Below are 461373 nucleotides of genomic sequence, written 5' to 3'. Positions count from 1 at the left end.
GTTTTCTGTGTTTACGCGGTGTATTGCGGATTGACGTTCTTTATTCCTTTCCTGAGTCATGTCTATGCGCTTCCGATTGCACTGGTGGGTGCTTACGGGATCATTAATCAATACTGCTTAAAAATGGTGGGGGGGCCGATTGGTGGTCTCATTGCCGATAAAGTATTAAAGTCTCCCAGCAAGTATTTATTCTATACCTTTATTATCAGCGCCATTGCGCTGGCGCTATTGATCCTGTTACCGCATGAACAAATGCCGGTTTACTTGGGCATGGCCTGTACGCTGGGATTTGGTGCAGTGGTCTTTACCCAAAGAGCGGTGTTCTTTGCCCCCATCGGTGAGGCCGGCATTGACGAAGAACATACCGGTGCGGCTATGGCGCTGGGCAGCTTTATCGGTTATGCCCCGGCGATGTTCTGTTTTAGCCTGTACGGTCATATTCTCGATGCCTTCCCAGGACTGACCGGTTACAAGATCGTTTTCGGGCTGATGGGTATGTTTGCCTGTGCCGGGATCATAGTGTCGGGGTTGTTGGTCAGAAATATCCGCGCACGCGCAAAACTGACCCCGGCAGCTTCTGTCGCCTGAGCCGGGGGCTTTAATGAACGGGCACGGTTTGCGCTGTGCCCTTATTTTATTTTGCCGGGGAGTGCAGCAGGTAATATTCTTCCCCGCCGTCATTGCCAGTAGTGATGATTCGCCAACCGTGCTTGTGGTAGAACGCCAGCGCCTTCTCATTCTTCACCAGGCATTTCAGCGAACCGGTGGCGGTAAAGGTCTGTTCCGCCGCTTGTAACAGAGCGCTGCCGACGCCGAGCGGCGGCAGATGCGGATCGACATACAGGTTGTGAATAAAGTTGTCCTGGCGATAAATCGACACAAATCCCAGCCGCTTCCCCTGATCTTCCGCCACCCAAATATCTTCGCCCAGCGTTGAGCGATCGAAATCCTCCAGCCGGTAATCTTCGGTATCGCGCCACGGAAACGCCGCTTTACGCGAAGCCAGATACAGGGTGCGCAGGAAGGGGCGATCGGCCTCTTGGTATTTTCTTATCTGCATGGCGCCTCCTTTTTATTTTTTGACACTATAGCGCGATTGACCTCGCCGGCGGCAACCCCAATAATGGCCGTCTTGACTCGGGGTGCCCTGCGCGATGCGCGGTGGCTGAGATTTTACCCGTATTACCTGATCTGGATTATGCCAGCGTAGGGAAGTCTCGGTGCCCCAACCGGTACCCGCCTTCTTGAACGCCGGTTGGGAGGAATATGCTCGCTCGACCTGATGTTTTCCCCGGCGCCCGCGCCGCGGCCTGTTTGACTCAATTTAAACGCCAATCGCCCCTGATCCATTGCCTGACCAACGAAGTGGTGCAGGAACTGACGGCTAACGTCCTGTTGGCGCTCGGCGCTTCGCCGGCGATGGTGGTAGAACCGACCGAAGCAGCGCAGTTCAGCCGACTGGCGGATGCGGTGCTGATCAACGTTGGCACCCTCAATGCATCACGCGCTGAATCCATGCTGGCTGCGGTGGAAGCTGCCAACGTGGCACAAACACCCTGGACGCTGGATCCGGTAGCGGTCGGCGGGTTGGTCTATCGCACCGCGTTTGCCCATCGTTTGTTGGGTGAGAAGCCGGCGGCGATCCGCGGCAACGCTTCTGAAATCATGGCGCTGAGCGGTTTGCAGGCTAACGGACGTGGCGTAGACAGTGCAGACGACTCGCTGGCGGCATTGCCGGCGGCGCGCGAATTGGCGCGCAGCAGCGGTGCGGTAGTGGCAGTAACCGGCGTTGTTGATTACATCACCGATGGCCAGCGTGACTGGGCGGTTACCGGCGGCGATGTGCTGATGACGCGGGTGGTCGGTACCGGTTGTGCACTTTCTGCGGTGGTGGCGGCATTTTGCAGTTTACCGGGCGATCGGCTCGATAACGTGGCGACCGCCTGCCGGGTGATGTCGCTTTGCGGTGAACGGGCCACGCGCCGTGCCGCAGGGCCGGGCAGTTTCACCCCAGCGTTCCTCGACGCACTGTATCAACTGCGCCCGGAGGAACTGCAATGAAACGCATTAACGCACTGACAATTGCCGGGACCGATCCGAGCGGCGGCGCCGGCATTCAGGCCGATCTAAAAGCTTTTTCTGCGTTGGGGGCCTATGGTGCCTCGGTGATTACCGCGCTGGTGGCGCAAAACACCCGTGGTGTGCAGTCGGTCTACAACATAGATCCGGCCTTTGTCGCCGCTCAGCTGGATTCCGTCTTCAGCGACCTGCGCATCGACAGCACCAAGATTGGCATGTTGGCCAACGCCGATATTGTGCAGGCGGTGGCGGAGCGTTTGCGCCATTATCAGCCGTCGTTTGTGGTACTGGATACCGTGATGCTGGCAAAAAGCGGCGATCCGCTGCTGGCGCCGGAAGCGGTGGATTCGATCCGTCGTGAACTGTTGCCGCTGGTGTCGATCATCACGCCGAACCTGCCGGAGGCGGCGGCGCTGCTGGCGTGCGCCCCGGCGGAAAATGAGCGCCAGATGCGCGAGCAGGGCCGGGCGCTCCTGGCGATGGGGTGTCAGGCGGTGTTGATGAAAGGGGGTCACCTTAGCGAAAGCGAAAGTCCGGATTGGCTGTTTACGGCCGAGCAGGAGCTGCGCTTTACCGCGCCGCGCGTGGCGACCCGACATACTCACGGCACCGGCTGTACGCTGTCTGCCGCCCTGGCGGCGCTGCGACCGCGTCACGACGACTGGGCCGGAACGGTCGCTGCCGCCAAGGACTATTTGCAACAGGCCCTGCTGCAGGCGGATACCCTGGAAGTGGGGCACGGTATTGGGCCGGTACATCATTTTCATGCCTGGTGGTAAGTCAACTTTTTGCTACCCTTGTGGTCTGACTAGATCCAGACCCGGCTTGGGCCGGGTGCAACCGAATTTTTCTAGGGAGAAGGCCATGACAGGACAAAACGCACTTCGCGGCGCCATCTTCGGCGCGTTACTCAGCTTCAGCGTGGGTGGTTTCGCTCAGCAGATCGTCACCACCTCGGACGTGATCCAACAACCGGGTTACCAGACCAGTTGGCAAAATATGGTCAAAGGTCAGGCTCGCTTGCCGGGTTGGGCGCGCAAGGGGATGGGAACCTCCACGCCGGCGCAGAGCCTGAGCTGGAAAGGGCAGAACTATCTGGTGGGCAATCTGTGCAAGCCGCATGACTGCGCCAACAACTTTATGATAGTGGCGTTTAAGGAAGACAAATCACAGGCCTGGGCGGTGCGCGTTGAGGTGGCGGATAAGCCGGAAGCGGTTGACCATCCAAAGAAATATGCCAAATACCAATGGTTGGGTAAGCCTGACGACAACATGAAGGCGTTGCTGAAACAACAGTTTGAGAATAATCCCGACTGGAAATAATCAGTTTTCGGCTGAAGGCATCTGCATTCAGCCGAATTTTTAAGGTATGTGTCTATTATTGAAATGAAATTTATATAAAATAAATCCTAGTGAGGAATATATTGCTTCATCATGAATTAATTATCTAATTGTATCTATGCTTTATCATTTTGTTTTTCTTGTTATATATATTCCTTTGTCATTTAATTGGTTGCATGATTTATGGTTATTTTTTCCTGATAACCTTGTTGGATTTATGGTTTTATTTTATTTAGTGTCTATGATCTTGTTTGGCGAATTTATTTCTCCTGAAATAAATAATCATTGTTAATTTTGCAATGGTGTCTGGGGTTAAATATCCAAACGGAGCATTATGATCATGGCAACTAATCACGTCACTCTTTCTGAAGATGAAAAAGCCTCTTTGTATTTGTTGGATCAAACGATGGGATTCACCGTGCAGGCCGCCTTGCGGGCTGCGGCTGAGCTGTGCGTGGCCGATCATCTGATCGACGGCCCCAAAACGGCCCAGGAGCTGGCAAGGAAGCTGGAAGTAAATAGCAGAATGCTGCATCGGGTCTTGAGTATTCTGGCATCGCGCAATATTTTTTCCGTTTCCGAAGACGGACGTTTCTCGCTTAACCCGGTAGCGCAATATTTACGTTCAGACTTGCCGGATTCACTGCGCGGCGGTGTAATGATGCTGACGGATGAAACAATGTGGCGTCCGTTGGGAAAATTGGCGGCAACGTTACGCGGCGAGCCGGTATTTAAACAAATATTCGGCATGCCATTCTATGATTATTGGTCGCAAGAGGATATTCCTGACGCGGAAAATGATTTCCATATCGGCATGGCATCGATGTCGGCGTTGGAAAATAAAATTTTGATGCGCAGTTATAAATTCCCCGAGCATTCTACGGTGGTAGATATCGCCGGGGGATTTGGCGGATTGCTGCTGAGCGTATTGCGCGCCAATCCGACGGTTAAAGGCATTCTTTTTGACCAACCGCAGGTATTGCCAAGAAACCGCCTTGGTGAATTGGGTGATGATTCGCGTTGGGAAACCTGCGCGGGCAGTTTCTTTGAAGCCTGTCCGACGGCAGACTTTTATCTGTTGAAATTTATCGTCATGGACTGGGCCGATGAGCCGGCCAGTCGCATATTACGCACCTGTCGTAATGCGATGCACCCGCAATCGAAGCTATTGCTTATTGAACCTGTAATAGTGCCGAATAACACCGCCTGGGACAGCTGCCGGGAGCTTGATTTGGTTCTGATGGGCAGTTTTGACGGTGGGCAGGTGCGCACCGAAGAAGAACTGAAGGCGCTGTTAGCCAGCGCCGACCTGAAGCTGAACCGGATTATCGATACCGGTTGTTATTTGTCGATCGTCGAGGCTGTACCGAATTGATAACCGGGATGAATAGGCAAGGAGGAACCCGCATTGCTGCGGGTTTATTCAGTTTAATTAGCCGATCCCGGCCTGATGCAAATCGTGCAGGTTGATCGCGCCGACCAGCACGCCGTCCAGATTGACCACCGGTGCGGCACTGATATGCTGTTCGTGCAAAGCTTCCAGGGCTTCCCCTGCGCGCCACTGCTCCGGCAAGCGATAGCCAGGGCGGGTAATGGCCGGGCTCAACGCATCCTGCAGGCTATTGCCTTTTACCAGCCAGCGGCGCAGGTCGCCATCGGTAAATACCCCCACCACTTTCTGCTGTGCGTCGCACACCGCGACTAACCCCAGCCCGGTGCGGCTCAGTTCGAGCATGGCTTCCATCACGTTGGCGCTTTCACTGACTTTCGGCAGACGATCGCCGGTGCGCATCAGGTGATGTACCCGGTTGAGCAAACGCGCACCCAGGCTGCCGCCCGGATGGGAACGGGCAAAGTCCTCGGCGTTGAAACCGCGCTGGCGCATTAAAGCCATTGCCAATGCGTCGCCCATCATCAGCGTATTGACCGCGCTGGAGGTCGGCGCCAAACCCATCGGGCAAGCCTCGCGTTCGACGCTGATGTCCAGCATGCAGGCCGCAGCCAACGCCAGAGGTGACTCTTTTCCGCCGGTGATGGCAATCACCGGGATGTTATTTTCCGCCAGCAACGGCAGGATTAAATCCAGCTCTTTGGCGCGGCCGGAATAAGAGATAAACACCACCACGTCGTCGGCGCCAATCATGCCGAGATCGCCATGCAGTGCTTCTGCCGGGTGCACGAAGAACGACGGAGTGCCGGTACTGGCCAGCGAGGCGGCAATTTTTTTACCGACGTGGCCGGACTTGCCGATGCCGGAAATCACCGCCTTGCCCCGGCAGTTCAGCAGCAGTTCGCAGGCGCAGACGAAATTATCGTCCAGTCGCGCCAGCAGGCGTTGTGCTTCAGTCAGCTCAATTTCCAGCGTTTCGCGGGCAAAGGCCAGCAGGGCAGCGGCGTTACTCATCAAAATCTCCTACCAGAATGATATTGATCCCTTTCGCCTGCAATGCGGCGAGGTAATCCGGATTGATGTTTTTATCGGTGATCAGGGTATCCACGGCGCTCAGGTCGCAGACCACGTTCGGGCTTTTGCGGCCGAACTTTGACGAGTCCACCAGCAGGATAATGCGGCTGGCGGCTTCGCACATCGCCTTGCTGACGTTGTGCACTTCGTTAAAGGTGGTGACGCCGGCATTAAGGTCCACGCCGTCCGCCCCGATAAACAGTTTGTCGAAGCTGAACTGCTGGAAAGCCGATTCCGCCAGGCTGCCGTGAAAGGACGCCGACTTTTTGCGATAGGTGCCGCCGGGCATCAAGATGGTTTGGTCGTTATCCAGCTCCACCAGCGCATTGACGATGTGCAGGCTATTGGTCATGACCGTGATGTTATTGAACTGCGCCAGATGCGGCACCATTTGCAGCACGGTGCTGCCGGCGTCGAAAATCAGCGAGTCGCCGTCGTTGATAAGCCCGATGGCGGCATAGGCGATCTGGCGTTTCTTTTCGGTATTGATATGGGTTTTGCGGTCGATAGGCTGATCGCCATCGTCGCGGCTGAGCACCACGCCGCCATAAGTGCGGATCACTTCACCTTCCTCTTCCAGCAGGGTGAGATCCTTGCGGATGGTGGTGCCGGTGGTGGCAAAGTGCGCTGCCAGGGCATCCACTGCCGTTTTGCCATGCCGCTGCAGATATTCAAGGATAGCGGCCTGCCGCTGCTTTGGTTTCATAGCCCGTCCTGTTCACAAGAGTTGCGCATTTCCCTTCGGCTAACAATTCAATATGAAAGGTAATGTCTTTTAATGTGAAAATATCATGATTTAGGGGCAATCGCTAACGATAGTGCAGTCTGGCATGCGGGATCCTCGGGGAAGATCACATCCGGGCGAAGATCGCGCTGATGCAGGCCGTGCAGCCTGGCGATAGGTTTCGGTTGGGCAAAGATGGTCAGGCCGCGCATTAACATGCTGCCGCAAACCCGCCGCTCGGAATCAAAGGCCAGCGCCAGCACCACCCGGGGTTGAAAGCGTCCGCCGGAACGCCCGACACCGACGGCACCCAGTCGGCACAGGCCGTCGAAGGCACGGTTGAAACGTTGGATCTGCCACCAGCCGAGGGCGATTTGCAGTAGCCAGGCCAGAACTGCGAAGGTGATTAATGCCTGAGTCATATAGCCTCCTGTTTGTTTTCCCTCTCCCGAAGGAGAGGGAGCGTTGACAAGATCAGAACATCACCTGACCGCCGGTAATGTTGATCGACTGGCCGGTGCAGTAAGAAGCCTTATCGCTGGCGTAAAACAGCAGGGTATTGAGCACGTCCTGGTAGTCACATCCGCGTTTCAGCGGCACCTTGTCGGTGTAATACTTTTCAACCTGATCCGGCGCGATCCCCAGTTTTTGTGCGTACTGCGGCAGCAGCGACTGGAACATCGGCGACTTCAACAGGTTACCCAGCATTAAGGAATGCACGGTAATGCCGTATTCCGCCAGATCGAGCGCCAACGACTGTGTCAGCCCCACGCCGCCGAACTTGGCGGCGCTGTAGCCGGAGTTGTGCTTGCTGCCGACCTTGCCGGATTTAGAGTTGATCTGAATGATGCGTCCGGCAATGCCGTCGCGGATCATCAGGCGAGAAAACTCGCGGGCACAGAGAAAATAGCCCACCAGATTGACCTGCAGCGAGCGGTCGAAATCCCCCAGCGGGAAATCGGTGATCGGTGCCGCCTTGGCGATACCGGCGCTGTACACCAGCAGGTTGGCCGGGCCGAATTCATCGTCAACCGCTGCCGCCAGCGCAATCACGCTTTGTTCGTCGGTGGCGTCGGCCTGGAAACCACGCGCGCTGCCCGCGCCGTATTGTTCGTTAATCTGTTGTGCTACCTGCCGGGCGTTATCCGCGTTTAAATCGGCGACCGCCACGCGATAGCCCGCCTGCGCCAGACCCTGGCACAGAAATGCACCCAACGTTTGGCCACCGCCAATCACTACAGCTACTTCAGACATGGTTTACTCCTTATGCGATAAATTTCAGCGTGCTGCCCAGCGGGATATCCGCCGGCGTGGTGCCGGATACGTGGATCGAACCGGGGAATTCGGCCTGTGGCTCTCCGTCGAAACGTACGGTGAGGTGACCCAATTCACGCAGGTTTTGAGTGGCGACGTCGCCGACGGCGGTGATTGGATAACGTTGCTCTGCCAGCTCCATCCACCCCCCGGCCTGCAATTCACCGGAGGTGTTGCCGTGCTGGTGGATGAAACAGAATTCTTCGATGTCTGCCGGTGCGCCTTCACGGAAGGTGATCAACATGTCATCTTGCAGCGCCTCGCGGGCGCAGTCACCAATCTGGGTGATGGTGGTCTGGAAAATGGTATTCATAACGGCTCCCTGGCAAACGAAGTTATTGGTAGATGAAGGCGGATGCGGCCCAGGCGATCAGCACCGTCGGTGCGCCGGTCAGGAAACGTCCGACCAATACCGAAGGAACGCCGACCCGAACCGTGTCCTGCTTGGCCTCCGCCAGCGACAGGCCGACGGGAATAAAGTCACAGGCGGCCTGCGCGTTAATCGCGAACAGCGCGGGCAGCGCCAGCTGCGGCGGAATATGGCCGAGGCCTATCTGCACCCCGACCAATACGCCGATCACCTGAGCGATCACCGCGCCAGGGCCGAGGAACGGCGACAGCAGTGGGAAGGAGCAGATCAGCGCCAGCGTCACTAGCCCAATCGGGCTGTTGGCCAATGGCGTCAGGCCATGGGCGATAAAATCCCCCAGGCCGGAAGCCATGATGATGCCGATCAGCGCCGAGACGAACGCCATAAACGGCAGTATGGTCTTCAGCACCGTGTCGATGGTGTCGCGCCCGGCCTGGAAGAACACCGCCACCACCGATCCCATGCCCATACCCACTTTGGCCAACAGGCCGTCGCTCTGCTCGGTGATTTTTTTGCTGGTGTCGTAATCCCGTCCCTTGGGTTGCGACGTGGCTGTCGGGATCTGATCGGTAGCCGCTTCCACCCGGCTGATGTTGCTATCACGCACGCCGGAGACGTAAATATCCTCGAGGATAAACTTCGCCAACGGGCCGGATTGGCCGGTAGCGTGAATGTTGACCGTCGGAATACGGCGCTTCGGGTACAGGCCGCAGCGCAGGGTACCGCCGCAGTCGATCACCATGACGCCAATTTCGTCTGCTGGCGGTTCGCCTTCTTTAAAGCCATCGACGGCATGCCAGCCGGTCAGTTCGCTAATCCGGTCGACGATCGATGGGCGGGTACCGGCAGTGATGTACACCACTTTTTTGCCAGGTTCGATCGGCAACGTTAATGGGCCACCCCAGCCGCTGGCGCCTTTCTCAATACGGATATAAGCACTCATGCTGCACTCCACGAATTAAAGTTGCACCTGGCGATCCAGGCGGATCCCCATCTTGCGTTCGAACAGGCTGGTGGTGAGATCGGTGATCCAGCCGCGGAAAAAGTTGGTGAACAGCCCGACCAGAAAATAGCTCACCGCCAGCGGCCCCAGTGGCAGGCCGAGGGTGGTCAACCCGCTGGCAATGCCGAGATAAACGAAGAGTTCGCCAGGGTTGATATGCGGGAACAGACCGTTCATCGAGTGGCAACTGTAGGACGCTGCCGCGTAATAGCTGGGTTTGTATTTCTCCGGCATAAAGCGCCCTAGGCTGAGGGTCATCGGGTTGCAAAAAACAAAGGTGCCGATCAGCGGCAGCAGCAGATAACGAGAAACCGGGTTTCCCGCACAGCGCTGCGCCAAGCGTTCGATACGTTCCTGGCCTACAAATTTGATCAGCGCGTTCATAATGACCAACAGGCTGATTAACAAAGGTAAAATGCCCGTCACCATGCCGACAAACACTTCACCGCCTTTCTGAAACAGGCCGATAAACCATTCGGCTCCGTGGGTGATTAGCTCAATCATTATTATTCTCCTGTGATGGAAGGTATGGCCTGGAGCGAACGGCGGCTCTGTCGCCATGGGCCTTACACTAATCACTTTATGGATTCATTTGTTTTAAATAGATCACAATTTGAAAGATAAATATTTTATTGTGAAAGTTAATAATGAAAGAAAAATAACATTAAGCGGCGGGGGAGCAGAAAAGGGGAGCGGGGATCGACAGAAAAATGCGACAAAAAAGCCCGGCGAACCGGGCTGGAGAAACGAACTGGGTGTGGCTTGGGATCAGGCGATGGTGACTTTCTTGTCCAGGTAGGTGTCCTGAACGGCATTGATCAACGCCACGCCTTCTTTCATCGATTTCTTGAACGCCTTGCGCCCCAGAATCAGGCCCATGCCGCCTGCGCGTTTGTTGATGACCGCGGTGCGAACCGACTCCTGCAGGTCATTCTCACCGGCGGCACCGCCGGAGTTAATCAACCCGGCGCGGCCCATATAGCAGTTGGCCAGTTGGTAGCGCACCAAATCGATCGGATGGTCGGTAGTTAGCTTGCTGTAAACGCGGTCATCGGTATAACCGAATTTCACCGCGCGGTAGCCGCCGTTGTTTTCCGCCATTTTTTGCTTAACGATATCGGCGCCGATAGTGGCGGCAATGTGGTTGGCCTGGCCGGTGAGATCGGCACTGGAATGATAGTCCACGCCATCTTTGTTGAACGCCGGGTTGCGCAGATAGGCCCACAGCACGGTGACCATACCCAGCTCGTGAGCGCGCTCGAAGGCGCTGGAAATTTCTTCAATCTGGCGGCGTGACTGCTCGGAACCAAAGTAAATAGTGGCGCCGACCGCAACCGCGCCCATGTTGAACGCTTGCTCGACGCTGGCGTACAGCGTCTGGTCGTATTGGGTCGGGTAGCTCAGGGTTTCGTTATGGTTCAGTTTGACCAGGAACGGAATTTTGTGCGCGTAGCGGCGCGAGACTGACGCCAGCACGCCATAAGTGGAGGCGACGCAGTTACAACCGGCCTCAATGGCCAGTTCGACGATATTTTTCGGATCAAAATACAGCGGGTTAGCGGCGAAAGACGCGCCGGCAGAATGCTCAATGCCCTGATCGACCGGCAGAATAGACAGGTAGCCGGTGCCGGCCAGGCGGCCATGGTTAAGCAGGCTTTGCATTGAACGCAACACGGTGTTGGGGCGGTTGTTATCGATCATTATCCGGTCAACAAAGTCGGCGCCCGGCAGGTAGAGATTTTCAGCAGGGATGGTAGTACAGCGGTGTTGCAACAGGTCTTCCGCTTCCTTTCCTAACAACTGTGCAATATCAGTCATGATTAACTCCCGATTTAGCTTCTTCATACACCGGCAACCTAAGGTATCTGACCACCGGCGTAGCAAAAAGCGGTGATTGAAGCTGATAGAACGATAGTAATGAAATCCTGACGGCAAGGAGAAACAATAGATGCGATTGAGAGGAATTGCCATTTGCGTGGCCAAATACGTGGGGACGATCGCCCCACGGAAGATTTGTGGCTGATTATTCGACCTCAAACCACTCGGTATTTTGCATAGAGATAGGGGTAATGGAGTAAATCATCTCTTGCAGGTGTTCATGAATGGCGCGCTCGGCAGCGTCAGTATCCTGTGCTTTCAGCGCTTCAAAAATGCGGTAATGCTGTTGGATCAGGCTTTCCGGCGGCGAAACCTCGCTCAGGCTGAGAAAGCGCACCCGATCCATGGTGGCCTTGATGGTTTCGATGGTTTCCCAGGCCAGCGGGCAGTCGGCAAACTGGGTTAGCAACTGGTGGAACTCGTCGTCCAGTGCCAAAAACTCACGGGTTTGCCGATTTTGCGCCGCCAACGTCTGGCGATGCAAATTATGCTCCAGCGTCATCAGCTGCTCCGCCGTGATCCGTTCTGCGACACGACGAACAATCGCGCATTCCACTGCCTGACGAATAAAGCGCCCGTCGGCTACCCGCTTGGCGGAAATCTTCATCACGAAAGTACCGCGCTGCGGCAGGATCTGCACCAGTCCCGCTTCCGCCAGCTTGATAAAGGCCTCGCGCACCGGCTGACGTGAAACGCTAAAGCGGGTGGAGATCTCTTTCTCAGACAACAAGGTGCCGGGGGGAATGGTGCAATCGACGATATCCTTACGTAGGAACCGATAGATTTGCTGATTGACCGGGAGGTTGTTGGTAAGGCTGTAGGTTTCAGACATGGTGAAGATCGGTAATCTGGCTGAGATTCGGGTGCCACCATACTAGCAGATTATTCTTTGATGGCGGGCGGATTAATCCACCCACTTAATATGATAACTCAATGATGTCATTCGCTGGCCAGGGGCTTCGGCACAGTGACATCCATCATCGTGCTTCCGATGTGTTTTCGATGACGGGCAGCGCGGCAACGGTGGCTCGAGCCCCCTGCGCCAGCAGCGTAAGGTAGGCATCGGTCACCACCTTGACGAACCGTAAGCTGTCCGGCAGATCGCACCCAAACACCGTTTCAAGCTGCAGCAGCGCCAGTACCCGTTCGGCGCCTTCGCGGCTGTTGCCGACCCGTTCGGCAAGACGTTCACGCAGGGGATCGTTGATTTCGATAACCTGACCCTGTTCGTCCTGGCCGCCGACGTAACGCATCCAGGCGGCCACCCCTAAAGCCAGGCAGCTAAAATCGCTGCCCTGTGCCAGGTGCCAGCGGATGGCGTCCAGCAAACGCTGTGGCAGTTTTTGCGTGCCGTCCATGGCGATTTGTCCGGTGCGGTGCTTCAGCGCACCATTGCGATAGCGAGCCAGCAGCGATTCGGCGTACTGCGTCAGATCCACACCGCTGACTTGCAGCGTCGGCGCCTGTTCCGCCAGCATCAGATGGCGCGCCGCACGCACAAAATGCGCATCCTGCATGCAGTCGCTGATATGCGCATAGCCGGCCAAATAGCCCAGATAAGCCAGAAAAGAGTGGCTGCCGTTGAGCATCCGCAGCTTCATTTCTTCGTAAGGCAGCACGTCGTGGACCAGTTCGACGCCGACCTTTTCCCACGCCGGACGCCCCTGTGGGAAGTTATCTTCTATTACCCATTGGCTGAAGGGCTCGCAGGCGACAGCGACCGGATCGACGATACCACCCAGTAAACCTTCAATGTGCCGCAGCGTTTCCGTCGTCATCGCCGGAACAATGCGATCGACCATGGTGGAGGGGAAGGCGACATGCTGTTGAACCCACGCCGCCAGTTCCGCATCCTGTCGCAGCGCCAGTTGGCAGAGCAGGTTGCGGGTCACCTGGCCATTGGCCGGCATGTTGTCGCAGGACATCACGGCGAATGCCGGCAGCCCACGCTCACGACGTAGCCGTAGCGCCGCCAGCAGCAAACCGGGGGCGGACTTTGGCCGCTGCGGGTGGGCGATATCATGCTGAATGTCCGGATGTTCAGCCAGCAGCTGGCCACTGGTGGGATGATAACAGTAGCCTTTCTCGCTGATGGTCAGTGAAACGATAGCGACCTCCGGCTGCGCCATGGCTTCAAGTACGGCTTCCAGCCCGTCGACCTGCAGATGCAGAGCTTGCCTGATAATGCCGACAACCTGACCTCGCCAGGCGCTGTCGTCCATTTCGGCCACCGTATATAACAGGTCCTGACGTTGTATATCGGCGATTTTTTGCTGGCCGTTGTGCATGCTGATCACGCCGTAGCCCCAATCGCTGGCGTAATCCTTTGCCAGACGTTCGGCGTAAATCGCCTGATGAGCCCGGAAAAATGCGCCAAAACCGAGGTGTACGATTCGGGGTTTTAGCCGTTGGCGATCGTAGCCTGGTGCTGCAATTGCCGCCGGTAGTGCGGCGGTGCTGGAAAGCGTCATGTTGTCGTTCCTGAAGAAGGGGAAAGCGGGGCGACCTTGGCCGCCCCTGAAGCATTAAGATTTCGAGATTTGCGGCTGTACGGTGTTGCGCGGTGCCTTGATCACCAACAGCACCAGCACTGCACCCAGCGCAGCCACGCCGCCAGCCAACATAAAGGCGCTGTCGAACTTACCGGTGTTTTGCACAATGTAGCCGGTCACGATAGGGCCAATGATGCCGGAAACGCTGCCGACCAAATGGATAAAGCCGCTGGCACCGCCGACCCGGGACTTATGCACCACGTCCTGAATAATCGCCCAGTAAATGGCGCCGGTGATGTACAGGAAGAAGATCGACACCGACATCAGCACCACCGCCGGTACTACGCTGCTGACGGTACCCGCCAGGGCCACGCAGATGGCCGCCGCCAGCAGGCTGGTGACCAGCACGATCTTGCGCGACAGCAATAGCTTGCCGGTGATATTGAAAATCTTGTCGGAGATATAGCCGCCGAGCGCCAGCCCGACAAAGCCGACAATCCACGGGATCATGGTGGTGAGGCTCATTTCCTTGATGTTCAGGTTATGCGCCTGAACCAGATAGGAAGGGAACCAGCTCAGGAAGAAGAACAGGATGTAGTTGTAGCAGAAGAAAGCGAACGCAGTGACCAGGATGATCGGCTGTTTCAGGTAGTAACCCAGCCCGTGTGCCGCGTTGCTCAGCTCTTCTTCCGCGCTGTGGGTTTCCTGTTTCATCCGGTTGACCAGCGCAAGTTCCTCATCGCTGACGCGTTTGCTTTTCGCCGGATTATCCGCCACCACGAAGAACCACACCAGCATCCAGACGATACCGATCGAGCAGATAATCATAAACGCCGGTCGCCAGCCGAACGCCAGTGCCAGATAGCCGACGATTGGCCCGGCGACGGCACCACCCAAAGGTGAACCGGCGCTGAGCAGCCCCATGGCGGTTGCCGCCTGTTTCTTCGGGAACCAGCCGTTGATCATCTTATTGGCCGAGGCGCAGATTGGCCCTTCCGCCATGCCGAACAGCACGCGCAGGATCAGCATGGAATAGAAACCGGTGGCTAATGCCGTCATGCCGCAGAAAATCGACCACAGGCCAACGGCGACACCGAGCACCAGCGTCGGGCCGAACTTGTCTACCGCCAGCCCGCCGACAAAGTTGAAGATGGCGTAACCGAAGAAGAAGCTGCCGAAGATGATGCCGAACTGTTCGGCATTTAACATCAGATCCTTCTCGATCATCGGCACGGTAATCGACAGCGCAACGCGGTCGAGGTAGTTGATCATGTAGACCATAAACAGCAGGAATACGATGGTCCAACGCAGGTTTTTAAACATAAAATCACTCCACTTGGTATAGGCTGTGTCCCGTCATTGTCCGTGGCGCCGTCGCAGACCCAAAGGCCCGTAATCAAGGCGGAGGGGGCTGGGCATAGTGGGCCTACGTTCAAGCCCGACAACACAGAGTACGGGTCTTTGGGGCGCGACCCGGAGGGCTGGGGCCATTCGAACGCGCGCGTGTATTGCATGCTGCTTATTTGGCCTGCCAAACCTCACAGCTCGCGCCTTGTTGCGCGTTCAAATGACCACCAGCGGCGTTCACGTACAGTGACGAGGCGCAGCCTGGCTTAATTGCGAAGCTTCATGGTTGAAGAGGGCGCTTCCTGCCTCCCTCTGCCCTGGTAAATTCATCAGTCAAATTGCAGTAACACCTTGCAGCAGGTGCGCTGGTCTTGTTCGAACATCAGCATCGCCTGCTCAACCTCGCTGGCCGACACGCAGTGGGTAATTAATCGTTGCGGATCGATTTTGCCGCTGGCCATCCAATCGATGACCTGCGGGAAGCGCCCGCTGTTTAGGCGTGAGGAGAAAATCGACAGCTCCTTACTGGTGATGCTTTGCTGGGTCAGGGGGCAGGCCTCGCCGGAGAAGCCCATGATGCCGATACGCGCCGCCGGTGATGCCAGGTTAATCGCCTCCTGCAAAATGGCCGGATGGCAGGCGGCGTCGACGATCAGCGTCGGCTGGAGTCCGCGCCGCTCCAACTCGGCTTGCAGCGAGCCTTCAGCGTTATTGAAGGTCCAGTCGGCACCGTTTTCCTGCGCCATCACCAGGCGCTCACTGATGCGGTCGGTCACGATCACCTGCTTCACGCCGTAGACCCCTTTCAGCGTTTGGATCACCGTCAGCCCCATCGGCCCGGCGCCGTAGATCAGTGCGATGTCATCGGCAGTGGGTTGCAGGTGGGCGGTGATATTGGCGCCAATGGTGAAGGGTTCGACCATGGCGGCATGGCGATCGCTGATGCTGTCCGGGATGCGGTAGGCATTGCGCGCCGGGGCGCAGGCGTAGTCGCTGAATCCCCCGTCGCGGTGCACGCCAATTACCTGCAGCTCGGTGCAGACGTTAGGGCGGCCTATAGAGCAAGGGTAGCAATGCCCGCAACTGACGACCGGATCGACCGCAACGCGTTCCCCGATGCGTTGTGGATCGACATCGCACCCCACTTGGTCAATGACGCCAAAAAACTCATGCCCGATGACGCGCGGGTAGCGAGCGAAAGGGTTATGGCCATGGTAGATATGCACATCTGAGCCGCAAATACCGGCGAACTTTATCTTCACCCGCACTTCGTTGGCTGCCGGCTGCGGCAAGGGGCGTTGCTGGATAACCAGTTGGCCTGGTTTTTCAATGACCACGCTGTGCATGGTGCGTTCTTCTGTTACCAGTTCCATAAGGTGCCATCCTCCAGGCGTGCGACCGGCAGATAAGCCGGTTCATAGGGATAACGGGCCGCCAGTTTTTCATCGAACTCGATACCCAGCCCCGGCTTGTTGCCCGGATGCATGTAGCCGTCGTTGAAGCTCCAGCTGTGCGGGAATACTTCGAGCATCTGTTCGGAGTAGCCCATGTATTCTTGTACGCCGAAGTTAGGGACCCACAGATCAAAGTGCAGCGCCGCCGCCATGCAGATAGGGGACAAATCGGATGGCCCGTGTGAACCGGTACGTACCTGATACAGCGAGGCAAAGTCGGCGATACGGCGCATGCCGGTAATGCCGCCGGCGTGGGTCAGGGTGGTACGGATATAGTCGATCAGCTGTTCTTCGATCAGTTGCTTGCAGTCCCAAATACTGTTGAAGACTTCGCCGACGGCGATAGGGGTCACGGTATGCTGGCGGATCAAACGGAAGCATTCCTGATTTTCTGCCGGGGTCGGATCCTCCATCCAGAACAGGCGGTATTGTTCAATGCTTTTACCGAAGCGGGCGGCTTCGATAGGGGTCAGCCGATGGTGCATGTCGTGCAGCAGGTGTTCGTCGAAACCGAAACGGTTACGTACTGCTTCAAACAGCTTGGGGGTGAAATCGAGGTATTTTTCCGTTGACCAAAGCTGTTCTTCCGGCCAGTTGCCTTTGGTGGCGGGTTCATAAGCCAGGCCTTTGCCTTTGGCCATGCCGTAGGTGGTTTTCATGCCAGGCACACCGCATTGGGCACGAATGGCTTTAAAGCCCAACTCTTTATGTTTGGCGTAGTCGTCGAGCACTTCGTCGATGGAATGGCCGGTGGTGTGGCAGTACACCATGACGCCGGTACGCGATGCGCCACCGAGCAATTGGTACAGCGGCATATTGGCGGCCTTGCCCTTGATGTCCCACAGCGCCATGTCTACGGCAGAGATGGCGGACATGGTGACAGGCCCGCGGCGCCAGTAGGCGCCTTTATAGAAGAACTGCCATATGTCTTCGATCTGATGGGCGTCCCGGCCGATCAACTGCGGACAGACATGATCTTTCAGATAGGACGCCACCGGTAGTTCACGGCCATTAAGCGTGGCGTCACCGATACCGGTAATGCCCTCGTCGGTGGTGATCTTCAGCGTGACAAAATTCCTGCCTGGGCAGGTCACAAATACCTCTGCGTTAACAATCTTCATAACGTCTTTATCCTGTTCCCACGGGTCATCATATTGGACGGAAAATACGCCATGAACTAACTACCATACAAGTATGATTTAAAGGATTTGCCGGAGAGGATCACATTTCGATGCGGAATAAAGTGCAAGCGACAGGCGGTAAATTATCTGGGGGAAAGGGGCTGATGCTATGACGAGTGGCGCTCAGCCTTGCCGGTGAGCGCCATAGACGGTTATTCGGGGGTAGGGCCTTGACCCAGCAGCCCGCAGTTAGGCGGCAGGCGACATTCAATGGCATGCGGCAACACTTCAATGCGAAAATGCTTGCCCTTCAGGGGTTCACCGTCGAGGTTAAAGGTCATCTCGTGCGGGGCCTTGATCTCCAACCACGGCAGTGCGGCGCTGATGACGTTTTTGTTTTCTTCATCGTTAAACAGGCTGGCTACCAGCGCCGGCAGTAGTTCATCCGCGATCAACAGGCGCAGTTGCAGCAAGCCGTCGTTGATCAGCGCGTCCGGGCAGAGTTGCTGACCACCTCCGGCCTGTTTGCCATTGCCGATGCCGATGACCAACGCATTGCCTGCCCAGTGGAAATCCGGCCCGCGGATCTCGCAGCGGTCGGCCTTGAGCGTATCCATGCGCAACAAACCGTGGATAAAGTAGGACACGCCACCCAGCGCCGCCTTCAGCTTTTCTGGTGTTTCGGTGGTGATGCGTGTGCCGAATCCGCCGGTCGCCATATTGATGAAATAGCGTTCATCGTTCACTTTCGCCAGGTCTATCGGCACCGCGCGGCCTTTTACTGCCAACCGCAATGCCTGTTCCGGCATCAAAGGAATGTTGCAGGCCATGGCAAAGTCATTGGCGGTGCCCAGCGGCAGAATACCCAGTACCGGGCGCCCGGCCGCCGGCAAGGCCGTTAGCGCCGCAGCCACTTCGTTGATGGTGCCGTCACCACCGCCGGCAATCAGCGTTTTAACACCCAGTTGGCAGGCTTCCCGTGCGTAACGCGCTGCGTCACCCTGTTCCCAGGTTACGCGAACGTGAAGAGGCTGGCCTTCATCTCGCAACTTTTGTACTGCAAGGCGAACCTCGTCGTTGCCGGCGCCTTTGCCGTTAATGATAAGAAGCGCTGGTGCTGGTGAATGCATTCCCGATATCTCCCGGCTGTAAACTATAGGGCAACGATAAACTACCCATCGGCGGCAGGCCATCAGAATATTCAGTTAATTCTGATTAATCCTGACCTGGCAGAGATTATTTCTGCAGGATTGACTTAAATTAAGATATATCCGTGGGAAAGTTAGTGGTTTTTGTTAATGCATTAATTAATCGTTGTAGCTTTATTTTTATATCGCCATGACAACAGGCCGTAATGAAAAATAGGCAAGTCAGTGAATTGAAAGCTAATGGATATATTAGATAGGATTATTTTACGATATCAAAGAAAAAGCCAGTCCAAGGGAGATTGGACTGGCTAAGGAGGTGGTTCCTAGTATTGCTATGCAAATCTTTTTCGTTCTTAGTTTTAAGCAGCCTGATGTTAACCAAGCTGCGGAGTAATTGATGTGATCCAATTCTAATATTTGCTAAAAAATGCCATTAAAGGATCGCTCCCTGCATTTTATGCCGCAGGAGTATTGGTATCCGGCAAATTTCGGATCAGCAACGCGTAATTGAGAACGATATCTTGCGGGATCGGCAAATAAACGATATGGCCGTTACCCGGCGCCACGTCGATCGCTTCACCTTTCTTATTTTGCATGCTCTCCAGGGTAAACAAGACGTTACCTCCTGGGGTCATCATTTCTACGCTGTCGCCGAGCAGGAATTTGTTTTTCACGTCAACTTCAGCCCAGCCGTCACGCCGTACCCCGGTGAATTCGCCGACAAACTGTTGGCGCTCAGACAGCGATGAACCGTAATCGTAGTTTTGCTGCGCTTCATGTACGTGACGGCGCAGGAAGCCTTCGGTGTAACCCCGATGTGCCAGGCCTTCGAGCGTGGTCAACAGAGTGGGATCGAAAGGCTTGCCGGCGACGGCGTCATCGATGGCGCGACGATAGACCTGCGCGGTACGCGCGCAGTAGTAGAAGGATTTGGTGCGGCCTTCAATCTTCAGCGAATGCACACCAAGTTGCGTCAGGCGCTCCACGTGCTGGATGGCGCGCAAATCCTTCGAGTTCATGATGTAAGTGCCGTGTTCATCCTCAAAGGCGCTCATGTATTCACCGGGTTTCTGCGCTTCGGACAGCATGAACACCTTGTCGGTGGGGGCCCCGATGCCCAACGTCGGCTCGACGGTCTGTACCGGGATCGGTTCATGCATATGCACGATGTTGCCGGTCTCGTCTTCTTTACCTTCTTCCGCTTTGTACTGCCAGCGGCAGGCGTTGGTGCAGGTGCCCTGGTTAGGATCGCGTTTGTTGATATAGCCGGACAGCAGGCAGCGGCCGGAGTAGGCCATGCACAGCGCACCGTGGACGAAGATTTCCAGTTCCATCTCCGGCACCTGGGTGCGGATTTCGGCGATCTCTTCCAGCGACAGTTCACGCGACAGGATCACCCGCGTCAGGCCCATTTGCTGCCAGAATTTTACCGTCGCCCAGTTTACCGCATTTGCCTGCACCGACAGGTGGATATCCATCTGCGGGAAGGCTTCACGCACCATCATGATCAGGCCGGGATCGGACATGATCAGCGCGTCCGGGCCCATGTCGATCACGGGTTTAAGATCGCGCAGGAAGGTTTTCAGCTTGGCATTGTGCGGGGCGATATTCACTACCACGTAGAAGCGTTTTCCCAACGCATGGGCTTCGTTAATTCCCTGCGCCAGATTCTCGTGGTTGAATTCATTGTTACGTACCCGCAGGCTGTAACGCGGCTGGCCTGCATAAACCGCGTCGGCGCCATAGGCAAAGGCGTAACGCATGTTTTTCAGCGTGCCGGCTGGGGAGAGGAGTTCCGGTGTAAACATAATGAGTCTCGGTCTGATTTCAGGTCAGTATACCTCTGTCTTTCTAACCGCAGCGTTGTTGGCTGCATTCGTTCACCCCAGTCACTTGGTCTACCAAGCTCCCGGAGACTCACGAACTTGCCGCCTAGCTGCTGTATGAAAGCCAGTGGGTATAACGCGCCCCAAATGGCGCAGTAAAAGCGGGGGAATTGTAGCCGCAGCGCGGCGAGAAATCAGCAGGTAACCGGATTTATTACAGGGAGATTGATCCTGGTCATAAGAAAAACGCGCGATGGCGGACATCGCGCGCCTTACAGATGCATTACGCGCTCAGATCGCGCACGTCGGTGGCTGGACCGTTTTTGATCACCGACTGAATACCGTTCTTTGCCGCAGTTTCAGAGCTGTACATCTCACTGACGCCGATCACCTGATGGTTTTTGGCTTTCAGCACGAAATAAGGCTGATTGCTGGTGCTGTGCTTCAGTTCGTATTGTGCTTCGTGGGGGGAATTGGTTTGCACCGAGGCAATGCCATTCTCCGCCGAGGCCTTGCTGGCGTACATCTCGCTGGCCAGAATGATTTCGCCATTGCTGGCTTTCAGGTTGAAGTGGTATTGCCCATTCTTTGCTTTTTTCAGCTCATAGTGACCGATTGCCATGGTTCTTCTCCTGTGGGTTCCGATTAGTGATGTAAGTGTAGCCAATGGCTTGAAATTGAGCGGCTAATAAACCGGACTTGAGAAGGGTAGCGCAAAAAAAACGCCATTTTTTTGCGCTGACAGGGAGTTTTGGCCAGCGGATACTGCTGTAGCACGGGAAGCTAACGGGGGATTGTCATGCCGAAATTTTGCGCAGCCCGCCGCATTCTTGAGCACGCAGTCTTTCAACCGCAACCTGGGAAGGCTAGGGTGAGGCCGTTGCATTATTGCGGTCAAAAAATAAGCGCCGCATATTGGCATCTCCCCTTAACAGGCATATGCTTAGGCCTATGCCTGTTAAGGGGGATGGAAATGGAAAGGGTCGCGAAACTGTTTAAAAACGGCAGAAATCAGGCGGTGAGGTTACCCGTGGAATTCGAATTTGATACAGATCGTGTGTATATCCGCCGCGATCGGGAGGGAAACGTGATTTTATCTAAATATCCGGCCAAACCTGACAGCTGGGCTCCGCTGCTGCAAATGATCGAAAAAACGCAGGTACCGCATGACTTTCTGGCGGCTGATGAACGTCAGCAGGGCAGTGCCACCCGCGATCCGTTCGCCGGGGAAGAGTAAGCATGTATATGTTTGACACCAATACGGTCAGCCAACTGTTCCGTCGGCATCCCCGCTTGCTGAGCCTAATGGAAAAAATCCCGCCTTCTGCGGTATGCATTTCCAGCATTACGCAGGCGGAACTGCTTTATGGCGTAGCCAAGCGGCAGAACCTTGCGCTGAAAGCGACGGTCGCGGCATTTCTTGATTCCGTGACGGTATATGCCTGGGACAGTGAAGCCGCGCACTGCTATGGCACGCTGCGGGCGGAAATGACGCAAAAGGGGCGGGTGATGGGGGCCCTGGATCAGCTTATTGCCGCCCACGCGCAGAGCCGCGGAGCGACAATAGTGACTAACGACCGGGCGTTTGCCATGGTGCCAGGCCTGACGGTAGAAGACTGGACCTAGGGCCGATTAAAGCCCGTTCACCAGGCGGCAAGGTTCGGACTCCCAGCGGTAACCGACGCCGTACACGGAGCGGATAAATGATTTTTCGCCGTCGATCAGCTCCAGTTTGCGCCGCAGGTTTTTGATGTGGCTGTCGATGGTACGGTCGGTCACCACCCGGTAGTCGTCATACAGATTATTCAGCAGCTGCTCGCGCGAGAACACGTTGCCCGGCTGGCTGGCCAGGGTTTTCAACAGGCGAAACTCCGCCGGAGTGAGATCCAGCATCTGCCCCTGATAGCTGGCCTGAAAGCGCGGTTCGTCAATGTGAAGCTGCGTTTCTTCCTGCATATTGTCCAATGGGCGATAGCAGCGACGCAGAATGGTTTTTACGCGCGCAACCACTTCACGCGGGCTGTAAGGTTTGCAGATATAATCGTCTGCACCGATCTCCAGCCCCAGCAGGCGGTCGATCTCTTCAATTTTTGCCGTCACCATCACCACCGGAATATCGGTGAAACGGCGCAATTCTCGGCATACCGTTAACCCATCGCTGCCCGGCAGCATCAGATCCAACAGGATCAGCGCCGGCGAATGTTCATGTACCGCCGGGACCACCTCGCTGCCGTTGGTCAGCCAGCGCGTGGCATATCCCGCCGCCTGCAGGTAGTCCACCAGCAGTTGGCCGAGCTTGGGCTCATCTTCAACAATCATAATTTGCAACGGTTGATTCTGGGTTTCCATCATGACGCCTTATTCATTACCGGGGTGGCGAATTCTACTGTAATCCGCACGCCGCCCAAAGGCGAGTGCTGGGCGTAGATCGTCCCGTTGTGTGCTTCCACTATGTTTTGACAGATTGACAACCCCAGACCGGAGCCGCCACTGGCGCGGTTACGCGAACCTTCGGTACGGTAAAAACGTTCGAAAATGCGCGCCAACTGATCGTCATTGACGCCCGGTGCGCTATCCTGCCAGTAAATCAGCAGGCGGCCTGGCTGCGTCTGGGCGCCAATCTCCAGCTTGCCACCGGCGTCGGTGTAACGCAGGCTGTTTTCCAGCAGGTTGTTGAATAGTTGGTTAAGTCTGTCCGGGTCACCAAACAGCGGTGCCTGTTCTGGCAGTTGGGTCACGATGTCCAACCCTTTGGCGTGAAAACGCTCGCGGAAGCTGGCAACCGCGATTTGCAGTAAATGCACGCAATCAACCTGCGATTTACGGTAGGCGAGCGCACCGAGATCGGATAACGACAGTTGATGCAGATCGTCCACCAGTTTGGTCAGGGTGGAGACTTCGGCCTGCAAGGATCCCAGCGAAGCAGCCGTAGGTTGGCGTACGCCGTCCTGCAGCGCCTCCAGCTCACCGCGCAGCACCGCCAGCGGGGTGCGCAACTCGTGCGAGACGTCGGCCATCACGGCGCGCCGCATCTGCTCATTTTTTTCCAATGAGGTAGCGAGCTGGTTGAAGTCATGCGCCAGCCGGCCCAGTTCATCCTGGCTGCTGACGGCTACGCGGGTGCTGAAATCGCCAGCCGCCAGCCGGTGGGTACCGGCTACCAGCCGTTTGACCGGCGCCAGCAACCCGCGCGACATCAGCCAGGTGACCGCCGCTGCCAGCAGGGTGGACAGGGCGACAATCATCCAACTGGTGCGTCTTTGCTGCTGATCGAAACTGATGTCGGTATTACGTGTCAGCCTCTCTATGGGCGTCGTAATTACCCAGCCGACGATTTCATTGTTGTAGCGGATCGGATGACGCGGACCCTCCTTCGGTACCGGGCCGGAGTGCCCCACCAGCCGGTTGTACTGGCTGTCCACCACCCAAAACTGGGTGCGCCAGCCTTTGGGCGGCAAATTGTGGCTGCTGTCGCTGTTTTGTTCGAACGAACGCATGATCTGGTAAATCACCTGATCGTTATTACGCAGAAAAACCCAGTTACCGTGACGACTGTACTGTTCTTCCAATGCTTCGCTCAGCATGTTGATGCGCTGCTCGTTGCTGTTTTTGATGTAGTCGATAAAACCGCGCTCGAAGCTGATGCGAACGCCCCAATGCATGGTAATGAGCACCAACATGCAGGTGGCGAAAATGGCCATGAACAGCTTGCCGGTGATGCCTATTTTCATTATTGCAACCTCGTGGAGCCGGTCCCCGGCTCTTTGGTCAGCGTACGGTTGGGGGCGGTATCGGCCGGAACGCGGGCGAAGGCCAGCGCGGGCAGCGCGATGATCAACGCCATGCAACAGTAGCTGTAAATAAATGCGCTATGGATGGCCGGGCTGTCGGTAACCACCTGATGATGGGCAAAGCTGCCGATCAGAATACCGGCGATGCTGACGCCGAGGCTCATCGACAGCTGCATCACCATCGACAGCAGGCTGTTGCCGCTGCTGGCCAGTCGATCCGGCAGATCTTTCAGCGTCAGGGTGTTCATGGCCGAGAAGCGCAATGAGTTGACCATGCCCTGGAAGAACAGTACTACCGGCAGCAGCCAGATCCAGCCCAGCATCGCCACCAGCGGGAAACTCAGGCTGATCAACGCCAGCATCAGCGTGGCGGCAACCAGCACGTTACGGTAACCGAAACGGTTAACCACCCGCACCACAATGCGTTTCATTCCCATGCTGCCGATAATCATCGGGATCATCATCAGCCCGGCGTGGAACGGGGAGAAGCCCATGCCGACCTGCATAAACAGCGGTGTCATAAAGGGCAACATGCCGCTGCCGATACGGCCCAGCAGGCTGGCCGTCAGCCCCACTTTATAGGTTTGGGTTTTGAATAACCGCAGTGAGAACAATGCGCGGCTGTTGCCATGCGCATGCCACCAGTAACCCGCCAGTGCCGCGATGCCGGCAACCACCAGCGCGGCGATGGCGGGCGAGGAGAGCCCCATTCCTTTGTGGCCGTCGAGCGCCAGCGTCAGCGTCGCCATGCCGATCGCCAGCATGATAAAGCCGCTGATGTCGAAGCGACGGGTCTGCATGCGGTAATTGGGCATCAGCAGCAACGTGGCGATGGCACCGGCGATCCCCACCGGGATATTGATCAGGAAAATCCAGTGCCAACTGGCGTACTGCACCAGAAAACCGCCCAACGCCGGCCCCATTAACGGGCCAATTTGGCCGGGCAGGGTGACGAAGGTCATCGCGGCCATATACTGTTCGCGCGGGACGATTTTCATCACCGTCAGGCGACCCACCGGTACCATCATGGCGCCGCCGATGCCCTGGATCACGCGCGAGGCGATCAGCTCATTCAGCGTCTCAGAACGGGCGCACAGAATGGACCCCAGAGTAAACAACACGATGGCGCTGAAGAACACCCGCTGCACCCCAAATCGATCCGCCAACCAGCCGCTGGCAGGCAGCATCACCGCCACCGTCAGCACATAGGAGACAATCACCGACTGCATGCGCAGCGGGTTCTCCCCCAGGCTGACGGCCATCGACGGCAGGGCGGTGTTGACGATAGTGGTGTCGAGCGTCTGCATAAAGAAGCCGAATGCCACGATCCAAAGTTGCCATTGTACGGAGGCGGTGTGTTTTATCAGCATCGGGTGGCCATTATTGAGGCAATGGATCCAGTTTCTTGCCGCGACGGAATTTCATCTGCAGCCGGTCAAAATACAGGTACACCACCGGGGTGGTGTACAGCGTCAACAGCTGGCTGACGATCAGGCCGCCGGCGATGGTGATGCCAAGCGGCTGGCGCAGCTCGGCGCCGTCGCCGTGGGTCAACACCAGCGGCAATGCGCCAAACAGCGCCGCCAGGGTGGTCATCATGATTGGCCTGAATCGCAGCAGGCACGCCTGGAAAATGGCGTCATGTGCGCTGATGCCGCCATTGCGCTGCGCGTCGAGGGCAAAATCGACCATCATGATGGCGTTTTTCTTCACGATACCGATCAACAGCATAATGCCTATCAACGCTATCAGGCTGAAGGGCGCACCGAACAGCTCCAGCGCCAGCAGGGCACCCACTCCGGCGGAGGGCAGGGTGGACAGAATGGTCAGCGGATGAATGTAACTTTCATAAAGAATGCCCAGCACGATATACACAGTAGCGATGGCGGCGGCGATCAGCAGCAACTGAGATTTCAGCGTTTCCTGGAACACCTGGGCGGTCCCGGCAAAAGCGCCGCGTACGGTGGAAGGCACGCCGAGCGCCGTCATGGTTCGCTCTACGGCGGAGGTGGCGTCCGACAGGCTGCCGCCATCCGGCAGGTTAAACGAAATAGTCGACGCGGCCGACAGACCCTGATGATTGACCGACAGCGGTGCATTGGCGGGCCGCCAACTGGCAAAGTAGGACAGCGGGATTGCCTTGCCGTCTTTGTTGATCACAAACATTTTGTCCAGTGAGCTGACGTCCTGGGTGTATGGGGGAGCGACTTCCATCACCACTTTGTACTGATTGAGCGGTTGATAGATAGTCGAAATCTGACGTTGGCCAAAGGCGTTATTCAGCAGGTTGTTGGCATCGGAAACCGAAATACCCAAACGGGCCATGGTCTCGCGATCGTAAACCAGATCCATTTCTGAACCTTTGTCCTGCTGATCGGAGTTGACGTCTGCCAGCTCTGGCAGTGCAGCCAGCGCAATACGAATTTTCGGTTCCCATTCGCGCAGCGCGGCGAGATCGTCCGCCAACAGCGTGTACTGGTAACTGGCGTTAGCCTGCCGGCCGCCGACGCGGATATCCTGCACCGCCATCAGGAACAGACTGGCTCCCGGTTCTTTCGCTAACCGGGCACGCAGCCGGGCAATCACTTTCTGTGCATCGTCGCTGCGCACCGACAGCGGTTTCAACGAGATAAACATCGATCCGCTGTTGGTGCGTGAACCGCCGGTGAAACCGGTGACGTTTTCCACATCCGGATCTTCACGCACGATCTTCATGAAATCTTCCAGCTTAACGCGCATAGCCTGGAAGGAGATGCTCTGGTCTGCCTGGATAAAGCCCATCAGTCGGCCGGTGTCCTGCTCCGGGAAGAAGGTTTTCGGAATGCTGATATACAGCCAGACATTGAGCGCGATGGTGGCGAGAAATAAGGCCAATACCCAGCGTGAATGGCCAAGCACCCAACTCAGCGAGCGTCCATAGCCTTTTTGCAGCGCCAGCAGCATTTTACCGAAACCACGAATGCGCCGCTGCGCTCGCGGCGGCTGGTGACGCAGCAGGTAGGCGCACATCATCGGCGTCAGCGTCAGAGAGATAATCAACGACAGCCCGATCGAGACTGACAGAGTGACGGCAAACTCGCGGAACAGCCTGCCGGGCAGGCCTTCCATCAACAGCAGCGGGATAAATACCGCCACCAGCGACACGCTCATCGACAGCACGGTAAAGCCGACCTCCCGAACCCCCTGTAACGCGGCGTTCAGCGGTTTCATGCCGGCTTCGACGTGGCGCGAAATATTTTCCAGCACCACGATGGCATCATCGACCACAAAGCCGGTGGCGATGGTCAGCGCCATCAGCGACAGGTTATTCAGGCTGAAGCCGCACAGGTACATCGCGGCAAAAGAGCCGATCAGCGACACCGGTACTGCCACCGCCGGGATCAGCGTCGCGCGCCCGGACCGCAGGAAGATGAACACCACCAATATCACCAGCCCAATGGCGATCACCAGCGACTGTTCCACTTCCGCCAGCGAAGCACGGATGGTTGGCGAGCGATCCTGCGCGATATTCAGCTGAATGGACGCCGGGATGTTGTCTTGCAAGGCGGGCAACTCGGCGCGAATGCGATCGACGGTTTCGATGATGTTGGCGTCCGGCGCCCGGCTGATGGCCAGAATAATCGCCGGTTTGGCGTTGGTCATCCCGGCGTTGCGTACGTCCTGTACCGAGTCTTTGATCTCGGCCACGTCACTCAGGCGCACCGCCGCGCCGTTGTTGTAGTGGATAATCAGCGGGCGATAAGCCTCGGCGGTTTTCAATTCATCATTAGCCTGGATCTGCCAGCGCTGCTGCTGATTGTCTACCGAACCCTGCGGCCTGCGTACGTTGGCATCACTGATGGTTTGGCGCACCGCATCGAGCGATATCCCCTGATTGAACAGCGCACTTGGGTTAAGTTCGACCCGCACAGCAGGCAGTGAACTGCCGCCCACCGAGACGTCGCCTACCCCTTCGGTCTGGGCGATTTTTTGCGCCAGCTGAGTCGAGGCGAAGTCGTAAAGCTGGCCCTGGCTGTAGGTGTCGGAGGTCAGCGTCAGGATCATGATTGGCGCGTCTGACGGATTGACCTTACGGTAGCTCGGGCGGCTCGGCATACCGGTGGGCAACAGGCTTTGCGCCGCGTTGATCGCCGCCTGCACGTCACGGGCCGCGCCGTTGATATCACGGTCGAGATCGAACTGCAAAATGACCCGGGTGCTGCCGAGTGAACTCATCGAGGTCATTTCATTGACCCCGGCTATCCGGCCCAGAGCGCGTTCCAGCGGCGTAGCCACCGACGAGGCCATGGTTTCCGGATCGGCACCCGGCAACGAAGCGCTGATCGAAATCACCGGATAGTCGACCTGTGGCAGCGGCGATACTGGCAACAGGCTAAAACCAATCACACCGCTGATGGCAATTGCCAACGTCAGCAGCGTGGTGGCCACCGGTCGGTAGATGAACAGGGCGAAGAATTTCACGGCAGCTCCTGCACATCCGGCTGCCGGCGAGTGTTACGCGCCAGCTTGTCAAACAGCAGGTAGATCACCGGGGTGGTGAACAGCGTCAGGATCTGGCTCATTACCAGCCCGCCGACCATGCAAACCCCGAGCGGGTGTCGCAGTTCCGCGCCGACGCCGGTGCTGAGCATCAGCGGCAGTGCCCCCAGCAACGCCGCCAGCGTGGTCATCAGTATCGGCCGGAAACGCAGCAGGCAGGCCTGATAAATCGCATCGTACGGCGTCATACCTTGCTCACGTTCGGCGGCCAGCGCGAAGTCGATCATCATGATGGCGTTTTTCTTCACGATGCCGATCAGCAAGATGATGCCGATGATGGCGATCACATCCAGTTCGCTGCCGGCCATCATCAGTGCCAGCAAGGCACCGACCCCGGCGGTGGGCAAGGTTGAAAGAATGGTAACCGGATGAATAAAGCTCTCATACAGCACGCCCAGCACGATATACATCGCTACCACCGCCGCCAGGATCAGCCACAGGGTCCCCCCCAACGCCGCCTGGAACGCCAGCGTCGCGCCCTGGAACTGGGTGGTGATATCTTTCGGCATATCGAGATTTTTTTCCGCCAGGGTGATGGCGTCGACCGCTTCCCCAAGCGAATAATTGCCGGCCACGTTAAAGGAGATGGTGGCCGCCGGGAACTGATCGAGATGATTGACCGATAGCGGTCCGAAACGCTCTTCGATTTTGGCAATGGTGTTCAGCGGCACGATGGTGCCGTTGCTGCTGGTCAGGCGGATCTCACTCAGCGCCGCCAACCCTGGCGTGGTGCTGACGTCATGTTCCAGCACCACCCGGTACTGATTGGCCTGGGTGTAAATGGTGGAGATCAACCGCTGGCCGAAAGCGTTGTACAGGGCGTTATCCACGTCACTCATACTGATACCGAGGCGGGAAGCCGAATCGCGATCGACGTTCACGTAGGCCACCAGTCCTTGATCCTGCCAGTTACTGGTGACGTCCGCCAACTGCGGTGCCTGTTTCAATTCCGCCATCAGCTGCGGTACCCACAGGCTGAGCTCGTCCAGCGACATGGCCTGCAGGGTAAACTGGTACTGGGTGCGGCTGACCTGGGTGTCGATGGTCAGATCCTGCACCGGTTGCAGATACAGCTTCACGCCAGGAAACTGTGTGCTCAACTGCTGCAGACGAGTGATGATGGCCGGAATACGGTCGCTGCGTTCGCTCAAAGGTTTGAGGTTGATTTGCAACCGGCCGCTGTTGAGCGTGGCGTTGCTGCCATCGACGCCAACAAACGACGTCAGGCTCTCCACCGCCGGATCCTTGAGGATTTCTGCCGCCACCTGCTGTTGGCGCTCGGCCATATTACTGAACGACACCGACTGCGGTGCCTCCAGCGTGCCCTGAATAATGCCGTTGTCCTGTACCGGGAAGAATCCTTTCGGGATCAGCAGGTAAAGCAAGACGGTGAGCACCAGCGTGCTGAACGCCACGCCTAGCGTCAACCAGGGATGATTCAGCACGGTTTTCAGCCATTTGCCGTAGCGGGCGATGACCCGGTCAAAGAAGCGTTCAGAAGCGGCGGAAAAACGGTTCTGCTTGCGCAGGGATTCGTGGCTCAGCATGCGTGCGCACATCATCGGCGTCAGCGTCAGCGAAACCACCGCCGAAATCAAAATTGCCACCGCCAGCGTCACGGCAAATTCACGGAACAACCTGCCAACGATATCGCCCATAAACAGCAAGGGGATCAGCACGGCTACCAGCGAGAAGGTCAGTGAAATAATGGTGAAGCCGATTTCGCCGGCGCCTTTTAAGGCGGCGTCGAGCGGTTTCTCGCCCTTTTCGATATAGCGTGAAATGTTCTCGATCACCACGATGGCGTCATCGACCACAAAACCGGTGGCGATAGTCAGCGCCATCAGCGTCAGGTTATTGATCGAAAAGTCCAAAAAGTACATGGCGGCGAAGGTACCGATCAACGACAGCGGTACGGCGACGCTGGGAATAATAGTGGCCGGGACATTGCGCAAGAACACGTAAATCACCATCACCACCAGTGCTACCGCCAAGAGCAGCTCGAACTGCACGTCGCTGACTGAGGCGCGAATGGTGGTGGTTCGATCGGTCAGCACCTTGACGTCGACCGACTTGGGCAGGCTTTTAATCAACTGAGGCAGCATCTCGCGGATGCTGTCGGCGGTGGTGATGACGTTTACGCCTGGCTGGCGCTGAATATTGAGCACGATGGCCGGCTGCTTATTGGCCCAGGCCGTCAGCCGGGTATTTTCCGCGCCTTGTTCGATGGTGGCGATATCCTGCAGGCGGATAGCCGCACCGTTCTGGTAAGCGACAATCAGCTGACGATAGTCGTCGGCTGATTTCATCTGGTCATTGGCCGAAAGGGTGACCGAACGCGTCGGGCCGTCCAGGCTACCTTTGGCAGAGTTGACGTTGGCGTTGCTGATGGCGGTGCGGATGGTTTCGCTGTCCAGACCGTAGGCGGCAACGGCCGCCGCATTGAGCTTCACGCGGACTGCCGGCCGTTGGCCACCGGAAATGGTCACCAGTCCGACGCCGGTGACCTGCGATATTTTCTGCGCGACACGGGTTTCCACCATGTCTTCCACCTGGGTCATCGGCATGGCGCTGGAGGTCACGGCCAGCGTCAGGATCGGTGGATCGGCCGGGTTAACCTTGCTGTAAATCGGCGGGTAGGGCAGATCGTTCGGTAACAGGTTAGTGGCGGAGTTGATTGCCGCCTGCACTTCCTGTTCGGCGACGTCGAGCGGCAGCTCAAGCTGGAATTGCAAGGTGACGACCGAGGCGCCACCGGAACTTTGCGATGCCATCTGCTTGAGGCCGGACATCTGGCCAAACTGACGCTCCAGCGGAGCCGTGATCGCCGAGGTGACCACGTCCGGGCTGGCTCCGGGATACAGCGTGACCACCTGAATGGTCGGATAGTCGACCTCCGGCAGGGCGGACACCGGCAGAGCGCGATAACCGATGATCCCCGCCAGCAGGATCGCCAGCATCAACAGCGTGGTGGCAACCGGCCGCAGTATAAACAGGCGGGATGGACCGCCGCCGGCGTTAGGTGGCATCACCTGCATCAGGATTTCCCCTGGGTGCGAGGTGAGTGGATTGGTTTGCCGGCCGCAGAAGCCGCCTGCGGCGTGACCACCTCAACCTGCATGCCTTCGGTCAGGCGATCTATGCCGTCGGTCACCACCCGGTCACCAGCGTTCAGCCCGGCGTTAATCACCACTTTTTGGCTGTCCTGCACGCCGGTGGTCACCAAGTGTTTACTGACCTTGTTATCTTCGCTCAGGGTCCAGACGAAGTTGCCTTCGTTGCCCATCTGCAAGGCCGCCGTAGGGATAACGATCGCATCCAGCAGCGTTGCCACTTTCAGGCGTGCATTAACAAATTGGTTGGGGAACAGCGCGTCGTCCTCGTTGGTGAAGCGCGCTTTCAGTTTGATGGTGCCGGTGGTGGTGTCGATCTGGTTATCCAGGCTCAGCAGTGAACCGGTCGACAGCAGATTTTGGTTGGTGCGATCCCAGGCTTCGACGCTGACCGGGCCAGCTTTTTGCGCTTTGATCAAATCGCTGATAGTAGCCTCAGGCAGGGTAAATACCACATCGATAGGGTGAGTTTGGGTGATCACCACAATGCCGGTGGTGCTGCCGCTGGTGATGTAATTACCGACGTCCACCAGCTTCAGACCGACACGACCGTCAATTGGTGCGGTGATACGGCTGTAGGTGATTTGCAGCTTGGCGCTGTCGACGGAGCCCTGATCGGCTTTGATTGCGCCTTCGGTCTGTTGCACCAGCGACAGCTGAGTGTCCAGATCCTGCCGCGACACCAGATTGGTTTTGGCCAGTTGCTGATAACGTGCCAGATCGCGCCGGGCATTGGCGAGGGTGGCCTGATCTTTGGCCAGTTGTCCCTGCGCTTGAGCCAGCTGTACCTGGAACGGACGCGGGTCAATTTCAACCAGCAAATCGCCGGCTTTGACCTGTTGCCCTTCGGTGAAGTGAATCGCCATCAGTTGGCCATCGACCCGACTGGTGACGGTCACGGTGTTGGCGGCGGTAGCCGTGCCCAGCCCGGAAAGGTAACGTGGCACCGTTTGCTGCGTGGCGGTCGCAGCCTGTACCGGTGACATTGGCGCTCCCCGTCGTCCTGCGCCTGCCGCCGCTTTGCCCCCACCGGCGTGACGCGCCCCAGGGGCAGCATTGTCGGCCGGCTGCGGAGCGCTGAAGTGACGCCAAATCAGCACGGCGGCAATAGCCACAATAACCACCACCAACAGGCGTAGTAACAGTGAACGACGTGGGTTTTTTGCATTCATGGTGGCGAAAATCTCTCCAAAAGGCAGGCGTGCGGGCACTCATTGCCAAAAAAGTTACACTCCTTACAGAATACTAGTTTAGCGAGGAAAGACGGCATAAAAATGAAGGAAATATGGAGGAACCGTCAGCATTGTCCGAATAAGTTGTAGATTTGATCATGCTATGTTTATAAGCGTTGCCATCCGGCTTATAGCGAATGCGTTTTAGCGGATTTCCTGCTTTCGCGCTAATAATTATCCTGCGAATCATCAACTCCATGGAGCATGCAATGAGTCATAAAGAACTGGGCCGTTCGGGCATCAAAGTGCCGGCATTGACCTTCGGCGGTAACGTGTTTGGCTGGACGGCGGATCGCGAAACTTCATTCAGCCTGTTGGATGCGCTGGTGGAAAATCAGCTCAACTTTATCGATACCGCCGACGTGTACTCGAGCTGGGTGCCGGGCAATCAGGGCGGTGAATCGGAAACCACCATCGGCCAGTGGCTAAAAAAGAGCGGCAAGCGTGACCAGGTGATCATCGCTACCAAAGTCGGCAAGCCGATGGGCGAGGGTAAGCAGGGGCTGTCACCACGCTATATCCAGCAGGCGGTAGAGGATTCACTGCGGCGTTTGCAGACCGATTATATCGACCTTTATCAATCGCATGACGACGACCGGGACACGCCGTTGGCGGAAACCCTGGCGGCGTTCGACGACTTGATCAAGGCCGGTAAGGTGCGGGCGATAGGCGCTTCCAACTATCAGGCCGATCGTCTGGAGGAGGCATTGAAAGTCAGTGAAGAGAATGGGTTGGCGCGCTATGAGACCCTGCAACCGGAGTACAATCTTTATGCGCGTGAGGAGTATGAACGCAGCCTGGCGCCGGTGGTGCAGCGCCATGGATTGGGCGTGATTAACTTCTTCTCGCTGGCCAGCGGTTTCCTGACCGGCAAATACCGCAGTGAAAAAGATATCGGCAAGAGCCAACGTGGTGACACCATCGTTGAGCGATACCTTAATCCACGCGGTTTCAAGATCTTGGCTGCGCTGGATCGGGTTGCGGAAAAACACCACACCTCGCCAACGCAGGTTTCACTGGCCTGGCTGATAGCGCGGCCGGACATCACCGCGCCGATCGTCAGCGCCACGTCGCTAAAGCAGTTGGATGAGCTGATCAGCGCTACCCGGCTGCGGCTGGATGCCGAGGATATCCGCATCCTGAACGACGCCAGCGCCTGGTGACCTGCTCAGTTGCCGACGGCGTTAATCAAGGACAGCAACTGAGCCACGCTGGCTTCCACTGGCTGGCCTGCGGTATCAATACGGGCCACCGGGGTATGCCAGGGTAGGTAATCGTGGCGGGTGACGCTGTGCCAGTTAGGGAGGCGCAGTCCGGCAACGTCCCCGTCGCGGGTTTCAACCCTGCGACGGTGCTCGGCACTGTCTGAGCAAACCACCTCAAAATCTATGCAGGCTACACCAGCCCGTTGTGCGACGTTATGCCAGGCTTCGCGAGTGACCGGCAACGGGTTGACCGAGTCGGCAATCACCCAGTGGCCCAGACGCAGGTTGTCTTCGGCAACGCCATAAGCGGCAAAATACCCGGCGGGGCCGACGTCATCGGCCAGGGAGCCACTGTTACGGATAGCTTGTTCAAGGGTATCGATACGCAGATGCATTGCCGGTAATGCGCGAGCCAGCGCCCGTGCGAGCGTAGTTTTACCACTGCCTGGCAGCCCGGAAAGAACGATCAGCATTGTTGTTCCTGCCATGATTATGGTTCCAGCCGATACAGTACCTGATTTCGCAGCGAATGGCTTGGCGGCAGGGCGCGGCATTGAGCTACCGCGCCCTGGTGCCCTTAACGGAACAGCGTCTGCGCCCAGCGAGCCAGCCCGGCGGTGACCGAGCCGAAGTCGTTGCCGCCGACGATAGGAATGCCCGGCAACTGCTGTTGTAGCGCGGCGCGCAACAGCGGGGAACGTGCGCTGCCACCGGTGAGATAAATCACCTGCGGTGCGGTCTGGCTACTGGCCAGCGCGGCGCTGACCTGTTCCTGAATGCGCAGCAGCGGCTGTGAGATGGCCTCGGCAAGCTGATCCTGGCTGATGGTTTCTGCCAAATCAGTCTGGACGAAGGCCAGCGGAGCGCTGATGTTTTGCTGTGCCGACAGGGCGATTTTACTCTCCTCCGCGGCACGCACCAGACGGTAGCTCAGGCGTTGCTGATGCACTTTCAGCAGGCGTTTAACTTTTTCAGGCTCGGCGGCATCGCGGATCAAATCGCGCAGCATGCGGCCATTGGCAGCGCTGTAAAAGTCGATCTGCGCCGGAACGTCGTTGGTGGCTACCGCGTTCCAGTAAGGCAACGCAGGCAAAGCGATGCCTTTTTCAGTTTCGCCACCCATACCGAACAGCGGCATCAACTGTTTGAACGCCAGCATGATGTCCAGATCGTTACCGCCAACGCGGCAACCGCTGTGGCCCAGCAGGCTTTGCTGGCGATCGGCACGGTCACGCCATTGCGGCCCCATCAACAGCACCGAACAGTCGGTTGTCCCGCCGCCAATATCCACCACCAGCACGGTTTTTTCTTCTTCCAGGGTCGCTTCGAAATCCAGGCCTGCGGCGACCGGTTCGAACTGGAATTCAATGTCTTTGAAGCCTGCACGCTCGGCAGCGCGGTGCAAAATACCCTGCGCCTGGCGGTTGGCTTCTTCGCCACCGATGCCCTGGAAGTTGATCGGACGGCCGATCACCGCCTGGCTGATGCTGTCTTGCAGTACGTTTTCCGCCTGACGTTTGATGTGGAACATCATGGCGCACACCAGATCCTCAAACAGCGCGATCTGTTGTGGTTTCAGGCCGTTGGCGCCGAGGAAGGATTTCGGGGAGCGGACAAAATACACTTCTTCCGGATCTTCAACGTAGTGCGCCAGCGCCTGCAGGCCAAACAGCACGCTGTCGCTGGCGACCGGGATATCTTCTTCGCGGTTATAGTTGATTGCCCGGCGCAGCAGTTGCTGGTTTTCCTCGCTGGCGGTCGGCACCTGCCAGTGGCGGTGCAAACACTCGCTGACGGCTTCGCGCGTCGGAGCACACAGCATCGACGGCAGATAGGGCTCGTTGTTTTCCAGCGTCAGCAGCTCGGGGCCATTTTCTCGCATCACTGCGACGGAACAGTTGGCCGTTCCGTAGTCAAATCCAATAAACATGTCTTTTCTCTATCCCCATGCCAATGAAGGGGGGCGACTTTACCCGAGACTCGGCCCCTGGGCAATCTGAGAGCGCTTAACTGACGAAAAATTTAGCGGCGACGGCGCTAGCATGCTTAACTTAATGTCCGAATCTCGCACGTCAGCGCACCCATCGAGTCGCATAATGCACAAAAAACTGACCCCGAGCGTGGCTATGAAAAACCAACAGCAGGCGTTGTATGAAGCACTGAGTGCGCGCGATCGCAAATTTGACGGTCGCTTCTTCGTCGGCGTTTCGTCGACCGGTATTTATTGTCGCCCGGTGTGTAGCGCCCGTACGCCAAAAATTGAAAACTGCACGTTTTATCCGAGCGCGGCGGCGGCGGAACTGGCGGGGTTTCGCCCCTGCCTGAAGTGTCGGCCGGAATTGGCGCCGGGGTTGGCATTGATCGATCTCGGCAATCGTTATGCTCAGGTGGCGGTGCAGTTGATCGAGCAGGGGTATCTGTCGGAGCACAGCTGCGAGCAACTGGCAACGCGGCTAGGCATTTCCGATCGCCACCTGCGGCGTATTTTTGCCGATCAGTTTGGCGCCTCGCCGATTGATTATGCCCAGTCGCACCGGCTGTTACAGGCCAAACGCCTGCTGGCGGATACCGATATGCCGTTGAGTGAGGTGGCCTTTGCCGCCGGTTTCGGCAGCCTGCGGCGTTTTAACGAACTGTTCAAGGCGCGCTACCGGCTGATCCCTTCGGCACTGCGCAACAGCAGTGGCCGTAACGAACGTACCGTCGCCAGCGGGCTGGTGTTTCATCTGGGCTATCGACCGCCCTATGACTGGTCGCGCATGCTGGGTTTTTTGCAAACCCGTGCGGTGAGCGGTGTGGAGCGGGTGGAGGGGCAACAGTACCTGCGGGCGATAGCCATCACTCAGGGCGGCATCGAATATCGTGGCTGGGTCAGCGTGCAGCCGGAAGAGGCGCATAATCGGGTACGGGTGGAAATTGCACCTTCCCTGAGCCGGGTGACGACGGAAGTGCTGCGCCGCACTCGCCAACTGTTTGATCTCGACGCCGCGCCGGACCTTATCGCTCAGGCATTGGGGCCGTTGGCTGCCGATGCGCCGGGCCTGCGGCTACCGGGCTGCGTCAACGCATTCGAACAGGCGACCCGCGCGGTGCTTGGGCAGTTGGTCAGCGTCAAAATGGCGGCGACTTTTGCTGGACGGATGGCTGAACTCTGGGGTACCCCGCTGGAACAGCCCTACGGTGGCATTACCCACGTCTTTCCCACTGCCGAACAGATTGCGCGATTACAGCCTGAGGCGCTGCGCCCCTTGGGCGTGCAACTGAAACGGGCGGCGGCGTTAATCGGTATTGCGCAGGCGGTTACCGAAGGGCGATTGCAACTGGAGAACGTGCTGGATATTGAGCAGGGGATCAAGGCGCTGACTGCGCTACCGGGGATTGGCAGTTGGACCGCCAGCTACATCGCCATGCGAGCCTGGTCGTGGCCGGACGTGTTCCTGGCGGGGGATTATCTGATCAAACAGCGTTTTCCCGGCATGACGCCACGCCAGATTGAGCGCTATGCTGAAAGCTGGCGACCCTGGCGTTCCTACGCCACGCTGCATCTGTGGCATAACGATGGCTGGGCGCCGTCAACGGAGGCTGTCGGGTAGCGGCTACGGGCTAGTCTTTGGCAGCAATGCGCGTCAGCAGGCCGTCTATTCCTTCGCGCATCAGGAAGGCCAGTACCTTCTCGCGCTCGCTTTCACTCAGATGATGGTAATACTCAATCCACACCGCCAGCGGATCCTGGCGTTCAACCTGATATTCAGCAGGATCTTCTTGCAGTATCAGTAAGCTGCGCGCGCCGATCGGCAGGCTGTTGATGTGGTATTCCACCGCTTTGCCCTGCACGCCTTTGCGCCGGCGACTGATCCAGCCTTCGCGGCGGGCCATTAAATTGATGCCCTGTGGCGAGGAGGGCAGTCCTGCAATGCCGGTCAGCTCTCTGGCGGCAAACCACTCTTTTTTCATAGCCATTCATCCCTGAACAATTAGGTGTATTGAGAGAGGAAAAAATTAATTCGCATGCTGATTTCCGTATCCACGTGTTATGCAAGCGATTAACTTTGACCTGTTAGTTATACCACTAACCTCAGTCGGGCTAAGCAAAAAAAGCAGAATGGATGAGATGCGGCGGCGAGGCCGCCGCTCGAAAGGCAGGGGGATATTGCTGGGAATAGCGACTAGCGGATACCAAAGTAACCGCCGCTGAGCAGTTCCATCAGCGATTGTTCCAGTGCGATGGCGTCGCCGTCCGACAGATCGATGCCAATCGCCTGCAGGGTGTTCAGCGTTATCTGCTGGTGTGCCGGGCCGGCCAGCGTTTGGGCGTGCACCCGATGCGTCGCCCCATTGAGCATCGACACCATCAGTTCGTCCATCTGGTTGCAGTGCACGTTGGTGATGAAGCGTTCGTCGACGCGGATATAGTCAATCTTTTGGCCATGCAACTCGTCAAAGGCGTTGAGGCTGTGCCCAAAACCGTTAACGATCAGCTTGCAGCCCCGTTGCTGCAACTGCTGGAGGAACGGCCTGCAAATGCCGGCGTGCTCCAGCACCACCGCATCATCGACCGCCAGCAGCAATGCCCCTGGTTGCAAGGGGGAGGCGTCCAGCGCTGTCAGCAGCTCGTCCTGGAAGCTGGCGTCCAGCAGACTGTCGGTTGTCAGCGGCAGCGCGATGGACAACCCCTTGCGGGCAATATCAGGGGCGCGCTGCGTCAAAATCTGCCCGATGATCCAGCGGTCAACCTCTTTCGTCAGATCGTATAGCCGGGCAGCGGAGATAAAATCGTCGCTCGCCAGCGCCTGACCGTCCTGATCCCTCACCTGCAGTTTCAACTGATAGAAACAGACCGCCAGCGGCGTTTTTGGCGGTGCGACCGCCCTGACATGCAGCAATAATTGCCCATCGTTGATGATGTCCGTCACTTCCTGACGCGTCAGCAGTTCATGCTGACGTTCCAGGATCATTTTTTGACGCGCCTCATAGAGATAAACCTGGCCACGTCCGCGATGCTTGGCGGTATAACAGGCAATATCCGCCTGCGCCAGCAGCTCGCTGCTCTTGCCGGCATCGGCATCAATACGGGTTACGCCTGCACTGGCGCCGACGTGGTAAATCTTCCCTTCCCAAAAGAACGGGTGCTGGCTGATGTGATTAACCAATTGCTGTATCAGCGACTGGGCCTGTTCCCGCGTGCAGTCGAACAGGATCAGCCCGAACTCATCGCCGCCAAGCCGGGCCAGACAGTCGCTGTTACGCAGATGGTGCCGCATCAACAGGGAAAGATCTTTCAACAGCGCGTCGCCCGCGGCGTGGCCGGCATTGTCATTGACCGCCTTGAAACGGTCGAGATCGAGGAACACCAGCGCGTGCTGCAGTCGTTTTTCAGTGGCGTTGGCGATAGCGGCCTTCAGGCGCTTTTCAAAACTGGTGCGATTGGGCAGCGTGGTCAGGGCATCGTGCGACGCGCTGTAACTCAACTTCTGCATCAGTTCGCGCGAGGCCGTGACATCCTGCAGTACCATCACCGCGCCCATGACGTTGCCGTCGATCGTTTTCAATGGTGATACCGACTGCTGGATGTCAAAACAGCGACCGTCGCGACCATGCAGCACCAGGGCATAGTCTGCGGACAGCTGCCGGTTTTCCTGCAGGCAGCACTGGATCGGGTTTTCTACCTCTTCGCCGTCTTTGCCGTTGGTCATTCGAACCACGCCGGCGACGGGCATGCCGATCGCCAGACTGAGCGGCCAGCCGCACATTTGTTCGGCCACCGGGTTCATAAAGGTAATGTGCATTTCGTCGTCGGTGGATATCACCGCTTCGCCGATCGCATCGAGCGTAATGTGCAGACGCTCTTTTTCTTCGTGCAGCGCTTCGGTCAGATTACGGACCTCCGTCATGTCGATATTGGTGCCGATCATGCGCAGCGGCAGACCCTGAGCGTCTAAAATAACGTTACCCTGGCCGCGGATATGCCGCACTTTTCCCTCGCGGGTGAGCAGTCGGAACTCCAGAACAAAGGGGCCCGGCCGCTTCAACAATGTGGCCATCTCACGGTCGGTGCGTTCACGATCTTCCGGTACCAGCAGCGTCCGCCATAGCGAAAACGTTGGCGTCTGGTCCGGGCTGAGGTCGTAAAGTTCAAACATACGCTTGTCCCAGGTAAGCTCTTCGCCGCGCATCATCCATTCCCAAACGCCGATGCCGCCCACTTTATTCGCCAGCGTAATGCGCTCCATCAGTCGATGGTTCTCTGCGGCCGTGCGTTTCAATTCGCTGATGTCTTCTACCTGCGAAATAAAATACAGCGGTAGCCCTTCGGCATCGCGCACCAGCGATACAGCCAGTAACGCCCAGACGTGCTCGCCGTCGCTGCGAATATAGCGTTTCTCCAGGGTGTAACTGCTGATATGCCCGTCGAGCAGATCGTGCAGCTGCGTCAGATCGGCGTTCAGATCGTCCGGGTGGGTGATTTCCTGGAAAGTCAGGCGCCGCAGAGCCTCCGGGGTATAGTCGAGCAGTTTGCACAACGCCTGATTGACCTGCAGCCATTTCCCCTGCGGCGACACCAGCGCCATGCCGATGGCCGAATATTCCAACGCATTACGAAAGCGAGTTTCACTCTCGACGATATGCTGTTTCTCCACCCGGAAGGCGTGCATCACCATGGCCATCGAGTGCGCCGGGATCAAAATCAACAGGATCGGCAGGTAAATCTCGATATCGCTGAACGGACCGGTGGGCGCATGAAAATGCAGCAACCCGATGGAAATCATCACGGTGATCATCAGCGTGGTGCAAAAGCAGATGACGAAAGCCTCGAGCCGCGGCAGCGCGATTGCCGCCCACAGCAGCGGCAGAATGACGAAGGTGAACGGAAAGGGCAGGTAGCTCAGCGCCAGATAGCTGAAGGTCAGCGCGACTATCAACGTTAGCAGCAGAGTGTACAGATTCAGCGTATCCAGCATGCGACGGCGATAGACCAGCCCGATGGGCGTCAGCGACAGGACGCCAATAGCTTCTGAAATAAACCAGGTACTGAAGGGGTGCCAGAAAGGGTGCCCCGGGGCGGGAACCCACCAGGCGGCCAGCAGGGCGCTGAACAAAGGGGTGAATATCACCGCGCAGACGACAAATTTAAGCCAACTGGCCAGGCTGTTCAGCGGATCGTCCTGCAGCAGCATGCGGCGCAACAGCAGGGTGCAAACCACGGCTTCCAGCAGGTTGATCAGTGTCAGTTTTACCGGGAACCAGCTAAAGCCGAACAGCGTGAAGCTGGCGGCCACGATGCCAACCCCGCATGCCAGCAGCGGTAACCCCCATTGGCGTGGCGAGTGGCGAAACAGTACGGCAATAATGGCGGCAGTGGGGAACCACAGCGGGGTAAAGTGGCTGGATTCGTTCGACAGCGTCAGGCACAGCAATGCCAGTAAAAATACCGCCACCGCCGCCAGCAGGCTGTGCGTCAACAAGGCGCCCTGACGCGTGATGAGATGATTCGGTGCGCTGATATCCATAGACAACCCTTAACTCTGGCATCTGTCACTGAACGAGGTCATGACGCGAATGAGATGGAAAGTTTATTGGCAAAGGGTAGTACAGCGCGGCAATAAAACCCACTGAATCAGACAGCTTTAGTGAGCAAACGCAAAAGCCGGCGCGTGGCCGGCCTTCTGGAGGTTTAAAGCAGGAACAAGGTAGCCAGTCCGAGGAAGATAAAGAAGCCGCCGGTATCGGTCAGAGCGGTGATCAATACGCTGGAACCTACCGCCGGATCGCGTCCCAGTTTGAGCATGGTCATCGGGATCACCACCCCCATCAGCGCGGCTACCAGCAGGTTGAGGATCATCGCCAGCGTCATGACGCCGCCCATCGCCCAGTCGCCGTACAGCAGCCAGGTCACGACGCCCATGATGCCGCCCCAGACCACGCCGTTGATAATGGCCACCCCCAGTTCTCTGAACATCAGGCGGGAAATGTTGCCGACCTCAATTTGGTGCAGTGCCAGCGCGCGTACGATCATGGTGATGGTCTGATTACCGGTATTGCCGCCGATCCCCGCGACGATCGGCATTAACGCCGCCAGCGCCACCAGTTGTGAAATGGTGTGTTCGAACAGACCGATGACGCGCGAGGCGATAAACGCGGTACACAGGTTGATGGCCAGCCATGCCCAACGGGTTTTCACCGCCTTGCTGACCGGGGCAAACACATCTTCTTCCGGGCTTAAGCCCCCCATGCGGCGCAGGTTGCTGTCGCTTTCTTCATTGACCACATCGACGATTTCTTCGATGGTCAAACGGCCCATCAGCTTGCCCTTGGCGTCGACCACCGGGGCGCTGATCAGGTCATAACGTTCGAATGCGCTGGCTGCCGCTTCGGCCTTGTCATCCGGCTGGAAGCTGGTAGGGTCGCTGTCCATGACCGTCTGGACCAGGGTTTCCGGGTCATTAAGCAGCACGGCGGTGAGCGGCAGTTCACCCAGCAGAGTATTTTTACGATCGGTGACGAAGAGTTTGTCGGTGGCTTCCGGGATGGTTTTGCGCAGGCGTAAGAAGCGATGTACGGCACCGATAGTGACGTCGGGGCGTACCGTGACCAGTTCAAAATCCATCATCCAGCCGACGGTGTCCTTGCCGTAGTGGATCATCTCGCGCACCTGTGCGCGTTGATCCGGCTCCATGGAGGTCAACAGGCGTCCCATCAGGTTACGCGGCAGGTATTGTGCCAAATAGGCCTGTTCATCGACGTCCAGCGTCTTGATCGCTTTGAGCAGGTCCTTGTCGCTCATCTCTTCGATCAGGCTGTCCCACACGGGCTCGGCAACTTCCACCAGCGTTTGACCGCGTTTGGCGTTCCCCACCAGCCGCCACAGTGCCAGTCGCTCGTCTTGGGGCAGCGCTTCCAGCAGGTCCGCGAGGTCAGCGGCGTGCATGTCGTCCAGCAGGCCGGTGATTTCTGCAGTCTGGTTTAGCAGCTCGCTTTTGCTGAGGGCGTTCTCATCCCCTGGCCGGCCGAGAATGCCATCGACCAGATCTTTGTTGTTTAACAGCAGAGAAAGAATGCGCTGGCGGTACTCAGCGACTTTTTTAACGTTATGTGTTGCAGCTGACATGGTCTTCCTTACTGGCACTCAGTGATCCTTAAGACCCACTCTGGACTAGATAGAGCATAGTGAATGCAGGCGTCATTTTTATGAAATGGGAGCAGTTGCTGAGGAATAAGTAAGGGGTCTGGCGCGCCGAGATACTGGCCGACGGCAGGCTGCTTAACTATTCGCAAGCCCTGCGGGATAACTTGAATCTGTGAGTTCAGGGAGTAGTGTCCCGGTTTTCGTCGCTCATCTCAGTGGTGCTTTGCTGAGGGGCGAGTTTTTTTTCCTGATGGTGGGGCACCGCGACGACCGCGGCATACAGCAGACGGCCGACTAAAATGATAAAGCTGACAAACAGCACTATTTTGGTCATCTGTCCGGTGGATTTTCTACGCATATATCACCCGGCATGCCGGTTTCCTGTGTTATGCCCGCCATCTTTCACGCTGGCCGTGCTGCGGCCACTTGAAATTTATAGAGATATTGAACGCTGATGCAGGCCCATAGAGTGTAAACGGAATTCTAGCCATTGATGACAAATATTGTCTATACCCGTCATACTTGAAGCTGCATCTTTGTTGGCTTTCCTCACTCACCCCAGTCACTTACTAGTGTAAGCTTCTGGGGATTCGCTGCGTTGCCGCCTCGATGCAACTCCAATTATTTAGAGTATATATTTCCGGGCAGCAAAACCCGGTATCTCGCCGCTGTTTAGCTTAAGTTTGGCTTTATCTGTCGGATCAGCAGCTTAAGATGAGACAAAAAATAGGCTTACACATTTTTACCCAACTTTTCCTCTTTGGTTGATCGGAGTCAAGCCTCACCCCCGCCTGGCGCCTAAAATTTCCGCCATTCTCCTGTCGCATATGATACTTTCAGCTTGCCTCATGAATGGATAGAGGTACGAAAAGGAACCTGCCTTGTTACCCGAACGCGTGAATGGAATTACGCCCTGACGGACTCGTTATTTTTATGATCAAGCCAATATTCTGGAAGCATTTACGCGAGCGCTGGTGGGGGTGTCCCCTCCTCTGGAGCCTGTTATTGATCACGTTCGCAGGTTGGCTATCGCCGCGGATAATGCTGCCTGAAGGCAAAGTCTATCTGCTCTATCTACCGCTCACCGCCTGTATTGCGCTGTTGATGGTCTACGACTGGCGGGCGCTGCCGGGTATTGCCCTCGCCATCATGCTGCGTTACGCCCACCGGCTGGGGCTGGAAAGTGGCTTGCTGGTGACGCTGCTGTACCTGTCTTGCCTGAGCCTGTGTTGGCTGGGGTATCGCAGGCAAACGCAACGCCGTTGGTGTGCGGCCCCGGGTGGTGCGGCGCTGGTGAAGGAGCGGCTAATCTGGCTGGTGGTGCTACCGGCATTGCTGTTTGTCTTCGGCCTGAAACTGCTGGTCGCCTTTGCCCGGTTGCCCGACGAACTCGGGATGATGCCCGGCGATAACAGCTACCTGATGGCGCTGGTTAATTTTCAAGCGCTGCTGCTGGGCTGTCTCTCCGCCATGCCCTTGCTCTACATCATGTTGCGCATCTTGAATAAACCCCGTTTTGCCCTGACGCTCTGGCGACGCTTTGGTCGTGAAATGGCGCCAAACGTCGATAAAAAAGAGCTGTCGCTGTGGCTGTTGGTGCTGGTGGGGATGGTGGCGGTGCTGTCCCATCACGCCAAAGAAGCCATTCCCCTGTTGCTCGGGGGGTACGGACTGGTCTTACTGCTGCCGGTAATGCTCTACGGTGCGATGCGTTTTGGCTATCAATTCAACTGCCTTATCTGGTCTGCCACTCTGTTGGTACTGTTTTTTCATTATCCCGGCGCTTCACAACCCGACAACCTGTTGCATAACCTGGCGGTCATCTCTTCGATGATGGTGGTGTTCACCCTATGCATTTTCCTGATGTCGGCGCTCAATACTCACCAACGGTTAAGCCATGCCAGGGCACAAAGTGCCTCGCTGCAAGATCCGGTAATTGGCCTGCCGAACCTGCGTGCCCTCAAGCGTGATCTGGCTCAGTCTCCGCCTTCAACCCTGTGTTTCCTGCGCGTCAGCGAACTGGATTTGCTGAGCCGTAACTATGGCATGCAGCTTCGTATTCGTTTCAAACAGCAACTGGCGGCGCTGCTGCATCAGGTATTGGCCCCCGGTGAAGGGGTTTATCATCTGCCGGGCTATGACTTGTTGCTGCGAGTGGATGCGGACAATAGCGAAGAAAAGGTCGAAGCGATTTACCGCGCATTGGAAAAATTCCGCCTGATCTGGAACGGTTTGCCGCTCCATCCTCCGCTGGGGTTAGGGTATTGCAGCGTGCTGCCCGATTTTGAACACCTCTACCAGTTGCTGGGGGAACTTAGCGCGTTGGCGGAAGTATCTCTGACCAGCGGTAAGCCGGAGAATGTGCAGAGCAGCGGTAATTTGGTGCAGGATGAAGTCAAACGCAAGGTGGCGCTCTTGCATGGGGTACAACGTTCGTTGGATAACGACGGCTTTATCTTGATGGCGCAGCCGATAGTGGGCCTGCGAGGTGATCGTTATTATGAGATTCTGCTGCGTATGCGCGACGATCAGGGGAACACAGTATCGCCGAATGATTTTCTGCCGGTGGCGCATGAGTTTGGCCTGGCTTATCGGCTGGATCTGTGGGTGCTGCGCAATACGTTGAAGTTTATGGACCAGCACCGTATTGCGCTGCCCAGCGCGCGCTTTGCGGTGAACTTGTCGCCTTCTTCGCTGTGCCGTCCAATGCTCAGCCAGGATGTAGGCAACCTGTTGCAGCAGTATCGCATCGAACCGTATCAACTGACGTTGGAGGTGACCGAGTCGCATCTGCTGCAGAATACGGATTACGCCGGCGCCAACCTGCAGGCGCTGCGTGAAATGGGCTGCCGCATTGCTCTGGATGATTTCGGCACCGGCTATGCCGGTTACGATCGGCTCAAGATGTTGCCGGTTGATATGCTGAAAATCGACGGCAGCTTTGTACGTGACATGCTGACCAGCGCGGTGGATTTCCAGGTGATTGCCTCTATCTGTAAAGTCGCGCGAATGAAGCGCTTGACCATTGTGGCGGAATACGTAGAAAGCCTGGAGCAGTTGGTCGCGTTGAAAGGGGTGGGCGTAGACTATATGCAGGGGTATTTCGTCGGCGAACCGCAACCCTTGGTGACGTTGCTATCAGAACAGAATTGATTGTCGCCCCCGCAGTACGGGGGCGACAGACTCAGGCCGAGCGCTGCTCGTCTTGCGAACCTTCCTCTTCGCAAATCAGTTTCCAACCCACGACGTCGTTCCAATAGGCCTGTTCACGTTCGAGATCCAGTTGCACCAGGTTGTTCAGCGCCAGATAACCGGCCGGGAAGCGCAGCGTCCAGTGGTTATCGTCGGTGCTCAGGCGCAGCGTTTCCGGCGTGGTGGTCGACTGGCGCTGGTTGTTGAGCAGGGTACTCAGACGCAACAGTTGGATCAGCGGCAGGTAATGCTTTTTCTTGAACAGGTTCAGGCGCGGCAATTCTTCCAGCTTGATACCCTTGCGGTGGAAGCGTACCAGCGCCGACAGCAGCAACTGCTGCTCCTGGTTGAAGCCCGGCAGGTTGGTGTTTTGCAGAATGTAGGCCGAGTGGCGATGCATGCCGCTGTGGTTGATGCTCAACCCCACTTCGTGCAACATCGCTGCCCATTTCAGCAAGGCTTCCAACTGCGGGTTCGCCAGCTTGGTATTTTGTGCCATCCACTGCGCATACAATAGCTCAGTGGTATCCAGTACCCGTTTGGCCTGCTCGCGGTCGATATTGTAGTGATCGGCCAGGCTCTTGGCGGTGCGGCTGCGAATGTCCTGATGACGGAAACGGCCCTCCATCTCGTACAGCACGCCTTCGCGCAGCGCACCGTCGGAAAGGCGCAGGTCGCGGATCGCCAACGCATCGAACACGCCGCACAGGATTGCCAACCCCGGCACAAACACCGACTGGCGGTCTTCCGACAGCCCCGGCAGGCTCATTGCGCTGAAATTTTTAAACTGCAGCACCTGTTCCGCCATCATTTCCAGCCGCTCGAGGGTGATCAGGCCATCTTTTTCGCCCATTGCCACCAGCACTTCGTGCGCGGCCTTGATGGTGCCCGACGCGCCCAGAGCATATTGCCAGCCCTGAATGCGGTACTGCCATGCTAGCGTTTCCAGCTTCTGTGCCGCCGCCAGGCGTGCGCGTTTGAAGTTGTTTTTGCTGATTTCCCCGCCCGGGAAGAACTGTTGGGCGAAGCTGACGCAGCCCATGCGGCGGCTTTCCGCCAGCAGGGGTTCAAAATCTTCGCCGATCACCAGTTCGGTAGAACCGCCGCCGATGTCGATCACCAGCTTGCGACCTTTTTCCGGTTGGGTATGTTCCACACCCATAAAGATCAGGCGCGCCTCTTCCTGCCCGGCGATGATTTCGATCGGGTAGGGGATCACTTTGGCTGCGCGCTTGAGGAATACCTCGGCGTTCACCGCCTGGCGCAAGGTGTGGGTACCGACGATGGTGACGTTATCCGCCGGGAAGCCTTGCAGCCGTTCGGCGAACAGCGCCAGGCAGGCCAGGCCGCGTTCTATTGCCTCTTCACTGAGCACATTGTTGCTGTCCAATCCATCGGCGAGGTGGACCCGCTGTTTTAAACGCCCCAATACCTGTAAGGCGCCATTGACGACGCGGGCAATCACCATGTGGAAGCTGTTCGACCCGAGGTCGATGGCAGCGATTTCCTGCGGTTTGTTCGTTGCAGTGCTTTTTAGCGGCATAGTTGCTGGCCTACTGTCCTGGTTGTTCCAGAGCTTTTAAATACTCGTAAATGGCAACCTGAGAACGGACTTTGCGGCGGTTGCCGCGCGGCACGTACTGGTTGCTCAGTTCTTTATCGAGGTAACGCGCCTTGACCGTGTCGCTGAACAGGATTTCCAGAATATCCAGAACCCGTTGTTTCAGCGTTGGATCCAGCAGCGAGACCGCGACTTCGATGCGGTAATCTATGTTACGGGTCATCCAGTCGGCAGAGGACAGATAAACCAGTTTGTCACCTTTGTTTTCGAAAACGTAAACCCGATCGTGTTCCAGATAGCGGTCGACGATGCTGATTATCTGAATATTGTCACTGATCCCCGGCAGGTTGGGAATCAAAGAACACATCCCGCGCACCAACAGGCGGATTTTTACGCCGGCGCCGGAGGCGGTATATAACCGATCTACCAGCCCTTTATCCACCAGATTGTTGATTTTCAGCATAATGCCGGCCGGAAGTCCGGCTTCGGCGTTGGCAATTTCGTTGTCGATCAACTCATACAGTTTCAGACGCGAGTTCTGCGGCGACACCATCAGGTTGTCGAAGGTGACCGGCCGGTACGGGTTTTCGATAAAGTTGAACACCCGGCGTACTTCGTTGGTGATGCGCGAATCGGCGGTCAGCAATGAATAGTCGGTGTAAATGCGCGCGGTTTTCTCGTTAAAGTTACCGGTGCCGATATGAGCATAGCGCACAATCTCGTCGCCTTCACGGCGTGAGATCAGGAACAGTTTGGCGTGAATTTTCAAGCCAGGCGCGGAGAAAATAACGTGCACCCCGGCTTCCGTCAGGCGCTTGGCCCAGTGGATATTGGCCTCTTCATCAAAGCGCGCCTGCAGTTCCACCACCACCGTGACTTTTTTGCCGTTATGGGCGGCGTGGATCATCGATTCGATGATGCGCGAGTCTTTTGCCACGCGGTAAATATTGATTTTGATCGCCAGCACGCTGGGGTCGAACGACGCCTGGCGCACCAGCTCCAGCACGTGTTCAAAGGTGTGGTACGGGTAGTAAAGCAGCACGTCGTGCTCGCGGATGGCGTCAAAGCCGTTGCGGAATTTTTCGAACCAGGTATGGCGCAGGCGCGGCAGCGGTTTGTTGACCAGGTTGGCCTTGCCGACGTTCGGAAAACCGATGAAGTCTTTGAAGTTATGGTAACGGCCGCCGGCAATGACCGAATCATAGTTGGAAATACCGAGCTTGCCGCGCAGCAGTTCCACCATTTCATTGGGCATGTCGCGCTGATAAACAAAGCGCACCGGCTCTGCAGTCAGGCGCTGCTTCAGGCTGGAAGACATCAGTTCCAGCAGGCTGGACTCCATCTCGGTAACCAGATCGTATTCCGCATCGCGGGTCATTTTCATCGAATAGGCGTTGAGCGCGTCGTAATCGAAGAAGCCCTTGAAGATGTCGTCCAGGCAGTAGCGAAGAATGTTATCCAGCAGGATCATCGGCTTGCGGCGACGAGGGGCTTCCGGCGGCAGGTTGACGAAGCGCGGTACCTTGTCGGACGGGATCTCCAGCAGCGCGTAATCGATACGCGTACCGCGGATAATCTCCACCGCCAGATAGGTGTAATCGTCTTTCAGGAACTGCACCAGGTTGGTTTCATTGTTGATCAGGATCGGCGTGATGTGCTGGCGCAGATGCTGTTTAAAGTATTGCCGCAGCCAGATTTGCTGGTTTTCCGACACCTGGCGTTCGTTGATCAGGAAGATCTGGTTGCGTGCCATTTCCAGCAGCAAATCGTTATACAGGCTGTCGAATTCTTGATCGGTTTTTAATACCTTGGCCTGGATCTTTTTCAGCAGATGGCGTGAAGCGCCGCCAGAGCCCTGTTCTTCGCTGATCAGAATGCGTCGTTTGAGATCGGCAAAGCGGACCTTATAGAACTCGTCAAGGTTATTGGAATAAATGCCCAGAAAACGCATGCGCTCAATCAGGGGATTGCTCTTATCTGCGGCTTCCTGCAACACGCGTTCATTAAAGGATAACCAGCTTAGTTCTTTTTCGATGTAGAGCTTTTCCTGACCCATTGCCACTCCAGTTCAATTTTAGAAAAGGATCCGGGACGCAGCGCCCGGATGCCGCTCTAGTGTCCTTCATCATTATTGCGAGAGATTGACAGGAAAGTCCAACATATCCATTACCTTGGGGCGAGGCATTTTAAGGCGTAAAAATATTCTCTGCGGCGTCCGGGGCGTTGAACATATCGGAGCAATATAAAATGAAGACAATAATGCTAAATATCTCTACAGATGATCGGCTTAACCATCATTTTTCAGCAATATATAGGGTTAATAATGCTAATGAATAGCGTTAAATTCGATATTGGCGGCAGGCAACTTTGTCATGCAAACGTCACAAAACTGACATAAGATGCCCGGTTATTCTATGGCGCAAGCCTGCTTACATCAGCGACAGCGAGAGACATGGCACAAACTACGGTAAACCAACATCCCCGGGATCGCCTGCGCGCGCGCATCGACCGTAGCGTTCAGGCGGCGGTTACCGTCAGCGGGCTGCTGGTGTTGATGACGCTGATGCTGATCTTCGTTTACCTGCTGTTTGCGGTGCTGCCGCTGTTTAAACCGGCGGCAATGGGGCAGGCGAAACCGCTGACGATCAGTGCCTCTGCACCTGCGCTGGCGCTGGGTATGGATGTGCAGCAGCGGATAGGTTACCGCATCGATGCGCAAGGGCAGGGGCAGTTCTATCCTCTGACGCAGCAGAACGCCCATCCTCTGACGCAACAGACGCTGCTGGCCAAACCGACGCTGCTGACTCAGGCGGCCGGCGAACGCGATCTGTTTGCTTTGGCACAGGCCGACGGCCGGTTTATCGTCGCCAGTGCGGACTTCGCAGCAGCCGGGGCGTCGGCACCGCAGTGGTTGTTTCCGCTTGGGCAACGACCGCTGACGTTGGATAAACAGGGGCGAGCATTAACGCTGCTGACGTTGGCTGAAGCACGCCGTGGGCAGTACCTTCTGGCCGGTGTGACCGAAGATCGTCGTTTGGTGTTTGGCCGTTTCGGCAGCGACCACCCGCCGCAGCTAAGTGAGATCACGCTGGACAGTGCGGTGCAGCAGTTGGTATTGACGCCCGACGGTCGCCAATTGTATCTGCTGGCGGGGAATCGGCTGGCGCGCTACCAAATTAATGACACGCAGCTGCAGCTAAAAGAAACGCGTACGCTTGGCGAACATTCTCCTTATCAACTGACGGCGTTGCCTGGCGGCAGCGCGTTGCTGATCGAAGCGCCTGACGGCAGCGTACGCGAATGGTTTGATGTCGAAAAAGATCGGCGCTGGCAACTGACGCCGGTGCAGCATTTCGACCACCAGTCCGAGCCGCAGGATTTGCTGGTGGCCGAACCTTATCGCCGGGTGTTCGCCACCCTGAGACCGGACGGCGGTTTCTCGCTGTTTTCCAGCATCCAGCCGCAGCCACTGTTGAACGGCAGGCTAAGCGCCGGGGTACAGCAGATGGCGTTCGCTCCACGCGGTGATGGCCTGCTGCTGGAAACGGCACAGGGCTGGCAACATTATGCGATCGACAACCCTTATCCCGACGTCACCTGGCGCTCGCTTTGGCACAAGGTGTGGTACGAGAATTACCCCGAACCGGCTTACGTCTGGCAATCCACCTCTGGCGAGGACAGCTATCAGGCCAAATTCAGCCTGATGCCGGTGATTTTTGGCACCTTCAAGGCCGCGGCCTATGCCATGCTGTTCGCCATTCCGCTGGCGCTGGCCGGGGCAGTTTATACCGCCTATTTCATGTCGGCCGGACTGCGGCGGGTGATTAAACCGGCGATTGAGGTGATGGGGGCTTTACCGACGGTGGTGATCGGGCTGGTGGCGGGCATCTGGCTGGCGCCGGTGATTGAATATTATCTGCTGGCGGTGTTGTCGCTCCCCTTGCTGTTGGCGGCGGTGGTGCTGGCATGCGGTGCGCTGATGAACCGGTTTGCCCCGCGGCGCCTGCCGCCGGGCGTCGATCTGCTGATCCTGTTGCCGCTGATTGTACTGACCGTCTGGCTGGCGTTTAGCGTGGGGCCCTGGCTGGAAGTGAAACTGTTCGGCGAGCCGCTGCATTTCTGGCTGGGCGATGATTATGACCAGCGCAATGCGCTAGTGGTTGGCGTGGCGATGGGCTTTGCGTTAGTGCCGATTATTTTCTCTTTGGCGGAAGACGCGTTGTTCAGCGTACCGGCAACCCTGAGCCAAGGGTCGCTGGCGTTGGGGGCGACCCAGTGGCAAACCGTGATACGCGTGGTGCTGCCTTCGGCCAGCGCCGGCATTTTCTCGGCGCTGATGATTGGCTTTGGCCGCGCGGTGGGGGAGACCATGATTGTGCTGATGGCGACCGGAAATACGCCGGTTATCGACGGCAGCCTGTTCCAGGGCCTGCGCGCCCTGGCGGCCAATATCGCCATAGAAATGCCGGAAGCTGTCGCCGGCAGCAGCCATTATCGGGTGCTGTTCCTGACTGCGCTGGTGCTGTTTATTTTCACCTTTGTCTTCAACACGCTGGCGGAGGCGATCCGACTGCGGCTGCGTGAGCGCTATACCCTGAACCAGGAGGCGCCATGAAGCGCTGGGCGAAGAGTGGTTCGCCGTGGATCTGGCTGACCGCCGGGTCGGTGGCCGTCAGCCTGTTGGCGCTGATCGGCATTATGCTGCTGCTGGCCGGACAGGGGATGCGCTATTTCTGGCCAAGCCCGGTCTATCAGTTTGAGCTCAACCAGAGTGCCGCAGGGCCGGTGACGATGATCGGCGAGCTGTATCAGCAGCAAAGCATTCCGCGCCGGCAACTGCTGGAGTCCGGTATCGCACTGCCGCCGGGGAATGCGCAAAGTTTTGAGCGCTATCTGATCAAGGTGGGCAACCGCGAGAGCGAAGGACAAGACTTCCGTACGCTGCTGGCCGGTGACATTGTTCGCCAAAGCACACCGCGCGATCTGCTGGTGCTGGAACGTAATAACAACGGCACCGCTTACGGTTATCTGGCCGGTATGCTGGAGGATGGTCAGCCGCTGACCGGCCGCAATCTTAGCCAGGCGCTGCTGCAACGTTTGCCGCAGATTGCCGCGCTTTCGCGTCAGGCCCATGATATTCAGTTTCGCGATATGGCGCGCATTAACCAGCGGTTCGATATGCTGCGTCTGCGAGAGAAAAGCTTACAGCGGGAAGATAAGCTAGACGCCCGCGCACAGGCGTCAATCAATGCCGAGCGGCTGGAACTGCAACGTCAATATCGACTGCTTTCCGACCGTCTGGAAGGTTTGAACCGCGATCGCCACCGCGATGCGCTGTTGCTGCGTGACATGCATGGCCAGACCCATACCATTGCGCTAAGCCAGGTGCGCGATGCCTGGTACCCCAACGCGATGAATACCACGCAAAAGCTGGTGCACTGGGCCGAACAGGTGAAGAAATTCCTCAGCGACAGCCCGCGAGAGGCCAATACCGAAGGCGGCGTATTCCCGGCGATTTTTGGCACGGTGCTGATGGTGATCCTGATGTCGATCGTGGTGATGCCGTTTGGCGTGATTGCCGCCGTTTACCTGCATGAATACGCAGGCAATAATCTGCTGACGCGGCTGATCCGCATTGCCGTGGTTAATCTGGCCGGCGTACCGTCGATTGTCTATGGCGTATTTGGCCTTGGCTTCTTCGTCTATATGATTGGCGGCACGCTCGATCAGCTGTTCTACCCGGAGTCGTTACCTAACCCGACCTTTGGCACGCCGGGCGTGCTGTGGGCGGCCTTGACGCTGGCGCTGTTGACGTTGCCGGTGGTGATTGTCGCTACCGAAGAGGGGCTGTCGCGCATTCCTGCTTCGTTACGCCAGGGCTCGTTGGCGTTGGGCGCCAGCCGGGCGGAAACGCTGTGGCGTATTGTGTTGCCGATGGCGGCGCCGGCGATGATGACCGGCCTGATCCTGGCGGTGGCGCGAGCCGCCGGGGAGACGGCACCATTAATGCTGGTGGGGGTAGTGAAATCCGTGCCGGTGCTTCCGGTAGATGATATTTTCCCGTATCTGCATCTGGAGCGGAAGTTTATGCACCTGAGCTTCCAGATCTACGATATGGCCTTCCAGAGCCCGAGCGTGGAGGCCGCCCGGCCGCTGGTGTTCGCCACCGCCTTCCTGCTGGTGGCGATTGTCGTGGGCTTGAATCTGGCGGCGATGGGCATTCGCCATTCGCTGAGGGAGCGGTACAGAGCATGGTCGCAGTAACAACGATGTTATTCCTGGGGAGTGCCTAATGAGTTTGATGACGCCAGGCAGTTTGCCCCGGTTGGATGTCCAGCACCTTGATGATGAACATACCGCGCTGGCGGTAAACGACCTCAACCTGTTTTATGGCGAAAAACAGGTGCTGCACGATATCTCGCTGCGTATTCCCAAGCACCGGGTGACGGCGCTGATCGGCCCGTCCGGCTGCGGCAAATCCACGCTGCTGCGCTGTTTCAACCGTATGAATGATTTGGTGGACAACTGCCGGATTGAAGGCGATTTGCAACTGAACGGTCAAAGCATTGGCGGCGCGCAAATCGACGTTGCGGCGTTAAGACGGCGGGTCGGCATGGTTTTCCAACGGCCGAATCCTTTCCCGAAATCGATTTATGAAAACGTGGTTTACGGCCTGCGTCTGCAGGGCGTGCGTGACCGACGGATCCTCGATGAGGCGGTGGAGCGTTCGCTGCGTGCCGCCGCGCTGTGGCACGAGGTCAAAGACCGGCTGCGCGAGAACGCGTTTCGTCTTTCCAGCGGCCAGCAGCAAAGGTTGGTGATTGCCCGGGCGATAGCCATCGAGCCGGAAGTGCTGCTGCTGGATGAGCCGACCTCGGCGTTGGATCCGATCTCCACATTGACCATTGAAGAGCTGATTTCCGCGCTGAAGCAGCAGTACAGCGTGGTGCTGGTGACGCACAACATGCAGCAGGCGGCACGCGTCTCGGATTACACGGCGTTTATTCACCAGGGCCGATTGGTGGAATACAACGACACCGACGACATCTTTACTTCACCGCGCCAGCGCCGCACCGAGGATTATATTACCGGACGATATGGTTGATGCCGCAGTTGTCTTTGCCTGCCGTTGGGATAAGCCCGAATATCATGATAGTAAAAACCCGCTCTCGCGGGTTTTTGTTGTCACTTAACCAAAGGTTGATCGCTGGCGGCGGTTTTGAATTTCGCCATGTACTGCGGCTGGAAGATGCACATGCGCAGCACGGTACGGTATTCACCGTTAACGAAGAATTCGTCAATCAGCTCGCCTTCGACTTCAAAGCCCAATTTGCTGTAGATGTGGATTGCCTTCGGGTTTTCTTTATCGACGATCAGGTACAGCTTGTACAGGTTCAGTACCGAGAAACCGTAGTCCATCGCCAGCTTGGCGGCGATAGTGGCGTAGCCTTTGCCCTGATGCGTCGGGTCGATGATGATCTGAAATTCCGCGCGGCGGTGGATATGGTCGATCTCCACCAGTTCCACCAGCCCGACCTTGGCGCCCTGGTGTTCAATAATAAAGCGGCGTTCGCTCTGGTCGTGGATATGTTTGTCGTAGAGATCGGAAAGTTCTACGAAGGCTTCATAGGGTTCTTCAAACCAGTAGCGCATCACGCTGGCGTTGTTGTCCATCTGATGGACAAACGTCAAATCATCCCGTTCCAGTGGGCGTAGCCTGACGTTGGTAGTGCTGGACATGGGGGTTCCTCAATGTCGTTATAGATAGGGGCGGTTGCCACTGTGGGCAAGTATAACGTTGGCGATGGGTTGCGGCGAAAAAAAAACGGCGCCGTGAGCGGCACCGTTTAGAAGGGGTTAAGATTGGCTTTTTAGTCTGCCGCATGCCCTTGTTCGGGCAGGCGCTCGCCATCCAGCCAGACGGCATTATCGCGCATCGCCAGGCGGCCTTCGACAAACCAGTTCACCACCAGCGGGTAAAGGGTATGTTCCTGAGCCTGTACCCGTTCAACCACCTCGTCTTCCTCGTCACCGGGGAAGATTGGCACCTTGGCCTGCAGGATCACCGGGCCGCCGTCGAGCTGTTCGGTCACGAAGTGCACCGAAGTGCCGTGTTCGCTGTCGCCGTTGTCGATGGCCTGACGGTGAGTATGCAGCCCTGGGTATTTGGGCAGCAGGGAAGGGTGGATATTCAGCATGCGTCCGGCATAGCGCTGCACGAACTGCGGGCTGAGAATGCGCATGTAACCGGCCAGCACCACCAGATCCGGTTGGTATTGGTCGATGGCATCCGCCAGGGCGACGTCAAACGCGGCCCGGTCGGCAAAGGCCTTGGCGTCCAGTGCATGAGCGGCAATACCTGCCGCTTCTGCACGTTGCAAACCGTAAGCCTGCGCCCTGTTGCTGAACACCGCCACAATCTCGCCGGCAATTCTGCCCTGCTGGCAGGCGTCAATCAGCGCCTGGAGATTACTCCCCTGGCCGGAGACCAACACCACGATCTTTTTCATCCGTTGATGACCACTTGTTGTTCGTCAGAAGAAGCGGTCAGTTTACCGATCTTCCACGCTTTTTCACCGGCTGCGGTCAACAATGCGATGGCGGATCCCACGGCTTCTTCCGGCAGCGCGATCACCATGCCCACGCCACAGTTAAAGGTGCGGTACATTTCGTGACGGCTGACGTTGCCGTTTTGCTGCAGCCAGTTGAAGACGGCCGGCCATTGCCAACTGGATTCTTCGATAACGGCCTGCATGCCTTCCGGCAGCACGCGCGGGATGTTTTCCCAGAAGCCGCCACCGGTCAGGTGGGCGATAGCGTGCACGTCGATTTTCTCGATCAGCTCCAGCACCGATTTCACGTAAATCTTGGTCGGCGCCAGCAGGTGGTCCGCCAGCGGTCTGCCTTCCAAAACGGTAGTGGTCGGGTCGGTGTTGCTGACTTCCAGGATTTTGCGTACCAGCGAGTAGCCGTTGGAGTGCGGGCCGGAAGCGCCCAGGGCGATCAGTGCGTCGCCGGACTGCACCTTGCTGCCGTCGATAATCTCGGACTTTTCGACCACGCCGACGCAAAAGCCGGCCACGTCGTAGTCTTCGCCGTGGTACATGCCCGGCATTTCAGCGGTTTCACCGCCCACCAGAGCACAGCCAGACTGCTTACAGCCTTCGGCGATACCGGTGATCACGCTGGCCGCGGTGTCCACGTCCAGTTTGCCGGTGGCAAAGTAATCCAGGAAGAACAACGGCTCAGCACCCTGAACCACCAGGTCGTTCACACACATTGCGACCAGATCGATGCCGATGGTGTCGTGTCGTTTCAGGTCCATCGCCAGACGCAGCTTGGTGCCTACGCCGTCGGTACCGGAAACCAGTATCGGCTCGCGGTATTTCTGCGGCAACGCACACAGGGCGCCAAAACCGCCCAGACCACCCATCACTTCCGGGCGGCGGGTCTGTTTTACTACACCTTTGATGCGGTCTACCAATGCATTGCCAGCATCGATATCGACACCTGCGTCTTTATAGCTGAGAGAGGTTTTGTCGGTCACTGCGCGATCCCCACGACGGTTTGCGGTTTGAATACTGTGCTTCCGGCATTGATTCCGGAATAAGGCGCGGCAATTCTAACAGCGCAGGCAAACGTTTGCGAGTGGCTTGTGAACCAGCTCCGCTTTTTCGTCATCTATACTGTTATTCAAACTTTTGTTGATCCCGATCGGGCTATTGTGGGTGGCGCAGTCGGCAAAAGGAGGTATAATCCGGCGATTTTTTTGGCCGTAAACCACCTTAATAGGAGAAAAATGATGAAGATCGTTGAGGTGAAACACCCGCTGGTGAAACACAAGCTTGGCCTGATGCGTGAAAATGATATCAGCACCAAACGCTTCCGTGAGCTGGCCTCAGAAGTGGGTAGTTTGCTGACCTATGAAGCGACCGCCGATCTGGAAACAGAGAAAGTCACCATCGATGGCTGGTGCGGCCCGGTTGAAATAGACCAGATTAAAGGGAAAAAAATTACCGTTGTTCCTATTCTGCGTGCCGGTCTGGGCATGATGGAAGGGGTACTGGAAAACGTACCGAGCGCACGTATCAGCGTGGTTGGCGTTTACCGTGACGAAGAAACTCTGGAGCCGGTGCCGTATTTCCAAAAGCTGGTGTCCAACATCGAAGAGCGTTTGGCACTGGTTGTCGACCCTATGCTGGCTACCGGCGGCTCGATGATCGCCACTATCGATCTGCTGAAGAAAGCCGGCTGCAACAGCATCAAGGTGCTGGTGCTGGTTGCCGCGCCGGAAGGGATCGCCGCGCTGGAGAAAGCGCACCCGGACGTCGAGCTGTATACGGCCTCCATCGATCAATGCCTGAACGAGAAGGGCTACATCGTACCGGGCCTGGGTGATGCGGGCGACAAGATATTTGGTACCAAATAAACAAAAATAAAGCCGACTGATGAGTCGGCTTTTTAATGCTCGTCGTCTTTCAAGCTACAGCGTTGTTGTCTGCGGGCGCTAACCCCAGTCACTTATTATAAATAAGCTCCTGGGGATTAACGCCCTTGCCGCCTAGCTGTAATTTGAAATCCATTGAGCATATATCATTAGGCTTACACAACTGATAACGACCCAGAGGAAAAACATCCATGACCCGTCGCGTGATAGGCGTAAGCGAACGCCCGCCGCTACTCCAGACTATTCCGCTCAGCTTCCAACACCTGTTCGCCATGTTTGGCGCGACCGTGCTGGTGCCTATTTTGTTCAAGATTAACCCGGCGACGGTGTTGCTGTTTAACGGCGTCGGAACCTTGCTGTACTTGTTTATCTGCAAGGGCAAGATCCCGGCCTATCTCGGCTCCAGCTTTGCGTTCATTTCCCCGGTGCTGCTGCTGTTGCCGTTGGGTTATGAAGTGGCGTTGGGCGGTTTTATCATGTGCGGGGTGTTGTTTTGCCTGGTCGCGTTGCTGGTTAAAAAAGCCGGTACCGGCTGGCTGGACGTCATTTTCCCTCCGGCGGCGATGGGGGCGATTGTGGCGGTCATCGGCCTGGAATTGGCCGGTGTGGCGGCGAACATGGCGGGCTTGTTGCCGGCTGACGGCGTCAGCGCAGACACCACTACCATCACTATCTCGCTGGTGACCCTGGGTGTGACCATCCTGGGTTCCGTGCTGTTCCGCGGTTTTCTGGCGATTATCCCGATCCTGATCGGTGTGCTGGTAGGGTATGCGCTGTCGTTCTTTATGGGCGTGGTGGATCTGACCCCGATCCACGAGGCGCACTGGTTCGCGCTGCCGACGTTCTACACCCCGCGTTTTGAATGGTTCGCCATCTTCACCATCCTGCCGGCGGCGCTGGTGGTGATCGCCGAGCACGTCGGCCACTTGGTGGTGACTGCGAATATCGTCAAAAAAGACCTGCTCCGTGACCCTGGCCTGCACCGTTCAATGTTCGCTAATGGCATATCGACGGTGATTTCAGGCTTCTTCGGCTCCACGCCAAACACCACCTACGGTGAGAATATCGGCGTGATGGCTATCACCAAGGTATACAGCACCTGGGTGATCGGCGGCGCGGCGGTTCTGGCCATTCTGCTGTCCTGCGTCGGTAAACTGGCGGCGGCTATCCAGGCGGTACCGGTGCCGGTGATGGGCGGGGTCTCTTTGCTGCTGTATGGGGTGATCGGCGCGTCAGGTATTCGTGTGCTGATTGAATCCAAAGTGGATTACAACAAGGCGCAAAACCTGATCCTGACCTCGGTGATCCTGATTATCGGCGTCAGCGGGGCCAAGGTGCACATCGGTGCTGCCGAATTGAAAGGCATGGCGCTGGCGACCATCGTCGGCATCGGCCTCAGCCTGCTGTTTAAGGTCATCAGCCTGTACCGCAAGGAAGAGGAAGTGATCGAAGCGCCGGTCGAGTCGGCCGAACAGAAGTAGTAAGGAAAACGGGCAGCCAATGGGCTGCCCGTCAGATTATTGACAAAGGGGATAAAAGCGTGGTTTTTCCCCCTTTGTGTTATCAGCCGAAAATCAATAAATTGATTTTCCTGATTTATTTTCAAAACCTTTAGCGCCAGCTGCCAAACATTATATGTTTGTCAGCCGTCTCACGGGCAGCCAATGGGCTGCCCGTTTTGTTGATGCGCAATAAATTAACTGCGGATTTTACGGTATACAAACAGCACCACGATGGCACCAATCACCGCCACCACGAAGCTGCCGAAGTTGAAACCGTCAACTCTGCCGTAACCAAAGAAGGTGCTGATATAGCCCCCAACCACGGCACCGACGATACCCAGGACAACGGTCAGAATAAAACCGCCGCCGTCTTTACCTGGCATAATCCACTTGGCTAAAATACCGGCGATCAGACCGAAGATAATCCAGGAAATAATCCCCATTTACTGCTCCTTTCTTTATTGCTAAGTATTATTGTTGTGCGGCCGGCGGGGTATTTTCTTTCCCTGCTGCGTCGGCATCACTTTTTAATTCTTCCGCTTTATTTTCTGCGCTGTTTTTAATCGCTTCGGTTTTCGCTTTGGCTTGCTCGGTCAAATCATTGGCACCATTAATGGCATCGTTCTTAATGGTTTTAGCCTGATCGACCAACTGCTGGCTTTGCTTGCTGGCATCTTCTTTGATGGCGTCAGCCTTGGCTTTCGCATCATTGGTGATGGCATCAGCCTGCTTGGCGGCATCGTCTTTGATTGCCGAAGCCTTGTCTTTCAATTGGTCGGCCTGAGTGGTGGCCTCTTTCTTGATGTCCTTGGCCACTGCGGCGGCTTTATCGGTCAGATCGTCCGCTTTTTTCTGTGCGGCATCTTTCATCTGCTCAGCGCTGTCTTTGGCTTTTTCAAGATTGGCGTCGACTTTGGATGAGTCATCACAGCCGGCAAGCAATAGCCCAATGATTGAGGCCAAAAGCACTTTATTCCATACTTTCATTGTCTATATCCTTGTAGAAACCTTGTTTAAGGAGATTGCGTTTCGCCCCTCTATACTAGGATAACTCTTGGATAAAATACAAATTTCACCGGTCAAAGTCGTTGGCAATTTAATCTTGCTGCTGAGCGTTGTTCACTATTACGCCATAAAATCCTGCCGGTTCAACAGAGCCCGTTTTCTGTGGTAGACTTACCGCGTTTTCCTGCCAGTTTTGGTTGAGGTGCTTTTCTGAATACGCCGGCACAGCTTTCACTGCCACTTTATCTTCCCGATGATGAGACTTTCGCCAGTTTTTATCCGGGGGAGAACCCATCCCTATTGAGCGCGATCCAGTCCGCCGTTCGTCAGGAACATGGCAGCTATATCTATTTCTGGTCACGCGAGGGCGGTGGGCGCAGTCACCTGTTGCATGCGGCCTGTGCGGAGCTTTCGCAGCGCGGTGAAGCCGTGGGCTATGTGCCGCTGGATAAGCGAGCCTATTTCGTGCCGGAAGTATTGGATGGGATGGAGCAGCTGGCGCTGGTGTGCATCGACAATATCGAATGTATTGCCGGTGACGAAGAGTGGGAAATGGCGATCTTTAATCTCTACAACCGCATTCTGGAAACCGGCCGCACGCGCCTGTTCATTACCGGCGATCGCCCACCACGCCAATTGAATCTGAACCTGCCGGACCTGGCTTCGCGCCTGGACTGGGGGCAAATCTACAAGTTACAGCCGCTGTCGGATGAAGAAAAACTGCTGGCCCTGCAACTGCGCGGCAAACTGCGCGGCTTTGAGCTGCCGGAAGACGTCGGTCGTTTCCTGCTGAAGCGGCTGGATCGCGAAATGCGCACCTTGTTTATGACCCTGGATCAACTCGATCACGCCTCGATCACCGCCCAACGCAAGCTGACCATCCCGTTTGTGAAAGAGATCCTCGGGTTATAATTCTGGCTCGCCAGGCTCAATTCTCGCCGTGCTCCAGCAGGGTTACGTAGCTATCGATCTGGCTGCGTTGATTGCTGGCCCGGAGCTGCAACGCCAAATTGATATTTTCCAGATACTGCGCATTCTCGGCCAGTGCCTGGCCAATTTTCCCCTTGCTTGCCAACCAGTCTGCAACGCTATGCCAACGCCACAAAGGGGATGACCCCTTAAGCCTTTGAATGGGAGAAGGGAAGTCTCCAGAGCCGCGAGTACCGTCCTTTAGCATCGCGATAGCTTGCCGAGACATGCCGGCGAGTGCTGCGATATCACTTAATCCTACCAGATGAGAATCGACTGCCATTACCTGCGCGCCCAGACCGGCGGATTCGATATTTTTGATGGCCCCAAGAATGGCGTTGGCGAAGCTATCGCTTTCTCTATCGAACTCCACGTAAACCGCTTTGCCATAGAAACAAATCAACCCGTCATCGCAACCACTGGCGTAGAGAGCATCTTCCAAACCCGGAGTTTGCGACGTCACACCGGAGAGTGTTAACGAGAAATTATAGAGCGCCATAATGACCTCCTTTATCCTTTCTGGGAAAGAGCCAGACATTCATCGACTTTACGGCGAATCTGTTTGGCATGTTGTTCTGGGTTCCTCGGTGTAGACCAGATACTCATCATATGCTCCCTGTGCTGAGGAAGAGCGCACTGGAGGCGGCCGAACGCATGTCCATTGCTGGCGCGAAATAACCAACCCTGCGAAATGGCATAGGCTAACGCAGCCTGAATATGTTTATTAGGATGGTTTTTCATCACCTGCCTGCCGTCTTTATTGAGAATATTTTAGCTGTTGACGTATGTCAACACTGGCTGTGCGTTAATACAACACACCGGGAGGATAATATCAGTCAGGACTCAGGGGGATGATGAAAAGTATTTATATAACAATCAATTAAAAATAGCCCAGGTAAGGGCTATTATCATCATGTTGCTCAATAGAGTGCCGAGAGACTCACAAAATCTCCAGCACCTGTTCCGGTGGCCGGCCGATGCGTGCCTGGGTGCCTTTGACCACGATGGGACGCTCAATCAGCTTTGGATTGTCTACCATCGCCTGCAACAGTTGGGCTTCGCTCAGGCTTTCATCCGCCAGCTTCAATGCCGTGTACAGATCTTCTTTTTTGCGCATTAACTCGCGTGCGGAACTGAAACCCAGTTCTTTCAGCAGTTTCTTCAGTTGGTCTACCGACGGCGGCGTTTCCAGATACAGCACCACGTCGGGCGTCACGCCATGCTGTTCCAACAGCGCCAGGGTTTCACGGCTCTTGGAGCAGCGTGGGTTGTGGTAAATAGTGACGTTTTTCATTTAACTTCATCCTTTATGAAAATCAGCTGCGCTGGTACTGGCGGAAACGTTGTTGCAACTGGCGCAGTTGGTCGATGCGCGCATCATAACGCGCCTGTTTCAGGCTGCCGAGTTTTTGCAGTGAACTGGCATTGCTGAGCAAGCCAATAGCCTGATCGAGACGGCCGGTCAGGGCCAGGCTTTCGGCACGGGCGGAAAGCTCTTCATCGCGCAGCCCCTGTGCGGCGCTGGCCTGCGCCAGCAGATCCCAGGCGTTGGGATCGTCCGGATGGGCGAAGGTGTAACGGTTGAGAATTTTTGACGCCTGCGCCGGTTGGTTACCTTCCACGTAGGCGTTGGCCAGGTTGAGTTGCAGCACCGGGTTGTTGCTTTGAGCGGCATTGGCGGCCTGCAGACGGGCAATCGCCTGCGGCGCACGTTTCTGACCGAGGTCGATATCGGTCATCAGATCGATCAGCCAGACGTTTTTCGGATCTTGCGTCAGCAGTGGCTGAATGATGTTACGGGCATCGTCATACTTTTTGGCCTCGTAGAACAAAATGGCGCGGCCATATTTGGCTGCCGTCTGCTCGCGTACGTTACCTTTGCTGTAAGTATCGAGCAGCTCTTCACGCAGGCCGTACCCCTCTGAGCTGTACATACCAAGCGAACGCACCTTGGCCATCAGATAATCCTGCGTCGATTGCACCAGGTGCTTGGGCATCTGGTTGGCACGGTTGCGCGCATCGGACAGGCGGCTGTCGGGCAGGGGGTGGGTCAACAGCATTTCCGGCGGTTTGGAGGCGTAGCGTGACTGATCGGACAGCTTTTGCAAAAAGTCGGGCATGGCTTCAGGATCGAACCCGGCGCGTTGCAGCACCTGAATGCCAATACGATCGGCTTCCTGTTCGTTCGATTGGGTAAAGCTGATCATGCCTTGCTGGGTGCCGGCCAGAGTGCCGCTCAACGCCGCCATCCCCATGGTCGGGTTGGCCATCGCCAGCAGGATGGAGCCAAGGGCGCCTACCCAGGTCAGCGGGGCGTTGCGTTGCTGGTCTTCCATCGCACGCGCTAGGTGGCGTTGAGTCACGTGCGAGATTTCGTGCGCCAGTACCGAGGCGAGTTGGCTTTCGTTGTCGGTTTCGCGGAACAGGGCTGAGTGCAACACCACGTTACCGCCAAAGAAGGCGAAGGCGTTGATCTCGTCGTTGCGCACCAGATAAAAATGAAACGGCGTGCGTACCGAATAGGCGCTCGCCACCAATCGGTTACCCAATTGGTTAATATATTGTGTGAGTAGGGGATCGTTGATCAGGGGCGCGCTGGCGCGAAGCTGACGCACGTAAAAATCACCCATCGCCATTTCCTGGCCAATACTCAGGGTGCCACCCGCAGAGGTGCCCATATCCGGCAGTTGATCCTGGGTTTCCGCCTGCACCGGCGCCAGCGCCGTGGCGTTGAGTGTGCCGAGCAACAGTACTGCAATCGCTGTTTTGGTCAACCGGGTGGTCATAGTCAGGCCTTTCCCTTAAATAGTCATCTCTAAGACGTCAGCATCACACAAGAGTTCTTCTTCCTTGCCGGACTCGCCAAAACAATCAGTGCGAAAGCGTGTTGGCTCACAAAAATGCACGCATTGCGGCGCCCTGTCGGCAGATAACATCATAGTCAGCCGAAGACGACAAGGAAACTTCTGTTCGGCAATAATCAGACAGAATTATTTGATTTTTCATTTCTGAATCTTCCCTTGATGATCAACGTCCTTGGGCCTCGTCGATGCCGCTTTTTCGCCACCCATAAAAACAAAGACAAAGTTTGTCTGTGTTTTAATTGACAGAATAAACGTGGACTAATATAGTCTGCGTTATTGAATTCAAGAGTGCAGCGCAAACCCAATATGGCTTACATCACTACCAGCGTTGAATACGGCATCCACTGCTTGCTTTGGTTGGTCGGCGAGGATCAACGCGCGTTAAGCAGTCGCGATCTCGCGGAACTGCAGGGAATTTCACCCAGTTTCCTGGCCAAGATTTTCCCCAAGCTGGAGAAGGCGGGGATCGTCGCCGCCAGTGAAGGCGTGCGCGGTGGGTATCGGTTGGCCCGTCCGGCAGAGGAGATCACTTTCCTGGAGATTATCGATGCCATTGAAGGACACAAGCCGTTGTTCGATTGTCAGGAAGTCCGCGGTCGCTGCGCGGTATTCGATGATAACCCGCCTGACTGGGCCATATCAGGCAAGTGTGCGATCCATGCGGTGATGCTGCAGGCCGAAAAGGCCATGCGCGATGCGCTGGCGCTACAAACACTGGGCACTGTCGCTTCTCGTTTTGGGCGCAAGGCGCCGGAAGGGTTCTTTGGCGAGGTCAATATCTGGCTTGATGAACGCCTGAGCGAGCGTACGACTCGCAGCGGCAAGCCCCCTCGCGCCAAACCGCAATAACGCCCCCGTCATTTTTCTGATGCTTTTTACCCGCCTGTGTGCCACAGGCGGTCACCCTTCTGCACCCTTTTTCAGGGAGGCAGCGGTAAAACTCGCCTGAAAAATACGTCAGGCGCTCGACAACAGGTATTTGAAGGAGTCATTTCATGACGCAGAAAATAGTGATCGCCGGTTCTGGTTTTGCCGGGTTTTGGGCCGCTGTCTCCGCCATGCGAGCCGTAGCGCTTGCCGGTAAGGAACAGAGCGTTGAGGTGACGATGGTTTCGCCGACCCCGAACGTCACCATCCGCCCTAGATTGTACGAAGCCGTACTGGAAAATATGAGCCCGGACATTTCGGCACAGCTCGCTGCGATTGGCGTTCGTCATTTGGCCGGTCTGGTTGAGCAGATAGACGGCGAAAACAAGACGCTGGTGGTGGAGAGCGCCGAAGGGAAAAAACTTCAGTTGGCGTATGACCGGCTGGTACTGGCAACCGGCAGCAAACTGTTCGTGCCTGCGGTCGCCGGTTTTGCCGAGCATGGTTTTAATGTTGATACGCTGCAAAGCGCGCAACGGCTGGATGCCCATTTAAAAGCGTTGGCGACTCAACCTGAGACCCCGGCACGCAATACCGTGGTGGTGGTCGGTGGTGGGCTTACCGGGCTGGAAAGTGCTGCTGAAATGCCGATGCGCTTACGTGCCATTTTGGGCAACCAAGCCGATATTCGCGTGGTGATTGTCGATACGGCGGCCGAAGTTGGCGCCGGCATGGGGGCTGAACCTGCCGTGGTGATCCGCCAGGCACTGGAAGAATGTGGCGTTGAGTCTCGAGCCGGGGTTCGCGTTACGGCTATTGACGCAGGCAGTGTGACCTTGTCGAGCGGTGAGCGCATCGCCACCGATACGGTGATTCTGGCCGCCGGGGTACGGGCGCATCCATTAGTTGAGCAAATCCCGGGTGAGCGCGACAGTGCCGGACGTATTGTCGGTGATGCCTTCCTGCACGCGCCTGCGGCGGACGGCGTGTTTGTTAGCGGGGACACGGTCAAGGCAGCGACCGACGAGCTGGGCAATCACAACCTGATGACCTGCCAGCATGCGATGAGTCTGGGCCGTGTAGCGGGCCACAATGCCGCAGCGGAACTGGTGGGCCTGCCGCTGCACCCTTACAGCCAGCCAAAGTATGTGACCTGCCTTGATCTTGGAGCCTGGGGCGCGCTCTACACCGAAGGTTGGGATCGTCAGGTGCGCTTTACGCGTGAAGAGGGCAAAAAGATCAAACAGGAAATCAATACGCAGTGGATTTATCCACCGGCAGCGGATCGGCAGGCGTTGTTCGCCGTTGCCAATCCCGACTACGTGATTGTGCCCTGAATACCCTATGGGAGCGGAGACGCTCCCATTTTTTTCACCAGAACGGCAGCCCAGAGCGCGGTAATGACCCTGGTAACGCCCGTAAAAGCAAGGTAACCGGCGCTACTTATCGCTCCAGCCACTCAATCGCCAATTCGCGCGCTTCATCCAAATTGACATCACGACCTTCGCGGGTGATCGCCGTTTTAAGCTCATTGATCACGTCCGCTTTTTGCGTTTCATGCTCTTCATTGGCCAACGCCAGAAAGGCATCGCCTACCACCGTGCATATGCCGATGTACAAGGCCTTTGAGTCCTCGAAACCACTGTTCATAACTGTATCCTTCTGGATTTGATTGGGATCTACAACGGCAGAAAGGGCCGATCCTGCACCACGCTTTTCATCACCAGCGTGGAGGTCAGGCGTTGAACGCCGGGCAGGGCGGAAAGCTGTTCGTCGTAAAGCCGCTGAAAAGCCGGTAAATCGCGGGCGATGACATGCAACAGGTAGTCGGGATCGCCGAACAATCGCTGCGCCTGGATAACCTGGGGAATATCCACCATGGCGTTTTCGAAGGCTTCAACAGCCTGGCGATCCCCTTCCCGCATGGTGACGAAAACCAGCGCGGAAAAGTTAAAGCCCAGACTGCCGGGATCGAGGTGAGCACGATAGCCTCTGATCACGCCAGATTGTTCCAACGCTCGCACCCTGCGGTGGCAGGGGGAAACGCTCAGCCCAATTCGGTCAGCCAGGTCGGTAACAGAAAGACGCCCATCAAACTGAAGTTCAGCAAGGATTTTGCGGTCAATCTTGTCCATTTGGAAAAATTTCCCTCAATTTGCGATTTATAAGCAAATAATTGAAACCACATTCTAACAACTTGGGGATATTCTTTTCAATAATTGAACAACTTTGGACATAAATGGCTTTTGGCCTGTTAACGCTGTCCAGCGGAGGAACGCGAAGTGATGAAATGGATAAGCCAGACTGCTGGGTGTCGGTGGCGGGGGCGATATTTATGACGCTCGCCATTTTTGCGGCTTTCTGGGCCGTTTCGATTCTGTTCGTTATTACGCCCGGGTTGGACTGGGCGTACATCATCTCGGCCGGCATCCGTGGGCGGGTGGTGGTGCCTGCGGTAGTAGGGTTGCTGTGTGGGCACCTTATCGCTATAGCGATCGTGGCGGCAGGCGTGGGCGCTTTGGTGACAGGCAGTCCTATGGCCCTCACGGCGCTCACCCTGCTGGGGGCCGGCTACCTGTTGTGGATTGGCATCAACATGCTGCGCCATCCCCCGACGCCGAGCGCCGGCGATGCGCAGGCGTCTGGCTCCTGGCTGCGTTGGGCTGGCAAGGGCATTTGCGTCAGCGGCCTGAACCCCAAGGTATTCCTGCTATTTTTGGCTTTACTGCCTCAGTTCACCGATGCGGGTGCCAGTTGGTCGATCCCCAACCAAATTCTCGCGCTTGGCTTGTTGCATCTGATCAGCTGCGGGGTGGTTTATTTGATCGTGGGGTATGGCTCGCAGTCGGTACTGCAGACGCGCCCGCAGGCTGCACGGGTTGTCAGCCGTTTTTCCGGCGCGGCCATGGTGTTGATCGCCGTCGGGCTGCTTGTCGAGCAGGGGATAAAGTAATGTCTCAGGCAGTTGCCTCACTAAAAAGCCCGCCGATGCGGGCTTGAAAGGGCCTGGAAACTACGCCCTGACGGCAAGCAGCACGGAGGAGGCTTTGACCAGAGCGATGACACGGGCCCCGTTCTTTAACGCCATCTCCTGCAGGCTTTCATTGGTGATCACCGAGGTCAGTTTGAAACCGGCATCCGTTTTAATGTGCACGGTGCTGTTCACCGCCCCTTGCTCCACTGCACTGACTTCCCCGGCGAATTGATTGCGGGCGGAGAAACGCAGTCCGCAGTCTTCCGAAGCCAAAATAACCCAGGGGGCCTTAATCAGCGCCACCGCTTCCTTACCGGCGACCAGGCCAAGCGACTGCTGGCTTTGTACCGTCACAATAGCGACTAACTTCTCGCCGCCCGGCAAAGTGATTTCCACCTCGTCATTTACGGCGCCTTTAGCGACGGCAGACACGGTGCCGGATAACTGGTTACGGGCTGAAACTGACATAAATTCTCCTTGGTCAGACATGAGGATGAGATGGCCTTACAGCATGACCACTTCCCGCCGCGTTTGCCAATGTCGCGAGATAATTCTGTGAGCGGCGGAGGGCATTCGCAGCACGACGTTTTCCCACGTTCAAGATGACCAATTACATTTGCTCGCCAAAAAAGTAATGAGTATGATTATTATTCTCTTTGTTATTCGCAGCCAAGGCGGTCCAGCCGCCTGCGATAAAGTGAACCCCATTCACAAGGAAACATTGAGACGTACGGTGGGGCTCATTTCTCCTGTTGAGAAAGCCAAAAATAATCCGCAAGAGCCTCCACTCAATCAGTTTATATGGCCAAGGATTTCCTGATGAAGATGAAAGTTTCTGCGCTCGCCGTGGTGATGACACTGGCGCTGAGCGGTTGCGTCGCCCCTAAGCAACACGCCGCTTCTCCGATTGCCCAACCTGTCGCTGCGGCGGCTCAATCTGCCGACAACGTGGTTAGACGCGATCTGGCGGATGGCCTGTATGAGATGGCGCTGACGCCGGCGGGCGATGCCTTGTACGTGGCCAGTTCCGAAGGCTTTAAAGATGTGCAGGGCGGGGTGGTTTATAAGCTGGATGCGAAAACGCTGAAAACGCTCGGCGCAACCCACACCGATCTGAAAAACTTCGCCATGCAGATCTCCCCGGATGGCAAAACCCTTTATGTCACTAACTCCCTGGACGGCGGCATCACCGCGATCACTACCGCCGACGGCAAAGTGAAAGGCCGCTTGCTGTTTAGCGAACGCAACGAGAAAGGGCTGCCGTATGGCGCGCGCCAAATTCTGCTGCACAAAGATACGCTGTACGTAGGCGCGGTGGCTGACCCGGCGTTGATTTGGGTGGTGGACGCCAACACGCTGAAATTAAAAGCGCGGATCAAAAACACCGGCAAATGGATGACCGGCCTGCATTACTCGGAACAAACCCAGCGTTTGTACGCCGCGAACGGCAGCGGTGAAATTCTGGTCATCAACCCGAAAAACAACCGAATCGAAAAACGCTGGAAGCCACTGGGCGAGAAGCCGGCGCTGCTGCTTAACCTGGCGGAAGACAGCGAAACCGGGCGCCTGTTTGTGACCGACAATTCCAAAGCCAAAACCACGCTGGTGCTGGATATTCATAGTGGAAAACTGCTCAAGCAGCTGGATGTCGGCGACTCTCTGGCGGTGCTGTTCAATGCCAAACGCAATGAAATCTACCTCTCGCAGCGTGAGTCAGGCAAGGTGCTGAGCCTCAATGCCACAACCTATGCCGTGAAACAGAGCTGGGCGGTAACGCCAAATCCAAACAGCCTGCAGCTTTCGGCCGACGGCCAGGTGCTGTTTGTCACCGTCAAGCAACCCTTTAATAAGGATCACTCTACTCAGGGGCCGGACAGCGTCGTTCGCATTGATTTAAATAAATAAGCTCTATCGGCCCGGTAACGGGCCATTTTGTTCCACTTCTCCTCATACATGAGTGAATTATGCACAACACCAGTTCAACATCATTTCCGCAACGCCTGACGTTATTGGCGCTGGCCATCGGTGCGGTAAGCCAGGGCGCGCTGGCCGCTCCGACAGAAAGCAGCAAAAAAAATCAGGAAGAAACCCTGGTGGTTCAGGCCACCAAAGAGAGCGATTTTAAAGCCGGCGGCGAAGATCTGGTTCCCGCTTATCTCGATGGACAAATCGCGCATGGCGGACGTCTGGGGATGCTGGGCGAACAAAAAGCCATGGACGTACCTTTTAACGTGGTCGGCTACACCGCGAAGCTGGTGCAGGATCAACAGGCGAAAACCATTGCCGATGTCATCAGCAATGACGCAGGCGTTCAGGCGGTGCAGGGCTACGGCAACTTCGCCGAAACCTACCGCATTCGCGGCTTCCAGTTGGATGGTGAGGACATGACCATGGGCGGCCTGTCGGGCGTGGTGCCGCGTCAGGTGATGGATACCCAAATGCTGGAGCGCGTGGAGGTGTTCAAAGGCGCTAACGCCTTGCTGAACGGCGTAGCCACCAGTGGGGTGGGCGGTATGATTAACCTCGAACCCAAACGTGCGGAAGAGACGCCTACCACGCAGGTGGGCATCGATTACACCTCTGACTCTCAGGTCGGCGGCAAGCTGGATGTAGGCCGTCGCTTCGGTGACGACAACCAGTTTGGCGCGCGGGTGAACCTGGTACACCGCGAAGGTGAAGCTGCCGTCAACGACGACAAACGCCGTACCACGCTGGCCTCGGTGGGACTGGATTACCGTGGCGATCGCTTGCGCACTTCGCTGGATTTCGGCTACCAGAAGAAGACCTTCCACGGTGGAACCATGGGGGTCAACATCAGCGGCGTCGACTTTATTCCAGCCGTGCCGGATCCGACCAAAAACTACAGCCAGAAATGGGGCTACAGCGATATCGAAAACGAATTCGGTATGGTGAAGGCGGAATACGACCTCACTCAACGCTGGAAAATTTATACCGGGCTGGGCGCGCAGCATGCTCATGAAACCGGGCTTTACAGCGCACCCAAGCTGATCAATGCCAACGGCGACGCCACGGTAGGGCGTCTGGACACCAACCGCATTATCGATGCGTTCAGCGGCATGGCCGGGGTCAGCGGCGAATTCAATACCTGGGATGTCTCGCACAAGGTGAACCTGGGTTATTCTGCGCAAATCAAACGCGACAAAACCGCCTGGCGCATGTCGGCCAACAACCCGACCACCAATATTTATGACAATCACGATGTGGCGGTGCCGGATAACGCTTACTTTGGCGGCAACTATTCCGATCCGTTAACCACCGCCCGTAATCGCACCCAGGGCTGGCTGTTCAGCGATACTTTGGGGTTCTTTAGCGATCGGGTGCTGTTTACCGCAGCGGCGCGCCATCAGAAAGTGGTGGTGCGCAACTACAGCAACGCGACCGGCCTGGAGGATACTTCATCCCGTTATACCCAAAGCCGCTGGATGCCGACCTTTGGTCTGGTCTACAAGCCGTGGGAAGAAGTGTCGCTCTACGCCAACCACACCGAAGCTCTGCAGCCGGGGAGCAACGCGCCGAAGGAAGCCACGAACTTTGGCCAGAGCACCGGTATTGCCCGTTCCAAACAAAATGAAGTGGGGGTGAAGGTCGATTTCGAACGCGTGGGCGGTTCGCTGGCGCTGTTTGAAATCAAGAAGCCTTCAGCCATGCTCAACAGCGAGAATTATTATGCGCTGGATGGCGAGCAACGTAACCGCGGCGTGGAACTGAACGTGTTCGGTGAGCCGATGCTCGGGCTGCGCCTTAACGGCAGCACCACCTGGCTGTCGCCTGAGCTGACCAAAACCAAAAATGGCACCAACGACGGCAAAGATGCTATCGGCGTTTCGAATTTCTATATGGTGATGGGCGCCGAGTATGACATCCAACCGGTTGAAGGCCTGACTGCGACCGCCAGGGTTCGCCATACCGGCTCGCAGTTTGCCGACGCGGCGAACACCAAGAAACTCGACAGTTACACCACGCTGGATCTCGGTGTGCGTTACCGGATGCGCATGAACGCGGATCAAAACACCCTGGTTTGGCGCGTTGGCGTGGATAACGTCACCAACGAGAAGTATTGGTCCAGCGTGGAGAGCAACGGCACCTATATCTTCCAGGGGCAATCGCGCACCCTTAAAGCCTCGCTGACTTACGACTTCTGATCTTCTCAGGCCTGATGGCATAGCGGCGGTTTGACTCACCGTTAAACCGCCGCGACTTTCCCCGCGGTAAATCGATCGTTTTCTTTCCCCCGGTCTGTGCCGACAATCGCTGGATGGCAAAGGGGCGGCATGGTACAACCATACGCTGAATGCCCGGCCTTCAGCCTTTCCTCTTTTTGGCTTGGCCAGCGTAGGGTCAATAATACTTATTACAGGAACAGCAATGCCTGCCAGTCAAACCTCTAGGAGCCCTCTCTGATGCTGGAGATGTTATTACAGTGGTACCGCCGCCGCTTCACCGATCCGCAAGCCATCGCGCTGTTGGTGATCCTGCTCGCCGGGTTCCTCATTCTCTATTTTCTGCATGGTATTCTGACCCCGCTGCTGGTGGCCATCGTGCTGGCGTATCTGCTGGAGTGGCCAACCGCGCGGTTGCAGCGCATCGGCTGTTCGCGAAATTGGGCTGCGAGCATGGTGATGATCCTGTTTGCCGGTATCGCGATGCTGCTGGTCTTCGTGGTGGCGCCGACCGCCTGGCAACAGGGCATCAACCTGATGACCGATCTGCCGGGCATGCTCAACCAGTTCTATAACTTCGCCGCGACGCTGCCGAAGCGTTACCCGGCGCTGGTGGATGCCGGCATCATCGACATGATGGCGGAGAACCTGCGCGGACGCCTGTCGGGCATGGGGGAGTCGGTGGTGAAATTCTCGCTGGCGTCGCTGGTGGGCCTGCTGACGCTGGCGATTTATCTGATCCTGGTCCCGATGATGATGTTCTTCCTGTTGAAGGACAAGGAACAGATGCTCAATGCCGTGCGCCGGGTACTGCCACGCAACCGTGGGCTGGCCGGGCAGGTGTGGATCGAAATGAACCAGCAGATCACCAACTATATTCGCGGCAAGGTGCTGGAGATGGTGATCGTCGGGGTGGCGACCTATCTGGTGTTCGCGGTTCTCGATATGCGTTATTCGCTGCTGCTGGCGGTGTTGGTCGGTTTTTCGGTGCTGATCCCCTATATCGGTGCGGTACTGGTGACCATTCCGGTGGTGGTGGTGGCGATGTTCCAATGGGGTGTCGGCGCCGATTTCTGGACGCTGATCGTCGCCTATCTGGTGGTGCAGGGGCTGGATGGCAACCTGCTGGTGCCGATTCTGTTCTCTGAAGCGGTCAACCTGCATCCGCTGGTGATCATTCTGTCGGTGATTATCTTTGGCGGGCTGTGGGGTTTCTGGGGCGTGTTCTTCGCTATCCCGCTGGCAACCTTAGTGAAGGCGGTTATTCATGCCTGGCCGGACGAACTGCGGGTAGAAACGGAACAGGAATAAGCGTGGATAACGAAGCGCAGCAGGTCGCTGCGCTTCGTGAGGATTATTGTTTCAGGTAATCCAGAACGATGTCGTGATGATTGGTGGTCTTGAAATCATCAAAAACTTTTTCAACCTTGCCTTTGGCGTCGATCAGGAAGCTGATGCGGTGGATGCCGTCATAGGTTTTCCCCATGAAGGTTTTCTCACCCCAAACGCCGAACTGCTGCGCCACCTGATGATCCTCATCAGACAACAACGTGAAGTTTAACAACTCTTTCTCGGCAAAACGCGACAGTTTCTCTGGTTTATCCGTGCTGATGCCCAGAACTTCGACACCCGCTTTTTTCAAGTCATCCATGTTATCCCGCAAACCGCAGGCCTGTACGGTACAGCCCGGCGTCATCGCCTTGGGATAAAAATAAACAAGCACTCGCTGTCCCTGGAAGTCGGCCAAATTAATTTCCTCACCGTCCTGGTCAGGCAAACTAAACTTCGGCGCTGTGTCACCGGCTTTCAATGGGCTCATCACTACTCTCCATCTTTCTCATCATGCTGTGGATAGTTCACAACGCTAATACTGCCTTGTGCTTTCAATTCTGTACATAGGCGATGAAAGGCTTGTTCAATATTTGAGGCATCCTGATTGCCGGGGCTGTGCGCGGTGATCTGGATATACAGCTGCGGCGGCAGGTCGCCTTCCGCAGGCTGGGTGCGCGATACCAGCTCGGCAATGTTCATCTGGCTGGAGTCGAACAAATCGGTAAAGCGTTCGATGATGTGCGGCGAGTCTTTCACCTCCACCTGCACCCACACCGTGGCCGGCATTGGTGGCCTTTCGTGTGAGTTGGTGCGCTTCATCACAATCAGCAGCTCCAGCTCCGCGCCTTTTTGCGGCAGGGTTGATTCGATCAGGGTAATGGCGTTCCAACTGCCGGAAAGCAGCATGATGAAAGTGAACTCTTCACCCAGCATGGCCAGACGGCTATCTTCGATATTGCACCCGCAGCTACTGACGTGGCGGGTGATGGCATTGACGATTCCGGGGCGATCGGCGCCGAGCGCGGTAATCACGAGATAGTGTTCATCTGGCTTAGGCAAAATGGAGCTTCCTGTCGTGCTCAATGGGGTTACCATGGTAAACATAAAAAAAACCGCCTGCCAAGCGCTTACAACGCCGTTGTTTGCTTGCTTTTGGATAGGCAGCAAAAGTACCATGAGTGACTTGTTTGTGGAGGGGACGGCCAATGTTTACGGGAAGTATTGTTGCACTGGTTACGCCGATGGACGACACAGGTGCTGTCGATCGCGCGAGCCTAAAAAAATTGATTGATTATCATGTAGCCAGTGGAACTGCGGCCATCGTTTCCGTAGGGACTACCGGCGAGTCCGCAACGCTTGCCCATGACGAGCACGTTGACGTGGTATTGCAGACGCTGGAACTGGCCGCAGGCCGTATTCCGGTGATCGCAGGTACCGGCGCCAACGCCACCGCCGAAGCCATTTCGCTGACCCAGCGCTTTGAAAATACCGGCGTAGTGGGTTGCCTGACGGTCACGCCTTACTACAACAAACCGACTCAGGAAGGGCTGTACCAGCACTTCAAGGCGATTGCCGAAAGCACCGCACTGCCGCAGATCCTCTATAACGTGCCTTCGCGCACCGGGTGTGACATGCTGCCGCCGGTGATTGCGCGTTTGGCAAAAATTAAGAATATTGTTGCTGTTAAAGAGGCAACAGGGAACTTAAGTCGTGTAAGTCAGATCCAAGTGCTGGTTGATGATGAAGATTTCATTTTGCTGAGCGGCGATGACGCCAGCGGTCTGGATTTCATGCAACTGGGCGGCAAAGGGGTGATTTCCGTGACGGCCAACGTGGCGGCGCGTGAAATGGCGCAGCTTTGCGCGCTGGCAGCACAGGGCGACTTTGCTGAAGCACGCCGCTTAAATCAGCGCTTGATGCCGTTGCATCAGGATTTGTTTGTAGAAGCAAACCCAATTCCGGTGAAATGGGCCTGTAAGGCATTGGGATTGATGGCAACCGATACGATGCGTCTGCCTATGACGCCGTTGACCGACGCTGCCCGTCCGGTAGTGGAACGCGCGTTGAAAAGCGCCGGTTTGCTGTAACTCTAAGGGAAATTTGATGGTTTATTCATTGCAAAAGTCGACGGTAGCAAAAGTCGTGGGTATTTCGCTGGTTATGATGCTGGCCGCCTGCACCACCGATCAGCGTTACAAACGCCAGGTGAGCGGCGATGAGTCTTACCTCGATGCGTCGGTGCTCAAGCCACTGAACGCACCAGCCGGTATGATCCTGCCGGTGCAAAGCGGTAATTATGATGTTCCGGCCACCACGCTGAAAGGCGGCGTCGGCAAGCAACTGGATATTCGTCCGCCGGTGCAGCCACTGGCATTGCTGAGCGGTTCACGCGCGCAATATGCCGGCGACAGCGGTACGCTGCTGTTGGAAAACAACCCGCAGAACCAGAACCTGTGGTCGCGCGTTGTCAGCATGCTGCAGACGAAAAATATCGCAATCGCCTCACGTCAGGACGCCGGTCAGACGCTGACCACCGACTGGGTGAAGTGGAACCGTCTGGATGAAGACAACCAGTACGAAGGCCGCTACCAGATCAGCGTACAGCAGCAGGGTTACCAGCAGGCGCTGACGGTAAAAACCGTGGGCCTGCAGCAGCAGGGTAAAACCGAACAGATTACCGACCCGTCAGAAGTGCAGCGCTACAACGGCATGATGATGAACACCATCGTTGAAGGCCTGGACAAGCAGGACAACCTGGCAAGCAGCCAGACGGCCAACCGCTTCGGCGCGCTGGACGTGCAGAGCAGCGCCGATGACACCGGCCTGCCGATGCTGGTAGTGCGCGGCCCTTACACCGTGGTGTGGGATCGCCTGCCTGCGGCGTTGGAGAAACTGGGGATGAAAGTGGGTGACCGCAGCCGTCCGCAGGGCACCGTCGCCGTCACCTACAAATCCCTGAGCGGTAGCGATTGGGATGCGTTGGGCGCCAAGGATCCTGAACTGAAAGAGGGCGATTACAAACTGCAGGTCGGGGATTTGAACAACCGCACCAGCCTGCAATTTATCGATCCTAAAGGGAAGCCATTGACCCAGTCGCAAAACGACGGCTTGGTGGCGGCCTTCCAGGCAGCATTCAGTAAAACCAGCGTTAACTGATTGAAAAGGGGCTACGGCCCCTTTTTCTTTGAACAATACGGTATCGTTTGCGTCGCAGTTTTGGCACAATATACCCATCATTTTTGAAGCTACAACCGTGTTGGCTACGTGCACTCGCCCTGTCACTTACTTGAGTAAGCTCGCGGGGAGTCCCGCACCTGCCGCCTTGCTGTAACTCCAATTATTTTGGGTATATCACGCCTGTGTGTTAAAGCATTTTTAAAACAATTCTTTATTGGAGTATGTAAGATGCAAAAGCTAGCTGAGTTGTATCGCGGAAAGGCAAAAACCGTCTACACCACCGAAAACCCTGATTTGCTGGTGTTGGAGTTCCGCAACGATACGTCAGCACTGGATGGTCAGCGCATTGAGCAGTTCGATCGCAAAGGCATGGTGAACAACAAGTTTAACCATTTCATTATGAGCAAACTGGAAGAGGCCGGCATCCCGACGCAAATGGAACGCCTGCTGTCAGACAACGAAGTGCTGGTGAAGAAGCTGGACATGGTGCCGGTCGAATGCGTGATCCGCAACCGCGCTGCCGGTTCACTGGTGAAGCGTCTGGGCATCGAAGAAGGCCTGGTACTGAACCCGCCGCTGTTCGACCTGTTCCTGAAAAACGATGCCATGCACGATCCGATGGTCAACGAATCCTACTGTGAAACCTTCGGCTGGGTGAACAAAGAGCACCTGGCGCGTATGCGCGAGCTGAGCTACAAGGCAAACGACGTGCTGAGCAAGCTGTTTGACGACGCGGGCCTGATCCTGGTCGACTTCAAGCTGGAGTTTGGCCTGTTCAACGGTGAAGTGGTGCTGGGCGATGAGTTCTCGCCGGACGGCAGCCGCCTGTGGGATAAAAACACCCTGGACAAGATGGATAAAGACCGCTTCCGCCAGAGCCTGGGTGGCCTGATCGAAGCCTACGAAGAAGTGGCCCGCCGCATCGGCGTCAAGCTCGACTAAGCGTTGTCGCGCTCTACGGGGTCATCCGGCCCCGTCAGATTGTGACAAAGGGGGATAAAGCGTGGTTTTTCCCCTTTTGTGTTATCAGCCGAAAATCAATAAATTGATTTTCCAGATTTATTTTCAAAACCTTTAGCGCCTGCCGCCAAACATTCTCTGTTTGTCAGCAGTCTCACGGAGCCATTCGGCCAGTTAACTTCCCGCAATATTTCTCTCTGACTGCATTTCCGGAAAAATTCTACATTTCCTCCGCTGCTCAGCACTTATAATGATAATACCCGGCATACTTGAAGCTGCATCTGTGTTGGCTGCACTCGTTCACCCGAATCACTTACTTGAGTAAGTTCATCGGGATTCACTCATTTGCCGCCTTGATGCAACTCCAATTATTTTGGGTATTGCGTACAATGACAAAAACCTAATCTGGAGTTTATTTATGCGTTGGCAAGGGCGTCGGGAAAGTGACAATGTTGAGGATCGTCGCGGGCAGTCTTCAGGTCTGGGTGGCGGCGGTGGCGGTTTTCGTGTTCCTCGCGGCAAAGGCGGTATCGCCATTCTGGTGGTGGTGTTGGTGGCCGGCTATTACGGCATCGATCTCTCGCCGCTGTTGAACGGTGGGGACGTGAGCCCGCAAACTCAGCAACAAAGCGCCAGCATCAGTCCAAAAGACGATGAACTGGCTAAATTTACCTCGGTGGTGCTGGCGTCTACCGAAGATAACTGGAAAGAAGTTTTCCAGCGTATGGGCAAAACCTATCAGCCGCCCAAACTGGTGATGTATCGTGGCGTAACGCGCACCAGTTGCGGTACCGGCCAGGCGGCGATGGGGCCGTTCTATTGCCCGGGTGACAAAACGGTGTATATCGACCTGTCGTTCTATCAGGATATGAAAACCAAGCTGGGTGCCGGCGGTGACTTTGCCCAGGCCTACGTAGTGGCGCACGAAGTCGGCCACCATGTGCAGAACCTGCTGGGTATCGAGCCGAAAGTGCGCCAAATGCAGCAGGGTGCCAGCCAGGCGGAAGTGAACCGCCTGTCGGTGAAAATGGAACTGCAGGCAGACTGCTTTGCCGGCGTGTGGGGCAAATACGCCGAGAAACAGCAGATGTTGGAAGAGGGCGACTTGCAGGCGGCATTGAACGCCGCGCAGGCGATCGGCGACGACCGTTTGCAGCAGCAAGGGCAGGGACGGGTGGTGCCGGACAGCTTCACCCACGGTACTTCGCAGCAGCGCTACACCTGGTTTAAACAGGGCTTCGACAGCGGCGATCCGAACACCTGCAATACCTTCGCATCCCGTTAACATGCCATGCCGGAGCCTGACTCCGGCATTTTTTTCAGGTCTGGATCCACGGTTATGTTACTGGCAATGCAACAACTTATGCAGCAGCAGGGCATCAGGCGCCTGCTGGTGATCAGTGGCGAGCCGCAATGGTGTCGCCAGCAGGCGCTACAACTGGCGAGTACCCTGCCGGGTGACTGGCCGTGGGTAGGGGAAAACCCGCCGCCGGGCCTGCAGGCCTTGGCGAGCGGTGCGGTGCGGACGCTGCTGGGGCAAGAGCGCCAGCACGCGGTATTTGATGCGACGAAAGGGCTGGACGTTGAAGCTCTGGCCGCGCTGTCGGGCACGCTGCGAGCCGGCAGTTGGCTGCTGTTGCTGACGCCGCCGTGGCAGCAGTGGCCTCAGCAACCGGATGACGACAGCCTGCGCTGGAGCGATTGCCCACAACCGATCACCACCCCAAATTTTATTCATCATCTGCAGCGGCATCTGACGGCGGACAGCGAAGTCACCGTCTGGCGGCAGGGTGAGGCGCTGACGCTGGCGCCATTGCCGCTGCGTCCACAGTGGCAGGCACCAGACGGCCAACCCACCGCCGAGCAGCAGCGGCTGCTGGCGCAATTACTGAGCGCGGCGTCGGGCATTTGGGTTTTGACCGCCGCACGCGGTCGCGGCAAGTCAACGGTAGCGGGGATGCTGGTGGCGAACACCTCGCAGACCTGCTGGTTGGTCGGACCGAGCCGCGCCGCCACCGAAGTCGCCGCCGAATGGGCGCAGGGACGTGCGCAATTCTGGGCACCGGATGCGCTGTTGGCCCATTGCCGCGAACAGGACGTCAGCGACGTTGGGTGGTTGCTGGTGGACGAAGCGGCGGCGATACCTGGCCCACTGTTGCAGCAGTTGGTGAGCTATTTCCCGCGCGTTTTGCTGACCACCACGGTGCAGGGTTATGAAGGCACCGGCCGGGGTTTTTTACTGAAATTCTGCGCCGGACTGCCCGCGTTCCAGCCATTGGGGTTAGATCAACCGATGCGTTGGGCGCAGGGCGATGCGCTGGAGCGCATTATAGATAACGCGCTGCTGTTTAACGAGCAACCCTGCTGGCAGGTAACGGATAAGCCGGTGAGCATCAGCGGGGCTGAGCAAGCCATGCTGTGCGCCGATCCGCAAAGGTTAGCGCGTTTTTACGCTTTGTTGAGCAGTGCCCATTACCGTACTTCACCACTGGACTTACGGCGGTTGATGGATGCGCCGGGCATGCACTTTGGTTTGGCTCAGGTAGACGATGAGGTTGTCGGCGCCCTGTGGCTGGTGGAAGAAGGCGGGCTGAGCGCCGAACTGGCACACGAAGTCTGGGCCGGTCGACGGCGTCCGCGTGGCAACCTGGTGGCACAATCGCTGGCGGCGCACGGGGGCCAGTGGTGGGCACCTACGCTACGTTCGCGGCGCATCACCCGCATTGCGGTGTTACCCGCACTGCGTCAACAGGGCATTGCCCGCGATCTCATTGCTCAGCAGCGCCAGCAAGCACAGGGGCTGGATTATCTCTCGGTCAGCTTTGGCTATACCGAGCCGCTGTGGCGTTTCTGGCAATCTTGCGGTTTTGAACTGGCACGCATCGGCAGCAAGACGGAGGCCAGCAGTGGTTGTTACACCGCGATGGCGATCCTGCCGCTGAGCGAACAGGGCGAGGCGTTGCGCCATGCCGCCCATAAACACCTGGCACGTGACTGGCGCTGGTTGCAGCCGCGTATTGATCTGCAAATAGAGATCCCCGGAGACGACGGCGATACGCAGCTAGGGGAGGACGACTGGCGTGAGCTGGCAGGATTTGCCTTCGCGCATCGGCCGCTGGAGGCCAGCCTCGGGGCACTGCAACGCTTACTGTTGGCCAGTACGCTATCATTGCCCGCACTGCGGATGCATCTGCAGCAGTCGCTGGCGCCAGCAGTCTGCGTGGAACGGCTAGGGTTTAGCGGGCAGAAAGCCTTGCTGCGCCGCTGGCGACACGAGGCAGGACTGGCGCTCGAACAGCTGGATGCGCAGCACGGTCTGCGCTGGAAAGCGTGGGCCCAGTCGTTGCAATAAATTGAAGATGTTGCTCAATAAAACCCGATTTTCCTGATTTCTCAGCGGCGTATAGTAGCTGGCAGAAACCGGGGCGTCTGGCGCCGGACAGGATCTTAATCACACGAGGAGTCACCGATGAAACATGAGCATTTCGTTGTCCAGAGCCCGGCAACACCGGCTGCGCAGCTGATCCTGCTGTTTCACGGTGTCGGCGATACCCCGGTGGCAATGGGGGAAATTGGCCGTTATTTCGCTAAAGAATTCCCGCAGGCGCTGGTGGTCAGCGTGGGTGGCCCCTCTGCTTTTGGTAACGGCAGCGGCCGCCAGTGGTTTTCAGTGCAGGACGTCACCGAAGAAAATCGCGTTGAGCGCATTGCTGAAGTGATGCCACTGTTTATTGAAACCGTGCGTTACTGGCAGCAACACAGCGGCGTGAATGACGCCGGCACGGCGTTGGTGGGCTTCTCTCAGGGGTCTATCATGGCGCTGGAAGCTCTGAAGGCGGAGCCTAAATTGGCCGGCCGCGTGGTGGCTTTCAGCGGGCGCTTTGCCAGTCTGCCCGACCAGGCGTTCGGTGACAGCGTGGTGCATCTTATCCACGGTGAGCAGGATGCGGTGATTTCGGTGCAACATGCCCAGGCGGCGGCGGAAAGGCTGCAGGCCAACGGCGTCGATTTTACGCTGGACGTGGAAGAGGGCGTGGGGCATGCCATCAATCAGGACATGATGGACAGCGCGCTTGAACGGCTGCATTACTACGTGCCGCAGCGCTACTGGGAAGAGGCTATGTTCGGCAAGCGCGGCGACTTGATCGCCTTTAAATAAGCTTCAGGGCGCATAATGCGCCCTGATGTCATTTTTTCTTCGGCCAGTCGTCTTCGTCATCCCACTCGGCGTTGTTATCGCGGTGCGGCGGCAGCTTCGGCTTATCGGCCAGATAGCCTTTCACGTCGACGCGGCGTAGTTCTTTGATCCCGCTGATGATCATCCCTACTAGAATCAGCAGGATAATCCACCAGTAGTCAGCTAACCATTCCATATTCACTCCTTTCCTTCAGCGCGTATAAAACGCGAAAATATCGCTGGCAGATGGGCTTCAAGCCATTGAGCACCGGCAATATCCTTATCTTTCCAGGCCGCCAACAGCAGCGCAGGCGTCAGCAGATGTTCGGCTTCCTGCGCCAGCGGGCGGTAGCTCAGGTGCCAGGGCTCCACCGCCACGCCGTCGCCGTCTTCGGTGAACGGACGATAAAAGCCAAATTCGGCCATGTGTTCCGTCATCCACTGATTGAGCGGGTAAAAGTAACCGCCTTGTTCGTATTCCCACGGTTCCAGCTGCAGCTTTTGCCCTTCGGGCAACAGTGTGGGGTCATAGACATCCAGGTCGCTGCCCCAGTGGTGGCGGCTGGCGCCCGGCAAGGCCGACCAACGCAGGATCGCTTCGCAGCGCTCGGCGTCAGACAGCGGCGTGATGTCGATCGGTCGGCTGTCCTTATCTAATACTGGTCGCTCGCCGCAGAATTTTCCATTCCAGATCGCCTGTTGCCGTTCAAAATCGCGAAATGTGCTGGCGGGTTGCAGATTGAACCCGGCGGCGTGCGCCGCTTGCTGCATGGCGAGAAACGCGGCCACTGCGGCAGGCTGCATGCGGTGGTTACCGCTTAGCGGCGCCAGATGGTCGGTCGAGCGCCCGGTCAGCATTTCTGGCGTGATCATGCGATCAATTGCTCCATGATGCGCTGATACATGCGGCTCAGCAGTTGCAGATCGGCCGCGTGGACGCATTCGTTAACCTTATGGATGGTGGCGTTTACCGGGCCCAGCTCAACCACTTGCGCCCCCATCTGGGCGATGAAGCGACCGTCTGAAGTCCCGCCGGTGGTCAGCAACTGCGGCGTCAGCTCAGAATAATGTTCGACGGCATTAACCACCGCATCCACCAATGCGCCGCGCGCAGTGAGGAACGGCTGACCAGACAGACGCCATTCGATGCTGTAGTTCAGCTGATGACGCTCGAGCAGCTCTTCCACGCGCTGTTTGATCGTCGCATCGGTCGATTCGGTGCTGAAACGGAAGTTGAACTGGACGAACATCTCACCGGGGATCACGTTGTTGCTGCCGGTACCGGCCTGCACGTTGGCGATCTGCATGCTGGTCGGCGGGAAGAATTCATTGCCGCGATCCCATTCTATCGCCACCAGCTCATTCAGCGCCGGCATGGCGCGATGTACCGGGTTATCCGCCAGGTGCGGGTAGGCGACGTGGCCCTGAATGCCGTGGATGTGCAGGTTTGCGGTGATAGAGCCACGACGGCCGTTTTTCACCACGTCACCAACGCGTTCGGTACTGGACGGCTCGCCGACCAGGCAGTAATCCAGACGCTCGTTGCGTGCCATCAGGGCTTCGACCACTTTCACCGTGCCGTGGGTTGCGCTGGCCTCTTCATCGGAGGTGATCAGGAATGCCAGGCGCCCCTGATGGTGCGGATTGGCGGCCACAAAGCGCTCGGCCGCCACTACCATGGCTGCCAACGAACCTTTCATGTCCGCCGCGCCGCGGCCATACAGCATGCCGTCGCGGATGGTCGGTTCAAACGGCGGGTTGTCCCAGCGTTTTTCATCGCCGGTCGGCACCACGTCGGTGTGACCGGCAAATGCCAGGGTTTTCCCCTCGCCACGCCAGGCCCAAAAATTCAGGGTATCACCGAAAGGCATAGGCTCAACGGTGAAGCCGATGGCTTCAAGACGTTCAATCATCAACGCCTGACAGCCTTCGTCGTGCGGGCTGAGGGAAGGACGTTTGATCAGCTGTTGGGCCAGTTCGATTACCGGGCAAGTCATGCTGCCACCTCGGAAATAAATTGCTGATAGCTGTCGGCGTTGAAACCGAGCAGAGCATGCCCCTTGCCGTCGCTCAGCAGCGGGCGCTTGATGATGGCCGGCTGGGCCAGCATCAGTTCGATGGCCGCATCGGCATTATCGCAGGCGTTGCGCTGCGCTTCGTCCAGTTTGCGCCAGGTGGTGCCACGGGTATTCAGCAGCGGTTCCCAGCCCAAAAGTTCGACAAAACCACGCAGTTGCTGTTCGTCCAGCCCGTCGGCGCGGTAGTCGTGAAAGTGATAAGCCACGCCCTGTTCTTCCAGCCAGCGGCGTGCTTTTTTGATGGTGTCACAATTTTTGATGCCGTACATGGTCAACGTCATGGAGTAAGAACCTTCTCTGCAACCCACACCGGCGCGTGTGGCCGGTGGTAAACCGCCAGGGGCGGTGAAATGAAAACCAGCGACCAGCATGCCGAAAAATGGCGGGGAGTTCCACCGTCCAATGGCCTGAAAGCCGGGGAAAAGCTGAAAAAAAACGGCGCGCATTTATTGCGGCGGATTTTGCTAATCTTAGTGCGCTATTCAGTCACCCTACATAAGAAGAAGATGAGCATGGAAAAATACCTGATTGAAGTTGCCGAAAATGCGACGGAAGAAATAGAAGCCCTGATCGAAGCCGGGCTGAATCAATATAACGACGAGATAACCGGCACCAACGATCGTCGCCCGTTGGCGGTGGTGGTGCGAGATCCGGCCAGCGGTGAAGTGTTGGGCGGCATCAGCGGACGTTCATCGTTGGGCATGCTGTTTGTGGATCTGTTTCATTTGCCAAAATCGCTGCGCGGATCGGGGTTGGGCAGCGAACTGCTGCGCCGTTTCGAGCTGGAAGGGCGGCGCAGAGGCTGCGTTTCCGCCGTGCTGTACACCATCAGCTTTCAGGCGCCGAAGTTTTATGAATTGAACGGCTGGACGCGCTTTGGCGAGGTACCCTGCCTGCCGGCGGGCACCAGCCGCGTTTTCATGATGAAGACGCTGTAGCTTAGCGGACCGTTACTCGTCTCTGACCTGTCGCAACTTATAACCCAGGTTCTTTTTCACCATCGGCCATTCGTGGTCGATGATGGAGATTCTATTCACTTTGGGTCTTGGACCAATGCTTCATCTCTTCGCTGATAAAGTAATTGACCAAATCGCGATACATTTTTTCTATAACTTCCGGGCTCAAACCTTGCTCTTCGGCCCAGGCCCGTCTTTGCAATAACATGGTTTCAAAACGTGCTTTGGCCCGCACCGCATCTGGGCTGGTTTTGAATTTTGCCGCCGCCCTTACATAGGCGAAACGTTGTGCGATCAGCGTGATAATATTTTCATCCAGCAGGTCTATTTCTGCGCGGATCTCATCCATGTCTGCACAATCTTGTGCGGCTCGCTTGTTCTCTATGATCAAAGGGACATTCCTTAAAGAGGGGTGCGCAGGTAACCATTCTGCTCCAGGCGTTCCAAAGCCGCGCTGTCCGCATAGACCATGCCGGTGGTCAGCTCGCGGAAGCGGTATTTTTTGTAGAATGCCAGCTTGTCGGGAACCGAGTAGATAAACACTTTGCCGAGCGGCGCCAAATCCTGCATCACCCGATCCATCAGCTGTCGCCCCAGTCCCAGCCCCTGAAAGTCCGGATGGATTGCCACGTCGGCCAGATAGGCTACCGAGGTCATGTCGCTGATGGCGTGGGCGGTGGCCATCAATCGGCCGTCGCGATAGCCCCAGTAGCAAAATTGGCTGTGTTGGTAAACGCGCTGCAGCACCTGCGGGTCACGCTGGCCCAGCCCTGCAGCTTCCAACAGCGCGGCCAATTGCGACCAGTCGACGCCATAGCGATTTGGATCGGTGACAATTTCCATGTTTTCCTCCTAGCCGATACGGTCCAGATCGGCAGCGTATTGGCGAATGGCGCGCTGATAACTGCTGATGTCGCTGTGTGAGGAGGTTTCCGCTAACAGCACCAACAAATCGGCCACCGCCTGTTTGGTTTCACCCAGGTTGTACAGCGTCATGGCGCGAAACAGGGTGATCTCTTTGGCCTCGGGAAATTCGGCCAACCCCTGGTCGAAGGTGGCCAGCGATTGCTGATACAGGCCAAGCGCCCGATAGGTGCTGCCCAGGCCAAGCCAGGCTTCCTGTCGCTGGGGAACCGGTAAATTGCGCGCCAGCGCGGCCTGGTAGCAGGGAATTGCCTGTTGCTCGAATCCTTGCACGTCGTACAGACAGGCTAATTGGTAGTGCAGCACCGCGTCTTCCGGTTGTTGCAGCAACTGCTGCTGCGCCAGTTCGGTGGCGTCTTGATAACGGCCCAGCTCTTTCAGTTGTTCGATGGTCAGCGTAGGGGACATGACATGGCCTCAGAGAAATGGGGGTTTTTTATACCTTTGGCACGCTACTACGGAAGAATTCATCATACAAGGGATATAGCGGTTAGAAATAAATCGGCCCCGTTATCCGGGGGCCGTTTAATACTGTAGGGCGATCAGAACTCGTGCTTCAGCGTCACCATAACGTTACGTGGCTCGCCATAGTTGCGGGTGCTGTAGAAATTCACCTGCGAGTAGTATTTCTCGTCGAAAACGTTGTTCAGGTTCAACTGCACCGAGGTTTGCGGCGTCAGCTTGTAACGCGCCATCGCATCGACCAGCACGTAGGACCCTTGCTCGGCTTTGCGCTCGACAAATTCACCGTTGCTGGCGCCCTGGACGTTGGCATAAACATTACTCTGCCAGCGTGCGCCACCGCCCAGCGTCAGATCGCGCAGCGCACCCGTCAACTGATAGGTGGTGAACAGAGTGATGCGGGTGCGGGGCTGCTCGGTGTTGAGATCAACCTTATCCTTGTCCTTCAAGGAGAAATGGGTGATGCCCAACTGGGCATTCCAGCCCTGCGCCAGTTCACCGCTCAGCTCGAACTCCACCCCTTTGCTGGTTGCGCCCTGACTCTCATGATAGGTCTGTTGCAGCGCGTTGATGTTTTCCGGATTTTCATCCAGTACGCCCAGATTATCCTGAGTAATGCGGAACGCCGACAGCGAAACGTTGAGACGCTCATCCAGCAGCGCGGCCTTGATGCCCACCTCTTTGTTGACCCCTTCGATCGGCGCCAGATAGTGGCCGCTGCTGTCGAGATAGTTCTGGTCCTTGAAGATGTCGGTGTAGCTGGCATAGGCAGAGACCTGATCGGTCAGCTTATACACCGCCCCCAGGAACGGAGTCACTTTGTTCGCCGTGGTGGTGGTGGTGTTTTTAAAGCTGTTGAAGCGGGCACCGAGCACCAGATCCAGTTGATCCGTCACCGAGAAGTCGGCGCTGCTGTAAATCCCGATTTGCCGCGTACGGAAATCCTGCTGCGGCATTTTGTCTGACCACGCAGGTTCACCCAGGCCGCCGTTCCAGTCCTTCAGGCTGCCGCTAAACAGCTGTGTGGTACTGGCACTGCGATAGGTGCTGTAGCTGTGTTGCCAGGCGGAGGAACTGCCCACCACAAACTTGTGGGTGCGGCCCAGCAGTGGAAAGTCCCCGTTCAGCTTCAGGTCTACCGCGTGCTGATCCCGATAGCCTTCATAGCGCCCGGCGTAAGGGGTTGAAGGCTTCACCGCCCAGGTGTCCGGGTCGATCAGGCCGCCGAGGCTCATCGCCATTTTGGCATCGAAGGCCTGACGGTTGTGGGTGTAGTTGGCTACGCCTTTCCAGTCGTTAGCGAACTGGTGTTCCAGCGTGGCGAACTGGGTGCTGAGGGTGGTGTCCCAGCTTGACCAGTCAGAAGCCCCGCTGTAGTGGCGATCCCAGTTGATCTCGCTGCCGTCGCTGAACCAGCCGGTCGGCAGCGCGCCGCCCCAGGTGGAAGCTTTTGGCCGGTTTTGCTGATAGTCAGCCCCCAGACGCAGCAGGGTGGCGCTGGTCAGGTCAGCTTCCAACGTCCCGTAGACCGTCCCTTTGCGTTCTTGATGGCGATCCATGAAAGAGTGGCTGCGTTCACCGGAGGCAGCGACGCGCACCCTGACGGTACCTTCATCATTGAGCGGGGTACCGGCATCGATCGTGGTGCGATAGTGATCCCAGGAACCGGCCGAAAGCTCGGTACGGGCAAAAGGAGAAAGGCTGGAGGCTTTTTTCCTGACCAGATTGATCGCAGCGCCCGGGTTTCCGACGCCGTTCAACAATCCTGCCGCACCCCTGACGATCTCCACGTGATCGAGCGTGATCGAGTCAATTTCGGATTCCCCGCCGGAATAGCCGGAGTCAAAGAAAGTAGGGATACCATCGTATTGATAGCTGTCCACGCTGAAACCACGGTAGTTGAACGAAGAACGTTCACTATCGTAATTGCTTTCACTGACGCCGGTAGACCAGCGCAGAATTTCCTTCAGCGAGTTGGCGTTGAGATCGTCAATCAATTGGCGCGAGATCACCGAAACCGACTGTGGCGTATCCTTAATGCTCAACGGCAACCCGGTTGCCGTGGTCATCTGTTTGGTGGTGTAGGAGCCGGTATTCTCGGTGCTGCCGTCATCGCTGAAGGGGGACGCGACCACCTCCAGGGTTTCTTCTTTTTGGCTGTGGGCGGTCTGCTCGGTGCCTGCCGCCTGCGCCATCATCACCGGGACGCACAACAGTGCGCCGCCGGAGAGGCGAATCATAAAGCTAGCCATGGAGATGCCTCACAATCCGCCAAGATCAATCTTGATCAGGTAATCCTGTTTTTTCTCCATCTCTTCCTTGGACTGCTTGATGCTGGCGAACAGCTGCTGGCCGTCGGAAGAAAGCGCCAGGCTGTTAGGCAATGCATGGGTAGTGATGCTGTTTTTCACCTGATAGCTGTTGCTGTCGACGATGCTGATGCGCTTGGCTTCACGGTGAGTGATATAGATCTCGCTGCGCAGCGGGTTAAATAGCACCGCCAGAGAATTGATTACGTCAATCTGGTGCAGGATTTTCCCGCTGTTGACGTCCACGACCAGGACGTTTGGCAGATCCGGATCGGTGATAAACGCACGACCGGTTTTGCTGTCCAGAGCGATATTGAGGAAGAAGTGTTTCTTGGTCGGTTCGACCACCACGCGTTTGAGGATCTTATGGCTGGTGGCGTCCAGCGTAATCAGTTCGCCACGGCCGTTAACGCAATAGATATGGCCGCGTTCGCTGTCCAGCGCAATGCCGGTCGGGTATTCACCCATGTTGCCCAGCGTGGCAATTTTTTCCCGCTTGGCGGTATCAATGACCCACAGCACGCCTTTTTGCGCCGTGCCGGAAACATAAAGGCGCTGATTTTTCTTATCGAGCAGCAGTTCGCGCGTCGGGACAAACTGATCGTCTTTCACGCTTTCATTGAGTTGAATAGTCGCGAGTTCTTTACCTGTCTGGGTATCGATCACCGTGACTGAGCCGTCGACGGTGTTGCCGATGTACAACAGATGGCGCTGCTCATCCAATGCGGTGGCGAAGGCCCGTCGCTTAGTGACGATATTGGCGTCGGTGGCCAGCGTGGCGGGGTTGACTCTAAAGACGATACCGCCGTTTTTTTCTTTGGCGAAGGAAGGCGTAGAGGCGGCAAACAGGGTGTTGCTGGTGCCATCAAAAGCCAGTTCATACAGGCCGTGCCCGACCGGTTTGGTTTGAAATTGACTCTCGGGAAGGTCAGCGGCCAGCGTTGAACAAGACAACAGCAGCACGGCAGACGCCAGGGCGCTGAGGGAGAAACCTTTGCCTGAAGTGGACAGGTGCATCTTCATATACATTCCTTTACATCAGTTTACGATTCGCCGATGCTAATGATATTGATTATTAATATCAATATCATTTAATTAATCATATGAGGATATGGTTGTTTAGCATTGAAATATAATGAGTTATTAAATATCCCTTATAAAATCATGTTATTGAATGGCGATGTTTCCGGTATGTTTAAACTATGTAATGATTTTCATTTCGTTTTAATGTCTGAAAATATCCGCTATATTCGCCCGGCGACTGTTAAGAAGTGTAAATAAAAAATCATAACTACAGATCGTTATGGCGACGCTGGTGGTGGCATTGATGCGTACTGCGTTTTATTGCGTCAGCCGTTTTGGGAAGGCTTTGTGGGCGACAACACCCACCGGAAACAGGCTTTATTAGGAAAGGAAATGATCAATCAACCCTCCATGGGAAAGGGCTCCCGCATCGCCACGGCCATAGCGCTGGCTTTGATGTGCGCACCCCAGGTTTACGCACAGGAAGGCGGGACAGAAAAAGACAAGGATGCCTTGCAAGAGGATCAGGTCGTGGTGACCGCCTCCGGGTTCAAGCAGAACAAAAAATATGCTCCCGCCAGTATCTCCGTCATCGATAAAAAGACCTTCGAAAAGCAGAACAGCCGGGATGTCGCCGAAGCGGTGCAGGATGTCTCCGGGGTGTTCGTCAGCAACGGGGCCGGGAGCGAAGTGACCGGCGATGTGATGATCCGCGGCATGGACTCGAGTTACACCTCGTTCATGGTCAACAGCATCAAACAAAATACCGGCGAGTCGCGCCCGTATGGTCAGAATATCGGTACCGAAGCCGGTTTTTTACCGCCGCTGGCGGCCATCGACCGCATTGAAGTGATCCGTGGCCCTATGTCATCGTTATACGGTTCCGACTCCATTGGCGGCGTGGTCAACGTGATCACCAAAAAGCCGTTTGGCGTACGGGAGTGGATTGGCTCGATTGCCGGCAACAGCTTCCTGCAACAGCATCAGGACTTCGGTAACACCCAACAAGCCAATCTGTTTTTGATGGGGCCCTTGGTGCCCGATGTACTGGGCCTCAGCCTGTCGGCGGACTACCTCGATCGCCGTGAAGATGAAAAACCTAACGCCTTCAGCAAAAACAACAAGAAGTCGCTCGACATGACGCTCGGCTTTGCCGCCAATGAAACTAACCTATTCGATCTGAACCTGGCCAAAGGAGAGAAAAAACGCAGCCGTTCTGCCAAAGGCGGCGGTACGCCGTGGGGCTGGGACTTCGATCGCGATGCTCTGAGCCTGACTCATTCGGGGTGGTACGCGGATGACAGTGTCGCCACCACCAGTTATTTCCAGTATGAGAAAGGCGAATCGGTATATCGCTCCGTCAGCCTGGCCCCGCAGCATATCCAGACCGAAAATTATGTGCTGAATAGCCAGGCCAAACTGAGTTTGGGGGAACATAACCTGACCGTCGGTGCCAATTACAGCCGCGAAACGCTCAATGACGATTTCTACGCCGACAGTAAAAAAACGCCGGGGATCGATCCGGTAACCAAAATTTCGCGTGATGGGTGGGCACTGTTTGCCGAAGGGCAGTGGAATATCGATGACTTTTCGCTGACAACCTCGGCGCGTATGGACAGGGACAACTACTTCGGCACCCACATCAGCCCGAAACTCTACGGCAACTGGATTTTAGACGAAGCCTGGGCGCTGAAGGGCGGGATCTCTTCCGGCTATAAAAAACCTTCGCTGCGGGAAAACTCGGATCAATTCATTACGCCGCGTGGCAGCAACCCACCTTATCCCTATCTGTCGGTGGGCAACAGCGAGCTGAAGCCGGAAACCAGCGTGAATACCGAGTTGGGCCTGTACTGGAACAACAACCGTGATTTGTCCCTCGACGCCACGGTGTTTTATACCGACTTCAAGGACAAAATCGCAGAAGTTAACATCTGCGAGGCGAGTGAGAATCACCCTTGCGTGGTTAACGGCTATAACGCCGATTCCATTGATAAATATTTCAATATCGGCAAGGCCAATGTCTACGGTGTGGAGCTCAATGCCGATTGGCAGGCGACTGACAGTTTGAACCTCAGCGCAAACTATACGTTTAACAAGAGTGAACAGAAAAACGGTATCAACAAGGGTTATGCGCTGAATGACTTCCCGAAACACATGGCCAACTTATCCGCCAAGTGGGCCGCAGCTTCGGCATTGGACGTTTGGTCCAAGGTCAATTATCGCAGCCGCAACGAGGATACCGGTAATCATACCCGCTATAGCGCTTATGCCTTGTTGGATGCCGGCGTGATTTATCGCCTGGATAAGCACACTCAGGTGATGGCCGGCGTGTATAACATCTTGGATACGGCCCCTAAACGCACCACCAATTGGGGCGCTTATCCGCAGCTTGAAGGCCGTCACTACAACCTTGGCCTGCGCGTTGATTTCTAAATCTCGCTGAGTTAAAGCTCCGGCCGCCAGCCAATGGCGGTCGGTTTAGATCTTTTATCTATCTCATTTGCTGGATTGATATCGGAAGGGAATAGCCGTAGTTCTTGCTCGATAAGATAAGTACGAAAATGTGCACTGTCCCCTGTTTTCGCGGGTGGCATCGTTCCCGAGGTGCTTCACTTGCTCAAAAAACAGGCGTAGAATTCGCTTCGTCTATTAATTGAGGTTGTGAATTATTATGGTTGATCGTGAGTTGGGAAACTGGAAAGACTTCATCGATGAGATGTTAGGTAACTGACACTGCGGTAAAGCTGATAGCAAGGTTGGTTTATTGGTTGGTCATTGAAACACCTTGGGATCGAGCCTCGGGTTCGAAATAAAGCAGCATCGGTTACCCGACGCTGCTTTTTTATGTCCGTTATTCCCCTGCGTCTTCCGTTGTGGTGGCTAAATACCCGTCATACTTAAAGCTGCATCTTTGTTGGCTTTCCTCACTCACCCCCTAGTGTAAGCTCCTGGGGATTCGCTGCGTTGCCGCCTCGATGCAACTCCAATTATTTAGGGTATAGGTTGCTTGCCTGGGAAACGTCGGCGTACCAGCACGAAGAATAATGGCACGAAGAAGATCGCCAGCAGGGTAGCGGAAATCATGCCGCCCATCACCCCGGTGCCCACCGCATGTTGGCTGCCGGAGCCGGCGCCGCTGCTGATGGTCATCGGCAGTACGCCGAAGATAAAGGCCAGCGAGGTCATCAAAATCGGCCGCAGGCGCATGCGCGAGGCTTCCAGCGTGGCCGACATCAGATCCTGCCCTTTTTGATTCAGCTCGTTGGCGAATTCGACGATCAGAATGGCGTTTTTCGCCGACAGCCCGATAATGGTCAGCATCCCCACCTGGAAGTAAACGTCATTTTCCAACCCACGCAGCCAGGTGGCGGCAACGGCACCAATCAGGCCGAGCGGCACCACCAGCATCACCGAGAACGGAATCGACCAGCTTTCATAAAGTGCCGCCAGGCACAGGAACACCACCAGCAGTGAAATGGCGTACAGCGCCGGCGCTTGCGAACCGGAAAGGCGTTCCTGGTAGGACATGGCGGTCCATTCCAGACCGAAGCCGGTCGGTAACTGGCTGACGATTTTCTCCATTTCCGCCATCGCGGTACCGCTACTGACGCCCTCAGCCGCTTCGCCGACAATTTCCAGCGCCGAGTTGCCGTTATAGCGTTCCAGACGCGGTGAGCCGTATTCCCAATGCGAGGTGGCGAAGGCGGTGAACGGCACCATGCCGCCTGCGCTGTTACGCACGTACCATTTGTCGATGTCGCCGGGCAGCATGCGGAACGGTGCGGCAGCCTGCACATAAACCTTCTTCACCCGGCCGCGATCGACAAAGTCGTTGACGTAGGTGGAACCCCAGGCGGTCGACAGCGTGTTGTTGATGTCATCGATGGAGACGCCCAGCGCCTGCGCCTTGCGTTGGTCGATATCGATTTGCAACTGCGGGCTGTCATCCAGGCCATTGTGACGCACCCGTGAAAGCAGGGGATTGGCCGCAGCCAGTTGCAGCAGCTGATCGCGTGCCGCCATCAGTTTGTCGTGCCCCTGGCCTGCGTGATCTTCCAGTTCCATATCGAAACCGGATGAGTTGCCCAGGCCGGTGATGGCCGGCGGGCTGCTGGCTATCACCCGAGCCTCGTTAATCTTATTAAACTCATGAGTCGCGCGATCGATGATATCGAAAGAGCTGTTGGCACCTGAGGTGCGCAACTCCCAGTCTTTCAAACGAATAAACATACGCGCCACGTTCTGTCCGTTACCGCCCGGCCCGGCACCGATGGTGGAGAACACCGACAGCACATCTTCTTTTTCTTTGGTCAGGAAGTAGTTTTCCACCTTTTCCACGACCTTGGTGGTTTGCTGCAGGGTCGATCCTGGCGGCAGCTGCACCTGAACGGTGAATACGCCACGGTCCTCCTGAGGCAGGAAGGAGGTCGGCAGCTTGATGAACAGCAGCGCCATCCCGCCGAGCAGCAACACGTAAATCAGCATATAACGCAGGCTGGAATGGAGCACCCGCGCCACACCACGCTCGTAGCGGTCGGCGTTGCGGTTGAACATGCGGTTGAACCAGCCGAAGAAGCCGCGCTTGCCGTGATGGTGGCCTTTGGCAATGGGTTTGAGCAGGGTGGCGCACAGGGCAGGGGTCAGGATCATCGCCACCAGCACCGACAGCACCATGGCGGAAACGATGGTGATGGAGAACTGGCGGTAAATGGCGCCGGTAGTGCCGCCGAAGAACGCCATCGGGATAAATACCGCCGATAGCACCATGGCGATACCGACCAACGCACTCTGGATTTGCCCCATGGATTTGCGCGTAGCTTCCCGTGGCGGCAAGCCTTCTTCGCTCATCACGCGTTCGACGTTTTCCACCACCACGATGGCGTCATCCACCAGCAGCCCGATGGCCAGCACCATGGCGAACATGGTCAGGGTGTTGATACTGAATCCGCAGGCGGAAAGGATGGCAAAGGTGCCCATCAGCACCACCGGCACGGCGATGGTGGGGATCAGCGTGGCGCGGAAATTCTGCAGGAACAGGTACATCACCAGGAACACCAATACAATGGCTTCCAGCAGGGTTTTCACCACGTCTTTGATTGAGGCCTTAACGAACGGGGTGGTTTCATAGGCGACTTTCGCCTCCAGCCCGTGCGGGAAATACTGCGACAGTTCGGCAATCTTGTCTTTAACCAACTGATCGGTTTGCAGCTCGTTGGCCCCGGACGCCAGCTTGATGTTCATGCCGGCGGCCTGCATGCCGTTATAGCGGCTGAGGTAATCGTAGTTTTCGCCACCCAGTTCAATGGTGGAAACATCGCCCAGCGTTACCAGTGAGCCGTCCTGATTGACCCGCAGGGTGATTTGCTTGAATTGTTCCGGCGTTTGCAACTGCGATTGCGCGTTAATGGTGGCGTTGAGCGCCTGCTTGTCGACCGACGGCGTACCGCCAAGCTGGCCGACCGCCACCTGCGCATTCTGCGATTGGATCGCGCTGACCACGTCCTGGGTGGTGAGCTGGTAGCTGTTGAGCTTGTTGGGATCGAGCCAGATGCGCATGGCGTATTGCGAGCCGTAGACGTCCATGCTGCCCACGCCGTTGATACGGCTGAGCGGATCCTGCAGGTTGGAAACGATGTAATCGGCAATGTCCTGTTTGTCCATGCTGCCGTCGGTGGAGACGAAGGCTACCATCATCAGCGTGGTATCGCCGGATTTCGACACCGTCACGCCCTGGGTCTGCACCGCCTGCGGCAGTCGTTTGATGGCCGCCTGCAGCTGGTTTTGCACCTGCTGCATCGCCTCGTTAGGATCGGTGCCGGCCTCAAAGGTCAGCGTGACCGTAGCCCGGCCGGTATTGGTGCTCTGTGACGACATATACATCATGTTGTCCAGGCCGGTCATGTTCTGTTCGATAATTTGGGTGACGGTGTTTTCCAGCGTTTGCGCCGAGGCGCCAGGGTAGTTGGCGCTGATGCGAACGTTTGGCGGTGCGAGGTTAGGGTACTGTTCCACCGGTAACGAAAAAATCGCCAAGGCGCCGGTCAGGCAAAGAATAATTGCCAGAACCCAGGCGAAAATCGGGCGATCAATAAAAAAATTGGCCATGCAGCGCGAACCTCGTTGTGACTTGTTCTATCTTTAAGACGCATCAGAATTGCGTTTATCAGCGGCTGGGAAGGATTCCGGCGCTTATGCACTTTACTCGGGAAGTGGGAGTAAAGCGTGGAGAAAAAAAGGAGATAATGTAAATAACGGTAGGATAAACGCGCAATATTGCCATCATTGCCGTTAAAAACGTCATTAAGACAATTTTATTGCAATCAAGGACCTGACCGCTGGGGTTCCCGCGACGTCATCAGGACTCACCTTAAAGCAGGAGCAAGGCATGGAAATTAACCCGGTATTTGCCCGTCGTCTTTATCTGTGCTGGTTAATCAGCCACAGCGAACGGCCAAACGTCCCGCGGCTGATGGAATTGACCGGCTGGCCGCGTCGCACCCTGCAAGACGTGTTGAAAGCCTTGCCGGGCTTGGGAGTGGCATTGCAGTTTGTTCAGCAGGGCGTGCGCAATAACGACGGTTTTTACCAGTTGGAAAGCTGGGGGCCGATCAACAAGAGCTGGGTTCACCAGCATCATCAGGCGCTGCTTGCCGCCATCGAATAAACCCTCCCCGGCGCGCCGGGGAAGTCTTATTGACTCCGGTGTTCCAGATACATCACCGTCGCGGCCACGCGTGAACGCACGTCCAGTTTGCGCAGCATGTTACGGATATGCACCTTCACCGTCTCTTCAGAAATATGCAGTTGCGCCGCCACCTGTTTATTGGACAGGCCACGCGCCACTTCCTGCAAGACGTCCAGCTCGCGTTCGGTCAACTCGGCAAAGGGATTATGTTGTTCACTGCGGGATAACAGGTAGTCCGCCACCGCGTCGCTGATCACGTTTTGTCCTTCCGCCGCTGAGCGAATATGCTCCAGCAGCTGTTCAGGTTCGCTGTCTTTCAGCAGGTAGCCGTCGGCTCCCGCGTCAATCAGCGCATAAACGTCGTTGCGCGAGTCTGATACCGTCAGCACGATGATCCGCGCATCGACGCCTTCATTGCGCAGCGCTTTCAGCGTGTCCAGGCCGGACAAACCTTTCATATTCAGATCGAGCAGGATCACGTCCGGAGCCTGCTGCAGCGCGAAAGTAATGGCTTCGTTGCCGTTGCTGGCTTCGGCGACCACGTTGAACAGCGGATCCAGCCCCAACAGCTGCTTGATGCCTCGGCGCATCAGCGGGTGGTCGTCGACGATCATCACTCGGTAATTCTTCATCACCATGAAATATGCTCCCTGTAGCGAGTAAAGCCACTCAAACGCGCTGTCCAGCACGCTTCACAGTGGGACTGACTCTTATAAAATAGTGGCAATTGGCGCCACAAACATCCTGAAATGACCGTCGGACATCGTTAAACCGTAACGAAGGGTGAACGGCCGTGGTTTTATGGCGGAAATGTCAGGCGGACTTCCGTGCCGTCTGGCTCACCCCGCTGGATGCGCAGCGTTCCCCCCAGCCGCGCGGCGCGTTCGCTCATGATGGTCAGCCCGTAGTGACCTTCAGGTTCATTCAGGCTGGCAATACCGCAGCCATCGTCAGCGATGCTGATCCTGTTGTCACCCTCGGCCGTGACCTCACAGCGAATCACGATCTCCCGTGCATCGGCATGTTTGATGGCGTTGAGCACCGCTTCACGCACAATTTGCAGCGCATGTACCTGCTGCTGAGCGTTAAGCGCCTGGGAAGAAAGCCGACAGTGTAACTGAATCCGCGCTGCGGTAAGAACCTTTAATGGCGCCAACAATTGGTTCAATGCGGTGTTCAAGTCGGCTTCCTGAATGTTCAGGCGGAAGGTGGTCAATAGCTCGCGCAGCTGGCGATAAGCATCGGCCAGAGCCCGATCAAAATCGGCGATAATCTCTTGTGCGTCGGGGGTGCTGTCCGCCAACGTGCGCTTGAGCAAAGTGAGCTGAATACGTAAAAACGACAGGGCCTGCGCCAGAGAGTCGTGCAGTTCCCGGGCGATGGTGGCGCGCTCTTCCATCAACAGGAATTGCATGTGCTGTTTCTGCGCCCGGTTAAAATAAACCCCGCGGCTGAGCATGTTGGCCACGCTCTGCATCAGGTGCGGATGCGGCGGGTGTTCCTGATATTGCCAGCTCAGTTCCCCCAGAGGTTTGTCGCCCTGGATGATGGTCAGCGATTGCCAGTCCAGCGTCGACGAAGGGAGACCGCTGTGCAACTGCCATTCGCTGAGGCTGTCCGCCACTTTTAAGCGGATGCAGTGCAAATCTTCACTTTGACGCACGATATGCAGGATTTTCTCAAAAGCCTGCTGATCTATCTGCCGCACGCTCAGCGCCTGCGAGCAGTTGTACAGCACCTCCAGCGTCTTGTTCGCCTGCTGCAGGCGCTGGGTTTTCACCTGCACTTTCTGTTCCAGCGACTGGTAAAGTTTGGCCAGATCGCCGGACATGGCGGTAAAGGCCTGCGACAGCACGCCCAGCTCGTTCGGCAGTGCGGTATCCAACGGGAGATGGTTAAAGTCGCGCTGTTGCACACGCTGGCTGGCGTCCACCAGATGCTTGAGCGGCGCCACTACCTGACGGCGCATAAAGCGGATGCAAAACAGCACCAGACCGATGATGGCGATATAGCCCACGACGCTAATGGTGGCCACGATGGTCAGTTTCAACTCGGAATAACGCTGCAGCGCTAACACGAAATGGTCAATCTGGTTAACATAGCCGGCGATATTGGCCTGATAATCGGCCGACTGACCGGCCTGGATTTGCTGTGCCAGCGGTTGCCAGGCGTGCTGCAGCGACAGGTATTTTTCCCGCACGTCCGCAGGCACATAAAAACGATCGAGCTTTTGCAATGCCGGGGCCTGCAGAGACTGCTGATACTGCAGCAGGTGTTGTTCCAGCTCCGGGGCGGAGCGGGTGAGATCATAGGCCAGCCGGTAGCTCTGCATGCGCAGTGAACCGGCGATGTTGACCGCTTCGGCATCGCGCAGGCTGTCCGCGACGGTGGTCAGCGCCAACCCGGTAGAGAGCACGGACAGAATCACAATGCAAAACAGCGCCTTGGCCAGGCTGCTGGTCACTGAACGTTTAACAAGCAATCCTTCATCCTTCTCTTGCAGGCAATGGGCATTGCCGGGTTTCATTCGAAAGCAAAATTATAACTTTTGCAACTAAAATGCGCGGCATTGTGCGCCAGGTCGTTCGTCGCAGCGGTAAGCACCTACGTTATATAATCAACTAGATAGCGTTTGACGGCAGATCGGGGATGAAAACCCCGTGACCCCCATTAATAGATTGATCTGGCGCAAGCTACCCCCGTATTTACCCCTTTAGGGGGATTATATACCCCTCGCGCTCCTCTTATCTTACCCCCGTCTTTCTCAGGGGTTTATGCCTGTCAGCATGATGAAACCCACTGGGCACAGCAGCAACAATAACAATACAAAAACAGGTTCTATTTACACGCGATGCCGTGTTTGCAATGTCAAGGATAACCAGCATGACCATATTGTCGCGACGCAAACTGCTCGGAGGACAATGGCGTCAGCCAACCGCTGCGATCCGTCCCCCGTGGTCGCGGCAAGGATCCCTTTTTATTACCGATTGCACCCGCTGTCAGGCCTGCGTTCGCGCCTGTGAAACCGGGGTGCTCATCAGCGGCAGCGGCGGTTTTCCCGAAATTGATTTCCAACGCGCGGAATGCACGTTTTGCGGGCGTTGTGCGCAGGCCTGCGCGGAACCCGTGTTTCGTCCACTGACGGAAACCCCCTGGCGACAACACGCGGTATTCGGTACTGCCTGCCTGGCACAGCGGGGCGTGGAGTGCCGCAGCTGCCAGGACAGCTGCGAGCCCCAGGCGATCCGCTTTCGGCCCCGCTTGGGCGAAATGGCGCAGCCGGTATTGGATGCGGCAGCCTGCAACGGCTGCGGCGCCTGTGTCGCCGGTTGCCCGACCGGCGCCGTCACCTTAACCCAGAGCGAAAATAATAATGATGAATAGCGAATGGCATGTCAGCGGTCTGGTCGTGCAGGCGAGACCGGAAAGCTTTCCCCAACTCGTCACGGCCTTGCTGGCGATCGCTGACACGGAAATTCCGGCGCAGGATCAGCAGAACGGCAAGCTGGTGGTAGTGATGCAAGCGGCATGCTCTCAAGGGCTGCTGGAAAAAATTGAGTCGGTGCGCAATCTGGACGGCGTGCTGGCGGTATCGCTGGTTTATCACCAGCAGGACACTCAAGGTGAGGTAACGCCATGAAACTCAGTCGTCGAGACTTCATGAAAGCTAATGCCGCGGTAGCCGCTGCGGCCGCCGCCGGGCTGACTATTCCCACGGTGGCACAGGCGGTGGCGGGCAGTGCTGACGCTATCAAATGGGACAAAGCGCCATGCCGTTTCTGCGGCACCGGCTGCGGGGTGCTGGTCGGCACTCAGAATGGCCGTATCGTTGCCTCGCAGGGCGATCCGGACGCGGCGGTCAACCGTGGGTTGAGCTGCATCAAAGGCTATTTCCTGCCAAAAATCATGTACGGCAAAGACCGTCTGACTCAGCCGCTGCTGCGCATGAAAGACGGCCAGTACCATAAAGAAGGCGAATTTACCCCGGTCAGCTGGCAGCAGGCTTTCGACGTCATGGCCGACAAGTTCAAGCAGGCTTTGAAAGAGAAAGGCCCAGAGGCGGTCGGTATGTTCGGCTCCGGCCAGTGGACGGTGTGGGAAGGCTACGCTGCCGCCAAGTTGCTCAAGGCCGGGCTGCGTTCCAATAACCTGGATCCTAACGCACGTCACTGCATGGCGTCGGCGGTGGTGGGCTTTATGCGTACTTTCGGCATGGACGAGCCTATGGGCTGCTATGACGATATCGAGCAGGCCGACGCCTTCGTGCTGTGGGGCTCCAACATGGCGGAGATGCACCCGATCCTGTGGTCGCGCATTACCGACCGTCGCCTGAGCAACCAGCACGTCAACGTCTCGGTGTTGTCCACCTTTGAGCACCGCAGCTTCGAACTGGCGGACAACGGCATGGTGTTCACGCCGCAGACCGATTTGGCGATCATGAACTACATCGCCAACTACATCATTCAAAACAACGCGGTGGATCAGGACTTCCTGAATCGGCACGTCAACTTCCGCCGCGGTGCGACGGATATCGGCTACGGCTTGCGCCCGACGCATCCGCTGGAGAAAAAAGCGAAAAACCCGGGTTCAGATGCCTCCGAGCCGATGAGTTTCGAAGAGTACAAAACCTTCGTGGCGGAATACACGCTGGAAAAAACGGCCCAAATGAGCGGCGTGCCGGAAGACCAGTTGGAAGCGCTGGCGAAGCTGTATGCCGACCCGAACATCAAGGTGGTGTCGTACTGGACCATGGGCTTCAACCAGCATACGCGCGGCGTGTGGGCCAATAACCTGTGCTACAACCTGCATTTGCTGACCGGCAAGATCTCCAAGCCCGGCTGCGGGCCGTTCTCCCTGACCGGTCAGCCTTCTGCGTGCGGCACCGCACGTGAGGTCGGGACTTTCTCTCACCGTCTGCCGGCTGACATGGTGGTCACCAATGAGAAACACCGCCAAATCGCCGAACAGAAATGGCTACTGCCGGCCGGCACCATCCCGGCGAAAGTCGGTTTGCATGCGGTGGCGCAAGACCGTGCGCTGAAAGACGGCAAGCTGAACGCCTACTGGGTGATGTGTAACAACAACATGCAGGCCGGGCCGAACATCAATGAAGAAAGGATGCCGGGCTGGCGCGATCCGCGCAACTTTGTGGTGGTGTCCGATCCCTATCCGACCGTCAGCGCATTAGCCGCCGATCTGATCCTGCCCACTGCCATGTGGGTGGAGAAAGAGGGCGCCTATGGCAATGCGGAGCGTCGTACTCAGTTCTGGCGTCAGCAGGTGAAAGCGCCGGGCGAGGCAAAATCCGATCTGTGGCAACTGGTGGAGTTCTCCAAACGCTTCAAGGTTGAGGAAGTGTGGCCGGCCGATCTGCTGGCGCAAAAGCCGGAATATCGCGGCAAAACGTTGTACGACGTGCTGTTCGCCAACGGCCAGGTCAATAAGTACCCGCTGTCGGAAATCCCGGCGGACCAGCTCAACGATGAGGCGCGGGAAGTCGGCTTCTATCTGCAGAAAGGGTTGTTTGAGGAGTATGCCGGTTTCGGGCGTGGCCACGGTCACGATTTGGCGCCGTTCGACAGTTACCACCAGGCACGCGGTCTGCGTTGGCCGGTGGTGGACGGCAAAGAAACGCTGTGGCGCTACCGTGAAGGAACGGATCCGTATGTGAAGGCGGGCGAAGCGGTGCGTTTCTACGGTAAACCCGACGGCAAGGCGGTGATCTTTGCGTTGCCGTTTGAACCGGCGGCGGAAAGCCCGGACGGCGAATACGATCTTTGGCTTTCCACCGGTCGGGTACTGGAGCATTGGCACACCGGCACCATGACCCGACGGGTACCGGAGCTGCATCGCGCCTTCCCGCAGGCGGTGTTGTTTATCCATCCGCTGGATGCCAAAAGCCGTGGCCTGCGTCGTGGTGACAAGGTCAAAGTGCTGTCGCGCCGCGGTGAGGTGATCAGCTCCGTCGAAACTCGTGGCCGTAACCGCCCGCCAAGAGGGCTGGTGTACATGCCGTTCTTCGATGCGGCGCAGTTGGTGAACAACCTGACGCTGGACGCCACCGATCCGCTTTCTAAAGAAGTCGACTTCAAGAAATGCGCCGTGAAGTTGCAGAAGGTGTGAGGCTGACGAATTGCGAATGAAGACCCCATTTTATTACCCGGGAGCCAAATAAAAATGAAAAGCCCTGTTATGAAAAAGACGCTTGCCCTGTGGGTGACCTTATTGTCGCTGGCGTTCACCGGCCTGGCGTTTGCCGCGGGTGATGTTGATCTCAGCAAGTCTCCGGAAGTGTCCGCCTCGGTCGGCGGGCCGATTTCGATGCCGAAACAACAGGAACGGATGGCGCTGAACTATGTCAATCAGCCGCCGATGATCCCGCACAGCGTTGACGGTTACCAGATCAGCAAGAACACCAACCGTTGCCTGCAGTGCCACGGGGTGGAGCACTACCGCACCACCGGCGCACCGCGCATCAGTCCGACGCACTTTATGGACCGGGACGGCAAGGTGCTGAGCGATGTCGCGCCACGTCGCTACTTCTGCCTGCAGTGCCACGTACCGCAAACCGACGCGGCGCCGATTGTCGGCAATGATTTCCAGCCCATGCCGGGCTTTGGGCGCTAAGCGGGGGAGCTATGAGCGAACGCAAACACACCACGACTGAGAAAAAGCCCGGCCTGCTGTTACGTTTATGGCGCTGGTGGCGCAGGCCAAGCCGCCTGGCGTTGGGCACGCTGTTGCTGCTGGGCTTTGGCGCCGGGATCATCTTCTGGGGCGGCTTCAATACCGGCATGGAGGCGGCGAATACCGAGCAGTTCTGTATCGGCTGCCATGAAATGCGTGAAAACGTCTACGAGGAGTACATGGGCACGGTTCATTACAACAACCGCAGCGGCGTGCGTGCGACCTGCCCGGATTGCCATGTGCCTCATGAATGGGCGCCGAAAATGCTGCGCAAGATAAAGGCCAGCAAGGAGTTGTACGCCAAGGCGTTCGGCCTGATCGACACGCCGCAGAAGTTTGACCAGCATCGGTTGGCGATGGCGAGCAACGAATGGGCGCGAATGAAGGCCAACGATTCTCAGGAGTGCCGTAACTGCCACAACTTCGAGTATATGGACTTCACCGCACAGAAAACCGTGGCGGCGAAGATGCACGACAAGGCGGTAACGGAAGGCAAGACCTGCATCGATTGCCACAAGGGGATTGCGCACAAGCTGCCGGACATGCGCGACGTTCCTAACGGGTTCTAAATCTTTTGCGGTCAAATGCCCCGTAGCGCTCCATGAGCCGCGGGGCTTTTTTGTTGCAAATCCATTGCCCCTTCGGCGCTTAATCGCGGTATCATTTTTGCGTTTCAGCTAACGGAAAAGAAGAAGGGTTCATGTCGGCGAAAATTGAGAATGTGAAGAAAGAGCTGCTTTCGGATAACTGGTATGTGCTGCACAAATATACTTTTGATCTCAAGCGTAAGGATGGCGGCTCCGTTCAGCAGATGCGCGAAGTCTACGATCGTGGCAATGGCGCCACCATTTTGTTGTACAACCGTGCCAAAGGGACCGTGGTGCTGACCAATCAGTTCCGCATGCCGACCTATGTGAATGGCAACGACAGCGGCATGCTGTTAGAGGCCTGTGCCGGCTTGTTGGATGCCGATTCTCCAGAGCAATGCGCCCGTCGCGAAGCGGTAGAAGAAACCGGTTTTCAGGTCGGTGACGTGCAGAAGATTTTCGAAGCCTATATGTCGCCAGGCGGCGTAACCGAAATCGTCCATTTCTTTATTGCCGAGTACCATGACGACGAGCGCAATGCGGCCGGCGGCGGTATCGAAGACGAAGATATTGAGGTAGTAGAAATGCCCTTTACCGAAGCGGTGGCGATGATTGCCGACGGCCGTATTAAAGACGGCAAAACCATCATGCTGCTGCAGTACCTGCAAATTCATCGGATCATGGGCTGAGACCTGCTGGTCATCTCGCCGGTGAACGGCGAGATGACCCCACGTTCGCTAACTATGCTTGTGGGCGTTAGGTGGGCCCGTCGGTATTTTTTGTGGCATCGTCGGCATGTATAAGGAATGGCAGAGCCGCTTATTGTTCAATTGCTTGCTTCTCCTCAGCTCGCCTGGCGTGGTCTTTAGCTGTTTTTTGAATATTCGGGTAAAAACCTGCTGAGAGTCAAAGCCATAGTCTAGTGCGATATCCATGATTTTTCTGTCGGTGAACCTCAGGGCGATAGCCGCCTCGGTGACTCGTCGCATTCTGATATATTGGGCAATGGTCAGTCCGGCATGCAATTTGAAAAGCCGCTGAATATGGAATCTGCTGTAGCCGGATTTCTTGGCAATGGTTTCAATATCCAGCTCTGCACCCAAATTGTTTTCTATCCATTTAATCATGTCATTAATAAAAATCTGCATATTAATTGCCATGGAAAACTCCTTTTATCGCATCGGCTTTTTGGGGTGTTCATACTCTGTTGCTTGGGTGAATGGCCTCTGATTTATAAAAAGAATGCTGACAGCGGGCGGGATAGGTTCCTGATGTCACGCATGGCTAGAGGGAAAGATACCGTCGAACAGCAGATCGATTTCATTGGGGGTTAACAAGGACGAAATATCGGCGCCGTTGACATACCAATAGGACAGGGAGTGAAAATCGTTCTCTTTGAACAGGGCGTCCAACGTGCTGGTCGCGATGGTGATCGGGACGTAAACCAGGTTGTTCTTTATCATGGCGTGCAGCTTATGCTGCCCCAAAATCAAACCCAGTTTGAACGTATAGTGAATAATGGCGTCTGCATTGACGCAGAGCAGGCGCTGCAGGTTAATCACCATAATGTCATGCGAGATAACCTTCACGATAACGGCGTTTTTCGTCTCCTCATCCCAGATTAAAATGTCGCCATCCGCCAGCGTGCTGTTGGGTGGCATAAACACGGCCAGCCTCAGCCCATCATGGGTGGATTGTTGATGACATTCTTTTTCCAACTGCGCGGAATCCAGAATGAGATAGTCTGGTGAGGTTCCGCGGATCTTGTCTTGCCACTCTTTGTGCCGATTTATGTTTCCAAGTGTTTCACTGATAATAATCATGGTGTCTCCCTCATGTCAGTTTTAAATATCCCTATATCATTGTCTCCGTTGATTCTAAATGCGGAAGGAAACACTTTTCTCTTGTTTTTTTATTTTATCCTTTTGGGTTTTTAAAATAGGAATGAAAATTACACGCTATGTTCGTATCGTTCAATCTATTAATTTTTATCTTTTGATCGGTTAAATCTATCGGTAGTATCGATCAAAAAATAAATATCAATAGTTGTTAGCTATTGTGTTTTGTCGAGATTGTTTGTAATCAATTGATTTTATTGGTTGTTTTGTTTTTGTTGTTTAAATGTGCACAGCATGTTCCAAGGGGCGCTGTTTCATTAGTTATATGAGGTGCTTATTAATATGCCATTTTGCAATAAAAATAATGGCACTAAAAATCAATAAACATCTCGAAAACTGATTTCTTAATAAAACTATCGCGGGGGTTATTTTATTTTCATTATGTCTGGTGCGGGTTTTGACGTCATTTTAAATAAAGTAAAGTTATAAACTACCTGCTTGTGGTTAACTCAATCGAGTGGAAGTTAATAGGAGTTTTAAAAAGAGTCTCCACCAGAACGAAAAAGCCCGGCAAGATGCCGGGCCTGGGGTAACGCGACGCGAGATGCCTTATTTCAGCAGTGCCTGCGCCTTGGCCACCAGGTTATCCACGGTGAAGCCGAACTCTTTGAACAGCTGCTCTGCCGGTGCCGACTCACCAAAGGTGGTCATGCCCACGATAGCGCCGTTCAGGCCCACGTACTTGTACCAGTAGTCCGCGATACCCGCTTCCACCGCCACGCGGGCAGTGACCGCCGCCGGCAGCACGGATTCACGGTAAGCCGCGTCCTGCTTGTCGAAGGCGTCGGTAGACGGCATCGAGACCACGCGCACCTTGGTGCCCGCCGCGCTCAGCTTGTCTGCCGCTTCCACGGTGATGCCCACTTCCGAACCGGTGGCAATCAGGATGACGTCCGGCGTACCGGCACAGTCCTTCAGCACGTAGCCGCCGCGGTAAACGTTGGCCAGCTGCTCCGCGGTACGCGGCTGCTGGGTCAGGTTCTGACGCGAGAAAATCAGCGTGGTCGGGCCGTCATTGCGCTCGATGCCGTACTGCCAGGCAATCGCCGATTCCACCTGGTCACACGGACGCCAGGTGCTCATGTTCGGGGTCACGCGCAGGCTGGCAATCTGCTCAACCGGCTGGTGCGTCGGGCCGTCTTCGCCCAGACCGATGGAGTCGTGGGTATAAACGAACACGTTGCGGATTTTCATCAGCGCCGCCATGCGCACCGCGTTACGGGCGTATTCCACGAACATCAGGAAGGTCGCGGAGTACGGCAGGAAGCCGCCGTGTAGCGCGATGCCGTTGGTGATGGCGGTCATGCCGAACTCGCGCACGCCGTAGTGGATGTAGTTACCTGCCGGGTCAACGTTCAGCGCTTTCGAGCCGGACCACATGGTCAGGTTGCTTGGCGCCAGGTCAGCGGAGCCGCCGAGGAACTCAGGCAGCACCTTGCCGAAGGCTTCCAGCGCGTTCTGCGAGGCCTTGCGGCTGGCGATGTTGGCCGGGTTGGCCTGCAGCTGCTCGACGAAGGCTTTGGCGTCGGCTTTCCAGTTGGCCGGCAGTTCGCCGTTCATGCGGCGTTTGAACTCGGCAGCCAGTTCCGGGAAGGCCTTGGCGTAGGCGGCGAACTTGTCGTTCCAGGCCGCTTCTTTCGCCTTGCCGGCTTCTTTGGCGTCCCACTGGGCATAGATGTCCTGCGGGATTTCGAAGGCGGCGTATTTCCAGCCCAGGGCTTCGCGGGTGGCGGCCACTTCGGCGGCGCCCAGCGCAGCACCGTGCACGTCGTGGGTACCGGCCTTGTTCGGGGAGCCGAAACCAATCACGGTTTTGCACATCAGCAGGGACGGCTTGTCGGTGACCTTGCGGGCTTCTTCAATCGCGGCCTTGATGGCATCCGGGTTGTGACCGTCCACGTGACGCACCACGTGCCAGCCGTAGGCTTCAAAGCGCTCGGCGGTGTTGTCGGTGAACCAGCCTTCCACGTGACCGTCGATGGAGATGCCGTTGTCATCGTAGAACGCAGTCAGTTTGCCGAGCTTGAGAGTACCGGCCAGGGAACAGACTTCGTGAGAGATGCCTTCCATCATGCAGCCGTCGCCCATAAAGGCGTAGGTGTGGTGGTCGACCACGTCATGGCCCGGGCGGTTGAACTGCGCAGCCAGGGTGCGTTCGGCAATGGCGAAGCCGACGGCGTTGGCGATGCCCTGGCCCAGTGGGCCGGTGGTGGTTTCCACGCCTGGGGTGTAGCCGTATTCCGGGTGGCCCGGGGTTTTGGAGTGCAGCTGGCGGAAGTTTTCCAGCTCGCTCATCGGCAGGTCGTAGCCGGTGAGGTGCAGCAGGCTGTAAATCAGCATGGAGCCATGGCCGTTGGAGAGGACGAAGCGGTCACGGTCAGCCCAGTGCGGGTTGGTCGGGTTGTGGTTCAGGTAGTCACGCCACAGGACTTCGGCGATGTCCGCCATGCCCATAGGTGCGCCCGGGTGGCCGGAATTTGCTTTTTGTACGGCGTCCATGCTGAGTGCGCGGATGGCGTTGGCAAGCTCTTTACGAGAGGACATGTTTTACTCCAGAGTGATTACAGTTCAGCGGACAGCATGTCTTCCAGCTTTTGCTGGTCAACGGCGAACAGACGAATACCTTCGGCCAGTTTTTCAACGGCCATGGCGTCCTGATTATGCAGCCAGCGGAATTCGGCTTCGGCCAGCGGGGCAGGTTGGTGGAAGGCTTCGGTGGATGGCGTCAGTTTGCGTTCTACCGGTTGCTCGCTTTGTTTGAGCTGCTCCAGCAGGTTCGGCGCAATAGTCAGACGATCGCAACCGGCCAAAGCCAGGATCTGCTCTACCTTACGGAAGCTGGCACCCATAATCACGGTCTGATAGCGGTGCTGTTTGTAGTATTCATAAATGTTGCGCACCGATTTGACGCCCGGATCCTGCTCGGCGTCATAGTCTGCAGCAGGCTGTTTGGCCTGATACCAGTCATAGATACGCCCCACGAACGGGGAAATCAGGAACACGCCGGCTTCGGCACAGGCGCGGGCCTGGGCAAAAGAGAACAGCAGCGTCAGGTTGGTGTTGATGCCTTCTTTTTCCAGTTCTTCGGCGGCTTTGATGCCTTCCCAGGTGGAGGCCAGCTTGATCAGAATACGCGACTTATCAATACCCTGTTCTTGATACATGCCGATCAGCTTACGCGCCTTGGCCACGCACATGCCGCGGTCGAAGGACAGGCGTGCGTCCACTTCGGTGGAAATGCGGCCCGGCACGCTTTTGAGAATTTCGACGCCGATGTTCACCGCCAGTTTGTCGCTGGCGTTGATCAGTTGGGTTTCTTTATTGCCACCTTGCTGGCGGGCATAGTTCAGAGCTTCGATGATCAGTGGCTTATATTGAGGCAGCGCAGCGGCTTTCAGAATCAATGAAGGGTTAGTGGTGGCATCCTGCGGTTCGAACTGGCGGATGGATTCGATATCGCCGCTGTCGGCTACCACCGTGGTGAGCTGCTTGAGTGCGTCTAATTGGTTCATTAATAAGCTCCTTGACCAAACGTCAATGTAGGGAAATGAGAACGTTTTTCATCGTAGGCTGAACACACTGCATCAGAAGCCCGATGATTAAAATGCGCTTTTTCTGATTGTTGCGATGGATAAGAACAATGGATCCCGAAACGAGCCAGGTAGGGCGCGGTTTTGCAGCCGCTTACCTCACCTGCGAAGGCGGTGTCAGTATGGGCTGACCGAGGGGAAAAAGATGTGGCATAGCGCACTCGCAATAAAAAAGGGTTCAGCACCCGGCTGAACCCTGTGGTATTTCGCTTCCTTATTATTTGGTCAAGTTAACGTCAATCGCCTGATAGAAGGCATTGGTCGTATCTGCTACATCCCACACGGCGAGGATGACGTGCGAACCGCTGCGGTCTGCAGGTATGTTGCACTGGTGGGTGACCTGCGCGGCTGGAATCGCACCGCCGTCGTTCTGTTGACAGAACGGCGTCAGGTCAAAGGACGCACGGGTCAGTGGCTGTGACGCATCCCAGTTCGGCTTGGTAATGAAATAACGCCAGCTGGTGGTGCTGTGGCGAGCGGTCAGTCTCCAGGTGAAGGAGTTGGCGCCGGTGTGCAGATTGATCTTGTTCCAACGGGTTGGCGTTTGCTGATCCAGTTCGAAGAAGGTGGATTTGTCGGCGCTGGCGATATGCCCGTCAGCCGGACCCGCCTGTGGGAAGCCTTTCAAGCCTTCAACGCTCTGTGGTTCATATTGCACACTGCCGCATTGGGTATTGAGCTGCAGTTTGCACTGATAGGAGCGGCTGGCCGGCGTTTCGACGTAACCGTGGGCGGCGGCCTGTTGTGATACGCCGAACAACGCGGCGCTCAGCAGGCCAAGGGACATAAGGGTACGGGAAGTATTGTTCATAAGTCACTCCTGACTGAAGTTGTATTGTAAGTTGGGTTTATTTTCACCGACAAAAAGAGAGGTTATTAAAAAATTAAAAACATCATTCTTGGCGGCTTGTTTTATTTTTACCCTTAGACTCAGCTGTCAGGGTGGAATGTTTTATAGGCTATTAACTAAAATTATTATGATGATTGTCTTTTATTTCTTGATTGAATTTATTTAAACACTGCTGTCTAAAAAAACGGCGTCATGATGAATTTTATTTAAAGTGTTGATGAATAGTCTTTCAGATGACGTGCTGCAATATAGAGTATATTGCTTGTGGTTTTGCTTACTCTTGTGTGACTTGAACGACTTTTACGCGCCAACCACTTGGGAATTTAGTGTCATTTTTTTCTTATTTTATGTCAAAGAGGAATTTGTATGACTAGATTATCCCTGGATGCGATTAAAATAATCAGCACCATCAAAAGTACCGGCTCTTTCTCAATGGCGGCGGAGGCGTTGCATAAAACCCCTTCGGCAATATCTTACCGGGTTTCCAATATAGAAAGTAAACTCTGCGTGAAACTTTTTCATCGTAATGGGCCGATGATCACCCTGACAGATGAAGGGGAATTCTTATTGCAGGAAGGTGGCTGGATTTTAAATGCGGTACAGGATCTGGAGAGTAGGGTAAGAAACATCCCAAAGTTCGATAATAATATCCGCATCGTGGTTGATAATTTCTTTCCGCTGGAAACGCTCACCCAGGATATCCGCGACTATATCCAGCACAGCCCAAACGCCAACATATCCGTGCAGCGTGAAGCGCTGAATGGCACCTGGGATGCGTTGAAGAACAACCGGGCGGATTTGATTATTGCCATCGGCCAGATCCCGGACAGCGTGCAGGCCAAGACGCTGATGCTCGGCAAGCTGAATTTTGTGCTGTGCGTTTCTCCTTCTCATCCCTTTGCGGCGCAGAAAAAGCCGGTGGATAAAAACCAGCGGCTGAACGATATCGTGGTGGGCATTGCCGACAGCAGCCACGAGCTGCCCAAGCGTAACCACGGCGCCATGCCGTTGCAGCGCCAACTGATGGTATGCGACGTCGAGAGCAAATTGGCGCTGTTGAAGCGGGGTATTGGGCACGGCTTCTTGCCGCCGGCGCTGATAGAAAAAGAGCTGGCCAGCGGCGAGTTGGTGACGGTACCGGTCGATATGCAAAAAGGCGATGAAATGATTTGGCTGGCCTGGCATCCGGCCAGCAAAGGGGCCGGTTTTAGCTGGTGGCATGAGCGGCTGACGCGCAAGAGCGACGTCTTCAGTCTGCTGGGGCGGGAAGTAATACGTGATGGGGGTTATCCTTGGTGTAACAACTGAGGGAGTGACCACGAAGGGATGCGAAAATTAAACGTTTAATTTGCAGGCTGCGTCCCACCATTGCACGTGGGCGCCGCTGGCGGTCATTTGGACGCGCAGCAAGGCGCGAGTCGTGAGGTTTGGCAGGCCAAATAAGCGGCTCGTAACACAGGTGCGCGTTCAAATGGCCCCAGCCCTTCGGGTCGCGCCCCAAAAGCCCGTACTCTGCGTTGTCGGGCTTGAACGTAGGCCCGCTATGCCCAGCACCCTCCGCCTTGATTACGGGCTTTTGGGTCTGCGACGGCGTCATGTGCAATGGTGGGACGCAGCCTATAACCCCGTCGCCATCAGCCCCGGGGTTTTTTTATGTCGTCGCTGACCGTTACGCCACTCGACCCACTTTCAGCCAGGCGGTATCGGAACCCGGCACGGCAGTGATATAGCCCCACTTGGCCTGCCAGACATAGCCCTGATACGACACCAATGCTCCTTGGTTATAGGTGGTACCGGCAACGTAGGCCGGGGCGCTCATGATTGGCAGATTACCTGGGCCAACGCCGGTATAGCGCAAGCCGGTGCCCATATCCAACTGGCTGTCGTCATAGTCCGGTGCGTTGAAGTAACGGTCGAGTGAGGCCAACAGATCGCCATTGCGGTTGTCCTGGCCCAGGTGCCAGAACATCACGCCGCCCAACTGCTGCTGTTTGATGTACTTCGCCTTGTACTTGAAGCTTTCGGCATCGTCATAGGTGACGAACAGGCCATTGGCCGCGTGGTACAGATACGGCGTTTTGGTTTTATCGTTCCACAGGCGCTGATAGCCGTAGTTGCCCAACAGCATTTGCTCCAGCTGGCGGTAAGAGGCGATGCGGGGATCCTTGTCGCGGACGCACTCTTCACAGCCGACCAACCAGTAATCGGTGCCAGGGAAGGGATCTTCCCCCGGCGTGCTGTGGCTGCTGTACTGGCCGCCGTTAGTGGCGCTGACGCCTTTGAACGCCCGGCCGTAGAACGGCACGCCCATGACGATCTTGCTGCTCGGCACGCCTTCCAGCATCAGATGTTGCTGTACGGCGGCGTCTACCGTCAGGCTGAACGGGCTGGGGAAGGCGCGAGTCAGCTCTTCCCAGCTCCAGCCGAGATTGGCTTCACGCAGCGCGTTATAGAAGGTTGGCCCGGCGCTGTCGCCAAACAAGCCTGCCTGATGGTTGGTGATTTTTTCCCATGGACCGGCCAGATCGTAGGTCATCAGGTTGATGTAATCGAGTGAGGCGACGATCTGCGGCAGCTTGCTGTAGTAGCGCGACAGGAAGAACGCGCCACCTGCACCGGCGATGGTCAGTTGGTAAGGCAGCGCCTGACGGCCGTCGGCCTGGGTTTGCTGATTGAGCAGGGTGCGGATTTCCTGCAGCGCGGCGACAAAACCGTCGACCTCGCTGCTCTGCGGGTATTCCCAGTCAATGTCTACGCCGTCAAAGCCATAGTCTTTCATGATGCGGACGCAGGATTGCGCAAATTTGGTGCGTGCCGCCGGGGTTTTGACCGCGTTGACATAGTTGGCATGGGACACCCCCAGATCGTTGGAGTAATACCAGCCGCCGATGGAGAACATGATGCGCAGATTCGGGTTATGCGCCTTCAGCGCAGTCAAACGGCTAACCACATCACGCGCCTTGGCGTCATTGGTTTCCGGATCCCAGGCACACTCCAGATTGCTGTTAATGTCGAGGAACGAGAAATTAATGTGGGTCAGTTGCCTGGCCTTGGCCGGTGTAATATTGGACACCGGGAAAGGTACGATTGAAGTATCGGACTCGGTATAGTGATTAATTTGGTTAGTAGGAATGAAATAATAACCAATAACGGCTTTACGTTCTGACATGGTATTTCTCCAGAGTTAAGGTTTTTGTCATTGAGAGTGAATCTCCCGCCGCTATTAATGTTTATTTATCGGATAAAGAGAAGTCGAAATAAATCACAATAAAGATGAATTTTTTATCGGCTTGCCAAGTTATTTGGCAGGGCGGTGTTGTGCCATGGGTGAGCATGAATGAATTTGACTTTAGAGGCTGTATTTATTCATTTGCTTTGTTATAGCATCCTTAACTAGATTCTGATGGTACCGATATTCCACCGGCCGTGATTGGCGTTTAATTAAAATAAAATAGGAGTGTAGCTATGTCCAGCTTAGAGCCAGACGCTGTTGGCTTAATTATCCAGCGAGCATGTGAATATCTTCAGCCGGTGATGAATGCCATTTTGGCAGGGCTCATGGCGCTATTGCACGGGGCTTATCGCAATGTCGGTATGCGGCGCCGTTTATTAAATGCAGGCATGTGCGCGTTATTGGCCTGGACGGTGCGCGACGCCTTGGCGCTGACCGGGCTGGAATTAAAGTGGGCGAACCTTGCCAGCGTGCTGATTGGTTTTCTTGGGGCTGATTATATCAGCGCATTAATTAAAAGATTTATTGGCAAAAAAACGGGGTTTAAAGATGATAAATGAAATTGAAGACATTCATTTTACCGCACGCAGCGAGACCAATTTAATGGACGTGCATCCGGATCTGGTGCGGGTGATGCGGCTGGCGCTGCATTATTCGCTGGTGCCTTTTTCCATCACCGAAGGGCGCCGCAGCATGGCGCGTCAGCGTGACCTGGTGCGGGGTGGGCAAAGCCAGACGCTGAAAAGCCGCCATTTGACCGGCCACGCGGTGGACGTGGTGGCTATGCCGGCAGGCGTGGTGTCCTGGGAGTGGGACTATTATGCGCAAATCGCGGTGGCGGTCCGTCGTGCCGCGCGAGAGTGTGCGGTTGCCGTTGAGTGGGGCGGGGAATGGAAGACGCTGAAGGACGGGCCGCACTTCCAGCTTTCCTTTAAGGATTACCCGGCATGAGTGGTTGGCTGAGCAGGCTGGCGCAGGGCGGATTGCTGCTGTTGTTGTTGGTAGCCATCTGCCTTGGCGGCTACAGCTCGCTGTTGTCGCACCGGCTGGAGCTGGCGCGGCAGCAGGCGTTAGAGCAGCAAAAGACCCTGGCGCAGCAGGCGGGGTTGATTGCCACGCTGCAAACTCAGGATGCACAGAATCGTGCGCTGATGGCGGCTCAGCAGCAACAGGAGCAGCAGTTGCGGCAGCAAAGCGATGTTTATCAGAGGAAATACCTTGAAGCGATTAAAAATGACGCCTGCGCTGGGCAGCCTATGCCTGGCGCTGTTATTGAGCTCCTGCGCCCAACCGCCGCAGCCGGCAGTGCCGGTGGTACTGTTGCCCCCTGAAACGGTGTTTATTCCGTGCGAGCAGCCGCAGCTGCTGGGCAATACCTGGGGCGATGCGCTGAGTTATACCCTGGCGCTACAAACCTCGTTACAAATCTGCGCAGGCCGGGTGGCCACGCTGAATGCCTGGCGCGCCCAACTGCCAGCGCACTGATGGCAGTGTTTTTCTTCTTCGTCCTGTGGTACTTCTTTTTTTACTTTTATAAAACTATTTCGATCAAGGTTTTGGCCCGCTTCAAAGTTTGTGACGTTTCTCTCACTATACTACAAGGCTGCGTCCTGCCATTGTACGTGAGCGCCAGCCCTTCGGGCCGCGCCCCAAAAAACCGTACTTAGCGTTGTCGGGTTTGAACATAGGCACGCTATGTCCAGCATCCTCCGCCTTGATTACGGGCTTTTGGGTCTGCGACGCTGGCACGAACAATGGCAGGACACAGCTTAATAGCCTTACCTCAACATAAAAGCAAAAAGCATAGGAACCTACAATGGACGAACAGCTCAAACAGAGTGCGCTTGATTTCCACCAATATCCGGTCCCAGGGAAGATCCAGGTATCCCCCACCAAGCCGCTGGCAACGCAACGCGATCTGGCGCTGGCCTATTCGCCGGGCGTCGCGGCACCTTGTCTGGAAATTGCTGCCGATCCGCTGGCGGCCTACAAATATACCGCGCGTGGCAACCTGGTGGCGGTCATTTCCAACGGCACGGCCGTGCTGGGCCTGGGCAATATCGGTGCGCTGGCCGGTAAACCAGTGATGGAAGGGAAGGGCGTCCTGTTCAAGAAATTTTCCGGTATCGACGTGTTTGATATCGAAGTCGATGAGCTAAACCCTGACAAGCTGATCGACATCATCGCCGCGCTGGAGCCGACTTTCGGCGGCATTAATCTGGAAGACATCAAAGCGCCGGAGTGTTTCTACATCGAGCAGAAACTGCGCGAGCGCATGAAGATCCCGGTGTTCCACGACGATCAGCACGGTACCGCGATCATCACGACCGCCGCAGTGTTGAACGGCCTGCGGGTAGTGAAAAAGAATATTTCCGACGTGCGGCTGGTGGTTTCCGGAGCCGGCGCCGCGTCGATCGCCTGTCTGAACCTGCTGGTGGCCCTGGGGCTGCGCCAGCAGAACATTACCGTCTGCGACTCCAAAGGGGTTATCTACAAAGGCCGTGACGCCAATATGGAGCAGACCAAGGCGGCTTATGCGATTGAAGATAACGGCCAGCGTACGCTGGGTGACGCTATCCCTAACGCCGACATTTTCCTCGGTTGTTCCGGCCCGGGTGTCTTGACTCAGGATATGGTGAAAACCATGGCCAGGGATCCGTTGATCATGGCGCTGGCCAACCCAGAACCGGAAATCCTGCCGCCGCTGGCGAAAGCCGTGCGCCCGGACGCCATTATCTGTACCGGCCGCTCCGATTACCCGAACCAGGTAAACAACGTGCTGTGCTTCCCGTTCATCTTCCGCGGTGCGCTGGACGTGGGGGCGACCACCATTAACGAAGAGATGAAGCTGGCCTGCGTACATGCGATTGCCGATCTGGCGCTGGCAGAGCAAAGCGACGTGGTGGCGTCGGCCTATGGTGATCAGGATCTGTCATTTGGCCCTGAATACATCATTCCCAAACCTTTCGATCCGCGCCTGATTGTTAAAATCGCTCCGGCAGTGGCCAAGGCGGCGATGGAGTCTGGCGTGGCGACGCGGCCGATCGAAGACTTTGATGCCTATGTCGAAAAGCTGTCTGAATTCGTTTACAAAACCAACCTGTTCATGAAACCGATCTTTGCCCAGGCGAAGAAGGAAATGAAGCGGGTGGTGATGGCGGAAGGCGAAGAAGAAAGGGTACTGCACGCCACTCAGGAGTTGGTGTCGCAAGGCTTGGCCTATCCGATTCTGGTGGGGCGCCCGAGCGTGATCGAAATGCGGCTGAAAAAACTCGGTCTGCAGCTGACGCCGGGTAAAGACTTTGAAGTGGTGAACAACGAGTCCGATCCGCGTTTCAATGAATACTGGGGCGAGTACTACCAGATCATGAAACGCCGCGGCGTTTCGCAGGAACAGGCGCGCCGTGCGGTGATCGGCAACCCGACGCTGATTGCCGCCATCATGCTGCATCGTGGCGAGGCGGATGCGATGATCTGCGGCACCATCGGCAGCTATCACGAGCATTACGACGTGGTTGAAAAAGTATTTGGCTTCCGTGAGGGCGCCCATGTCGCCGGGGCGATGAATGCGCTGCTGCTGCCAAGCGGCAACACCTTTATCGCCGACACCTATGTCAATGACGATCCGACGCCGGAGCAACTGGCGGAAATCACCCTGATGGCGGCGGAAACCGTGCGTCGTTTCGGCATTGAGCCGAAGGTCGCGTTGCTGTCCCATTCCAGCTTTGGTTCTTCCGATAACCCGGCAGCCTGCAAGATGCGTAAAACGCTCGAGTTGGTGAATCAGATGGCACCGGAGCTGGAAATCGACGGCGAGATGCACGGCGATGCCGCGTTGGTTGAGAGCATTCGTAATGATCTGATGCCGGACAGCCCGCTGAAAGGCTCGGCCAACGTGCTGATTATGCCGAACATGGAAGCGGCGCGTATCAGCTACAACCTGCTGCGTGTGTCGTCTTCGGAAGGGGTTACCGTGGGGCCGGTGCTGATGGGAGTAGCGAAACCGGTACACATCCTGACGCCAATCGCCTCGGTGCGCCGCATCGTCAACATGGTGGCGCTGGCGGTTGTGGAAGCGCAGACCGCACCGTTATAAGCCTTCGGCATTAAACCGCCCCCTGACGCCTTGGCTCAGGGGGCTTTTTTATGCCTTGCAGAGTGCCGCGATCTGGCGAATATCCTTTGGCGTAGTCCGGCAGCAGCCGCCGATCAGCCGTGCGCCGATGCGTTGCCATTCTCCTACCTGATCAATCAGGCTGCCGTGCTCGCCGCCGCAGGCGTGCCAGGTTTTGCTCACCGCGTCGTAATGTTCGCCGGAGTTAGGATAGACCAACAGCGGTTTATCGGTCAGCACGGCAAATTGGCGCAGCGCCGGAGCTACATTTTCCAGCGCAATGCAGTTGATGCCAATCGCCAACGCCTGCGGATTGCCGTGCAGCGATGCCAGCACCTGCGTCAGCGGCGTGCCGTCGCTGAGGTGTTGGCTGTCGCGCAGGGTGAAGGCGAACCAGGCGCCGAGCGTCGGGAATTCTTGCAACAGCGTGAGCAACGCCTGCAGCTCACTGAACGAGGGCAGGGTTTCACAGGCCAACAGATCTACGCCGGCCTCGGCCAACGCACGGATGCGTGGGCGGTGGAAGGCGATCATTTCTTCCTGCGGTAATGCGTAATCGCCGCGATATTCAGAGCCGTCGGCCAGATAAGCGCCATAGGGGCCGACCGAGCCGGCGATCGGCAAGGGGGTTGTCTGCGGGTGCTGAGCCAGATAGTCGCTGCGCGCCTGTTGCGCCAGGTGCACGCTTTTGGCGATCAGCGCCAGTGACTGCTCGTGATCCAGCCCCCGGCGCAAAAAGCCCTGCGGCGTGGCCTGATAGCTGGCGGTGATGGCGCACTGCGCCCCCGCGTTGAAATAGTCGAGATGAACCTGATAAATCAGCTCGGGGTTTTCGATCAGCACCTTGGCCGACCACAGGGGATCACTGAGGTCACAGCCGCGAGCCTCCAGTTCGGTCGCCAGTGCGCCGTCAAGGATCAGCGTGTTGTGGGTGGCCAACAGCGTGGCGACGGGGTTGTTAACCGACATGATTTTCTCCCAAAGATGTTTTTTGTCCGCTGCGGCGGGTCAGATAATAGGCGGCGTAGCACAGTGCGACGAACGGCAGCCCGCAGTAAAGCGCGATGCGCTGCTCCGGATCGAACGCCAGTCCGATACAGGCCAGCAGGCACAGGGAAAAACCGACGATCGGCGTTAACGGATAGCCCGGCGCGCGGTATTTCAGGCCGGCGATCGGCTGGCCGCTGCGCAGATAGTGGCGGCGGAAAGCGTAGTGGGAGGCGCAGATGCTCAACCAAACTGCCACCACGGCAAAGCCGGAAATGGCCGACAGGGCAACAAACACCGTGTCCGGCGCAATCACGCTGGTTAACAGCGCCAGTACGCCGCCAAGCATGCTGAAGGTCAGCGCATTGATCGGAATGCCGCGTTTATTGACGCGAGAAAAATAGGCCGGCAGGGTGCGCTGGTTGGCCAGCGACCACAGCATGCGGCCCGAAGCGTACAGGCCTGAGTTGGCGGCCGACAGGATGGCGGTCAGGATGACGAAATTAAAGATATCGGCGGCATAGGGCACGCCGATGCGTTCAAACACCAACACAAACGGGCTTTTGACAATCCCGGCCTGATCCATCGGGATCAGCGCAGCCAGAATAAACACCGTGCCGACAAAGAACAGCATCAGGCGGATCACCGTGGTGCGTATCGCCCAGGGCACCACCTTTTCCGGATTTTCGGTTTCGCCTGCGGCAATGCCGATAAGCTCCGTGCCGGAGAAAGCGAAGTTGACCGCCACCATCGTCATCAGGATCGGCAGGGTGCCGTTGGGCAGCCAGCCGGAGGCGGTCAGGTTATGCAGAAAGGGAGCCGGGGTGCCGTCTTTCATCGGCAGCAGGCCAAACATGGCTGCTCCGCCGAGGATGATAAACGCCAAAATAGTGATCACCTTGATCAACGAGAACCAGAATTCGCTCTCCGCGAAGAAGCGAGTGGTGACTACGTTGAGCAGGAAAATGGCCGCGCAGAAAATCAAACACCACAGCCAAACCGGCGACTGTGGGAACCAATACTGCATGCAGAAACCGGCGGCGGTCAGGCTGGAACCGAGTGCGACGGTCCAGGTGAGCCAATAGAGCCAGGCCACGGTATAACCGGTCGCCGGACCAAGATAGCGGGAGGCATAAACATGGAAGGCGCCGGTTTCCGGCATCGCCACCGAAAGCTCGCCCAGGCACAGCATGACCAGATAGACCACCAGTGCGCCAATCAGATAGGCCAGCAGGGTACCCAGGGCGCCGGTGGTGGAAATGATATAGCCGGTGTTGAAAAACAGCCCGGTACCGATCACGCCACCCAGCGACAGCATCACCAGGTGCCGGGCCTTCATGGTGCGTTTGAATTGCCCTTCGGCGGGGACAGGTGAGTGCATGGTGTTTTACCCGTATAGACGTCTAAGCTGCTAAATGGCTATTGGTTATACCTGCAATACTTCATGAAATCAATGCGTGGTCAGAGATCCTAAAGTAAAAAAATAGTTATCGATGTCGCAGGAAAGGGGGTTGTCTATATGCAAATGATAATTATTATCTATAATGTCGCCACTTTTTATGACAGGGCAGCATCATGAGACTTTTGATTTTATTGGCCGCGCTGGCGCTCGCCGCCTGTAGCCAAACCCCGGTTTCCTCGCCAAAAACTACCCTTGATAGTTTGGGCAAAATTACGGATTTGCGCAGTGGAGAAAGCCTGTCACCTGACCAGCTTCTGGCCCGTTTGGCCGCTCAACCGCGGGTCATTGTCGGCGAAAAACACGATAACCCCTATCACCATCAGATTGAGCTGTGGCTGGTGCAAAACCTGCCGCAGCAGCGTCCCCAGGGTAGCGTGCTGATGGAAATGATTAACCCGAATCAGCAAGACAAGGTTAACCAGGTGAAACAGTGGCTGCAGGGGGACCCCAGCGTTCGCGACGGACGCGTAGCGGAGTTGATCGGCTGGCAGTCGGGGTGGAAATGGTCGCTGTACGGCGATGTGGTAATGGCGGCGATGCGTGCACCCTATCCGCTGTGGTCGGCTAATCTGGATCGCGATGAAATCATGGCTTTTTATCAGCAGCCAAGTTTCCCGCAGGGCCAACTGTCGGTGCGTCCGGTGGTGCAGAAAGCGCTGGAGGAAACTATCCGCACTTCGCACGGCGGCAAGATTGAACCTCAACAATTGCATGCGATGCTGGCGATCCAACAGCAGCGTGACCGCCGCATGGCCGAACGCCTGCTGGCCGCGCCCACTCCCGCGCTGTTGATTGCCGGTGGCTACCATGCCGCCAAATCCGTAGGAGTGCCACTGCACGTGCAGGATTTGCAACCAGCTGCGTTGCCAACGGTACTGATGCTGGCGGAACCCGGGGTACAGGTCGACAAACAGGTGGCCGATTACCTGTGGATCACCCCGGCCGTAAAATGAATCTGTTAAGGCAGTGAAAAGGACTGTTAATAATAATTACAAATGATTATCATTAGCAAATGTGATCTGCAATCATTCGCAATTAAGTAATCTAATGTCCCTATGCTAAGTCAGTCTTTCTCTTTTTCGGCCCCTGCGATGCCGCAACCGCGCTGGGCGCGCGGTTTTGTGTGCGCTATCGCGGCACATGTGGCGCTGGTACTGTTGTTTTACTGGCCGCCACGCTCGCTGCCGCCGATGCAATTGCCGCCTCCGGCGGTAATGATGAGCTGGGCCGCGCAGATTGAAGCGCCGGAAAGTCCCAAACCCTTACCGCTAGGCGTACAGCAGGCGCAGTCGTCTGCTGCACAACCGGCTGAACAGCAAGAACAACCCGACTTACCAAAGCTGGCACGGGCTGAAAAAACCAAGATTGCCGTGGTCGAAAAGAAGCGAACTGAACAGCGGCCGCCGCAGAAAACTCAGTCGAAGCCCGAGGAGCAGGCAAAAGAGACCAAACACGCTGCGGCCTCCAGCGCCGCGGCACCGAAAGCGCTGAATGTTGCCCGGCAGGCGGCGGCACCGCTGAACAGTGATTCCGCCAGTCAACTGCAGGCCAAGCTGTCGTGGGAAAGTCAGGTTAAGGGGCTGCTGAACCGCATCAAACGCTATCCGTCGGATGCACAGCGCCGCCGCCGTACAGGCATGCCGCAGGTGGTCTTTACGGTGGATGCGCAGGGCCGGGTGTCTGATTTGAGATTGCAGGCGTCGTCAGGTACCGCCTCGCTGGATCGAGAGGCACTGGCGGTGGTGACTCGGGCGCAGCCTTTGCCGCAACCGCCGGTGGAGATGCTTCAGCAGGACAAGGTTCGGGTGACGATGCCCATCGATTTTAATCTGGCGGCGTTGCACGCCGTCCAATAGTTTATGCCCACGGCAGCGGCCTTTTGTTTGCTGAAACAAAAGCAGGCGTTGCCGATGTCAAACCATCGTGAGGGACTATGAAATATCCACTTTTGCCGGGTCGTTGTTGGCGTGCGGCAACCTCTGTCGTGATCTCATTAAGCTTAATGGGCCAGGCCGTTCAGGCGGCACCGCAGGCTCCCAGCGCGGAAATCATCCCGAAAAAGTTGACCGCCCAGGGTGAAACCCGGGTAGATGATTACTATTGGTTGCGCGACGACAGCCGCCAGAATAAAAAGATGCTGGATTATTTGACGGCGGAAAACCGTTATACCGAACAGATGATGCAGCCGTACAAAAAACTGCGCGATACGCTGTACCAGGAAATGCTCGGCCGCATGAGCCCGGAAGATCGCTCGGTACCTTATCAACTGAACGGCTACCGCTATCAGGAAAGCTATGCGGCGGGCAAGGATTTTGCCCTGTACCAGCGTCAGGCCCTTACCGCCGATGCGCCATGGCAAACGTTGCTGGATGCCAACCAGCGCGCGACAGGGCAGGCTTATTACCGTGTTGGCGGTCTGGAGATCAGCCAGGACAATCAGCGGATGGCGATCGCCGAAGATTATCAGGGGCGCAGGCAGTACCGTATTTCGTTGCGTAATGTCGACAGCGAGAAATGGGCCGCGGAAGTGATTGAAAACACCTCTGGCGACATGGTGTGGGCCAACGATGGCAAGACGCTGTTTTATATTCGCAACCATCCGCAAACCCTGTTGCCGTATCAGGTTTATCGCCATCAGTTCGGTACGCCGGTCGCGGACGATAAACTGGTGTATCAGGAAGATGACGCGGCGTTTTATCTGAGCCTGGCTCATTCCTCCTCCCGCGACTACCTCATTATTACCATCAGCGGCAACACTACCTCTGAGGCGCGGCTGATCGATGCCAACCAACCGCTGAAAGCGCCGGTGCTGTTTGCCGCCCGTCGGAACGGCCATGAATATTACCTCGACCATTATCGCGGCGAGTTCTATTTACGCTCCAATCACCAAAGCCCGCATTTTGGTCTCTATCACACCGCGGCGCTCGATAAACCGTGGCAGACGCTGATTGCACCGCAGGAAAAGCGCGAGGTCGAAGGTTTCACCTTATTCCGCGACTGGCTGGTGGTGAAAGAGCGTGGCGATGGCCTGGTACAGCTACGGCAAATCAGTTGGGACGGCAAAACCCAGCGCAGCATTCCGTTCGATGATGCCAGCTACATGGCCTGGCTGGGCTATAACCCCGATCCGGACAATCAGCACCTGCGCTACGGCTATTCGGCGATGACCACGCCGACCAGCACCTACGAATGGGATCTTGATAAAGGCACTCGTACCCTGTTGAAACAGCAGGAAGTGAAAGGCGTTGATCCCAGCCAGTACCACAGCGAACGGGTGTGGATCAGCGCGCGTGACGGTGTGAAGGTACCCGTCTCGCTGGTCTACAACCGTGCGATGTTCAAACCGGGGCTCAGCCCGCTGCTGGTGTACGGCTATGGCGCCTATGGCATGAGTATGGATCCGGCCTTCAGCGCCAACCGCATCAGTTTACTGGATCGCGGTTTTGTTTATGCGTTGATCCACGTGCGTGGCGGCGGTGAATTGGGGCAGAACTGGTATCAGCAGGGCAAACTGAGCCATAAACCCAACACCTTCAGCGACTTTATCGATGCAACCCAGGCGTTAATCAAACAGGGTTACGGCCAGCCGGGGCGTATCTATGCCATGGGGGGCAGCGCCGGCGGCTTGCTGATGGGCGCGGTGATCAATCAGGCGCCGCAGCTGTATAACGCGGTGGTGGCGCAGGTGCCTTTCGTGGATGTTTTGACCACCATGCTCGACGACAGCATTCCACTGACCGTCGGTGAATATGAAGAGTGGGGCAACCCAAATCAACCAGAAGCCTATGCGCTGATGAAGTCTTATAGTCCCTACGACAACGTACGCAAGCAGACGTACCCGAACCTGTTGGTGACCAGCGGCCTGTATGATTCGCAGGTGCAATATTGGGAACCGGCAAAATGGGTGGCCAAACTGCGTCGCTTTAAACAGGGCGATTCGCTGCTGCTGCTGGCCACCGATATGACGGCCGGGCACGGCGGAAAATCGGGCCGACTGACGCGGCTGGAAAATAGCGCCTTGGAATACAGCTTTATTTTGGCGGTGGATCAGAAAACGCGGAAATAACCCTTCTGGCCGCCAGGAAATAACCTGGCGGCTTATTAAAACGATAAAGCGTTAATTTTACCGTCGATTTCGGCGGGCTTTGTGCTGGGCATTGTCGGCCATAACATCTTTTTGGTCATTTCTGGGGATCTATGAAAATTAAATTACTGGTAAGCCTGATCGGTGCGGGAATAGCGCTGAGCGGGACGGCGACGGCTGCGCAAGACGGGGCAGACAATGGCAAGGGCAACGTGGTGTTTAGCCCGTTGAACGTTTCGGCTGCGACAGAAAGCGACCGTAGCGAAAAGGAGGCGTTAGAAAAACCGGGTGCCTTCAGCTCACGAGGGGAAAATAAGAATCTCGAATCGGTAGACAGCATTTTGCGCAGCATGCCGGGCACCTATACCCAAATCGATCCGGGCCAGGGATCGGTTAGCGTCAATATCCGCGGCATGAGCGGCTTTGGCCGCGTTAATACCATGGTGGACGGTATTACCCAGAACTACTACGGCAGTTCGCCGAGCGATGCAGCCCATGGCGGGTTACCCACCAGCCAGTTCGGTGCGCTGATCGACCCCAATTTTATCGTCGGCGTTGATGTAGCGCGCGGCAATGCGACGGGCTCCGCCGGAGTGAATGCGTTGGCAGGCAGCGCCAACTTCCGCACCCTGGGTGTGGATGACGTGGTGTTTTCCGATAATCCCTTTGGCGTGCGCACCAAATTTTCCGTGGGCAATAACGGCATTGGCCGCAGCGGCATGATTGCCGTGGGCGGGAAAACCGGCGCCTTTGGCGAAGGCGGCAGCCTGGGCGCGATGGCAGCCATCAGCGGCAGTTCCATCACGTCTAATTACAAAAACGGCTCCGGTTTTGACAGTGAAGAGTTTAACGTTGATAAAACTTATCGACAGAACCCTAAATCCCAGTTATTCAAAGTCGATATTAAGCCAGACGCTTTTAATAGTATCGAACTGTCGGCCAGGACCTACCAGAATAAAATAACCCGCCGTCATATCGACAGTAATGACTTCTATATTAAATATCACTATGCGCCTTTCTCCGAGCTGATTGATTTTAATCTGACAGCCAGTACCAGCCGCGGTGAGCAGAAATTCATGTCTGACAATATGGCAGGGTTTAGCGACAGCAAGGCGAAAAATATCTCGGACGCGCTGGACGTCAATAACACCAGCCGTTTCAGCCTGCAGGAAGTCGATTTTGCCTTCAGCTATGGTGGCAAGCTGATCCGTAACGAATACAAGAAGCACGCATCCGGGCTGGTAACCGACGATAACCAGGCGGAAAGTTCGCCGGTGGGGATCGCGGGTAAACAAAATATCGCCAGCCTTTACAGTGGGCTGCAGCTTAACTACGGCATCTGGCAGAGCAACTTTGATCTGAACTACAGTTCCTATGATATTTCCGGTTATAAACCTGCCTGTGATGAGCGCGTGGCCTGCTTCCCGCAGGGGGCCAGCAATATCAATTTGAAAGAGCACGGTTTTAATCCGTCGGTGCTGTTATCGGCGCAGGTGACGCCATGGTTGCAACCGTTTGTCAGCTACAGCAAGTCGATGCGCGGGCCGAATATTCAGGAGGTGTTCTTCGCCAACAGCGGCGGGCAGTCGATGAACCCGTTCCTGAAGGGCGAAACCGCCGAAACCTACCAGGCCGGCTTCAACGCCAATGCTCATGACCTGTTGTTCAAGCAGGACAGCTTCCAGCTGAAGGCGGTGTATTTTGAATCAAAGATCAAAAATTACATTTCCAGCCAAAACTACATGGTGTGCAGCAATCGCGAGAAGTGCAACCGCTCTCAGGCGACGCAGGAAGAGTGGGATAACGCCGATGTGAATGTCGTGATGACCATGTACAGCAATGCTTATGAGCCGGTCAGAATGCGTGGGGTGGAAGTAGAGGCAATGTATGATGCCGGTTTCGCCTACACCAAACTCTCCCTGAGCAAAGAGCACACCAGCCAACCGACCAATCAGGCCAGCAACGAATTCGGTGCCGGTGACATCAGCGAACTGCCGGAGTTTTATTTCACGTTAGATTCTGGGGTTCGTTTGCTGGACGAGAAACTGACGCTGGGCGGATTGGTCAAATACACGGGTAAAGCGGTTCGCCTGTCGCCAAATTCGGATCGGGACGAAAATGAGCAATTGCTGAAAGAGCCTGCGCCGCACATTCCGACGATTATCGATCTGTACAGCACCTATCAGTTCAACCGTAACCTGCTGTTGAAATTCAGCGTGCAGAACCTGATGGACAGAGACTATTCCGATGCGTTGAACAAGATGAACTCGATGCCGTCCCAGTCACAGGACTTCACACCGACCAACACCGCCCGCGGCCGAACCTATATCTTCGGCGGGGAGGTGCGATTCTAAGCGGAGTACGGGCGCAATCACTGCGCCCGTTTTGCCTGCTGCAACCACTTGTCCAGCTCGTTGGCGAACTGCTGACGGTCGCGCTGGTTCAGCGTATTCGGGCCGCCGGTCTGGATACCGCTGGAGCGCAGGGTGTCCATAAAGTCGCGCATGTTCAGGCGCTCACGAATGGTGTCCGGCGTATAGCGTTCCCCGCGCGGATTCAGCGCCACCGCGCCTTTTTCGATCACCTCGGCAGCCAGCGGGATATCGGCGGTGATCACCAGATCGCCTTTCTCGCAGCGGCGCACGATTTCGTTATCCGCCACGTCAAAACCGGCCGCCACCTGCAGAGTGTGGATATGCCTGGAAGGCGGCGTTCTCAGCGGTTGGTTGGCAACCAGCGTTACCGACATGGCGGTACGATCCGCCGCGCGAAACAGCACTTCTTTGATCACGTTGGGACAGGCGTCCGCATCGACCCAAATCTGCATTATTCTGGCTCCTTCAACCAATCGCGCACCGGCAGGAAATCACGGTAAAGGGCCGCTTCCGGGCTGTCTTCCGCCGGTTGATAGTTGTATTCCCAGCGTACCAGCGGCGGCATCGACATCAGGATGGATTCGGTACGTCCGCCGGTTTGCAAGCCAAACAGCGTGCCGCGGTCCCAGACTAAATTGAACTCGACGTAGCGGCCACGGCGATACAGCTGGAACTGACGTTGGTTATCGCCCCAACTCAGCGCCTTGCGTTTTTCCACGATCGGCAAATAGGCATCGAGGAAGCCTTCGCCCACCGCTTGGGTAAACGCGAAGCAGGTAGCGAAGTCGGGCGTGTTGAGATCGTCAAAGAACAGGCCGCCGATGCCGCGCGCTTCGTTGCGGTGCTTGATAAAGAAATAGTCATCGCACCACTTTTTGTATTTGGGATACACCTGCTCACCGAAGGGGGCGCACAGCTGTTCGGCGGTGCGGTGCCAATGAATGGCATCTTCTTTAAAGCCGTAGAAGGGGGTCAGATCAAAGCCGCCGCCAAACCACCACACCGGTTCTTCGCCCGGCTTTTCCGCAATGAAAAACCGCACGTTGGCGTGGCTGGTCGGGATATAAGGGCTGCGCGGGTGGATCACCAACGACACGCCCATCGCCTGGAAGCTGCGGCCGGCCAACTCGGGGCGGTGCGCGGTAGCGGAGGCGGGCAGGGTGGCACCTGAGACGTGTGAGAAGTTGACGCCCGCTTGTTCGAACACCGCGCCGTCGGTCAATACCCGGCTGCGGCCACCGCCGCCTTCTTCCCGCGTCCAGCGGTCTTCGTTGAAAACGGCGCCGCCGTCGGCCTGAGCCAGCTGCGTGCAGATGCGGTCCTGCAGTGCCAGCAGGAAGGATTTTACTTCTGCGATGGTCGATAAACTCATACGGATTAATTCACAGCGTCTGACTGAACAAGCCGCAGAGTATACCTTTATTCACCGTGGCTGGCAGTATCAGCCGGGTTTTCGTTGGTGTGAATCGTAATAGCTGAAGAAACTGATCACGCCGTCGGCGATGGCGCGGGCGATTTTCTCGCGGAATGCGGTGGTGCCAAGCAGGCGTTCTTCCGCCGGATTGGTGATAAACGAGGTTTCGACCAGTACCGATGGAATCGACGGGGATTTCAGCACCGCGAACGCCGCTTGTTCGGTGCTGTTGCTGTGCAGATGATGTACCGGACGGATCTGGCCGAGCACGTGGCGGCCGAGCGTCAGGCTGTTGTTGATGGTATCGGTTTGCACTAGGTCGAACAGCACCTGCTGCAGATAGTTGTCCTGATTTTTGTATTTGCCACCGGCCACGTCATCGGCGGCATTTTCGCGGTTGGACAGATAACGCGCCATGGCGCTGCTGGCACCGCGATTGGACAGGGCAAACACCGAGGCACCGGAGGCTTCCGGGCTGGTAAAACCGTCGGCATGGATAGAGATAAACAGATCGGCCTGATGCTGGTGGGCAATCTCCACCCGCTGAAACAGGGGGATAAACTCGTCTTCTTCCCGCGTCAGGCGCACTTCAACGTGTTCCTGTTCGTGCAGAATGCGACGCACGTGGTTGGCAATCTCCAGCACCACGTGTTTTTCCTGCGAACCTTCTCTGCCGACGGCGCCCGAATCGATGCCGCCGTGACCGGGGTCGATCATCACCAGCCTTTTGCTGCCGCTGGGTTTGGGCGCAGTTTTAGCGTGTTGCTTGCGCAGCATGCCGCCGGTTTCGGCTTGGGCCGTTTGGCTCTTGCTGCCGAGCAGCACCAGCGCCAGACCAGAAAGCAGTAATTGACGTCGCGTGGGGGAAACGGGGAGCGGTTTAAAATTGAGGAATGGTTTAACCTGCTTTTTCATAACGCTACGCTCCATCGACAAATTCTATTTTGCGACGTTATATCGTATTGATAATCATTAATCGACCGGATAACTATGTCCATTTATTACGCGAGTTACCGGGGATTTCTGCATTATTGCCCGGGGAAATCGCAGTTTGATATTGCGTAAGTGAATAATCCCGCGATAATCAGATAAACATCTTAATTAACAGCGGCGAACATCGATGGAAATTCGCGTATTTCGACAAGACGACTTTGAAGAAGTCATTACCCTGTGGGAGCGCTGCGATCTGCTGCGGCCGTGGAACGATCCTGAGATGGATATTGAGCGCAAACTGAATCACGATCCGGATCTGTTTCTGGTCGCGGAAGTGGGCGGGGAAGTCGTGGGATCGGTGATGGGGGGATACGACGGTCATCGTGGTTCGGCGTATTATCTCGGGGTGCATCCAGATTATCGCGGACGCGGTATCGCCAATGCGTTGATCAGCCGGTTAGAGAAAAAATTGATCGCGCGCGGTTGCCCGAAGATCCAACTGATGGTGCGGGAAGATAACGACACGGTGATCGAGATGTACGAGAAACTCGGTTACGAGATCCAGAGCATTACCAGCCTGGGCAAGCGATTGATCGAAGATCAGGAATATTGAGCGATACTTTGGGCGGTGAGGCTTCACCGCCCAAACTGCGCGTTAGGGCAGTTTTTTGATGGTTTTCACGTCGACTTCCACGTTACTCCAGTCTTTATCCACTTTCCCTTCCAACTGCACTTTATCTTTCGGGGTGATGGTCTGACCGTTCCAGCGTTTTTTGTCGATCTCGACCGTCAGCGTGCCGCTGGCGTCGCGGAAGGTATAGGTCTCGTCGCCGACGCGTTGCTCAATGTTGCCTTGCAGCATCACCCAGGTGTCATCACTCATTGACTTGACCTTGTCGACGGTGGTCAACGCGGCGCTAGGGCCGGAAAATCCGCCTTGCTGCGTGTTTTGGGTGTGCGTTTGCGGTGCCGCAGGATCGAGGAACCCGCCTTGCTGAGCCATAACCGGTGCGCTACACAGAGCAATTAATGCTGCCAGGGTATATTTTTTCATCTTAAGCTTCCTTATCTCAATCTAGAATCAAAGCCCTGCCAATCAGGACTGCTGGTTTGATGGGGTTAAGTAAAGCATGAAAATCTTAAGGGGTTCTTAAGCGCGCGCATTGAAAACAATAAACACGGCACCCATTTGAAAAATCATCATGATATTGGCAAGGAATCGATGTTGAAGCCACTTCCACCCCGTTTTTCTCCCGACGATTACGATCAGCACGGTGCGTTGCGTTTGCCGCTGTGGTTTTGGGGCGTACTGATTTTACAGGCCCGCACCTGGATCCTGTTTGTGATGGCCGGGGTTTCGCGCCAGCAGGGGGAAGGCCTGCTGTCGCTGTTTTACCCGGACACCCAATGGTTCTGGTATAGCATCGTGCTGGGGCTGCCGGCGGCGTTGGCATTTTTGATTGCTCCGCGTCGTCACCAGTGGCCACGGCTATGGCGTGCCTGGCGCTGGGTATTGATTGCTTCGCTGCTGGCCGCGCTGGGCGGTTCCCTGTTTAGCCTGTGGCAGCAAGACGACAATCCTTCGGCGTTGGACATCGTGTTGGCGTTGCTCGATGCGTTGGCGCTGGCTTACTTGCTGCTGAGTGCGCGTCTTAAGGCCTGTTTCGTGGTACAGGATGAGGCGGGTTAATTGCCGCACAGTGCGGCACTTTTCTCATTTTCCGCACTCCAAGCTCGCAACCGATGGCGATGCGTGGACAGTTGTGAGAGGCTGACACGCAACAAAACGCCAAGTGCGGCAGGGCAGAGCAGGCTGTGCCCCGTCATTGATGTTAAGGAGCTAAAAATGAATGTTCGCCCACTGTTGTTAGGGCTTCCGCTGTTACTGACCGGCTGTTCGACGATGTCCAATTTCTCTTGGTCCAGCCTGTCGCCATTTAACTGGTTTGGCAGCAGCCTCGAAGTCAGCGCCAAGGGCGTTGGTGACCTCAACGCCGGTACCCCGATGTCGGAAAGCGCCATTAACGACGGGCTGAACGGCGATTACCGCCTGCGCGGTGGCATGGCTACCAGCCAGGGCAAAATAGTTTCCTACTACCAGGCGATGGACGGCAACGACGTGAAGCTGGTGATCACCGGGGAACCCAAGGGTCACGTGCAGCGCGTGGACGTGATGGACAGCAAAGTCGCGACCGAGTGGGGCAGCAAGCTGGGCACGCCGTTCAGTGACCTGTACAGCAAGGCGTTCGGTGCCTGTAAACCGGCCGACGGCGACGATGCCGGCAAGGTCGAGTGCGTCGCACAGCAGAGCAAGTACGTCACCTATATCTTCGACGGCAAGTGGGCCGGCCCGCAAGATATCATCCCACCGGATGACACGCTGAAAAGCTGGACGGTCAGCAAGATCATCTGGCACGCCAAACCGCAATAAAGCTTCCCCCTGGGCGCCCGATCCGCGGCGCCCCTGATTTATCTGGTTTCCATCCCCGCTGAACGTTAAATCACCGCTACCTTTGGGCGAGATTGCCCGGTTATGGGTAACCCTATTTTCTTTGCGCTGATGCAAGGCAATCCCGTTTTCATCGGGTATGATACTGCGCATTCGTAACAGGAAATCTAGACATATACCCTATGGCTTTAAAGTTGCAGCCAGGCGGCCAGCTCGCTCACCCCAGGCGCTTACTTGAGTAAGTAACGAGGGTGAGCGACAAATCTGTCGGGAACAGATTTGAACGCTGCTTGCAGCGGCCCCGAAGGGGCAAGACCTACGGAGGGGTCTTGTAAGCAGGTAACAACGCTGCGACTTTAAAGACGACGGGTATACAGCAGCCTGTTACTCGATTTCGATTTTGAGGATAACGATAATGACCCAGGTTCAGAGCGGTATTTTACTGGAACACTGCCGCTTCGCCATTTTTATGGAAGCCACCGTGCAGGGCGAATTCGCCGATTTGCGCCAGGGCTGCAAGCAGTTTTGCCAGACGTTGACCGAGCTGCAACAGCAGTTTCCCGATGCGCATTTGGGTGCGGTGATCGCCTTTGGCTATGACGTCTGGCACGACCTTTCCAGCGGTCAGGGCGCAAAAGAGCTGAAGCCATTCACCCCGCTGGGCAAAGGGTTGGCCCCGGCCACCCAGCGCGATCTGTTGATCCACATCCAATCCCTGCGTCATGACGTTAACTTTACGCTGGCGCAGGCGGCGCTGGCAGCGTTCGGCAACGCCATCAAGATTGAAGAAGAAACCCACGGATTCCGCTGGGTGGAAGAGCGCGATCTGAGCGGCTTTATCGACGGCACTGAAAATCCGCAGGGCGACAAACGTCCTGAAGTGGCGGTCATCGCCGAAGGTGAAGAAGACGCAGGTGGCAGCTACGTGCTGGTACAGCGTTATGAACATAACCTGCGTCAGTGGCAGCGCTTTACCACCGAGCAGCAGGAGCAGATTATCGGCCGCACCAAGCACGACAGCGAAGAGTTGCCGCCGGAGCAGCGTCCTGACACCTCGCATGTCAGCCGTGTCGATCTGAAAGAAGACGGCAAAGGCCTGAAGATTTTGCGTCAGAGCCTGCCTTACGGTACTGCCAGCGGTAAACACGGGCTGTATTTCATCGCCTATTGCGCCCGCCTGCATAACATCGAAAAACAGCTGCTGAGCATGTTTGGCGATTTGGACGGCAAACGTGATGCGATGCTGCGTTTCAGCCGTGCGGTGACCGGCAGCTATTACTTTGCGCCTTCGCTGACGCGCCTGCTGTCGCTTTAACCTTTCCTCCGGGGTCGGCCATGCCGGCTCCGGATTAACTTCCTCCTCTGCCACACCGCTCTGCCCCTGCCTTATAGCGTTTGATGCTTGAAAATCACTAAACGGTATATAAAAGCGTTACAGCTCCGCACCTAGTTATAAATACACTGGTCAACATCAGGGCGAAAGCCCGGCGGATTGATTCAGCTATAAGGTGCACAATGAAACAAACACGGGTTAAAAATTTCATGCTGAAAGGATGGTTGGCGGCGGCGCTGTTAGCCAGCGGTACCGTTTCGGCCGCTGAGCTGCTGAACAGCTCCTATGACGTTTCCCGTGAATTGTTTACCGCACTGAACCCGGGTTTTGAACAGCAGTGGAACCAGCAGCATCCGGGCGACAAGCTGACCATCAAACAATCTCACGCTGGCTCTTCCAAGCAGGCGCTGGCCATATTGCAGGGGTTACGTGCCGACGTCGTGACCTACAACCAGGTGACCGACGTGCAGATCCTGCACGATCGCGGCCAACTTATTCCGGCTGACTGGCAGGCTCGCTTACCGAACAACAGCTCACCTTTCTATTCCACCATGGCTTTCCTGGTGCGCAAGGACAACCCAAAAGGCATCCATAGCTGGAACGATTTGGTGCGCGACGATGTGAAGCTGGTGTTCCCGAACCCGAAAACCTCCGGCAACGGCCGTTATACCTATCTGGCTGCCTGGGGAGCCGCCAGCCAGGCTGACGGCAACGATCATGCCAAAACCCGTGCCTTTATGACCCGTTTCCTGAAAAACGTGCTGGTGTTTGACACCGGCGGTCGCGGTGCGACTACTACCTTTGTGGAACGCGGCCTGGGTGACGTGCTGATCAGTTTTGAGTCGGAAGTGAACAATATCCGCAAGCAGTATGGCGAAGACAAGTATCAGGTGATCGTGCCGCCGGTCGATATTCTGGCGGAGTTCCCGGTCGCCTGGGTCGACAAAAACGTGGAAAGAAACGGTACTGAACAGGCCGCCAAAGATTATTTGAATTACCTCTACAGCCCGGCTGCGCAGCAGGTGATCACCAGCTTCTACTATCGCGTGTATGACAAGCAGGCGATGGCGGCCGCGAAGGGCCAGTTCCCACAGACCAAACTGTTCCGTGTAGAAGATCAGTTTGGTGGCTGGCCACAGGTGATGAAGACGCACTTTTCTACTGGTGGCGAGTTGGATCAACTGTTAGCGGCAGGGCATAAGTAATGTTGTTGTCCAGCAAACGGGTTCTGCCAGGGTTTGGTCTCAGTCTGGGAAGCAGCCTGTTTTACACTTGCCTGATCCTGCTGCTGCCGCTCAGCGCACTGGTGATGCAGCTGGCGCAGATGAGCCTGGCGCAATATTGGGAAGTGGTTTCCAACCCGCAGGTGGTTGCAGCCTATAAGGTCACGTTGCTGGCGGCGGGCGTCGCCAGCTTGTTCAACGCGGTGTTCGGCATGCTGATGGCCTGGATCCTGACTCGCTATCGTTTCCCCGGGCGCACGCTGCTGGACGGCCTGATCGACCTGCCGTTTGCGCTGCCGACGGCGGTGGCCGGTTTGACGCTGGCGGGGCTGTTCTCCACCACCGGATGGTATGGCCAATGGTTGGCGCATTTTGACATCAAGGTGACGTTCACCTGGCTCGGTATCGCGGTGGCGATGGCCTTCACCAGCTTGCCCTTCGTGGTGCGTACCGTTCAACCGGTGCTGGAAGAGCTGGGGCCCGAATATGAAGAGGCCGCAGAGACCCTGGGCGCAACCCGCTGGCAGAGTTTTCGCCGCGTGGTGATGCCGGAGTTGGCACCGGCGCTGCTGGCCGGTACGGCCATTTCCTTTACCCGCAGCCTGGGCGAGTTTGGCGCGGTAATTTTTATCGCCGGCAACATCGCCTGGAAGACGGAAGTGACCTCGCTGATGATTTTCGTTCGTCTGCAGGAGTTCGATTATCCGGCGGCCAGTGCGATTGCCTCGGTGATCCTGGCGGCTTCGCTGCTGTTGCTGTTCAGCATTAACGTTCTGCAAAGCCGCTTTGGCCGACGCATCGGGGGGCACTGATGGCGGATATCTCTGAGTTCAACGGCGTCGAACGCCCGCGCGTCAATTGGGGCAAGTGGACGCTGATCGGTATCGGCGTGCTGTTTTCGGTATTGCTGCTGGTGGTGCCGATCGTTTCGATTTTCGCCGAAGCCTTTTCCAAGGGCGCTGGCGCGATGTGGAGCAACCTGGTCGATCGCGACATGTTGCACGCTATCTGGCTGACGGTGCTGATTGCCCTGATTACCGTGCCGTTCAACCTGGTGTTCGGCACCTTGCTGGCCTGGCTGGTGACGCGGTTCACTTTCCCGGGCCGCCAGCTGCTGCTGACGCTGATCGACATCCCGTTTGCCGTGTCACCGGTAGTAGCGGGGCTGATTTACCTGCTGTTTTACGGCAGCAATGGCCTGCTGGGCGGTTGGCTGGATGCGCACAATATCCAGATCATGTTCTCCTGGCCGGGCATGGTGTTGGTGACTATTTTCGTGACCTGTCCGTTCGTGGTGCGTGAGCTGGTGCCGATGATGCTGAGCCAGGGTAGCCAGGAAGACGAGGCCGCCATTTTACTGGGCGCTTCCGGCTGGCAGATGTTCCGCCGGGTGACGTTGCCGAACATTCGCTGGGCGCTGCTGTACGGCGTGGTGCTGACCAACGCGCGCGCCATTGGCGAATTCGGCGCGGTGTCGGTGGTGTCCGGTTCTATTCGCGGCGAGACCTTTAGCCTGCCGCTGCAGGTCGAGTTATTGCAACAGGATTACAACACTGTTGGCTCCTTTACCGCCGCCGGGTTACTGACCCTGATGGCGATAGTGACCCTATTTTTGAAGAGTGGCCTGCAATGGCGTCTGGAACGTCAGAATGCACGTCTCGAGCGGGAGGAAAATCATGAGCATTGAGATTAACGGTATCAACAAGTTCTTCGGTCGTACCAAGGTATTGAACGATATCTCGCTCGATATTGCCTCCGGTGAGATGGTGGCGTTGTTGGGGCCGTCGGGCTCCGGCAAAACCACGCTGCTGCGCATTATCGCCGGGCTGGAAAACCAGAGCGGCGGCAAACTGGGCTTTCACGGCACCGACGTCAGCCATGTGCATGCCCGCGATCGCCGGGTGGGTTTCGTGTTCCAGCATTACGCGCTGTTCCGCCATATGACGGTGTTCGACAACATTGCCTTTGGCCTGAGCGTGCTGCCGCGTCGTGAGCGTCCGAATGCCGCGGCAATCAAACAAAAAGTGACCCAACTGCTGGAGATGGTGCAGCTGGGTCATTTGGCCAACCGCTATCCCTCACAGCTTTCCGGCGGCCAGAAGCAACGCGTAGCTTTGGCTCGTGCACTGGCGGTAGAGCCGCAGATTCTGCTGCTGGACGAACCTTTTGGTGCGCTGGATGCCCAGGTGCGTAAAGAACTGCGCCGTTGGTTGCGTCAGTTGCATGAAGAGCTGAAGTTTACCAGCGTGTTCGTCACCCACGATCAGGAAGAGGCGATGGAAGTGGCCGACCGCATCGTGGTGATGAGCCAGGGCAATATTGAGCAGGTAGGTTCGCCGGAAGAAATTGTCCGCGAACCGGCCAGCCGCTTTGTGCTGGAGTTCATGGGCGAAGTGAACCGCCTGAGTGGCGAAATCCGCGGCTCGCAGCTGTTCGTCGGTGCGCACCAGTGGCCACTGTCGTTCCAGCCGATGCATCAGGGCAGCGTGGATCTGTTCCTGCGGCCTTGGGAGATGGAAGTGGGCACCGAGAGCAGCGAGCGCTGCCTGTTGCCGGTACAGGTGCTGGAGGTTAGCCCGCGTGGCCACTTCTGGCAGATGACCGTTCAGCCGATCGGTTGGCACCAGGAACCTATCAGCGTGGTGTTGCCTGACGGCAACGAGCCGCCGGTTCGCGGTGGCCGTTATTACGTCGGCAGCCTGAATGCGCGCCTGTACGCTGGCGATCGGCTGCTACAACCTGTTGCGTTAGCTAAAAGCGCCTGATAGTTTTTACCTCCCAACATCATTTTAAAGGCAACCCTGGGGTTGCCTTTTTACATTACGCACTTCAACACACAGGCAAAGCACGTGACAACGCTCGAACAATGCATCGGCAATACCCCGCTGGTAAAATTACAACGTCTGGCCGCAGGACTGGGCAGCGAGGTTTGGGTCAAGCTGGAAGGCAATAATCCGGCGGGCTCGGTGAAGGACCGCGCCGCGCTGGCGATGATCCAGCAGGCGGAATTGCGCGGTGAGATAAAACCCGGTGACCGGCTGATTGAGGCCACCAGCGGCAATACCGGCATTGCGCTGGCGATGATCGCGGCGTTGAAAGGCTACGCTTTGACGCTGCTGATGCCGGAAAACATGAGTCTGGAACGCCAGGCGGCGATGCGCGCCTACGGGGCCGAGCTGATCCTGGTCAGCCGGGAAGTGGGCATGGAAGGGGCGCGTGACCTGGCGTTGGACATGCAGAATCAGGGGCAGGGCAAGGTGCTGGATCAGTTCAACAATCTGGACAATCCCTACGCCCACTTCACCACCACCGGCCCGGAAATCTGGCAGCAGAGCCAGCAGCGGGTCACCCATTTCGTCTCCAGCATGGGCACCACCGGCACCATTACCGGCGTGGGCGGCTACCTGAAGAGCCAAAATCCGCAGGTGCAGATCATTGGCCTGCAGCCGGCGGAAGGCAGCAATATTCCCGGTATTCGCCGCTGGGCACCGGCTTATCTGCCGGGCATTTTCCGCCCGGATCTGGTGGATCAGGTGTTGGATATCGAGCAAACCGACGCCGAGCAGACCATGCGTCAGTTGGCGCAGCGCGAAGGCATTTTCTGCGGTGTCAGCTCCGGCGGTGCGGTAGCCGGTGCGTTGCGGATCGCAGCGGCGAACCCGGGCAGCGTGATTGTGGCAATCATCTGCGATCGCGGCGATCGCTACCTCTCCACCGGCGTTTTCGATTGAGGGTTACTCCCTTTCCAACGCATGTATCGGATCCATCCCGGCAGCGCGTCTTGCCGGGAAGAAGCCAAAAATCACGCCGATCAGCGTCGAACAGATAAACGCGGCGACAATGGACTCGGTGGAATACACCATCGTGAAATTGTCGCTGAATTGACTGAACACCACGCCAATCCCCAGCGACAGCAGAACCCCCAATGTGCCGCCCAGCAGGCACACCAGTACCGCCTCAATTAAAAATTGTTGCATGATGTCGCTGGCGCGGGCACCGACCGCCATACGCACGCCGATTTCTCGGGTGCGTTCGGTCACCGACACCAGCATGATATTCATTACCCCAATGCCACCCACCACCAGAGAAATCAACGCGATCATCGACACCAGCAGCGTCAGGGTGGCGGTGGTTTTCTCAATGGTTTGGCGAATGCTGTCGGTATTCATCACAAAGAAGTCCTTGCCGCCATGGCGCTGGCTCAGCAGACGGGTGACGCCGTCTTCGGCGCTGGTGAGATCGATATCGTCGTTCACCCGCACGGTGATGCTTTTCAGGTAGCTCTGGCCCAGCATGCGTTTCATGGCGGTGGTGTAGGGGATCCAGACGTTCAGATTCTCGTCGCTGCCGAAACCGCTCTGTTTTTTGGCGGCGACGCCGATAATGCGACACGGCAGCGAGCCGAGCAGGATCACTTCGCCAAGCGGGTTGGCGCCGTGAGGAAACAGTTTGTTGCGGGTATTTTCGTCAATCACCACTTCCTGCATCAATTGGTCGACGCTATGGCGGTTAAACGCCATGCCGCTGTCGATGCTGTAACCGCGCACCAGAAAATACTGCTCACCGACGCCATTGACCGTGCCGCTGACCGACTGATTGCCATAGCGGAAGGTGGTGCTGCTTGAAACGGTCGGCGTGACGCTGTGCACGTAGCCCTGCTGCGCCAGCGCATCTGCGTCGGGGGCCCGCAGCGTCTGTACTGCAGCAGAACGCATATCGCCGAAATCTTTGCCCGGATAGACCTCCAGCGTGCTGGTGCCCATGGCGTTGATGTTGGCCAGCACCTGCTGCTGAGAGCCTTTGCCCAGCGCCACCACCGATACTACCGAGGCGATGCCGATGATAATGCCGAGCATGGTCAGTAGGGTGCGCAGGCGTTGGGAGGCCATCGCCAGCAGCGCCATTTTGAATGCTTCGTACAGGCGATCGCGTTGCGATTGCCAGCGGCTGACGGCGTTATCCAGCGCTATCGGTAGGCGTGCCACGGTGTGGGCCGTTGTTTTCCGTCGGTCGGCGACAATCTCGCCGTCACTAAGCTCAATGATGCGCTGAGCATGTTCGGCAACTTGCATATCGTGAGTGACAATCACCACCGTATGGCCGCGAGCGTGCAAGTCTTTCAGGATGCTCATCACTTCTTGCCCGCTGTGGCTGTCCAGCGCGCCGGTGGGTTCGTCTGCCAAGATTACCTCGCCACCGTTCATCAATGCGCGAGCGATACTGACGCGTTGCTGCTGGCCACCGGAGAGCTGGCTGGGACGATAATTCAACCGTTGCGCCAGGCCGAGCCTTTGCAGCAGATCGGCGGCGCGTTGTTGGCGTGCGCTGCGGGCATGGCCGGCATACACCGCAGGGACTTCCACGTTGCCTTGGGCGCTAAGATCCCCCAGTAAATGATAGCGTTGGAAGATAAAACCGAAATGTTCGCGGCGCAGTTCGGCCAGGCTGTCGCGATCCAGCCGTGCGGTACTGCGGCCGGCCACCTGATAATCCCCTTCGCTTGGGCGATCGAGGCTGCCGAGAATGTTCATCAAGGTTGATTTACCCGAGCCGGAGGCGCCCACGATGGCCACCATCTCGCCTTGGGCAATGCTGAGATTGATCTCCTTGAGCACGGTGACGTTTTGGTCACCGGCCTGAAAACGGCGGCTGATACCCTGCAGTTGCAGTAGGGGTTGTGAGGCCATCATCACATCCCCATCGGTGGCGGGCCCATACGACGGGCGGGGCTTTGGCTCGCGGCATTGGCCTGGCTGACGATCACTTTCTCACCGGCCAACACGCCGCTGATAATCTGTGCGTCGACGTTGTTATTGATACCGACCTTGACCGGACGGCGGGCGATATTGCCCTGCTTATCCACCACCTGTACCCAGTCGCCTTCCAGCGCGGTTGCGGGGATCACCACCGCATTTTCCGCTTTGGCCAACACGATATACACCTGCGCAGTCATTGAGATGCGCAGCGCGCCGTCCGGGTTTGCCACATCAAACAGGCCGTTGTAGTAAATTGCGGTGCTGGAGCTGGAAGTGCTGCTGGACGTGCTGGTGCTGGTCGAAGTAGTTTCGTCGTTGATCGAGTCTGGTGCCGGCTCTATGGCCCGCAGCTGGGTGCTATAACGCTTGCCCGGTTCGCCGAGGATGGTGAAATAGACCGGCATGCCGGTTTTCACCTTGACCACATCGGCTTCGGATATTTGCGCTTCGACAGTCATGGTCGCCAACTGAGCGACTTTGACGATGGTGGGGGCGCTTTGGACTGCGTTCACCGTTTGGCCTTCTTCTACCGGTAACGCGACGATGGTGCCGTCGATCGGCGAGGTGATTTTGGTGTAACCGAGGTTAACCTGCGCGGTGTTGACCGCGATTTGCGCCTGAATGATCTGCGCATCCAGCGCGTTGATATCGGCGCGGGTGGCAATCAACGTGGCCTGAGCGCTGTCCAAATCTGCACGGACCCCGACGCCACGCGCCACTATGGCCTGCTGGCGCTGATAAACCAGCTGATTGTTGTGCAGCGCCGCCATTTTGGACGCGCGCTGTGCCTGAACGTTCTTCAATGCCGCTTCCGCGTCCCTCAGGGCGTTCTGCTGGGTTAAGTCATCAATCTCAGCCACTCGCTGGCCTTTATGCACTTTGTCGCCCAGCGCCACGTACAGGGCCTTAATCTGGCCCGATACCTGAGCGCCGACGCTAACCTGTTTTTGCGCTTCTATCGTACCGTCGGCCAGCACCGTTTGTTCCAGGTCACGGGTTTGCGCTACCGCTGTGATATACCGGGGCGTTTCTGTAGCGTCGTGGGATCGGAAGTAGAGAAATAGGGCGATAGCGGCCACAATAACAGTGGGCGGCAGATAGCGTTTTAAGCGTTGAAACGATGGCATGAGGAGAAGCTTCCCTGGCATAAAGCGTGGCGAAAATCTGTTGGCACTAATTTAACGCGCCGTCGGCCGGGCTGCGGTTAAGTGGCATTCAGGAATATGTAAGGATTGAGTAAAACCGGCTGCGAAGCAGGCAAATAGGCGTGAAAATGACGAAAATCCGCGAAGGAGCAAGGCATGAAAATTTTATTGGTCGATGATGACCTCGAGCTCGGCACCATGCTGAGTGAATATCTGACTGGCGAAGGTTTCAATGCCACGCTGGTGCTGACCGGCAAAGCGGGCGTGGAAGGCGCGCTGTCTGGCGATTACACCGCAATGATCCTCGACATCATGCTGCCGGACATGAGCGGCATCGACGTGCTGCGCGACGTGCGCAAAAAGAGCCGCATGCCAATCATTATGCTGACGGCCAAAGGCGACAATATCGACCGGGTCATCGGGTTGGAGATGGGGGCCGACGACTACATGCCCAAGCCATGCTATCCCCGCGAACTGGTGGCGCGCCTGCGTGCGGTGCTGCGTCGTTTCGACGAGCGCCCGGAAGAAGTGGACGACGAAATTGCCATTAACTTCGGTGAGCTGACCCTCAATCCATCGACCCGCAGCAGCGAATGGCGCGGTAAACCTTTCGATCTGACCGCTTCCGAATTCAACTTGCTGGAGCTGTTGCTGCGTGCGCCTGAACGCGTGGTATCAAAAGACGAGCTATCGGAAAAAGGGTTGGGGCGCCCGCGCGAAGCCTATGACCGCAGCGTTGACGTTCACATCAGCAATATTCGCCAGAAGTTGGGAGCGTTGACGGATAACGCACTCAGCATTGAAACGGTGCGCAGCATCGGCTACCGCATTCGGTAATGGCCATGCGCGGAAGACTATTCTGGAAAATCCTGCTCGGCTTCTGGCTGACCTTTATCATCATGACCCAGGCGCTGTGGGTCGCTTTTTCTTTGTATGGCGATCGCTATGAGCCGCCGGAAAACGCGATGGCCCGGCGTGCGGTTACGCTGCAACTGACTTCGGCCGCCACCCAATTGCGCGAGGGCGGACTGCCGGCATTGAATGCCATGCTGAAAGACTGGTCGGATGATGACCGGCGCTTGTTGTCCGTAACGCCGATGGCGCAGCCGCCTGCAGCGGAGGAACCGGTATTTGAGGGGCGCCGCAGGTTAAAGGAGGTGACTGCGTGGGTGAAAGATTCGGGTGGCACGGGCTATCTGTTGAGTTACGACATGCGGGCCCTGCGGGAAGAATATAGCCCGAACCGGCGTCCGCACGTGTTCAATATCCCTATGCCGATGCTTTGGGTGGGGGGGCTGGCGGGGCTGCTGTTCAGTACGGTGCTGGCCTGGAACCTGACCCGGCCGATGCGCAAGCTGCGCGATGGTTTTGACCGCGTAGCTCAGGGCGACTTATCGGTACGTTTGTTCCCGGCGATGCGCCGGCGACATGATGAACTGTCCGAGGTAGCGCGCGATTTTGACAGCATGGCCGAGCGGCTGGAGCTGTTGGTCAGCGCCCGCGAGCAGTTGCTGCACGACGTTTCGCATGAGCTTCGTTCACCGTTGGCCCGGTTGCAGTTGGCCATTGGCCTGGCGCGGCAAAATGCAGGCAACGTCGAGAACTCGCTGCAACGCATTGAGCATGAAGCGGGGCGGCTGGATAAAATGATTGGCGAACTATTGGCGCTGTCACGTGCCGAGAGCAACAGTCTGCCGGACGAAGAGTATTTCGATCTGTACGGGCTGGTGGATGCGGTAGTGAGCGACGCGCGTTACGAAGCGCAAATCCCTGGCGTCGAGATTGTGCTACAGGCCAGTTCGGACGTGGAATATACCGTTAAGGGCAATGCCGAGCTGATGCGGCGCGCGGTGGATAATATCGTGCGCAACGCGTTACGTTTCTCCTGCCATGGTCAGCGGGTGACGGTAGTGTTGACGCGAATCGACCAACTGTTCCAAATAGAGGTCAGCGATCAGGGGCCTGGGGTAGAAGAGTCGAAGCTTTCCAGCATCTTTGATCCGTTCGTCAGGGTAAAATCGTCGATGTCGGGCAAGGGTTACGGACTGGGACTGGCGATCACCCGCAAGGTGGTGCTGGCACATGGCGGACAGGTTGAGGCGCGCAACGGCGAACAGGAAGGGTTGGTGATTACTCTGCGCATTCCGCGTTGGCAGTAATAATACCCTTCGCCTTTAGAACCGCCGCGTTGTTGGTTGGCTGCTCGTGCGCACAGCAGTCACTTACTTGAGTAAGCTCCTGGGGGTTCACCCGCTTGCCGCCTGGCTGCAATTCGAAATTCGTTGGGTATTCTCAGTTGTGCAATAGGCGTTATCGGCACAGGCAGTTTGAATATGCCTCGGAGCGTACGTGCAGTACGTACTGGTTCAGCCTGGTGACATAAAAAAACGGCGCCAAGGGCGCCGTTCTTATTTCATTCGCAATTACTTCTTGATGCGGATGATTGGAGTCTCACCAACGGTTACGTTACCGGTCAGTTTGATCAGCTCTTTGATTTCGTCCATGTTGGAGATAACCACCGGCGTCAGGATAGACTTGGCTTTCTCTTCCAGCAGGGCCAGGTTGAACTCGATAACGACGTCACCTTTCTTGACGCGCTGGCCTTCTTCAGCGATGCGTTTGAAGCCTTCGCCTTTCAGTTCAACGGTGTCGATACCGAAGTGGACAAACAGCTCGATGCCGCTGTCGGATTCGATAGAGAAAGCATGGTTGGTTTCGAAAATTTTACCGATAGTACCGTCAACCGGGGCAACCATTTTGTTGCCGGTAGGTTTGATGGCAATACCGTCGCCAACGATTTTTTCAGCAAATACTACGTCAGGCACATCTTCGATATTAACGATTTCGCCAGAAAGTGGAGCTACGATCTCGATAGTGCCCGTGTCTTTCTTGTCATCAGAAACCAGAGATTTCAGTTTATCGAACAAACCCATGATCTTCTCCTAAGCATTAAATTGGGCGGCGTTCCAGTGTCGTGGAAGTTTAGCAGAGCGTCTTTTCTTCGATGAATTTATTCACGCAATTCATCAGATCTTGCGCCGTTGGCTGTGCCAAGGCTTGCGCTGCCAACGCCTTCACATCTTCGAAATTAGTATTACGAATAATTTTCTTGATGCGCGGGATTGAAATCGCACTCATGCTGAACTCATCCAGCCCCATGCCCAATAACAACAGTGTAGCACGCTCATCGCCAGCCAGTTCACCGCACATACCGGTCCACTTGCCTTCTGCATGAGATGCATCAATAACCTGTTTGATCAGGCCAAGCACTGATGGGGACATCGGGTTATAGAGATGAGAAATCAGCTCATTGCCGCGATCTACCGCCAGAGTATACTGGGTTAGATCGTTTGTCCCAATACTAAAGAAGTCGACTTCTTTCGCCAGGTGATGAGCAATCACTGCCGCGGCCGGTGTTTCCACCATTACGCCCACTTCAATGGTCTCGTCAAAGGCCTTGGATTCTTCACGCAGCTGCGCCTTCAGCGTCTCGATTTCACCTTTCAGATCGCGGACTTCTTCCACGGAAATGATCATCGGGAACATGATGCGCAGTTTGCCGAACGCGGAAGCGCGCAGGATGGCGCGCAGTTGCGCGTGCAGGATTTCTCTGCGGTCCATGGCGATACGAATCGCGCGCCAGCCGAGGAACGGGTTCTCTTCTTTCGGCAGGTTCATGTATGGCAGGTCTTTGTCGCCGCCGATGTCCATGGTACGGACGATCACGGCCTGTGAGCCCATGGCTTCCGCAACGGCTTTGTAAGCCTGGAACTGCTCGTCTTCAGTCGGCAGTGAATCGCGGTCCATGAACAGGAATTCGGTACGATACAGGCCAACACCTTCTGCGCCGTTGCGCTCTGCACCGGCGACGTCGCGCACGGTACCGATGTTGGCACAGACTTCAACCTGATGACCGTCCAGCGTAATCGCCGGCAGATCTTTCAGCTTGGCCAGATCGTTTTTCTCGGTGACGTACTGGTTCTGTTCGGCTTTCAGCTGATCGATAACGTCAGCGGTCGGGTTAACGTAAATTTTGTTGTTAACCGCATCCAGAATCAGATAGTCGTCGTTCTTCACCTGCTTGGTCACGTCGCTGGTGCCTACAATTGCCGGCAATTCCAGGGAGCGAGCCATGATGGAGGTGTGGGAAGTCCGGCCGCCGAGATCGGTAATGAAGCCCAGCACTTTGTCCAGGTTCAACTGTGCGGTCTCAGACGGGGTCAAATCGGTAGCGACCAGGATAACTTCGTCCTGGATGGCGCTCAGATCGACGATAGCCAGGCCCAGAATGTTCTGCAGCAGGCGTTTACCGATGTCGCGTACGTCGGCCGCACGCTCTTTCAGGTATTCATCGTCAAGTTCTTCCAGTGCTTTCGCCTGGCCTTCGATGATGGTGTAGGCCGCAGCGTCTGCAGAAGCCAACTCATCTTTGATTAGGGCTATGATTTCCTGCTCAAGCTCTTCGTCTTCCAACAGCATGATGTGGCCTTCGAAGATAGCTTCTTTCTCTTCGCCGAAGGTTTCGCCAGCTTTGGTCTTGATCGCTTCCAACTGCTCGGACGCTTTGGCGCGGCCGGCAAGAAAACGTGAGACTTCCTGCTCTACATCATCTGCAGAGATTTTCTTCCGGTTGATGACAATTTCATCTTCTTTCAGTAGGAGAGCCTTACCAAAAGCGATACCCGGTGATACTAAAATGCCTGAAATCATAACCCTACCTTACTCTTGACTGGTGTTAACTAAGAAGACGGGCCGATTACTCAAGCTCTGCCATCAGTTTTACCAAGTGCTCAACGGCTTTCTGCTCGTCTTCACCTTCAGCGGAGATGGTCACTACGGTCCCTTGAGTCAGCCCCAGAGTTTGCAGTTTGAACAGGCTTTTGGCGCTGGCGCTTTTCCCGTTAGAGGTCACGGTGATGTCAGAAGTGAAGCCTTTGGCTTCTTTAACGAACTGAGCGGCAGGGCGAGTGTGCAGACCATTCGGAGCGGTAATAGTAACTTCTTGCTGGAACATTGATGTTTCCCCAACTTATTGGTGTGTCGTGGAGCTAAAGTTTAGCCCAAGGGTATGACTTTAGCTTGTCTGGTTAGCGCCTGACTATGGTACAGGGGCGAGCATTGATGCAACAGAAAACGACGAGTTTGGCACTTCAGATCAAAAAATTTGGCTTCCGCCGTCGTTTCAATCCGCGCTTCATTATGCCGTGTTTAACGCATCAGCGACAAATGAGTAAATCGATTCAGCCTAAACAAGAAATGAAGGGCGATTAATTTTGCGCATCGAAATAATGCACCGTTAAATACTAAAGCTGACGGGTAAAATCAATCTTTGACTGCTATAAACTTTGATCCAGCCCACAAAAAAGCACCCCGAAAGGTGCTTTTTTAGCGATTTATGCGCGGCTGGCACTACTGTTGCAATTCTTGCTCGGTGAACAAATCGGCGAACAGGGCGGTGCTCAAATAACGTTCGCCGGAAGACGGCAAAATCACCACGATGGTTTTGTCGGCGAACGCCGGTTCTTCGGCCAATTTCACCGCTGCGGCTACCGCGGCACCGGAGGAAATGCCCGCCAGGATGCCTTCTTCGTCCATCAGGCGGCGTGCCATGCTGATGGCCTCGTCGTTGGTGATTTGTTCCACGCGGTCCACCAGATCGAGATCCAGGTTGCCGGGGATAAAGCCTGCGCCGATGCCCTGAATTTTGTGCGGGCCCGGTTTGATTTCTTCACCCGCCAGCGCCTGGCTGATGACCGGTGAATCGGTTGGCTCCACCGCCACGGTGGTGATCGCCTTGCCCTTGGTGTTTTTGATGTAGCGGCTGACACCGGTCAGCGTGCCGCCGGTACCGACGCCGGAGATGAATACGTCAACTTCGCCATCGGTGTCGTCCCAGATTTCCGGGCCGGTAGTTTGTTCGTGGATCGCCGGGTTAGCCGGGTTGCTGAACTGCTGCAGGATGATGTAGCGGTTCGGATCGGTGGCGACGATTTCTTCCGCCTTGGCGATCGCGCCCTTCATGCCTTTTGCGCCTTCGGTCAGCACCAGGTTGGCGCCCAGCGCTTTAAGCAGCTTGCGGCGTTCGATGCTCATGGTTTCCGGCATGGTCAGCGTCAGCTTGTAGCCACGCGCCGCGGCGACGAACGCCAGCGCGATGCCGGTGTTGCCGCTGGTCGGCTCCACCAGTTCTTTACCGGCGACCAAAATGCCACGTTTTTCTGCGTCCCAAATCATATTGGCACCGATGCGGCATTTAACGCTAAAGCTGGGGTTGCGTGATTCAACCTTGGCCAGAATGCGTCCGTTGCCGATACGGTTCAGACGAACCAGCGGCGTATGGCCGATTGTTAATGAGTTGTCTTCATATATCTTGCTCATAGCCCGTCCTTTAACTCTATGAAAAATGTGGGGAACGTCGAAAGCATACGCTAACAGTACCGGCAGGGAAGTAAAGAATTGGTATATCTATATGTTATTAGGAAATAAGTTTTAAGCACAAGGATAAGGGCGCAAATTGCGCGCCCTGTCGAAGAATTAATCGTAATGCGGCCAATAAAACGGCTCAGGAACGGACGAATTGTGGGCGATAACGATCGACCCACATGGCGGTGGCACCGCACACCGCGACCGGCAGGATCACCAGGTTAAGGATGGGGATCATGGTGAACAGGCTGACCATGGCGCCAAACTGCAGGTTGTCGGTTTTATGCTGGCGCAGCGCGCGACGCATATCGGCGAAGCTTACCTTATGGTTATCGAACGGGTAGTCGCAATACTGGATGGCCAACATCCAGGCGCTGAACAGGAACCACAGCACCGGCGCCACCGTTTGGCCGATGCCCGGGATGAAATAGAGTATCAACAGCACCAGCGCGCGCGGCAGGTAGTAGGCCAGCTTGCGCCATTCGCGCGCCATAATGCGCGGCAGATCTTTCACAATGCCAAAAATGCCGGTATCCGGCAGCGGTTTGCCGGTCAGGCTGCCTTCCAACTGTTCGGCCAGCAAGCCACAGAACGGGGCGGCAATCAGGTTGGTAATGGTGCTGAACAGATAGCTGAACACCAACAGGACGGAGATCACCGCCAGCGGCCACAAAACGTAGCTTAGCCACTGCAGCCAGGTCGGCACATGGCTCATCATGCTGGGGATCCAGTCACCCAGCTGACTGAACAGCCACCAGAAGGCGGATCCCATCAACAGCACGTTGACCAGTAACGGCAAGACGACATAGCGTTTAATCCCCGGGCGCGAAATCAGGCGCCAGCCTTCGGCAAAATAATGAAGGCCGCTGGTGGAGTGAGAAGGTGACTGCGAATAGGACATATCTTAAGTTATCTCTTTGTCTGAACAGGCATCGCTATCATATCGGGATGATTTTCTACTGGCTAGGGTGACATTGGCTGAAAAAACAGCAAAAAAAGGCAGAATAATCATCTTTATTGGCATAAAGTTCAGCACGGACTTGCACTTGTGTGCTTGGGCAAATAGAGTTAAAGAGTGAATGTTTGCCGCGGTGGCAATGTATTGGAACAACAGAGATAGCAATGATGCAGGATTTGCGTCTGATATTAATCGTTGTTGGCGCGATCGCCATAATAGCGTTGTTATTGCACGGTCTTTGGACCAGTCGTAAGGAACGCTCATCGCTTTTTCGCGATCGCCCAGCCAAACGTTCCAAAAAGGAACGTGAACAATCCCCGATCGACGATCTCGATGAAGGCGTGGGAGAGGTGCGTGTACGCTCCGCTCACCCGCAAGATGAGCCGTCCTTTGGTCATTTTGATGCCGCTCGCGAAGAACCCGTGGTTGCGCCCAAGCCCGCTCCGGCGGCTGAGCCAGCACCGCGTGCCGTTCAACCGGCTGCTCATCAGTCTCCGCCACCGCTGTCTCAGCGACCGGATTATGATGACATCCTGCTGGACAACTACGCGCAGGATGAAGACGACGAGCCGCAGCAGCCTGCGCCGCGCCGTGAACCGCGCGTTGACGATCTGCCGCCAGTGGCGCATGCAGCGGAGCCGGCGTTCCACGCCGAACCTGCTCATCAGCCACAGCCGGAAGAGAAGCCAGCGGTGGTGCACGAGCCTCAGCCTGCACCTGCTGCCGTCAAACCGGCAAAACTGAAAGAAACCGTACTGGTGCTGCACGTTACCGCACATCAGGGTGGCGTAATCGGCGGCGAAGTTCTGCTGCAGAGCGTGCTGCAGGCGGGCTTCCAGTTTGGCGAAATGGGCATCTTCCATCGCCATATCAGCCCTGCGGGCAGCGGTCCTGTGCTGTTTAGCCTGGCGAATATGGTTAAACCAGGGTCCTTTGATCCTGAGATGATGTCCGATTTCTCGACGCCGGGCGTATCGATGTTCATGATGGTGCCGTCGTATGGCGACGCTAATCAGAACTTCAAGCTGATGCTGCAGTCGGCACAGCGGATCGCCGACGACGTGGGTGGTGTGGTGCTGGACGACGAGCGCCGCATGATGACCCCGCAGAAGCTGGAAACCTACAAAGCGCGCATTCGTGAAGTGTTGGATAACAACGACTAAACGGCTGCTACGCGCACTGAACATCCGTAACAACAAAGCCCCCGCCTGCCGGGGGTTTTTTATCTTTGATGGTGAGCCATGGAATCGATAATCCAACAAATCAATCAACTACGAACCTCACTGCGCCATCACGAATATCAATATCATGTGCTGGACGCGCCGGAAGTGCCGGATGCGGAATACGATCGCCTGATGCGTGAACTGCGCGAGCTGGAAAGCGCACATCCTGAGTTGATCACCGCCGACTCGCCCACCCAGCGCGTGGGCGCGGCTCCTTTGGCGGCGTTCGATCAGGTACGCCATGAAGTGCCGATGCTGTCGCTGGACAACGTTTTTGACGAAGAGAGCTTCCTGGCGTTCTACAAGCGGGTGCAGGATCGCCTGAAGAGCAGCGAGCCGCTGACCTTCTGCTGTGAACTGAAACTGGACGGCCTGGCGGTCAGTTTGCTGTACGAAGACGGCGAGCTGGTGCGCGCCGCCACGCGCGGCGACGGCACCACCGGTGAAAACATTACCTCCAACGTGCGTACCATCCGCGCCATTCCGCTGCGTCTGACCGGTGACAACATCCCGCGTCGGCTGGAAGTGCGTGGCGAAGTCTTTATGCCGCAGGCCGGTTTCGAGCAGATGAACGAAGAGGCGCGTCGCAAAGACGGCAAAATCTTTGCCAATCCGCGTAACGCCGCCGCCGGGTCGATCCGTCAGCTTGATCCGCGCATCACCGCCAAGCGCCCACTGACCTTCTTCTGCTATGGTGTTGGCCTGCTGGAAGGGGGCGAATTGCCGCGCAGCCACTGGCAGCGGCTGATGCAGTTCAAAGCGTGGGGCTTGCCGGTTAGCGATCGCGCCAAATGTTGTACCGGCAGTGACGAGGTATTGGCGTTCTATCGTCAGGTAGAGCAGGACCGTGCGCAGCTCGGCTTTGATATCGACGGCGTGGTGGTGAAGATCGACGATATCGATCTGCAAGAAACGCTCGGCTTTGTGGCGCGTGCGCCACGTTGGGCAACGGCGTTCAAATTCCCGGCGCAGGAACAGATTACCCTGGTGCGCGAGGTGGAATTCCAGGTTGGTCGTACCGGGGCTATTACCCCCGTGGCGCGCCTGGAGCCGGTGCTGGTTGCCGGGGTGATTGTCAGCAACGCCACGCTGCACAACGCCGACGAAATTGAACGTTTGGGCCTGCGCATTGGCGACACGGTGATCGTGCGCCGCGCGGGTGACGTGATCCCGCAGGTGGTTGGGGTGATGACCGATCGCCGCCCTGCAGACGCGCGTGAAGTTGTATTCCCGCAACACTGTCCGGTATGCGGTTCCGATGTCGAAAGAGTCGAAGGCGAAGCGGTGGCACGCTGCACCGGCGGGCTGATTTGCGCCGCACAGCGTAAAGAAGCACTGAAGCATTTCGTTTCCCGCAGAGCGTTGGACGTCGACGGCATGGGCGACAAAATCATCGAACAGCTGGTGGAAAAAGAGTACGTCAAGAATCCGGCCGATCTGTTCCGCCTGTCCGCCGGCATTCTCACCGGGTTGGATCGCATGGGGCCGAAATCAGCGCAGAATCTGGTCAACGCGCTGGAGAAGTCCAAGCAAACCACCTTCGCCCGTTTCCTGTATGCGTTGGGCATCCGTGAGGTCGGTGAAGCCACGGCCGCCAATCTGGCCGCGCATTTTGGCACGCTGGAGAAGCTGTTTGCGGCTGACATCGAGGCTTTGAAAGAAGTGCCGGACGTCGGTGAAGTGGTGGCTAAACACACACGGCATTTCCTGGACGAGGAGCTTAACCAGAAGGTTATCAATGAACTGATCAGCGACGAAATAGGCATCAACTGGCCGGCGCCGGTGGTGATAGTCGCGGACGAAATCGACAGCCCGTTTGCCGGTAAAACCGTGGTGCTGACGGGCTCGTTGAGCCAGCTTTCACGCGATGAGGCCAAAGATCGCCTGACGGCGTTGGGCGCCAAGGTCAGCGGCAGCGTCTCGAAGAAAACCGATTTGGTGATTGCCGGGGAAGCCGCCGGTTCCAAGCTGGTGAAGGCGCAAGAACTGGGCATTGCGGTGATCGACGAAGCGGAAATGATCCGCCTGTTGGGTGCCTGATGGAAAAAGAGAACCTGCTGGAAATCGCCAACACCGTGATGCCGTTCGGTAAATACCAGGGGCGGGTGCTGATTGACCTGCCCGAGGAGTACCTGCTGTGGTTTGCTCGCAAGGGGGAGTTCCCGAACGGCAAACTCGGCATGCTGATGGAAATGACGCTGGCGATTAAAATCGAAGGGCTCGACCACCTGGTCAAGCCGCTGAAGAAAAGTTGAGTAGCCGGGCGCGGCAATCGTCGCGCCCGTTTGATTATCCCCGCGCCGTTTCGGCGTTTGGCACCGCCTGTTTTTCCTGCTGTTTCTTCTGATACCGCCGCGCCAGCACGGCGCAGGTCATCAGCTGTACCTGGTGGAACACCATCAGCGGCAGCACCATAATCCCCACGGTAGCGGCCGGGAACAGGATATTGGCCATCGGGATACCGTTCGCCAGGCTTTTCTTCGAACCGCAGAACACGATGGTGATCTCATCGGCTTTACTAAAGCCCAGCCAGCGCGCCATGTAAGTGTTCACCACCAGCACGATCGTCAGCAGCACCAGGCTGCCGACGATGATAAACACCAACGAACCCAATCCGACCTGATGCCAGATACCGTGGGTGACGGCTTCGCTGAAGGCCGCGTAAACCACCAACAGGATCGAAGTCTGATCGGTCTTGCCAATCAGCTTACGGTTGCGTTCAATCCATTTACCAATCAGCGGGCGCGACAGGTGACCGGCCACAAAGGGCACTAACAGCTGCAGGACGATGGAACCCACCTGCTGCAGGCTGCCGGTTTCACCGTGAACGTTCATCAGCAGCCCCACCAGCAGCGGCGAAACGAAAATCCCCAACAGGCTTGACGCTGAAGCGCTGCATACCGCCGCCGCCACGTTGCCGCCTGCCAGCGAAGTAAAGGCGATGGCCGATTGCACGGTGGCGGGCAGAATGCACAGATAAATAAAGCCGGAATACAGCTCGGGGCTGACGTTGACCGGCGACCACCATTTAAACAGCACGCCCAGCGCCGGGAAAATAATGAAGGTGCTGAACATCACCCACAGATGCAGCCGCCAGTTGTTGCTGCCAGCCAGAATGGCTTCGCGCGACAGCTTGGCGCCGTGCATAAAGAACAGCAGGGCGATGGCGGCGATGGTCAGTGCATTCAGCCAGCCGACGAACTCGCCGCGCGCAGGCAGGAACGAAGCCAGCAGCACGGTGGCGATCAACGTCAGGGTAAAGCGATCGGGCAAGAATCTCATGGCGGCGTACTCGGATGAAAAATCAATGCGCCCATTGTCGCGCGGCGGGATATAATAATTAAATTGATTTATTTAATTCATTTATGAATAAAAAACATGAATTACTCGATTAAGCAGCTCAAGGTGTTTGTCGCCATTGCCCGCCACCGCAGTTTCAGCCGGGCCGGTGAGGCCATTGGTCTGACGCAGTCGGCGGTCAGCCACAGCGTGAAAGAGCTGGAAGCGGAGGTCGGCGTTCGCCTGCTCGATCGCACCACTCGCGAAGTGGTGCTGACCGACGCCGGGCAGCGGTTGGCCAACCGCGTTGAGCGCTTGCTGGATGAGCTGCAGTCGTCATTGCTGGATGCGCGCAGCTTCGGCGTGCAGCGCAGCGGTACGGTACGGGTGGCGTCCAGCCAAACCATCTCCGCACACCTGATGCCGCAGTGCATTGCGGCAGGGGAAAAGCAGTATCCGGATATTCGCATTATGCTGCGCGATCAGGCACAGCAACAGGTCCTGCACAGCATTCGCAACGCCGAAGTGGATTTTGGCATCGTGGTGGATCCGGTCCAGGCGGTGGATCTGGACTGCGAACCCATCCTGCACGAGCCCTTCCTGCTGCTGTGCCGTAACGATCACCCCTTCGCCGGGCTGGCCGAGGTGCACTGGTCGGCGCTGAACGGCAGTCGTCTGGTATTGCAGGACTATGCGTCCGGTAGCCGGCCGCTGATTGACAGCGCGTTGCGCCAGCAAGGCGTGGAAGCGCAGGTGGTACAAGAGATAGGCCACCCGGCAACGTTGTTCCCGATGGTGGCGGCAGGTATCGGCATCAGTATTTTTCCTGCGCTGGCGTTACCGCTGCCGGAAGGGGGGCAATTAAAGGTGCGTCGGCTGATGCCGGAAATCAACCGCGCACTGATGCTGGTGCGGCGTAAAAACCGTTCGCTGACACCCGCGGCGGAAGCCATCTGGCAAGTGGTTGGCCAGCAGGCGGCATTGTTGCAGCAGCAACGCCGACAACAGGCGGACTACTGAGTCAGATATACACGTCCACGGCGTTGGCCGCCGTCGGGCGGTTGATGCCATCGCCCTTGGCAGGGACAATGCTCTCATTGGCCTTGGCCATCTGCTCGGCCTGCTGTTTTTCCATCTCTTCTTTTTGAATCCGCGCGATCTCGGCCTGCAGCATCTTGATCTGCGCCTGAATCAGCTGTTTCTGTTTTTCGATCTCTTTGGGATCGCTGTCTGAATCTTTCAGGTCTACCAGTTTTTGCTGCAGAGCCTGAATCTGTTTGTTCAGCACTTTGATGCGCGCTGAAGCGCTGCTGTCGGAAACGCTAACCCGGTCGCTACCGCCCGCCGCTTTGGTTTCATTAGACTTATCGCCTTCAGGTTGCTGATGTACCGGCTTGGCCATCAGCACCTGGCCTGTATTACCGGGGGCGCTAAAAACGTTGCTGACGCCGGGTACGGTATTTTTCACCGGAACAATCATGGTAATGCTGGTCGACATAATGCTCTCCCTGAGTCTTGATATGGCTACTCAGGGTATCGGCAGCGTGGGGAAAAACTTTACCCGCGAATTTGCCGCAGGCGCGGCCAGCGTTGTAACCAGCCCTTGCCGACAACCCGCTGTTCATAGGCATCGAGGTCGCCGTTTTTGGCATTGAAGGTAATAGTGTCGGCAAACAGCCCCTCGAGACCGAACGGCGCGACCAGCGTAATGCTGTCATCTGCATTCAGGCGTGCACCCACGGCTGTTTCCACCTCGGTCCAAAAGCTGATGGCGTCTTCGCTATTGCGATAAGGAGCCCGACCGCTACGCAAATGCATACGCGCCTGGTTTTTCACCGACCAGGGCTGTGGCAGCCACTCTTGCAGCCGCGTTTCCAGCATGTGGTCACGTTCCGCCTCCGGGCGCTGTGGGTCGAAATGGATCACGTCGATGTCGTTGAGCGGCGTAGATGTAACGTAACCGTGGCGCTGATCCCACACCAGATTGCGCACAAAACCGGCCCCCAGGCACCAGTCATTCAGCCCGAGGCGTCGCGCGGTGCGCAATGCCATCATTCTTTCGTTATCTTGCTGTAACCATTGGATAATTTTCTGCTGCAGACTCATTACCGCTCCTTAGTTGCGGCTACTGTAACCCGAAGCGACCGCAGGCGGAATGCCGTGCATGATTTTAGTGCACGCCACTGCAGCGTGGATAGCCCGAGATATGGGGATAATAGGCTGATTTCCGCCAAAAAATAATTTCACACGCCCACTGACTACACTTGGTACAGGGTTTGCAACTTCCACCGACCATTCAGGGCAGAACAGGGGGCGTTATGTATCAGGCCACGCTTAGCCGGCGCAGCTACCGCTTCAACGATTTACGCCAGTTGTTGGCCAAGGCATCGCCGGCACGTTCCGGCGATTATCTGGCGGAGGTGGCGGCGGACAGCGCAGAAGAACGCATGGCGGCGCGCATCGCGTTGGCGGATGTGCCGCTGAAAACCTTTCTTCAGCAACTGCTGGTGCCTTATGAACATGACGAGGTCACACGGCTGATTGTCGATAGCCACGATGCGTTGGCCTTTGCGCCGATATCGCACCTGACGGTGGGGGACTTCCGCGATTGGCTCTTGAGCGAGCAGGCGGACAGCGCGATGTTGGCACGGGTAGCTGCAGGCATTACGCCGGAAATGGCGGCGGCAGTGAGTAAATTGATGCGCAATCAGGATCTGATCCTGGTGGCGAAGAAGTGCCGGGTCATCACGCGTTTTCGCAATACCCTCGGCCTGCCGGGGCGACTCAGCGTGCGGTTGCAACCGAATCATCCTACCGACAGTCTGCAGGGCATCGCCGCCAGCATGCTCGACGGCCTGCTGTATGGTTGCGGGGATGCGGTCGTCGGCATCAATCCTGCCAGCGACAGCCTGCCGCTGCTGGAAAAGCTCAACTACATGCTGGACGACGTGATCCAGCGCTTCGCCATTCCGACGCAATCCTGTGTGCTGACCCATGTGACCAATACGCTACGGTTGATGGAGCGTGGCGTCCCTGTGGATTTGGTGTTCCAGTCGATCGCGGGTACCGAAGCGGCCAATCAGGGGTTCGGCATCAATCTGGCGCTGCTGGCGGAAGCGCAGCAGGCGGCACTGAGCCTTAACCGCGGCACCTTGGGCAATAACGTGATGTATTTCGAAACCGGGCAGGGCAGCTGTTTGTCGTCCAACGCACATCATGGTGTCGATCAGCAAACCTGCGAAGCGCGTGCCTATGCGGTGGCGCGTCATTTCTCCCCGTTGTTGATCAACACCGTGGTCGGCTTTATCGGCCCGGAATATCTGTACGATGGTAAACAAATTATCCGCGCCGGCTTGGAGGATCATTTTTGCGGCAAGCTACTTGGTCTGCCGCTAGGGTGCGACGTGTGCTACACCAATCATGCGGAGGCGGATCAGGACGACATGGACACGCTGCTGACGCTGTTGGCCACCGCCGGGCTGACTTTCCTGATTGGCGTGCCGGGTGCCGACGACATCATGCTCAATTATCAAAGCACCTCATTCCACGACGCGCTCTATATCCGCGAGCTGCTGGGGTTGAAACACGCACCGGAGTTTGCCGACTGGCTGACTAAAATGCAGATTACCGACGAACGGGGTCAACTGCGCGATACCGCCGCCAATCACCCTTTGCTACTGGCCTTGCAGGGAGAGAGACGATGAGCAAACCGGTGCACGTTAACCGTTGGGACGCGCTGCGCGCCTTTACCGATGCGCGCATTGCATTGGGGCGTACCGGTTCCAGCCTGCCTACGGCGGAGTTGCTTAAATTCGGTCTGGCGCATGCGCAGGCGCGTGATGCGGTACATCAGCCGTTTGATAGCGATACGCTGGCCGGGACATTGCAGGAGCAAGGTTGGCAAACCCTGACGGTGCACAGTCAGGCCGCCGATCGCACCGCCTATCTCCGTCGGCCGGACCTCGGGCGGCGTTTGGCTCCTGACAGCCGCAGCCTGCTGCTGGGCCTGCCGGAAAAACCGGCCGATCTGCTGCTGGTGGTGGCGGACGGTTTATCCTCCAAGGCGGTGCACCGTCAGGCGCTACCGTTGTTGCAGGCGCTGCGACCCTATCTCGATGGGATGGGGCTTTCGGTTGCCCCTGTGGTATTGGCACACCAATCGCGGGTCGCGCTGGGGGATGATATCGGCGAGTGTTTGCAGGCCAGAGCGGTGGCGATGTTGATCGGCGAGCGGCCGGGCTTATCGTCGCCGGACAGCCTTGGTATCTACCTTACCTGGGGGCCGAACACCCGGCGGCGCGAGTCGGAGCGCAACTGCATCTCCAACGTGCGTCCGGAAGGGCTGGATTATCCGCAGGCGGCGTTCAAACTGGCCTGGCTGCTGGAGCAGGCTTTCCAGCGTCGGCTGACCGGGGTGGAGCTGAAAGATGAAAGCGACAACCCGGCGCTGCAGGGACAGGTTTCCCCGCGTTACTCCCAGCTCGGTGGCTGACCGATGCTTTGTTTTAGCAGGGTAATAAACAGGTTCAGCCGCGCGGATACCTTCGCCACCGGCCGTAACAGGTAAATGCCCTGTTGCTCCTGGCGCGGGTCTTCCAGCACCTGCAGCAAGCGGCCGGTCTGAATATCCGGCCCGACCACCCAGTTGGGCAAAAAGGTGAGCCCCAACCCCAGCAGCGCCGCCTGGCGTTGAGCGGTAAAGTCGTCACAGCGCAGCACCATGCTGCAGCGGCTCATCAGAGGAACGCTGAGGATTTGCGCCCAACAGGCCGGTTGTTGCTTATGGTAGCGGGCAATCAGTCGATGCTGCGGCAATGCATTGAGGTCGGCCGGCTGTCCGTAACGGGCGATATAATCAGGGCTGGCGCACATCACCCAGCGCTGGGTCGCGATGCGGCTGGCGTACAGCCCGCTGTCTTTTTGCTCGCCGATACGAATGGCGGCATCCAACAGTTCCTGGGTCGGATCGGTTTGGCGTTCGGTCAAATCCAGGTCGACAAACAGTTGCGGATAGCGCTCGGCCAGCGTCGGCAACAGTGGCAGGATATAGGTTTTGCCGAAGGTGGGCAGACAGCTGATACGCAGCGTGCCTTGCGGCATATCGTTCCACGAAGCCAGTTCGGCACGGATGTCGGTGATATCCGTCAGCAGCGTGCTTGCTCGCGCCTGCAGCCTTTCGCCCGCATCCGTCAGCATCAAACCCCGCGTAGAGCGGATAAACAGCGTGGCGTCCAGCGCGTTTTCCAGCGCATCAATGTGGCGTACCAGCGAAGAAGGCACCATTCCCAGCTTGCGAGCGGCGGCGGAGAAGCTGCCCAACAGGGCCACCTCGAGAAATATCGGCAGATGTTCAACATAGCGGGCGTCATTCATCTTTGCATTATATGCAAAAGCGTTTCTTATGAATACCAGGTTCTCCGTCCGTCGCAATGCGGCTACTCTTTTTTCGGGCTTACGGAAAGCGATGACATGCCGTGAACCCCGCCGCACAGAGAGAAAATGCATAAAACTCGCGGTTTTTAGAACTTTAAATACAGAATTTCCCCCAGGTTCCACCGTGTGCCTGCGGTATTGATGATGACTTCAACACCAGATTAACCGTTCAAATTGATGCCCTGTTTACCAACAATGATTAGTGAATCTAAACCGTTGTTGACATTGGGCATCGCCGGCCTGCCGTGCCGGTTTTTTTGTCGCCGTTGGCTGAATCGTTCCAACTGAACGCGTTGCCGGCGACATCTTTGTTCACCTACGGGTGGGCATTTTTGAACGCGCGGAGCATTTCACTCCGCGCTGGTGGAGGAGTAGTTATGAACGAAGACCATGGGTGTTCCTGCGCACAGCATTTGGCGCAAGGGTTTGCCAGGCAGTCGCTGAGCGTTGGGGAGGGCGAGATCTATCAAATCTCGCTGATGAGCGCACTGATCAGCGGCGTTTACGAAGGGGAGGTCACCATTGCCGAATTGCTCAAGCACGGCAACTTTGGCCTGGGAACGTTCAATCACCTCGACGGCGAACTGATCGCCTTCGACCAGGAAATTCACCAGTTGCGCGCCGACGGCAGCGCACGACCGGCCAGTTTGCAGCAGAAAACCCCGTTTGCCGTTGTCACATTTTTCCAACCTAGCGTCACCCAATACTTCGACAGTCCGATCACCAAGGCGCAGTTGCACCAGTGTATCGATGAGCAGGTGGCTTCGCCGAACCTGTTCTGCGCGCTGCGCGTCGACGGTGAATTCAGCCATGTGGAAACCCGCACCGTGCCGCGTCAGGAGCGGCCTTATCGTCCGATGCTGGAGGCGATAGAAGAGCAGCCGACCTTTGCCTTCCATCGACGTCAGGGCACCCTGGTTGGCTTCCGTTCGCCTGATTATATGCAGGGCGTTGGCGTGGCCGGTTATCACGAGCACTTTGTCACCGACGATCGCAACGGTGGCGGTCACGTGCTGGATTACCAACTTGACCACGGCCGCCTGCAATTTGGCGTGATCACCCGCCTCAATCTTCAATTGCCGCATGATGCGGATTTTCTGCGCGCCGACCTCTGTCCCGAGGATTTGGATAGCGCAATTCGTTCTGCCGAGGGTTAATTCCGCGACAGTCCTGGGTGTATTTTCAGGAGGTATTCCATGAACAAGGCAAAAACAGACAATAACTGGGCATGTGGCGCAGATTTGGTGGTGAAAAATCTGGAGGCGCAGGGGGTTAAACACGTATTCGGTATTCCGGGCGCCAAGATTGACCGGGTATTCGATTCGCTGGAAGACGCGCCGTCGATAGAAACGGTGGTGGTGCGCCACGAGGCCAACGCGGCGTTTATGGCGGCGGCGGTGGGGCGTTTGACCGGCAAGGCCGGGGTGGCGTTGGTGACCTCCGGGCCGGGCAGTTCCAATTTGATCACCGGGCTGGCGACCGCCACCTCGGAAGGGGATGCGGTCGTGGCGTTCGGCGGGGCGGTGAAGCGTGCCGACAACCTCAAACAGACCCACCAGAGCATGGATACCGTCAGTATGTTTCGGCCGGTGACCAAGTATTGTGCCGAAGTGCATGCCGGTTCGGCGATTTCTGAAGTGATTGCCAACGCTTTCCGCCACGCCGAATTCGGCCGTCCGGGGGCGTCTTTTGTCAGCCTGCCGATGGACATCGTCAATGAGCCGGTCAGCGCCCCGGTGCTGGCGGGGTGTCGGTTGCCGCGAATGGGGGCCGCCGCTGCCGAGGATATTCGCGCCGCGGTTAAGCTGATCCAACAGGCGAAGTGCCCGGTGTTGTTGCTCGGGCTGCAGGCCAGCCGCCCGGAAAACAGCGAGGCGGTGCGCCAACTGCTGCATCGCACCCATATGCCGGTAGTGGGGACCTACCAGGCGGCAGGGGTGATCGACGTTAATCACTTTGCACGCTTTGCCGGCCGCGTCGGCTTGTTCAACAACCAACCGGCCGACCAACTGCTGCAGAAAGCCGATTTGGTGGTCAGCGTCGGCTATGGCCCGATCGAATACGATCCCTGCATGTGGAACAGCCAGGGGCGATTGAAACTGGTGCATATCGACGTGCTGCCGGCGGACATCGATACCTGCTATCGTCCGGACGTCGAGCTGGTGGGCAATATCAGCGCCACGCTCGACATGATGACCGAAGCCTTTAACAGCGTGGTGAGCGTGCCGGCCGAAGTGGAATCGATCCTCAGCGATCTTGGTCGCCAGCGTACCGAACTGGCGGAACGTGCCGCACGGCGCGGCGGCATGCCAATCCACCCGCTGCGCATCGTCAAAGAGCTGCAGGATATTGTCAGCGACGACGTGACGTTGTGTGTGGACATGGGCAGTTTCCACATTTGGATTGCGCGTTACCTTTACAGCTTCCGTGCGCGCCAACTGCTGATTTCCAACGGCCAGCAGACCATGGGGGTGGCGCTGCCGTGGGCTATCGGCGCGGCGCTGGTGCGGCCGGGCGACAAAGTGGTGTCGATTTCCGGCGACGGCGGTTTTATGCAGTCGAGCATGGAACTGGAAACCGCCGTGCGGCTGAAAAATAACATCGTGCACGTGATTTGGGTGGATAACGCCTACAACATGGTGGAAATGCAGGAGGTGAACAAATACCGCCGCAAATCCGGGGTGGAATTCGGCCCTATCGATTTTAAAGCCTATGCCGAGGCGTGCGGGGCGGTCGGGTTTGCGGTGCAGTCGGTGGATGACCTGCGGCCCATGTTGCGCAAGGCGATGGAAATCCAGGGGCCGGTCGTGGTGGCCATTCCGGTCGATTACGCCGACAACTACAAGCTGATGGCGCAGATGAACTTCAGCCAGATGATTTAATTTCATCAGGCGTAAAAACCACGGGGAATGCCGTACGCGGTGCTCCCCGTTTTTTATGCCTAAAATTTGTTCTTTACATCCCTAACTTCATGATTTATTGGTATCCATCGAGTCTATTTTCTATACCGGGGATGGCAGGATGAAAACAAAAACACTCACAATGACGCTGGGATTATTGGCTTTGGCAGCGATGGGCGGTGCGCGCGCCAGTACGCTGGTTTATTGTTCCGAAAGCTCACCGGAAGGGTTTAACCCGCAGCTGTTTACCTCGGGCCCGACGGTGGACGCCAGTTCGGCGACGATCTACAACCGATTGGTGGACTTCAAAACCGGCACCGTTGAGCTGCAGCCCAGCCTGGCCGAAAGCTGGCAGGTGAGCGAAGACGGCAAAAATTACACTTTTCACCTGCGCAAGGGGGTGAAATTCCAGAGCAATAAATACTTTACCCCCACCCGCGATTTCAACGCCGACGACGTCATCTTCTCCTTCATGCGGCAAAAAGACGCCAATAACCCTTATCACAAGGTTTCCAACGGCGCTTACACCAACTTTGAGTCGATGGAGTTCGGCACGTTGATCAACAACATTGTCAAAGTGGACGATAACACCGTGCGCTTTGAACTTTCACGCGCTGAAGCGCCATTCGTGGCCGATCTCGGCATGTATTTCGCCACCATTCTCTCCGCCGAATATGCCGATGCGATGCTAAAGGCCGGTACCCCGCAGCGGGTGGACAACGACCCGATCGGCACCGGTCCCTTCCAGTTGGTGCAGTACCAGAAGGATGCGAAGATCCTCTATAAGGCGTTCGACCACTATTGGGAAGGCAAACCCAAGGTTGACCGTCTGGTGTTCTCAATTACCCCGGATGCGGCGGTGCGTTATGCCAAGCTGCAAAAAAATGAGTGCCAGGTCATGCCGTTTCCTAACCCGGCGGATCTGACACGCATGCGTCAGGATCCCAATATCCAGGTCATGGAGAAGTCCGGTCTGAATATCGGTTTCCTGGCGTTCAATACCCAGAAAAAACCGCTGGATAACGTCAAGGTGCGGCAGGCGCTGGCGCTGGCGGTGAACAAACCAGCGATCCTCGAAGCGGTGTTCCACGGCGCGGGCCAGCCGGCGAAGAACCTGTTGCCGCCGACCCAGTGGGGCAGCAATGACAAGATTGAGGATTACCCGTATTCCCCGGAGAAAGCCAAAAAGTTACTGCAAGAGGCAGGGCTGGGGCAGGGCTTTGCGATAGATCTGTGGGCGATGCCGGTACAGCGGCCCTACAACCCGAATGCCAAGCGCATGGCGGAGATGATCCAGTCCGACTGGGCGAAGATTGGCGTGAAGGCCAAAATTGTCACCTTCGAGTGGGGCGAATATCTGCAGCGGATAAAAAATGGCGAGCATCAAACGGCATTGATGGGCTGGACTACGGCCAATGGCGATCCGGATAACTTCTTTGGCCCGTTGTTTACCTGCGTATCGGCCAACGGCGGTTCGAACTCGGCCAAGTGGTGCTATCCGCCGTTCGACAAGTTGATTTCGCAAGCGCGTGAGGAAAACGATCACGCCAAGCGGGTGGCAATGTATGAACAGGCACAGGTGATGATGCATGATCAGATGCCGGCGTTGATGATTGCCCATTCGACCATTTTTGAACCGGTGCGCAAAGAGGTGAAAGGCTACGAGATCGATCCCTTCGGCAAACACATCTTCAAACAGGTTTCGCTGGAGAAATAATAAAAAAGGGGCTGCATGGCAGCCCCTTAGGTCGTTGGCAATCGGCTCTGCTTTTTTATGGTAGGGGCGCTGCATGCTGCGCCCAGTTGCATAAACACTGGATTTAATCGGGTCGAACATGTTCGACCCCTACCGGTTTAGCCCCTTAGTGGGGGTTAGCAGTCTTGATTAAGCCGGCCGTTTAGAAATGGGTATTCACGCTCATATAGTAAGTACGACCCGGTTCGTTGTAGGTGGCGGCACCTGCACCGGCAATGTTAATGGCACCGGTGGTTGGGTCACCCACGTTCTGCGAGTTACCTTCGCGGAACTGACGTTTGTCGAACAGGTTGTCGATACCCGCCGTCAGGCTGATGTTTTTGGTCACATCATAGGTCGCGCTGGCACCTACCACGGCGTAAGGGCTGACCTCCTTGGTTTCGGTACCGCTGACCGGTTTACCCTGGTAGTTGTACTTCTTCGGTTTCTGACGGCCGTACCAGGTCAGGGTCGATTGCATCGACAGATCCTGGGTCGCCTGCCAGCTCAGCGTCGAGTTGATGGTGAACTTGGGGATCACCGACAGGTAGTCGCCGGTGCTCTTGTTCTTGTTCTCGATCATATAGGTGGCGTTGTTGCTCCAGGAGACGGTCTCGCTGACCGGCACGTTCAACGTGCCTTCCAGGCCCTGGACTACCGCTTTCGGCACGTTTTCCCATTGGTACACGGCTGTGCCGGTGCTGCTGGTGCCGATACGGCTATTACCCGCTTCGATTTTATTGTGGTAATCGTTGCGGAAATAAGTCACGCCGGCCAGCCAGCCTTCATTGTGGAATTCCAACCCGACTTCTTTATTGACGCTGGTTTCTGCCTTCAGGTCGTCGTTACCCAGCAGGTAGCAGCCATTTTTGACATCGCTGGACGAACAACCCTGACCTTTGCTGTACAGCAAATAGTTCTGGTTGGTCTGGTACAGGTTAGGCGCTTTGTAGGCGCGGGCGATGCCCATTTTCAGGGTGAAGTTGTCGCCCAGTTCCTGTGACAGGTTCAGCGACGGGCTCCAGTTGTTACCGGCTTCGGAGTGCAGATCGTAACGCAGGCCCGGCGTCAGCATGGTGCTGTCGGTCAGCTCCATGTTGTCTTCGGCAAACAGCGAGAAGATATGGGCGGATGCGTAAGGGCTACGAGTACCGCTACCTTGACCGGGAATGGTGCCCCCCATCATCGTTTGGCTGGTGGATGAACCGTCCTTCATGCGTTGCTGGTTCCATTCGGTACCCAGGGTGGCGGTTTGCGTCACGCCCAGTTCAAATGGCACGCTGACTTCGCTGTGCGCCAGGAAATCGTCCAGCTTGGTGGTGCCGAAGCCTTCGTTTTTAGCGTCGAAGATACCTTCGGTACCGCCGGCCAACCCTTCGTTCAGGCGGGTATTGCGAGTGCGCTCGAACTGAACGTAGTTATTGGTGCTGACGCCATTGTCCCAGGCACCGCGGTGGTTAAGGCCGAAGGTCTCGCGATAGATACGGTTGGTTTCTTTGCCGTAGTTGCTCTGTACCAGCGCATTGGTGTTGGTGTTCTGAGTGTCACCGGCGTACAGGTTGCCCTGACGGCCATAGGAATACTCAAACTCCAGCGACTGCAGGTGCGCGAAGTCCCAGTGCAGCAAGGCGTCGATATTTTTATCTACCACCCCTTCACGGCCGGAAGGAATGCTGCTGGCGTAGGCACCCACTCGCTCGGATTTATGCGATTCGTTAATGTCCCAGGCATCGGCCTGAGTTTTGCTGTAACCCCCGAACAGGCGGAAGCTCAACTGGTCGGTCAGCGGGCCGGACAGGCTGAAGTCGGTACGCTTGGTGGAGCCTTCCTGCTTGTGCTCCGGCACGTTGAAATAGGTGTTCAGCGAGCCGTGCAGCTCTTTGGTGTTCTTCTTGGTGATGATGTTGACCACGCCGCCGGCGGCGCCGTTACCGTAACGGGCTGCCGCGGGGCCGCGCAGCACTTCGATACGTTCAATCATTTCCGGCGGGACCCAGGCGGTATCGCCGCGGGTATCACGCTCACCGCGCCAGCCCTGACGCACCGAGTTGCGGCTGCTGGCCGGTTTTCCGTCAATCAGGATCAGGGTATTTTCCGGGCCCATGCCGCGGATATCGATCTGGCGGTTGTTGCCGCGCTGGCCGCTGGTGGAGTTACCGGTCAGGTTAACGCCGGGCATGGTGCGGATCAGCTCGCTGATATCACGGGCAGGTGGGCGCTTTTTGATTTCGTCGGCGGTAATGGTAGAAACCCCAGGTGCCTGCAGGTTTTGCTTGGCGGCAGTGACGACAATAGTGTCCTCGGCGGCTTCTTTTTTACTTTTGGCGACCTTGTCTGTTTCTGGGCTGGTGTCGGTTTGCTGTGCGGCGTGTGCAAAAGCGGACGCGCCTAACCCTAACCCGATGAGTGTGGCTAAGGAATAACGTGATAATTTGCTGTTCATCTGAGAGTTCCTACCTTGCTGCCTTTCTCCGGGCACCGAAGCAGTAGCTCTCCGGCTATGAGAAGGGCGGTTGTAGTTTTTTGTTTTCGGAAAGAGAAACCCAATCGGCCAAGACGCAGCGGCCACGACATTGGATTCAGCGCTTAAATTCGGCATCCGTCCCTGTTGAAGAATACCTGCCCTGTTTACGAGCCTACACACACTATTGCAAACGCAAATAATTATCAATAGTATTCGACTTACCGTTTTCTTGGGCAGCGCCTCGCGCCGCGAAATTACCGGCTTTCCTGAAGCTGCCAGCTAAATAGTGAATAGGCGTTTGAAAACAAAATCCGAGTCAGAAAGCAGCAGATTATTATCAAGCAAGCACGCCGGGCGCCATGGATGGTGGCTGAATATCGCCAAACGCGGCACGCCGCTGGTGGAGCTGCAAGGGGATGGACGCGGGAAGGTCACCTTTTTATGGCGTGACCCCCAGGGATGTGAACTCACTTCCGCCTATCGACGCGTCTGGATCCACATCAATTGTCTGACCGACCATCATCAGTCGTCGCCGCCGCAGAGCCTGCAACGGCTGGAAGGGACCGACGTTTGGTACTGGCAGACCGAGCTCAGCGCCGACTGGCGCGGCAGCTACTGCTTTATCCCCTGTATGGACGACCGGCCACTGGCCCCCAGTGATGAGGATGCGCACGTTAATATGCATTCGGTCCGCCATTGGTGGCATCAGGTGTTTGCCGGTGCGACCCAGGACCTGCTGAATCCCCATCGTTCCTGGGCCGGTGTCGGCGGCCATGTATTGTCAGGTCTGCATATGCCGGAAGCGCTGCCGCAACCGGCCTGGCAGGATTTCGATCGCTATGCGGTCGCCAGCGGGCGTTGTACTCCAGCTCCCCCGGCGAAACTGCAGCGCCACAGCTGGCACAGCGAGCGTCTGGGCAATACCCGTAACGTCTGGGTTTATACCACCGGCGAAGGCGATCCAACACAACGTCCGCTGGCGATATTGCTGGACGGTCAATTCTGGGCGAGCAACATGCCGGTCTGGGATCCGCTGATGCAGTTGACCCGCGAGGGCAAGCTGCCGGAAGCGGTTTATCTGCTGATTGACATTATCGATCTCAAACACCGCTCCCAGGAGCTGGCCTGCAATGCAGATTTCTGGCTGGCGGTACAAGAAGAATTGCTGCCGCAGGTCGCCGAATGGGCGCCGTACCAGCGCGATCCTGCCCGTACTCTGGTGTGCGGCCAAAGTTTTGGCGGCTTGTCATCGCTGTATGCCGGGCTGCACTGGCCGCAGAGCTTCGGCGGGGTGATTTGCCAGTCCAGCTCTTTCTGGTGGCCACGTCGCGACATGTATCAGCTTGCGGAAATCCCGGCCGATGCCGGTTGGTTACTGCATCAGGTTGAGCAGGGCGTTGGCAAAGGCAAGCTGAAGGTGTTTATGGAAGCCGGCGTGCATGAAAAAGTGGCGCGCCGGGTCAACGATCGCATGGCGGACTTGCTGCGTGATGCCGGTCACCGGGTGCAATACCGGGTGGTAGCCGGGGGACACGATCATTTGTGCTGGCGTGGCGGCCTGATAGACGGTCTGCAGGCACTGTGGGCGGACCAATCCTCTGCCCCCTCGATCAAGCTAACCTTCACTGCCCAAGGAGTCCGCGATGGAAACTCTGAACCCGTTCGATGACGAGCAACAAAGCTGCCTGATTGTGCAGAATGATGAATTGCAATACAGCCTGTGGCCAGACTTTAGCGCAGTGCCGGCGGGGTGGACGCCGGTGTTTGGCCCGGCGGCGCGTCCGCTGTGCGTGATTTGGCTGGAACAGCATTGGCAGGATATGCGGCCCGCCTCGCTGCGTAAGGCGTGATGGCGCCAATACCGATAACAGGAGTCAGTACCTTGTCAGACCGGAATTTATTACCGACCGAACGGCCGTTCGCCACTGAACTGCCGTTGGTCGCCGCGCAACCCGGGATCTGGGTTGCCGATCAGATTTCGCCGCATGCCAACGCCTATGCGGTTTCCCACTATATTGAGCTGAATGGCCCGCTGGATCAGGCGTGCCTGTTGCGTGCGATTGAGCAGGGGCTGTCGGAAGTAGATACCCTGCAGTTCCGCTTTGAAGAGCGTGACGGGGTGCCGATGCAGTGGCATGACCCCGAGCTGGCGATCCTGCCGGTAGAATACATCGATCTCAGCGAATCTCCCGATGCCGCTGCAGCGGCGCGTGCCCTCATGCAGTTGGATATGTCCGGTGATTTGCGCATCGGTAGCGGCAATGCGTTATATCGTCATATGCTGATCCGCCTGTCGGAACAGCGCTGGTTTTGGTATCAGCGTTATCATCATATTCTGGTAGATGGCTTCAGTTTTACCGCCATTGCCCGCAGAATCGCCCATATTTACACCCGGACGTTGCACAATGAACGGCCGGATCCGACGCCCTTCAGCGCATTCAGCGAAGTGGTCGAGGAATATCAGCGTTATGCGCAATCGTCTACCTCTCAGCGCGACGCTGCCTTCTGGTTGAACAAGGCGCAGCAATTGCCGACGCCTGCCACCCTTTGCCCGCAACCGTTGGCCGGGCAGACGCCAACCACCCGTATTCACCGCTTGTCACAGCTGTGCGATCGACAAGATTTCACGCAGTTGGTGAACGCCGGTCAGCAGCAGTTCAGCGTGGCAGATATGGCACTGGCGCTGGTTGCGTTGTGGGTTTCACGCCTGAGCGGACATGCCAGCTTCAGCGCCGGTTTTATCTTTATGCGCCGTACCGGTTCGGCCGCGCTCTGTGCCAACGGACCGGTGATTAACGTCTTGCCGATCGAAATGCATCTCGACCCTCAGGCTACGCTGAGCGAGGTCGCCGGTAATATTGGTCGTGAGTTAAAAATCGTACGCCGCCATCAGCGCTACGAGGCGGAGCAGGTGCAGCGCGATCTGGGGCGAATTGGCGATGCCCAACCGCTGTACGGCACGGTATTCAACTTTAAGATGTTCGATTTCCAGTTGGACTTCGGCGGTATCGAAGGCATCACCCATGAGCTGGCCTCCGGGCCGGTCCGTGATCTGGAGATTGCGTTGTACCTCGACGAGGCCGGTACGCTGAAGGTCGATCTGTTGGCTAATGCCGAACGTTATCAGCGTGATGAGCTGGCGGCGCATCTGCAACGCCTGCCTCTGTTGTTGCGTCAGTTTGCCGCACAGCCTCAGATGCCGATTGGCGATGCCGATTTGCTCACCGAGCAAGACCGCCAACTGTTGGCCCGGGTTAATGACACGGCACATCCGGTGAAGGCGCAAACCCTCAGCGGGCTGCTGGCGGAGCAGGCGCAGAAAACCCCTGACGCCCCGGCGCTGGCCGATGCGCAGTACCAATTTACCTATCGCGAAACTCGTGAACAGGTTGTCGCGCTGGCGCGTCAGTTGACGGAGCAGGGCGTACAACCGGGTGATATCGTCGCCGTTGCCTTACCGCGTTCGGTCTTTTTGTCTCTGGCGTTAATGGCCATCGTCGAAGCCGGGGCGGCCTATTTGCCGCTGGATACCGGTTATCCTGACGAGCGTCTTGGCATGATGCTGGAGGACGCTGCGCCGCGCCTGATTATCGCCGAACCGACCCAGCAGGCACGTTTTGCCGGCAAGGGTGAGATCTTGCTGTATGACGCGCCGTTGTCGATAGACAGCGCAGCCAACGTCACGCTCAATGGACCGACGCCGCATCACCCGGCCTACATTATCTTTACCTCCGGCTCGACCGGGCGACCGAAAGGCGTGTTGGTGGGGCATCAGGCGATCGTCAACCGGTTGTTGTGGATGCAACATCAGTATCCTATGGCGGCAGGCGATGTGGTGCTGCAGAAAACGCCTTGCAGTTTTGACGTTTCGGTATGGGAATTCTTCTGGCCGCTGATAGTGGGGGCCCAGTTAGTGATGGCCCCGCCTGAAGCGCACCGCGATCCGGAACAGCTGCTCCAGCTGATTGATCAACATCGTGTCACCACCATGCACTTTGTCCCTTCGATGCTGGCGGCCTTCGTCAGCGCGTTGGATGGCCCGCAGGCGGTGGCGTGTTGTGCGCCGTTACGTCAGGTATTTTGCAGTGGTGAAGCCTTGCCGGCGGAACTGTGCCGCCTGTGGCAAAGCCGCACTGCGGTGCCGTTGCATAACCTGTACGGGCCGACCGAAGCGGCGGTGGACGTCAGCTGGCATCCGGCCTGGGGCGAAGCCTTGGCTGCCGTCACTGGCGCCAATGTGCCGATTGGTTTACCGGTTTGGAACACCGGTTTACGCATCCTCGATACACGCCTGCGGCCAGTGCCGCCGGGCGTCGCCGGTGATTTGTACCTTACCGGTGTGCAACTGGCGCACGGCTATCTGGGACGACCGGAACTGACCGCCAGCCGCTTTGTAGCCGATCCTGACGGCGATGGCGGGCGGATGTATCGCACGGGTGACGTCGCCCGTTGGCTACCGGGAGGCGAGGTGGAATACCTTGGCCGCAGTGACGATCAGTTAAAAATACGTGGGCAACGCATTGAATTGAGTGAAATCGATCATGCTTTGCTGTCGCTGCCGGGGATTAAACAGGCGGTGACTCACGCGCTGGTGCTGGAAAATACGCCAACCGATCCTGGCGGCGGCGATGCCCGTCAACTGGTGGGCTATCTGGTGGCGCAGCCCGGTGTGCGCCTTGATCTGGACGCGCTCCGCGCAGCGTTGGCCGATCGCCTGCCGCCGCATATGGTGCCGGTGGCGCTGGTCGAGATGGATACTCTGCCGCTGAGTGCCAATGGCAAGCTGGATCGTAAAGCGTTGCCGCAACCGCAGGGCGCAACCCGCGCGGCAGGGCGTGAGCCACATGCGGGGCTGGAGACGGCGATCGCTGCGGTGTTCGCTCGCCTGCTGCAACGCGAAACCGTGTTTGCCGACGATGACTTCTTTGCCCTCGGCGGGCACTCGCTGTTGGCGATGCGTTTGGCGGCGGAGCTGCGGCGTGAGCTGGGCAAGGCGGTGTCGGTAGGGCAGGTGATGGTGGCTTCCCGCGTGGAACAGCTGGCGCAGCTGTTGGCCGAAGAGCGCACCCAGGAAGAAGCTGACAAAACCGGTTTTGACCGCGTTCTGCCGCTGCGCACCACCGAAGGACCAACGCTGTTCTGCTTGCATCCGGCGTCCGGCTTCTCATGGCAGTTCAGCGTGTTGCCGCGCTATATCGATCAGCACTGGTCGCTGGTGGGTATTCAGTCTCCACGGCCGGATGGCCCGTTGGCGCTGAGCGAAAATATGGACCAGGTATGCGACGCGCATCTGGAGACGGTGTTGCAAGTGCAACCGCACGGCCCGTATCACTTTATCGGTTACTCGCTGGGCGGTACTCTGGCACAAGGCATTGCCGCGCGCTTACAGGCAAGGGGTGAAGAAGTGGCTTTCCTTGGGCTGCTGGATACCTATCCGCCGGAAACGCAAAACTGGGACGTGATGTTGGATGACAACGTGTTGAAAGAAGTTCAGCGCGAACGTCAGCAGTTCCTGGCGGTGTCTGAAGATGCGCTGGATCCGGCATTGGGCGAAACTCGCGTAGCCATGTTCGATAATATCGAAGCCAACTATGCCGATTCGGTTCGTCTGCTTTCAGCCACCCATACGGCGAACTTCAAAGGACAGGCGACGCTGTTTGTCGCGCGCCAGACGTTGCAGGAGGGGATGGATGTTCAGCAGACCTGGTCGCAATATGTGGACGCGCTACAGGTTCATGAACTGGACTGTGCGCACGTGGATATCGTTTCACCAACGTCGTTCAAGGTATTAGGACCGTTGTTGAACCGCATACTTCGCGCTTTATAATACCCAGTGATGGTAGGGGACGAATACATTCGTCCCGATTAACGCGGGCCCAGCATGCTGGGCCCCTACAATCTCGATTACTTACCCAGCGGTACCACCAACGGCGTGTGCGAGACGGGATCGTCAATGATCATGCAGCGCAGACCGTAGACCTTTTCGATCAATTCCGGCGTCACAATATCCTTCGGTGCACCCTCGGCGACCACTTTACCGTCGCGCATGGCAATCAGATGTGTGGCGTAACGGCAGGCATGGTTGAGATCGTGCAGCACCACCACCAGCGTATGGCCATTTTCACGGTTTAACTGGCGCATCAGTTCCAGCAAGTCGATCTGATGGCTGATATCCAGCCAGGTGGTCGGCTCATCCAACAGCAGCAACGGCGTTTGCTGCGCCAATACCATGGCAATCCAGACCCGCTGACGCTGTCCGCCGGAAAGCGTATCAACCGGCTGTTCAGCCAGTTCAAACACGCCGGTGGAGCGCATGGCCTGTTCGACCGCTTGCTGGTCTTCTTCACGCCAGCGGCTGAACAGGCGCTGATGCGGATAGCGACCGCGTGCCACCAGATCAAACACGGTAATGTCACCTGGCGCGGTCGAGCTTTGTGGCAACAGCCCCAACTGGCGAGCCACCTCTTTGGTGGCATAGTCGCTAATGTGTTTGCCGTTGAGCCAGATGGCACCGGCCTGCGGCTGCATCAGGCGGCTAAGAGTGCGCAGCAAGGTCGATTTACCGCAGGCATTCGGCCCGATAATGACCGTCAGTTCACCGTGCGGAATAGAAACGGAAAGGTCGCGCGCGACGATTTTTTTGTCATAGCCGAGCGTCAGGTTTTCGGCGCGTAACGGCGCGGGCTGTAAGAGTTCAGCATTCATTTTTTTCGTGACTCACGGATTAATAGCCAAATCAGATAAATGCCGCCCAGGCTGACGGTCAACACCCCGACCGGCAACTGATAAGGCATAAACAGGCGTTGCGCCGCGACATCGGCGAGCAGCAGCAACAGGGCACCCGTCAGGGCTGTCAGCAACAGGACGCTGCGGTTGGCGCACAGGCGTCGCGCAATCTGTGGGGCTACCAGCGCAATAAAGGAGATCGGCCCGGCGACGGCGGTGGCGGCGGCAGTCAGGGTAACGCCGACCAATAACAGCAGCACGCGTGAGCGCTCTACCGGCACACCGAGTGCGCAGGCGGTGTCATCGCCCATCTCCAGCAGCCGCATGCGGCGGGCCAGCATCAACAGCAACAGACAGCACAGCGCAATCACCGCCAGCACCGGCAAACTTTTCGCCCAGGTCACGCCGTTGAGCGAACCGGCGCTCCACAGTCCGGCGGTCATGGCGGATTCCAGCGAAGCGCTGATGATCAGCCAGGTATTGCCGGCCACCAGCAGGGCGCGAACGGCAATACCGACGATAATCAAACGGAATGACTCGACGCCGTTGCGCCATGCCAGCAGATAAATCAGCGCGGCGGTCAGCAAGCCACCGGCCAGTGCCCCGGAGGTGATGCCGAGAATGCCGCCGTTAAACAGCACTATTGCCACCAGTACGCCGCTGTAAGCACCGGTATTAAAACCGATGACGTCCGGGCTGCCGAGCGGGTTACGCAGCAGCGATTGGAAGATGGCGCCGCTGATACCGAGCGCGGCACCCAACAACAGCGCCATTATCACGCGAGGCAAACGCCACTGGGTAACGATCACCGCCAGGTTGGCCGGGCCTTCACCGCGTAGGGCGTCGATCACCTGCAGAGCGCTGAGCGACAGAGCGCCGGAACCCAGGGCATAAATCGCCAGTGCCAGAGCGGCAAGCAACAGCAGCAGCGCGGTTAGCGCCGGGCGCGACAAGGCGCGCATTTTGTGGTTGGCCATCAGGCGGGCTGCGGACATCGACATTAGCGCTGCCTCCTGAACATATGGCGTTGGCGCACCAGCATGATCAGCAGCGGTGCGCCAATAAGCGCGGTGACGATGGAAACGCGCAGTTCACCGGCGACCAGGAAGCGGCCGATCAGGTCGGCGCTCAGCAGCAGGATCGGGGTCAATACCAAGGTCCACGGCAGCATCCAGTGCAACTCGGAGCCGGCCAGTCGCCGGGCAATGTGCGGCATCATCAGCCCGACAAAGGCTATCGGACCAACGGCGGCGGTGGCGCCACCGCACAGCAATGTGATCGCCAGCAACCCCAGCAACTGGGTGCGGACGATGCCGGTGCCCAGCGCGGTGGCTAACTCATTGCCCATACTCAGGCTGTTCAGCGATTTGCTCATCCACAGCGTGATTGCTGTGCCCAGCAGGATCGGCAGGGCAACGGTGCGCACCACCTGCATATTTTGAATATCCAGCGAACCGGCCTGCCAAAAACGCAGCTGATCGAACACCAGCGGGTTCAACAGGGAAATGCCGGAGGTCATGCCTTCCAGCACCGCCGCCAGCGCGACGCCGGCCAGCGTCAGGCGAACCGGGTTCAGGCTGCTGCCGCCCAATGCGCCGATCAGCGCCACCAGCAGGGCGGCAAACATCGCGCCGGCAAAGGCGAACCACAGATATTCGCCGACGTGGGCGGCACCAAAGAAAGTGATGCCCAATACCACGGCAAACCCCGCGCCGGCGTTAACGCCGAGAATGCCGGGGTCGGCCAGCGGATTGCGGGTGAGGGTTTGCATCAGCACGCCGGACAGGCCCAGGGCGATACCCGCCAGCACGCCGATCAGCGTGCGCGGCAGCCTGGCGTTGGTAATGATGGTGCAGTCGGCGCCGCTACATTGGCCGTTGAGCGCCTGGATAACCGTGTCGAAGGGGATAGATTTGGCACCGAGCGACAGGCTGAGCAGCATGACGACCAACAGGGCGCAAACGGCAATCAGCAAGCCAAGCAGCTTGCGACGAAATGAGCGGGGAGTGCCACCCGCAAGACGATCCCTGGACAGCGGAATGGACGGTGTGCAATTGCGTGTAATCCGTAACATAACAATCCATTATTTGATTGAATATGAATGATATTTATTATCATTATTGATTGTTTTCATCTATGGTACCATGAGTCCCTTCGCTATTGCAGCACAGACGCTGCCCCTTTTCTTTAGTTGTGGTGAGAAAGCTAATGAGTAAGCCCTCTATTTTGCTTGATTTTGGCCTGCTTAAGACCAATAGCGCCTTTCGCGCTGTGTTCTGCGCGCGTTTTATTTCCATTCTGGCGCTCGGGCTGATGGCCATTGCCATCCCGGTGCAGATCCAGGCCCTGACCGGGTCGACGTTGCTGGTCGGGTTGTCAGTGACGCTGGCCGGCAGCGGCATGTTTGCCGGTTTGCTGATGGGGGGCGTACTGGCTGACCGCTACGAGCGCCGCCGTCTGATCCTCTTCGCTCGTTCCACCTGTGGTATTGGGTTTATCGGTCTTTGTTTAAATGCCGCTTTACCTGCGCCGTCATTAACGCTGATTTATCTGCTGGCGGTTTGGGACGGGTTCTTCGGGGCGGTAGGCGTGACGGCGTTGCTGGCGGCGACGCCTGCGTTGGTTGGGCGTGAAAATATCGTTCAGGCCGGTGCCATCAGCATGCTGACGGTGCGTTTTGGCTCCATTCTTTCCCCGGCGATCGGCGGGTTGGTGATTGCCAACGCCGGCGTGACCTGGAACTACGCTTTGGCGGCCTTCGGCACCTTGCTGACGTTGATCCCTTTATTGCAGTTGCCACAGCTGTTGCCACCCCCTCAGCCGCGTGAGCATCCGCTGCGCGCACTGGCCGGCGGATTTGGCTTCCTGTTTCGTAACCGGGTGATTGGCATGGTGGCGCTGATTGGCGCGTTGCTGACCATGGCCAGCGCGGTGCGAGTGCTGTACCCGGCGATGTCCGGCATGTGGCAGGTCAGTGCGGCGCAGCTGGGCTTTATGTATTCCGCCGTGCCGCTGGGCGCGGCAATTGGCGCCTTTACCAGTGGCCGGGTGGCGCACGTGGCGCGGCCGGGCTGGATGATGCTGATGACGGCGATTGGCGCGTTTGTCGCTATCGGCCTGTTCGGCCTGATGCCCTGGTACGGTCTGGCACTGTTCTTCCTGGTGGTGTTTGGCTACCTGAGCGCACTGAACTCATTACTGCAGTACGGGCTGATTCAGAACCTGACGCCGGATGCTTTCCTGGGGCGCATTAATGGCCTGTGGACGGCGCAAAACGTGGTGGGGGACGCATTGGGTGCCCTGCTGCTGGGGGCGATGGGGGCGTTTATGTTGCCGGCCATGACTTCAACCAGCTTCGGTTTTGGCGTGGCGGTACTGGGTGTGGTACTGGCGTTCGCGATGAAAGGTCTGCGTCAGGTGAGCCTTGGCGGGCAGGAAAGCGATCTCCAGCCCGCCGCGGGATCTACTGAGAAATAAACTGTTTTTCCAACAGCGTCAGCAGGTTGCTGGCGCTGTAGTAGTCCAGTCGGAAGGTGTCATTGCCCAGCGCATAAACCCGCTTATGCTGCACCGCCGGGAGGTGAGCGAGGAAAGGATTGGCCATCAGCCGCTGCGCATCGCTTTCGTTGTTGGCAAACAGCATCAGCGTCTGGCCGTTCAGCCCTTCCGCCAGGTTTTCCCCGGCGAGCTGAATGATGTCCTTTCGCATACCCATGCTGCGGCTGTTGTTCAGCTTGTCAGACGGAACCGCCAGGGTGAAACCCAGCTGCTTGAGCATTTGCCCCTGGGAAGATTCGGCGGTCCACAGGTTGGCTGACTTGCCGTCGGCGCTGAAGACCAGAGCGGAGGTCGGTTGTTCCGGCAGCGTCATACGTTGTTTGAGTGACTTTTCCCGGCTATCGAAATCATCAACGATTTTTTGCGCCTTGGCTTCGTGCCCGGTGGCCTGGCCCAGCTCTATCGCCAGCGCCTGCCAGCTTTTGTCGTCGTAATTGACCACCAGCACCGGGGCAATGGCGGACAGCTGATCGTACAGGCGTACGGCGGAGTCGGCACCGGTAGCGGAGATGATGATCAGGTCGGGCGCTTCACCGGCAATGGCTTCTGCGTTGGGTTCACCAATGTACAGGCGCTTTACGCCGCGCTGCGTTGCGATAGCGCTCCATTGGTGGAAGAAACCTTGTGAGTCCGCGAGACGGCTGCCGGGCGTGGTGGCGCCGCTGGCGATCACTGGCGCATCAATCGCCAGCAGGGTGCCGGTGACGGTTACGCTGGTGGAAACGATGCGGGTAGGGGGCTGCTGCAGGGTCACTACGCCGTGTGAAGTTTCGATTTTACGCGGCCAACCGGCCTCTGTGGCATGGGCTGCACCCATGGCTAACATGCCAAACAGTGCGAAGCCGAAGAACAGGTTCTTCTTCATAAAGCATTCCTTAGAATTTAAATAGTAATACTTATCATTTATATAATTAAAACTGCTGGTTTTATAGCACGATAATGAATAGAAGAACTGTTTACATTTATTGACATAGCATATTCACGAGGGTAATTTAACGCGATTCAATACAAATGATAATCATTATTATACAGGTTATTGTTCATGATACGAAAGGGAGAACCGATGAGCGTGACAGTAAAGGGTACCGGGCAGAAGAAGCCGCACAGCAAGGAGAGCGAGTCGTCCGTAGCAGGCGTGTCGCCGACCTCCGGCTTTTTCTTTACCTCTCCTTTCCGTAGCCTGAGCACCCAGGGCTGCTTCGCCAAAATCACGCTGCCGGCCCAGGGCGGGGATCAACTTAACGGCGAGTTCCAGCAGGCGGTACGGCATGCTTTTGCCGAAGCCAAACTGGCGGGGGTGAAAAACCCGGTCCTGTGCGGCGCGATCCCGTTCGATACTCATCAACCCTCTGCGCTTTTTATTCCCCAGCACACCCAGTGGTTTGAGCGCGATGCCTTTTTGGCTGGCGTAACCTCACCACAGGAAGCCCTGCCGGAAATTATCAGCCAAAATGAAGTGCCGGCACAACAGCCTTTCATGCAGATGGTGGCAGATGCGGTGGAAGCAACCCGTGGTGACCAACTGGATAAAGTGGTGCTGTCACGCCTGCTGGAGATTGAAACACGCGAACCGGTAGACAGTCAGGCATTGATGGCGCGTATCATCGCGCAAAACCCGCATGGCTTCCATTTCCATGTGCCGTTGGAACAGGGAGCATTGCTGGGCGCCAGCCCTGAACTGCTGCTGCGTAAATCCGGCGCACAATTTTATTCCAACCCGCTGGCAGGCTCCGCCCGTCGTGACGCCGACCCGCAGCGGGATCGTGAAGTCAGCCAACAGCTGTTGGTTTCCGAGAAAGATCTCTACGAGCACCAGTTTGTTACCGAAGGTATGCGGCAGGTGCTGGCCGATCGCTGCAGTTATTTGAACATTCCCACCTCGCCTGAATTATTGAGCACCACCACGCTGTGGCACTTGTCTACGCCAATCGACGGCGAGGCCGCCAGCCGGGCGGAAAACGCGTTGTCGTTGGCCTGCCTGCTGCATCCGACACCGGCGCTGTGCGGTACGCCAACGGCGCTGGCGCATCAGGTGATCAAGCAACTGGAGCCTTTTGATCGCGGCCTGTTTGGCGGCATCGTCGGCTGGTGTGATGCCGAAGGCAACGGGGAGTGGGTAGTGACCATCCGTTGTGGCACGGTGCAGGGTAACCAGGTGCGACTCTTTGCCGGAGCCGGCATTGTGCAAGACTCTTCGCCGGAATCTGAATGGCACGAAACCGGCACCAAACTCAGTACCATTTCGCGGGCGTTTGGCCTGAACCAAGGATAGACATTTCCATGAGCATTGCTTTTACTCCCTGGCCTGAGGCATTAGCCCGTCGCTATCGCGAACGGGGATATTGGACCGACCGGCCATTGACCGACATCATCACCCGCCAGGCTAAAAATGACGCCATCGCGCTGATCGACCCGCAACGCAGCCTGAGCTATCGCCAGCTTAATCAACTCTCCGATCGGCTGGCTGCGGCCTTGCTGCGTCGGGGCATACACAGCGGCGATACCGCGCTGGTGCAGTTGGGTAACGTGGTCGAGTTCTACGTGACTTTCTTTGCGCTGTTGAAAATTGGCGTGGTGCCGGTAAATGCGCTGTTTAGCCACCAACGCAATGAGCTGAATGCCTATGCGGCGCAGATCAAACCGGCGTTGCTGATTGCCGATCGTCAGCATGGCCTGTTCGGTAACGACGAATACCTGACGACGTTTCGCGCTGAACATCCTTCATTGCGCCTGGTCGCTTTGCGCAGTGAGGAACAGGGTGAGCAGTCGCTGGCGAGCTGGCTGGAAGAGGATTGCGGCGATTTCGTGGCTGCGCCAACCGCGGCCGATCAGGTAGCGTTCTTCCAACTCTCCGGTGGCAGTACCGGCACGCCGAAGCTGATCCCACGTACCCACAACGACTACTACTACAGCATTCGCCGCAGCGTGGAGATTTGTCATTTTGATGACGAAACCCGTTATCTGTGCGCACTGCCGGTAGCACACAACTATCCGATGAGCTCGCCTGGCGTGTTGGGCGTGTTTTACGGTGGTGGGCTGGTGGTGTTCGCCAGCGATCCGGATGCCGGGCAATGCTTCCGCTTAATAGAACAGCACCAGATTAACGTGACGGCGCTGGTGCCACCGGCGGTAACGCTGTGGCTGCAGGCCATTGAGGAATGGGGCGGTTGCCAGCAGTTGGCCAGCCTGAAGCTGTTGCAGGTGGGCGGTGCCAAGCTGGGGGAAACCCTGGCCGCGCGCATTCCGGCCGAAATCGGCTGTCAGCTGCAGCAGGTGTTCGGCATGGCGGAAGGCCTGGTGAACTACACCCGGCTGGATGATGACGACCAACATATTTTGACTACTCAGGGCTGCCCGATGTCGCCGGATGACGAACTTTGGGTGGCCGATGACGACGGTAATCCGCTGCCTGTCGGCGAGACCGGGCGTCTGATGACCCGTGGCCCCTATACCTTCCGCGGTTATTACCAAAGCCCGGAACATAATGCCGCCGCCTTCGATAAAGACGGTTTCTACTGCTCCGGCGACTTGATTAGCCTGACTGAAGACGGCTACGTGAAGGTTGAAGGGCGTCAGAAAGACCAAATCAACCGCGGTGGTGAGAAGATTGCCGCCGAGGAGATCGAAAACCTGCTGCTGCGTCACCCGGAAGTGATCAATGCGGCGTTGGTTTCGATGCCGGACGAGTTGATGGGCGAAAAAAGCTGCGCCTACATTATCGCCACCAGCCCATTGAAACCGGTCGTTTTGCGTCGCCATTTACGCGCCGAGGGCGTGGCCGAATTCAAATTACCCGACCGCTTTATACAGGTTGAGACGCTGCCGCTCACCCCGGTTGGCAAAGTGGATAAAAAACTGTTGCGCCAACGCCTGGAGGCGCAACAACTGACTCAGGTCCAGGGAGAATAAGTCATGGCCATTCCAAAACTTAATGATTACGCGTTGCCGACTCAGGCTGAACTGCCGACCAACAAAGTGAGCTGGACGGTGGAACCGCAGCGCGCTGCACTGTTGATCCACGACATGCAGCAGTATTTTCTGAATTTCTGGGGTGAAGACAGCCCGTTGATCAAACAGGTAGTGGAGAACATCGCCAACCTGCGCCGCTACTGCAAATCTCAGGGCATCCCGGTGTTTTACACCGCGCAGCCTAATCAGCAGAGCGATGAAGATCGGGCGTTGCTCAATGATATGTGGGGGCCTGGATTGAACAAGCACCCGGAGCAACAGGCGGTGGTCGCCGCGCTGGCGCCGGAAGAAGACGACACTGTGCTGGTGAAATGGCGTTACAGCGCCTTCCACCGTTCACCGCTGCAGGAAATTCTGCAGGAGTCAGGCCGCGATCAGCTGATCATCTGTGGTGTTTACGCCCATATCGGCTGCATGACCACGGCGATCGATGCCTTTATGCGTAACATTCAGCCGTTTATGGTTGCTGATGGTCTGGCCGACTTCTCCCGCGAAGAGCACCTGATGGCGCTGCGTTACACGGCCGGCCGCTGTGGCCGCGTGGTTACCACCGCCGAGCTGCTGCCAGGGATCACCAGCAAAGCGGCGTTGCGTCAGCAAATCATGCCTTTCCTCGACGAAGACAGCGAAGACATGGGTGACGACGAGAACCTGATCGACTACGGTCTGGATTCAGTGCGGATCATGGAGTTGGCGGCACGCTGGCGTAAGATCCGCGGCGATATCGATTTTATCGCCCTGGCCAAGAACCCGACCATTGATGGTTGGTGGGCGCTGTTGTCAGAGGGGAAAGCCTGATGAGTCAACAGGGCGATTTTGCCGGCAAACGAGTCTGGGTTACCGGCGCGGGCGCCGGGATTGGCCTGGAGACCGCATTGGCGTTTGTGCGGGCCGGTGCCGAGGTAATTGGTTTCGATAAGCATTTTGGCGAACCGGAATACGCGTTTCGCACCGAAGTGCTGGATATCGCCGACAGCGATGCGGTAGATGCCCTGTGCGGGCGTTTGCTGGTGGAGCAGGGTGAGTTGGACGTGTTGGTCAACGGCGCCGGTATTCTGCGCATGGGGCTGGCGGACGAAACCAGCACCGCAGACTGGCAGGCCTGCCTGGCGGTTAATGCCGGGGGTGCATTCAATATGTTCCGCCATGCCCTGCCGGTATTCCGTCGCCAGAGACGCGGCGCTATTGTCAGCGTGGCATCCAATGCGGCGCATGTACCGCGTGTTGGCATGGCGGCCTATTGCGCTTCCAAAGCGGCGTTGCGTAGCCTGTGCCAAACCGTGGGGTTGGAAATGGCGCCTTATGGCGTACGTTGCAACCTGGTTTCGCCCGGCTCGACCAATACCCCTATGCAGCGCGGCATGTGGCAGGACGAAACGGGGGAACAGAACACCATCAACGGTTTCCCGGAACAGTTCAAGCTGGGTATTCCGCTGGGGAAAATTGCCCAGCCGCAGGAAATCGCCGATGCCATTTTGTTCCTGGCTTCCGATCGCGCCAGCCATATCACCATGCAGGATATCGTGATTGACGGCGGGGCGACGCTGGCGGCCTGATAATCCGCTCGGCAACGCCAGGATAGCCCAAGGGCGCTGCTTGCAGCGCCTTTTCTATTGGCGGCGCAGGGGGATGATTATTTTCAGGGGCAGGGCGGACGTGGTGAGGCTTATAGAGATTATCAGGGCGCAGATGCGAAAAAAGCGCCAAAAGGCGCTTTTTTCTGTATTGGTGGGTCGTGCAGGATTGACTCGGCCTTGGGCCTCGCCCTGCGGGCAACGCTGTGCGTTGTCGTCTCGCTTCGCTCGGCTCGAACCTGAACGCAGGTTCTCATCCAGCACGACACGGAAAAATATGTGATCAAGAAGTTTGCGGGAATTAAGGTGGTACAGATGCGAAAAAAGCGCCAAAGGGCGCTTTTTTCTGTATTGGTGGGTCGTGCAGGATTCGAACCTGCGACCAATTGATTAAAAGTCAACTGCTCTACCAACTGAGCTAACGACCCGCAGAAGTGGTGGGTGATGACGGGCTCGAACCGCCGACCCCCTCCGTGTAAAGGAGATGCTCTACCAACTGAGCTAATCACCCACTTCAGGACTTCCAGGTACTGCTAAACAAGAGAATGAGTGGTGGGTGATGACGGGCTCGAACCGCCGACCCCCTCCGTGTAAAGGAGATGCTCTACCAACTGAGCTAATCACCCTCATTCTTCTCATTTCTTACTGCTTTACTGCTCAACAAGATGGTGGGCGATGACGGGCTCGAACCGCCGACCCCCTCCGTGTAAAGGAGATGCTCTACCAACTGAGCTAATCGCCCCGTCTTGTTGGAGTCGCATTATAGGGATAGTTGAAAGTGAGTCAACGGTTTTTAAAATGATTTCAATCGTTCGCCGCAAATTTAAACAGGATGCGATATTTATCGCCAGCAATGCTGATTCTTTGCACATTGTTATGCGAAAAGCGCCGCAGAGATGATGAAAGCTGATGCAGCAATATCGTGTCAGCGTTGAGGAATTAGCGCGTGGTGATACAATGTCGGCCACTTTTTTAAATTCCGAGCAATCGTCGGCAACCGCTGACATGCGTTGCGTAATAAGGCAGTGAACCCAATGAAAATCAAAACCCGTTTTGCACCGAGCCCAACCGGCTATCTTCACGTCGGTGGCGCCCGTACTGCGCTTTACTCCTGGCTATTCACTCGCCATGCTGGCGGTGAGTTCGTTCTGCGTATCGAAGATACCGATTTGGAACGCTCGACCCAGGATGCTATCGACGCAATTATGGATGGCATGAACTGGTTAAACCTGGATTGGGACGAAGGCCCGTACTTCCAGACCAAGCGTTTTGACCGTTATAACGCGGTGATTGACGACATGCTGGTGCAGGGAACTGCTTATAAATGCTATTGCTCGAAGGAACGTCTGGAAGCGCTGCGTGAAAAGCAGATGGAAAACGGTGAAAAACCGCGTTACGACGGCCACTGCCGCGACAGCCAATGCAGCCACACCGACGACGAGCCGCACGTGGTGCGTTTCCGTAACCCACAGGAAGGCTCGGTAATCTTCGATGACAAGATCCGTGGTCCGATCGAATTCAGCAACCAGGAACTGGACGATCTGATCATTCGTCGTACGGACGGTGCGCCGACCTATAACTTCTGCGTGGTGATCGACGACTGGGATATGGAGATCACCCACGTGATCCGCGGTGAAGACCACATCAACAACACCCCGCGCCAGATCAACATCCTGAAAGCGCTGGGCGCACCGGTACCGGAATACGCCCACGTTTCGATGATCCTCGGTGACGACGGTAAAAAGCTGTCTAAACGTCACGGTGCCGTGGGCGTGATGCAGTATCGCGATGACGGTTATCTGCCGCAGGCGTTGCTGAACTATTTGGTGCGTCTGGGTTGGTCACATGGCGATCAGGAAATCTTCTCTATTGATGAGATGAAAGAGTTCTTCACGCTGGAAGCGATCAACAAATCCGCCAGCGCCTTCAATACCGAAAAGCTGCAGTGGTTGAACCATCATTACATTAACCATATGCCGGCCGAAGAAGTTGCCGTGTATCTGGCGTGGCACGTGGAGCAACTGGGCATTGAAACCCGCAACGGTCCGGAGCTGAAAGATATCGTTAAGCTGCTGGGCGAGCGCTGCAAAACGTTGAAGGAAATGGCTGAGTCTTGCCGTTACTTCTACGAAGACTTCAGCGAGTTCGACGCTGACGCTGCGAAAAAACACCTGCGCCCGGTTGCACGTCAGCCGCTGGAAGCGGTACGCGCCAAATTGGCGGCCATCACCGCCTGGACGCCGGAAAACGTGCATGATGCCATTCAGGGCACGGCTGATGAGCTGGGCGTCGGTATGGGCAAGGTAGGTATGCCGCTGCGCGTAGCGGTCACCGGTGCCGGTCAGTCACCAGGCATGGATGTGACCGTGCATGCCATCGGTCAGGCACGTTCTCTACAGCGTATCGATCTGGCATTGGCTTACATCGCCGGGCGTGAAGCTCAGGCCTGATAGTTTCTGAGCCTATAATGAAAAAGCCCCGTGGAGCAATCCCGGGGCTTTTTTTGTCGCTGTCGATCAGGCCTGTTCAGCGGCCGGCACGGTGGGGCGGTAGGCGAGGAAGTACATCAGGCCGACGAAACCGGCGCCGCCCAGCGCGTTACCGAGAAACACGGCCGTGAAGTTGGGCAGGTATTGGCTCCAACTTAAACCACCGGCAAAAATGGCCGCCGGGATAATAAACATGTTCGCCACCACGTGCTGGAAGCCGATGGCGACAAACGCCATCACCGGGAACCACATGCCAATCACTTTGCCCGGCACATCCTTGCTGGCAAAGGCCAGCCACACCGCCAGGCACACCAACCAATTGCAGCCTACGCCGGATATAAAGGCGTGCAGGAAGTCGGCATCTACCTTGGCTTGTGCAATGGACAGGGTTTTGTGCAGGAAGGCGCCTTCGGTCAGGCCAAGCAGGTGGCCAAAGAAATAGGCGACGGCCAGGCTACCGGCGAAGTTGGCCAGGGTGACCCAGAACCAGTTGCGCACGACAGCAAGCAGCGAAATTTGGCGAGCAAACCAGGCTATCGGCAGGGTCATCATATTACCGGTCAGCAGCTCGCCGCCGGCCAGAATCGTCAGGATAAGCCCTATCGGGAAGACGGCAGCGCCCAGCAATGCGCCGAAGGAGCCCCATTCGGCCGGCAGGGTGCCGATCACGTGGATATCCAACAGGAAGCCGGTCGCGATAAAGGCACCGGCGAGAAAGCCCAGAATGAGCAGGTTGGCAAGCGACGCCCGGTTTTTGTTTACGCCGGCCTGAATGGCTAACGCAGCGATTTCTTTTGGTGAATGCAACGACATAACTGACTCGGTTTATTGTTGTGGGATTTAAGACGCGGGGAAGTCTATGCCTGTGGGCGAGATGACTCAAGGGTATTTCGCTAACATTCCGTTAATTAAAAATCAACACAATGGATAAGGTTTTTTGTTTTTTGTGAAGTCAGGCGGCGATGGCTGATTTTTGTCCGTCATGGCGATTTTTTAGCGTGAAACGCGCTGATTTGGCGGCTTTTTCAGCGCTTGATCGACTAATTCAATTTAGCCGTTGACAGTTTTTCAGGGGTTTCATATTATGCGCCCCGTTCACAGGATTTCGTGATTGTGGATTGGGGCTATAGCTCAGCTGGGAGAGCGCTTGCATGGCATGCAAGAGGTCGACGGTTCGATCCCGTCTAGCTCCACCAACCTTTATCTCAGAAGGGTTGGGGAATACCGTAACGCCGGTTAAAGCGTACCACTTTTGTGGGGCTATAGCTCAGCTGGGAGAGCGCTTGCATGGCATGCAAGAGGTCGACGGTTCGATCCCGTCTAGCTCCACCACCATTTAAAAAGCCGACCTTAGGGTCGGCTTTTTGCTTTCTGTCTTTTCCCATATTGAATCACCGTAACGCCTCCTGTTATGTCAGCAGTTACAGAAGAATCGCAGGCAATAAAAAAGGCCGCCGAAGCGACCTTTGCATGACTGGCTTTTAAGCTTAGCCCAGAACCAGGCCTGCGATCGACGCAGACAGGATGCTGACCAGCGTAGAACCGTAAACCAGCTTCAGACCAAAGCGGGAAACCACGTTGCCCTGGTGCTCGTTCAGCCCTTTAATCGCACCGGCTACGATGCCGATGGAAGAGAAGTTGGCGAAGGAAACCAGGAACACTGACAGGATACCCAGGCTGCGCGGAGAGAGTTCAGCAGAAACCTTCTGCAGCTCCATCATCGCCACGAATTCGTTGGAAACCAGCTTGGTCGCCATGATGCTGCCAACCTGCAACGCTTCGTGCTTAGGAATACCCATAATCCAGGCGAATGGATAGAAGAAGTAGCCCAGGATTTCCTGGAAGCTCAGGCCGAAGATGGCGCTGAACAGGCCGTTGAGCGCGGCGATCAGGGCAATAAAGCCGATCAGCATCGCAGCAACGATAATCGCGACTTTGAAACCCGCCAGGATGTATTCGCCCAGCATTTCGAAGAAGCTCTGGCCTTCGTGCAGGTTGCCCAGATGCAGCTCTTCTTCTTTACTGGTGTCATAAGGGTTGACCAATGACAGCACGATAAAGGTGCTGAACATGTTCAGTACCAGCGCCGCCACCACAAACTTGGCGTCCAGCATGGTCATGTAAGCGCCAACGATGGACATGGAAACCGTGGACATCGCGGTTGCCGCCATGGTGTACATGCGCTTTTCTGACATCTTGCCCAGAATATCTTTATAGGCGATGAAGTTTTCAGACTGGCCCAGGATCAGCGAGCTGACGGCGTTGAAGGACTCCAGCTTGCCCATACCGTTTACTTTTGACAGCACGGTACCAATAATGCGGATGATAAACGGCAGTACTTTAATGTATTGCAGAATACCGATCAGCGCAGAGATAAAGACGATTGGGCACAGTACCTTCAGGAAGAAGAAGGCCAGACCTTTGTCGCCCATACCGCCGAATACAAAATCAGTCCCTTGCCCAGCAAACCCGAGCAGCTTGTCAAACAGCGCGGCAAATCCTTTTACAAAGCCTAAACCCGCTTCCGAATGCAGGAAAAAATAGGCCAGCAGTACTTCAATAACCAACAGTTGAATAACATAGCGAATGCGGATGCTTTTACGATCGCGACACACTAAAAGTGCCAGGATCGCGACGACCACTAACGCCAACGCAAAGTGCGCAATATGGGACATGTTTGCTCCAAACTTGAGGCAGGCTGAATTTCGGATGTCATTTTATGTAACGCCACGTTTAAAAACGAGAGCTCTATTGCAAATATGGAAAATCATAGGGGGAAACATCTTAAACTTGTACGGTAAAGCATAAAAAATCAAGAGGTTAATCAATCCATATGAAATTCATATTCTTGCGCTAAATGGATCATCCAAAGGATTTTTCCCAGGATAGAACTTCGTTCAGTGCGGTAAATGTTCACTTACCCGCCAAACCCTTCGTTAAACCCGTGGTTATTTTCTATCGCAGAGATAAGCATTACCGCTCTAAATGCACTTGATAATTATTATCATTTACATAAGATAACCACAGGCTTAATAGAAGTAAGGGTTCAGAACATGCTGAACAGTGATGTGGTTGAAACCACCAGTCGTCCTGCCAGGAAGATCAAACTTTCCTTGATGGGCCCCGCATTCATAGCGGCTATCGGCTATATCGATCCCGGTAATTTTGCCACCAACATCCAGGCAGGCGCTTCCTTTGGCTACACCCTGTTGTGGGTGGTGGTGTGGGCCAACGTCATGGCGATGTTGATCCAGCTGTTGTCCGCAAAACTCGGTATTGCCACCGGTAAAAATCTGGCAGAGCACATTCGCGATCGTTTCCCGCGTCCGGCGGTTTGGGCCTATTGGGTTCAGGCGGAAATCATTGCCATGGCCACAGATTTGGCCGAGTTTATTGGTGCAGCGATTGGCTTCAAACTGCTGCTGGGCGTCACGCTGCTGCAAGGGGCAATCCTGACCGGTATCGCCACGTTCCTTATCCTGATGCTGCAAAAACGCGGGCAGAAACCGCTGGAAATGGTGATCGGCGGTTTGCTGCTGTTTGTTGCCGCAGCTTATATGGTGGAATTGGTATTTTCACAACCGCAGTTGGAGCCTTTGTTGAAAGGCATGGCGATACCGGACCTGCCGAACGGCGACGCGGTATTTTTGGCTGCCGGGGTGCTCGGCGCCACCATCATGCCGCACGTGATTTATCTGCATTCGTCATTAACCCAGACCGGCGGTGAGCATTCAAAAGCCGATCGCTACGCGGCCACCAAGTTTGACGTCGCCATTGCCATGACCATAGCCGGTTTTGTTAACCTGGCGATGATGGCTACCGCCGCTGCGGCCTTCCATTTTAATGGCCACAGCGGCATTGCCGATCTCGATCAGACTTATCTGACGCTGCAGCCGCTATTGGGTCAGGCGGCAGCGACCATCTTCGGACTGAGTCTGGTCGCTGCCGGATTATCTTCCACCGTGGTGGGGACGCTGGCAGGGCAGGTTGTGATGCAGGGATTTGTACACTTTTATATTCCGCTGTGGGTGCGCCGGGTGGTCACCATGCTGCCGTCGTTTATCGTCATTATGATGGGCATGGACGCTACGCGTATTCTGGTACTGAGCCAGGTGCTGCTGAGTTTCGGTATTGCGCTGGCGCTGGTGCCGCTGTTGTCGTTCACCGGCAACCGCGAGCTGATGGGGGAGATGGTCAACAGCCGCAGCATACAGGCGATAGGGAAAGTGATCGTGCTGGTGGTGGTTGGGCTGAACGGCTACCTGCTGGTCAGCAGCCTTCTCTGAGCGGACACCAAATGAAAGGCCGACATTGAGTCTAATGCGGTTCACTCAAGCTCAATATCAGCGGAAACCCGGGCGCCCCGGGTTTCTCGCTCTGTTAAATGAGGGGTATTAGGCGGGCTGACGGCCTTTGGCCGTCAATCATCGTGGTCATGGTGGCGATGATCGCGATCGTCATGACGTCGGCCTTTCCCGTGATGCTTCTCATGGTGCTTATAATAGTGCTTATCGTATTTACGATAGCGCCCCTCATGATAGTAATAATTCTTGCGCCAGTAATTGTTGTCTCGCCAGCGATAACCATCCCAGTTGTAGCCCCGACGATTGCGTTCACCCAGGTACCGACCCTGATGGCCCTGCCACCAGTCGCGGTCGCGCCAGTCATAACCGTCCCAGTAACGGCCGCGATTGTCTTGCTCACCGATACGTAATGAGACGCCCGGCATCAGATCGATACTCAGCCCTTCCGCCTGCGCTGGCTGGATGGCAGGCAGCGTTGACACCACCAACAGAGCGGCCAATAACAGAGGTTTAAACATGAATGCTCCTTTCCGCCGTAGCGGCTTGGCCGGTTTTACAATTAATGAAGCGCGTTCATCAGTTTATAAAACAGCCTTATAGTTTTACCTGCAATATCGGCATATTAGCCTTTGTGGATAGGGTTGAATCTTAGCGGCATTCTTAAAAACGGGGCAGGGAGAGTGATTTAAGATTTGTCTGGCACGGCAGGCGTTATCGCCGGCGATAAACCGGCGATAATTGTAAGCGATTACATTAATATTTGCTCGATCTGCTTAATTTCATCATCGCTAAAGGTGCGGTTAGCCAACATGCCTACGGCGTCTTCAATTTGGCTGGTCTTGCTGGCGCCAATCAGTGCCGAAGTGACGCGATCGCCACGCAATACCCAGGCCAGCGCCATTTGCGACAGCTTCTGTCCGCGCTGCTGCGCCAGTGCATTAAGTCGACGAATTTTTCCCAGTTTATCCTCGGTGAGCTGATCGGGTTGCAGGAACTGGCTGCCGCTGGCAGCGCGTGAATCCTGGGGAATGCCCTGCAGATAACGATCGGTCAACAGGCCGCCGGCCAGCGGTGAGAAGGCGATAGAACCCACACCGTGTTCTTCCAGCGTATCCAACAATTCTGGCTCCACCCAACGTTCGAACATGGAGTATTTCGGCTGATGGATCACGCAGGGCGTGCCGAGCTGCTGCAGAATGCTGAACGCCTGGCGCGCACGATCGGCAGGGTAGTTGGACAACCCGACGTAAAGCGCCTTGCCCTGTCGTACCAGCAAATCCAGGGCGGCCATGGTTTCTTCCAGCGGCGTGTCCGGATCCGGTCGATGGTGATAGAAGATGTCCACGTATTCCAGCCCCATGCGCTGCAGGCTTTGATTCAGGCTGGCGACCAGGTACTTTTTCGATCCCCAATCCCCATAAGGCCCGGGCCACATGGTGTAACCGGCCTTTGACGAGATGATCAGTTCATCGCGCCAGGACTTCAAATCCGCCTTGAGAATGCGACCGAAGTTTTCCTCGGCGGAGCCGGGCGGCGGGCCATAATTGTTGGCCAGATCGAAATGGGTAATGCCGAGATCAAACGCGCAGTGGATCAGCTTGCGAGCATTGTCATACAGCGTGACGTCACCAAAGTTATGCCATAAGCCAAGTGAAATGGCCGGGAGCTTTAGCCCGCTGCGACCGCAGCGACGGTATTCCATACTTTGATAACGTGAAGAATCAGCCTGGTAGAGCATACGAACCCTTTTCAGCGGAGGTGAAATGAATTTTAGTGTATGCGCTTTCACCACATTTGTCAGAGGCTGCGATCACGCTAAACAGCCTGTATATCAACATGGCTTATCAGAGCGGCCCAATGCCAGCCAATGGGGCAGGGATGTAACGCAGGGTTTCCAGTTACCTTTCAGACATAAAGTTCGAAATTTATACAACATCTTCGATACTTAATACTGAAAATCCTAACCCTTGGCAGGTGATGATCATGAATAAGAACTATACGGTGGCTGATTACCTACTCGATCGTTTAGCTCAGATCGGCATCCGGCACTTCTTTGGCGTGCCTGGTGACTATAACCTGCAGTTTCTTGATCACGTGATCGATCACCCGCATATCACCTGGGTAGGGTGCGCCAATGAACTTAATGCCGCCTATGCTGCTGACGGTTACGCGCGTTGTAAACCAGCCGCCGCCTTGTTGACGACTTTTGGCGTAGGTGAACTGAGCGCAGTCAACGGTATTGCCGGCAGCTATGCCGAATACCTGCCGGTGATCCACGTGGTGGGCGCCCCGGCTCTGCGTGCGCAACGGGCTGGTGAATTGTTGCATCACTCCCTGGGCGACGGGGATTTTGGTCACTTCGCCCGCATGGCGAAAGAGGTGACCGTGGCTCAGGCCAGCCTCACCGCCGATAACGCCGAAGGGGAAATAGATCGCCTGCTGACTACCGCGCTGTTCGAGCGTCGTCCGGTCTATCTGCTGCTGCCGAGCGACGTGGCTGAAGCGCCGCTGGTGTCAAAGCCTGCCCCGTTAATGCTACGACAGGCCAATCTTTCACCGGCATCACTGCAGGCCTTTATCGCCGCCGCACGGGAGTTGCTGTTACCGGCCCGGCGGGTTTCTCTGCTGGCCGATTTCCTGGCCGAACGCTTCGGTGCTGAAAAGGTGCTGGAGCAGTGGATGAATGAGGTGGATATGCCACATTCAACCTTGCTGCTTGGCAAGAGCGTATTGGACGAAACTCATGCCTGTTTCACCGGGACCTACGTCGGTGCGGCTAGCGAGCCACAGGTAAAACAGCTGATTGAGAACGCCGACGTGATCATTAATGTTGGCGTACGTTTTACCGATACCATTACCGCCGGATTCAGTCAGCACCTTCCTGCCGAGAAATGTATTGATCTTCAGCCCTTTGAAGCGCGTGTGGGGCAGCAGGTATTCAGTCAAATCCCGATGCGTGACGCGGTTATCGCGTTACACCAGTTAACGTTGTCGCTGGCCAACCAATGGCAACGGTCTGAGATTAAACGTTCAGCGTTGCCGGATCCGAACGGCAGTGGTCTGGATCAGCACGGTTTCTGGCAACAGATACAGGGCTTTTTGCGGCCGGGCGATATCCTGCTCGCCGAGCAGGGGTCTGCCTGTTTTGGCGCGGCATCGCTAAGCTTGCCACAAGGCTGCCGCTTCATCGTCCAATCGCTGTGGGGATCTATCGGTTACACGCTGCCGTCGGCGTTCGGTGCACAGACGGCGGAGCCGGAGCGGCGAGTGGTGCTGCTGATTGGCGACGGTTCAGCACAGCTGACGGTGCAGGAATTGGGATCGATGTTGCGCGATGGGCTGAAGCCGGTGATCTTCCTGCTGAATAATGACGGATACACCATTGAACGGGCAATCCACGGCCCGAACCAGCGTTATAACGACATCGCTCATTGGAACTGGACCCAACTGCCGCAGGCGTTAGGTGCTGAACGTCAAGTGAAAGCGTTACGCGTTACCGAACCGGAACAGCTGCGCCAGGCGCTGAGCGAAGTGGCCGACAGCCCACAGCTGGCCTTTGTCGAAGTGGTGCTGCCGAAGATGGACATTCCCGAACTGCTGCAAACGATCTCAAGTGCCCTACAGTCACGTAACGCGGCGGCCTGAACCTGTTAGCTTTCCAAAAGCCGCTCCAGCATCCAGTACCCCGCCGGTCCCGGTGGGGTCAGCTTAGACCAAACCGCATCCACCGATATCAGCTTGGGCCAGCCGCGCGGACGCAGTTCGGTGAGCCTGTTGTGACCGTATTGCTGCACCAGCCAGCGGGGCAGTACCGCCCAGCCAAACCCTTGTTCCGCCATTTCCAGCAACAGCAGATAGCTGGGGGCTGACCATACCAGCCCGCCAGAGCGGGCGGTTTCGGCACCGGTATAGGTGTTCAGGATAAGTTGCCGCGTGCTGGACAGTTGTTCAGGCGTGGGCGAGGCAGTTTGCGCCATCGGGTGCGAATGTGCGACGAACAGCCCCATTTCGGTTTGCTCCGGCAGCCGGGCAAAGGCGATGTCTGGCGGATACTGTTTTTGCACCTCAACCATGCCCAGGTGCGCGCGACCGATTTGCAGCAGGTCAATCACGTCACCTTCTTCAGCGATCATCCACTCCAGTTCGATATCCTGATAACGCAGCTCGAACTGCTGCATCAGCCGGTCATGGTGTTTCGGCTGATAGGTATCGGAAAACACTACGCTTAAGCGCGGCTCTATATTGTCCGCCAGCCGAATGCTCAGGGCATCCAACCGTTCGCTGGCCGCAAGAATTTCCTGTACATGGCCCAGCACTTTCCGCCCAGCGGCTGTCAGTACCGGCTGGCGTGCCTGGCGATCGAACAGGATCAAACCCAGATCGGCCTCAAGATTGGCGATGGCGGTACTGATGGTCGACTGGCTTTTACGCAGCTTACGGGCCGCGGCGGAAAAAGAGCCCAGGGCGGCGGCTTCAACGAAGGCCAGCAAAGCTTCGGGGGAGTAACGCATGATGTATCTACTTTATAGATGGAACTTATCTTTAATCTACTCAAAAACTCGATGATAATCACCTGGTTTTCATAGGAGGCGAATAAATTCGCTCCTGGTAACACGGGCGCGGCTTGCAGCGCCCCTACAAATTTATAAGGTAAAAAACAGGTGATGTATGCAACTGCAAAACAAGTCTTTCATTGAACGTATCGTCCACGCCGTCGGTTTTGAGGCTATCGCAGTGATGATTTGCGCCCCGCTGGGCGCCTGGCTGCTCAACCGTTCGATGGTGCAGATCGGTGCGTTGGCGGTGATGTTATCCACCGTCGCCATGGTTTGGAACATGGTTTATAACACGGTATTTGACCGCCTGTGGCCGGTGAGCCGTGTGGCACGTAACCTTAAAGTGCGGGTGTTTCACGCGCTGGGCTTTGAGGCCGGTTTTGTGCTGATCGGCGTGCCGATTGCCGCCTGGATGCTGAGCATTTCTTTCGTTCAGGCCTTTATGCTGGAGATCGGTTTCTTCCTGTTCTTCCTGCCGTACACCATGCTCTATAACTGGGTGTACGACACGCTGCGTCAGCGCTGGTTCGAGGCGCGCCAGCCGGTGAATTCCGGCGCGAAATAAGCCGTCGTATCCGCCGTGATTCTGAGGTAATGTCGAAGAATTACGGCGATGAAAACGAGGAGCAATGATGAAAGTGCTGGGACTGCTGGGCGGTATGAGCTGGGAATCGACCATTCCTTATTACCGCACGATCAATGAACAGGTTAAGCAACGGCTGGGCGGTCTGCATTCCGCTAAAATCGTGCTCTACAGCGTCGACTTTCACGAGGTGGAACGCCTGCAGCATCAGGGCGACTGGGACGGCGCCGGGCGCTTGTTGGCTGACGCGGCGACCTCGTTACGCGCCGCCGGTGCGCAGGCCATCGTCATTTGCACCAACACCATGCACAAGGTGGCGGATGCGGTCGAGCAGGCCAGCGGTTTACCGCTGATCCACATCGCCGACGCCACCGCGCTGCAGGTGCGCCAACAGGATATTCGTCGCGTTGGGCTGCTCGGTACGCGCTTTACCATGGAGCAGGAGTTCTACCGTGGGCGACTGCAGGAAAAGCACGGTATCGAGGTGGTCACTCCCGTAGCCGCCGATCGTGACATTGTGCACCGCATTATTTATGAGGAACTGTGCCTGGGTAAAATCCGCGATGCGTCGCGCGACGAGTATCGCCGCATTATCGGTGATCTGGAGCAGCAGGGGGCTCAGGGCATTATTTTCGGCTGTACCGAAATAGGCCTGCTGGTCAGCGCGCAAGATGCGTCAGTGCCGGTATTCGACACCACCGACATCCATGCGCGCGCCGCAGCGGAATTCGCGCTGGCTTAATCTTCGCGCGGGGGAAGCTGTTTGCCCTTGCCCACCAGCATCAGCGGTTTGCCCGCCAGCACCAGCCAGGCGGGCAGCATCACGATGCACAGCACCGGCAGCAGATGCAGCTCCGGCACCACCGCAACGGCCATAAACAGGCTGAGCCAGCCGTCACGCGTGACCACCAGTACCAACCCCATAATGGCGCAGGAAACGGTAATGGCTGCCGGCACGGCCGGCACGTGCTGATGCAGCATCAGCCCCAAGGCTACGCCGACAAACACCGCTGGGAAGATGCGCCCGCCGCGAAAACCACTGGCAGCGGCAATCACCAGCGCCGCCAGTTTAGTCAGCGTAATCAGCATCAGTTCCGTGACGGAGAAATTCTCACCGATGGCTAACTGCTTCATTTCGTCCAGCCCTTTGAACAGCGTGATTTCACCGCCGATCAGCGCCAGCAGGCCGAGCACAAAGCCGCCTAACCCCAGCATCAGCACCGGATTCTTAATCGAATGAAATAGGCGATGAATGTGCGGAAAACTCCACACGGCTACCATACCCAGCGCGATGGCGATCAGGGCGACTACCGAGCCGCTGAAAATATCTGCCAGCCGGGTCGCGGCATAGGCATCAATTTGCAGTGAGAAATTCGGGGTGAAAAATAGCTGGGTGGTGACCGCTCCCGCCGCTGCCGCCATCAGCGGGGCAAATAGCCTGTCCCACAAGGGAACGTCATTATTGCCCGCCAGGGTTTGCGAAAAGATCAGCGCCGCGGCGACCGGGGTGCCAAACAGCGCGCCGATGGTGCCGGCCGCCGCGAGAATAATCCAGTCCATACGCGGCACTTTCGGCAGCAAACGCGAACCTGCCGCCACCACCAGCGCAATATTGATGGCGGTGATCGGATTTTCCGGTCCCAAACTGACGCCGCCCGCCAGGCCAATAATCAACGCCAGCCCCAGCCCAGGCACCGCAGAAAGCGGCAACGGCATACCGATCAAAGACTCGGTCGCCGGATCCGGCCCTGCATGGCCGGGGAGAAAACGGATAATCAGCCCGACGGCGACGCCGGTGAGCGTTAACATGCCCACCAGCCACCAGGGGGAGTGAGTGTCGATATTCAACGCTGCGGGAACATTGACCCAGAGCAGCCGTTGCAGGGCCTCGGCGAACTTCATCACCAGAATGAGCACCAAACTTGAGGCAGAACCGATAATGAGAGCAGGCAGAGCGAAGGCCAACATGGCATTGGCGCGCGGGTGCAACATGCGGGGATCCCTTGTCAATGGCCCTCTGGCTGGCAGGGCGAACGGGTGATTGGGTTATAGCGCTAGCTTGCCAGACAATCGACACGCTGGCACGCAAAGAAATTTCCGGCTGGGCCAGGTCCACAGCGGAGTAATAGTGCCTACGAGTTATGACGGTTAACAGCCACTGCGCGACGTTTTTTGCCGCAATTTGTTTCAAATCGCCTTGAAGCCGCCAGGCTGAAACGTTTTTTGTGATCTGGATCGCTAATGGACGGCAGCGCGGAGGATGGTGATTGTTGTTTTTGCGGCGGGATTTTACAGTGTGGGCAGCTTTCTATTATTCATTTTGCGGAGAAGATACTGATGACCTATGCCCTCGTAGGTGATGTAGGCGGCACCAATGCCCGCCTGGCGTTGTGCACTGTGGCGACGGGTGAAATTACCCAGGCGAAAACCTATTCCGGCCTGGAGTTTGACAGTCTGGAGGCGGTGATCCGCCAATATTTGCAAGAGCATGATATTCAGGTGCAGGACGCCTGTATCGCGATTGCCTGCCCGGTCACCGAAGACTGGGTTGCCATGACCAATCACACCTGGGCGTTTTCGATTAAAGAGATGAAGGCCAACCTGGGGCTGAGCCATCTGGAAGTGATCAACGACTTCACCGCCGTGTCGATGGCGATCCCGATGCTGTCAGAAGACGACGTGTTGCAGTTCGGCGGCGGTAACGCGCAAAAAGACAAACCTATTGCGGTATACGGTGCCGGGACTGGCCTGGGGGTGGCGCATCTGGTGCACGTCAACCGCTGCTGGGTGAGCCTGCCGGGCGAGGGCGGTCACGTGGACTTTGCGCCGAACAGCGAAGAAGAGGACATCATTCTGGAGGTACTGCGCGCCGAAGTGGGTCATGTCTCCGCCGAACGCGTCCTGTCCGGTCCCGGCCTGGTCAATCTTTACCGCGCTATCGTCAAGTCGGATAACCGGCTGCCGGAAAAGCTGGAGCCGAAGGACATTACCGAGCGCGCATTGGCCGACAGCTGCATCGATTGCCGCCGTGCCCTGTCGCTGTTTTGCGTAATTTTGGGCCGTTTCGGCGGCAATCTGGCGTTGAACCTGGGGACCTTTGGCGGCGTTTACATCGCCGGGGGCATTGTGCCGCGCTTTATGGAATTCTTTAAAGCTTCCGGTTTCCGTGCGGCGTTCGAGGATAAAGGACGTTTCAAAGATTATGTACGTGAGATCCCGGTATTCATGATTACCCATGGCCAACCGGGCTTGCTGGGTGCCGGTGCCCACCTGCGCCAGACGCTGGGGATGCATCTGTAACCTGACGCAGCGATAAAAAAAAGGGGCGCAACCCAGTGGGTTGCGCCCCTTTTTGCCGTCTAAGCTATCAGGCTTTAGCCAGATGCGCCGGCTCGAATGCTTCTTCTTCCTGCGCTACCGCTTTCGGTGCCTTGATGAACAAGGTGATAATCAGGGAAGCGATGGACAGCACGCCAATCACCATAAAGGTCGCGTGGAAGCCGCCGAAGTATTTGGCGACAAATGACCCCGCCAGCGCGCCCAAACCGAAGCCTTGATAGATGATGCCGTAGTTTTTGCTGTGGTTTTTCAGGCCGAAGAAGTCACCGACAATCGCTGGGAACACGGTGATGTTGCCCCCGAAGCAGAAGGCGACTGCGCCGACGCAGATAAAGAACAGTGTGTGATTCAGGGTGAGGAAGCTCAGCGCCACAATCGCCAGCACGGTAACCAGCATGGTGAAGCTGATGACGCGCATACGGCCCACTTTGTCAGACAGCGTGCCCAGAATGATGCGGCCTGCGGTGTTAAAGATAGCGACGGCGGACACGGTGTTGGCGGCGGTCGCCAGGTCCATTCCGGCCAGTTGCACGCCCATGTCTTTGACGATACCGATCAGGTAGAGGCCACTCATGCAGGCAGCGAAGAAAATCATGAACAGCAGGTAGGCTTCTTTGGTCGCCAGCATCTGGCGTACGCTGAAGTCGTTACCCAGGTTACCCGCGCTCTGCTGTGCGGATTTGCTTGCCAGTACGGGTTCTTTCAGCAGCAGGGAGCCCAGAACAATCAGCGCCATAACAATGGCACCCCAGTAGAAGAAGGCACTGGAGACGCCCACGTCGGCAATCAGCGCGGCGTTGACGTATTTGAACAACAGGCTGCCGCTACCAAAAGCCCCCACAGAGATACCCGAGATCAAGCCTTTGTTGGCCGGGAACCATTTGATCAGGTTGGACAGGGTAGAGATATAGGCGATACCTACCGCGAAACCGACTACCACGCCGGCCAGCAGGTAAATCATGTCCAGCGAGCTGACGTAGGCGCTGGCAATCAGTCCAAGACCTACCAGGATACCGGAGAACAGCGTCAGGTTACGGATGCCGAAGCGTTCCTGCAGTTTGCCGGCAAACAGGGTGGCGAAGGCCAGGAAGAAGCTGGTGATGGAGAAGGTGGTGGCGACGTCACCGAGGCCCCAGTGGAACTTGTCGACCAGCGGCTGGTTGAACAGGCTCCAGGTATAGATAGTGCCGAGACCCATCTGGCAGATGATGGTGCCCAGAACGATTAAGCTGCGATTTACCGGTTTAGTGTTCATGGCCGGTCTCCTTCCTGTGTGTGTATTGCCGGGCGGTCAGCCGTTGGCGAGAATTTGCGGTAGCGTCTGTAGCCCCGCGGTATGGGCATATTATATGGCTGGTAGTACCACTCGGCGGCGGATCGGGAATGAGTTGCACAAGGGAAGGAATGAAATGCATCTGGCAGCGCATGAGTTGCCGTTTTAGGGGGTAAAAGGGGATGAAATGCAGCTGATGCCACGTGATCTACATCAAGAATATCAGCGATTTATTGTAAATCATCGGTGCAAGATTGTGGGTAAATTGTGAAGGATGTGTGCGAAAGGCGTAAATGGGCACTGTTCCTATAGAGCGGCGGCGGGCACAGGCCTATGTTAGCGGTGAACGGACGGGTTCCGCTTTGCAGGAGTCGTTAAGATGAAAAAAACAGTGTTGTTACTGGCCGCACTGCTGTCGCTGCCGTTAGTGAGCCATGCGGACGTGTCCATCGGTGTGAATGTGCCGGGGCTTTCGTTGCATATCGGCGATCGCGATAATCGCGGTCACTATTGGGACGGCGGTCGCTGGCGCGATCCACGCTGGTGGGCTGAACATCGTGGCTATGAACGTCCGCGTGGCTATTACTATGGCCCACCACCGCGGGTGATCTATTACGGTCCGCCACGGCGCGAATGGCGCGAACGCCCGCATTACCGCATGCCGCCTCCGCCACCGCCAGGTTATTACTACGGGCCGGGGCCACGCTGGTAGCCGCTGGCGATTACAGGCGCATCAGCTTGCGAAACTCTTTGACCTTGCTGCGGCTGACCGGCACTTCAAAATCGAGGTCGCTCAGCCGCAGAATATAGGTGTTATTGAACCAAGGGACGATCTCGCGAATTTTTGACAGGTTGACGCAGTAGGAACGGTGGCAGCGGAAGAAATGCTCCTCGGGCAGGCGGCCGTAAAATTCGGTGATGTTCATCGGCATCACAAACTCTTCGCGCCGGGTGTAAACCCGCGTCACTTTCTCATCGGCGGCGGCATAGTAAATGTCGTTGATGTCGGTAACGATAATCCGCTCGTCTTTGATCAGGTTAATGCTGTGGCTGCTGCGGTTCGGTGCGCTGGCCTGTTCCGGCAGGTTGGCCGGGCGGTTATGCAGCGCCTCCAGCTTTTGCAGCATGGTGACGATGCGTGCCTCGTGATAGGGCTTGAGGATGTAGTCAAACGCTTCGATTTCGAACGCTTCCACCGCATGTTCTTTATAGGCGGTGATAAACACTATTGAGGGCCGGTGCGCAAATTTGCTGATGTTTTGCGCCAGCAGTACGCCGTCCAATGACGGAATATTGATGTCGAGGAAAATGGCGTCGACCTGGTGGTTTTGCAGGTATTTCAGCACGTCCAGCCCGTCATCGAAGGTGGCTTCGATGACGATATTGCTGTGTTTCTTGATCAGATAACTGAGCTCCTCCTGAGCGAGAAACTCGTCTTCGACAATGATGGCTTTCATGATGGCTCTCCGGCTGGCAGCGCGCTGTTATCCACCGGCAGTTTGCCGCCGTTTTTGCTGATGTAAAAGGCAATCTCGGTGCCGGGTTCCAGACGGCGAATTCGCAACCCTTCGCCGTACAGCAGGGAGACGCGATGATGCACGTTCAGCAGGCCGATATTGTGCCCAGGCATCTCATTGCGGGCGACGCGTTCGATGACCTGCGGGTCGATACCGTGACCGGTATCTTTGACCGAAATCCTGACTCGATCGCCCTGATCTTTCACCGCAATCACCACTACCCCTTTGCCCTTGCACGGTTGAATGCCGTGCACAATGGCGTTCTCGACCAGCGGCTGGATCAGCAGGCTGGGAATACGCACCGAGATGTCGTCATCGATATCATAGATCACCGTCAGCTTGGCGCCGAAACGCGCCTGTTCGATGGCGATGTAATCCTGGATTTGGTGCAGTTCCTTGCGGATGTCGATCAACTCGTCGTTCAGCTCCAAATTATAACGCAGGTAGCGCGACAGGTTGATAATCAGCTGACGAGCGGTGTCCGGATTGATGCGGATCGAGGACGAAATGGCATTCAGGGCGTTGAACAGGAAATGAGGATTAATCTTGCTCTGCAGGGCGCGCATTTCCGCCTTGTCCGCCATTTGACGCAGATGCTCAATACGCGAGACCTCCATTTGGGTGGAGATGATCTGCGACAGACCGACCGCCATCACCTTCAGCGTATTGGTGATCTGGTGGGCGTGGCAGTAGTAAATTTTCAGCGCGCCGGTCACTTCTCCCTTTTCCCACAGTGGGATCACCAACTGCGAGTGGATCTGCGGCGTGGCCGGGTTTTCCAGGTTATTTTTGATGATGATCTTGCCGTGCCGGATGCTTTCGCGGGTGACGCGACTCAGCCCTTCACGCCCAATGGGGTATGCCTCTTCGCCCACGCCGACGTAGGCCAGCACCTGGTGGGTATCCGTGATGGCCACCGCATCGGCCTGAATGTCATGACGAATGATGTCGCAAATGGTGGCCAGCGTTTCGCTGTTGATATTACGGAAATAGGGCAGCGTTTTGCGGGCAATATCCAGCGCCAGCTTGGCTTGCCGCGCGGCAATCACTTCTTTTTCGTCTTCCACGCTCTGCACCAGCAGTACGATCAGGCCGATGCACACCGTGCCGAGGATCATCGGCAGGGCGATTTTGGAGACAATATCCAGCCCCAGCTCGGTCGGCTTGGCCCACAGCACGATCAACAGCATGGTCAGGCATTCGCACAGCATGCCGCCGACGATCCCGGCGCGCCAACGCTGCTCTTTCTTCACCTTCAGGTTGATATAGCCGGCGCTGATACCGGCAATGATGCTGGTGATCAGACAGGGAACCGAGGTGATACCGTCGATATCAATCAGGTAGCGGTGCACCCCGGCGATAATCCCAGTGACTATCCCTACCCAGGGGCCGAACAGGATGCCGCCGGCCATGATGGCGATCACCCGCACGTTGACCAGCGAGCCTTCCACGTTGACGCCTGAATAGGTGCTGAACAGCGCAAACAGCGAGAAAATGGCGGTGACCATGCCCAGTTCAAGCGGCGTATGGTCCTCTTTTTGCAGCAACTGGCGGAACAACCGGGTGCGGGTGAGGAAAAACAGGCAGATCAGCATCAGCGCTGCGCGATCGAATACCGCTAACAGCATTTCAAAAAAAGGGTGCACGACGGACTCTCGCTGCGGCGGAAAGATAGGGCGGAGTATATCACAGCGGATTGGCCCCGTGGCGGCCGGCGGCGCACCACGGGGACGCGGTTATTTGATGCCTAACTGTTCTTTGCCGAGTGGGGTCAGCAGGTCGACCGTGGCGCGCCCGTCGAAATCCACCTCGAAATCATCGGGGGCGAAGTCCGGCGGTGTTTTGCCGCTCATAAAACTGGGCAGTTGGCGTTGCAGGTAAGCGTCGTTCTTCTCGCAGCCCGGTGCGGCGGCGATGTACATCACGTTGCTGTCGAACTCGCCGTTATGCTCGTTTTCCACCGCATGGATCACGTCGCAGTGCCAGAACACCGTGTCGCCCGGTTCCAAATCGGGAATAGGGGAAACCCCACTTAATAAAAGGGGATGCCATTTTTCGGAGATCGACAGCGCCCGGCCTGGTGCGGCATCGCACAGATCGTCATCCGCGACGTCATCCTGCAGCGCACGCAGCAACACGTAGGCCATGGCGTTGGCAATCGGCACCAGGTTCAGCGTGCCGGCGTGGGTGCGCTGCGGCGTTAATGCTGTCCAGCCCTGGAAGGTGCGGAACATCGAACACACCGCCGGTGACGCGATTTCACGAACTGCGGTGCGACCATCGGCGGCAAAGGGATCGTAAGCCTGCCAGTTGCCTGAGAACACGTGACGATAGACGTAACGGAAATTCTCATCCAGCCAGCGTTCGATGGTGCCGCTGTCGACGTGCGGCGACAGGCCGAGCGAAGAGGAATTTGGCGGACGGCGGCGGGTGCGATCGGCATAGGTGGTAACGCGCGTCGGGTCAAAGTGCTTTTTGCCGTTACTCTCGGTTTCCCACAGGTTGTTGAGGAACACCTGCACTGCGTGCATGCGCGCGTCCTGACGCGCTTCCACCTGCGGTTTTGACCAGTAAATACCGTAGATTTGCGGTTTGCTGGCGGCCAGTTTACCGAAGTAGTTATCTTCGGCAGCGCCTTTCAGGCGTTCAACGAAGTTGTTGCGCTCAAGGTAGTTGCCAACTTCCCGGTTCCAGGCTTCGGCTTTATCGCGAGGAAACACGCCGCGGATGGCGCAGGCACCACGCTGTTTGATCAAGGCTTTTTGCTGCTCGCTGACGCGTTGCTGCAGAATATCTTCGGCATCAATTTGCGGCACCGGGTTCTGACCGGCGGCCAGTTCCTGGCGAATTTGTTCAACCTGCTGGCGGATGTTGTCTTCCAGCGCCAGAAAGGTTTCGCGGTAATTTGGCAAAGCCTGTCGCAATTGCCTTTTAACGGCGGTAATGGCGCTGGGAATATCGTCAATCAGTAAGGAAGCCATGGTGTTCTCCTCGCGCTGCCGCTGGGCAACGACGGACGGTTGTAGGGGACCGGGTAAGGCGTTATGGTTTTGTTGTTTTGACGTTAATGATTATCTGAATTTAATAGAGGAAAATAAAGGGATATCTTTCATTCGTAACTTCCTCATTTTCGTTTTTCGGAGATTTTAGATGAAACTGGTCACTGAACGTTTGACCCTGCAGTCGATAACGGCCAACGATTGGCCGCTGTTTCTGCGCTTGTATCAGGATCCCGAGGTGATTCGTTATATCGCCGATCCGCTCAGTGAAGCAGAAATTCGCACGCGCTTTGAAGCCAGACTCCCCGTCTGGGACAAATATGGGGAGCAGTGGTTGTGCCTGGTAATGCGAGAAAAGACCAGTGGAGAAGTGGTAGGGATGACCGGTTTTCGTCCGCAGTGGTTACCTTACCAACAGGCGGAAGTGGGCTATGGCAGTTTGCCGTCCGGGCAGGGCAAGGGCTACGGCAAGGAGTCGTTGCGGGCGGTGCTGGATTTCGGTTTTAACGCCTGCGATTTTCATAAGCTGACGGCCACCGTGACCGAAGGTAATATCGCCTCGCGCCGACTGCTGGAGTCATGCGGTTTCTTGCTGGAGGGGACGTTGCGCGATAACTACCGGCTGGCGGGGCAATGGCGCGATGACTGGCAGTTCGGGCTGTTGGCGAGCGAGTTCAGGGCCGGTAAATAAAAATATTGCGCGAGGTATCGACAAGCCTGCCGGGGCTGAGATATGTTCAATATCCGGTCAATCGACAGATTGGCCAGCGTCGCTCGGATGGTCCGGGCGCTAACGTCACTTTGAGGTCCCTATGGCTGATAATAGTCCGCAACGCCGTTTCACGCGTATTGAACGTCTTCCCCCTTACGTATTCAACATCACCGCCGAACTCAAGATGGCTGCACGCCGTCGCGGCGAGGATATTATCGATTTCAGCATGGGCAACCCCGACGGGCCGACGCCGCCGCACATTGTGGAAAAACTCTGCACCGTTGCGCAGCGTGACGACACACACGGCTATTCTACCTCGCGCGGTATCCCGCGTTTGCGCCGTGCGATTTCACGCTGGTATGCCGACCGTTACCAGGTGGAGATCGATCCCGAAACTGAAGCCATTGTCACCATTGGTTCGAAAGAAGGCCTGGCGCACCTGATGCTGGCGACGCTCGATCATGGCGATACCGTGCTGGTGCCGAACCCGAGTTACCCGATCCATATTTACGGTGCGGTGATCGCCGGCGCGCAGGTGCGTTCTGTGCCGCTGGTGGACGGCGTGGATTTCTTTGGTGAGCTGGAGCGCGCCATTCGTGAAACCATTCCGCGTCCGAAAATGATGATCCTCGGCTTCCCGTCGAACCCTACCGCCCAGTGCGTTGAGCTGGACTTCTTCGAACGCGTGGTGGCGCTGGCCAAGCAATACGACGTGCTGGTGATCCACGATCTGGCTTACGCCGACATCGTTTATGACGGCTGGAAAGCGCCGTCGATCATGCAGGTGCCGGGTGCCAAAGATATCGCGGTAGAATTTTTCACCCTGTCGAAAAGCTACAACATGGCGGGTTGGCGCATCGGCTTTATGGTCGGCAACCCGGAGCTGGTCAACGCACTGTCACGCATCAAGAGCTATCACGACTATGGGACGTTCACCCCGCTGCAGGTCGCCGCGATTGCTGCGCTGGAAGGCGACCAGCAATGCGTGCTGGATATTGCAGAACAGTATCGCCAGCGCCGTAACGTGCTGGTCAAAGGGCTGCATGAGGCGGGATGGATGGTGGAAAATCCGAAAGCTTCGATGTACGTTTGGGCCAAAATCCCCGAGCCTTATGCGCATCTCGGTTCGCTGGAGTTTGCCAAACGCCTGTTGGCGGAGGCCAAGGTCTGCGTATCGCCAGGCATCGGCTTTGGCGATTATGGCGACACCCACGTGCGTTTTGCATTGATTGAAAATCAGGATCGTATCCGCCAGGCGGTTCGCGGTATCAAAGCGATGTTCCGTGCTGACGGGCTGATCAAGCCGGCCAAGAGCAGCACCCCGGCTGCGACCAAGTAATGCCTTCAGGCCGGTGCATTCGCGCCGGCTTTTTTCTTCCCGCTAAGGTTTTCTTCATTATTTACCCACTATGATCCAATAAGATTTTCTTTATTTATTTGGAAGCCTGTATGGGTAATCGTTACGCAAAATCGCAAATTGTATTGCACTGGCTGACGCTGCTGATGGTGATCCTCACCTACGCGGCGATGCTGCTGAAGAACTCGGTACCGGATGATCTGGCGTCGCTGGTAAAAAATCTGCATTTTAACTTTGGCCTGGCGGTCTTTTTGCTGATGTTCATCCGGCTGGGATTACGTCGGCGTTATGCTACGCCGGCAACCACACCGCCGCTGGAAGAGTGGCAGGAATGGGGCGCAAAAATCTTTCATGCGTTGCTCTATCTGCTGTTTCTAACGTTGCCGGTGTTGGGCGTACTGACGCTGGCTTACGGGGGAAAGGAGTGGGTTTTGCTGGGCTGGCAGGTCCCGCAGTTTGTTACGCCAGATCCGTGGTTGCGCCGGATAATCAAAAGTACGCATGAGACCCTGGCCAATACCGGTTACTTTATTATTGGCGCGCATGCGTTGGCGGCGCTGTACCACCACTATCTGCGTAAGGACGATACCTTGCGCCGCATGATGCCGGGGAAATAGCCGGGGAGCAGAAACAACAAAGGGGCGCTGGTGCGCCCCTTTATCTAAATTCCCGGTCATGCCTTGGTTATGCAACCATCAGCATAAAGGTGCCAATCCATGTCACCAACATGAATGAAACGCCCATAACAAAATATTTCACTGAACAACTCCCGTTTGGAGTCCCTCGCAAGCCAATGATCCCGATTGTTGTGCTGAGTATTTTGTGGGTAGTCCAGGGCAAATAGGCGGATCCTTCAAAAGGAAGAACAACGTCCTCGGCCACGGATTACCCGGTCGTCGCGCTTCATAGTCCTTGAGGTAAAACATGAACCACGACAGGATCGGCGCTAATGTACTCCCATTGCCAGCCTGATTACAATACTGTGTTTTTGATCACATTTTTTGGCGATTTATTAACCAGTGCTAACTGTTTTTAAACGATTTTTGTTTCTAACCATGGGATGTATTTTTACGGAGGCAAAATGATATCCTGAGGCATGCGGTTTTTAAAAAGAGATGATTTAACATGTTGATATTAAAAAAAATATATTATCTTTGTCCATTGTTCTTGCTGTTCACACCCTTACCTTCGTTTGCCAGTAATGCACTATGGCGGGTGGTTAACAATCTTTGTGTTTTTAATTATCAGCAGCTTGGCTCAGTTTTCCCCTGCGAGAAAGTTTATTTAGATGAAGGACGGGCGAAAGGCTATGCGATAGTTCGCGATCTTGAAACCCGTTATCATTATTTACTGGTTCCAACATTAAAATTAAAAGGCGTCGAAAGCCCAGAATTGCTATTGCCCGCCACACCAAACTATTTTTCTCTTGCTTGGCAAAATCGTCACGTGCTGGATCATGTTTATGGTAAGCCGCTACCGCGTAATGCTTATGCCTTGACTATAAACTCTCAGAAAGGTCGCACACAGGGGCAGTTGCATATTCATATTGCGTGCCTTAAACCGCATATTCGACGTAGTATCGACAGACAACTTCCAAGCATAGGGGAGGATTGGACGGAGCTTTCTGATAATCTGGTTGGGCAACATTATCAGGGGAAACGTATCAGGCAAGAAGACTTGGTGGGGATTTATCCTTTTATGCAAATTGGTAATCAGTTGGCCAAAAACAGTGGTGAAATGAGAAAATTTGGTGTTGCCGTTATACCCGTGACGTTCGAAAATAAGCAACAAGGCTTTGTTTTATTGGCGGACGAAGCCGGGCGAGTAAAAAACAATACCGGACATACTGAGAATCTCCTTGATTTTACTTGTAGAGGTTTTGCCAGGTAGGTGCGCGTTCAAGCCGTGTCAGCCGGGCCGGATGTGACGATAAAACAAAAAATCTTTTTATCTCACCGGTTCATGAATTTCTTCTTTTACGGTTAATCAGAGGATTAGCCCGCTGACGCGGGCCTTATAATTATGCTTGCTGTGATGTTATGAAAAGGGATCAGGCGACGGCGTTGGCGCCGGTCAGCAGGATGACCCAGAAGACAAGGCACGACAGCAGAATAACGGTCCAGATATTGCGGCGACTCCACTCCATTTTTAGCCTTCACTTTTTGCTTTTGGTGATTCGGTAACGAACACATCGGCGAAAAGTGAAGAATATTTAGCCCCCGACAAAAATATTTTTCTTAACCCCGACAAACTTCTGCTACCGAGGTCTGGACTTCATAGCCCAACAGGTAAAGCGCCTGTTCCAGCGCTTCCACCTTTGAGGCATAGGCCACATCCAGCAGGCGATCCATCTGGCCGGCGTTAAAGCCCAGTTTGCGCGCCAGATCGGCTTTGGAGGTGGCACTGGCCAGCATAATGTTATGCAGTTCAAGTTTTAGCTTCACCAACACCGGCAGGTGGATAGCCAATTCATCCGGCAGAGCAGGGGAAGGGGCAGGCACCGTACGGCCTTCTTCCATTTCCATGGCGATGGCAAGCAGCAGGCTTTCCTGCGCTTCCAGCTCGATATCTTCACGTTTATAGCAGGCGGCCTGCTGTTCAGGAAAATCGCGAAAGTGAATCTGCCAGGCGTCGCTTTCGTTATCGAAGGCGTAATGGGCGGGGTAGTGGCAAGACATGGCATTTCCTGTTTGGGCCGGGAGAGATGTGGCATTGTGACCGCTTGCCCCGCAGATAGCCAGCGGCGACGCGCCTAACCGGCCTTACGTGCCAGGAACCCTGAGGGCAGCAGCAGTGCGCACAGCAGCCCTAACAGGCTTATCAGGATCAGCCAGCGTTCGACAGGGCCGGGATGGTAGTTATTCACCACGCTAAGTCCATACAGTATCAGGGCAAGCGGCCAACCGAGCGTGCCGATGTCGTTGAACCGAAAGGCGGTTCGGGCGACAAACCACAGGGTTAACCCTATCCAGCCCAGCGACCACAGCATTATGCACAGCAGGTAGACGAACACCGCAAAAAACTCGCCGATGTCGCTGTGTGCGTAGACACGAAACCGATTTTCATCCAGATAGGGCGACAGATAGGACAACAAGATCAGGCCAGCGGCGAAAATAAGCATGGAGAAAAGGTAGGTGCGGCGAGTAATACATTTTTTAAAGGTGTTTTTAGCGATCTGTCCGAGAGAATCCAAAATTACACTCCGTTGTATCAGTCATTGCCGACGGGAAGAGCCGCTAAAAAAGCAGCGTAGGGGGCTTTGCGTCGAGTCAAAATGAGAGTTTATCTCATTTAATCAAGGTTTAGGTTTTTGTCTGTATCGCGGACTTACCCTAAGTGGTGCTTTGTTTCTGTGCTTTGCATCACATTTCGAAAATACTTCGACTTGTTGCTCTGTGATGAGCGACATAATCCAGTTTGTTCGCACCCGACAATGGATTAACATAACTCACACTTATCACTGGCCTGGCTTATATGGATATCCGATGCGTCATTTAGTTGTTCTTCTCCCTCTGCTTACCTTACTCACTGCCTGTAGCAGCGGGCCGAAGTCGACCCCGGCCGTGCCTCAGGACAACGCCGTAAAAGGAGGATTCCTGTTGACGCCGGCGCATTCCGGTCAGCCGTTGGGCGGCGATTTCGCCAATAACCCGAACACCGCCCGCTTTATCGATAAAATGGTGCGGGAGCATGGTTTCGATCGCCAGCAACTGCATGACGTATTGGCGCAGGCCCGTCGGCTGGATTCCGTGCTGCGGCTGATGGATCGTCAGGCGCCGACGCCAAGCACCCAGGGACCGACCGGGCCAAACGGCTCCTGGTTGCGTTATCGTAATAAATTCATCACCCCGGACAACGTGCAAAACGGCGTGCAGTTCTGGAATCAGTACCAGGACGCGTTGCAGCGTGCCTATCAGGTTTACGGCGTGCCGCCGGAGATCATTGTCGGCATTATCGGCGTTGAAACCCGTTGGGGCCGCGTGATGGGTAAAACCCGCATTATCGATGCGCTGGCGACGCTGGCCTTCGACTATCCGCGCCGCGCCGACTACTTTGCCGGCGAGCTGGAAACCTTCTTGCTGATGTCGCGCACCGAAGGGGATGACCCGCTGGAGCTGCGAGGTTCATTCGCCGGGGCAATGGGTTACGGTCAGTTTATGCCGTCTTCTTTCAAGAGCTATGCGGTTGACTTCAACGGTGACGGTCACATCAACCTGTGGGATCCGGTGGATGCCATCGGCAGCGTTGCCAACTACTTTAAAGCACACGGTTGGGCCAAGGGCGAACCCGTGGCAGTACAGGCAAATGGCCAGGCGCCAGGGTTGGAAAATGGGTTTAAAACCCGCTATACCGTCGCCAGTCTGGCGGAGGCCGGGTTGAGCCCACAGGGATCGCTGGGCGACAATCAGGAAGCCAGCCTGCTGCGTCTGGATGTTGGCACCGGTTATCAGTATTGGTACGGCCTGCCAAACTTCTACACCATCACTCGCTACAACCACAGCACCCATTATGCGATGGCGGTTTGGCAGTTGGGTGAAGCGGTGGGCCGGTCGGCACGCGGCGGATTCTGATGCCGGATCAGCAATGAAAAAGGCCGCATAAGCGGCCTTAGTTAGATGACAAACACCCGAAAAGCGTGGTTTTCGGGTGTTTGGGGAAACCCTGAAGACCGAATCCTTTGTTTCTAGGAGCGCACAAAACATAACGTTTAAGTGCAGAGGATTTTGTCAGCAGTCAGAGGCCGCATAAGCGGCCTTTTTTACATCGGTGACAATCAGAAATCGTAGCGCAAACGCACCAGAGTCATGTCGCCGAGGTTATCGGTGCTGGACGTCAGTACGTGTTCCACGTCCACACGGAAACCGTAATCAAACTGTACCGTCACGCCAAGACCGTTATCGATACGCTGATAGTTGCGGCCGGTTACGTACTCAAGACGGTCACCCATAAAGTACGGCATCACGGATTTCACCGCATATTGGCCTACTGGCACAGTATACCCCGCCAGATATTCAATCCCCCAGGCATCGCCGGCGAAGTAGTCGTTAACGTTGGCTTTTTTGGTGGTCAGGAAGTTGTTGTACCAACCGCCGCCGAAGGTCAGGGTCCAGTTGTCCGGCTTCCAGCTGATCGCCGTACCGACAATATTCTGATCGTAATTTTTCGAGCCGCTGGTGGAAGGATTGCGCATCTCGGCGCGGGTATAGTTCCACGCGGTACCCCAGGTCAGATCCGGTGTCAGATGGTAGTCCACGCCCAGTGAGCCGCCGCCCTGGCGTTTATAGCGCAGACCGTTGCCCGGCAGGTATTCGCCATCGCTGAACAGGTAAGAGGCATAAACATCCGCATCGCCGAAGCTGTTTTTGTACTTCAGCATCTTGCGTGAACGGTAGGAACCGTCGTAGTCGCCGTTGATGCCGTTGCCTGGCGCCTGAGCCAACATGTCATAGTCCCAGATATCGGTTTTGGCACCGACCACGTCATAGTAAATGCTGTTTTGCTGGCCGAAGGTCAGTTGCCCCCAGGTTTTGCTTTTCAGGCCGGTGTAGAGCATACGGCGGCTGGTGTCATTGGCGCCGTCGGCGTAGTGGTTATCCCAGTTGAACAGCGCAGGAATATTGACACCCAGCTCGTAATAGCTGATCCAGCTAATATCGTCGAACAGGTAGTAATCGGCGGCAAAGCGGAAACGGGTACCGCCGTCGAAACCGTTACGTTTGTAAGAGCCCTTATCGCCATCGCCGGTCATATTGTTGAACTGCGGGCGGATGCTGCCGCCAACGGTAAAGTTAAGACGGCTCAACGGATCGCCGGCCTGCGGGTCTTGCTTCAACAATGTGATCTCAGCCTGGGCACCGAAAGAAGCACTGCCAACGACCAGTCCCAGAGCAATAGCCTGAGTTAATGTGCGCAATTTGTATGTCATTTTTTATCCCTGTGTATAGATTGCCAACCTCTCCGAAACCCTCTGGCATCAGTGAGTTGCCCAGGCTGTTTTCTGAGCGTTTTCATTGTTTTTTGGCGTGAGTAAAGCGGAACGCATATGTAACACAATGTGCGTCACAATGAGTTACTTTTCTTGCTAATTATTTGGTTTGTTTTTAACCGGCTCGATGCTGGGGAGAGGCAAGGTGACCGAAAAATGCTCAGCTGGAGGGCGTGGGGGAGGTCAATCTTCGGATGAATTCATCTAACACAAAGCTCTATATTTATCACTTGTCAGAGAATGGCATATACCGTGTAATTTCATCGTAACGAAATATATTTAAATGGATTTTACGCCTTGTTATTTAACACGGGTTATTTACAAGTCAGATGAAATTGATAAGGGTTGTGGAGGTTATTATGAAAGGATGTTTCATACTGTTAATCGGGCTTTTTTCAATACCGTTAATGGCGGCTGAATCGCATGTTTGTCAGTCAAAATCTTATGATTATGCCAGTGTCGGGGAGATGCGGCTGAGTGATGATACCTTGTTTAACTGTCGCGACATTGGGCGCATGACTATTCCGGATCTCGCTAAACGAGGTTGGAAGGTCATTCATGTGGCACAACAAACTGAATATACCGGGGATACTGACAGCGACAGTGAAGTGATTAAAATGTACCAGGAAATATTGGTCTTTAAAGAATAATTTTTTCGGCTTCCCTCGATTTTATTGTATATCACCTGATTATTCGTGGTGAGGGAGGCGTGCATTTATAACTCAGCGGTTTGCGGGAGGCTAGATGAGTGCCAGAAATAATATAGACGGCAAAGCTGGCGCCGCCATGGTGATGATATGCGCCATATGGGGGCTGCAGCAGGTGGCGATCAAGGCAGCCGAGCCGGATATTTCCGCCGTGCTGCAAATTGCCATCAGATCAGGGATTGCCGCTTTGGCGGTCTATCTCTTGGCGCGTTTTAAAGGCGAAAAGTTTTTATTAGATCCCCGCACGCTGTTAGCCGGTTTCGGCGTTGGGCTGTCGTTCGCGCTGGAGTTCTTTTTCGTTTCTGAAGGTTTGCGCTATACCAGCGCCTCGCACATGGCGGTCTTTCTGTACACGGCCCCCCTTTTCTCTGCCATCGGGCTGCATTTTTTCATCAGGCACGAGCGTTTGTCGGCTGTACAGTGGGCCGGTATTGCCATCGCTTTCGGCGGTGTGGTGCTTGCGATTTCCGCTATGGGTGAGAGCTCTGGGGGCGTGAATCAGCTGCGTGGGGATATTTATGGCTTATTAGCGGGGTTATCCTGGGGCGGCTCTACAATCCTTATTCGAACAACCGGTTTGGCGAATTGCTCGTCAAAACAGACGCTGCTGTTCCAACTGACGGGCGCCTGCATTGTGCTATCCCTGTTGGCGATGACGATGCAGGACGTACATTTCACGCTGAGTTCCGTGGCCTGGAGCAGTTTGGTATTTCAAACGGTTATCGTCTCATTTATCAGTTATTTAATTTGGTTCTCCCTGCTGCGTCATTACCAGGCTTCTTCGCTGGGTATCCTGACGTTTATGACGCCTATTTTTGGCATTCTGGCTGGCGTGGTGATCTTGGGAGAACCGCTGCAGATCGAGTTCGTCTTGGGTTCAGTGCTGATCGTTTTGGGGCTTATTGTCGTGAGCTGCTCATATTTGTTTTATTTTACCAGAAGGATTGCACCAAAAATATAAACTATGGACGTTGATATTCATACCTATCAGATAAACTGTGAAAGCCAATTCATTATTACTGTACAAGTGTCAAAATATGCCTGGGGTTATCCTTTGATCACCTTAAGCGATAATGGTGATTTCTTTGTGGTGAAAAATACGAAACGGGGGAAATTATCAAACCAAACTCCGGTTGAAATAATAAACTTTGCTAATAACTATGCTGTGGTGTGGGATAACAGCCGCAAGCATATTTATTATTCAAAGGCCGGACGATTGTACAGCTGTGCGCTTGAGTTTTCGTATACTCCGAAAAAATGGTGATCATTTCGATCTTTTCGCCTTTAGCCCCTCAGACCAGAGGGGTTATTTTCATCATCCATTCTTTGAATGCGATAATCTTAGGCCACTGACGCCCAGAGAGCGTCGACATAAAATAGCTGTGTTCGCAGGGCAAGATCATGTCGGTAAACGGGATAATCAGTTCGCCGCTTTTGATCCAGTCCTGCACCAGATTGAGTCGCCCCATCGCCACGCCAAGATGCTGAGTTGCCGCCAACACCGCCAGGTCCGAACGGTCGAACTCCATGCTTTTGGCGTCGGTATCCAGGCCCAAATCAAAATGCTGTGACCAGATCTGCCACTCGTCTTCACCGGAGTTGTATCTGTCATGCAATAGAGTGCAGTCTGCCAGGTTCCCAGGCGCATTATAAAGGTTATGCGTTTTGGCGTATTTCTCCGTGCAGATTGGAACCATGGACTCCCGCATAAAGATTTCGTCCAGCTGTTTATCCGATGGTGGACGGCCAAAATACATGGCTAAATCCACGCCCCGATTGGCCAAATTGATATTTTCCTGCCCGGTGAGAATGTTTAAATGAATGGTCGGATGCAGAGCAATAAAATCGCCGATGCGGGGTATCAGCAAACACTGGACCAGAGACGGGTGAGAATAAATGGTCAGGCTGCCCGTCAGCTCGCGGTTTTTGATATCCAGGATTTCCTGTGTCAGGGCATCGAAGGAATGATTTAACGCCCATTGCATTCTCTCGCCATCCGGCGTTAACGTAATTCTGCGGTGGAATCGTTGAAATAAAAGAAACCCCAGCTCTTTTTCCAGCAGGTTAATTCTGTGGCTTACGGCGCTGGGAGTAATAGACAGTTCTTCTGCCGCCAGTGAAAAAGATAAATGACGGGCGACGCATTCAAAAGTATGCAGACGAGAAAATTGATAGCTGGTCAGCGGGTTTGCTCGTCGTGAATATTTTTTGTTGGGAAACATGCTATTACTCCATCCGGATCATTTGCCAATATTAACATTTTAACGAAGGGAACTAAAATACGATTTTAAGTTTTTTAATGCTGTAGGTGTGACCGTTTAATTTGTCAGTTTTAAGCGTGATGAAAATATTTTTTAGCCTGCGGACACTAATCATTGATTTGCAGTAAGTGATCTTTTCGTGGTGCGGCAGGAATACGGATTTTTGATGTTAGGGCAAGAGGGAGAGTCCGTTGCCCTAAAGTTCTGATTACCACATCAAATCATCAGGGACGACAAAATCGGCGTAAGGATCTTCTTCGTCTTTGGCTTCCTGGCTGAGTTCAGCGCTCAGTACAATATAGCTTGCATCGCGCTGTGCAATTTTATTGGCCACGACCGCAGGGATAATGGCATATTCACCCTCAGGGTTATTATCACTAACCAGCCGTGCAATGGCGAGACGCCCATTAATTAACTGAGATTGAGTCAGTTTATCTACACGTACATTTTTAATTAAATTGTTGTCTGTGAAGTTATAACTAATGTCACCATTTGAAATGACGATCCTGTTCATTTCAATCAGCTGCTTTACCTGGGCTTTATATTCTTTAGATAAAGCGGCCTGCTTTTGCTGTTCACTCAGCTGTTTATCGCGCTCTATTTGCGCCTTTTTGTTGATTTCAACGGCTTCTCTTGCCTCGCGAGCCTGAACGCGCGATTTTTTCGTGGTTCTTTGTACTTTCTCCAGCTTTTTACTGCTTACTAATCCCGCTTTGAGCATCTGCTCTTGTAATGTCAGCTTTGTCATGTTCGTTTCTAAAATCGATCAAATAGTATCTGAGATTATACCTTTAATATTCGACGTTGTGCCAGATTGTGGGCGAGAGGATGCATCATTCTGATAAAACGGGGTTCATTGACCAAATTTGAAGTTCGATAAATCACACAGGATTGGAGGGGGCGTACGTCGTGGGTTAGTGGGTGCGGTAGAGGCGAGTATATAAATTTATGGTGTCCCCGACTGGAATCGAACCAGTAACTAGCCCTTAGGAGGGGCTTGTTATATCCGTTTAACTACGGGGACGCTGCGGGCCGGCAACCTAGGCTGCCGGGGCAGTATACCTTTTTTTACCCGCAGAATAAGCGCTTAGCGGTGCGTTTGCTCATTCCCTCGCCAATATGCGGTGATTTTCGCGCGCTGCGCTGATCGCGATCACGGTTTTCTCGCCTTGCCGGTTTGTTTTTCCGCCGCCAGCCGATCTGCCTTGTTTTTTTCGCTCATGTCGTTGCGGATCTGCGCATGGCTGATCAACGCAAAGATAAAGGTGCCGCCAATAATGTTGCCGGCCAGCGTTGGAATAGCGAACGGGTAGATAAAATCATGCCAGGGAATGACGCCGCTAAACACCAGATAAAGGATCTCTACCGATCCCACCACGATGTGGGTCAGATCGCAGATCGCCACCAGGTAGGTCATCAATACAATCACCCAAATCTTGGCGGCCCCGGCGGAAGGGAACATCCACACCATGGTGGCGATGATCCAACCCGCCAGAATGCCGTTGGCAAACATTTCGGACGGCGAGTTTTTCATCACCTCTTCCGACAGGCTAACAAAGGCGCTGCGGGTGTTCTCGTCGAAAATCGGCATGTGGATAAACGCCAGTGATGCCAGCCCGGTCCCCACCAGGTTCCCCAGCAGCACCACGCCCCACAGGCGAAACAGGAGCAGGAGGTTTCTCGGCGTCGGTTTTTGCATTATCGGCAGTACGGCGGTGACGGTATTTTCGGTAAACAGCTGTTGGCGGGCCATGATCACGATGATAAAGCCAAAGGTGTAGCCGATATTTTCGATAAAGAAGCGGCTGGGATCGTCCGGCAGGCGGGCGTGGAAGATGCCTTTCGCCATCAGGGAAGCCCCCATCGACAGCCCGGCGGCCACCGCTGACCACAGTAGCGCCAGCCAGTCGCGCTCCAGCTCTTTTTCGCCTTCCATGCGGATCAGCTCATGCACCGCCGCTGCGCGCGAGGGCAGGTTCTCTTCCTTTACCTCAATTTCGCTCTTGCCCTGTTCATGCTCTTTGCTTTCTACCTGCAGGCTATTTTCCTGCTCTGCATCCGGGCGCTGCTGCTGATTGGTCATTATCCGTTATCTCCATCAAAGACTGTCAGGGTCATGATTAAGCGTAGTTGGCTCAGGGACGCTGTGAAAGCGATGTGGCAAATTGCAGAAAAAAGTAACAAGAGTTTAACGTTGCCGGGTTTTTCTACGCATTTTTGATCTGGGGCGCAATATTACCCCTATTGGAGTAGTTGAGTGACCGGCTGCGGGCTACGAGCCACAGATGGCTTATGCTATGATCGCTATCCCAAAGAAAAATATGAGTTCTCCCGATGCTGGAAGCTAAAAATCTGAGTTGCGTCCGTGATGAACGCACCCTGTTTAGCGCGTTAAGCTTTACGGTAAAACCGGGCGACATTATTCAGGTAGAAGGGCCGAACGGCGCGGGAAAAACCAGCCTGCTGCGCATTCTGGCGGGCCTGGCAAGACCGGAAAGCGGAGAAGTCTGCTGGCACGGGCAAAATACGTTGCGTCATCGCGAACGTTATTATCAGGATTTGTTATTCCTCGGCCATCAGCCGGGGATTAAAACCATGTTGACGCCCTTTGAGAACCTGCAGTTTTACCAGGCGGTGCGCGGTGCGCCCGATCGTCAGGCCATTTGGCAGGCGCTGGAGCAGGTCGGTCTGGTGGGTTATGAGGATTTACCGGTGGCGCAGCTTTCCGCCGGTCAACAGCGGCGTGTGGCGTTGGCGCGGTTGTGGCTCAGCAGTAGTCCGCTGTGGATCCTGGATGAGCCGCTGACGGCGATAGACAAGCAGGGTGTGGCTGAATTAATAAGCCTTTTTGAGCAACATGCTCAGCAGGGCGGCATGGTATTGTTGACCACGCATCAGGATTTGGCCGGCGCAACGCAGGCGGTAGGGAAAATAAGCCTGACGGAAAACCGCGTGGAGACTCTTTAATGTTTTTGACTGTATTGCGCCGTGAGCTGAAGATTGCCTTTCGCAAAGGGTCGGAAATCGTTAATCCGTTGTGGTTTTTCCTGATCGTTATCACGCTGTTTCCGTTAGGGATTGGGCCAGAACCGCAACTGCTGGCGCGTATATCGCCGGGGATTATCTGGGTCGCGGCGCTGCTGGCGGCCCTGCTGTCGCTGGAGCGTTTGTTTCGCGATGATTTCCTCGACGGCTCGCTGGAACAACTGTTGTTATTGCCAACGCCGCTGCCGATGACGGTGTTAGGCAAAGTGTGTGCTCACTGGGTAGTAACGGGCTTACCCCTGTTGATCCTGTCGCCGCTGGTGGCGCTGCTGCTGTCGTTGGACACTCACACCTGGCTGGCGGTGGCGTTTACGCTGTTGCTGGGTACGCCGACGCTGAGCCTGATTGGCGCTATCGGCGTGGCGCTGACCGTCGGGTTGCGCAAGGGGGGCGTGCTGCTGAGCCTGCTGGTGCTGCCGCTGTATATCCCGGTGCTGATATTTTCTACCGCCGCTATCGACGCCGCCTCTATGGGCATGCCGATAGACGGTTACCTGGCGATACTGGGCGCGATGCTGGCGGGAAGCATAACGCTGGCGCCTTTCGCCACTGCAGCGGCGCTGCGAGTGAGCGTACACTAGCTAACTTATTGAAACGCGGGTTAACGCCATCAAGAGCGTGTTCCACCGCACAAGCAATTTTCGTCGCCCCGGTAAACGGGGCGGCCACCGTATAAATTTACCGTGAGCAATGACGACAATGTGGAAATGGTTACATCAGTTTGCCCAGCCTGAACGGCTGTATCACGTCTGTGGCCGCTTTATCCCCTGGCTGGGACTGGCCGGAGCGGCTTGCCTGTTGCTGGGCTGGGTCTGGGGATTCGGTTTCGCACCCAAGGATTACCAGCAGGGCGATAGCTTCCGCATCATGTATATCCATGTGCCGGCGGCGATGTGGTCGATGGGGATCTATGGCTCAATGGCGGTAGCGGCGTTTATCGGCTTGGTGTGGCAGATGAAAATGTCCGATACCGTGGTGGCGGCGATGGCACCGGTCGGCGCGGTGTTTACCTTTATTGCGCTGGTCACCGGCTCCGCCTGGGGCAAGCCGATGTGGGGCACCTGGTGGGTGTGGGACGCCCGCCTGACGTCTGAACTGGTGTTGCTGTTTCTTTATATTGGCATTATTGCGCTGTACAACGCCTTTGAGGACCGCCGCCTGGCGGGCCGCGCCGCCGGCATTCTGGTGCTGGTCGGGGTGGTGAACATCCCGATCATTCACTTCTCGGTCGAATGGTGGAACACGCTGCATCAGGGTTCCACCAATATGCAACAGAGCATCGCGCCAAGCATGCGCACCCCGCTGCGCTGGGCAATCCTCGGTTACCTGCTGTTTTTCATCACTCTCACCTTGCTGCGCTTGCGCAATCTGATTTTGTCTCAGGAACGCCAGCGCCCTTGGGTGGCAGGGCTGGTTAACAAGGAGCGTCAACCATGAATGCAGCCTTTACTTCCTGGCAGGCGTTTTTCGCCATGGGCGGCTATGCCTTCTACGTTTGGTTGGCGGTAGCCGTAACCCTGCTCTCGTTGCTGGGGCTGGTGGCCCACACTTTCTGGCAGCGCCGGCAATTGCTGGATGAGATTGGACGCCGTCAGGCACGCGAACGACGTATTCGTCATTCGCAGCAGTCGAAACAAAAAACCGCTAACCCGCGGGAGAAATCATTGTGAATCCTCGTCGTAAAAGTCGCCTGTATTTGGCGATCGTAGTGCTGATCGGCGTTGCGCTGACCGCGACTCTGATGCTGTATGCGCTGCGCTCCAACATCGATCTGTTTTATACCCCAAGCGAAATTCTGCAGGGCAAGGGCGAAAATCATGAGAAGCCGGAGGTGGGCCAGCGCCTGCGCATCGGTGGCATGGTGATGCCGGGTTCGGTAAAGCGCGATCAGAAAACGCTGCAGGTCAGTTTCAAAGTTTATGATGCACGCGGTGCAATCGACGTCACTTACACCGGCATTCTGCCGGATCTGTTCCGTGAGGGGCAGGGCGTGGTGGCACAGGGCGTGCTGGGCGAAGGCAACGTGGTGAATGCGCGTGAAGTGCTGGCGAAACACGATGAAAAATACACGCCGCCGGAAGTGGCCGACGCGATGAAAGAAAACCATAAGGGGCCAGCTTCGGCCTACGCCACCCCGCAGAACGAGGGCGCTAAATCATGATGCCGGAAACGGGAAGTTTTCTGCTATGCCTGGCGCTGGCGATTTCGCTGCTGCTGAGTATTTACCCGCAGTGGGGCGCGGCGCGTCAGGACCGTCGCATGATGGCGGTGGCGCGCCCACTGACCTACGGCATGTTTGCGGCTATCGCCCTGGCGTTCATCTGCCTGGTGCACGCCTTTGTCGTTAATGACTTTACCGTGGCCTATGTGGCCGCCAACTCCAATACTCAACTGCCGGTGTATTACCGCATCGCTGCCACCTGGGGCGCCCACGAGGGATCGCTGCTGCTGTGGGTGCTGTTGCTGAGCTGCTGGTCGCTGGCGGTGGCGCTGTGCAGCCGTTCGATGCCGCAAGATGCCGTGGCGCGCGTATTGTCGGTGATGGGCATGATCACGGCAGGTTTCCTGCTGTTTATCATCATGACCTCCAACCCCTTCACCCGTACGCTGCCGAACTTCCCGATCGACGGTAGCGACCTTAACCCGCTGCTGCAGGATATCGGCCTGATTTTCCATCCGCCGCTGCTGTACATGGGGTATGTCGGTTTCTCGGTGGCGTTTGCTTTCGCCATCGCTTCACTGATGGCCGGTCGCCTGGATACGGCCTGGGCGCGCTGGTCGCGGCCTTGGACCACGGCCGCCTGGGTGTTCCTCACCATGGGCATCGTGCTGGGCTCCGCCTGGGCCTATTATGAACTGGGCTGGGGCGGCTGGTGGTTCTGGGATCCGGTCGAGAACGCTTCATTTATGCCGTGGCTGGCCGGTACCGCGCTGATGCACTCGTTGGCGGTGACCGAGAAACGCGGCACTTTCAAAGCCTGGACGGTATTGCTGGCGATTACCGCCTTCTCATTGTGCCTGCTGGGCACCTTCCTGGTGCGCTCCGGGGTGCTGGTTTCGGTGCACTCCTTTGCTTCCGACCCGGCGCGCGGCATGTTTATCCTCGCTTATCTGGTGATCGTGATAGGCGGTTCTCTGCTGCTGTATGCGGTCAAGGGCGGGCAAGTACGCAGCCGGGTGCAGCACGAAACCTTCTCGCGTGAAACCTTCTTGCTGGGCAATAACGTACTGCTGATCGCCGCCATGCTGGTGGTGCTGTTGGGGACGCTGCTGCCGCTGGTGCATAAGCAGTTGGGCCTGGGCAGCATTTCTATCGGCGAACCGTTCTTCAATACCATGTTCACCTGGCTGATGGCACCGATGGCGTTGCTGATGGGGATTGGCCCGTTGGTGCGCTGGCGTCGCGACGAGCCGACCAAGCTTTGGCGTCGCCTGAGCGTGGCGCTGGTGATTACGCTGGTGCTGTCGATCCTGCTGCCGTGGCTGTTGCAAGACAGCATCGCCGGCATGACGGTGGTGGGGCTGATCATGGCCGTTTGGGTGATAATCCTGACGCTGATGGAACTGCACGAACGTGCAACGCATCGCCACGGTTTCTGGCGTGGGCTGAGCCATCTTTCCCGCAGCCACTGGGGGATGGTGCTGGGCCACCTTGGCGTGGCGGTAACGGTAATCGGCATTGCCTTCAGCCAAAACTATAGTGTGGAACGTGATGTCCGCATGAAAGCCGGCGACAGCGTGGATATCCATAACTATCACTTTGTGTTCCGTGACGTGCACGATATTCGTGGGCCGAACTACAGCGGCGGCGTCGGCATTATCGATGTCACGCGCAACGGCAAGCCGGAAGCGACGTTGCACGCGGAAAAACGCTATTACAGCGTGGCGCGCAGCATGATGACCGAAGCGGCGATTGACGGCGGCTTCAGCCGAGATCTGTACGCCGCGCTGGGCGAAGAACTGGACGACGGCTCTTGGGCAGTGCGGTTGTACTACAAACCTTTCGTACGCTGGATCTGGTTCGGCGGGGTGTTTATGGCGCTGGGCGGTATCCTGTGCATACTCGATCCGCGCTATCGGATGAGCAAAAAACTCAAGCGTGAAGGCAAGCTGGAGGAGCAGGCATGAACCGTAAGTTGCTGTTTATCCCATTAATCCTGTTCCTGCTGCTGGTGGCGGCGTTTATGGTGCAGCTGACGCGCAACGCCGGTGGCGAAGACCCGACCATGCTGGAATCGGCGTTGATCGGCAAGCCGGTGCCGGCTTTCAAGCTGGAATCCCTCGACCAGCCTGGCAAAACTTATGACCAGGCGGTGCTGCGCAATGGCAAACCCATGCTGCTGAACGTCTGGGCGACCTGGTGCCCAACGTGCCGCGCCGAACATCAATACCTCAATACGCTGGCCGCGCGCGGCATTCGCGTGGTGGGGCTGAACTATAAAGACGATCGCGGTAAAGCGGTGACCTGGCTGAACTCTCTGGGCAACCCGTACGCGCTCAGCCTGTACGACGGCGACGGCATGCTGGGGCTGGATTTGGGCGTGTACGGCGCACCGGAAACCTTCCTGATCGACGGGCAGGGCATTATCCGCTACCGCCACGCCGGAGACATGAACGAGCGCGTTTGGCAGCAGGAAGTGCTGCCGCTGTACAAAAAATATGGGGGTGAGGCATGAGGCTGCTGACCCTGATATTTGCCGCGTTACTGAGTTGGAGCGTCGCGGCGGCTATCGACACTTATCGGTTCAATTCGGTCGAGCAGGAACAGCAATACCGGGAGCTGACCGAACAGCTGCGCTGCCCGAAATGCCAGAACAACAGCATCGCCGACTCTAACGCCATCATAGCGGCCGATATGCGTACCAAGGTGTACGAGTTGATGATGCAGGGGCAGAACAAGCAGCAGATTATCGACTATATGGTGGCGCGCTACGGTAATTTCGTCACCTACGAACCGCCGGTGACCCCGGCGACGCTGATCCTGTGGGTAGGCCCGTTGCTGTTTGTGTTGATCGGCGGTGCGGTAGTGATACTGCGCACTCGCCACCGTCGTACCGGTGCCGTTAACGCTAACGATGAATTCTCCGAGCAGGAGCAACAGCGTCTGGCGGCGCTGCTGAAAGAGACTGACAGGAAGAAACCCTAATGGCTTTTTGGCTGATTATTATTGTCCTGCTGGTGGGCGCTGCGGCGTTGCTGGTGGTACCGGCGATGCGCCACAGCGGTAAAAGCACCGCTGCGAGCCGCGATACGCTGAACAAGGCGTTTTATCAGGATCGTCTGCATGAGCTGGAGCAGGACGAACAGCAGGGCGTGGTTGCTGAGCGCCCTGAACTGGTGAAAGAGCTGCAGCAAAACCTGCTCAATGACATCCCCGGCCAGCAGGATACGCAGGAGAAACCCATTAACCGCTGGGCATTGGTGCCTGGGGTTGCCTTGCTGGTGGTGGTCACCCTTGGCTTTTATCTGAAAACCGGTGGGTTGGCGCAGGTATTGGACTGGCAACAGGTCGAGGCGCAAATGCCGGATCTGCGCGCGCGCGTCGCTAATGAACGCGCCCAACCGTTGAGCATGGAAGAGATTGCTCGCCTCGGGCTGGGGCTGCGTACCGCGCTGCAGCAGGACGATCGCAATATCAACGACTGGATGATGCTGGGTCGCGTGGGGATGGCGCTGAATAACGCCACCACCGCCACTCAGGCATTTGCTCATGCTTATCAACTTGATCCGAATAGTCTGGAAGTCCGCCTCGGCTACGCGGAAGTCTTGACGCGCTCTAACGATCCGGAGGATAACAAGCAGGCCACTCAGATGCTGCGCAAGATGATCGCCGAAGATCACACCAATATGCGCGTGCTGAGCCTGCTGGCGTTCAACGCTTTCGAACAGGGGGATTTCAAGCAGGCGATTGGCGCCTGGCAGGTTATGCTGAAGCTGTTGCCAGCCAATGATCAACGCGCCGAAGTGATAAAGCGCAGCATTGAACAAGCAAAAACACAGGCGGGCGAAGAAACTGTTAAACTTGGCATTAACGTGACGTTATCGCCACAGGCGACGAACGCTTTGCCGCAGCAGGGGACGCTGGTAATTTCAGTGACCGATGGCACCAATCCAGTGCCGGTTGCGGTAAAACAACTGCCCTTAAGCCGTTTCCCGCTGTCATTTTCTCTGGATGACAGCAACGCCATGATGCCTGAACGCCTGCTTTCGGCTCAGCATCAGGTCAAGGTGCGGGTGCGAATTTCTCAGGATGGTCTGGCCACGCCACAGGCGGGTGATTGGTTCGGCGAGAGTGCGCTGCAGAATTTCAGCGGTAAAGAGCAGATTGACGTTCAGATAAACAAACAGGTCCCTTAAATAAAAAGACCGAACGTGTTTTTATGGAGAAAAATATGAACTTTCGCCTGACTGGGCTGGCTTTCACAACGGTGTTATTGGTGGGCTGTGCCAGCGCGCCACAAGATGAACCACAAGGGCGATCCGATCCTCTGGAAGGATTTAACCGGACGATGTTCAACTTCAACTATAACGTCCTGGATCCGTATGTACTTCGCCCGGTGGCCGTGGCCTGGCGCAACTACCTGCCCATGCCGGCGCGTAATGGGATAAGCAACTTTACGTCTAACCTGGAAGAGCCGGCCAGCATGGTCAACTCCTTCCTGAAAGGCGACCCCTATAAGGGGATGATCCACTTTAACCGTTTCTTCCTCAACACCCTTCTGGGGATGGGCGGTCTGATCGACGTGGCCGGGATGGCTAACCCGAAACTGGCTCGCGAAGAGCCTAACCGTTTCGGCAGCACCCTGGGGCATTATGGCGTCGGCTACGGTCCTTATGTGATGCTGCCGGGCTACGGCAGTTTCACCCTGCGTGAAGAGGGCGGTGACTGGGCGGATACGGTCTATCCGGTGCTGAGCTACCTGACCTTCTGGATGTCGGCGGGCAAATGGGTGGTTGAAGGGATTGAAACCCGTGCCGAGCTGTTGGATTCCGACGGCCTGCTGCGCAACTCTTCCGATCCGTACCTGATGGTGCGCGAAGCCTACTTCCAGCGTAACGACTTCCTGGCGAACGGCGGCTCGCTGAAACCTGAGATCAACCCGAACGCTCAGGCGATTCAGGGCGATCTGGACGAGATCGACTCGCAGTAATCTCGCTTGGCGAAGAGAAAGAACCCGCTTTGATGGCGGGTTTTTTTTATGCTTTGAGATCGGCGGGCACAAAAAAGCGCCCTAAGAAGGGCGCTCCTGGCTTCGTTATCGAAAAGATTAGAAGCGGTAGTTGAAGTTGGCGCCGTACAGCCAGGCCTTGCCCACGGATTCGAAGGTATATGGACCTTCTTTGATGGTGACTTTCTGGCCGTGCATGTAGGAAACACCGACGTCAACAGAGGCGTCTTTGTTGAATGCGTAGCTGGTACCTGCGCTCAACCAGAAGCGGTCCTGATCCGGGATAGAGATAGAACGGTTCTGGGCCGGCACCGGGCTGTCATCGAAGGCGATACCGGTACGGAAGGTCCAGTTATCGTCGTAGAAGTAGGTAGTACCCAGTGCGATGCGGTAAGCGTCTTTAAAGCCTTCGTGCTTCTCAAACAGGGTTTGACCGTTGTTGCCGGTAGCTTTCAGCTCCTGGAACTGGCTCCAGCTGGTGTAAGCCAGGCTGTAGTGGATAGCCCACTGCGGTGCAACCTTGTTGTAACCCGAGATTTCCCACATTTCCGGCAGGTTCAGATCCAGAGAGCCTGGGATGGTGGTGCCGTCGGTGCCCATAGGCAGGCCGAGAGCGCCAAGGAGCGGGTTATAGGCGGATGGCAGGCTGCTCTTGTAGTCGCCGTCAAACTTGATTTTGACTTCGGAACGGTAGGTGAAACCGTAACGGTTGTTTTCGTCCACTTCGTACAGAATGCCGGCGTTCCAGCCAAAGCCCCATTTGTCACCCTTCAGGTGAGAAATTTGAGTATCCGCCGGGATCTGTGAGACCGGGCCGGCCAATTGAGGTGGCAACTGGCCAGAACCTGCGATCAACTTCGGCAATTCACCGGCATAACGCTCGAGCTTGGCTTTGGCGTAAACCGCGTCAAAGCCCAGGCCGAAGCTGAATTGTTGGTTCAGACGGTAAGCACCGCTCAGGTTCAGGTTAAGTGTGGTCAGGTCAGTTTTACCGCCGTAAGCCCCTGCGGTGTAACCGTCGTTGAATTCTGTCGCCAGGCCGTAGTTGCTGGTGACCGAGCCGCCTACGGCAAACTGATCGTTAATCGGTTGAACATAATGCAGGTTTGGCACCCAGGCGGTAGGGGCGATGTTCTTGGAGTCGAGGCTGGCACCGGAAGGTGACTTGCCGGAGATATCTACATCCGGATCGATAAACACCGCACCGAAGGAAAGTTCCGGGCGGGTATACATCATCAGCAGGGCCGGGTTGCGGCTGGCGGAAGCTGCAGTATCCGCCATGGCGCCCTCGCCAGAATACGAACGTCCTAAACCAGCTGATGAAAACTCATTCAGCTGGAATCCTGCGGCAGACACGTTTGAAGAAATAATTGCCACTGCAGCTGCGAGAGCTGATTTAGTAAATAGGTTTTTCTGGCTCATGACCAAAACCTCATTATGTGTTTATTATTTAAACTATGTTACTCAAAGTAACAAGGAGCGCGGGATTGTAGGGTCCGTTATCATTCAGACAAATCAGACCAGTGGCTGAATTATAGGTCCGACCTGTGAAAATGTTGCAACAATGTTTTTGAGATATTTCCAAATTGATATCAAAAAGGAGATCTGCATAACAAAAAACCAGCGATGCATAACAATATTCTTACCATTCCTTAGCAGACGTCGATTTTCATTTGTGATTTCCATCACTTAAAACACCTATAAAAAGTAAGTGCTAGTGATCGGTTTCATCGCAGAGTAAAATAAACGCAGAATCTTGTGTCTTTGCGCCAGTAGCTAAATGGCAATTTGGACTCGCGTAACGGCGGTCCCTGAGGAGAATGAATCATGTCCAATCCAATTAATAAATGTAGTGCCCAGGAAACTGCCGCCTGTTGCTGTGTTGATGTCGGTACCGTGATGGACAATACCGATTGCACCGCCTCCTACAGCCAGGTGTTTGCCAATCAGCAGGATGCAGAAAAAATGTTGGCCACGCTGACCGAAAAAGCCCGCGGTGTAGAATCCGACCCTTGCGACATCAGCAGTAGCATTAAACCGGTTGACGGTGGCGTGGAACTGGTGGCTGATTTCACCTTCGCCTGCCAGGCAGAAACCCTGATTTTCCAACTCGGCCTGCGTTAATCACGGCTTTAAAACGGTGCGGGGTCATCCCGCGCCGCTCGCTTCCTCCTCAATCCCCCTCTAGAAAGTTGCTCCTGCTCTCAGTTTTCACTTCTGCCGGTTTGCCAAATGTAAACATTTGGTTAACAATGACCCCATCAGGTCAGACCTCTTCTTGACCGTTGCGCTGGCGTTATTTTCTTCAGGAGCGTTTATGAGTAAGGCACTGCCGTTGGTGACCCGTCACGGTGACCGTATTGCGATTGTAAATGGACTGCGGACCCCCTTTGCCAAACAGGCGACCGCTTATCACGGCATTCCAGCGGTGGATCTGGGGAAAACGGCGGTAAGTGAACTGTTAGCCCGCAGCGGTATCGATCCGGCGCTGATTGAACAACTGGTGTTCGGCCAGGTGGTGCAAATGCCTGAGGCGCCGAATATTGCGCGTGAAATCGTGCTCGGTACCGGCATGAGCGTGCATACCGATGCTTATAGCGTGTCGCGTGCCTGCGCTACCAGCTTCCAGGCGATTGCCAACGTGGCGGAAAGCATCATGGCAGGCAGCATCAGTATCGGCATCGCCGGTGGCGCTGACTCTTCTTCCGTTCTGCCTATCGGCGTCAGTAAAGCGCTGGCGCGCACGCTGGTGGACGTCAACAAAGCCCGTACCCTGTCGCAGCGTCTCAAGCTGTTTAGCCGACTGAAGTTCCGTGACCTGATGCCGGTGCCGCCGGCAGTGGCGGAATATTCCACCGGGCTGCGCATGGGCGATACCGCAGAGCAAATGGCGAAAAGCCACGGCATCACCCGGGAAGAGCAGGATGCGCTGGCGCACCGCTCTCACCAACTGGCTGCCAAAGCCTGGGAGCAGGGGCTGCTGCGCGACGAGGTGATGACGGCCTATGTGCCGCCATACCGTACGCAAATCACCGAAGACAACAACGTTCGCAAAGATTCCAGCCTGGCGTCCTACGCAAAGCTGAAACCGGCATTCGATCGCAAGCACGGCAGCGTTACCGCAGCCAACAGTACGCCGTTGACCGACGGCGCGGCAGCGGTGCTGATGATGAGTGAGTCGCGAGCGAAAGAGTTGGGGTTGCAACCGCTGGGTTATCTGCGCAGCTTTGCCTTCTCCGCCATCGATGTGTGGGAAGATATGCTGCTCGGGCCGTCTTACGCTACGCCGCTGGCGCTGGATCGCGCCGGCATCGGCCTGGCCGACCTGACCCTCATTGACATGCATGAAGCTTTTGCTGCCCAGACCCTGGCGAACCTGAAAATGTTTGCCAGCGACGAATTTGCTCAGAAAAAGCTGGGCCGCAGCCGGGCGATTGGCGAAGTGGACATGGAAAAATTCAACGTATTGGGTGGCTCAATTGCTTATGGTCACCCATTTGCCGCTACCGGCGCGCGCATGATCACCCAAACGTTGCACGAGCTGAAGCGTCGTGGCGGCGGACTGGGGCTGACGACCGCCTGCGCAGCCGGAGGGTTAGGGGCCGCAATGATCGTAGAGGTGGAATAATGAGCTTTGAAAACGCATTGCATGAACAGCGGGCCAAACCCTCGGCCTTTCAACTGACCCTTCGTCCGGACAACATTGGTGTGATCACCATCGATGTTCCGGGGGAGAAGGTAAACACCCTGAAGGCCGAGTTTGTCGAGCAGGTCAACGACGTACTGATCCGCGCGCAGCAGCATCCGGCGCTGGAAGGGCTGGTGATTATCTCCGGCAAGCCGGATTCGTTTATTGCCGGGGCGGATATCAGCATGATTGCCGCCTGTACCACTGCCAAAGAGGCCGAAGCGCTGGCGAAAAAAGGCCAAAGTACGCTGGCACAGATTGCCGCATTCCAGGTCCCTGTGGTGGCGGCTATTCACGGCGCCTGCTTAGGCGGTGGGCTGGAGCTGGCGTTGGCGTGCCACAGTCGCGTTTGTTCTCTGGATGACAAAACCGCACTCGGCCTGCCGGAAGTGCAGCTAGGTTTGCTGCCGGGTTCCGGTGGCACCCAGCGTTTGCCGCGGTTGATTGGTGCCAGCAAGGCGTTGGACATGATCCTGACCGGCAAACACATTCGGGCGCGTCAGGCGTTGCGTATGGGGTTAGTGGACGATGCCGTGCCCCAGTCAATTTTATTGCAGGCTGCCGTCGAACGGGTCAAGCAAGGCTGGCAGAGCCGGCGCGAATTGCCGTGGCAGGAGCGTTTGCTCAACGGCCCGCTAGGTAAAAGCCTGCTGTTCAGCATTGTGCGCAAGAAAACGCTGGAGAAAACGCACGGCAATTATCCTGCCGCAGAACGCATTATTCAGGTGGTGCGTACCGGTCTGGATCACGGCAGCGCCAGCGGTTATGAAGCCGAGGCGCGGGCGTTTGGCGAATTGGCCATGACCCCGCAGTCCGCCGCGTTGCGCAGCCTGTTCTTTGCCTCTACCTCCTTGAAGAAAGAACGCGGTGGCAATGCACAACCTCATGAACTGCACCGTATCGGCATTCTGGGTGGCGGCCTGATGGGCGGCGGTATCGCCTGTGTGACCGCCACGCGGGGTGGTTTGCCGGTGCGGATTAAAGACGTTAACGAAACGGGCATTAACCACGCGTTAAAATACAGTTGGGACGTGCTCGGCAAGCGGGTACGCAGTAAACGCATGCGCCCGGCGGAACGGCAAAAACAGATGATGCTGATCTCCGGTTCGACCGATTACACCGGTTTTGAACGGGTGGACGTGGTGATTGAGGCGGTGTTCGAAGACCTGGCGCTGAAGCAGCAGATGGTGGCCGAGATAGAACAGCACGCGGCGCCACACACCATCTTTGCCTCCAATACCTCATCGCTGCCGATTGGCCAGATTGCCGCCAAGGCGCAGCGCCCTGAGCAGGTGATCGGCCTGCATTATTTCAGCCCGGTGGATAAAATGCCGTTGGTTGAGGTGATCCCACACGCCACCACCAGCGAAGAAACCATAGCCACCACCGTGGCGCTGGCGCACAAGCAGGGCAAAACGGCGATTGTAGTGGCCGACCGCGCCGGTTTCTACGTTAACCGTATTCTGGCTCCTTATATAAATGAAGCGACTCGTTGCCTGCTGGAAGGCGAACCGATTGAAGCGCTGGACAAGGCGCTGGTGGATTTCGGTTTCCCGGTTGGGCCGATAACTCTGCTGGATGAAGTGGGCATCGACGTCGGTACCAAGATTATCCCGGTGCTGGTAGAGCAGTTAGGGCCGCGCTTTGCCGCTCCAGCCGCCTTCGAGGCGGTGTTGAAAGACGGACGCAAAGGGCGCAAAAACGGCCGTGGTTTTTATCTCTACCCCAGTGAAGGCCAGCAGCGTCAGCGGAGCAAGCGCGCTGATACCTCGGTCTATCTTTTGCTGGGCATCACGCCGAAGTCGCATTTACAACCGGCCGTCATCGCGCAGCGTTGCGTAATGATGATGCTCAATGAAGCCGCACGTTGTCTGGATGAAGGCGTGATCCGCAGCGCGCGCGACGGCGATATCGGCGCGGTGTTCGGCATTGGTTTTCCTCCATTCCTCGGCGGGCCTTTCCGTTATATGGATCAGTTGGGGGCCGATAAGGTGGTTAAAACGCTGGAGTACCTGCAGCGGCAGCACGGTGAATATTTTGCGCCTTGCGAACGCCTGCAGCGCATGGCTCAGCAGGGTGAACGCTTCTATCCGCAGGGGACCTGAGCGGCGCGGCGACGTGATTTGTACTAGAGTAGGATCAAGGTTGCATGTGATCACTATCACTCCTTGCAATACCGGTATTCCCTGACCCTATACAGGGAGATAGGGACGAGGTAACGTAGCCTGATGGCGGTGAAAGGCTGGCCGCCATCAATAAAATTCATGATGAGAAGGTTGAAATTTAACCTGTTGAATTGGTTGTTATGTGAGCGCTGAATTCCCGTTAAGGCGCCATTGATGTAAAAAACAGCATTTTCTTTACGTGAACTTTCAGGCAAAATGCCCGGCCGCCATAAAGAGACGGCGCGTTATCGTTTCAAAGCGTTTGCTTTGGGGTTGTAAAACTCGGCGATACAGCACGCTCGGCGTTTCTGTATAGCGTTATTTTGTCAACAACAGCGGTGCAATATGCAAGTTTTGATTATGCGTCACGGAGAGGCGGCACTTGATGCGGCCAGCGATTCGGTAAGACCTCTTACTGTTTGTGGCCGTGATGAGTCACGTCAGATGGCGGCCTGGTTAAATACCAAGTCTGTGGATATTGAACGCGTGCTGGTCAGCCCGTACCTGCGGGCAGAGCAGACGCTGGCTACGGTTCGCGAAGCCTTGACCCTGCCGGCAAGCGAAGAAGTGCTGCCTGAGCTGACGCCGGGCGGAGATGCCAGCCTGGTCGGCAGCTACCTGCAGGCGCTGGCGCAGCAGGGGGTTCACGCGGTGCTGATCGTCTCCCACTTACCGCTGGTGGGTTACCTGGTGGCGGAACTCTGTCCGGGCGAATGCCCGCCGATGTTCGCGACCTCGGCAATTGCCAATGTCGATTTGGCCGCCGACGGCAGCTACGGTAAATTTGAGTGGCAGGTGAGTCCATCGCAGGTGATGGCTAAAGTATAAGGCACCCCAGGGCGGGGCCAAAACGAAAGGGCGATGTCAAACATCGCCCTTTGTCATTTCTGCCGTTCACTCAGCCAGTTCGACCAGCAGTAAAATCGCCGCGCTGCCGCCCCATTCTTTGGGCGCCTGGTGAAACACCAGCACGTCAGGGTGCTGCGCCAACCATAGCGGCGTCTGCTGTTTGAGGATGTGCTTGCCGTGGCCGTGCATTACGCAGGCGCAGTGCACGTGTTCGCGCTTGCAGGCGGCGATCAGCGCCCCCAGCTCTTGCTTGGCCTGCATCTGGGTCAGGCCATGAAGATCGAGAAACAGCTCCGGTGAATAATCGCCGCGACGCAGCTTTTTCAGTTCAAAGGCACTGTAACCGGGGCGCACATAGCGCGTCGGGCCTTCCTCTTCCAACTGTGGCTGGTATTCATCCGAGAAATAATAACTGGCGTCTACCTGTTCCTGAAGCAGGCGCTGTGGAGCAATTTTCTTGGTGACAGGCTTGGGTTTACGGTGGACGATGGTGTCCTGACGCAGCTTTTTTGCGTCTACTACCGACTCTCTGAAGAGCTGCAATTCATCTTTGCTCAGAGGGTGCTTGTTCTTCATTTGGAATTCACCGGAAATCATTTATCGCGATAGTTTACCTTGTCGCGGGTCTCTGTCGACGCAAAATTCACGCCAGAATGAAAAGCGCAAGGGGTTAGCGTGATTTGTCGCGGGCTTCATGGCAAACTATGCGGCTAAATCATGAATCACAGTGCCTGCCGGAGGGCAAATTGGACAAAATTTTCGTCGAGGAAGCAGTGAACGAACTGCACACCATTCAAGATATGCTGCGCTGGACGGTCAGCCGTTTTAACGCCGCTGATATCTACTATGGTCACGGAACCGATAATCCGTGGGACGAAGCGGTGCAATTGGTGCTGCCAAGCCTGTTCCTGCCACTGGACATTCCAGAGGACATGCACACCGCCCGTTTGACCTCCAGCGAGCGCCACCGCATCGTTGAGCGCGTGATCCGCCGCGTCAACGAACGTGTCCCGGTAGCCTATCTGACCAATAAAGCCTGGTTCTGCGATCTGGAATTCTACGTTGATGAGCGTGTGTTGGTTCCGCGTTCCCCGATTGGCGAACTGATCAACGATCGCTTCAGCGCCCTGATCCCGCACCCGCCGCGCCATATTCTCGACATGTGTACCGGCAGCGGCTGTATCGCCATTGCCTGCAGCTACGCTTTCCCGGAAGCGGAAGTTGACGCGGTCGATATCTCCAGCGACGTGCTGGCGGTGACCGAGCGCAATATTCAGGCGCTCGGCGTTGAACAACAGGTGATCCCGATCCGTTCCGATCTGTTCCGCGATGTTCCCGCGATCCAGTACGATCTGATCGTCACCAATCCGCCGTACGTGGATGCGGAAGACATGTCCGACCTGCCGCAGGAATTCCGCTTTGAGCCAGAGTTGGGCCTGGCGGCCGGCAGCGATGGCCTGAAGCTGGTGCGCCGTATTTTGGCCTGCGCACCGGACTACCTGAGCGACGACGGCGTGCTGATTTGTGAAGTGGGTAACAGCATGGTACATCTGATGGAACAATATCCGGATATTCCGTTCACCTGGCTGGAGTTTGAAAACGGCGGTGACGGCGTGTTCATGCTGACCAAGCAGCAACTGGTGGATTGCAAAGAGCACTTCAGCCTCTACCGCAGCTAAGCATTCTTCGGGCCTGCTTTGGCGGGCCCCACAAAGATAATAATTAAGGGTAAGGAGCCGCGATGGCAGGAAACAGTATTGGGCAGATTTTCCGCGTCACCACATTTGGTGAATCTCACGGTGTGGCGCTGGGATGTATCGTAGACGGCGTACCGCCGGGTATCCCGCTTACCGAAGCCGATCTGCAGCACGACCTGGACCGTCGCCGTCCAGGCACCTCTCGCTATACCACTCAACGTCGCGAACCGGATCAGGTACGTATTCTTTCCGGCGTGTTTGAAGGTGTGACCACCGGTACCAGCATCGGGCTGATGATAGAAAACACTGACCAGCGTTCACAAGATTACGGCGCTATCAAAGACGTGTTCCGTCCGGGGCATGCGGATTACACCTACGAACAAAAATACGGCGTGCGCGATTATCGCGGCGGTGGTCGTTCTTCGGCTCGTGAAACCGCCATGCGCGTTGCGGCAGGGGCTATTGCCAAGAAATACCTGCTGCAGAAATATGGCGTACAGGTGCGCGGCTATCTGGCGCAGATCGGCGACGTGGTCTGTGAGCTGAAAGATTGGGAGCAGGTTGAACAGAACCCGTTCTTCTGCCCGGATCCCGATAAGCTGGAAGCCCTGGATGAACTGATGCGTGCGCTGAAGAAAGAGGGCGACTCCATTGGTGCCAAGGTCAGCGTGATTGCCGAAAACGTGCCGGTTGGCCTCGGTGAGCCGGTGTTTGACCGCCTCGACGCGGATCTGGCGCATGCGTTAATGAGCATCAATGCGGTGAAAGGCGTGGAAATCGGCGACGGTTTCGCGGTGGTCAACAAGCGCGGCAGCGAAAACCGTGATGAGATCACCCCGGAAGGCTTCCAGAGCAACCATGCCGGCGGCATTCTCGGTGGTATCAGCAGCGGTCAGCCGGTCATTGCTCACCTGGCGCTGAAACCCACCTCCAGCATTATGGTGCCGGGCAGAACCATTAACCGTCAGGGCGAAGCGGTGGAGATGGTCACCCGTGGTCGTCACGATCCTTGCGTAGGTATTCGTGCGGTGCCGATTGCCGAAGCGATGATGGCGATTGTGCTGATGGATCACCTGCTGCGCCAGCGTGCGCAAAACGGTGATGTGGTCTCTAACGTTCCACGCTGGTAACTCCCATGAAAAACTGGATGTTGGGCATCCTTGCCCTGATGGCTTCGGGCTCCGCCCTGGCGCTGACGCCGTGGCAGAAGATCGACCACCCGGTGGCCGGCGCGCCGCAGGCAGTGGGCGGTTTTGCCAATGGTTGCATTATCGGCGCTCAGCCGTTACCGCTGAACTCACCGGATTATCAGGTGATGCGACCCGATCAACGCCGCTACTTCGGCCACCCGGATCTGCTGGCGTTTATCCAGCGCCTGAGCAGCAAAGCCAGCCAAAGAAATTTGGGCACGGTGCTGATCGGCGATATGGCAATGCCGGCCGGTGGGCGCTTTAGCAGCGGCCATGCCAGCCATCAGTCCGGGCTTGATGTCGACATCTGGTTACAGTTGCCGCGCCAGCGTTGGAGTGCGCAGCAGTTGCTGAAGCCGCAGCCGATCGATCTGGTTTCCAGCGACGGCAAGCAGGTGGTTGCTCGCCAGTGGCAGCCGCAGATTGAATCGCTGATCAAAGCGGCGGCGCAGGATCAGGAAGTGACGCGCATCTTCGTTAACCCGGCGATCAAGCAGCGTCTGTGTCTGGATGCCGGTGCCGATCGCGACTGGCTGCACAAGGTGCGCCCGTGGTTTGGTCATCGTGCCCACATGCACGTGCGTCTGCGCTGCCCGGCAGGCAGCCTGGAATGTAAAGAACAGGATACGCCGCCGCCGGGTGACGGTTGCGGTGCCGAGCTGGCAAGCTGGTTCGTGCCGCATCAGCCGAGCGCCAAACCGGGTAAACCGGTGCCGCCGCCGTTACCGCCGACCTGTCAGGCTTTGCTGGATAACCATTTCGCTGCGGAATAATATACCCAAAGTAATTGGAGTTGCATCAAGGCGGTAAGGGAAGGAATCCCGATGAGCTTACACGAGTAAGTGATTCGGGTGAGTGAGTGCAATCAACACAGATGCAGCTTCAAGTAAGAGGGGTATAAATGGACTGGTTCGTCGTAGGCCCCGAGATGCTCGGGGTTTTGTTTGTGGTGGCGTTACTCGCAGGCTTTATCGACTCTATCGCCGGCGGCGGCGGGCTGTTAACCGTACCGGCACTGCTGGCGGTGGGGGTTCCCCCGGCGCAGGCGCTGGCGACCAACAAGCTGCAGTCGGTGGGCGGTTCCCTCTCCGCCAGTCTGTATTTTATCCGCCGACGAGCGGTCGATCTCAACGATCAGAAGCTGACCATTTTGCTGGCCCTGATCGGTTCCGTTGCCGGGGCTGTGCTGGTGCAGCACATGCGCGCCGATCTGCTGCGGCAAATGCTGCCGTTATTGGTGATCGGCATCGGCCTGTACTTCCTGCTGACGCCGCGTTTGGGGGAAAACGATCGGCAGCGCCGTTTGAGCGCCTTGCCGTTCGGGCTGGTGGCCGGTGGCTGCGTCGGTTTTTACGATGGCTTCTTTGGGCCCGGTGCCGGTTCCTTCTATGCGCTGGCCTACGTAACGCTGTGCGGTTTTAACCTGGCCAAATCCACCGCGCACGCCAAGGTGCTGAACTTCACTTCCAACTTTGGCAGCCTGGTGTTGTTTATCATTGGCGGCAAAGTGCTGTGGGGTATTGGCCTGGTGATGCTGGTTGGGCAGGTGCTCGGTGCGCGCCTCGGGGCTCACATGGTGATGACCCGCGGGCAAAAGCTGATCCGACCGATGATCGTTATCGTTTCTCTGGTGATGAGCTGCAAGCTCTTGTACGACAACCACGGCGCTGAAATTCAGCAGTGGCTGGCCCTGCATTTTTAGCATGCTAAAAGAGCGGTAAAATGAAATAATTACCTCTTTATTTTTGTGGTTATTGGATTTTTATTTATGTCAGACACACAGGCTACCCATCAATATGAGCAACTGATTGAAATTTTTAATCAGTGCTTCAGCGATGAATACAACACGCGACTGGTCAAAGGCGACGATGAACCGATCTATTTGCCGGCCGACGATCAGCTGCCGTATAACCGGATCGTTTTTGCTCATGGCTATTACGCCAGCGGCATGCATGAAATCTCGCACTGGTGCATCGCCGGCGAACAGCGCCGCAAGTTGGTAGATTTCGGTTACTGGTACTGCCCGGACGGGCGAGACGCACAGACGCAAAGTGAATTTGAAGCGGTGGAAATTAAACCGCAATCTTTGGAATGGATGTTCTGCGTCGCCGCCGGTTTCCCGTTCAATGTCAGTTGCGACAACCTCAACGGTGACTGCGAGCCGGACCGCATTGCCTTCCAGCGTAAGGTGCGCGAACGGGTGCTGCTGTTGTTGGAGCAGGGAATACCCACAAGACCTGCGCGCTTTATTCAGGCGTTACAATCGTTTTACAATACGCCACCGCTGGCGGCGGAGCATTTTCCCTATCCGGAAGATCTCAACTGACTATACCCTAAATACTTGGAGTTGCATCGCGGCGGCAAGCCTGCGAGTCCCTGGGAGCATAGTCCACTATGTGACCGGGGCGAGTCGGCGCAGCCAACAAAGAAGCAGCTTCAAGTATGACGGGTATATATGTTTAACTGAAAATAGATACCCAATAGCTTTCAAGCTGTAGCTAGGCGGCAAGCAAACAAATCCCCAGGAGCTTACTCAGGTAAGTGACTGGGGTACGTGAGCGCAGCCAACAACGCTAGAGTTTGAAAGATGAAGGGTATGAGAGGAAATTTGATGATCGCAGAATTCGAAGCGCGCATTTTGGCGCTGATTGATGACATGGTAGAGCACGCCAGCGATGATGAACTGTTTGCCGGTGGCTACCTGCGCGGTCATCTGACGTTGGCGGTTGCCGAGGTCGAAGAGCTGGGTGAACACTCCGCTGAAGCGCTGAAGGCGCAGGTGGAAGGCAGCCTGCATAAAGCCATTGCCGCCGGTGAACTGTCACCACCGGATCAGGCACTGGTGTATGGCATGTGGGAAACGCTGTACAAAACGGCATTGCCTACCGCCTGATAGTGCTTCTGCAGGGCGCTGTCGCCGGCGCCCTGCGTGATTTTTCTTACGCTACCGCACGTCCCTTCAGTAATTTCCTTACCCACATTCTATTCGGGTTCAACGCCGCTAACAGGTCTGCGTCGCCCGGCAAAGGTTCGCCAAACAGCTGCGCCGCCAAAATCTCTGCCGCCAGCGGGGCCGAGCACAACCCACGAGAGCCTAACCCGCCAATCATGAACAGATTGGGGTAGCTCGGCGCATTGGCGATAGCTTCACCGCGTTGGTGTTGACGTTGCAAATCCTGGTACTGCGTTAGCGTGGCCTGGTAGTCGGGTACTGCACCTACCATTGGCAGGTGATCGCGAGTGGCGCTGCGTACGCCGCAGCGCGCCTGGCGGTCGCTGACGTCCACCTCCAGCGGCCAGGTTTGATCCGGCAGGCAACGTAGCAGGCGAGCCCGATTTTCCTGCTGCTCTTCTTCGCGGTATTCGGTGGCGGTCTCGCCGCGCTGGTAACTGGCGCCGATACAGTGCTGCTGATTATTGGCATTCACCGGCGTCAGGTAGCCGTCGTAACACAGCACCTGCTTCAATGCACTCAACTGCGGCGTGGTAGGAATATGGGATACCTGACCGCGCACCGCATAAACCGGCAGCGCTTCACTTTGCGTCAGTTCGGACAACCGATGGCCGTTGGCCAGAATCACCGTCGCATGCTGCCGAATTTCACCCTGGCTAAAGCTGAGTTGCCAACCTGCTTCTTGGACGGTCAGAGCGCTGAGCGTAGCGTCATAATGGCAGCGCATCCCTTGACGTTGCGCCAGCGCAATCGCACTGCGCGTCAGCTCGGCCGGACACAGCCAGCCACCCTGCGGGTAGTTAATGCCGCCAAAACCGCTGTCGACGCCGCACAAGGCGCTGAGCGTAGCGCGGTCGGCCGGCATGGCGAGCGCCTGCGGCCATTCAACCGCCAGCATCTTGGCAATTTTCCCGGCGCTCTTCTCGTCAAAGGCCAGTTGGCTCACACCGCACCACTGATGGTCGAATTCCACGCCCTGTCGCACCAGTGCATCGTACTGACGACGGGCAAACGGAAACGCGGCGCTGAAGAAATTTTCCAGCGCATCGGCTCGGCCGTTCAACAAAGGGTAGAGTGCGCCCTGACGGTTGCCTGATGCCCCTTCGCCCGGCTGCGGATCTGCGCAATACAGCGTGACTTTTGCGCCGCGTCGCAACAGGGCGAGGGCGGTTAGCGCGCTGGCGACGCCGCCGCCAATGATGGCGATATCATCGGTATTCTCCGCCACCGGGCGCTTCAGCCAGGGAGCAGGGTGAGCGACGGCCGGCGCATCGGCAGGCAACTCGCCGGTCAGCATCTCTCGCTTCTGGCCGAAGCCTTTGGTTTTGATGACATCAAAACCGGCCTGCTGCAAGCCGCGACGCACGAAGCCTGCGGCGGTAAAGGTGGCAAGGCTGCCGCCCGGCCGGGCAAAGCGCGCCATGGCGGTGAACAGCTGCTCCGTCCACATATCCGGGTTCTTTGCCGGGGCGAAGCCATCGAGGAACCAGGCGTCGATTTGACGGTTAATGCTGGCGTCGAAGTGAGGCAGCAACGCGTTCACGTCGCCAAACCACAGATCGAGCGTGATGCGCCCTTCGGCCAGCAGCAGGCGGTGGCAGCCCGGCAGCGGCAACGGCCATTGAGCGCGTAATTCATCGGCATATGGCGCCAGTTCCGGCCAGCGGGCATGCGCCGCCGCCAAATCGGCCTGCAGCAGCGGGAATTTTTCAAAGCTGATAAAGTGCAGGCGCTGAAGCGGGGCTTCCGGCATCGCCGTGCGGAAACCGGCAAAGGCCTGCCACAGCGTCAAAAAGTTAAGCCCGGTGCCGAAGCCGGTTTCCGCCACGATAAACAGCGGGCGAGGGTGGTCGGCAAAACGTTGCGGCAGTCGGTTGCCCATGAGAAACACATAGCGGGTTTCTTCCAGCCCATCCTGATTGGAAAAGTAGACGTCATCAAACTGTTTCGAAACAGGTGTACCCTGTTCATTCCAGGATAACGCTGCGGTTTGGATCGGGGCGTGGCTCACGGTTAGTTGCTCGTAACTCAAGGGGTGACGGGATTCTAACGGCGCTGGCGCTATGGCGCAAACTGGATAAGAATAAAGCTGAAAAACGCTGATCGGACTTGTTCGGCGTACATCTGTACGCTAAAGTGCGATGCAAAATCCCGAATGTAAAATTGTGGAAGAGGTATTGAATGAAACGTGCAGTGATTACTGGCCTGGGAATCGTCTCCAGCATTGGTAACAACCAGCAGGAGGTCCTGGCGAGCCTGCAGGAAGGACGTTCTGGGATCACTTTCTCCCAGGAGCTGAAAGATTCCGGCATGCGTAGTCACGTATGGGGCGATGTTAAACTGGACACTACGGGTCTGATTGACCGTAAAGTGATGCGCTTTATGAGCGACGCGTCCGTTTATGCCTATCTTTCCATGGAAGAAGCCATCAAGGACTCAGGTCTGGCTGCCGATCAGGTTTCCAACGATCGCACCGGTCTGGTTGTTGGCTCAGGTGGTGGTTCTCCGCGCAACCAGGTTGCCGGATCCGATGGCATGCGTGCCAAAGGCCTGCGCGGCGTGGGTCCGTACATGGTGACCAAGGCTATGGCTTCAGGCGTTTCCGCTTGCCTGGCAACCCCGTTCAAAATTCGTGGCGTTAACTATTCCATCAGCTCTGCTTGCGCAACCTCTGCACACTGCATTGGTCACGCGGTTGAACTGATCCAACTGGGCAAACAGGACGTGGTCTTTGCCGGCGGCGGCGAAGAGCTGTGCTGGGAAATGGCCTGTGAGTTCGATGCGATGGGCGCACTGTCCACCAGCTACAACGACACCCCTGAAAAAGCTTCTCGTACTTACGACTCTGCCCGTGACGGTTTCGTCATCGCCGGCGGCGGCGGTATGGTGGTGGTTGAAGAGCTGGAACACGCTCTGGCGCGTGGTGCGCACATCTATGCTGAAATCATCGGCTACGGTGCGACCTCCGACGGTGCCGACATGGTGGCTCCATCAGGTGAAGGCGCGGTGCGCTGCATGAAGATGGCTCTGCAGGGCGTTGATACCCCAATCGACTACATGAACGTTCACGGCACCTCCACGCCGGTGGGCGACGTGAAAGAGCTGGGTGCCATTCGCGAAGTGTTTGGTGACAACACCCCGGCAATCTCTTCCACCAAGGCGATGACCGGTCACTCACTGGGTGCCGCGGGCGTGCAGGAAGCGATCTACAGCCTGCTGATGGTTGAGCACGGCTTTATCGCGCCGAGCATCAACATCGATAACCTGGATGAGAAAGCCGCTGGCATGAACATCGTGACTGAGCCAACTCAACGCGAGTTGACCACCGTGATGTCCAACAGCTTTGGCTTCGGCGGCACCAACGCCACGCTGGTGATGCGTAAGCTGCAGAAGTAATTCCGGCCTCAAGGTTCTGGATCAAGCCCGCATTTTTGCGGGCTTTTTAATGCCTGCAATCCCTGCCGACGGGCCGCTAGGAGTTATCCCAAATTACATCTCCTGACGGATCATTAACGCTTTGTTCAGCCTTTTGCGCATACAATGGCTCAATAGCGCGAATATCACTCGGCGTAGCGTTTCAGAGTGATCGAACATTGAGGCAAGAGTATGAAAAAGTTAATTGCGGTTGGATTGCTGTCGGTCATTCTGGCTGGGTGCGCGACCGATTCCCCTTGTGTCCCGGTCTATGACGACCAGGGCCGTCTGGTGCACACCAATACCTGCATGAAAGGCACTACGCAGGACAACTGGGAAACCGCTGGCGCCATCGCCGGTGGGGCGGCGGCAGTTGCCGGTCTGACGCTGGGTATTATCGCGTTGACCAAATAACCTTCCGTCGGAGAGTCTCCCGGTTTAAAAGCCCAGCATCTGCTGGGCTTTTGTTTGGGTAATCCGCCGCCAGTTGATTGAAGTCATGGCATTTATATTACCGGCCCACAGATGAGCAGTTCTTTGTCAGCGGATGTAAATTCCATTCCTGCGCCCGGTCCGGGTCGATATACTCCCGCTATCTCCCACTCTGGAACGATCTGATGTCGGCTTTGGCGTCCATCTCCTTATCCATGCACCGCCTGCGCTTTGCTAAAAAGCGGGCCTGCGCATGGTTATTGGTCGTCAGCTGGCTGTTGTTGAATACTCAACTGGCGTTGGCCAGCCACAACTGCAACCTGCAGTTCAGCGGTGAAGCGCCGATGGCTCAGCATATGATGCATATGCAAAACAGCGTGCCGTCGCAGCAGCAGATGCAGACCCAAGAGCCGCTGTGTGAGAAACACTGCGTTCCGGAGTCAGCCCAACAGGATCACAGCAACCTGACGTTGGCTGCGCTGCCCACCAGCAGCGAATTGGCCGTTATTACGCCTTTCCCGTCTCGTTCAGTCCCCTCCAATACCTGGCAAACGCCCCCGATAACAGGTCCGCCGGCAGAGATCGTTTTCTGCCGGTTCCGTGAATAGTTCTGACAACCGCTTTGCCGTCCCCGACGGTTTTCCGCGTTTGTTAACTATTTTATGGAGTACCCGTTATGCGTAATGTATTTGCTGCCGTAGTGATCGCCCTGTTTTTCTCTTTTAGCGCCAGCGCTGCCGATATGGCAATGCAGGATCCTGCCGCAAGAACTGCCGTTGAAATCCACAGCCAGGGCGTCGTCAAAAGCTGGGATGAGCGAAAGGTGTCTATCGCGCACCAGGCCATTCCTGCACTCAGTTGGCCGCCAATGACCATGAGCTTCCTGCTCCCTTCATCGCCTTCATTCGCCGTCTTGCCGGTGGGTACCGAGGTTGATTTCAGCTTTCTGCCGATCGACGGCGGTTATCAGCTGATCGCCATCGCCGCCGCTCGACCATAACGGAGGCGTTATGACCATTATCCTTTCTCACCCTTGGCGGGTGGGCTGGCTGCTGCTTGCCTGTTGGGCACCGGCCACCCTGGCGGCGGATCTGACGCTGCAACAGTCATTGACGGCGGCCGAAGGTTATTCGGCGGAGTTATCCGCTAATCGTCATCAGGTTGACGCCTTGCAGAACATGGCGGATTCGGCAATGCAGTTGCCCGATCCCAAGCTGAAGTTCGGCATTGAAAACGTGCCGGTGCAGGGCGGCAACGCTCAGCGTTTTACCCGCGAAGGCATGACCATGGGACGAATCGGCATCATGCAGGATTACGTCAGCAGCACCAAACGTCAGCGTAAAGCGGATACCCTGCGCGCCGAAGCCAGCCAGACGGATGCGGGCAGCGCCACCATTCGCGCTCGCCTTCAACAGCAAACCGCGCAGGCCTGGCTGGCGCTGGCGCTGAGCCGGCAAACCCTGCGGGATGCCTCAGCCCTGGTGACGGAGAGTGAACGCCAGATTGCCACTCAGCGTGCTGCGGTAGCCGGTGGGGGAACCCCAGCGAGTGGAGTGCTGGATGCCAGGCTGGCGCTGCTAAGCATGCAGGATCGCATCAGCGAGGCGCAGCGTGATGTTGCTGTCGCGCAGGCGCGTCTGACGCAGTTGACCGGCCTGTCTGCGACGGATACCGCCGGGGCCATGCCGCGCTTTGAACGTTTACCGGCGGACAGCGAAGTATTGCGGCAGGCCATCAGGCAACACCCCGAGGTGTTGCAGGCCAGCCGTGAGGCGGACGTCGCCAAGGCACGTTCGGCGCAATCAGAGGTGGCGGCGATACCGGACGTCGGCGTCGAGGTGTATTACGGCAAACGGGCCGACGAGTACGAGGATTTGGCCGGGGTGATGTTTACCGTCGATCTGCCGTTGTTCCGCTCGCAGCGGCAGGATAAGGACTATGCCGCTGATGTTTCCCGCAGCATGGAGGCCAACGATCGGCTCACGTTGTTGATCCGTGATCATCAGGCACAGCTCGATACGCTGTTGGCGCAATATCAGGCGGCTCAGGCGCAGTGGCAACGCCAACAGGAGCAGGCTATTCCCCTGCAACAACAGCGGGTCACTTTGCTGTTAGCGCAGTACCGCAGCGGTAAAAGCGATTTGTCGGCGGTACTGGAAGCTCGGCGGGCGCTGCTCGACAGTCGCCTCAGCGCCGGCAAGGCTGCCAGGGAACTGGCACAGATTTGGGCCGCCATTCGCTATCTTACCCCTCAGGAATCAATGCAATGAAAATACAATTCAAGCTGGCGCTGTTAGCGGCGCTGATTGGCACTGGGCTGGCGGGATACTGGTTTGGCGCAGCGGGAGAAGCGCCTGCGCCGGCCGTCAAGAGTGAGCGGCAGGTGCTTTATTGGTACGACCCGATGATGCCGGGGCAGCGTTTTGACCAACCGGGTAAATCGCCCTTTATGGATATGCAACTGGTGCCGCGCTATGCCGATGAGGTTGAACCGGAAGGGGGCGTGACCATCAGCGCCCGGCAACAGCAGAACCTGGGCGTTCGCACCGAAGCTGCACAATTGCGCCAACTGGAGCCACAACTGAGCGCTTTCGGCAGCGTCGCCACCGATGAACGCGGGGTTCAGATTGTCGCCGCCCGCGCCAACGGACTGGTGGAAAAACTCTACGTGCGTGCCAGTCAGCAACAGGTGAAAAAGGGCGAAGCCCTGGCATTGCTGTGGATCCCCGACTGGAGTGCGGCACAGCAGGAATATCTGGCAATACGCAAACTGGGCGATAGCGCACTGACCGCCGCTGCACGTCAGCGGTTGCAGCTGCTGTTTATGCCCGAGGCGGTGATCCGGCAGGTGGAACGTTCAGGTAAACCCGAACCGCGGGTGCAGATAGCGGCACCGGAAAATGGTTTTGTGAATAAGCTGAGCGTGCTCGAAGGCGCTCAGGTGACGGCCGCGCAGGGGCTGTTTGAACTAGCCAGCCTCGATCCGGTGTGGATCGTTGCCGATTATCCGCAGGCGCAGGCCGGATTGTTGAAAGTGGGCGATAAGGTGCAGGCCGCTTCCGCCAGCTGGCCTGGTGAACGATTTGAAGGCGAGGTGAGCGAACTGCTGGCCAATGTCGATCCGCTGACCCGAACCTTCAAAGCGCGCATCCTGTTGAAAAACCCTCAACAAAAGCTTCGACCGGGCATGTACCTGCAACTGACATTGTCACACGGCAACCTCGGCCAACCGGTGTTGGCGATACCGCAGGAGGCGCTGATCGACAGCGGCGATCGCAATAGGGTGTTGATCGCCGAAGGCAATGGGCACTTCACGCCGGTTGACGTGGTGGCCGGTCGTGTGCAGGACGGCTGGGTAGAAATCAAACGTGGGCTGAATGCTGGGCAAAGGGTAGTGACCTCCGGCCAATTCCTGATTGATTCCGAGGCCAGCATGCGCAGTGCCTTGCCACAAATGGCGGCGCAAAACGAGGTGAAACAATATCAGGCCGAGGGGGTGGTGGATGCCGTGAACGAGAGCACCATCACGCTGTCCCACGGCCCCGTGCCGGAGCTGCAGTGGCCGGCGATGACCATGGATTTTGCCCTGCCGCCAGGGGGAATACCTGCCGGTATCAAACCCGGTGATAGCGTAAAAATCCACTTTAGCGTTGATGAACAAGGTTCACATATCAGCCAAATCGTGCCGACAAGCGCTGAACATGGGGGCCACTTATGATTGCTTTCGTGATCCGCTGGTCGCTGCGCAACCGGCTCTTGGTGCTGCTGGCTTCGGTGCTGTTGGCCGGTTGGGGGATCTGGGCATTGCAGAAAGCGCCGCTGGATGCGCTGCCGGATCTTTCCGACGTACAGGTGATTGTCCGTGCCACCTATCCGGGCAAGGCTCCGCAGGTAATTGAAGATCAGGTGACCTATCCGCTGACCACCACGTTGCTCTCGGTGCCGGGGGCCAAAACGGTACGGGGTTTTTCCATGTTTGGCGACGCCTACGTTTACGTGTTGTTCGAGGACGGCACCGATTTGTACTGGGCGCGTTCGCGGGTGCTGGAGGCGCTCAGCCAGGTGCAATCCTCACTGCCGCCGCAGGTGAAGGTGGCACTGGGGCCGGACGCCACCGGCGTCGGCTGGGTGTACGAGTATGCCCTGGTGGATAAAAGCGGCAAGCACAGCCTGGCCGACCTGCGCGCGCTGCAAGACTGGACGCTGAAGTTTGAACTGAAAACCGTGCCCAACGTGGCGGAAGTGGCCAGCGTGGGCGGCATGGTACGCCAATATCAGGTGGTGCTGGATCCACCCAGCCTGCGCGCGCTGAACATCACCCATCAACAGGTAGTCAGTGCCATTCAGGACGCCAACCAGGAAGGCGGCGGGGCGCTGCTGGAAATGGGGGAGGCGGAGTATATGGTTCGCACCTCGGGCTACCTGAAAAAACTCAGCGATTTTGCCAACGTGGTAATCACCGTGCGTGACGGTGTGCCGATCCTGCTGTCGCAAGTGGCAACACTGCGCGAAGGGCCGGAGATCCGCCGGGGCGTGGCGGAGCTGAACGGCGAGGGCGAAGTGGCGGGCGGCATCGTCGTGATGCGCTACGGCAAAAATGCCCTGGAAACCATCAACGCGCTGAAGGTCAAGCTGCAGGAGGTTCAGCAGACCCTGCCGCCGGGTGTGGAAATTGTGACCGTGTACGACCGCTCCCAACTGATCGAACATGCAATTGAAACCTTGTCCCACAAGCTCCTGGAGGAGTTTATCGTGGTGGCTTTGGTGTGCACGCTGTTCCTGTTCCATTTTCGTTCGGCGCTGGTGGCGATGATCACGCTGCCGCTCGGCATTCTTGGCGCCTTTGTGGTGATGCATTACCAGGGCGTAAACGCCAATATCATGTCGCTGGGGGGAATCGCCATCGCCATTGGCGCCATGGTGGATGCGGCCATCGTCATGATTGAGAACATGCATAAGGTGCTGGAGCAGTGGCGGCAACGCCATCCTGGACAGCAGCCGACGTCGACGGATTATTGGCGCATTTCAGAGCAGGCGGCGGTGGAGGTGGGGCCGGCGCTGTTTTGCAGTTTGCTGATTATCACGCTGTCCTTCATTCCGGTGTTCACCCTGCAGGCGCAGGAAGGCCGGATGTTCTCCCCGCTGGCCTACACCAAAACCTACGCCATGGCGGTGGCAGCCGGTCTGGGCATTACGCTGGTGCCGGTGCTGATGGGCTACTTTATCCGCGGCCGCATTCCCGACGAACATGCCAATCCGATCAACCGCTGGCTAATCCGCCTGTACCAGCCGGTGCTGGCGTCGGTGTTGGCACGGCCAAAAACCACGCTGGGGATTTCGTGCCTGCTGTTGCTGTTAACCGCCTATCCGCTTAGCCGGTTGGGCAGTGAATTTATGCCGCAGCTCGACGAAGGTGACCTGTTGTATATGCCTTCCTCGCTGCCGGGGATGTCGGCGCGCGAGGCCAGCAGGCTACTGCAACTGACCGACAGGTTGATCAAAACCGTGCCGGAGGTAGCGACGGTGTTCGGTAAGGCCGGCAGGGCGGAAAGCGCTACCGATCCCGCGCCGCTGACCATGCTGGAAACCACCATTCGTTTCAAACCGCGTGACCAGTGGCGAGCGGGCATGACCATGGACAAGCTGGTGGCGGAACTGGATGCGGTGGTCAAAGTGCCGGGTATTGCCAACGTCTGGGTTCCGCCGATCCGCAATCGGCTGGACATGTTGGCCACCGGAATCAAAAGTCCGGTGGGCATCAAGGTGAACGGCAATAACATGGCCGATATCGAACGGATTTCCGGGCAGATTGAGCAGGTGGTGAAGCAGGTGCCGGGCGTCACTTCTGCGCTGGCAGAACGCATCACCGGCGGCCGCTACGTGGATATCGATATCGACCGTCAGCGGGCTGCGCGCTACGGCGTTTCGGTGAAAGAGCTGCAATCCATGGTGGCGACGCTGGTGGGCGGCGAAAACATTGGCGAAACCGTCGAGGGCCGGGCGCGTTACCCGATCAATGTGCGTTATCCGCGTGAGGTGCGTGATTCGGTACAGCAGTTGCAGGCGTTACCGGTACTGACCGCCAGCGGTGGCCAGGTGCCGCTGTCGATGCTGGCGGATATTCGGGTTAGCGAAGGGCCGCCGATGCTGAAAAGTGAAAACGCGCGGCTCTCCAACTGGATTTATGTCGATCTGCGCGGGCGCGATCTCAAATCGGCGGTGGAAGAGATGCAGCAGGCCGTCGCGCAGCAGGTCAAGCTGCCGGCCGGGGTGTCGTTGAGCTGGTCCGGGCAGTTTGAATATCTTGAACGTGCCAGCGCTCAGTTGAAAATCGTACTGCCGGTAACATTGGCAATCATTTTCGTGCTGCTGTTTGTCACCTTCAGCAGCGTGCGTGATGCGTTGTTGATCATGGCGACGCTGCCGTTTGCGCTGATCGGCGGGGTGTGGCTGCTCTATCTGCTGAACTACAACCTGTCGGTGGCCGGGGCAGTTGGCTTTATCGCGCTGGCGGGTGTGGCGGCGGAATTCGGCGTGATAATGGTGCTGTACTTGAACCATGCGTTGGAAAAACATCGCCAGCCGGGGCAGCCGCTCACGCAAAAACAGCTGATGGATGCCATCACCGAGGGGGCGGTATTGCGGGTGCGACCAAAAGTGATGACCGTTGCCACCATTATGGCCGGGCTATTGCCGATCATGTGGGGTAACGGTGCCGGTTCTGAGGTAATGCGGCGCATTGCGGCACCGATGATTGGCGGCATGCTCAGTGCACCGCTGTTGTCGATGTTGGTGGTTCCTGTGGTCTACCTGTTACTGCACCGAAAAGGATAAGCAAGCGGGGCGCAGTGCACTGCGCCCCGTCTTTACCGCACAGAAACTATTTCACCAGAAACGCCTTGAACTGCGGCGTCATTACGGCGCTGAACCCATCATCGGTTTTGCTGATCAGGTAGACCGCCAAGCCTTTTTCTTCCGCCAGTTTGAGCGCTTTTTCCGTCCCCAGCACCATCAACCCGGTATCCCAGCCGTCGGCTTCCAGCGCGGTGGGCGCTATCACCGTAGCGGAGACCAGGCGATGAGTAATCGGCTTGCCGGTTGTGGGATCGATCACGTGCGAATAGCGCTGCCCGTCCTGTTCAAAATAGTTGCGGTAGCTGCCGGCGGTGCTGATGCCGTAACCCTGCAAATCAACCAGCGCCTGAACCGCATTTTCGCGGTCGGTCGGTTTTTGGATCGCCACGCGCCAGGGTTTGCCCTGCCCGTTAACGCCGCGCGAGGAAACCGCACCGCCGACCGACACCAGATAATGGGTGATACCATTACGGGCCATCAGCTGCACCAACTGATCGACGCCATAGCCTTCGCCCAACGTCGAGAGATCAACATACATCCCGGGCAAGTCCTTTTGCAGCCATTCGCCACGGCTGTTGCTGAGTAGCTTGAGGTGCTGCAGGCCAATATTTTTTTGTGCCGCCTCTATTTGCTGTTGGCTCGGTACCTTGACCACACGCTTGTCTGGGCCAAAGCCCCATAAATTCACCAGCGGACCCACGGTGATATTCATCGCGCCCTGAGTGTCGCGGCCAATGCGCTGAGCCATCAGGATAATATCCGCCATTCCGCGCGGGATCGGCTGTGGCTCGGTACTCTGGGTTTGATTAAAACGCGAAAGCACAGAATCATTGCGATAGGTGGAGATATCGTCATTGGCGCGTTCCAGCACGGCGTCAATCTGCTGTTGCAACTGCTGTTTATTGACCGCCACGTCACCACTGACCTTGACGCTGTAGAAGGTGCCCATGGTTTTGCCTTCAATGTCGATCTGTGGGCGGGTATCCGGGTCATTACAGGCAGCCAGTAAGCCGATGGTCACACTCAGCAACAGCCCTTTGGCAAAAACGTTAGCCATGAAAACATCCTTTGAAACAGTGAAAGGCGCTACAAATAAAGTAAAGCGCGGCAAATGAAAAGCAGTTAACGGTAAAAGAGCATTTTGCTGGCGTTGCCGCCGTGCTTGGGCTAACGTCTGGTTCCTGATCCCTGGTTGTTTTTTTGAAGCGCTCAACATGAGTTCAAACGCCGTTTCCCGGCTGATTCAGCCGTTCCTGAAAGATCGTTTTTTGCATATTTTGCTGTTAGTCGGCGTACTGATGGCGGCCTTTAACCCGCAACAGCTGCCTGCGTTAAACAGTTTTATCGACTGGCGCACCATCATTACGCTGCTTGGATTGATGTTACTCACCAAGGGCGTCGAGGTCAGCGGTTATTTCGATTTTGTCGGTCGCAAAATCATCAATACGCTGCACAGCGAGCGGCGATTGGCGCTGTTTCTGGTGTTTTCCGCCGCGTTGCTGTCGTCGTTCCTGACCAACGACGTGGCGTTGTTTATCGTCATTCCGCTGACCATCACGCTGAAAAAACTGTCGTCGTTACCGATTGGCCGGTTGATTATCTTCCAGGCGCTGGCGGTCAATGCCGGTTCATTGCTGACGCCGATTGGCAACCCGCAAAACATTTTGCTGTGGAGCAAGTCTTCACTCTCTTTCCTGGGGTTCATTGGCCAAATGGCACCGTTTGGCGTAGTGATGCTGGTCAGTTTGCTGCTGCTGACCGGGTTCTGCTTCCCGGCGCGGGATATCGTTAAAGCGCCGCACACCGAAGGTTATCCGTATCAGCTACGCCTGTTGCTGAGCTGTGTGGCGCTGTACGTGATTTTTCTGCTGTGTCTGGATCTTGATCTGCCGCTGTATGGCCTGTTGGCGGTGTTCGTCGGTTTTTTGCTGCTGGCGCGTCGGGTATTGCTGCAGATCGACTGGAGCCTGATTTTCGTCTTTATCGCCATGTTCATCGACGTGGGGCTGTTTACCCGCTTGCAGGCGATCCAGCCTTGGTTTGCCGATATCGCTACGCTGGGTAACGGGGGCATTTACGCTTTGGGGATTGGCCTGTCGCAGGTGATCAGCAACGTGCCGGCGACCATTTTAATGCTCAACTACGTGCCTTCCAGCCAACTGCTGGCCTATGCGGTCAACGCCGGTGGCTTTGGGCTGGCGATCGGTTCGCTGGCGAACCTGATTGCGCTGCGTATGGCGGACGAGCGCAAAATTTGGCTGAAATTTCATTACTTTTCGTTGCCGTTACTGGTCTGGGCCGGCTTGCTTGGCTGGCTGTTGGCTTAAGCGCGGTATTTTCCTGCCATACCGCGCTTTTACACCATGGCGTCTAACCGCGTGCCGCCAGCAAGCAGATGCTGCGAGTCACCTGATAGGATTTCACAAAGGCGCTGATCGGCAGAAACTCAAAGCGCGAATGGAAATTGTGCGCGCCGGTGAAGTAGTTCGGCGTCAGCAGCCCACGGCTGGAGAGTGCGGCGCCGTCGGTGCCGCCACGCATCGGGATCACCTTGGGGGGAATGCCGTGGGCGGCCAGGGCACCGAAAATCAGCTCAATGGCTCGCTGGTCTTCCCCGATAGAGTTGCTGATATTGCTGTAGATATCCGTCACCTTGCAGCTGACCTTGGCGCGCGGGTAGTTTGCCGCCACCTGTCGCACCACTTCCTGAATGCGCTCTTTACGCGCATTGAACCCGGCCAGGTCAAAATCGCGGATCGACACTTTCAACGTAGCGAGGTTGGCATTGGCGGTCAGATCGTTGAACCAGAAGTAGCCTTCGCGCCCCTCGGTATGTTCCGGTGTGTCCTTGATGTCGAATTGGTTGATGATGTCGTTGGCGATGCGAATCGGGTTGATCAGCACGTTCTTCGCCGACATGGGGTGCGCGGTGACCCCTTCGATACGGATCTCCGCACCTGCGGCATTGAAGTTCTCATACACCACTTCCCCCAACTCGCAGCAGTCGATGGTATAGGCAAAATCCACCTCGAAACGCGCCAGATCCAGCGCTTTGGCGCCGCGCAGGCCAATTTCCTCATCCGGGACAAAGGCCACCACAATGTCACCGTGGCGATCGGAGGCGCTCAGGTTGGCCAGCAGGGTCATGACCACCGTGACCGCCGCTTTGTTATCGGCGCCGAGCACGCTGGTGCCGTCGCTGAAAATAATTTCTTCATTCGGATAGGCCAGGATCTCCGGATGTTCGGCGGTGCGCAGCCAGATATCGTGTTCGGCATTCAGGCACAGATCCTGGCCGGTAAAGCGCAGGCGCTGCGGGTGAATATGGGCCGACAGGCCAACGTCAACGGTATCGATATGGGTGATAAAGCCGATACGCGGAGCGCCTGGCTGATTGCCGGGTTTGCGGGCGGTCACGGTAGCGTGCTCGTCGATTTGCACGTCTTGCATGCCTAGCTGGCGCAGTTCGGCCGCCAGCAGCTTGGCCATATCATGTTGGCCCGGCGTGCTGGGCAGGGTGGTTGCGGCGGCGTCGCTCTGGCTGGTCACCGCCAGATAGCGGAAGAAACGTTCGGTGAGCTGTTCGGCAATGGCGCTGGTCATGCGGGTTCCTCTCGATAAGCGGTCTAACGGTTTTAAAGCTAAATCAGCCGGTTGTCCAATGGTGCAATGCTTTCGCTGCCGGAATGCGAGATGCCGCGCAGAATAAAAAAATAGCGGCACAACTAGGAAATAGTCTCGGGTAACTGCGGCAAAATCGTTGTTAGCTGTGGGGGAACGGGTGCCCCCAAATAATAGGATCGTTAAAGGAGAATACATGCGCTCACGTCATGCTTTACTTATCACTTTGTTATCCCTGGGAATATCGCATACGGCCTGGTCATCCACCGATGGTGGCCATGCCAACAGCAACGCCAATAGCCGTGAAGTGGCCAGTGCGCTCGGCGGTCTGAAAAACAAAACCTATAGCCTGGAGCAGGCACCGAAGATCCGCGTAGCCAGCTTCAATATCGCCGCCGGCAAGGTCAGCGACATGACCGCAATCGCCAAAGCGATCAAGGCGATGAATGTCGATGTGGTGGCGCTGCAGGAGGTGGACAAACTGACCGGCCGCAGCGGCAAGCTCGATCAGGCGGAGGAACTGGCCAAACTGACCGGTATGCACGTCGCGTTCGGCCGCGCGATTGATTTTGACGGCGGCGAATATGGGCTGGCGTTCCTATCGAAATACCCGCTGCATGACAGCAAAATTTACCCGTTGCCTTCCGGTCAGCGCGAACAGCGAATTGCATTCAGCGCCCAGACCGACGTGCCCGAGTTCCCGGCGCCGATTACCCTGATCAATACCCATCTGGACACCAAGGAAGATCCGGCGATGCGGCTGGATCAGGTGCGCGAACTGAATGACCGCACGATTGAAATGCGCGGTATCAAGCTGTTGTTCGGCGATATGAACGACGTGCCGGGTAGCGTCACCTGGACTGAGCTGAGCCGCTATTGGAACGACATCATGCCCAAGCAGCAGGATGGCCGCAGCTGGCCGGCGGAAAACGCCGAAATCAAGGTCGATTATATCTTTAGCGGCAATGCCCAGCGCTGGCATCTGGACAGCCTGACGGTGCCGAACGCCAGCGGCGACTGGAACGGCATTCACTGGCCGGCGGTCAGCGATCACCTGCCGTTGGTGGCCGAGCTGCGGTTGACCGAGCAGTAACCTGACTCGGGGCCGCCAAGCGTCCCGCAAGGTCAAGCAGGCAAGATCCGCGTCAACCGCTCGACGGCGGCGCGGATCTCGCCCGGTGTCAGGGCGGAAAAGCCCAGCAGCCAGCCGTCGCGCCGCAGGCTCGGGGTTTGGTACTGTGCCGTCAATCCGGGCGTGACTACGCCCAGGCGCTGCGCCTGCTGAGTCAGGGCGCTCTCCTGCCCGGGCGGCAGCCAAACGCTGAGCTGCAAGCCGCCCCCTGCCGGTTGCGGGGTGGCGAAATGCCCAAGCTTTTCCTGCACCTCCGCCAGTAACAGGTCACGACGGCTGCGGTACAGCTGGCGCATATAGCGGATATGAGCGGCAAAGTGCCCCTGCTGGATAAATTCGGCGGTCACCGCCTGCATCAATTGGGCGCTGTGGCCGTCGTATACCGTGCGTGCGGTGGTAAAAGGCTCCACTAACGCCGGTGGCAACACCAAATAAGCCAGCCGCAGGGAAGGAAACAGCGCCTTGGAAAAGGTGCCCAGATAAAGCACGTTGCCGTGCCGATCCAACCCCTGCATCGCCGGCATCGGCTGGCCGTCATAGTGAAACTCGCTGTCGTAATCATCTTCAATAATCCAGGCCCGCTGCCGTTGTGCCAGCGCCAGCAGCTCGAGCCTGCGTGGCAGGCTGAGTGCTACGCCGGTGGGGTATTGATGCGAGGGCGTCAGGTAAATCAGTCGAGGTGCAGGCAGGTGTTCATCGGGCATCAGTCCGGCGTCGTCCACCTTGACCGGGACAAGTTCGGCTCCGACGCTGCTAAAGGCGTTTCTGGCACCGCGATAACCGGGGTCTTCCATCCACACTTTGTCACCGCTATCCAACAGCAGGGTGGCAATCAGCTGCAGGGCCTGCTGCGAACTGGTCAGCACCACGATCTGCTGCGCATCGCAGTTAACGCCGCGCGTCTGGCTGACATAGCCGGCAATGGTTTCGCGTAGCGGAAAGTAGCCCTGAGGATCGCCATAGCGCATCAGAGCTTCCCCACGCAGACGCAGTTGTTGAGCGGTGAGCTGTTTCCACAGTTTTAGCGGGAAAGCACGTAAATCCGGCGAACCGGCAGCGAAGGGCAGAGGCTGCAGTGGATCGTGGCAGCCACCGGTTTGCGCGATCTGCGTGCCGCGTTGTGAAAGGCGGGGTTCGCCGCTGACTTTGGCGGCGGATGGCGACTTGACGATGTTGATCGCCACGAAGGTGCCTTGACCAACGCGGCGCTGCAGATAGCCTTCGGCTTCCAACTGGGCATAGGCTGCTTCGGTGGTTACGCGCGAGACGCCCAAATCTTCAGCCAGAACCCGCGATGAGGGCAAGCGTTGCCCAGGGCCAAGAGCCCCATGATGAATAGCCCGGCGCAGCGTGCTGCAGACGCGTTCACGCAAGGTGCCACCGGCGTGTTCCGGTTGATGAAACAGAGTGGGCAATGCGTTAGCCATAATGGGACTTATCCATGGGCGAAAATGGGTATCAAGCATAAGACCAAAATCAGGCAATATTGTCATCAGTCTTTCTCTACAGGAGTGAATTCCATGGCGGTATCTTCATTGGTTTTGGCTTTTCCACCGGGCAGCGCGGCCCAGAGCCTGGATTATCTGGCCGCAAAGCTGAGTTATTACGCGGATGCGTGGGACGTGGCGGAGGATCTGCGCAACGAGGTCAGTGAGATCCTGGTGATCGATACCCGTGCAGAGGCGCTCTATGCGGCCGGGCATATTCCCGGCGCTATCAGTTTGCCGCACCGCTTGATGGACGAGGCGGGCACGGCGCATCTGGATCGCGACAAGGTTTACGTCACTTATTGCGATGGCATCGGCTGCAACGGTTCGACCAAAGGGGCTTACAAACTGGCTCAACAGGGGCTGCGGGTGAAAGAGCTGATTGGTGGATTGGACTTCTGGATACGTGATGGTCATCCCCTGGCCACCGGTGAACTGCCGGGCTCGCTGGTGGGAAGTGCCAGTGGAGAGGACTGTGGCTGCGCCTGACGTTGGCCGGAGTTACCGCGAAGTTAACATCAGCATTCGAGTCTGGCCCTGGACAGGGCATCCACAGGCCAGAAATCGTTTGGGAAGGGAAAGCGTTAAAACACCAGCGCCAATACCAGAGCTAGCACCAAAATGAACAGGATAAGCGTCACCGCCGGTTTGCTCAGCGCTTTTTGTAGCGGCTGGGGCAGGGCGGCAATCAGCGGATTGAGCAGCGGTTGCGGCTCGGTAGCGTTGCCGATGATCGGCTGAGCATGACCGGCTTTTTCCAGACGACGTGCAAATAGCTGGTTGATGACGTCGCTCATCTGCGGGTGGGTCAAGGGGGCGCTGGCATTGCAGTTGAAGCGGGACTGGCAGTAGTCATTCAACTGCTGCTGCTCCTGCGCATCCGCCGGCTGTTTGAGCACGGCGAGCAGGTTGTTCAGCGTCGGCGCGGTTTGTGGACTCAGCGCGACCTTCACCTGCAAAAACTGGTTCAGCAGTTGGAAGTGGCGCGCCGGCAGCGGATCGTTGGTTTTAACCCCGGTCAGATCAAACAGCGTTTGCCAGATCTTGGCCGGCGACTCGCCGGTGGCGGCACTGAGCTTGGTGACCTGCTGTTGCAGGCTTTGATGCTCGGCAGGCAGCAGCGGGCGATCGCTGGTGGCAGTTTGCTGCGGGTGAGGGATCGTCAGGCTGCCGGTCTGTAACAGATTCAGTACCTGCTGCAACTGCGAGTGGCTCAACTGGCTCAGTACCGTGTGGCCAAACTGCTGGCGAATGAAATCACTCACCGCCTGGCGGTTATTGCCCTGCGGCAACAGTTCGGTAAGCTGCTGCATCAGTTGGCGACTGGCATGGTTTTGCTGTACCTGCGTCAGACGGTTTTGCAGCAGTTGCTCGGCCGGCTGAAAATGACGCGCCAGCAGTTCACTGCTGTTGTCTGTCTGCAGATCGTGACGCAGCGTGACCCAAATCTCTGCGGATTTGGCCGGGCTTAGCGCCATGATTTTGACCACCAGCTTCTCCAGCGTCGTACGCTGCGCCGGGGAGAGCGGGCTATCGTCTGTGGGGGTGGTTTTGCCCGGGGTTGAAGGACGATCGCTGGCGATCGGGGTGCCCGGTCCACTCAAAGGTTGCATATCACCTGTCCTTCGCTGTGTATCCCCCAGTTTAGCTGGCGTTGCCGCGGTGTGGTCTGCGCAATCTCACTCGAAACACTTACCTGAGTAAGCTCATCGAGACTCGCTTGCTTGCCGCCTTGCCGCAACACCCATGACTTTGGGGAAAGAATAATCGTCGTACCCGGCGAAAAGCGCAGGTGTGCGCCTATGATACCCGTAAATGCCCGCCATCAATACCGTCGTAAGACATTTCTTTACAGGCAAAACATTGCTAAACGCGCCTGCGCCGCTAAGATAAGCGCAGACTTGGAATTGAGGGCGGCATGGTTAAACAGCAGCGGATTGCGAAATGGTTTTTATGCCTGGCTTGCCTGGTGGTGCTGACCTGCATGACTCAGCGCATGGCGAGCCTGCATGCGTTGCAGCAAGCGATGGGGATTCCTGCTGCCAGCGCTGCGCCATCCGCCGGCGACGATGCCGCCGAACTGCAACCTACCCCCTGTGAACTGAGCGCTAAATCCTTATTGGCCTCACCGCCGGTGATGTTTGAAACCGTGCTGTTCGGGCTTGGCCTGCTGCTGGCGCTGTTGGCGCCTACCGTGGCTGCGCGCTTGCGCATTCCTCCTCCCAGAGTGATTTCCCCTCCCACCCTCAGGGTGCATCTCCGATTATGCGTCTTCCGTGAATGAGTTAATCGCCCGTTTGTTTTGGTGATTGTCTTATTTATGGAGAAAAAACATGTTGAATATCATCAGGTCGACGTTTGTCTGCCTGTTAATGCTGTGGCTGCCCGCTTTGCAGGCGGCGGACAGCGGCTGGTTGCAAAGCCCGACCAACGATCATGCCAAGGTGCGACTCCGCGCTGACACCTCGCAGCCAGGAGAAACCCGGCTGCTGTTGGCTATTGAGCTGCAAAAAGGCTGGAAAACCTACTGGCGTTCGCCGGGGGAAGGCGGCATTGCGCCGGCAATAACCTGGCAAGGCAATCCGCCTCCGGTGACCTGGTATTGGCCGACGCCGCAGCGTTTTGAGGTGGCCGGCATTTCCACGCAGGGCTACCACGATCGGGTAGAGCTGCCGATGGTGATGAAAGGAACGGCACCGCGCCAGTTGGCGGGGACGCTGACGCTGTCCACCTGCAGCAACGTCTGTATTTTGACCGACTATCCGTTCAGTCTGGATCTTGCCGCGCCGTCTGACGCGCAGTTTGACCATGACTTTGCCCAGGCGATGGGTCAGGTGCCGATCGCCGAGGGCCTGGTGGAGAGCATCAAGGCCGGTTATCTCAATGGCGAATTACAGATCAGCGCCGAGCGAGCCGCCGGTTGGCAACGGCCGGAGCTGTTCTTCGACACCTTGGAGGACGCAGACCTCGGCAAGCCACGGGTCAGTAGCGAAGGTTCACTGATGACCGCGCGGGTACCGGTCAGCGATGGCTGGGGTGACAGCGCCCCGGATCTGCGCGGTAAAACCCTGACGTTGGTAATCGGCGACGGCGGCATGGCGCAGCAGGTGACGCTGCCGATTGGCGGGCCGCTGCCGAGCGCCGCCAGTTTCACTCTGTGGCAAGCGGTGCTGATGGCGTTGGCGGGGGGCCTGATCCTCAACCTGATGCCCTGTGTGCTGCCGGTTCTGGGCATCAAACTGGGATCGATTTTGCAGGTGGAGCAGCGCGACCGCCACAGCATTCGGCTGCAGTTCCTTGCGTCCTCGTTTGGCATTGTGGCGTCCTTTATGGCGCTGGCGTTGCTGATGACGCTGCTGCGCTTGAGCAATCAGGCGCTGGGCTGGGGTATTCAGTTCCAAAACCCGTGGTTTATCGGCTTTATGGTGCTGGTGACGCTACTGTTCAGCGCCAACCTGTTTGGCCTGTTCCATTTGCAGCTGTCCTCCTCCCTTAATACCAAATTGGCGACCCATAACGGCCGTGGCCTGAGCGGGCATTTCTGGCAGGGCGCATTTGCCACCTTGCTGGCGACGCCCTGTTCGGCTCCCTTCCTGGGCACTGCCGTGGCCTTTGCACTGGCTGCGCCGCTGCCGGTGCTGTGGGGCATGTTTGTCGCCTTGGGTATCGGCATGAGCCTGCCCTGGCTGCTGATTGCCGCATGGCCTGCTTTAGCGCTGCGCCTGCCGCGTCCGGGGCGTTGGATGAACACTTTACGGTGGGCCATGGGTCTGCTGATGCTGGCTTCTTCACTGTGGCTGCTGAGCCTGATGGTCAATCATATTGGCACCTTGCCGACGCTGGCATTGGGCGGTATCGCACTGTTGGCCTTGTTGTTGGCGGTAGGCTGGCAACATGGGGTTCGTCTGGCGGCCAAGCTGGCGGCCGGCACGCTGGTGCTGGTCGGTGTGGTGTTACTGGCCGGTTCGCTGACCGCCGGGCTGTGGCGTCAGCCGCTGCACGACAATGTCACCTGGCAACCGCTAAGTGAGCAGGCGATCGCCCAGGCACTCGCCCAGAACAAACGGGTGTTTGTCGACGTCACCGCAGACTGGTGCGTAACCTGTAAAGCCAACAAATTCAACGTGCTGTTGCGTGATGACGTGCAAAAAGCGCTGAGTGCCGGCGACGTTGTCGCCCTGCGAGGAGACTGGAGCCGTCCTTCGGCCGAGATTAGCGCTTTCCTGCAAAAACGCGGCAGCGTTGCCGTGCCTTTTAACCAGATTTATGGCCCCGGCAGCCCTGATGGCGTGGTGTTATCCCCGCTGTTGACCCGCGATGCCGTCTTGCAAACCCTGTCCGCCGCCAAAGGAAATTCACAATGAAAAAATTACTGATGTTACTGATGCTGATGGTTACTCCGGTCTGGGCTGCGGCTCCTTTTACCCCGGAACAAGAGGTGCGGATTAAAGAGCTGATCCGCGAAACGCTGGTGTCGAACCCGGATATTCTGGCGCAGGCGGTGGATGCCTGGCAGCAACAGACCGCCGGTCAGCAAATCAGCCAGGCGATCAAGCAAAATGCCAAAACCCTATACGAAGATCCGGCCAGCCCACGTTTGGGAGCGGCCAACGCCAAACTGACGCTGGTGGCCTTTACCGATTACAACTGCCCGTACTGCAAGCGTTTTGACCCGATGCTGGAAAAAATCGTCAAACAGTATCCTGATGTGGCGCTGGTGGTAAAACTGCTGCCGTTCAAAGGAGAGAGCTCCGTCAGTTCTGCACGCGTGGCGCTGACGACCTGGCAGCAACACCCGGACCAATTCTGGGCGCTGCATCAGCGGCTGATGGCGAAAAAAGGCTTCCATGACACGGCCAGCATCGCTGCCGCACAGCAGAAAACCGGGGTGAAAGCCGTTGCACCAAGCGAACAGAGCATGACCACCTTGCGCACCAATATGGCATTGGCGGAGCAGCTTGGAGTACAAGGAACGCCGGCCACCCTGATCGGCGATCAAATGCTGCCAGGCGCGGTGTCGTATGAGGATCTGGAGGCGGTAGTGAAACAACAGCTTGCGAAGGTTAACAATGGCTAAGCTGCGGCGTTGGGGCCGCGAACTGCTGATCCTGTTGCTGATTGTGCTGGCGGTTGCGTTCGGGATGGACTGGTTACGCGCACCGCAGCCACCGGCGGCGTTCGATTCGCAACCGTTGACGACGTTGAACGGTGAACACGTCTCGCTGGCGCAGCTCAGCCAGGACAAGCCGCTGCTGGTTTATTTCTGGGCCAGCTGGTGCGGGGTTTGCCGGTTTACCACGCCGTATGTCGCCAGACTGGTCGGCGAGGGCGGCAACGTATTGACCGTGGCGCTGCGTTCCGGCGACGATCGTCAGGTGGAACAGTGGCTGGCGGGCAAGCGTGTGACGTTGCCGGTGGTTAACGATCCCCGTGGCGAGCTGTCGGCGCAGTGGCAGATCGGCGTCACGCCCACCTTGGTGGTCATTTCCCAGGGCAAGGTGGTGCAAAGCACCACCGGCTGGACCAGCTATTGGGGAATGAAGCTGCGGCTATGGTGGGCCGGGCTCTGAACCGCGGCCTATTCTGAAGTGATGACCTCATTAATCGCCCGGCACAGTCGGGCGATACCTTCCTCTATCTGCGGCGGCGTATTGGCGGCGAAATTCAATCGCAGGCCATGTGCGCCTTGCTGTTCTTCGGCATAAAAGCACTCCCCACGCGCAAAGGTCACGCCGTGTCGCCAGGCCAGCGGCATCAGTGCCTCGGTGCTGACGGCGGCAGGCAGCGTCAGCCAGATAAACAGTCCACCCTCCGGCGTTTCAAACTGACAGCCGGGCGGCAGTTGCTGCTGCAAGGCTGCCACCATCACGTCTCTGTGCTGGCGATATAACCGCCCGGCGCGCCGCAGTTGCTTGTCGTAACGACCGATAGTGACGAATGCGTCCAGTGCCCGCTGGATCAGGTTGGAGCTGGTAAAACTGTCGACGTGTTTCAGACGAGCCAGTCGCTGATAGTGTTCGCTGTCCGCCACCAGGTAACCGATGCGCATGCTGGGCAGCAGCATTTTTGAAAAGGTACTGACGTAAATCACCGCCCCCGGTTGCGCCAGCGATCGCAGCGACGGCAGCTGTTTGCCGTTGTAGCGCAGATCGCCGACAAAATCGTCTTCCAATATCACTACACCGGCCTGCTGGGCCAGTGCCAGCAGGCGTCGACGGCGCGCTTCACTCATGCAGCGGCCGGTGGGGTTATGAAAATTGGGAATGGTGTAAATCAACTTCGGTTGGTGTTTTTCGATCAGTGCGGGCAGCTGTTCAACCAACATGCCGTGCCGGTCGCTGGCGACGGTGACGATATTGATGCGGTGCTGGCGCAGCAGCCCCAGCGCTTCGGCGTAGGTCGGTTGTTCGACAATCACCGTGTCGCCCGGCTCCAGCAGGCTTTGCACTATCAGGCTGATGGCGTGTTGCGAACCGTTGGTGATCAGCAGTTGCTCTGCATGGGTCGGAATACCCTGAGCGGTGAGGATCCGCCCCAGGGTATCGCGCAGCGGGTAATAGCCGCAGTATTCGCCATAGCTGAAGGCTTCTTCCGCATGGCGGCTGAGTACCGACAGCAATATCTTGCGGAACTCCTCCTGCGGAAAGACTTTCGGGCTGCCGACGCCGGCGGCAAAGTTGATGATGTTGTCCGGCAACGGCGTATTGGGGTAGCCATCCAGCCGAGAGGTCAGGGTAGTGAAACGCTCCGCCGGGAAGGGCGCATCGCTTGTTGGGCGTGGCTGGGCTGGCTGGATCAGCGGGTGCAAGACATAGGCACCGCTGCCGCGCCGCTGGTGCAAAAAACCTTTTGCCGCCAGTTCGGCATAGGCGTTTTCCACCGTCAACCGGCTGACCGCCAGCTTGGCGGCAAGCGTGCGCGTGGAGGGCAGCTTATCGCCGTCGACAAATGCGCCGCTGAGGATCGCCCGCCGCAGCGCTTCCTCAATTTGCAGATATAAAGGAATGTTTTGCTGACGGTCTAAGGGAATATGCATGCAAAATTGGCCCGGTTGACGGTGATGTTTTTTACTATACCCCATAGTTACATGGCTTCAAGAGGATAAAAGTGGCCTATATAACATCGGGGGAAAGTGGCTCTGGCGGTAAAGTTACGCGGCGTTAGAATCTCGCCTGAGTCCACTATTGCCGTTTTTTGAGGGTGTCATGTCATTACCATCGGGTATCTCAGCCAGGCCGGTTTTCCCGGGGGCGCACATTTTACAGGGCAGCAGTCAGGGGTATGTGATTGCTATCATCAGCGCCATGTTGCTGGCCTTTACCGCCATTATTATCCGCGTGCTGACGGAGTATTATCACCTGCCGACCTTTGTGCTGGCTTTTTGGCGCGCGGCGCTGGTTGCTCTGGTGCTGTTGCCGGTACTGCTGCTGTTCAAACCCGAATGGGCGCGTTTACAGCGCGCGCAGATCCCCTTTTATGCCTGCTATGGTCTGCTGCTGGCAGTGTTCAACAGCCTGTGGACGCTGTCGGTGGCGCTGAACGGTGCGTCGGTGGCGACTATCCTGACCTACTGCTCGGTCGGTTTTACCGTGTTTCTCGGCTGGATGATGTACAGCGAGCGCCTGAGCCTGCGTCAGTTGGTGGTGATTGTGGTCAGCCTGGGCGGCTGTTTTCTGGTCAGCAACGGCGACAGCTTGGGCAACAGCCATTTTAACCTGTTGGGGCTGGTGGTGGGCATGCTGTCCGGCATCGGATACACCCTCTATACGCTGGGTGGGCGGGTCGCGACCGAACGGCGTTACCCGGTGTGGAACACCATCCTGTACGTGTTTGGCTTTTCGGCTGTTTATCAATGGTTGTTCAATGCCGCGCTGACCTTTTACCCACTGGAGGCGTTCCACGGCATGACGGGGTCATTGTGGTTCCTGTCCCAGGGCGTTCAGGGTATCGAGTGGGGGGGCTGGTGGTTGCTGCTGACCCTGGCTGCCGGCCCAACGCTGTTGGGGTTCGGCCTGTACAACATCAGTTTGAAAAGCTTGCCGCTGGCGGTGGCAAACCTGATTTTGTCGCTGGAACTGGTGTTCACGGCAGCGATCGCTTACTTCCTGCTGGGGGAAAGCATGAATCAGTTACAGCTGCTGGGCAGTGCGTTGGTGATGGGCGGGGTGCTGATGCTGAAGAGCAAGACGGCTGCGACGTGATTTGTTAACATTAGGGCCGGATGTGGAGGCAACAATGACCAATAACCCAAGATTAAAACGGGCGTTAATCGCTTAAAGCGGCAGTGTTTTACGACCAAAAAACACTGCCACAGACATTTGGCTGTGGCTCTTGCAATGAATATAGAGAAAGCGCCATGACTGAAAAACACTGGTCAAAAACAGAACTGTTACACCAAACGGTGACCAACCCCAATATTATCGTCAAAGGGACTCACAGCTATTACAGCGACTACCTGGATGACGGCTTTGAGCGCTCCGTGGTGCGTTATTTGCACGGCGACGAGGTCAGCCAACAGTGGCAGCCGCTAGGAACGATAGACCAATTGCTGATCGGCGATTATGTCTGCATTGCCGCCGAGGCGGTGATCCTGATGGGGGGCAACCATACCCATCGTGCCGATTGGTTCTGCCTGTATCCGATGATGGAAAGCATTCTGGCTTCCTATCAGCCGAAGGGCGATACCCGGTTGGGGGACGGCTGCTGGATAGGCATGCGGGCGATGCTGATGCCGGGCGTGACGATTGGGGAAGGAGCGATAGTCGCCGCCGGTAGCGTTGTGACGAAGGATGTTGAGCCTTACACCCTGGTGGGGGGCAATCCGGCGCGACCAATAAGACTGCGCTTTGCTCCGCAGATCGTAGCCAGGTTACTCGCTTTGCGCATTTATGATCTGTCGGCCGAGGATTTTGCTCAGGTGCAGCCTTTGCTGGCCAATGACGATATTGCGGCCCTTGAACGGGCGATAAGCGAAATTAAACGTTAAATGAAAAGGGCGGAGTTAATACTCCGCCCTTTTGCTTATTCGGCCTTGGCCGCTTCCGCCGTCAGGCGGCGTTTGCGTATTCTGCGCAACAGCAGCGGCAGCACCAGCACGGATACCGCCAGCACCAGCAGCGTTTGCGCGATGCCACTACCCCACAGGATGCTGAACTCACCGTTGCTGATCGACAGCGCGCGGCGCAGGTTTTGCTCCAGCATTTCTCCCAGAACGAAGCCCAGGATCAGCGGTGACATCGGGAAGTGCATTTTCCTCAGTATGTAACCGAACACCCCCAGCCCTACCATTAACAGCAGGTCAAAGGTGGTGCTGTGTACCGCGTAAACGCCGACCGCCGACACCGCGGCAATCGCCGGTACCAGGAACCACAAAGGGATGGTCAGCATGCGGGTAAACAGGCCCACCAACGGCAGGTTCATGATCAGCAGGATCACGTTGGCAATCAGCAGCGCGGCAATCAGCCCCCAGACAATATCCGGCTGTTCGGTGAACATTGCCGGACCTGGCGTGATGTTGTACAGCGTCAGCGCTCCCATCATTACCGCGGTGGTGCCGGAACCCGGTACGCCCAGCGTCAGCATCGGAATGAACGAACCGCAGGCCGAGGCGTTATTGGCCGCTTCGGGCGCAGCAACGCCGCGGATATCCCCTTTGCCGAAGGTTTCGCTGTTGCCGCTGATTTTCTTTTCGGTCATGTAGGTGAGGGCGCTGGCGATGGTGGCCCCGGCACCCGGCAGAATGCCGACGAAGAAACCGATCACCGAAGAACGCAGCGTGGGGCCCACGCACTCGGCGGCCTCTTTACGGTTAAACAGCAGGCGGCCGGTCTTACGCACCAGCTTTTGCCCGGCGCTGGTGCTTTCGAGCATCAGCAAGATTTCACTGACCGAGAACAGGCCAATCACCACCACGATAAATTGCACGCCATCGGAGAGATGGACGCTGTCGAAGGTGAAACGATAAACGCCGGTATTGGCGTCCACCCCGACCGTTGCCAGCCCCAGACCAATCAGCGCCGCCAGCAGCGATTTCAACGGGTTTTGGCTCATCATGCTGCCCAGGCAGGCGATAGCGAATACCATCAGGGCGAAATATTCTGCCGGACCAAATGCCAGTGACCAACGGGCCAGCAGCGGGGCAAACAGAATGATCCCGCCGATGGCAATCATCGAACCGACAAAGGAGCTGACCGCCGAAATCGACAGCGCGACGCCGGCACGGCCTTGTTGTGCCATGGGGTAACCGTCCAGTGCGGTCATGATCGCAGCGGCGTCTCCCGGTACGTTGAGCAATATCGAGGAGATGCGGCCGCCGTACTCGCAGCCGATATACACCGTCGCCAGCAGGATCAGTGCCGACTCGGCCGGTAATTTGAGGGCAAACGCCAGCGGCAGCAGGATCGCCACGCCGTTGATCGGTCCCAGGCCCGGCAGCAGGCCGACAATGGTGCCGACGAAGCAGCCGATCAGGGCGATAATCAGGTTCTGGGGCACCAGCGCCACCTCGAACCCTTGAGACAAATACATCCAGGTTTCCATCATCGCCCCCGTTAACTCAGCCAAACGCCGAGTGGCAGTGTCACATCAAGTAAGCGGTCAAAGGCGTAATAGAGCGCAACGCCCATGATCGCGCCAGACACCAACGCCGCTATCAGGCTGGCCTGGAACAGCAGGCCAATGCTGAAGGTCAGCAGTGCGGTTGCCAGCGGAAAGCCCAGCCACTCGAAGCCCCAGGCGTACAGCACCAGCGTGATCACCAGCACCAGCAGACGTTGCATCACCTTGTTATGTGGCCATTCAACGGCCTGCGGTTTGTTCAACAGCAGCAGTGCCGCACACAGCGCCATCAGGCTGAGGATAGCCAGTGGGAAGGGCCGCGGACCCAGTGGCTCGTAGCTGTATTCACTCTGGATGCCCCAGCCGATAAACAGGCCGCCGATACACAGCAGCAGCCAGAACCCGGCAAAAATGCGATCGCTCATGGTATGCCCCCGGTTATTTTGCCAGGCCGAAAACTTTGGCCTGTTCGCGGTACTGATTGACCTGGTTTTTCACGTAGGCGTCCAATTCCTTGCCGGTCAGGTCGAATTCAAACAGGCCGCGCAGATCGCGCTGTTGCTTGAATTCCTCGGTCGCCATCATTTTCTTGAAGGTATCGAGCCACCACTGGTACTCCTCTTCCGTGACCTTCGGGCCAACGTAGAAGCCGCGAATGATCGGCCAGACCAGATTGAACCCTTGCTCTTTGGCGGTCGGAACATCGGCTAACTGACCCGGCAGGCGCTGTTCGGAATACACCGCCAGCACGCGAATTTTGTCGCCCTGCAGGTAAGGCACCATTTCGCTCAAATCGCCGGAAACTGCCTGAATGTGGTTGCCGAGCAGGGCGGTAACCGGCTCGCCGCCGCCTTCGAACGCCACGTAACGCATCTTGTGCGGATCGACGCCGACTTCACGTGCCAGCAGGGCGGTTTTCATCCAGTCCTGGCTACCGATCGAAGCGCCTGCGCCGAACACCACGCTGTTGGGATCTTTTTGGAAGGCGTTCATCAGGTCTTTCAGGGTTTTGTACGGTGAGTCGGCACGCACGGCGATCATGCCGTAGTCGGTGCCGACAGCGGCCAACCATTTGACGTCATCGACGTTGTAACGGCCGAATTTTCCCTGTGACAGATTCAGCAGCGAGCCGCCGGAGAAGGCGACTACCGTGCCGAATTCCGCCGGGCGCTGAGCCACGATGGCGTTGTAAGCCACCGCGCCGACGCCGCCGGGCATATAGGTCACGCGCATCGGTTTGTCGATGGCTTTGGTTTCTTGCAGCGAGACCTGGATCAGCTTGCAGGTCAGGTCAAATCCCCCGCCAGGCTTGGCAGGAGCGATGCATTCGGTGCGTTTCGGCGCTTCCAGGGCAAAAGCCTGATGGGTGGCCAGCAGCAGAGCGGTAGCGGTCAGTGTTCGGGTGATTATTTTTTTCATTGCTTTCCCCAAGGTATTTTTCAGTCGGTGTGGATCCCCGCCGATACGGGTTGCTGGATTGTTAAATCAACAACCTTTCATTTACCTTTCAACCGAGGGAAAAGTTTCCGGGATGTGATACGTGTCTCCTGTTAGCGAGAATTACACGACTGACCATCGTCCTGATTGCCCGCCGGTTAACACATGCGATGAAGGAATAACAGCGCGTAAACCTCGCGTAAAGCCTGCGTAATATCAGTTTTATCGGTTTCGTCTTGCGATAAAATGCCGAAAAATAAAATGAATGAAGGTGCATTATTATGTTTTCATTAGGGAAGTTATTCGGCAGCAAGGACGGCAATAAAGTGAGTGCCATCAAGATGTTGCCGCTAGCTTATGCCGATAGGGTCGGGGAAGAGGGCCATTGTCGTGTTAAGCGCCTGCGAGCGGATATCGGCGTTTTTGAACTGCATTTTTCGAATGACAAAGGTGAAAAATACGCTTGCCACATGACGGCCTGTATCACCGGTATTGATCTGGTCTTCGCCGCCAACAACCGCTCGGTGCTGGTGTCTCCGCCGTTTACCCCCGCCAAATTGAAACCGGTACTGGATATCGCCCTGGCCGACTGCGAAATCGCAATGTAGTGGCTGGCTAACCGAATTAGCCCTGTTGCCGACGGCTCAGGGTTTATTCCGTGTCGCAATTGTGTTCCAGCTCCCAAAACGGATTGGGAGCAACCCTTCTATCACTGCGTCTTCCGTGCCATCCTGCTGTTATAAAGATGTTAATTGACAATAAGTCGGATGCTGACGTCATCGCTCAGCATTCGGCCTGCGGGCATAGAAAAATCAATGGAATGGAAACATGCGTCTGTTATTGGTTGAGGATCATCCCGAGTTATCCCACTGGCTGCAAAAGGCGTTAACCGGCGTCGGTTTTGCCGTCGACGTCGCGCCGGACGGGCTGGCGGCCGATCATTTGCTGTTAAACGAATCCTATGCGCTGGTGGTGCTGGACGTGGCGTTACCGCGGCTGAACGGGCTGGATCTGCTGGCCCGTCTGCGCAAGCGAGGACAGGACTTGCCGGTGCTGTTGCTGACGGCCAGAACCGACGTTGCCGATCGGGTTAAAGGGCTGAACCTGGGGGCAGACGATTATCTCACCAAGCCTTTCGAACTGGATGAGTTGGAGGCGCGCATTCGCGCGTTGCTGCGCCGCAGCGTTGGCGTGACCCAGCAGGCGCTGAAATATGGCGCGCTGACCTATCTCGATGAAGGCTATTTTCAGCTGGACGACAAACCGCTGCAATTGACGCCGCGTGAGTTGGCGGTGCTGACCGCGTTGATTCACCGCCGTGGCCGGCCGGTGGCCAAACAGCAGTTGTTTGAACAGGTGTTTACTTTGGCCGACGAGGCCAATCCGGAAAGCATTGAACTCTATGTCCACCGGCTGCGAAAAAAACTGCAGGGCAGCAACGTGGCGATTATCACTCTGCGCGGTCTGGGCTACAGCCTGGAGCTTTGCAATGAGGTGGTTTAACGCGCCGCAATCGCTATTTTATCAACTGCTGTTGTTCTTTGGCCTGCCGCTGCTGGTGTTAGGCGGCATCTCGATTTATACCCACTACTTCAGCGCGATGAATGCCGCTACGCTGGCTTACGATCGCACGTTGCTGGCGTCAGCGCGTACCGTGGCGGAACGGCTGGTGGTGCGAAATGGCCGGCTTGAGGTGGATGTGCCCTACGTGGTGCTCGACAGCTTTGAGCGCAACATGAACGATCAGCTTTACTACGAAGTGATCTCCCCGCAGGGCGTAAGTATCTCCGGCTATGACGATTTGCCGACGATGCCGCCGCATATTTTGCGCTCAAGCCTGTACCCGGCGCTGGTGCATTTCTATGACGCCGAATACCGCGGGCGGCCGATCCGCGTCGCTGCCCTTTACCAGCCGGTCAACGAATCCGGAGTGATGGGCATGGCCACCATTCTGGTGGCGGAAACCCTGGAGTCGCGCCGCTATTTGGCACGGCAGATGATGCTTTCCGCTTTGCTCAGCCAGGGAACCGTGGTGGTACTGACCATGATCCTGGCCTTTGCGTTGCTCAAGCGGGTGCTTAAGCCGATGCGCAAGCTTTCCGGCATTATGCTGCGGCGTGACCCGGGTGAGCTGACGCCGTTGCCGATGGTATTGCCCTGGTCGGAAATGCAGCCGCTGTTGCTGGCGTTCAACCGCTATATTGAACGGCTGCGGGTGATGGTGGCACGACAGGAACGTTTTAGCGCCGACGCTTCACATCAGCTGCGCACGCCGTTAACCGTATTGAAAACCCAGGTGGGGGTGGCGCTGGCCAGCGATAAGCCGGAGCAGTGGCGGGAAAGCTTACTGGCCATGAGCGCAACGCTGGATAACACCGTGGCGCTGACCGATCGCCTGCTCTATCTCTCACGGCTCAAAGCTCATGAGCATCACGCCGATCGCCAACTGCAGCCGGTAAACCTGGCGCAGGTGCTGCGCGATGCCTGTTTTTCACGTTTACCCCAGGCCCGCAGCAAGCGCATCGATTTGGGGTACGAGGGAGAATCGGTCTGTTGGGTCGGCGGAGAAACGCTGTTGCTAACCGAACTGTGCGCCAACTTGCTGGATAACGCACTGAAATATACGCCGCATCAGGGCACGGTCACCGCACGTTTAACCCTGGACAAGCAGGCCGGGGAGGGAATATTGGAAATTGAAGACAGCGGCCCGGGCATTGCCCAACAGGATACCGCGCAGGCGCTGCAGCCGTTTCATCGGTTGGATAACGTGGGTGATCAACCCGGTGCCGGGTTAGGGCTGGCGCTGGTCAGCGATATCACCCGTTATCACGGCACCCGCCCGGAGCTGTTGACCTCGGCCACGCTGGGTGGCCTGCTGGTGCGGGTGCGTTTTCAATTATTATCTTAGCTCTGACACTCCGCGGCTTGTTTGGCCTTGCGCCCCAGCGGCGTGCGCAGACGCTGCGACAGGATCACGCCCAGCAGGGTAATGCCGCCGCCGATCAGATGGTAGCTGTGCAGATGTTCATGCAGGAACAGCACCGCAATGATGGCGGTAAATACCGGTGCCAGGTTCATAAAGATCGACGCGGTATTGGCCCCCAGACGCATAACGCCGTGGATCCACAGATAAGGTGCGACAATCGAGGCCGGAATGCCGGCAAACAGCACCAGCGGGATGTTTTGGCTGGTCAGAGACACGTCTTGTGCCATCAGGAAGTTCGGCAGTAACAACACCACGCCGAACAGGATCTGCACATACAACGACTGCCAGTTCGGCAGGGCAATCGCCCAACGTTTGGTCAGCACGCCGTACAGCGCATAAGAGGCGGTGGCGGCGAACATCATCAATTCCCCCTTGCCGATGCCGTGCTGCAGCAACTCACCCGGGTTACCGGCACTCACCAGCCAGATCAAGCCGCCCAAAGACAACAGGCTGCCGATGGCAATACCTATCGTGGGAGCGACCCGCAACAGCACGATGCTGATCAGAATGGTCAGTAATGGGATCAGTGAGACAATAATGCCCATAAACAGCGCGCTGACGCTGTGCGCCGCGTAATAGGCCAGACTCTGATACAGCACCATGCCCAGCATGCCGAGAACCAGCAATTTCCACCAGTTGGCGCGTATCGCCGACCAATGGCGGATCACGCCGGGCAGCACGAACGGCGTGAGGGTGATCAGCGCCAGCAACCAGCGATAGAAGGAGATCGCGGCCGGATCGATAGCGGTGGCCGAGAGCTTGCTGACCACGGCGTTGATTGACCAAATCAGAACCGCCAGCAAAGGGAAGAGCATATTCATGATAATTATTCTCATTAACGACTAACATGCTGGCTAGTTTACTCGTGTCCGGTTTATTATATATAGCGATATTCAGACAAATTTTCTGCCAAACAAGACAAGTAACGGGGCGAAACCATGCCAGAAATCCGCCATTTCCCAGAAGCCTTGATCCCGGCGCCGCGGCCGGTGCAGTTCCGCTGCGAAGAGTTCAATGCTCGTACCGAGTTCCAGCCACATCGTCATAGCTGGGGACAGTTGATGTGGGTAAAAGCTGGCGTCATGGTGCTGCGTATCGGCGGCCAGCGCTTTTTGGCACCGCCGGAATTTGTGTTGTGGGCGCCAGCGGAGATTGAACACTCCTGCTATAACCAGCGCTTGGCGCAGTGTCGCATGGTGGATATTGCGCTGCCGCTGTGCGCCGGTTTGCCGGAAGAACCTTGTCTGGTCAGCGTTACCCCGATTTTCCGCGCCATTGCCGAAGATTTTTACGCTCGCAAACAATACATCCCGCAAAGCAAACAGGATTTACGCCTGTGCCGCGCGTTGATCGACCAACTGCATGTCTCACCGGTGCAGCAAACGTATCTGCCGACCTCCGAAGACAAATTTTTGGCACCGGTGTTGGAAGCCCTGGAGCACTGTCCGTCGGACAATACCTCGCTCGCCATCTGGGCCACTCGGGTCTACACCACTGAACGCACGCTGTCGCGCCGCTGCCAGCAGGACTTGGGGATGTCGTTTAGCGAATGGCGCCAGCGCCTGCGTTTTTTGCATGCCGTTTCGCTGTTGGAGCAGGGTAAAACCGTACAAGAGGTTGCGCTGGAAGTGGGCTATAGCTCTGCGTCGGCGTTTATCGTCATGTTTCAGCAAATCGCCGGCACCACCCCCGAGCGCTTTCGCCGGGCATGATTCAATGGCACACTATTTCCCAGATAACTCTTCATACTTGACGCCGCCTCTGTGTTGGCTGCGAGCACTCACCCCAGTCACTTATTTGAGTAAGCTTCTGGGGACTCCTGCTCTTACCGCCTTGATGCAGCGCCAATTATTTTGGGTATAAATAGCCGTAAACCGTCGGAGCAACAAGTGAAAATCCTGGTTGATGAAAATATGCCGTACGCGACTGAATTGTTCAGTCGCTTGGGGAACGTACAGGCCGTGCCTGGCCGCCCAATTCCGAGTGATGCGTTGGCGGATGCCGATGCGTTGATGGTGCGCTCGGTGACCAAAGTGAATGAAGCGCTGCTGGCCGGCACTCGCATTGGTTTTGTCGGCACCGCGACAGCCGGCACCGATCACGTAGACGACGCCTGGCTACAACAGCAGGGCATAGGTTTTTCTGCGGCACCGGGGTGCAACGCCATTGCCGTGGTGGAATATGTCTTCTCCGCGCTGATGTTGCTGGCTGAGCGTGACGGTTTTCACCTGCGCGATAAAACCGTCGGCATTATCGGCGTCGGCAACGTAGGTTCACGGCTGGATGCCCGTTTGAAAGCCCTGGGCGTGCGTACCTTACTGTGCGATCCGCCGCGTGCCGATCGTGGTGACAGCGGCGAGTTCTGGCCATTGGAGAAGCTGGTGGCGGAAGCTGACGTGCTGACCTTCCATACGCCGCTCAATAAATCCGGCCCTTATCATTCATTGCACCTGGCGGATGCCGAACTGCTGGCAGCACTGCCGGACAATCGCATTCTGATCAACGCTTGCCGCGGCCCGGTAGTCGACAACGCGGCGCTGTTGCAGGCGCTGGAAAAAGGCAAAAAGCTGAGCACGGTGCTGGACGTGTGGGAACCGGAGCCGGAGCTGTCTCTGCCGCTGCTGGCGCGGGTCGATATCGGTACCGCGCATATCGCCGGTTACACGCTGGAGGGCAAGGCGCGCGGCACGACGCAGGTCTTCGAGGCCTTCAGCCGCCACCTGGGACAGCCGCAGCAGATCGAACTGGCCTCATTGTTGCCGGTGCCTGAGTTCAGCCAGATCCAGCTCAATGGGCCACTGGACGAAGGCAAATTAAAACGATTGATGCACTTGGTGTATGATGTGCGCCGCGACGACGCGCCACTGCGTAAAGTGGCCGGGCAACCGGGCGAGTTTGATCGTCTGCGCAAACATTATCAGGAGCGCCGTGAATGGTCTTCATTACGCGTCCAGTGTGATGATAGCGCTAGTGCGGAGCTGCTGCACAAGCTGGGCTTTTCGATCGCGTAAGGCTTTCTTAAGCCACAGTGACTAATTTTGTTATCAGGGCGGCGAATCAGTCGCCCATCTGCATTTGAAAAATACTCTGGAGAAACCCAATGTCTGACGGCTGGAATATCGCTCTGCTTGGCGCCACTGGCGCGGTAGGTGAAGCGTTGCTGGAATTGTTACAGGAACGCCAGTTCCCGGTGGGCGAACTCTATCCTTTGGCCAGCGAACGCAGTGCCGGTGCCACGGTGCGCTTCAATGGCAAATCGGTTCTGGTGCAAAAAGCGGAAGAATTCGACTGGTCACAGGCCCAATTGGCGTTCTTCGTCGCCGGTAGCGAAGCCTCGGCCCGCTATGCGGAAGAAGCCGGCAATATGGGCTGCCTGGTGATCGACACCAGTGGCCTGTTTGCGCTGGAGCCGGACATTCCGCTGGTGGTACCGGGGGTTAACCCGCAGGTGCTGGCGGATTACCGTAATCGTAATATCGTCGCCGTGGCCGACAGCATGGTCAGCCAACTGCTGACGGCCATCAAACCTTTGACCGAACAGGCCGGGCTTTCCCGTCTGCACGTCACCACCCTGATGTCGGTCTCTGCCCGCGGAAAAGTGGCAGTAGACGATTTGGCCGGTCAGAGTGCGCGCCTGCTGAACGGCATTCCGGCCGAGCCGGGCGTGTTTGCCAAGCAGCTGGCGTTCAACCTGCTGCCGTTGATGACCGACGAGCAGGGCAGCGTGCGCGAAGAACGGTTGATCGTCGACCAGGTGCGTAAAGTGCTGCAGGACGAAGGGCTGCCGATCTCGGTGAGCTGCGTGCAGTCGCCGGTGTTTTACGGCCATGCGCAGGTGGTGCATCTGGAAGCGCTGCGCCCAATTTCTGCGGAAGAAGCGCGCAGCGAGCTGGAGCAGGTAGACGATATCCAACTGAGCGAAGAAGACGACTATCCGACTCAGGTCACGGAAGCTTCCGGCAGCGATGCGCTGAGCCTGGGCTGCTTGCGCAATGACTACGGCATTCCTGAAATTCTGCAGTTCTGGTCGGTCGCCGACAACGTACGCTTCGGTGGCGCGCTGATGGCTATCGAAACCGCAGAGCGTCTGGTTCAGGAGCAGATGTACTGATGTCAGAGGTTGTTTTGCCCACCCAGCCGACACTGAAAATCGCGCTGGGGATTGAATATGACGGCAGCCGTTATTATGGCTGGCAGCGTCAGCAGGAAGTGGCCAGCGTGCAGGCCTGTCTGGAACAGGCCTTGAGCAAGGTGGCCAACGCGCCGATCAACGTGCTGTGCGCCGGACGTACCGACGCCGGAGTGCACGCTACCGGTCAGGTGGTGCATTTTGAAACCACCGCGCAGCGCAAGGACGCCGCCTGGACGATGGGGGTCAACACCCATCTGCCGCCGGATATCGCCGTGCGCTGGGTAACCGGCGTGCCTGAAGATTTCCATGCGCGTTTCAGCGCCACCGCGCGCCGTTACCGCTACATTATTTATAATCACCGCTACCGCCCAGCGGTATTGCAGCAGGGGATGACTCATTTTTATCACCCGCTGGATGCCGACCGGATGGAAAGGGCGGCGCAGGCGCTGCTGGGCGAGAACGACTTTACTTCGTTTCGCGCCGTGCAATGCCAGTCGCGTACTCCCTGGCGTAACGTAAAACACGTTAAGGTTACGCGCCACGGTGAATATATTGTGGTAGATATCAAGGCGAATGCCTTTGTGCATCATATGGTTCGCAACATTGTCGGTAGCCTGATGGAAATTGGCTGCGGCAATCAGGACGAGAACTGGATGGCCGAGTTGCTGGCGCTGAAGGATCGCAATCTGGCTGCGGCTACGGCGCGGGCCGAAGGGTTATACCTGGTGAGCGTTGATTATCCTGAGCACTTTGCTTTACCCCGGCCACCGATGGGGCCACTGTTTTTACCCGACGATTAAACGCCGGCGCGACTGACGCGTTGCTCCCTTGTGTACCTGCCGGGTGGGTGAGACACCCGGTCAAAGAGAGAACCTATGGACATCATCAAGTTTGTGATTGATTTTATTCTGCATATTGACGTGCATCTGGCCGAGCTGGTGGCGCAATACGGTATGTGGGTGTACGGTATTTTGTTCCTGATCCTGTTTTGCGAAACCGGCCTGGTGGTGACGCCTTTCCTGCCGGGGGATTCTCTGCTGTTTGTTGCAGGGGCGCTGGCGGCATTGCCGACCAACGATCTGAATGTGCACACCATGGTGGCGTTGATGATCGGCGCGGCGATACTCGGGGATGCGGTGAATTACACTATTGGGCGGTTGTTCGGGGAAAAGCTGTTCAGTAACCCGAATTCGAAAATCTTCCGCCGCAGCTACCTGGATAAAACCCACCAGTTTTATGAAAAACACGGCGGGAAGACGATCATTCTGGCGCGATTTGTGCCGATCGTGCGTACTTTTGCGCCGTTCGTTGCCGGTATGGGGCATATGTCCTATCGCCATTTTGCTGCCTACAACGTGATTGGCGCACTGGTTTGGGTGCTGCTGTTCACCTATGCTGGTTACCTTTTCGGCGACTTGCCGATCGTGCAGGAAAACCTGAAACTGTTGATCGTGGCTATCATCATTGTTTCAATTCTGCCGGGCATCATTGAAATTTGGCGCCACAAGCGCGCGGCTGCCCGCCAGCAAAAACAGTAAAAACATCGCTCAACCTGTCGGTTCGACCAGTTTTTTATCCACAGTGTCGGGCCGATATGGTTTAATGAGCGACATTTATGGTCTGTTCCTGTTAACAACCTTGAAACCAGTGCCTCTGTCGCGCGCTTGTCGCGTTTTGCTCGGGCACTTTTTCATTGGGTCTGTTTTCGGGGGGATTGTTAAAGCATGAACTGCGGACTGGCGTCTGCCAGGTTCAAACAGAAAGGTCATCGATGAGCTGGATTGAACGAATTCTTAACAAGAGCAATATTACCCAAACCCGTAAGGCGAGTATTCCTGAAGGGGTTTGGACCAAATGCGATAGCTGCGGCCAGGTTCTCTACCGCGCCGAGCTGGAGCGTAATCTGGAAGTGTGCCCGAAATGCGACCACCACATGCGCATGACTGCGCGTATGCGTCTGCATACCCTGCTTGATGAAGGCAGTGAAGTGGAGCTGGGCAGCGAACTGGAGCCGAAAGACGTTCTGAAGTTCAAGGATTCCAAGAAGTATAAGGACCGCCTGGTTGCCGCGCAGAAAGCGACCGGTGAAAAAGATGCATTGGTGGTGATGAAAGGCACGCTGTACGGTATGCCGATCGTTGCCGCTTCATTCGAATTCGCCTTCATCGGCGGTTCCATGTCGTCCGTGGTCGGCGCGCGTTTTGTTCGTGCGGTTGAGCAGGCGCTGGAAGACAACTGTCCGCTGGTGTGTTTCTCTGCCAGTGGCGGCGCCCGTATGCAAGAAGCGCTGATGTCGCTGATGCAGATGGCGAAAACCAGCGCAGCGTTGGCAAAATTGCAGGAACGCGGTCTGCCGTACATTTCGGTGCTGACCGACCCGACCATGGGGGGCGTTTCCGCCAGTCTGGCCATGCTGGGCGATATCAATATCGCCGAACCGAAGGCGCTGATCGGCTTTGCCGGCCCACGCGTCATCGAGCAGACGGTGCGTGAAAAACTGCCGCCGGGCTTCCAGCGCAGTGAGTTCCTGATTGAGAAAGGCGCGATCGACATGATCGTGCGTCGCCCGGAAATGCGCCAGACCTTGGCGAGTATCCTTTCCAAGCTGACCAACCAGCCGCAGCCGCATTTCGATGAGGTAGCGCCGGTGGCCGGGCAGGAAAGTCAGGCCGACGCCTGAGGCTGATAAGTCACCCGCGCGGCGCAGGTCTCGCGGGTTTCAACCGTCATTTTGTGGCTAAGTGACGGTTGAAATACCCTTGTAGATTGAGCGTAGCGGTCCATTCCGACGCTTGGAAGACAACGGGTATCATGCAGAGCATCGCCTTTACCGCGGTGAGGGTGGTGCCCTGATGGATTAATGAACCCAAGTTCAGTGACGGGACTCATGCAAAACCACCAAATTCCCCAAGCCACGTCGCCATTGAGCTCGTGGCTTTTCTATCTTGAGCGTCTGCACAGCCAGGCGATCGAACTCGGCCTGGAACGCGTACAGCGCGTTGCAGCGCATCTTGATTTACTCACCCCTGCACCGACGGTGTTCACCGTTGCCGGTACCAACGGCAAAGGCACCACCTGCCGCACCCTGGAAGCCATTTTGATGGCGGCCGGTCTGCGCGTCGGCGTTTATAGCTCGCCGCACCTGGTGCGCTACACCGAGCGTGTGCGCATTCAAGGCGATGAGCTGAGCGAGGCCGAACACAGCCGTTCGTTTGCCGCCATTGAAGCGGGCCGGGGCGAAACCTCACTGACTTACTTCGAATTTGGCACCCTGTCGGCGTTGCAGCTGTTCAAACAGGCTAAGCTTGACGTGGTGATCCTGGAAGTGGGCCTGGGCGGCCGCCTGGACGCAACCAATATCGTCGATCCGAGCGTGGCGGTGGTAACCAGCATCGCGCTGGATCATACCGACTGGCTGGGCAGCGATCGCGAAAGCATTGGCCGCGAAAAGGCCGGTATTTTCCGTGGTGGTAAACCTGCGGTGGTGGGGGAACCGGATATGCCGGCGACCATTCAGCAGGTGGCGGATACGCTGGGGGCGCAGCTGTATCGTCGCGGCGACGCCTGGACCTTCAGCGAACAGGGCGAACGCTGGCAGTGGGAGGGCGGTGGCACCTTGCTGACCGACTTGCCGATGCCAAATGTGCCGCTGGCGAATGCCGCGACGGCGTTGGCGGCGCTGCATTTTTCTGCGCTGGAAATCGATGAACGTGCGATCTTCGCCGGTCTGCAGCAGGCGACGTTGCCTGGGCGCTTCCAGATTGTGCGCCGCGATCCGATGTTGATCCTCGATGTCGCGCATAACCCACACGCAGCCGGTTATCTGGCCGGGCGTCTGGCGACGCTGCCGCGCAATGGCGGTAAAGTGCGCGCGGTGGTGGGCATGCTGTCGGACAAAGACATCGCAGGTACGCTGGCCTGTCTGAGTGAGCAGGTCGATGAGTGGTATTGTGCGCCGCTGGAAGGGCCGCGCGGTGCCAGCGCCGAGCAGTTGGCGCAACATTTGACGGAACCGCGGCAGTTCGCCGATGTCGAAACTGCCTGGCGTCAGGCTATGCAGGACGCTGATATTCAGGATATTGTGATCGTCTGTGGATCGTTCCACACCGTTGCACAGGTAATGGCGGCGTTAGACGAGATGCGGGGAGTGTGAGTGGCAAGTAAATTTCAAAACCGATTGGTCGGTACCGTCATTTTGGTTGCGCTGGGGGTGATTATCCTGCCAGGGCTGCTGGACGGTAAAAAGAAACATTATGAGGACGAGTTCGCCGCCATCCCTTTGGTGCCGAAGGCCGGTGATGTGGAAGAAAACGACGTGGTGCCGCCGGTAAGCCAGACGCTGCCGGCCCAACCGCCGGAAGGCGCGGGCGCGATGGTGGAGCAGCAGGCTGCCAATGAAGCGGCGACGCAACAGGCCATCCGCCAGCCGGCTCAGCAGCCGACCCAGGTTACGCCGCCGCCGGTTGAAACCCGACCGGTACAGCAGCCGAAACCGAAACCGGTTGAGACCAAGCCAGTGGAAGTGAAACCAAAACCGGTGCAGCAGCCGAAACCGGTGGAGGTGAAGCCGGTGGTGAAACCTGAACCTAAGCCAGAGCCGAAACCGGAGCCTACGCCGACACCGAAGCCTGAACCTGCACCCGTGCAGAAACCGGCGGAAGAGAAAGCGCCGGCAGGGCAGGCATATGTGGTGCAGCTCGGGGCGCTGAAGAACGCCGCCAAGGTTAATGAGGTGGTGGCGTCGCTGAGGTTGTCCGGCTATCGTGCCTTTACCGTGCCGTCAACGCCGGTACAGGGGCAGATCACCCGGATTTATGTCGGGCCAGACGCCTCGAAACAGAAACTGCAGTCTTCGCTGCCCGCGCTGAATTCTATCAGCGGCTTGAGCGGTCAGGTGAAGCCGTACGGCGTACGTTAAGCGCAGGGGGCACAGCATGCTGTGCCCCGGAACCGAAAGATGACGGTATAATCATTAAAAAAACTGTGCCTTTCGTAGCTGAAATGGCCTATGTAGGCGCGGCGATTGGGAATTTTTTTATCGCCGCTTTTTATTTGTAACGTGGTAGGAAAACCCCTACGCAAACGTTTTCTTTTTCTGTTAGAATTCGCCGCGAATTGGATGCAGGGGCGATTCATCATTGGAATAGTTCATGGTCTGGATTGATTACGTCATTATAGCGGTGATTGGATTTTCGGCTCTGGTTAGCCTGATCCGAGGGTTTGTTCGCGAAGCATTGTCACTTGTGACATGGGGATGTGCGTTTTTTGTTGCCAGCCATTTCTACTCTTACCTTGCGGTCTACTTCACTCGTTTTGAAGATGAACTGGTGCGAAACGGCATCGCGATTGCCATCTTGTTTATCGCGACCCTGATCGTAGGAGCTATTGTTAACTATGTGATTAGCTCACTGGTAGAGAAAACCGGGTTATCAGGCACCGACCGGGTGCTGGGCGTCTGTTTCGGCGCACTGCGCGGCGTGTTAATCGTTTCGGCGATACTGTTTTTCCTGGATACCTTTACCGGCTTTTCACAAAGCGCAGACTGGAAACAGTCGCAGCTTATTCCCCAGTTCAGTTACATCATCAGGTGGTTCTTTGACTACCTGCAGAGCACGTCGAGTTTCTTACCGACCCATTTACCGGGGCGGTAGCGCTGATGAGGAAAAGACAACATGTGCGGTATTGTCGGTATCGCCGGTTTTATGCCGGTAAACCAGTCGATTTATGATGCGTTGACGGTGCTACAGCACCGTGGCCAGGATGCCGCAGGCATCGTCACCATCGATGCCCATAACGGGTTCCGTCTGCGTAAGGCAAACGGTCTGGTGAAGGATGTGTTCGAGGCACGCCATATGCAGCGCTTGCAGGGCAACATGGGTATTGGCCATGTGCGCTACCCGACGGCTGGCAGCTCCAGTGCCTCAGAGGCTCAACCTTTCTATGTAAACTCACCGTTCGGCATTACGCTGGCACACAACGGCAACCTGACCAACGCCCATGAACTGCGTCAAACGCTGTTTGAAAGCGGTCGCCGCCATGTCAACACCACCTCCGATTCCGAGATTTTGCTGAACGTGCTGGCCAGCGAGCTGGACCGTTTCCAACACTATCCGCTGGAGTCCGACAACGTATTCACCGCCGTTGCCGCCATGCACCAGCAGCTGCGCGGCGCTTACGCCTGCGTCGCGATGATCATCGGCCATGGCCTGCTGGCGTTCCGTGACCCTAACGGCATCCGCCCGCTGGTGATTGGCAAACGCACGCTTGAAGACGGCCGCAACGAGTATATGGTGGCTTCCGAGAGCGTGGCGTTGGATACGCTGGGCTTCGAGTTCCTGCGCGATGTGGCGCCTGGGGAAGCGGTGTACATCACCGACAAGGGCCAACTGTTCACTCGTCAGTGTGCAGAGAACCCAAAAACCAACCCGTGCCTGTTCGAATACGTTTACTTCGCCCGTCCAGACTCCTTTATGGACAAGATTTCGGTCTACAGCGCCCGCGTGCGCATGGGGCAGAAGCTGGGTGAGAAAATTGCTCGCGAATGGGAAGATTTGGACATCGACGTGGTGATCCCGATCCCGGAAACCTCCTGTGATATCGCGTTGGAAATCGCCCGTATCCTGGACAAGCCGTATCGTCAGGGCTTTGTGAAGAACCGCTACGTCGGCCGTACCTTCATCATGCCGGGTCAGCAGGCGCGTCGCCAATCGGTACGCCGCAAGCTGAATGCCAACCGCGCCGAATTCCGCGACAAGAACGTGCTGCTGGTGGACGACTCCATCGTGCGCGGTACCACGTCTGAACAGATCGTGGAAATGGCGCGCGACGCCGGGGCGAAGCGTGTTTATCTGGCTTCCGCAGCGCCGGAGATTCGTTTCCCCAACGTGTACGGCATCGACATGCCAAGCGCCAACGAACTGATTGCCCACGGCCGTGAAGTGGATGAAATCCGCCAGATCATCGGCGCCGACGGTTTGATCTTCCAGAATCTGGACGATCTGATTGAAGCGGTGCGTGAAGAGAACCCGGACATCAGCCAGTTCGAATGCTCGGTATTCAACGGTATCTACGTCACCAAAGACGTCGACCAGAGCTACCTCGAGTATCTGGAATCGCTGCGCAATGACGACGCCAAAGAAATGCGTAGCCAGACCGAAGCGGAAAATCTGGAAATGCACAACGAAGGCTAAGCCTTCGCACTGACCAAAATGGTGCACCGCGGCGGTCGCTGCGGTGCATTATTCCCGCCTGACTTGCTTATATAGCGCCATTGCGGCAAAGTCTGCCTGATCCTATTTTTTCCGTGGCAGAGGCCAGCTTTATGAAACGAATCATCATCGGTATTTCCGGCGCCAGCGGCGCTATCTACGGCGTGCGCCTGCTGCAGGTATTGCGTGACGTCGCAGAAGTGGAAACCCATTTGGTGATGAGTAATGCAGCGCGACAAACGCTGTCGCTGGAAACCGCGCTCAGCCTGCGCGAAGTGCAGGCGCTGGCCGATGTGGTACATGACTCGCGCGATATTGGCGCCAGTATCTCTTCCGGATCGTTCAAAACTATCGGGATGGTGATTTTACCTTGCTCAATCAAAACGTTGTCCGGTATCGCCAACAGCTACAGCGACGGTCTGCTGACGCGCGCCGCTGACGTGGTGCTGAAAGAGCGTCGCCGGCTGGTGCTGTGCGTGCGTGAAACTCCGCTGCACGTGGGCCACCTGCGCCTGATGACTCAAGCGGCAGAAATGGGAGCCATCATTATGCCGCCGGTGCCGGCGTTTTATCACCGCCCCGAAAGCGTAGAAGACATCATCGACCAAACGGTGAACCGGGTGGTCGATCAGTTCGATATTGAATTACCCAAAGATTTATTTTCCCGCTGGCAAGGTGCCAATTAACAAATTTCTCTCCAATTTGGCACATTTGTGCAACACCGCACTGAATTAGGGCGGCACCTGCACCATAATGATCCCACTTCATCACGTTCACTGTTTCAAGGCGCTGGTATTTCTCCATTGCCCGTGGCGCGGCCCAGCCAGGCCGATTTAATTTTGCGGTTATCGTCCCAGGAAACAGTTTTGTGAAGGTCGGAGCCGTTCCCTCCGCCGACAGCAACCAATGTGGCACGATTACTGCAAATTGATTTGGTGGAAAAATAATGCCCGCAGTGGCATCGAAAAAATCAATTTGAGGGTAATTTATGAAAAAGCTGGTTAAGGTTCTTCCTTTAGTCTTGGCTTTAAGCGCGGCAAGCAGCGCATTTGCCGCCGTACCATCGACCTTGAAGATAGGTACCGATCCGACCTATGCACCCTTTGAGTCCAAAAATGCCAAAGGTGAGCTGGTCGGCTTTGATATCGATCTGGCCAAAGAGCTGTGCAAACGCATAAATACCCAATGTACCTTTGTGGAAAGCGATTTTGACGCGCTGATCCCTTCCCTGAAGGCGAAGAAAATTGACGCCATCATCTCTTCTTTGTCGATCACCGAAAAACGCCAGCAGGAAATTGCCTTTACCGACAAGCTGTATGCCGCTAACGCCCGCCTGATCGCGCCGAAAGGGTCGAAACTGTTGCCTACCGTGGATGCGCTGAAAGGCAAGAGCGTCGGCGTGCTGCAGGGCACCACCCAGGAAGCCTATGCCAACGCCATGTGGCAGCCGAAGGGCATCACCGTTGTGCCTTATCAGAACCAGGATTTGGTCTACGCCGACCTGGCATCAGGCCGTATCGATGCCGCCTTCCAGGATGAAGTCGCAGGGAGTGATGGCTTCCTGAAACAACCTCCAGGCAAGGATTACGCTTTCGCCGGTGAATCGGTGAAGGATGACAAATTCTTTGGCGTAGGCACCGGCATGGGCCTGCGCAAGACTGATAGCGAGCTCAAGGCGGCGCTGGATAAGGCCTTTGCCGAAATGCGCAAAGACGGCACCTACGACAAGTTTGCGAAGAAATACTTCGACTTTGACGTCTACGGCGGTTAATGCCGCATACCCTTCCATGTTGTGACTACGGGGCCGATCTGCCGGCCCCGATGGTTCGGGATCCTATGACGACAGGGTGAAGTAAATGCTGCAAGGCTACTCCCAATTGATATTTGAGGGCGCTCTGGTGACGCTGGAGCTGGCCCTCAGTTCCGTACTGCTGGCGGTGGTGATTGGTTTGATCGGCGCCGGTGGCAAGCTTTCCCATAACCGCCTGCTTTCCACGCTGTTTGGCGCTTATACCACGCTGATCCGTGGCGTACCCGATCTGGTACTGATGCTGCTGATTTTCTACGGCCTGCAAATTGCACTTAACAACATCACCGAACTGCTTGGTTTTTCGCAAATCGATATTGATCCGCTCAGCGCGGGGATCATCACCCTCGGGTTTATCTACGGTGCCTATTTCACTGAGACTTTCCGTGGGGCCTTTTTGGCGGTGCCGAAAGGGCAGATAGAAGCGGCCACCGCCTACGGTTTTTCCGGTTCGCAAATATTCCGCCGCATTCTGTTCCCTGCCATGATGCGTTTTGCCCTGCCTGGCATCGGCAATAACTGGCAGGTGATCCTGAAGGCGACGGCGCTGGTGTCGATTCTGGGCCTGAACGACGTGGTGAAGGCCACCCAGTTGGCCGGTAAAGGCACCTATCAGCCGTTCTTTTTCGCGATCGTGGCCGGGGTGGTTTATCTGGTCTTCACCACCGTGTCCAATGGCGTGCTGTTGTGGCTTGAACGGCGTTATTCCCTCGGCGTCCGGAGGGCTGAGCTATGATCGAAATTTTGCAACAGTATTGGCAGTCGTTGTTGTGGAGCGACGGTTATCGCTTTACCGGCGTGGCGGTCACGCTGTGGTTGCTGATCTCCTCGGTGGTGATGGGCGGTTTGCTGGCGATCCCGATGGCGGTGGCGCGCGTTTCCTCCATCAGCTGGGTGCGCTTCCCGGTATGGCTGTATACCTACATTTTCCGCGGCACGCCGTTGTATGTGCAATTGCTGGTGTTCTACTCCGGCATGTACAGCCTGGAAATCGTGCGCGGTACGGACTTCCTCAACGCCTTCTTCCGCAGCGGGCTCAACTGCACCATTTTGGCGCTGACGCTGAACACCTGCGCCTATACCACCGAAATCTTCGCCGGTGCTATTCGCGCGGTACCGCACGGTGAAATCGAGGCAGCCAATGCCTATGGTTTCTCACGCTTTAAAATGTATCGCTGCATCATTTTACCTTCCGCGCTGCGCACCGCGTTGCCGGCCTACAGCAACGAAGTGATCCTGATGCTGCACTCTACCGCGCTGGCGTTTACCGCCACCGTGCCGGATCTGCTGAAGATAGCGCGAGACATCAATGCGGCGACCTATCAACCGTTTTATGCCTTCGGCATTGCGGCGGTGCTGTATCTGATTATCTCCTACGGGTTAATCAGCCTGTTCCGCAAGGCGGAAAAGCGCTGGATGGCACACGTTAATCACTGATAATGACGGGAACACACTATGTCTGAGAATAAATTAGCCGTCACCGAACTGCATAAGCGCTATGGCGAACACGAAGTGTTGAAAGGCGTATCGCTGGCGGCTAACGCAGGGGATGTGATTAGCATCATCGGCTCTTCCGGGTCCGGTAAAAGTACCTTTTTACGCTGCATTAACTTCCTGGAAAAGCCGAGTGAAGGGTCCATTAGCCTGAACAATGAAGATATCCGCATGGTGCGCGACAAGGACGGGCAGCTTAAGGTGTTCGACAAGAAACAGCTGCAGCTGCTGCGTACCCGCCTGACCATGGTGTTCCAGCACTTCAACCTGTGGAGCCACATGACGGTGCTGGAGAACGTGATGGAAGCGCCAGTGCAGGTGCTGGGGTTGAGCAAGACCGAGGCGCGTGAGCGCGCGATACGCTATCTGGATAAGGTCGGCATCGATGAACGTGCCCGCGGCAAATACCCGGTGCACCTGTCCGGCGGGCAGCAGCAGCGCGTGTCGATCGCCCGGGCATTGGCGATGGAGCCGGAAGTTTTGCTGTTTGATGAACCGACGTCGGCGCTGGATCCGGAACTGGTAGGGGAAGTGCTGCGCATCATGCAAAAGTTGGCGGAAGAGGGGAAAACCATGGTGGTGGTGACGCACGAGATGGAGTTTGCTCGCCACGTGTCCAGCCACGTGATTTTCCTGCACAAAGGGCTGATTGAAGAGCAGGGGCCACCGGCCGAACTGTTTGGCAATCCGAAAAGCCCGCGTTTGCAGCAGTTTCTTTCCGGCGCATTAAAATAATCGATTGTCGGGGCCGGATTTTTCTGGCCCCGATAACTTCCTCAGCGGACTGGGGCCCGCTGATTGATCACATCATCCAGCGCCTGCTCCAGCTCCAGAAAGCGGAAGCTGAAGCCTGCCTCTTCCAGCCGTTTCGGCACCGCACGTTGCCCTCCCAAGACCAACACTGCAGCTTCCCCCATCAATAAATGCATGGCGAATGCCGGTACGCGCAAAAATGCCGGTCGATCGAGCACGTTGGCCAACTGAGCGGCAAACTGCTCGTTGTGGACCGGGTAGGGGGCAACCATATTGAAAGGGCCTTGCAGGGTCTGGTGATCCAGCAAATAGATAATGCCATTGACCATGTCGTCCAGGTGGATCCACGGCAGGTATTGGCGGCCACTGCCGATGGGCCCGCCCAGTCCGAAGCGGAACGGCGGCAACATCTTCGCCAGCGCGCCGCCTTTTGCCGCCAGCACCACGCCGGTACGCAGCAGGCAGACGCGGGTGGCATCGCTTTGCGCCTGCAACGCCAACGATTCCCAACGTTGACACAGTTGATGGGTGAACTCGTCATGCGGCGCTTCGTCTTCGGTGACCACCGCCTGGCCCTGATCGCCGTAATAACCGGTCGCGGAACCGGAAATCAGCACGCTGGGCGGGTTGCTGCCGGCGTTAATCAGTTTCACCAACTGCTCGGTCAGATCCCAACGGCTGTGGCACAGGCGTTCTTTCTGCGCCTTACTCCAGCGCTTGTCGGCGATCGGCTCGCCGGCCAGGTTGATCACGGCGTCAAAGCCATCGAGCGAAGGCTGATCCTGCAACGTTGACCAGTAGCTGACCTGTTCACCGAAGCGCTCACGAGCGCGGGGCACGTTACGGCTCAGCACCGTGACTTGGTGAGAAAGGCCCAACAGCCGCCGTGTCAGGCTGCTCCCTATCAATCCTGTGGCGCCGGTGATCAGGATCCGCATGGTCGATTCTCCCTGAAACAGGTGGTTTTCAGGCCCGGCGATAGCTCATGGTCATCGAAACCGAGTCGGCGTAGCGCAGGGCCAGTAGTTTATCTATCTCTACTTCAGCATAGGTTACCCAGGCATGTTGTTTCACGATATCGAGCACATCCTGAGTTAATTTTTCCAGCAGGGCGAAGCGGTTATCTTCCACATGGCGGATGATGGCTTTGGTGATGGTGCGGTAATTGAGCGCGTCGTCGATATTTTCACTGTCGCGCGCTTTATCCGCCGGGTAGTGGATCACTACGTTAATCAGGATGTCCTGACGATTGTTAATTTCTTCTTCCTTGATACCGATGAAAGTACGCAACCGCAGGTTTTTTATACGAATAATGGCGTCGGGTTGACTGAATGACATCAGAAGATCTCCACAGGTCTGATTATTGCCGCTCAGAATACACGGAAAGTAAGGAAAAGATAACGAGCTAAAGGAAACTCCCCGCGGGTCGGGGAGCGGGAAATTTAGCCCTGTTCGGCCAGCTTGTAGGCGCGTGCGGTAGCGGGACGGTTGCTGATGCGTTCAAACCAGTTGCGTACCGCCGGGTAATCCGCCAGATCGATGCGCTGGCGTGGGTGAGACACCACCCAGGGGTAAGTCGCAATATCAGCGATGCTGTAGTTGTCGCCGCCCAGGTACGGGTGTTTTTGCAGCTCGGCTTCCAACACGGCATACAGACGCTTGGTTTCCAGATGGTAGCGTTCGATGGCGTAGGGCACCGGCTGCGGCGCGTAATGGTTAAAGTGATGGTTTTGCCCGAGCATCGGCCCAAAGCCCGCGACTTGCCAGAACAACCACTGTAGCGTAGCAGCACGCTCGCGCAGGCCTTTGCTCAGCAATTTGCCGGTTTTCTCCGCCAGATACAGCAGGATTTCGCCGGATTCGAAAAGGCTGATCGGCGCACCGCCATCAACCGGCTGCTGGTCGACGATGGCCGGAATTTTGTTGTTGGGTGAAATGCTCAGAAAATCCGGCTTGAACTGGTCGCCGGCGCTGATATTTACGCGATGGATACGGTAGGGTAAGCCAACCTCCTCCAGAAACAGGGTAATTTTGTGACCATTGGGAGTAGGCGCGTAATACAGGTCAATCATGTTGCCTCCTGCGGTAAGGTGATCTGTAAGTCATTACACGTTGTTGCGGTCTTCGCCGCGCACAAAGGTATATCAGAGATCTTTCTATAGGGTTACCCACAATAGCAGCTAAGAATAGCAGGCTATGTGAGATTCGTCTGATGCTATCTCTACAACATGCATCACAATTCCGGGTCTTCAGGAATCGCTTCCTCGGCAGCCTTGCCGTCGCTGGCCACTGCGATAAAATAGCCGTTATTTCCCTGCCAAAGGAAAGGTTATGAAGCTGATATTCGCCTCCGATATACACGGTTCGCTACCCGCCACCGAAAGCGTGCTGGAACGTTTTGAGCAAAGCGGTGCCGACTGGCTGATCCTGCTGGGTGATTTGCTGAATCACGGGCCGCGAAATGCGTTGCCAGCGGGCTATCAACCGGCGCAGGTTGCTGAACAATTGAATCGCTATAGCGACAAGATCATCGCCGTTCGCGGCAACTGTGACAGTGAAGTTGATCAGATGTTATTGTCATTTCCCATCACCGCGTCTTGGCAGCAGGTGCTATTGCAAAAAAGACGATTGTTTTTAACCCACGGACACCTTTATCATCCCTCCGCACTGCCGCCGTTATCTGCCGGTGATGTGCTGGTCTACGGACACAGCCATTTACCGCAGGCGGAACGGCAGGGCGAAATTTACTGCTTTAATCCAGGATCGGTCAGCATTCCGAAAGGGGGCTTTCCCGCCAGCTATGGCATACTGGAGGACGGCATTTTAAGTGTGGTCACTTTGGACGGCGGCAAGGCTGTTGCAGAGGTGGCATTAACGCACTAATTTATACACACACAATAAAAATCTTTGAAAAACACTCATTGATTAACCAGTGCGCGGGATGCATCGCGCCAAAATAGAAGGTTTTAGAGGATGGCGGAACAGGGTCAGGCTGCAGATACCGAGTGGGTTGATATCGTCAACGAGCAAAATGAAGTGATTGCTCAATCCAGTCGCCAACAGATGCGTGCTCAACGGCTGCGTCATCGTGCTACCTATATTGTGGTGCATGATGGAATGGGAAAAATTCTGGTGCAGCGTCGCACCGACATTAAAGATTTCTATCCGGGTTGGCTGGACGCCACTGCCGGTGGCGTAGTGCAAAGCGGGGAGAACGTGCTGGACTCCGCTCGCCGCGAGGCGGAAGAGGAGCTGGGCATTGCCGGCGTGCCTTTTGCCGAGCACGGGCTGTTCTACTTTGAAGAAGAGCAGTGCCGGGTGTGGGGTGCGCTGTTCAGCTGTGTCTCGCATGGCCCCTTTGCACTGCAGGAAGAAGAAGTGGTTGAGGTTAGCTGGCTGACGCCGGAAGAAATCACCGCCCGCTGCGACGAATTCACGCCGGACTCGTTAAAAGCGCTGTCGCTGTGGCTGACGCGCAACAACGAACAGGCCTATGGCAAGCCGTTGCGCGATAGCGATGAAAATGCCTGATGCGTTCGCGCAAATAAAAAAAACCGGTCAATTGACCGGTTTTTTTTATCTGATAATCCGGGGATTATCAGGCTTTGACTGCTGCAGCATCAGCCTGGGAAGACTGAATGGCGGTCAGGGCTACGGTATAAACGATGTCGTCTACCAGTGCGCCACGTGACAGATCGTTCACCGGCTTGCGCATGCCTTGCAGCATTGGCCCGATGGACACCAGGTCAGCAGAACGCTGTACCGCTTTGTAGGTGGTGTTACCGGTGTTCAGGTCTGGGAAGATGAACACGGTAGCCTGGCCTGCAACCGGAGAGTTTGGCGCTTTGGACTTGGCGACGTCGGCCATGATGGCGGCGTCGTACTGCAGTGGGCCGTCGATGATCAGGTCAGGACGTTTTTCCTGCGCCAGACGGGTCGCTTCACGCACTTTCTCAACGTCGCTACCCGCGCCGGAGTTACCGGTGGAGTAGGAGATCATGGCAACGCGTGGTTCGATACCGAAGGCCGCAGCGGAATCTGCCGACTGGATCGCGATTTCAGACAGCTGTTCTGCGGTTGGGTCCGGGTTGATCGCACAGTCGCCGTATACCAGAACCTGGTCAGGCAGCAGCATGAAGAACACGGAGGACACCAGCGAGCTGCCCGGTGCCGTTTTGATCAACTGCAACGGTGGACGGATGGTGTTGGCGGTGGTGTGAACCGCGCCTGAAACCAGGCCGTCGACTTCGCCTTTCTCCAGCATCAGGGTGCCGAGAACCACGTTATCTTCCAGTTGCTCGCGCGCAACCACTTCGGTCATGCCCTTGCTCTTACGCAGCTCAACCAGACGTGGAACGTACTGCTCGCGCACGGCGACCGGATCAACAATCTCGATGCCTTTGCCGAGCTCAACGCCCTGCGCAGCGGCAACGCGCTGGATCTCTTCCGGGTTACCCAACAGCACGCACTCAGCGATACCACGTTCGGCGCAGATAGCCGCCGCTTTCACGGTACGCGGCTCGTCGCCTTCCGGCAGCACGATGCGTTTGCCGGCTTTACGCGCCAGCTCGGTCAGCTCATAGCGGAACGCCGGTGGAGACAGGCGACGCGAACGCTCGGAGGTCGCAGTCAGTGACTCGATCCATTCGGCGTTGATGTGGCTGGCCACGTAGTTCTGCACTTTCTCGATGCGCTGGTGGTCGTCCGCCGGCACTTCGAGGTTGAAGCTTTGCAGGCTCAGCGAGGTCTGCCAGGTGTTGGTTTCGACCATAAAGACCGGCAGGCCGGTTTGGAATGCACGTTCACACAGCTTTCTGATTGGCTCGTCGATAGCGTAGCCGCCGGTCAGCAGCACAGCGCCGATTTCCACGCCGTTCATCGCGGCCAGACAGGCAGAAACCAGCACGTCAGGACGGTCTGCCGAGGTGACCAGCAGTGAACCCGGACGGAAGTGTTCCAGCATGTGCGGAATGCTGCGCGCACAGAAGGTTACAGACTTCACGCGACGGGTCATGATGTCGCCTTCATTGACCACGGTGGCCTTCAGGTGACGGGCCATGTCGATAGCGCGGGTCGCGATCAGGTCGAAGCTCCACGGCACGCAGCCCAGCACCGGCAGCGGGCTGTTGGCGAACAGTTGCGCCGGGTCAACGTTGGTTACGCTGGCTTTGGTGGAGTCGTCGAAGATCTCGGACAGGTCAGGACGGGTGCGGCCCTGCTCGTCAACCGGGGCGTTCAGCTTGTTGATGATCACGCCGGTGATGTTTTTGTTCTTGCTGCCGCCGAAGCTGCTGCGAGCCAGCTCGATGCGCTCTTTCAACTGAGCCGGGGAATCATTGCCCAGTGCCAGTACAAAAACGATTTCCGCATTCAGGGTCTTGGCGATTTCATAGTTGAGCGCGTTGGCGAACTGGTGTTTACGGGTCGGCACCAGGCCTTCGATCAGCACCACTTCCGCGTCTTTGGTGTTCTCGTGATAGCGCGCCACGATCTCTTCCATCAGCACGTCTTGCTGGTTGGAGCTCAGCAGGCCTTCAACGTAGCTCATGCGCAGCGGCTCGGCTGCCGTGATGGTGGAGTTGCTGCTGCGGATGATGGTGGTGGTCTGGTCGAGCGAGTCGCCGCCGGTGCGTGGTTGAGCGATAGGTTTGAACACGCTCAGGCTAACGCCTTTTTGCTCCATGGAGCGGATGACACCCAGGCTGACGCTGGTCAGGCCGACGCTGGTGCCGGTGGGGATCAACATAATTGTACGTGACACAGAATAGTCCTCTTCACGAATTAACATGAGGCTAAAACAGCACCGTCAGCCTGGGCTGACGGTGTCGGAGAGCGTTACGCGGTCAGACGGGATGCGTCTTGCGCGATGACCAACTCTTCGTTGGTCGGGATAACCAGCGCCAGGCGGCTGCCGTCTTTGGTGATGGCGCCGGATTTACCGAAGCGAGCGGCCATGTTGCGTTCGTGGTCAATCTCGAAGCCCAGCAGGCCCAGTTTGTCCAGGGTCAGCTCACGCACCATACCGGCGTTTTCGCCGATGCCGCCGGTGAAGATCACCGCGTCCAGACGGCCGTCCATCAGTGCGCTGTAAGCGCCGATGTACTTGGCCAGACGGTGGCAGAATACGTCCATAGCGCGTTTTGCATCGGCTTTGGTTGCGTAGTTGTCTTCAACGTAACGGCAGTCGCTGGTGACTTCGGTCAGGCCCAGCAGGCCGGATTCTTTGGTCAGCATTTTGTTGATTTGATCAACGCTCATGCCCAGAGAGTCGTGCAGGTGGAAGATGATCGCCGGATCGATGTCACCGCTGCGGGTGCCCATGACCAGGCCTTCCAGCGGGGTCAGACCCATAGAAGTGTCAACGCATTTGCCGTTGCGCACTGCGGTTACGGAACCGCCGTTGCCCAGGTGGCAGGTGATCAGGTTAACTTCTTCAACCGGCTTGTTCAGCACTTTCGCAGCTTCTTGAGTTACGTAGAAGTGGCTGGTGCCGTGTGCGCCATAGCGACGAACGCTGTGGTCGCGGTACAGGCTGTACGGCAGGGCGTACAGGTAGGATTCTTCCGGCATGGTCTGGTGGAACGCGGTGTCGAACACGGCAACGTTTTTATCCGCCAGTTTAGGGAAGGATTTCAATGCCTCAGCGATACCGATCAGGTGCGCTGGGTTATGCAGTGGTGCAAATGGCACCGAATCTTTGATACCCTGCAAGACTTCGTCATTGATTACGGCAGAAGAAGTGAACTTCTCGCCGCCGTGCACAATGCGGTGACCGATAGCGGTCAGCTGTGCAGAAAGCTCCGGTTTTTGTGCCAGAATAGTATTAACAATGTAGTTCAGTGCTTCGCTGTGCGCAGCGCCGGCACCCAGAGCCGCTTCGTGTTTGGCGCCGTCCATCTTCCACTTGAGGCGAGCCTCAGGCAGGTGGAAACATTCGGCCAGGCCGGAGAGGTGTTCTTCACCGTTGACAGCATCGATGATAGCGAACTTCAGGGAAGAACTGCCGCAGTTCAGGACCAGTACTAGCTTACTCGACATGGAAGTACCTACTTAAATAGTTCGTGTTGTTAAAGGAAATACCAAAACACGTGGTGAATTAATCGTCAATCAGACAACAAGCGTAGCGCATAATGCCGTTGACATTTATGATTAACATCATGTGAATTGCACAAACCACATGACGATGAAAAAACCGATGATTTCTCTGCGGTTTAAATAATCTTGATTTTTATAGGGCTAAAAGTTGACAGAATTATTGTCATCTTCTACCGGCCAAAAGGCCGGCCTAGGATACCGATAGCCCGAGGCAAACACAAAATAAATTTAAAGCTTCAAATTTTTTAGTATGTGTTGGCCGTGTCCTTATTTTTCTTTGTGACGTTGAGGTACGCGATGACGAGCAAACCGTCCGGTTCCGTAAGCTGGTTTCAGGTCTTCCAGCGCGGGCAGCATTACATGAAAACCTGGCCGTCAGACAAACGTCTGGCTCCGGTCTTTCCGGAGAATCGCGTTGCGAGTGCCACCCGCTTTGCCGTCCGCTTTATGCCGCCGCTGGCGGTGTTTACCCTGACCTGGCAGATTGCCCTGGGGGGCCAACTGGGCCCGGCGATCGCCACCGCACTGTTTGCCTGCAGCATGCCGATGCAGGGTCTGTGGTGGTTGGGCCGCCGTTCGGTTACCCCGTTGCCGCCCACGCTGCTGCAGTGGTTCCATGAGGTACGCAACAAGCTGACGGAAGCCGGTCAGGCCGTCGCGCCGGTAGAAGGCACGCCAACCTACCAGTCGCTGGCAGACCTGCTGAAGCGCGCCTTCAAGCAGCTGGATAAAACCTTCCTGGATGACCTTTAACACTAAAAATGGCCGTATTGCCGGCGGCCATTTTAGCGTTCTGGCCAATAACCCCCGTTCAAATCAAAGAACCGGCGAGTTGTGATTTCCTGTGATATTGCGCTGTGCGATGCTTTCGCCATGAGTAATTTTTCGAGGAAATTATAATGGAAATGACCCACGCCCAACGCCTGATCCTGTCGAACCAATACAAGATGATGACCCTGCTGGACCCGGATAACGCCGAACGTTACCGTCGCTTGCAGACCATTATCGAGCGCGGTTTTGGCCTGCAGATGCGCGAGCTGGATCGCGACTTCGGCGAAATGAGCGAAGACGTGTGCCGCACCATTATCAACGTGATGGAAATGCACCACGCGCTGCAGGTTTCCTGGGACAATCTGAAAGACAAACAAGGTATTGAAGCCCGCCGCCTGGCGTTTCTCGGCTTTGACGCCGCGACCGAGGCGCGCCATCTGAGCTACGTGCGTTTCCTGGTTAACACCGAGGGGCGCTATACTCATTTCGATTCCGGCAGCCACGGCTTCAACGCCCAAACCAAAATGTGGGAAAAGTACCAGCGTATGCTGGCTATCTGGCTGTCATGCCCACGCCAGTATCACTTGAGCGCCGTTGAGATAGCGCAAATTATCAATGCCTGATTAAAAGAGGTTTCCTGTGGAGTGTAAGGGTTTTCTGTTCGATCTTGATGGGACGTTGGTGGATTCATTGCCTGCGGTAGAGCGCGCCTGGGTTAACTGGGCCAAACGCCGCGGCGTTGATCCGCAGGACGTGCTGGATTTTATTCACGGTAAACAGGCCATTACCTCGTTGCGTCATTTTATGCCGGGTGAAAGCGAGGCGGCGATCCAGCAGGAGTTTCTGCTGCTGGAACAGGTGGAAGCGCAGGACACCGAGGGCGTTACCGCACTGCCCGGCGCCGCTGCCTTGTTGGCGCGCTTGAATCAACTCGACATTCCCTGGGCGATCGTCACTTCCGGCTCGATCCCGGTAGCTACCGCTCGGCGGAACGCCGGTGGCCTACCACAGCCGGAGGTTTTCATTACTGCCGAGCAGGTGAAAAAGGGCAAGCCGCAGCCGGATGCGTATCTGCTGGGGGCTGAGCGCCTGGGGTTGGCACCGCAAGATTGTGTGGTGGTGGAAGACGCCGCTGCCGGCATTCTGTCCGGGTTGGCCGCAGGCTGCCAGGTGATTGCCGTCAATGCACCAGCCGATGCGCCAAAGTTGGATCAGGTCGATCTGCTGCTGTCATCGCTTGAGCAGATCGCCGTGAGCAAAACGGAGCAGGGCGCCGCGATTAACCTGGTGGCGTAACGCGTTATCTTCACCCAAATTGATTAGACCCCGCACCCGCGGGGTTTTTTTATGCTAATTTTTAAGCCCTTGGATATCTCTGCCGGGTGAGGCCGTTTTGAACAGCGAATTACTGTGGGTGCTGAGTTTACTGTTGATTGCCATTGTGTTGTTTACCACCAATAAACTGCGTATGGACGTAGTGGCGTTGCTGGTGATCATCGCCTTTGTGCTGAGCGGTACCCTGACCCTGCCGGAGGCCACGGTCGGGTTCAGCGATCCCAACGTGATCCTGATTGCTGCGCTGTTCGTGATTGGTGAAGGGCTGGTACGTACCGGGGTGGCTTATCAGGTGGGAGACTGGCTGGTGAAGGTCGCCGGCAGTAGCGAAACCAAAATGCTGATGTTGTTGATGGTCACCGTCGCCGGCCTGGGGGCATTCATGAGCTCGACCGGCGTGGTGGCAATTTTTATCCCGGTAGTGCTCAGCGTGGCGGCGCGAATGAAAATCGCCCCGGGAAGGTTGATGATGCCGCTGAGCTTTGCCGGCCTGATCAGCGGCATGATGACCCTGGTGGCGACCCCGCCGAACATGGTGGTAAACAGCGAGCTGGTGCGCGAAGGCATCAGCGGTTTTGGCTTCTTCGGCGTGACGCCGGTAGGCCTGGCGGTGCTGGTGTTGGGCGTGGGCTATATGCTGGTGGCTCGACGTTGGCTGGGTAATGAAGACGGCGATAAGACGCGCGAAACCTGGCAGCGACGCACTTTCCGCGATTTGATCCGTGACTACAAGCTGACCGGCCGGGCGCGTCGGCTGGCGCTGCGCAGCGGTTCGCCGCTGGTGGGACATTCCCTTGACGAGCTGCACCTGCGTGCTCGCTACGGCGCCAATGTGGTGGGCATTGAACGCTGGAAGCGCTTTCGGCGGGTAATGGTCAGCGCATCCGGCAGCACCGAGCTGCGCGAAGGCGATGTGCTGCTGCTCGACATGTCGGACAGCCAGGTCGATTTACGGGAATTCTGCAGTGAGCAGCAACTGGAACCCATGGTTCTGCGCGGCGACTATTTTTCCGAGCAGTCGCGCAATGTCGGTATGGCGGAAGTGTCGTTGATTCCTGACTCGACGCTGTTGGGCAAAAGCCTGCGCGAATCCGCCTTTCGCAGCCGTTACGATCTGAACGTGGTGGGGATCCGCCGTAATGGCGAAACCCTGGCGGGCAAGCTGGTGGATGAGCCCCTGGCGTTGGGTGACATTCTGTTGGTGATTGGCGACTGGAAGGCGATCCGTCAGCTGCAGGCGAAAACCCACGATTTTATCGTACTCAATCTGCCCGCCGAGGTCGACGAGGTTGCGCCGGCCATCACCCAGGCGCCGCACGCATTATTCTGTCTGGCGTTGATGGTGGCGATGATGCTGACCGACGAGATCCCCAATCCGATCGCCGCATTGATTGCCTGCCTGCTGATGGGTAAGTTCCGCTGTATCGACATGGAAAGTGCCTACAAATCGATCCACTGGCCGAGCATTATTTTGATTGTCGGCATGATGCCCTTTGCTCAGGCATTGCAGAAGACTGGCGGGGTGGATTTGATCGTGCGCGGGTTAATGGACGTTGCCGGCGGTGCCGGGCCAAGGGTGATGCTGGTGTGCCTGTTTGTTCTGTGCGCCACGATTGGGTTGTTTATCTCCAATACGGCAACCGCGGTGTTGATGGCGCCGATCGCCATTGCCGCCGCCCGCGAAATGGGGGTGTCACCGTACCCGTTTGCCATGATTATCGCCATTGCCGCTTCGGCGGCCTTTATGACGCCGGTTTCTTCCCCGGTGAACACGTTGGTGTTGGGGCCAGGGAATTATAAGTTCGGTGATTTTGTGCGTATGGGCGTGCCGTTCACGCTGTTGGTGATGCTGGTTAGCGTGATTATCGTGCCCTGGCTGTATGCTTTTTAACGGCGCAGCGTGCTGCGCCATAAGATTTACAGAGAGGAGTCGAGGCTGATTTCGTCCAGCGACAGGCTGAAGCTGGGAATAAACACGTTCATGAAATAGTCCATTTCCGGGCTGCTGCGCTGCTGCAAGGTCTTGTCCAATCGCGCCTTCGCCAGCTTGAATTCGTTATTGCCGGCAGACAGCTCCTCCAGACACTTCAGGTAGGCGCACAGCGCATCGGCCTGCTTCACCACCAACTTTTCGTCTTCGGTGTAATAGTGCTCGTCGAGAATCGAGCGGAAATCGTTGCGCAATTCGGCCGGGATCATATCCAGCAGTTTCTGCTGGGCGATCTTTTCGATCTTCTTGTACTCGTGGGCGATCTGCGGATTGTAGTATTTGATCGGCGTCGGCATATCGCCGGTGATCACTTCACTGGCATCGTGGTACATCGCCAGCAGGGCGACACGCTCGGCGCTCAGGTTGCCATTGAACTTCCGGTTCTTGATCACCGCCAGCGCATGGGCGACAAATGCCACCTGCAGGCTGTGCTCGGAAACGTTCTCGGTACGTACATTGCGCATCAGCGGCCAGCGGTTAATCAGTTTCAAACGTGACAGATGGGCAAAAAAGTGGCTCTGGCTCATGGTGCTCTCTTATACAACGGCAAGTGAGGGTTCCATTGTGAGCAGTGATGGCGGGTTATGCAACTCAGGCAGTGCGGTGATGGGGGAGAAGGGCGCAGCAGGCTGCGCCCATCATGACTATTGACGATAGCCTTCCAGGAAGCGGCCCAGTTTGCCGACCGCCATTTCCAGTTCATCTACGCGCGGCAGCGTAACGATGCGCACATGATCCGGGTACGGCCAGTTGAAGGCGCTGCCCTGCACCAGCAGCACTTTTTCCTGCAGCAGCAGATCCAGCACCAATTTCTGATCGTCGTGAATATTAAAACGTTTGGCATCGATGCGTGGGAACATATACAGCGCGCCCTGAGGTTTCACGCAGGAAACCCCCGGGATTTCGTTCAACAGTTCCCAGGTGCGATTACGCTGTTCATACAGACGGCCGCCGGGTTGAATAAATTCGCTGATGCTTTGGTAACCGCCCAGTGCGGTTTGAATAGCGTGCTGCATCGGTACGTTAGCGCATAGACGCATCGACGCCAGCATTTCCAGGCCTTCGATATAGCCTTTGGCGTGTTTTTTCGGCCCGTTCAGCACCATCCAACCCTGACGGAAACCCGCCACACGGTAAGTTTTGGACAATCCGTTAAAGGTGACGGTCAGCAGGTCCGGTGCCAGCGCGGCGATCGAATGGTGTTCGGCTTCGTCATACAGAATTTTGTCGTAAATCTCATCGGAGAAGATGATCAGGTTGTGCTGACGGGCGATCTCGACGATCTGCTCCAGCAAGGCCTTGCTGTACACCGCACCGGTTGGGTTGTTCGGGTTGATGATCACGATGCCGCGGGTGCGTGGGGTGATCTTGCTGATGATGTCATCCAGATCCGGGAACCAGCCGGCTTGCTCATCGCACAGATAATGCACGGCTTTACCGCCGGACAGCGAAACTGCCGCGGTCCACAGTGGGTAATCCGGCGCCGGCACCAGCATTTCGTCGCCGCTATTGAGCAGCGCCTGCATGGATTGCACGATCAGCTCGGAAACCCCGTTGCCAATGTAGATATCCTCAACGGTCACGTCGCGTATGTTGCGGGCCTGGTAGTGCTGCATGATCGCTTTACGCGCCGAGAAGAGCCCTTTGGAATCGGAATACCCTTGCGCCGTGGGCAAATTGCGGATCACGTCGACCAGGATTTCATCAGGGGCATCGAAACCGAATGGGGCTGGGTTGCCGATGTTCAGTTTCAGGACTTTATTGCCTTCTTCTTCAAGACGTTTAGCTTCTTTGAGCACCGGGCCACGAATGTCATAGCAGACGTTGTCCAGTTTGCTGGATTTCTCAATGGGGGACATAAAAAGTTGAGCCTTTTGCTGGGATGGGGGCGTTCCTACCGTGGAATGCCGCAACCTGCCCAATGTACTCCTGGCGCGGGCGCTTTTGAAGGGCCATGCACGCCTTTGGTGCAAACGAAGGGGGTAACGCAGGAACCCAGGTGAGATAAGCAATGTTAAAGTGTTTTGGTGGGTTTTAGTGCTGCATTTTATTTTGAAATTGGTATTTAATTCTGTCTTTGTAGTGGTGTACAGTCATAATTACCCGGTATCATCCCCGTAACGGAACGGGACCCGACAAACGGGTTATCCGGCCAAAGATTAAAGAAGTTAAAATGTAAAGAAATGATAATGCCAGAGTAGTCTGATAGCGGGATGTCAATCGGCGATCCAAACTGAAAGACAAGGATGAATTACATTAGCTGTATTTCAGTTTCTATCTTAAGCGCTGTTTAAGTAGTTATTTCTGATTTATTCACGCAATAAATGTTACTGATTGAATTTATTAAAGTCATGAAAAAATGAACCAGACGTTACGCTGCGAACTACGGATTTTTCTGCGCAGAAAACGGCGCTGAGGCCAGTCTGGACGCGGGAGTTATGCAGCACGATTGGTGTGGAAATCTCACGCGTTGAATGAGTAAAATATTTAACCCGGTAAAAATGAAACACTTTCACCACTTATAAAGTACGGCATTTCTATAAGCATTCACGATAGATCACATTTTAAAAGGCGATAGAGGTAACGAAATAAAAGTAATTTTTTTGCCCTCCACTTATGAGTGGGGTACTGTCATGTCTGGCATCGTCCTTTAACGATGTCTTAGAAACACACCAGGGTAGTTTGTAAATTAGAATTCAAAAAGTGAAGAAAACACTATGACAACTGCAAATCGTCCGATACTCAATCTCGACCTCGATCTGCTAAGAACCTTTGTAGCTGTTGCTGATTTGAATACTTTTGCGGCGGCGGCAGTCGCCGTTTGTCGCACTCAATCAGCCGTCAGCCAACAAATGCAGCGGTTAGAGCAACTGGTTGGCAAAGAGTTGTTTGCCCGTCATGGGCGCAATAAATTACTGACCGAACACGGTATTCAGCTTCTCGGCTACGCCAGGAAAATCCTGCGCTTCAATGACGAAGCCTGTACTTCGTTGATGTACAACAATATAAAGGGTGTTCTGACTATTGGCGCTTCCGACGATACCGCCGATACCATCCTGCCTTTCTTGCTTAACCGCGTCACGTCGGTGTACCCAAAACTGGCGATTGATGTCCGGGTGAAACCCAGCTCGTTCATGGTCGACATGCTGGAAAGCGGCGAAGTCGATCTGGCTATCACCACTATAGCTGCCGCAGATCGCCCGCACATTGTGCTGCGTACCTCACCAACCCTGTGGTATTGCGCGGCCGATTACCATTTCCAGGCTGGCGAACCGATCCCGTTGGTGGTGATGGACGATCCAAGTCCGTTCCGCGCGATGGCGATCAAACACCTGGATGACGCCGGGATCCCATGGCGGATCGCCTATGTGGCTTCAACGCTTTCCGCCGTTCGCGCCGCCTGTAAGGCCGGGCTGGGCATTACCGTTCGCCCAATAGAAATGATGAGTCCGGACCTGCGTGTGCTTGGTGCAACCGAGGGGTTACCCGCGTTGCCTGATACTCAATACAGCCTGTGCAAGGATCCTCAGTGCGGTAATGAGCTGGCGATGGCGATATTCAGCGCCATGCAAAACGGCAACGACAGCTACAGCTTCAGCGGGCCCGGCGCATCGCTGCAAGATGACGCCTGTCTGGTTGACGATGAGGAATAATGCCAAAAAGCGTTAAACCCAATGAAAAAACCTCTGCTTCGGCGGAGGTTTTTTTTTGGCCAAAATTCAGTAAAAGTTTTATTTATGTCGAGTTCGTTTGATTCAGATATCGAAGTGCGTATTTATTTAAGTTTTGCTGGGTAATGAGAACGGTTATCAGACGAAAAAAATGACTTTCGCTGTTTTTTTGAACGATTAATTTCACCGCTAAAGACCTGGAATAGATAGGGTTATTTTGATAGCGTGTCACGGCGATTTTTACCGCAAGAATTGACAAAATTTATTAAAGGGCCACACTTTTTTTGAGGTTTTATGCTGAAAACGTGTCCTGGATCAAAAAAATACCCCTAGGTAGTGAGTGGAAGAACAGGAGATTCCTGAGACAATGGTATAGTAAAACTGAAATGTGCATGTTGGTTTATATCTATCTGTTTCTACACGGCAATTAACTGACACGATTTAGCCTAAGCCAGGCGCATCAAATGTTAATTAAATGATACGTATGTAAACTAGTGTGTAGATACTTTTGTCAAAGTTGACAAAAGGTTATAGAAAGGAGTAAAAAGCCCACAGTAAAACGCTGCCTAACTCGCTGTAAAAGCAGTTTGTTTGTGTGGTTTATTTATCCTTCCCTTAAATCGATGTGGTGCACTAACTGCCAGATACAAGAGCAGAGCGATCGACGCCACTTTTGATGAGTAAGCATAGAGTATGTCAACAACCACTGAAGTTATCGCTCATCACTGGGCGTTCGCCGTATTTTTTGTCGTGGCTATCGGGCTTTGCGGTTTAATGCTGCTGGGCGCGTTCTTCCTGGGTGGGAGAGCCCGTGCGCGTGCCAAACATACCCCGTTTGAATCAGGCATCGACTCTGTCGGCACGGCGCGTATGCGTCTGTCCGCCAAGTTCTACCTGGTTGCCATGTTCTTCGTTATTTTCGATGTTGAAGCCTTGTACCTGTACGCCTGGTCGGTCTCCATTCGCGAGAGCGGTTGGGTTGGCTTCATCGAAGCCGCCATTTTCATTTTGGTGCTATTGGCCGGTCTGTTTTATCTGGTGCGTATCGGCGCATTGGACTGGACACCGTCGCGTTCCAAACGTCTGAGTAAACCAGGCACGATCACTAACACCAACAGTCATCCGCAGTAGTCGGTAAAAAACGAGGCATTAAGATGGACTATACGCTCACCCGCATAGACCCGAACGGTGAGAACGACCGTTACCCCCTGCAAAAACAGGAGGTCGTCGCCGATCCCCTGGATCAACAGGTTCACCGCACGGTTTACATGGGTAAACTCGAACATGCATTGCATGACATGGTGAACTGGGGGCGTAAAAACTCTATTTGGCCCTATAACTTTGGCCTTTCGTGCTGTTACGTGGAGATGGTGACGTCGTTTACCGCCGTTCACGACGTGGCTCGTTTTGGTGCCGAAGTATTGCGTGCTTCGCCGCGTCAGGCTGACCTGATGGTCGTAGCCGGTACCTGCTTTACCAAGATGGCCCCGGTTATTCAGCGCCTGTACGAACAGATGCTGGAGCCAAAGTGGGTGATCTCCATGGGTGCCTGTGCCAACTCCGGCGGCATGTACGATATCTATTCCGTCGTGCAGGGCGTGGACAAATTCTTGCCGGTCGACGTGTATATCCCGGGTTGTCCACCGCGTCCAGAAGCTTACATGCAGGCGCTGATGCTGCTGCAGGAATCGATCGGCAAAGAACGCCGTCCGCTGTCCTGGGTTGTTGGCGATCAGGGCGTTTACCGCGCCAATATGCAGTCTGAAAGAGAGCGTAAACACGGCGAGCGTATCGCGGTGACCAACCTTCGGACGCCTGACGAGATTTAAGACGTTCATTTAACGTCCATCTTAGTGCGCTATTGGTTAACACAGCGAAAAGTGAACTTGCGGCGAAATAACCCTTTAGTGTGGTGAAAAAAAATTATGACAGATTCAACGACGCACGACGCCTTGCCGGCCTGGCAGACCCGAGATCACCTCGACGATCCGGTGATTGGCGAACTGCGCAACCGTTTTGGGCCGGAAGCCTTCACTGTTCAGCCCTCCCGTACCGGAATGCCCGTGGTATGGGTCAAGCCTGACCAGTTACTGGAAGTAATGACGTTTTTGAGAAAACAGCCGAAGCCTTACGTCATGCTGTTCGATCTGCATGGCGTGGACGAGCGTCTTCGCACCCACCGCGACGGTTTGCCGGCCGCGGATTTTTCTGTTTTCTACCATCTGATTTCTATCGAACGCAACCGCGATATCATGCTGAAAGTGGCGCTGTCTGAAAAAGACCTGCACGTGCCCACAGCAACCAAGGTTTTCCCTAATGCCAACTGGTATGAGCGTGAAACCTGGGAAATGTTCGGTATTACCTTCGACGGCCACCCGCACCTGACGCGCATCATGATGCCGCAAACCTGGGAAGGCCACCCGCTGCGTAAGGATTACCCGGCGCGCGCCACCGAGTTCGATCCCTTTGTGTTGACCAAACAGAAAGAAGATCTGGAAATGGAAGCGCTGACCTTCAAGCCGGAAGACTGGGGCATGAAGCGTGGCACCGAGAACGAGGACTTCATGTTCCTCAACCTTGGCCCGAACCACCCATCTGCGCACGGTGCATTCCGTATCATTCTGCAACTGGATGGCGAAGAGATCGTCGACTGCGTTCCGGATATCGGTTACCACCACCGTGGCGCCGAGAAAATGGGCGAGCGTCAGTCCTGGCACAGCTACATTCCGTACACCGACCGTATCGAGTACCTCGGCGGCTGCGTGAACGAAATGCCTTACGTGTTGGCGGTTGAAAAGCTGGCCGGTATCAAGGTGCCGGAGCGCGTTGACACTATCCGCGTAATGCTGTCCGAACTGTTCCGCATCAACAGCCACCTGCTGTACATCAGTACGTTCATTCAAGACGTCGGCGCCATGACCCCGGTGTTCTTCGCCTTTACCGACCGTCAGAAAATCTACGATCTGGTGGAAGCGATCACCGGTTTCCGTATGCACCCGGCCTGGTTCCGTATTGGCGGTGTTGCACACGATTTGCCGCGCGGTTGGGATCGTCTGCTGCGTGAATTCCTGGAGTGGATGCCAAAACGCCTGGATTCCTACGTTAAGGCTGCGCTGAAGAACAGTATCCTGAAAGGCCGTTCCGTGGGTGTTGCATCCTACAATGCCAAAGAGGCATTGGAGTGGGGCGTGACCGGCGCCGGCCTGCGTGCTACCGGTATCGAGTTCGACGTGCGCAAATGGCGTCCGTATTCCGGCTATGAGAATTTCGACTTCGAAATCCCGGTCGGCGACGGCAACAGCGACTGCTACACCCGCGTGATGCTGAAGGTAGAAGAGCTGCGCCAGAGCCTGCGCATCCTTGAGCAGTGCCTGAACAACATGCCGGAAGGCCCGTTCAAGGCCGATCACCCGCTGACCACGCCGCCGCCGAAAGAGCGTACGCTGCAGCACATTGAAACGCTGATCACCCACTTCCTGCAGGTTTCCTGGGGCCCGGTGATGCCAGCCAACGAATCATTCCAGATGATTGAAGCCACCAAAGGGATCAACAGCTACTACCTGACCAGCGACGGCAGCACCATGAGCTACCGCACCCGGGTACGTACGCCAAGCTTCGCGCACCTGCAGCAAATCCCAGCGGTAATCCGTGGCAGCCTGGTCTCCGACCTGATCGTCTATCTGGGTAGTATCGATTTTGTAATGTCAGATGTGGACCGCTAACTATGCATGATCAAAAAGACAATCACGCGAATAACGAAGCGCTTGAACCCATCAATGCGGCCGCTCCTCAGAGCGGCGTTGATGCATTTGAGCTGAGCGCGGAAGAACGTGATGCGATCGAGCACGAAAAGCACCATTACGAGGATCCACGCGCCGCCTCAATCGAAGCACTGAAAATTGTGCAGAAGCAGCGCGGCTGGGTTCCGGACGGTGCGATTTATGCCATCGCGGAAGTGCTGGGCATTCCTGCCAGCGACGTAGAAGGCGTGGCCACGTTCTACAGCCAGATTTTCCGTCAGCCAGTAGGACGTCACGTGATCCGTTATTGTGACAGCGTTGTTTGTCACATCACCGGTTACCAGGGCATTCAGGCCGCCATCGAGAAGAAGCTGAGCATCAAACCGGGTCAAACCACCTTTGATGGTCGCTTCACTCTGCTGCCAACCTGCTGTCTGGGCAACTGCGATAAAGGGCCGACCATGATGATTGATGAGGACACTCACAGTCAGCTGAAGCCTGAAGATATCGAGACGCTACTGGAGCAGTATCAATGATTAAAGACATTGTACGCACTCCCGAAATGCACCCGCTGACCTGGCGACTGCGCGATGACAAACAGCCGGTCTGGCTGGATGAATACCGCAGCAAAAACGGCTATGCGGGCGCCGAAAAGGCCATTAAAGGCCTGGCTCCGGACGAGATCGTCAACCTGGTGAAAGACGCCGGGTTGAAAGGCCGCGGCGGCGCAGGTTTCTCCACCGGTCTGAAGTGGAGCCTGATGCCGAAAGACGAATCCATGAACATCCGTTACCTGCTGTGTAACGCCGATGAAATGGAGCCGGGCACCTATAAAGACCGCTTGCTGATGGAACAGATGCCGCACCTGTTGGTGGAAGGCATGCTGATCTCGGCTTTCGCGCTGAAGGCTTACCGAGGCTATATCTTCCTGCGCGGTGAGTACATCGAAGCGGCGGTGCATTTGCGCCGTGCGATTGCCGAAGCTACCGAAGCCGGGTATCTGGGCAAGAACATCATGGGCAGCGGTTTCGACTTCGAGCTGATTGTTCATACCGGTGCCGGTCGCTACATCTGCGGCGAAGAAACCGCGCTGATTAACTCGCTGGAAGGCCGCCGCGCCAACCCGCGCTCCAAGCCACCATTCCCGGCTTCCTCCGGCGTATGGGGCAAACCGACCTGCGTTAACAACGTAGAAACCCTGTGTAACGTGCCGGCCATTCTGGCGAACGGCATTGACTGGTACAAGGGGATCTCCGCCGGCAAAAGTAACGACGCCGGGACCAAACTGATGGGCTTCTCCGGCCGGGTGAAAAACCCAGGCGTTTGGGAGCTGCCGTTTGGTACCACCGCACGTGAAATTCTGGAAGATTACGCCGGTGGCATGCGTGACGGACTGCGTTTCAAAGCCTGGCAGCCAGGTGGTGCAGGGACCGACTTCCTGACTGCCGATCATCTCGATCTGCCGATGGACTTCGAGAACATCGGTAAAGCCGGCAGCCGTCTTGGCACCGCGCTGGCGATGGCGGTGGACCACGAAATCGGTATGGTTCCGTTGGTGCGCAACCTGGAAGAGTTCTTCGCTCGCGAGTCCTGCGGTTGGTGTACGCCATGCCGTGACGGCCTGCCGTGGAGCGTGAAGATCCTGCGTGCGTTGGAAAATGGCCAAGGGCAGCCGGGGGATATCGAAACCCTCGAGCAGCTGTGCCGTTCCCTCGGCCCGGGCAAAACCTTCTGCGCCCACGCGCCAGGTGCCGTAGAGCCACTGCAAAGCGCAATTAAATATTTCCGTGAAGAGTTCGAAGCGGGCATCGCCGTGAAGCATTTCAGTAACGCGCATGCGATTGGCGGCATTCAGCCGAACAACCTGCTGAAGCAACGCTGGTAAGCCGACTCGCCCCGACGACACGGCCAGAATTTTTGATTAACGCCTGCCGCAAGGCAGGCCACTTGGAAGCATGCTGACTATGGCTACGATTCATGTAGACGGCAAAGAATACGACGTAGATGGAGCTGACAACCTGTTGCAGGCTTGTCTCTCTCTCGGCCTCGATATTCCTTACTTTTGCTGGCATCCGGCGCTGGGAAGCGTCGGCGCTTGCCGCCAATGTGCGGTAAAGCAATACCAAAACGCGGAAGATACGCGTGGCCGTTTGGTGATGTCTTGTATGACACCGGCATCCGATGGAACCTTTATTTCCATCGACGATGCCGAAGCCAAACAGTTCCGTGAAAGCGTGGTTGAGTGGTTGATGACCAACCACCCACACGACTGTCCGGTATGTGAAGAAGGCGGTAACTGTCACCTGCAGGATATGACAGTAATGACCGGCCACAGCTTCCGTAAATACCGCTTCAGTAAGCGTACCCACAACAACCAGGAACTGGGGCCGTTTATCTCGCATGAGATGAACCGCTGCATCGCCTGCTACCGTTGTGTGCGCTATTACAAGGATTATGCGGACGGCACCGACTTCGGTGTGTACGGCGCGCACGATAACGTCTATTTCGGTCGTGTTGAGAGCGGCACGCTGGAAAGCGAGTTCTCCGGCAACCTGGTAGAAGTGTGCCCGACCGGCGTGTTCACCGACAAAACCCACTCCGAGCGTTATAACCGTAAGTGGGACATGCAGTTTGCACCAAGCATTTGCCAGCAGTGCAGCATCGGCTGTAACACCAGCCCGGGCGAGCGCTATGGTGAATTGCGTCGCATCGAAAACCGCTATAACGGCAGCGTGAACCACTACTTCCTGTGCGACCGCGGCCGCTTCGGTTATGGCTACGTGAACCAGAAAGATCGTCCACGTCAGCCACAGCAGCTGCGCGGCAACGACTGGATCACCCTGAACGCCGAACAGGCTATGCAGGGCGCGGCGGACATCCTGCGTCAGGCGAAGAAAACCATCGGTATCGGCTCACCACGCGCCAGTCTGGAAAGCAACTTCGCACTGCGTGAACTGGTCGGTGCCGAGAATTTCTACACCGGTATTTCACAGGCGGAACAGGGTCGTCTGAACCTGATGCTGAACGTGCTGCAAAACAGCGGCGTTCACACGCCTGCGCTGCGCGAAATTGAAGGCTACGACGCGGTATTGGTGCTGGGTGAAGATCTGACCCAGACCGGCGCACGTATTGCTTTGTCGGTACGTCAGGCGGTGAAGGGCAAGGCTCGCGCCATGGCTGCAGCCCAGCGCGTTGCCGACTGGCAGATTGCCGCGATACAAAACATTGGTCAGCATGCCAAGTACCCACTGTTCGTCACCAACGTGGACAACACCCGTCTGGACGACATCGCTGCGTGGAACTACCGTGCACCGGTGGATGAGCAAGCGCGTCTCGGCTTCGCCATCGCCCACGGGCTTGATAATGCGGCACCGGCGGTCAACGATTTGGCTGACGGCCTGAACAAGAAAGTCGATATCATCGTGCAGGCGCTGACCGACGCACGTAAACCGCTGATCGTCACCGGTAGCAACGCCGGCAGCGAAGCCATCATCGAAGCGGCGGCCAACATCGCCAAAGCGCTGAAGGATCGCGGCTCTGATGTGGGTATCACCTTCGTGGCCAGCGCGGCCAACAGCATCGGTTTGTCGATGATTGGCGGTGGTTCGCTCGATCAGGCGCTGTCGCAGCTGGAAAACGGTGAAGCAGACACCGCTATCGTGATGGAAAACGATCTCTACCGGCATGCGCAGGCGGCAAAAGTGGACGCCGCGTTGGCCAAGGTCAGCAACCTGATCGTGGTTGATCATCAGCGCACCGCGATCATGGATCGGGCCAACCTGATCCTGTCGGCGGCCAGCTTTGCAGAAAGCGACGGTACCCTGGTCAACCAGGAGGGCCGCGCACAGCGTTTCTTCCAGGTTTACGATCCGGCCTACTACGACGACGCGAAAAAAGACGTTTACACCGTAATGCTGGAAAGCTGGCGTTGGATGCACTCGCTGCATTCCACCTATACCAGCCGTCACGTGGACTGGACGCAGCTCGATCACGTTATCGAAGCCTGTGTTACCGCGTTGCCGCAGCTGCAGGGCATTGTGGACGCGGCACCGGACGCAAGTTTCCGCATCCGTGGTCAAAAATTGGCACGTTCGCCACATCGTTCCAGTGGTCGTACGGCTATGCGCGCCAACATCAGCGTGCACGAGCCGCGTCAGCCGCAGGATAAAGACACCATGTTCGCCTTCTCGATGGAAGGGAACAACAGCCCGCTGGCCGATCGTCAGCAGATCCCGTTCGCCTGGGCACCAGGTTGGAACTCACCGCAGGCATGGAACAAGTTCCAGGCCGAAGTGGGCGGCAAGCTGCGCCATGGCGATCCGGGCGTGCGTCTGATCGAAGCAGGGGAGGGCAAGCTGGATTACTTCACCCAGGTGCCTGCCGCCTTTGATCATGAGCAAGGCTGGCGTGTCGCGCCTTATTACCACCTGTTCGGCAGTGATGAAATGTCACAGCGTTCCGGCGTGATCCAGCAGCGTATGCCAGAGGCCTACGTGATGGTGAACCCGGCGGATGCCGCTACGCTTGGCGTGAATGCCGGTGCGCTGGTGGAGTTCAGCTGTGCGGGCCAGACGCTGCGTTTGCCGGTGCGCCTGAGTGAAACGCTGACCCAGGGCCAGGTGGGCTTACCGCTCGGCTTGCCAGGGATCCCGCCGGTATTGGTGGGTGCGACGGTTGAAAATCTGCGGGAGGCAACACGATGAGCTGGTTTACCCCTGAGGTGATCGACATTCTGATCTCCGTGCTTAAAGCGGTAGTGATCCTGCTGGTCGTCGTCACCTGCGGTGCTTTCATGAGCTTCGGCGAACGTCGCCTGCTCGGCCTGTTCCAGAACCGTTACGGACCAAACCGTGTCGGCTGGGGCGGTTCGCTGCAACTGGTCGCCGACATGATCAAAATGTTCTTCAAGGAAGACTGGGTTCCGAAATTCTCCGACCGGGTGATCTTCACCCTGGCGCCGATGATCGCCTTCACTTCCCTGTTGCTGGCATTTGCCATCGTCCCGGTCAGTCCGACCTGGGCGGTGTCCGACCTCAACATCGGTATTTTGTTCTTCCTGATGATGGCCGGCCTGGCGGTATACGCCGTGCTGTTTGCCGGCTGGTCGAGCAACAACAAATACTCGCTGTTGGGGGCGATGCGTGCTTCTGCGCAAACCCTGAGCTACGAAGTGTTCATCGGCCTGTCGCTGATGGGCGTGGTGGCGCAGGCGGACTCCTTCAACATGCAGACCATTGTTGAATCTCAGGCGCATCTGTGGAACGTCATCCCGCAATTCTTCGGTTTCGTGACCTTTGCGATTGCCGGCGTTGCGGTGTGTCACCGTCACCCGTTTGACCAACCGGAAGCCGAGCAGGAACTGGCCGACGGTTACCACATTGAATACTCCGGCATGAAGTTCGGTCTGTTCTTCGTGGGTGAGTACATCGGTATCGTCACCGTTTCTGCCCTGATTGTGACGTTGTTCTTCGGTGGCTGGCAGGGCCCATTCCTGCCGCCATTCATCTGGTTCGCGCTGAAAACGGCTTTCTTCATGATGATGTTCATTCTGATTCGTGCTGCTCTGCCACGTCCGCGCTATGACCAGGTAATGGCCTTCGGCTGGAAAGTGTGTCTGCCGCTGACGCTGCTGAACCTGCTGGCAACTGCCGCAGTCATTTTGTACAACGCTCAATAAGGGGTGAATAAACCATGACATTGAAAGAGTTATTGGTTGGTTTCGGCACCCAGGTGCGCAGCATTTGGATGATAGGCCTGCATGCCTTCGCCAAGCGCGAAACCCAGATGTATCCGGAAGAACCGGTTTACCTGCCGCCGCGTTACCGTGGCCGTATCGTGCTGACGCGCGATCCGGACGGTGAAGAGCGTTGCGTAGCCTGTAACCTGTGTGCGGTTGCCTGCCCGGTGGGCTGTATCTCGCTGCAAAAAGCAGAACAGAAAGATGGCCGTTGGTATCCGGAGTTCTTCCGCATCAACTTCTCGCGCTGCATTTTCTGCGGCCTGTGCGAAGAAGCTTGCCCAACTACCGCGATCCAGCTGACGCCGGATTTCGAAATGGGTGAGTTCAAACGCCAGGACCTGGTGTACGAAAAAGAAGATCTGTTGATCTCGGGGCCGGGTAAATATCCGGAATATAACTTCTACCGGATGGCCGGTATGGCGATTGACGGCAAAGCCAAGGGCGAAGCCGAAAACGAAGCCAAACCGATCGACGTCAAAGGTCTGTTGCCTTAAGGAGCCAGCAAGCATGGAAATTGCCTTTTATCTGGCAGGTTTGATTGCGGTGATCGCGACCATTCGCGTGATCTCGCATACCAATCCTGTGCATGCGTTGCTGTATCTGATCGTCTCGCTGTTGGCGATCTCTGCAGTCTTCTTCTCACTCGGCGCGTACTTCGCAGCGGCGTTGGAGATCATCGTTTACGCCGGTGCCATCATGGTGCTGTTCGTGTTCGTGGTCATGATGTTGAACCTCGGCAGCGCGGTACAAAAGCAAGAGCGCGACTGGCTGAAGCCGTCGGTATGGATCGGTCCGGGCCTGCTGTCGTTGCTGCTGCTGGCGGTGCTGATTTTCGCGATTCGCAGCGTGTCCGATCAGGGCATCAGCGGTGAGATGGTAGACGCCAAAGCCGTGGGGATCAGCCTGTTCGGTCCTTACGTGTTGGCGGTTGAGCTGGCTTCAATGCTGCTGTTGGCAGGTCTGGTTGTTGCCTTCCACATTGGCCGTGAGCACAAACCGGGTGAGGTGTTGAGCAACGCGCCGGTCGGTGGCGAAATGGCGAGAAGAAAATCGGAGGAGCAAGCATGATCCCTCTTCAACATGGCCTGATTCTGGCGGCGATCCTGTTCGTCCTGGGTCTGACCGGGTTGCTGGTTCGTCGTAATCTGCTGTTTATGCTGATCAGTCTGGAAGTGATGATCAACGCCGCAGCATTGGCGTTTATCGTGGCGGGTAGTTACTGGGGCCAACCGGATGGGCAGGTGATGTACATCCTGGCGATCAGTTTGGCGGCAGCCGAGGCCAGTATCGGTCTGGCGTTGCTGCTGCAGCTCTACCGTCGCCGTCATACCCTGAATATTGATACTGTCAGTGAGATGCGCGGATGAACCTATTATATTTAACTATTCTGCTACCGCTGATCGGGTTCCTGCTGTTGGCCTTTTCCCGAGGCCGCTGGTCTGAGAACGTCTCGGCAACCATTGGCGTAGGCTCTATCGGCCTGGCTGCGTTGGTCACGGTGCATGTGGCGATGGATTTCTTCGCCCAGAAAGCGACGGGCGTGCAGCTGTTTGAGCAGAGCCTGTGGAACTGGATGACCGTCGGTAACTTTAATATCGGCGTGACTCTGACGCTGGACGGCCTGTCGTTGACCATGTTGTCCGTGGTCACCGGCGTGGGCTTCTTCATCCACATGTTCGCGTCCTGGTACATGCGCGGTGAAGAGGGCTACTCGCGCTTCTTCGCTTACACCAACCTGTTTATCGCCAGCATGGTGGTATTGGTACTGGCAGACAACCTGTTGCTGATGTACCTGGGCTGGGAAGGCGTGGGCCTGTGCAGCTACCTGCTGATCGGCTTCTACTACAAGGATCCGGCCAACGGTGCGGCGGCGATGAAAGCCTTCATCGTGACCCGCGTCGGCGACGTGTTCCTGGCGTTCGCGCTGTTCATCCTCTACAACGAGCTGGGCACGCTGAACATCCGCGAACTGATGATCCTGGCACCGCAAAAACTGGCGGTCGGCGATACGGCGATCACCTGGGCTACCCTGATGTTGCTGGGCGGCGCGGTCGGTAAATCAGCGCAGCTGCCGTTGCAGACCTGGCTGGCAGACGCCATGGCGGGTCCAACCCCGGTTTCCGCACTGATCCACGCGGCGACCATGGTGACCGCGGGCGTTTACCTGATTGCCCGTACGCACGGCCTGTTCCTGATGGCGCCGGAAGTGTTGCATCTGGTGGGCATTATCGGGGCAGTGACCCTGGTGCTGGCCGGCTTTGCCGCGCTGGTACAGACTGACATCAAACGCGTACTTGCCTACTCCACCATGAGCCAGATTGGTTACATGTTCCTGGCGTTGGGTGTGCAGGCGTGGGATGCAGCAATCTTCCATCTGATGACCCATGCGTTCTTCAAGGCGCTGCTGTTCCTCTCCTCCGGTTCAGTGATCCTGGCTTGCCATCACGAGCAGAACATCTTCAAGATGGGCGGCCTGCGCAAGAGCATTCCACTGGTTTACGTCTGCTTCCTGGTGGGGGGCGCTGCGCTGTCGGCACTGCCGCTGATCACCGCAGGCTTCTTCAGTAAGGATGAGATCCTGGCGGGTGCGATGGCCAACGGTCACATCAACCTGATGATTGCCGGCCTGGTCGGTGCGTTCATGACCTCGCTGTACACCTTCCGTATGATTTTCATCGTGTTCCATGGCGAAGAGAAAATCAAAGCGCATGCCGGTAAAGGCATCACTCACCACCTGCCGCTGTTGGTTCTGCTGGTGCTGTCCACCTTCGTTGGCGCGATGATTGTTCCGCCACTGCAGGGCGTGCTGCCAGATACCACCGAGCTGGCGCACGGTAGCGTGCTGCAGCTGGAGATTACCTCCGGCGTAGTGGCTATTGTTGGCATCCTGTTAGCGGCGGCGCTGTGGCTGGGCAAACGTACCCTGGTTACCCGCATCGCCAATAGCGCACCGGGACGTTTCTTCTCTACCTGGTGGTTCCATGCCTGGGGCTTCGACTGGCTGTACGACAAAGTGTTCGTCAAGCCGTACCTGGGTATTGCGAAGTTGCTGCAACGTGATCCGCTGAACTCGATGATGAACCTGCCGGCCATTTTCTCCCGCTGGGGGAACCGTGGTCTGACAGTGAGCGAGAACGGTCAGGTGCGTTGGTATATAGCGTCTATGGGTGTGGGTGCAGTGGTCGTATTGGCTCTGTTGATTTTGGTTTAATTGAATAATTTAAACAGACGCATTTTTCGGGCGTAGCGCTCTGCAGGGCAGGCGCTACGTACAAAGTTTGAAATTATTCGTATAAGGGACACAAAACGCCATGCTATTACCTTGGCTAATTCTTATCCCCTTTATTGGCGGTCTGCTGTGCTGGCAGTTTGAGCGCTTCGGTACTAAGGTGCCGCGCTGGATTGCGTTGATCGCAATGGGGCTGACATTGGCGCTTTCTCTGCATCTGTGGATGCAGGGCGGCTACACGTTGACTACGCCGAAAGGCATACCGCAGTGGCAGTCTGAATTCCTGCTGCCGTGGATCCCACGCTTTGGCATTTCCATCCACCTGGCACTGGACGGACTTTCACTGCTGATGGTCGTGCTGACCGGCCTGCTGGGCGTGTTGGCTATCCTCTGTTCCTGGCGTGAAATCCAGAAATACCAGGGCTTCTTCCACCTGAACCTGCTGTGGATCCTGGGTGGGGTTATCGGCGTGTTCCTCGCCATCGACATGTTCCTGTTCTTCTTCTTCTGGGAAATGATGTTGGTGCCGATGTACTTCCTGATCGCACTCTGGGGTCATAAGGCGTCGGACGGGAAAACCCGTATCACTGCGGCCACCAAGTTCTTCATCTATACCCAGGCCAGCGGTCTGGTGATGCTGATTGCCATTATGGGCCTGGTGTTTGTGCATTATAACGCGACCGGCGTGTGGACCTTCGATTACGAAGACCTGCTGCAAACGCCAATGTCACACAACGTGCAATACCTGTTGATGCTGGGCTTCTTCATTGCCTTCGCGGTGAAAATGCCGGTGGTGCCGTTGCACGGCTGGTTGCCGGATGCGCACAGCCAGGCTCCTACCGCAGGTTCTGTCGACCTGGCGGGGATCTTGCTGAAGACCGCGGCCTATGGCCTGTTGCGCTTCAGCCTGCCGCTGTTCCCGGAAGCTTCGCATGAGTTCGCGCCAATCGCCATGTGGCTGGGTGTTATCGGTATCTTCTACGGCGCCTGGATGGCGTTTGCGCAGACCGATATCAAGCGTCTGATCGCTTACACCTCGGTTTCCCATATGGGCTTCGTCCTGATCGCCATCTACACCGGCAGCCAACTGGCTTACCAGGGGGCAGTGATCCAGATGATTGCACACGGTCTGTCTGCGGCCGGTATGTTCATCATCTGTGGCCAGTTGTACGAACGTCTGCACACTCGCGACATGCGTGAAATGGGCGGCCTGTGGGGGCGTATCAAATACATCCCTGCGCTGTCGCTGTTCTTCGCGGTGGCTACGTTGGGGATGCCGGGTACCGGTAACTTCGTCGGTGAATTCATGATCTTGTTCGGCAGCTATCAGGTTGTGCCGGTGATCACCGTGATTTCTACCTTCGGTCTGGTGTTTGCTTCGGTTTACTCGTTGATCATGATGCAGCGTGCCTACTACGGCAAAGCCAAGTCTGACCAACCTTTGCCGGGCATGACCGCGCGTGAGCTGTTCATCATTCTGCTGTTGGTGGTGTTGCTGGTTCTGTTGGGGTTCTACCCACAACCGATTCTGGACACTTCTAATGCGGCGATGAGCAACGTGCAACACTGGTTTGGTTCGTCAGTTTCAGCAATTTCAACAACAAGGCCGTAATTCGCCATGACAATAACTCCTCAACAACTGATCGCACTGTTGCCGCTGTTGATCGTCGGATTGACGGTGGTGGTTGTGATGCTAGGCATTGCGTGGCGACGCGACCACTTTATCAACGCCACCCTGACCGTGATCGGGCTAAACCTGGCGCTGCTTTCGCTGTACTTTGTCGGCCAGGCAGGCCCAATGGATGTCACCCCGCTGCTGCGGGTTGACGGCTACTCGATGTTCTATACCGGGCTGGTGATACTGGCGAGTCTGGCGACCTGTACCTTTGCCTATCCGTGGCTGGTCGGTTACCCGGACAACCGCGAAGAGTTCTATCTGCTGGTGCTGATTGCTACCCTGGGTGGCATTCTGCTGGCGAGCGCCAACCATCTGGCCTCGCTGTTCCTCGGTATTGAACTGATCTCGCTGCCGCTGTTTGGTCTGGTGGGCTACGCCTACCGCCAGAAGCGACCGTTGGAAGCGGCCATCAAGTACATGCTGCTGTCCGCCGCGGCGTCGTCCTTCCTGCTGTTCGGTATGGCGCTGCTGTATGCGGAGTCCGGTGACCTGTCGCTGGCTGGCCTGGGCAAGAGCCTGCAAGAAAACATGATGCACCAGCCGCTGATCCTGGCCGGTATGGGCATGATGATTGTCGGTCTGGGCTTCAAGCTGTCGCTGGTGCCGTTCCAACTGTGGACGCCGGATGTGTATCAGGGGGCGCCTGCGCCGGTTTCAACCTTCCTGGCCACCGCCAGCAAGATTGCTATCTTTGCGGTCGTTATGCGTCTGTTCCTGTATGCGCCTGCTGCCGACAACGAAGCGCTGCGCATGGTGCTGTCGATCATTGCCGTCTGTTCGATTCTGTTCGGCAACCTGATGGCCATCAGCCAGACCAACATCAAGCGTCTGCTGGGTTACTCGTCGATTGCCCACCTGGGTTATCTGCTGGTGGCGCTGATTGCGGTGCAAACCCACCAGCTGTCGCTGGAAACCGCCGGGGTTTACCTGGCCGGGTACCTGTTCAGCAGCCTGGGCGCGTTCGGCGTGGTCAGCCTGATGTCCAGCCCGTACCGTGGCCCGGATGCAGATTCACTGTTCTCCTACCGCGGTCTGTTCTGGCATAAGCCAATTCTGTCCGCCGTCATGACGGTGATGATGCTGTCACTGGCCGGTATCCCGATGACCCTGGGCTTTATCGGTAAGTTCTTCGTGATCGCAATGGGCGTCAGCGCTCACCTGTGGTGGTTGACCGGCGCCGTGGTGCTGGGTAGCGCCATTGGTTTGTACTACTACCTGCGCGTCACCGTCAGCCTGTTCCTCAGCGCGCCGGAAGCGCTGCAGCGCGATACCCCAAATAACTGGGCGTTGACCGCAGGCGGCGTAGTGGTGTTGATCTCCGCCGCGTTGGTGCTGCTGCTGGGTGTTTATCCGCAGCCGCTGATTACGCTGGTACAGATGGCACAACCGATGTTCTGATGGGCATCAGGGCAGTAAAAAAGGTCGCTTCGGCGACCTTTTTTTATGGCGTGGGGAACGGATTAGAGCATCATCTGCGACGGGCTACAGCGGTATAACTCTGCCAGTTTTTCCCGGGTTTTTTTTTGCGGTTTAGAGTCAATGGCTTCCCACTGAGAAACGGCAGATTGGGTAGTCCCCAGTCTTGTCGCCACATCGTACTGCGAGAAGCCGCGGAAAATTCGCCATGCGGCTATCAGACTGATGTTCTGATCCAACATGATGGAGACCACTTCATGAGGAACAGTTTCATCATCGTGCGCATCGCTATGATAGGGAACAGACTCATAGTCATCTTGCCGGCCTACCAGCTTTTTATATTCATCGAGAGGCAATATCACGTACAGCGGCTTGCCTGATTCATCATGGATATATTGTAACTTCGCCATCTGGCATACCTCGGATTATAAATTTCAGCTCAACGCGGTTTAGTAAGTTGTCGACGTTCTACGCTTCACTTGTTGGATCAGACAGACAATAGGTTCACCATCACTCATCTCAAAAATAATGCGATAGCTGCCGACGCGCAGGCGAAATTGGCTGTCAGCACCATGCAATTTTTTGATATCCAGTCCGGCGGCCGGAAACGCGCTTAACAGCCCGACCTTGTCTCTAATGGCTGAGCGATCCTGAGTCGGTAGCGTCATCAATTGTTTAACTGCTTTGCGCGACCAGTTAACCTTTGCCATCATTCCCTCGACTGTGGGGGCACGTCCTGTGCGTTAATTAGATAATAAGCTTTTTATCTAATCATGACAATGTGGTGAAACGGGATAAGAGGGGCAGGGTAAGTCACCCTGACCCCTGAGTAGGGGGGATCAGCCGGGATTGTTTGTAAATGAGGTTTCCAGCGCCTGGACTACGGCACGCACCCTGGCGGCACGCTGCAGGTCAGGATGCAGCACCAGCCAGATATCTACCCAGTCTTTGTTTTCCGGGAAAATTCGCACCAGGTCCGGGTCCTTATCCGCCAGGAACGAGGACAGCAGGCCAATCCCCAACCCATTGCGCGTTGCAGAGCGCAGCAGCAACTGCGAATTGCACTGCAGCACCACGTTAGGATCGATCAGCGTTTCGCCACAGAAGTTGTTCCAGTGACGGGGCACCAGTTCTCGCGGGAACATCAGCAGGTCATGACCCCGCAGATGGTCGCCCTTGGTCGGCATGCCGTGTTTGTCGAGATAGTCCTGCGTCGCATACAGCCCCATTTCGATGGTGGCCATACGTTTGATAATCAGCTCATCGGATTCGGGACGGGCGCCGCGGATCGCCAGATCTGCGCCACGGTACGAAATATCAGAGATATTGACCGCTGTCAGCATGGTGACTGTGATTAACGGGTATTGCTCTCGCAGCGCCTTCAGCGCCGGAATGACAAAAGCCTCGGCCATGGTGTCGGTGGTGGCGATGCGTACGTTACCGCACAGGCTGTCGTCGCCACTGGTGGCTTTGCGGCCAATCGCCTGCACCGAGTTCTCCATGTTCATGACGTCCGCCAGCATTTCTTCTCCCAACGGACTGAGGGAGAACGATTTTGGCGTACGGATAAACAGTTTGGATCCCAGACTCTCTTCAAAAGCGGTAATACGCCGCCCGACGGTGGCTTGGTCGACGTGTAGTTCATTGGCGGCTTTTCGTAAAGTGCCGCAGCGTGCGACCGCCAGGAAGAAGCGTGCATCATCCCAATTCATCATGCCATTTCCTTTGTGCAGGCTTATCGGTCTTGTCTGTGTTCATTATTGCGCAACCGTACCGGCTCTGGTTTTGGCTGCAAATGAGGCCCACGTATCATAATTATTAATTATGTTTCAGGATATGAATAAATGCATCAACGTGAAGCAGTTTTGCATCTTTATTTTTACCCGACAATCTTTATGCTTATCAACGTTTATGCTGTGATCTGGCGCACATTTTGTGCCAATGTTACCCTGAACGCGTAAGCAGACGCGCATGAGAGCCTGTCTCTGTGGGCTAATCGCCTGGTGGGATCGACTCTGAATCTAGGTTGGCCCACCACGACTGGACATTGAAAATGGAGTCTCACGCAGAGAAGTTATACACCCCCGTAGCACTGGCAACTGCGGACGGTGTCAGAGTTATTGCAACCCCCGGTGCGAAAGCGGCAACGCAAAGCAACGCTGATGCGATTATCCAGAGTCTCGAAGCTCGCGGCATTCAGCACATATTCCTGGTACCCGGCAAGCTGGTGTACCCATTGATAAAATCCATTGAACATTCAGGCATTGCCGGCATCGTCGGCGCCCATGAAACCGCCTGCGGTTTTATGGCGGACGGTTATGCTCGCGCCAGCCGCAAGTTTGGCGTTTGTCTGGGCATCTCCGGTCCCGGCACCATGAATTTCCTGCCGGCGATGGCGGCGGCACAGGCCGACAAAATTCCGGTGTTGTATCTGGCCGGCGGCATTGCCACTTATCATGAGGCGCAGGGTGCCTTCCAGGACGGCAGCAATAGTGGCATCGATGAGCTGACTATCGTCAAACCGCTGCTTTCCGCTGCGATAGAAGTGAAAAATAATCTCACGTTGCAGCACGAGCTGCGGCGCAGTCTGTCCTGCCTGAACACTCAGCGAAAAGGTCGCACCTATCTCAGCGTGCCGGTCGATATGCAAAAGAAAGAGGTGGCCGGCGGTCATGAAGTTAGCCCGCCACGCACGCCGCAGTGCCGAGAGGCCGCGATCGACCCACAGGCATTGGATCAGGTGCTGGATGACTATCTGCTGCGCGGGTTGAACGTCGCCTGCCTGGTGGGTAACCGCATGAATAATCCGCTGGATGCGGCCCTGTTGCTGCGCCTGGCGGAGAAATACCGTCTGCCGGTTGCCACTACGCTGTCCGGCAAGGGCGCGTTTCCCGAAGGGCACGAGCTGGCGCTGGGGCTGTATGGTTTTGCCGGTCATACCCGGGCGGTGGAAACCATCAATGGCGATGAAGTGGATGTGCTGCTGGTGCTGGGTTGCGATCTGAGCCAACGCGATAGCCTGAACTGGAATCCGCGACTGCACGGCACCAAAACGTTGGTGGTGATTGACGAGGATTTCGATAAGGTCAGCTCGCACTATCAACCGGATATGCAGATTTTCTCCAGCCTGACCGGCTCGTTGCACCACCTGCTGGATGCGGTCAGCGACGATGACGCGCACCTGAACAGCATTAAGCGCTTGCGTAACGGCTGGCTGGAGCAGGTGAGTCAACTGCCGCTGGAGCAGCAACGGCCCGATTTGCAGGTGCGTCTTGCCGAGGGCGAGGCCAACATGTACCCCGGCGACGCCATCAAACGCATCCGCAGCCGTATGAATCAGGACACCAACGTGGTGGTCGATTCCGGCGCACACCGTATCTTTATGGCGCACCACTGGCAGGCCAGCGGGCGGGGCGATTACCATACCTCAAGCTCCCTGGCGCCGATGGGCTGGGCGATTTGCGCCGGCATTGGCATCAAACTGGCAGCGCCGCACCGCGACTGCGTGGTGGTTACCGGCGACGGCTGCATGCTGATGCACGGCATCGAGATCCAGACGGCCGCCCGTTATCAGGTCAAAATGACCTTTGTGGTGATGAACAACTGCGCTCACGGAGCGATGCACATCGACACCTTGCAAAACCGTGGGGTATCTGCGGACTATACCGCGTTGCCGAACCATGACTGGAAGGCCTTCGCCAACAGCCTGGGGGTTGCCTCCGCCAAAGCGGCGACGCTGGAAGAACTGGACGAAGCGCTGACCGCCGCGGCTGAGCACGAGGGGCCTTTCCTGATAGAAGTGTTGGTAGGAAATCATGTGGCGCCTAATCGATACTATGCCGAGAGCATCGTAGAATACGAGCAGCGTATCAAAGGCTTGTAAAGGCGTAACCCCAGATTCCAGGAGTCGTCATTCATTGTCCTTTGTATTACGCCATTCTATTTTGTTCACCGTAGTCATGGAGCGATAACAATGTATAAACTGACACTTCTGGCATTAATGATGGCATTTCAAGGCGCTGCACAGGCCGCAGAGGATCACGGCGAAGGCATAAACAAAGAAACCTTGCTGAAAACCGAAACCTCATGGGAGGGGACGCCGTACCAGCATTATCCGGCAGGCGCTCCGCAGATCACCATGTTGAAGGTCACGGTGGAACCGAACAAGGTGCTCGCCTGGCATACTCACCCGTGCATCAGCGCGGTGTATATGACTGGGGGCAGCGTTTCGCTGACGGTCAAGAAAACCGGCGTGAAACACACCTTTAAGCAGGGCGACTCCTTTACCGACACGGTAGATATCGTTCACCAAGGGGTTTCTGGTGATAAAGGCGCGGAGATGCTGGTATTCTTCGCCTGCGCTGATAATAAACCGCTGACGGTGAAAGCTGCCGAATAATATCCCCGCCGTTTTTCAAGCTGCGGCGCTGTTGACTGCATTAGCCGTAGGGGGCGAATCAATTCGCCCCGTTTTATTTTGTCGCCCGTTGGGGTGATATACCGAGGAAATCATGGTTGCTTTGTGGATGGTCGTCGCCAGCGGGTTCTTTGCGTTGATGGGGGCCAGCATCAAACTGGCTTCGGCCAAGGTCGGTTTTTTCGACATCATTTTTTACCGCTCTGTGATTAACGTCCTGATCGTTGCCGCGCTGATCCATGTGAAAAATCTCGGTTTCCGCACCCAGCATTTGGGGTTGCACATGAAACGCGCGGCCATTGGCAATGCGGCGATGTACTGCGGTTTCTACTCACTAATCCATCTGCCGATCGCCACGGCCACCACGTTGGGCTACACCAATCCTATCTTTCAGTCGGCGATTGCCTTTGTCACTAGCAAAGGTCAACTGACCGGCAAGCTGCTGTTCTCGGTACTGCTGGGTTTTATCGGCATTCTGGTGCTGCTGCGCCCCGATACGCCGAACGGCGAGTATGCCGCGACCCTGATTGGCCTGCTTTCCGGCCTGCTGACCGCGCTGGCCTATTTTAACGTCGGTAAGCTGGTGCGCAGTGGCGAACCCGAACTGCGAGTGGTGTTTTACTTCTCGTTGGTGGGCACCCTGGTGGGCGGCATGATGACCACTGTGGTGGGGTTTACCGCGTTGGACAGCGCCATGATGCTGTGCGTTTGCGCCATCGGTGTGTTCGGCAGCCTGGGGCAAATCACCATGACCCGCGCCTACGGCAGCGGCAATGCGGTGATTGTCAGTATTCTTTCCTATAGCACCATCATTTTCTCCACGCTGCTCGGCTATCTGTTGTTTGGCGAGAAGCTGTCCTACATTGCTGCGGGCGGCATGGCGCTGATTATTTTCTCCGGTGCGTTGGCGATAGTGAAACGCGCTCCGGCAAAAACCTCGAAGGCGGCGGCGGTGTAAAGAGCACGGCATTAAGCGCTGGCGGGCGTCAGCGCAAATGCATTAATGAATCACTATGATGCATTCTTGGCTATTTTGACCGTTATACCCGAAAGGTATGATAAACGCGTTTCCTGAGGAGTTTGGTTTTCAGGGTTAGGTGTTTATCCAGATTGTTTCGGGAGAGAAAAATGTCTGAAGGTGTGGCTGTTGATGAAGCCGCTAAAGCGAAGTCGGGTGAGTCGCATTTTGCCATCCTGCTGTTTTTAGCCCTGGCATTGATGTCAGCATTGCTGAACAGCAGTGCGCCGACACCGCTTTACCCGCTTTATCAACATGAGTTGGCGCTAAGCTCGGTTAGCCTGACCGTCATTTATGGCGCCTATGCCGCCGGCGTGCTGATTTCGCTGTTCGGCGTGGGCAACATGGCCGGCAAGGTCAAAGATCTGCGCAGCATGATTGTACCGGCGCTGCTGGTGGTGTTGGCCGGGGCCTTGCTGTTTTCGATGGCCGATTCGTTTTTGATGATGTTTATGGCGCGTCTGCTGGCCGGGATCGGCACCGGGGCTTTGACCGGTGCGGCTAACATTGCGCTGGTGCGTTTTGGGCCGAAGGACGGCGGTAAAAATGCGGCGCTGATTGCCACGCTGTCATTCACCACCGGTCTGGCTTTGGGGCCGATTTTCAGCGGCGTGGCGCTGCAAACCGGGTTCCACACTACCTCGCTGCCGTTCATTATCATCATGGCGGTGGCGGCAGTTGCCGCACTGGGCGTGATGTTGAAATGGCCGGTTGAAGCCGTTGTTGTACCTCTCAGCGGGGCACCGGCAGCAGAAGCCGCGGCAGAAAAAAGCTCGTTGGCGGATGGCCTGCGCGCTACCGGAGGCAAGTTCTTCCTGTGTGCCGGCGCGTTGTTCATCTGCTGGGCAGTGGCTGCCAGTATTCTGGCGATTGGGCCAAGCGTATCGGAAAAGCTGCTGGGCATGCACAGCCGGGGCGTTTACGGCTATGTGATTGCGGTTTATCTGGTGATTGCCGGTATTAGCCAGATCCTGAGCCGTCGCGTTAATGCGCGCCATTCGCTGATGTTTGGCTGTCTGGCGCAGGCGCTGTCAGTGGTGGTGTTCGCCGAGGCGATTCAGATCCACTCGCTGGCTCTGGCCAGTGCCGGTATGGTGATTGCCGGTTATGCCTACGGGGCGATTTTTGTCGGCAGTGCCACCTTGGTGAACCTGATTTCACCGAAGGCCAGCCATGCGAGACTGATTTCACTGTTTTACGTAATCGCCTATATCGCCAACTGGGTTCCGATCCTGCTGGGGGCGGTTATCGACCATGCCAGCCTGCATCTGGCGGTCAATCTGTTATTTCTGGTCAGTGCCGTGGTTTGCTTATCTTTGAGCTTCATGGTGACCCGCGCGGGCTTCCCGCGCTGATACCCGCCGAGTTTCAGGTTGTCCGTCGGCAACGTGAAATTCGCAGGGTAGCTGAACAACGATTTTAGCCACGTAAGGTGGCGAACGATTTCCCTGGTGTTGTTGTGTGTCATTTCCAGCGTGCTAGTCACGCTGGTTTTTTTTGTGACAAATTCCTCAATTCTGCAATTTCAGTATTTCTCATTACAAAATTTTTGTGATTTACATCACTTGAATTTGCCGATTTTCGCGTAAACTGCGCGCTTTCTTTGCTGCGGGTCAGTTTATGAACGTTCTTTTTGCCATTGCTGTGACTACCGGGATCCTCTCCGGCGTGTGGGGATGGGTGGCTGTTAGCCTGGGGCTGATCAGTTGGGCCGGTTTCCTGGGCTGTACGGCCTATTTTGCTTGCCCGCAGGGGGGGCTGAAAGGGTTGTTGATCAGCACACTGACCTGCTGCAGCGGGGTATTTTGGGCGATGGCGATCATTCACGGCAGTGAGCTGGCGCCCGGCTGGAGCCTGCTCGGTTATCTGCTGACCGGCGCGGTGGCTTTTCTGATGTGCATTCAGGCAAAGCAGCAGTGGCTGGGTTTTGTGCCCGGCACCTTTATCGGCGCTTGCGCCACCTTCGCCGGCGGCGGCAATTGGTCTCTGGTGACCCTTTCCCTGTTGGTGGGATTAGTGTTTGGCTACGCGATGAAAAACAGCGGCCTGTGGCTGGCGGCGCGCAGCGAAAAACCGAAACCGGCGGCCGCTGTTACCGAACATGTTAACCGCTGAGTTAAATGGTGCCGCCGAGTGAGATGCGGTAGTGCAGATCAACGCGCTCAATGCACGGCACCCCTTTAATGCGTTTCAACAAGATCTCTGTGGCCACCTTGCCGATATCAAACCTGGGTGTAATAACGCTGGCGATGCCCGGCGTGGTGGCTTTGCCGATATCCAGGCCGTGAAATCCCGACAAAGCGATATCCTGCGGAACCCGCAGCCCCAGCCGCAGACACTCCTGTAAGACCCCAACGGCCAGATCGTCATTGGTGCATAAGATACCGTCCAAATCCGGGTAAAGCTGCCGTGCCATGGCCAGCATGTCGGAGCCGACCGTCACCGACGAAACACGGTGCGGTGTGATTTGGCGCGGTGTCAGACCCTGTTTTTCCATTGCCCGGCAGTAGCCCTGAAAACGTTTGGTGTCGCGCGCATCGGACATGGCGCCAAAATAAACCACCTGACGTTTACCGCTGGCGAGCAGCGCTTCGGTCATGTCGTAACCCGCCTGGAAGTTATCGAACCCCACGGCGATCCTTCCTTCCGGACCTTCCAGATCCATCACCTGCGCCACCGGGATTTTGGCGGCCGTCAGGTACTTTTCCGCCCGCAGAGTATGCTCCGAATCCGTCAGGATCAGCCCGGCGATCGGGTAAGCCAGCAGTTGGACGATATGCTCTTCTTCGCGCTGCCGACTGTAGTCATAGTTCACTACCAGCGTTTGGTAGCCCTGTTCCAGAGTGATGGATTCGATACCGGCCAGCAGATCGGCGAAAATTTGGTTGTTGAACGAGGGGATCAAAACGCCAATGCGCGGCTTTTGCGTTGAGCGTGCTTCATCGCCGTCGGTAAAGTTCACTTCCTTCATCACCTGGGCAATTTTCTCGGCGGTTTCGGCCGCCACCTTTTCCGGCGTTCGCAGATAGCGGCTGACGGTCATTTTGGTCACGCCGGCGAGCAGCGCAATATCTTGCAGCGTGACGCGTTGGTTCTTCATTCTGAGGCCTTAACAGGGTGGGGCGGCGAAATCGCGAATAACGCCATGTTAACAAATCGATTTAGTGATAACAATCGACGACATAAAGTATAAAAATCTTATTTTTCAATGAAATGTGTTGAGTTTATTTCCCGCGAGATTGCGTGGCTTCACGTTAAAGGTAACAGGTTTTAGTAACACTGTTTTAAGTGATCGTCATCACGTTTTTGCCGGCGGCGATCCGCTGAGATAGGCACCTGTCTTATCTGAATGACACTGCCGGGGACGTTATGAACAACTTATTTTCACTGGATAATAAAAAAGTACTGATTACCGGCGCTTCTCGGGGCATTGGTTTTCTGCTGGCGCGTGGGCTGGCGGAGTACGGCGCTCACATATTGGTCAATGCGACCACCGAAGAAAACGCCCAGCGAGCCGTTGAAGCACTGCGCCGTGAGGGCTTCCGCGCCGATGCCGCGGCCTTTGATGTCACTAACTCCCAGGCCATTCATGCCGCTATTGAGAAAATTGAGGCGCAAAGCGGTGGGATCGATGTGTTGATTAACAACGCGGGTATACAGCGTCGCCACCCGTTTACCGAATTCCCGGAAAAAGACTGGGACGACATTATTGCCGTCAACCAGAAGGCGGTATTTATGGTGTCACAAGCCGTAGCCCGCCATATGGTGCAGCGTCAAAGCGGTAAAATCATCAATATTGGCTCGATGCAGAGCGAACTTGGCCGCGACACCATCACCCCCTATGCCGCTTCCAAAGGGGCGGTGAAAATGCTCACGCGTGGCATGTGCGTAGAGCTGGCGCGCTACAACATTCAGGTCAATGGTATCGCCCCGGGCTACTTCAAAACCGAAATGACTCAGGCACTGGCGGACAACCAAGAGTTTACCGCCTGGCTGACCAAGCGTACCCCGGCTGCCCGTTGGGGCGATCCGCAGGAGTTGATTGGCGCAGCGGTGTTCCTGTCGTCCAAAGCCTCTGATTTTGTCAATGGTCACCTGCTGTTTGTCGATGGCGGAATGTCGGCCGCGGTATAGCCGCCTGCTTATGAGAATATGATGATGAAAATTCAAACCCAATCCTGCGTGGTCAACGGCAAATATGACGTGGCGGTAGTGGAGCAGGAGGTTGAGTACCAGGGCCACGGCACGCTGGTGAAAATCACCCGTGGTGGCATCTGCGGATCAGACCTGCATTATTATCAGGAGGGTAAAGTCGGCAGTTTTCAGGTGCGTCAGCCGATGGTGCTGGGCCATGAGGTGATCGGTGAAGTGGTCGCCAGCGACACGGCTCGTCTGCCCGTGGGCCAGAAAGTGGCGTTAAACCCCAGCAAGCCCTGCGGGCAGTGTAAGTATTGCCTGGCGGATCAGCAAAACCAATGTACTCAAATGCGCTTTTTCGGCAGCGCGATGTACTTCCCACATGTTGACGGCGCTTTTACCCAGTACAAGGTGGTTGATAGCGCGCAATGCATTGCGTTCGACGCCAACTGCGACGAGAAGGTGATGGTTTTTGCCGAGCCGCTGGCGGTGGCGATACATGCCGCCAGGCAGCCCGGTGAAGTGAAAGGGAAAAAGGTATTTGTGTCCGGCGTCGGCCCGATAGGCTGCCTGCTGGTGGCGGCGCTGAAGGCGTTGGGCGCCGACGAAATTGTCTGCGCCGATCTCAGCCCGCGTTGTCTGGATATCGCCGGAGAGATGGGGGCATCCCGCTGTCTGCACGCCGGCAATGACGATTTCAGCAGCTATCAGCAGGAAAAAGGGTACTTTGATATCGCTTTTGAAGTCTCCGGCCATCCACTGTCGTTGCAGCGTTGTCTGGAGGTCACCCGCGCCAAGGGGACGGTGGTGCAAGTCGGTATGGGAAGCAGCTTCCCGGATTTCCCGCTGATGCTGTTGATCGCCAAAGAGCTGAATCTGCTGGGATCCTTCCGGTTTGTTGAAGAGTTCGCCCTGGCGGTGACGTGGTTGGCCGAGGGAACAGTCAATCCGCTGCCGCTGCTGTCCGCCGAGTTTGACAATCGTCAACTGGCTGAGGCGCTGACGTTTGCCGGCGACAAGAGCCGGGCCGCCAAAGTCCAACTGGTGTTCTGATTTTAGCCATCAGTCTGATGGCGGGGATCGGCGATCCTTGTCTATAGTTAAGGGCCGTTTCATTTTTTAAACACGGAGAACTTACCATGGCGAGAAATACGGATGCGGATCAAACCACGCTCGATGACGATCTGAGAATGCTGAGCGACACGCTGGAAGAAGTGTTGAAGTACTCCGGCGATCGGGCCGATCAGGCCTATATCGATATCAAAGCTCATGCCGAAGAGGCATTGAGTGAGGTCAAGTCGCGGTTGGCTGACACCACCGAGTCCTACTATGCGCGTGCCAAGGACGCCGTTTGCCGAACCGACGGTTACGTGCGTGAAAACCCCTGGTGCAGCGTAGGGATTGGTGCAACGGTTGGCCTGGTACTGGGCTTGTTGCTGGCGCGTAAATAACGGCCTGTATACCCGTCATACTTCAAGCTGCTTGGGTGTTGGCTGCCTTCACTCACCCCAGTCTCTTACTTGAGTAAGCTCCTGGGGCTTTGCTCAGTTGCCGCCTACAAGCAACTCGAATTATTTTTGGTATAGACGTTGGGCGCGGCACCCGCCGCGCCCCGATATTTACTGCCCCAATGTCACTTCCACCTGATGGATTTTGCCATCGTCTACCAGCGTTATCACGGCTTCCGACTGTTTTTCACCGTCGACGCTGACCTGTGCCGCGCCTTGCCCCTGACGAACAACCAACTGATATTCGCTGCTACCCTCCCGGTAGTTAAGCGTCACCTGTGGCCAGTCCGCCGGCAGGCGGGTATTGACGCTCAGCCGATCGCCATGGCGTTTCAGACCCAGCAGTGACTCGAGGATCAGCCGATACATCCAACCGGCAGAGCCGGTATACCAGCTCCAGCCGCCGCGACCGACGTGTGGCGCCACCGCGTAAATATCAGCGGTAACCACATACGGCTCGACCTTGTAACGTTCCGCCGCGGTACTGTCCAGGCTGTGGTTGATCGGATTGATCAGCGCCATCAGTTCCCAGGCGCGCTCGATATTGCCCATTTCGGCGAAGGCCATCACCGCCCACACCGCGCCATGGGTATATTGTCCGCCGTTTTCCCGCACGCCAGGCAGATAGCCGCGGATATAGCCCGGATTCGGGCCGTTGCCGTCAAAAGGCGGCGTCAGCAGTTTGATCAGGCCGGCCTGGTTGTCGACCAGGTGTTTATCCAGCGACTGCATGGCTTGCAGGCTGCGCGGCGCATCACCGGCACCGGACAGCACTGACCAACTTTGGGCAATGGCGTCGATACGGCACTCCGCCGACTGATGAGAGCCCAGCGGTTCCCCGCTGTCGAAATAGCCCCGACGGTACCATTCGCCGTCCCAGGCATGGTCACGCAGATTATTGCGCAGCGTATCGGCCTGTTGGCGGCACAGCGTCGCCAGTTCGTCGTCATGACGCGTGGTTGCCAACTTGCCGTAACGCTGCAGGATATGGAACAGGAAGAAGCCAAGCCAGACGCTCTCGCCACGCCCCTCCAGGCCCACCATATTCATGCCGTCGTTCCAGTCACCGGCTCCCATCAGCGGCAGACCGTGTTCGCCGAAGTTCAATCCGTGTTTTAACGCCCGGACGCCATGCTGATACAAGGTTTCTTGCGTTACGCTCTGCGCCGGTTGTTCATAGGAAGACTCCTCGCCGGGTGCCAGTTTGCGCGCCTCCAGATAGCCCACCTGTTCATCCAGGATGCTCTGATCGTCGGTGGCGTCCAGATAGTGGCAAATGGCCAGCGGCAACCACAAATAGTCATCCGAACAGCGGGTGCGCACGCCGTTGCCCTGCGGCGGATGCCACCAGTGTTGCACGTCGCCTTCGACGAACTGGCGCGAAGCGCACAGCAGGATCTGTTCCCGCAGCCGTTCCGGGGCGGCGTGAGTCAGTGCCAAAGTATCCTGCAGTTGATCGCGGAAGCCAAAGGCACCGCCGGATTGGTAGTAACCGCTGCGCGCCTGAATACGGCAGGCAAGGGTCTGGTACAGCAGCCAGCCATTGGCCAGCAAATCGACGGCCGGTTGCGGCGTCCCTATCTGCACTTTGTTGAGAATACCGTCCCAGTGCGCAGCCACCTGTTGCAACTCATCCTGCAGGTTGTCCTCCTGGAGGTATTTGTGCAGCAGCGCTTCGGCTTCTTCGGCGTTTTGCCCCAACCCGAGGGCGAACACAAAGCTGCGTTGATCGCCGTCGATCAGGCTGATGGCCGACTGCACCGCGCCGCACGGATCCATACCGGCGCCGACTTTGTCAGACAGGCGCCGCAGTTTTAGCACCGCCGGATTGGTCAGCGAACCATTACGACCGATAAATTCACGCCGGTCGCCAGTGAGCGAACAATGCGCACCCGAGACGCCGAAGAACGCGGTGCGATCCGATCCGTTGCCCCCATAGTGGTTGGTCGCCAGGATACCGCAGCCGTTTTCAGACGAAGCCGCCTGGGTGACGATATGCATGGCCGACTTTTGCCGCAGATCGCCGAGGATAAACTCCACATAACCGGTAGCCGAGAGCTTGCGGGTGCGTCCTGAGGTGTTGGTCAGCGTCAGCAGGAACAGTTTTACCGGGGCATCTTTGGCCACCAGCAGGGTGAACTGGCTGTCGATGCCGCTTTCGCGGTGATCGAAAACGCTGTAGCCGAAACCGTGACGGGTCAGGTAATGGCCTCGGCCCCGGGCAGGCAGCGGGGTTGGCGACCAGAAATGGCCGCTCTCTTCGTCGCGCAGGTAGAAAGCTTCGCCGCTGCGGTCACAGATGGGATCGTTGTCCCAAGGCGTGAGACGGTATTCGTGGGCGTTTTCGTACCAGGTGTAGGCCTGGCCGCTTTCCGAAACCACCGAGCCGAACATCGGGTTGGCCATCACGTTCGACCAGGGCGCCGGGGTGATCTTGCTTTCGTTCATCGCAATCACATATTCGCGGCCATTCTCCGAGAAGCCGCCGAGGCCGTTATAGAACTGCAGCGCGGCAATGTCGGGCAACTGCGGCGAATGCAGGTTGCGCGGCAAATTATCCACCGTCGCCAGTTTCGACGAGGCGGTCACCGGCGACAGCGGTTGCTGCAGGATCTGTGGCAACTGCAGGCGCTGGTTGAGCTGCTCGGTTAAACCGCCGCGTCGATCGTCGAGGTAAATACGCGCGACGCTGAGCAGCAGACGATGATCTTCCGGTGACATATGTTCGCTGGTGCGTACGAAGATGCCGCCCGGCTTATCGGTTTGGGTCGATTCCATGCCGGCGGCGATCAGGCCCATGATCTGGTTTTGCAGATCCTGACGGTAGCCGCCGATATCTTCATTGAGGATCACCAGATCCACCTGCAACCCTTTCAGACGCCAGTAGTTGTGCGCCTGGATCAGTTGCCGAACCAGCTCGATGTTTTCGCCGTCGGTCACGGTCAACAGCACAATCGGCAGATCACCGGAGATTGAATATCCCCACAGACCAGACTGACCACGGCGGTTGTTAATGATTTCGCTGCTGGCGGCGCGCATTTCCTGCGCCGGGAAGACCACCGCGCTGGCCAGACGATTGAACAGGTTGGCGTCATCCTCATTGGCGTTCAGTTGACGCAGTACCACCTGGCTGTGCGACCAGGCCAGTTCAAACACCCGGTCTGCCAAATGGCGATCGCGGTATTTTTCCAGCATCGCCAGGCTGCTGGCGCGGTCTTCACTGACGCCATAGAAGATATCCAGTGTGAGCGGTACATTTGGTTCCAGCACCACGCGCTGACGGATAGCGATGATCGGATCAATGACCGGTCCGGCGCTGTTGCTTAGCGGGGTATTTTGATACAGCGCCTGCGGATTGGCCGGGGTGCGGCCGCGGCCGATAAATTTGGCGCGATCGGTTTCGAACGACGTCTGGCTGGTGCGGCCTTGCACCGTCATCATGTGCAGTAACCACGGGCATTTTTCTTTCGGTTCGCGCGGGCGGCGGTGGCACAAAATGGCGTCTTGATCCGGCAACAGTTCGGTTTGTACGAACAGGTTGCTGAACGCCGGGTGGGCCAGATCATTGCCGGCCGGTGCCAGCACCACTTCTGCATAGCTGGTGATTTCGATGGTGCGCGGTTGCTTGCTGCGGTTGACCAACGTCACGCGGCGCAGCTCAATATCATCTTCCGGCGATACCACCACCTGCGTTTTCACCGACAGCGACCCTTGCTGACGCTGGAACTCGGCCCCGGCGTCGTTGAACACGGCGCTGTACCCCTTGGCGGCACCACCGATCGGCTGCCAGGTATTGCTCCAGACCTCACCGGTTTGCGGGTCGCGCAGGTAACAGAAAGCGCCCCAGTTATCGCAGGTGGCGTCTTCGCGCCAGCGGGTCAAGGCCAGATTCTGCCAGCGGCTGTAGCTGCCGCCGGCCTGGGTGAGCATCAGGTGATAGTTGGCGTTGGACAGCAACTGCACTTCGGGGATCGGGGAGTCCACACGGTTGAACTCGCGTGCGGCGAAGCTGGCCGGGGTGATAGTCCCCTCGTGGGTTTCGAAATGGCGACGGGTGCTGTACAGCTCGACTGCATCCGGCACCCGTTCCTGCAGCAACAGCCGCGCTGACTGGAACGCCGGATACTCAGCGAAGCGCGCTACCATAGGCGCATCCAGCAACAGATGCGACAGGGCAAGGAAGCTCATGCCCTGGTGGTGCGCCATATAGGAACGGATGATGACATACAGTTGCCCCCGGCTTAGGCGAGCGGTGGTGTAATCCAGCGCTTCGTAGAAACCGTAGCGGCCTTTGGCCCCATTTTTCTCCAACGTAACCAGGTTATTGCAAGCGGCGTCCGGATCGACAATCAGCGCCATCACCGTGGCGTAAGGCGCTACTACCATATCGTCACCCAGCCCGCGTCTCAGGCCCAGGCCCGGAACGCCAAAGGCGTGATACTGATAGTTTTGGTCGGCGTCGAAACCGAAGTAACCGGATTCGGAAATGCCCCAGGGAACGCCGCGTTCCTTACCCCAGGCAATCTGCCGCTCCACCGCCGCATGGCACATCTGCACCAGCAGTGAATCAGGGTAGGCGGGCATCACCAACTGCGGCATCAGGTACTCAAACATCGACCCACTCCACGACATCAGCGCGGGTTCGTGGTCGATCACGGTGAACAGGCGGCCAAGTGCGAACCAGCTGCGCTGCGGCACCTGATTGGTGGCGATGGCGACGTAGTTGGTTAAACGAATCTCGGAGGCCAGCAGGTCGTATTTACTGCTGTCCATCTTGTTTTGATCGCAGTTAAAGCCAACGGTCAGCAAATGGGTTGATTCGTCATACAGGAAGTTGAAATCCATTTGCGCCATTTTTTCCAACCGCTGCTGCAGGCTTTGCAACTGCGTAAGACGTTCCTGCGCCAGCGCACCCGCCGCGCTCAGCTGATTTTGCTGTTCCGGTGACAGCGTCAACTGGCCAGGCGGGTTAGCCAGCCAGTGCAGGCTGGGCACCTGCTCCAGTTCGGGCATGCCGTCACTCAGCCAGCCGAACCACTGCGCCCATTCGGCACACAGTTCGTTAAGCTGCTGGTGCAAGGCTCCGGCCCAGCGTTTGGTTTCCTCATCATGATTTAGCGCCGGTTCCTGCAGCCCGTTGCTGTAGTTGCGCATGGCATTCAGTTCCGCCAGCAGGGCTGCCGGATGGCTGTGGTGGGCCTGCTCCCAATGGTTGCGCAGCTTCGGCAGGTTTTTCGGTGCGGCGTCGCCCCAGTGCTGTTCCAGCAGTTGCAGGCTGTCACCAAGACCGGTCAGCACCCGCAGCGGATCTATGGCCGGCTGGTGGGCCAGTGCCGGCAAGCCGGCGCTGAGTGTCAGCAGGTGACCGGCCAGGTTACCGCTGTCGACGCTGGAGATATAACGCGGGTTCAGCGGCTCCAGGGTGCGGGTGTCGTACCAGTTGTACAAATGGCCACGATAGTGTTCCAGCCGATCCAGAGTGTTGAGCGTCAGTTCGATGCGCCGCAGCGCGTCGCTGAGCGTCAGATAGCCGAAGTCATAGGCGGTGAGGTTGGCCAATAACGACAGCCCGATATTGGTCGGTGAGGTACGGTGCGCCACCACCGGCTCCGGTATTTCCTGGTAGTTATCCGGCGGCAGCCAGTTTTCCTGCTGGTTGACGAAGGTATTGAAGAAGTCCCAGGTTTGGCGGCTGGTTTGGCGCAGAAAGCGCCGTTGTTCATCGTTGATGGCGGTTTTGCTGCGCTGTGGCTCCTGGCTGAGGTAGTACAGCAGGAACGGTGACAGCATCCACAGAGTGGCGAACGGCAATGTGATAATCAGCGCCATTGGATTATGCAGAAAACTGAACAACAGCAGCGCGGCACCGGCGACCGGGTTGATCCACATCGCGCGATAGAAGTTTTCCAGCGTGACCTGCTGGCGAGCCTTGGATTGATCGTAGCTGGTCCACTCTTGCAGATTGCGCTTGCTAATCAACAGCCGCCACAGGGTCACGGCAATCGCTTTCAGGCTGTACAGCGCTTCATGCGGCAAAGTCGCCAGCCGCAGTCCGATTTGTGCCAGGCGATGCAGCGAACCGTTTAACGCCAACAGCAGATGTTGCAAGACGGGCCTGCGCGGCGGTTTACGCAGGATGTCCTGCACCAACGCCAACAGGGTCGGTAGCAGCAGGATAAGGGCGAACACCCCGAGCCAGTAACGGGTGTTTGGCAGCCAGACAAAACCGCAAAACAGTAACAGCAACAGGCTGGGGGCAGCCAGGCTGCGGCGCAGGTTATCGAACAGCTTCCAGCGCGACAGGGTGCTCAGCGGATTGGCGGTGCGGGTACCGTCCTCGGTTTTCACCCGTGGCAGAAGCCAGTTGAGCAATTGCCAGTCGCCGCGGATCCAGCGCGTGCGGCGCGCGACGTCCACCAGGTAGTTGCTGGGATATTGCTCGTACAGCAGCACGTCGCTCAGCAGGCCGGAGCGGGCGTAACAGCCCTCCAGCAGATCGTGGCTCAGTACCAGGTTCGCCGGGCAGGTGCCTTTCAGGCTGTGGGAGAACACGTCCACGTCGTAAATGCCTTTGCCGATAAACGAGCCTTCGCCAAACAGATCCTGATAGATATCCGAGGCCATCAGCGTATAGGGGTCATTACCCGGCGTGCTGCTGCACAGGGCGGCATAACGGCCCTGGCCGTAGCTGGGGATTTCTTCGGCCATGCGTGGTTGCAGGATGGCATAACCTTCAACCACCCGTTGCTGGCGCGCATCGTATTGAGGTTGATTGAGCGGGTGCGCCATCGCGGCGATCAGCTGATGGGCGCTTTCGCGCGGCAGGACGGTATCGCTGTCGAGCGTAATGACATATTTGACGTTTTTCAGCACCTCCAGCCCATCGCCAATCTGCGTGCAGAAGGCGTTACCTCGGTTGCGCAGCCAGTCGTTCAGCGCATTCAGTTTGCCGCGTTTTCGTTCCAACCCCATCCATACTCCCTGTTTTTCATTCCATTCGCGGTCGCGGTGAAACAGGAAAAAGTGGCTGGGCCCTTCGCAGGGATAGCGTCCGTTCAATGCTTCCATCTGTCGGCAGGCGTAATCCAGCAAGGCTGCGTCGTCCGCATGCCGTTGTTGGGGCGCATCGTTGAAGTCGGTGAGCAGGGCAAAGTGCAAATGTTTCATCGCGTTGCCCAGATAACAAACCTCAAGCGCATTGATCAGTTTATCGACGCCGCTTTTGCTGTCGATTAACGTCGGGATCGCCACCAGGGTGCGGAATTCTGCGGGAATACCGCAGGAGAAATCCAACCGCGGCAAGGGTTGCGGCGTGCGGCTGCGGGTAGTGACCTCGCTGAGTAAATTGAGCACGAACTGGCTGACCACGATAGCCATGGGGAAGAACAGCAGTACCAGTCCCCAACTGATGCCGGTGCTGTAAGCGTGACGCAGCAGTTCCGCGCAGATGGCGGTAGTGATCAGGCTCAGGCTGCCGAGCCAGGAAAGCAGCGGCGCCTGACTGAGCGCATGGCGCAATTGGGTAATGCGTCCGAGTTTTACCTCTAATTGCTGTTCCAGCTCGGGGCGACCATCGTCAACCAGGTAGTAACCGATGTGATTGCGGCGTGGATCGCTCGACGGGTCTTCAGCCGCTACGCGCGCCATATTAAGCACGTGTTGAGCGACCTGCACTTCATTGTGCGGACAGTGGCGCGCCAGCATTTCGATCACGTGGCGGTAGTTGTCGCGGGTTGTGAAATGCATCAAAGGGTAAACCCCGGCGGGATCTTCACGCAGGGTCTGTTCGACCTGGCTCATGGTTTCGACAAATTCTGCCCAATCCATTTCGCTTAGCTGGCGCAGGCCGGAGATGCTATTGCTGACCGACAGCTGGCTGACGGCCAGTTGCTGGTTAAAGCGGTGGATCAATTCATCTGAGGTCAGGCTGACTTCCGCCAGACGCTGCTCTACCCAGGTGAGTGGTAGCGCCAGCATGGTACCGTGCCCCTGCAGACGGCGCACCAGCTCGGCAACAAAGGCGCTGGTGCGTGGGGGATTGGATCGCGCCATATCGGCGATCACCACGATCAGGTTGGCGGGATCGTTTTCCGCCGACTCCAGCATTTTCGTCACCCAGCTGTCGGCCAGATTGCGTTCCTGCTGGGCCTGCGCGACTTCCACGCTGACGCGGCGCAGGTTTTCGATCAACGCCAGGCGCAGCATGCCGGGCAGCGCCCAGAGTTCGCCGAGCGTCAGATTGACTTCTTTTTGATAGGCGGCGATATACCGCGTGAGGCTTTCGGCGTCCCAGTGGCCGTCACCGTGCGCGATAGCTTCGGCAGCCACGTCATAGATCCGCGGACAGTTATGCGGCGGCGCCAGCTGCGGCAGACCGCGACCGAAGGTTTTCGGCAAGTGGTGGCGCACAACGCGGATTTGTTCTTCAATCAGATAGTAATTGTCCAGCAGCCATTCGCCGGCGGGAGTCATGCTGGCTTTCTTGCCGTTGCTGAGCTGGTGGCAGCTTTCCGCCAAAATGCGTTCGTTGTCGTCCAGACGCTTCAGCAGGTAGTAGGGCGTTTTGCGCGTTGCCAGCTTATGGGAACGCGCCAGGCGTTGCCCGTAACGCTCCATTTGATCGACAGAAAACAGTTCTGCCTTAATGGCACCGCCGCTGTTGTCAGGAGCGTCTTTTTGACGCCGCAGCGGCAATGATTTAATTTTCGAATTTTTACGTTGTTTTTTTAACCAATTGATTAGTATTTCTTTCACACAAAAGCTCCTTACATCTGACCCAAAGGACAGCCGGTGAAACCGCTGGGAGAGCGTGAACATCCTGTTTTTAGCGCCAGTAAGATCTGGCGTGGGTTCACAGCAGGCAGGAACATGCTTTCTCAGTATAGTCGTACAATGCATTCTTGGCCGCTTTTTGAGCTGATTGTTTAATTTTAATAAACAATTTGCGGGCCCTGCCGTTGGCGTTATGGCGCTATTTTTCCGCCGTTGATCCTTGATTTACCGTATAATTCCCTACATTAAGTTTGGTTATTGAGGTGGCCGTGGAACAACTTTCGGCATTGCTGCGGCGATTACGCCGGCAGTTTGAACAACATTTTCCCGTGGCGGGCGGCTTCCGCCAGCTTGCACTTCCCGTTCCCGCGCCGCTGACCACCCCCTTGCTGGCATGGTTAGCGGCACAGCCGACATTCCCTCAGTTTTACTGGCATCATCGCGACGGGCATGAAGAGGCCGCGGCCTGCGGTGCACTGCGCCTGTTTACCCAACCGGAACAAGCACAGGCATTTCTCAAGGCGCATGAAGGTGCGCGGGTGTGGGGGCTGAACGCCTTCGATGGCACGGCGCATTTATTTTTGCCACGTCTGGAAATTTTGACCCGCGAGGGCGAAACACAATTAATGCTGAATCTGTTTTCTGAAAGTTCGCTACGCGACGATGCGATCGTCGCCGAGTGCTGGCTGGAAAATAGCGTGGCTGCACGGCCTATGACGCCATTAAAGGCGAAAGTGAGAAAGGTGCAGCATCAACCGGAACGTGCCGGGTGGGAAACCATGTTGCACGAAGCGCTGAAGGCGATAGATCGGCAACAGATGGAGAAGGTGGTGTTGGCGCGCAGTACGCTACTGACGCTGGATGGCCCGCTGTTTGCGCCGGCGATGATGGAAGCCAGCCGCAGAGTGAACCACCGATGTTACCACTATATGCTGCGATTTGATGCAGATTCCGCCTTTCTCGGTTCCAGCCCGGAAAGGCTGTATCTACGCAAGGGGCGTCAACTGCTGACGGAAGCTCTGGCGGGCACCGTGGCTAATCACCCCGAATACCAACAGGCTCAGGCCCTGGCGCAATGGCTGCTGCAGGATGGCAAGAACCGGCGTGAAAATCTGCTGGTGGTGGACGACATCTGCCAGCGCCTGCAAGGGGGAGCTAATGCCGTGGATGTGTTACCGCCGGAAGTGGTGCGTTTGCGTAAGGTGCAGCACCTGCGGCGCCGTATTGAAGGCCAGTTGAAACGTGAGGACGATGCCGATTGCTTGCATCGGTTACAGCCTACGGCGGCGGTCGCCGGCTTGCCGCGTCAGGCAGCACGCGAATTTATCCTGCAGCATGAACCCTTCTCCCGCGGCTGGTACGCCGGTTCTGCCGGCTATTTGTCCGCGTCCCGCAGCGAGTTTTGCGTATCACTACGCTGCGCGCAGTTAGACGGCGACCGATTACGGCTGTACGCCGGAGCCGGTATCGTGAGCGGTTCCGACGCCGCCGAAGAGTGGCTGGAGATCGAAAACAAGGCTGCCGGGTTGCTGACGTTGTTACAGCCAGACGCTTTGCCCTGAATTTCCCTGCTTGGGTTACGGATTTATTGAGAGAACCGCGCGGTGAGTGTAAACTGCGTGTGATTTTTATGTTTATTTTTTGTTCTAAATCAATTAATTGTCTACCATAAAGTCACCGGGATGTACGGCGTTTTTGCGCTGGCGCAAAAGTCGTAAAGATAACTACTCATATAATGCAGAACATCATTTTGGCATGCCGCCGATCGGCGGGTGCCAGAGGCAGATTCTGTTAACCGACTTGTGAGCGAACTATGTCGACAAGTGTTTTTAATCGCCGGTGGGCGGCGTTGCTGTTGGAAGCGCTGGCTCGCCATGGAGTGCGGCATGTTTGTATCGCTCCGGGATCGCGCTCTACGCCTTTGACGCTGGCTGCGGCGGCCAACAAGTCTTTTATCTGCCATACCCATTTTGACGAGCGCGGGCTGGGCCATTTGGCGCTTGGCCTGGCGAAGGCGTCGCGGGAGCCGGTGGCGGTCATCGTCACTTCCGGCACCGCGGCCGCCAACCTGTACCCTTCCTTGATCGAAGCCGGGCTGACCGGCGAACGGCTGGTGTTTCTCACTGCCGATCGTCCACCTGAGCTGATCAACTGCGGTGCCAATCAGGCCATCCGCCAAAACGGCCTGTATGCCAGCCACCCATCTTTGAGTCTCGATCTGCCGCGCCCGACGCCGGATATTTCCGCCAGTTGGCTGGTTTCCACCCTCGACAGCGCCATGGCACGTTTGCATCACGGCGCGCTGCATATTAACTGCCCCTTTGCCGAACCGCTGTACGGCGGCGATGAGCAGCAGTACGACGATTGGTCCGCGACGCTTGGCGACTGGTGGCAAGGCAGCCAGCCCTGGCTGCGGGAAATGGATCCGCACGTGGTGCTCAAACAGCCAGACTGGTTCTTCTGGCGGCAAAAACGGGGCGTGGTAGTGGCAGGCCGCATGAGTGCGGAGGAGGGTGAGCAGGTGGCGCAATGGGCCGCCATGCTCGGCTGGCCACTGATAGGCGACGTTTTGTCTCAGACCGGGCAACCGCTGCCCTGTGCCGATTTATGGTTGGCTCAGCCGCAGGCGCAAAAACGGCTGGCGGATGCGCAACTGGTGGTGCAGTTCGGCAGCAGCCTGACCGGTAAACGCCTGCTGCAGTGGCAGGAGCAGTGCCAGCCGCAGGAATATTGGTTGATCGACGATTTACCGGGGCGACTCGACCCGGCGCACCACCGGGGGCGGCGCATTCGTTCCAGCGTGGCGCAGTGGCTTGAGTTGCACCCGGCCCAGCCTCGCACCCCTTGGGCAGATGAACTGATGCAGCTGGCGGATAACGCGCTGGACGCGGTCTCGGGCCACCTGGTCAACCGCTTTGGCGAGGCGCAGTTGGCGCACCGCCTGCCGGAGCTGCTACCGGAAAACGGCCAGCTGTTTCTGGGCAACAGCCTGATCGTACGCTTGATTGATGCCTTGACCCGCTTGCCGGCGGGTTATCCGGTGTTCAGTAACCGCGGTGCCAGCGGCATCGACGGCCTGATCTCTACCGCCGCAGGCGTGCAGCGGGCCACCGCCAAACCAACGCTGGCGGTGGTGGGGGATCTTTCCGCCCTGTATGACCTGAACGCGCTGGCGCTGCTGCGTCAATGCTCTGCGCCAACGGTGCTGATCGTGGTTAATAATAATGGCGGCCAGATTTTTTCATTGCTGCCAACGCCGGAAGAAGACCGGCAGCGCTTCTACTGCATGCCGCAGGACGTGGAGTTCAGCCATGCCGCAGCGATGTTCCAACTCGCTTACGCCCGCCCGGAAAACTGGGGACAGTTGCTGCAGGCGGTGGAACAGGGGTGGCGCCACAGCGGTGCCACGCTGATTGAGCTGCAGGTGCCGCCGAGCGATGGTGCACAGACGTTGCAGCATCTGGTGCAACAGATGGCGGAGCAATAATGCTGGCGACAAAAGTCTTGCAACAGGGCGAAGCCGATCGGCCCTGGTTAATCTGGCTGCATGGCCTGTTGGGCAACAACAATGAATGGCGGGTGATCGCTTCCCGCTGCCCGGAGTGGCCGTCGCTGGCGATCGACCTGCCGGGCCACGGCGATTCCGTTGCGGTGACCTGCAGCAGCTTTGACGATATCAGCGCGCAAATCAGCAGCACCTTGCAGATGCACGGCATCGAACGCTATTGGCTGGTGGGCTATTCATTGGGTGGGCGCATAGCCATGTACCACGCCTGCTGCGGCGACACCACCGGCCTGCAAGGGGTAATTATTGAAGGCGGAAATCCCGGACTGGCCGATCCGGCCCTGCGTGCTCAACGTCTGACGCATGATGCGGCCTGGGCGGAACGTTTCCGCCACGAACCCATTGAACAGGTGCTGGCGGACTGGTACCAGCAGCCGGTCTTCGCCAATCTCAGCGCGGTGCACCGCGATGCGCTGATCGGTGCCCGCAAGGACAATTCCGGCGCGGCAGTGGCGGACATGCTGGAAGCCACTTCGCTGGGTAAGCAGCCCTGTCTGGTGCCGCAATTGCAACAGCTGGCGATACCGCTGGTGGTGTTGTGCGGTGCTGACGATCACAAATTTCAGCAGTTGGCGCGTGACGCCGGGTTGCCGTTACGCATCGTGCCGCAGGCCGGGCATAACTCGCACCTGGCCAACCCGCAGGATTTCGTCGCCGAACTGCGCACTTTTCTCGTTAACCCTGGTTAAAGGAACAGAACATGCTCTATCCGAATGAAGAACAGCTGTACGCCGCCATCGAGTGGCAGGATTGCTCCGGTGATTTCGAAGATATCCTCTACCACAAGTCCAGCGACGGCATCGCTAAAATCACCATTAACCGTCCGCAGGTGCGTAATGCCTTCCGGCCGCACACGGTGAAAGAGATGATCGAAGCGCTGTCCAATGCCCGCTACGACGACGGCATCGGCACCATTATTCTCACCGGCGCCGGCGACAAAGCCTTCTGCTCCGGCGGCGATCAGAAAGTGCGCGGCGATTACGGCGGTTATCAGGATGAAAGCGGCGTGCACCATCTGAACGTGCTCGACTTCCAGCGCCAGATCCGCACCTGCCCGAAACCCGTGGTGGCGATGGTTGCCGGTTATTCGATCGGCGGCGGTCACGTATTGCATATGATGTGCGACCTGACCATCGCGGCGGATAACGCCATCTTCGGCCAGACCGGGCCTAAAGTGGGGTCGTTCGACGGCGGTTGGGGCGCTTCTTACATGGCACGAATCGTCGGCCAGAAGAAAGCGCGCGAGATCTGGTTCCTGTGCCGTCAGTATGATGCTGCCGCCGCGCTGGACATGGGCCTGGTCAACACCGTGGTGCCCTTGGCGAGCCTGGAAAAAGAAACCGTACGCTGGTGTCGTGAAATGCTGCAAAACAGCCCGATGGCGCTGCGCTGCCTGAAAGCGGCCCTGAATGCCGACTGCGACGGTCAGGCCGGTCTGCAGGAGCTGGCGGGTAACGCCACCATGCTGTTCTACATGACTGACGAAGGTCAGGAAGGGCGCAACGCGTTCAACGAAAAACGCCAGCCGGACTTCAGCAAATTCAAGCGTAATCCGTAATGAATGCTCCGATCCGTAACGCCGCCGTTTACCGTTACAGCCTGCCGATGGAGGCTGGCGTGGTGCTGCGCAACCAGCGGCTGAAAACCCGCGATGGTTTGCTGATCCATCTGCAGCAGGGCGGGCAGGAAGGTTGGGGTGAGATAGCGCCGCTGCCGGAGTTCAGCCAGGAAACGCTGGCGCAGGCCGAGCAGGCTGCGCTGCGTTGGGTACAGGACTGGCAAGGCGGGAGCTTGCCGTCAGACAGCCCGTTGCCTTCGGTAGCGTTCGGCACCAGCTGCGCGTTGGCGGAATTGGAACAGCGGTTGCCGCTGCAGGCAGATTACCGCAAAGCGCCGCTGTGTACCGGCGATCCTGACGAGCTGTTCGCGGTATTGACCGCGCTGCCGGGAGAGAAAGTTGCCAAGGTGAAGGTTGGGCTGTATGAGGCGGTGCGCGACGGCATGATAGTCAACGTCTTGCTGGAAGCCCTGCCCGATTTGCGTCTGCGGCTGGACGCCAACCGCAGTTGGACTCGTGCCAAGGCGGACGGGTTCGCTAAATACGTGGCACCGGCGCTGCGTGAACGCATTGCTTTCCTTGAAGAGCCTTGCAAAACCCGTGATGAATCGCGGGATTTCGCGCTGGCGACCGGCATTGCTATCGCTTGGGACGAAAGCGTGCGCGAGGCAGATTTTGTGGTGCAGGCCGAACCGGGCGTGGCGGCGATCGTCATTAAACCAACCTTGACCGGCAGTCTGGTTCGTTGCCGTACCCTGGTCGAGCAGGCCCATGCGGCGGGGTTAACGGCGGTGATCAGTTCCAGCATCGAATCGAGCCTGGGGTTGACGCAACTGGCACGCATCGCGCACTGGCTGACGCCGAATACCGTACCTGGACTGGACACGCTGGATCTGATGCAGGCGCAGCTGCTACGCCCCTGGCCGGACTGCGAGTTGCCGCTATTGGATACATCAGCGCTGGAGTGTTTATGGCGCAGCTAAAAGACTGGCCGTGGCGGCAGTGGGCGCAGCGACGGCCACAGGCGACGGCGGTGACGGTGGGGCACCAGCCGGTGAGTTGGCTGGTGTTGCGCCGTCAGGTGGATAGGCTGGCGGCAGATTTTCAGCATCAGGGCGTCGAGCCCGGCTGTGGCGTGGCGTTATGCGGCAAGAACAGCTACCCGCTGCTGTTGGCTTATCTGGCGCTGCTGCAGTGCGGTGCGCGGCTGCTGCCGTTGAATCCGGCGCTGCCCGCGGCCCAGTTGGCGACGTTGCTGCCTGATCTGGATATCGATTTTGCTTTCAGTCCGGACCGGTTACCGACCTTACCGGCCACGGTCATCCCTTTAACCCCTCCCTCTACCGAGTCTCGCTGGCTGAATCCACCGCGTTGGGATGCGCAACGGCTGGCGACGCTGACCTTGACCTCGGGCTCCAGTGGCAGACCAAAGGCCGCTGCGCACAGCTATGCCGCGCATCTGGCCAGCGCCGAAGGGGTACTGCGGCTGATGGACTTCCAACCTCAGGACCGCTGGCTACTGTCTTTACCGCTGTTTCACGTTTCCGGCCAGGGCATTGTCTGGCGCTGGCTGGCGGCGGGGGCCGGGCTGGTGGTGCGTGATATGCATCCTCTGGCTGACGCATTGGCAGGGTGTACCCATGCCTCGCTGGTGCCGACACAGCTTTGGCGTTTGCTGGCGCAGCCGCTGGCGGCGCTAACGTTGAAGAAAGTGCTGCTCGGGGGCGCGATGATCCCGCCAGAGCTGACCGCGCAGGCGGAGGCGGCAGGCATTCGCTGTTGGTGCGGCTACGGTCTGACCGAACTGGCTTCCACGGTGTGTGCCAAGCGCGCTGACGGGCTGCCAGGCGTTGGACTGCCATTGGCTGGTCGGGAAGTTAAGCTGGTGAATGAGGAAGTGTGGATCCGGGCGCAGAGTCTGGCGTTGGGATATTGGCAACGCGGTGCGTTGCTGCCGCTCGTCGATGATCAAGGCTGGTTTCATACCCGCGATCGCGGCGTCATGGAACAGGGTGAACTGCGGATCATTGGCCGGTTGGATAACCTGTTTTTCAGCGGTGGGGAAGGCATTCAACCGGAGGATATCGAACGCGTGCTGGCGGCTCACTCGCAGATCTTGCAGGTGGTGGTGGTGCCGGTGGATGACGCCGAGTTTGGCCAACGACCGGTGGCAGTGATCGACAGTGGGGTACCGCTTTTGCTGGAAGATCTGCTGGCGTGGTCGCAGGATCGTCTGGTGAATTTCCAACGGCCGGTTGCTTTGTTGGCGATGCCCGCCGAGTTGAAAACCGGGGGGATCAAGATCTCCCGCCGTCAACTGCAGCAATGGGTGGCTGAACAGCTATCCCATCGATAAAAAAGGCCGCCCAAAGGCGGCCTCAGAACTGCTGACAAACCTGCGAAACGGCTAAACCGGTAGGGGTCGAACATGTTCGACCCGATTTAACCCATTGATTATGCTATTGAGCGCAGCATGCAGCGCCCCTACCATTAAACAACAGAGCACTTTGTCAACGGCTTCGGTGACTGCCGACGGTTATTTCAGGCCCAGCGCTTTGGCTACGCCAGCGCCGTAATCCGGATGCACTTGGGTGAACAAATCGACCTGACGGCGCTGGATCTGTTCCGGCACCTGCGACAGCTCACCGGCGATACGGGTGAACATACGCTGATGTTCTTCCGCGCTCAACAGGTTGAACAGCGCGCGCGGCTGGCTGAAGTAATCCCCGTCTTCACGGTGATTCCAGTGGTCGGCGGCTCCTTCAATGCTCAATGGTGGCTCTCTAAAGTCTGGTTGCTCCTGGAACAGGCCAAAGCTGTTTGGCTCGTAGGTGGCACCGTTACCGCTGTTGCCGTCCACGCGCATCGCGCCGTCGCGGTGGTAGTTGTGGAACGGGCATTTTGCACCGTTAACCGGGATTTGATGATGGTTAACGCCCAGACGGTAGCGGTGGGCATCCCCGTAAGAGAACAGGCGACCCTGCAGCATTTTATCCGGCGAGAAGCTGACCCCAGGCACTACGTTGGCTGGGTTCAACGCCACTTGTTCCACTTCCGCGAAGTAGTTTTCCGGGTTGCGGTGCAGCTCGAAGAAGCCAACATCGATTAACGGGTAATCGCCGTGCGGCCAGACCTTGGTCAGATCGAAGGGGTTGTAAGGCGTCTGCGAGGCTTCGTGTTCCGGCATGATCTGAATCTGCAGTTTCCAGCGCGGGTAATCACCCCGCTCGATGGCTTCATACAAATCGCGCTGTGAGCTTTCACGGTCTTTGGCAATGATCGCCTCCGCTTCGTCATCCATCAGGTTTTCAATGCCTTGTTCGCAGCGGAAGTGGAATTTAACCCAGAAGCGTTCGTTGTTGGCATTGATAAAGCTGAAGGTGTGGCTGCCGAAGCCGTGCATATGGCGGTAGGATTTCGGGATGCCGCGGTCGCTGAAGTCTATGGTCAATTGGTGCAGGCTTTCCGGCGACAGCGAGAAGAAATCCCATTTATAAGTTGGGTTGCGCAGATTGGTACGCGGATCGCGTTTGACCACGTGGTTAAGATCGGGGAATTTCAGCGGGTCGCGCAGGTAAAACACCGGGGTGTCGTTACCCACCAGGTCCCAATTGCCCTCCTCGGTATAAAACTTCATCGCGAAACCGCGAATGTCGCGTTCGGCGTCGGCGGCCCCGCGCTCACCGGCTACGGTGGAGAAGCGGATAAACATGTCAGTTTGCTTGCCGATTTCAGAGAAGATTTTTGCGCGGGTGTACTGGGTAATATCGTGGGTGACGGTAAAAGTGCCGTAGGCGCCGGATCCTTTGGCGTGCATGCGGCGCTCGGGGATCACTTCACGGTCGAAGTGAGCCAGCTTTTCCAGGAACCAAACGTCCTGCAGCAGCATCGGGCCGCGTTTACCTGCGGTGATCACGTTATTATTATCGACAACCGGGGCTCCGGCTGCGGTGGTCAGTCCTTTCTTGCTCATCACTTGCTCCTTATCGTATTGCAATTGAGTGAAGACTTGGGCGACTCAAGCTTTCATCATAATCCGCCAGGGCGTTCTCACCCTGACCCTAATCAATGCCACTACTAGTTGTAGACCTATTGAACGCACTCGGCAAATAGGTCTGGGTTATCGTTGCTATTGCCACCCGGGAGGACGCTTTTCCTTGCAAAACTTTACATTCATTTGATTACAGAAGAATTTTTTCGCTTTTATCCCTTAAGAACTGGTTGTGGTTTGGTATAGACTCGTGACGGTATTATTACGGGTTAACTCATATCATTCTTAATGGATGAAGTAGCAAGAGGGATAGACGATGAAAAAGACTTTGGTCGCCTGCGCGGCAAGCATGCTGTTTATGACCGGTGCGGCGAACGCGCTCAGCCTGTCTGGCGAAGCCGGCAAGCATTACACCAACCTCGGCTTCGGTCAGGACACAGGCACCAGCGGTTTGGGTTTAACGGGTAACTGGGCCCGTAGCGATCATAACGGCAACGTTGGCAGCCTGGGGCTGAACTTCGGCCTGCCATTGGGACCGTTGACTGCGACGTTAGGGGGCAAGGCGCTGTATCTGAGCCCGAAGGACGGTAAGAGCGGTGGGGCTTTGGCACTGGGCGGCGGTCTTGACTGGGCAATCACGCGTTCTCTCAGCCTGCATGGCGAAGGCTATTTCGCCCCGGAATCACTGACCAGTGGCGTTAAGGCTTACAACGAAGCCAGCGGCGGCCTGCGTTGGACGGTTTTCCGCCCGCTTAGCGTAGATGTGGGTTACCGCTATATTCAGATGCAAGGGAAGGACGGGCGTCGTGACAACACCTTGGCCGATGGCCCTTATGTTGGCGTGGGTCTGAGCTTCTGATACAAACAGAGAAGGGGCCAATTGGCCCCTTCGTTTTATCGAAAAATCTATTAGCCTACGGCCGGCAGGATACCGCTGGCGATACCCACCTGAATGGCAATCACCGTCACCCCGCAGACAAACACCACCGCCAGCGCCGGAGTTCCCCCCCAGACGCGGTATTTCGCCTGATGCTGTTGACGCGTTTTCCACACCAGCATTGACGGTAGCAGCAACGCCAGCACTGCCAGCGCGATGGCGGCGAAGCCCAGCGCCAGCACAAAGCCACGTGGATAGAACAACGCGAAAGCCAGCGGCGGCAAGAAGGTGATGGCACCGGTCTGCAGACGGCCTCGTACGTTATCCTGGCGCTTGAACAAGTCGGCCAGGAAATCAAACAGCCCGAGCGCTACCCCCAGGAAGGAGGTCGCCAGCGCCAGATCGGCAAACAAATGCACCGCCAGTTCGACATGTGGGGAAGCCACGACGTCGCGCACCGCCTGCAACAGGCCGTTCAGACCGGCTTGCTGTGCCAGGATACCGACGAAAGTGGTGGAGCTGATGCTGCCAAGCGTGGCCAACTGCCAGAAAATATAGGCTATCAGCGGAATGGCGCTGCCGATAATGAACACCCAACGCAGCTTGCGGATGTTGCCGCCCATGTAGTTCACGATGCTTGGCACGCTGCCGTGAAAGCCGAACGACGTGAAGATCACCGGAATGGCCGACAGCGCCAGCCCTTGCTCCAGCGGGAGCGTCATCAGGTTGGTCTGGTGGATATTGGGCAGCATCAGGCCCAGCATGACAATCAGAAACACCACTTTGGCGCTGAACAGAATACGGTTAAACAGATCGACCGAGTGGGTACCGATGCAGACTACGCCGCCGGCCACCAGAGTAAACAGCAATACGCCAAGCGTGGTGGGGAAGTCCTGCGACGTCCACTGGCTGATGCTGGCCGCCAGCAATTCACCGGCGCCGCTGATATAGGCGGCAGTCAGGGCATACATCAAAAACATCATGCTGAAGCTGGTCAGCCATTGACCGCCGCCGCCGAGGTAGCGCTTTGCCAGGGTACCGAGGCCGGTATCGGCCTGTTCATGTTGATAGACTTCGACCAGCAGCAGCGCGGTATAACACATCAACAGCCACAGGCCGACTAACAGAGCCAGGGTGACGCCGAAGCCTACACCGGCCGCCGCCAACGGCATTGCCAGCATCCCGGCGCCGATGGTGGTTCCTGCTACGATAAATACACTGCCAAGCGTGCGATTTTTCACGTTTTTCTCTATCAACCAAAGATTTTGGAAAATTATAGGTAACTGATTCTAAGTGCGGCAGGATAGTTGATGGAATATTTCGTGTCAAACGGGCGTTACGGGTGCTGTTAACTTATCTTTACGATGCGGCGGGCTGCGCTATCTCGCAAAAAAATGCCTTTAACCGAAATTAACTGGTGGTGCCTAGTGAAAACTTATTTACAGGCTTCTATAGTGGAAAGATCGGAAAATGTGGGAGAGATCAATGTTAAGGGTGGAGATGCTCAGCACCGGTGATGAGGTGCTACACGGGCAAATTATAGATACCAACGCCGCCTGGCTGGCAGACTATCTGTTCCAGCAGGGCATGCCGATGAGCGGCCGCGAAACGGTGGGGGACAGTCTCTCCTCTCTGATCGAAACATTACAGGAACGCAGTCATATCGCCGACGTGCTGATTGTTAACGGCGGTCTGGGGCCGACCAGTGACGATCTCAGTGCTCAGGCGGCCGCGACCGCCTGCGGCGTCGAGCTGGTTGAACATGCTGAATGGATGGCGCGTATCGAGGCGTATTTTGCTGAACGCGGCAGGCCGATGGCGGCCTCAAACCGCAAGCAGGCGCAGATCCCCGCTAACGCAGAGATGCTCGACAATCCGGTTGGCACCGCCTGTGGTTTTGCTTTGCAACTGAACCGATGCATGATGTTTTTCACGCCCGGCGTGCCATCTGAATTCAAAGTGATGGTCGAACAGCAAATTGTGCCGCGCCTGCGTCAGCGTTTTACCTTACCGGCACCACCGCTGTGCCTGCGGTTAACCACTTTTGGTACTTCGGAAAGCGATCTGGCTGCTGAGCTGGACGGCATGCCGCTGCCGCCGGATGTGGTTCTGGGTTATCGTTCCTCCAGCCCGATCATTGAACTGAAGCTGACCGGCCCGGTTGCCCAGCGTGCGGCGATGGAGCAGGCGTGGGAGCGGGTTCGTCAGGTTGCGGGTGATAACACCCTGTTTGAAGGAACCCTTGGCCTGCCGGCAGTGCTGACACAGCGGTTGAATCAGCAAGGGCTGAAGTTGGCGCTGAGCGAACAGTTCAGCGCCGGATTGATCAATCTACAACTGCAAAGCGAAGGGGCGCCGTTGGCCGGTGGCGAATTGTTGCCGTCGCACTGCGTAGAAACGCTGGAAACCACGTTGGCGCGCGCTCGTTCGTTGGCGGAACTGACCGGGGCGCAGCTGGCATTGGCGGTCAGCGCCATGAGCGGCGATCGGGTGAGCATTGGGCTGCATACGCCAAAAGGCAGCGTCGGGCAGACGGTACGTTATCGGGCTGCGCGGCATAGCCTGCGGTTAAGGCAAGAGTCGGTGGCGATGCTGGCGCTAGACATGCTGCGGCGGTGGTTGAACGGTGGGCCGGTATGCGGCAGGAATGCCTGGCTGGAGACGCTGGAGATTATCGAATAGGGAGGCTTGAGACTGTTGGTCTTGGGCATTGTGTGGCAAGGCGGATAGATGAAAGCCCCAAACTGTATTGACTCTCAATCAGAATGGGGCTGCACATACCGCCTAGACACCGTTACGCTAGCCTCTTCACAGCAAGGAGGCAAGCATGCAGTTAAAGCAGGTGTTTCACTCGTTAGCCGTTGTATCTATTACGATTTTGGTATTTATACCCGTCGTCTTTCAAGCTGCAGCGTTGTTGGCTGTAACTCGAAAGTCATAGGGTATATTCAGGTGATGGAAGGATGTTCTTGAAAATCAGATTTCCAACTCGATATCCGTCAGCGGCATGCAACAGCAAGGCAGGATTTCACCCTGGTTGATAAACGCCAATGGCTGTTGGCGGTAGGTCACTTCACCTTTTACCAGCTTCAGGCGGCAGGCGCCGCAGTAGCCGGAACGGCACTGATACTCCACCTCAACGTCGTGCAATTCGAGCACGTCGAGCAGGCAATTTTCACTTTTGGGGCAGGCAAGCTGCGTACCCGTGGTACGCAGCGTCACGATTGATGATGCCATCGCTTAGAGTTCGAAGTCGCTCAGGTCGTCGGCATGGACTTCCGAGTCGATCTGCCCTACCAGGTAGGAGCTGACTTCCACTTCCTGTGGTGCAACCTGCACGTTGTCGGAGACCAACCAGGCGTTAATCCATGGGATTGGGTTAGAGCGGGTGGCGAACGGCAGGCCAAGGCCCACTGCCTGCATGCGGATATTGGTGATGTATTCCACGTACTGGCACAGAATGTCTTTGTTCAGGCCGATCATCGAGCCGTCACGGAACAGGTATTCCGCCCACTCTTTTTCCTGCTCGGCCGCCAACACGAACAGATCGTAGCACTGTTGCTGACACTCAACGGCGATTTCTGCCATTTCCGGGTCATCGGCACCGGAGCGCATCAGGTTCAGCATGTGCTGGGTACCGGTCAGATGCAGCGCTTCGTCACGGGCGATCAGCTTGATGATTTTGGCGTTGCCTTCCATCAGCTCGCGTTCCGCAAAGGCAAATGAACAGGCGAAGCTAACGTAGAAGCGGATGGCTTCCAGCGCGTTAACGCTCATCAGGCACAGATACAGCTGTTTTTTCAGCGCGCGCAGGCTAACGGTAACGGTGTTGCCGTTGACCTGATGCGTGCCTTCACCCAGCAGATGGTAATAGCCGGTCATCTCGATCAGATCGTCGTAGTAGCCGGAAATGTCCTTCGCACGCTTGAGGATCTCTTCGTTGGTGACGATATCGTCAAACACCAGCGCCGGATCGTTAACGATATTACGGATGATATGGGTGTAAGAACGTGAGTGGATGGTCTCAGAGAATGACCAGGTTTCCACCCAGGTTTCCAATTCCGGGATCGAGATCAGCGGTAGCAGCGCCACGTTCGGGCTGCGGCCCTGAATCGAATCCAGCAGCGTCTGGTATTTCAGGTTGCTGATGAAAATGTGTTTTTCATGTTCCGGCAACGCCTGGTAGTCGATACGGTCGCGAGAAACGTCAACCTCTTCCGGGCGCCAGAAGAAGGACAGTTGCTTCTCAATCAGTTTTTCGAAAATTTCATGTTTTTGCTGATCGAAACGCGCAACGTTAACCGACTGGCCGAAAAACATCGGTTCCAGCAGCTGGTTGTTTTTATTCTGAGAAAATGTGGTGTAAGCCATAAGCCTGAGTCCATCGTATCGTGGCTAAATGAAGGGGCCGGAAGAGTTCCGGCCCGCTGTTTCAAACTTTAGATCTTGCAGGCGCCGCTTTCGCAGTCATCATCGCCGCCCTTGGCCGGCAACAAATCTTCCTGGACGTCTTCCGCGCCGTCGCGGGTGTTCTGGTAGTACAGCGTTTTGACACCAAACTTGTAGGTGGTGAGCAGGTCTTTCAACAGCTGCTTCATTGGCACCTTGCCGCCCGGGAAACGGGTTGGGTCATAGTTGGTGTTGGCAGAGATCGACTGGTCGATAAACTTCTGCATCAGACCGACCAGTTGCAGGTAGCCGTCGTTGTTCGGCATTTCCCACAGCAGCTCGTAGTCGTTTTTCAGACGTTCGTACTCCGGCACCACCTGGCGCAGGATGCCGTCTTTCGACGCTTTGATGCTGATGTGACCACGTGGCGGCTCAATGCCGTTGGTGGCGTTGGAAATCTGCGAAGAGGTTTCCGAAGGCATCAGCGCCGACAGGGTCGAGTTGCGCAGACCGGTTTCCTTGATCTCTTTACGCAGGGTTTCCCAGTCGTAGTGCAGCGGCTCCTGGCAGATGACATCCAGATCTTTCTTGTAGGTGTCGATCGGCAGGATCCCCTGCGAATAGGTGGTTTCATTGAACCACGGGCAAGCCCCTTGTTCCTGAGCCAGACGGTTCGAGGCCTTCAGCAGGTAATACTGGATAGCTTCGAATGTCTTGTGAGTCAGGTTGTTGGCGCTGCCATCGGAATAACGCACGCCGTTCTTCGCCAGATAGTAAGCGTAGTTAATCACGCCGATACCCAGGGTGCGACGACCCATGGCGCCACGGTGTGCGGCTTTGATTGGGTAGTCCTGGTAATCCAGCAGGGCGTCCAATGCGCGCACTGCCAGGGTAGCCAGCTCTTCCAAATCGTCCAGGCTTTCGATGGCGCCCAGGTTAAACGCGGACAGCGTACACAGGGCGATTTCGCCGTTTTCGTCGTTGACGTCGTCCAGCGGTTTGGTCGGCAGGGCAATTTCCAGGCACAGGTTAGACTGGCGCACCGGCGCGATCTGCGGATCAAACGGGCTATGGGTGTTGCAGTGGTCAACGTTCTGGATGTAGATACGGCCGGTAGAGGCGCGTTCCTGCATCATCAGCGAGAACAGTTCGACCGCTTTCACGCGTTTCTGGCGAATGCTGTCGTCTTGCTCGTACTTGGTATACAGACGTTCGAACTCGTCCTGGTCGGCGAAGAATGCGTCATACAGGCCCGGGACGTCAGAAGGACTGAACAGGGTGATGTCCTGGCCCTTGATCAGGCGCTGGTACATCAGGCGGTTCAACTGCACGCCGTAGTCCATGTGACGAACGCGGTTGCCTTCAACACCACGGTTGTTTTTCAGCACCAGCAGGCTTTCAACTTCCAGATGCCACATCGGGTAGAACAGCGTCGCTGCACCACCGCGTACGCCGCCCTGAGAACAGGACTTCACCGCGGTCTGGAAGTGTTTGTAGAACGGGATGCAGCCAGTATGGAAGGCTTCACCACCACGGATCGGGCTGCCCAGCGCACGGATACGACCGGCGTTGATACCGATGCCGGCGCGTTGCGAAACGTATTTCACAATGGCGCTGGAAGTGGCGTTGATGGAATCCAGGCTGTCGCCGCACTCGATCAGCACGCAAGAGCTGAACTGGCGGGTAGGGGTGCGCACGCCGGACATGATTGGCGTAGGCAGTGAGATTTTGAAGGTGGAGATCGCGTCGTAGAAACGTTTAATGTAGTCCAGACGGGTCTCACGTGGGTAGTTGGAGAACAGGCACGCGGCCACCAGGATATACAAGAACTGCGCGCTCTCGTAGATCTCGCCGCTGACGCGGTTCTGCACCAGATACTTCCCTTCCAGCTGCTTAACGGCCGCGTAGGAGAAGTTCATATCACGCCAGTGATCGATAAAGGAGTCCATCTGCTCGAACTCTTCAGTGCTGTAGTCTTCCAGCAGATGCTTATCGTACTTGCCCATTTCTACCATGCGCGTCACGTGAGCGAGCAGCTTTGGCGGCTCGAACTGACCGTAAGCTTTTTTACGCAGATGGAAGATGGCCAGGCGCGCGGCCAGATACTGGTAATCCGGCGCGTCGCGCGAGATCAGATCGGCTGCTGCTTTGATAATGGTTTCATGAATATCAGCAGTTTTGATGCCGTCATAAAACTGAATATGGGAACGCAACTCTACTTGAGAAACGGAGACGTTGTTTAACCCTTCCGCGGCCCAGTCGATGACACGGTGGATTTTGTCGAGGTTGATGCGCTCTTTACGCCCATCGCGTTTAGTAACAAGCAGACTTTGGTTCATGTGGTGTTTTACCTGTCCGTATGGTGCCCCTAAGCAGAAGTGTAGTAGCTCTGCTCAGTATGTAAACACTATATATAGGGGGTGTATGTCGGTGAGGTAACAAGATAGTGAGAAAACAGGGCGTTTGCAAGTGAACAAAAGTGGCCTAATTTGTGGATAACTTGGGGGTGAAATGTGACTTGTCTTTCGCAGTGCGCGCTGTGACTGGTGCGACAAGCTTGTCAATAAGCGGGATAAGATTTTCCCTATAATCAGAAAAACGTGATCGTTTGCCGCTTTATTAAACGTTAGAAAAAAACGGCATATTGTTAGCCATCAAAGTTCTAAAAATTCATAAACAAGAAGAACACTGGGCTGGCGCAATCTTTTGTCCAATGTCTGCCTGTGTGATTTCACGTAGCTACTTTACCCCAAAATGAGGACTGCCATTAACCACGGTTTCTCGTCCGTGCGATGGGAGTGATAGGTACCAGACCAGAGATTGCGGTCTCCAGCCCTTGCTTTCGCAATAGAGCGTTTGCGTCACAAGAGGTTTACGGGAGCTTTCATGTCGCCTCACTCCCGTAAATTGATCATTTTTAGGCATCGACTGACGGCGGTTGATACGGCTAGCTTTCGCATCGCGTGGGGATCAGCACCTCTTTGCTTTGATATTTATAAGGAATAAAATATTCTTTATGGCCCTGTTCCTCACTTTTGCTTTTTTGCCCGGCTGCAATCGTCACTATCAATTGAGCGATTTCCAGAGAAAGCTGTTGTTGCGATATGGCCCCGCTTAGCAGCCGGCCGGCATCCACATCCATATCATCAATCATGTTTTCAAACGTTTGGCTGTTACCGGTGATTTTTATCACGGGGGCAACCACGGAGCCCACTACGCTGCCGCGACCGGTGACAAAAAAGATAATATGGCTACCGCAGGAGATAAGATCCATCAGCCCTTCATTATCATTAGGGTTAGTGATGCCAAATTGCATCCAGTGAGGATCTGGCGTGCTATCAAGTAACCATAGGCCTTTTCGCTGGGGACAACCGCTGACTTTAAGCACGCCTTGAATGGGGCGAGAGCCGCTCTTTATTACGGCACCCATGCTTTTTTCTTCGATTGTGGATAGTCCACCGGCAAAGTTTCCTGGGCTGACCGAGTATTGCCTCACCGATTTGCAGTAATCGAGCGCCTTATTGTAGGTGGCAACGATTTCATCCTTAGCGCTTTCGGATGCCGCGCGCTGGGACAAAATATCAATCAAGCCTATGGCTTCCACGATCTCTTCAAAAATTGCCGTACCGCCCGCATCGACCAACCAATCAAAAAAGTTGCCCACCGCCACATTGCCCGCCAGCCCGCTGGTATAGTCGCTGCCCCCACACTCACTGCCGATAATCAAGTCTGCAAAGCCCATAGGCACTCGGCTGGTGCGCGTTAATTCTGTCTGCATTCTCCTGACATGCTCAACGCCTAACTCCACGCTGCCTTTTGTGCCGCCGGTTTGCTGAATATAGAACCAGGCCGTCGGCTTTCCTTCTTCTTTTGCGATATTGCTGAGCCACTCTGGCTGGATGTACTCACACCCTAACCCTACGGCAAGGACACCACCGACATTAGGATGGCGAATTAATGAGATCAGCATTCTTACGGCGTACTCATTGTCGGTACAACCGGAAAACCCAACCGCTTCAACTTCGGCGTCATTCACTTTTTCGGTTATCTTATCGGCCACAAAATGGGCGCATTCCACGGTGTAAATAACCAATATTTTATTGCGGATCCCCTTGGTGCCGTTCTGGCGCTGGTAACCTGACCACGTCACCGATTTCAGGCTTTCTAACTTATTCATATTTGACATCCTTAGGGGCACCGGTCACCAGATCCAGATGGGATGAGCGTTCGTCATAGTTGCTATGCATAACGTGCAGGTGAACCCAATCGCCGGTTTTTATCGCTTGGGTCGCACTGCCTATGTTGATGCCGTATTTAATGATGGGGTCGCCCATGGAAATGGGGCATAACGCTATTTTATGGCCGATATTGATATTCTCATTGGCGATGACGGTGTCATTCCCACAGCCGCGAACCGAGACTTTGCCGGTTTGTATGGGCGTTAGCGCCGTAGCGACATTATCAACGTCATTAATCTTGTATGCGACTTGCTCCATAATAGCCCTCCTGATCTTATTATTTAGACTGGATATTCAGTGCTATCACCAAGCAATAGCACTGGCTAATCAATCAGAAACCAATCAGAGCGCCACCATCAACCACCAGAACCTGACCGCTGATAAAGGCGGCTGCCTCTGAAGCCAAATAAGTAGCGGCCCAGCCAATGTCTTCTGGCTTGCCGAATTTCTTCATCGGGGTTCGTCCGAGAATTTTATTGCGGCGCTCATCATCTCCTTCAATGGCCTTCCGCAGCATGGGCGTGTCGATCCAGCCCGGGGCGATGCCGTTGACGCGTATGCCTGCCCCAGCCAGTTCGGTGGTCAGCGCGCGGATAAGCCCCAGGTAGGCCGATTTCGCCGCCGCATAGCCGGCGACATAGGGCTGTCCGAGAAATGACGTCATGGAGGCGGTAAACAGAACGCTGGCATTGCCATGCCGCTTCATGTGCGGGACTAACGCTTTGGTCAAGGCAAACGCTGCGACAACGTGAACATCAAGAACGGATTCAAAATCCTCAACGCTCATCTCCTCGATGGGCTTTTTGCAATGGTTGCCCGCGTTGTTGACCAGGATGTCGATCTGCCCAACCTGGTCGAGCAAACCGTTCACCCATGCCTGGGTTTTGGTGGTTTCACTGACGTTAAATTGACTGTAGGTTGCCATAGGACCGAGGTTTTCAGCAGCCTGCTGAGCGAGTGGGCCATTGAGGTCGGCTATGATGACTTTTGCGCCACTGGCCACCATGCATTCAGCCATTGCGTAACCCAAGCCGCTGGCCGCACCAGTAATTAATGCCGTTTTACCTTCGAGTGAAAATGCATTTTTTAACATAGTTATAATCTCTGATTAATTGCGGTTAAAAGGCGATAAGTATTTTGGTCACGGCACCAGGATCGGCTGCCCACGCCATAAAGGCTTCACCTGCCTGGTCGAGCGGGTAATGAGTGGTGATAATTGAATGCAGGGGATAGCGCTGTTGTTCCATCAAGGCCAGTACGGCGCGAAAATCTGCCACCGTGGCGTTTCGTGAGCCGCGGATATCCACCTCTTTCAGCAAAAAAAGCGCGCTGTTGTAGTTAACCGGTTTTTTTGCGTAGCCGACGTAAACGATGCGGCCAGAAAAGGCGACCAGTTCGAGAGATTGCTCGATTGAAGAGGTTTGCCCGGCGGCCTCAATGACCAATGCCGGGCCACGGCCTTCGTCGATCCTGCCCAGCTCGTCGGCGAGGTCGACCTTTGCCCCATTGAGGAATGAGCAAGCGCCGCAGGCCAGAGCCACGGCCTGTTTGCGATCGTCTATGTCTATGGCGATCACTCGTGCTCCCATTGCTGCGGCGGCGGCTATGGCCCCCAGGCCAATGACACCGCAACCTATCACGGCCACCCATTCTCCAACCTGAATGGCACCACGACGGGCGGCGTGCAGCCCAACGGCCAGAGGTTCAACCAGAGCCAGTTCATCAAAGCTCAGGGCATTGCAAACAAGAATTTTATTCGCTGGGATAACCAGCCTTTGCGCCATACCCCCCTGACGCTGGACGCCGAGCGTTTGATTGTGCTTACAAGCGTTCGGTCTGCCAGCGAGGCAACTGCTGCAAACCCCGCATTCTGTGCAAGGCAAGACCACCACACGATCGCCCGGTTTGGCCGTCGTGACATTGCACCCTGTGCGGATAACTTCGCCGCTAATTTCATGGCCGGGGATGCAAGGGTAGACAACCAGGGGGTTAAACCCACGGTAGGTATTTAAATCGGAGCCGCAGAGGCCGACGCGCTGGACATCAATAAGAACATCATTATCACCGCATACGGCCTCAGGGATATCGACGAACTCGGTATGGGAATTTTTATCAATGGTTAATGCTTTCATTATTATTGTTTCCTCAGGTTTGTTAAGGTGTCCGTGAGAGGTTGTGCTTTTTTATTTGAATTAATGGGTTTGACAAATAACGCTACGCTTAATGCGCCGAAAATACCTACGATACCGGCTAATACGAAGGCTGAAATAAAACTGCCACCGCTGTATTGAACAATAAAACCGGTCAGAATAGGGGCGATCATGCCTGAAGTATTCGCCAGCAGGTGAACAAAGCCGCCCACGCCACCCACTTTATCTGCGGAAATACTGTCGGAAATAATAGACCAGGGCGATGACGCTGCCAGATACATAAAGAATATGCCGAATGACATCATAATGACGGCAAAGGTCACGGAGTCTACGATCCCGGCAATACAGATGCATACAGACGAGGCAATTAAACCGACAACAATAAGCAGCTTTCTGGAAAAAAGTAATCTTCCGCTTTTCTTGTAAATATAATCGGAGACAGCGCCTCCCATGACCATGCCCACACTGCCAAGTAACCATGGGATCGAGGAGGCAATGCTCATTTCAGCAATGTTCAGCCCTTTTGCCATTGAGAGGTAGCTGGGAAACCAGGTCAGGAAGAAATAAAGAATATAGTTGATGGCAAAGAACGCCATGCCGGTCGCCAAAACCAGTGGCTGTGTCAGATAAAAGCGAAACGGCAGCTTGGTCTGGGTATCATGGTTTACCGGCGCATTGTGCAGAGCCGTTTCAAACTCTTCAATTTCAATAGGTTGGGTTTTCGGGTGATCTTTAGGGTGGTCAGTAAAGTTTTTCAGCCAGAAGAAGGTCCACACAAAGCCAAGTGACATGAGGATGATAAAGGCCACTCGCCAGTTCCACATAATGATCAGGAATCCAACGATGGGGCCCGCGATAGCCCCTCCAAGTGGGTTGCCTGCATTGGCAATACCAATGGCGCGTGCGCGCTGGTGAATCGGGATCCAGTGGGTGATGACCTTATTGATGTTGGTGCTGACCGGGCCTTCGCTCATCCCAAAAATGACTCTAATAATAAATAGGATGATGTAGCTGAAAGCGACCCCTGTCAGACCACAGAATAACGACCAGGTAAGCATGGCAATGGCCATCACTTTGCGCGGGCCGTAAATGTCAGACAGGTACCCCCCGACGAAGTTAAATAAGGCATAGCCGAAAAAGAAGCTGCTCAGCATTACACCAATTTCAGCAGGAGAGAGTTGTAGATAATCTTTTATATAGGGCATGGCAACAGAAAAGGCAGCCCGATCCAGGTAGTTAATAATGCTGGCTATAAACAAGAGTGTTATTATTTTATTTCTCTGTTTCATGATTGCATACTCATATTGTATGACTAAATATAAACCCACCTTGCCAATCAATATTATGGGCTTAGTGAAATTACATTACGCCAAAGGTTTCGAATGCCTCTACCGTGCTCATGCCATTGCCGATGGCCGTCCTGACGCGATTCTCTGTGGAGACTTTTTCTAATGCCAAACTAATGGCGTCACGTTCAACTTCTTGCGGGATGATTAATACACCATCGCGATCGCCATAGACGATATCGCCTGGGTGTACCCTTATTCCGTTAAATTCAATAGGAACGCGATAATCGATCACCTTTCCTCTGGGGCCTTGATCTTGTGCATAAGTGCCGTGCGAGAACGTGGGGAAATTTAATTCCAGAATTTCATTGCTGTCGCGTACATAACCATCAAGCACGGCGCCAGCCGCTTTCAGATGACGAGCCCGGGTTGACATCAGGCCGCCCCAAAGCGCGTAACGCAGAGAACTTCCCGTGGCGATGTACACCTCGTCTTCTTTCAACGAGTCCAGTGCTTCAAACATTAACCCAAAAGGCTGTTGGGTGATTTCGTTATGCCCAGAGCTGGATTTGAGCTCGTAGACATCGGCTTCGAGCACCGGCATCGCTCTGCCGGCAACCACCATATTCATCTGAAGCGGTTTAATGGAGGGGGCAAAAAACTGATGTAAAAATCCCATAGTATCAAGAATATCCCCCACAACGGCGGGGAACAGCTTGGTGCGCATCAGTTGGAACAGCTCTTTATCATTCGACCACATTTTTTTCTCCTGAAAAGACAATTTCTATTTGGCCTCAAGAGCAGGCACGGGTGTTTGCACAGGAAAAATTACGCGCAACCTATCAACCTGTCAAACAGGTTGATAGGGGTGATTTTATATATGATATTAAGCTCACATTTTTAGTAAAATGGCGGCGAGAACCGCCCGGAAGGGGCCGTTGATGGTGTTGAATTGTGGTGGTGGTCTGAGAGAAGAAAATATCGTGATGTTTTCTGCTTTGCTTTCATCTAGTTCATTTGAAGTTGTAAATTTTGGAGTCGTTTAAAATGGATACAAAGATGCCGATTCAGAGCCACACATTGTCCTCGCAAATCAAGCATTACGTGCTGGATATGATAAGCCAGCAACAGTTGACGCCGGGGATGGCGGTTCCAAGCGAAGTAAAATTAATTGAGGAACTGGGTGTCAGTCGAGGGGTGATCCGTGAGGCATACCGTTCGCTATCCGCTCTGGGTATTCTGGAGATAAAAAGCGGTAAAGTCCCGCGGGTGAAAGCGTTCGACAGCAGCGTGCTTGAGCTTATTTTTGGCTTTGCCATCGCTTCAAACCAGGTGTCGGTCTCCCAGATTTTGAGCGTGCGCCAGTGGCTTGAAATCGGCAGTGCCAGCATGGCGGCGACCAACGGCAATGAGGAGGATTTTCGCCAACTGCAAGATGAGATGAAGCAGATTGAGGCGTGCATCTTTGACGCTGAAAAATTTATTCAGCATGACATTAACTTCCATCTCATTATTGCCAGGGCATCTCGCAACCCTCTGTCCGGTATTTTATTGCAATCCCTGCATGAACAACTCAGACGTTCTATCCATGCCGGTCTCGAAGCGCAAAGTGGAACCGACGCCGAAAGAAAACAGATTGTCTCTTTGCATCAGGATATTTGCGATTGCGTTTGCGCCAAGGACGCGGAAGGAGCGATGAAAGCGATGACGAACCATTTTAATACGGCGGTCAACTCTTTGATTGAAAAGGGTGAGAAGGCCAATGACGGGGCCTGAAGAAGGGCATTTATTTTTGTGCGGCGAGCGCTTAAATACTCACCGCATTTGAGAGCGGCATCAGCCTTCGTGTTGAGTATGTACCATGTAGTTCACATCAACGTTGCCGCCCAGCTTGAAGTGGTCGGTGATCGGGTTGTAATGCAGGCCAATCATGTGTTTTTCGCGCAGCGGCGTGTGGTCGATCCAGCCGATCAGTTCAGAAGGGCGGATGAATTTCTTATGGTCGTGGGTACCCTGCGGGACCATCTTCAGAATATATTCCGCACCTATGACCGCCATCAGCCAGGCCTTGGTGTTGCGGTTGATGGTGGAGAAGAACACATGACCACCCGGTTTGACCAGGTGAGCGCAGGCGCGCACCACCGAAGCCGGATCGGGAACGTGCTCCAGCATTTCCATGCAGGTCACGACGTCGTATTTTTGTGGGTTGGCCTGGGCGTGGCTCTCTACCGTTTCCTGCACGTAATTCACATTCATGCCGGTTTCCAGCGCGTGTAATCGGGCCACTTGCAATGGCTCGGCGCCCATGTCCAAACCGGTCACTTTGGCACCTTCACGCGCCATGCTTTCCGCCAGAATGCCGCCACCGCAGCCCACGTCGAGGACGGTTTTATCAAAAATGCCGCCTGAACGTTGCAGGATATAATTCAGACGCAGCGGGTTGATACGGTGCAGCGGTTTGAACTCACCTTCCAAATCCCACCAGCGAGAGGCCACGGCCTCGAACTTGGCGATTTCCTGATGGTCTACGTTTTGCGCTTGGCTGGATGATTCTGCATTCATGGGCGTATTTGGCTCCTGGTTCTCGTTGCGCGGATTATACATGTTCCGGCGCAGCGCCGTCTGCGCCGATGCATTTTTAGCGCACATATATGCACAATTTCAGTGAATCGGCGGCGGTTATTTTCCCGTAAAGCGTGCTTTGTGATATAGTTTTACACCTTTGCCACTATGGCAGCGGGCAGATGAATCATTAGTAGAGGGATAGCAGCTCCATGAGCGACCTTGCCAGAGAAATCACACCGGTAAACATCGAAGACGAGTTGAAAAACTCGTATCTGGACTACGCGATGTCCGTAATTGTCGGACGTGCGCTGCCAGATGTTCGTGATGGACTGAAGCCGGTACACCGCCGCGTTTTGTACGCGATGAACGTACTGGGTAACGACTGGAATAAACCATACAAGAAATCGGCCCGTGTCGTCGGGGACGTCATCGGTAAATATCACCCACACGGTGACAGCGCGGTTTACGACACCATCGTGCGTATGGCTCAACCTTTCTCACTGCGCTATATGCTGGTGGACGGTCAGGGTAACTTCGGTTCCGTCGACGGCGACTCCGCCGCGGCAATGCGTTATACCGAAGTGCGCATGTCAAAAATTGCTCACGAACTGCTGGCGGATCTGGAAAAAGAAACCGTCGACTTCGTGCCTAACTACGATGGCACCGAGCAGATCCCAGCCGTCATGCCAACCAAGATCCCGAACCTGCTGGTTAACGGCTCGTCGGGTATTGCCGTGGGTATGGCCACCAACATTCCGCCGCATAACCTGTCAGAGGTTATCAACGGCTGTCTGGCCTATATCGATGATGAAAACATCAGCATCGAAGGCCTGATGGAACACATCCCGGGGCCGGACTTCCCGACGGCGGCGATCATCAACGGTCGCCGCGGTATCGAAGAGGCCTACCGCACCGGGCGCGGCAAAATCTATCTGCGCGCACGCGCTGAAGTGGAAGCCGATGCCAAGACCGGGCGCGAAACCATTATTGTTCACGAGATCCCGTATCAGGTGAACAAGGCGCGTCTGATCGAGAAGATCGCCGAGCTGGTGAAAGAAAAGCGCGTGGAAGGCATCAGCGCACTGCGCGACGAGTCCGACAAAGACGGTATGCGTATCGTGGTTGAGATCAAACGCGATGCGGTTGGCGAAGTGGTACTGAACAACCTGTACTCACTGACGCAATTGCAGGTCACCTTCGGCATCAACATGGTGGCATTGCACCAGGGCCAGCCTAAGTTGCTGAACCTGAAAGACATTTTGCAGGCGTTTGTTCGTCACCGCCGTGAAGTGGTCACCCGTCGTACCATCTTTGAACTGCGTAAAGCTCGCGATCGCGCCCACATTCTGGAAGCCTTAGCTATCGCTCTGGCCAACATCGATCCGATCATCGAACTGATCCGTCGTGCGCCAACCCCTGCGGAAGCGAAAGCCGGTTTGGTCGCTCAGGCGTGGGATCTGGGTAATGTAGGCGCCATGCTGGAACGCGCGGGTGATGACGCGGCTCGCCCTGAGTGGCTGGAGCCGGAGTTCGGTATCCGTGACGGCAAATATTACCTGACCGAGCAGCAAGCTCAGGCGATTTTGGATCTGCGCCTGCAGAAACTGACCGGCCTGGAGCATGAAAAGCTGCTGGACGAGTATAAAGAGCTGCTGACCGCCATTGCCGAGCTGATCTTTATTCTGGAAAACCCAGACCGCCTGATGGAAGTGATCCGCGAAGAGCTGGTCGCAATTAAAGAGCAGTACAACGACGGCCGCCGTACCGAGATCACCGCCAACACGTCCGATATCAATATCGAAGACCTGATCAACCAGGAAGACGTGGTAGTTACGCTGTCGCACCAGGGCTATGTGAAGTATCAGCCATTGAGCGACTATGAAGCGCAACGCCGCGGCGGTAAGGGCAAGTCTGCTGCACGTATTAAAGAAGAAGACTTTATCGATCGTCTGTTGGTGGCTAACACCCACGATACGATCCTGTGCTTCTCCAGCCGTGGCCGCCTGTACTGGATGAAGGTGTATCAACTGCCTGAAGCCAGCCGTGGCGCACGTGGTCGTCCAATCGTCAACTTGCTGCCACTGGAAGCCAATGAGCGTATCACCGCCATTCTGCCGGTGCGCGAGTATGAAGAAGGGCGTCATGTGTTCATGGCAACCGCCAGCGGCACCGTGAAGAAAACCGCGTTGACCGACTTTAGCCGTCCACGCAGCGCCGGCATCATCGCCGTTAACCTCAATGAGGGTGACGAGCTGATTGGTGTTGACCTGACCGACGGCAGTAACGAAGTCATGCTGTTCTCCGCCAACGGTAAAGTGGTTCGCTTCCCGGAAACGCAGGTGCGTTCAATGGGCCGTACGGCTACCGGCGTGCGCGGTATCAACCTGGGTGAAGGCGACAGCGTTATCTCCCTGATTGTGCCTCGCGGTGAAGGCGATATTCTGACCGTTACCCAGAACGGCTACGGTAAGCGTACTGCGGTCACCGAATACCCGACCAAATCACGTGCCACCCAAGGGGTTATCTCCATCAAGGTGAGTGAGCGTAATGGTCAGGTAGTGGGTGCGGTGCAGGTGGATACCACCGATCAGATCATGATGATCACCGATGCCGGTACGCTGGTGCGTACTCGCGTTTCGGAAGTCAGCGTGGTTGGCCGTAATACCCAGGGTGTTACGCTGATCCGTACTGCGGAAGATGAGAATGTCGTCGGCCTGCAGCGCGTTGCCGAACCGGTAGAGGACGAAGAGCTGGATAGTCTGGAAGCCGGCGCAGAAGCCGTAGAAGAAGACGCTACGCCGCTGGACGAAGGCGACGACGATTCTGAAGCGGTAGACGACGCGGAAGATGACAACGCCTAAGCCATAGGCGGCGACTAACGCCACTATTGCACTGAGAAATACAGGGCCTGGCAGCGATGCTAGGCCCTTTTTCAGTTATATGGTTTAATTAGCGAACTCAAGCCAACAGCTCCCGGCTCTGCTATAAACGCGCTGGTCACCACTCACATTTGTATGGTATCCGATTGAAATATTTAGCCTCTTTTCGCACCACGTTAAAGATTTCCCGCTATCTGTTCCGGGTGCTGGCGATAATGCTGTGGTCGTTGGGGGCGTTGCTCACCACTTTCTATATCCTGAATATCCTGCATCAGAAAGAGTCTGACATTCGGCAGGACTACAATCTGAATTTTGATCAGGCGCAGGGCTACATCCGCCATTCGGCCGATATCATTCGTGATATCAAATATATGGCAGAAAACCGTCTCAATGGCTCGGTCAGCAGCCTGGACATGTTCAGCGGCATCTTTCCTGGCAAGAGCAGCCCGCCAGAGTTTTTCCCGCTCTATCCGGAGTCCAACTGTTCGCTTAATAGCACTTACCGCAGCTCGCTCAATTCGCTGAGCGGGTTGATCCAGTATTGGAAAGAGAATTTTGTCGCGGCCTACGATCTCAACCGGGTGTTTTTTATCGGCGGGGATAGCCTGTGCATGGCTGAGTTCGGCGGCAGCAGCGGCGTAGCCAACCGCTCAGATGCGCTGAAAACGCTGCATGAGCGCATCCTTAAATATCGCAACGCCAAGAACCAGGATAAAGACAATAACCTGTATTGGATCAGCCCAAGCCAGCAGCGGCCGGATGTCGGCTATCTGTATGTACTGACGCCAATCTATATTGGCTCCAAGCTGGAAGCGTTGCTGGGCATTGAGCAGACTATACGTCTGGAAGACTTCGTGACTACCGGCAACCTGCCGATCGCCGTCACCCTGCTGGATGAGAACAACGAACCGATACTGCAGCTGGCGGATGGTGAGCGCAATGCGCAAGCGCCCGACAGTTATCCGCTGGAACAAGCCTACTTTGGTTACGTCGATAATTACCGCGATCTCATCATGAAAAAGGCGTTGCCGCCATCCTCGCTCAGCATCGTGTATGCGGTGCCGGTGAAGACGGTGGTTGAGCGCTTCAAAATGCTGATCCTCAATGCGGTGCTGCTGAATCTGCTGTCCGCCATCGTGCTATTCAGCCTGGCCTGGCTGTTTGAACGCAAAATGTTCCTGCCGGCAGAGGATAACGCCTTCCGGCTGGAAGAACATGAGCAGTTTAACCGTAAAATTGTCGCCTCGGCGCCGGTGGGCATCTGTATTCTGCGCATCAGCGACGGCACCAATATCCTCAGTAACGAACTGGCGCACAATTACATCAACTTACTGACCCACGAAGACCGTGACCGCATTACGCGCATCATCTGCGAACAGCAGGTGAATTTTGTAGATGTGATGACCAGCAATAACAATAACCTGCAGATCAGCTTCGTTCATTCTCGCTATCGTAATGAGGATGTGGCGATTTGTGTGCTGGTGGATGTCAGCGCCCGCGTGAAAATGGAAGAATCGCTGCAAGAGATGGCCGCCGCCGCGGAACAGGCCAGCCAATCGAAATCGATGTTCCTGGCGACCGTTAGCCATGAGCTGCGTACGCCGCTGTACGGCATTATCGGCAACCTCGATTTGCTGCAGACCAAGGCGTTACCGCAGGGCGTTGATCGACTGGTCAATGCGATGAACAACTCTTCCGGGCTGCTGCTGAAGATCATCAGCGATATTCTGGACTTCTCGAAAATTGAATCCGAGCAGTTGAAGATTGAACCGCGGGAGTTCTCCTGTCTGGAGGTGATTACCCACATCGCCGGCAACTACTTACCGCTGGTGGTGAAGAAGCGGTTGGGGCTGTACTGCTTTATCGAGCAAAACGTGCCTGAGCGCATTTCCGGCGATCCGGTACGGTTGCAGCAGGTGTTGTCCAACTTGTTGAACAACGCCATTAAGTTCACCGATACCGGCTGCATCATCCTGCAGGTCTGCACCCGCGGCAATTATCTGGAATTCAGCGTTCGTGACACCGGCGTTGGTATCCCGGAGAAAGAAATTACCCGCCTGTTCGACCCGTTCTTCCAGGTGGGCAGCGGTGTGCAGCGCCATTTCCAGGGTACCGGGCTGGGGCTGGCGATTTGCGAGAAGCTGATCAACATGATGGACGGCGACATTGCCGTTGAATCCGAACCGGGATTAGGCAGCCTGTTCACCATCCGTATTCCTCTGTTTAGCGCCCAGTTCCCGATCCCGCAGCCGAGCGATACTTGGCAGGGCAAAACGCTGTGGCTGGATATTCGCAACCAGCGGCTGGAAAGTTATCTGATGGAAATCCTGGGCGGTTATGGTGCGACGGTATTACGCCATCAGGGGCAGGACACCGCCGAAGGCGAAGTGATGCTCAGCGATCACCCGTTGATGATTAGCACGCCGCTGCTGGCGCAGATCCAATTTTCCATTGAACACATCGGCCCGTCGCAGGAAACGCGCCCGGGTTACTGGATGCACAGCACCTCTACGCCGCGTGAAACCCTGGTGCTGCTTAACCGGCTGTTTGGCACTCAAGCTGAAAGCGGCAATACCCTGGCACAATTGCCGGTGCCGGCCAAGGCCAGCTTGATCGACAACGGTGATATTCATTTACTGGTGGTGGACGACCATCCGATCAACCGTCGGTTGCTGTCCGATCAGCTTAGCTCGCTGGGCTACCAGGTGGTGACGGCCAATGATGGGGTCGATGCGTTGGATGTACTCAGTCGTAACACCGTCGACATCGTACTGACCGACGTCAATATGCCGAACATGGATGGCTATCACCTGACTCAGCGCCTGCGTGAAATGCAGTTTACTTCCCCGGTGATCGGCGTCACGGCGAATGCCTTGGCTGAAGAGAAGCAGCGTTGTATTGAGGCCGGCATGGATAATTGCCTGTCGAAACCGGTGACGCTGGAAACGCTGGAACAAACATTGGCGTTTTACAGCCAGCAGGTGCGCTATGTGCGCGCCGAGTCTGAAGAGGCCTAAAAGCAAAAGGGCGCAGCAAAATGCCGCGCCCTTGTTAACTACCGAGTTGTTTATTCTTTGTCCAGCGGTGCCATGCTGACGGAAGAGAGGTAGTTGAGCAGCGCAATATCGTTCTCGACACCCAGCTTCATCATCGCCGATTTCTTCTGGCTGCTGATGGTTTTGATGCTGCGGTTGAGTTTCTTGGCGATTTCGGTCACCAGGAAACCTTCGGCGAACAGACGCAGTACTTCGCTCTCTTTTGGCGACAGGCGTTTGTCACCGTAGCCGCTGGCGCTGATCCTCTCCAACAGCTTGGAGACGCTTTCCGGCGTGAACTTCTTGCCTTTTTGCAGTGCGGCCAGCGCTTTCGGCAGGTCGGTAGGCGCGCCCTGTTTCAGTACGATACCTTCGATATCCAGATCCAACACGGCGCTCAGAATGGCCGGGTTGTTGTTCATGGTCAGAACGATGATCGACAACTGCGGATAATGGCGTTTGATGTATTTGATCAGCGTAATGCCGTCGCCATATTTATCGCCCGGCATTGAAAGGTCGGTGATCAGTACGTTGGCGTCCAGCTTGGACAGATTGTTGATCAGTGCTGTTGAGTCTTCAAACTCCCCAACGACATTCACCCATTCAATTTGCTCAAGTGACTTCCGGATGCCAAACAGTACGATAGGATGGTCATCAGCAATAATTACGTTCAGGTTATTCATGTTGTTGGCTACCTTGCTCCAGCAGTCTGCTGACGAAAAAATCAATCTGACTGATGTTATTCTCGATCTTGAGCGCATCACCGTCTGCGATGTGCTGTTCTAACGATTCACACAGTTGCTTGCCGGGAAGCAGATTTAACATGGCAAACACGCCTTTCAGGCGGTGTGCTGTCTGTGACAGAGCATTGAAATCACTGCTGCCCGCCTCAGTATACAGTTTTTTGATATCGTCGGGTACTGTATCAACAAACAGGCCATAGTAATCACTTGATTTCAATTGTTTTTCATAGAGTTGGATATCATCGGCGGTCAGCGAAAGCGGACTTTCCGGCTGTTCCAACGCGGCCATTTGCTGCTCAATCAGCATCAGCACGGCGTCTATCATTGCGCCACTCAGGTTATAGTTTACCCGAATATACCGTTTTTCAAGCTGTTGCCATCCGGCCTCATCGCTGGTCAGCAGCAGGGTATAATCGTCAGCCCTTTGCGGGTTGTCGGTCAGTAGAACGTCGTAGTCGCGGTTAATCTGGCGTTCATCGGCAATGATGCAGCTCGCGCCATAGGCGTGCAGCAAGTGGGTAACAATGCCGCGCACTTCTTCGGACGTGATGTCCAACAGGGCGGTTACGCCATCGAGCAGTTTTTCCTGCGCTTCCGTCTCCTTTTTCTCCATTTCCATCGGTACGCGAATGGTGTAGCGGGTGCCGATGTCGACCTTGCTGCGAATATCCAACTGGCCGTTGAGTTTTTTGCATAGCTGGTTGCACAAGAAGAAGGTCAGGCCGGAACCATGATTAAAACGATCCACCAGCGTTTGGCTGAGGAACGGATAGTTGAGGTTACTGATTTCCTCGTTGGAAATACCCGAGCCGGTATCATTGATGTGGAACACCAGGCGATCGGGGTGCTCGGGTTCATGATCAACCACCAGCGAAATCTTGCCGCAGGCGGTAGTGATAATCGCGTAATGCACCAGCAGCGAGATCACCTTGCGTAGCGCGTTAGCGTCACCGATATATTGCTGCTCGACATCAAGCTGGAAATGATTGAACAGCGACAGTCCTTTTTGATTGATGGAAGGCAGGGCTTCACGCAGTAATTCATCTATCAGGGCCAAAGGGCTGAACGGGTGGCGCGAAGGTTGCCAGTCCTGAGTTTCCAGCCGGGTGAGCAGGGTGATGTTTTCAATCAAGCCCAGCACCGAGGATGACTGTGTGGTCAACTCTGTTAGCAGCGCTTGCTGTTGTTCTTCATCCGGTTGCGTACGCAGGCGCTCGGCCAGATCGTGCATTTGGCGCACCGGTTGGTTCAGTTCGATCCCCAGATTGTGCAGCATCAGTTTGCGTGCCTGTACATTTTTGTCGTACTCGCGCTGTGCCTGCTGCAACCGCTTGTTGACCATGACTTCCTTGTCCTGATCGTTTAACAGGAACAGGTAAGTTTCCGCTGAGAGCTGGCTGCGGAAAATGCGAATTTCATACACCTCATTGTTGACCGTCGCTTGAATCACCCCGTGGTGCTGTTCGGCCATATGAGCGATTTTTTGTAGGCTGAGGTGAGGCAGCAGATGTTGGGCAATCTTATTGCTGGCGATCACCGTATTGCTGGCAAAGTTGTACACCAGCAGGCCGGAAGGCAGGCTGGCGATAATCTCTTGATTCAGCGCGCGTTCGGCCTCCAGTTCAACCGCCATGTTCTCGCTAGGGCGAATGTATTGTCGACGAATAAAGTAAATGCCTGCCAGCGACAGCGCCAACAGCAGCAAATTGATGGCAATCAGCCAAATATTGTTACGCAGCAGATCTATGGTCAGGCTGATGGCGGAGACGCGGTAAACCACTTTCAGCGGTGCGTTGGGCAGGGAAGCGCTGAATTCCACCCAGTTGCCGCTCATCGTTATACCGGCGTTGGTGGTGCCTTCAATCGGCAGAGTTCCATCGTCCAGATTGGTGTTATCGGGCAGCAGCATAAAGTTGGCACGCGCCATATTAATCGGGATGATATCGTTAATCGGCAAATCGAAGGCGATCACCGTGGCCAAATGCCCCGGTTGATTGAAGGTCGTACGGATTGAAAACGAATAGGCGTTTTGGAAACGTTGCTTGCGTAAGGCGGAAAAGCTTTCGCGCTCGTCGAGCATGTTCGCCTGTTGCAGCATTTCGGCGCGACGATCTTCCGCCGACGTCGTCAGGTAGTTTTCCTTGAAGCGAGAGGCCAACTCTTTTAACGGCTGAGTGGTGATCAGACTCAGGCTGTTGTCCTGACCATTAAGGTAATACATGGCGTAATTTTCGGTCTTGGCACCCCAGCGGGCATCCAGATAGTCTGAAATATTGGCGATCATCGCCAATGTCCCTTCTTCATGGCTGCCAAAAATGACCGCGTCGGTTTTCTTATGCGGTTTTTCCAGGTAGTAAACGTCCGGCCGCAGTCGGGTTTCCTGCAGGCTGGGATCGACGTTCAGGGAGGCCGCATTGCCGAATTTATCGTAGATCTGATAGGTGACGTAGCGATAGTTGTCGATGCGCTTTTGCAGCCCATTGGCGATGCTGTTCAGCGCATATTTTTTCTCCGCCAGCCAGGCGTTGGTATAGTTGTAGCCGTACAGGCCAATGGCAATCGTCAGCAGCACGGCAAATAGCAGGAAGCAACGGGTAATATTGCTTGAGCTAATGGTCAGTTGTTTGTTTTGCATAGTTGACTGCGCATTCCTGAATCAACGGGTTATCGCCCGGGCGCTGGCGGTAACAGCCAGCAGTAAGACGGCAACGCAGGCAAAGGCGACCGTCAGGCTGGAGAACTGGGCGATAAAGCCGATTAACGCCGGCCCGGCGAGAATACCGGCATAGCCTACGGTAGTCACTGAGGCGATAGCCAGATTGGCCGGCATATCATGTTGATTGCCTGCGGCACTGAACAGGATCGGCACCACGTTAGAGGCACCCAACCCTACCAGCATAAACCCGATCAACGAGACCATGGCATTATCGAACACAATCGCCATGCTCAGACCGATAGCGGCACACAGGCTGCCGAGCAGCAAGACCTTATATCTGCCCAGGGCGTTGACGATGCGGTCACCGTTCAACCTGCCGAGGGTCATGGTGATGGAGAACAACGCATAGCCTAATCCGGCCTGGCTGTGGTCAACCCCACGCAGGGTAGTGAGGAACAGGGCGCTCCAGTCGAGCATCGACCCTTCCGCCAGGAACATGATAAAGCACAGAATGCCGATAAACATCACCCAACCGCGTGGCACGACGAACATCGGTCCACCTTCTTCACCGCCGCTTTCGCGCAGCAAATTGCGGCTGGCTACGGTTAGCAACGCCGCGATGGTCAATACGGTGACACAGGTCGCCAACAGAGGGGAGAGTCCCAGCCACAACATGATGCTAACGCCCCCGGCGCCGGCAATGCCGCCAACGCTGAAGAAACCATGAAAGCCCGACATCATTGCCTTGCCGCTGGCACGCTCGACCACCACGGCCTGTATATTCATTGCCACATCGATCATGCCAATTGCTGCGCCAAACAGCAGCAGTGCCAACGCCATGCCCAGGGTGGTATTCATCAGCACCAGCAGCGGTAAATCGATGCACAGCGCCAAACCAGCAAGCAAGATCACCGGCCGACAGCCCAATCTGCCGGTCAGAAAACCGGTGAGCGGCATCGCCAGCATCGAACCCGCACCAATGCACAGCAGCAACAGACCGAGAGAGCCATCATCAATGCCGATGCGCGCTTTGGCGAAGGGAACCAGGGGCGCCCAGGCGGCCATGCCGAACCCGGCGACAAAAAAGGCCAGCCGCGTGGCGATCTGAGCCGGTACCCCGGGTTTTTGCTGTTCATTGCATAAGGTGGATGTCATGTGGGCTTTGGGATCTATTGTGGAAGAGGGACTGAAAGTTATGGAATGTTTTTATCACAATCCGCGATCCGGGTCGAAAGGAATTGCGCCGTCATTGGCCTTCGGTGCTGCGCGACGTTCCAGCCACAGGCCAATGACCTGCACAATATACTGCTTTTGCTGTTCGCTAAGTGCTTGCCCTTGCGGAATGTTATGCCACTTGGCCAGGCAACCACGACAACAGGTCGCGGTGGCGTGCTGGGCGACAAACACCGGATGGCCGCGCATGGGGGTCTGCTTGCCGTCATTGTTCGGAAAAGGCGCAGCCAACCGTTGATCGATAAAATCTCGTGCATGGCTGAGGATCAGCGGCAAGCCTTTGGTTTCAAAATAAAGCTGGTCTTTGGGATTCAGACGAAATTTGGCGCGGAAAGGGGAGCTTTGTAGCCGACGCCATAGCGCTTCGGGTTGAAATAGCATGGTTCATCTTCTTCGGGGCATTTTGTGCAGGTTATCAAAATAGCAACCGTGCGACCAATGTTGTTGGTTCAAAACCCTGCAGCACGAAGCGAAAGTTATTTAAGCAATAAAATGCTTTCCAAATTAGTGCGCTTAATAAGTAGTCTAAAACAGAAGAAAAGATTAGCTATTAGTGCGGAAGTTAATTGGGGGGATAATATCTTCAAGTGATTATTTTTTGGCATAAAGTGCGAATTAAGATGAAATGTGAGCTAAGTATGAGGAAATAAAAAAACCGGCCATAAGCCGGTTGAAGTGTACAGAATGTACAAAAAATTATCTTACAGATAATGAAGGTAATAATGAAAATAATGATGATAGCGGGATTATTATAACGTCAGCGTTATGGGATTCTTTTGGCACAATGTGCTTATTGATAGTGACTTTTGTATGGCTATCTTTTTTTTCTTAAGTTTTTGTATAACTACATGATTTTATATCTATAAGTGTGTTTTTTGTCATTGCGTGCCTTATTTTTTATGTCTGTAATGTTTTGTGGAAGTTCGCTCAATTTTACATTTGGAAACCTTTAATAATCACACTGAAACACTATCGGATACTTGGTATCATTTTCTTTCTGGATTAATATTACCCTTGTTACCAGAATGGTAATGCACAGTCGTGCTAATAATGCTCAAAAGGGCAGTGGCCATAGCTCGACATAATAAACGAGGATAATAACAATGAAACTTCGAGTTCTTTCTCTGATCGTCCCCGCACTGCTGGTTGCAGGCACCGCAGGTGCGGCGGAAATCTACAACAAAGACGGCAATAAACTGGATCTGTACGGCAAGATCAATGGTCTTCACTATTTCTCTGACAACAATGGCTCTGATGGCGACATGTCTTATATGCGTTTCGGCCTGCGTGGCGAAACACAAATCAGCGACCAGTTGACCGGTTTTGGTCAATGGGAATATCAGGCAAACCTCAACCACGCTGAAAGCCAAGACAACAAGAACTTTACCCGTTATGGCTTTGCCGGCCTGAAGTTTGGCGATTACGGTTCATTTGACTACGGCCGTAACACCGGCGTGCTGTATGACGTTGCGGCTTATACCGACTTGCAGCCTGAGTTCGACGGCTCCACTTACGGTGCCGACCAATTCATGTTCCAACGCTCCAGCGGTTTGGCAACTTACCGTAACACCGACTTCTTCGGTCTGGTTGACGGCCTGAACTTTGCTCTGCAGTACCAGGGTAAAAACGGCAGCGGCGAAGAGTCTAACAACGGCCGTGAAGTTCTCAATCAGAACGGCGACGGCTACGGCATGTCGGTGAACTACGACATCGGCTATGGCATCAGCGCGGCAGGTGCCTTCTTTAGCTCCAAACGTACCAGCGAGCAAAACGGCGGTGGCGCATACAGCGGCATCATGGGCCGTGGCGATCGTGCTGAAGGTTATTCTGGCGGTCTGAAATATGACGCCAACGACGCTTACCTGGCCGTGATGTTCACCCAGTCTTACAATGCCGCACGCTTTGGCTCTACCAGCAGCGACGCTTACGGTTATGCCAACAAGGCGCAAAGTATCGAAGCTTACGCGCACTACCAGTTTGACTTCGGTCTGCGTCCATTCGTTGGTTATAACCAAACCAAAGGTAAAAACCTGGGTCTGGCCGCTAACGGCAAGGATTACGGCGACGAAGATCTGGTCAAATTTGTGGATCTGGGTGCGACCTACTTCTTCAACAAAAACATGTCCACCTACGTTGACTACAAAATCAACCTGTTGGACGACAACGACTTCACCAAGTCTGCCGGGATCAACACCGACAACGTGGTTGCCGTGGGCCTGGTTTACCAGTTCTAAGCAACAGAGTGTGAGTGTCACCACGCGGCCTTCGGGCCGCGTTTTTTTTTGCCTGCGGTTTGGCACGAATTGGCATGAATGAGGCACGGATTGCCATTCTGAGATCCTGCGGCTTACCTAAACTTTCTACACAGAGATAAATCAGGAGGTTAGCATGGAACTCAGCATAAATCGGGTGGTTGAAACCGTACTGTACGTCAAAGATATCGAACGCGCCGCTGCATTCTATCAGCAGGTTTTAAAACTGCCGGTGATGGTGGCGAACGAGCGTTTCCGCGCTTACAACGTCGGTGAACAAAGCGTGTTGCTGTTGTTTATCGAAGGGGACTCGCTGAAAGGCGCGCATTATCCAGAAGGGTATATCCCCCCGCATGACGGCAGCGGGCCACTGCATATCGGGTTAGCGGTGGCGAAAGAACAGTTGCCGCATTGGGAGCAACATCTGACGACTCAGGGGATCGAGATAGAAGGGCGGATGAGCTGGGATCACGGCGGTGAGAGCATCTACTTCCGCGATCCCGATGGCCACCTGCTGGAACTGGTGACGCCGGGGATTTGGGCGAATTACTGATCACCCCATACTTTGGCTAATGAGTTCAGCATTTCCCTCAGCAGCAATAAGGCATTCTGCGGTTGCTGCTCTATTTGCACCTTGACGATCGCCCCGTCAATCAGCATCGCCAGCATCTCTGCCCGTTGTTCTCGCTTCGGGCCAAGGGGCAGATAGCGAGCGAGCTCCTCGGCCATTTGCTGCTTGTGTCGGCGGGCGATGTCCAGGCTTTCCGGCAACATATCCGCCAGTTCAACCGCCGTATTGATAAAAGCGCAGCCGCGGTAGTGCGGATCGCTAAACCATTCCTCGAGACAAGGCACCAAGGCAGGTAAGACATCCCCGAACTGCTCGACATACTGTGTCAGTGACTGACTGAACCAGCTCAACCATTGCTCATGACGGTAAGCCAGAAACGCCTCAATCAACTCGTTTTTACTGGGGAAATGGCGATAAAAGGTCACTTTTGCTACGCCAGATTCGCTAATGATGCGATCGATACCGGTCGCGCGTACTCCATCGCGGTAAAACAGATCGTGGGCTGTCAGCAGGATACGCTGGCGCGGGGGAAGAACCTGAGGGGGAGCGGACATTGAAATATCTCCTGAGCATCGATTTCAATGATTGTAGACAACTCTGTCTACATGCGCTAGCTTAATGATGTAGACAAATCTGTCTACATTAATTTAACCTCCGAGGTAAGCTATGAGCATTAAACCCCCCTTGCCGCCCTTTACCCGTGAATCGGCGATTGAGAAAGTCCGTTTGGCGGAAGATGCCTGGAACAGCCGCGATCCGGAAAGGGTAGCACAGGTCTATTCGGTCGATACCCATTGGCGTAATCGCGTTGAGTTTGTTGATGGCCGTGAGGCTGTCTGTGCTTTTTTACAACGCAAGTGGGCAAAGGAATTGGAATATCGGCTGATCAAAGAATTATGGGCATTTGACGGGGCGCGCATCGCAGTGCGTTTTGCTTACGAATGGCGTGATGACTCCGGCAACTGGTACCGCAGTTTTGGTAACGAGAACTGGGAGTTCAATACGGATGGCCAGATGATCAACAGACACGCCTGCATCAACGATATGCCGATCCGCGAGCAGGATCGGCAATTCCACTGGCCGCTCGGTCGCCGCCCGGATGATATTGCGGCCCTGAGCGAGTTTGGCTTCTGATTACCGTTAGTGATAATAGGGTTTGAGTTCCGCATGGAGAGAGGAGATCAGCCGTTTTTTCCACTCGATTTCACCCTGGCGATAGTGTGAAAACAGATAACCAATCGCCAGATCGTCCAGGATCGGCAGGGCGTACAGTCCCTGCTTGTCCTGCTGTGCGTTGAACCAGGGTTGCGGAACTACCGCCATCAGTGGCGCTGCGCGCAGTACCGGTGGCAACTGCGCGTAATCGGCACAGCTGAGCTGGATCCTGCGTTGTAAACCCTGGCGTTCCAACTGACGGTCAAGTTCGTTCTCTGCCTGTTGCCAGGGATGGCAGTAATAGTGCGGGTAGTCTGCCAGTTCACCAAATGTCAGTCCGCTTTTGTGACCTAATACCTGGCGCAACGGCGTTCCGAATACCGCCACCAGGCGGGTGCTGCCAATAAGCTCATAACGCAGCGCGCTGGTGCGCTGTTGGTGATCGCCAACGGCAATCACCATATCTACCGCGCCTTCCAGCAGCTCAGTGCGCCATGAACGTCGCTCAAAGTTTTGGCAGCGGATATCGGCATTGGCAAGCGTGCTTTTCTGCGCCAGCAACGGCAATAAGATCGGATGCAGTGCCGGCGGCACAACCAGGGTGAAATGCCGTGGCGCATCCGGCACATGGCCGAACAATTCACTGTCCAGCGAAGAGAACAAGGGCGTTAGCGTTTCTTTAAGCGACAGGGCAAACAGCGTCGGCACCTGGCGATGCCCTTCCCGCCGGAACAGAGGCTCATCCAGCACCTCACGCAAGCGGGCCAGGGCGTGACTGACGGCAGAAGTGCTGATGCCGAGCTTATCCGCCGTTTTCTGGCTGGATCCGGTGCTGGTCAACAGGTAGAGCACTTTCAGCAGGTTCATGTCCATTTGCAGAATGTTCATTAATAGCCTTTTAAATTGAATACGCTTCAATATTAGGCTGAGTATACTTCAGCCCTGTTTTTCCCCGTAGAGCTGAAACATGAAAAAAAACATGGGTTATCTGATGGCTATGACATTCTCACTGTGCTTTAACGCTCAGGCACAGCTCGATCCTGCGCAACCGTTGTCCAGTGCGCCGCCCTATTCACTGTTTGAGCAATGGGCGCAGCCGGTGGCGCCATTCCAGATTTTCCCTCAGCTGTATTATGTCGGCACACGCAACCTTTCTTCCGTGCTGTTCAGCACGCCGGAAGGATTGATTCTTATTGACGCGGGGTTGGATGCCAGTGCACCGGTGATAAAATCCCATATTGAGGCATTGGGTTTCAACATCAAGGACTTGCGATTCATTCTTAACAGTCACGCACGTCTCGATCAGGCTGGAGGCATCGCTCGTTTGAAAGCCTGGAGCGGGGCGAAAGTGGTTGCCAGCGCCGCCAATGCCCAACAGTTGGCACGGGGAGGAAAACAGGATTTTGCCTTAGGGGATGCGCTGAGTTTTCCAGCGGTGAACACCGACATTATCGTCGGGCAAGGGGATAGCGTTACTTTGGGCGGGCTGAAATTTACGGCGTTAATGACGCCGGGGCATTTGCCTGGCGCCACTTCATGGACGACCACGCTGCGGCAGAGCGGGAAAACCTATCGGCTGGTCTATGCCGACAGTTTGGCAACCCCGGACTACTATCTGGTCGATAACAAAAACTACCCGAGTCTGGTGCAGGACATCCGCAGCAGCTTTAGGCTTTTGGCCCAGCAGCACGCGGATATTTTTATCGCCAATAAGGGAACGCGCTTCGATCTGGAAAATAAAATGGCGCGACTTCAGGCTGGCGATCGGGAAGCTTTTGTCGATCGGCTGGGGTTACAGCAATATGTGCAACAGTCTCAACGGGCTTTTGAGACGCAGTTAAAACAGCAGCAAAGTAAAGATTAAGTTATCTTTCTATTTTATTTTGGCGCAATTAACCCTACCCAATAAAATAAGGCATGTGGTTTAGATATATTTAATAAAATTAATGAGGATGAAAGGTGGTGCCCGGGTTTGATAAGGCGGAAAGGCAGAGGGGATAATAATGTGAAAAAGATTTTGAATAAGGGATGGCGCGCGTTGAATATTGATCGCCGGGAGTGCTGACGGCAAAATGACCAGTGGCGGGCTATGATGAAACAGGCTGCAGTAGCCACAGAAGTTAAAACAGTCGCCGGTGCTCATGTCCGCCATGTTGTGCCCTGCCAGCGGGCTATCGGCGAGTTTCTGGCTCATCATTGTCCTGTGTCCAGCATGCTCCGCACTCATGGGCATGCCAGTCATCTCGCTGTTATCCATGCTATTTTTTGCAAGATGGGTGGAAATTGATGGCGCGATGAATATCATCAACATAGCGAACAGGCCCAGCCAGGCCAGCGTGCGCATATGTTGAATTGACAGTTTCACCAGGAGCGTCCTTGCAGGGTTAAAGCGTAAAGGAATGACAATGTCAGCAGTTGTTCCACTATTGTAACATTGATGAGAATTAAGCTAAACAGAGAAGAAATCTGTTTGTTAAATGAGTTTAATTCGGGTAGATTCCGGGTAATTCCATTTGACCACGGATGACTTATCATGTCTGAACGCAATATTGCGTTGCCTGCTGCTGCGCAGAATATTAACCCGCAGGTGACTACTCGCAGTTGGTTTATTCCGTTGGCTATGCGGATTCATTTTTATATTGGTTTTTTTGTTGGGCCGTTTTTACTTATTGCGGCATTGAGTGGCATATTTTATGCCTTGACGCCGCAAATTGAATCACGGCTTTATGCCCCGCAGTTGTATAACGACAGTACCGGTCCGGCACTGCCGTTAAAACAGCAGATTATGGCCGCTCAGGCGATAGCGCCATCAAAAGCTTCTCTGTCGGCAGTGCGTCCTTCTCCGGCGGAGGGCGAGAATACCCGGGTACTGTTTAACGTCGCAGGGCTTCAGGCTTCGGAACGTTTGGCGGTGTTTGTTGATCCGGTTACGGCGCAGACGCACGGCGTAATGACGGTTTATGGTACCAGCGGCGTATTGCCGTTGCGCACCTGGCTGGACCAATTTCACCGCAGTCTGTTGCTGGGGGATGTAGGGCGCAATTACAGCGAGTTGGCAGCCTCCTGGCTATGGATTGCCGCGCTGGGGGGGCTGATCCTCTGGGGGGCGCGCAGGCGTAAGAAGGTAACGCGTCAGCGTGGTGGTTTACGCAGGTTACATGAAAAAAGTGGCGTACTGCTGCTGGTCGGCCTGCTGTTCTTTTCTGCCACCGGGCTGACCTGGTCACAGTGGGCCGGGGAGAACATCAGCGTGCTGCGCCAGCAATTCGGCTGGTCGACGCCCTCGCTGTCTACGGCGATCAACGGGCAGGACGCTGTGCCTGCCGGCGATCATGCGGAACACCATGAGCATATGATGGTCAGGGCGGAACCGCCTCAGGATGGCGCCATGTATGACAGGGCCCTGGTCGGTGCACGGCAGGCCGGTATCGACGCCGCCAGGGTTGAAATCAAGCAGCCGGCGATGGCGGGGCAGGCCTGGACGGTCATGGAGATCGATCGCCGTTGGCCGACGCAGGTTGATGCTGTTGCTATCGATCCCGTAACTCTGGCCATTACCGATCGCGTCAGTTTTGAACAATACCCGCTCGCGGCAAAATTAACGCGCTGGGGAATCGATTTGCATATGGGCGTCCTGTTTGGCCTGGTCAATGAGCTGGTGCTGGTGGTCTTTGCCGCCGGGTTGGTGGCGATGGTGGTGATGGGGTACCTGATGTGGTGGCGAGGTCGGCCAACGCGAGTAGTACGTAAACCTGCCCGTTCCCCCTTTATGTTGCTGCGCAAAACGCCAAAAGGGCCGCTGTTGCTGATTGTCTGCCTGACGCTGCTGCTGGGCTTTTGTTTACCGGTGATGGGCGTCAGTTTACTGATGTTTCTGCTGTGTGATTTGCTGTGGTATCTGGCTACGCGGCGGCGTAAACCGCACCTATCGACAAAGTGAAATTTGTAGAAAAGCCTTTCCTCTTCTAGACTTAGAGTACAACAAACGTACTCCAAGAGGACAAGTCATGACGAACAAGCTGATTTTAGCCGTTTGCACAGCAGCGACATTTTCTATTCTTGCCGGCTGTACGGCTTATGACAGGGCCGCCAGTTACGTTCAGGAGCCTGTGGTCAGTGATGTCAAAGTAGGGATGACCAAACAGCAGGTTCGTGCCATTGCCGGTCCACCGTCAACCACGGCGACTTTGGTTCACGCTCAGGGGACTTGCGACACCTATGCGGTAGCGCCGCGTGACGGGAAAGTGCAAACCTATTTTGTTAGCTACAGCGATACCGGACATGTGATGAACAAAGGCTATCAGACCTGTTCTGATTACGACTCACAGCCTAAATAATCCCCGATTAAGTGAGCAATCCAGCCCCGCTTTTGCGGGGTTTTTCATTTTTTAACCGTTAGCGGCTTGAAGTTTAAGCAAACGCACTTTTTCCTGCATTTTTTTTCATGAAACGATAGACATTTCATAACGGTAGCGCTAATATCTGCGCCCATTGGAAGGATGGCCGAGTGGTTTAAGGCAACGGTCTTGAAAACCGTCGAGTGTAACAGCTCCCAGAGTTCGAATCTCTGTCCTTCCGCCAAATTTAGCCGGCTTAGCTCAGTAGGTAGAGCAACTGACTTGTAATCAGTAGGTCACCAGTTCGATTCCGGTAGCCGGCACCATATAAGCAGTACCGACGCTCAAAGCGTCTACGGACCCCAGTAATCTTCACGATTGCTGGGGTTTTTCGTTTTGGCTCGCCGATGTACATCTGCATATGTGTTATGTCAGTTTTACTGATAACAATAAAAAACCCGGCACAAACGGCCGGGTTTACGTTTTTGTACCAACTGATTTTTTCGGGTTCAGTCAGTGACTACTGAGCCACGATTCTTGGCTTCACCGCGGCTAATCAAGCTCTTACCCAGTTTAATTCCAGGCTTCTCGATAAACTTATACAGCAGGGATGCGATCCCATAAGTGAGAGGGAGGATAATAGCGGAGGCGGCGATAAATCGTACGGCAGAGGGCCAGCCAGCAAATTGGGTGTTTGACAGCAGGAAAGCGACGACTGGAAGTACGATTAACAAGTGCAGCAAATACACGGAGTAGGAAACATCTCCCATGTATACGCTGAATTTGTTCGTTAGTATCCAGCGTGGGAGGCGTAATACGCTTGTCCACGTGCTCTCCTCGTTTCGAGGCCAAAGGATGGTTGCCATCATTAAAATCATACCGATTTCGGCTAGGAAACGCATCTTGTTGAAAGTGTCCTGCATATAAACGCTGATGCAAGCTGAAGCCAATGCAAAAACTACGTATTTGAGTTTCTTAGCGCGAATAGCTTCTGAAATAAACATGCCAGCAATGAACAGATGCAGTTTTATCAGAATCATTGATGGCATCGGGAACGCAGAAAAGTAGCCGGGTAACAGCTGCTTGGCAACAACACACAACATAATGATTGCTAAGCAGGCTCGGGCAAAGCCCAATCTCATCACGGCTAGCATAATGAAGGGAAACAGGAAATAAAACTGCATTTCCAGGCCGATACTCCAGTCAGGTAGCACGGTATTAAATGAGAAACTTGGCAGGAAACCAAACAAAAACGTGACATGGGTGAATACGTTCAAGAATGATGCGTCACTGTAGCGCGAACTGTTGGTTTGAGTTTCACTGTAAAAATGACCAATAATCTCGCGTGCCTCACCGAAATAGCTGCCAAAGCAAATGGCTACGATCAAAAGCACGTAGTAAAGCGGGGCGATACGAAAAAAGCGGCGCAGCCAAAATTTCTTAAAGGTTGCACTGTCGGTCCACGGCTCTTTCTCCTTCCGCTCTACATAATTTTTTGCCATCAGGAACCCAGAAAGCAATATAAACAGGTCTACGCCGATTCCAGGATCGGAAAGGATTGGAAAGTGATAACTGGCTAAAATGCAAATATGACCTAAAACGACCCAGAGGGAGGCTAGACCGCGTAATCCCTCCAGTTCTTGTGACCATTTTTTAACTGATTGCATTGGCGAGCCTCGCTGAACGGTATTTCATTAGCAGTTATCCGTATGCAGGTGAATTTTGTTGGTTTTTCAGTATAGCAGGCCGATCTAGAATGGTTACTGGGGGAAATCTGAATGTGAGTTTGAGCATCTCTTTCAGATTGAAGCATTTTATTACAAGAGAAACGCAGAGGTTTGAGACATAAAAAAACCAACCGCAAAGGGTTGGTTTCTCTAAGGATTTTTGGTCGGCATGAGAGGATTCGAACCTCCGACCCCCGACACCCCATGACGGTGCGCTACCAAGCTGCGCTACATGCCGACGCTGTGGGAAATAATACTACCCTTTCCCAATCTCAAAGCAAGAGCGAATTCGCCTGACTGCTTGTATTTTAAGCGATTAGTTGGCGATAAAGCGCTTCACGTCGGTCAATACCTGCAGCAACAGAGCGAGCTGTGGTTTTTCGTCTTTGATCTCTTTGTCGTTTTTATCGTACGCATGGTAATTGCCGCTGCTGTCCAACACCAGGGTTTGCGTTGGCGTGGTGATCACCAACAGGCTGTTATCACCGGTAGCCACCCAGTTGTTTCTGCGTTGGGCCGTAAACAGGTCTTCACCCTGCGAGTAGTCTTTCGGGGACGTTTTTACGTGCAGCAAACGCTGCATTAGCGTACGCATTACGTCGTTGTGACCGGTCAGTTTATTGATGGTCTGCGCTGGCGTACCCGGCCAGTGGATAATCAACGGCACCTGTAGCTGCTGTTGGCTGAAACTGCGGCCTGCGCCCCAGTAACCTTTACCGGTGTCGTTAAATTCAACGCCGTGCTCTGCGGTGATCACCACCACGGTTTTATCCAGTACGCCACGCTCTTTGAGCGTGTTGAGCACCTGGGCAATCTGCGCATCCACATCCTGCGCGCCGGCCCGGTAGCGCTGAATAAAGTCAGCCGGGGCAGGGGTTTTCTCATTGGCTGCCGGTTCTGCACCGCGGAAGTTGATGTAAGAGAACCACGGAGCGTTGCTGTTTTGATCGGCCAACCAGCGCTGCCACTGCTGTGTGGTCACCGCATCATTTTGCTGGACAGGTGCCGGCAGCGTGAAATCGGTCAACAGCGCCTGGCGATACAGGCTGGCGTTAAAGCCGTCGGATGAGAACAAACCAAATTGATAACCCTGGGCGCTTAGCGCACTGATCAGAGCGGAAGGTTTGCGCGCGGCAAGAATGCTGTCCAGATAGGTCGGCGAAATGCCGTAGAACAGGCCAAACAGGCCGGTATCTGCATGATTGCCAGAGCTGTAGTGATCGCTAAAGCGAATGTTTTCCTGGGCGAAGCGGCTGAGGGCAGGCATATCCTGCTTCATATCCTGTTGACGTACGCCGTCTACCACGATCATCAGCAGGTTATAACCGCTGCCTTTGTCGTCGTAGCTGAGGTCGTTAAGAGGATATTCCACCGCAACGGCTTCCGGATTCCCTTGCTGCACCAGCCGACGTTCATATTCTTGCGAATCGAGCAGGCCGTGTTTCTCAAGGAATTTACGCGCGGTCATTGGATACGACAGCGGCAGGTTCGCCCGCTGCATGGTGATCGGGCGATAGAAATTGGCATCGGCCCAGATATAAATCAGGTGCGAGGCAAAGAAGGCGCTGATAAACAGCACCGCCAGAGGCTTGCCGAAACGTTGGCGGTTCAGGCTGCGCAGCTTTTGCCAGCTCCAGGTGCCAAACAGCATCTCCACCAGGAAGATCACCGGCACACAGATAAACATCAGCTGCCAGTCGCGCGCCAGCTCACTTTGATCCGGGTTGACCACCAGCTCCCACACCACCGGATTAAGGTGAAGGTGGAAATGCGTAAAGACCTCGCTGTCGACCAGCAACAGCGTCAGGCCGGTGGTGGCCAGCGCGGCGGAGATAAATCGCAACAGCCGCTGCGACATCACCACAAAGGTGAGCGGGAAAATAACCAGCAGGTAGCCGGCGAAAACGATAAAGCTGAAATGCCCCAGTAAGCTGACCAGGGCATAAACCCGGCCCAACAGGGAAGAGGGCCAGTCAGTGACAAACAGGTAGCGGCTACCCAGCCCGAGGGCGAGCAGGATATTGAATAAGGCGAACCAGTGCCCCCAGCTGATCATCTGGGAGACTTTTTCACGATAACGCTGACGGTTTGTCACCATAAGTATTTATTAATGCGCTTTATCTTCACGAATAGAAGCTTGCAGGGCTTCTGCAAACGATCTTGCCAACGTTTTCCGCTGAACTGGAGCAACGCTGGTATTGATCAAATTAGTCACCATGTTGCCCAGCACCATCAAAGACAGATCGGTGGGAGTATGGTGTTTTTCCAGAACATTAACCAGCTCGGAGAGCAGTTGTTCGACGTGTTCGTCACTGTAACGGGATGATTGTGGCATAAAAATTGCGCTCAAAGCCTGACAAAGTCCCATATCTTACCGTATAGGACAGTGATTTTCTGCTCTTTTATCGATTCCCTTTGTCTTTCAAACCCTAGCGTGGCGAGAGGAGCCTGCGGGCCATATCAATGATTCTGCGCGATTGCCGGTGTATAGCCTGTAATACGTCGGTGAATCGAGGTATTTAGCGCCTGTATGGATGGTGGAAATATATTGATCGTCGACGGGTTGAACACTGCTTTAAAGTTGCAGCGCGGGGGCCTTCAGTGTTTGAATACGCGCTAAAAGAACAGGAGGATTTACCATGAGTCTGGATATCGACCAGATTGCTCTGCACCAGTTGATCAAACGTGACGAACAAACGCTGGACGTGGTGCTGCGCGATACTCTGCTGCCCACCAATGCGGCGGTAGAAGAGATGATGGAAGAGCTGCATCGTGTCTACAGCGCCAAGAGCAAGGCTTACGGCCTGTTCAACGAGGGCAGTGAACTGGCGGAAGCGCTGCGCACCTGCCGTAAGGAAGACAAAGACTTTCTGGCTTTCAGCCGTGCAGCGACCGGCCGTCTGCGCGATGAGCTGGCCAAATATCCGTTTGCCGAAGGTGGCGTGGTGCTGTTTGGCCAGTACCGCTATTTGGCGGCGGAGTATTTATTGATTGCGGTCCTCAACAGCCGCAACAGTTCGCGCGTTAACGAAGAACTGGATATCAACACCACCCATTATCTGGACATCAACCACGCCGACATCGTCGCGCGTATCGATCTGACCGAGTGGGAAACCAATCCGGAATCGACCCGTTACCTGACCTTCCTGCGTGGACGTGTGGGCCGTAAGGTTTCCGATTTCTTTATGGACTTCCTGGCGGCGGCGGAAGGGCTGGACACCAAGGCGCAGAACCGCGGCTTACTGCAGGCGGTTGACGATTATTGTGCCGATGCGCAGCTGGACAAAAATGAACGCCAGTCGGTGCGCCAGCAGGTTTACAGCTATTGCAACGAACAGCTGCAGGCCGGTGAAGAGATCGAGCTGCAGGAGCTGTCGAAAGAGATTGCTCCGGTGGGCGAGAAAGATTTTCTGCAGTTTTCCAGCGAGCAGGGCTATCAGTTGGAAGACAGCTTCCCGGCCGATCGCGGTACGCTGCGTCAGTTAACCAAGTTTGCCGGCAGCGGCGGCGGCATCAGCATGAACTTTGACGCCATGCTGCTGGGGGAACGTGTATTCTGGGATGCGGCGACCGACACGCTAACCATTAAAGGCACGCCGCCGAACCTGCGCGATCAGTTACAACGTCGTTTGGGCGGCGGCAACAAATAATTTCGCCGGATCGCAGACAATAAAAAACGCCGCAATTGCGGCGTTTTTTACTTCGGCGTCCCGAAAAGCTCGAATACGTTGCGATTACGCGCGAACGAAGTCGATGTGGGTCAGCTTCGGCTTGAACGGGTGACGCTGTACAGCCTGAACTTTAACTTTGGTTTCTTTACCGTCGATAACCAGAGTTACAGCTTCGCTGTAGAATTCTGCTTTAGCTTCCATGTTCTTAACAGAATCATGGTCCAGCTCGATGGAAACTGGAGCTTCTTCGCCACCGTAAACGATAGCTGGGAATTTATTTGCTGCACGCAGGCGGCGGCTCGCACCCTTACCCTGGTCTTTACGTACTTCTACATTGATAGTGAACATTGTTTTTTCTCTTAAAAGAAAATTTACCCTGCTACAGGCGACCCAGTAGCAAGTTCGATAACCTGCTTTAGCACCGGGCGAACCCAGGCAAAGCGGGCGGCATTTTAACGGAAAGCCGCCCACAGGGCAATGGAAACCTGCCTGATTTGCAAGGGGCAAAGATCAGTACAGCTCATTGGCGCGGCGGAAGCGTCCTTGATAATCGAACACTTTTTCTCGTACCTGCCAGAATTGCCCGCGTTTGCGCGCCACAACAAAATCCGGATGACGCAGCAGCGCTTGCTGGGCCAGCACGTCGGCGGCATTTTGCCAAGCGAACGGCACCCCAGGCGCACGCTGATGTGGGCGCAGGAACAGCATGTCGAAGGCTTTGCGCTGAGCCGGCGTTTGCAAACGAAAACGTTCGCTGGTGCTGGTGCCATCTTCGTCGTAATAGGTCGCCTTTAGCCACTCGCCTTTTTCATCGCGGCCGCTTTGCAACTCCATGCCGCCACAGCGTAATACCAGAGCGTCTTTCAGCTTCAGCGCCGCCTTCAGCATATCGTCGGGATCGACCAGCACCTCCTGACACTGATGGCAGCGGCGGGCGGCAATGTCGTTCTCCGCACCGCAGTGCGGGCAGCTTTTGAAACGAAAACGGTAATCGCACTGCTCGCGATGGCCTTCATCGTCCTCCAGCCAACCCTGACAGCGGCGACCGTAATGTTCGATGATATCGCCATTCTCGGTGCACTTGCCCCAGAACAGGTTGGCGAAGCCACAGCCGGGACAAAATACCTGCACAGGTTGGCTATCGCTGTGCGGCTTGCTGACCCCCACCTCCGGCGTGAACAGGTCGTGCGGGTTCCCGGCGTAGTCGAGGATCAGACAATCCTCTTTGCCGGGGGCCAGCCGCAGCCCGCGGCCGACGATTTGTTGATATAGGCTAACGGACTCTGTTGGGCGCAGGATGGCGATCAGATCAACATGCGGTGCATCAAAACCGGTGGTCAGTACCGCCACATTCACCAGATAGCGCAATTGCTGCTGTTTGAACGCTTCAATCAGGGCATCACGCTCGGCGGCAGGGGTTTCTGCGCTGACCAGCGCGGCCTCGCCTGACGGCAACAGACCGTGAACTTCACGGGCGTGCTCAACGGTGGAGGCGAAAATCATCACCCCCTTACGCGTTTCGGCGTATTCCACGATTTGGCTGATGATATGCGGAGTGATGCGATTTTGCTGCTTCAGTTCGCGGTTCAGGTCCACCTCGCTGAACAGGCCGTTGCTTCTGGCCTCCAGACGGCTGAAGTCATACTGCACAATCGGCATGTCCAGCCGTTCCGGCGGCACCAAATAGCCGTTCTTGATCATGTAACGCAGCGGCAGCTCATAAATGCAGTCGCGGAACAGGCTGCTGGCATCTCCGCGGGTAAAGCCGTGATAGTGATACTGATAAATCCAGCCTTTTCCCAACCGGTACGGGGTGGCAGTCAGTCCCAGCAGCCGCAGCTGTGGGTTGGTTTTCTGCAGATGCTGAATAATCTGTTGGTACTGGCTTTCGTCGTCGTCACTGATGCGGTGGCATTCGTCGATGATCAGCAGGGAAAATGCGCCGTCGAACAGCGACAGATTGCGCGCCACCGATTGAACGCTGCCAAATACCACCTTACCGGCGCTGTCTTTTTGCTGCAGACCGGCGGCAAAGATATCCGCCTCCAGTCCGTAAGCGCGATATTTGGCGTGGTTTTGCGCCACCAGTTCTTTCACGTGGGCCAACACCAGAACCCTGCCGCGCGCGCGCTTCGCCAGCTCGGCGATCACCAGGCTTTTACCGGCGCCGGTCGGCAGCACAATCAGCGCCGGCTGCGGGTGCTGGCGGAAATGTTTAATGGTGGCTTCGACCGCTTCCAGTTGGTAGGGGCGCAGAGTAAAGGCCATAAATTAACGCCGTGGATTGAGAAGGGCCATCGGGAACAGGTTTTGTAACATCTGAACCCACAAAAACAGTGACATTCTACTCCCCTGATGGCTAAAAAATTTCTATTATTATGCCTTCTGAGCGCGCGCGGTGCGAGAAGCGTGGAAATTACCTCTGTCAGGGGGCCGTTTCCGCCGCTATACTCGTGTGACAGTAATCGCTGTTCCCCCCTCTTCGAACCTGCCCTGTCGCACCTGGTGCAACGGTGGGTGTCATATTTTAGCAATACGATCAATGCGATCATAACAACGACAGGCAAAGCAGATTCAATGCGACTGGACAAGTTTTTATCTCAGCAGTTAGGTGTTAGCCGTGCGCTGGTAGCGCGTGAACTTCGGGCCAAACGCGTCACCGTCGACGGTGAAGTGGTTAAGAGCGGAGCCCTGAAACTGACCCCGGAGCAGGTGGTGGCGTTTGACGGCAACCCGCTGCAGCAGCTCACGGGCCCGCGCTACTTTATGCTCAATAAACCGCAGGGTTACGTGTGTTCTACGGACGATCCCGATCATCCGACGGTGCTGTATTTCCTCGATGAGCCGGTTGCCTATAAGCTGCACGCCGCCGGTCGCCTGGACATCGATACCACCGGCTTGGTGCTGATGACCGACGACGGTCAATGGTCGCATCGCATCACCTCACCGAAACACCACTGTGAGAAAACCTATCTGGTGACGCTGGAACATCCGCTGGGGGAAGACACCGCGCAGCGCTTTGCCGAAGGCGTGCAGTTGCATAACGAAAAAGATCTGACCCGTCCTGCGCAACTGGAAAAGATAGAAGACAACCTGGTGCGTTTGACCATCAGCGAAGGGCGTTATCACCAGGTGAAACGCATGTTTGCAGCGGTCGGCAACCGGGTTATTGAACTGCACCGCGAACGTATCGGTGCCATCGTGATGGATGAGGATCTGGCCGAGGGCGAATACCGTCCGCTGACCGAAGAAGAGATTGCCAGCGTGGGCGCACCGCACCTGCAGGATTAATTCATTACTCTACTACGGCTGATGAAGGAGTCGTTGAACGTGCAACAGAACCGGTCATCTCACCTCGGTTTGATTTTTATTCTGGGCCTGCTTTCCATGCTGATGCCATTGGCTATCGACATGTATTTGCCCAGTATGCCGGTGATTGCCAAACAGTTCGGCGTCGAGGCGGGCAGTGTGCAGATGACGCTCAGCGCCTATATGCTCGGCTTTGCTTTGGGGCAGCTGTTCTACGGGCCAATGTCAGACAGTATCGGCCGCAAGCCGGTGATCCTGTGGGGAACGCTGATCTTCGCGATTGCCGGCGGCGCCTGTGCGATGGCGCAGTCGATCGACCAGTTGATCAACCTGCGTTTCCTGCACGGGCTGTCTGCGGCGGCGGCGAGCGTGGTGATTAACGCCCTGATGCGCGATATGTTCACCAAGGACGAATTCTCACGCATGATGTCGTTTGTCATCCTGGTGATGACCATCGCCCCTTTGCTGGCGCCGATGATCGGCGGTGCGCTGCTGCTGTGGTTCAGTTGGCATGCGATTTTCTGGACCATGGGCGCGGCGGCGCTGATCGGTTCGTTGCTGGTGGCGTTCTTTATCAAGGAGACGCTGCCGAAGGAGCGACGGCAGAAATTTCATCTGCGAACCACGCTGGGCAACTTCGCTTCATTGTTCCGACACAAGCGGGTGCTGAGTTACATGCTGGCCAGCGCCTTCTCGTTTGCCGGCATGTTCTCGTTCCTCAGCGCCGGGCCGTTTGTGTATATCGAGCTTAATCACGTATCGCCGCAGCATTTTGGTTACTATTTTGCGCTGAACATTGTGTTTTTGTTCCTGACGACGCTGGTCAACAGCCGCAATGTGCGGCGGCTGGGGGCGATCAAAATGTTCCGTTTGGGCCTGTTTGTTCAATTGGCGATGGGGTTGTGGTTACTGGCGGTTAGCGCAATCGGCCTGGGCTTCTGGGCGTTGGTGCTGGGCGTGGCGGTGTATCTGGGCTGTATCGCCATGATTTCGTCAAACGCCATGGCAGTGATCCTGGACGATTTCCCGCATATGGCGGGCACCGCTTCCTCTCTGGCCGGTACGCTACGTTTCAGTATTGGTGCGCTGGTGGGCGCGATACTGGCGATGGCGCCCGGCAAGAGCGCCTGGCCGATGGTCTCGTCGATGGCGTTGTGCAGTATCGTTGCGGTACTGTTCTATTTATACGCCAGCCGGCCGCGCCATAAAGCCTCACCGAACACGCCGTAGTTCTCCTCCCTGACTCAGGCTCAACGTTACGTTTGGGCCTGAGTGGGTTGCACCTTCCGTTTTGCCTCCCTGAACTTCAATGACGTCAGTCGGTTTATTGCTAAGCCTCCACGCGCCAATCAACAGGTTGCCGTTCATGCTGTGTGCTTTTTGTTAAATAAATTACTCTGCCTGTGGCAAGCGGCGGCGGGTATTTACACTCCGGGTTTTGAAGGGAAATCGGCGGGTGTTTAGGTTAGGGTCATTGATAATCAAGGCATTAACTTAAGGTTGAGCTCGGCGTCAAGAAGTTAAATGTTTCCACAATGTAAAATTATAAAGAGCGAAAAGTAACCGCATTGAGAGAAAAAAGAGTTGAGATTGCGGCGGGAAAGGGTTACATATAACGCAAAAATGCGAGCTGAGTCGCAAAATGCTGTGAAACGACAACGCAGAGTGTCTGAAAACGGCCGGACATCAGTAAGCGCAGGGGTAAGTTAACTGTCTGTGACATTATTTACATTTAAATAACATTCATGGGCGGCAGAGTCGGGACGCAGCGGCTATAACTTAGTTACCCTGTCAGGTTAAAAGCGTTTCATTTTTCAAACTAGGGATTTCATGTGGAAAGTATCCAACTTTCGGTAGTGCATCGCTTGCCGCAAAGTTATCGTTGGCTATCAGGCTCTACCGGCGTCAAGGTCGAACCGATTCCGATCAGCGGAATAGACGAAGATAACAACCTGATTGGCCTGAAACTGCTTAGCCATGAAGGGGCTGACGCCTGGCAGGTCATGCAGCAGCTTAATCTGTCTTTGCAGGAGATTCAGGTCGACTGCGCCATCGTGGAGTGGGAAGGGGAGCCTTGCCTGTTTGTGCAACGCTGTGACGAAAGCACCACCCTGTGCCGGCTCAAAAACGTCGGTGCCGCTATCGCCGAACCCATGAGTGCGCAATACCCTTTCTGACTCCCGCCGCTAGTCCGCCAACTGCAACAGCTGCTGCGTATAAGCGGCGGCGGGCGAGTTAAAGATCGTCTGACAATCGCCTTGCTCAACCACCTCTCCCTGTCGCAAGACAATGACCTGATGACATAGCGAACGCACTACCTGCAAATCGTGGCTGATAAACAGATAGGCCAGCCGGTGGCGTTGTTGCAGTGATTTCAGCAACGTCAGGATTTGCGCCTGCACCGATTTGTCCAGCGACGAGGTTGGCTCATCCAGGATCAGCAACTGCGGTTGTAAAATCAGCGCACGTGCGATGGCGATACGTTGGCGTTGGCCGCCGGAAAACTCGGTTGGGTAACGGTGGCGCAAAGCAGGATCCAATCCCACTTCTTGCAATACCTCGATTACCCGCTGTTCTCGCTGCTCGGCACTCAGTTTCTGGTGTACTTCCAGACCTTCGGCAATAATTTGCAGCACGTTCAGCCGAGGGTTCAGCGCCGAGAAAGGATCCTGGAACACAATCTGCATCTGGCTGCGGTACGGCAGCATTTGCTCCATGCTGAACTGGTGCAGTGGCTGGCCGTTAAACCACATGGCGCCTTTGGCACTCAGCAGACGTAATAGCGCCAGCCCGGTGGTGCTTTTCCCCGAACCAGATTCTCCTACCAGCCCAACGCTTTCCCCGGCCTTCAGCTCAAAACTCAAATCCTTCAGTGCATAATGATGACCGACCGTGCGGCGCAGCAAACCGCGCTTGATTGGGAAGCTGACCTGCAGGTTTTCCACCTTCAGCAGCGGAGCGGCATCCGCCGGCAATGGCAGCGGATCGCCCACGTTCTCCGCCGCCAGCAATTGCTGGGTGTAAGGATGCTGCGGCTGGCTAAACAGGCGGACACGGTCGTTCTGCTCAACGCATTGGCCCTGGCGCATCACCGCCACGTTGTCCGCCAGGCGACGCACAATATTCAGGTTGTGGGTGATAAACAGCAGCCCCATGCCCATTTCCTGCTTCAGCTCCTTCAGCAGCAGCAGAATTTGCGCCTGGATAGTCACATCAAGCGCGGTGGTGGGTTCATCCGCGATCAGCAATTTGGGCTGGGTCAGCACCGCCATGGCGATCATCACCCGCTGCCGCTCGCCGCCGGAAAGCTGATGCGGATAGTCTTTCAACCGTCCTTTGGCATTGCGGATACCGACGCGATCCAGGCATTGGATGATCTCGCCGCGTGCGACGTCGCGCCGCATGCCGCGATGCAGCGCCAGCACTTCGGCCAGCTGTTTTTCAATGGTGTGCAGCGGATTGAGCGACACCATCGGCTCCTGGAAAATCATCGAAATCTGGTTGCCGCGCACCTTGCGTAGCTCGCCCTCTGGCGCATGCAGCAGCGAATTGCCGTTGAACTGGATATCGCCGGCGGTATAGACCACCGGAGGCGAGGGCAGCAGGCGCAATACCGACAGCGCAGTGACGCTTTTGCCTGAACCGGACTCACCCACCAACGCCAGCGTCTCTGCCTTTTCGATCTGCAGCGAAAGGCCGTTGACCACCGGGTTCAATACCTCTCCCTGACGAAAAGCCACGCCGAGATCCTGAATTGAAAGCAGAGGAGTGCTAGCCATATTAATGCGCCTTGCTGGGGTCAAAGGCGTCGCGTACCGCTTCGCCGATAAAAATGAGTAAAGACAGCAGCACCGCCAGCACCAGGAAAGCGGTGATGCCGAGCCACGGCGCCTGAAGGTTGTTCTTGCCCTGCAGCAACAGTTCGCCGAGCGACGGGGAGCCTATCGGCAGGCCGAAGCCGAGGAAGTCGAGCGAGGTCAGGGTCGTGATGGAGCCGCACAGAATAAACGGCAAGAAAGTCAGCATCGCCACCATCGCATTGGGCAGCATATGGCGATACATAATGACCCGATCCTGCACCCCCATGGCGCGTGCGGCGCGGATATAGTCGTAGTTGCGGGTACGCAAGAACTCGGCGCGCACCACGCCCACCAGGCTCATCCAGCCGAATAAAATGGTGATGCCGAGCAGCCACCAGAAATTGGGTTGTACGATGCTCGACAACAAAATGATCAAAAACAGCGTCGGCATGCCCGACCACACCTCGATAAAGCGCTGGCCCCACAGGTCTATGCGCCCGCCGTAGTAGCCCTGTACGGCACCGACGCAAACGCCAATCACGCTGGAGAACAGCGTCAACGCCAGCCCGAACAGCATCGAAATACGAAAGCCATACAGCACGCGGGCCAGAACGTCGCTGCCGTTGCCGTCGGTGCCCAACAGATTGTGGCGTGAAGGCGCGGAGGGGAAGGGCACTTCGGTAGCGAAATTGATGGTGTCATAACTGAAACGGATCGGCGGCCAAACCGCCCAGCCGTGGCTGTCGATCTGTTTTTTTACGAAGGGATCCTGATAGTCGGTGGCGGTGTTCAGTTCGCCGCCGAAGGTGGTCTCGCTGTAGTCGATGATGAACGGCAGATACAGGCGCCCTTCGTAGCGCACCAGCAGTGGCCTGTCGTTGGCGATCAGGTTGGCCCCCAGGCTGAGGACAAACAGCACCAGAAAAATCCACAGCGACCAGTAGCCGCGGCGGTTGCTGCGAAAACGTGCCCAGCGCGCCTGGTTAATTGGGCTTAAGCGGCTCATTGGCGGGCCTCGAAATCAATACGCGGATCGACCAGGGTATAGGTGATATCGCTGAGAATATTCAACAGCAGGCCAATCAGGGTGAAGATATACAACGTGCCGAACATCACCGGATAATCGCGCTGCAGCGTGGCGTCATAGCCCAACAGGCCCAGCCCGTTAAGCGAGAACATCACCTCGATCAGTAAAGAACCGGTGAAAAACATGCTGACAAAGGTCGCCGGGAAGCCGGCGATCACCAGCAGCATGGCATTGCGAAACACGTGGCGATAAAGGATTTTGTTCTCGTCCAACCCTTTGGCGCGGGCGGTAACCACGTACTGTTTGCGGATCTCGTCGAGGAACGAATTTTTGGTCAGCATGGTCAGGGTGGCGAAACCGCCAATCACCGTCGCCAGAACGGGCAGGGTGATATGCCACAGGTAGTCGGTGATTTTGCTGTACCACGGCAGGGTATCGAAATTGCTGGAAACCAGACCACGCAGCGGGAACCAGTCGAGATAGCTGCCACCGGCGAACAGCACAATCATCAGAATGGCGAACAGAAAAGCGGGAATGGCGTAACCGATGATAATCAGGGTGCTGCTCCAGATGTCGAAGGCGCTGCCGTTATGTACGGCTTTGCGGATCCCCAGCGGGATCGACACCAGGTAAATGATCAGCGTACTCCACAGCCCCAGCGTAATGGAGACTGGCAGGCTATGACCGACCAGCTGCATTACCGACGCGCCGCGGAACAGGCTGTCGCCGAAGTCGAGGCGCATGTAATTCCACAACATGGTGAAATAGCGCTCGTGCAGCGGCTTGTCGAAGCCATAGCGTTTGGTGATTTCGGCGATCACTTCCGGATCCAACCCGCGGGAGCCGCGGTATTGACTGTCCGTGGCACTGGCAACGCCGGTGCGCGCATGCCCCAGGCCGTCGCCTGTTCCGCCGCCGCCGAAGCCGCTGCTCTGGCCCATTTCGATAGTGGCGATGGCCTGATCGACCGGGCCACCGGGCGCAATTTGCACGATAAAAAAGTTAATGGTGATGATCGCCCACAGGGTGGGGATAATGAGCAGCAGTCTGCGAATTAAATAAGCCGCCATCGCAGATTCCTTATTGTTGTTGAGTCGGCAAACGCGCCGCCTTATTGACGTCAAACCACCAGTTATCGAAGCCGATCACATAGGCCGGGCGGACAGGCGGCGTGGAGAATTTGTCCCAGTACGCGTAGCGATCGTGATTGGAATACCACATCGGCAGCATGTACCTGTTCCAGGTCAATACCCGATCCAACGCCCTGCCCAGCGGCAGCAGGGCTTTCTCGTCGCCCTGGTGCGCGGCGATCTGCCTGACCAGGCTGTCGACGGCCGGATCGGTGACGCCGGGGGTATTCCAACTGGAGTTGATGTATTTGGAATCCCAAAGCGTCTCAAGGCTGGAGCTTGGGAAGGGCATAGCCAAATAGACCGTCGGCATCATGTCGAAATCACCGTCTCGCATACGCTTAGTGAACTGGGATATGTCGATCTCACGGATCTGCATATCAATGCCCAGCCGTTTCAGGTTGTGCTGGAACGGCAATACGTACTGGAAGTTGCTGCCGCTCAGCAGCATCAGTTCGAAGCTGAAGGGTTGGCCGGTTTTGCTGTTCACCAACCGCTGGTTTTTCACTTCCCAGCCGGCCTGGTTCAGCAACTGCGTGGCTTTCAGCAGGTTCTGGCGATCGTTGCCGCTGCCGTCGGAGGACGGTGGCTGGTAGATACTGGTGAAGACTTCCGCCGGTACCTTGCCCTTCAGCGGTGCCAGCAGCGCCAATTCAGCCGCGTCAGGATAACCGCTGGCGGCGTAAGGCGTATTTTGGAAATAGCTGTTGGTGCGTTGATAGGCATTGTAATACAGCGCCTTGTTCATCCAGTCAAAATCAAACGCCAGTGTGATCGCCTCGCGAACCTTGGGGTCGGCAAACAGCGGGCGTCTCATGTTGAAGGCCATCCAGCGGGTATTTTGCGCCGACTGGTTGGTTTCGTCCTGTTTGATTATATAGTTGCGGGCGAAATTGCCCCCCTGGTACTGGGTTGTCCAGTTTTTTGGCGAGCCTTCAATGCGGAAGTCATAGGCACCGGCCTTAAAGGCTTCCAGCGCAACTTTATCGTCCAGGTAGTAGTCGTAGCGGATGCTGTCGAAGTTAAAACGGCCACGGTTAACCGGCAGGTTAGCCGCCCAATAATCTCGCACGCGCTGATAGGTAATATATTGGCCTAGGCGGTAGCTGGCAATCTTGTACGGCCCGCTGCTGAGCGGCGGCGTGCTCAGGGGTTCATTCAACTTGTGATCTTTCCAGAAGCTTTGCGGCAATATGGGGAGGCTAAACAGCCCCAGCAGTTTGTCTTTATCCGGCTGCGGGAATTCGATACGTACCGTCAGACGTGAGATAGCCTTGACCGTAATGCCTTTGTAGGCGACGCGAAACTGCGGTACGCCCTCGGTCATAAACTTGTTAAAGGTGAAGGCCACGTCGGCGGCGGTGATGGGCGTGCTATCGTGGAAGCGGGCGCGGGCGTTGATATCGATCTCTACCCAGCGCATGTCGGCCGGGAAGCGGGCAGATTCGGCAATCAGCGGGTAGTAGCTGCCTATTTCATCGTCCGAGGTAGTAAACAGAGAGTCATACAATGCGTCGGTGCGTTCGCCGGGCACGCCGCGGGGGGCGTAGCGGTTGAAGTTATCATAGGTGCCGATCGCTGCCAGCCGCACATCGCCACCTTTGGGCGCCGCCGGGTTAACGTAGTCGTAATGGCTAAAGTCGGTGGAGTACTTGGGCTCACCGAGCTGGGCGAAAGCATAGCTTTCATTGAGGGTTTCAGCCTGCAGACCGAAACTCAGTGCTGAGAGCACCAGGGCAGCAAAAACGCGCACGGACATCTTGACGGTAAGCTCCTGCTGTAAAGTCAATTAAGCCTGCGGCCAGCATAACATTTGCCGCCGCGCCGCAGGGTAAAGAAGTTAAAAGATCAGCCCTTTAGCGCCTGATGATCCATTACGGTATGGGCATTGCAGAAGGCCACGAAGTTGTCGATGCTCAGTGGTCTGCTGTAATAATATCCCTGCATGAAATTCACGTCCTGTTCCTGCAGAAAGCTCACCTGTTCTGCGGTTTCTACGCCTTCCGCTACGGTTTGCATCTTCAGCTTTTTCGCCAGCGAAATCACCGCGTCCAGGACCGGGGCGGTGACCGTGTCCTGGCCGATGGAGTTAACGAAACCACGATCTATTTTCAGATAATCCATGCTAAAGCGTTCCAGATAGATCAGCGCGCTGTGGCCGGTACCGAAATCATCAATGGCGATCTCGATGCCCTGCTGGTGCAGCCAGTCGAACTCCGCCAGCGCATTGCCTTCTTCCACCATGCCACGCTCGGTAATCTCAAAGACCAACGTAAAGTAATCGCCCGGCAGTTGCGCCAGCAATTCATACACGTCGTGATGGAAGGAGGGGGCGCTAAGGTGGGAAGGGGAGATGTTCAGACCGAGCTTGGCCCCCTGCGGTAGCGCCGTCGCCAGCTTGGGTGCATCTTCGGCAATCAGGCGGAACAGATGGCGCGTTAGCGGCACAATCAGCCCTTCGCTTTCGGCATAGGGAATAAACAGATCCGGCGGGATGCGGCCTTCAATCGGATGCTGCCAGCGGATCAAGGCTTCCAGCCCGCCGATGGTGCCGCTTTGGGTATGGAACACCGGCTGATATTCGATAAAGAATTCGTTGCGCTTGATACCGCGCATCAGGGCGCGTTCCGGGCTCTGGCGCAGCAACAGCATGTAATAGCAGAGCACGCCGATCATTAATGACAGTACCAGGCTGCCCATCAGGGTCAGGCGGATATCGTTGGGCGTCAGCTTTTGGTTATAAAACAGAATGGTCATCGGCGTGCCGGCGATAGAGATGCGATCGGCTTTCTCGTTCGGTAACTGGTTCACCGGCATTAAATTCGGACTAAAGCTGGTCAGCGCACGATCCCCCAGGATAATAGCAATCGCCGGTGCCCGCTCCGGGCGAGAGGTAAACAACTGATAGGGCATAAGCGCGATATCCAGCGTCGCCAGCACACCGGTGTCTTCTTTTCCAGGTTGACGTAACCAGACGGCTACTGCCGGTTTCCCCGGTACCAGCGGCGTTCCCTGCTGCAATTTGAGATCCAACGACTGATGCGGGTCAATCTCCGGATAGATGTTTTTCAGCGCCAGCATCATTTCGCCGGTGGCCGAAGAGCAATAGGCAAAGCCATTTTTTACCAGCATAAAAGTGCGTACGCCGGAATGGAAAGCAGCCTGGTAAGTAATATCCGGTTGGCTGGCAGAACAGGGGCGGTCAATCAGCGGCATTAACTGCTGCATGATGGTTGTCAGATCATTAAGCGTATCGGCTGTGAATTTTTGTGTGCGTTGCTCGACCCGATGTTGATATTGCGTGCGCTGGTGGTCAATCAGAGAGAGTGTAATCGCCACGAACAGGATAAAAAAGACCAGGGCTACGATGGCGCTTTTAGCCAAACTGCGTCGTCTGTGAGAGACGTGGCGTGCAAATGCCCTTTTCAAGCCCATAAACCTGCCCCCTGAGCACGGCGTATCAATTTGTTTTTGTTATAGAGTGACTGTGTAATATATCCCAACGGCGCTGTTGCAGTCATTATTCATCGATTATTTAACGGTTGTTAACCGTTTAAATCAGGCATGACTACCATTATCCCATTTGACGATAATAGGTGAGTTTTTCATCGGTGCGTAGTTTCCTACAAATAATATCGCGAAATACTGGGGTAGGGGCAAAGCGCTGCGAACGGATAATAAGATCTCAATCCGGAGCAGACAGCGGTGCAAAAAAAAACGCTGCCCGAAGGCAGCGTTCTATCGCTCGTTTGGTATTCAGGACAATCAGGTCAGGCGCCGTCAGCTGCTGGTAAGCACCCGGCGGGCTTCGCGATAACGTTTATTCCAGTAGTTATCGCTCAGTTTCGAAATCATCACGCCGTTGCTGGTAGAGGCATGAACGAATTGATCGTTACCTAAATAGATGCCGACGTGGCGCCCGGTTGAGCCGGCGCGGAACAGCACCAGATCGCCAGGACGCAGTTTGGTGCGCAAGATTTTCTTGCCCATGTCTTCCTGTTCGTAGGTCGAACGCGGTAAGTCCATGCCAAACTGCTCGCGGAAAGTACGCTGTACAAATGCTGAGCAATCGATGCCGCGCTTGGTTTCACCGCCTAAACGGTAGCGAACGCCTTTCCAGTCTGCATACTGATCCATAATCTTTGACTTGACGTCAACGTTACGGACCATTGCTTCGAATTCATCCTGAGAGGCTTGCAGTAAAAGACCGTCTTTGTCATTAACTGCACGCATCTCAGTTTGTGCGTTATTCAAGTTCGAAGTGTGAGTCGTGCTGCACGCGGAGAGCATTACCGCTGCGGCAATTGCAGGTACTACCCGCAAAAAATATCTCAGAAACGGTTGAGATTTGACCATTGTTATTGTTTTCCCTTGAAGTCCTTAACGACGTCAGTCGCTACCTGAAAAATGCCAAACGGAACGAGACTAATCTGCAGCTGTTTTAACGACAATCAGTTACCTCTGAAAACGTGCTGGAACGCACATTTTTAGTGGATTTGAAGCTGAGTCAGGTTAAACCAGGCACAAACGCATCCGAGATTACCGTAACGAATTGGGGATTGCGAGCCTTTTTCCACCCTTTTTTATATGAATTTGTGATGTAACATAATGTAAATCTTCATATAAAAAACGCTGATTGTCCGTTGTGATGGTTTTGCGTGAAATCAGGTGGCGAAAGCGTTAACGCGCTGATGGGGAAATAAACGAAATGCGGTGGGGAAATAATCAGGAGGCCGGCGGGCCTCCTGGGGATCATAACTATTGGTTATGACTATGCTGGACGGTGTTTACCGGGTAGCAGGCGATTCAGACCCCGGATCAGCACATCGCTAAACGGCGTCATCAGACACCAGCTGGCGCCAACCAGCACCACCGACAGCGAGCCGACGGCAATATCGGTAAACCAGTGGGCACCAATCATCACGCGCGGCAATGAAAATACCACCGTAATCAGCAGCGCGACGGCGAACGCGCGACGGTTGAAGTAACGCAACATAAAGCAGGAAAATATCATCAGCATCATGCCGTGATCGCCGGGGAAGCTGTCGCCTGAAGCGTCTTTAGTCGGAATACCGGTCAGTTCGCTGACGCGGTTGATGTTCTCAAAGCTCAGCGACGGGCTAGGGTGTTTGACCGGCAGCAAATGCCCTAGCTGGTTCAGCACCACGGCGGTCAGCAGCATAACAACGCCGGTAATCAACAAGCGGCGACGGCCGGCGCCATCCTGCTGCAGGTAAAAGCACAGGTACAACAACCCCATGGCCAGCAGCGAAATGACGTCAAAGGCGCGGTTATTGGTGATAGCCACCAGATGTAAAAAACCGGGATCGGTAGCCAGATGACGATTAAAGAAGAAGAAAATTTCCGAATCCAGAGTAAACCAATAACCGTGATTCGCCGGCAGGAACCAGGACAAGAACAGCACAATGCCCAATATATTGAAGAAAATGATGAGGGGTAAGTTGCGGCGAGTCATGGCATAACCTGTAGTCTGTCTAAAGAGTAAAAGGGCATTAACGGTAAAGATCTCAACTTAAACGAATACTAAACAGCTTGGATTGCAACGCGTTCCAGTCCGCATTCTCGCTGTGAATCAGTTCAATTCGGCTGTCCAGCGGTGTAACAGGGCGCGTTTCGATATTGAGATCTTGCCCCTGACGGTTGATTAAAAGTGTACCTTCAGCAATACGTACCACACCTTTGGCGCGTTCGACCGGCGCCAGACGTATCCACTCCATAATGCCAACGGTGTCGAACACCGTATCGGCGTCAAAAATCCAACCACAGCTGTTAAAACCCTGGCCCTGGTTGAGCGCTCGACGCCAGCGGGAAGTTTCCGGCAGTCGCAATGCGGCCAGGCCCTGCGTTTTGGCATGACTATGATGATGTTGTGCATCGGGTAATTCTGTACGATTAGTGCGAGGTTGGTCGAGCCACGCGACATCGGCCTGACCGCGTTCAATATGATAAAGCGGACGCTGGTGGCCATCCTGTTCCATCCATTGCTGCAGGGCCATCAGATCTTGCGGCTGATAGGTGTCGCTTTTGCTGGCCAGAATAATGTCGGCGGCCGCCAGTTGATCGCGGAAGTTTTCGTTGTCGCGGTAGCGCGGTTCGCTGAGTTGGCGTGCATCCAACAGGCACAGAGTGGCTTGCAGATCGATCCAACCGGCGTAACTGTCTTGCGTCAGCAATGACAGGATCTGCTTCGGATGACCGAGCCCGGTGGGTTCGATCAGCAAGCGATCAGGCTTGTTTTGTTGCAGCAACATGTTCAGCCCGACCTGCATCGGCAGCCCGTTCACGCAACACATGCAGCCACCAGGGATCTCCTTCAACACTGCACCGCTGTCAGCCAGCAGCGCGCCGTCGATGCCAATTTCACCGAACTCATTCACCAGCACCGCCCAGCGTTCATGTTCCGGCTTGTTAGCCAGCAAATGGCGGATGGTGGTGGTTTTGCCGCTGCCGAGAAAACCGGTGATCAGGTTAGTTTTAGTCATTAATTATTCCTGATGTTAATGAATTTAAGGGCAATAGTTTGACCATTCTACTTCACCAGGCAGGATGGCGCTGCTCTCCCTGCGTTAAGTCACAAATCCGACAGATTGCGATACGTCATTTTAAAGCAACAAAATGGCGGTCATTATTAGGAAAAATCCCAGAAAAAACCGGATATTACCTAAGGGAAATAGTTGTTAGTAGCTTGTTTTAACTTTGTTAATTGCCCGATTACCCGCCAAATAAATGCCCTTACCTTGCGATTATTCCTAAGAAGATCCTCTATGTTTAAATTGGCTTAACAAAAAATGAGGTTGCCATGAATGTCTTTCGGTTATTTTTGATCGCAGGAATGTTGTTTTCATGGACGGCAGTAAGTCATGCAGGAACCACTGGCGGAGTTATTCGTTTTGTCGGATCTATTGTGGAAAGCCCCTGTACGGTGAAAGTTACCGCTTCAACGGCCAATACGCAATGTTACCGAAATGGGCAGCACTATCAAGACCAACAGGCCCTGTCGAAATTTGATGCTACACGCAAAGAACTGCCGCTGAATTTAGGTTCGACCGAAATGAAGTGGGTGGATCAACAGAAAAAACTTGCAGTGATGACGGTAGTTTATCGTTAAGTCGTTCGGCGATGCCGGATGATATCCGGCATCGTCATTTTCCCCGCTTTACGCCTTGTTCAATGGCTAAGCCAGCTGAGTCGACACCCAGTTTTGCACCGTTTGACGCGCACCGCGATCGCGTAATGACAAGTAGGCGCGGGTGACCGCCGTGACAAATTCCTCGTTGGCCGCCAACTGCTCACCAAAAATAGCCGTTAGACCCAACAGGGCTTTTACCCGTTGTTCATCATCCGGCGTTGAAGCCACTGTCTGTTGCAGCGTAGCCAATAACGGATCGCGGATGTCTATTGGCTGCCCGGCATCATCCACGCCGCCGACATAGCGCATCCAGCCCGCCACCCCGAGAGCCAGACCGGCATAGCTGCCGCCATGCTGCAGATGCCAACGCACCGAGTCCAGCATACGCTGCGGTAATTTTTGCGTGCCGTCCATGGCGATTTGCCAGGTACGGTGTTGCAACGCCGGGTTGCTGTAGCGCTCAATCAGCTGTGCTGCATAGGCGGGCAAATCGATGCCGCTAACGTTCAGCGTCGGCGCCTGTTCGGCCAGCATCAGGTGGAGTGCGGCGCGGCGATAAGACTCATCGCCCATACAGTCGTTGATGTACTGATAGCCCCCAAGATACCCGAGATAGGCCAGGAAAGAGTGGCTGCCGTTCAGCATGCGCAGTTTCATCTGCTCAAAAGGCAGCACGTCATTGACCAACTGTGCACCGGCCCGTTCCCAGGCTGGGCGGCCGGCGACAAAGTTATCCTCAACGACCCACTGGATAAAGGGTTCGCAGGCGATGGCGCATTCATCACGAACGCCGCCGAGCGCCTCGGCCACTTCATCCAGCGTCTCTGGCGTAGCGGCGGGAACGATACGGTCTACCATGGTGCTGGGGAAGCTCACCTCGCGGGCAATCCAGTCGGCCAGCGCGCCGTCGCGCGCTTGAGCCAAACCGACGATCGCGTTACGCAGCACGTGGCCGTTTTCCGGGATGTTGTCGCAAGAGAGCAGGGTAAAGGCGGGCAGCCCACGTTCCAGACGCAGGCGCAGCGCTTCCACCAGGATCCCCGGCACGGTGGAAGGCTCGCCGGGATTCGCCAGATCGGCGCGGATCGCCTGATGTTGAAGATCCAGTTTTCCGCTGCCGGGTTCAATGCAATAGCCTTTTTCGGTAATGGTCATCGAGACAATCGCCACCTGTGGCTCCGCCAGCTTTTCCAATACGGCGCCAATCCCTTCCAGCTTGCGGTGTACGCTCTCATGCACCGCACCGATCACGATAGCCTGATTACTCGCCGCGCCTTTTTCCAGCACGCTGTAAAGATGGTCCTGCTGGCGCAGCGTCCGGAACAAATTATCACCGCCGAACAGGCTGATTTCGCAGATCCCCCAGTCGCCGCCCTGACGATTCAACACTCGATCGGTCAGTAGCGCCTGGTGGGCGCGGTGAAAGGCGCCAAATCCAATGTGCACCATGCGGCTCTGTAATGCGCTGCGATCGTAACCTGGCTGCTGGACGGCATCCGGAAGCGGCGTGTTGGCGATAGTCTTCATGCAAAGCTCCAAGGCTGAGTAAAGGTGTTGGCGGTTAACTTTAAAAGTTATCAGACCAGTTTTTTGTGCAGAATACGGCGCTCCTTCTGCCGGGGTTGCACGAATTTTCTGCCGCCAGTGTAAGGCTGTAAGCGCACTAATTACATGTGCGCGTGCAAAATAAGCCAGATCCGTGAAGTGGATCAACCAATCGCGGTTTCACTTTTGACAGCAATTGGCGAAAGAGTAAGGTGAAAGATAACCGATATCTATTTTATTTTGGTATAACAAGATGGCCGGAGCAGGGCGATCTTTATCACTTCCGCGATACTGGGCAATTTTTACAAGGATAAATAATGGAACAAACATGGCGTTGGTATGGGCCGAACGATCCGGTCTCTCTTGATGATGTGCGCCAGGCCGGCGCCACTGGCGTCGTCACCGCCTTGCACCATATCCCGAATGGCGAGGTGTGGCCGGTCGAAGAGATCAAGGCCCGTCAGGCCCTATTGGCGGAGAAAGGCTTGGTGTGGTCGGTGGTGGAAAGTATCCCGGTGCATGAGGAGATCAAAACCCACAGCGGCCATTACCGGCAGCATATCGCTAACTATCAGCAATCGCTGCGTAACCTCGCGGCCTGCGGCATCGACACCGTGTGCTACAACTTTATGCCGATCCTGGACTGGACGCGCACCGATCTGGAGTATTTACTGCCGGACGGGTCGAAAGCGTTGCGTTTCGATCAGACCGCCTTCGCGGCTTTTGATCTGTATATCCTGCAACGCGCTGGCGCAGAGCAGGATTACACGCCGCAAGAACAGGAGCAGGCTGCAACCTATTTTTCCGCGATGAACGAGGCGGAGGTTGCCAAGCTGACCGGCAATATTATCGCCGGATTACCGGGGGCCGAAGAGGGCTATACCCTCGATCAATTCCGCGCTCGCCTGGCGGAGTACGATGGGATCGACAAGGCGCAGCTGCGAGAGAATATGGCGGTGTTCCTGCGCGCCATTGTGCCGGTGGCGGAGGAGGTTGGCGTGCGTTTGGCGGTGCATCCGGACGATCCGCCGCGGCCGATTTTGGGGTTGCCGCGCATCGTCTCTACCATTGAAGATATGCAGTGGTTCAAGCAAACGGTCGACAGCCGGTATAACGGCTTCACCATGTGTACCGGCTCTTACGGCGTACGGGCGGATAACGATCTGGTGCGGATGATCGAAACCTTCGGCGATCGCATCCACTTCACCCATTTACGTGCTACCTGTCGCGAAGAAAACCCGAAAAGTTTCCACGAGGGTGCGCATCTGCAAGGCGACGTGGACATGGTGGCGGTGATCGAGGCGATCCTCACTGAGGAGCAACGGCGCCATCAGGCAGGCGATCGCCGGCCGATCCCGATGCGTCCCGACCATGGACACCAGATGCTGGACGATCTGAAGAAAAAAACCAACCCGGGCTACTCGGCGATTGGTCGTTTGAAGGGGTTGGCGGAACTGCGCGGGGTGGAGCTGGCGCTTAAACGCCGCTTCTTCCCGGATTTGCCCTAAGCCTTTAAAAAGGGGCCATACAGGCCCCAGAGTATCGACTAGTCAGCGCGGCTCATGTAGCGGCGCTCGGCAATATGAATGCGGATTTTGTCACCGGCGCTGAGGTATTCCGGTACCTGAATGGTCAGGCCGGTCGCCATGGTGGCCGGCTTGTTGCGGGCACTGGCAGAGGCACCTTTGATGCCCGGTGCAGTGTCGACAATTTCCATATCCACGGTCTGCGGCAGTTCCAGCGCCAACACCTGGCCATCCAGGGTCAGTACCTGCATGCCCGGCAGACCGCCTTCAGGAATAAACAGCAGTTCATCTTCGATCTGGTCTTTCTTAAAGATATACGGGGTGTAATCCTCGTCATCCATAAACACGTATTCTTCGCCGTCGATATAAGAGAAGTTCACCTTGCGGCGTGACAGGCTAATGGTGTCCAGAATATCGTCGCCCTTGAAACGCTCTTCAACCTTCAGCCCGGTGCGGACGTCAGAGAAGCGCATTTTGTACAAGGTGCTGGCACCGCGCGCGCTTGGGCTTTGCACATCAATGTCTTTCACCAGCAGCAGTTTGCCGTTGTAGTTGATCGCCATGCCGCGCTTAATTTCGTTAGCTTTTGCCATATAAAATAACCTGCAATGAAGAGTATTTGGGAAGTTGCGACAAGTTACTCGCGCCGCTGATTTCAGGCAAGCAGATCGAGCAAAAACAGTGACAGAAAAAGGGGACGGCGGGCGCCATCCCCTCAAATTGCTGACAACGTCCTTTGCAGTTAAAAGTTCTGTTCTGGGGCAAATAAAAACAAAGGATGGTGTCTTCTGATTTACCTCAAACATCCGAAAACCACGTTTTTCGGGTGTTTGTCATCAGACTAAGGGGATGGCGGCCGCCATCCCCTACGGTATTACTGGAACACCGGTAACAGACCCAGCAATGCCAACACGTGCGCGACGGCGTTGATCACCCCGAACAGAATGATGAACAGGATCATGCCGTAGCCACCGGGAGCGCGATATTGCGCTTCGGTAAAGCGGCGGCGGCTGGCACGCGCCATCATGGCCGGTACTATTACCGCCCAAACGGTGGCGGCCAGGCCGGCGAAGCCGATGGCGTAAAGGAAGCCGTTCGGGAACAGCAGGGCGGCAATGGTCGGCGGCGCGAAGGTCACCAGCGCGGTTTTGCTGCGTCCGACGGTGTCATCGCTGAATTTGAAGAAGTCTGCCAGGTAATCGAACAACCCCAGCGACACCCCGAGGAATGAGCTCGCCAGCGCCATATAAGAGAAGGCGTTCAGTAGCTGGCCGACGGTCTGGCTGCTGGAAACGTTGCCCATCTGCTTGAGCAGGCTGCCAATGTTGCCGCCTTCGGCAATCACCTGTTTGAAGGCATCGCGGGCGATGTTGCCCTGAATCACATACTGCCACAGGATATAGATCGCCAGCGCCAGCAGGGTGCCGTACACCAGGCTGCGCACGACTGCGCCGCTGTCTTTGTGGTAGTACTTCACCAGTCCCGGCACGTTGCCGTGGTAACCGAAGGAGGTCAGCAGATAAGGCAGCGCCGCCAGGGCGTAAGGCAGGTAACTGGCCTGGTCGTCACCGCGGTTGAACAGTACTGCCGGCTGCACATGCGTGAACATGTCGCCCACCGACATCACAAAGGTGATCACCATACCGCCGATCAGGATCGTGCTCAGGCGATCAACGGCGCGGGTGGAGAGCCACACGATAAACGCCACCACCACGGCAAACACCAACCCGGCGGTGGACTGCCCGACGCCGACGATACCTTCCAGCGTGTGGGCGATAATCGAGCCACCGGCGGAGATATAGGCATAGGTGAGGATGTACAGGACAAAGGCGATGGAAATACCGTTAATGGCGTTCCAGCCTTTACCCAGCAGATCTTTGACGATGGTGTGGAAGCTGGCGCCGCTTGGGTAGTGCAGGGCGGCCTCCAGGATCATCAGGCCGGAAATCAGCATGCAGGCCCAGGTATAAACCAGCAGCGCGACGGAGCCGCTGAACCACACGCCAGAAGTGACGATGGGAATGGAGAACATGCCAGCGCCGACGGCGGTGCCTGCAATGATCATCGCGCCGCCAAGCACTGAAGGGCGGGAAAGCTTCTGGATGGTGTCCGCGGACATTTTTGCTCCTGATTGGCCTCGTCGGCCGTGGATTCTTTTGTACTAGCTCAATGGTACATGTGCGGTTGGCGCATGTAAAGCCGCTAATACGCTTGTTTCATGCATTAATTGGCGGAGTAAGGGGAGCTTATGGCAATTTGCGGGCGGGTGAGAAAACGGGGCGATTCACGATTTAAAACGCGAGATGTAAAGATTCGCGCGCCAACACGGATTATGCTGGCGGCCGATGAGCGCGACTGATATTGTCGCGCTTCAATTCCGCCAGCCCACCGGGAGACTCGCTGATGGACTGTCGTACCGACTGCGGCGCCTGTTGTATTGCGCCTTCAATATCCAGCCCGATCCCCGGCATGCCTAACGGCAAGCCCGCCAACACCCGCTGCATTCATCTGAGCGAGCAGCTGCGTTGTGGCCTGTTTCATTCACCGCTGCGGCCCAAGGTCTGCGGCAGCCTGCAGGCCAGCCGCGAAATGTGCCATGACCACCGCGACCAGGCATTGGTCTATCTGATCAAGCTGGAAGCGGATACTGCACCTTAAGCGTCTTTCAGTTTCCACAGGCACAGCACCGCGCCGACCACCATCGCCAACGCGGAATAAAACACCGCGTGATAGTTCCAGACCTCCGCCACCACGCCGGCGATTGAACCGGCAAAAATCCAGCCCACGCGCGTAGTGTTGGTAAACAAAGTGGTTGCTGCCCCGGCCTGACCGGGCATCAAATCTTGAAAATAGAGCATACCAATGCCTGCCAGCACGCCAATAAACGCCGCGTTGAGCAATTGCAGGGCAATCAGTTGCCAGGTGCCGGTGATAAATAGTAACCCGAAGTAAAACAGTAGGCCCGCCGCCACCGCGCAACGCATCAGGAAACGTTTACCGAAGCGTTTCGCCACCATGCCGGCCAGCAACATGGTCGGTATCTCCAGCCCGGCCGCCGTCCCCATCAATATTCCGGCCAACCTTTCCGGCAGTTGCAGCTCATGCACCATATACAGCGGCATATTGATTAAATACATGCTGTTGGCGGTCCACATAAAGGTGCAGGTTAAAAACAGCAGCAGCGTATCGCGGCGATTTTTCCGCGGAGCTTCCAGCGTGGTGCTGGAAGCCAGCGGCGTTTTACGCATCGACGGCAGCATTTTCCACACCAGCACGCCACACAGGATAAACGCTGCGGCGGCGGCCAGATACATCACCTTAAAACCGAATCCCAATGCCAGCGCAAAGGCGATAGGCGGCCCAATAACCCAGGCGAGAGAAACCTGAGCCCGCAGGATAGAGCTGAACATTACCGCTTCGCGGCCGGTGCGGTCGGCGTGTTCGCGCGCCAGAGCGAACATCTGCGGGTTGGCGGTGGAGCCGAAGCTGGTCAGCATTACGCCGACTGCCAGCAACAGATAATAATTACGGTTCCAGGCGAACAGTACACAGCCCAGTGCCCCTAACATGCAGCAGAGGAAGATCAGCGTTTTGCGATCCCCTTTTTGATCTGAGCGGCGAGCCAGAAACTGGCTGACCAGGATGCCAATCACCGCGCTGCCGGTGAAAAATAACCCAACCATGGAAGGGCGCACCTTCACCTCGGTAGCCAGGAACAGGCTCAGCGTCGGGGTTTGTAACGCACCGGCAATCCCGGTGAGGAACGCCACCACTAAAAAGGCCAGCGAAGTCAGATCGGGCGAGCGTCGCGTTACCGCAGTTGAAGTAGGCATAGAGGTCAGCAAATAGCCGTAAATGAGGGAGTCGCGCGCATAATACGCCTGTTTAAAAAGAACAAAAACCGGTTTCATTCTGCTTAATGGTAAAAAGTTCTTTCCTGCATAAGGCTAAAAAAAGGGCGATGTCACCATCGCCCTGGGTATGACAAACTTCGACGTTAGGCGCCAGCCGGCACGTCGTGCGCGGTGTTTTTCAGCACCTCGCCCTGATACTTCTCGATCTGCAACTGTGCCATTTGCCCGCAGTTACCCTGAGCCAGGCTGGAGGAGCCGACGTCGAAGGTCAGGCAGTTGACGTTGCCGTTCTTGCACAGCGAACCCGGCTGTGACGGATCGGCCGGATCGAACCAGGCACCTTCGCTGATGCGCACCACGCCAGGGCGCACGTCTTCGCTCACCACCGCACCCACCAGGATCTGGCCGCGATCGTTAAAGGCCCGCACCAGATCGCCATTGGCAATGCCGCGTGACTGGGCGTCCTGCGGGTGGATCACAATCGCTTCCCGATCGGCTACCGCGTATTTCTTGCGCAGTGGCGTGTTGTCGAGCTGCGAATGCAGGCGGTTGATCGGGTGCGCGGTGTTCAGCGACAGCGGGTATTTCACCGCTTCCGGGCCGCGATACCATTCATGCGGTGGCATCCAGGTCGGAATACCTGGGCAATCCTGATACTTCATTTTGGCAATGGCGTCGGAGTAGATCTCGATTTTACCGGATGGCGTCCCCAGTGGATTGAGCAGCGGGTTTTCGCGATAGTCGGCGAAACGCACCCATTGGGTATTGGCCTCCGGCACCGGGAAGCGCACGTAGTTGTTGGACTCCCAGAACATGTCGAACGGTGGCAGGGCTACCCGGGCAGCACGTGCCTGAGTTTTCATGTCATCGTACATGCCTTTCAGCCATTGAGTTTCATCTTTGCCTTCGGTAAAGGCGTCCTGCACCCCCAGCTTGGCCGCCATGGCCGCGAAAATATCGAAATCGCTGCGTGATTCATGCTGCGGCGCGACGCACTGATGCATCGGGAACACATACAGCTGTGAGTAATCGCCGCCCATTTCGAGATCGTTGCGTTCGTAGCTGGTGGTGGCCGGCAGAACGATATCGGCATGCTTGGCGGTGGCGGTCCAATAAGGTTCGTTCACCACGATGGTGTCCGGCCGCTGCCAGGCCTTGACCAGATTGTTGGTGTCCTGATGCTGGTGGAAGGTGTTGCCGCCCGCCACATACACCATTTTCACCTCGGGGTAGGTGACCTGTGCGCCGTTGAAATTAATTGTCTTGCCCGGGTTGGTCAGGCATTCGGCGATGCGCGCCACCGGGATCGGTGCCGGTGAGTTCTTCGGTGCGTTACCGGCAGAGATACCGGAAATGATGCCGCCTTTCGCCGTCGGGCTGCCGCCGGAGGAGTAGTGATAGCTGAAGCCGAAGCCGCCGCCCGGCAGGCCAATCTGGCCGAGCATCGCCGCCACGGTAACCAATAGCCAATGCTGCTGTTCGCCATGATGCTGGCGTTGGATCCCCCAGCCGCCCATGATCATGGTGCGGTTCTTCGCCATGTCGCGTGCTAACTGACGCAGCACGTCAGCATCGACGCCGCACACATCGGCCGCCCATTCGGCAGTTTTCGGCGTACCGTCGGTTTCACCCAACAGATAAGCCTGGAACTTGTCGAAACCGGCGGTGTAGGTTTTCAGGAAGTCCGGGTTATGCAGCTTCTCGGTCAGCAGCGTGTGGGCGATGCCGATCAGCATGGCGCCGTCGGTATAAGGACGCGGAGCGATCCACTGCGCGTCGACGAATTTGGCGCTGTCGTTGTGTACCGGATCAATGCTGATCACTCGGGTACCTTTCTTCTTCAGCGCCTCAAAGCCCGTCTGGCCGTAGTGGTCCGGGACGTTCCAGCTGTTTTTCAGCGTGATCATCGGGTTACAGCCCCACAGCACCACCAGTTGGCTGTTTTCAATCACGTTCGGCCAGGCGGTCTGCTGTTCGTAAACCTCCATGGAGCCCACCACGTGCGACATGATCACCTGCGCGGCGCCGGTGGAGTAGTCGCCCGCGTAACCGAGGAAGCCGCCGGTCAGGTTCATCAGGCGTTGCAGCAGCGTGCGGCTGTTATGCAGCATCCCGACGCTTTTCCAGCCATAAGAACCGGCATAAATGGACTGCGGGCCATGGTCTTTCTGCAAGCGGGTGATCTCACCACAGACCAAATCAATCGCCTTGTCCCAACTGACGCGTACCCACTCGTCACGACCACGCAGTTCGGTACGGCTGCCAGGGCCGCCTTCCAGCCAACTTTTGCGCACCATCGGGTATTTGATACGGTTTTCGGCGTGCACCTGATAGGGCGCCATGGTGATCAGTTCGTTCGGATAAGGATCGTCTTTGACCGGCTGCACGCCGACCATTTTACCGTCCTGAACGATGGCTTCGAAGGCGCCCCAGTGCGCGCCGGTCAAAATGCCTTTTTGTGCCTGACGCAACACGACGAATTGCGGCAGCGCCTGGCTGATGGCCTGGGCCAACGCTGACTTGGGCCACAGGCCCGCCAGTAGCGGTGCTGCGGCCAGCGCGGTCGCGCCAGTCAGGAAGCGGCGGCGGCTCATTTTTAACGCTTGTTGTTGATATTTGCTCATTTCGCTTCTCCCTTAAAGCTTGGCTGGTGCGGCTGGCTGCATGTCACTGGCGTGTTTCTGCACGTACTGTGTCAGAACGCGCAGCTGTTCCTGCGTCAGCGAAGTGCGTGGAGCCATACCTTTAATTACGCCGATCCACTGGTTGGCGTTGAAGCGATCGAGGGCTGTGAGGCCGTGACAACCGGTGCAGTTGGCCGACATCATATCTGCCGTGTAGCGCCAGATTTTTTGCTGATCGTCGATCAGTTGTTTGCGCGGCAGCCAAACTTGCAGAGAAACCTGATGCCATACCAGACCGGTTTCCGCATCGGTCATGGTGGTGCCGGTTTTCAGCAGTTTGCGAGCGTCTTCACCCAGCAGCACGCTGAGGATGCGCTTGCCCTGCGCGGCGTAGAACACTTCAGCGACACCGTCTTGCTGCCAGCCGGTGACGTTGGCCAGCACTTTGTCGCCTTCCTGTTTCACCACCTGCACTTCGGTGGATGGCATCAGGTTGCCGGCATTGTGGCTGTCGTCCGGTTTGAGGAAGAAGGGTTCTGTGGCAATGGTGTACAACGTGGTGGCGGTTGGCGAGGTTTCAGCGGCGGCTTTCGCCAACTCGGCGGCACCGGCCTGGGCTGCACCGCTCATGTCCGGCAGGATATGCGCGACCCCTTTATGGCAGTCGATACAGGTTTCACCCTGTTTGATGGCCACCGGATGTTGGATACGCGCTTCAGGCCGTTGGGCGGTGATGTCCATTGCGTCAAAGCTGTGGCAAGAGCGGCAGGTGGCGGAGTCGTTTTCTTTTAGCGTTTTCCAGACCGACTGCGCCATGGCCAGCTTGTGCGCCTCGTATTTCTCAGGCGTATCGATGGTGCCCACCATCTCGCCATAAATGTCTTTTACCGCGCGGATTTTGGTCCACAGGTAGTCGAGTGGCTCATGGGGAACGTGACAGTCGGCACATTCAGCGCGAATGCCCTTGGTATTTTGGAAGTGAACGCTGCCCTGATATTCGGCCAGCGGTTGTTGCATGGTGTGGCAGGAGACGCAGAAGGCGGTGTCGCTGGTTTTATGGAATACGGTGGCGGTACCCGCCAATAATGCTGCCCCGAGGATAATTCCGAGCAGCAAAATCCACAGCCATCCCCAGCGGTGCTTTTTTATCAAGCCAGTGAGTTTATTGGTCATATTGAATCCGCTTATAATTATGAAATACCAAGGAAAACCTTGCCAAAAAAAGTGCCGGACGAGCGCCGACATACCTGAGGAAGTATAGGTACTATTGGTAAAGTCATCTAATACTATAGGGGTATTTTTAGAAGAAAAATGGTCGTTCGGGGGATTTTTCAGCGTTATATTCTGGGTTATATAACGCATTTTTCATGTGGATTTATCAGACTATGAGCGAGATCACGGAAGGGAGAGAGAAACCGTGATTGAAAACAGCTATTTTGCCGGTAGGTAAGTTTGGCCCGCCAGCCACAGATGAATGGCATTACGGCTGGCTTCAAAATGCGGTTCAGGTAATGCTTCCGGCAGGCACCAGCGCCATTCGGCACATTTTTCCGGCTCTTTCAGCTCGGCTTCCCCGCCAGGATGGGGCGTCAGCAAACAGATGGAAACCGTATGCTTTCCCTCGGCGCGCCAGGTTTGCAGATTATTGCTGATGCCGACAAAGCTCGGTGGTGCGATGATCAGCCCGGTCTCTTCGGCGATCTCACGTTGTGCGCACTGTTCAAAGGTTTCGCCGGCATCCAGATGCCCGCCGGGGATGGACCAGAAGGGGGCGTGCTTACCGCAGCGTTTGCCCAGCAAAATTTCCCCTTGTTCATTGACAATGATTACGCCTACGCCCGCCACTACAGTCATGTTTCCCTCCGTCAGCAAAATTTCAGCACAGTATGTCATTTTAGCGCTGCGACGGGTAACCCTAAGGGAAAAGTGTGCGTAAGGTCAAAAATCTATCACGTCAAAATTGAGAAAACTTGCTTTCGCTCATGGGCCCTTACACACTCCTTGAAACGTTTCAGCGTTATGGGCGCGATAATGTCGTACCGGTAACGCTCCTTTTTCCCAACGAAGCTGAAACGATTCAATTCAGCAGGAGAGGAGAATCATGTTCCAGTTGTCACAGCAAGATATTCACCTGGGTGCTACCGCGAGTAACAAACAGGAGGCCATCCGTCAGGTGGCTGCCGCACTGACCGAGGCCGGCTGCGTCAGCGCGCCTTACGTGGACGGCATGTTGCAGCGTGAGCTGCAAACTTCCACTTATCTTGGGAACGGTATCGCCATCCCGCATGGCACTACCGATACCCGCGATCTGGTGCTGAACACCGGCGTGCAGGTGTTTCAGTTCCCTCAGGGTATCGAGTGGGGCGAAGGCCAAACTGCTTACGTAGTGATCGGCATTGCCGCACGTTCCGATGAACACCTGGCGCTGTTGCGTCAGTTGACCCACGTTCTGAGCGACGACAGCGTAGCCGAACAGCTGGCGAAAACCACCTCGGCAGAAGAGTTACGCAGCTTGTTGATGGGCGAAAAGCTGACGGCGGAATTCAAGTTCGACGCTTCCTTGATTGCGCTAGACGTGGCCGCCGACAGCCTGATGACGCTGCAGGCGCTGAATGCGGGCCGCCTGCAGAAAATCGGTGCGGTTAACGCTCAATTCGTCAGCGACGTCATCACCCGCAAGCCGCTGAATCTGGGGCAGGGCATTTGGCTGAGCGACAGCACCGAAGGCAACTTGGCTAGCGCGGCTACGGTAAGCCGTCCGGCGCAGCCGTTTGACGAAGAGGGCGAGCAGGTTGCGCTGTTGCTGACGCTGTCGGTGGCTGACCAGCAGCCGCTGGCGGTGCTGAACTACCTCAGCGATCTGCTGTTGGCGAACAAAGCTGAACGCTTGCTGAACGCGGATGCCGTCACCCTGTTGGCATTGCTGACCAGTGAGGTGGAAGAAGAAGACACCACGCTGAGCGCTGAGTACGTGATCCGTAACGAACACGGCCTGCATGCCCGTCCGGGCACGGCGCTGGTCAATGTGATCAAGCAATTCAGCAGTGAAATTACCGTCACTAACCTGGATGGCAGTGGCAAACCGGCCAACGGACGTAGCCTGATGAAGGTGGTGGCGTTGGGCGTGAAGAAAGGACATCACCTGCGTTTTACCGCCAAAGGTGAAGATGCTGAAACGGCGCTGAAGGCGATCGGTGAAGCGATTAACGAAGGACTGGGCGAGGGCGCAGCATGAGCAGAAGAGTAGCAACAATTACCTTGAATCCGGCTTACGATCTGGTGGGCTTTTGCCCGGAGATCGAGCGCGGTGAAGTGAACCTGGTCAAAACCGCCGGCCTTCACGCCGCCGGGAAAGGCATCAACGTCGCCAAGGTGCTGAAGGATCTGGGTATTGATGTGACGGTGGGCGGCTTCCTGGGAAAAGACAACCAGGACGGTTTCCAACTGCTGTTCAGCGATCTGGGCATTGCCAACCGCTTCCAGGTGGTGCCGGGACGCACCCGTATTAACGTCAAACTGACCGAAAAAGACGGTGAAGTCACCGATTTCAATTTCTCCGGTTTTGAAGTCAGCGGGCAGGACTGGGAACGCTTCGTGACCGATTCCCTGAGCTGGCTGGGCCAGTTCGACATGGTCGCGGTCAGCGGCAGCCTGCCGGCGGGGGTCGATCCCGACGCTTTCACCGACTGGATGATCCGTTTGCGCGCCCAGTGCCCGTGCATCATTTTCGACAGCAGCCGTGAAGCCCTGGTTGCCGGCTTGAAAGCGGCGCCGTGGTTGGTGAAACCGAATCGCCGCGAGCTGGAAATTTGGGCCGGGCGTCCGTTGCCGCAGCTGGCTGACGTGGTCGAAGCGGCGCATGCGCTGCGCGATCAGGGCATCGCCCACGTGGTTATCTCCCTCGGTGCCGAAGGCGCGCTGTGGGTCAACGCGTCCGGCGCCTGGATTGCCAAGCCACCGGCCTGCGAAGTGGTCAGCACCGTGGGTGCCGGCGACTCGATGGTCGGCGGCCTGATTTACGGCCTGCTGATGCGTGAATCCAGTGAACACACTTTGCGTTTGGCCACCGCCGTGGCTGCGCTGGCGGTAAGTCAGAGCAACGTTGGCGTGACCGACCGTCCACAGCTGGCCGCGATGATGGCGCGTGTCGATCTGAAACCTTTTAATCAATAGCAGGAGGCAGAATGAAAACACTGCTGATGATAGACAATTCGCTGGGGCAGGCACGTAGTCACCTGGCGAAACGCATGCTTGGCGCTGCTGCGGTGAAAACCGGCCTGACGTTGGTTGAGTCAGCCGCCGACGCTGAACTGGTGGTGGTGGCAGGGCAAACTGTACCTGCTGACGCCGCGCTGAACGGCAAACGGGTTTATGTGGGTGACGTGGCGCATGCGGTGCGTGAGCCGGAAGCCTTCCTGGCGCAGGCGATGGCCGAAGCGAAAGCCTATCAGGCACCGGCCGCGGCAGTTGTCGAACCGGCTAAAGCCGCCGGTCAAAAACGTATCGTGGCGATCACCGCTTGCCCTACCGGCGTGGCCCATACCTTTATGGCGGCCGAAGCCATTGAAAGCGAAGCCAAAAAGCGTGGCTGGTGGGTGAAAGTTGAAACCCGCGGCTCCGTCGGCGCCGGCAATGCCATTACGCCAGAAGAAGTGGCGGCGGCCGACCTGGTGATCGTGGCGGCGGACATTGAAGTGGATCTGGATAAGTTTGCCGGCAAGCCGATGTACCGTACCTCTACCGGCCTGGCGCTGAAAAAAACGGCGCAGGAACTGGACAAGGCGCAGGCCGAAGCCGAGATTTTCCAACCGCAAAAAAGCGGTGCGCCGGCCACCGCCGGTAAGAAGAAAGAGAGCGCCGGCCCGTATCGTCACCTGTTGACCGGCGTGTCTTACATGCTGCCGATGGTGGTGGCGGGTGGTTTGTGTATCGCACTGTCGTTCGTGTTCGGTATCAAGGCATTCGAAGTCAAGGGCACGCTGGCAGCGGCGTTGATGCAGATCGGCGGCGGCTCAGCCTTTGCGCTGATGGTGCCGGTATTGGCCGGTTTTATTGCCTTCTCGATCGCTGACCGTCCGGGCCTGACGCCGGGGTTAATTGGCGGCATGCTGGCCGTCAGCACTGGCGCCGGTTTCCTCGGCGGTATCATTGCCGGTTTCCTGGCGGGCTATGTGGCCAAATTTATCAGCACCAAACTGCGTCTGCCGCAGAGTATGGAGGCGCTGAAGCCGATCCTGATCATTCCCTTGGTCGCCAGCCTGATTGTCGGCTTGATCATGATTTTCATCGTCGGTACGCCGGTAGCGAAAATTATGGAAGGCCTGACTCACTGGCTGCAATCACTCGGTACCGCCAATGCGGTGCTGCTGGGGGCGATCCTCGGTGCCATGATGTGTACCGATATGGGCGGTCCGGTTAACAAGGCGGCCTATGCTTTTGGTGTGGCGCTGCTGAGCTCGTCGGTATATGCCCCTATGGCGGCCATTATGGCGGCCGGTATGGTGCCACCGCTGGCGATGGGTCTGGCAACATTACTGGCGCGTCGCAAGTTCGAGAAGTCCGAGCAGGAAGGCGGTAAAGCAGCGCTGGTGTTGGGCCTGTGCTTTATCTCCGAAGGTGCCATTCCGTTTGCCGCCCGTGATCCGATGCGCGTGTTGCCATGCTGCATCGCGGGTGGTGCATTGACCGGCGCACTGTCGATGGCATTCGGCGCCAAGCTGATGGCACCGCACGGTGGGTTGTTCGTTCTGCTGATCCCTGGCGCTATCACACCGGTGCTGTTGTATCTGGTGGCGATCGTTGCCGGTACGCTGTTGGCGGGGGTGTCTTACGCACTGCTGAAACGCGCTGAAGTCCCTGCGGCTACGGTAGCTTAACGCTGGCGCAGGCAATAAAAAACCGGAGCTCAGGCTCCGGTTTTTTTATCTGGCAATTATTGCTGTGCCTTCAGCCAGGCGATCTCTTCCGCCCAGATATCCGGGTTTACGGTTTCCAGGATCAGCGGGATATTGTTGAAACGATCGTCACGCATGATATAGCTGAATACTGTTTTACCGATATTGCCTTCACCCAGGCTGTGGTGACGGTCGACGCGGCTGCCAAACTCGCTCTTGGCGTCGTTCAGGTGCATGCCGCGCAGGTACTTGAACCCCACGATGTCGCCGAGCTCTTTAAACGTCTGCTCGCAGGTTTCTTCGGTACGCAAATCGTAACCGGCGGCAAAGGCGTGACAGGTATCGATGCAAACGCCGACGCGGTTCTTGTCTTCCACGCCATCGATAATCGCCGCCAAATGTTCAAATTTGAAGCCCAGATTGCTGCCCTGACCGGCGGTGTTTTCGATAACCGCCGTCACACCCTCGGTCTTGTCCAGCACCATGTTGATGGATTCAGCGATGCGTGCCAGGCATTTGTCTTCCTCTATTTGCAACAGGTGGCTGCCGGGGTGGAAGTTCAGCAGGGTCAGCCCCAGTTGTTCGCAGCGCTGCATTTCATCAAGAAAGGCTTCGCGGGATTTTTCCAACGCCTCGGTCACCGGGTGGCCAAGGTTAATCAAATAGCTGTCGTGCGGCAGGATCTGCCCTGGGCCGTAGCCGTACTGCGCACAGGCGCTTTTAAACTTATCGATCACGTCGGCAGGCAGCGGGGCGGCCTTCCATTGACGCTGATTTTTAGTGAACAGGGCGAATGCGGTCGCCTCCAATTCGTGCGCGCGGATAACCGCCTGATCCACGCCGCCTGACGCGCTGACATGTGCACCGACAAACTTCATTTTCATTCTCCTGTGTAATCGGCATCATTATGGCATTGATAGCGGAAGGATTGAATGGCAGGAAAAGCGCAGGCCCGCGGTTGCGGGCCTGAAGGGAAGCAAATCAGATAAAATACTGCACCAGAAGGTTAATGGCGCCGCCGCCAACAATCAGCCAAACGAACAGCAGCGTGGCGAGCAGGATTGGCTTAACCCCGGCCTGGCGCACCGCGCTGATGTGGGTGGTCAACCCCAGCGCCGCCATGGCCATCGCCAACATCCAGGTATCGGCGGTAATCAGGTGTTTTACCAGTGCCGCCGGGATCAGGTCGAATGAGTTCAACCCGGCAACGGCGATAAACAGCACCGCAAACCACGGAATGGTTATCGCGGATTTTTCCGCCTGGCTACCGGTGCTTCCTGCGCTACGGCTGCGGCTGATGTAGCCTGAGAGCAGCAGCAGGAAAGGGGCCAGCATCATGACGCGGATCATTTTGGCGATGACCGCGGCGTTTTCAGCATCCGGCCCGATAGCGTGCCCGGCAGCGACCACCTGCGCCACTTCATGAATGGTTGAACCGGTAAAGATGCCGAAACTTTCCTGATTAAACGGTAGCCACTGGAAATGCTCGTTCAACTGATACAGCCACGGATAAGCGAAGATCGCCAGCGTACCGAAGACCACCACGGTACTTACCGCCACCGCCACCTTGTTGGAGTCGGCTTTCAACACCGGCTCGGTCGCCATCACGGCCGCCGCGCCGCAAATGCTGCTGCCGGCGCCGATCAGCATCGCGGTCTGGCTGTCGATACCGAACACTTTTTTACCCAGCCAGCAGGCGAGCAGGAAAGTGGTGCTCAGGGTCAATGCATCAATGATGATGCCGGTGGTGCCTACGTCAGCAATTTGCTGAAACGTCAGGCGAAAACCGTAAAGGATAATACCCAGACGCAATAAACGCTGTTTGGCGAGCTGAACACCGCCGTGGCAGCTCGGCTGTAGCCAGGGATACAGCGTATTGCCGACTAAAATACCGAGCAAAATCGCCAGCGTCAGCGCGCCCAGTCCCAGCCCGGCTACCCAGGGAATATCACCTACCCAGACCGCCAGCGCAGTGATGGCACCGGTTAGCAGCAGCCCCGGCACCAGCCGAGGTAGACCGAATAGCGGAAATTGCCGCGTTGGAAAATCGTGTGTGGTATTGGTCGCCATAAGTCAGCCCTTGTCATCAAATCCTTGAGCCAAAGACTACGTGCTGGCGACATAAAAGAGAAATTGATTATATATTTATAACCTATCTGAATAAGTGGTTAGTCTGCGGCCTGAAGCATGAGTGACCCCCATGTCGATTTCTGCAAACGTGATAACCTTAGTGTTATTCACCCTGTGCGTTGCTGCCGGCCAGTGGCGCAGATTTAGCATTAGTTTCAGTGGCTTTACTGACAGGCCGCTTTTTTGTATATCGAGAAGTTTATGCATATCACCTTACGTCAATTGGAAGTTTTTACCGAAGTGCTGAAAAGCGGTTCGACCACGCAGGCCTCGGTAGTTCTGGCGTTATCGCAATCGGCAGTCAGTGCGGCGCTGGCCGACCTCGAAGGGCAGCTGGGCGTGCAGTTGTTCGATCGTGTCGGTAAACGTCTGGTCATCAATGAGCATGGGCGGCTGCTGTACCCGAAGGCGCTGGCGTTGCTGGAGCAGGCCGGAGAGATTGAGCAACTGTTCCGTCATGACGGTGGTGCGCTGCGTATCGCGGCCAGCAGTACCATCGGCAACTATATGTTGCCGGAGATGATTGCCCGTTATCGGCAAGATTTTCCCGCCACGCCGCTGGAGCTCAATGTGGGAAACAGTCAGGACGTGATTGTCGCGGTCGCAGATTTTAGGGTCGATTTAGGCCTGATCGAAGGCCCTTGCCATATGCCAGAGCTGGTCACCCAGCCGTGGCTGGAGGATGAGCTGGTGGTGTTCGCTGCACCGGACAATCCGCTGGCGGGCCAGCCTTTAACCTTGGCGATGTTGGCGAATGCGCCGTGGATCCTGCGCGAACGGGGCTCGGGCACGCGTGAAGTGTTGGATCATCTGTTACTGGCGCATCTGCCGCACTTTCAGCTGGTGATGGAGCTGGGGAACTCGGAAGCGATCAAACATGCGGTGCGCCACGGCATTGGCATCAGTTGCCTGTCGCGGCGGGTGATAGGCGAACAGTTGGCCAGCGGTGCGCTGGTGGAACTGCAGCTGCCGTTGCCGCCCTTGATGCGAACGCTTTATCTGATCCATCACCGGCAAAAGCACATCTCCAATGCCCTGCAGCGTTTTCTCAGCTACTGCACGCTTGCGTCCTGAAAATGCCTCCGTAAGCAGAAACGAAGCATAAAAATCTGCACCCTGTCACATTAATGACAGTAAGTAAGGCCTAATGGGCCGTTGCTAATAATTAGCCCTGAATTATGAAGCTATCTTATATCAGTGCAATGTTACTAGTTCGCCGGCGGGTATTTGTTACAATCCGCCCTTATTTTTTTTGACCAGCAGATAGGGTAAGAATGGCTCAGCAGGATATAAAAACATCGGGGCAACCAGCACCCGGATTGCGGCGCGAGCTGAAAGCGCGGCACTTAACCATGATTGCTATTGGTGGTTCTATCGGCACCGGTCTGTTTGTCGCCTCTGGGGCGACCGTTTCGCAGGCAGGCCCAGGCGGGGCATTGCTGTCTTATGCGTTGATCGGGCTGATGGTGTACTTCTTGATGACCAGCCTGGGTGAACTGGCGGCCTTTATGCCGGTATCCGGTTCTTTCTCCACCTACGGCGCCAAATATGTGGAAGAAGGCTTCGGCTTCGCGCTGGGTTGGAACTACTGGTACAACTGGGCGGTGACCATCGCCGTTGACCTGGTAGCGTCGCAGTTGGTCATGACCTATTGGTTCCCGGATACTCCGGGTTGGATCTGGAGCGCGCTGTTCCTGTGCCTGATGTTCCTGTTGAACTACATTTCGGTTAAGGGTTTCGGCGAAGCAGAATACTGGTTCTCACTGATCAAAGTGACCACTGTCATCATCTTTATCGCCATTGGCGTGCTGATGATTTTCGGCATCCTCAAAGGGGGCGAGCACGCGGGGTGGCAGAACTGGACCATCGGCGACGCGCCGTTTGCCGGAGGGTTCTCGGCGATGATAGGCGTGGCGATGATTGTCGGCTTCTCATTCCAGGGTACCGAGCTTATCGGCATCGCGGCCGGCGAATCTGAAAATCCGGGCAAAAATATCCCGCGCGCGGTGCGTCAGGTGTTCTGGCGTATCCTGCTGTTCTATATCTTCGCGATCCTGATTATCAGCCTGATTATTCCTTATACCGATCCGAGCCTGCTGCGCAATGATGTGAAAGATATCAGCGTCAGCCCGTTCACCCTGGTGTTCCAGCATGCCGGTTTGCTGTCGGCGGCGGCGGTGATGAACGCGGTGATCCTGACGGCGGTATTGTCTGCCGGTAACTCCGGGATGTACGCCTCAACCCGTATGCTGTTTACTCTGGCGTCGGAAGGCAAAGCGCCGCGTATCTTCGCCAAACTGTCGAAGGGCGGGGTGCCACGTAATGCATTGTATGCGACGACCGTGGTTGCGGGCCTGTGCTTCCTGAGTTCGATGTTCGGCAACCAGTCGGTTTACCTGTGGCTGCTGAACACCTCGGGTATGACCGGCTTTATTGCCTGGTTGGGGATTGCCATCAGCCATTACCGCTTCCGTCGTGGCTATATGATCCAGGGGCATGACCTGAACGACTTACCTTACCGTTCCGGCTTCTTCCCGCTGGGCCCGATCTTTGCCTTTGTGCTGTGCCTGATCATCACGTTGGGTCAGAACTATCAGGCATTCCTGCAAGATCGAATCGACTGGTACGGCGTGACCGCGACCTACATCGGCATTCCGCTGTTCCTGATCATTTGGTTCGGTTACAAGCTGACGCGCGGCACCCGTGTCGTGAAGTACAGCGAAATGGAATTCCCGAAAATGGACGTGAATTAACGTCTTGTATGAAACGCGGCGGGAGCCCGCCGCGTTATCCTTATCCCCTGACTAGCTACTCCTTCCCTTTTACCGTCAGCGCCCGCTGCGCCGCGGCCATCAAACTGTCAACCGATTGATAATCCTGGGTTAACGCCAATACGCCGGTATTGAGCTGCAGCGATACCTCACCGAATGCGCCAAAAGCGTAGGGGGCTTCCAGCGCCGGAATGAAGCGTGCCAAAAATTCACCTTCGGAACCGTAAGGCAGATCGTGAACCAGGATCAGAAACTGGCCGCCGGTATAGCGGCAGACAAAATCACTGGGGCGCACCAACATTTTCAGGCGTTCGCCGATGGTGCGCAGCACGTCATCGCCGATCTGCACGCCGTGGCTCTGATACAACGCCGCCAGCGGGGTAAAGTCGAAAATAAACAGATGGGAAAGCGGATGCACCGTTGCCGAAGGACGACAAATATCCTGCATCACGGCTTCACCCCCTGCACGGTTGAGGAAACCGGTCAAATGATCCTGATGGGCGGCTTGCTGTTTTTCCGCGCTCAGGGTGACGCGCTCAGCGAGCTGACGATGATAAGACGTGGTTAACCCATGGGCCAACACTAGCCACAGCGGGATGATATCCGCCAGTAAAAACAGGTTTTGCACGCGTGACAGCGGCGCGGCCAGCAAATAGGGCAGCGTCAGCACCATGATTTCCAGCAGGGCAAAACGCGGTGCTGCGGCATGGCGTTGCATCAGCCAGAAGGCCAGTCCGGTAATCAGCAAGCCGGCAAACAAGATGAGCACCATGCGGCCAGAAAGCATGGCCATCAGGGCGACAGCGCCCACCAGTGCGCACCACAGCAGTACCGTCACCAGCATCGCGTTGGGCCAACGGAGCGGATTGGCTCGCGCCAGCCACCAACGTCCGCCGGTCAGCAACAACAGCAGCAGCAACAGACCCACGCCGATCGCCTTGTGGCTCAGCCAGATATAGCCCAGCAGCAGCAGCGCCACCCCGGCGGCATTCAACCATGGCGTGGCGGGAGAAGGCACCAAGGTAAGCCGCATCTGGCGTTGTAATTTGGCGTCATCAGCCAGCCGTGGGCTTTGCACCAGCCAGTGCAGCAGGGCGGGTTTTTTAGGCGTTAACGCAGGTGTTCGACTTCTCATTGCAGCCTCTTTGATAAGGGTCCCGAAAATCGGCCCTAAATATCCGGCCCGGCGCGGGCGCCAGTGACCAGTCAGGATTTGGATTCTATGTGGTTTTATTGCAATTTGTCACAGCTGTGCAGAGTGGGGCGATATTTTCGGAATTGTTAACCCTGGGCACTGCGGCGAGGGTATGGCAAGGGGTCGGTTAATAACGTTATAAAATAAAGTGTTACATCTTTATATGGCAGGTAATAGCTATTGATATGATTGATAAGTATTATCGTTTGCTTTATTGTTAGCGGCTGCTTATTCCGTTCAGGCGGCCGTTTCCGCGCCGCTGTGGTCATTGTCGTAACAGGTATCCGAAATAATGAGCGTATCCACCGATCCTATGCCTGACGCCAAGGGTAAACCCGACGTCAACGCCATGGGGCGTTATCACCATATTCTCCGCCACCGTTTATTGATGATGGGGGTGTTGGCACTGGCGATTATGGGTTCGCTGCTGCTGGATTTTACCATGGGCCCATCCGGGCTCTCTTTGTCTTCCCTGTGGCAAACCCTGATTGATCCTGCGGCGGCCGACGCCGGCACGCGGGTTATCGTCTGGGATATCCGCCTGCCTTACGCCTTGATGGCGGTGGTGGTGGGCTTTGCGCTTGGCCTGGCCGGTGCAGAAATGCAGACCATCCTCAATAACCCACTGGCCAGTCCCTTTACCCTCGGTGTCTCTTCTGCCGCGGCTTTCGGTGCGGCGCTGGCTATCGTGTTGGGGATTGGCGTTCCGGGCATCCCCGATCAATGGTTTATTTCCGCTAACGCGTTTATTTTCGCCCTGTTCGCCGCATTGATGTTGGACGGCATTACGCGTTGGACACGGGTGGCCACCTCTGGCGTGGTGCTGTTTGGCATCGCGCTGGTGTTCACCTTTAACGCCCTGGTTTCCATGATGCAGTTTATTGCCAGCGAAGACACGCTGCAGGGGCTGGTGTTCTGGACTATGGGCAGCCTGGCGCGGGCTTCGTGGGATAAACTGGGCATTTTACTCGGCGTATTCGTCGTGCTACTGCCATTGTCGATGATGAGCTCGTGGAAGTTGACCGCGTTGCGTTTGGGGGAAGATCGGGCAGTGAGCTTCGGTATCGACGTGCGCCGTCTGCGCCTGACGACCCTGTTGCGCATCAGCATTCTTTCCGCGCTGGCGGTGGCCTTTGTTGGGCCTATCGGTTTTATCGGTCTGGTGGCGCCGCACATCGCCCGAATGATCTTCGGTGAAGATCACCGTTTCTATCTGCCGGCCAGTGCGTTGATTGGCGCGCTGGTACTGTCGATGGCCTCCGTGGCGTCGAAAAACCTGATCCCGGGCATTATCATTCCGGTGGGCATCGTTACCTCGCTGGTGGGCGTGCCGTTCTTCCTGAGCATTATTCTGCGTCATCGGGGGAATGTATGAATCAGGGATTGCGTATTGAAGGCTTCTCCGCTGGCTACCCCAAGCGTCAGGTTATCAGCAACCTGGCGGTCCCGATGCTGCCGCGCGGGCAAATCACCGTGCTGCTGGGGCCGAACGGCAGCGGTAAGTCAACGCTGCTGCGCTCGCTGGCGGGTTTAAACCCTGCACAGGGGGAACTGTGGCTGGACGACATCGATTTGATGCAGATGCCATTCGCCCGCCGTGCGGAGAAGGTGGTGTATCTGCCACAGTCATTGCCTGCCGGTGTGCATCTGCACGTGCTGGAATCGATCATCGTGGCGCAACGCGCTTCGGGCGGCCGCAGCAATGCCGGCAGCGAGGCCGAGGTGATGGCGCTGCTGGAACAGCTTGGCATTGCCCACCTGGCGCTGAGCTATCTCGATCAGCTTTCCGGCGGACAGAAACAGTTGGTGGGGTTGGCGCAGTCGCTGATCCGTCAGCCTTCGTTGCTGCTGTTGGATGAACCGCTGAGCGCGCTCGATCTTAACTATCAGTTCCACGTGATGGATTTGGTACGCAAAGAGACGCGCAAACGCAATATCATCACGGTGGTGGTGGTGCATGACATCAATATAGCGCTGCGTCATGGCGATCACGTGCTGATGCTACAGGATGGCGAATTGATTGCCGACGGTGCGCCGGAAGAGGTGATCACGCCGCAGAGTCTGGCACGGGTGTATGGCGTTCGTGGGCGCATTGAGCGTTGCTCGCAGGGAACGCCGCAGGTGCTGATTGACGGGTTGGTGAACCAACCGTCGATTTGATCCCTGGTGGATAGCAAAAAACCCGGCACTTCACAGCGCCGGGTTTTTTATTACTTCTTGTTCAGCGCCTCGGCGACGCGTTCGACGATATGCTGGCTGGTGATGATGCCGCCGGAAAGATAGACCTCAGCCGCCGGCAGATAAACCACCTGACCTTTCTTGACCGCTACGGTATTTTTCAACGCCGTGGTGGTGAGGATCTTCTGCGGAGCTACCGCGTTCGGACGACCGGTGGCTGCATCGCGATCGATAATGAACAGCCAGTCCGGGTTCAACTGAGCCACTTGTTCCGGGGTGAGTTTATTGCCACGGACATCGGCGTTGTCGCTCTGCAGCGCAGACTGAAACCCGAGGGCGTCATAGGTAAAGCTGAAGCGGCTCTTGGGCGCGTAGGCGCTGATTTTCCCGCCGGAGAACAGCACCACCAGGCCACGCCCGGCTTTGGCCACCTGCGGTTTGATCGCCGCAATCTCGGCGTCCAGTTTGTCTACTGCAGCCTGAGCCTGCGGCTGTTTATCGAATAGCTCACCCAGTTGCAGGGTGCGTTGTTTCAGGCTGCCCAGTTGATCCTGCGGATCGATTGCCATATTTAACGTCGGCGCAATGCCGCTGAGTTCGTCATAGGCCTTGGAGGAACGACCGGCGATCAGGATCAGATCCGGTTTGGCAGCGCGCAGCGTGGCCATATCCGGCTCAAACAGGGTCCCGGCATTGAGGTATTTGGCATTTTGGTACTGTTTCAGGCTGTCCGGTAGCATGGTGCGGTTGCCCGGTAGTGCCAGCGGCTCTACGCCCAGCAACTGCAATGTTTCCAGCGAAGCATAGTCCAGCACCACTACGCGCTGTGGGTGCTTTTTCACTTCGGTGGTGCCGTTCAGATGTTGAAAACTGACGGTCGCAGGGGCATCCGCGGCCGATGTGCGAACCTTGCCGTTACAGCCGGCCAGCGCGATACAGGCCAGCAGGGCGAGAACCATAGGGGAGCGGCGTAATGTCATTGTGGCTTCCTTGGGTGAGAGAAATAAAAAGGGCGCGCAGCGCGCGCCCAAAGTGGCATCAGAAGTTGTAGGTCATGCCGACGGTGTAACGGCGGCCATCCAGCACGGTATTGTAGTTATCGTAATCGACGGTCTTGTCGAGGATGTTGTAAACCCCGCCGGTCACCATCAGATTTTTATTCGCCTGGTAGCTCAGGCCGGCGTCAACAAAGGTATAAGACGGCGTGCTCTTGGCCATCGAAGAGCGGCTCATGTAGTCCGAAGTCTTGCTGCGGAAGTTAACGCGCGACCACAGGCTGACGTCATGCGTGGCCTGCCAGTCCAAGACGCTGTTAACCATATGCTTCGGCATTTGGTTCAGCGGTTTGCCCTGGAAATCCCCGCTCTTCTGTTCAGAGGTGGTGTAGGTATAGTTGGTGGTCAACTGCCAATCTTTGGTGATTTCCCAACCGAAAGTGGCTTCTACGCCGCGCATATTGGCTTTATCGACGTTAGTACGGTCGCTGATAAAGTAATACGGCGTATTGCCGATCATGCACTGCGCGTCGCCGTCGCCGCTGTCACAGCGACGCACTTCGGTGATTTTGTCTTTGAAGTCGGTGTTAAACAGGGTAACGCTGGCGTTCAGACCTTGCAGGTTATCCCACATCACGCCGATCTCTTCGCTCAGGCTCTTCTCTGGCTTCAGATCCGGGTTACCGATAATGATTGAAGTACGGCCACCGCCGGTGATTTGCCCCCAGCCGGCGGAGGATTGGCGCAGATCCGGTGAGCGATAGCCCGCGGAGACGCCGCCTTTCAACGTAAATTGCTCGGTCAGGTGCCAAACGCCATACATGCGCGGCGTCCAGTGGTTGCCGTAGTTCTGGTCCTGATCCATACGGATACCGCTGGTCAGGCTGAAGTCGTTGGTCATCGCCCATTCGTCTTCGGCAAACAGCGCCCAGCTCCAGCGCGTCAGCTGGTTCAGCTTATCGGCTGCGGCTAACTGATTACCGCCATCACTCAATTTTTCGTAACGGTACTGGCCGCCCAGGTTCAGCATATGGCTGCCGAGATCAAACTGGGTTTGCGTATTGAAGATGGTGTTGTACATCTTCATATCGCGGCCCGGGTTGTTGGTCTCTTCGCGCTGAATATAACTGGTGGTGTTGCCGAAGTCGTAATAACCGTTGTGGGTTACCGCGTAGTTGGTACGGGTGTACAGGCTGTCGCTGGCACTGTTCGGCGTACACTTTTTGTTGCGGCAGTTTTCGGTCGCCATGGATTTGCCCGGCGTACTGTTTCGATCCTGCAAAGAGCGGCCGATTTCGAAATCGAAGTCGTTCTGTTCGTTTGGCGTCAGGCTGAATACCGCGGTGCCGCTGCGCATGCGCTGTTCATTGAAGCCGTTGAGGATTTGGTCCTCGGCGCGGCGCGACAGCAGGCCGTTGACCCGCAGGCCCAGCAGGCCTTCAATCAGCGGGCCGGAAGCGTAGGCGTTGGTCTGGAAAATATCGCCGGAATTGCTGTTTTCCTGGAAGGTGGCGTCACCGTGTAGTGAACCTTTCCATGCCTGAGTAGTGGAGGTTTTACGGGTGATGACGTTGATTACGCCGCCCATGGCGTCGGAGCCGTACAGCGAAGACATCGGGCCGCGTACCACTTCGATGCGTTCAATCGCTTCCAGCGGCGGCAGCCAGCCTTGTTCAATGCCTGCGTTGTCGCTGTTCGGGCGGGTGCCGCGGGTGTCTACGCGTTTGCCGTCGACCAGGATCAAGGTGTATTTGGAGGACATGCCGCGGATGCTGATATCGCTGCTGCTGCCACCGCCGGTTACCACGACGCCCGGCACGTCTTTCAACGCATCGGTAATATCGCGGTAGGCTTTGTCTTCAATTTGCTTACGTGGGATGACCGAAATGGACGCCGGGGAGTCCTGGATTTTCTGCTGGAAACCGGAAGCGGTTACCACCATGGTGTCCTGAGCGTCTGGTTGCGCAGCGACGGCGCCGGCGCTGGTCAATGTAGCAATGATCAATGCGGTTAATTTGTTATAACGTGGCTTTTCCATGAGGCAAACCTTTCCTGGTCTGATGTAAATCGACAAAGTGTCGTTTTAACGTGTTGAATAATAATTAGAAACTTGCCCCGTCATTGCGGGGTTCGCCGTTTCGTCAGGCTATTGTAAGGATTTTCGACAAAATGTAAACGCAAATGATAATTCGTATCATTTGTATGTGTTTAGGCGAGGGGAATCATTAACCGCATGAATACAAGGGAAAAAGGGCGCAGCAGAATCTGCGCCGAGAGAGGGAGTCAGCGTTTCTGGATGTAGGTGATTGCCAGCGCCAGGGCCAACACCAAACCTTTGATAATGTCCATGGCATAGTAGGGAACGGAGAGCATCACCAGGCCGTTTTGCAACACGCCGAGGATCACCGCGCCCACCAGCGTGCCGAGCGCGTTGGGCTTGCCGGAGCCGGCCAGCGAGAAACCAATGTAAGCGGCAGCGACCGCATCCATCAGATAACCGCCACCGGCGTTCACCTGCGAAGAGCCGATACGTGACGCCAGCAATATGCCGCCAAGCGAGGCCAGAAGGGCAGAGATAACATAGGCGGCAACCCTGTAACGTACTGTGCGAATACCCGACAGGCGCGCGGCTTCCGGATTACCGCCAATGGCATACATGCGGCGGCCATGTTTGGTCAGCGACAGGAAAAGCTGCACCACTACCGTGACTGCCAGCATGATCAACACGATCACCGGCACCTGGCCCAGTGAGGAAAAGACCTCCGGGATCAGGCCTTCGGCCATATCGCCGTTCGGCAGCAGCATATTCTGGGTGATTGATCCGCCGTAGCTGTAGGTCATCGCCACGCCCTGGATCACAAACAGGCTGGCCAGCGTCGCCAGCATATCGGGGATTTTCAACACCACGATCAGGAATGCATTGAACAGGCCGACCAGGGTACAAATCAGCAACGTCAGCACAATCGCACCGGTGGTGCCGAAGCCGTACCAGACGAACAGCGAAACCACCAGGGCGTTGGCCAGTGAAGCGGTGGAGCCAACGGAAAGATCGAAACCGCCGACCGACAGCGATATCGATACTCCGATGGCGATGACTGTGACGATGGCAATCGAACGCAGAATATTGATGATGTTGTTCGGATCGAGGAAGTTGTCCGACGCTATCCCGAACAGGGCAATCAGCGCGACAACGGTGAGTAACATCCCCCATTTGTAGAGAAACTCAAACAGCTGATGGCGCCAGGGTTGCGCAGTTTGCAGGGACAATTCTTTACTCACGCTGGGGTTCCTCCGGTGGAATACAGTAATAGGGTTTCTTCATCAATGTCGGCGGCATTCAGTTCCGCGACGACCCGGCCATCCCACAGCACGCAGATGCGATCGCACAGGCCGACCAGCTCCGAGAACTCGCCGGAAGCATAAATAATGCCTTTGCCGTTGCGCGCCAGGCCGTCGATCAGGGTGAACAGCTCTTGTTTGGCCTTGATGTCCACACCTTTGGTTGGTTCGTCGAAAATCAGTACGTTAGCGTCGCCGCGCAGCCATTTGCCAATCGCCACCTTTTGCTGGTTGCCACCGGAAAGCCGCGCCAGCTTCTGCTGCGGGCCGGAGGCGCGAATATTCAGGCGCTGCATGATGTCGCGCGCCCAACGCAGTTCCTGGCGGCGGCTGAACAGGCTCCAGCGGGAAAAGCTGTCGTCGGCGCTGACGCTCAGGTTCATCGGAATAGCTTCGTCGATAAAAATGCCTTCTTTACGCCGCTCTTCCGGCACCAGCGCCAGCCCTTGCTCGACGCTAAGATGTGGAGCGCGGGGGGCCCAGGGTTTCCCCAGCAGTTCACCCCGTTCAATTCGCGCCGGTGAGGCGCCAAATAACGCCTTGCACAGTTCGGTTTTCCCCGCGCCGGCCAGCCCGGCGATGCCAAGAATTTCCCCCTGATGCAGTTGCAGGCTGACGTCGCGCAGCTTATGGCGATCGTGCAGGCCTTCCACCCGTAGCAGCGGGCGAGAACCGTGCGGTGGGCGTGGGGGAGGAAAAATATCGTCCAGCCGGTGACCGAGCATTTTCTCGACGATCTGCTCGCCGGTCAGGCCCTGCATGGCATCCTCACTGACGTGACGGCCATCGCGCAGCACCGTCAGGCGGTCGCAAATTTCACTCAATTCGTGGATACGGTGGGAAATAAACACCACGCCGATACCTTCGGACTGCAGGCGGCGCACCACGCGAAACAGGCGTTCGCTTTCGGCGCGATCGAGCGGGGCGGTGGGTTCATCGAGCACCAGAAAACGACAGCGGTGGGAGAGCGCGCGTGCCAGCAGCACCTGCTGTTTTTCCGCCAGGGTGCACTCCGACAAACGCTGGCGCAGGTTAATAGTCAAATCCAGCTGAGTCAGTAGCTGCGCCGCCTGGCGGTACAGTTGCGCCCAGTTAAGCAGATGGCCCGGTTCGTTCAGCCAATCGAGCATGATGTTTTCCGCCACGGATAGCGTGGGGATCAACGCCACATCCACTTCCTGCTGCACCACGTGGATGCCGTATTGCCGGGCCTGCAGCGGGGAATGAATATCCACTTGCTGCCCGTCGATAAAAATCTCGCCGCGATAATGGTCGTGCGCGCCGGAAAGGATCGCCATCAAGGTGGATTTTCCTGCCCCGTTGGCCCCGACCAATGCGTGTGTTGAGCCTCCTTGCAGGGTGAAATCGACGTTTTGCAGGGCATTGAAGCCGGCAAAGGCGATCGAGATATTGCGCATCTCGAGGCGTGAGGGCGTAGGGGTTGGCATAGTGTAATTAAAGACGTTTAGGTGTTTAGATGGCTAAAGTAAGTCTTTTGTAACACAGATTGCGTATTTCGCAACAAACTAAAAGGCATAACTGAGATAAAAAAATTCCTGGCGGATGACGCTAGAACCCCAGGCGGTCGCGCAACGCATAATAGGCCGCTCCCAGGGCGGTGAAAGGCACACGCAGCTGGCGGCCCCCAAAGAAGGGCAGGTGTGGCAAGCGAGCGAAGGCGTCAAAACGTTCGGCATCACCGCGCAGCACTTCGGCGATCAGCTTGCCGGCCAAATGAGTGCAGGTGACGCCGTGGCCGCTATCGCCCTGCATATAATAGACATTGTTTTCCAGGCGACCGAATTGCGGCATGCGCGAGAGCGTCAGCAGAAAGTTGCCGCTCCAGCGGTAATCAATGCGCACCTGTTTCAGCTGCGGGAAGGTTTTCAGCATTTTGGGCAGGATCAGCGGATCGATATCGGCGGGATCGCGAGCGCCGTATACCACGCCGCCGCCATACAGCAGCCGGTTGTCGGCGGTCAGACGAAAGTAGTCCAGCAGGTAATTGCAGTCTTCGACGCAGAAATTATTGGGCAGCAGCGACAGCGCCATATCTTTGGATAACGGGTCGGTGGCGAGAATTTGCGAGCCGCAGGGCATGCTCAACCGGCTGAGCCGCGGTTCAAGCCGATCGCCAAGGTAGGCGTTGCCGGCAACGATCACAAAGTTGGCGCTGACCGAGCCTTGGGCGGTATGCACCTTTGCCGGTTCCGCGTAATCAATGCGCGTGGCGGCTGACTGTTCGAACAGCCGCCCACCGTGACGGCGCACCGCGTCGGCTTCGCCCAGCGCCAGATTGAGCGGGTGCAAATGGCCGCCGTTGCGGTCCAGCAGCCCGCTAATGTAACGATCGCTGGCGATCTCGCGGCGGATAGCCTGCCGATCCAGCCATTCCAATTGGTCATTGCCATAGCGCCGCCAGCGGGCCTGTTGCTGCTGCAGCGCGTGGCTTTGTTTAGAGTTCAAAGCGGCGAAGATACCGCCGGGCCGGTAGTCACAGGCGATGGCGTATTGATCGATGCGCTTGCGGATAATCTCTGCGCCTTCGAACATCATGCTGCCGAGCATGGCGGCGGTGTCAGCGCCATAACGCGCTTCAATGACGTCGATATCGCGGCTGTAAGAGTTGACTACCTGCCCGCCGTTGCGGCCGCTGGCACCCCAGCCGATGCGCGCAGCCTCCAATACCACCACGTCATAACCGGCCTCGACCAGATGCAACGCCGACGACAGGCCAGTGAAGCCGCCGCCAATAATGCAGACGTCGCAGCGGATATCCTCGTTCAGCGCCGGGTAGGGCGCGAACGTGTTGGCGGTGGCGGCATAATAACTGGCAACGTGTTCCGTCATGGGGCCTCCGCCGAACAAGGTCAGAAGGTAGTCGGGGTATGTGCGCTGACGATGCGGCAGACGCGCGCCGAGGTATTGCTGAAGCTGTGTGGAATGCCGGTGTTGATGGCATAGCTTTGGCCGGCGGTCAGGCAATGGGTCTGGCCGTTGATCGTCAGCATGATCTCGCCTTCCAGCAGGGTGCCGATCTCCTCGCCCTGGTGCTTTATTTTTTCGCCGGTGGTGGTGCCGGGCTGATAGGTTTCCAGCATCATCGCCAGATTGCGCGTTGGGTTGCCGTTATGCACCAGCTTCATCGACACCCCCTGGCTGCCTATCTCAATCAGATCCTCGGCTTCTATGACCACTTTGGGCTCATTGGCGGCTTCAGGTTCGGCAAAGAAGGCAGACAGCGACAGCCCATAAACTTTCAGCAGCTTTTGCAGTGTACTGATAGCCGGACTGACTTTGTCCTGTTCGATGGTGCTGATTGCGCTGTGGGTTAACCCGGACAGTTCGGCGACCCGGCGCTGCGACAAACCCAATTGCAGACGGATCTGTGACAGGCGCTTACCCGGCGCCAAGCTGACTTCGCTCATAGCGGTACTTCCTTCTGGTAGGGACGACAGGCAGAAATGAATATGGGTATCAGGTGCCTGCCTGAGTGATATCGGCACAGCATGATATCGGTAGTTGTGTCGGAATTGGAAAATATATTGCCCATGACCACCCCCGTTCTGGCGGACGAAATTCTGCACGTAAAAAGAGTGTTAACGCCTTTTCGGTCAATATTTTATCAATTTAGCAGCAGGTGGCGAATAATCAAACAGGATTGTAACATTTGCAAACTATTTGTGTTAAGGCTATGTTTCATATTATGGATGTTATTTTGAGCGCCCGCTGTGGCGCAGTCTACAGAGAAATCAGACCATGTGTTGAACCTATCGGCAGGCGGACGCAGCAGCGTTCTCAAAGCATAATGGCGGGTGATGTATGCAAACCAATATCGCAGCAGTTGAAAATTTTGCACAGCATAATGAAGAGAGGCGAAGTAGCGCGTTCCAACGTGAAGTTGCTCACTATTTGGAACGCCATCCCTCAACGCAGTATATCGACATCCTTCTCACTGACCTGAATGGTTCCTTCCGCGGTAAACGTATTCCCGTCTCCGGACTGAAAAAATTGGAAAAAGGCTGCTACTTCCCCGCCTCGGTATTCGCTATGGATATTTTGGGCAACGTGGTGGAAGAGGCGGGCCTGGGTCAGGAACTGGGCGAACCGGACCGCGTGTGTATGCCGGTGGCAGGAACGCTGACGCCGTCAGCGGCGGATCCGGACAATATCGGTCAGGTGTTGCTGACCATGCTGGATGAAGATGGTACTCCCTTTGACGTTGAACCCCGTAATGTCCTGAATCGAGTTTGGCAGGCATTGCGCCAGCGCGGCATGTTCCCGGTGGTAGCGGTAGAGTTGGAGTTCTATCTCATTGATCGACAGCGAGACTCTGAGGGGTATTTGCAACCGCCCTGTGCGCCCGGCACCCAGGAGCGCAATATGCAGAGCCAGGTTTACTCGCTGGACAATCTGAATCATTTTGCCGAAGTACTCAACGACATCGACACCCTGGCGCAGATGCAGGGCTTACCGGCGGACGGTGCGGTGGCGGAAGCGTCACCCGGCCAGTTCGAGGTAAATCTGCAGCATACCGATAACGTGCTGCTGGCCTGCGATCACGCGCTGTCGTTGAAACGCCTGGTACGGCTGGTGGCGGAAAATCATCACCTGCACGCCACCTTTATGGCCAAGCCCTATGAGGAATACGCCGGTAGCGGCATGCATGTGCATATCAGCATGCTGGACGGCAACGGCAATAATCTGTTCGTGCAACCCGATGGCGAAGACTCGGCGCTGTTGCACCGTGCGCTGGCGGGGATGATCACCCTGATGCCGGCCTCGATGGCATTACTGGCACCCAATGTGAATGCCTTTCGCCGCTTCCAGCCGGGCATGTATGTACCCACTCAGGCGTCCTGGGGGCACAACAATCGTACCGTGGCGCTGCGCATTCCCTGCGGCGAGCCGGAGAATCATCGCGTGGAATACCGCGTAGCGGGGGCAGATGCCAACCCTTATCTGGTGGTGGCGGCGATCCTGTCAGGCATACTTTACGGGCTGGACAATGAATTGCCATTGCCTGAGCCGGTAACCGGTAATGGTCTTGAACAAGAAGGGGTGCCGTTCCCCATTCGCCAAAGCGACGCGCTGTACGAGTTTGAGCATCAGCAAGCCTTGACGCAGTATCTGGGCGAACGTTTTGCCCACGTTTACCATGCCTGCAAGATGGATGAACTGATGCAATTTGAGCGTCTGGTGACTGAAACCGAGATTGATTGGATGTTGAAAAATGCCTGAAGGGGCGTAAAATGTGTGGCATTAACTTGATGTGCGATAGAACGATAGCGGATTAATTCACCTGTAAGGGTTGTTTTCCGAACGATCGCGAAAAGAATTTGTTTAAGAAGCCTTCCTGATCTTGTCATCAGGAGGGTTTTTGGTGCAAAATATCCCTAATGCAGATAGCCGACGTTTTAACGCGTCGGTTATTTTTTTTGCATTTATGTTCTACAAACTGTGCGTTTCATACACCAAGCGAGGCCGGACACCGATCCGGATAGATAAATAGTTTCGTGCGCGATCAAACAAAACTTTATGGTCGTGACTCATGAGGATAAGAAAGATGGGGCAATTTTTCACTTTAGCACCGGTGCCCGCCGGTTTCCGCTGCGGTCGCAGCGATTATGGAGCAGCCAAGGCAGCCTTGACTCGTTATCCAGCTTCCAATCCCCTTCTTTTTGAATTCAGTCGCAAGTTGCGAAGTTTCCCCGCAACCTTAAGTCTTGGCGTGTCTATATTCCGCAAGGCAGAAGGTAAGGGGGGGCTGCGCAATGTCCGATAACATCATCAGCGCCGCACCGGCTCAACGCGCACAGCTGCGTAAAACCCTGACTTTAGTTCCGGTAGTGATGATGGGCCTGGCTTACCTGCAGCCAATGACCATCTTCGATACCTTTGGCATCGTCTCCGGCCTGACCGATGGTCACGTCGCGACGGCGTACGCCTTTGCTCTGCTGGCGGTTCTGTTTACCGCATTGAGCTACGGCAAACTGGTACGGAAATTCCCGTCCGCCGGTTCTGCTTATACCTATGCCCAGAAGGCCATCAGCCCGCACGTCGGCTTTATGGTGGGCTGGTCATCACTGCTGGACTACCTGTTCATGCCGATGATCAACATTCTGCTGGCAAAAATTTACCTGGAAGCCATCTTCCCGGGCGTGCCTTCGTGGATCTTCGTGGCAGCGCTGGTCGGTCTGATGACGATTTTCAACCTGCGTGGCATTAAGCTGGTAGCAAACCTGAACTCCATTATCGTGGTGGTGCAGGTGGCGATCATGATCGTGTTCCTGTTCCTGGTGGTGAATGGCATTTCGCATGGCGAAGGTGCAGGCACGCTGATCAGCAGCCGCCCGTTCTGGTCTGAGAATGCGCACGTGGTGCCGATGATTACCGGCGCGACCATTTTGTGCTTCTCGTTCCTCGGTTTTGACGGTATCAGTTCGCTGTCTGAGGAAACCAAAGATGCAGAGAATGTGATCCCGAAAGCTATCTTCCTGACGGCATTGATCGGCGGCATCATCTTTATCGTGGTGTCTTACTTCGTGCAGCTGTACTTCCCGGATATCTCGCGCTTCAAAGATCCTGATGCGTCCCAGCCGGAAATCATGCTGTACGTGGCCGGTAAGTTCTTCCAGTCGGTGATCCTGGTGTTCTCCTGCGTAACCGTGCTGGCTTCAGGCATGGCGTCGCACGCCGGTGTTTCACGCCTGATGTACGTGATGGGTCGTGACGGCGTATTCCCGGAGCGTTTCTTCGGTTATGTGCATCCGAAATGGCGTACTCCAGCGCTGAACGTGCTGTTGGTCGGCGTGATTGCACTGTCTGCGGTGTCGTTTGACCTGGTGACTGCGACGGCGTTGATTAACTTCGGTGCGCTGGTGGCGTTCACCTTCGTGAACCTGTCGGTTATCTCGCAGTTCTATATCCGCGACAAGTTGAACCGTACCGTTAAAGATACCTTCAACTACCTGATCCTGCCGGTATTGGGGGCGCTAACTGTTGGCGCACTGTGGATCAATCTGGAAGCCAGCTCAATGACGTTGGGTCTGGTATGGGCGGCGATTGGTCTGATTTATCTGGCCTTCGTGACGCGCAGCTTCCGTCTGCCGGTACCGCAGGCTAGCGAAGACGTGGCTTAAGCCCTTTATCGCTAAGCATTAAAAAGGGCGCCTTGGCGCCCTTTATTGTTTTTGTTACCCCACCAACTCTTTGCCGTATTCAAACAGCGCTTTCAACAGCGCGGTTTTTTCTTTATCGCCTTCATGCAGGTTATACAACGACTCCAGTTGCAGCACGTAGCTCTGCACTCGCTCGGCGCTTAATACTTCCTGGCGGTGCTGTAACCAGCGGCGTTGCTCGGCGTCGTCCAGCGTATTGGGGTAGTTGCGGGCACGAAAACGGAACAACAGCTCCTTCATGCGCCCATCGCTGAAAGTCAGATCCAGTGCCGGCAGGTTCTGCGGCTTGGTTTGCTGGATGATTTTCATCGCAGCCTTGTCGGCATCGCTGAAGAAACCGTCATACAGCCGGGCGTCGACGTCGTCAGAGCCTTTGAACGGTTCGGCTTCGGCGAACAACGCCACCACTTTTTCGCGCACCTCCGGATGCTGGCGCAGCAACTGCAAGTTTTGCAGGCAGGCCTGACGGTCGATCCCCAGTCGCTCGGCGTTTTCCGGCAACAAGGTCTTGGCCGGCGCCAGTACCGGGCACTTGTTGATATGCACCAGTTTGATCGGTACCGGCGATTGTCCGGGTGCCAGATCTTCCCGGCGGGTATACAGCCGTTCGCGCAGTTCATCGGCGCTCAACGTCAGTAATGGCGTCATGTCACCGGCTAAATCGCACATGATGACGGCGTTTTTGTTGTCCGGGTGCCAGGCCAGCGGCGATACCCAACTGGTGTTGCCGCGCGCGGCGCCGAACATGCCGGAAACGTGCACCAATGGCGTCATCTCAGCGATGTCGATCAGGGCGTTCAGCTTATGCTTATTGCGGTGTTGCAGCAGGAAATCAAACAGTCGTGGTTGTGCCTGCTTGACCAGTTTGGCCATGGCGATAGTGGCGTAAACGTCCGACATGGCGTCATGGGCATGCTCATGCTCGACGCCGTTGGCACGAGTCAGGTGTTCCAGCCGGAAACTGGGGAAGCCATCTTCGTTTTCTGGCCACACGATGCCGTCCGGGCGCAGCGCATAGCAGGCGCGCATCACATCGAGCAGATCCCAACGCGAATTACCGTTCTGCCAGCTGTAGGCGTAGGGATCATAGAAGCTGCGGTAGAAAATATTACGGCTGACTTCGTCATCGAAGCGGATGTTGTTGTAACCGAGAATGCAGGTGCCAGGCACGCTGAACGCCTGATGGATCTGGCGTGCAAATTCGGCCTCGTTGACGCCTTTGGCCAGCGCCAGCTGCGGCGTGATACCGGTGATCATCACCGCTTCAGGATCGGGCAAGTAGTCATCGGCCGGGGTGCAGTAGATGACCAACGGCTCTTCGATAATGTTGAAATCCATATCGGTACGCACACCGGCAAACTGCGCCGGGCGGTCCAGGGAGGGACTTTTGCCGAAGGTCTCATAATCGTGAATATAAAATGTGGCCGGTGCCTTGCTGCTCAAATTCGCATCTCTCAGGTGGCGTAGGAAATATTGCTCTATTGTAACGGCGAGATGTGCGATGCCAAGCAGTCGTTAGCGTTAATCGCCGAAATGCGCGGGATTACGCATTGCGATAGTAGTTCAGGCGCAGACGAAAGTAGGGGCGTAAATAATCGGGCACTTGTTCTTCGGCACTGGCACCGTTGTTGTTGGTGCTGATGCCATAACGTTCGTTATAAATAACGCTGAGAGCGAGTAAATCGGCTTCAATCTTTTCACGTTCTGCTTGCGGTAAGCTATCCAGCTTTCGCCCCATATGATTCTCCCTGTGATTGTAAGGGCATCATAGGATCGTTAACCTGACTTGTCCCTACCCCATTCAGGGGGGAGGCTCATGAAGTGTGTGAGCGTGCCTGCAGGGGCTGGCCTGATGCCGCAGTCCCCTGATAATGCTGAGAGTATTTGGCCGTATATTCCTGCTGATTTTGCATTTGTGCGCGATCAAAGGCTTTATGGGCTGATAACACACCACCAATCACCGCCAGCCAGAAAAGGCTGCACAGGACCAGGACGCCCAACCAGACTTTTTGGTTATAGCTCATAAAAAACTCCGGATGATAAAAGGGAATAACATTTACCAGAGAATTAAATCAGAGTTTATATCAATGCTTTGTCAACGGCGGTGTTTATTATGGTTGTTTTCTTATTAATGTGTTACCAAATGCCGCAGCCATGTTTCAAAACATTCCTTAAGATAATATTAAGAAAAGATAAGTTTGTGCCACTGAGTTTTATTTAATATCCGTTTAATTATCCCCACATACAATCAGCAGCATTCAATACCAATGTGGGTGCACATTATGAAAACTCTGCTGTTAACCGGCGCTACCGGCTTTCTCGGTGGTGCAGTGCTTGAAAAATTACTGAAAGAAAATCAGGCGATTAACTATCTTCTGTTAGTGCGAGCTGATAATGCACAGCAGGGGCTAGACCGTATTCGGATGAATATGGAGAAGTTTAATATTGAAGCCGAACTATTTTCTAAAATCACGATAGAAAATATATTGTTGGGGGATCTGAGTGAGCCAGCTGACTTTTTAGCAGACACAAGGATTAACAATGTAACGCACGTTATTAATTGTGCCGCCGTAGCCTCTTTCGGTAATAACCCCCTTATTTGGAAGGTTAACGTGGAAGGCACTTTGGCATTCGCCAAAAGAATGGCGCAGGTGTCTGGATTAAAACGTTTCCTGCATGTGGGGACGGCAATGTCCTGCGCACCGGAACCCGGTTCACTGGTAGCGGAAAGCGGTGAATTTGAAGAAACGGCTGAGCATTTGGTGGAATATACCCGCTCCAAATCCACCATTGAGCAGCTCATGCGTCAACATTGCCCGCAGCTACCGCTGGTGATTGCGCGTCCTTCGATCGTGGTAGGGCATACTCGCCTGGGCTGTCAGCCTTCCAGCAGTATTTTCTGGGTATTCAGCATGGCGCTGATGCTGCGTAAGTTTATGTGCTCGCTGCAGGACAATATCGATGTGATCCCGGTTGATTACTGTGCTGATGCGATGGTGATGCTGTTGAACAGCGAGACGCTGGATAACGACGTTTATCATATCTCCGCCGGTGAAGAGAGCAGCGTTAGCTTCGCGGACATTGATCGCGCCATTGCCGCTGCGCTGGAGAAGCCTCCGCTCGGCGATCACTATGCGCAGGTCAGTTATGAAGCCCTGTTGAAAATGCGCAAGCAGCTCAAAGATATTTTCGGGCCATGTAATGAACGCCTGATGCTGAAAGCGATGCGCCTGTATGGATCTTTTGCCATGCTCAACGTGCGGTTCAGCAATGACAAAATCCTTAAGCTGGGCATGCCGAAACCGCCGCGTTTTACCGACTACATCGCCTGTTGCGTGCAGTCGACCCGGGGCCTGTCCATTCAGCAGCAGATGGTGGTGGATTTCAAATAACAGCACGGCGCCGGTTAGCGGCGCCTGCTGCATCCTCGCATTACCAGGACGAAGACGACCAGAAAACGCGCCCCAGCACCACCAGTTGGTCTTTGCGCTGCGGGTAGCTCAGGTGTTCGTCCTGGTATTCTTCCCGGTTCAATGAACGAATGGTGACGCCACCGTCGGGCTGTTCGATCAGCACTTTTACCCGCAGCAGGTTACCGTGGCGAATCGCGTAGGTTTTCCCTTCGCGGATGCGAGTATCATCGGTATTGATCCCCACTACGTCGCCGTCTTGCAGCCGGGGCTCCATGCTGGATCCGGAGATGCGGATGATCCGCGCGGCATTCACCGCCACCCCCATCTTGTGCAGATAGTAGCGGCGGAAAATCAGCGAAAACTCTTCACGATCGACGATTTCATAACAGCCATCGCCGGCAGAAAAATTGATATCCAGCAGGGGAATTTCCACAAACTCTTCCTTGTCCTGTTCGGTATCTTCCCACACCACCGGCTTGAGGCGGGCAGGTTGAAAATCCGACTCCGCCGCCACGTTATCGAACGGGCGCACCAATTCTTTTTCATGGAACACGTCGAACCAGCCCTTGGGCAGGTTCAGCTTGGCCTCGATCCGCCTGGCGAGATTATCGCCCAGGTTGCGGGAGGACTTTTCACCGCTGATTTGGCTCAACGTGGGCGAAGAGGACTCAACCAGCACTGCAAAGTCGTTCTGGTTAATGCCCTGACGGGCGTAGCTGGCCATCAGCTCGCGCAAATTATTGCGTCTTATTTCTTTGGTTTCCATTGGGCGATGATCGCATTCTTTAGCAAAAAGGTAAATATCGTTTTTGCTAAATTAAGCTTGCCTTTTATTTAGCAATTAGCTAAACATTGACGGGTGGACAAGGTCCATGAAGGAATTGTAGGGCGCTGCAAGTTGCGCCAGTATGAACCGGGGCGAATACTCTTGCCCTTTACAGTGGTTGGATCACACGTGTTTAACCCACAAGGAATCTACGATGTTCAGTATGGATTACAACAGCTACCGTTCGGTAGCCAGCTTCGGCCACCGAGTGCGCTTTTTGGTGCTGCACTATACCGCGCAGAATTTTGCCGACTCGGTGCAGTCATTGACCGGCAAGTCGGTCAGCGCCCATTATCTGGTGCCGGATCCCGAAGATCCAACCTATAAGGCGGCAGGCTTTAGCGGCGTAAGGATTTTCAATCTGGTCGATGAAGTCGAGCGGGCCTGGCACGCCGGCACCAGCCAGTGGGGCAATCGTTCGAACCTCAACGATACCGCGATTGGCATTGAGATCGTCAATCTGGCGAGCGGCGATGGCGAGGACATCACTTTCCCACCTTTTAACCCGCAGCAGATCGCGGCAGTAACTCAATTGACGCAAAATATTCTGCAGCGCTATCCGGATATCACGCCGATTAACGTAGTGGCACATTCCGATATTGCACCGGGCCGCAAAAGCGATCCCGGCCCGCAATTTCCTTGGCATCAGCTGTACCAGGCCGGTGTCGGTGCCTGGTATGACGACGCGGTGAAGCAGCGTTATCAGCATGAGTATCAATGCCAGGGGGTACCTACACAGCAAGATTTACTGGCGCTATTTGCCAGGTACGGGTACGACACCTCGGCGGCGACCAATGCAGAGGGTTACCGCCAGCTGGTTCGCGCCTTCCAACTGCATTTCCGTCAACGGCAGTATGACGGTGTGATGGATGCCGAAACCGCCGCCATTTTACGCGCGCTGGTGGATAAATATGCCGCTTAAGGCTTGAGCGCGGATGAGGGACGCCTTATCCGCCTTTTCTCCCAACCCTTTCCTCCGCTAAACTGATGCTCTTTCTCGCCACTGATAACGGGATGCATCGTGCGCCTCGACAGAAAAATATCCTCGTTCGAACGTCTGACCTATCGCCATTACCGCATTGTGCACGGCGTGCGCATTGGGCTGGCGTTTATCCTGACCTTTATGCTGATCCGCCTGCTCGAAGTGCCGGAAGGCACCTGGCCACTGATTACGCTGGTGGTGGTGATGGGACCGATCTCGTTCTGGGGCAATGTGCTGCAACGGGCGTTGCAGCGTATCGCAGGTACGGTATTTGGCGCCGCCTCGGGGCTGATTGCCCTGTATCTCGAGCTTTACTCATTGCCGCTGATGCTGGTGTGGTGCGGAGTGGTGATGTTTTTCTGTGGCTATCTGACGCTCGGTAAGCGGCCCTACATGGCGCTGCTGGTGGGGATCACGCTGGCGGTGGTTTGCGGTGCGGGGGCCGGTGATATGCATACCGCACTGTGGCGCAGCGGTGACGTAATTTTTGGTTCGCTGTTGGCGTTGCTGTTCACCAGCATTTATCCGCAACGTGCTTATATTTTGTGGCGCATGGAGATGGCGGATTGCCTGGAAAACGTCAGCAAGATCTACGGCGCGTACCTGTCACCAAATATGATAGAACGGCCGCGGCTGGAGCCACAGCTGAAAGACCTGCTCAATAAGGTCGTTAAATTACGCGGCCTGATTGTCCCCAGCAGCAAAGAGACCCACATCCCCAAAGCGGTTTTCGAGGCGGTGCAGACGCTGAGCCGCAACCTGGTTTGTACGCTGGAATTGCTGGCCGACGCTTATTGGGCCTCGCGCGAAACCCACTTTATTATGCTGAATGCCAAAACGCTGCGCAGTGCGCAACTGCTAACGCTGAATTCGTTGCAGTCGCTGGCAGTCACGATGCGTGACGGCCCGCAGACACAGTTGTCGGCAGAAGCGGGGCAACTGAGCGAAATTGCCGCCGAATTGAAAACCCTGATGCAGGAGGCCAGCTTCAGTCAGCACGGCGAAGCGCCAATTTATGGCTACGTATGGTTGAGCATGGAACTGACGCAACAGTTGGAAGAACTGGGCGATCTGCTCAAGGTGTGTACCGCCAGCGGGCGTGAATAGGGGGTCAGATCATGAAGCGGGCGCTTCGGGTTTTTGTCATGACGCCAAAGTGAGTAAGATAGGGCGATGAGTGTTGTGCCTGACCGCCACAAACCTGTATCTTGGTACCATTGTGGCCGTAAGCAAATGAATCTGTGTATTACTAAAGCAAGGGTATGAAGATGGATAATGCAAATAAGCCGAGTTTCCAGGACGTTCTGGAGTTTGTGCGTATGTTCCGACGTAAAAATAAGCTGCAGCGTGAAATTGTCGACAACGAGAAGAAAGTTCGTGATAACCAAAAACGCGTGCTGCTGCTCGATAACCTGAGCGAGTACATCAAGCCGGGCATGAGCATTGAAGACGTTCAGGGCATCATTGCCAATATGCGCAGCGACTATGAAGATCGCGTTGATGATTACATCATCAAAAATGCCGATTTGTCCAAAGAACGCCGCGAACTGTCCAAAAAGCTGAAGGCTATGGGCGAAGTGAAGTAACCGTTTTTATCGGGTCAGGCATTCGCCTGGCCCTTTTATTGTTTTCCCTGTATCCCCAGTCCAGCCCCTTTAGTGGCCTGCGCCGTACACGTCAAAATCAAAGTATTTATCGTTCACCTTCTTGTAGGTGCCGTTGGCGATGATCGCCTGCAGCGCAGCATTGAATGCGTTACGCAGGGCGATATCCTCTTTACGCAGCCCAATGCCGTCACCGATACCGAAATATTTGCTGTCACTGAGTTCGGCACCGATAAAGGCAAAGTCTTTTCCTGCTGGGGTGTGGAAAAACTCACTGGCACTGACGCTGGCCAGCAACGAAGCATCTAAGCGGCCGTTGAGCAAATCCTCATTGGCTTCCTGCTGGCTCTGGTAGGACACAACGTTAACGCCGGCCGGCCGCCACAGGGCGTTGGCATAGGTTTCCTGACTGGATCCCTGCTGCACGCCAATGGATTTGCCTTTCAGCGAAGCCGCCGTGGGTTGCAGGTTGCTGCCTTTACGGGCCACTAATCGTGCTGGCGCATTGGACACCTTGTCCGAGAAGGCGATCTGCGCCTGGCGCTGCGGCGTAATGGTCATCGACGAGGCAATCGCATCAAATTTTTTCGCCAGCAACCCCGGGATCATTCCGTCCCAACTGCTCTCAACCCAAACGCATTTGGCCTGCATTTGATCGCACATTGCCTGTGCAATATCGACCCCAAATCCTGTCAACGCCCCCTGTGGCGTTTTAAATTCCAGCGGTGGATAGGTCGGATCCACGCCGAGTTTAATTACTTTTCCGCTGAATTCCCCAGCAGAAACGGCGAAACTTAACGCCAGCGGCAGCAGGAGAACCAGGCTAATCTTTGTTTTCATTTTATGTTCCTCGGCGTAATGGTGTGCAAAAGGGATTAAGCCAAAAAGCGCTCAACCAGCTTGACCCAGTAAGTGGCGCCAATCGGCAGGCACTCGTCGTTAAAATCGTAACCGGCGTTATGTAGCGAATTGCCGGGCGTACTATCCCCATTGCCGATCGAGATATAGCTGCCGGGGCATTTTTCCAACATAAATGCGAAGTCTTCGCTGGCGGTAAAGGGGCGCAGAGACGGGATCAACTGCTGTTCCCCCGCCCAGTCCAACGCCACCGCACGTGCCAGCTCAGTTTCCGCCATCTGATTTACCAAAACCGGATAACCCTGTTGGTAATCAATGTCCGCCCGAGCACCAAAACTGGCGGCTTGCGCTTCTACCAGCGCCGTAATGCGGTTTTCCAGGCGTTGGCGAACGCCCGCATCCAGTGCGCGTACGCTTAGCGTCATGGTTGCTGTGGCAGGGATCACGTTGGCGGCACGGCCTGCCTGGATCGCGCCAACCGTCACGATTGCCGTTTCCTGCGGATCGATATTTCTGGAGACGATGGTTTGCAGACTCATCACAATGGCGGCGCAAACCACCACCGGATCGACCGTGTGCTGCGGCACCGCGCCGTGGCCGCCGTGACCGTGCAGGGTAATATTGACCGTATCGGCCGAACACATGAAAGCGCCGCTGGCAAAGCCCAACTGGCCGACAGGAAAGCCGGGTACGTTGTGCATGGCGAACACCGCATCACAGGGAAACCGTTCGAACAAGCCGTCTTCAATCATCACTCTGGCGCCGCCGCCGCCTTCTTCCGCCGGCTGAAAAATCAGATGCAGAGTCCCGGTAAAATCAGAGTGTTGCGCCAGGTAACGCGCCGCTGCCAGCAGCATAGTGGTGTGGCCATCATGACCGCAGGCATGCATCACGCCGCGGTGGGTGCTGGTGTAGCTTAATCCGCTGGTTTCTTCAATCGGCAATGCATCCATATCGGCACGCAAACCCAGTGATTTTCCCGAGCCTCGCCGCAAGGTGGCGACAACGCCTGTTTGCCCCAATTCCCGTGTAACCTGGTAGCCCCAGTTGGACAGCAGTTTTGCGACCAACTCGCCGGTGGCAAACTCGTTGAATCCCAATTCGGGGTGAGCATGAATATGGCGGCGGATAGCGACCATTTCATGCTTAACTGCCGCTATTTCAGGTAAGACAAGCGGATTGTTCATCGCGGTATCCTGATTGAATATTCGATTTCCGACGTTCGATAAGCGGAAAACAAGATACTCCCGACACTAGCAAACAACCCGTTGGTCGGGGAGCCGCCGTTCGGTTATGCTGACAACAATAGGTTGTCATGGGGGCGTCATGAAACTGCATCAGTTACAGGCATTGGTGGCCAGCGCTGACGGCGGCAGTATCCGCGCCGCCGCGAGGCAATTGGGGCTTTCACAGGCAGCGGTTACGCGCGCTTTGCGTGAACTGGAGCAACAACAGGAACTGCCGTTGCTGCTTCGCTCTCCGAGCGGTCTGGGGTTCACGCCGTACGGGAAAACGCTGTTGGCGCATGCCCGGTTGGTGCTGAATCAGCTGGAACAGGCTAATAATGAAATGGCGGGGTTACGCGGGTTAGCGCAAGAGCAGGTGAAAGCGGCTATTACGCCGTGGTTGATGTTGACGGTGTTGCCGACGGCGGTGTTGGCCTTTCGCAAAAAGATGCCCAAGGTGAAACTGGAACTGTTTGAAAGCCTGATGGCCAACGCGCAATCACAACTGCGTGAGGGCACGATGGATTTTGCCATCACGCCGCTTCCGGTTTCGATGGCACCGCAGGAGTTTCATTGCGAACCCTTGCTCGATTATGAAACGGCGGTGATGGTGCGGCAGGGGCATTCGTTGAGCCAAAGCACCTCGATTCACCAGTTGCTGGAGCAGGATTGGGTGCTGAACTACACACCGGAAAATCATGACGATTTAATTCATCAACTGTTCAGCCAACACGGCGCTCACCTCGATCCGAATCGTATTATTCATGCGCATTCCCTGGGCATGCTGCAGGCGATGGTAGAGTCGGCGGACATGTGTACCTGGTGTCCGGCGCCGTTGGTCGGCCTGCCGCAGTTTGCCGGGCGCTTGCAGCCGTTGGTGCTGCGGGAAAGTTGCGATCCGGCACGGCTGAATATCGTGACTCGGCGCAACAGCATTCTCAGCACCGCCGCTCATGCGCTGATAGATAACCTGATTCGCACTCTGCGCCAGCACGCCCGCTCCGCACGACAGGAGGACCGACTGATTTATGATCGGGTGCGGCTGTTGATTTAGGAATAGGGAGTGGTACGAGCGGGTTGGAGGGCCGGCTATTCAGGGCGTGAAGCAGACGTCTTCATATCGCAAGAAAACGCTATACCGTATTCCGTGTTAGTTAGACGCTATCTTCATTTTTCGGGGGGATGTGGATACATGAAAAATACGAAATTGCATGTTGTCGTGGCGTGGTAGAGTGTGGGCTGCCCGAAGATCGATTAGAGATTTACGCCATGCAACAAATTGATTTTTACATGATAGATGCCTTTAGCAACACGACTTTTGGCGGTAATGCCGCAGCGGTATGCCCGTTAACAGAATGGTTGCCTGATGAGACATTATTGAAAATGGCCCAGCAGCATAACCAGTCAGAAACAGCATTCTTTGTCGCAAATGATACTGGCTTTGAATTGCGATGGTTTACCTCCCTGGCTGAAATAAATCTGTGTGGGCATGCCACACTGGCAGCTGCGCACGTTATCTTTGAACATCTTGATTACCCAGGTTCGACTATTCATTTTGCTACCCGATTTGTTGGCCCGCTGACGGTGGTGCGCAACGATAAATGGCTGACGCTCGATTTTCCTGCATGGGAAACCAAGCCTGTCATGCCACCGGCATTATTGCTGGACACGTTGGGCATCACAGAATGCAAAGAAGTGCGCGTGGCGCGTGATTACCTGGTAGTAATGGAGAATCGGCAGCAGGTCGAAACTGTACGCCCGAATATCAATGGCATGCTTCCCCTGGGAAAAATGGTGTGTATAACGGCTGCAGGTGACGATGAATACGATTTTGTTAGCCGTTTCTTCTGCCCAGGCGAAGCCGTAGCGGAAGACCCTGTTACAGGTTCGGCGCATAGCATGCTCATTCCTTACTGGGCTGAAAAACTGAATAAAACGCAGATGTTGGCGCATCAGGGATTAGAGCGTGGCGGGGATTTACGCTGCCAGCTAGTGGGCGATCGCGTTTACATCGGCGGACAGGCAACAACCTATTTGATAGGCAAAGTGCTGTTGCGCTAGACCTATTGAATGCTGCTCAAAATATAAGGTCTGCTGCCACCCTTAGCCGCCGTTCTCCCAATCTCCAAAAGCAAAACGCCCGCTTAAGTTTCCTTAAGCGGGCGTCTTTAATATGGCTCCTCTGACTGGACTCGAACCAGTGACATACGGATTAACAGTCCGCCGTTCTACCGACTGAACTACAGAGGAATCGTGTGAACGGGGCGAATAATAGCGGGGTGGTGCGGCTTTGTCAAAGCACTAAACTGCGAAAAAAGTGCGTTTGCTGTCGGAATGAACATGTTGCGTTGTTTTTCGGCATTTATCCCCCCTGTCAGCACTGATTATCACTGTAAAACCCCTGGCGTGATGTTGCACCGGCCTTTGCACATTTACGGTGCGAAGGATCTCGCGGTTGATTTGCATGTGGCCAACATCGCCGAGAAGTTTTTTCACACAATTGCCGCCAGAGCCCCCCACAGAGCCACCTGACGGCAGTGATTGCCCCGTGTTTTCCCTCTGATATGTAGGATGAATAAACAGAAAATATGTATTGGCCGTCACAATGGCTGGATTTTTGCTTGCTTAAATTCGGGTAATGCGACTGCGCTCTCGCGCAAATTATTTTCCCCGTCTACACATAAAGTGACTGCTCCACGCCTCTGGGCGTTTCGCTAAAACAGTGCTGAGGAATACAACAATGTCATCGAAATTGATTAAAAGTCCGCTCGCTGCTCTGCTTATCGGTTGTTTAGGTTCTGCTTTTTATGCTCAGGCCGATATCGTTATCGGCGTCGCCGGGCCGTTCTCCGGGCCGAATGCGACCTATGGCGATCAGTACTGGCGTGGTGCCTCGCAGGCGGCAGCGGATATCAACGCCGCCGGCGGGATTAAAGGGGAAAAAATTAAGCTGGTGCAGGGGGATGACGCCTGTGAACCCAAACAGGCGGTTTCGGTCGCCAACCGCCTGGTCGATCAGGACAAGGTCGCAGCGGTGGTGGGACACTTCTGCTCATCCTCCACCATGCCGGCCTCCGAGGTGTATGACGAAGCCGGTATTATCGCCATCACCCCTGGCTCTACCAACCCGCAGATCACCGAGCGCGGCATGACCAACATGTTCCGCATGTGCGGCCGTGACGATCAGCAAGGGGTGATCGCCACCAATTACATGCTGAATACCCTGAAGGCCAAGCGCATTGCGGTGATCCACGACAAGGACACCTACGGCCAGGGGCTAGCGGATGCCGCCAGGGCGGAAATGAACAAGCGCGGCGTGAAAGAGGTGCTGTATGAAGGGTTGTCGCGCGGTGAAAAAGACTTTAACGCGCTGGTGACCAAAATTGCCTCGGTCAAACCCGACGTGGTCTATTTCGGCGGCTGCCACCCAGAAGCCGGACCATTGGTGCGCCAGATGCGTGAGCAGGGCGTCACCGCCAAGTTCTTCTCCGGCGACTGTATCGTGACCGAAGAGCTGGTGACCGCTGCCGGCGGGCCGCAGTACACCAACGGCGTGCTGATGACCTTCGGTAACGACCCGCGTCAAATCCCGGAAGGTAAGGCGGTGATCGCCAAATTCCGCGCCAGCGGTTTCGAGCCGGAAGGTTATACCCTCTACTCCTACGCCTCTATTCAGGCGATCGCCGCGGCCTTTAACGCCACCGGCGGCAAAGACAGCGCCAAGGCCAGCGAATGGCTGAAATCTCATGATGTGGATACCGTGATGGGCAAAAAGGCCTGGGATAAGAAAGGTGACCTGAAGGTATCGGATTACGTGGTCTATCAGTGGGACGACAAGGGCAAATATCACCAACTCTAAACAATCCTCGGCGTCTTTCAAGCCGCAGCGTTGTTGGCTGCCTACGTTCACCCCAGTCACTTAGTGGACCTAAGCTCCTGGGGATTCACGTACTTGCCGCCTGGCTGCAGTTTGAAATCCATTGAGGATTAACCAGCAAGCGGATCCGCATGTGCTGCGGATCCGCGCCGATTCTTCCCTTGGGCCGCGCCTGCTGTTGCTTGCGGTCCCACCAGGCGAGACTGCTTATTATGGACGTTTTCTTTCTGCAACAATTGATCAACGGCCTGACGCTCGGCGCAGTTTATGGCCTGATCGCCATCGGCTACACCATGGTTTACGGCATTATCGGCATGATCAACTTCGCCCACGGCGAGGTGTATATGATCTCCGCCTACCTGTGCGCTATCGGGCTGGCGCTGCTGTCGTTCTTCGGCCTGCAGTCGTTCCCGCTGCTGATCCTCGGTACGCTGGTGTTTACCATCGTGATCACCGGCGTGTATGGCTGGGTGATCGAACGTATCGCCTACAAACCCTTGCGCAACTCTACCCGTTTAGCCCCCTTGATCTCCGCAATCGGCATGTCGCTGATCCTGCAAAACTACGCACAAATCAGCCAGGGACCACGCCAGCAAGGGATCCCAACCCTGCTGGATGGAGTGTTCCGCCTCAACTTTGACGGCGGGGTGATTCAAATCACCTACACCAAGGTGTTTATCCTGTTCGCGTCGCTGCTGGGCATGGCGATCCTCACTTACATCATTCAACACACCCGGCTGGGGCGCATTTGTCGCGCCACTCAGCAAGACCGCAAAATGGCGTCAATTCTCGGCATCAACACCGATAGGGTCATTTCCCTGGTGTTCGTGATCGGCGCCGCCATGGCCGGCCTGGCGGGGGTGTTGATCACCATGAACTACGGCACCTTCGATTTCTACGTCGGCTTTATCATCGGCATCAAAGCCTTTACAGCCGCGGTATTGGGCGGCATAGGGTCGTTACCCGGCGCGATGCTGGGCGGCCTGCTGCTGGGCGTGGCGGAGGCGCAGTTCGCCGGCATGGTGAACTCGGATTACAAAGACGTGTTCTCCTTCGGTTTGCTGGTGGTGATCCTGATTTTCCGCCCTCAGGGCCTGCTCGGACGGCCAATGGTCGCTAAGGTTTGAGGGGAAAACTTATGTCGCACTCAGAGGTTCACCCAGGGCTGAACGTTAAGCGCAGCCTGCTGGACGCCGTATTGGCCGGGCTGATTGCCCTGATCGTGTTTGGGCCGATCGTCGGCATCGTTCTGAACGGTTACAGCTTTAACTTCGAGCCGCACCGTCTGGTGTGGATTATCGCGGTGGTGATGGCCGGGCGGCTGTTACTGAGCCTGTTTCTGCAAACCACACCGGGCCGTAAATTGCTGACGCGCTTTGACGGCGGTAACGACGGGGTGTATGTCCGGCCGATCGGCGCCAAGACCAGCCTGCGCTGGATTATTCCGTTAATGGCGGTCATCGCGCTGCTGTTTCCGTTTGTCGCCACCAAATACCTGCTGACGGTGGCGATACTGGGGCTGATTTACGTGCTGCTCGGGCTGGGCTTGAACATCGTTGTCGGGCTCGCCGGGCTGCTGGACCTGGGCTACGTGGCGTTCTACGCCATTGGTGCTTATGGGCTGGCGCTGGGCTACCAGTATCTCGGCCTCGGGTTCTGGGCGATGTTGCCATTGGGGGCGCTGATGGCGGCGCTGGCCGGCGCGCTGCTGGGGTTCCCGGTGTTGCGTATGCACGGTGACTATCTGGCGATCGTCACGCTGGGGTTTGGCGAGATCATCCGGCTGGTGCTGAACAACTGGATGTCGCTGACCGGCGGGCCGAATGGCGTCTCGGTCCCGGCGCCGACGATTTTTGGCCTGGAGTTTGGCCGACGCGCGAAGGACGGCGGCGTGCCGATTCATGAATTCCTCGGCATCACTTATAACCCTAACCTGAAATTTATCTTTATCTATGCGGTGCTGTTCCTGGTGGTGCTGCTGGTGCTGTACATCAAGCACCGGTTGACGCGCATGCCGATCGGCCGCGCCTGGGAAGCCCTGCGCGAGGATGAAATCGCCTGTCGTTCGCTCGGCTTAAACCACGTGTTGGTCAAGCTGTCGGCCTTTATGATGGGCGCGTCCACTGCCGGGCTGGCCGGGGTGTTTTTCGCCACTTATCAGGGGTTCGTCAACCCCACCTCGTTTACCTTCTTCGAATCGGCGTTGATCCTGGCGATCGTGGTGCTGGGCGGGATGGGATCGACCATCGGCGTGGTGCTGGCGGCGTTCGTGCTCACGGTGGCGCCGGAACTGTTGCGCAGCTTCGCCGAGTACCGCGTGCTGTTGTTTGGCGTGCTGATGGTGGCGATGATGATTTGGCGACCGCGTGGGCTGGTACGGATCAGCCGAACCAGCTTTGCGCCGCGTAAGGGGGTGGCACCATGAGCGACGCAATCTTGCAGGTTGAGCGTCTGATGATGCATTTTGGCGGCATCAAGGCGCTCAACGACGTGAATCTGGCGGTCGAACGCGGCTCGATCACCGCGTTGATCGGCCCTAATGGCGCCGGCAAAACCACGGTGTTCAACTGCCTGACCGGCTTTTACCGCGCCACCGGCGGCGCCATCCTGCTTAACACCCACAAACGGCCAACCGACGTGATCCAGGTGCTGGGGCAGAAGTTTCGCGCCGGCGACTGGGTAAACCCGAAGCGGTTGGGATCGCGCCTGTACTACAAAATGTTCGGCGGGACCCATCTGGTCAATCGCGCCGGGCTGGCACGCACCTTCCAGAATATCCGTTTGTTTCGCGAAATGTCGGTGGTGGAGAATCTGCTGGTGGCGCAGCACATGCTCAGCAACCGTAATCTGGTCGCCGGGGTGCTCAATACGCCGGGCTATCGCCGGGCGGAAAGCCAGGCGCTGGATCGCGCTTTTTACTGGCTGGAAGTGGTGGAGCTGGTGGACTGCGCCAACCGGCTGGCGGGGGAGATGTCATATGGCCAGCAGCGGCGGCTGGAGATCGCCCGGGCGATGTGCACCACGCCGGAGATGATCTGCCTTGACGAACCCGCCGCCGGGCTGAACCCGGTGGAGACGGCGACCCTGAGCCGCATTATCCGTTTCCTGCGTCAGCACCACGGCATCACGGTACTGCTGATCGAGCACGATATGGGCATGGTGATGGAAATTTCCGATCGGGTGATTGTGCTGGACCATGGCGATGTGATCGCCGAAGGCACGCCGAAAGAAATACAGCATAACGACACGGTGATCGCCGCTTACCTTGGCGCGGATGAAGAGGAGCTGGCGGGATGAGCAATGTGATGTTGGAATTTCGCAATGTGGACGTGTTTTACGGCCCGATCCAGGCGTTGCAGCAGGTCTCGTTACAGGTCAATGAAGGGGAAACGGTGGCGCTGATTGGCGCCAACGGCGCGGGCAAGTCCACGCTGCTGATGTCGATCTTCGGCCAACCGCGCATCAGCGGCGGGCAGATCCTGTTTCGCGGAGAGGATATCAGCCAGCGTTCTACCCATTATGTTGCCAGCAGCGGTATCGCCCAGGCGCCGGAGGGGCGACGGATCTTTCCGGACATGAGCGTGGAGGAAAACCTGCTGATGGGCACCATCACTGTCGGCAATCGCTATGTGGATGAAGACCTGCAGCGCATGTTCGAGCTGTTTCCACGCCTGAAGGAGCGGCGCAACCAGCGGGCGATGACCATGTCCGGCGGCGAACAGCAGATGCTGGCGATTGCCCGAGCCTTGATGAGCCGCCCGAAGCTGCTGCTGCTGGATGAGCCGAGCCTGGGGCTGGCACCGATTATCGTCAAACAGATCTTCAGCATTCTGCGCGAATTGACCCGTGGCGGCATGACGCTGTTCCTGGTGGAGCAGAACGCCAACCATGCGCTCAAGTTGTCCGATCGCGGTTATGTGATGGTCAACGGCCAAATCCGGCTGACCGGCAGCGGCGCGGAGCTGTTAAGCAATCAGGAGGTGAGGAAGGCTTATCTGGGCGGCGCTTAAAACTGGCGCTGGATCACGCGCACGTTCAGCCGTACCAGAGCGATGATGCCACTGGACAAGATCCGCAGGCCGCGGGGCAAATCGCGGCGGCGGATATCCAGCAACAACACGGTGCGCACCTGGTCGCTGTCGTTCCACACTTCGTGTTCGAAGGTGTCGTCCCACAGCATAAATTCCCCCTCGTTCAGCCGGTACTCCCGCCCGTCGACTTTCAACACCGCAGCGGGTTCACCGTCGGCGCGTTTGGGCATCGCCAACACCAGATAGCCGCGCAGAATGCCGCGGAACGGACCTCGGTGCGCGGGCACCTGTTTGCCGGGTGCCAGGAACGACAATGAGGCTGAAAGCACATCCGGGGAAGAGGCGATCAATTGTGCAAGCTGCGGGCAACGGGCGAGGTTGCGCGCTATCGGCTGCCCATAGGCCTGCATGATAAACATCCGCCAGTCGCGAGCGTCGTTGGCGGAGATCGACGCCTGTTCGCTCATGATCTCGTGAAAACGTGGGATATTACGCAGATCTTGCGCTACGGTCAGCGCTTCCTCGCGTATCTGCTGCCAGTGAGCGGTAAAGCGTTGGGCGTCGGGAAACAGCCGGTTGCTGTCGAGGACCGGTGAACTGCTGATGCGGCGATCGTAAATACGGCGAAGAGCAAGCACAGACCAATCGTAGATAGCTGACATAGTGACCTCAATAGCAGTGAGCCGATTTCTCGCCGTCTTAGGGTTGTTTTAGATGTGATTGCCGGACGATCAATTCGCCGGTATACAGCCGTTGTCCGCCGGGTTCGAAGGCCTGCGTCAGGCAGTGAATGCCATCGGCTATCAGCTGCTGCATCGGCTGGCGGTAAGTGGTTAGCTGGTAGCTGGGGGAGGCCGCCAGCTCAATGTCGTCAAAGCCCACCACGGCAATCGGCGCACAGCCCGGCGTGGCGCGTATGGCATCGATAACGCCGACTGCCAGAATGTCGTTCTCGCAAAAAATGGCGTCTATCCGTTGCTCTGCCGGGGTGGCGGCCAGGTAGGTCGAAAAGGCCTCCATCCCGCAAAGACGCTGGTAGTGCGGAGCCTGCAGCACCAGGTTGACCTCACGCTGCTGTTGCGCCAGCGCGGCACGGAAACCGTCCAGGCGGCGCAACTGGGTAGATTCGCTGATTGGCCCCGCCAGATAGCCCATACGCGGGTAATCTTGCTGGAGCAGCAACTCGCCGATATCGAACCCAGCCTGATAACCGTGGGTCGCCAGCACCTGGATATAGGGGCTTTCACTGTAGCGATACAGCACTACCAGCGGAATACGGTGAATGTCCTGCGCCAGGCTGATCAGCCGGTCATTGAGCAGCGTGCCGAGGAACAGCAGCCCGTCCACCTGCATTTGGTCTGCCAGCGTCAGCACCGACTCGTAATCGTGTTCAGAGGTGATATTGAGCAGCAACGCCATATAACCGCGGCTTTGCAACTGCCGGGTCACTTCATCCAGCAGCGTAAAGATATGCGGGTTTTTCAGTTCGTCCGCCACCAGCCCGATGATGCGAGTACTCTTTTTCGACAGGCTGCGCGCCAGCAGGTTAGGGCGATAACCCAATTCACGCGCTGCGGTTTGAACCCGTTGCATGGCCTGCGGTGAGATCGACGCGCCGTCGGTAAAGGCACGCGATACCGTCCATTTAGACACGCCGGCGCGGGCGGCCACATCGCTGGCCGTCGCCTTGCGTGCTGCGGGCGCTTGGGTAGAGCCGGGTTTCTTCGCCATCATCTTTCGCTCGTGATGAAAAAACGGTATGGGTTCAACAGATTAGCACAGCGTGGTCGAATGCGGGAGTTGCCGACGCCGGCGCGAGGATCCTGCGGGCCATCGGCACAACGCAGCGGATCTTTTTAGCGGTATTTTGTGATCCTGATCGGCAGATTTATTATGGCGCATTTGACTTATTTTTAACCCTCTCCAATAGTCCATCGCAAGTGGCATTTGTTGAGCGGTCAAGTTGCTACCTAATTTTGCACCCGGGTGCAGTTAAAATTTGCACCCGGGTGCAATGCGACGAAAACAGTGAAATCCAAGGTTTCGGGAGCAACTATGCTAAATGGCGAAAGAAAAACGGCGCGCCCTCTGCGCTGGGCAATGGTCGGCGGCGGGCGGTTGGGGCAGGTGGGCTACAAGCATCGCTGCGGGGCGCTACGGGATAATACCGCTTTTGAGCTGGTGGCCGGCGCGTTTGATATCGTGCCGGATCGCGGCCGCGAGTTTGGCGTGAACCTGGGGGTAGCGGCCGAACGCTGCTATGAAGATTACCGCACGTTGTTCGCTCAAGAGGCGCTGCGTGAGGACGGCATTGAAGTGGTGTCGGTAGCGACGCCGAACGGTACGCATTACGAAATTACCCGTGCGGCGCTGCAGGCCGGGTTGCACGTCATCTGCGAGAAACCGCTGTTTTTCACCAGCCAGGAAGCCTATGAAATTAAAGCGCTGGCGGCGGAAAAAAACCTGTTCGTCGGCGTGACTTACGGTTTCTCCGGCCACCCGCTGCTGCTGCAAATGCGCGCGATGATCGCCAACGGCCAGATTGGCGAAGTACGGATGGTGGATCTGCAATATACCCACGGTTTTAATGCCACGGACGAAGTGGATCGCCTCAGCGAAGCGCAGAAATGGCGCATTGACCCCAAGATCTCCGGCCCGAGCTTTGTGCTGGGGGATATTTCCACCCACACCTACTACCTCTCCCAATTGGTCATGCCGCAGATGCAGATCCGCGAGCTGCTCTGCGATCGGCAAAGTTTTATTCCCTCGCGTGCGCCGCTGGAAGACAACGCGCTGGTGATGATGCGCTATGAAAGCGGCGCGGTAGGGCGGATGTGGGCTTCATCGGTGAATGCCGGCGCGATGAGCAGCCAGCGCATTCGCATCGTGGGGTCGAAGGCCAGCCTGGAGTGGAGCGACATCAACCCCAGCGAGCTGCGCTACGAGGTGCAGGGGCAGCCAAACCAGACGCTGTATCGCGGCATGGCGTATCTGGACGATACCTGCAACGCCTGGGAACGGCTGGGGGCTTTGCATACCGAAGGCCTGACCGAATCCTGGGCCAACATCTACCTGAAATTTGCTCTGGCTATCGACGCCACCCGCCGCGGCGATCGGCAGGCGCTGGCGCAACTGGTGTATCCGGATATCGACGCCGGGATCGAGGGCGTGCGCTGGATTGAAAACTGCGTGCGTTCCGCCAACCAGGGCGCCCGTTGGGTGGCCTTTGAATAAACCTATTTACCCGGAGCAAGAGCATGAAACTTTCTTTTTGTACCGATAGCCTGGGCCACCTGCCGTTTGAAGCCATGCTGGATCGCCTGGGCGAACTGGGGGTGTTTGGCGTGGAAATGACCACCGGCGGCTGGTCTTCGGCACCGCATCTGGACACCGTGGCGCTGTTGCAGGACGCGGGCAAACGGCGGCGGCTGATGGCAGCGCTGGAAAGCCGCGGCATGAAAATTGCGGCGCTGAACGTTTCCGGTAATCCGCTGGAGCCAGGCGTGCTGGGCGAAAAACACCGCCATGATACCGACAACACGCTGGCGCTGGCCGCCGGCCTGGGGGTGAAAAAAATCGTCATGATGAGCGGATTGCCGCCTGCGGCGCCCGGTGACAGCATCCCTAACTGGATCACCTATACCGTCAGTTGGCCGCCGACGCTGAAAAACTGCCTGGACTACCAGTGGAACGAGGTGGCGATCCCGTATTGGCAGAAGCTGGTGGATAAGGCGCAGGCGTTCGGCATAGAGAAGTTCGCGCTGGAAAATTTCAGCTCGATGCTGGTGTGGAACCCGGACACGCTGTTCAGGCTGCGCGACGCGGTGGGGCCGATGGTGGGCTTGAACCTCGATCCCAGCCATCTGATCTGGATGGGGGCCGATCCGATTGCCGTCGCACGGCGCCTGGGGGACGCGATCCACCACGTGCACGGCAAAGATGTGCGGCTGGAAAGGGGGATAGTGGCGGTCAACGGGCTGCTGGAAACCCGGGCGGTGGAACAGGTTGCACAACGTGCCTGGAACTATGTGGCCGTCGGGTGCGGGCAGGATTTGCAGTGGTGGAAGGAATTCTTCTCGGTGGTACGCATGATGGGTTACAACGACTGGGTCTCGCTGGAGATGGAAGATCTGACCATGTCGGTCGATGCCGGTATTAATACCTCGGTTGAGGCGTTACAACGCTGCATCAGCCAATAACGCCTTTTTATTTCTGCCAAAGGCCTGCAGGTTTGCAGGCCTTTGCGCGGCAAAAGACTGTCGAAAAAAACAGGCCAATAAAAGTGTGATCTATATCGCATTTACCCCGCCAGTTGGTTAAAATATCGCTACTTCCCGCACCTGTCCGGATCCCGTTTAACATGGAACAAACCCAGGTATCTCGCTCAACCGCCTGGTTGCGCGTGGTCATCCTTGCCGTCTCGGCCTTTATCTTCAATACCACCGAATTTATTCCGGTGGGGTTGCTGAGCGACATCGCCAAAAGTTTCTCAATGCAAACCGAGCAAGTGGGTTTGATCATCACCATTTACGCCTGGATTGTCGCCTCCGCCTCTCTGGTGTGCATGCTGCTCACCAGCAAAATTGAACGGCGCAAGTTGCTGATCGGGGTGTTCATACTGTTTATCGCCAGCCATGTGCTGACCGCCGTGGCCTGGAACTTCACCACGCTGGTGATTTCCCGTGCCGGTGTGGCGCTGGCCCACGCGGTATTCTGGTCAATCACCGCCTCGCTGGCGATCCGGGTCGCCCCGGCGGGCAAAAAGGCGCAGGCGCTGAGCCTGCTGGCCGGCGGTACCGCGCTGGCCATGGTGCTCGGCCTGCCGCTGGGCCGCGTGATTGGTCAGATCCTCGGTTGGCGCATGACCTTTATCGGCATCGCGGTTTGCGCCACCCTGGCGCTGGTGCTGCTGTGGCGTCTGCTGCCGGTGCTGAAAAGCGAGCATTCCGGTTCACTGTCCAGCGTGCCAATGCTGTTTAAGCGTCCGGCGCTGGTCAGCCTGTATATGCTGACCATCATCGTGGTGACGGCGAATTTCACCGCCTACAGCTATATCGAACCCTTTATTCAGACCGTGGCCGGGCTGTCGGAAAACTTCACCACCCTGATGCTGTTGCTGTTCGGCGCCGCCGGTATCATTGGCAGCCTGCTGTTTAGCCGCTTCAGCGAACGTTTTCCGTCGGGCTTTTTTATCGGCGCCATCGCGCTGTTGATGCTGAGCCTGCTGCTGCTGTTGCCGGCATCCTGTAATGAAAATCACCTGACGCTGCTGTTTGCGGTGTGGGGCATGGCCATTATGGCGATTGGCCTGTCGATGCAGGCCAAGGTGTTAAACCTGGCGCCGGACGCCACCGACGTGGCGATGTCGATCTACTCCGGGCTGTACAACTTTGGTATCGGCGGCGGCGCGCTGCTGGGTAACCAGGTCAGCCGGCATCTGGGCATGGGCAACATTGGTTTTGTCGCTGCACCGCTGGCGCTGATCGCCCTCGGCTGGTGTGTGCTGAACTTTTACCGCAGCGAACGTCTGCAACACCACCACATCCGCTAAGCCTCACCGCACGACAGCGGGCCATCAGCTCTCTGTCGTGCATTGCTACTCCGGTTGAATTTTCTCTCAGCAAAACAGATTGCTGCAGTTTTTTATGCTTAAAATTTTTTCATAGTCTGCTAATTAAATATTTAACTCCGACGCCGAGCCGATAGCATAGAAAACTATCGATTATGTTATGGCGAGGTTAATGGTGAGTGAGTCTTTGGTTGCGGGAAGCGTGGGGGCGGCCCAGTCGCCGATCCATGAACGGGATCTGTCGGCAAGAATAGATGCATTGCCCACCTCCGCCGGGCTGTGGCGGTTTATTGCTTTGCTGGCGTTAGGCGGCTTTTTTGAACTCTACGACCTGTTCCAGACCGGATACATCAGCACCGGCTTAATCGCCGAAGGCATCTTCCATACCGGAGCGCAGGGCGTGTTCGGTGTCTCCGACCAGGCGGCATTCGCCTCCGCCACCTTCCTTGGCCTGTTTATCGGCGCCAGCCTGCTCAGCCCCTATGCCGACCGCTTTGGCCGCCGCACCACCTTTATGTTTGCCCTGGCCTGGTATGGCATCTTTTCGCTGTGTCTGGCTTTTCAGCATCAGGCTGAATGGGTGATCTTCCTGCGTTTTTTGGTTGGCGTCGGCTTGGGCATTGAGCTGGTGACGATTGATACTTACCTGACCGAATGGGTGCCCGCACATCTGCGCACCCGGGCGTTTGCCTTTTCTTTCTTCATTCAGTTTCTCTCGGTGCCGACGGTGGCGTTAATGTCGTGGTGGCTGGTGCCGCAAACCATCCTGGACCTGAGCGGCTGGCGTTACGTGGTGATCGCCGGTGCGGTGGCTTCGCTGGTGATCTGGCTGGTGCGTAAAGGCTTGCCGGAATCGCCGCGCTGGCTGGCACAGCAGCGGCGCTACCCGGAAGTCCGGCAGGTGATGCAGGCGATGGAACGACGCTGCGGCGTCACCCATACGGTAGATTTCCCCGCGCATGACGCGCAAGCACACAGCGAAATGCCGGCGCAGGGGAGCTTTAAGGATATTTGGTCGCCGCGTTACCGCAGTCGTACCCTGATGCTGGTGGTGATGAATTTCTTCCAGGCCATCGGATTCTTTGGCTTTGGCAACTGGCTACCCGCTTTGCTGGCCGGAAAGGGAGCCTCCATCACCCACAGCTTGCTGTATGCCTTCTTTATTACTCTGGCTTACCCGTTGGGATCGCTGCTGTGCAGCCGCTATGCCGACAAGATGGAAAACAAGTGGCAGATTGTACTTTCCTGCCTGGTGACGGTGATCTTCGGCTCGCTGTTTGCCCTGCAAAACAACCCCGTCTGGCTGATCCTTTGCGGTTTCTTCATCACCTGGTCCAATGCCTGGCTGACCTATAGCTACCATTCTTATCAATCGGAAGTGTTCCCGACCTACATACGCGCCCGCGCTGTCGGCTTCTGCTATTCGTTCAGCCGACTGTCGACGGTATTCAGCAGCCTGATCATCGGTATCATTCTGCAATACGGCGGCTCGGTGGGGGTTATCGCGTTTATCGTGGCCAGCATGCTGATTGTGATGGTGGTGATCGGCGTGTTTGGCCCGAAAACGCGCGGCATCGATCTGGAAAATATCTGAGTACTACTCGCGCGAGATCCTGTGAAATAAAAAGCCCGCTTAAGCTGACCTAAGCGGGCTTTCAGGCTACTGACAAAACCTTCACTGGTGTTTGGCGTAGGGGCGCTGCATGCTGCGCCCGTTACATCTCTTAGGCGAGATCAAAACGATCGAGGTTCATCACCTTAGTCCAGGCGGCGACAAAGTCGCGAACGAAGCTGCCCTGGGCGTCTGCGCTGCCGTAAACTTCCGACAAAGCCCGCAGCTGAGAGTGCGAACCGAAGATCAGATCGGCACGCGTCGCCGTCCATTTGAGCGCACCCGTTTGGCTGTCGCGCCCTTCAAACACGCCGTCTTCGTTGGCCGCTTTCCAGATGGTGCCCATATCCAGCAAATTGACGAAGAAGTCGTTGGTCAGCGCCTGTGGGCGTTGGGTCAACACGCCGTGCTGGCTTTGATCGACGTTGGCGTTCAGCACCCGTAACCCGCCCACCAATACCGTCATTTCCGGTGCGGTCAGCGTCAACAGCTGCGCTTTATCGACCAACAGCGCCTCGGCCGGCACGCTGAATTGCTGTTTCAGGTAGTTGCGGAAGCCATCGGCCACCGGTTCCATCGCTTCGAAGGATTCGACGTCGGTCTGCTCCTGCGTTGCGTCCATGCGGCCCGGCGTGAAGGGAACGCTCACCGGGTGCCCGGCGCTGATCGCCGCCTTTTCGATGCCGGCCGCACCGGCCAGCACGATCACATCCGCCAGAGAGACGCGTTTGTTACCTGACTGCGCCTGGTTAAAGGCCTGCTGAATACCTTCCAACGTGGCCAGGGTTTGTGCCAGCTGAGCAGGCTCGTTCACCGCCCAATCCTTTTGTGGCGCCAGACGAATACGCGCCCCGTTGGCGCCGCCGCGTTTGTCGGAACCGCGGAAGCTGGAGGCGGATGCCCAGGCGGTGGAAACCAGTACCGATACCGGCAGGCCCGAGGCCAGGATCCGGGTTTTGAGATCGGCAATATCCTGATCGTTGATCAACTGATGATCGACCGCCGGGATCGGATCCTGCCAAATCAGCTCTTCGGCCGGCACTTCCGGACCGAGATAGCGAGCGCGCGGCCCCATATCGCGGTGGGTCAGTTTGTACCAGGCGCGAGCGAAGGCGTCGGCAAGCTGATCGGGATGTTCATAGAAACGGCGTGAGATCTTTTCATAGGCCGGATCAAAACGCAGCGACAGGTCAGTCGTCAGCATGGTCGGGCGCTGCTTTTTGTTGGGATCGAAGGCATCGGGAATGGTTTCGCCGACGTCTTTGGCCACCCACTGGTGTGCACCGGCCGGACTTTGCGTCAGCTCCCACTCGTATTCGAACAGGTGCCGGAAGAAGTCGTGGTTCCACTGGGTTGGGGTGGTGGTCCAGGTGACTTCCAAACCGCTGGTGATGGCGTCTTTACCCTTGCCGGTACCGAAGCTGCTATGCCAGCCGAGGCCCTGCAGCTCAAGGCCTGCGCTTTCAGGATCGTCACCGACGTGCGACGCCGGGCCCGCGCCGTGGGTCTTGCCGAAGGTGTGGCCGCCGGCAATCAGCGCCACGGTTTCTTCGTCGTTCATCGCCATGCGGGCGAAGGTTTCGCGGATGTCGCGCGCCGCAGCGACCGGATCGGGGTTGCCGTCCGGGCCTTCCGGGTTGACGTAGATCAGGCCCATTTGCACTGCGGCCAATGGGTCCTCAAGGTCGCGATCGCCCGAGTAGCGGCTGTTCTGACCGCCGCTCAGTTCCAGCCAGATCTTTTCCGAGCCCCAGTAAACATCATCCGGTTCCCAGGTGTCGGCGCGGCCGCCCGCGTAGCCAAAGGTTTTAAAGCCCATGGATTCAAGCGCCACGTTGCCGGTCAGGATAATCAGGTCGGCCCAGGAAATTTTACGGCCATATTTTTGCTTAATCGGCCACAGCAGGCGGCGGGCCTTATCGAGGCTGACGTTGTCGGGCCAACTGTTGAGCGGCGCAAAACGCTGCTGACCTTCACCCGCACCGCCGCGACCGTCGCCGATGCGGTAGGTCCCGGCGCTGTGCCAGGCCATGCGGATGAACAGGCCGCCATAGTGGCCAAAGTCTGCCGGCCACCACTCCTGCGAGTCGGTCATCAGGGCGTGCAGGTCTTGTTTCACCGCCGCCAGATCAAGGCTGTTGAAGGCTTTGGCGTAGTCGAAATCCGGGTCCATCGGGTTGGAGAGAGGGGAGTGTTGGTGCAGCGGCTTCAGGCTAAGTTGGTTGGGCCACCAGTCTTGATTCGAAGGGCCGCGGCGCGGTGCATTCAGTTTACCGCCGCCCGAAAAGGGGCATTTGCTTTCAGTTGTCATGTTGCGCTCTCTGCTTCGTAGGTTGCTCGCCAGGCCCGAAATGTCTGATGCCTGAGGGAGCCGTTAGCTTGCTATCGCGGGCGAAAGCCCACATCGGGTGTTGCGCTAAGGATTTATCTAATCAACTGATTTACAAAAATAAAAAATGAGCTCTCATCGTCAGGCTCGCAGCGGGGAGCCTATCGACACTCAGCATTAAGCGTAGTCAGTAGATGCAGATAGATAAAATAGGAATAGTTGAATGTTGTGATAGTTTTTGGCTATTGAATTTTATTTTATTGATAGGGTTATTAGGA

Annotated in this window: 406 protein-coding genes, 11 tRNA genes, 1 other RNA gene and 1 riboswitch (1 of these 419 cut by a window edge); of the genes, 226 read left to right on the top strand and 192 right to left on the bottom strand. The window is 56.3% G+C overall.

Annotated elements, in window-relative coordinates; genetic code table 11:
* Positions 1–588, top strand: the final stretch of a protein-coding gene (locus H0S68_RS18290) for an MFS transporter (RefSeq protein ID WP_128865069.1). It extends 678 nt beyond the left edge of the window; 588 of the gene's 1266 nt are visible here — the last part of the coding sequence; its start codon lies off the left edge, out of view; it ends in the stop codon at positions 586–588.
* A 46-nt stretch (positions 589–634) separates the two neighbouring features.
* Here the strand turns inward: H0S68_RS18290 and H0S68_RS18285 are convergent, their stop codons facing one another.
* Entirely contained in the window at positions 635–1060 is a 426-nt protein-coding gene (locus tag H0S68_RS18285) for a GNAT family N-acetyltransferase (RefSeq protein WP_046372925.1), read from the bottom strand.
* A 68-nt stretch (positions 1061–1128) separates the two neighbouring features.
* Positions 1129–1230, top strand: a riboswitch (TPP riboswitch).
* A gap of 36 nt (positions 1231–1266) precedes the next feature.
* Between H0S68_RS18285 and thiM the strand changes: the two genes are divergently transcribed.
* The 4 genes from thiM (at position 1267) to H0S68_RS18265 (ending at position 4795) form a co-directional block, all read left to right on the top strand.
* On the top strand, positions 1267–2061 hold the full coding sequence (thiM, locus tag H0S68_RS18280; protein WP_046372926.1) for a hydroxyethylthiazole kinase: 795 nt from the start codon (positions 1267–1269) through the stop codon (positions 2059–2061).
* Positions 2058–2858: a bifunctional hydroxymethylpyrimidine kinase/phosphomethylpyrimidine kinase gene (thiD, locus tag H0S68_RS18275; protein ID WP_046372927.1), complete on the top strand. Its 801-nt coding sequence runs from the start codon at positions 2058–2060 to the stop codon at positions 2856–2858. Before thiM ends, thiD begins: the two co-directional genes overlap by 4 nt.
* A gap of 85 nt (positions 2859–2943) precedes the next feature.
* Positions 2944–3402, top strand: coding sequence for an inhibitor of vertebrate lysozyme family protein (locus H0S68_RS18270; protein ID WP_115058278.1), 459 nt, complete (start codon positions 2944–2946; stop codon positions 3400–3402).
* A gap of 358 nt (positions 3403–3760) precedes the next feature.
* Positions 3761–4795 (top strand): methyltransferase, encoded by a 1035-nt coding sequence (locus tag H0S68_RS18265; RefSeq protein ID WP_061069179.1) that lies wholly within the window; start codon positions 3761–3763, stop codon positions 4793–4795.
* A 57-nt stretch (positions 4796–4852) separates the two neighbouring features.
* On the opposite strand, the gene gutQ is transcribed toward H0S68_RS18265, so the two are convergent.
* The 16 genes from gutQ to H0S68_RS18185 form a co-directional block, all read right to left on the bottom strand.
* Positions 4853–5824 (bottom strand): arabinose-5-phosphate isomerase GutQ, encoded by a 972-nt coding sequence (gene gutQ, locus H0S68_RS18260; RefSeq protein WP_142814649.1) that lies wholly within the window; start codon positions 5822–5824, stop codon positions 4853–4855.
* A complete protein-coding gene (locus H0S68_RS18255) occupies positions 5817–6590 on the bottom strand; it encodes a DNA-binding transcriptional repressor (RefSeq protein WP_020828112.1) in 774 nt (257 codons plus the stop codon). Before H0S68_RS18255 ends, gutQ begins: the two co-directional genes overlap by 8 nt.
* Before the next feature lie 83 nt (positions 6591–6673).
* Positions 6674–7030 carry a transcriptional regulator GutM gene (gene gutM / locus H0S68_RS18250; RefSeq protein WP_122080004.1) on the bottom strand — a complete coding sequence of 119 codons (357 nt, stop codon included), beginning with the start codon at positions 7028–7030 and terminating at the stop codon, positions 6674–6676.
* Between the two features lie 52 nt (positions 7031–7082).
* Positions 7083–7862 carry a sorbitol-6-phosphate dehydrogenase gene (gene srlD / locus H0S68_RS18245; protein ID WP_130016651.1) on the bottom strand — a complete coding sequence of 260 codons (780 nt, stop codon included), beginning with the start codon at positions 7860–7862 and terminating at the stop codon, positions 7083–7085.
* Positions 7863–7872: 10 nt separating this feature from the next.
* Entirely contained in the window at positions 7873–8235 is a 363-nt protein-coding gene (gene srlB, locus H0S68_RS18240; protein ID WP_046372931.1) for a PTS glucitol/sorbitol transporter subunit IIA, read from the bottom strand.
* 22 nt (positions 8236–8257) lie between these two features.
* Entirely contained in the window at positions 8258–9235 is a 978-nt protein-coding gene (locus H0S68_RS18235; RefSeq protein ID WP_410528897.1) for a PTS glucitol/sorbitol transporter subunit IIB, read from the bottom strand.
* Between the two features lie 15 nt (positions 9236–9250).
* Positions 9251–9799, bottom strand: a complete 549-nt coding sequence (locus tag H0S68_RS18230; protein ID WP_020828107.1) for a PTS glucitol/sorbitol transporter subunit IIC — start codon at positions 9797–9799, stop codon at positions 9251–9253.
* 264 nt (positions 9800–10063) lie between these two features.
* A complete protein-coding gene (fbaB, locus tag H0S68_RS18225; RefSeq protein ID WP_012146277.1) occupies positions 10064–11113 on the bottom strand; it encodes a class I fructose-bisphosphate aldolase in 1050 nt (349 codons plus the stop codon).
* 205 nt (positions 11114–11318) lie between these two features.
* Entirely contained in the window at positions 11319–12005 is a 687-nt protein-coding gene (locus tag H0S68_RS18220; protein ID WP_259218230.1) for a GntR family transcriptional regulator, read from the bottom strand.
* A 145-nt stretch (positions 12006–12150) separates the two neighbouring features.
* Positions 12151–13644: a mannitol dehydrogenase family protein gene (locus H0S68_RS18215; protein ID WP_410528896.1), complete on the bottom strand. Its 1494-nt coding sequence runs from the start codon at positions 13642–13644 to the stop codon at positions 12151–12153.
* Positions 13645–13698: 54 nt separating this feature from the next.
* Positions 13699–14988, bottom strand: coding sequence for an MFS transporter (locus tag H0S68_RS18210; protein ID WP_020828104.1), 1290 nt, complete (start codon positions 14986–14988; stop codon positions 13699–13701).
* A gap of 353 nt (positions 14989–15341) precedes the next feature.
* Entirely contained in the window at positions 15342–16358 is a 1017-nt protein-coding gene (locus H0S68_RS18205) for a Zn-dependent oxidoreductase (protein ID WP_234529944.1), read from the bottom strand.
* Between the two features lie 14 nt (positions 16359–16372).
* Positions 16373–17587, bottom strand: coding sequence for a D-mannonate dehydratase ManD (gene manD, locus H0S68_RS18200; RefSeq protein WP_020828102.1), 1215 nt, complete (start codon positions 17585–17587; stop codon positions 16373–16375).
* Between the two features lie 212 nt (positions 17588–17799).
* Entirely contained in the window at positions 17800–18717 is a 918-nt protein-coding gene (gene yegS, locus H0S68_RS18195; RefSeq protein WP_020828101.1) for a lipid kinase YegS, read from the bottom strand.
* A 473-nt stretch (positions 18718–19190) separates the two neighbouring features.
* The gene (gene yegQ, locus H0S68_RS18190) at positions 19191–20543 is read right to left on the bottom strand and encodes a tRNA 5-hydroxyuridine modification protein YegQ (RefSeq protein ID WP_410528895.1); all 1353 of its coding nucleotides are present in this window, start codon (positions 20541–20543) and stop codon (positions 19191–19193) included.
* Positions 20544–20844: 301 nt separating this feature from the next.
* On the bottom strand, positions 20845–21183 hold the full coding sequence (locus tag H0S68_RS18185; RefSeq protein ID WP_020828098.1) for a YegP family protein: 339 nt from the start codon (positions 21181–21183) through the stop codon (positions 20845–20847).
* 351 nt (positions 21184–21534) lie between these two features.
* On the opposite strand from H0S68_RS18185, the gene H0S68_RS18180 reads away from it, so the two are divergent.
* Together H0S68_RS18180 and H0S68_RS18175 are read left to right on the top strand one after the other, a co-directional pair.
* Positions 21535–21798 (top strand): antitoxin, encoded by a 264-nt coding sequence (locus H0S68_RS18180; RefSeq protein WP_020828097.1) that lies wholly within the window; start codon positions 21535–21537, stop codon positions 21796–21798.
* A 2-nt stretch (positions 21799–21800) separates the two neighbouring features.
* Positions 21801–22187 carry a type II toxin-antitoxin system VapC family toxin gene (locus H0S68_RS18175; protein ID WP_020828096.1) on the top strand — a complete coding sequence of 129 codons (387 nt, stop codon included), beginning with the start codon at positions 21801–21803 and terminating at the stop codon, positions 22185–22187.
* A 6-nt stretch (positions 22188–22193) separates the two neighbouring features.
* Here the strand turns inward: H0S68_RS18175 and baeR are convergent, their stop codons facing one another.
* The 6 genes from baeR to H0S68_RS18145 are packed head-to-tail and all read right to left on the bottom strand — an operon-like array spanning position 22194 to position 33176.
* Complete coding sequence (gene baeR, locus H0S68_RS18170; RefSeq protein ID WP_020828095.1) at positions 22194–22910, bottom strand: two-component system response regulator BaeR; 717 nt, start codon at positions 22908–22910, stop codon at positions 22194–22196.
* Positions 22910–24292, bottom strand: a complete 1383-nt coding sequence (gene baeS, locus H0S68_RS18165) for a two-component system sensor histidine kinase BaeS (protein ID WP_046372938.1) — start codon at positions 24290–24292, stop codon at positions 22910–22912. The genes baeR and baeS overlap by 1 nt, the downstream gene beginning before the upstream one ends.
* Entirely contained in the window at positions 24292–25722 is a 1431-nt protein-coding gene (locus tag H0S68_RS18160) for an MFS transporter (protein ID WP_020828093.1), read from the bottom strand. The genes baeS and H0S68_RS18160 overlap by 1 nt, the downstream gene beginning before the upstream one ends.
* A gap of 10 nt (positions 25723–25732) precedes the next feature.
* Positions 25733–28813: a multidrug efflux RND transporter permease subunit MdtC gene (gene mdtC / locus H0S68_RS18155; RefSeq protein WP_122080001.1), complete on the bottom strand. Its 3081-nt coding sequence runs from the start codon at positions 28811–28813 to the stop codon at positions 25733–25735.
* Complete coding sequence (locus tag H0S68_RS18150) at positions 28810–31929, bottom strand: MdtB/MuxB family multidrug efflux RND transporter permease subunit (protein WP_410528894.1); 3120 nt, start codon at positions 31927–31929, stop codon at positions 28810–28812. Before H0S68_RS18150 ends, mdtC begins: the two co-directional genes overlap by 4 nt.
* Positions 31929–33176, bottom strand: a complete 1248-nt coding sequence (locus H0S68_RS18145; protein ID WP_041415587.1) for an MdtA/MuxA family multidrug efflux RND transporter periplasmic adaptor subunit — start codon at positions 33174–33176, stop codon at positions 31929–31931. Before H0S68_RS18145 ends, H0S68_RS18150 begins: the two co-directional genes overlap by 1 nt.
* 269 nt (positions 33177–33445) lie before the next feature.
* Between H0S68_RS18145 and H0S68_RS18140 the strand changes: the two genes are divergently transcribed.
* On the top strand, positions 33446–34399 hold the full coding sequence (locus tag H0S68_RS18140; RefSeq protein ID WP_128865061.1) for an aldo/keto reductase: 954 nt from the start codon (positions 33446–33448) through the stop codon (positions 34397–34399).
* 5 nt (positions 34400–34404) lie between these two features.
* On the opposite strand, the gene H0S68_RS18135 is transcribed toward H0S68_RS18140, so the two are convergent.
* Positions 34405–34929, bottom strand: a complete 525-nt coding sequence (locus H0S68_RS18135) for an AAA family ATPase (RefSeq protein ID WP_115058291.1) — start codon at positions 34927–34929, stop codon at positions 34405–34407.
* A gap of 89 nt (positions 34930–35018) precedes the next feature.
* Positions 35019–36371, bottom strand: a complete 1353-nt coding sequence (gene yegD / locus H0S68_RS18130) for a molecular chaperone (protein WP_020828087.1) — start codon at positions 36369–36371, stop codon at positions 35019–35021.
* Between the two features lie 166 nt (positions 36372–36537).
* On the opposite strand from yegD, the gene alkA reads away from it, so the two are divergent.
* Positions 36538–38034 (top strand): DNA-3-methyladenine glycosylase 2, encoded by a 1497-nt coding sequence (gene alkA, locus H0S68_RS18125; RefSeq protein ID WP_410528893.1) that lies wholly within the window; start codon positions 36538–36540, stop codon positions 38032–38034.
* A 10-nt stretch (positions 38035–38044) separates the two neighbouring features.
* Here the strand turns inward: alkA and H0S68_RS18120 are convergent, their stop codons facing one another.
* The 4 genes from H0S68_RS18120 to H0S68_RS18105 form a co-directional block, all read right to left on the bottom strand.
* Entirely contained in the window at positions 38045–38395 is a 351-nt protein-coding gene (locus tag H0S68_RS18120) for a DNA-binding protein (RefSeq protein WP_115058292.1), read from the bottom strand.
* Positions 38396–38607: 212 nt separating this feature from the next.
* The gene (locus tag H0S68_RS18115; RefSeq protein ID WP_410528892.1) at positions 38608–41949 is read right to left on the bottom strand and encodes a diguanylate cyclase; all 3342 of its coding nucleotides are present in this window, start codon (positions 41947–41949) and stop codon (positions 38608–38610) included.
* Between the two features lie 164 nt (positions 41950–42113).
* A complete protein-coding gene (gene mgtE, locus H0S68_RS18110) occupies positions 42114–43547 on the bottom strand; it encodes a magnesium transporter (RefSeq protein ID WP_020828083.1) in 1434 nt (477 codons plus the stop codon).
* 196 nt (positions 43548–43743) lie between these two features.
* Positions 43744–43923 carry a YfgG family protein gene (locus H0S68_RS18105; RefSeq protein WP_020828082.1) on the bottom strand — a complete coding sequence of 60 codons (180 nt, stop codon included), beginning with the start codon at positions 43921–43923 and terminating at the stop codon, positions 43744–43746.
* Between the two features lie 647 nt (positions 43924–44570).
* Here H0S68_RS18105 and H0S68_RS18100 point away from each other — a divergent pair.
* Positions 44571–46718: an EAL domain-containing protein gene (locus H0S68_RS18100; RefSeq protein WP_410528891.1), complete on the top strand. Its 2148-nt coding sequence runs from the start codon at positions 44571–44573 to the stop codon at positions 46716–46718.
* A gap of 31 nt (positions 46719–46749) precedes the next feature.
* On the opposite strand, the gene ppx is transcribed toward H0S68_RS18100, so the two are convergent.
* Both ppx and ppk1 read right to left on the bottom strand, forming a co-directional pair.
* Entirely contained in the window at positions 46750–48300 is a 1551-nt protein-coding gene (gene ppx, locus H0S68_RS18095) for an exopolyphosphatase (RefSeq protein ID WP_020828080.1), read from the bottom strand.
* Between the two features lie 10 nt (positions 48301–48310).
* Entirely contained in the window at positions 48311–50374 is a 2064-nt protein-coding gene (gene ppk1, locus H0S68_RS18090; RefSeq protein WP_020828079.1) for a polyphosphate kinase 1, read from the bottom strand.
* Positions 50375–50770: 396 nt separating this feature from the next.
* Here ppk1 and H0S68_RS18085 point away from each other — a divergent pair, with 396 nt between their 5' ends.
* The 3 genes from H0S68_RS18085 to pstB are packed head-to-tail and all read left to right on the top strand — an operon-like array spanning position 50771 to position 55423.
* Entirely contained in the window at positions 50771–52933 is a 2163-nt protein-coding gene (locus tag H0S68_RS18085) for an ABC transporter permease subunit (RefSeq protein WP_020828078.1), read from the top strand.
* On the top strand, positions 52930–54582 hold the full coding sequence (gene pstA, locus H0S68_RS18080; RefSeq protein WP_130016641.1) for a phosphate ABC transporter permease PstA: 1653 nt from the start codon (positions 52930–52932) through the stop codon (positions 54580–54582). Before H0S68_RS18085 ends, pstA begins: the two co-directional genes overlap by 4 nt.
* 28 nt (positions 54583–54610) lie before the next feature.
* Entirely contained in the window at positions 54611–55423 is an 813-nt protein-coding gene (gene pstB, locus H0S68_RS18075; RefSeq protein WP_020828076.1) for a phosphate ABC transporter ATP-binding protein PstB, read from the top strand.
* An 80-nt stretch (positions 55424–55503) separates the two neighbouring features.
* Here pstB and speG read toward each other — a convergent pair whose 3' ends face one another.
* The 3 genes from speG to purM all read right to left on the bottom strand — a co-directional run bounded on the left by speG (position 55504) and on the right by purM (position 57865).
* Complete coding sequence (gene speG / locus H0S68_RS18070; RefSeq protein ID WP_020828075.1) at positions 55504–56058, bottom strand: spermidine N1-acetyltransferase; 555 nt, start codon at positions 56056–56058, stop codon at positions 55504–55506.
* 131 nt (positions 56059–56189) lie between these two features.
* Positions 56190–56828 carry a phosphoribosylglycinamide formyltransferase gene (gene purN / locus H0S68_RS18065; protein WP_217331804.1) on the bottom strand — a complete coding sequence of 213 codons (639 nt, stop codon included), beginning with the start codon at positions 56826–56828 and terminating at the stop codon, positions 56190–56192.
* A complete protein-coding gene (gene purM / locus H0S68_RS18060; RefSeq protein WP_130016639.1) occupies positions 56825–57865 on the bottom strand; it encodes a phosphoribosylformylglycinamidine cyclo-ligase in 1041 nt (346 codons plus the stop codon). Before purM ends, purN begins: the two co-directional genes overlap by 4 nt.
* A 255-nt stretch (positions 57866–58120) precedes the next feature.
* Here purM and upp point away from each other — a divergent pair, with 255 nt between their 5' ends.
* Together upp and uraA are read left to right on the top strand one after the other, a co-directional pair.
* Positions 58121–58747 (top strand): uracil phosphoribosyltransferase, encoded by a 627-nt coding sequence (gene upp / locus H0S68_RS18055; protein WP_020828072.1) that lies wholly within the window; start codon positions 58121–58123, stop codon positions 58745–58747.
* A 209-nt stretch (positions 58748–58956) separates the two neighbouring features.
* Entirely contained in the window at positions 58957–60246 is a 1290-nt protein-coding gene (gene uraA, locus H0S68_RS18050) for a uracil permease (RefSeq protein WP_410528890.1), read from the top strand.
* 215 nt (positions 60247–60461) lie between these two features.
* Here uraA and H0S68_RS18045 read toward each other — a convergent pair whose 3' ends face one another.
* The 3 genes from H0S68_RS18045 to H0S68_RS18035 form a co-directional block, all read right to left on the bottom strand.
* Positions 60462–60710, bottom strand: coding sequence for a GlsB/YeaQ/YmgE family stress response membrane protein (locus tag H0S68_RS18045; RefSeq protein ID WP_002487967.1), 249 nt, complete (start codon positions 60708–60710; stop codon positions 60462–60464).
* A gap of 28 nt (positions 60711–60738) precedes the next feature.
* Complete coding sequence (locus tag H0S68_RS18040) at positions 60739–61254, bottom strand: hypothetical protein (protein WP_020828070.1); 516 nt, start codon at positions 61252–61254, stop codon at positions 60739–60741.
* A 109-nt stretch (positions 61255–61363) separates the two neighbouring features.
* Positions 61364–61513: a hypothetical protein gene (locus tag H0S68_RS18035; protein ID WP_153263174.1), complete on the bottom strand. Its 150-nt coding sequence runs from the start codon at positions 61511–61513 to the stop codon at positions 61364–61366.
* On the opposite strand from H0S68_RS18035, the gene hda reads away from it, so the two are divergent.
* Positions 61483–62184 (top strand): DnaA inactivator Hda, encoded by a 702-nt coding sequence (hda, locus tag H0S68_RS18030; protein ID WP_044554653.1) that lies wholly within the window; start codon positions 61483–61485, stop codon positions 62182–62184. The two genes, H0S68_RS18035 and hda, sit on opposite strands and share 31 nt — an antisense overlap.
* A 16-nt stretch (positions 62185–62200) precedes the next feature.
* Here the strand turns inward: hda and H0S68_RS18025 are convergent, their stop codons facing one another.
* From H0S68_RS18025 to H0S68_RS18010, 4 genes are all read right to left on the bottom strand, one after another.
* Positions 62201–62740, bottom strand: coding sequence for a helix-turn-helix transcriptional regulator (locus tag H0S68_RS18025; protein ID WP_142814659.1), 540 nt, complete (start codon positions 62738–62740; stop codon positions 62201–62203).
* Positions 62741–62751: 11 nt separating this feature from the next.
* Entirely contained in the window at positions 62752–62982 is a 231-nt protein-coding gene (locus H0S68_RS18020) for a hypothetical protein (protein WP_130016636.1), read from the bottom strand.
* Positions 62983–63181: 199 nt separating this feature from the next.
* Positions 63182–63535 carry an arsenate reductase (glutaredoxin) gene (arsC, locus tag H0S68_RS18015; protein ID WP_410528889.1) on the bottom strand — a complete coding sequence of 118 codons (354 nt, stop codon included), beginning with the start codon at positions 63533–63535 and terminating at the stop codon, positions 63182–63184.
* 22 nt (positions 63536–63557) lie between these two features.
* Entirely contained in the window at positions 63558–65027 is a 1470-nt protein-coding gene (locus H0S68_RS18010) for a tetratricopeptide repeat protein (protein ID WP_020828065.1), read from the bottom strand.
* A 384-nt stretch (positions 65028–65411) separates the two neighbouring features.
* On the opposite strand from H0S68_RS18010, the gene H0S68_RS18005 reads away from it, so the two are divergent.
* Positions 65412–65954, top strand: a complete 543-nt coding sequence (locus tag H0S68_RS18005; RefSeq protein WP_041415582.1) for an RrF2 family transcriptional regulator — start codon at positions 65412–65414, stop codon at positions 65952–65954.
* Positions 65955–66100: 146 nt separating this feature from the next.
* Positions 66101–67309 carry an NAD(P)/FAD-dependent oxidoreductase gene (locus H0S68_RS18000; protein ID WP_259218181.1) on the top strand — a complete coding sequence of 403 codons (1209 nt, stop codon included), beginning with the start codon at positions 66101–66103 and terminating at the stop codon, positions 67307–67309.
* A gap of 106 nt (positions 67310–67415) precedes the next feature.
* Here H0S68_RS18000 and H0S68_RS17995 read toward each other — a convergent pair whose 3' ends face one another.
* Together H0S68_RS17995 and H0S68_RS17990 are read right to left on the bottom strand one after the other, a co-directional pair.
* A complete protein-coding gene (locus H0S68_RS17995; RefSeq protein WP_020828062.1) occupies positions 67416–67622 on the bottom strand; it encodes a DUF2767 family protein in 207 nt (68 codons plus the stop codon).
* Positions 67623–67651: 29 nt separating this feature from the next.
* The gene (locus tag H0S68_RS17990) at positions 67652–68107 is read right to left on the bottom strand and encodes an Lrp/AsnC family transcriptional regulator (protein WP_020828061.1); all 456 of its coding nucleotides are present in this window, start codon (positions 68105–68107) and stop codon (positions 67652–67654) included.
* 200 nt (positions 68108–68307) lie between these two features.
* On the opposite strand from H0S68_RS17990, the gene H0S68_RS17985 reads away from it, so the two are divergent.
* Entirely contained in the window at positions 68308–68925 is a 618-nt protein-coding gene (locus H0S68_RS17985; RefSeq protein WP_046374993.1) for a LysE family translocator, read from the top strand.
* 60 nt (positions 68926–68985) lie between these two features.
* Here the strand turns inward: H0S68_RS17985 and H0S68_RS17980 are convergent, their stop codons facing one another.
* Entirely contained in the window at positions 68986–69414 is a 429-nt protein-coding gene (locus tag H0S68_RS17980; protein ID WP_122079986.1) for a molybdopterin-binding protein, read from the bottom strand.
* Between the two features lie 351 nt (positions 69415–69765).
* Here H0S68_RS17980 and H0S68_RS17975 point away from each other — a divergent pair, with 351 nt between their 5' ends.
* The 3 genes from H0S68_RS17975 (at position 69766) to H0S68_RS17965 (ending at position 74438) form a co-directional block, all read left to right on the top strand.
* A complete protein-coding gene (locus H0S68_RS17975) occupies positions 69766–70851 on the top strand; it encodes a YncE family protein (protein ID WP_410528888.1) in 1086 nt (361 codons plus the stop codon).
* A gap of 59 nt (positions 70852–70910) precedes the next feature.
* The gene (locus H0S68_RS17970) at positions 70911–73109 is read left to right on the top strand and encodes a TonB-dependent receptor (protein WP_410528887.1); all 2199 of its coding nucleotides are present in this window, start codon (positions 70911–70913) and stop codon (positions 73107–73109) included.
* A 258-nt stretch (positions 73110–73367) separates the two neighbouring features.
* The gene (locus tag H0S68_RS17965; protein ID WP_020828056.1) at positions 73368–74438 is read left to right on the top strand and encodes an AI-2E family transporter; all 1071 of its coding nucleotides are present in this window, start codon (positions 73368–73370) and stop codon (positions 74436–74438) included.
* 43 nt (positions 74439–74481) lie between these two features.
* Here H0S68_RS17965 and bcp read toward each other — a convergent pair whose 3' ends face one another.
* Positions 74482–74946, bottom strand: coding sequence for a thioredoxin-dependent thiol peroxidase (gene bcp, locus H0S68_RS17960; RefSeq protein ID WP_020828055.1), 465 nt, complete (start codon positions 74944–74946; stop codon positions 74482–74484).
* A 2-nt stretch (positions 74947–74948) separates the two neighbouring features.
* Positions 74949–75554 (bottom strand): glycine cleavage system transcriptional repressor, encoded by a 606-nt coding sequence (locus H0S68_RS17955; RefSeq protein ID WP_197022814.1) that lies wholly within the window; start codon positions 75552–75554, stop codon positions 74949–74951.
* Positions 75555–75664: 110 nt separating this feature from the next.
* Here H0S68_RS17955 and dapA point away from each other — a divergent pair, with 110 nt between their 5' ends.
* The 6 genes from dapA (at position 75665) to ypfH (ending at position 82755) form a co-directional block, all read left to right on the top strand.
* Positions 75665–76546, top strand: coding sequence for a 4-hydroxy-tetrahydrodipicolinate synthase (gene dapA, locus H0S68_RS17950; RefSeq protein ID WP_020828053.1), 882 nt, complete (start codon positions 75665–75667; stop codon positions 76544–76546).
* A gap of 16 nt (positions 76547–76562) precedes the next feature.
* Positions 76563–77615: an outer membrane protein assembly factor BamC gene (gene bamC / locus H0S68_RS17945; protein ID WP_020828052.1), complete on the top strand. Its 1053-nt coding sequence runs from the start codon at positions 76563–76565 to the stop codon at positions 77613–77615.
* A gap of 249 nt (positions 77616–77864) precedes the next feature.
* On the top strand, positions 77865–78578 hold the full coding sequence (gene purC / locus H0S68_RS17940) for a phosphoribosylaminoimidazolesuccinocarboxamide synthase (protein WP_020828051.1): 714 nt from the start codon (positions 77865–77867) through the stop codon (positions 78576–78578).
* 436 nt (positions 78579–79014) lie between these two features.
* The gene (locus tag H0S68_RS17935; RefSeq protein ID WP_012146218.1) at positions 79015–79881 is read left to right on the top strand and encodes a neutral zinc metallopeptidase; all 867 of its coding nucleotides are present in this window, start codon (positions 79015–79017) and stop codon (positions 79879–79881) included.
* Positions 79882–79935: 54 nt separating this feature from the next.
* Positions 79936–81948, top strand: a complete 2013-nt coding sequence (locus tag H0S68_RS17930; protein WP_262256095.1) for a tRNA(Met) cytidine acetyltransferase TmcA — start codon at positions 79936–79938, stop codon at positions 81946–81948.
* A 117-nt stretch (positions 81949–82065) separates the two neighbouring features.
* On the top strand, positions 82066–82755 hold the full coding sequence (gene ypfH / locus H0S68_RS17925) for an esterase (protein ID WP_020828049.1): 690 nt from the start codon (positions 82066–82068) through the stop codon (positions 82753–82755).
* Between the two features lie 28 nt (positions 82756–82783).
* Here ypfH and H0S68_RS17920 read toward each other — a convergent pair whose 3' ends face one another.
* From H0S68_RS17920 to H0S68_RS17905, 4 genes are read right to left on the bottom strand one after another with little or no spacing between them, the layout of a single operon-like run.
* Positions 82784–82969: a YpfN family protein gene (locus H0S68_RS17920; protein ID WP_020828048.1), complete on the bottom strand. Its 186-nt coding sequence runs from the start codon at positions 82967–82969 to the stop codon at positions 82784–82786.
* A gap of 2 nt (positions 82970–82971) precedes the next feature.
* Complete coding sequence (locus H0S68_RS17915) at positions 82972–83646, bottom strand: M15 family metallopeptidase (RefSeq protein WP_046372959.1); 675 nt, start codon at positions 83644–83646, stop codon at positions 82972–82974.
* A complete protein-coding gene (gene dapE, locus H0S68_RS17910) occupies positions 83643–84770 on the bottom strand; it encodes a succinyl-diaminopimelate desuccinylase (protein WP_142814706.1) in 1128 nt (375 codons plus the stop codon). The genes H0S68_RS17915 and dapE overlap by 4 nt, the downstream gene beginning before the upstream one ends.
* The gene (locus tag H0S68_RS17905) at positions 84767–85132 is read right to left on the bottom strand and encodes an ArsC family reductase (RefSeq protein ID WP_046374994.1); all 366 of its coding nucleotides are present in this window, start codon (positions 85130–85132) and stop codon (positions 84767–84769) included. The genes dapE and H0S68_RS17905 overlap by 4 nt, the downstream gene beginning before the upstream one ends.
* Before the next feature lie 231 nt (positions 85133–85363).
* Between H0S68_RS17905 and H0S68_RS17900 the strand changes: the two genes are divergently transcribed.
* Complete coding sequence (locus tag H0S68_RS17900) at positions 85364–85789, top strand: GNAT family N-acetyltransferase (RefSeq protein ID WP_122080661.1); 426 nt, start codon at positions 85364–85366, stop codon at positions 85787–85789.
* 91 nt (positions 85790–85880) lie between these two features.
* Here the strand turns inward: H0S68_RS17900 and H0S68_RS17895 are convergent, their stop codons facing one another.
* From H0S68_RS17895 to H0S68_RS17875, 5 genes are all read right to left on the bottom strand, one after another.
* Complete coding sequence (locus H0S68_RS17895; RefSeq protein ID WP_122079980.1) at positions 85881–86198, bottom strand: chorismate mutase; 318 nt, start codon at positions 86196–86198, stop codon at positions 85881–85883.
* Positions 86199–86209: 11 nt separating this feature from the next.
* Positions 86210–86650 (bottom strand): GNAT family N-acetyltransferase, encoded by a 441-nt coding sequence (locus H0S68_RS17890; protein WP_130016629.1) that lies wholly within the window; start codon positions 86648–86650, stop codon positions 86210–86212.
* Positions 86651–86659: 9 nt separating this feature from the next.
* Positions 86660–87139: a tetratricopeptide repeat protein gene (locus H0S68_RS17885; RefSeq protein ID WP_410528886.1), complete on the bottom strand. Its 480-nt coding sequence runs from the start codon at positions 87137–87139 to the stop codon at positions 86660–86662.
* 134 nt (positions 87140–87273) lie between these two features.
* Complete coding sequence (locus tag H0S68_RS17880) at positions 87274–89445, bottom strand: TonB-dependent siderophore receptor (RefSeq protein WP_046372962.1); 2172 nt, start codon at positions 89443–89445, stop codon at positions 87274–87276.
* Between the two features lie 9 nt (positions 89446–89454).
* Positions 89455–90525: a YncE family protein gene (locus H0S68_RS17875; RefSeq protein ID WP_115058311.1), complete on the bottom strand. Its 1071-nt coding sequence runs from the start codon at positions 90523–90525 to the stop codon at positions 89455–89457.
* 393 nt (positions 90526–90918) lie between these two features.
* Between H0S68_RS17875 and H0S68_RS17870 the strand changes: the two genes are divergently transcribed.
* Both H0S68_RS17870 and ypfM read left to right on the top strand, forming a co-directional pair.
* Complete coding sequence (locus H0S68_RS17870) at positions 90919–92958, top strand: TonB-dependent receptor domain-containing protein (RefSeq protein WP_142814709.1); 2040 nt, start codon at positions 90919–90921, stop codon at positions 92956–92958.
* 238 nt (positions 92959–93196) lie between these two features.
* The gene (gene ypfM / locus H0S68_RS17865) at positions 93197–93256 is read left to right on the top strand and encodes a protein YpfM (RefSeq protein ID WP_100396732.1); all 60 of its coding nucleotides are present in this window, start codon (positions 93197–93199) and stop codon (positions 93254–93256) included.
* Positions 93257–93516: 260 nt separating this feature from the next.
* Here the strand turns inward: ypfM and acrD are convergent, their stop codons facing one another.
* Positions 93517–96630 (bottom strand): multidrug efflux RND transporter permease AcrD, encoded by a 3114-nt coding sequence (gene acrD, locus H0S68_RS17860; RefSeq protein WP_046372965.1) that lies wholly within the window; start codon positions 96628–96630, stop codon positions 93517–93519.
* A gap of 280 nt (positions 96631–96910) precedes the next feature.
* Here acrD and H0S68_RS17855 point away from each other — a divergent pair, with 280 nt between their 5' ends.
* The gene (locus H0S68_RS17855) at positions 96911–97189 is read left to right on the top strand and encodes a helix-turn-helix domain-containing protein (RefSeq protein WP_020828036.1); all 279 of its coding nucleotides are present in this window, start codon (positions 96911–96913) and stop codon (positions 97187–97189) included.
* A gap of 26 nt (positions 97190–97215) precedes the next feature.
* On the opposite strand, the gene narL is transcribed toward H0S68_RS17855, so the two are convergent.
* Entirely contained in the window at positions 97216–97848 is a 633-nt protein-coding gene (gene narL, locus H0S68_RS17850; RefSeq protein ID WP_020828035.1) for a two-component system response regulator NarL, read from the bottom strand.
* Between the two features lie 161 nt (positions 97849–98009).
* Entirely contained in the window at positions 98010–99692 is a 1683-nt protein-coding gene (narQ, locus tag H0S68_RS17845) for a nitrate/nitrite two-component system sensor histidine kinase NarQ (protein ID WP_046372966.1), read from the bottom strand.
* A gap of 401 nt (positions 99693–100093) precedes the next feature.
* Here narQ and napF point away from each other — a divergent pair, with 401 nt between their 5' ends.
* From napF to nudK, 6 genes are all read left to right on the top strand, one after another.
* Positions 100094–100594 carry a ferredoxin-type protein NapF gene (napF, locus tag H0S68_RS17840; protein ID WP_020828033.1) on the top strand — a complete coding sequence of 167 codons (501 nt, stop codon included), beginning with the start codon at positions 100094–100096 and terminating at the stop codon, positions 100592–100594.
* On the top strand, positions 100584–100850 hold the full coding sequence (napD, locus tag H0S68_RS17835) for a chaperone NapD (RefSeq protein ID WP_020828032.1): 267 nt from the start codon (positions 100584–100586) through the stop codon (positions 100848–100850). The genes napF and napD overlap by 11 nt, the downstream gene beginning before the upstream one ends.
* A complete protein-coding gene (napA, locus tag H0S68_RS17830; protein ID WP_046372967.1) occupies positions 100847–103333 on the top strand; it encodes a nitrate reductase catalytic subunit NapA in 2487 nt (828 codons plus the stop codon). Before napD ends, napA begins: the two co-directional genes overlap by 4 nt.
* Positions 103334–103387: 54 nt before the next feature.
* The gene (gene napB / locus H0S68_RS17825) at positions 103388–103837 is read left to right on the top strand and encodes a nitrate reductase cytochrome c-type subunit (RefSeq protein ID WP_410528885.1); all 450 of its coding nucleotides are present in this window, start codon (positions 103388–103390) and stop codon (positions 103835–103837) included.
* Positions 103838–103848: 11 nt separating this feature from the next.
* Positions 103849–104466: a cytochrome c-type protein NapC gene (gene napC, locus H0S68_RS17820; RefSeq protein ID WP_020828029.1), complete on the top strand. Its 618-nt coding sequence runs from the start codon at positions 103849–103851 to the stop codon at positions 104464–104466.
* Between the two features lie 131 nt (positions 104467–104597).
* Positions 104598–105173 carry a GDP-mannose pyrophosphatase NudK gene (gene nudK / locus H0S68_RS17815; RefSeq protein WP_046372968.1) on the top strand — a complete coding sequence of 192 codons (576 nt, stop codon included), beginning with the start codon at positions 104598–104600 and terminating at the stop codon, positions 105171–105173.
* 48 nt (positions 105174–105221) lie between these two features.
* Here the strand turns inward: nudK and H0S68_RS17810 are convergent, their stop codons facing one another.
* The 5 genes from H0S68_RS17810 to H0S68_RS17790 form a co-directional block, all read right to left on the bottom strand.
* Positions 105222–105644, bottom strand: a complete 423-nt coding sequence (locus H0S68_RS17810) for a helix-turn-helix domain-containing protein (RefSeq protein ID WP_020828027.1) — start codon at positions 105642–105644, stop codon at positions 105222–105224.
* A 114-nt stretch (positions 105645–105758) separates the two neighbouring features.
* The gene (ureE, locus tag H0S68_RS17805; RefSeq protein WP_128865037.1) at positions 105759–106307 is read right to left on the bottom strand and encodes an urease accessory protein UreE; all 549 of its coding nucleotides are present in this window, start codon (positions 106305–106307) and stop codon (positions 105759–105761) included.
* Between the two features lie 624 nt (positions 106308–106931).
* Positions 106932–108926, bottom strand: a complete 1995-nt coding sequence (tkt, locus tag H0S68_RS17800) for a transketolase (protein WP_410528884.1) — start codon at positions 108924–108926, stop codon at positions 106932–106934.
* Between the two features lie 17 nt (positions 108927–108943).
* On the bottom strand, positions 108944–109894 hold the full coding sequence (gene tal / locus H0S68_RS17795) for a transaldolase (RefSeq protein ID WP_046372969.1): 951 nt from the start codon (positions 109892–109894) through the stop codon (positions 108944–108946).
* A gap of 295 nt (positions 109895–110189) precedes the next feature.
* Positions 110190–110783, bottom strand: a complete 594-nt coding sequence (locus tag H0S68_RS17790; protein WP_020828023.1) for a lytic polysaccharide monooxygenase — start codon at positions 110781–110783, stop codon at positions 110190–110192.
* Positions 110784–111188: 405 nt separating this feature from the next.
* Between H0S68_RS17790 and H0S68_RS17785 the strand changes: the two genes are divergently transcribed.
* On the top strand, positions 111189–112130 hold the full coding sequence (locus tag H0S68_RS17785; protein WP_020828022.1) for a LysR family transcriptional regulator: 942 nt from the start codon (positions 111189–111191) through the stop codon (positions 112128–112130).
* Positions 112131–112491: 361 nt separating this feature from the next.
* Here the strand turns inward: H0S68_RS17785 and H0S68_RS17780 are convergent, their stop codons facing one another.
* Positions 112492–113991 carry a glycosyl hydrolase family 18 protein gene (locus H0S68_RS17780; RefSeq protein ID WP_115058347.1) on the bottom strand — a complete coding sequence of 500 codons (1500 nt, stop codon included), beginning with the start codon at positions 113989–113991 and terminating at the stop codon, positions 112492–112494.
* Between the two features lie 296 nt (positions 113992–114287).
* On the opposite strand from H0S68_RS17780, the gene H0S68_RS17775 reads away from it, so the two are divergent.
* The 5 genes from H0S68_RS17775 (at position 114288) to maeB (ending at position 118150) form a co-directional block, all read left to right on the top strand.
* On the top strand, positions 114288–114614 hold the full coding sequence (locus H0S68_RS17775; protein WP_020828020.1) for a phage holin, lambda family: 327 nt from the start codon (positions 114288–114290) through the stop codon (positions 114612–114614).
* Positions 114604–115005: a M15 family metallopeptidase gene (locus tag H0S68_RS17770; protein WP_410528883.1), complete on the top strand. Its 402-nt coding sequence runs from the start codon at positions 114604–114606 to the stop codon at positions 115003–115005. The genes H0S68_RS17775 and H0S68_RS17770 overlap by 11 nt, the downstream gene beginning before the upstream one ends.
* The gene (locus H0S68_RS17765; protein WP_115058349.1) at positions 115002–115385 is read left to right on the top strand and encodes a DUF2570 family protein; all 384 of its coding nucleotides are present in this window, start codon (positions 115002–115004) and stop codon (positions 115383–115385) included. The genes H0S68_RS17770 and H0S68_RS17765 overlap by 4 nt, the downstream gene beginning before the upstream one ends.
* The gene (locus H0S68_RS17760) at positions 115375–115539 is read left to right on the top strand and encodes a hypothetical protein (RefSeq protein ID WP_162302858.1); all 165 of its coding nucleotides are present in this window, start codon (positions 115375–115377) and stop codon (positions 115537–115539) included. The genes H0S68_RS17765 and H0S68_RS17760 overlap by 11 nt, the downstream gene beginning before the upstream one ends.
* Positions 115540–115870: 331 nt before the next feature.
* Positions 115871–118150, top strand: a complete 2280-nt coding sequence (gene maeB, locus H0S68_RS17755) for an NADP-dependent oxaloacetate-decarboxylating malate dehydrogenase (RefSeq protein ID WP_259218122.1) — start codon at positions 115871–115873, stop codon at positions 118148–118150.
* 48 nt (positions 118151–118198) lie between these two features.
* Here the strand turns inward: maeB and mmuM are convergent, their stop codons facing one another.
* Together mmuM and mmuP are read right to left on the bottom strand one after the other, a co-directional pair.
* Positions 118199–119137: a homocysteine S-methyltransferase gene (gene mmuM, locus H0S68_RS17750; RefSeq protein WP_410528882.1), complete on the bottom strand. Its 939-nt coding sequence runs from the start codon at positions 119135–119137 to the stop codon at positions 118199–118201.
* Positions 119127–120536 carry an S-methylmethionine permease gene (mmuP, locus tag H0S68_RS17745; protein ID WP_020828013.1) on the bottom strand — a complete coding sequence of 470 codons (1410 nt, stop codon included), beginning with the start codon at positions 120534–120536 and terminating at the stop codon, positions 119127–119129. Before mmuP ends, mmuM begins: the two co-directional genes overlap by 11 nt.
* Positions 120537–120730: 194 nt before the next feature.
* Here mmuP and H0S68_RS17740 point away from each other — a divergent pair, with 194 nt between their 5' ends.
* The 4 genes from H0S68_RS17740 to H0S68_RS17725 all read left to right on the top strand — a co-directional run bounded on the left by H0S68_RS17740 (position 120731) and on the right by H0S68_RS17725 (position 127055).
* Positions 120731–121570, top strand: coding sequence for a ChaN family lipoprotein (locus tag H0S68_RS17740; RefSeq protein ID WP_048760987.1), 840 nt, complete (start codon positions 120731–120733; stop codon positions 121568–121570).
* A gap of 102 nt (positions 121571–121672) precedes the next feature.
* Positions 121673–122473, top strand: a complete 801-nt coding sequence (locus H0S68_RS17735) for a TonB family protein (RefSeq protein WP_142814715.1) — start codon at positions 121673–121675, stop codon at positions 122471–122473.
* 77 nt (positions 122474–122550) lie between these two features.
* Positions 122551–124683, top strand: coding sequence for a S9 family peptidase (locus tag H0S68_RS17730; protein WP_410528881.1), 2133 nt, complete (start codon positions 122551–122553; stop codon positions 124681–124683).
* Between the two features lie 131 nt (positions 124684–124814).
* Positions 124815–127055, top strand: coding sequence for a TonB-dependent receptor domain-containing protein (locus tag H0S68_RS17725; protein WP_115058354.1), 2241 nt, complete (start codon positions 124815–124817; stop codon positions 127053–127055).
* 17 nt (positions 127056–127072) lie between these two features.
* On the opposite strand, the gene H0S68_RS17720 is transcribed toward H0S68_RS17725, so the two are convergent.
* The 3 genes from H0S68_RS17720 to amiA form a co-directional block, all read right to left on the bottom strand.
* The gene (locus tag H0S68_RS17720) at positions 127073–127528 is read right to left on the bottom strand and encodes a YaiI/YqxD family protein (RefSeq protein WP_020828008.1); all 456 of its coding nucleotides are present in this window, start codon (positions 127526–127528) and stop codon (positions 127073–127075) included.
* On the bottom strand, positions 127528–128448 hold the full coding sequence (gene hemF, locus H0S68_RS17715) for an oxygen-dependent coproporphyrinogen oxidase (protein WP_116690019.1): 921 nt from the start codon (positions 128446–128448) through the stop codon (positions 127528–127530). Before hemF ends, H0S68_RS17720 begins: the two co-directional genes overlap by 1 nt.
* A gap of 69 nt (positions 128449–128517) precedes the next feature.
* Positions 128518–129405, bottom strand: coding sequence for an N-acetylmuramoyl-L-alanine amidase AmiA (amiA, locus tag H0S68_RS17710; protein WP_020828006.1), 888 nt, complete (start codon positions 129403–129405; stop codon positions 128518–128520).
* 205 nt (positions 129406–129610) lie between these two features.
* Between amiA and H0S68_RS17705 the strand changes: the two genes are divergently transcribed.
* The gene (locus H0S68_RS17705) at positions 129611–130036 is read left to right on the top strand and encodes a GNAT family acetyltransferase (protein ID WP_020828005.1); all 426 of its coding nucleotides are present in this window, start codon (positions 129611–129613) and stop codon (positions 130034–130036) included.
* A 42-nt stretch (positions 130037–130078) separates the two neighbouring features.
* On the opposite strand, the gene H0S68_RS17700 is transcribed toward H0S68_RS17705, so the two are convergent.
* A complete protein-coding gene (locus tag H0S68_RS17700) occupies positions 130079–130477 on the bottom strand; it encodes a YgiW/YdeI family stress tolerance OB fold protein (RefSeq protein WP_142814718.1) in 399 nt (132 codons plus the stop codon).
* Positions 130478–130648: 171 nt separating this feature from the next.
* Here H0S68_RS17700 and H0S68_RS17695 point away from each other — a divergent pair, with 171 nt between their 5' ends.
* The 8 genes from H0S68_RS17695 to cysM all read left to right on the top strand — a co-directional run bounded on the left by H0S68_RS17695 (position 130649) and on the right by cysM (position 138159).
* Positions 130649–131113, top strand: coding sequence for a DUF2919 domain-containing protein (locus H0S68_RS17695; protein ID WP_142816380.1), 465 nt, complete (start codon positions 130649–130651; stop codon positions 131111–131113).
* A gap of 156 nt (positions 131114–131269) precedes the next feature.
* Positions 131270–131854 (top strand): RpoE-regulated lipoprotein, encoded by a 585-nt coding sequence (locus tag H0S68_RS17690; RefSeq protein ID WP_046372982.1) that lies wholly within the window; start codon positions 131270–131272, stop codon positions 131852–131854.
* A 433-nt stretch (positions 131855–132287) separates the two neighbouring features.
* On the top strand, positions 132288–133187 hold the full coding sequence (locus H0S68_RS17685; protein ID WP_115058356.1) for a Dyp-type peroxidase: 900 nt from the start codon (positions 132288–132290) through the stop codon (positions 133185–133187).
* 200 nt (positions 133188–133387) lie between these two features.
* Complete coding sequence (locus H0S68_RS17680) at positions 133388–134410, top strand: sulfate ABC transporter substrate-binding protein (protein ID WP_410528880.1); 1023 nt, start codon at positions 133388–133390, stop codon at positions 134408–134410.
* On the top strand, positions 134410–135240 hold the full coding sequence (gene cysT, locus H0S68_RS17675) for a sulfate/thiosulfate ABC transporter permease CysT (RefSeq protein ID WP_020827999.1): 831 nt from the start codon (positions 134410–134412) through the stop codon (positions 135238–135240). The genes H0S68_RS17680 and cysT overlap by 1 nt, the downstream gene beginning before the upstream one ends.
* On the top strand, positions 135240–136115 hold the full coding sequence (cysW, locus tag H0S68_RS17670; protein WP_046372985.1) for a sulfate/thiosulfate ABC transporter permease CysW: 876 nt from the start codon (positions 135240–135242) through the stop codon (positions 136113–136115). The genes cysT and cysW overlap by 1 nt, the downstream gene beginning before the upstream one ends.
* The gene (cysA, locus tag H0S68_RS17665) at positions 136105–137193 is read left to right on the top strand and encodes a sulfate/thiosulfate ABC transporter ATP-binding protein CysA (protein WP_410528879.1); all 1089 of its coding nucleotides are present in this window, start codon (positions 136105–136107) and stop codon (positions 137191–137193) included. Before cysW ends, cysA begins: the two co-directional genes overlap by 11 nt.
* A gap of 84 nt (positions 137194–137277) precedes the next feature.
* A complete protein-coding gene (gene cysM / locus H0S68_RS17660) occupies positions 137278–138159 on the top strand; it encodes a cysteine synthase CysM (RefSeq protein ID WP_129983454.1) in 882 nt (293 codons plus the stop codon).
* Between the two features lie 3 nt (positions 138160–138162).
* Here the strand turns inward: cysM and H0S68_RS17655 are convergent, their stop codons facing one another.
* A complete protein-coding gene (locus tag H0S68_RS17655) occupies positions 138163–140115 on the bottom strand; it encodes a MacB family efflux pump subunit (RefSeq protein ID WP_410529471.1) in 1953 nt (650 codons plus the stop codon).
* A 2-nt stretch (positions 140116–140117) separates the two neighbouring features.
* A complete protein-coding gene (locus H0S68_RS17650) occupies positions 140118–141311 on the bottom strand; it encodes an efflux RND transporter periplasmic adaptor subunit (RefSeq protein ID WP_142814722.1) in 1194 nt (397 codons plus the stop codon).
* 174 nt (positions 141312–141485) lie between these two features.
* Here H0S68_RS17650 and H0S68_RS17645 point away from each other — a divergent pair, with 174 nt between their 5' ends.
* Together H0S68_RS17645 and H0S68_RS17640 are read left to right on the top strand one after the other, a co-directional pair.
* On the top strand, positions 141486–142166 hold the full coding sequence (locus tag H0S68_RS17645) for a response regulator transcription factor (RefSeq protein ID WP_020827993.1): 681 nt from the start codon (positions 141486–141488) through the stop codon (positions 142164–142166).
* 5 nt (positions 142167–142171) lie between these two features.
* Positions 142172–143488, top strand: coding sequence for an ATP-binding protein (locus H0S68_RS17640; RefSeq protein WP_198639920.1), 1317 nt, complete (start codon positions 142172–142174; stop codon positions 143486–143488).
* 264 nt (positions 143489–143752) lie between these two features.
* Here H0S68_RS17640 and crr read toward each other — a convergent pair whose 3' ends face one another.
* The 3 genes from crr to ptsH are packed head-to-tail and all read right to left on the bottom strand — an operon-like array spanning position 143753 to position 146343.
* The gene (gene crr / locus H0S68_RS17635) at positions 143753–144262 is read right to left on the bottom strand and encodes a PTS glucose transporter subunit IIA (RefSeq protein ID WP_012146162.1); all 510 of its coding nucleotides are present in this window, start codon (positions 144260–144262) and stop codon (positions 143753–143755) included.
* Positions 144263–144311: 49 nt separating this feature from the next.
* Complete coding sequence (gene ptsI / locus H0S68_RS17630; protein WP_020827991.1) at positions 144312–146039, bottom strand: phosphoenolpyruvate-protein phosphotransferase PtsI; 1728 nt, start codon at positions 146037–146039, stop codon at positions 144312–144314.
* A 46-nt stretch (positions 146040–146085) separates the two neighbouring features.
* Positions 146086–146343 (bottom strand): phosphocarrier protein Hpr, encoded by a 258-nt coding sequence (gene ptsH, locus H0S68_RS17625; RefSeq protein ID WP_004936458.1) that lies wholly within the window; start codon positions 146341–146343, stop codon positions 146086–146088.
* Positions 146344–146450: 107 nt separating this feature from the next.
* Between ptsH and H0S68_RS17620 the strand changes: the two genes are divergently transcribed.
* Positions 146451–146600 carry a hypothetical protein gene (locus H0S68_RS17620; protein ID WP_020827990.1) on the top strand — a complete coding sequence of 50 codons (150 nt, stop codon included), beginning with the start codon at positions 146451–146453 and terminating at the stop codon, positions 146598–146600.
* 138 nt (positions 146601–146738) lie between these two features.
* Here the strand turns inward: H0S68_RS17620 and cysK are convergent, their stop codons facing one another.
* Positions 146739–147707, bottom strand: coding sequence for a cysteine synthase A (gene cysK / locus H0S68_RS17615; RefSeq protein WP_128864650.1), 969 nt, complete (start codon positions 147705–147707; stop codon positions 146739–146741).
* 184 nt (positions 147708–147891) lie between these two features.
* A complete protein-coding gene (gene cysZ, locus H0S68_RS17610; protein ID WP_020827988.1) occupies positions 147892–148653 on the bottom strand; it encodes a sulfate transporter CysZ in 762 nt (253 codons plus the stop codon).
* Between the two features lie 221 nt (positions 148654–148874).
* Here cysZ and zipA point away from each other — a divergent pair, with 221 nt between their 5' ends.
* The 3 genes from zipA to H0S68_RS17595 all read left to right on the top strand — a co-directional run bounded on the left by zipA (position 148875) and on the right by H0S68_RS17595 (position 152188).
* A complete protein-coding gene (gene zipA, locus H0S68_RS17605) occupies positions 148875–149873 on the top strand; it encodes a cell division protein ZipA (RefSeq protein WP_020827987.1) in 999 nt (332 codons plus the stop codon).
* Between the two features lie 78 nt (positions 149874–149951).
* The gene (ligA, locus tag H0S68_RS17600; protein ID WP_115058361.1) at positions 149952–151973 is read left to right on the top strand and encodes an NAD-dependent DNA ligase LigA; all 2022 of its coding nucleotides are present in this window, start codon (positions 149952–149954) and stop codon (positions 151971–151973) included.
* The gene (locus H0S68_RS17595; RefSeq protein WP_020827985.1) at positions 151973–152188 is read left to right on the top strand and encodes a DUF3820 family protein; all 216 of its coding nucleotides are present in this window, start codon (positions 151973–151975) and stop codon (positions 152186–152188) included. Before ligA ends, H0S68_RS17595 begins: the two co-directional genes overlap by 1 nt.
* A gap of 34 nt (positions 152189–152222) precedes the next feature.
* Here the strand turns inward: H0S68_RS17595 and H0S68_RS17590 are convergent, their stop codons facing one another.
* Positions 152223–153215, bottom strand: coding sequence for a bile acid:sodium symporter family protein (locus H0S68_RS17590; RefSeq protein WP_048760964.1), 993 nt, complete (start codon positions 153213–153215; stop codon positions 152223–152225).
* Positions 153216–153311: 96 nt separating this feature from the next.
* Between H0S68_RS17590 and H0S68_RS17585 the strand changes: the two genes are divergently transcribed.
* A complete protein-coding gene (locus H0S68_RS17585; protein ID WP_122079957.1) occupies positions 153312–154232 on the top strand; it encodes a LysR family transcriptional regulator in 921 nt (306 codons plus the stop codon).
* A 1-nt stretch (position 154233) separates the two neighbouring features.
* Here H0S68_RS17585 and H0S68_RS17580 read toward each other — a convergent pair whose 3' ends face one another.
* Both H0S68_RS17580 and H0S68_RS17575 read right to left on the bottom strand, forming a co-directional pair.
* Entirely contained in the window at positions 154234–154710 is a 477-nt protein-coding gene (locus tag H0S68_RS17580) for a FlxA-like family protein (protein WP_020827982.1), read from the bottom strand.
* Between the two features lie 59 nt (positions 154711–154769).
* Positions 154770–155318: a nucleotidyltransferase family protein gene (locus H0S68_RS17575; RefSeq protein ID WP_115058363.1), complete on the bottom strand. Its 549-nt coding sequence runs from the start codon at positions 155316–155318 to the stop codon at positions 154770–154772.
* A gap of 212 nt (positions 155319–155530) precedes the next feature.
* Between H0S68_RS17575 and H0S68_RS17570 the strand changes: the two genes are divergently transcribed.
* Complete coding sequence (locus tag H0S68_RS17570) at positions 155531–156916, top strand: ethanolamine ammonia-lyase subunit EutB (RefSeq protein WP_046372991.1); 1386 nt, start codon at positions 155531–155533, stop codon at positions 156914–156916.
* Positions 156913–157704, top strand: coding sequence for an ethanolamine ammonia-lyase subunit EutC (gene eutC, locus H0S68_RS17565; protein WP_259218096.1), 792 nt, complete (start codon positions 156913–156915; stop codon positions 157702–157704). The genes H0S68_RS17570 and eutC overlap by 4 nt, the downstream gene beginning before the upstream one ends.
* On the opposite strand, the gene H0S68_RS17560 is transcribed toward eutC, so the two are convergent.
* Positions 157683–158585 carry a LysR family transcriptional regulator gene (locus H0S68_RS17560; RefSeq protein WP_410528878.1) on the bottom strand — a complete coding sequence of 301 codons (903 nt, stop codon included), beginning with the start codon at positions 158583–158585 and terminating at the stop codon, positions 157683–157685. The genes eutC and H0S68_RS17560 overlap by 22 nt on opposite strands.
* 437 nt (positions 158586–159022) lie before the next feature.
* On the opposite strand from H0S68_RS17560, the gene budA reads away from it, so the two are divergent.
* The 3 genes from budA to H0S68_RS17545 all read left to right on the top strand — a co-directional run bounded on the left by budA (position 159023) and on the right by H0S68_RS17545 (position 163262).
* Positions 159023–159802 carry an acetolactate decarboxylase gene (gene budA, locus H0S68_RS17555; RefSeq protein ID WP_410528877.1) on the top strand — a complete coding sequence of 260 codons (780 nt, stop codon included), beginning with the start codon at positions 159023–159025 and terminating at the stop codon, positions 159800–159802.
* Between the two features lie 39 nt (positions 159803–159841).
* The gene (gene alsS, locus H0S68_RS17550) at positions 159842–161527 is read left to right on the top strand and encodes an acetolactate synthase AlsS (RefSeq protein ID WP_020827976.1); all 1686 of its coding nucleotides are present in this window, start codon (positions 159842–159844) and stop codon (positions 161525–161527) included.
* A gap of 160 nt (positions 161528–161687) precedes the next feature.
* On the top strand, positions 161688–163262 hold the full coding sequence (locus tag H0S68_RS17545; protein ID WP_390902096.1) for an ABC transporter substrate-binding protein: 1575 nt from the start codon (positions 161688–161690) through the stop codon (positions 163260–163262).
* Between the two features lie 181 nt (positions 163263–163443).
* Here the strand turns inward: H0S68_RS17545 and H0S68_RS17540 are convergent, their stop codons facing one another.
* Complete coding sequence (locus H0S68_RS17540) at positions 163444–165723, bottom strand: TonB-dependent siderophore receptor (protein ID WP_020827974.1); 2280 nt, start codon at positions 165721–165723, stop codon at positions 163444–163446.
* A 319-nt stretch (positions 165724–166042) separates the two neighbouring features.
* Between H0S68_RS17540 and fes the strand changes: the two genes are divergently transcribed.
* The 3 genes from fes to H0S68_RS17525 are packed head-to-tail and all read left to right on the top strand — an operon-like array spanning position 166043 to position 171571.
* Positions 166043–167413, top strand: a complete 1371-nt coding sequence (gene fes / locus H0S68_RS17535; RefSeq protein ID WP_071844543.1) for an enterochelin esterase — start codon at positions 166043–166045, stop codon at positions 167411–167413.
* Positions 167388–167594, top strand: coding sequence for an MbtH family protein (locus tag H0S68_RS17530; protein ID WP_020827972.1), 207 nt, complete (start codon positions 167388–167390; stop codon positions 167592–167594). Before fes ends, H0S68_RS17530 begins: the two co-directional genes overlap by 26 nt.
* A 32-nt stretch (positions 167595–167626) precedes the next feature.
* Positions 167627–171571: an enterobactin synthase subunit F gene (locus H0S68_RS17525; protein WP_410528876.1), complete on the top strand. Its 3945-nt coding sequence runs from the start codon at positions 167627–167629 to the stop codon at positions 171569–171571.
* A 77-nt stretch (positions 171572–171648) separates the two neighbouring features.
* Here H0S68_RS17525 and H0S68_RS17520 read toward each other — a convergent pair whose 3' ends face one another.
* Genes H0S68_RS17520 through fepD form a run of 3 tightly spaced genes read right to left on the bottom strand, consistent with a single transcriptional unit; the run spans position 171649 to position 174544 of the window.
* Positions 171649–172449 (bottom strand): ATP-binding cassette domain-containing protein, encoded by an 801-nt coding sequence (locus H0S68_RS17520; RefSeq protein ID WP_020827970.1) that lies wholly within the window; start codon positions 172447–172449, stop codon positions 171649–171651.
* Positions 172446–173471: an iron-enterobactin ABC transporter permease gene (gene fepG / locus H0S68_RS17515; RefSeq protein ID WP_020827969.1), complete on the bottom strand. Its 1026-nt coding sequence runs from the start codon at positions 173469–173471 to the stop codon at positions 172446–172448. Before fepG ends, H0S68_RS17520 begins: the two co-directional genes overlap by 4 nt.
* Entirely contained in the window at positions 173471–174544 is a 1074-nt protein-coding gene (fepD, locus tag H0S68_RS17510) for a Fe(3+)-siderophore ABC transporter permease (protein ID WP_122079950.1), read from the bottom strand. The genes fepG and fepD overlap by 1 nt, the downstream gene beginning before the upstream one ends.
* A gap of 134 nt (positions 174545–174678) precedes the next feature.
* On the opposite strand from fepD, the gene entS reads away from it, so the two are divergent.
* Positions 174679–175947, top strand: a complete 1269-nt coding sequence (entS, locus tag H0S68_RS17505; RefSeq protein ID WP_020827967.1) for an enterobactin transporter EntS — start codon at positions 174679–174681, stop codon at positions 175945–175947.
* Here entS and fepB read toward each other — a convergent pair.
* Complete coding sequence (gene fepB / locus H0S68_RS17500; RefSeq protein WP_020827966.1) at positions 175934–176893, bottom strand: Fe2+-enterobactin ABC transporter substrate-binding protein; 960 nt, start codon at positions 176891–176893, stop codon at positions 175934–175936. The genes entS and fepB overlap by 14 nt on opposite strands.
* Before the next feature lie 198 nt (positions 176894–177091).
* On the opposite strand from fepB, the gene H0S68_RS17495 reads away from it, so the two are divergent.
* From H0S68_RS17495 to dhbA, 4 genes are read left to right on the top strand one after another with little or no spacing between them, the layout of a single operon-like run.
* The gene (locus H0S68_RS17495) at positions 177092–178300 is read left to right on the top strand and encodes an isochorismate synthase (RefSeq protein ID WP_116690030.1); all 1209 of its coding nucleotides are present in this window, start codon (positions 177092–177094) and stop codon (positions 178298–178300) included.
* 8 nt (positions 178301–178308) lie between these two features.
* The gene (locus H0S68_RS17490) at positions 178309–179937 is read left to right on the top strand and encodes a (2,3-dihydroxybenzoyl)adenylate synthase (protein ID WP_410528875.1); all 1629 of its coding nucleotides are present in this window, start codon (positions 178309–178311) and stop codon (positions 179935–179937) included.
* A 3-nt stretch (positions 179938–179940) separates the two neighbouring features.
* Positions 179941–180795 (top strand): isochorismatase, encoded by an 855-nt coding sequence (locus tag H0S68_RS17485; RefSeq protein ID WP_020827963.1) that lies wholly within the window; start codon positions 179941–179943, stop codon positions 180793–180795.
* The gene (gene dhbA / locus H0S68_RS17480) at positions 180795–181553 is read left to right on the top strand and encodes a 2,3-dihydro-2,3-dihydroxybenzoate dehydrogenase (RefSeq protein ID WP_128864637.1); all 759 of its coding nucleotides are present in this window, start codon (positions 180795–180797) and stop codon (positions 181551–181553) included. The genes H0S68_RS17485 and dhbA overlap by 1 nt, the downstream gene beginning before the upstream one ends.
* Before the next feature lie 170 nt (positions 181554–181723).
* On the opposite strand, the gene H0S68_RS17475 is transcribed toward dhbA, so the two are convergent.
* From H0S68_RS17475 to H0S68_RS17455, 5 genes are all read right to left on the bottom strand, one after another.
* Positions 181724–181849, bottom strand: a non-coding RNA gene (locus tag H0S68_RS17475) — RtT sRNA.
* Positions 181850–181923: 74 nt separating this feature from the next.
* Positions 181924–181999: transfer RNA gene (locus H0S68_RS17470), tRNA-Lys, on the bottom strand.
* Positions 182000–182006: 7 nt separating this feature from the next.
* Positions 182007–182082: transfer RNA gene (locus tag H0S68_RS17465), tRNA-Val, on the bottom strand.
* Positions 182083–182121: 39 nt separating this feature from the next.
* Positions 182122–182197: transfer RNA gene (locus tag H0S68_RS17460), tRNA-Val, on the bottom strand.
* Positions 182198–182237: 40 nt separating this feature from the next.
* Positions 182238–182313, bottom strand: a tRNA-Val gene (locus tag H0S68_RS17455).
* A 292-nt stretch (positions 182314–182605) separates the two neighbouring features.
* On the opposite strand from H0S68_RS17455, the gene gltX reads away from it, so the two are divergent.
* A complete protein-coding gene (gene gltX, locus H0S68_RS17450; RefSeq protein ID WP_020827961.1) occupies positions 182606–184021 on the top strand; it encodes a glutamate--tRNA ligase in 1416 nt (471 codons plus the stop codon).
* Positions 184022–184087: 66 nt separating this feature from the next.
* On the opposite strand, the gene H0S68_RS17445 is transcribed toward gltX, so the two are convergent.
* Positions 184088–184873, bottom strand: coding sequence for a formate/nitrite transporter family protein (locus tag H0S68_RS17445; RefSeq protein WP_410528874.1), 786 nt, complete (start codon positions 184871–184873; stop codon positions 184088–184090).
* Between the two features lie 307 nt (positions 184874–185180).
* Between H0S68_RS17445 and H0S68_RS17440 the strand changes: the two genes are divergently transcribed.
* Positions 185181–185256, top strand: a tRNA-Ala gene (locus H0S68_RS17440).
* A gap of 60 nt (positions 185257–185316) precedes the next feature.
* A tRNA-Ala gene (locus H0S68_RS17435) sits at positions 185317–185392 on the top strand.
* Between the two features lie 155 nt (positions 185393–185547).
* On the opposite strand, the gene H0S68_RS17430 is transcribed toward H0S68_RS17435, so the two are convergent.
* Positions 185548–186735: a NupC/NupG family nucleoside CNT transporter gene (locus tag H0S68_RS17430; RefSeq protein ID WP_020827959.1), complete on the bottom strand. Its 1188-nt coding sequence runs from the start codon at positions 186733–186735 to the stop codon at positions 185548–185550.
* 378 nt (positions 186736–187113) lie between these two features.
* On the opposite strand from H0S68_RS17430, the gene H0S68_RS17425 reads away from it, so the two are divergent.
* The gene (locus H0S68_RS17425) at positions 187114–188346 is read left to right on the top strand and encodes an Nramp family divalent metal transporter (RefSeq protein ID WP_410528873.1); all 1233 of its coding nucleotides are present in this window, start codon (positions 187114–187116) and stop codon (positions 188344–188346) included.
* A gap of 134 nt (positions 188347–188480) precedes the next feature.
* Here H0S68_RS17425 and H0S68_RS17420 read toward each other — a convergent pair whose 3' ends face one another.
* Entirely contained in the window at positions 188481–188882 is a 402-nt protein-coding gene (locus H0S68_RS17420; protein ID WP_020827957.1) for a DUF2502 domain-containing protein, read from the bottom strand.
* 230 nt (positions 188883–189112) lie between these two features.
* Positions 189113–190102: an L-glyceraldehyde 3-phosphate reductase gene (mgrA, locus tag H0S68_RS17415; RefSeq protein ID WP_046373005.1), complete on the bottom strand. Its 990-nt coding sequence runs from the start codon at positions 190100–190102 to the stop codon at positions 189113–189115.
* 245 nt (positions 190103–190347) lie between these two features.
* On the opposite strand from mgrA, the gene H0S68_RS17410 reads away from it, so the two are divergent.
* Positions 190348–192009, top strand: coding sequence for an alpha-keto acid decarboxylase family protein (locus H0S68_RS17410; RefSeq protein WP_259218077.1), 1662 nt, complete (start codon positions 190348–190350; stop codon positions 192007–192009).
* A 5-nt stretch (positions 192010–192014) separates the two neighbouring features.
* Here the strand turns inward: H0S68_RS17410 and H0S68_RS17405 are convergent, their stop codons facing one another.
* Positions 192015–192875: a LysR family transcriptional regulator gene (locus H0S68_RS17405; protein ID WP_142814736.1), complete on the bottom strand. Its 861-nt coding sequence runs from the start codon at positions 192873–192875 to the stop codon at positions 192015–192017.
* Between the two features lie 157 nt (positions 192876–193032).
* Here H0S68_RS17405 and H0S68_RS17400 point away from each other — a divergent pair, with 157 nt between their 5' ends.
* Positions 193033–193485 (top strand): multidrug/biocide efflux PACE transporter, encoded by a 453-nt coding sequence (locus tag H0S68_RS17400; RefSeq protein WP_020827953.1) that lies wholly within the window; start codon positions 193033–193035, stop codon positions 193483–193485.
* 67 nt (positions 193486–193552) lie between these two features.
* On the top strand, positions 193553–194245 hold the full coding sequence (locus H0S68_RS17395) for an aspartate/glutamate racemase family protein (RefSeq protein ID WP_115058375.1): 693 nt from the start codon (positions 193553–193555) through the stop codon (positions 194243–194245).
* On the opposite strand, the gene H0S68_RS17390 is transcribed toward H0S68_RS17395, so the two are convergent.
* On the bottom strand, positions 194242–195495 hold the full coding sequence (locus tag H0S68_RS17390) for an ion channel protein (RefSeq protein ID WP_142814737.1): 1254 nt from the start codon (positions 195493–195495) through the stop codon (positions 194242–194244). The genes H0S68_RS17395 and H0S68_RS17390 overlap by 4 nt on opposite strands.
* A gap of 342 nt (positions 195496–195837) precedes the next feature.
* Between H0S68_RS17390 and glk the strand changes: the two genes are divergently transcribed.
* Positions 195838–196803: a glucokinase gene (gene glk / locus H0S68_RS17385; RefSeq protein WP_259218364.1), complete on the top strand. Its 966-nt coding sequence runs from the start codon at positions 195838–195840 to the stop codon at positions 196801–196803.
* Positions 196804–196870: 67 nt separating this feature from the next.
* Here the strand turns inward: glk and H0S68_RS17380 are convergent, their stop codons facing one another.
* Positions 196871–198097, bottom strand: a complete 1227-nt coding sequence (locus H0S68_RS17380) for an OFA family MFS transporter (protein ID WP_122079941.1) — start codon at positions 198095–198097, stop codon at positions 196871–196873.
* A gap of 397 nt (positions 198098–198494) precedes the next feature.
* Here H0S68_RS17380 and H0S68_RS17375 point away from each other — a divergent pair, with 397 nt between their 5' ends.
* On the top strand, positions 198495–198827 hold the full coding sequence (locus tag H0S68_RS17375) for a DUF2502 domain-containing protein (RefSeq protein ID WP_122079940.1): 333 nt from the start codon (positions 198495–198497) through the stop codon (positions 198825–198827).
* 10 nt (positions 198828–198837) lie between these two features.
* On the opposite strand, the gene H0S68_RS17370 is transcribed toward H0S68_RS17375, so the two are convergent.
* The 3 genes from H0S68_RS17370 to H0S68_RS17360 form a co-directional block, all read right to left on the bottom strand.
* Positions 198838–199572, bottom strand: a complete 735-nt coding sequence (locus tag H0S68_RS17370; RefSeq protein ID WP_020827947.1) for a LytR/AlgR family response regulator transcription factor — start codon at positions 199570–199572, stop codon at positions 198838–198840.
* Positions 199569–201260, bottom strand: a complete 1692-nt coding sequence (locus H0S68_RS17365; RefSeq protein WP_041415550.1) for a sensor histidine kinase — start codon at positions 201258–201260, stop codon at positions 199569–199571. The genes H0S68_RS17370 and H0S68_RS17365 overlap by 4 nt, the downstream gene beginning before the upstream one ends.
* 108 nt (positions 201261–201368) lie before the next feature.
* Positions 201369–202613, bottom strand: coding sequence for a DUF1479 domain-containing protein (locus H0S68_RS17360; RefSeq protein WP_410528872.1), 1245 nt, complete (start codon positions 202611–202613; stop codon positions 201369–201371).
* Between the two features lie 169 nt (positions 202614–202782).
* On the opposite strand from H0S68_RS17360, the gene H0S68_RS17355 reads away from it, so the two are divergent.
* The 3 genes from H0S68_RS17355 (at position 202783) to H0S68_RS17345 (ending at position 205317) form a co-directional block, all read left to right on the top strand.
* Positions 202783–203322, top strand: coding sequence for a GNAT family N-acetyltransferase (locus tag H0S68_RS17355; protein WP_201896166.1), 540 nt, complete (start codon positions 202783–202785; stop codon positions 203320–203322).
* A 121-nt stretch (positions 203323–203443) separates the two neighbouring features.
* The gene (gene alaC, locus H0S68_RS17350) at positions 203444–204682 is read left to right on the top strand and encodes an alanine transaminase (RefSeq protein ID WP_020827943.1); all 1239 of its coding nucleotides are present in this window, start codon (positions 203444–203446) and stop codon (positions 204680–204682) included.
* A 110-nt stretch (positions 204683–204792) separates the two neighbouring features.
* The gene (locus H0S68_RS17345; protein WP_020827942.1) at positions 204793–205317 is read left to right on the top strand and encodes a cytochrome b; all 525 of its coding nucleotides are present in this window, start codon (positions 204793–204795) and stop codon (positions 205315–205317) included.
* Between the two features lie 67 nt (positions 205318–205384).
* On the opposite strand, the gene ypdK is transcribed toward H0S68_RS17345, so the two are convergent.
* Positions 205385–205459, bottom strand: a complete 75-nt coding sequence (gene ypdK, locus H0S68_RS17340; protein WP_104410986.1) for a membrane protein YpdK — start codon at positions 205457–205459, stop codon at positions 205385–205387.
* 366 nt (positions 205460–205825) lie between these two features.
* On the opposite strand from ypdK, the gene H0S68_RS17335 reads away from it, so the two are divergent.
* Positions 205826–206590 carry a CDP-diacylglycerol diphosphatase gene (locus H0S68_RS17335; protein WP_130015423.1) on the top strand — a complete coding sequence of 255 codons (765 nt, stop codon included), beginning with the start codon at positions 205826–205828 and terminating at the stop codon, positions 206588–206590.
* A 347-nt stretch (positions 206591–206937) separates the two neighbouring features.
* Here H0S68_RS17335 and H0S68_RS17330 read toward each other — a convergent pair whose 3' ends face one another.
* A complete protein-coding gene (locus H0S68_RS17330; RefSeq protein ID WP_130015424.1) occupies positions 206938–207378 on the bottom strand; it encodes a hypothetical protein in 441 nt (146 codons plus the stop codon).
* A 74-nt stretch (positions 207379–207452) separates the two neighbouring features.
* A complete protein-coding gene (locus H0S68_RS17325) occupies positions 207453–207893 on the bottom strand; it encodes a hypothetical protein (protein WP_048762965.1) in 441 nt (146 codons plus the stop codon).
* 292 nt (positions 207894–208185) lie between these two features.
* Here H0S68_RS17325 and mltB point away from each other — a divergent pair, with 292 nt between their 5' ends.
* Complete coding sequence (gene mltB / locus H0S68_RS17320; protein WP_048762966.1) at positions 208186–209271, top strand: lytic murein transglycosylase B; 1086 nt, start codon at positions 208186–208188, stop codon at positions 209269–209271.
* A gap of 203 nt (positions 209272–209474) precedes the next feature.
* Here the strand turns inward: mltB and H0S68_RS17315 are convergent, their stop codons facing one another.
* Positions 209475–210626: a porin gene (locus H0S68_RS17315; RefSeq protein ID WP_130016443.1), complete on the bottom strand. Its 1152-nt coding sequence runs from the start codon at positions 210624–210626 to the stop codon at positions 209475–209477.
* 419 nt (positions 210627–211045) lie between these two features.
* On the opposite strand from H0S68_RS17315, the gene H0S68_RS17310 reads away from it, so the two are divergent.
* The 3 genes from H0S68_RS17310 (at position 211046) to H0S68_RS17300 (ending at position 212657) form a co-directional block, all read left to right on the top strand.
* Positions 211046–211336 (top strand): hypothetical protein, encoded by a 291-nt coding sequence (locus H0S68_RS17310; RefSeq protein ID WP_130016444.1) that lies wholly within the window; start codon positions 211046–211048, stop codon positions 211334–211336.
* 94 nt (positions 211337–211430) lie between these two features.
* On the top strand, positions 211431–212354 hold the full coding sequence (locus H0S68_RS17305) for a DMT family transporter (RefSeq protein WP_261158573.1): 924 nt from the start codon (positions 211431–211433) through the stop codon (positions 212352–212354).
* A 3-nt stretch (positions 212355–212357) separates the two neighbouring features.
* Positions 212358–212657 (top strand): hypothetical protein, encoded by a 300-nt coding sequence (locus tag H0S68_RS17300; protein WP_020827934.1) that lies wholly within the window; start codon positions 212358–212360, stop codon positions 212655–212657.
* A gap of 28 nt (positions 212658–212685) precedes the next feature.
* Here H0S68_RS17300 and dsdC read toward each other — a convergent pair whose 3' ends face one another.
* The 4 genes from dsdC to H0S68_RS17280 form a co-directional block, all read right to left on the bottom strand.
* Entirely contained in the window at positions 212686–213615 is a 930-nt protein-coding gene (gene dsdC / locus H0S68_RS17295) for a DNA-binding transcriptional regulator DsdC (RefSeq protein ID WP_020827933.1), read from the bottom strand.
* A gap of 247 nt (positions 213616–213862) precedes the next feature.
* Entirely contained in the window at positions 213863–214402 is a 540-nt protein-coding gene (locus H0S68_RS17290) for a DUF2058 domain-containing protein (protein ID WP_020827932.1), read from the bottom strand.
* A gap of 201 nt (positions 214403–214603) precedes the next feature.
* A tRNA-Arg gene (locus tag H0S68_RS17285) sits at positions 214604–214678 on the bottom strand.
* A gap of 129 nt (positions 214679–214807) precedes the next feature.
* Positions 214808–215737, bottom strand: coding sequence for a formate/nitrite transporter family protein (locus H0S68_RS17280; RefSeq protein ID WP_130016446.1), 930 nt, complete (start codon positions 215735–215737; stop codon positions 214808–214810).
* A gap of 251 nt (positions 215738–215988) precedes the next feature.
* Here H0S68_RS17280 and ccmA point away from each other — a divergent pair, with 251 nt between their 5' ends.
* The 10 genes from ccmA to mlaA all read left to right on the top strand — a co-directional run bounded on the left by ccmA (position 215989) and on the right by mlaA (position 223850).
* Positions 215989–216621: a cytochrome c biogenesis heme-transporting ATPase CcmA gene (gene ccmA, locus H0S68_RS17275; protein ID WP_020827926.1), complete on the top strand. Its 633-nt coding sequence runs from the start codon at positions 215989–215991 to the stop codon at positions 216619–216621.
* A complete protein-coding gene (gene ccmB / locus H0S68_RS17270) occupies positions 216621–217280 on the top strand; it encodes a heme exporter protein CcmB (RefSeq protein ID WP_044552718.1) in 660 nt (219 codons plus the stop codon). The genes ccmA and ccmB overlap by 1 nt, the downstream gene beginning before the upstream one ends.
* A gap of 118 nt (positions 217281–217398) precedes the next feature.
* A complete protein-coding gene (locus H0S68_RS17265; protein ID WP_020827924.1) occupies positions 217399–218136 on the top strand; it encodes a heme ABC transporter permease in 738 nt (245 codons plus the stop codon).
* Positions 218133–218369, top strand: a complete 237-nt coding sequence (gene ccmD / locus H0S68_RS17260; RefSeq protein ID WP_020827923.1) for a heme exporter protein CcmD — start codon at positions 218133–218135, stop codon at positions 218367–218369. The genes H0S68_RS17265 and ccmD overlap by 4 nt, the downstream gene beginning before the upstream one ends.
* Entirely contained in the window at positions 218366–218860 is a 495-nt protein-coding gene (gene ccmE / locus H0S68_RS17255; RefSeq protein ID WP_012146100.1) for a cytochrome c maturation protein CcmE, read from the top strand. The genes ccmD and ccmE overlap by 4 nt, the downstream gene beginning before the upstream one ends.
* Positions 218857–220827 (top strand): heme lyase CcmF/NrfE family subunit, encoded by a 1971-nt coding sequence (locus H0S68_RS17250; RefSeq protein WP_020827922.1) that lies wholly within the window; start codon positions 218857–218859, stop codon positions 220825–220827. The genes ccmE and H0S68_RS17250 overlap by 4 nt, the downstream gene beginning before the upstream one ends.
* Positions 220824–221375, top strand: coding sequence for a DsbE family thiol:disulfide interchange protein (locus H0S68_RS17245; RefSeq protein WP_020827921.1), 552 nt, complete (start codon positions 220824–220826; stop codon positions 221373–221375). The genes H0S68_RS17250 and H0S68_RS17245 overlap by 4 nt, the downstream gene beginning before the upstream one ends.
* The gene (locus H0S68_RS17240) at positions 221372–221845 is read left to right on the top strand and encodes a cytochrome c-type biogenesis protein CcmH (RefSeq protein ID WP_273854358.1); all 474 of its coding nucleotides are present in this window, start codon (positions 221372–221374) and stop codon (positions 221843–221845) included. The genes H0S68_RS17245 and H0S68_RS17240 overlap by 4 nt, the downstream gene beginning before the upstream one ends.
* Positions 221845–223056, top strand: coding sequence for a c-type cytochrome biogenesis protein CcmI (ccmI, locus tag H0S68_RS17235; RefSeq protein WP_048762972.1), 1212 nt, complete (start codon positions 221845–221847; stop codon positions 223054–223056). Before H0S68_RS17240 ends, ccmI begins: the two co-directional genes overlap by 1 nt.
* Positions 223057–223091: 35 nt before the next feature.
* Positions 223092–223850 carry a phospholipid-binding lipoprotein MlaA gene (mlaA, locus tag H0S68_RS17230; RefSeq protein ID WP_020827918.1) on the top strand — a complete coding sequence of 253 codons (759 nt, stop codon included), beginning with the start codon at positions 223092–223094 and terminating at the stop codon, positions 223848–223850.
* Positions 223851–223967: 117 nt separating this feature from the next.
* On the opposite strand, the gene fadL is transcribed toward mlaA, so the two are convergent.
* Positions 223968–225290, bottom strand: coding sequence for a long-chain fatty acid transporter FadL (gene fadL, locus H0S68_RS17225; RefSeq protein ID WP_122079931.1), 1323 nt, complete (start codon positions 225288–225290; stop codon positions 223968–223970).
* Between the two features lie 405 nt (positions 225291–225695).
* Here fadL and H0S68_RS17220 point away from each other — a divergent pair, with 405 nt between their 5' ends.
* The 4 genes from H0S68_RS17220 (at position 225696) to sixA (ending at position 230549) form a co-directional block, all read left to right on the top strand.
* On the top strand, positions 225696–225992 hold the full coding sequence (locus H0S68_RS17220; protein WP_020827916.1) for a YfcZ/YiiS family protein: 297 nt from the start codon (positions 225696–225698) through the stop codon (positions 225990–225992).
* Between the two features lie 193 nt (positions 225993–226185).
* A complete protein-coding gene (gene fadI, locus H0S68_RS17215) occupies positions 226186–227496 on the top strand; it encodes an acetyl-CoA C-acyltransferase FadI (protein WP_044552712.1) in 1311 nt (436 codons plus the stop codon).
* A complete protein-coding gene (fadJ, locus tag H0S68_RS17210; RefSeq protein ID WP_048762974.1) occupies positions 227496–229661 on the top strand; it encodes a fatty acid oxidation complex subunit alpha FadJ in 2166 nt (721 codons plus the stop codon). Before fadI ends, fadJ begins: the two co-directional genes overlap by 1 nt.
* A 405-nt stretch (positions 229662–230066) precedes the next feature.
* Positions 230067–230549 carry a phosphohistidine phosphatase SixA gene (sixA, locus tag H0S68_RS17205; RefSeq protein WP_041414795.1) on the top strand — a complete coding sequence of 161 codons (483 nt, stop codon included), beginning with the start codon at positions 230067–230069 and terminating at the stop codon, positions 230547–230549.
* A 66-nt stretch (positions 230550–230615) separates the two neighbouring features.
* Here the strand turns inward: sixA and smrB are convergent, their stop codons facing one another.
* Entirely contained in the window at positions 230616–231146 is a 531-nt protein-coding gene (gene smrB, locus H0S68_RS17200; protein WP_041415545.1) for an endonuclease SmrB, read from the bottom strand.
* Positions 231147–231316: 170 nt separating this feature from the next.
* Here smrB and prmB point away from each other — a divergent pair, with 170 nt between their 5' ends.
* The 6 genes from prmB (at position 231317) to H0S68_RS17170 (ending at position 236350) form a co-directional block, all read left to right on the top strand.
* Positions 231317–232249 (top strand): 50S ribosomal protein L3 N(5)-glutamine methyltransferase, encoded by a 933-nt coding sequence (gene prmB / locus H0S68_RS17195; RefSeq protein WP_041415542.1) that lies wholly within the window; start codon positions 231317–231319, stop codon positions 232247–232249.
* Positions 232250–232311: 62 nt separating this feature from the next.
* A complete protein-coding gene (gene aroC, locus H0S68_RS17190; RefSeq protein WP_020827910.1) occupies positions 232312–233397 on the top strand; it encodes a chorismate synthase in 1086 nt (361 codons plus the stop codon).
* Positions 233398–233402: 5 nt separating this feature from the next.
* The gene (gene mepA / locus H0S68_RS17185) at positions 233403–234230 is read left to right on the top strand and encodes a penicillin-insensitive murein endopeptidase (RefSeq protein WP_044552709.1); all 828 of its coding nucleotides are present in this window, start codon (positions 233403–233405) and stop codon (positions 234228–234230) included.
* A 128-nt stretch (positions 234231–234358) separates the two neighbouring features.
* A complete protein-coding gene (locus H0S68_RS17180) occupies positions 234359–235159 on the top strand; it encodes a sulfite exporter TauE/SafE family protein (protein ID WP_046373022.1) in 801 nt (266 codons plus the stop codon).
* Positions 235160–235225: 66 nt separating this feature from the next.
* Complete coding sequence (locus H0S68_RS17175; protein ID WP_020827907.1) at positions 235226–235783, top strand: elongation factor P hydroxylase; 558 nt, start codon at positions 235226–235228, stop codon at positions 235781–235783.
* A 285-nt stretch (positions 235784–236068) separates the two neighbouring features.
* Entirely contained in the window at positions 236069–236350 is a 282-nt protein-coding gene (locus tag H0S68_RS17170; protein ID WP_020827906.1) for a YfcL family protein, read from the top strand.
* A gap of 46 nt (positions 236351–236396) precedes the next feature.
* Here the strand turns inward: H0S68_RS17170 and mnmC are convergent, their stop codons facing one another.
* Positions 236397–238421 (bottom strand): bifunctional tRNA (5-methylaminomethyl-2-thiouridine)(34)-methyltransferase MnmD/FAD-dependent 5-carboxymethylaminomethyl-2-thiouridine(34) oxidoreductase MnmC, encoded by a 2025-nt coding sequence (mnmC, locus tag H0S68_RS17165; RefSeq protein WP_410528871.1) that lies wholly within the window; start codon positions 238419–238421, stop codon positions 236397–236399.
* Between the two features lie 170 nt (positions 238422–238591).
* Between mnmC and fabB the strand changes: the two genes are divergently transcribed.
* The 7 genes from fabB to H0S68_RS17130 all read left to right on the top strand — a co-directional run bounded on the left by fabB (position 238592) and on the right by H0S68_RS17130 (position 247090).
* Positions 238592–239806, top strand: a complete 1215-nt coding sequence (gene fabB, locus H0S68_RS17160; RefSeq protein WP_020827904.1) for a beta-ketoacyl-ACP synthase I — start codon at positions 238592–238594, stop codon at positions 239804–239806.
* A gap of 210 nt (positions 239807–240016) precedes the next feature.
* Positions 240017–240238, top strand: a complete 222-nt coding sequence (locus H0S68_RS17155) for a membrane protein (RefSeq protein WP_020827903.1) — start codon at positions 240017–240019, stop codon at positions 240236–240238.
* Positions 240239–240441: 203 nt separating this feature from the next.
* Positions 240442–240864: a hypothetical protein gene (locus tag H0S68_RS17150; RefSeq protein ID WP_020827902.1), complete on the top strand. Its 423-nt coding sequence runs from the start codon at positions 240442–240444 to the stop codon at positions 240862–240864.
* A gap of 68 nt (positions 240865–240932) precedes the next feature.
* A complete protein-coding gene (locus H0S68_RS17145) occupies positions 240933–241256 on the top strand; it encodes a copper-binding protein (protein WP_020827901.1) in 324 nt (107 codons plus the stop codon).
* Positions 241257–241266: 10 nt separating this feature from the next.
* Complete coding sequence (locus H0S68_RS17140) at positions 241267–242526, top strand: TolC family protein (protein WP_261158590.1); 1260 nt, start codon at positions 241267–241269, stop codon at positions 242524–242526.
* Positions 242523–243974 (top strand): efflux RND transporter periplasmic adaptor subunit, encoded by a 1452-nt coding sequence (locus tag H0S68_RS17135; protein ID WP_410528870.1) that lies wholly within the window; start codon positions 242523–242525, stop codon positions 243972–243974. Before H0S68_RS17140 ends, H0S68_RS17135 begins: the two co-directional genes overlap by 4 nt.
* A complete protein-coding gene (locus H0S68_RS17130) occupies positions 243971–247090 on the top strand; it encodes an efflux RND transporter permease subunit (RefSeq protein ID WP_410528869.1) in 3120 nt (1039 codons plus the stop codon). Before H0S68_RS17135 ends, H0S68_RS17130 begins: the two co-directional genes overlap by 4 nt.
* Positions 247091–247136: 46 nt before the next feature.
* Here H0S68_RS17130 and apbE read toward each other — a convergent pair whose 3' ends face one another.
* Entirely contained in the window at positions 247137–248168 is a 1032-nt protein-coding gene (apbE, locus tag H0S68_RS17125) for an FAD:protein FMN transferase ApbE (RefSeq protein ID WP_410528868.1), read from the bottom strand.
* Between the two features lie 157 nt (positions 248169–248325).
* Between apbE and H0S68_RS17120 the strand changes: the two genes are divergently transcribed.
* Positions 248326–249438, top strand: coding sequence for an SLC13 family permease (locus tag H0S68_RS17120; RefSeq protein WP_046373030.1), 1113 nt, complete (start codon positions 248326–248328; stop codon positions 249436–249438).
* Positions 249439–249481: 43 nt separating this feature from the next.
* Here H0S68_RS17120 and pepT read toward each other — a convergent pair whose 3' ends face one another.
* The gene (gene pepT / locus H0S68_RS17115; RefSeq protein WP_122079923.1) at positions 249482–250714 is read right to left on the bottom strand and encodes a peptidase T; all 1233 of its coding nucleotides are present in this window, start codon (positions 250712–250714) and stop codon (positions 249482–249484) included.
* Between the two features lie 214 nt (positions 250715–250928).
* On the opposite strand from pepT, the gene H0S68_RS17110 reads away from it, so the two are divergent.
* The gene (locus tag H0S68_RS17110; RefSeq protein ID WP_020827894.1) at positions 250929–251825 is read left to right on the top strand and encodes an endonuclease/exonuclease/phosphatase family protein; all 897 of its coding nucleotides are present in this window, start codon (positions 250929–250931) and stop codon (positions 251823–251825) included.
* Between the two features lie 32 nt (positions 251826–251857).
* On the opposite strand, the gene H0S68_RS17105 is transcribed toward H0S68_RS17110, so the two are convergent.
* Positions 251858–253291, bottom strand: coding sequence for a PLP-dependent aminotransferase family protein (locus H0S68_RS17105; RefSeq protein ID WP_410528867.1), 1434 nt, complete (start codon positions 253289–253291; stop codon positions 251858–251860).
* 93 nt (positions 253292–253384) lie between these two features.
* Here H0S68_RS17105 and H0S68_RS17100 point away from each other — a divergent pair, with 93 nt between their 5' ends.
* Entirely contained in the window at positions 253385–253840 is a 456-nt protein-coding gene (locus tag H0S68_RS17100) for a rhodanese-like domain-containing protein (protein ID WP_410528866.1), read from the top strand.
* 95 nt (positions 253841–253935) lie between these two features.
* Here the strand turns inward: H0S68_RS17100 and flk are convergent, their stop codons facing one another.
* Positions 253936–254964 carry a flagella biosynthesis regulator Flk gene (gene flk / locus H0S68_RS17095; protein ID WP_046373034.1) on the bottom strand — a complete coding sequence of 343 codons (1029 nt, stop codon included), beginning with the start codon at positions 254962–254964 and terminating at the stop codon, positions 253936–253938.
* A 305-nt stretch (positions 254965–255269) separates the two neighbouring features.
* Here flk and H0S68_RS17090 point away from each other — a divergent pair, with 305 nt between their 5' ends.
* Genes H0S68_RS17090 through H0S68_RS17075 form a run of 4 tightly spaced genes read left to right on the top strand, consistent with a single transcriptional unit; the run spans position 255270 to position 258921 of the window.
* Positions 255270–255635: a copper resistance protein gene (locus H0S68_RS17090; RefSeq protein WP_217331668.1), complete on the top strand. Its 366-nt coding sequence runs from the start codon at positions 255270–255272 to the stop codon at positions 255633–255635.
* A gap of 49 nt (positions 255636–255684) precedes the next feature.
* Positions 255685–257715 carry a protein-disulfide reductase DsbD family protein gene (locus H0S68_RS17085; protein WP_410528865.1) on the top strand — a complete coding sequence of 677 codons (2031 nt, stop codon included), beginning with the start codon at positions 255685–255687 and terminating at the stop codon, positions 257713–257715.
* Positions 257712–258428 (top strand): DsbA family protein, encoded by a 717-nt coding sequence (locus tag H0S68_RS17080; RefSeq protein ID WP_116690054.1) that lies wholly within the window; start codon positions 257712–257714, stop codon positions 258426–258428. The genes H0S68_RS17085 and H0S68_RS17080 overlap by 4 nt, the downstream gene beginning before the upstream one ends.
* On the top strand, positions 258421–258921 hold the full coding sequence (locus H0S68_RS17075; protein ID WP_128864619.1) for a protein disulfide oxidoreductase: 501 nt from the start codon (positions 258421–258423) through the stop codon (positions 258919–258921). The genes H0S68_RS17080 and H0S68_RS17075 overlap by 8 nt, the downstream gene beginning before the upstream one ends.
* An 8-nt stretch (positions 258922–258929) precedes the next feature.
* Here the strand turns inward: H0S68_RS17075 and H0S68_RS17070 are convergent, their stop codons facing one another.
* Entirely contained in the window at positions 258930–260387 is a 1458-nt protein-coding gene (locus tag H0S68_RS17070; protein WP_410528864.1) for a PLP-dependent aminotransferase family protein, read from the bottom strand.
* 169 nt (positions 260388–260556) lie between these two features.
* Here H0S68_RS17070 and H0S68_RS17065 point away from each other — a divergent pair, with 169 nt between their 5' ends.
* The gene (locus H0S68_RS17065) at positions 260557–261552 is read left to right on the top strand and encodes a DMT family transporter (RefSeq protein WP_122079919.1); all 996 of its coding nucleotides are present in this window, start codon (positions 260557–260559) and stop codon (positions 261550–261552) included.
* A 155-nt stretch (positions 261553–261707) separates the two neighbouring features.
* On the top strand, positions 261708–262337 hold the full coding sequence (locus tag H0S68_RS17060; protein WP_128864618.1) for a CatB-related O-acetyltransferase: 630 nt from the start codon (positions 261708–261710) through the stop codon (positions 262335–262337).
* A gap of 35 nt (positions 262338–262372) precedes the next feature.
* On the opposite strand, the gene H0S68_RS17055 is transcribed toward H0S68_RS17060, so the two are convergent.
* Genes H0S68_RS17055 through H0S68_RS17045 form a run of 3 tightly spaced genes read right to left on the bottom strand, consistent with a single transcriptional unit; the run spans position 262373 to position 265327 of the window.
* The gene (locus tag H0S68_RS17055) at positions 262373–263890 is read right to left on the bottom strand and encodes a tripartite tricarboxylate transporter permease (protein ID WP_020827884.1); all 1518 of its coding nucleotides are present in this window, start codon (positions 263888–263890) and stop codon (positions 262373–262375) included.
* Between the two features lie 11 nt (positions 263891–263901).
* On the bottom strand, positions 263902–264333 hold the full coding sequence (locus H0S68_RS17050; protein WP_020827883.1) for a tripartite tricarboxylate transporter TctB family protein: 432 nt from the start codon (positions 264331–264333) through the stop codon (positions 263902–263904).
* Positions 264334–264346: 13 nt separating this feature from the next.
* The gene (locus H0S68_RS17045) at positions 264347–265327 is read right to left on the bottom strand and encodes a Bug family tripartite tricarboxylate transporter substrate binding protein (RefSeq protein WP_020827882.1); all 981 of its coding nucleotides are present in this window, start codon (positions 265325–265327) and stop codon (positions 264347–264349) included.
* A 299-nt stretch (positions 265328–265626) separates the two neighbouring features.
* Between H0S68_RS17045 and H0S68_RS17040 the strand changes: the two genes are divergently transcribed.
* The 3 genes from H0S68_RS17040 to H0S68_RS17030 all read left to right on the top strand — a co-directional run bounded on the left by H0S68_RS17040 (position 265627) and on the right by H0S68_RS17030 (position 268253).
* Positions 265627–265953 carry a hypothetical protein gene (locus H0S68_RS17040; RefSeq protein WP_128864617.1) on the top strand — a complete coding sequence of 109 codons (327 nt, stop codon included), beginning with the start codon at positions 265627–265629 and terminating at the stop codon, positions 265951–265953.
* Positions 265954–266173: 220 nt separating this feature from the next.
* Complete coding sequence (gene tctD, locus H0S68_RS17035) at positions 266174–266848, top strand: transcriptional regulator TctD (RefSeq protein ID WP_122079915.1); 675 nt, start codon at positions 266174–266176, stop codon at positions 266846–266848.
* On the top strand, positions 266835–268253 hold the full coding sequence (locus H0S68_RS17030) for a sensor histidine kinase (protein WP_122079914.1): 1419 nt from the start codon (positions 266835–266837) through the stop codon (positions 268251–268253). The genes tctD and H0S68_RS17030 overlap by 14 nt, the downstream gene beginning before the upstream one ends.
* On the opposite strand, the gene H0S68_RS17025 is transcribed toward H0S68_RS17030, so the two are convergent.
* On the bottom strand, positions 268250–269152 hold the full coding sequence (locus H0S68_RS17025) for a DMT family transporter (protein WP_122079913.1): 903 nt from the start codon (positions 269150–269152) through the stop codon (positions 268250–268252). The two genes, H0S68_RS17030 and H0S68_RS17025, sit on opposite strands and share 4 nt — an antisense overlap.
* A 117-nt stretch (positions 269153–269269) precedes the next feature.
* Here H0S68_RS17025 and H0S68_RS17020 point away from each other — a divergent pair, with 117 nt between their 5' ends.
* From H0S68_RS17020 to hisP, 15 genes are all read left to right on the top strand, one after another.
* Complete coding sequence (locus H0S68_RS17020) at positions 269270–270043, top strand: AraC family transcriptional regulator (protein ID WP_048763002.1); 774 nt, start codon at positions 269270–269272, stop codon at positions 270041–270043.
* 177 nt (positions 270044–270220) lie between these two features.
* On the top strand, positions 270221–271342 hold the full coding sequence (gene pdxB / locus H0S68_RS17015; protein WP_046373046.1) for a 4-phosphoerythronate dehydrogenase PdxB: 1122 nt from the start codon (positions 270221–270223) through the stop codon (positions 271340–271342).
* Positions 271343–271431: 89 nt separating this feature from the next.
* Positions 271432–272442, top strand: coding sequence for an aspartate-semialdehyde dehydrogenase (locus tag H0S68_RS17010; RefSeq protein WP_122079911.1), 1011 nt, complete (start codon positions 271432–271434; stop codon positions 272440–272442).
* Positions 272442–273263, top strand: coding sequence for a tRNA pseudouridine(38-40) synthase TruA (gene truA, locus H0S68_RS17005; RefSeq protein WP_020827874.1), 822 nt, complete (start codon positions 272442–272444; stop codon positions 273261–273263). Before H0S68_RS17010 ends, truA begins: the two co-directional genes overlap by 1 nt.
* A gap of 75 nt (positions 273264–273338) precedes the next feature.
* On the top strand, positions 273339–274001 hold the full coding sequence (locus tag H0S68_RS17000; RefSeq protein ID WP_020827873.1) for a DedA family protein: 663 nt from the start codon (positions 273339–273341) through the stop codon (positions 273999–274001).
* Positions 274002–274234: 233 nt separating this feature from the next.
* Positions 274235–275143: an acetyl-CoA carboxylase, carboxyltransferase subunit beta gene (accD, locus tag H0S68_RS16995; protein ID WP_020827872.1), complete on the top strand. Its 909-nt coding sequence runs from the start codon at positions 274235–274237 to the stop codon at positions 275141–275143.
* Positions 275144–275350: 207 nt separating this feature from the next.
* Positions 275351–276616 carry a bifunctional tetrahydrofolate synthase/dihydrofolate synthase gene (folC, locus tag H0S68_RS16990; RefSeq protein ID WP_020827871.1) on the top strand — a complete coding sequence of 422 codons (1266 nt, stop codon included), beginning with the start codon at positions 275351–275353 and terminating at the stop codon, positions 276614–276616.
* Positions 276617–277381 (top strand): cell division protein DedD, encoded by a 765-nt coding sequence (dedD, locus tag H0S68_RS16985; RefSeq protein ID WP_048763008.1) that lies wholly within the window; start codon positions 276617–276619, stop codon positions 277379–277381.
* 232 nt (positions 277382–277613) lie between these two features.
* Positions 277614–278114 carry a colicin V production protein gene (gene cvpA, locus H0S68_RS16980; protein ID WP_020827869.1) on the top strand — a complete coding sequence of 167 codons (501 nt, stop codon included), beginning with the start codon at positions 277614–277616 and terminating at the stop codon, positions 278112–278114.
* 21 nt (positions 278115–278135) lie between these two features.
* Complete coding sequence (gene purF / locus H0S68_RS16975; RefSeq protein WP_020827868.1) at positions 278136–279653, top strand: amidophosphoribosyltransferase; 1518 nt, start codon at positions 278136–278138, stop codon at positions 279651–279653.
* Positions 279654–279784: 131 nt separating this feature from the next.
* The gene (locus H0S68_RS16970) at positions 279785–280357 is read left to right on the top strand and encodes a UbiX family flavin prenyltransferase (protein WP_130016460.1); all 573 of its coding nucleotides are present in this window, start codon (positions 279785–279787) and stop codon (positions 280355–280357) included.
* Between the two features lie 302 nt (positions 280358–280659).
* Entirely contained in the window at positions 280660–281442 is a 783-nt protein-coding gene (gene hisJ / locus H0S68_RS16965; protein ID WP_217331664.1) for a histidine ABC transporter substrate-binding protein HisJ, read from the top strand.
* Positions 281443–281527: 85 nt separating this feature from the next.
* Positions 281528–282214 (top strand): histidine ABC transporter permease HisQ, encoded by a 687-nt coding sequence (locus H0S68_RS16960; protein WP_020827865.1) that lies wholly within the window; start codon positions 281528–281530, stop codon positions 282212–282214.
* Positions 282211–282915, top strand: a complete 705-nt coding sequence (locus H0S68_RS16955) for an ABC transporter permease (protein WP_020827864.1) — start codon at positions 282211–282213, stop codon at positions 282913–282915. Before H0S68_RS16960 ends, H0S68_RS16955 begins: the two co-directional genes overlap by 4 nt.
* Before the next feature lie 18 nt (positions 282916–282933).
* Entirely contained in the window at positions 282934–283707 is a 774-nt protein-coding gene (gene hisP, locus H0S68_RS16950) for a histidine ABC transporter ATP-binding protein HisP (RefSeq protein ID WP_020827863.1), read from the top strand.
* A 41-nt stretch (positions 283708–283748) separates the two neighbouring features.
* On the opposite strand, the gene H0S68_RS16945 is transcribed toward hisP, so the two are convergent.
* The 3 genes from H0S68_RS16945 to yfcG form a co-directional block, all read right to left on the bottom strand.
* Positions 283749–284663, bottom strand: coding sequence for a TIGR01777 family oxidoreductase (locus H0S68_RS16945; protein ID WP_410528863.1), 915 nt, complete (start codon positions 284661–284663; stop codon positions 283749–283751).
* A gap of 28 nt (positions 284664–284691) precedes the next feature.
* Complete coding sequence (gene folX, locus H0S68_RS16940; protein WP_012146035.1) at positions 284692–285063, bottom strand: dihydroneopterin triphosphate 2'-epimerase; 372 nt, start codon at positions 285061–285063, stop codon at positions 284692–284694.
* Positions 285064–285167: 104 nt separating this feature from the next.
* Entirely contained in the window at positions 285168–285797 is a 630-nt protein-coding gene (gene yfcG / locus H0S68_RS16935; RefSeq protein ID WP_020827861.1) for a GSH-dependent disulfide bond oxidoreductase, read from the bottom strand.
* Positions 285798–286056: 259 nt separating this feature from the next.
* Here yfcG and yfcE point away from each other — a divergent pair, with 259 nt between their 5' ends.
* Together yfcE and yfcD are read left to right on the top strand one after the other, a co-directional pair.
* Positions 286057–286608 carry a phosphodiesterase gene (yfcE, locus tag H0S68_RS16930; protein ID WP_020827860.1) on the top strand — a complete coding sequence of 184 codons (552 nt, stop codon included), beginning with the start codon at positions 286057–286059 and terminating at the stop codon, positions 286606–286608.
* A 90-nt stretch (positions 286609–286698) separates the two neighbouring features.
* The gene (yfcD, locus tag H0S68_RS16925) at positions 286699–287256 is read left to right on the top strand and encodes an NUDIX hydrolase YfcD (protein ID WP_020827859.1); all 558 of its coding nucleotides are present in this window, start codon (positions 286699–286701) and stop codon (positions 287254–287256) included.
* 67 nt (positions 287257–287323) lie between these two features.
* On the opposite strand, the gene pta is transcribed toward yfcD, so the two are convergent.
* Both pta and ackA read right to left on the bottom strand, forming a co-directional pair.
* Positions 287324–289486 carry a phosphate acetyltransferase gene (gene pta / locus H0S68_RS16920; protein WP_041415539.1) on the bottom strand — a complete coding sequence of 721 codons (2163 nt, stop codon included), beginning with the start codon at positions 289484–289486 and terminating at the stop codon, positions 287324–287326.
* Positions 289487–289560: 74 nt separating this feature from the next.
* Positions 289561–290763 (bottom strand): acetate kinase, encoded by a 1203-nt coding sequence (gene ackA / locus H0S68_RS16915; RefSeq protein WP_020827857.1) that lies wholly within the window; start codon positions 290761–290763, stop codon positions 289561–289563.
* Positions 290764–291117: 354 nt separating this feature from the next.
* On the opposite strand from ackA, the gene yfbV reads away from it, so the two are divergent.
* From yfbV to H0S68_RS16895, 4 genes are all read left to right on the top strand, one after another.
* On the top strand, positions 291118–291573 hold the full coding sequence (yfbV, locus tag H0S68_RS16910) for a terminus macrodomain insulation protein YfbV (protein ID WP_020827856.1): 456 nt from the start codon (positions 291118–291120) through the stop codon (positions 291571–291573).
* A 146-nt stretch (positions 291574–291719) separates the two neighbouring features.
* Complete coding sequence (locus tag H0S68_RS16905; RefSeq protein ID WP_020827855.1) at positions 291720–292214, top strand: YfbU family protein; 495 nt, start codon at positions 291720–291722, stop codon at positions 292212–292214.
* A 16-nt stretch (positions 292215–292230) separates the two neighbouring features.
* Entirely contained in the window at positions 292231–292887 is a 657-nt protein-coding gene (locus tag H0S68_RS16900) for a sugar phosphatase (RefSeq protein ID WP_046373051.1), read from the top strand.
* A 97-nt stretch (positions 292888–292984) separates the two neighbouring features.
* Complete coding sequence (locus H0S68_RS16895; RefSeq protein WP_232807826.1) at positions 292985–294817, top strand: SLC13 family permease; 1833 nt, start codon at positions 292985–292987, stop codon at positions 294815–294817.
* A 26-nt stretch (positions 294818–294843) separates the two neighbouring features.
* Here H0S68_RS16895 and yfbR read toward each other — a convergent pair whose 3' ends face one another.
* The gene (gene yfbR, locus H0S68_RS16890) at positions 294844–295443 is read right to left on the bottom strand and encodes a 5'-deoxynucleotidase (protein ID WP_020827852.1); all 600 of its coding nucleotides are present in this window, start codon (positions 295441–295443) and stop codon (positions 294844–294846) included.
* 117 nt (positions 295444–295560) lie between these two features.
* Entirely contained in the window at positions 295561–296775 is a 1215-nt protein-coding gene (locus H0S68_RS16885; RefSeq protein ID WP_020827851.1) for a pyridoxal phosphate-dependent aminotransferase, read from the bottom strand.
* 858 nt (positions 296776–297633) lie between these two features.
* On the opposite strand from H0S68_RS16885, the gene lrhA reads away from it, so the two are divergent.
* From lrhA to nuoN, 14 genes are all read left to right on the top strand, one after another.
* A complete protein-coding gene (lrhA, locus tag H0S68_RS16880) occupies positions 297634–298569 on the top strand; it encodes a transcriptional regulator LrhA (protein ID WP_044552638.1) in 936 nt (311 codons plus the stop codon).
* A gap of 711 nt (positions 298570–299280) precedes the next feature.
* On the top strand, positions 299281–299718 hold the full coding sequence (locus H0S68_RS16875; RefSeq protein ID WP_020827849.1) for an NADH-quinone oxidoreductase subunit A: 438 nt from the start codon (positions 299281–299283) through the stop codon (positions 299716–299718).
* 23 nt (positions 299719–299741) lie between these two features.
* The gene (locus H0S68_RS16870; RefSeq protein ID WP_012146021.1) at positions 299742–300416 is read left to right on the top strand and encodes a NuoB/complex I 20 kDa subunit family protein; all 675 of its coding nucleotides are present in this window, start codon (positions 299742–299744) and stop codon (positions 300414–300416) included.
* Positions 300417–300512: 96 nt separating this feature from the next.
* Positions 300513–302309 carry an NADH-quinone oxidoreductase subunit C/D gene (gene nuoC / locus H0S68_RS16865; RefSeq protein WP_020827848.1) on the top strand — a complete coding sequence of 599 codons (1797 nt, stop codon included), beginning with the start codon at positions 300513–300515 and terminating at the stop codon, positions 302307–302309.
* A 2-nt stretch (positions 302310–302311) separates the two neighbouring features.
* Positions 302312–302863, top strand: coding sequence for an NADH-quinone oxidoreductase subunit NuoE (gene nuoE, locus H0S68_RS16860; RefSeq protein WP_104410952.1), 552 nt, complete (start codon positions 302312–302314; stop codon positions 302861–302863).
* Complete coding sequence (gene nuoF, locus H0S68_RS16855) at positions 302860–304212, top strand: NADH-quinone oxidoreductase subunit NuoF (RefSeq protein ID WP_020827846.1); 1353 nt, start codon at positions 302860–302862, stop codon at positions 304210–304212. Before nuoE ends, nuoF begins: the two co-directional genes overlap by 4 nt.
* Positions 304213–304291: 79 nt before the next feature.
* On the top strand, positions 304292–307030 hold the full coding sequence (gene nuoG, locus H0S68_RS16850; protein WP_041415534.1) for an NADH-quinone oxidoreductase subunit NuoG: 2739 nt from the start codon (positions 304292–304294) through the stop codon (positions 307028–307030).
* Positions 307027–308004, top strand: coding sequence for an NADH-quinone oxidoreductase subunit NuoH (gene nuoH / locus H0S68_RS16845; RefSeq protein ID WP_020827844.1), 978 nt, complete (start codon positions 307027–307029; stop codon positions 308002–308004). The genes nuoG and nuoH overlap by 4 nt, the downstream gene beginning before the upstream one ends.
* A 14-nt stretch (positions 308005–308018) precedes the next feature.
* Positions 308019–308561, top strand: a complete 543-nt coding sequence (gene nuoI, locus H0S68_RS16840) for an NADH-quinone oxidoreductase subunit NuoI (RefSeq protein WP_004947256.1) — start codon at positions 308019–308021, stop codon at positions 308559–308561.
* A 13-nt stretch (positions 308562–308574) separates the two neighbouring features.
* Positions 308575–309135, top strand: coding sequence for an NADH-quinone oxidoreductase subunit J (gene nuoJ / locus H0S68_RS16835; RefSeq protein WP_020827843.1), 561 nt, complete (start codon positions 308575–308577; stop codon positions 309133–309135).
* The gene (gene nuoK / locus H0S68_RS16830; protein ID WP_012146014.1) at positions 309132–309434 is read left to right on the top strand and encodes an NADH-quinone oxidoreductase subunit NuoK; all 303 of its coding nucleotides are present in this window, start codon (positions 309132–309134) and stop codon (positions 309432–309434) included. The genes nuoJ and nuoK overlap by 4 nt, the downstream gene beginning before the upstream one ends.
* On the top strand, positions 309431–311278 hold the full coding sequence (gene nuoL / locus H0S68_RS16825) for an NADH-quinone oxidoreductase subunit L (protein ID WP_020827842.1): 1848 nt from the start codon (positions 309431–309433) through the stop codon (positions 311276–311278). The genes nuoK and nuoL overlap by 4 nt, the downstream gene beginning before the upstream one ends.
* A gap of 100 nt (positions 311279–311378) precedes the next feature.
* Positions 311379–312908: an NADH-quinone oxidoreductase subunit M gene (gene nuoM / locus H0S68_RS16820; protein ID WP_020827841.1), complete on the top strand. Its 1530-nt coding sequence runs from the start codon at positions 311379–311381 to the stop codon at positions 312906–312908.
* Positions 312909–312914: 6 nt separating this feature from the next.
* Complete coding sequence (gene nuoN / locus H0S68_RS16815) at positions 312915–314372, top strand: NADH-quinone oxidoreductase subunit NuoN (RefSeq protein WP_044552632.1); 1458 nt, start codon at positions 312915–312917, stop codon at positions 314370–314372.
* Between the two features lie 62 nt (positions 314373–314434).
* On the opposite strand, the gene H0S68_RS16810 is transcribed toward nuoN, so the two are convergent.
* The 3 genes from H0S68_RS16810 to H0S68_RS16800 all read right to left on the bottom strand — a co-directional run bounded on the left by H0S68_RS16810 (position 314435) and on the right by H0S68_RS16800 (position 316105).
* Positions 314435–314800: a helix-turn-helix domain-containing protein gene (locus H0S68_RS16810; protein ID WP_046373053.1), complete on the bottom strand. Its 366-nt coding sequence runs from the start codon at positions 314798–314800 to the stop codon at positions 314435–314437.
* A 39-nt stretch (positions 314801–314839) separates the two neighbouring features.
* Positions 314840–315100, bottom strand: coding sequence for a type II toxin-antitoxin system RelE family toxin (locus H0S68_RS16805; protein WP_128864668.1), 261 nt, complete (start codon positions 315098–315100; stop codon positions 314840–314842).
* A gap of 129 nt (positions 315101–315229) precedes the next feature.
* Positions 315230–316105 (bottom strand): LysR family transcriptional regulator, encoded by an 876-nt coding sequence (locus H0S68_RS16800; protein WP_020827837.1) that lies wholly within the window; start codon positions 316103–316105, stop codon positions 315230–315232.
* Positions 316106–316443: 338 nt separating this feature from the next.
* Between H0S68_RS16800 and H0S68_RS16795 the strand changes: the two genes are divergently transcribed.
* The 5 genes from H0S68_RS16795 (at position 316444) to H0S68_RS16775 (ending at position 321940) form a co-directional block, all read left to right on the top strand.
* Positions 316444–318273, top strand: coding sequence for a thiamine pyrophosphate-binding protein (locus H0S68_RS16795; protein WP_129940907.1), 1830 nt, complete (start codon positions 316444–316446; stop codon positions 318271–318273).
* 90 nt (positions 318274–318363) lie between these two features.
* On the top strand, positions 318364–318789 hold the full coding sequence (locus H0S68_RS16790) for a cupin domain-containing protein (RefSeq protein ID WP_046373055.1): 426 nt from the start codon (positions 318364–318366) through the stop codon (positions 318787–318789).
* Positions 318790–318901: 112 nt separating this feature from the next.
* Positions 318902–319765, top strand: coding sequence for a DMT family transporter (locus H0S68_RS16785; protein WP_046373056.1), 864 nt, complete (start codon positions 318902–318904; stop codon positions 319763–319765).
* 170 nt (positions 319766–319935) lie between these two features.
* Positions 319936–321180, top strand: coding sequence for an MFS transporter (locus H0S68_RS16780; RefSeq protein WP_020827832.1), 1245 nt, complete (start codon positions 319936–319938; stop codon positions 321178–321180).
* A gap of 265 nt (positions 321181–321445) precedes the next feature.
* Positions 321446–321940 carry a DUF1097 domain-containing protein gene (locus tag H0S68_RS16775; protein WP_020827831.1) on the top strand — a complete coding sequence of 165 codons (495 nt, stop codon included), beginning with the start codon at positions 321446–321448 and terminating at the stop codon, positions 321938–321940.
* Position 321941: 1 nt separating this feature from the next.
* Here the strand turns inward: H0S68_RS16775 and H0S68_RS16770 are convergent, their stop codons facing one another.
* On the bottom strand, positions 321942–322925 hold the full coding sequence (locus tag H0S68_RS16770; protein WP_020827830.1) for a LacI family DNA-binding transcriptional regulator: 984 nt from the start codon (positions 322923–322925) through the stop codon (positions 321942–321944).
* A gap of 269 nt (positions 322926–323194) precedes the next feature.
* Between H0S68_RS16770 and idnO the strand changes: the two genes are divergently transcribed.
* The 3 genes from idnO to elaB all read left to right on the top strand — a co-directional run bounded on the left by idnO (position 323195) and on the right by elaB (position 325413).
* Complete coding sequence (gene idnO / locus H0S68_RS16765; protein WP_020827829.1) at positions 323195–323959, top strand: gluconate 5-dehydrogenase; 765 nt, start codon at positions 323195–323197, stop codon at positions 323957–323959.
* A 24-nt stretch (positions 323960–323983) separates the two neighbouring features.
* Positions 323984–325015: an L-idonate 5-dehydrogenase gene (gene idnD, locus H0S68_RS16760; protein WP_048763018.1), complete on the top strand. Its 1032-nt coding sequence runs from the start codon at positions 323984–323986 to the stop codon at positions 325013–325015.
* Between the two features lie 86 nt (positions 325016–325101).
* Entirely contained in the window at positions 325102–325413 is a 312-nt protein-coding gene (elaB, locus tag H0S68_RS16755) for a stress response protein ElaB (protein WP_020827827.1), read from the top strand.
* Between the two features lie 168 nt (positions 325414–325581).
* On the opposite strand, the gene H0S68_RS16750 is transcribed toward elaB, so the two are convergent.
* On the bottom strand, positions 325582–334224 hold the full coding sequence (locus H0S68_RS16750) for a GH36-type glycosyl hydrolase domain-containing protein (RefSeq protein WP_410528862.1): 8643 nt from the start codon (positions 334222–334224) through the stop codon (positions 325582–325584).
* Between the two features lie 287 nt (positions 334225–334511).
* Between H0S68_RS16750 and menF the strand changes: the two genes are divergently transcribed.
* The 6 genes from menF (at position 334512) to menE (ending at position 341721) form a co-directional block, all read left to right on the top strand.
* Complete coding sequence (menF, locus tag H0S68_RS16745) at positions 334512–335804, top strand: isochorismate synthase MenF (protein ID WP_410528861.1); 1293 nt, start codon at positions 334512–334514, stop codon at positions 335802–335804.
* A 251-nt stretch (positions 335805–336055) separates the two neighbouring features.
* Positions 336056–337729, top strand: coding sequence for a 2-succinyl-5-enolpyruvyl-6-hydroxy-3-cyclohexene-1-carboxylic-acid synthase (menD, locus tag H0S68_RS16740; RefSeq protein ID WP_410528860.1), 1674 nt, complete (start codon positions 336056–336058; stop codon positions 337727–337729).
* A complete protein-coding gene (gene menH / locus H0S68_RS16735) occupies positions 337729–338496 on the top strand; it encodes a 2-succinyl-6-hydroxy-2,4-cyclohexadiene-1-carboxylate synthase (RefSeq protein ID WP_128864607.1) in 768 nt (255 codons plus the stop codon). Before menD ends, menH begins: the two co-directional genes overlap by 1 nt.
* Before the next feature lie 11 nt (positions 338497–338507).
* The gene (menB, locus tag H0S68_RS16730; RefSeq protein ID WP_020827822.1) at positions 338508–339365 is read left to right on the top strand and encodes a 1,4-dihydroxy-2-naphthoyl-CoA synthase; all 858 of its coding nucleotides are present in this window, start codon (positions 338508–338510) and stop codon (positions 339363–339365) included.
* A gap of 11 nt (positions 339366–339376) precedes the next feature.
* Positions 339377–340348, top strand: coding sequence for an o-succinylbenzoate synthase (menC, locus tag H0S68_RS16725; protein WP_410529470.1), 972 nt, complete (start codon positions 339377–339379; stop codon positions 340346–340348).
* Entirely contained in the window at positions 340336–341721 is a 1386-nt protein-coding gene (gene menE / locus H0S68_RS16720; protein ID WP_410528859.1) for an o-succinylbenzoate--CoA ligase, read from the top strand. Before menC ends, menE begins: the two co-directional genes overlap by 13 nt.
* 180 nt (positions 341722–341901) lie before the next feature.
* Here menE and katA read toward each other — a convergent pair whose 3' ends face one another.
* Positions 341902–343338: a catalase KatA gene (katA, locus tag H0S68_RS16715; RefSeq protein WP_020827819.1), complete on the bottom strand. Its 1437-nt coding sequence runs from the start codon at positions 343336–343338 to the stop codon at positions 341902–341904.
* 334 nt (positions 343339–343672) lie between these two features.
* Here katA and H0S68_RS16710 point away from each other — a divergent pair, with 334 nt between their 5' ends.
* The gene (locus H0S68_RS16710; RefSeq protein ID WP_020827818.1) at positions 343673–344215 is read left to right on the top strand and encodes a YfaZ family outer membrane protein; all 543 of its coding nucleotides are present in this window, start codon (positions 343673–343675) and stop codon (positions 344213–344215) included.
* A gap of 50 nt (positions 344216–344265) precedes the next feature.
* Here H0S68_RS16710 and tyrP read toward each other — a convergent pair whose 3' ends face one another.
* On the bottom strand, positions 344266–345474 hold the full coding sequence (gene tyrP, locus H0S68_RS16705; protein WP_041414776.1) for a tyrosine transporter TyrP: 1209 nt from the start codon (positions 345472–345474) through the stop codon (positions 344266–344268).
* 244 nt (positions 345475–345718) lie between these two features.
* On the opposite strand from tyrP, the gene H0S68_RS16700 reads away from it, so the two are divergent.
* Entirely contained in the window at positions 345719–346915 is a 1197-nt protein-coding gene (locus H0S68_RS16700; RefSeq protein WP_400826175.1) for a nicotinamide mononucleotide deamidase-related protein YfaY, read from the top strand.
* A 294-nt stretch (positions 346916–347209) separates the two neighbouring features.
* On the opposite strand, the gene yfaE is transcribed toward H0S68_RS16700, so the two are convergent.
* The 9 genes from yfaE to H0S68_RS16655 form a co-directional block, all read right to left on the bottom strand.
* On the bottom strand, positions 347210–347470 hold the full coding sequence (yfaE, locus tag H0S68_RS16695; RefSeq protein ID WP_048759285.1) for a class I ribonucleotide reductase maintenance protein YfaE: 261 nt from the start codon (positions 347468–347470) through the stop codon (positions 347210–347212).
* Positions 347471–347473: 3 nt separating this feature from the next.
* A complete protein-coding gene (gene nrdB / locus H0S68_RS16690) occupies positions 347474–348604 on the bottom strand; it encodes a class Ia ribonucleoside-diphosphate reductase subunit beta (RefSeq protein ID WP_020827814.1) in 1131 nt (376 codons plus the stop codon).
* 68 nt (positions 348605–348672) lie between these two features.
* On the bottom strand, positions 348673–350961 hold the full coding sequence (gene nrdA, locus H0S68_RS16685; RefSeq protein ID WP_020827813.1) for a class 1a ribonucleoside-diphosphate reductase subunit alpha: 2289 nt from the start codon (positions 350959–350961) through the stop codon (positions 348673–348675).
* Between the two features lie 608 nt (positions 350962–351569).
* A complete protein-coding gene (locus tag H0S68_RS16680) occupies positions 351570–352799 on the bottom strand; it encodes a UxaA family hydrolase (RefSeq protein WP_020827812.1) in 1230 nt (409 codons plus the stop codon).
* Positions 352792–353118 (bottom strand): UxaA family hydrolase, encoded by a 327-nt coding sequence (locus H0S68_RS16675; protein WP_020827811.1) that lies wholly within the window; start codon positions 353116–353118, stop codon positions 352792–352794. The genes H0S68_RS16680 and H0S68_RS16675 overlap by 8 nt, the downstream gene beginning before the upstream one ends.
* A gap of 73 nt (positions 353119–353191) precedes the next feature.
* On the bottom strand, positions 353192–353953 hold the full coding sequence (locus H0S68_RS16670; RefSeq protein WP_048759279.1) for an SDR family NAD(P)-dependent oxidoreductase: 762 nt from the start codon (positions 353951–353953) through the stop codon (positions 353192–353194).
* Between the two features lie 25 nt (positions 353954–353978).
* Positions 353979–354992 (bottom strand): zinc-binding alcohol dehydrogenase family protein, encoded by a 1014-nt coding sequence (locus H0S68_RS16665; RefSeq protein ID WP_187961699.1) that lies wholly within the window; start codon positions 354990–354992, stop codon positions 353979–353981.
* Positions 354993–354994: 2 nt separating this feature from the next.
* Positions 354995–356299, bottom strand: a complete 1305-nt coding sequence (locus H0S68_RS16660) for an MFS transporter (RefSeq protein ID WP_104410954.1) — start codon at positions 356297–356299, stop codon at positions 354995–354997.
* A gap of 70 nt (positions 356300–356369) precedes the next feature.
* On the bottom strand, positions 356370–357056 hold the full coding sequence (locus H0S68_RS16655) for an RraA family protein (protein ID WP_128864601.1): 687 nt from the start codon (positions 357054–357056) through the stop codon (positions 356370–356372).
* Between the two features lie 287 nt (positions 357057–357343).
* Between H0S68_RS16655 and H0S68_RS16650 the strand changes: the two genes are divergently transcribed.
* Positions 357344–358072 carry a FadR/GntR family transcriptional regulator gene (locus H0S68_RS16650; RefSeq protein ID WP_130016471.1) on the top strand — a complete coding sequence of 243 codons (729 nt, stop codon included), beginning with the start codon at positions 357344–357346 and terminating at the stop codon, positions 358070–358072.
* Positions 358073–358132: 60 nt separating this feature from the next.
* On the opposite strand, the gene ubiG is transcribed toward H0S68_RS16650, so the two are convergent.
* The gene (gene ubiG, locus H0S68_RS16645) at positions 358133–358858 is read right to left on the bottom strand and encodes a bifunctional 2-polyprenyl-6-hydroxyphenol methylase/3-demethylubiquinol 3-O-methyltransferase UbiG (protein WP_115058429.1); all 726 of its coding nucleotides are present in this window, start codon (positions 358856–358858) and stop codon (positions 358133–358135) included.
* Positions 358859–359070: 212 nt separating this feature from the next.
* Here ubiG and gyrA point away from each other — a divergent pair, with 212 nt between their 5' ends.
* Together gyrA and rcsC are read left to right on the top strand one after the other, a co-directional pair.
* Entirely contained in the window at positions 359071–361722 is a 2652-nt protein-coding gene (gyrA, locus tag H0S68_RS16640) for a DNA topoisomerase (ATP-hydrolyzing) subunit A (protein ID WP_122079889.1), read from the top strand.
* A 164-nt stretch (positions 361723–361886) separates the two neighbouring features.
* Entirely contained in the window at positions 361887–364757 is a 2871-nt protein-coding gene (gene rcsC, locus H0S68_RS16635) for a two-component system sensor histidine kinase RcsC (RefSeq protein WP_410528858.1), read from the top strand.
* Between the two features lie 50 nt (positions 364758–364807).
* Here rcsC and rcsB read toward each other — a convergent pair whose 3' ends face one another.
* The 4 genes from rcsB to H0S68_RS16615 are packed head-to-tail and all read right to left on the bottom strand — an operon-like array spanning position 364808 to position 369788.
* On the bottom strand, positions 364808–365458 hold the full coding sequence (gene rcsB / locus H0S68_RS16630; protein WP_004947156.1) for a response regulator transcription factor RcsB: 651 nt from the start codon (positions 365456–365458) through the stop codon (positions 364808–364810).
* The gene (rcsD, locus tag H0S68_RS16625) at positions 365451–368153 is read right to left on the bottom strand and encodes a phosphotransferase RcsD (RefSeq protein ID WP_410528857.1); all 2703 of its coding nucleotides are present in this window, start codon (positions 368151–368153) and stop codon (positions 365451–365453) included. Before rcsD ends, rcsB begins: the two co-directional genes overlap by 8 nt.
* 21 nt (positions 368154–368174) lie before the next feature.
* Complete coding sequence (locus H0S68_RS16620; RefSeq protein ID WP_122079886.1) at positions 368175–369329, bottom strand: MFS transporter; 1155 nt, start codon at positions 369327–369329, stop codon at positions 368175–368177.
* Positions 369330–369383: 54 nt separating this feature from the next.
* The gene (locus H0S68_RS16615) at positions 369384–369788 is read right to left on the bottom strand and encodes a DUF4186 domain-containing protein (protein ID WP_122079885.1); all 405 of its coding nucleotides are present in this window, start codon (positions 369786–369788) and stop codon (positions 369384–369386) included.
* A 722-nt stretch (positions 369789–370510) separates the two neighbouring features.
* Between H0S68_RS16615 and ompC the strand changes: the two genes are divergently transcribed.
* Together ompC and H0S68_RS16605 are read left to right on the top strand one after the other, a co-directional pair.
* Positions 370511–371641: a porin OmpC gene (gene ompC, locus H0S68_RS16610; protein ID WP_122079884.1), complete on the top strand. Its 1131-nt coding sequence runs from the start codon at positions 370511–370513 to the stop codon at positions 371639–371641.
* A 154-nt stretch (positions 371642–371795) separates the two neighbouring features.
* Complete coding sequence (locus H0S68_RS16605; protein ID WP_128864598.1) at positions 371796–372212, top strand: VOC family protein; 417 nt, start codon at positions 371796–371798, stop codon at positions 372210–372212.
* Here H0S68_RS16605 and H0S68_RS16600 read toward each other — a convergent pair.
* On the bottom strand, positions 372206–372784 hold the full coding sequence (locus H0S68_RS16600) for a TetR/AcrR family transcriptional regulator (RefSeq protein WP_142814775.1): 579 nt from the start codon (positions 372782–372784) through the stop codon (positions 372206–372208). The genes H0S68_RS16605 and H0S68_RS16600 overlap by 7 nt on opposite strands.
* Before the next feature lie 112 nt (positions 372785–372896).
* Here H0S68_RS16600 and H0S68_RS16595 point away from each other — a divergent pair, with 112 nt between their 5' ends.
* A complete protein-coding gene (locus tag H0S68_RS16595; RefSeq protein WP_410528856.1) occupies positions 372897–373364 on the top strand; it encodes a DUF1348 family protein in 468 nt (155 codons plus the stop codon).
* A gap of 6 nt (positions 373365–373370) precedes the next feature.
* Here the strand turns inward: H0S68_RS16595 and H0S68_RS16590 are convergent, their stop codons facing one another.
* Entirely contained in the window at positions 373371–374273 is a 903-nt protein-coding gene (locus tag H0S68_RS16590) for a LysR family transcriptional regulator (RefSeq protein ID WP_410528855.1), read from the bottom strand.
* Positions 374274–374352: 79 nt separating this feature from the next.
* Here H0S68_RS16590 and blaSPR point away from each other — a divergent pair, with 79 nt between their 5' ends.
* Complete coding sequence (gene blaSPR, locus H0S68_RS16585) at positions 374353–375249, top strand: SPR family subclass B3 metallo-beta-lactamase (RefSeq protein ID WP_410528854.1); 897 nt, start codon at positions 374353–374355, stop codon at positions 375247–375249.
* Positions 375250–375309: 60 nt separating this feature from the next.
* Here the strand turns inward: blaSPR and H0S68_RS16580 are convergent, their stop codons facing one another.
* Complete coding sequence (locus H0S68_RS16580; RefSeq protein ID WP_170868533.1) at positions 375310–375750, bottom strand: DUF2946 domain-containing protein; 441 nt, start codon at positions 375748–375750, stop codon at positions 375310–375312.
* Between the two features lie 168 nt (positions 375751–375918).
* Between H0S68_RS16580 and H0S68_RS16575 the strand changes: the two genes are divergently transcribed.
* The 4 genes from H0S68_RS16575 to H0S68_RS16560 all read left to right on the top strand — a co-directional run bounded on the left by H0S68_RS16575 (position 375919) and on the right by H0S68_RS16560 (position 378048).
* A complete protein-coding gene (locus tag H0S68_RS16575; protein WP_128864594.1) occupies positions 375919–377325 on the top strand; it encodes a PepSY-associated TM helix domain-containing protein in 1407 nt (468 codons plus the stop codon).
* Positions 377326–377392: 67 nt separating this feature from the next.
* Positions 377393–377722: an osmotically-inducible lipoprotein OsmE gene (gene osmE, locus H0S68_RS16570; RefSeq protein WP_041414766.1), complete on the top strand. Its 330-nt coding sequence runs from the start codon at positions 377393–377395 to the stop codon at positions 377720–377722.
* A gap of 156 nt (positions 377723–377878) precedes the next feature.
* Positions 377879–377966, top strand: a tRNA-Ser gene (locus H0S68_RS16565).
* A 6-nt stretch (positions 377967–377972) separates the two neighbouring features.
* A tRNA-Thr gene (locus H0S68_RS16560) sits at positions 377973–378048 on the top strand.
* 183 nt (positions 378049–378231) lie between these two features.
* Here the strand turns inward: H0S68_RS16560 and H0S68_RS16555 are convergent.
* From H0S68_RS16555 to H0S68_RS16540, 4 genes are all read right to left on the bottom strand, one after another.
* Positions 378232–379389 carry an acyltransferase family protein gene (locus H0S68_RS16555; protein ID WP_122079878.1) on the bottom strand — a complete coding sequence of 386 codons (1158 nt, stop codon included), beginning with the start codon at positions 379387–379389 and terminating at the stop codon, positions 378232–378234.
* Positions 379390–379610: 221 nt separating this feature from the next.
* Positions 379611–379687 (bottom strand) — tRNA-Pro (locus H0S68_RS16550).
* A gap of 78 nt (positions 379688–379765) precedes the next feature.
* A complete protein-coding gene (yejM, locus tag H0S68_RS16545) occupies positions 379766–381547 on the bottom strand; it encodes an LPS biosynthesis-modulating metalloenzyme YejM (RefSeq protein ID WP_128864592.1) in 1782 nt (593 codons plus the stop codon).
* 9 nt (positions 381548–381556) lie between these two features.
* On the bottom strand, positions 381557–381784 hold the full coding sequence (locus tag H0S68_RS16540) for a YejL family protein (protein ID WP_020827787.1): 228 nt from the start codon (positions 381782–381784) through the stop codon (positions 381557–381559).
* Between the two features lie 304 nt (positions 381785–382088).
* Between H0S68_RS16540 and yejK the strand changes: the two genes are divergently transcribed.
* On the top strand, positions 382089–383099 hold the full coding sequence (yejK, locus tag H0S68_RS16535; protein ID WP_044552555.1) for a nucleoid-associated protein YejK: 1011 nt from the start codon (positions 382089–382091) through the stop codon (positions 383097–383099).
* A gap of 84 nt (positions 383100–383183) precedes the next feature.
* On the opposite strand, the gene rplY is transcribed toward yejK, so the two are convergent.
* Together rplY and H0S68_RS16525 are read right to left on the bottom strand one after the other, a co-directional pair.
* Positions 383184–383468 (bottom strand): 50S ribosomal protein L25, encoded by a 285-nt coding sequence (gene rplY / locus H0S68_RS16530; protein ID WP_020827785.1) that lies wholly within the window; start codon positions 383466–383468, stop codon positions 383184–383186.
* A gap of 162 nt (positions 383469–383630) precedes the next feature.
* Entirely contained in the window at positions 383631–385388 is a 1758-nt protein-coding gene (locus tag H0S68_RS16525) for a DEAD/DEAH box helicase (RefSeq protein WP_048759244.1), read from the bottom strand.
* A gap of 309 nt (positions 385389–385697) precedes the next feature.
* Here H0S68_RS16525 and rsuA point away from each other — a divergent pair, with 309 nt between their 5' ends.
* The 3 genes from rsuA (at position 385698) to H0S68_RS16510 (ending at position 388606) form a co-directional block, all read left to right on the top strand.
* Positions 385698–386411, top strand: coding sequence for a 16S rRNA pseudouridine(516) synthase RsuA (rsuA, locus tag H0S68_RS16520; RefSeq protein ID WP_128864591.1), 714 nt, complete (start codon positions 385698–385700; stop codon positions 386409–386411).
* A 39-nt stretch (positions 386412–386450) separates the two neighbouring features.
* Positions 386451–387659, top strand: a complete 1209-nt coding sequence (locus H0S68_RS16515) for a Bcr/CflA family multidrug efflux MFS transporter (protein ID WP_041415525.1) — start codon at positions 386451–386453, stop codon at positions 387657–387659.
* 602 nt (positions 387660–388261) lie between these two features.
* The gene (locus H0S68_RS16510; RefSeq protein ID WP_048759243.1) at positions 388262–388606 is read left to right on the top strand and encodes a YejG family protein; all 345 of its coding nucleotides are present in this window, start codon (positions 388262–388264) and stop codon (positions 388604–388606) included.
* Positions 388607–388615: 9 nt separating this feature from the next.
* Here H0S68_RS16510 and yejF read toward each other — a convergent pair whose 3' ends face one another.
* From yejF to H0S68_RS16470, 8 genes are all read right to left on the bottom strand, one after another.
* Positions 388616–390208: a microcin C ABC transporter ATP-binding protein YejF gene (yejF, locus tag H0S68_RS16505; RefSeq protein ID WP_410528853.1), complete on the bottom strand. Its 1593-nt coding sequence runs from the start codon at positions 390206–390208 to the stop codon at positions 388616–388618.
* Between the two features lies 1 nt (position 390209).
* Positions 390210–391235, bottom strand: a complete 1026-nt coding sequence (locus H0S68_RS16500) for an ABC transporter permease (RefSeq protein WP_020827779.1) — start codon at positions 391233–391235, stop codon at positions 390210–390212.
* Positions 391232–392326, bottom strand: coding sequence for a microcin C ABC transporter permease YejB (locus tag H0S68_RS16495; RefSeq protein WP_122079874.1), 1095 nt, complete (start codon positions 392324–392326; stop codon positions 391232–391234). The genes H0S68_RS16500 and H0S68_RS16495 overlap by 4 nt, the downstream gene beginning before the upstream one ends.
* A gap of 10 nt (positions 392327–392336) precedes the next feature.
* Positions 392337–394145: an extracellular solute-binding protein gene (locus tag H0S68_RS16490; protein WP_409325607.1), complete on the bottom strand. Its 1809-nt coding sequence runs from the start codon at positions 394143–394145 to the stop codon at positions 392337–392339.
* 89 nt (positions 394146–394234) lie between these two features.
* Complete coding sequence (locus H0S68_RS16485) at positions 394235–395821, bottom strand: cyclic di-GMP phosphodiesterase (RefSeq protein WP_041414764.1); 1587 nt, start codon at positions 395819–395821, stop codon at positions 394235–394237.
* 345 nt (positions 395822–396166) lie between these two features.
* Entirely contained in the window at positions 396167–396742 is a 576-nt protein-coding gene (gene mepS, locus H0S68_RS16480; RefSeq protein ID WP_041414762.1) for a bifunctional murein DD-endopeptidase/murein LD-carboxypeptidase, read from the bottom strand.
* Between the two features lie 415 nt (positions 396743–397157).
* Entirely contained in the window at positions 397158–397862 is a 705-nt protein-coding gene (locus tag H0S68_RS16475; RefSeq protein WP_020827774.1) for a phosphatase PAP2 family protein, read from the bottom strand.
* A gap of 52 nt (positions 397863–397914) precedes the next feature.
* The gene (locus tag H0S68_RS16470) at positions 397915–398889 is read right to left on the bottom strand and encodes a CobW family GTP-binding protein (protein WP_020827773.1); all 975 of its coding nucleotides are present in this window, start codon (positions 398887–398889) and stop codon (positions 397915–397917) included.
* A 317-nt stretch (positions 398890–399206) separates the two neighbouring features.
* Here H0S68_RS16470 and H0S68_RS16465 point away from each other — a divergent pair, with 317 nt between their 5' ends.
* On the top strand, positions 399207–399515 hold the full coding sequence (locus tag H0S68_RS16465) for a type 1 fimbrial protein (protein ID WP_041414761.1): 309 nt from the start codon (positions 399207–399209) through the stop codon (positions 399513–399515).
* 66 nt (positions 399516–399581) lie between these two features.
* Here the strand turns inward: H0S68_RS16465 and H0S68_RS16460 are convergent, their stop codons facing one another.
* Positions 399582–401063: a mannitol dehydrogenase family protein gene (locus H0S68_RS16460; protein WP_020827771.1), complete on the bottom strand. Its 1482-nt coding sequence runs from the start codon at positions 401061–401063 to the stop codon at positions 399582–399584.
* A 335-nt stretch (positions 401064–401398) separates the two neighbouring features.
* Between H0S68_RS16460 and uxuA the strand changes: the two genes are divergently transcribed.
* Entirely contained in the window at positions 401399–402589 is a 1191-nt protein-coding gene (gene uxuA / locus H0S68_RS16455) for a mannonate dehydratase (protein ID WP_128864586.1), read from the top strand.
* Between the two features lie 38 nt (positions 402590–402627).
* Here uxuA and yeiP read toward each other — a convergent pair whose 3' ends face one another.
* Complete coding sequence (yeiP, locus tag H0S68_RS16450) at positions 402628–403200, bottom strand: elongation factor P-like protein YeiP (RefSeq protein ID WP_020827769.1); 573 nt, start codon at positions 403198–403200, stop codon at positions 402628–402630.
* Positions 403201–403481: 281 nt separating this feature from the next.
* Positions 403482–404726 carry a tryptophan permease gene (mtr, locus tag H0S68_RS16445; protein WP_020827768.1) on the bottom strand — a complete coding sequence of 415 codons (1245 nt, stop codon included), beginning with the start codon at positions 404724–404726 and terminating at the stop codon, positions 403482–403484.
* A gap of 284 nt (positions 404727–405010) precedes the next feature.
* On the opposite strand from mtr, the gene H0S68_RS16440 reads away from it, so the two are divergent.
* Positions 405011–405265, top strand: a complete 255-nt coding sequence (locus H0S68_RS16440) for a YkgJ family cysteine cluster protein (protein WP_044552526.1) — start codon at positions 405011–405013, stop codon at positions 405263–405265.
* On the opposite strand, the gene H0S68_RS16435 is transcribed toward H0S68_RS16440, so the two are convergent.
* The 4 genes from H0S68_RS16435 to H0S68_RS16420 all read right to left on the bottom strand — a co-directional run bounded on the left by H0S68_RS16435 (position 405262) and on the right by H0S68_RS16420 (position 410939).
* Entirely contained in the window at positions 405262–406440 is a 1179-nt protein-coding gene (locus H0S68_RS16435) for a sugar efflux transporter (RefSeq protein ID WP_410528852.1), read from the bottom strand. The genes H0S68_RS16440 and H0S68_RS16435 overlap by 4 nt on opposite strands.
* Positions 406441–406604: 164 nt before the next feature.
* The gene (gene torA / locus H0S68_RS16430) at positions 406605–409085 is read right to left on the bottom strand and encodes a trimethylamine-N-oxide reductase TorA (RefSeq protein ID WP_020827765.1); all 2481 of its coding nucleotides are present in this window, start codon (positions 409083–409085) and stop codon (positions 406605–406607) included.
* 12 nt (positions 409086–409097) lie between these two features.
* Positions 409098–410258, bottom strand: a complete 1161-nt coding sequence (locus tag H0S68_RS16425) for a NapC/NirT family cytochrome c (RefSeq protein WP_020827764.1) — start codon at positions 410256–410258, stop codon at positions 409098–409100.
* A gap of 258 nt (positions 410259–410516) precedes the next feature.
* Positions 410517–410939, bottom strand: a complete 423-nt coding sequence (locus H0S68_RS16420; RefSeq protein WP_410528851.1) for a nucleotide triphosphate diphosphatase NUDT15 — start codon at positions 410937–410939, stop codon at positions 410517–410519.
* A 247-nt stretch (positions 410940–411186) separates the two neighbouring features.
* On the opposite strand from H0S68_RS16420, the gene fruB reads away from it, so the two are divergent.
* The 3 genes from fruB to fruA are packed head-to-tail and all read left to right on the top strand — an operon-like array spanning position 411187 to position 414961.
* Positions 411187–412320, top strand: a complete 1134-nt coding sequence (gene fruB, locus H0S68_RS16415; protein WP_142814833.1) for a fused PTS fructose transporter subunit IIA/HPr protein — start codon at positions 411187–411189, stop codon at positions 412318–412320.
* On the top strand, positions 412317–413258 hold the full coding sequence (gene fruK / locus H0S68_RS16410; protein WP_012145945.1) for a 1-phosphofructokinase: 942 nt from the start codon (positions 412317–412319) through the stop codon (positions 413256–413258). The genes fruB and fruK overlap by 4 nt, the downstream gene beginning before the upstream one ends.
* An 11-nt stretch (positions 413259–413269) precedes the next feature.
* Positions 413270–414961: a PTS fructose transporter subunit IIBC gene (gene fruA, locus H0S68_RS16405; RefSeq protein ID WP_410528850.1), complete on the top strand. Its 1692-nt coding sequence runs from the start codon at positions 413270–413272 to the stop codon at positions 414959–414961.
* A gap of 56 nt (positions 414962–415017) precedes the next feature.
* Here the strand turns inward: fruA and nfo are convergent, their stop codons facing one another.
* Together nfo and H0S68_RS16395 are read right to left on the bottom strand one after the other, a co-directional pair.
* Complete coding sequence (nfo, locus tag H0S68_RS16400) at positions 415018–415857, bottom strand: deoxyribonuclease IV (RefSeq protein ID WP_410528849.1); 840 nt, start codon at positions 415855–415857, stop codon at positions 415018–415020.
* Positions 415858–415960: 103 nt separating this feature from the next.
* Positions 415961–417049, bottom strand: a complete 1089-nt coding sequence (locus H0S68_RS16395) for a YeiH family protein (protein WP_020827758.1) — start codon at positions 417047–417049, stop codon at positions 415961–415963.
* 261 nt (positions 417050–417310) lie between these two features.
* Between H0S68_RS16395 and yieE the strand changes: the two genes are divergently transcribed.
* Together yieE and H0S68_RS16385 are read left to right on the top strand one after the other, a co-directional pair.
* The gene (gene yieE / locus H0S68_RS16390) at positions 417311–418183 is read left to right on the top strand and encodes a DNA-binding transcriptional regulator YeiE (RefSeq protein ID WP_041415520.1); all 873 of its coding nucleotides are present in this window, start codon (positions 417311–417313) and stop codon (positions 418181–418183) included.
* A gap of 200 nt (positions 418184–418383) precedes the next feature.
* Positions 418384–419862: an amino acid permease gene (locus H0S68_RS16385; protein ID WP_041414759.1), complete on the top strand. Its 1479-nt coding sequence runs from the start codon at positions 418384–418386 to the stop codon at positions 419860–419862.
* 55 nt (positions 419863–419917) lie between these two features.
* Here the strand turns inward: H0S68_RS16385 and H0S68_RS16380 are convergent, their stop codons facing one another.
* Entirely contained in the window at positions 419918–421015 is a 1098-nt protein-coding gene (locus H0S68_RS16380; RefSeq protein WP_198640040.1) for a GGDEF domain-containing protein, read from the bottom strand.
* Positions 421016–421367: 352 nt separating this feature from the next.
* Here H0S68_RS16380 and H0S68_RS16375 point away from each other — a divergent pair, with 352 nt between their 5' ends.
* Both H0S68_RS16375 and H0S68_RS16370 read left to right on the top strand, forming a co-directional pair.
* Positions 421368–422450 carry a FecCD family ABC transporter permease gene (locus H0S68_RS16375; protein WP_020827754.1) on the top strand — a complete coding sequence of 361 codons (1083 nt, stop codon included), beginning with the start codon at positions 421368–421370 and terminating at the stop codon, positions 422448–422450.
* Complete coding sequence (locus H0S68_RS16370) at positions 422447–423235, top strand: ABC transporter ATP-binding protein (protein WP_201896207.1); 789 nt, start codon at positions 422447–422449, stop codon at positions 423233–423235. The genes H0S68_RS16375 and H0S68_RS16370 overlap by 4 nt, the downstream gene beginning before the upstream one ends.
* A 50-nt stretch (positions 423236–423285) precedes the next feature.
* Here H0S68_RS16370 and H0S68_RS16365 read toward each other — a convergent pair whose 3' ends face one another.
* From H0S68_RS16365 to puuR, 6 genes are all read right to left on the bottom strand, one after another.
* Entirely contained in the window at positions 423286–424233 is a 948-nt protein-coding gene (locus tag H0S68_RS16365) for a siderophore ABC transporter substrate-binding protein (RefSeq protein ID WP_409325603.1), read from the bottom strand.
* A gap of 58 nt (positions 424234–424291) precedes the next feature.
* Positions 424292–426286: a ligand-gated channel protein gene (locus tag H0S68_RS16360; RefSeq protein ID WP_410528848.1), complete on the bottom strand. Its 1995-nt coding sequence runs from the start codon at positions 426284–426286 to the stop codon at positions 424292–424294.
* A 245-nt stretch (positions 426287–426531) separates the two neighbouring features.
* On the bottom strand, positions 426532–427527 hold the full coding sequence (locus H0S68_RS16355; protein ID WP_020827750.1) for an ABC transporter permease: 996 nt from the start codon (positions 427525–427527) through the stop codon (positions 426532–426534).
* The gene (locus H0S68_RS16350) at positions 427524–429035 is read right to left on the bottom strand and encodes a sugar ABC transporter ATP-binding protein (RefSeq protein WP_128864581.1); all 1512 of its coding nucleotides are present in this window, start codon (positions 429033–429035) and stop codon (positions 427524–427526) included. Before H0S68_RS16350 ends, H0S68_RS16355 begins: the two co-directional genes overlap by 4 nt.
* Positions 429036–429156: 121 nt before the next feature.
* Positions 429157–430437, bottom strand: a complete 1281-nt coding sequence (locus H0S68_RS16345; protein WP_410528847.1) for an NAD(P)/FAD-dependent oxidoreductase — start codon at positions 430435–430437, stop codon at positions 429157–429159.
* Positions 430438–430457: 20 nt separating this feature from the next.
* On the bottom strand, positions 430458–431015 hold the full coding sequence (gene puuR / locus H0S68_RS16340) for an HTH-type transcriptional regulator PuuR (protein WP_012145933.1): 558 nt from the start codon (positions 431013–431015) through the stop codon (positions 430458–430460).
* Positions 431016–431409: 394 nt separating this feature from the next.
* Here puuR and H0S68_RS16335 point away from each other — a divergent pair, with 394 nt between their 5' ends.
* A complete protein-coding gene (locus H0S68_RS16335; protein ID WP_020827746.1) occupies positions 431410–432828 on the top strand; it encodes a glutamine synthetase family protein in 1419 nt (472 codons plus the stop codon).
* Between the two features lie 533 nt (positions 432829–433361).
* On the top strand, positions 433362–434729 hold the full coding sequence (locus tag H0S68_RS16330; protein WP_020827745.1) for an APC family permease: 1368 nt from the start codon (positions 433362–433364) through the stop codon (positions 434727–434729).
* Between the two features lie 54 nt (positions 434730–434783).
* Here the strand turns inward: H0S68_RS16330 and sbcB are convergent, their stop codons facing one another.
* The 3 genes from sbcB to H0S68_RS16315 all read right to left on the bottom strand — a co-directional run bounded on the left by sbcB (position 434784) and on the right by H0S68_RS16315 (position 436792).
* Positions 434784–436211 carry an exodeoxyribonuclease I gene (gene sbcB, locus H0S68_RS16325; RefSeq protein WP_142814840.1) on the bottom strand — a complete coding sequence of 476 codons (1428 nt, stop codon included), beginning with the start codon at positions 436209–436211 and terminating at the stop codon, positions 434784–434786.
* A gap of 100 nt (positions 436212–436311) precedes the next feature.
* Positions 436312–436506 carry a DNA polymerase III subunit theta gene (locus H0S68_RS16320; RefSeq protein WP_046373098.1) on the bottom strand — a complete coding sequence of 65 codons (195 nt, stop codon included), beginning with the start codon at positions 436504–436506 and terminating at the stop codon, positions 436312–436314.
* Positions 436507–436582: 76 nt separating this feature from the next.
* A complete protein-coding gene (locus H0S68_RS16315; protein ID WP_122079862.1) occupies positions 436583–436792 on the bottom strand; it encodes a hypothetical protein in 210 nt (69 codons plus the stop codon).
* Between the two features lie 258 nt (positions 436793–437050).
* Between H0S68_RS16315 and H0S68_RS16310 the strand changes: the two genes are divergently transcribed.
* Complete coding sequence (locus H0S68_RS16310; protein WP_046375008.1) at positions 437051–438160, top strand: SDR family oxidoreductase; 1110 nt, start codon at positions 437051–437053, stop codon at positions 438158–438160.
* A gap of 40 nt (positions 438161–438200) precedes the next feature.
* Here the strand turns inward: H0S68_RS16310 and H0S68_RS16305 are convergent, their stop codons facing one another.
* Positions 438201–438947: a helix-turn-helix transcriptional regulator gene (locus H0S68_RS16305; RefSeq protein WP_020827740.1), complete on the bottom strand. Its 747-nt coding sequence runs from the start codon at positions 438945–438947 to the stop codon at positions 438201–438203.
* Between the two features lie 214 nt (positions 438948–439161).
* Here H0S68_RS16305 and H0S68_RS16300 point away from each other — a divergent pair, with 214 nt between their 5' ends.
* From H0S68_RS16300 to tmaR, 3 genes are all read left to right on the top strand, one after another.
* Positions 439162–439929: an N-acetylmuramoyl-L-alanine amidase gene (locus tag H0S68_RS16300; RefSeq protein ID WP_187961673.1), complete on the top strand. Its 768-nt coding sequence runs from the start codon at positions 439162–439164 to the stop codon at positions 439927–439929.
* Between the two features lie 99 nt (positions 439930–440028).
* Entirely contained in the window at positions 440029–441096 is a 1068-nt protein-coding gene (locus tag H0S68_RS16295; protein ID WP_020827738.1) for an FUSC family protein, read from the top strand.
* 161 nt (positions 441097–441257) lie between these two features.
* Positions 441258–441575, top strand: coding sequence for a PTS system regulator TmaR (tmaR, locus tag H0S68_RS16290; protein ID WP_020827737.1), 318 nt, complete (start codon positions 441258–441260; stop codon positions 441573–441575).
* A 69-nt stretch (positions 441576–441644) separates the two neighbouring features.
* Here the strand turns inward: tmaR and H0S68_RS16285 are convergent, their stop codons facing one another.
* The gene (locus H0S68_RS16285) at positions 441645–442433 is read right to left on the bottom strand and encodes an ABC transporter substrate-binding protein (protein WP_410528846.1); all 789 of its coding nucleotides are present in this window, start codon (positions 442431–442433) and stop codon (positions 441645–441647) included.
* Positions 442434–442468: 35 nt separating this feature from the next.
* The gene (locus H0S68_RS16280; RefSeq protein ID WP_410528845.1) at positions 442469–443638 is read right to left on the bottom strand and encodes a M20 aminoacylase family protein; all 1170 of its coding nucleotides are present in this window, start codon (positions 443636–443638) and stop codon (positions 442469–442471) included.
* Positions 443639–443777: 139 nt separating this feature from the next.
* Between H0S68_RS16280 and H0S68_RS16275 the strand changes: the two genes are divergently transcribed.
* Together H0S68_RS16275 and H0S68_RS16270 are read left to right on the top strand one after the other, a co-directional pair.
* Positions 443778–444731, top strand: coding sequence for a LysR family transcriptional regulator (locus H0S68_RS16275; protein WP_020827734.1), 954 nt, complete (start codon positions 443778–443780; stop codon positions 444729–444731).
* A 215-nt stretch (positions 444732–444946) separates the two neighbouring features.
* On the top strand, positions 444947–445738 hold the full coding sequence (locus tag H0S68_RS16270; protein ID WP_122079856.1) for a PhzF family phenazine biosynthesis protein: 792 nt from the start codon (positions 444947–444949) through the stop codon (positions 445736–445738).
* Positions 445739–445851: 113 nt separating this feature from the next.
* On the opposite strand, the gene H0S68_RS16265 is transcribed toward H0S68_RS16270, so the two are convergent.
* Positions 445852–445927 (bottom strand) — tRNA-Asn (locus tag H0S68_RS16265).
* Between the two features lie 490 nt (positions 445928–446417).
* Here H0S68_RS16265 and H0S68_RS16260 point away from each other — a divergent pair.
* The 5 genes from H0S68_RS16260 to H0S68_RS16240 all read left to right on the top strand — a co-directional run bounded on the left by H0S68_RS16260 (position 446418) and on the right by H0S68_RS16240 (position 451564).
* Positions 446418–447536 (top strand): branched-chain amino acid ABC transporter substrate-binding protein, encoded by a 1119-nt coding sequence (locus tag H0S68_RS16260; RefSeq protein WP_020827729.1) that lies wholly within the window; start codon positions 446418–446420, stop codon positions 447534–447536.
* Between the two features lie 230 nt (positions 447537–447766).
* On the top strand, positions 447767–448681 hold the full coding sequence (locus H0S68_RS16255) for an ABC transporter permease subunit (protein WP_020827728.1): 915 nt from the start codon (positions 447767–447769) through the stop codon (positions 448679–448681).
* 11 nt (positions 448682–448692) lie between these two features.
* Positions 448693–449979 carry a high-affinity branched-chain amino acid ABC transporter permease LivM gene (gene livM, locus H0S68_RS16250; RefSeq protein ID WP_115058463.1) on the top strand — a complete coding sequence of 429 codons (1287 nt, stop codon included), beginning with the start codon at positions 448693–448695 and terminating at the stop codon, positions 449977–449979.
* A complete protein-coding gene (locus H0S68_RS16245) occupies positions 449976–450851 on the top strand; it encodes an ABC transporter ATP-binding protein (RefSeq protein ID WP_410528844.1) in 876 nt (291 codons plus the stop codon). The genes livM and H0S68_RS16245 overlap by 4 nt, the downstream gene beginning before the upstream one ends.
* On the top strand, positions 450848–451564 hold the full coding sequence (locus tag H0S68_RS16240) for an ABC transporter ATP-binding protein (protein ID WP_020827725.1): 717 nt from the start codon (positions 450848–450850) through the stop codon (positions 451562–451564). The genes H0S68_RS16245 and H0S68_RS16240 overlap by 4 nt, the downstream gene beginning before the upstream one ends.
* Here H0S68_RS16240 and H0S68_RS16235 read toward each other — a convergent pair.
* Both H0S68_RS16235 and H0S68_RS16230 read right to left on the bottom strand, forming a co-directional pair.
* Entirely contained in the window at positions 451561–452247 is a 687-nt protein-coding gene (locus H0S68_RS16235) for an aspartyl/asparaginyl beta-hydroxylase domain-containing protein (protein ID WP_115058464.1), read from the bottom strand. The genes H0S68_RS16240 and H0S68_RS16235 overlap by 4 nt on opposite strands.
* Positions 452248–452284: 37 nt before the next feature.
* Positions 452285–453319, bottom strand: a complete 1035-nt coding sequence (locus H0S68_RS16230; protein WP_115058465.1) for a LacI family DNA-binding transcriptional regulator — start codon at positions 453317–453319, stop codon at positions 452285–452287.
* Between the two features lie 321 nt (positions 453320–453640).
* Here H0S68_RS16230 and H0S68_RS16225 point away from each other — a divergent pair, with 321 nt between their 5' ends.
* From H0S68_RS16225 to H0S68_RS16210, 4 genes are all read left to right on the top strand, one after another.
* Positions 453641–454819, top strand: a complete 1179-nt coding sequence (locus H0S68_RS16225; RefSeq protein WP_410528843.1) for a Gfo/Idh/MocA family protein — start codon at positions 453641–453643, stop codon at positions 454817–454819.
* Between the two features lie 23 nt (positions 454820–454842).
* Positions 454843–455784, top strand: coding sequence for a sugar phosphate isomerase/epimerase family protein (locus H0S68_RS16220; protein WP_262243989.1), 942 nt, complete (start codon positions 454843–454845; stop codon positions 455782–455784).
* Between the two features lie 161 nt (positions 455785–455945).
* Positions 455946–457136 (top strand): sugar transporter, encoded by a 1191-nt coding sequence (locus H0S68_RS16215; protein WP_410528842.1) that lies wholly within the window; start codon positions 455946–455948, stop codon positions 457134–457136.
* 190 nt (positions 457137–457326) lie between these two features.
* Positions 457327–458748: an MFS transporter gene (locus H0S68_RS16210; protein ID WP_410528841.1), complete on the top strand. Its 1422-nt coding sequence runs from the start codon at positions 457327–457329 to the stop codon at positions 458746–458748.
* 130 nt (positions 458749–458878) lie between these two features.
* On the opposite strand, the gene katG is transcribed toward H0S68_RS16210, so the two are convergent.
* Entirely contained in the window at positions 458879–461077 is a 2199-nt protein-coding gene (katG, locus tag H0S68_RS16205; protein WP_410528840.1) for a catalase/peroxidase HPI, read from the bottom strand.
* Positions 461078–461373: the final 296 nt, after the last annotated feature.

It is taken from the genome of Serratia sp. AXJ-M, from assembly GCF_046531865.1.
Taxonomy (GTDB): domain Bacteria; phylum Pseudomonadota; class Gammaproteobacteria; order Enterobacterales; family Enterobacteriaceae; genus Serratia; species Serratia liquefaciens.
Note: the sequence above shows the minus strand (reverse complement) of the source record. Positions and strands in the feature narration are given on the sequence as shown.

Bases quoted from the DNA above. Each gene is read 5' to 3' on its own strand.
- H0S68_RS18285 (WP_046372925.1), bottom strand. From the start codon at position 1,060: ATGCAGATAAGAAAATACCAAGAGGCCGATCGCCCCTTCCTGCGCACC.
- thiM (WP_046372926.1), top strand. From the start codon at position 1,267: ATGCTCGCTCGACCTGATGTTTTCCCCGGCGCCCGCGCCGCGGCCTGT.
- thiD (WP_046372927.1), top strand. From the start codon at position 2,058: ATGAAACGCATTAACGCACTGACAATTGCCGGGACCGATCCGAGCGGC.
- H0S68_RS18270 (WP_115058278.1), top strand. From the start codon at position 2,944: ATGACAGGACAAAACGCACTTCGCGGCGCCATCTTCGGCGCGTTACTC.
- H0S68_RS18265 (WP_061069179.1), top strand. From the start codon at position 3,761: ATGGCAACTAATCACGTCACTCTTTCTGAAGATGAAAAAGCCTCTTTG.
- gutQ (WP_142814649.1), bottom strand. From the start codon at position 5,824: ATGAGTAACGCCGCTGCCCTGCTGGCCTTTGCCCGCGAAACGCTGGAA.
- H0S68_RS18255 (WP_020828112.1), bottom strand. From the start codon at position 6,590: ATGAAACCAAAGCAGCGGCAGGCCGCTATCCTTGAATATCTGCAGCGG.
- gutM (WP_122080004.1), bottom strand. From the start codon at position 7,030: ATGACTCAGGCATTAATCACCTTCGCAGTTCTGGCCTGGCTACTGCAA.
- srlD (WP_130016651.1), bottom strand. From the start codon at position 7,862: ATGTCTGAAGTAGCTGTAGTGATTGGCGGTGGCCAAACGTTGGGTGCA.
- srlB (WP_046372931.1), bottom strand. From the start codon at position 8,235: ATGAATACCATTTTCCAGACCACCATCACCCAGATTGGTGACTGCGCC.
- H0S68_RS18235 (WP_410528897.1), bottom strand. From the start codon at position 9,235: ATGAGTGCTTATATCCGTATTGAGAAAGGCGCCAGCGGCTGGGGTGGC.
- H0S68_RS18230 (WP_020828107.1), bottom strand. From the start codon at position 9,799: ATGATTGAGCTAATCACCCACGGAGCCGAATGGTTTATCGGCCTGTTT.
- fbaB (WP_012146277.1), bottom strand. From the start codon at position 11,113: ATGACTGATATTGCACAGTTGTTAGGAAAGGAAGCGGAAGACCTGTTG.
- H0S68_RS18220 (WP_259218230.1), bottom strand. From the start codon at position 12,005: ATGTCTGAAACCTACAGCCTTACCAACAACCTCCCGGTCAATCAGCAA.
- H0S68_RS18215 (WP_410528896.1), bottom strand. From the start codon at position 13,644: ATGACGCTTTCCAGCACCGCCGCACTACCGGCGGCAATTGCAGCACCA.
- H0S68_RS18210 (WP_020828104.1), bottom strand. From the start codon at position 14,988: ATGTTTAAAAACCTGCGTTGGACCATCGTATTCCTGCTGTTTATGGTC.
- H0S68_RS18205 (WP_234529944.1), bottom strand. From the start codon at position 16,358: ATGCACAGCGTGGTCATTGAAAAACCAGGCCAACTGGTTATCCAGCAA.
- manD (WP_020828102.1), bottom strand. From the start codon at position 17,587: ATGAAGATTGTTAACGCAGAGGTATTTGTGACCTGCCCAGGCAGGAAT.
- yegS (WP_020828101.1), bottom strand. From the start codon at position 18,717: ATGCATTCACCAGCACCAGCGCTTCTTATCATTAACGGCAAAGGCGCC.
- yegQ (WP_410528895.1), bottom strand. From the start codon at position 20,543: ATGTTTACACCGGAACTCCTCTCCCCAGCCGGCACGCTGAAAAACATG.
- H0S68_RS18185 (WP_020828098.1), bottom strand. From the start codon at position 21,183: ATGGCAATCGGTCACTATGAGCTGAAAAAAGCAAAGAATGGGCAATAC.
- H0S68_RS18180 (WP_020828097.1), top strand. From the start codon at position 21,535: ATGGAAAGGGTCGCGAAACTGTTTAAAAACGGCAGAAATCAGGCGGTG.
- H0S68_RS18175 (WP_020828096.1), top strand. From the start codon at position 21,801: ATGTATATGTTTGACACCAATACGGTCAGCCAACTGTTCCGTCGGCAT.
- baeR (WP_020828095.1), bottom strand. From the start codon at position 22,910: ATGGAAACCCAGAATCAACCGTTGCAAATTATGATTGTTGAAGATGAG.
- baeS (WP_046372938.1), bottom strand. From the start codon at position 24,292: ATGAAAATAGGCATCACCGGCAAGCTGTTCATGGCCATTTTCGCCACC.
- H0S68_RS18160 (WP_020828093.1), bottom strand. From the start codon at position 25,722: ATGCTGATAAAACACACCGCCTCCGTACAATGGCAACTTTGGATCGTG.
- H0S68_RS18150 (WP_410528894.1), bottom strand. From the start codon at position 31,929: ATGCAGGTGATGCCACCTAACGCCGGCGGCGGTCCATCCCGCCTGTTT.
- H0S68_RS18145 (WP_041415587.1), bottom strand. From the start codon at position 33,176: ATGAATGCAAAAAACCCACGTCGTTCACTGTTACTACGCCTGTTGGTG.
- H0S68_RS18140 (WP_128865061.1), top strand. From the start codon at position 33,446: ATGAGTCATAAAGAACTGGGCCGTTCGGGCATCAAAGTGCCGGCATTG.
- H0S68_RS18135 (WP_115058291.1), bottom strand. From the start codon at position 34,929: ATGGCAGGAACAACAATGCTGATCGTTCTTTCCGGGCTGCCAGGCAGT.
- yegD (WP_020828087.1), bottom strand. From the start codon at position 36,371: ATGTTTATTGGATTTGACTACGGAACGGCCAACTGTTCCGTCGCAGTG.
- alkA (WP_410528893.1), top strand. From the start codon at position 36,538: ATGCACAAAAAACTGACCCCGAGCGTGGCTATGAAAAACCAACAGCAG.
- H0S68_RS18120 (WP_115058292.1), bottom strand. From the start codon at position 38,395: ATGAAAAAAGAGTGGTTTGCCGCCAGAGAGCTGACCGGCATTGCAGGA.
- H0S68_RS18115 (WP_410528892.1), bottom strand. From the start codon at position 41,949: ATGGATATCAGCGCACCGAATCATCTCATCACGCGTCAGGGCGCCTTG.
- mgtE (WP_020828083.1), bottom strand. From the start codon at position 43,547: ATGTCAGCTGCAACACATAACGTTAAAAAAGTCGCTGAGTACCGCCAG.
- H0S68_RS18105 (WP_020828082.1), bottom strand. From the start codon at position 43,923: ATGCGTAGAAAATCCACCGGACAGATGACCAAAATAGTGCTGTTTGTC.
- ppx (WP_020828080.1), bottom strand. From the start codon at position 48,300: ATGCCGCTAAAAAGCACTGCAACGAACAAACCGCAGGAAATCGCTGCC.
- ppk1 (WP_020828079.1), bottom strand. From the start codon at position 50,374: ATGGGTCAGGAAAAGCTCTACATCGAAAAAGAACTAAGCTGGTTATCC.
- H0S68_RS18085 (WP_020828078.1), top strand. From the start codon at position 50,771: ATGGCACAAACTACGGTAAACCAACATCCCCGGGATCGCCTGCGCGCG.
- pstA (WP_130016641.1), top strand. From the start codon at position 52,930: ATGAAGCGCTGGGCGAAGAGTGGTTCGCCGTGGATCTGGCTGACCGCC.
- pstB (WP_020828076.1), top strand. From the start codon at position 54,611: ATGAGTTTGATGACGCCAGGCAGTTTGCCCCGGTTGGATGTCCAGCAC.
- speG (WP_020828075.1), bottom strand. From the start codon at position 56,058: ATGTCCAGCACTACCAACGTCAGGCTACGCCCACTGGAACGGGATGAT.
- purN (WP_217331804.1), bottom strand. From the start codon at position 56,828: ATGAAAAAGATCGTGGTGTTGGTCTCCGGCCAGGGGAGTAATCTCCAG.
- upp (WP_020828072.1), top strand. From the start codon at position 58,121: ATGAAGATCGTTGAGGTGAAACACCCGCTGGTGAAACACAAGCTTGGC.
- uraA (WP_410528890.1), top strand. From the start codon at position 58,957: ATGACCCGTCGCGTGATAGGCGTAAGCGAACGCCCGCCGCTACTCCAG.
- H0S68_RS18045 (WP_002487967.1), bottom strand. From the start codon at position 60,710: ATGGGGATTATTTCCTGGATTATCTTCGGTCTGATCGCCGGTATTTTA.
- H0S68_RS18040 (WP_020828070.1), bottom strand. From the start codon at position 61,254: ATGAAAGTATGGAATAAAGTGCTTTTGGCCTCAATCATTGGGCTATTG.
- H0S68_RS18025 (WP_142814659.1), bottom strand. From the start codon at position 62,740: ATGGCGCTCTATAATTTCTCGTTAACACTCTCCGGTGTGACGTCGCAA.
- H0S68_RS18020 (WP_130016636.1), bottom strand. From the start codon at position 62,982: ATGAAAAACCATCCTAATAAACATATTCAGGCTGCGTTAGCCTATGCC.
- arsC (WP_410528889.1), bottom strand. From the start codon at position 63,535: ATGAAAAACGTCACTATTTACCACAACCCACGCTGCTCCAAGAGCCGT.
- H0S68_RS18010 (WP_020828065.1), bottom strand. From the start codon at position 65,027: ATGACCACCCGGTTGACCAAAACAGCGATTGCAGTACTGTTGCTCGGC.
- H0S68_RS18005 (WP_041415582.1), top strand. From the start codon at position 65,412: ATGGCTTACATCACTACCAGCGTTGAATACGGCATCCACTGCTTGCTT.
- H0S68_RS18000 (WP_259218181.1), top strand. From the start codon at position 66,101: ATGACGCAGAAAATAGTGATCGCCGGTTCTGGTTTTGCCGGGTTTTGG.
- H0S68_RS17995 (WP_020828062.1), bottom strand. From the start codon at position 67,622: ATGAACAGTGGTTTCGAGGACTCAAAGGCCTTGTACATCGGCATATGC.
- H0S68_RS17990 (WP_020828061.1), bottom strand. From the start codon at position 68,107: ATGGACAAGATTGACCGCAAAATCCTTGCTGAACTTCAGTTTGATGGG.
- H0S68_RS17985 (WP_046374993.1), top strand. From the start codon at position 68,308: ATGACGCTCGCCATTTTTGCGGCTTTCTGGGCCGTTTCGATTCTGTTC.
- H0S68_RS17980 (WP_122079986.1), bottom strand. From the start codon at position 69,414: ATGTCAGTTTCAGCCCGTAACCAGTTATCCGGCACCGTGTCTGCCGTC.
- H0S68_RS17975 (WP_410528888.1), top strand. From the start codon at position 69,766: ATGAAGATGAAAGTTTCTGCGCTCGCCGTGGTGATGACACTGGCGCTG.
- H0S68_RS17970 (WP_410528887.1), top strand. From the start codon at position 70,911: ATGCACAACACCAGTTCAACATCATTTCCGCAACGCCTGACGTTATTG.
- H0S68_RS17965 (WP_020828056.1), top strand. From the start codon at position 73,368: ATGCTGGAGATGTTATTACAGTGGTACCGCCGCCGCTTCACCGATCCG.
- bcp (WP_020828055.1), bottom strand. From the start codon at position 74,946: ATGAGCCCATTGAAAGCCGGTGACACAGCGCCGAAGTTTAGTTTGCCT.
- H0S68_RS17955 (WP_197022814.1), bottom strand. From the start codon at position 75,554: ATGGTAACCCCATTGAGCACGACAGGAAGCTCCATTTTGCCTAAGCCA.
- dapA (WP_020828053.1), top strand. From the start codon at position 75,665: ATGTTTACGGGAAGTATTGTTGCACTGGTTACGCCGATGGACGACACA.
- bamC (WP_020828052.1), top strand. From the start codon at position 76,563: ATGGTTTATTCATTGCAAAAGTCGACGGTAGCAAAAGTCGTGGGTATT.
- purC (WP_020828051.1), top strand. From the start codon at position 77,865: ATGCAAAAGCTAGCTGAGTTGTATCGCGGAAAGGCAAAAACCGTCTAC.
- H0S68_RS17935 (WP_012146218.1), top strand. From the start codon at position 79,015: ATGCGTTGGCAAGGGCGTCGGGAAAGTGACAATGTTGAGGATCGTCGC.
- H0S68_RS17930 (WP_262256095.1), top strand. From the start codon at position 79,936: ATGTTACTGGCAATGCAACAACTTATGCAGCAGCAGGGCATCAGGCGC.
- ypfH (WP_020828049.1), top strand. From the start codon at position 82,066: ATGAAACATGAGCATTTCGTTGTCCAGAGCCCGGCAACACCGGCTGCG.
- H0S68_RS17920 (WP_020828048.1), bottom strand. From the start codon at position 82,969: ATGGAATGGTTAGCTGACTACTGGTGGATTATCCTGCTGATTCTAGTA.
- H0S68_RS17915 (WP_046372959.1), bottom strand. From the start codon at position 83,646: ATGATCACGCCAGAAATGCTGACCGGGCGCTCGACCGACCATCTGGCG.
- dapE (WP_142814706.1), bottom strand. From the start codon at position 84,770: ATGACTTGCCCGGTAATCGAACTGGCCCAACAGCTGATCAAACGTCCT.
- H0S68_RS17905 (WP_046374994.1), bottom strand. From the start codon at position 85,132: ATGACGTTGACCATGTACGGCATCAAAAATTGTGACACCATCAAAAAA.
- H0S68_RS17900 (WP_122080661.1), top strand. From the start codon at position 85,364: ATGGAAAAATACCTGATTGAAGTTGCCGAAAATGCGACGGAAGAAATA.
- H0S68_RS17890 (WP_130016629.1), bottom strand. From the start codon at position 86,650: ATGGAAATTGTCACCGATCCAAATCGCTATGGCGTCGACTGGTCGCAA.
- H0S68_RS17885 (WP_410528886.1), bottom strand. From the start codon at position 87,139: ATGTCCCCTACGCTGACCATCGAACAACTGAAAGAGCTGGGCCGTTAT.
- H0S68_RS17880 (WP_046372962.1), bottom strand. From the start codon at position 89,445: ATGGCTAGCTTTATGATTCGCCTCTCCGGCGGCGCACTGTTGTGCGTC.
- H0S68_RS17875 (WP_115058311.1), bottom strand. From the start codon at position 90,525: ATGAAGATGCACCTGTCCACTTCAGGCAAAGGTTTCTCCCTCAGCGCC.
- H0S68_RS17870 (WP_142814709.1), top strand. From the start codon at position 90,919: ATGATCAATCAACCCTCCATGGGAAAGGGCTCCCGCATCGCCACGGCC.
- acrD (WP_046372965.1), bottom strand. From the start codon at position 96,630: ATGGCCAATTTTTTTATTGATCGCCCGATTTTCGCCTGGGTTCTGGCA.
- H0S68_RS17855 (WP_020828036.1), top strand. From the start codon at position 96,911: ATGGAAATTAACCCGGTATTTGCCCGTCGTCTTTATCTGTGCTGGTTA.
- narL (WP_020828035.1), bottom strand. From the start codon at position 97,848: ATGGTGATGAAGAATTACCGAGTGATGATCGTCGACGACCACCCGCTG.
- napF (WP_020828033.1), top strand. From the start codon at position 100,094: ATGACCATATTGTCGCGACGCAAACTGCTCGGAGGACAATGGCGTCAG.
- napD (WP_020828032.1), top strand. From the start codon at position 100,584: ATGATGAATAGCGAATGGCATGTCAGCGGTCTGGTCGTGCAGGCGAGA.
- napA (WP_046372967.1), top strand. From the start codon at position 100,847: ATGAAACTCAGTCGTCGAGACTTCATGAAAGCTAATGCCGCGGTAGCC.
- napB (WP_410528885.1), top strand. From the start codon at position 103,388: ATGAAAAGCCCTGTTATGAAAAAGACGCTTGCCCTGTGGGTGACCTTA.
- napC (WP_020828029.1), top strand. From the start codon at position 103,849: ATGAGCGAACGCAAACACACCACGACTGAGAAAAAGCCCGGCCTGCTG.
- nudK (WP_046372968.1), top strand. From the start codon at position 104,598: ATGTCGGCGAAAATTGAGAATGTGAAGAAAGAGCTGCTTTCGGATAAC.
- H0S68_RS17810 (WP_020828027.1), bottom strand. From the start codon at position 105,644: ATGGCAATTAATATGCAGATTTTTATTAATGACATGATTAAATGGATA.
- ureE (WP_128865037.1), bottom strand. From the start codon at position 106,307: ATGATTATTATCAGTGAAACACTTGGAAACATAAATCGGCACAAAGAG.
- tkt (WP_410528884.1), bottom strand. From the start codon at position 108,926: ATGTCCTCTCGTAAAGAGCTTGCCAACGCCATCCGCGCACTCAGCATG.
- tal (WP_046372969.1), bottom strand. From the start codon at position 109,894: ATGAACCAATTAGACGCACTCAAGCAGCTCACCACGGTGGTAGCCGAC.
- H0S68_RS17790 (WP_020828023.1), bottom strand. From the start codon at position 110,783: ATGAACAATACTTCCCGTACCCTTATGTCCCTTGGCCTGCTGAGCGCC.
- H0S68_RS17785 (WP_020828022.1), top strand. From the start codon at position 111,189: ATGACTAGATTATCCCTGGATGCGATTAAAATAATCAGCACCATCAAA.
- H0S68_RS17780 (WP_115058347.1), bottom strand. From the start codon at position 113,991: ATGTCAGAACGTAAAGCCGTTATTGGTTATTATTTCATTCCTACTAAC.
- H0S68_RS17775 (WP_020828020.1), top strand. From the start codon at position 114,288: ATGTCCAGCTTAGAGCCAGACGCTGTTGGCTTAATTATCCAGCGAGCA.
- H0S68_RS17770 (WP_410528883.1), top strand. From the start codon at position 114,604: ATGATAAATGAAATTGAAGACATTCATTTTACCGCACGCAGCGAGACC.
- H0S68_RS17765 (WP_115058349.1), top strand. From the start codon at position 115,002: ATGAGTGGTTGGCTGAGCAGGCTGGCGCAGGGCGGATTGCTGCTGTTG.
- maeB (WP_259218122.1), top strand. From the start codon at position 115,871: ATGGACGAACAGCTCAAACAGAGTGCGCTTGATTTCCACCAATATCCG.
- mmuM (WP_410528882.1), bottom strand. From the start codon at position 119,137: ATGTCGGTTAACAACCCCGTCGCCACGCTGTTGGCCACCCACAACACG.
- mmuP (WP_020828013.1), bottom strand. From the start codon at position 120,536: ATGCACTCACCTGTCCCCGCCGAAGGGCAATTCAAACGCACCATGAAG.
- H0S68_RS17740 (WP_048760987.1), top strand. From the start codon at position 120,731: ATGAGACTTTTGATTTTATTGGCCGCGCTGGCGCTCGCCGCCTGTAGC.
- H0S68_RS17735 (WP_142814715.1), top strand. From the start codon at position 121,673: ATGCTAAGTCAGTCTTTCTCTTTTTCGGCCCCTGCGATGCCGCAACCG.
- H0S68_RS17730 (WP_410528881.1), top strand. From the start codon at position 122,551: ATGAAATATCCACTTTTGCCGGGTCGTTGTTGGCGTGCGGCAACCTCT.
- H0S68_RS17725 (WP_115058354.1), top strand. From the start codon at position 124,815: ATGAAAATTAAATTACTGGTAAGCCTGATCGGTGCGGGAATAGCGCTG.
- H0S68_RS17720 (WP_020828008.1), bottom strand. From the start codon at position 127,528: ATGCAGATTTGGGTCGATGCGGACGCCTGTCCCAACGTGATCAAAGAA.
- hemF (WP_116690019.1), bottom strand. From the start codon at position 128,448: ATGAGTTTATCGACCATCGCAGAAGTAAAATCCTTCCTGCTGGCACTG.
- amiA (WP_020828006.1), bottom strand. From the start codon at position 129,405: ATGAAAAAGCAGGTTAAACCATTCCTCAATTTTAAACCGCTCCCCGTT.
- H0S68_RS17705 (WP_020828005.1), top strand. From the start codon at position 129,611: ATGGAAATTCGCGTATTTCGACAAGACGACTTTGAAGAAGTCATTACC.
- H0S68_RS17700 (WP_142814718.1), bottom strand. From the start codon at position 130,477: ATGAAAAAATATACCCTGGCAGCATTAATTGCTCTGTGTAGCGCACCG.
- H0S68_RS17690 (WP_046372982.1), top strand. From the start codon at position 131,270: ATGAATGTTCGCCCACTGTTGTTAGGGCTTCCGCTGTTACTGACCGGC.
- H0S68_RS17685 (WP_115058356.1), top strand. From the start codon at position 132,288: ATGACCCAGGTTCAGAGCGGTATTTTACTGGAACACTGCCGCTTCGCC.
- H0S68_RS17680 (WP_410528880.1), top strand. From the start codon at position 133,388: ATGAAACAAACACGGGTTAAAAATTTCATGCTGAAAGGATGGTTGGCG.
- cysT (WP_020827999.1), top strand. From the start codon at position 134,410: ATGTTGTTGTCCAGCAAACGGGTTCTGCCAGGGTTTGGTCTCAGTCTG.
- cysW (WP_046372985.1), top strand. From the start codon at position 135,240: ATGGCGGATATCTCTGAGTTCAACGGCGTCGAACGCCCGCGCGTCAAT.
- cysA (WP_410528879.1), top strand. From the start codon at position 136,105: ATGAGCATTGAGATTAACGGTATCAACAAGTTCTTCGGTCGTACCAAG.
- H0S68_RS17655 (WP_410529471.1), bottom strand. From the start codon at position 140,115: ATGGCCTCACAACCCCTACTGCAACTGCAGGGTATCAGCCGCCGTTTT.
- H0S68_RS17650 (WP_142814722.1), bottom strand. From the start codon at position 141,311: ATGCCATCGTTTCAACGCTTAAAACGCTATCTGCCGCCCACTGTTATT.
- H0S68_RS17645 (WP_020827993.1), top strand. From the start codon at position 141,486: ATGAAAATTTTATTGGTCGATGATGACCTCGAGCTCGGCACCATGCTG.
- H0S68_RS17640 (WP_198639920.1), top strand. From the start codon at position 142,172: ATGCGCGGAAGACTATTCTGGAAAATCCTGCTCGGCTTCTGGCTGACC.
- crr (WP_012146162.1), bottom strand. From the start codon at position 144,262: ATGGGTTTGTTCGATAAACTGAAATCTCTGGTTTCTGATGACAAGAAA.
- ptsI (WP_020827991.1), bottom strand. From the start codon at position 146,039: ATGATTTCAGGCATTTTAGTATCACCGGGTATCGCTTTTGGTAAGGCT.
- ptsH (WP_004936458.1), bottom strand. From the start codon at position 146,343: ATGTTCCAGCAAGAAGTTACTATTACCGCTCCGAATGGTCTGCACACT.
- H0S68_RS17620 (WP_020827990.1), top strand. From the start codon at position 146,451: ATGCAACAGAAAACGACGAGTTTGGCACTTCAGATCAAAAAATTTGGC.
- cysK (WP_128864650.1), bottom strand. From the start codon at position 147,707: ATGAGCAAGATATATGAAGACAACTCATTAACAATCGGCCATACGCCG.
- cysZ (WP_020827988.1), bottom strand. From the start codon at position 148,653: ATGTCCTATTCGCAGTCACCTTCTCACTCCACCAGCGGCCTTCATTAT.
- zipA (WP_020827987.1), top strand. From the start codon at position 148,875: ATGATGCAGGATTTGCGTCTGATATTAATCGTTGTTGGCGCGATCGCC.
- ligA (WP_115058361.1), top strand. From the start codon at position 149,952: ATGGAATCGATAATCCAACAAATCAATCAACTACGAACCTCACTGCGC.
- H0S68_RS17595 (WP_020827985.1), top strand. From the start codon at position 151,973: ATGGAAAAAGAGAACCTGCTGGAAATCGCCAACACCGTGATGCCGTTC.
- H0S68_RS17590 (WP_048760964.1), bottom strand. From the start codon at position 153,215: ATGAGATTCTTGCCCGATCGCTTTACCCTGACGTTGATCGCCACCGTG.
- H0S68_RS17585 (WP_122079957.1), top strand. From the start codon at position 153,312: ATGAATTACTCGATTAAGCAGCTCAAGGTGTTTGTCGCCATTGCCCGC.
- H0S68_RS17580 (WP_020827982.1), bottom strand. From the start codon at position 154,710: ATGTCGACCAGCATTACCATGATTGTTCCGGTGAAAAATACCGTACCC.
- H0S68_RS17575 (WP_115058363.1), bottom strand. From the start codon at position 155,318: ATGAGTCTGCAGCAGAAAATTATCCAATGGTTACAGCAAGATAACGAA.
- H0S68_RS17570 (WP_046372991.1), top strand. From the start codon at position 155,531: ATGTATCAGGCCACGCTTAGCCGGCGCAGCTACCGCTTCAACGATTTA.
- eutC (WP_259218096.1), top strand. From the start codon at position 156,913: ATGAGCAAACCGGTGCACGTTAACCGTTGGGACGCGCTGCGCGCCTTT.
- H0S68_RS17560 (WP_410528878.1), bottom strand. From the start codon at position 158,585: ATGAATGACGCCCGCTATGTTGAACATCTGCCGATATTTCTCGAGGTG.
- budA (WP_410528877.1), top strand. From the start codon at position 159,023: ATGAACGAAGACCATGGGTGTTCCTGCGCACAGCATTTGGCGCAAGGG.
- alsS (WP_020827976.1), top strand. From the start codon at position 159,842: ATGAACAAGGCAAAAACAGACAATAACTGGGCATGTGGCGCAGATTTG.
- H0S68_RS17545 (WP_390902096.1), top strand. From the start codon at position 161,688: ATGACGCTGGGATTATTGGCTTTGGCAGCGATGGGCGGTGCGCGCGCC.
- H0S68_RS17540 (WP_020827974.1), bottom strand. From the start codon at position 165,723: ATGAACAGCAAATTATCACGTTATTCCTTAGCCACACTCATCGGGTTA.
- H0S68_RS17530 (WP_020827972.1), top strand. From the start codon at position 167,388: ATGGAAACTCTGAACCCGTTCGATGACGAGCAACAAAGCTGCCTGATT.
- H0S68_RS17520 (WP_020827970.1), bottom strand. From the start codon at position 172,449: ATGAATGCTGAACTCTTACAGCCCGCGCCGTTACGCGCCGAAAACCTG.
- fepG (WP_020827969.1), bottom strand. From the start codon at position 173,471: ATGTCGATGTCCGCAGCCCGCCTGATGGCCAACCACAAAATGCGCGCC.
- fepD (WP_122079950.1), bottom strand. From the start codon at position 174,544: ATGTTACGGATTACACGCAATTGCACACCGTCCATTCCGCTGTCCAGG.
- entS (WP_020827967.1), top strand. From the start codon at position 174,679: ATGAGTAAGCCCTCTATTTTGCTTGATTTTGGCCTGCTTAAGACCAAT.
- fepB (WP_020827966.1), bottom strand. From the start codon at position 176,893: ATGAAGAAGAACCTGTTCTTCGGCTTCGCACTGTTTGGCATGTTAGCC.
- H0S68_RS17495 (WP_116690030.1), top strand. From the start codon at position 177,092: ATGAGCGTGACAGTAAAGGGTACCGGGCAGAAGAAGCCGCACAGCAAG.
- H0S68_RS17490 (WP_410528875.1), top strand. From the start codon at position 178,309: ATGAGCATTGCTTTTACTCCCTGGCCTGAGGCATTAGCCCGTCGCTAT.
- H0S68_RS17485 (WP_020827963.1), top strand. From the start codon at position 179,941: ATGGCCATTCCAAAACTTAATGATTACGCGTTGCCGACTCAGGCTGAA.
- dhbA (WP_128864637.1), top strand. From the start codon at position 180,795: ATGAGTCAACAGGGCGATTTTGCCGGCAAACGAGTCTGGGTTACCGGC.
- gltX (WP_020827961.1), top strand. From the start codon at position 182,606: ATGAAAATCAAAACCCGTTTTGCACCGAGCCCAACCGGCTATCTTCAC.
- H0S68_RS17445 (WP_410528874.1), bottom strand. From the start codon at position 184,873: ATGTCGTTGCATTCACCAAAAGAAATCGCTGCGTTAGCCATTCAGGCC.
- H0S68_RS17430 (WP_020827959.1), bottom strand. From the start codon at position 186,735: ATGTCCCATATTGCGCACTTTGCGTTGGCGTTAGTGGTCGTCGCGATC.
- H0S68_RS17425 (WP_410528873.1), top strand. From the start codon at position 187,114: ATGCTGAACAGTGATGTGGTTGAAACCACCAGTCGTCCTGCCAGGAAG.
- H0S68_RS17420 (WP_020827957.1), bottom strand. From the start codon at position 188,882: ATGTTTAAACCTCTGTTATTGGCCGCTCTGTTGGTGGTGTCAACGCTG.
- mgrA (WP_046373005.1), bottom strand. From the start codon at position 190,102: ATGCTCTACCAGGCTGATTCTTCACGTTATCAAAGTATGGAATACCGT.
- H0S68_RS17410 (WP_259218077.1), top strand. From the start codon at position 190,348: ATGAATAAGAACTATACGGTGGCTGATTACCTACTCGATCGTTTAGCT.
- H0S68_RS17405 (WP_142814736.1), bottom strand. From the start codon at position 192,875: ATGCGTTACTCCCCCGAAGCTTTGCTGGCCTTCGTTGAAGCCGCCGCC.
- H0S68_RS17400 (WP_020827953.1), top strand. From the start codon at position 193,033: ATGCAACTGCAAAACAAGTCTTTCATTGAACGTATCGTCCACGCCGTC.
- H0S68_RS17395 (WP_115058375.1), top strand. From the start codon at position 193,553: ATGAAAGTGCTGGGACTGCTGGGCGGTATGAGCTGGGAATCGACCATT.
- H0S68_RS17390 (WP_142814737.1), bottom strand. From the start codon at position 195,495: ATGTTGCACCCGCGCGCCAATGCCATGTTGGCCTTCGCTCTGCCTGCT.
- H0S68_RS17380 (WP_122079941.1), bottom strand. From the start codon at position 198,097: ATGAACACTAAACCGGTAAATCGCAGCTTAATCGTTCTGGGCACCATC.
- H0S68_RS17375 (WP_122079940.1), top strand. From the start codon at position 198,495: ATGAAAAAAACAGTGTTGTTACTGGCCGCACTGCTGTCGCTGCCGTTA.
- H0S68_RS17370 (WP_020827947.1), bottom strand. From the start codon at position 199,572: ATGAAAGCCATCATTGTCGAAGACGAGTTTCTCGCTCAGGAGGAGCTC.
- H0S68_RS17365 (WP_041415550.1), bottom strand. From the start codon at position 201,260: ATGCTGTTAGCGGTATTCGATCGCGCAGCGCTGATGCTGATCTGCCTG.
- H0S68_RS17360 (WP_410528872.1), bottom strand. From the start codon at position 202,613: ATGGCTTCCTTACTGATTGACGATATTCCCAGCGCCATTACCGCCGTT.
- H0S68_RS17355 (WP_201896166.1), top strand. From the start codon at position 202,783: ATGAAACTGGTCACTGAACGTTTGACCCTGCAGTCGATAACGGCCAAC.
- alaC (WP_020827943.1), top strand. From the start codon at position 203,444: ATGGCTGATAATAGTCCGCAACGCCGTTTCACGCGTATTGAACGTCTT.
- H0S68_RS17345 (WP_020827942.1), top strand. From the start codon at position 204,793: ATGGGTAATCGTTACGCAAAATCGCAAATTGTATTGCACTGGCTGACG.
- H0S68_RS17335 (WP_130015423.1), top strand. From the start codon at position 205,826: ATGTTGATATTAAAAAAAATATATTATCTTTGTCCATTGTTCTTGCTG.
- H0S68_RS17330 (WP_130015424.1), bottom strand. From the start codon at position 207,378: ATGTCTTGCCACTACCCCGCCCATTACGCCTTCGATAACGAAAGCGAC.
- mltB (WP_048762966.1), top strand. From the start codon at position 208,186: ATGCGTCATTTAGTTGTTCTTCTCCCTCTGCTTACCTTACTCACTGCC.
- H0S68_RS17315 (WP_130016443.1), bottom strand. From the start codon at position 210,626: ATGACATACAAATTGCGCACATTAACTCAGGCTATTGCTCTGGGACTG.
- H0S68_RS17310 (WP_130016444.1), top strand. From the start codon at position 211,046: ATGAAAGGATGTTTCATACTGTTAATCGGGCTTTTTTCAATACCGTTA.
- H0S68_RS17305 (WP_261158573.1), top strand. From the start codon at position 211,431: ATGAGTGCCAGAAATAATATAGACGGCAAAGCTGGCGCCGCCATGGTG.
- H0S68_RS17300 (WP_020827934.1), top strand. From the start codon at position 212,358: ATGGACGTTGATATTCATACCTATCAGATAAACTGTGAAAGCCAATTC.
- dsdC (WP_020827933.1), bottom strand. From the start codon at position 213,615: ATGTTTCCCAACAAAAAATATTCACGACGAGCAAACCCGCTGACCAGC.
- H0S68_RS17290 (WP_020827932.1), bottom strand. From the start codon at position 214,402: ATGACAAAGCTGACATTACAAGAGCAGATGCTCAAAGCGGGATTAGTA.
- H0S68_RS17280 (WP_130016446.1), bottom strand. From the start codon at position 215,737: ATGACCAATCAGCAGCAGCGCCCGGATGCAGAGCAGGAAAATAGCCTG.
- ccmA (WP_020827926.1), top strand. From the start codon at position 215,989: ATGCTGGAAGCTAAAAATCTGAGTTGCGTCCGTGATGAACGCACCCTG.
- ccmB (WP_044552718.1), top strand. From the start codon at position 216,621: ATGTTTTTGACTGTATTGCGCCGTGAGCTGAAGATTGCCTTTCGCAAA.
- H0S68_RS17265 (WP_020827924.1), top strand. From the start codon at position 217,399: ATGTGGAAATGGTTACATCAGTTTGCCCAGCCTGAACGGCTGTATCAC.
- ccmD (WP_020827923.1), top strand. From the start codon at position 218,133: ATGAATGCAGCCTTTACTTCCTGGCAGGCGTTTTTCGCCATGGGCGGC.
- H0S68_RS17250 (WP_020827922.1), top strand. From the start codon at position 218,857: ATGATGCCGGAAACGGGAAGTTTTCTGCTATGCCTGGCGCTGGCGATT.
- H0S68_RS17245 (WP_020827921.1), top strand. From the start codon at position 220,824: ATGAACCGTAAGTTGCTGTTTATCCCATTAATCCTGTTCCTGCTGCTG.
- H0S68_RS17240 (WP_273854358.1), top strand. From the start codon at position 221,372: ATGAGGCTGCTGACCCTGATATTTGCCGCGTTACTGAGTTGGAGCGTC.
- ccmI (WP_048762972.1), top strand. From the start codon at position 221,845: ATGGCTTTTTGGCTGATTATTATTGTCCTGCTGGTGGGCGCTGCGGCG.
- mlaA (WP_020827918.1), top strand. From the start codon at position 223,092: ATGAACTTTCGCCTGACTGGGCTGGCTTTCACAACGGTGTTATTGGTG.
- fadL (WP_122079931.1), bottom strand. From the start codon at position 225,290: ATGAGCCAGAAAAACCTATTTACTAAATCAGCTCTCGCAGCTGCAGTG.
- H0S68_RS17220 (WP_020827916.1), top strand. From the start codon at position 225,696: ATGTCCAATCCAATTAATAAATGTAGTGCCCAGGAAACTGCCGCCTGT.
- fadI (WP_044552712.1), top strand. From the start codon at position 226,186: ATGAGTAAGGCACTGCCGTTGGTGACCCGTCACGGTGACCGTATTGCG.
- fadJ (WP_048762974.1), top strand. From the start codon at position 227,496: ATGAGCTTTGAAAACGCATTGCATGAACAGCGGGCCAAACCCTCGGCC.
- sixA (WP_041414795.1), top strand. From the start codon at position 230,067: ATGCAAGTTTTGATTATGCGTCACGGAGAGGCGGCACTTGATGCGGCC.
- smrB (WP_041415545.1), bottom strand. From the start codon at position 231,146: ATGAAGAACAAGCACCCTCTGAGCAAAGATGAATTGCAGCTCTTCAGA.
- aroC (WP_020827910.1), top strand. From the start codon at position 232,312: ATGGCAGGAAACAGTATTGGGCAGATTTTCCGCGTCACCACATTTGGT.
- mepA (WP_044552709.1), top strand. From the start codon at position 233,403: ATGAAAAACTGGATGTTGGGCATCCTTGCCCTGATGGCTTCGGGCTCC.
- H0S68_RS17180 (WP_046373022.1), top strand. From the start codon at position 234,359: ATGGACTGGTTCGTCGTAGGCCCCGAGATGCTCGGGGTTTTGTTTGTG.
- H0S68_RS17175 (WP_020827907.1), top strand. From the start codon at position 235,226: ATGTCAGACACACAGGCTACCCATCAATATGAGCAACTGATTGAAATT.
- H0S68_RS17170 (WP_020827906.1), top strand. From the start codon at position 236,069: ATGATCGCAGAATTCGAAGCGCGCATTTTGGCGCTGATTGATGACATG.
- fabB (WP_020827904.1), top strand. From the start codon at position 238,592: ATGAAACGTGCAGTGATTACTGGCCTGGGAATCGTCTCCAGCATTGGT.
- H0S68_RS17155 (WP_020827903.1), top strand. From the start codon at position 240,017: ATGAAAAAGTTAATTGCGGTTGGATTGCTGTCGGTCATTCTGGCTGGG.
- H0S68_RS17150 (WP_020827902.1), top strand. From the start codon at position 240,442: ATGTCGGCTTTGGCGTCCATCTCCTTATCCATGCACCGCCTGCGCTTT.
- H0S68_RS17145 (WP_020827901.1), top strand. From the start codon at position 240,933: ATGCGTAATGTATTTGCTGCCGTAGTGATCGCCCTGTTTTTCTCTTTT.
- H0S68_RS17140 (WP_261158590.1), top strand. From the start codon at position 241,267: ATGACCATTATCCTTTCTCACCCTTGGCGGGTGGGCTGGCTGCTGCTT.
- H0S68_RS17135 (WP_410528870.1), top strand. From the start codon at position 242,523: ATGAAAATACAATTCAAGCTGGCGCTGTTAGCGGCGCTGATTGGCACT.
- H0S68_RS17130 (WP_410528869.1), top strand. From the start codon at position 243,971: ATGATTGCTTTCGTGATCCGCTGGTCGCTGCGCAACCGGCTCTTGGTG.
- apbE (WP_410528868.1), bottom strand. From the start codon at position 248,168: ATGGCTAACGTTTTTGCCAAAGGGCTGTTGCTGAGTGTGACCATCGGC.
- H0S68_RS17120 (WP_046373030.1), top strand. From the start codon at position 248,326: ATGAGTTCAAACGCCGTTTCCCGGCTGATTCAGCCGTTCCTGAAAGAT.
- pepT (WP_122079923.1), bottom strand. From the start codon at position 250,714: ATGACCAGCGCCATTGCCGAACAGCTCACCGAACGTTTCTTCCGCTAT.
- H0S68_RS17110 (WP_020827894.1), top strand. From the start codon at position 250,929: ATGCGCTCACGTCATGCTTTACTTATCACTTTGTTATCCCTGGGAATA.
- H0S68_RS17105 (WP_410528867.1), bottom strand. From the start codon at position 253,291: ATGGCTAACGCATTGCCCACTCTGTTTCATCAACCGGAACACGCCGGT.
- H0S68_RS17100 (WP_410528866.1), top strand. From the start codon at position 253,385: ATGGCGGTATCTTCATTGGTTTTGGCTTTTCCACCGGGCAGCGCGGCC.
- flk (WP_046373034.1), bottom strand. From the start codon at position 254,964: ATGCAACCTTTGAGTGGACCGGGCACCCCGATCGCCAGCGATCGTCCT.
- H0S68_RS17090 (WP_217331668.1), top strand. From the start codon at position 255,270: ATGGTTAAACAGCAGCGGATTGCGAAATGGTTTTTATGCCTGGCTTGC.
- H0S68_RS17085 (WP_410528865.1), top strand. From the start codon at position 255,685: ATGTTGAATATCATCAGGTCGACGTTTGTCTGCCTGTTAATGCTGTGG.
- H0S68_RS17080 (WP_116690054.1), top strand. From the start codon at position 257,712: ATGAAAAAATTACTGATGTTACTGATGCTGATGGTTACTCCGGTCTGG.
- H0S68_RS17075 (WP_128864619.1), top strand. From the start codon at position 258,421: ATGGCTAAGCTGCGGCGTTGGGGCCGCGAACTGCTGATCCTGTTGCTG.
- H0S68_RS17070 (WP_410528864.1), bottom strand. From the start codon at position 260,387: ATGCATATTCCCTTAGACCGTCAGCAAAACATTCCTTTATATCTGCAA.
- H0S68_RS17065 (WP_122079919.1), top strand. From the start codon at position 260,557: ATGTCATTACCATCGGGTATCTCAGCCAGGCCGGTTTTCCCGGGGGCG.
- H0S68_RS17060 (WP_128864618.1), top strand. From the start codon at position 261,708: ATGACTGAAAAACACTGGTCAAAAACAGAACTGTTACACCAAACGGTG.
- H0S68_RS17055 (WP_020827884.1), bottom strand. From the start codon at position 263,890: ATGGAAACCTGGATGTATTTGTCTCAAGGGTTCGAGGTGGCGCTGGTG.
- H0S68_RS17050 (WP_020827883.1), bottom strand. From the start codon at position 264,333: ATGAGCGATCGCATTTTTGCCGGGTTCTGGCTGCTGCTGTGTATCGGC.
- H0S68_RS17045 (WP_020827882.1), bottom strand. From the start codon at position 265,327: ATGAAAAAAATAATCACCCGAACACTGACCGCTACCGCTCTGCTGCTG.
- H0S68_RS17040 (WP_128864617.1), top strand. From the start codon at position 265,627: ATGTTTTCATTAGGGAAGTTATTCGGCAGCAAGGACGGCAATAAAGTG.
- tctD (WP_122079915.1), top strand. From the start codon at position 266,174: ATGCGTCTGTTATTGGTTGAGGATCATCCCGAGTTATCCCACTGGCTG.
- H0S68_RS17030 (WP_122079914.1), top strand. From the start codon at position 266,835: ATGAGGTGGTTTAACGCGCCGCAATCGCTATTTTATCAACTGCTGTTG.
- H0S68_RS17025 (WP_122079913.1), bottom strand. From the start codon at position 269,152: ATGAATATGCTCTTCCCTTTGCTGGCGGTTCTGATTTGGTCAATCAAC.
- H0S68_RS17020 (WP_048763002.1), top strand. From the start codon at position 269,270: ATGCCAGAAATCCGCCATTTCCCAGAAGCCTTGATCCCGGCGCCGCGG.
- H0S68_RS17010 (WP_122079911.1), top strand. From the start codon at position 271,432: ATGTCTGACGGCTGGAATATCGCTCTGCTTGGCGCCACTGGCGCGGTA.
- truA (WP_020827874.1), top strand. From the start codon at position 272,442: ATGTCAGAGGTTGTTTTGCCCACCCAGCCGACACTGAAAATCGCGCTG.
- H0S68_RS17000 (WP_020827873.1), top strand. From the start codon at position 273,339: ATGGACATCATCAAGTTTGTGATTGATTTTATTCTGCATATTGACGTG.
- accD (WP_020827872.1), top strand. From the start codon at position 274,235: ATGAGCTGGATTGAACGAATTCTTAACAAGAGCAATATTACCCAAACC.
- folC (WP_020827871.1), top strand. From the start codon at position 275,351: ATGCAAAACCACCAAATTCCCCAAGCCACGTCGCCATTGAGCTCGTGG.
- cvpA (WP_020827869.1), top strand. From the start codon at position 277,614: ATGGTCTGGATTGATTACGTCATTATAGCGGTGATTGGATTTTCGGCT.
- purF (WP_020827868.1), top strand. From the start codon at position 278,136: ATGTGCGGTATTGTCGGTATCGCCGGTTTTATGCCGGTAAACCAGTCG.
- H0S68_RS16970 (WP_130016460.1), top strand. From the start codon at position 279,785: ATGAAACGAATCATCATCGGTATTTCCGGCGCCAGCGGCGCTATCTAC.
- hisJ (WP_217331664.1), top strand. From the start codon at position 280,660: ATGAAAAAGCTGGTTAAGGTTCTTCCTTTAGTCTTGGCTTTAAGCGCG.
- H0S68_RS16960 (WP_020827865.1), top strand. From the start codon at position 281,528: ATGCTGCAAGGCTACTCCCAATTGATATTTGAGGGCGCTCTGGTGACG.
- H0S68_RS16955 (WP_020827864.1), top strand. From the start codon at position 282,211: ATGATCGAAATTTTGCAACAGTATTGGCAGTCGTTGTTGTGGAGCGAC.
- hisP (WP_020827863.1), top strand. From the start codon at position 282,934: ATGTCTGAGAATAAATTAGCCGTCACCGAACTGCATAAGCGCTATGGC.
- H0S68_RS16945 (WP_410528863.1), bottom strand. From the start codon at position 284,663: ATGCGGATCCTGATCACCGGCGCCACAGGATTGATAGGGAGCAGCCTG.
- folX (WP_012146035.1), bottom strand. From the start codon at position 285,063: ATGTCATTCAGTCAACCCGACGCCATTATTCGTATAAAAAACCTGCGG.
- yfcG (WP_020827861.1), bottom strand. From the start codon at position 285,797: ATGATTGACCTGTATTACGCGCCTACTCCCAATGGTCACAAAATTACC.
- yfcE (WP_020827860.1), top strand. From the start codon at position 286,057: ATGAAGCTGATATTCGCCTCCGATATACACGGTTCGCTACCCGCCACC.
- yfcD (WP_020827859.1), top strand. From the start codon at position 286,699: ATGGCGGAACAGGGTCAGGCTGCAGATACCGAGTGGGTTGATATCGTC.
- ackA (WP_020827857.1), bottom strand. From the start codon at position 290,763: ATGTCGAGTAAGCTAGTACTGGTCCTGAACTGCGGCAGTTCTTCCCTG.
- yfbV (WP_020827856.1), top strand. From the start codon at position 291,118: ATGACGAGCAAACCGTCCGGTTCCGTAAGCTGGTTTCAGGTCTTCCAG.
- H0S68_RS16905 (WP_020827855.1), top strand. From the start codon at position 291,720: ATGGAAATGACCCACGCCCAACGCCTGATCCTGTCGAACCAATACAAG.
- yfbR (WP_020827852.1), bottom strand. From the start codon at position 295,443: ATGAGCCAGAGCCACTTTTTTGCCCATCTGTCACGTTTGAAACTGATT.
- H0S68_RS16885 (WP_020827851.1), bottom strand. From the start codon at position 296,775: ATGTCCCCCATTGAGAAATCCAGCAAACTGGACAACGTCTGCTATGAC.
- lrhA (WP_044552638.1), top strand. From the start codon at position 297,634: ATGACAACTGCAAATCGTCCGATACTCAATCTCGACCTCGATCTGCTA.
- H0S68_RS16875 (WP_020827849.1), top strand. From the start codon at position 299,281: ATGTCAACAACCACTGAAGTTATCGCTCATCACTGGGCGTTCGCCGTA.
- H0S68_RS16870 (WP_012146021.1), top strand. From the start codon at position 299,742: ATGGACTATACGCTCACCCGCATAGACCCGAACGGTGAGAACGACCGT.
- nuoC (WP_020827848.1), top strand. From the start codon at position 300,513: ATGACAGATTCAACGACGCACGACGCCTTGCCGGCCTGGCAGACCCGA.
- nuoE (WP_104410952.1), top strand. From the start codon at position 302,312: ATGCATGATCAAAAAGACAATCACGCGAATAACGAAGCGCTTGAACCC.
- nuoF (WP_020827846.1), top strand. From the start codon at position 302,860: ATGATTAAAGACATTGTACGCACTCCCGAAATGCACCCGCTGACCTGG.
- nuoG (WP_041415534.1), top strand. From the start codon at position 304,292: ATGGCTACGATTCATGTAGACGGCAAAGAATACGACGTAGATGGAGCT.
- nuoH (WP_020827844.1), top strand. From the start codon at position 307,027: ATGAGCTGGTTTACCCCTGAGGTGATCGACATTCTGATCTCCGTGCTT.
- nuoI (WP_004947256.1), top strand. From the start codon at position 308,019: ATGACATTGAAAGAGTTATTGGTTGGTTTCGGCACCCAGGTGCGCAGC.
- nuoJ (WP_020827843.1), top strand. From the start codon at position 308,575: ATGGAAATTGCCTTTTATCTGGCAGGTTTGATTGCGGTGATCGCGACC.
- nuoK (WP_012146014.1), top strand. From the start codon at position 309,132: ATGATCCCTCTTCAACATGGCCTGATTCTGGCGGCGATCCTGTTCGTC.
- nuoL (WP_020827842.1), top strand. From the start codon at position 309,431: ATGAACCTATTATATTTAACTATTCTGCTACCGCTGATCGGGTTCCTG.
- nuoM (WP_020827841.1), top strand. From the start codon at position 311,379: ATGCTATTACCTTGGCTAATTCTTATCCCCTTTATTGGCGGTCTGCTG.
- nuoN (WP_044552632.1), top strand. From the start codon at position 312,915: ATGACAATAACTCCTCAACAACTGATCGCACTGTTGCCGCTGTTGATC.
- H0S68_RS16810 (WP_046373053.1), bottom strand. From the start codon at position 314,800: ATGGCGAAGTTACAATATATCCATGATGAATCAGGCAAGCCGCTGTAC.
- H0S68_RS16805 (WP_128864668.1), bottom strand. From the start codon at position 315,100: ATGGCAAAGGTTAACTGGTCGCGCAAAGCAGTTAAACAATTGATGACG.
- H0S68_RS16800 (WP_020827837.1), bottom strand. From the start codon at position 316,105: ATGATGAATTGGGATGATGCACGCTTCTTCCTGGCGGTCGCACGCTGC.
- H0S68_RS16795 (WP_129940907.1), top strand. From the start codon at position 316,444: ATGGAGTCTCACGCAGAGAAGTTATACACCCCCGTAGCACTGGCAACT.
- H0S68_RS16790 (WP_046373055.1), top strand. From the start codon at position 318,364: ATGTATAAACTGACACTTCTGGCATTAATGATGGCATTTCAAGGCGCT.
- H0S68_RS16785 (WP_046373056.1), top strand. From the start codon at position 318,902: ATGGTTGCTTTGTGGATGGTCGTCGCCAGCGGGTTCTTTGCGTTGATG.
- H0S68_RS16780 (WP_020827832.1), top strand. From the start codon at position 319,936: ATGTCTGAAGGTGTGGCTGTTGATGAAGCCGCTAAAGCGAAGTCGGGT.
- H0S68_RS16775 (WP_020827831.1), top strand. From the start codon at position 321,446: ATGAACGTTCTTTTTGCCATTGCTGTGACTACCGGGATCCTCTCCGGC.
- H0S68_RS16770 (WP_020827830.1), bottom strand. From the start codon at position 322,925: ATGAAGAACCAACGCGTCACGCTGCAAGATATTGCGCTGCTCGCCGGC.
- idnO (WP_020827829.1), top strand. From the start codon at position 323,195: ATGAACAACTTATTTTCACTGGATAATAAAAAAGTACTGATTACCGGC.
- idnD (WP_048763018.1), top strand. From the start codon at position 323,984: ATGAAAATTCAAACCCAATCCTGCGTGGTCAACGGCAAATATGACGTG.
- elaB (WP_020827827.1), top strand. From the start codon at position 325,102: ATGGCGAGAAATACGGATGCGGATCAAACCACGCTCGATGACGATCTG.
- menD (WP_410528860.1), top strand. From the start codon at position 336,056: ATGTCGACAAGTGTTTTTAATCGCCGGTGGGCGGCGTTGCTGTTGGAA.
- menH (WP_128864607.1), top strand. From the start codon at position 337,729: ATGCTGGCGACAAAAGTCTTGCAACAGGGCGAAGCCGATCGGCCCTGG.
- menB (WP_020827822.1), top strand. From the start codon at position 338,508: ATGCTCTATCCGAATGAAGAACAGCTGTACGCCGCCATCGAGTGGCAG.
- menE (WP_410528859.1), top strand. From the start codon at position 340,336: ATGGCGCAGCTAAAAGACTGGCCGTGGCGGCAGTGGGCGCAGCGACGG.
- katA (WP_020827819.1), bottom strand. From the start codon at position 343,338: ATGAGCAAGAAAGGACTGACCACCGCAGCCGGAGCCCCGGTTGTCGAT.
- H0S68_RS16710 (WP_020827818.1), top strand. From the start codon at position 343,673: ATGAAAAAGACTTTGGTCGCCTGCGCGGCAAGCATGCTGTTTATGACC.
- H0S68_RS16700 (WP_400826175.1), top strand. From the start codon at position 345,719: ATGTTAAGGGTGGAGATGCTCAGCACCGGTGATGAGGTGCTACACGGG.
- yfaE (WP_048759285.1), bottom strand. From the start codon at position 347,470: ATGGCATCATCAATCGTGACGCTGCGTACCACGGGTACGCAGCTTGCC.
- nrdB (WP_020827814.1), bottom strand. From the start codon at position 348,604: ATGGCTTACACCACATTTTCTCAGAATAAAAACAACCAGCTGCTGGAA.
- nrdA (WP_020827813.1), bottom strand. From the start codon at position 350,961: ATGAACCAAAGTCTGCTTGTTACTAAACGCGATGGGCGTAAAGAGCGC.
- H0S68_RS16680 (WP_020827812.1), bottom strand. From the start codon at position 352,799: ATGAATAAGTTAGAAAGCCTGAAATCGGTGACGTGGTCAGGTTACCAG.
- H0S68_RS16675 (WP_020827811.1), bottom strand. From the start codon at position 353,118: ATGGAGCAAGTCGCATACAAGATTAATGACGTTGATAATGTCGCTACG.
- H0S68_RS16670 (WP_048759279.1), bottom strand. From the start codon at position 353,953: ATGTTAAAAAATGCATTTTCACTCGAAGGTAAAACGGCATTAATTACT.
- H0S68_RS16665 (WP_187961699.1), bottom strand. From the start codon at position 354,992: ATGAAAGCATTAACCATTGATAAAAATTCCCATACCGAGTTCGTCGAT.
- H0S68_RS16660 (WP_104410954.1), bottom strand. From the start codon at position 356,299: ATGAAACAGAGAAATAAAATAATAACACTCTTGTTTATAGCCAGCATT.
- H0S68_RS16655 (WP_128864601.1), bottom strand. From the start codon at position 357,056: ATGTGGTCGAATGATAAAGAGCTGTTCCAACTGATGCGCACCAAGCTG.
- H0S68_RS16650 (WP_130016471.1), top strand. From the start codon at position 357,344: ATGGATACAAAGATGCCGATTCAGAGCCACACATTGTCCTCGCAAATC.
- ubiG (WP_115058429.1), bottom strand. From the start codon at position 358,858: ATGAATGCAGAATCATCCAGCCAAGCGCAAAACGTAGACCATCAGGAA.
- gyrA (WP_122079889.1), top strand. From the start codon at position 359,071: ATGAGCGACCTTGCCAGAGAAATCACACCGGTAAACATCGAAGACGAG.
- rcsB (WP_004947156.1), bottom strand. From the start codon at position 365,458: ATGAATAACCTGAACGTAATTATTGCTGATGACCATCCTATCGTACTG.
- rcsD (WP_410528857.1), bottom strand. From the start codon at position 368,153: ATGCAAAACAAACAACTGACCATTAGCTCAAGCAATATTACCCGTTGC.
- H0S68_RS16620 (WP_122079886.1), bottom strand. From the start codon at position 369,329: ATGACATCCACCTTATGCAATGAACAGCAAAAACCCGGGGTACCGGCT.
- H0S68_RS16615 (WP_122079885.1), bottom strand. From the start codon at position 369,788: ATGCTATTTCAACCCGAAGCGCTATGGCGTCGGCTACAAAGCTCCCCT.
- ompC (WP_122079884.1), top strand. From the start codon at position 370,511: ATGAAACTTCGAGTTCTTTCTCTGATCGTCCCCGCACTGCTGGTTGCA.
- H0S68_RS16605 (WP_128864598.1), top strand. From the start codon at position 371,796: ATGGAACTCAGCATAAATCGGGTGGTTGAAACCGTACTGTACGTCAAA.
- H0S68_RS16600 (WP_142814775.1), bottom strand. From the start codon at position 372,784: ATGTCCGCTCCCCCTCAGGTTCTTCCCCCGCGCCAGCGTATCCTGCTG.
- H0S68_RS16595 (WP_410528856.1), top strand. From the start codon at position 372,897: ATGAGCATTAAACCCCCCTTGCCGCCCTTTACCCGTGAATCGGCGATT.
- H0S68_RS16590 (WP_410528855.1), bottom strand. From the start codon at position 374,273: ATGAACATTCTGCAAATGGACATGAACCTGCTGAAAGTGCTCTACCTG.
- blaSPR (WP_410528854.1), top strand. From the start codon at position 374,353: ATGAAAAAAAACATGGGTTATCTGATGGCTATGACATTCTCACTGTGC.
- H0S68_RS16575 (WP_128864594.1), top strand. From the start codon at position 375,919: ATGTCTGAACGCAATATTGCGTTGCCTGCTGCTGCGCAGAATATTAAC.
- osmE (WP_041414766.1), top strand. From the start codon at position 377,393: ATGACGAACAAGCTGATTTTAGCCGTTTGCACAGCAGCGACATTTTCT.
- H0S68_RS16555 (WP_122079878.1), bottom strand. From the start codon at position 379,389: ATGCAATCAGTTAAAAAATGGTCACAAGAACTGGAGGGATTACGCGGT.
- yejM (WP_128864592.1), bottom strand. From the start codon at position 381,547: ATGGTGACAAACCGTCAGCGTTATCGTGAAAAAGTCTCCCAGATGATC.
- H0S68_RS16540 (WP_020827787.1), bottom strand. From the start codon at position 381,784: ATGCCACAATCATCCCGTTACAGTGACGAACACGTCGAACAACTGCTC.
- yejK (WP_044552555.1), top strand. From the start codon at position 382,089: ATGAGTCTGGATATCGACCAGATTGCTCTGCACCAGTTGATCAAACGT.
- rplY (WP_020827785.1), bottom strand. From the start codon at position 383,468: ATGTTCACTATCAATGTAGAAGTACGTAAAGACCAGGGTAAGGGTGCG.
- H0S68_RS16525 (WP_048759244.1), bottom strand. From the start codon at position 385,388: ATGGCCTTTACTCTGCGCCCCTACCAACTGGAAGCGGTCGAAGCCACC.
- rsuA (WP_128864591.1), top strand. From the start codon at position 385,698: ATGCGACTGGACAAGTTTTTATCTCAGCAGTTAGGTGTTAGCCGTGCG.
- yejF (WP_410528853.1), bottom strand. From the start codon at position 390,208: ATGGCTAGCACTCCTCTGCTTTCAATTCAGGATCTCGGCGTGGCTTTT.
- H0S68_RS16500 (WP_020827779.1), bottom strand. From the start codon at position 391,235: ATGAGCCGCTTAAGCCCAATTAACCAGGCGCGCTGGGCACGTTTTCGC.
- H0S68_RS16495 (WP_122079874.1), bottom strand. From the start codon at position 392,326: ATGGCGGCTTATTTAATTCGCAGACTGCTGCTCATTATCCCCACCCTG.
- H0S68_RS16490 (WP_409325607.1), bottom strand. From the start codon at position 394,145: ATGTCCGTGCGCGTTTTTGCTGCCCTGGTGCTCTCAGCACTGAGTTTC.
- H0S68_RS16485 (WP_041414764.1), bottom strand. From the start codon at position 395,821: ATGGGCTTGAAAAGGGCATTTGCACGCCACGTCTCTCACAGACGACGC.
- mepS (WP_041414762.1), bottom strand. From the start codon at position 396,742: ATGGTCAAATCTCAACCGTTTCTGAGATATTTTTTGCGGGTAGTACCT.
- H0S68_RS16475 (WP_020827774.1), bottom strand. From the start codon at position 397,862: ATGACTCGCCGCAACTTACCCCTCATCATTTTCTTCAATATATTGGGC.
- H0S68_RS16470 (WP_020827773.1), bottom strand. From the start codon at position 398,889: ATGACTAAAACTAACCTGATCACCGGTTTTCTCGGCAGCGGCAAAACC.
- H0S68_RS16465 (WP_041414761.1), top strand. From the start codon at position 399,207: ATGAATGTCTTTCGGTTATTTTTGATCGCAGGAATGTTGTTTTCATGG.
- H0S68_RS16460 (WP_020827771.1), bottom strand. From the start codon at position 401,063: ATGAAGACTATCGCCAACACGCCGCTTCCGGATGCCGTCCAGCAGCCA.
- uxuA (WP_128864586.1), top strand. From the start codon at position 401,399: ATGGAACAAACATGGCGTTGGTATGGGCCGAACGATCCGGTCTCTCTT.
- yeiP (WP_020827769.1), bottom strand. From the start codon at position 403,200: ATGGCAAAAGCTAACGAAATTAAGCGCGGCATGGCGATCAACTACAAC.
- mtr (WP_020827768.1), bottom strand. From the start codon at position 404,726: ATGTCCGCGGACACCATCCAGAAGCTTTCCCGCCCTTCAGTGCTTGGC.
- H0S68_RS16440 (WP_044552526.1), top strand. From the start codon at position 405,011: ATGGACTGTCGTACCGACTGCGGCGCCTGTTGTATTGCGCCTTCAATA.
- H0S68_RS16435 (WP_410528852.1), bottom strand. From the start codon at position 406,440: ATGCCTACTTCAACTGCGGTAACGCGACGCTCGCCCGATCTGACTTCG.
- torA (WP_020827765.1), bottom strand. From the start codon at position 409,085: ATGAGCAAATATCAACAACAAGCGTTAAAAATGAGCCGCCGCCGCTTC.
- H0S68_RS16425 (WP_020827764.1), bottom strand. From the start codon at position 410,258: ATGACCAATAAACTCACTGGCTTGATAAAAAAGCACCGCTGGGGATGG.
- H0S68_RS16420 (WP_410528851.1), bottom strand. From the start codon at position 410,939: ATGACTGTAGTGGCGGGCGTAGGCGTAATCATTGTCAATGAACAAGGG.
- fruB (WP_142814833.1), top strand. From the start codon at position 411,187: ATGTTCCAGTTGTCACAGCAAGATATTCACCTGGGTGCTACCGCGAGT.
- fruK (WP_012145945.1), top strand. From the start codon at position 412,317: ATGAGCAGAAGAGTAGCAACAATTACCTTGAATCCGGCTTACGATCTG.
- fruA (WP_410528850.1), top strand. From the start codon at position 413,270: ATGAAAACACTGCTGATGATAGACAATTCGCTGGGGCAGGCACGTAGT.
- nfo (WP_410528849.1), bottom strand. From the start codon at position 415,857: ATGAAGTTTGTCGGTGCACATGTCAGCGCGTCAGGCGGCGTGGATCAG.
- H0S68_RS16395 (WP_020827758.1), bottom strand. From the start codon at position 417,049: ATGGCGACCAATACCACACACGATTTTCCAACGCGGCAATTTCCGCTA.
- yieE (WP_041415520.1), top strand. From the start codon at position 417,311: ATGCATATCACCTTACGTCAATTGGAAGTTTTTACCGAAGTGCTGAAA.
- H0S68_RS16385 (WP_041414759.1), top strand. From the start codon at position 418,384: ATGGCTCAGCAGGATATAAAAACATCGGGGCAACCAGCACCCGGATTG.
- H0S68_RS16380 (WP_198640040.1), bottom strand. From the start codon at position 421,015: ATGAGAAGTCGAACACCTGCGTTAACGCCTAAAAAACCCGCCCTGCTG.
- H0S68_RS16375 (WP_020827754.1), top strand. From the start codon at position 421,368: ATGAGCGTATCCACCGATCCTATGCCTGACGCCAAGGGTAAACCCGAC.
- H0S68_RS16370 (WP_201896207.1), top strand. From the start codon at position 422,447: ATGAATCAGGGATTGCGTATTGAAGGCTTCTCCGCTGGCTACCCCAAG.
- H0S68_RS16365 (WP_409325603.1), bottom strand. From the start codon at position 424,233: ATGACATTACGCCGCTCCCCTATGGTTCTCGCCCTGCTGGCCTGTATC.
- H0S68_RS16360 (WP_410528848.1), bottom strand. From the start codon at position 426,286: ATGGAAAAGCCACGTTATAACAAATTAACCGCATTGATCATTGCTACA.
- H0S68_RS16350 (WP_128864581.1), bottom strand. From the start codon at position 429,035: ATGCCAACCCCTACGCCCTCACGCCTCGAGATGCGCAATATCTCGATC.
- H0S68_RS16345 (WP_410528847.1), bottom strand. From the start codon at position 430,437: ATGACGGAACACGTTGCCAGTTATTATGCCGCCACCGCCAACACGTTC.
- puuR (WP_012145933.1), bottom strand. From the start codon at position 431,015: ATGAGCGAAGTCAGCTTGGCGCCGGGTAAGCGCCTGTCACAGATCCGT.
- H0S68_RS16335 (WP_020827746.1), top strand. From the start codon at position 431,410: ATGCAAACCAATATCGCAGCAGTTGAAAATTTTGCACAGCATAATGAA.
- H0S68_RS16330 (WP_020827745.1), top strand. From the start codon at position 433,362: ATGTCCGATAACATCATCAGCGCCGCACCGGCTCAACGCGCACAGCTG.
- H0S68_RS16320 (WP_046373098.1), bottom strand. From the start codon at position 436,506: ATGGGGCGAAAGCTGGATAGCTTACCGCAAGCAGAACGTGAAAAGATT.
- H0S68_RS16315 (WP_122079862.1), bottom strand. From the start codon at position 436,792: ATGAGCTATAACCAAAAAGTCTGGTTGGGCGTCCTGGTCCTGTGCAGC.
- H0S68_RS16310 (WP_046375008.1), top strand. From the start codon at position 437,051: ATGAAAACTCTGCTGTTAACCGGCGCTACCGGCTTTCTCGGTGGTGCA.
- H0S68_RS16305 (WP_020827740.1), bottom strand. From the start codon at position 438,947: ATGGAAACCAAAGAAATAAGACGCAATAATTTGCGCGAGCTGATGGCC.
- H0S68_RS16300 (WP_187961673.1), top strand. From the start codon at position 439,162: ATGTTCAGTATGGATTACAACAGCTACCGTTCGGTAGCCAGCTTCGGC.
- tmaR (WP_020827737.1), top strand. From the start codon at position 441,258: ATGGATAATGCAAATAAGCCGAGTTTCCAGGACGTTCTGGAGTTTGTG.
- H0S68_RS16285 (WP_410528846.1), bottom strand. From the start codon at position 442,433: ATGAAAACAAAGATTAGCCTGGTTCTCCTGCTGCCGCTGGCGTTAAGT.
- H0S68_RS16280 (WP_410528845.1), bottom strand. From the start codon at position 443,638: ATGAACAATCCGCTTGTCTTACCTGAAATAGCGGCAGTTAAGCATGAA.
- H0S68_RS16275 (WP_020827734.1), top strand. From the start codon at position 443,778: ATGAAACTGCATCAGTTACAGGCATTGGTGGCCAGCGCTGACGGCGGC.
- H0S68_RS16270 (WP_122079856.1), top strand. From the start codon at position 444,947: ATGCAACAAATTGATTTTTACATGATAGATGCCTTTAGCAACACGACT.
- H0S68_RS16260 (WP_020827729.1), top strand. From the start codon at position 446,418: ATGTCATCGAAATTGATTAAAAGTCCGCTCGCTGCTCTGCTTATCGGT.
- H0S68_RS16255 (WP_020827728.1), top strand. From the start codon at position 447,767: ATGGACGTTTTCTTTCTGCAACAATTGATCAACGGCCTGACGCTCGGC.
- livM (WP_115058463.1), top strand. From the start codon at position 448,693: ATGTCGCACTCAGAGGTTCACCCAGGGCTGAACGTTAAGCGCAGCCTG.
- H0S68_RS16245 (WP_410528844.1), top strand. From the start codon at position 449,976: ATGAGCGACGCAATCTTGCAGGTTGAGCGTCTGATGATGCATTTTGGC.
- H0S68_RS16240 (WP_020827725.1), top strand. From the start codon at position 450,848: ATGAGCAATGTGATGTTGGAATTTCGCAATGTGGACGTGTTTTACGGC.
- H0S68_RS16235 (WP_115058464.1), bottom strand. From the start codon at position 452,247: ATGTCAGCTATCTACGATTGGTCTGTGCTTGCTCTTCGCCGTATTTAC.
- H0S68_RS16230 (WP_115058465.1), bottom strand. From the start codon at position 453,319: ATGATGGCGAAGAAACCCGGCTCTACCCAAGCGCCCGCAGCACGCAAG.
- H0S68_RS16225 (WP_410528843.1), top strand. From the start codon at position 453,641: ATGCTAAATGGCGAAAGAAAAACGGCGCGCCCTCTGCGCTGGGCAATG.
- H0S68_RS16220 (WP_262243989.1), top strand. From the start codon at position 454,843: ATGAAACTTTCTTTTTGTACCGATAGCCTGGGCCACCTGCCGTTTGAA.
- H0S68_RS16215 (WP_410528842.1), top strand. From the start codon at position 455,946: ATGGAACAAACCCAGGTATCTCGCTCAACCGCCTGGTTGCGCGTGGTC.
- H0S68_RS16210 (WP_410528841.1), top strand. From the start codon at position 457,327: ATGGTGAGTGAGTCTTTGGTTGCGGGAAGCGTGGGGGCGGCCCAGTCG.
- katG (WP_410528840.1), bottom strand. From the start codon at position 461,077: ATGACAACTGAAAGCAAATGCCCCTTTTCGGGCGGCGGTAAACTGAAT.